At 37.9% G+C, this 461,373-nt stretch carries 426 protein-coding genes, 1 tRNA gene, 13 pseudogenes and 1 riboswitch (1 of these 441 cut by a window edge); of the genes and pseudogenes, 201 read left to right on the top strand and 239 right to left on the bottom strand.

From position 1 onward, the window contains the following. Nucleotides 1-424: the 3' portion of a helix-turn-helix domain-containing protein gene (locus F959_RS10260; protein ID WP_007481830.1), read on the top strand. 125 nt of this gene lie to the left of the window's left edge; 424 of the gene's 549 nt are visible here — the last part of the coding sequence; its start codon lies beyond the left edge, outside the window; the stop codon is at nt 422-424. Between the two features lie 108 nt (nt 425-532). Continuing rightward, nucleotides 533-1,213, top strand: a complete 681-nt coding sequence (gene pyrF / locus F959_RS10255; RefSeq protein ID WP_004879853.1) for an orotidine-5'-phosphate decarboxylase — start codon at nt 533-535, stop codon at nt 1,211-1,213. 73 nt (nt 1,214-1,286) lie between these two features. Here pyrF and F959_RS10250 read toward each other — a convergent pair whose 3' ends face one another. Together F959_RS10250 and F959_RS10245 are read right to left on the bottom strand one after the other, a co-directional pair. Continuing rightward, the gene (locus F959_RS10250) at nt 1,287-2,204 is read right to left on the bottom strand and encodes a LysO family transporter (protein WP_004879850.1); all 918 of its coding nucleotides are present in this window, start codon (nt 2,202-2,204) and stop codon (nt 1,287-1,289) included. Nucleotides 2,205-2,251: 47 nt separating this feature from the next. Further along, complete coding sequence (locus F959_RS10245; protein ID WP_004879849.1) at nt 2,252-3,766, bottom strand: flavin-containing monooxygenase; 1,515 nt, start codon at nt 3,764-3,766, stop codon at nt 2,252-2,254. 157 nt (nt 3,767-3,923) lie between these two features. Between F959_RS10245 and F959_RS10240 the strand changes: the two genes are divergently transcribed. The 5 genes from F959_RS10240 to F959_RS10220 all read left to right on the top strand — a co-directional run bounded on the left by F959_RS10240 (nt 3,924) and on the right by F959_RS10220 (nt 10,190). Further along, the gene (locus F959_RS10240; protein WP_026094098.1) at nt 3,924-4,943 is read left to right on the top strand and encodes an AraC family transcriptional regulator; all 1,020 of its coding nucleotides are present in this window, start codon (nt 3,924-3,926) and stop codon (nt 4,941-4,943) included. Nucleotides 4,944-5,061: 118 nt separating this feature from the next. Continuing rightward, nucleotides 5,062-6,207: a cell division protein ZapE gene (gene zapE, locus F959_RS10235; RefSeq protein ID WP_004879846.1), complete on the top strand. Its 1,146-nt coding sequence runs from the start codon at nt 5,062-5,064 to the stop codon at nt 6,205-6,207. Between the two features lie 295 nt (nt 6,208-6,502). Beyond that, nucleotides 6,503-8,665 carry a malate synthase G gene (locus tag F959_RS10230; RefSeq protein ID WP_004879843.1) on the top strand — a complete coding sequence of 721 codons (2,163 nt, stop codon included), beginning with the start codon at nt 6,503-6,505 and terminating at the stop codon, nt 8,663-8,665. A gap of 173 nt (nt 8,666-8,838) precedes the next feature. Then, nucleotides 8,839-9,459, top strand: a complete 621-nt coding sequence (locus tag F959_RS10225; RefSeq protein ID WP_004879842.1) for a 2OG-Fe(II) oxygenase — start codon at nt 8,839-8,841, stop codon at nt 9,457-9,459. 68 nt (nt 9,460-9,527) lie between these two features. Further along, nucleotides 9,528-10,190, top strand: coding sequence for an SOS response-associated peptidase family protein (locus F959_RS10220; RefSeq protein WP_004879840.1), 663 nt, complete (start codon nt 9,528-9,530; stop codon nt 10,188-10,190). Nucleotides 10,191-10,254: 64 nt separating this feature from the next. Here F959_RS10220 and F959_RS10215 read toward each other — a convergent pair whose 3' ends face one another. Further along, the gene (locus tag F959_RS10215) at nt 10,255-10,719 is read right to left on the bottom strand and encodes a MarR family winged helix-turn-helix transcriptional regulator (RefSeq protein ID WP_004879839.1); all 465 of its coding nucleotides are present in this window, start codon (nt 10,717-10,719) and stop codon (nt 10,255-10,257) included. 686 nt (nt 10,720-11,405) lie between these two features. Next, a complete protein-coding gene (locus F959_RS10210; protein WP_004879837.1) occupies nt 11,406-12,263 on the bottom strand; it encodes an alpha/beta hydrolase family protein in 858 nt (285 codons plus the stop codon). A gap of 131 nt (nt 12,264-12,394) precedes the next feature. Between F959_RS10210 and F959_RS10205 the strand changes: the two genes are divergently transcribed. After that, a complete protein-coding gene (locus tag F959_RS10205) occupies nt 12,395-12,850 on the top strand; it encodes a hypothetical protein (RefSeq protein ID WP_004879836.1) in 456 nt (151 codons plus the stop codon). 11 nt (nt 12,851-12,861) lie between these two features. On the opposite strand, the gene F959_RS10200 is transcribed toward F959_RS10205, so the two are convergent. Both F959_RS10200 and brnQ read right to left on the bottom strand, forming a co-directional pair. After that, nucleotides 12,862-13,122, bottom strand: coding sequence for a hypothetical protein (locus F959_RS10200; RefSeq protein ID WP_004879833.1), 261 nt, complete (start codon nt 13,120-13,122; stop codon nt 12,862-12,864). A gap of 393 nt (nt 13,123-13,515) precedes the next feature. Beyond that, on the bottom strand, nt 13,516-14,817 hold the full coding sequence (gene brnQ / locus F959_RS10195; protein ID WP_004879832.1) for a branched-chain amino acid transport system II carrier protein: 1,302 nt from the start codon (nt 14,815-14,817) through the stop codon (nt 13,516-13,518). A 359-nt stretch (nt 14,818-15,176) separates the two neighbouring features. Between brnQ and map the strand changes: the two genes are divergently transcribed. Further along, a complete protein-coding gene (gene map / locus F959_RS10190) occupies nt 15,177-15,974 on the top strand; it encodes a type I methionyl aminopeptidase (protein ID WP_004879829.1) in 798 nt (265 codons plus the stop codon). A gap of 22 nt (nt 15,975-15,996) precedes the next feature. Here the strand turns inward: map and F959_RS10185 are convergent, their stop codons facing one another. Further along, nucleotides 15,997-16,917: a LysR family transcriptional regulator gene (locus tag F959_RS10185; RefSeq protein ID WP_004879828.1), complete on the bottom strand. Its 921-nt coding sequence runs from the start codon at nt 16,915-16,917 to the stop codon at nt 15,997-15,999. A gap of 128 nt (nt 16,918-17,045) precedes the next feature. Between F959_RS10185 and F959_RS10180 the strand changes: the two genes are divergently transcribed. Next, complete coding sequence (locus tag F959_RS10180; RefSeq protein ID WP_004879826.1) at nt 17,046-17,369, top strand: hypothetical protein; 324 nt, start codon at nt 17,046-17,048, stop codon at nt 17,367-17,369. A 52-nt stretch (nt 17,370-17,421) separates the two neighbouring features. Here the strand turns inward: F959_RS10180 and grxD are convergent, their stop codons facing one another. Beyond that, nucleotides 17,422-17,763: a Grx4 family monothiol glutaredoxin gene (gene grxD / locus F959_RS10175; protein WP_004772459.1), complete on the bottom strand. Its 342-nt coding sequence runs from the start codon at nt 17,761-17,763 to the stop codon at nt 17,422-17,424. Nucleotides 17,764-17,926: 163 nt separating this feature from the next. Here grxD and F959_RS10170 point away from each other — a divergent pair, with 163 nt between their 5' ends. Then, nucleotides 17,927-19,141, top strand: coding sequence for an aspartate aminotransferase family protein (locus F959_RS10170; protein ID WP_004879822.1), 1,215 nt, complete (start codon nt 17,927-17,929; stop codon nt 19,139-19,141). Between the two features lie 46 nt (nt 19,142-19,187). Here the strand turns inward: F959_RS10170 and F959_RS10165 are convergent, their stop codons facing one another. From F959_RS10165 to F959_RS10155, 3 genes are all read right to left on the bottom strand, one after another. Then, nucleotides 19,188-19,619, bottom strand: a complete 432-nt coding sequence (locus F959_RS10165; RefSeq protein WP_004879821.1) for a CBS domain-containing protein — start codon at nt 19,617-19,619, stop codon at nt 19,188-19,190. A 136-nt stretch (nt 19,620-19,755) separates the two neighbouring features. Continuing rightward, a complete protein-coding gene (locus F959_RS10160) occupies nt 19,756-20,133 on the bottom strand; it encodes a DUF2750 domain-containing protein (protein WP_004879819.1) in 378 nt (125 codons plus the stop codon). A gap of 473 nt (nt 20,134-20,606) precedes the next feature. After that, a complete protein-coding gene (locus F959_RS10155; RefSeq protein ID WP_004879818.1) occupies nt 20,607-20,840 on the bottom strand; it encodes an SEL1-like repeat protein in 234 nt (77 codons plus the stop codon). Between the two features lie 226 nt (nt 20,841-21,066). On the opposite strand from F959_RS10155, the gene F959_RS10150 reads away from it, so the two are divergent. From F959_RS10150 to F959_RS10125, 6 genes and pseudogenes are all read left to right on the top strand, one after another. After that, a complete protein-coding gene (locus F959_RS10150) occupies nt 21,067-21,426 on the top strand; it encodes a hypothetical protein (RefSeq protein WP_004879816.1) in 360 nt (119 codons plus the stop codon). Between the two features lie 111 nt (nt 21,427-21,537). Beyond that, nucleotides 21,538-21,867 carry a hypothetical protein gene (locus F959_RS10145; protein WP_004879813.1) on the top strand — a complete coding sequence of 110 codons (330 nt, stop codon included), beginning with the start codon at nt 21,538-21,540 and terminating at the stop codon, nt 21,865-21,867. Between the two features lie 118 nt (nt 21,868-21,985). Further along, entirely contained in the window at nt 21,986-23,101 is a 1,116-nt protein-coding gene (gene ftsY, locus F959_RS10140) for a signal recognition particle-docking protein FtsY (RefSeq protein WP_004879812.1), read from the top strand. A gap of 176 nt (nt 23,102-23,277) precedes the next feature. Further along, complete coding sequence (locus F959_RS10135; protein WP_004879809.1) at nt 23,278-23,874, top strand: nitroreductase family protein; 597 nt, start codon at nt 23,278-23,280, stop codon at nt 23,872-23,874. Nucleotides 23,875-24,100: 226 nt separating this feature from the next. Then, nucleotides 24,101-24,775, top strand: coding sequence for a YccT family protein (locus F959_RS10130; protein WP_004879808.1), 675 nt, complete (start codon nt 24,101-24,103; stop codon nt 24,773-24,775). Nucleotides 24,776-24,857: 82 nt separating this feature from the next. Then, a pseudogene (locus F959_RS10125) lies at nt 24,858-25,376 on the top strand (GNAT family N-acetyltransferase). Between the two features lie 51 nt (nt 25,377-25,427). Here F959_RS10125 and F959_RS10120 read toward each other — a convergent pair. Next, nucleotides 25,428-27,080 carry a PepSY-associated TM helix domain-containing protein gene (locus tag F959_RS10120; protein ID WP_004879804.1) on the bottom strand — a complete coding sequence of 551 codons (1,653 nt, stop codon included), beginning with the start codon at nt 27,078-27,080 and terminating at the stop codon, nt 25,428-25,430. 1 nt (nt 27,081) lies between these two features. Beyond that, entirely contained in the window at nt 27,082-27,369 is a 288-nt protein-coding gene (locus tag F959_RS10115) for a hypothetical protein (protein ID WP_004879801.1), read from the bottom strand. A 430-nt stretch (nt 27,370-27,799) separates the two neighbouring features. Here F959_RS10115 and F959_RS10110 point away from each other — a divergent pair, with 430 nt between their 5' ends. Then, on the top strand, nt 27,800-30,013 hold the full coding sequence (locus F959_RS10110) for a TonB-dependent siderophore receptor (protein WP_004879799.1): 2,214 nt from the start codon (nt 27,800-27,802) through the stop codon (nt 30,011-30,013). 49 nt (nt 30,014-30,062) lie between these two features. Here the strand turns inward: F959_RS10110 and F959_RS10105 are convergent, their stop codons facing one another. The 8 genes from F959_RS10105 to F959_RS10070 all read right to left on the bottom strand — a co-directional run bounded on the left by F959_RS10105 (nt 30,063) and on the right by F959_RS10070 (nt 35,923). Next, nucleotides 30,063-30,359: a cyd operon YbgE family protein gene (locus F959_RS10105; protein WP_004879798.1), complete on the bottom strand. Its 297-nt coding sequence runs from the start codon at nt 30,357-30,359 to the stop codon at nt 30,063-30,065. 4 nt (nt 30,360-30,363) lie between these two features. Continuing rightward, nucleotides 30,364-30,465, bottom strand: coding sequence for a cytochrome bd-I oxidase subunit CydX (gene cydX / locus F959_RS16510; RefSeq protein WP_000270276.1), 102 nt, complete (start codon nt 30,463-30,465; stop codon nt 30,364-30,366). A 14-nt stretch (nt 30,466-30,479) separates the two neighbouring features. Further along, nucleotides 30,480-31,625 (bottom strand): cytochrome d ubiquinol oxidase subunit II, encoded by a 1,146-nt coding sequence (gene cydB, locus F959_RS10095; protein ID WP_004879796.1) that lies wholly within the window; start codon nt 31,623-31,625, stop codon nt 30,480-30,482. Further along, the gene (locus tag F959_RS10090; protein WP_004879794.1) at nt 31,622-33,199 is read right to left on the bottom strand and encodes a cytochrome ubiquinol oxidase subunit I; all 1,578 of its coding nucleotides are present in this window, start codon (nt 33,197-33,199) and stop codon (nt 31,622-31,624) included. The genes cydB and F959_RS10090 overlap by 4 nt, the downstream gene beginning before the upstream one ends. Beyond that, on the bottom strand, nt 33,199-33,390 hold the full coding sequence (gene cydP / locus F959_RS10085; RefSeq protein WP_004879791.1) for a cytochrome oxidase putative small subunit CydP: 192 nt from the start codon (nt 33,388-33,390) through the stop codon (nt 33,199-33,201). Before cydP ends, F959_RS10090 begins: the two co-directional genes overlap by 1 nt. Nucleotides 33,391-33,953: 563 nt before the next feature. Next, nucleotides 33,954-34,565, bottom strand: coding sequence for an OB-fold-containig protein (locus F959_RS10080; RefSeq protein ID WP_019384515.1), 612 nt, complete (start codon nt 34,563-34,565; stop codon nt 33,954-33,956). Between the two features lie 22 nt (nt 34,566-34,587). Further along, nucleotides 34,588-34,893 (bottom strand): Rieske (2Fe-2S) protein, encoded by a 306-nt coding sequence (locus tag F959_RS10075; RefSeq protein WP_019384516.1) that lies wholly within the window; start codon nt 34,891-34,893, stop codon nt 34,588-34,590. 16 nt (nt 34,894-34,909) lie between these two features. After that, entirely contained in the window at nt 34,910-35,923 is a 1,014-nt protein-coding gene (locus tag F959_RS10070; protein ID WP_004879785.1) for an adenosine kinase, read from the bottom strand. Nucleotides 35,924-36,410: 487 nt separating this feature from the next. Here F959_RS10070 and F959_RS10065 point away from each other — a divergent pair, with 487 nt between their 5' ends. From F959_RS10065 to F959_RS10055, 3 genes are read left to right on the top strand one after another with little or no spacing between them, the layout of a single operon-like run. Further along, complete coding sequence (locus F959_RS10065; RefSeq protein WP_004879784.1) at nt 36,411-39,350, top strand: insulinase family protein; 2,940 nt, start codon at nt 36,411-36,413, stop codon at nt 39,348-39,350. Nucleotides 39,351-39,371: 21 nt separating this feature from the next. Next, nucleotides 39,372-40,541: a phospholipase A gene (locus F959_RS10060; RefSeq protein WP_004879781.1), complete on the top strand. Its 1,170-nt coding sequence runs from the start codon at nt 39,372-39,374 to the stop codon at nt 40,539-40,541. Then, complete coding sequence (locus F959_RS10055) at nt 40,542-41,069, top strand: cysteine peptidase family C39 domain-containing protein (RefSeq protein ID WP_004879779.1); 528 nt, start codon at nt 40,542-40,544, stop codon at nt 41,067-41,069. It begins immediately after the preceding gene. Here F959_RS10055 and F959_RS10050 read toward each other — a convergent pair. The 3 genes from F959_RS10050 to ilvA form a co-directional block, all read right to left on the bottom strand. Further along, nucleotides 41,057-42,394, bottom strand: coding sequence for a TrkH family potassium uptake protein (locus F959_RS10050; protein WP_004879777.1), 1,338 nt, complete (start codon nt 42,392-42,394; stop codon nt 41,057-41,059). The two genes, F959_RS10055 and F959_RS10050, sit on opposite strands and share 13 nt — an antisense overlap. A 1-nt stretch (nt 42,395) precedes the next feature. Next, entirely contained in the window at nt 42,396-43,046 is a 651-nt protein-coding gene (locus F959_RS10045; RefSeq protein WP_004879776.1) for a potassium channel family protein, read from the bottom strand. A 162-nt stretch (nt 43,047-43,208) separates the two neighbouring features. Continuing rightward, complete coding sequence (gene ilvA, locus F959_RS10040; protein WP_171054832.1) at nt 43,209-44,753, bottom strand: threonine ammonia-lyase, biosynthetic; 1,545 nt, start codon at nt 44,751-44,753, stop codon at nt 43,209-43,211. Nucleotides 44,754-44,851: 98 nt separating this feature from the next. Here ilvA and rpiA point away from each other — a divergent pair, with 98 nt between their 5' ends. Beyond that, the gene (gene rpiA / locus F959_RS10035) at nt 44,852-45,523 is read left to right on the top strand and encodes a ribose-5-phosphate isomerase RpiA (RefSeq protein ID WP_004879772.1); all 672 of its coding nucleotides are present in this window, start codon (nt 44,852-44,854) and stop codon (nt 45,521-45,523) included. After that, nucleotides 45,523-46,212, top strand: coding sequence for a M48 family metallopeptidase (locus F959_RS10030; protein WP_004879769.1), 690 nt, complete (start codon nt 45,523-45,525; stop codon nt 46,210-46,212). The genes rpiA and F959_RS10030 overlap by 1 nt, the downstream gene beginning before the upstream one ends. On the opposite strand, the gene F959_RS10025 is transcribed toward F959_RS10030, so the two are convergent. Further along, on the bottom strand, nt 46,209-47,732 hold the full coding sequence (locus tag F959_RS10025) for a hypothetical protein (RefSeq protein WP_004879768.1): 1,524 nt from the start codon (nt 47,730-47,732) through the stop codon (nt 46,209-46,211). The two genes, F959_RS10030 and F959_RS10025, sit on opposite strands and share 4 nt — an antisense overlap. Nucleotides 47,733-48,065: 333 nt before the next feature. Between F959_RS10025 and argC the strand changes: the two genes are divergently transcribed. The 5 genes from argC to F959_RS10000 all read left to right on the top strand — a co-directional run bounded on the left by argC (nt 48,066) and on the right by F959_RS10000 (nt 53,485). Next, nucleotides 48,066-49,115 (top strand): N-acetyl-gamma-glutamyl-phosphate reductase, encoded by a 1,050-nt coding sequence (gene argC, locus F959_RS10020; RefSeq protein ID WP_004879766.1) that lies wholly within the window; start codon nt 48,066-48,068, stop codon nt 49,113-49,115. A gap of 81 nt (nt 49,116-49,196) precedes the next feature. Beyond that, nucleotides 49,197-49,946: a DUF6776 family protein gene (locus F959_RS10015; protein WP_004879765.1), complete on the top strand. Its 750-nt coding sequence runs from the start codon at nt 49,197-49,199 to the stop codon at nt 49,944-49,946. A gap of 21 nt (nt 49,947-49,967) precedes the next feature. Beyond that, complete coding sequence (clpS, locus tag F959_RS10010; RefSeq protein WP_017196608.1) at nt 49,968-50,384, top strand: ATP-dependent Clp protease adapter ClpS; 417 nt, start codon at nt 49,968-49,970, stop codon at nt 50,382-50,384. A gap of 453 nt (nt 50,385-50,837) precedes the next feature. Then, nucleotides 50,838-53,123 carry an ATP-dependent Clp protease ATP-binding subunit ClpA gene (clpA, locus tag F959_RS10005; RefSeq protein WP_004879761.1) on the top strand — a complete coding sequence of 762 codons (2,286 nt, stop codon included), beginning with the start codon at nt 50,838-50,840 and terminating at the stop codon, nt 53,121-53,123. Continuing rightward, the gene (locus tag F959_RS10000) at nt 53,123-53,485 is read left to right on the top strand and encodes a YnfA family protein (RefSeq protein ID WP_004879759.1); all 363 of its coding nucleotides are present in this window, start codon (nt 53,123-53,125) and stop codon (nt 53,483-53,485) included. Before clpA ends, F959_RS10000 begins: the two co-directional genes overlap by 1 nt. A 56-nt stretch (nt 53,486-53,541) precedes the next feature. On the opposite strand, the pseudogene F959_RS16660 reads toward F959_RS10000, so the two are convergent. Next, nucleotides 53,542-55,116, bottom strand: a pseudogene (locus F959_RS16660) (ATP-binding cassette domain-containing protein). Nucleotides 55,117-55,738: 622 nt separating this feature from the next. Between F959_RS16660 and F959_RS09990 the strand changes: the two are divergent. Further along, the gene (locus tag F959_RS09990) at nt 55,739-56,782 is read left to right on the top strand and encodes a 3-deoxy-7-phosphoheptulonate synthase (protein WP_004879751.1); all 1,044 of its coding nucleotides are present in this window, start codon (nt 55,739-55,741) and stop codon (nt 56,780-56,782) included. 51 nt (nt 56,783-56,833) lie between these two features. Here F959_RS09990 and F959_RS09985 read toward each other — a convergent pair whose 3' ends face one another. Together F959_RS09985 and F959_RS09980 are read right to left on the bottom strand one after the other, a co-directional pair. After that, nucleotides 56,834-57,754, bottom strand: a complete 921-nt coding sequence (locus tag F959_RS09985; protein ID WP_004879749.1) for an alpha/beta fold hydrolase — start codon at nt 57,752-57,754, stop codon at nt 56,834-56,836. 2 nt (nt 57,755-57,756) lie between these two features. Next, nucleotides 57,757-58,314 carry a PadR family transcriptional regulator gene (locus tag F959_RS09980; protein WP_004879746.1) on the bottom strand — a complete coding sequence of 186 codons (558 nt, stop codon included), beginning with the start codon at nt 58,312-58,314 and terminating at the stop codon, nt 57,757-57,759. 123 nt (nt 58,315-58,437) lie between these two features. Here F959_RS09980 and F959_RS09975 point away from each other — a divergent pair, with 123 nt between their 5' ends. The 4 genes from F959_RS09975 (at nt 58,438) to F959_RS09960 (ending at nt 62,811) form a co-directional block, all read left to right on the top strand. Next, nucleotides 58,438-60,462, top strand: coding sequence for an NADPH-dependent 2,4-dienoyl-CoA reductase (locus tag F959_RS09975; RefSeq protein ID WP_004879744.1), 2,025 nt, complete (start codon nt 58,438-58,440; stop codon nt 60,460-60,462). Between the two features lie 78 nt (nt 60,463-60,540). Next, entirely contained in the window at nt 60,541-60,951 is a 411-nt protein-coding gene (locus F959_RS09970) for a nuclear transport factor 2 family protein (RefSeq protein WP_004879741.1), read from the top strand. A gap of 36 nt (nt 60,952-60,987) precedes the next feature. Beyond that, a complete protein-coding gene (locus tag F959_RS09965; RefSeq protein ID WP_004879740.1) occupies nt 60,988-61,707 on the top strand; it encodes an SGNH/GDSL hydrolase family protein in 720 nt (239 codons plus the stop codon). Nucleotides 61,708-61,722: 15 nt separating this feature from the next. Beyond that, on the top strand, nt 61,723-62,811 hold the full coding sequence (locus tag F959_RS09960) for a YheT family hydrolase (protein WP_004879739.1): 1,089 nt from the start codon (nt 61,723-61,725) through the stop codon (nt 62,809-62,811). 60 nt (nt 62,812-62,871) lie between these two features. On the opposite strand, the gene F959_RS09955 is transcribed toward F959_RS09960, so the two are convergent. Further along, nucleotides 62,872-63,309: a hypothetical protein gene (locus tag F959_RS09955; RefSeq protein WP_004879738.1), complete on the bottom strand. Its 438-nt coding sequence runs from the start codon at nt 63,307-63,309 to the stop codon at nt 62,872-62,874. A 368-nt stretch (nt 63,310-63,677) separates the two neighbouring features. Here F959_RS09955 and F959_RS09950 point away from each other — a divergent pair, with 368 nt between their 5' ends. The 14 genes from F959_RS09950 to F959_RS09885 all read left to right on the top strand — a co-directional run bounded on the left by F959_RS09950 (nt 63,678) and on the right by F959_RS09885 (nt 74,254). Further along, nucleotides 63,678-65,315, top strand: coding sequence for a CTP synthase (locus F959_RS09950; RefSeq protein WP_004879737.1), 1,638 nt, complete (start codon nt 63,678-63,680; stop codon nt 65,313-65,315). 32 nt (nt 65,316-65,347) lie between these two features. Then, the gene (gene kdsA / locus F959_RS09945) at nt 65,348-66,205 is read left to right on the top strand and encodes a 3-deoxy-8-phosphooctulonate synthase (RefSeq protein WP_004879736.1); all 858 of its coding nucleotides are present in this window, start codon (nt 65,348-65,350) and stop codon (nt 66,203-66,205) included. A gap of 45 nt (nt 66,206-66,250) precedes the next feature. Further along, complete coding sequence (eno, locus tag F959_RS09940) at nt 66,251-67,540, top strand: phosphopyruvate hydratase (RefSeq protein WP_004879735.1); 1,290 nt, start codon at nt 66,251-66,253, stop codon at nt 67,538-67,540. 125 nt (nt 67,541-67,665) lie between these two features. Next, nucleotides 67,666-68,037: a cell division protein FtsB gene (gene ftsB, locus F959_RS09935; protein WP_004879733.1), complete on the top strand. Its 372-nt coding sequence runs from the start codon at nt 67,666-67,668 to the stop codon at nt 68,035-68,037. Further along, nucleotides 68,021-68,722 carry a 2-C-methyl-D-erythritol 4-phosphate cytidylyltransferase gene (gene ispD, locus F959_RS09930; protein WP_004879731.1) on the top strand — a complete coding sequence of 234 codons (702 nt, stop codon included), beginning with the start codon at nt 68,021-68,023 and terminating at the stop codon, nt 68,720-68,722. The genes ftsB and ispD overlap by 17 nt, the downstream gene beginning before the upstream one ends. A gap of 140 nt (nt 68,723-68,862) precedes the next feature. Beyond that, complete coding sequence (locus tag F959_RS09925) at nt 68,863-69,339, top strand: DUF6438 domain-containing protein (protein ID WP_004879729.1); 477 nt, start codon at nt 68,863-68,865, stop codon at nt 69,337-69,339. 77 nt (nt 69,340-69,416) lie between these two features. After that, nucleotides 69,417-69,671 (top strand): hypothetical protein, encoded by a 255-nt coding sequence (locus F959_RS09920; protein WP_004879727.1) that lies wholly within the window; start codon nt 69,417-69,419, stop codon nt 69,669-69,671. 3 nt (nt 69,672-69,674) lie between these two features. Continuing rightward, on the top strand, nt 69,675-70,421 hold the full coding sequence (locus F959_RS09915; protein ID WP_004879724.1) for an ATPase: 747 nt from the start codon (nt 69,675-69,677) through the stop codon (nt 70,419-70,421). Between the two features lie 82 nt (nt 70,422-70,503). Next, nucleotides 70,504-70,923 (top strand): YeeE/YedE family protein, encoded by a 420-nt coding sequence (locus F959_RS09910; protein ID WP_035312535.1) that lies wholly within the window; start codon nt 70,504-70,506, stop codon nt 70,921-70,923. Further along, nucleotides 70,920-71,330 (top strand): DUF6691 family protein, encoded by a 411-nt coding sequence (locus F959_RS09905; RefSeq protein WP_004879719.1) that lies wholly within the window; start codon nt 70,920-70,922, stop codon nt 71,328-71,330. The genes F959_RS09910 and F959_RS09905 overlap by 4 nt, the downstream gene beginning before the upstream one ends. 10 nt (nt 71,331-71,340) lie before the next feature. Next, nucleotides 71,341-72,213, top strand: coding sequence for an MBL fold metallo-hydrolase (locus F959_RS09900; protein ID WP_004879718.1), 873 nt, complete (start codon nt 71,341-71,343; stop codon nt 72,211-72,213). Between the two features lie 228 nt (nt 72,214-72,441). After that, nucleotides 72,442-73,140: a histidine phosphatase family protein gene (locus tag F959_RS09895; RefSeq protein ID WP_004879716.1), complete on the top strand. Its 699-nt coding sequence runs from the start codon at nt 72,442-72,444 to the stop codon at nt 73,138-73,140. A 16-nt stretch (nt 73,141-73,156) separates the two neighbouring features. Then, complete coding sequence (locus F959_RS09890; protein WP_004879715.1) at nt 73,157-73,741, top strand: uracil-DNA glycosylase family protein; 585 nt, start codon at nt 73,157-73,159, stop codon at nt 73,739-73,741. Nucleotides 73,742-73,807: 66 nt separating this feature from the next. Further along, a complete protein-coding gene (locus F959_RS09885) occupies nt 73,808-74,254 on the top strand; it encodes a DUF6334 family protein (RefSeq protein ID WP_004879713.1) in 447 nt (148 codons plus the stop codon). A gap of 1 nt (nt 74,255) precedes the next feature. Here F959_RS09885 and F959_RS09880 read toward each other — a convergent pair whose 3' ends face one another. Next, nucleotides 74,256-75,764, bottom strand: a complete 1,509-nt coding sequence (locus F959_RS09880) for a phospholipase D family protein (protein WP_029424853.1) — start codon at nt 75,762-75,764, stop codon at nt 74,256-74,258. A gap of 298 nt (nt 75,765-76,062) precedes the next feature. Between F959_RS09880 and F959_RS09875 the strand changes: the two genes are divergently transcribed. From F959_RS09875 to hchA, 9 genes are all read left to right on the top strand, one after another. Beyond that, nucleotides 76,063-76,338 carry a metal/formaldehyde-sensitive transcriptional repressor gene (locus F959_RS09875; RefSeq protein ID WP_007483111.1) on the top strand — a complete coding sequence of 92 codons (276 nt, stop codon included), beginning with the start codon at nt 76,063-76,065 and terminating at the stop codon, nt 76,336-76,338. 20 nt (nt 76,339-76,358) lie between these two features. Continuing rightward, nucleotides 76,359-77,468 (top strand): S-(hydroxymethyl)glutathione dehydrogenase/class III alcohol dehydrogenase, encoded by a 1,110-nt coding sequence (locus F959_RS09870; protein ID WP_026094101.1) that lies wholly within the window; start codon nt 76,359-76,361, stop codon nt 77,466-77,468. Between the two features lie 59 nt (nt 77,469-77,527). Then, the gene (locus F959_RS09865; protein WP_004879704.1) at nt 77,528-77,884 is read left to right on the top strand and encodes a winged helix-turn-helix domain-containing protein; all 357 of its coding nucleotides are present in this window, start codon (nt 77,528-77,530) and stop codon (nt 77,882-77,884) included. Nucleotides 77,885-78,132: 248 nt separating this feature from the next. Further along, on the top strand, nt 78,133-79,962 hold the full coding sequence (atzF, locus tag F959_RS09860; RefSeq protein WP_004879702.1) for an allophanate hydrolase: 1,830 nt from the start codon (nt 78,133-78,135) through the stop codon (nt 79,960-79,962). Nucleotides 79,963-79,979: 17 nt separating this feature from the next. Then, nucleotides 79,980-83,585, top strand: coding sequence for an urea carboxylase (uca, locus tag F959_RS09855; protein ID WP_004879700.1), 3,606 nt, complete (start codon nt 79,980-79,982; stop codon nt 83,583-83,585). A gap of 6 nt (nt 83,586-83,591) precedes the next feature. Next, the gene (locus F959_RS16655; RefSeq protein WP_004879699.1) at nt 83,592-84,284 is read left to right on the top strand and encodes a GntR family transcriptional regulator; all 693 of its coding nucleotides are present in this window, start codon (nt 83,592-83,594) and stop codon (nt 84,282-84,284) included. A gap of 133 nt (nt 84,285-84,417) precedes the next feature. Continuing rightward, nucleotides 84,418-85,293 (top strand): AraC family transcriptional regulator, encoded by an 876-nt coding sequence (locus tag F959_RS09845; protein ID WP_004879696.1) that lies wholly within the window; start codon nt 84,418-84,420, stop codon nt 85,291-85,293. 7 nt (nt 85,294-85,300) lie between these two features. Continuing rightward, nucleotides 85,301-86,305 (top strand): NAD(P)H-quinone oxidoreductase, encoded by a 1,005-nt coding sequence (locus F959_RS09840; RefSeq protein WP_004879693.1) that lies wholly within the window; start codon nt 85,301-85,303, stop codon nt 86,303-86,305. 112 nt (nt 86,306-86,417) lie between these two features. Continuing rightward, nucleotides 86,418-87,290, top strand: a complete 873-nt coding sequence (gene hchA, locus F959_RS09835) for a glyoxalase III HchA (protein ID WP_004879690.1) — start codon at nt 86,418-86,420, stop codon at nt 87,288-87,290. Between the two features lie 56 nt (nt 87,291-87,346). Here hchA and F959_RS09830 read toward each other — a convergent pair whose 3' ends face one another. Then, nucleotides 87,347-88,792 (bottom strand): hypothetical protein, encoded by a 1,446-nt coding sequence (locus tag F959_RS09830; RefSeq protein WP_004879688.1) that lies wholly within the window; start codon nt 88,790-88,792, stop codon nt 87,347-87,349. Nucleotides 88,793-89,093: 301 nt separating this feature from the next. After that, nucleotides 89,094-90,605, bottom strand: a complete 1,512-nt coding sequence (exaC, locus tag F959_RS09825) for an acetaldehyde dehydrogenase ExaC (protein ID WP_004879686.1) — start codon at nt 90,603-90,605, stop codon at nt 89,094-89,096. Between the two features lie 139 nt (nt 90,606-90,744). Here exaC and F959_RS09820 point away from each other — a divergent pair, with 139 nt between their 5' ends. Further along, complete coding sequence (locus F959_RS09820; RefSeq protein ID WP_004879685.1) at nt 90,745-91,926, top strand: hypothetical protein; 1,182 nt, start codon at nt 90,745-90,747, stop codon at nt 91,924-91,926. Nucleotides 91,927-92,137: 211 nt separating this feature from the next. Here the strand turns inward: F959_RS09820 and mdh are convergent, their stop codons facing one another. The 15 genes from mdh to F959_RS09745 form a co-directional block, all read right to left on the bottom strand. Continuing rightward, complete coding sequence (gene mdh / locus F959_RS09815; RefSeq protein WP_004879683.1) at nt 92,138-93,310, bottom strand: iron-dependent methanol dehydrogenase; 1,173 nt, start codon at nt 93,308-93,310, stop codon at nt 92,138-92,140. 176 nt (nt 93,311-93,486) lie between these two features. Continuing rightward, nucleotides 93,487-94,689, bottom strand: a complete 1,203-nt coding sequence (locus tag F959_RS09810) for an OprD family outer membrane porin (protein WP_227499174.1) — start codon at nt 94,687-94,689, stop codon at nt 93,487-93,489. A 102-nt stretch (nt 94,690-94,791) separates the two neighbouring features. Beyond that, nucleotides 94,792-96,156: an aromatic acid/H+ symport family MFS transporter gene (locus F959_RS09805; protein ID WP_004879679.1), complete on the bottom strand. Its 1,365-nt coding sequence runs from the start codon at nt 96,154-96,156 to the stop codon at nt 94,792-94,794. A gap of 181 nt (nt 96,157-96,337) precedes the next feature. Then, entirely contained in the window at nt 96,338-97,111 is a 774-nt protein-coding gene (gene pcaD / locus F959_RS09800) for a 3-oxoadipate enol-lactonase (protein ID WP_004879677.1), read from the bottom strand. Nucleotides 97,112-97,121: 10 nt separating this feature from the next. Beyond that, entirely contained in the window at nt 97,122-98,336 is a 1,215-nt protein-coding gene (gene pcaF, locus F959_RS09795; protein ID WP_004879675.1) for a 3-oxoadipyl-CoA thiolase, read from the bottom strand. 114 nt (nt 98,337-98,450) lie between these two features. After that, on the bottom strand, nt 98,451-99,104 hold the full coding sequence (locus F959_RS09790) for a 3-oxoacid CoA-transferase subunit B (protein WP_004879672.1): 654 nt from the start codon (nt 99,102-99,104) through the stop codon (nt 98,451-98,453). Between the two features lie 10 nt (nt 99,105-99,114). Continuing rightward, a complete protein-coding gene (locus F959_RS09785) occupies nt 99,115-99,798 on the bottom strand; it encodes a 3-oxoacid CoA-transferase subunit A (RefSeq protein WP_004879670.1) in 684 nt (227 codons plus the stop codon). Between the two features lie 30 nt (nt 99,799-99,828). Next, nucleotides 99,829-101,049, bottom strand: a complete 1,221-nt coding sequence (gene benE, locus F959_RS09780) for a benzoate/H(+) symporter BenE (protein ID WP_004879669.1) — start codon at nt 101,047-101,049, stop codon at nt 99,829-99,831. A 41-nt stretch (nt 101,050-101,090) separates the two neighbouring features. Further along, on the bottom strand, nt 101,091-101,876 hold the full coding sequence (locus F959_RS09775; protein WP_004879667.1) for a 1,6-dihydroxycyclohexa-2,4-diene-1-carboxylate dehydrogenase: 786 nt from the start codon (nt 101,874-101,876) through the stop codon (nt 101,091-101,093). 17 nt (nt 101,877-101,893) lie between these two features. Next, entirely contained in the window at nt 101,894-102,910 is a 1,017-nt protein-coding gene (benC, locus tag F959_RS09770; protein ID WP_004879665.1) for a benzoate 1,2-dioxygenase electron transfer component BenC, read from the bottom strand. 69 nt (nt 102,911-102,979) lie between these two features. After that, complete coding sequence (gene benB, locus F959_RS09765) at nt 102,980-103,483, bottom strand: benzoate 1,2-dioxygenase small subunit (RefSeq protein WP_004879661.1); 504 nt, start codon at nt 103,481-103,483, stop codon at nt 102,980-102,982. An 11-nt stretch (nt 103,484-103,494) separates the two neighbouring features. Continuing rightward, complete coding sequence (gene benA / locus F959_RS09760; RefSeq protein WP_004879660.1) at nt 103,495-104,871, bottom strand: benzoate 1,2-dioxygenase large subunit; 1,377 nt, start codon at nt 104,869-104,871, stop codon at nt 103,495-103,497. Between the two features lie 79 nt (nt 104,872-104,950). Then, nucleotides 104,951-105,871: a catechol 1,2-dioxygenase gene (catA, locus tag F959_RS09755; protein ID WP_004879658.1), complete on the bottom strand. Its 921-nt coding sequence runs from the start codon at nt 105,869-105,871 to the stop codon at nt 104,951-104,953. 140 nt (nt 105,872-106,011) lie between these two features. Beyond that, nucleotides 106,012-106,302 (bottom strand): muconolactone Delta-isomerase, encoded by a 291-nt coding sequence (catC, locus tag F959_RS09750; protein WP_004879656.1) that lies wholly within the window; start codon nt 106,300-106,302, stop codon nt 106,012-106,014. Between the two features lie 10 nt (nt 106,303-106,312). Next, nucleotides 106,313-107,428 carry a muconate/chloromuconate family cycloisomerase gene (locus F959_RS09745; RefSeq protein WP_004879654.1) on the bottom strand — a complete coding sequence of 372 codons (1,116 nt, stop codon included), beginning with the start codon at nt 107,426-107,428 and terminating at the stop codon, nt 106,313-106,315. Between the two features lie 111 nt (nt 107,429-107,539). Between F959_RS09745 and F959_RS09740 the strand changes: the two genes are divergently transcribed. From F959_RS09740 to F959_RS09705, 8 genes are all read left to right on the top strand, one after another. Next, nucleotides 107,540-108,475, top strand: a complete 936-nt coding sequence (locus F959_RS09740) for a LysR family transcriptional regulator (protein WP_004879652.1) — start codon at nt 107,540-107,542, stop codon at nt 108,473-108,475. Nucleotides 108,476-108,682: 207 nt separating this feature from the next. Further along, nucleotides 108,683-109,753, top strand: coding sequence for an amidohydrolase family protein (locus F959_RS09735; RefSeq protein WP_004879646.1), 1,071 nt, complete (start codon nt 108,683-108,685; stop codon nt 109,751-109,753). A gap of 587 nt (nt 109,754-110,340) precedes the next feature. Further along, complete coding sequence (locus F959_RS09730) at nt 110,341-111,402, top strand: HlyD family secretion protein (protein ID WP_004879642.1); 1,062 nt, start codon at nt 110,341-110,343, stop codon at nt 111,400-111,402. A gap of 25 nt (nt 111,403-111,427) precedes the next feature. Then, complete coding sequence (locus F959_RS09725; RefSeq protein WP_004879629.1) at nt 111,428-112,975, top strand: DHA2 family efflux MFS transporter permease subunit; 1,548 nt, start codon at nt 111,428-111,430, stop codon at nt 112,973-112,975. Between the two features lie 150 nt (nt 112,976-113,125). Then, the gene (locus tag F959_RS09720; protein ID WP_004879626.1) at nt 113,126-113,947 is read left to right on the top strand and encodes a hypothetical protein; all 822 of its coding nucleotides are present in this window, start codon (nt 113,126-113,128) and stop codon (nt 113,945-113,947) included. Further along, nucleotides 113,944-115,530, top strand: a complete 1,587-nt coding sequence (locus F959_RS09715; RefSeq protein WP_004879622.1) for a GH3 family acyl-acid amido synthetase — start codon at nt 113,944-113,946, stop codon at nt 115,528-115,530. The genes F959_RS09720 and F959_RS09715 overlap by 4 nt, the downstream gene beginning before the upstream one ends. Continuing rightward, nucleotides 115,527-116,852 carry a TolC family protein gene (locus F959_RS09710; protein ID WP_004879621.1) on the top strand — a complete coding sequence of 442 codons (1,326 nt, stop codon included), beginning with the start codon at nt 115,527-115,529 and terminating at the stop codon, nt 116,850-116,852. The genes F959_RS09715 and F959_RS09710 overlap by 4 nt, the downstream gene beginning before the upstream one ends. Before the next feature lie 2 nt (nt 116,853-116,854). Continuing rightward, nucleotides 116,855-118,021, top strand: coding sequence for a GNAT family N-acetyltransferase (locus tag F959_RS09705; RefSeq protein ID WP_004879618.1), 1,167 nt, complete (start codon nt 116,855-116,857; stop codon nt 118,019-118,021). 82 nt (nt 118,022-118,103) lie between these two features. Here F959_RS09705 and F959_RS09700 read toward each other — a convergent pair whose 3' ends face one another. Beyond that, the gene (locus tag F959_RS09700) at nt 118,104-118,526 is read right to left on the bottom strand and encodes an Lrp/AsnC family transcriptional regulator (RefSeq protein ID WP_004879617.1); all 423 of its coding nucleotides are present in this window, start codon (nt 118,524-118,526) and stop codon (nt 118,104-118,106) included. A 221-nt stretch (nt 118,527-118,747) separates the two neighbouring features. On the opposite strand from F959_RS09700, the gene F959_RS09695 reads away from it, so the two are divergent. The 10 genes from F959_RS09695 (at nt 118,748) to F959_RS09650 (ending at nt 132,146) form a co-directional block, all read left to right on the top strand. Next, on the top strand, nt 118,748-120,022 hold the full coding sequence (locus F959_RS09695) for a Glu/Leu/Phe/Val family dehydrogenase (protein ID WP_026094104.1): 1,275 nt from the start codon (nt 118,748-118,750) through the stop codon (nt 120,020-120,022). Between the two features lie 75 nt (nt 120,023-120,097). After that, entirely contained in the window at nt 120,098-121,303 is a 1,206-nt protein-coding gene (locus F959_RS09690) for an aspartate aminotransferase family protein (RefSeq protein WP_004879612.1), read from the top strand. A gap of 21 nt (nt 121,304-121,324) precedes the next feature. Next, nucleotides 121,325-122,368 carry an arginine N-succinyltransferase gene (gene astA, locus F959_RS09685; RefSeq protein WP_004879608.1) on the top strand — a complete coding sequence of 348 codons (1,044 nt, stop codon included), beginning with the start codon at nt 121,325-121,327 and terminating at the stop codon, nt 122,366-122,368. Then, on the top strand, nt 122,368-123,837 hold the full coding sequence (gene astD, locus F959_RS09680) for a succinylglutamate-semialdehyde dehydrogenase (RefSeq protein ID WP_004879606.1): 1,470 nt from the start codon (nt 122,368-122,370) through the stop codon (nt 123,835-123,837). The genes astA and astD overlap by 1 nt, the downstream gene beginning before the upstream one ends. An 18-nt stretch (nt 123,838-123,855) precedes the next feature. Continuing rightward, nucleotides 123,856-125,196, top strand: a complete 1,341-nt coding sequence (astB, locus tag F959_RS09675) for an N-succinylarginine dihydrolase (RefSeq protein ID WP_004879603.1) — start codon at nt 123,856-123,858, stop codon at nt 125,194-125,196. Between the two features lie 33 nt (nt 125,197-125,229). Further along, nucleotides 125,230-126,204: a succinylglutamate desuccinylase gene (astE, locus tag F959_RS09670; protein ID WP_004879601.1), complete on the top strand. Its 975-nt coding sequence runs from the start codon at nt 125,230-125,232 to the stop codon at nt 126,202-126,204. Between the two features lie 171 nt (nt 126,205-126,375). Further along, nucleotides 126,376-127,857: an amino acid permease gene (locus F959_RS09665; protein WP_004879598.1), complete on the top strand. Its 1,482-nt coding sequence runs from the start codon at nt 126,376-126,378 to the stop codon at nt 127,855-127,857. 178 nt (nt 127,858-128,035) lie between these two features. Then, on the top strand, nt 128,036-128,593 hold the full coding sequence (locus tag F959_RS09660) for a lipocalin family protein (RefSeq protein WP_004879593.1): 558 nt from the start codon (nt 128,036-128,038) through the stop codon (nt 128,591-128,593). A gap of 328 nt (nt 128,594-128,921) precedes the next feature. Next, the gene (locus tag F959_RS09655; RefSeq protein ID WP_004879591.1) at nt 128,922-131,123 is read left to right on the top strand and encodes an OsmC domain/YcaO domain-containing protein; all 2,202 of its coding nucleotides are present in this window, start codon (nt 128,922-128,924) and stop codon (nt 131,121-131,123) included. A 228-nt stretch (nt 131,124-131,351) separates the two neighbouring features. Then, the gene (locus F959_RS09650; RefSeq protein WP_004879587.1) at nt 131,352-132,146 is read left to right on the top strand and encodes an SDR family NAD(P)-dependent oxidoreductase; all 795 of its coding nucleotides are present in this window, start codon (nt 131,352-131,354) and stop codon (nt 132,144-132,146) included. Nucleotides 132,147-132,187: 41 nt separating this feature from the next. Here F959_RS09650 and F959_RS09645 read toward each other — a convergent pair. Continuing rightward, nucleotides 132,188-132,388, bottom strand: a pseudogene (locus F959_RS09645) (zinc-binding dehydrogenase); the annotation flags it as partial. Between the two features lie 28 nt (nt 132,389-132,416). Between F959_RS09645 and F959_RS09640 the strand changes: the two are divergent. Beyond that, nucleotides 132,417-132,656: pseudogene (locus F959_RS09640) on the top strand (hypothetical protein); the annotation flags it as partial. Between the two features lie 324 nt (nt 132,657-132,980). Here F959_RS09640 and F959_RS09635 read toward each other — a convergent pair. Then, the gene (locus tag F959_RS09635) at nt 132,981-136,451 is read right to left on the bottom strand and encodes an indolepyruvate ferredoxin oxidoreductase family protein (protein WP_004879580.1); all 3,471 of its coding nucleotides are present in this window, start codon (nt 136,449-136,451) and stop codon (nt 132,981-132,983) included. A 202-nt stretch (nt 136,452-136,653) separates the two neighbouring features. Between F959_RS09635 and F959_RS09630 the strand changes: the two genes are divergently transcribed. Beyond that, nucleotides 136,654-137,592: a LysR family transcriptional regulator gene (locus tag F959_RS09630; protein WP_004879577.1), complete on the top strand. Its 939-nt coding sequence runs from the start codon at nt 136,654-136,656 to the stop codon at nt 137,590-137,592. A gap of 101 nt (nt 137,593-137,693) precedes the next feature. Here the strand turns inward: F959_RS09630 and F959_RS09625 are convergent, their stop codons facing one another. The 5 genes from F959_RS09625 to F959_RS09605 are packed head-to-tail and all read right to left on the bottom strand — an operon-like array spanning nt 137,694 to nt 144,207. Further along, a complete protein-coding gene (locus F959_RS09625; protein ID WP_004879574.1) occupies nt 137,694-138,596 on the bottom strand; it encodes a hydroxymethylglutaryl-CoA lyase in 903 nt (300 codons plus the stop codon). After that, nucleotides 138,593-140,584, bottom strand: a complete 1,992-nt coding sequence (locus F959_RS09620; protein ID WP_004879572.1) for an acetyl/propionyl/methylcrotonyl-CoA carboxylase subunit alpha — start codon at nt 140,582-140,584, stop codon at nt 138,593-138,595. The genes F959_RS09625 and F959_RS09620 overlap by 4 nt, the downstream gene beginning before the upstream one ends. An 11-nt stretch (nt 140,585-140,595) precedes the next feature. Continuing rightward, complete coding sequence (locus tag F959_RS09615) at nt 140,596-141,399, bottom strand: enoyl-CoA hydratase/isomerase family protein (protein WP_004879570.1); 804 nt, start codon at nt 141,397-141,399, stop codon at nt 140,596-140,598. Nucleotides 141,400-141,408: 9 nt separating this feature from the next. Further along, the gene (locus F959_RS09610) at nt 141,409-143,010 is read right to left on the bottom strand and encodes a carboxyl transferase domain-containing protein (protein ID WP_004879568.1); all 1,602 of its coding nucleotides are present in this window, start codon (nt 143,008-143,010) and stop codon (nt 141,409-141,411) included. Nucleotides 143,011-143,034: 24 nt separating this feature from the next. Then, entirely contained in the window at nt 143,035-144,207 is a 1,173-nt protein-coding gene (locus F959_RS09605; protein ID WP_004879566.1) for an isovaleryl-CoA dehydrogenase, read from the bottom strand. Nucleotides 144,208-144,352: 145 nt separating this feature from the next. On the opposite strand from F959_RS09605, the gene F959_RS09600 reads away from it, so the two are divergent. The 5 genes from F959_RS09600 to F959_RS09580 all read left to right on the top strand — a co-directional run bounded on the left by F959_RS09600 (nt 144,353) and on the right by F959_RS09580 (nt 150,571). Then, entirely contained in the window at nt 144,353-144,976 is a 624-nt protein-coding gene (locus tag F959_RS09600; protein WP_004879564.1) for a TetR/AcrR family transcriptional regulator, read from the top strand. A gap of 103 nt (nt 144,977-145,079) precedes the next feature. Beyond that, complete coding sequence (locus F959_RS09595; protein WP_004879562.1) at nt 145,080-146,774, top strand: AMP-binding protein; 1,695 nt, start codon at nt 145,080-145,082, stop codon at nt 146,772-146,774. Nucleotides 146,775-146,833: 59 nt separating this feature from the next. Then, nucleotides 146,834-147,574 carry a class I SAM-dependent methyltransferase gene (locus F959_RS09590; protein WP_004879560.1) on the top strand — a complete coding sequence of 247 codons (741 nt, stop codon included), beginning with the start codon at nt 146,834-146,836 and terminating at the stop codon, nt 147,572-147,574. Nucleotides 147,575-147,824: 250 nt separating this feature from the next. After that, entirely contained in the window at nt 147,825-149,114 is a 1,290-nt protein-coding gene (locus F959_RS09585; RefSeq protein WP_004879558.1) for a DcaP family trimeric outer membrane transporter, read from the top strand. A gap of 95 nt (nt 149,115-149,209) precedes the next feature. Further along, the gene (locus F959_RS09580) at nt 149,210-150,571 is read left to right on the top strand and encodes an MFS transporter (protein ID WP_004879557.1); all 1,362 of its coding nucleotides are present in this window, start codon (nt 149,210-149,212) and stop codon (nt 150,569-150,571) included. Nucleotides 150,572-150,761: 190 nt separating this feature from the next. Here F959_RS09580 and F959_RS16495 read toward each other — a convergent pair. Continuing rightward, a pseudogene (locus tag F959_RS16495) lies at nt 150,762-150,878 on the bottom strand (hypothetical protein); the annotation flags it as partial. 212 nt (nt 150,879-151,090) lie between these two features. Here F959_RS16495 and F959_RS09575 point away from each other — a divergent pair. Together F959_RS09575 and F959_RS09570 are read left to right on the top strand one after the other, a co-directional pair. Continuing rightward, complete coding sequence (locus tag F959_RS09575) at nt 151,091-151,339, top strand: hypothetical protein (protein ID WP_004879556.1); 249 nt, start codon at nt 151,091-151,093, stop codon at nt 151,337-151,339. Between the two features lie 81 nt (nt 151,340-151,420). Beyond that, the gene (locus F959_RS09570) at nt 151,421-152,143 is read left to right on the top strand and encodes a hypothetical protein (RefSeq protein WP_004879555.1); all 723 of its coding nucleotides are present in this window, start codon (nt 151,421-151,423) and stop codon (nt 152,141-152,143) included. 89 nt (nt 152,144-152,232) lie between these two features. On the opposite strand, the gene F959_RS09565 is transcribed toward F959_RS09570, so the two are convergent. Then, the gene (locus F959_RS09565; RefSeq protein WP_004879554.1) at nt 152,233-152,904 is read right to left on the bottom strand and encodes a hypothetical protein; all 672 of its coding nucleotides are present in this window, start codon (nt 152,902-152,904) and stop codon (nt 152,233-152,235) included. Between the two features lie 3 nt (nt 152,905-152,907). Beyond that, the gene (locus F959_RS09560; RefSeq protein WP_004879553.1) at nt 152,908-153,801 is read right to left on the bottom strand and encodes a helix-turn-helix transcriptional regulator; all 894 of its coding nucleotides are present in this window, start codon (nt 153,799-153,801) and stop codon (nt 152,908-152,910) included. A gap of 120 nt (nt 153,802-153,921) precedes the next feature. Between F959_RS09560 and F959_RS09555 the strand changes: the two genes are divergently transcribed. The 9 genes from F959_RS09555 to F959_RS09520 all read left to right on the top strand — a co-directional run bounded on the left by F959_RS09555 (nt 153,922) and on the right by F959_RS09520 (nt 166,312). Further along, nucleotides 153,922-155,094, top strand: coding sequence for a ComEC/Rec2 family competence protein (locus F959_RS09555; protein ID WP_004879552.1), 1,173 nt, complete (start codon nt 153,922-153,924; stop codon nt 155,092-155,094). A gap of 6 nt (nt 155,095-155,100) precedes the next feature. Then, nucleotides 155,101-157,395 carry a Mov34/MPN/PAD-1 family protein gene (locus tag F959_RS09550; RefSeq protein ID WP_004879549.1) on the top strand — a complete coding sequence of 765 codons (2,295 nt, stop codon included), beginning with the start codon at nt 155,101-155,103 and terminating at the stop codon, nt 157,393-157,395. Between the two features lie 14 nt (nt 157,396-157,409). Beyond that, nucleotides 157,410-158,003, top strand: coding sequence for a DUF6338 family protein (locus tag F959_RS09545; protein ID WP_004879547.1), 594 nt, complete (start codon nt 157,410-157,412; stop codon nt 158,001-158,003). Between the two features lie 166 nt (nt 158,004-158,169). Then, nucleotides 158,170-158,331: a hypothetical protein gene (locus F959_RS16760; protein WP_004879542.1), complete on the top strand. Its 162-nt coding sequence runs from the start codon at nt 158,170-158,172 to the stop codon at nt 158,329-158,331. Nucleotides 158,332-158,575: 244 nt separating this feature from the next. After that, nucleotides 158,576-162,289 carry an ATP-binding protein gene (locus F959_RS09540; RefSeq protein WP_004879538.1) on the top strand — a complete coding sequence of 1,238 codons (3,714 nt, stop codon included), beginning with the start codon at nt 158,576-158,578 and terminating at the stop codon, nt 162,287-162,289. Beyond that, nucleotides 162,286-162,936 (top strand): hypothetical protein, encoded by a 651-nt coding sequence (locus F959_RS09535; RefSeq protein ID WP_004879536.1) that lies wholly within the window; start codon nt 162,286-162,288, stop codon nt 162,934-162,936. The genes F959_RS09540 and F959_RS09535 overlap by 4 nt, the downstream gene beginning before the upstream one ends. A gap of 9 nt (nt 162,937-162,945) precedes the next feature. Continuing rightward, nucleotides 162,946-164,187 carry a hypothetical protein gene (locus tag F959_RS09530; protein ID WP_004879534.1) on the top strand — a complete coding sequence of 414 codons (1,242 nt, stop codon included), beginning with the start codon at nt 162,946-162,948 and terminating at the stop codon, nt 164,185-164,187. Continuing rightward, the gene (locus F959_RS09525) at nt 164,184-165,044 is read left to right on the top strand and encodes a DUF7281 domain-containing protein (RefSeq protein ID WP_004879532.1); all 861 of its coding nucleotides are present in this window, start codon (nt 164,184-164,186) and stop codon (nt 165,042-165,044) included. Before F959_RS09530 ends, F959_RS09525 begins: the two co-directional genes overlap by 4 nt. A gap of 299 nt (nt 165,045-165,343) precedes the next feature. Next, nucleotides 165,344-166,312 (top strand): lipase/acyltransferase domain-containing protein, encoded by a 969-nt coding sequence (locus tag F959_RS09520; protein ID WP_004879529.1) that lies wholly within the window; start codon nt 165,344-165,346, stop codon nt 166,310-166,312. A 118-nt stretch (nt 166,313-166,430) separates the two neighbouring features. Here the strand turns inward: F959_RS09520 and F959_RS09515 are convergent, their stop codons facing one another. From F959_RS09515 to F959_RS09490, 6 genes are all read right to left on the bottom strand, one after another. Beyond that, on the bottom strand, nt 166,431-169,379 hold the full coding sequence (locus tag F959_RS09515) for a Tn3 family transposase (RefSeq protein ID WP_004879527.1): 2,949 nt from the start codon (nt 169,377-169,379) through the stop codon (nt 166,431-166,433). Nucleotides 169,380-169,504: 125 nt separating this feature from the next. Beyond that, on the bottom strand, nt 169,505-170,656 hold the full coding sequence (locus F959_RS09510) for an acyl-CoA dehydrogenase family protein (protein ID WP_004879525.1): 1,152 nt from the start codon (nt 170,654-170,656) through the stop codon (nt 169,505-169,507). Between the two features lie 30 nt (nt 170,657-170,686). Next, on the bottom strand, nt 170,687-171,142 hold the full coding sequence (locus tag F959_RS09505; RefSeq protein WP_004879523.1) for a GFA family protein: 456 nt from the start codon (nt 171,140-171,142) through the stop codon (nt 170,687-170,689). A gap of 89 nt (nt 171,143-171,231) precedes the next feature. Further along, nucleotides 171,232-172,809 carry an AMP-binding protein gene (locus F959_RS09500; RefSeq protein ID WP_004879520.1) on the bottom strand — a complete coding sequence of 526 codons (1,578 nt, stop codon included), beginning with the start codon at nt 172,807-172,809 and terminating at the stop codon, nt 171,232-171,234. Between the two features lie 30 nt (nt 172,810-172,839). Further along, nucleotides 172,840-174,537 carry an aldehyde dehydrogenase family protein gene (locus tag F959_RS09495; RefSeq protein WP_004879516.1) on the bottom strand — a complete coding sequence of 566 codons (1,698 nt, stop codon included), beginning with the start codon at nt 174,535-174,537 and terminating at the stop codon, nt 172,840-172,842. Between the two features lie 82 nt (nt 174,538-174,619). Continuing rightward, nucleotides 174,620-175,855 carry an oxygenase MpaB family protein gene (locus F959_RS09490; protein WP_004879515.1) on the bottom strand — a complete coding sequence of 412 codons (1,236 nt, stop codon included), beginning with the start codon at nt 175,853-175,855 and terminating at the stop codon, nt 174,620-174,622. An 86-nt stretch (nt 175,856-175,941) separates the two neighbouring features. Between F959_RS09490 and F959_RS09485 the strand changes: the two genes are divergently transcribed. The 4 genes and pseudogenes from F959_RS09485 to F959_RS16900 all read left to right on the top strand — a co-directional run bounded on the left by F959_RS09485 (nt 175,942) and on the right by F959_RS16900 (nt 179,643). Continuing rightward, nucleotides 175,942-176,568: a TetR/AcrR family transcriptional regulator gene (locus tag F959_RS09485; protein WP_004879512.1), complete on the top strand. Its 627-nt coding sequence runs from the start codon at nt 175,942-175,944 to the stop codon at nt 176,566-176,568. 148 nt (nt 176,569-176,716) lie between these two features. Further along, nucleotides 176,717-177,346 carry a TetR/AcrR family transcriptional regulator gene (locus tag F959_RS09480; RefSeq protein WP_004879510.1) on the top strand — a complete coding sequence of 210 codons (630 nt, stop codon included), beginning with the start codon at nt 176,717-176,719 and terminating at the stop codon, nt 177,344-177,346. Nucleotides 177,347-177,730: 384 nt separating this feature from the next. Continuing rightward, nucleotides 177,731-178,705 carry an NAD(P)H-dependent flavin oxidoreductase gene (locus F959_RS09475; protein WP_004879508.1) on the top strand — a complete coding sequence of 325 codons (975 nt, stop codon included), beginning with the start codon at nt 177,731-177,733 and terminating at the stop codon, nt 178,703-178,705. 107 nt (nt 178,706-178,812) lie between these two features. After that, nucleotides 178,813-179,643, top strand: a pseudogene (locus F959_RS16900) (SDR family NAD(P)-dependent oxidoreductase). A gap of 194 nt (nt 179,644-179,837) precedes the next feature. On the opposite strand, the gene F959_RS09460 reads toward F959_RS16900, so the two are convergent. Next, nucleotides 179,838-180,848: an AraC family transcriptional regulator gene (locus tag F959_RS09460; RefSeq protein ID WP_004879501.1), complete on the bottom strand. Its 1,011-nt coding sequence runs from the start codon at nt 180,846-180,848 to the stop codon at nt 179,838-179,840. Nucleotides 180,849-180,954: 106 nt separating this feature from the next. Here F959_RS09460 and F959_RS09455 point away from each other — a divergent pair, with 106 nt between their 5' ends. Together F959_RS09455 and F959_RS09450 are read left to right on the top strand one after the other, a co-directional pair. Then, nucleotides 180,955-183,201, top strand: coding sequence for a fatty acid desaturase (locus F959_RS09455; protein WP_004879499.1), 2,247 nt, complete (start codon nt 180,955-180,957; stop codon nt 183,199-183,201). A gap of 69 nt (nt 183,202-183,270) precedes the next feature. After that, entirely contained in the window at nt 183,271-185,106 is a 1,836-nt protein-coding gene (locus F959_RS09450) for a long-chain-acyl-CoA synthetase (RefSeq protein ID WP_004879497.1), read from the top strand. A 301-nt stretch (nt 185,107-185,407) separates the two neighbouring features. On the opposite strand, the gene F959_RS09445 is transcribed toward F959_RS09450, so the two are convergent. Then, complete coding sequence (locus F959_RS09445; RefSeq protein ID WP_004879495.1) at nt 185,408-186,328, bottom strand: tyrosine-type recombinase/integrase; 921 nt, start codon at nt 186,326-186,328, stop codon at nt 185,408-185,410. 221 nt (nt 186,329-186,549) lie between these two features. Here F959_RS09445 and F959_RS09440 point away from each other — a divergent pair, with 221 nt between their 5' ends. Further along, a complete protein-coding gene (locus tag F959_RS09440; protein WP_004879492.1) occupies nt 186,550-187,578 on the top strand; it encodes a DNA-binding protein in 1,029 nt (342 codons plus the stop codon). Between the two features lie 55 nt (nt 187,579-187,633). Here the strand turns inward: F959_RS09440 and F959_RS09435 are convergent. From F959_RS09435 to F959_RS09415, 5 genes and pseudogenes are all read right to left on the bottom strand, one after another. Then, a pseudogene (locus F959_RS09435) lies at nt 187,634-188,701 on the bottom strand (thiolase family protein); the annotation flags it as partial. 72 nt (nt 188,702-188,773) lie between these two features. After that, on the bottom strand, nt 188,774-189,421 hold the full coding sequence (locus tag F959_RS09430) for a 3-oxoacid CoA-transferase subunit B (protein WP_004879489.1): 648 nt from the start codon (nt 189,419-189,421) through the stop codon (nt 188,774-188,776). Then, the gene (locus tag F959_RS09425; RefSeq protein ID WP_004879488.1) at nt 189,422-190,126 is read right to left on the bottom strand and encodes a CoA transferase subunit A; all 705 of its coding nucleotides are present in this window, start codon (nt 190,124-190,126) and stop codon (nt 189,422-189,424) included. It abuts the gene before it with no gap. 219 nt (nt 190,127-190,345) lie between these two features. Beyond that, nucleotides 190,346-191,227, bottom strand: coding sequence for a LysR family transcriptional regulator (locus F959_RS09420; RefSeq protein ID WP_004879487.1), 882 nt, complete (start codon nt 191,225-191,227; stop codon nt 190,346-190,348). Between the two features lie 176 nt (nt 191,228-191,403). Then, the gene (locus F959_RS09415; RefSeq protein ID WP_004879486.1) at nt 191,404-191,835 is read right to left on the bottom strand and encodes an SRPBCC family protein; all 432 of its coding nucleotides are present in this window, start codon (nt 191,833-191,835) and stop codon (nt 191,404-191,406) included. 385 nt (nt 191,836-192,220) lie between these two features. Between F959_RS09415 and F959_RS09410 the strand changes: the two genes are divergently transcribed. The 5 genes from F959_RS09410 (at nt 192,221) to F959_RS09390 (ending at nt 198,060) form a co-directional block, all read left to right on the top strand. After that, on the top strand, nt 192,221-194,398 hold the full coding sequence (locus F959_RS09410; RefSeq protein ID WP_004879485.1) for a TonB-dependent siderophore receptor: 2,178 nt from the start codon (nt 192,221-192,223) through the stop codon (nt 194,396-194,398). 205 nt (nt 194,399-194,603) lie between these two features. Further along, nucleotides 194,604-195,059 carry a hypothetical protein gene (locus F959_RS09405; RefSeq protein ID WP_004879483.1) on the top strand — a complete coding sequence of 152 codons (456 nt, stop codon included), beginning with the start codon at nt 194,604-194,606 and terminating at the stop codon, nt 195,057-195,059. 300 nt (nt 195,060-195,359) lie between these two features. Beyond that, complete coding sequence (locus F959_RS09400) at nt 195,360-196,340, top strand: DUF1852 domain-containing protein (protein ID WP_004879481.1); 981 nt, start codon at nt 195,360-195,362, stop codon at nt 196,338-196,340. A gap of 24 nt (nt 196,341-196,364) precedes the next feature. After that, the gene (locus F959_RS09395; RefSeq protein ID WP_004879480.1) at nt 196,365-197,396 is read left to right on the top strand and encodes a methionine synthase; all 1,032 of its coding nucleotides are present in this window, start codon (nt 196,365-196,367) and stop codon (nt 197,394-197,396) included. A 172-nt stretch (nt 197,397-197,568) separates the two neighbouring features. Then, complete coding sequence (locus F959_RS09390; RefSeq protein WP_004879477.1) at nt 197,569-198,060, top strand: flavin reductase; 492 nt, start codon at nt 197,569-197,571, stop codon at nt 198,058-198,060. A 67-nt stretch (nt 198,061-198,127) separates the two neighbouring features. On the opposite strand, the gene F959_RS09385 is transcribed toward F959_RS09390, so the two are convergent. The 3 genes from F959_RS09385 to F959_RS09375 all read right to left on the bottom strand — a co-directional run bounded on the left by F959_RS09385 (nt 198,128) and on the right by F959_RS09375 (nt 200,530). After that, complete coding sequence (locus F959_RS09385) at nt 198,128-198,826, bottom strand: hypothetical protein (RefSeq protein WP_004879476.1); 699 nt, start codon at nt 198,824-198,826, stop codon at nt 198,128-198,130. Between the two features lie 515 nt (nt 198,827-199,341). Beyond that, complete coding sequence (locus tag F959_RS09380) at nt 199,342-199,956, bottom strand: hypothetical protein (RefSeq protein WP_227499168.1); 615 nt, start codon at nt 199,954-199,956, stop codon at nt 199,342-199,344. Nucleotides 199,957-200,059: 103 nt separating this feature from the next. Beyond that, nucleotides 200,060-200,530, bottom strand: a complete 471-nt coding sequence (locus F959_RS09375) for an Lrp/AsnC family transcriptional regulator (protein ID WP_029424840.1) — start codon at nt 200,528-200,530, stop codon at nt 200,060-200,062. Between the two features lie 109 nt (nt 200,531-200,639). On the opposite strand from F959_RS09375, the gene rarD reads away from it, so the two are divergent. Further along, nucleotides 200,640-201,539, top strand: coding sequence for an EamA family transporter RarD (gene rarD / locus F959_RS09370; RefSeq protein ID WP_004879473.1), 900 nt, complete (start codon nt 200,640-200,642; stop codon nt 201,537-201,539). A gap of 81 nt (nt 201,540-201,620) precedes the next feature. On the opposite strand, the gene F959_RS09365 is transcribed toward rarD, so the two are convergent. Next, the gene (locus F959_RS09365; RefSeq protein WP_004879472.1) at nt 201,621-202,625 is read right to left on the bottom strand and encodes an AraC family transcriptional regulator; all 1,005 of its coding nucleotides are present in this window, start codon (nt 202,623-202,625) and stop codon (nt 201,621-201,623) included. 126 nt (nt 202,626-202,751) lie between these two features. Between F959_RS09365 and F959_RS09360 the strand changes: the two genes are divergently transcribed. Next, nucleotides 202,752-203,453 carry an NAD(P)H-dependent oxidoreductase gene (locus F959_RS09360; RefSeq protein ID WP_004879471.1) on the top strand — a complete coding sequence of 234 codons (702 nt, stop codon included), beginning with the start codon at nt 202,752-202,754 and terminating at the stop codon, nt 203,451-203,453. A 65-nt stretch (nt 203,454-203,518) separates the two neighbouring features. Here the strand turns inward: F959_RS09360 and F959_RS09355 are convergent, their stop codons facing one another. Then, nucleotides 203,519-204,265: an iron-containing redox enzyme family protein gene (locus F959_RS09355; RefSeq protein ID WP_004879466.1), complete on the bottom strand. Its 747-nt coding sequence runs from the start codon at nt 204,263-204,265 to the stop codon at nt 203,519-203,521. 342 nt (nt 204,266-204,607) lie between these two features. Here F959_RS09355 and F959_RS09350 point away from each other — a divergent pair, with 342 nt between their 5' ends. Continuing rightward, entirely contained in the window at nt 204,608-205,837 is a 1,230-nt protein-coding gene (locus F959_RS09350; protein ID WP_004879465.1) for a GGDEF domain-containing protein, read from the top strand. Nucleotides 205,838-205,938: 101 nt separating this feature from the next. Here the strand turns inward: F959_RS09350 and aroC are convergent, their stop codons facing one another. The 7 genes from aroC to F959_RS09315 form a co-directional block, all read right to left on the bottom strand. Then, nucleotides 205,939-207,030 carry a chorismate synthase gene (aroC, locus tag F959_RS09345; protein WP_004879464.1) on the bottom strand — a complete coding sequence of 364 codons (1,092 nt, stop codon included), beginning with the start codon at nt 207,028-207,030 and terminating at the stop codon, nt 205,939-205,941. 15 nt (nt 207,031-207,045) lie between these two features. Further along, nucleotides 207,046-208,056 (bottom strand): 50S ribosomal protein L3 N(5)-glutamine methyltransferase, encoded by a 1,011-nt coding sequence (gene prmB, locus F959_RS09340; protein ID WP_004879463.1) that lies wholly within the window; start codon nt 208,054-208,056, stop codon nt 207,046-207,048. Between the two features lie 124 nt (nt 208,057-208,180). Then, a complete protein-coding gene (gene trpB / locus F959_RS09335) occupies nt 208,181-209,386 on the bottom strand; it encodes a tryptophan synthase subunit beta (RefSeq protein ID WP_004879462.1) in 1,206 nt (401 codons plus the stop codon). A 36-nt stretch (nt 209,387-209,422) separates the two neighbouring features. After that, a complete protein-coding gene (locus tag F959_RS09330) occupies nt 209,423-210,610 on the bottom strand; it encodes a vWA domain-containing protein (protein WP_004879461.1) in 1,188 nt (395 codons plus the stop codon). A gap of 12 nt (nt 210,611-210,622) precedes the next feature. Then, complete coding sequence (locus F959_RS09325) at nt 210,623-211,474, bottom strand: AAA family ATPase (RefSeq protein WP_004879457.1); 852 nt, start codon at nt 211,472-211,474, stop codon at nt 210,623-210,625. A 35-nt stretch (nt 211,475-211,509) separates the two neighbouring features. Continuing rightward, nucleotides 211,510-211,896, bottom strand: a complete 387-nt coding sequence (locus F959_RS09320; RefSeq protein ID WP_007483283.1) for a hypothetical protein — start codon at nt 211,894-211,896, stop codon at nt 211,510-211,512. Further along, complete coding sequence (locus tag F959_RS09315; protein WP_004879455.1) at nt 211,889-212,194, bottom strand: YcgL domain-containing protein; 306 nt, start codon at nt 212,192-212,194, stop codon at nt 211,889-211,891. The genes F959_RS09320 and F959_RS09315 overlap by 8 nt, the downstream gene beginning before the upstream one ends. A gap of 196 nt (nt 212,195-212,390) precedes the next feature. Here F959_RS09315 and F959_RS09310 point away from each other — a divergent pair, with 196 nt between their 5' ends. Beyond that, nucleotides 212,391-213,128, top strand: a complete 738-nt coding sequence (locus F959_RS09310) for a class I SAM-dependent methyltransferase (RefSeq protein WP_004879454.1) — start codon at nt 212,391-212,393, stop codon at nt 213,126-213,128. Nucleotides 213,129-213,144: 16 nt separating this feature from the next. Here the strand turns inward: F959_RS09310 and F959_RS09305 are convergent, their stop codons facing one another. From F959_RS09305 to F959_RS09290, 4 genes are all read right to left on the bottom strand, one after another. Beyond that, entirely contained in the window at nt 213,145-214,287 is a 1,143-nt protein-coding gene (locus F959_RS09305; RefSeq protein ID WP_004879448.1) for a ribonuclease D, read from the bottom strand. Between the two features lie 292 nt (nt 214,288-214,579). Then, entirely contained in the window at nt 214,580-215,176 is a 597-nt protein-coding gene (gene recR / locus F959_RS09300; protein ID WP_004879447.1) for a recombination mediator RecR, read from the bottom strand. Between the two features lie 92 nt (nt 215,177-215,268). Next, nucleotides 215,269-215,598, bottom strand: coding sequence for a YbaB/EbfC family nucleoid-associated protein (locus F959_RS09295; RefSeq protein WP_004662103.1), 330 nt, complete (start codon nt 215,596-215,598; stop codon nt 215,269-215,271). 12 nt (nt 215,599-215,610) lie between these two features. Then, nucleotides 215,611-216,798 (bottom strand): O-succinylhomoserine sulfhydrylase, encoded by a 1,188-nt coding sequence (locus tag F959_RS09290; RefSeq protein ID WP_004879445.1) that lies wholly within the window; start codon nt 216,796-216,798, stop codon nt 215,611-215,613. Between the two features lie 135 nt (nt 216,799-216,933). Here F959_RS09290 and F959_RS09285 point away from each other — a divergent pair, with 135 nt between their 5' ends. From F959_RS09285 to F959_RS09255, 6 genes are all read left to right on the top strand, one after another. Beyond that, on the top strand, nt 216,934-218,013 hold the full coding sequence (locus F959_RS09285; RefSeq protein ID WP_004879443.1) for an alpha/beta fold hydrolase: 1,080 nt from the start codon (nt 216,934-216,936) through the stop codon (nt 218,011-218,013). Between the two features lie 9 nt (nt 218,014-218,022). Then, nucleotides 218,023-218,895 carry an NAD(P)-dependent oxidoreductase gene (locus F959_RS09280; RefSeq protein ID WP_004879441.1) on the top strand — a complete coding sequence of 291 codons (873 nt, stop codon included), beginning with the start codon at nt 218,023-218,025 and terminating at the stop codon, nt 218,893-218,895. Nucleotides 218,896-219,138: 243 nt separating this feature from the next. Then, complete coding sequence (locus F959_RS09270; protein WP_004879439.1) at nt 219,139-219,846, top strand: M48 family metalloprotease; 708 nt, start codon at nt 219,139-219,141, stop codon at nt 219,844-219,846. 225 nt (nt 219,847-220,071) lie between these two features. Continuing rightward, nucleotides 220,072-220,341 carry a YARHG domain-containing protein gene (locus tag F959_RS09265; RefSeq protein WP_004879438.1) on the top strand — a complete coding sequence of 90 codons (270 nt, stop codon included), beginning with the start codon at nt 220,072-220,074 and terminating at the stop codon, nt 220,339-220,341. 78 nt (nt 220,342-220,419) lie between these two features. Further along, nucleotides 220,420-220,833, top strand: coding sequence for an HIT family protein (locus F959_RS09260; protein WP_004879437.1), 414 nt, complete (start codon nt 220,420-220,422; stop codon nt 220,831-220,833). A 248-nt stretch (nt 220,834-221,081) separates the two neighbouring features. Beyond that, nucleotides 221,082-222,167: a porin gene (locus F959_RS09255; protein WP_004879436.1), complete on the top strand. Its 1,086-nt coding sequence runs from the start codon at nt 221,082-221,084 to the stop codon at nt 222,165-222,167. A 96-nt stretch (nt 222,168-222,263) separates the two neighbouring features. On the opposite strand, the gene F959_RS09250 is transcribed toward F959_RS09255, so the two are convergent. Both F959_RS09250 and F959_RS09245 read right to left on the bottom strand, forming a co-directional pair. Beyond that, a complete protein-coding gene (locus tag F959_RS09250; RefSeq protein ID WP_004879435.1) occupies nt 222,264-222,869 on the bottom strand; it encodes a YidB family protein in 606 nt (201 codons plus the stop codon). Between the two features lie 147 nt (nt 222,870-223,016). After that, nucleotides 223,017-223,478 (bottom strand): DUF6231 family protein, encoded by a 462-nt coding sequence (locus F959_RS09245; RefSeq protein WP_004879434.1) that lies wholly within the window; start codon nt 223,476-223,478, stop codon nt 223,017-223,019. Between the two features lie 38 nt (nt 223,479-223,516). Here F959_RS09245 and F959_RS09240 point away from each other — a divergent pair, with 38 nt between their 5' ends. Beyond that, nucleotides 223,517-224,386 carry a DUF2797 domain-containing protein gene (locus F959_RS09240; protein ID WP_004879431.1) on the top strand — a complete coding sequence of 290 codons (870 nt, stop codon included), beginning with the start codon at nt 223,517-223,519 and terminating at the stop codon, nt 224,384-224,386. 34 nt (nt 224,387-224,420) lie between these two features. On the opposite strand, the gene lpxB is transcribed toward F959_RS09240, so the two are convergent. After that, on the bottom strand, nt 224,421-225,596 hold the full coding sequence (lpxB, locus tag F959_RS09235) for a lipid-A-disaccharide synthase (RefSeq protein WP_017196691.1): 1,176 nt from the start codon (nt 225,594-225,596) through the stop codon (nt 224,421-224,423). Nucleotides 225,597-225,839: 243 nt separating this feature from the next. On the opposite strand from lpxB, the gene F959_RS16895 reads away from it, so the two are divergent. The 5 genes from F959_RS16895 to F959_RS09215 all read left to right on the top strand — a co-directional run bounded on the left by F959_RS16895 (nt 225,840) and on the right by F959_RS09215 (nt 230,199). After that, complete coding sequence (locus F959_RS16895) at nt 225,840-226,133, top strand: hypothetical protein (protein WP_080585240.1); 294 nt, start codon at nt 225,840-225,842, stop codon at nt 226,131-226,133. A 2-nt stretch (nt 226,134-226,135) separates the two neighbouring features. Then, nucleotides 226,136-227,692: a PepSY-associated TM helix domain-containing protein gene (locus F959_RS09230; protein ID WP_004879428.1), complete on the top strand. Its 1,557-nt coding sequence runs from the start codon at nt 226,136-226,138 to the stop codon at nt 227,690-227,692. After that, the gene (locus F959_RS09225; RefSeq protein ID WP_004879427.1) at nt 227,689-227,985 is read left to right on the top strand and encodes a hypothetical protein; all 297 of its coding nucleotides are present in this window, start codon (nt 227,689-227,691) and stop codon (nt 227,983-227,985) included. The genes F959_RS09230 and F959_RS09225 overlap by 4 nt, the downstream gene beginning before the upstream one ends. Nucleotides 227,986-228,100: 115 nt before the next feature. Beyond that, on the top strand, nt 228,101-228,988 hold the full coding sequence (locus F959_RS09220; RefSeq protein ID WP_004879426.1) for a sulfite exporter TauE/SafE family protein: 888 nt from the start codon (nt 228,101-228,103) through the stop codon (nt 228,986-228,988). 119 nt (nt 228,989-229,107) lie between these two features. Then, a complete protein-coding gene (locus F959_RS09215) occupies nt 229,108-230,199 on the top strand; it encodes a 3-deoxy-7-phosphoheptulonate synthase (protein ID WP_004879424.1) in 1,092 nt (363 codons plus the stop codon). A 50-nt stretch (nt 230,200-230,249) separates the two neighbouring features. Here F959_RS09215 and F959_RS09210 read toward each other — a convergent pair whose 3' ends face one another. Further along, nucleotides 230,250-230,426 (bottom strand): inorganic diphosphatase, encoded by a 177-nt coding sequence (locus F959_RS09210; RefSeq protein ID WP_004879422.1) that lies wholly within the window; start codon nt 230,424-230,426, stop codon nt 230,250-230,252. Between the two features lie 156 nt (nt 230,427-230,582). Between F959_RS09210 and F959_RS09205 the strand changes: the two genes are divergently transcribed. From F959_RS09205 to F959_RS09195, 3 genes are all read left to right on the top strand, one after another. Continuing rightward, on the top strand, nt 230,583-231,083 hold the full coding sequence (locus F959_RS09205; protein ID WP_004879416.1) for a hypothetical protein: 501 nt from the start codon (nt 230,583-230,585) through the stop codon (nt 231,081-231,083). Nucleotides 231,084-231,154: 71 nt separating this feature from the next. Continuing rightward, the gene (locus F959_RS09200; RefSeq protein ID WP_004879415.1) at nt 231,155-233,266 is read left to right on the top strand and encodes a TonB-dependent receptor; all 2,112 of its coding nucleotides are present in this window, start codon (nt 231,155-231,157) and stop codon (nt 233,264-233,266) included. 3 nt (nt 233,267-233,269) lie between these two features. Further along, entirely contained in the window at nt 233,270-234,730 is a 1,461-nt protein-coding gene (locus F959_RS09195; protein ID WP_004879414.1) for a hypothetical protein, read from the top strand. A 54-nt stretch (nt 234,731-234,784) separates the two neighbouring features. On the opposite strand, the gene F959_RS09190 is transcribed toward F959_RS09195, so the two are convergent. From F959_RS09190 to F959_RS09135, 12 genes are all read right to left on the bottom strand, one after another. Further along, the gene (locus tag F959_RS09190) at nt 234,785-235,525 is read right to left on the bottom strand and encodes an adenosylcobinamide-GDP ribazoletransferase (RefSeq protein ID WP_004879413.1); all 741 of its coding nucleotides are present in this window, start codon (nt 235,523-235,525) and stop codon (nt 234,785-234,787) included. A gap of 98 nt (nt 235,526-235,623) precedes the next feature. Then, a complete protein-coding gene (locus F959_RS09185; protein ID WP_004879409.1) occupies nt 235,624-237,207 on the bottom strand; it encodes a histidine-type phosphatase in 1,584 nt (527 codons plus the stop codon). 99 nt (nt 237,208-237,306) lie between these two features. Beyond that, complete coding sequence (locus F959_RS09180; protein WP_004879408.1) at nt 237,307-237,906, bottom strand: histidine phosphatase family protein; 600 nt, start codon at nt 237,904-237,906, stop codon at nt 237,307-237,309. After that, nucleotides 237,896-238,966 (bottom strand): nicotinate-nucleotide--dimethylbenzimidazole phosphoribosyltransferase, encoded by a 1,071-nt coding sequence (gene cobT / locus F959_RS09175; protein WP_004879407.1) that lies wholly within the window; start codon nt 238,964-238,966, stop codon nt 237,896-237,898. Before cobT ends, F959_RS09180 begins: the two co-directional genes overlap by 11 nt. Nucleotide 238,967: 1 nt before the next feature. Next, nucleotides 238,968-239,486 (bottom strand): bifunctional adenosylcobinamide kinase/adenosylcobinamide-phosphate guanylyltransferase, encoded by a 519-nt coding sequence (cobU, locus tag F959_RS09170; RefSeq protein WP_004879406.1) that lies wholly within the window; start codon nt 239,484-239,486, stop codon nt 238,968-238,970. A 2-nt stretch (nt 239,487-239,488) separates the two neighbouring features. After that, the gene (locus F959_RS09165; protein ID WP_004879405.1) at nt 239,489-240,112 is read right to left on the bottom strand and encodes a 2'-5' RNA ligase family protein; all 624 of its coding nucleotides are present in this window, start codon (nt 240,110-240,112) and stop codon (nt 239,489-239,491) included. A gap of 78 nt (nt 240,113-240,190) precedes the next feature. Next, entirely contained in the window at nt 240,191-242,320 is a 2,130-nt protein-coding gene (mtlD, locus tag F959_RS09160; protein ID WP_004879403.1) for a bifunctional mannitol-1-phosphate dehydrogenase/phosphatase, read from the bottom strand. A 344-nt stretch (nt 242,321-242,664) separates the two neighbouring features. After that, nucleotides 242,665-243,285 (bottom strand): GNAT family N-acetyltransferase, encoded by a 621-nt coding sequence (locus F959_RS09155; protein WP_004879402.1) that lies wholly within the window; start codon nt 243,283-243,285, stop codon nt 242,665-242,667. A gap of 130 nt (nt 243,286-243,415) precedes the next feature. Next, nucleotides 243,416-243,760 (bottom strand): hypothetical protein, encoded by a 345-nt coding sequence (locus F959_RS09150; protein ID WP_004879400.1) that lies wholly within the window; start codon nt 243,758-243,760, stop codon nt 243,416-243,418. Next, nucleotides 243,757-245,280 (bottom strand): PepSY-associated TM helix domain-containing protein, encoded by a 1,524-nt coding sequence (locus F959_RS09145; RefSeq protein ID WP_004879398.1) that lies wholly within the window; start codon nt 245,278-245,280, stop codon nt 243,757-243,759. The genes F959_RS09150 and F959_RS09145 overlap by 4 nt, the downstream gene beginning before the upstream one ends. Continuing rightward, nucleotides 245,280-245,573, bottom strand: a complete 294-nt coding sequence (locus F959_RS09140) for a hypothetical protein (protein ID WP_004879397.1) — start codon at nt 245,571-245,573, stop codon at nt 245,280-245,282. The genes F959_RS09145 and F959_RS09140 overlap by 1 nt, the downstream gene beginning before the upstream one ends. A 78-nt stretch (nt 245,574-245,651) precedes the next feature. Continuing rightward, nucleotides 245,652-247,844: a TonB-dependent receptor gene (locus F959_RS09135; protein ID WP_004879396.1), complete on the bottom strand. Its 2,193-nt coding sequence runs from the start codon at nt 247,842-247,844 to the stop codon at nt 245,652-245,654. Between the two features lie 291 nt (nt 247,845-248,135). On the opposite strand from F959_RS09135, the pseudogene F959_RS16485 reads away from it, so the two are divergent. After that, nucleotides 248,136-248,295: pseudogene (locus F959_RS16485) on the top strand (IS5/IS1182 family transposase); the annotation flags it as partial. A gap of 178 nt (nt 248,296-248,473) precedes the next feature. On the opposite strand, the gene F959_RS09130 reads toward F959_RS16485, so the two are convergent. From F959_RS09130 to ybaK, 9 genes are all read right to left on the bottom strand, one after another. Then, nucleotides 248,474-249,703 carry an MFS transporter gene (locus tag F959_RS09130; protein ID WP_004879384.1) on the bottom strand — a complete coding sequence of 410 codons (1,230 nt, stop codon included), beginning with the start codon at nt 249,701-249,703 and terminating at the stop codon, nt 248,474-248,476. Between the two features lie 25 nt (nt 249,704-249,728). Next, a complete protein-coding gene (locus F959_RS09125; RefSeq protein ID WP_004879383.1) occupies nt 249,729-251,990 on the bottom strand; it encodes a TonB-dependent receptor in 2,262 nt (753 codons plus the stop codon). Nucleotides 251,991-251,999: 9 nt separating this feature from the next. Then, on the bottom strand, nt 252,000-253,250 hold the full coding sequence (locus tag F959_RS09120; protein ID WP_004879381.1) for an MFS transporter: 1,251 nt from the start codon (nt 253,248-253,250) through the stop codon (nt 252,000-252,002). Beyond that, nucleotides 253,247-253,618, bottom strand: coding sequence for a hypothetical protein (locus tag F959_RS09115; protein ID WP_004879379.1), 372 nt, complete (start codon nt 253,616-253,618; stop codon nt 253,247-253,249). The genes F959_RS09120 and F959_RS09115 overlap by 4 nt, the downstream gene beginning before the upstream one ends. After that, nucleotides 253,615-254,253, bottom strand: coding sequence for a GNAT family N-acetyltransferase (locus tag F959_RS09110; protein ID WP_004879377.1), 639 nt, complete (start codon nt 254,251-254,253; stop codon nt 253,615-253,617). The genes F959_RS09115 and F959_RS09110 overlap by 4 nt, the downstream gene beginning before the upstream one ends. 29 nt (nt 254,254-254,282) lie before the next feature. After that, nucleotides 254,283-256,100, bottom strand: coding sequence for an IucA/IucC family protein (locus tag F959_RS09105; protein WP_004879376.1), 1,818 nt, complete (start codon nt 256,098-256,100; stop codon nt 254,283-254,285). Further along, nucleotides 256,097-257,584, bottom strand: a complete 1,488-nt coding sequence (locus F959_RS09100; RefSeq protein WP_004879374.1) for a lysine N(6)-hydroxylase/L-ornithine N(5)-oxygenase family protein — start codon at nt 257,582-257,584, stop codon at nt 256,097-256,099. The genes F959_RS09105 and F959_RS09100 overlap by 4 nt, the downstream gene beginning before the upstream one ends. Then, the gene (locus tag F959_RS09095) at nt 257,577-259,361 is read right to left on the bottom strand and encodes an IucA/IucC family protein (RefSeq protein ID WP_004879373.1); all 1,785 of its coding nucleotides are present in this window, start codon (nt 259,359-259,361) and stop codon (nt 257,577-257,579) included. Before F959_RS09095 ends, F959_RS09100 begins: the two co-directional genes overlap by 8 nt. Before the next feature lie 328 nt (nt 259,362-259,689). Next, the gene (ybaK, locus tag F959_RS09090) at nt 259,690-260,154 is read right to left on the bottom strand and encodes a Cys-tRNA(Pro) deacylase (protein ID WP_004879369.1); all 465 of its coding nucleotides are present in this window, start codon (nt 260,152-260,154) and stop codon (nt 259,690-259,692) included. A gap of 168 nt (nt 260,155-260,322) precedes the next feature. On the opposite strand from ybaK, the gene F959_RS09085 reads away from it, so the two are divergent. From F959_RS09085 to F959_RS09070, 4 genes are all read left to right on the top strand, one after another. Further along, nucleotides 260,323-260,628: a hypothetical protein gene (locus F959_RS09085; RefSeq protein ID WP_004879367.1), complete on the top strand. Its 306-nt coding sequence runs from the start codon at nt 260,323-260,325 to the stop codon at nt 260,626-260,628. Between the two features lie 193 nt (nt 260,629-260,821). Then, entirely contained in the window at nt 260,822-262,195 is a 1,374-nt protein-coding gene (locus tag F959_RS09080) for an ABC1 kinase family protein (protein ID WP_004879365.1), read from the top strand. A gap of 235 nt (nt 262,196-262,430) precedes the next feature. Beyond that, complete coding sequence (locus F959_RS09075; RefSeq protein ID WP_171056607.1) at nt 262,431-263,717, top strand: acyl-CoA dehydrogenase family protein; 1,287 nt, start codon at nt 262,431-262,433, stop codon at nt 263,715-263,717. Nucleotides 263,718-263,739: 22 nt separating this feature from the next. Then, the gene (locus F959_RS09070; protein WP_004879362.1) at nt 263,740-264,939 is read left to right on the top strand and encodes an acyl-CoA dehydrogenase family protein; all 1,200 of its coding nucleotides are present in this window, start codon (nt 263,740-263,742) and stop codon (nt 264,937-264,939) included. 68 nt (nt 264,940-265,007) lie between these two features. On the opposite strand, the gene gorA is transcribed toward F959_RS09070, so the two are convergent. Beyond that, nucleotides 265,008-266,360: a glutathione-disulfide reductase gene (gene gorA / locus F959_RS09065; RefSeq protein ID WP_004879360.1), complete on the bottom strand. Its 1,353-nt coding sequence runs from the start codon at nt 266,358-266,360 to the stop codon at nt 265,008-265,010. A gap of 161 nt (nt 266,361-266,521) precedes the next feature. After that, nucleotides 266,522-267,763 (bottom strand): alkane 1-monooxygenase, encoded by a 1,242-nt coding sequence (locus F959_RS09060; protein ID WP_004879359.1) that lies wholly within the window; start codon nt 267,761-267,763, stop codon nt 266,522-266,524. Nucleotides 267,764-267,953: 190 nt separating this feature from the next. Here F959_RS09060 and F959_RS09055 point away from each other — a divergent pair, with 190 nt between their 5' ends. Next, nucleotides 267,954-268,886, top strand: a complete 933-nt coding sequence (locus tag F959_RS09055; RefSeq protein ID WP_004879358.1) for an AraC family transcriptional regulator — start codon at nt 267,954-267,956, stop codon at nt 268,884-268,886. A 43-nt stretch (nt 268,887-268,929) separates the two neighbouring features. On the opposite strand, the gene lpxA is transcribed toward F959_RS09055, so the two are convergent. The 12 genes from lpxA to rimO form a co-directional block, all read right to left on the bottom strand. Further along, nucleotides 268,930-269,718 carry an acyl-ACP--UDP-N-acetylglucosamine O-acyltransferase gene (lpxA, locus tag F959_RS09050; protein WP_004879355.1) on the bottom strand — a complete coding sequence of 263 codons (789 nt, stop codon included), beginning with the start codon at nt 269,716-269,718 and terminating at the stop codon, nt 268,930-268,932. Further along, a complete protein-coding gene (gene fabZ / locus F959_RS09045; RefSeq protein WP_004879353.1) occupies nt 269,715-270,200 on the bottom strand; it encodes a 3-hydroxyacyl-ACP dehydratase FabZ in 486 nt (161 codons plus the stop codon). The genes lpxA and fabZ overlap by 4 nt, the downstream gene beginning before the upstream one ends. A gap of 6 nt (nt 270,201-270,206) precedes the next feature. Continuing rightward, nucleotides 270,207-271,277, bottom strand: a complete 1,071-nt coding sequence (lpxD, locus tag F959_RS09040) for a UDP-3-O-(3-hydroxymyristoyl)glucosamine N-acyltransferase (RefSeq protein ID WP_004879351.1) — start codon at nt 271,275-271,277, stop codon at nt 270,207-270,209. A gap of 3 nt (nt 271,278-271,280) precedes the next feature. Beyond that, nucleotides 271,281-271,769 (bottom strand): OmpH/Skp family outer membrane protein, encoded by a 489-nt coding sequence (locus F959_RS09035; RefSeq protein ID WP_004879349.1) that lies wholly within the window; start codon nt 271,767-271,769, stop codon nt 271,281-271,283. Between the two features lie 41 nt (nt 271,770-271,810). Further along, entirely contained in the window at nt 271,811-274,384 is a 2,574-nt protein-coding gene (bamA, locus tag F959_RS09030) for an outer membrane protein assembly factor BamA (protein ID WP_004879347.1), read from the bottom strand. 32 nt (nt 274,385-274,416) lie between these two features. Next, entirely contained in the window at nt 274,417-275,772 is a 1,356-nt protein-coding gene (rseP, locus tag F959_RS09025; RefSeq protein ID WP_004879342.1) for an RIP metalloprotease RseP, read from the bottom strand. Between the two features lie 5 nt (nt 275,773-275,777). Beyond that, nucleotides 275,778-276,974, bottom strand: coding sequence for a 1-deoxy-D-xylulose-5-phosphate reductoisomerase (gene ispC / locus F959_RS09020; RefSeq protein WP_004879341.1), 1,197 nt, complete (start codon nt 276,972-276,974; stop codon nt 275,778-275,780). Beyond that, complete coding sequence (locus F959_RS09015; protein ID WP_004879340.1) at nt 276,975-277,799, bottom strand: phosphatidate cytidylyltransferase; 825 nt, start codon at nt 277,797-277,799, stop codon at nt 276,975-276,977. 3 nt (nt 277,800-277,802) lie between these two features. Next, nucleotides 277,803-278,552, bottom strand: coding sequence for a polyprenyl diphosphate synthase (uppS, locus tag F959_RS09010; protein ID WP_004879339.1), 750 nt, complete (start codon nt 278,550-278,552; stop codon nt 277,803-277,805). Between the two features lie 4 nt (nt 278,553-278,556). After that, nucleotides 278,557-279,111 (bottom strand): ribosome recycling factor, encoded by a 555-nt coding sequence (gene frr, locus F959_RS09005; protein WP_004879338.1) that lies wholly within the window; start codon nt 279,109-279,111, stop codon nt 278,557-278,559. 75 nt (nt 279,112-279,186) lie between these two features. Further along, nucleotides 279,187-279,915 (bottom strand): UMP kinase, encoded by a 729-nt coding sequence (gene pyrH, locus F959_RS09000; RefSeq protein WP_004879336.1) that lies wholly within the window; start codon nt 279,913-279,915, stop codon nt 279,187-279,189. Nucleotides 279,916-279,979: 64 nt separating this feature from the next. Further along, the gene (rimO, locus tag F959_RS08995) at nt 279,980-281,323 is read right to left on the bottom strand and encodes a 30S ribosomal protein S12 methylthiotransferase RimO (RefSeq protein ID WP_004879334.1); all 1,344 of its coding nucleotides are present in this window, start codon (nt 281,321-281,323) and stop codon (nt 279,980-279,982) included. Nucleotides 281,324-281,651: 328 nt separating this feature from the next. Between rimO and glnL the strand changes: the two genes are divergently transcribed. The 5 genes from glnL (at nt 281,652) to F959_RS08970 (ending at nt 286,745) form a co-directional block, all read left to right on the top strand. Next, nucleotides 281,652-282,761: a nitrogen regulation protein NR(II) gene (glnL, locus tag F959_RS08990; protein WP_004879333.1), complete on the top strand. Its 1,110-nt coding sequence runs from the start codon at nt 281,652-281,654 to the stop codon at nt 282,759-282,761. Next, nucleotides 282,748-284,244, top strand: a complete 1,497-nt coding sequence (glnG, locus tag F959_RS08985) for a nitrogen regulation protein NR(I) (RefSeq protein ID WP_004879331.1) — start codon at nt 282,748-282,750, stop codon at nt 284,242-284,244. Before glnL ends, glnG begins: the two co-directional genes overlap by 14 nt. Before the next feature lie 148 nt (nt 284,245-284,392). Continuing rightward, on the top strand, nt 284,393-285,034 hold the full coding sequence (locus tag F959_RS08980; protein ID WP_004879323.1) for a TetR/AcrR family transcriptional regulator: 642 nt from the start codon (nt 284,393-284,395) through the stop codon (nt 285,032-285,034). A gap of 113 nt (nt 285,035-285,147) precedes the next feature. Next, nucleotides 285,148-286,068, top strand: a complete 921-nt coding sequence (gene argF, locus F959_RS08975; protein ID WP_004879322.1) for an ornithine carbamoyltransferase — start codon at nt 285,148-285,150, stop codon at nt 286,066-286,068. 152 nt (nt 286,069-286,220) lie between these two features. Continuing rightward, nucleotides 286,221-286,745, top strand: coding sequence for a protein tyrosine phosphatase family protein (locus F959_RS08970; protein ID WP_017196947.1), 525 nt, complete (start codon nt 286,221-286,223; stop codon nt 286,743-286,745). On the opposite strand, the gene ispF is transcribed toward F959_RS08970, so the two are convergent. Further along, the gene (gene ispF, locus F959_RS08965; RefSeq protein ID WP_004879318.1) at nt 286,733-287,224 is read right to left on the bottom strand and encodes a 2-C-methyl-D-erythritol 2,4-cyclodiphosphate synthase; all 492 of its coding nucleotides are present in this window, start codon (nt 287,222-287,224) and stop codon (nt 286,733-286,735) included. The two genes, F959_RS08970 and ispF, sit on opposite strands and share 13 nt — an antisense overlap. 98 nt (nt 287,225-287,322) lie before the next feature. Between ispF and F959_RS08960 the strand changes: the two genes are divergently transcribed. Then, a complete protein-coding gene (locus tag F959_RS08960) occupies nt 287,323-287,970 on the top strand; it encodes an A1S_1983 family putative colistin resistance protein (protein WP_004879317.1) in 648 nt (215 codons plus the stop codon). A gap of 48 nt (nt 287,971-288,018) precedes the next feature. Here F959_RS08960 and F959_RS08955 read toward each other — a convergent pair whose 3' ends face one another. From F959_RS08955 to F959_RS08940, 4 genes are all read right to left on the bottom strand, one after another. After that, entirely contained in the window at nt 288,019-289,263 is a 1,245-nt protein-coding gene (locus F959_RS08955) for a D-amino acid dehydrogenase (RefSeq protein ID WP_004879316.1), read from the bottom strand. Nucleotides 289,264-289,447: 184 nt separating this feature from the next. Further along, a riboswitch (glycine riboswitch) is annotated at nt 289,448-289,537 on the bottom strand. Between the two features lie 135 nt (nt 289,538-289,672). Next, entirely contained in the window at nt 289,673-290,164 is a 492-nt protein-coding gene (locus tag F959_RS08950; RefSeq protein WP_026094090.1) for a hypothetical protein, read from the bottom strand. 113 nt (nt 290,165-290,277) lie between these two features. Next, nucleotides 290,278-291,672 carry a class II fumarate hydratase gene (gene fumC / locus F959_RS08945; protein ID WP_004879314.1) on the bottom strand — a complete coding sequence of 465 codons (1,395 nt, stop codon included), beginning with the start codon at nt 291,670-291,672 and terminating at the stop codon, nt 290,278-290,280. 153 nt (nt 291,673-291,825) lie between these two features. Next, the gene (locus F959_RS08940; RefSeq protein ID WP_004879313.1) at nt 291,826-292,833 is read right to left on the bottom strand and encodes an SDR family NAD(P)-dependent oxidoreductase; all 1,008 of its coding nucleotides are present in this window, start codon (nt 292,831-292,833) and stop codon (nt 291,826-291,828) included. Between the two features lie 66 nt (nt 292,834-292,899). On the opposite strand from F959_RS08940, the gene tusD reads away from it, so the two are divergent. From tusD to F959_RS08920, 4 genes are read left to right on the top strand one after another with little or no spacing between them, the layout of a single operon-like run. Further along, nucleotides 292,900-293,268, top strand: coding sequence for a sulfurtransferase complex subunit TusD (gene tusD / locus F959_RS08935; protein ID WP_004879312.1), 369 nt, complete (start codon nt 292,900-292,902; stop codon nt 293,266-293,268). Between the two features lie 43 nt (nt 293,269-293,311). Beyond that, nucleotides 293,312-293,662, top strand: coding sequence for a hypothetical protein (locus F959_RS08930; RefSeq protein WP_004879310.1), 351 nt, complete (start codon nt 293,312-293,314; stop codon nt 293,660-293,662). An 8-nt stretch (nt 293,663-293,670) separates the two neighbouring features. Then, entirely contained in the window at nt 293,671-293,955 is a 285-nt protein-coding gene (locus F959_RS08925) for a hypothetical protein (protein ID WP_004879309.1), read from the top strand. Nucleotides 293,956-293,995: 40 nt separating this feature from the next. Next, nucleotides 293,996-294,307, top strand: coding sequence for a TusE/DsrC/DsvC family sulfur relay protein (locus F959_RS08920; protein WP_004879307.1), 312 nt, complete (start codon nt 293,996-293,998; stop codon nt 294,305-294,307). 9 nt (nt 294,308-294,316) lie between these two features. Here F959_RS08920 and F959_RS08915 read toward each other — a convergent pair whose 3' ends face one another. Continuing rightward, nucleotides 294,317-295,180, bottom strand: coding sequence for a DMT family transporter (locus F959_RS08915; RefSeq protein ID WP_004879306.1), 864 nt, complete (start codon nt 295,178-295,180; stop codon nt 294,317-294,319). Between the two features lie 120 nt (nt 295,181-295,300). Between F959_RS08915 and F959_RS08910 the strand changes: the two genes are divergently transcribed. Further along, nucleotides 295,301-296,701: an aminotransferase-like domain-containing protein gene (locus tag F959_RS08910; RefSeq protein ID WP_004879305.1), complete on the top strand. Its 1,401-nt coding sequence runs from the start codon at nt 295,301-295,303 to the stop codon at nt 296,699-296,701. A 1-nt stretch (nt 296,702) separates the two neighbouring features. Here F959_RS08910 and F959_RS08905 read toward each other — a convergent pair whose 3' ends face one another. From F959_RS08905 to F959_RS08870, 8 genes are all read right to left on the bottom strand, one after another. Beyond that, nucleotides 296,703-297,185, bottom strand: coding sequence for a winged helix-turn-helix transcriptional regulator (locus F959_RS08905; RefSeq protein ID WP_004879302.1), 483 nt, complete (start codon nt 297,183-297,185; stop codon nt 296,703-296,705). Between the two features lie 178 nt (nt 297,186-297,363). Then, complete coding sequence (locus F959_RS08900; protein ID WP_004879301.1) at nt 297,364-298,593, bottom strand: molybdopterin molybdotransferase MoeA; 1,230 nt, start codon at nt 298,591-298,593, stop codon at nt 297,364-297,366. After that, nucleotides 298,593-299,516: a bifunctional molybdenum cofactor biosynthesis protein MoaC/MoaB gene (moaCB, locus tag F959_RS08895; protein WP_004879299.1), complete on the bottom strand. Its 924-nt coding sequence runs from the start codon at nt 299,514-299,516 to the stop codon at nt 298,593-298,595. Before moaCB ends, F959_RS08900 begins: the two co-directional genes overlap by 1 nt. Before the next feature lie 16 nt (nt 299,517-299,532). Next, the gene (locus F959_RS08890; protein WP_004879297.1) at nt 299,533-300,063 is read right to left on the bottom strand and encodes a molybdenum cofactor biosynthesis protein MoaE; all 531 of its coding nucleotides are present in this window, start codon (nt 300,061-300,063) and stop codon (nt 299,533-299,535) included. 3 nt (nt 300,064-300,066) lie between these two features. Next, nucleotides 300,067-300,318 carry a MoaD/ThiS family protein gene (locus F959_RS08885; RefSeq protein WP_004879296.1) on the bottom strand — a complete coding sequence of 84 codons (252 nt, stop codon included), beginning with the start codon at nt 300,316-300,318 and terminating at the stop codon, nt 300,067-300,069. A gap of 25 nt (nt 300,319-300,343) precedes the next feature. Beyond that, a complete protein-coding gene (moaA, locus tag F959_RS08880) occupies nt 300,344-301,363 on the bottom strand; it encodes a GTP 3',8-cyclase MoaA (RefSeq protein WP_373278692.1) in 1,020 nt (339 codons plus the stop codon). A gap of 269 nt (nt 301,364-301,632) precedes the next feature. Continuing rightward, nucleotides 301,633-303,909 (bottom strand): molybdopterin-dependent oxidoreductase, encoded by a 2,277-nt coding sequence (locus F959_RS08875; RefSeq protein ID WP_004879294.1) that lies wholly within the window; start codon nt 303,907-303,909, stop codon nt 301,633-301,635. A gap of 18 nt (nt 303,910-303,927) precedes the next feature. Next, nucleotides 303,928-304,803: a MaoC/PaaZ C-terminal domain-containing protein gene (locus tag F959_RS08870; RefSeq protein ID WP_004879293.1), complete on the bottom strand. Its 876-nt coding sequence runs from the start codon at nt 304,801-304,803 to the stop codon at nt 303,928-303,930. Nucleotides 304,804-305,127: 324 nt separating this feature from the next. On the opposite strand from F959_RS08870, the gene F959_RS08865 reads away from it, so the two are divergent. Further along, nucleotides 305,128-306,459 carry a D-serine ammonia-lyase gene (locus F959_RS08865; protein WP_004879292.1) on the top strand — a complete coding sequence of 444 codons (1,332 nt, stop codon included), beginning with the start codon at nt 305,128-305,130 and terminating at the stop codon, nt 306,457-306,459. Between the two features lie 6 nt (nt 306,460-306,465). Here F959_RS08865 and mobA read toward each other — a convergent pair whose 3' ends face one another. The 5 genes from mobA to F959_RS08840 all read right to left on the bottom strand — a co-directional run bounded on the left by mobA (nt 306,466) and on the right by F959_RS08840 (nt 315,512). Beyond that, the gene (mobA, locus tag F959_RS08860) at nt 306,466-307,092 is read right to left on the bottom strand and encodes a molybdenum cofactor guanylyltransferase (RefSeq protein ID WP_004879291.1); all 627 of its coding nucleotides are present in this window, start codon (nt 307,090-307,092) and stop codon (nt 306,466-306,468) included. After that, nucleotides 307,089-309,869 carry a nitrate reductase gene (locus tag F959_RS08855; RefSeq protein WP_004879290.1) on the bottom strand — a complete coding sequence of 927 codons (2,781 nt, stop codon included), beginning with the start codon at nt 309,867-309,869 and terminating at the stop codon, nt 307,089-307,091. Before F959_RS08855 ends, mobA begins: the two co-directional genes overlap by 4 nt. An 85-nt stretch (nt 309,870-309,954) precedes the next feature. Next, a complete protein-coding gene (gene nirD / locus F959_RS08850; RefSeq protein WP_004879289.1) occupies nt 309,955-311,574 on the bottom strand; it encodes a nitrite reductase small subunit NirD in 1,620 nt (539 codons plus the stop codon). 11 nt (nt 311,575-311,585) lie between these two features. Beyond that, nucleotides 311,586-314,132, bottom strand: a complete 2,547-nt coding sequence (gene nirB, locus F959_RS08845) for a nitrite reductase large subunit NirB (RefSeq protein ID WP_004879288.1) — start codon at nt 314,130-314,132, stop codon at nt 311,586-311,588. 27 nt (nt 314,133-314,159) lie between these two features. Further along, the gene (locus F959_RS08840) at nt 314,160-315,512 is read right to left on the bottom strand and encodes an MFS transporter (RefSeq protein ID WP_004879287.1); all 1,353 of its coding nucleotides are present in this window, start codon (nt 315,510-315,512) and stop codon (nt 314,160-314,162) included. A gap of 519 nt (nt 315,513-316,031) precedes the next feature. On the opposite strand from F959_RS08840, the gene F959_RS08835 reads away from it, so the two are divergent. From F959_RS08835 to accC, 5 genes are all read left to right on the top strand, one after another. Continuing rightward, nucleotides 316,032-316,622, top strand: a complete 591-nt coding sequence (locus F959_RS08835; protein ID WP_004879286.1) for an ANTAR domain-containing response regulator — start codon at nt 316,032-316,034, stop codon at nt 316,620-316,622. Then, nucleotides 316,623-317,660: an ABC transporter substrate-binding protein gene (locus F959_RS08830; protein ID WP_004879285.1), complete on the top strand. Its 1,038-nt coding sequence runs from the start codon at nt 316,623-316,625 to the stop codon at nt 317,658-317,660. Between the two features lie 739 nt (nt 317,661-318,399). Further along, nucleotides 318,400-318,849 (top strand): type II 3-dehydroquinate dehydratase, encoded by a 450-nt coding sequence (aroQ, locus tag F959_RS08820; RefSeq protein WP_004879281.1) that lies wholly within the window; start codon nt 318,400-318,402, stop codon nt 318,847-318,849. Nucleotides 318,850-318,876: 27 nt separating this feature from the next. Continuing rightward, nucleotides 318,877-319,296 carry an acetyl-CoA carboxylase biotin carboxyl carrier protein gene (accB, locus tag F959_RS08815; protein ID WP_004879279.1) on the top strand — a complete coding sequence of 140 codons (420 nt, stop codon included), beginning with the start codon at nt 318,877-318,879 and terminating at the stop codon, nt 319,294-319,296. Nucleotides 319,297-319,313: 17 nt separating this feature from the next. After that, a complete protein-coding gene (gene accC, locus F959_RS08810; protein WP_004879277.1) occupies nt 319,314-320,678 on the top strand; it encodes an acetyl-CoA carboxylase biotin carboxylase subunit in 1,365 nt (454 codons plus the stop codon). Between the two features lie 48 nt (nt 320,679-320,726). Here the strand turns inward: accC and F959_RS08805 are convergent, their stop codons facing one another. After that, nucleotides 320,727-321,197, bottom strand: coding sequence for a hypothetical protein (locus tag F959_RS08805; RefSeq protein ID WP_004879275.1), 471 nt, complete (start codon nt 321,195-321,197; stop codon nt 320,727-320,729). A gap of 203 nt (nt 321,198-321,400) precedes the next feature. On the opposite strand from F959_RS08805, the gene F959_RS08800 reads away from it, so the two are divergent. After that, complete coding sequence (locus F959_RS08800; RefSeq protein ID WP_004879274.1) at nt 321,401-322,891, top strand: amidase; 1,491 nt, start codon at nt 321,401-321,403, stop codon at nt 322,889-322,891. Nucleotides 322,892-322,898: 7 nt separating this feature from the next. On the opposite strand, the gene F959_RS08795 is transcribed toward F959_RS08800, so the two are convergent. From F959_RS08795 to F959_RS08785, 3 genes are all read right to left on the bottom strand, one after another. Beyond that, nucleotides 322,899-324,065 carry an MFS transporter gene (locus tag F959_RS08795; RefSeq protein ID WP_017196941.1) on the bottom strand — a complete coding sequence of 389 codons (1,167 nt, stop codon included), beginning with the start codon at nt 324,063-324,065 and terminating at the stop codon, nt 322,899-322,901. Nucleotides 324,066-324,234: 169 nt separating this feature from the next. Then, complete coding sequence (locus tag F959_RS08790; RefSeq protein ID WP_004879271.1) at nt 324,235-325,440, bottom strand: amino acid aminotransferase; 1,206 nt, start codon at nt 325,438-325,440, stop codon at nt 324,235-324,237. Nucleotides 325,441-325,560: 120 nt separating this feature from the next. Next, nucleotides 325,561-326,949, bottom strand: a complete 1,389-nt coding sequence (locus F959_RS08785) for an amino acid permease (protein WP_004879269.1) — start codon at nt 326,947-326,949, stop codon at nt 325,561-325,563. Nucleotides 326,950-327,304: 355 nt separating this feature from the next. Between F959_RS08785 and fahA the strand changes: the two genes are divergently transcribed. From fahA to F959_RS08765, 4 genes are all read left to right on the top strand, one after another. After that, complete coding sequence (fahA, locus tag F959_RS08780; protein WP_004879267.1) at nt 327,305-328,612, top strand: fumarylacetoacetase; 1,308 nt, start codon at nt 327,305-327,307, stop codon at nt 328,610-328,612. Next, a complete protein-coding gene (gene maiA, locus F959_RS08775; RefSeq protein ID WP_004879264.1) occupies nt 328,599-329,231 on the top strand; it encodes a maleylacetoacetate isomerase in 633 nt (210 codons plus the stop codon). The genes fahA and maiA overlap by 14 nt, the downstream gene beginning before the upstream one ends. A gap of 18 nt (nt 329,232-329,249) precedes the next feature. Continuing rightward, nucleotides 329,250-329,798, top strand: a complete 549-nt coding sequence (locus tag F959_RS08770) for a VOC family protein (protein ID WP_004879263.1) — start codon at nt 329,250-329,252, stop codon at nt 329,796-329,798. 388 nt (nt 329,799-330,186) lie between these two features. Beyond that, nucleotides 330,187-330,966, top strand: a complete 780-nt coding sequence (locus F959_RS08765; protein WP_004879261.1) for an IclR family transcriptional regulator — start codon at nt 330,187-330,189, stop codon at nt 330,964-330,966. Nucleotides 330,967-331,030: 64 nt separating this feature from the next. Here F959_RS08765 and hppD read toward each other — a convergent pair whose 3' ends face one another. Further along, on the bottom strand, nt 331,031-332,086 hold the full coding sequence (hppD, locus tag F959_RS08760; RefSeq protein ID WP_004879259.1) for a 4-hydroxyphenylpyruvate dioxygenase: 1,056 nt from the start codon (nt 332,084-332,086) through the stop codon (nt 331,031-331,033). A 517-nt stretch (nt 332,087-332,603) separates the two neighbouring features. On the opposite strand from hppD, the gene F959_RS08755 reads away from it, so the two are divergent. Continuing rightward, nucleotides 332,604-334,274, top strand: a complete 1,671-nt coding sequence (locus F959_RS08755) for an FMN-binding glutamate synthase family protein (protein ID WP_004879257.1) — start codon at nt 332,604-332,606, stop codon at nt 334,272-334,274. A gap of 98 nt (nt 334,275-334,372) precedes the next feature. Here the strand turns inward: F959_RS08755 and F959_RS08750 are convergent, their stop codons facing one another. From F959_RS08750 to F959_RS08730, 5 genes are all read right to left on the bottom strand, one after another. Then, nucleotides 334,373-334,897 (bottom strand): DUF4124 domain-containing protein, encoded by a 525-nt coding sequence (locus F959_RS08750; RefSeq protein ID WP_004879256.1) that lies wholly within the window; start codon nt 334,895-334,897, stop codon nt 334,373-334,375. Nucleotides 334,898-334,977: 80 nt separating this feature from the next. After that, complete coding sequence (locus F959_RS08745; RefSeq protein WP_004879254.1) at nt 334,978-336,006, bottom strand: alpha/beta hydrolase; 1,029 nt, start codon at nt 336,004-336,006, stop codon at nt 334,978-334,980. Then, nucleotides 336,006-337,136, bottom strand: a complete 1,131-nt coding sequence (locus F959_RS08740) for a YdcF family protein (protein WP_004879250.1) — start codon at nt 337,134-337,136, stop codon at nt 336,006-336,008. Before F959_RS08740 ends, F959_RS08745 begins: the two co-directional genes overlap by 1 nt. 8 nt (nt 337,137-337,144) lie before the next feature. After that, a complete protein-coding gene (murB, locus tag F959_RS08735; RefSeq protein ID WP_004879247.1) occupies nt 337,145-338,179 on the bottom strand; it encodes a UDP-N-acetylmuramate dehydrogenase in 1,035 nt (344 codons plus the stop codon). Nucleotides 338,180-338,192: 13 nt separating this feature from the next. After that, entirely contained in the window at nt 338,193-338,708 is a 516-nt protein-coding gene (locus F959_RS08730; protein ID WP_004879246.1) for a low molecular weight protein-tyrosine-phosphatase, read from the bottom strand. Between the two features lie 442 nt (nt 338,709-339,150). On the opposite strand from F959_RS08730, the gene F959_RS08725 reads away from it, so the two are divergent. Both F959_RS08725 and F959_RS08720 read left to right on the top strand, forming a co-directional pair. Continuing rightward, a complete protein-coding gene (locus F959_RS08725) occupies nt 339,151-340,311 on the top strand; it encodes an iron-containing alcohol dehydrogenase (RefSeq protein ID WP_004879244.1) in 1,161 nt (386 codons plus the stop codon). After that, nucleotides 340,308-340,748 (top strand): acyl-CoA thioesterase, encoded by a 441-nt coding sequence (locus tag F959_RS08720; protein ID WP_004879241.1) that lies wholly within the window; start codon nt 340,308-340,310, stop codon nt 340,746-340,748. Before F959_RS08725 ends, F959_RS08720 begins: the two co-directional genes overlap by 4 nt. Before the next feature lie 47 nt (nt 340,749-340,795). Here F959_RS08720 and dnaX read toward each other — a convergent pair whose 3' ends face one another. Next, nucleotides 340,796-342,784, bottom strand: a complete 1,989-nt coding sequence (gene dnaX, locus F959_RS08715) for a DNA polymerase III subunit gamma/tau (RefSeq protein WP_004879239.1) — start codon at nt 342,782-342,784, stop codon at nt 340,796-340,798. Nucleotides 342,785-342,983: 199 nt separating this feature from the next. Between dnaX and F959_RS08710 the strand changes: the two genes are divergently transcribed. The 10 genes from F959_RS08710 to F959_RS08665 all read left to right on the top strand — a co-directional run bounded on the left by F959_RS08710 (nt 342,984) and on the right by F959_RS08665 (nt 353,549). Further along, the gene (locus tag F959_RS08710; protein WP_004879238.1) at nt 342,984-344,147 is read left to right on the top strand and encodes a cupin domain-containing protein; all 1,164 of its coding nucleotides are present in this window, start codon (nt 342,984-342,986) and stop codon (nt 344,145-344,147) included. Between the two features lie 205 nt (nt 344,148-344,352). Continuing rightward, on the top strand, nt 344,353-345,408 hold the full coding sequence (locus F959_RS08705; protein ID WP_004879235.1) for a linear amide C-N hydrolase: 1,056 nt from the start codon (nt 344,353-344,355) through the stop codon (nt 345,406-345,408). A gap of 35 nt (nt 345,409-345,443) precedes the next feature. Beyond that, nucleotides 345,444-345,959, top strand: a complete 516-nt coding sequence (locus F959_RS08700) for a hypothetical protein (protein WP_004879234.1) — start codon at nt 345,444-345,446, stop codon at nt 345,957-345,959. 375 nt (nt 345,960-346,334) lie between these two features. Then, nucleotides 346,335-346,901: a TetR/AcrR family transcriptional regulator gene (locus F959_RS08695; protein ID WP_004879231.1), complete on the top strand. Its 567-nt coding sequence runs from the start codon at nt 346,335-346,337 to the stop codon at nt 346,899-346,901. Between the two features lie 547 nt (nt 346,902-347,448). After that, nucleotides 347,449-347,760: an ArsR/SmtB family transcription factor gene (locus tag F959_RS08690; protein ID WP_004879228.1), complete on the top strand. Its 312-nt coding sequence runs from the start codon at nt 347,449-347,451 to the stop codon at nt 347,758-347,760. Nucleotides 347,761-347,848: 88 nt separating this feature from the next. Then, nucleotides 347,849-349,546, top strand: a complete 1,698-nt coding sequence (locus F959_RS08685; protein WP_004879224.1) for a SulP family inorganic anion transporter — start codon at nt 347,849-347,851, stop codon at nt 349,544-349,546. A 200-nt stretch (nt 349,547-349,746) separates the two neighbouring features. Beyond that, entirely contained in the window at nt 349,747-350,949 is a 1,203-nt protein-coding gene (sstT, locus tag F959_RS08680) for a serine/threonine transporter SstT (RefSeq protein ID WP_004879221.1), read from the top strand. A 6-nt stretch (nt 350,950-350,955) separates the two neighbouring features. Beyond that, complete coding sequence (locus F959_RS08675; RefSeq protein WP_004879219.1) at nt 350,956-351,636, top strand: YoaK family protein; 681 nt, start codon at nt 350,956-350,958, stop codon at nt 351,634-351,636. 3 nt (nt 351,637-351,639) lie between these two features. Next, on the top strand, nt 351,640-352,179 hold the full coding sequence (locus tag F959_RS08670) for a DUF2058 domain-containing protein (protein WP_004879216.1): 540 nt from the start codon (nt 351,640-351,642) through the stop codon (nt 352,177-352,179). A gap of 119 nt (nt 352,180-352,298) precedes the next feature. After that, nucleotides 352,299-353,549, top strand: a complete 1,251-nt coding sequence (locus tag F959_RS08665) for a mechanosensitive ion channel family protein (RefSeq protein WP_004879214.1) — start codon at nt 352,299-352,301, stop codon at nt 353,547-353,549. A 57-nt stretch (nt 353,550-353,606) separates the two neighbouring features. On the opposite strand, the gene F959_RS08660 is transcribed toward F959_RS08665, so the two are convergent. Together F959_RS08660 and F959_RS08655 are read right to left on the bottom strand one after the other, a co-directional pair. Continuing rightward, nucleotides 353,607-353,936: a hypothetical protein gene (locus F959_RS08660; protein ID WP_004879211.1), complete on the bottom strand. Its 330-nt coding sequence runs from the start codon at nt 353,934-353,936 to the stop codon at nt 353,607-353,609. A 98-nt stretch (nt 353,937-354,034) separates the two neighbouring features. Beyond that, nucleotides 354,035-355,876 (bottom strand): non-contractile tail sheath protein, encoded by a 1,842-nt coding sequence (locus F959_RS08655; RefSeq protein ID WP_373278710.1) that lies wholly within the window; start codon nt 355,874-355,876, stop codon nt 354,035-354,037. Between the two features lie 276 nt (nt 355,877-356,152). On the opposite strand from F959_RS08655, the gene F959_RS08650 reads away from it, so the two are divergent. Continuing rightward, entirely contained in the window at nt 356,153-357,307 is a 1,155-nt protein-coding gene (locus F959_RS08650; protein ID WP_004879208.1) for a catalase family protein, read from the top strand. A gap of 64 nt (nt 357,308-357,371) precedes the next feature. Here F959_RS08650 and F959_RS08645 read toward each other — a convergent pair whose 3' ends face one another. Both F959_RS08645 and F959_RS08640 read right to left on the bottom strand, forming a co-directional pair. After that, the gene (locus F959_RS08645; RefSeq protein WP_004879207.1) at nt 357,372-357,566 is read right to left on the bottom strand and encodes a hypothetical protein; all 195 of its coding nucleotides are present in this window, start codon (nt 357,564-357,566) and stop codon (nt 357,372-357,374) included. Between the two features lie 111 nt (nt 357,567-357,677). Then, complete coding sequence (locus F959_RS08640; RefSeq protein WP_004879205.1) at nt 357,678-358,025, bottom strand: hypothetical protein; 348 nt, start codon at nt 358,023-358,025, stop codon at nt 357,678-357,680. Between the two features lie 71 nt (nt 358,026-358,096). On the opposite strand from F959_RS08640, the gene F959_RS16810 reads away from it, so the two are divergent. Beyond that, complete coding sequence (locus F959_RS16810) at nt 358,097-358,330, top strand: hypothetical protein (RefSeq protein WP_004879202.1); 234 nt, start codon at nt 358,097-358,099, stop codon at nt 358,328-358,330. Nucleotides 358,331-358,447: 117 nt separating this feature from the next. Here the strand turns inward: F959_RS16810 and F959_RS16890 are convergent, their stop codons facing one another. Next, entirely contained in the window at nt 358,448-358,729 is a 282-nt protein-coding gene (locus F959_RS16890) for a hypothetical protein (protein WP_004879199.1), read from the bottom strand. Between the two features lie 165 nt (nt 358,730-358,894). Beyond that, on the bottom strand, nt 358,895-359,107 hold the full coding sequence (locus F959_RS08625) for a hypothetical protein (RefSeq protein ID WP_004879197.1): 213 nt from the start codon (nt 359,105-359,107) through the stop codon (nt 358,895-358,897). Nucleotides 359,108-359,292: 185 nt separating this feature from the next. Here F959_RS08625 and F959_RS08620 point away from each other — a divergent pair, with 185 nt between their 5' ends. The 5 genes from F959_RS08620 to gcvH all read left to right on the top strand — a co-directional run bounded on the left by F959_RS08620 (nt 359,293) and on the right by gcvH (nt 364,019). Then, on the top strand, nt 359,293-359,736 hold the full coding sequence (locus F959_RS08620) for a BLUF domain-containing protein (protein ID WP_017196667.1): 444 nt from the start codon (nt 359,293-359,295) through the stop codon (nt 359,734-359,736). Between the two features lie 324 nt (nt 359,737-360,060). After that, a complete protein-coding gene (locus F959_RS08615; protein WP_004879193.1) occupies nt 360,061-361,908 on the top strand; it encodes an ABC transporter ATP-binding protein in 1,848 nt (615 codons plus the stop codon). Then, entirely contained in the window at nt 361,908-362,348 is a 441-nt protein-coding gene (locus F959_RS08610) for a MaoC family dehydratase (RefSeq protein WP_004879191.1), read from the top strand. The genes F959_RS08615 and F959_RS08610 overlap by 1 nt, the downstream gene beginning before the upstream one ends. A gap of 129 nt (nt 362,349-362,477) precedes the next feature. Next, nucleotides 362,478-363,503: an AraC family transcriptional regulator gene (locus tag F959_RS08605; protein WP_004879189.1), complete on the top strand. Its 1,026-nt coding sequence runs from the start codon at nt 362,478-362,480 to the stop codon at nt 363,501-363,503. Between the two features lie 141 nt (nt 363,504-363,644). Then, nucleotides 363,645-364,019 (top strand): glycine cleavage system protein GcvH, encoded by a 375-nt coding sequence (gcvH, locus tag F959_RS08600; protein WP_004879188.1) that lies wholly within the window; start codon nt 363,645-363,647, stop codon nt 364,017-364,019. 60 nt (nt 364,020-364,079) lie between these two features. Here gcvH and aspA read toward each other — a convergent pair whose 3' ends face one another. Continuing rightward, entirely contained in the window at nt 364,080-365,522 is a 1,443-nt protein-coding gene (gene aspA / locus F959_RS08595; protein ID WP_004879186.1) for an aspartate ammonia-lyase, read from the bottom strand. 481 nt (nt 365,523-366,003) lie between these two features. Between aspA and putP the strand changes: the two genes are divergently transcribed. Beyond that, complete coding sequence (putP, locus tag F959_RS08590; RefSeq protein ID WP_004879185.1) at nt 366,004-367,500, top strand: sodium/proline symporter PutP; 1,497 nt, start codon at nt 366,004-366,006, stop codon at nt 367,498-367,500. 42 nt (nt 367,501-367,542) lie between these two features. Here the strand turns inward: putP and F959_RS08585 are convergent, their stop codons facing one another. Then, nucleotides 367,543-368,034, bottom strand: a complete 492-nt coding sequence (locus tag F959_RS08585) for an Lrp/AsnC ligand binding domain-containing protein (RefSeq protein WP_004879183.1) — start codon at nt 368,032-368,034, stop codon at nt 367,543-367,545. Between the two features lie 120 nt (nt 368,035-368,154). Here F959_RS08585 and putA point away from each other — a divergent pair, with 120 nt between their 5' ends. Beyond that, nucleotides 368,155-371,919 carry a trifunctional transcriptional regulator/proline dehydrogenase/L-glutamate gamma-semialdehyde dehydrogenase gene (putA, locus tag F959_RS08580; protein WP_004879182.1) on the top strand — a complete coding sequence of 1,255 codons (3,765 nt, stop codon included), beginning with the start codon at nt 368,155-368,157 and terminating at the stop codon, nt 371,917-371,919. Between the two features lie 98 nt (nt 371,920-372,017). On the opposite strand, the gene F959_RS08575 is transcribed toward putA, so the two are convergent. Then, the gene (locus F959_RS08575) at nt 372,018-372,278 is read right to left on the bottom strand and encodes a DUF2164 domain-containing protein (protein WP_004879181.1); all 261 of its coding nucleotides are present in this window, start codon (nt 372,276-372,278) and stop codon (nt 372,018-372,020) included. Nucleotides 372,279-372,464: 186 nt separating this feature from the next. On the opposite strand from F959_RS08575, the pseudogene F959_RS08570 reads away from it, so the two are divergent. From F959_RS08570 to F959_RS08560, 3 genes and pseudogenes are all read left to right on the top strand, one after another. Beyond that, nucleotides 372,465-372,935, top strand: a pseudogene (locus tag F959_RS08570) (GrpB family protein); the annotation flags it as partial. Nucleotides 372,936-373,028: 93 nt separating this feature from the next. Beyond that, nucleotides 373,029-374,114, top strand: coding sequence for a tRNA (uridine(54)-C5)-methyltransferase TrmA (trmA, locus tag F959_RS08565; RefSeq protein WP_004879179.1), 1,086 nt, complete (start codon nt 373,029-373,031; stop codon nt 374,112-374,114). Nucleotides 374,115-374,374: 260 nt separating this feature from the next. After that, nucleotides 374,375-374,602 carry a hypothetical protein gene (locus F959_RS08560; RefSeq protein ID WP_004879177.1) on the top strand — a complete coding sequence of 76 codons (228 nt, stop codon included), beginning with the start codon at nt 374,375-374,377 and terminating at the stop codon, nt 374,600-374,602. Nucleotides 374,603-374,645: 43 nt separating this feature from the next. Here the strand turns inward: F959_RS08560 and F959_RS08555 are convergent, their stop codons facing one another. Continuing rightward, a complete protein-coding gene (locus F959_RS08555; protein WP_029424836.1) occupies nt 374,646-375,380 on the bottom strand; it encodes a phosphodiester glycosidase family protein in 735 nt (244 codons plus the stop codon). A 172-nt stretch (nt 375,381-375,552) separates the two neighbouring features. Here F959_RS08555 and F959_RS08550 point away from each other — a divergent pair, with 172 nt between their 5' ends. Beyond that, nucleotides 375,553-376,086 carry a lecithin retinol acyltransferase family protein gene (locus F959_RS08550; protein WP_004879172.1) on the top strand — a complete coding sequence of 178 codons (534 nt, stop codon included), beginning with the start codon at nt 375,553-375,555 and terminating at the stop codon, nt 376,084-376,086. A 28-nt stretch (nt 376,087-376,114) separates the two neighbouring features. On the opposite strand, the gene F959_RS08545 is transcribed toward F959_RS08550, so the two are convergent. Beyond that, a complete protein-coding gene (locus F959_RS08545; protein WP_004879171.1) occupies nt 376,115-376,576 on the bottom strand; it encodes a nucleoside deaminase in 462 nt (153 codons plus the stop codon). Nucleotides 376,577-376,908: 332 nt separating this feature from the next. On the opposite strand from F959_RS08545, the gene F959_RS08540 reads away from it, so the two are divergent. After that, complete coding sequence (locus F959_RS08540; RefSeq protein ID WP_004879169.1) at nt 376,909-377,166, top strand: YjhX family toxin; 258 nt, start codon at nt 376,909-376,911, stop codon at nt 377,164-377,166. Nucleotides 377,167-377,244: 78 nt separating this feature from the next. Further along, entirely contained in the window at nt 377,245-377,751 is a 507-nt protein-coding gene (locus F959_RS08535; RefSeq protein WP_004879167.1) for a GNAT family N-acetyltransferase, read from the top strand. 81 nt (nt 377,752-377,832) lie between these two features. Here F959_RS08535 and F959_RS08530 read toward each other — a convergent pair whose 3' ends face one another. After that, nucleotides 377,833-378,411 (bottom strand): YceI family protein, encoded by a 579-nt coding sequence (locus F959_RS08530; protein ID WP_004879164.1) that lies wholly within the window; start codon nt 378,409-378,411, stop codon nt 377,833-377,835. Nucleotides 378,412-378,633: 222 nt separating this feature from the next. Between F959_RS08530 and F959_RS08525 the strand changes: the two genes are divergently transcribed. Continuing rightward, entirely contained in the window at nt 378,634-379,044 is a 411-nt protein-coding gene (locus F959_RS08525) for an OsmC family protein (protein WP_004879162.1), read from the top strand. A gap of 37 nt (nt 379,045-379,081) precedes the next feature. On the opposite strand, the gene F959_RS08520 is transcribed toward F959_RS08525, so the two are convergent. Together F959_RS08520 and tkt are read right to left on the bottom strand one after the other, a co-directional pair. Further along, nucleotides 379,082-379,714 (bottom strand): hypothetical protein, encoded by a 633-nt coding sequence (locus tag F959_RS08520; protein WP_029424837.1) that lies wholly within the window; start codon nt 379,712-379,714, stop codon nt 379,082-379,084. Nucleotides 379,715-379,853: 139 nt separating this feature from the next. Beyond that, the gene (gene tkt, locus F959_RS08515; protein WP_004879158.1) at nt 379,854-381,842 is read right to left on the bottom strand and encodes a transketolase; all 1,989 of its coding nucleotides are present in this window, start codon (nt 381,840-381,842) and stop codon (nt 379,854-379,856) included. A gap of 382 nt (nt 381,843-382,224) precedes the next feature. Here tkt and metK point away from each other — a divergent pair, with 382 nt between their 5' ends. After that, nucleotides 382,225-383,391, top strand: a complete 1,167-nt coding sequence (metK, locus tag F959_RS08510) for a methionine adenosyltransferase (RefSeq protein WP_004879155.1) — start codon at nt 382,225-382,227, stop codon at nt 383,389-383,391. A 58-nt stretch (nt 383,392-383,449) separates the two neighbouring features. Here the strand turns inward: metK and F959_RS08505 are convergent, their stop codons facing one another. Further along, a complete protein-coding gene (locus tag F959_RS08505; protein ID WP_004879152.1) occupies nt 383,450-383,707 on the bottom strand; it encodes a hypothetical protein in 258 nt (85 codons plus the stop codon). A 243-nt stretch (nt 383,708-383,950) separates the two neighbouring features. Here F959_RS08505 and F959_RS08500 point away from each other — a divergent pair, with 243 nt between their 5' ends. After that, complete coding sequence (locus F959_RS08500; RefSeq protein ID WP_004879151.1) at nt 383,951-384,133, top strand: hypothetical protein; 183 nt, start codon at nt 383,951-383,953, stop codon at nt 384,131-384,133. A gap of 44 nt (nt 384,134-384,177) precedes the next feature. On the opposite strand, the gene F959_RS08495 is transcribed toward F959_RS08500, so the two are convergent. The 6 genes from F959_RS08495 to F959_RS08475 form a co-directional block, all read right to left on the bottom strand. After that, entirely contained in the window at nt 384,178-384,738 is a 561-nt protein-coding gene (locus tag F959_RS08495) for an FxsA family protein (protein WP_004879149.1), read from the bottom strand. Nucleotides 384,739-384,923: 185 nt separating this feature from the next. Continuing rightward, nucleotides 384,924-385,358 (bottom strand): putative hemolysin, encoded by a 435-nt coding sequence (locus F959_RS08490; protein WP_017196670.1) that lies wholly within the window; start codon nt 385,356-385,358, stop codon nt 384,924-384,926. 86 nt (nt 385,359-385,444) lie between these two features. Further along, nucleotides 385,445-386,026: a HEAT repeat domain-containing protein gene (locus F959_RS08485; protein WP_004879145.1), complete on the bottom strand. Its 582-nt coding sequence runs from the start codon at nt 386,024-386,026 to the stop codon at nt 385,445-385,447. Between the two features lie 24 nt (nt 386,027-386,050). After that, on the bottom strand, nt 386,051-386,212 hold the full coding sequence (locus F959_RS16750) for a hypothetical protein (protein ID WP_004879143.1): 162 nt from the start codon (nt 386,210-386,212) through the stop codon (nt 386,051-386,053). Between the two features lie 501 nt (nt 386,213-386,713). Then, nucleotides 386,714-386,932, bottom strand: coding sequence for a cold-shock protein (locus tag F959_RS08480; RefSeq protein ID WP_004879138.1), 219 nt, complete (start codon nt 386,930-386,932; stop codon nt 386,714-386,716). A gap of 458 nt (nt 386,933-387,390) precedes the next feature. Beyond that, nucleotides 387,391-387,987, bottom strand: a complete 597-nt coding sequence (locus F959_RS08475) for a LysE/ArgO family amino acid transporter (protein WP_004879135.1) — start codon at nt 387,985-387,987, stop codon at nt 387,391-387,393. Between the two features lie 148 nt (nt 387,988-388,135). Between F959_RS08475 and F959_RS08470 the strand changes: the two genes are divergently transcribed. Then, the gene (locus F959_RS08470) at nt 388,136-389,023 is read left to right on the top strand and encodes an ArgP/LysG family DNA-binding transcriptional regulator (RefSeq protein WP_004879134.1); all 888 of its coding nucleotides are present in this window, start codon (nt 388,136-388,138) and stop codon (nt 389,021-389,023) included. Between the two features lie 124 nt (nt 389,024-389,147). Next, nucleotides 389,148-389,693, top strand: coding sequence for a crossover junction endodeoxyribonuclease RuvC (gene ruvC, locus F959_RS08465; RefSeq protein ID WP_004879133.1), 546 nt, complete (start codon nt 389,148-389,150; stop codon nt 389,691-389,693). A gap of 2 nt (nt 389,694-389,695) precedes the next feature. On the opposite strand, the gene F959_RS08460 is transcribed toward ruvC, so the two are convergent. Further along, nucleotides 389,696-391,252 (bottom strand): bifunctional ADP-dependent NAD(P)H-hydrate dehydratase/NAD(P)H-hydrate epimerase, encoded by a 1,557-nt coding sequence (locus F959_RS08460; RefSeq protein WP_004879129.1) that lies wholly within the window; start codon nt 391,250-391,252, stop codon nt 389,696-389,698. A 21-nt stretch (nt 391,253-391,273) separates the two neighbouring features. On the opposite strand from F959_RS08460, the gene queG reads away from it, so the two are divergent. Further along, nucleotides 391,274-392,383: a tRNA epoxyqueuosine(34) reductase QueG gene (queG, locus tag F959_RS08455; RefSeq protein WP_004879127.1), complete on the top strand. Its 1,110-nt coding sequence runs from the start codon at nt 391,274-391,276 to the stop codon at nt 392,381-392,383. 94 nt (nt 392,384-392,477) lie between these two features. Then, a complete protein-coding gene (gene bioB, locus F959_RS08450; protein WP_004879125.1) occupies nt 392,478-393,467 on the top strand; it encodes a biotin synthase BioB in 990 nt (329 codons plus the stop codon). Nucleotides 393,468-393,517: 50 nt separating this feature from the next. On the opposite strand, the gene F959_RS08445 is transcribed toward bioB, so the two are convergent. Continuing rightward, nucleotides 393,518-393,730, bottom strand: a complete 213-nt coding sequence (locus tag F959_RS08445) for a hypothetical protein (RefSeq protein WP_004879124.1) — start codon at nt 393,728-393,730, stop codon at nt 393,518-393,520. A 125-nt stretch (nt 393,731-393,855) separates the two neighbouring features. Next, a complete protein-coding gene (locus F959_RS08440) occupies nt 393,856-394,203 on the bottom strand; it encodes a hypothetical protein (RefSeq protein WP_004879121.1) in 348 nt (115 codons plus the stop codon). A gap of 487 nt (nt 394,204-394,690) precedes the next feature. On the opposite strand from F959_RS08440, the gene F959_RS08435 reads away from it, so the two are divergent. From F959_RS08435 to F959_RS08400, 8 genes are all read left to right on the top strand, one after another. Then, nucleotides 394,691-395,224 carry a fimbrial protein gene (locus F959_RS08435; protein WP_004879120.1) on the top strand — a complete coding sequence of 178 codons (534 nt, stop codon included), beginning with the start codon at nt 394,691-394,693 and terminating at the stop codon, nt 395,222-395,224. An 84-nt stretch (nt 395,225-395,308) separates the two neighbouring features. Next, entirely contained in the window at nt 395,309-396,040 is a 732-nt protein-coding gene (locus F959_RS08430) for a fimbrial biogenesis chaperone (protein WP_004879118.1), read from the top strand. A 61-nt stretch (nt 396,041-396,101) separates the two neighbouring features. Next, nucleotides 396,102-398,654, top strand: a complete 2,553-nt coding sequence (locus tag F959_RS08425; protein ID WP_017196671.1) for a fimbria/pilus outer membrane usher protein — start codon at nt 396,102-396,104, stop codon at nt 398,652-398,654. Beyond that, nucleotides 398,651-399,667, top strand: coding sequence for a fimbrial protein (locus tag F959_RS08420; protein WP_004879114.1), 1,017 nt, complete (start codon nt 398,651-398,653; stop codon nt 399,665-399,667). The genes F959_RS08425 and F959_RS08420 overlap by 4 nt, the downstream gene beginning before the upstream one ends. 263 nt (nt 399,668-399,930) lie before the next feature. After that, entirely contained in the window at nt 399,931-400,224 is a 294-nt protein-coding gene (locus tag F959_RS08415; RefSeq protein WP_004879112.1) for a type 1 fimbrial protein, read from the top strand. 206 nt (nt 400,225-400,430) lie between these two features. Next, nucleotides 400,431-403,457, top strand: a complete 3,027-nt coding sequence (locus F959_RS08410) for a LodA/GoxA family CTQ-dependent oxidase (protein ID WP_004879109.1) — start codon at nt 400,431-400,433, stop codon at nt 403,455-403,457. Then, nucleotides 403,458-404,561 carry an FAD-dependent monooxygenase gene (locus F959_RS08405; protein WP_004879107.1) on the top strand — a complete coding sequence of 368 codons (1,104 nt, stop codon included), beginning with the start codon at nt 403,458-403,460 and terminating at the stop codon, nt 404,559-404,561. 122 nt (nt 404,562-404,683) lie between these two features. Beyond that, nucleotides 404,684-405,616 (top strand): IS5 family transposase, encoded by a 933-nt coding sequence (locus tag F959_RS08400; protein ID WP_004879106.1) that lies wholly within the window; start codon nt 404,684-404,686, stop codon nt 405,614-405,616. A 216-nt stretch (nt 405,617-405,832) separates the two neighbouring features. Here the strand turns inward: F959_RS08400 and F959_RS08395 are convergent, their stop codons facing one another. After that, the gene (locus tag F959_RS08395) at nt 405,833-406,180 is read right to left on the bottom strand and encodes a hypothetical protein (protein WP_004879104.1); all 348 of its coding nucleotides are present in this window, start codon (nt 406,178-406,180) and stop codon (nt 405,833-405,835) included. A gap of 106 nt (nt 406,181-406,286) precedes the next feature. Here F959_RS08395 and F959_RS17005 point away from each other — a divergent pair. After that, a pseudogene (locus F959_RS17005) lies at nt 406,287-406,767 on the top strand (type I restriction enzyme endonuclease domain-containing protein); the annotation flags it as partial. Between the two features lie 124 nt (nt 406,768-406,891). Here F959_RS17005 and F959_RS08390 read toward each other — a convergent pair. Beyond that, nucleotides 406,892-406,968 (bottom strand) — tRNA-Ile (locus tag F959_RS08390). Between the two features lie 157 nt (nt 406,969-407,125). Between F959_RS08390 and F959_RS08385 the strand changes: the two genes are divergently transcribed. Together F959_RS08385 and F959_RS08380 are read left to right on the top strand one after the other, a co-directional pair. Continuing rightward, nucleotides 407,126-408,514 (top strand): integrase arm-type DNA-binding domain-containing protein, encoded by a 1,389-nt coding sequence (locus F959_RS08385; protein ID WP_004879100.1) that lies wholly within the window; start codon nt 407,126-407,128, stop codon nt 408,512-408,514. A 41-nt stretch (nt 408,515-408,555) separates the two neighbouring features. After that, entirely contained in the window at nt 408,556-408,789 is a 234-nt protein-coding gene (locus F959_RS08380; protein WP_004879096.1) for a hypothetical protein, read from the top strand. A 416-nt stretch (nt 408,790-409,205) separates the two neighbouring features. Here the strand turns inward: F959_RS08380 and F959_RS08375 are convergent, their stop codons facing one another. The 19 genes and pseudogenes from F959_RS08375 to F959_RS08295 form a co-directional block, all read right to left on the bottom strand. Next, nucleotides 409,206-409,715 carry a hypothetical protein gene (locus tag F959_RS08375; RefSeq protein ID WP_004879093.1) on the bottom strand — a complete coding sequence of 170 codons (510 nt, stop codon included), beginning with the start codon at nt 409,713-409,715 and terminating at the stop codon, nt 409,206-409,208. Next, nucleotides 409,715-410,245: a glycoside hydrolase family protein gene (locus F959_RS08370; RefSeq protein ID WP_004879091.1), complete on the bottom strand. Its 531-nt coding sequence runs from the start codon at nt 410,243-410,245 to the stop codon at nt 409,715-409,717. The genes F959_RS08375 and F959_RS08370 overlap by 1 nt, the downstream gene beginning before the upstream one ends. Further along, the gene (locus F959_RS08365; RefSeq protein ID WP_004879090.1) at nt 410,229-410,513 is read right to left on the bottom strand and encodes a phage holin family protein; all 285 of its coding nucleotides are present in this window, start codon (nt 410,511-410,513) and stop codon (nt 410,229-410,231) included. The genes F959_RS08370 and F959_RS08365 overlap by 17 nt, the downstream gene beginning before the upstream one ends. 1,396 nt (nt 410,514-411,909) lie before the next feature. Then, a pseudogene (locus F959_RS16975) lies at nt 411,910-412,170 on the bottom strand (hypothetical protein); the annotation flags it as partial. Then, the gene (locus F959_RS16745; protein ID WP_004879086.1) at nt 412,167-412,343 is read right to left on the bottom strand and encodes a hypothetical protein; all 177 of its coding nucleotides are present in this window, start codon (nt 412,341-412,343) and stop codon (nt 412,167-412,169) included. The pseudogene F959_RS16975 and the gene F959_RS16745, both read right to left, overlap by 4 nt. 31 nt (nt 412,344-412,374) lie before the next feature. Then, nucleotides 412,375-413,076: a hypothetical protein gene (locus tag F959_RS08355; protein ID WP_004879085.1), complete on the bottom strand. Its 702-nt coding sequence runs from the start codon at nt 413,074-413,076 to the stop codon at nt 412,375-412,377. A 12-nt stretch (nt 413,077-413,088) separates the two neighbouring features. Beyond that, nucleotides 413,089-413,931 carry a hypothetical protein gene (locus tag F959_RS08350; RefSeq protein ID WP_004879082.1) on the bottom strand — a complete coding sequence of 281 codons (843 nt, stop codon included), beginning with the start codon at nt 413,929-413,931 and terminating at the stop codon, nt 413,089-413,091. Nucleotides 413,932-414,155: 224 nt separating this feature from the next. Further along, a complete protein-coding gene (locus F959_RS08345; RefSeq protein ID WP_004879080.1) occupies nt 414,156-414,461 on the bottom strand; it encodes a hypothetical protein in 306 nt (101 codons plus the stop codon). Between the two features lie 41 nt (nt 414,462-414,502). Next, on the bottom strand, nt 414,503-418,204 hold the full coding sequence (locus F959_RS08340; protein WP_004879078.1) for a DEAD/DEAH box helicase family protein: 3,702 nt from the start codon (nt 418,202-418,204) through the stop codon (nt 414,503-414,505). A gap of 78 nt (nt 418,205-418,282) precedes the next feature. Continuing rightward, the gene (locus F959_RS08335) at nt 418,283-421,132 is read right to left on the bottom strand and encodes an LPD3 domain-containing protein (protein WP_004879077.1); all 2,850 of its coding nucleotides are present in this window, start codon (nt 421,130-421,132) and stop codon (nt 418,283-418,285) included. Between the two features lie 30 nt (nt 421,133-421,162). Continuing rightward, the gene (locus tag F959_RS08330; protein ID WP_004879075.1) at nt 421,163-421,480 is read right to left on the bottom strand and encodes a hypothetical protein; all 318 of its coding nucleotides are present in this window, start codon (nt 421,478-421,480) and stop codon (nt 421,163-421,165) included. Between the two features lie 13 nt (nt 421,481-421,493). Next, on the bottom strand, nt 421,494-423,389 hold the full coding sequence (locus F959_RS08325) for a defense against restriction DarA-related protein (RefSeq protein WP_004879074.1): 1,896 nt from the start codon (nt 423,387-423,389) through the stop codon (nt 421,494-421,496). A 77-nt stretch (nt 423,390-423,466) separates the two neighbouring features. Beyond that, the gene (locus tag F959_RS08320; protein WP_004879072.1) at nt 423,467-424,207 is read right to left on the bottom strand and encodes a hypothetical protein; all 741 of its coding nucleotides are present in this window, start codon (nt 424,205-424,207) and stop codon (nt 423,467-423,469) included. Further along, nucleotides 424,207-425,751 carry a hypothetical protein gene (locus F959_RS08315; RefSeq protein ID WP_004879070.1) on the bottom strand — a complete coding sequence of 515 codons (1,545 nt, stop codon included), beginning with the start codon at nt 425,749-425,751 and terminating at the stop codon, nt 424,207-424,209. Before F959_RS08315 ends, F959_RS08320 begins: the two co-directional genes overlap by 1 nt. A gap of 62 nt (nt 425,752-425,813) precedes the next feature. After that, the gene (locus F959_RS17000; protein WP_373278708.1) at nt 425,814-425,981 is read right to left on the bottom strand and encodes a hypothetical protein; all 168 of its coding nucleotides are present in this window, start codon (nt 425,979-425,981) and stop codon (nt 425,814-425,816) included. 53 nt (nt 425,982-426,034) lie between these two features. Continuing rightward, nucleotides 426,035-426,326, bottom strand: a pseudogene (locus tag F959_RS16995) (hypothetical protein); the annotation flags it as partial. A 10-nt stretch (nt 426,327-426,336) separates the two neighbouring features. Next, on the bottom strand, nt 426,337-427,233 hold the full coding sequence (locus tag F959_RS08305; protein WP_004879067.1) for a hypothetical protein: 897 nt from the start codon (nt 427,231-427,233) through the stop codon (nt 426,337-426,339). Beyond that, nucleotides 427,233-427,679, bottom strand: a complete 447-nt coding sequence (locus F959_RS08300; protein WP_004879066.1) for a hypothetical protein — start codon at nt 427,677-427,679, stop codon at nt 427,233-427,235. Before F959_RS08300 ends, F959_RS08305 begins: the two co-directional genes overlap by 1 nt. Before the next feature lie 5 nt (nt 427,680-427,684). Then, nucleotides 427,685-428,332, bottom strand: a complete 648-nt coding sequence (locus F959_RS08295) for a hypothetical protein (protein WP_004879064.1) — start codon at nt 428,330-428,332, stop codon at nt 427,685-427,687. Nucleotides 428,333-428,511: 179 nt separating this feature from the next. Here F959_RS08295 and F959_RS08290 point away from each other — a divergent pair, with 179 nt between their 5' ends. Further along, nucleotides 428,512-428,964: a hypothetical protein gene (locus F959_RS08290; protein WP_004879062.1), complete on the top strand. Its 453-nt coding sequence runs from the start codon at nt 428,512-428,514 to the stop codon at nt 428,962-428,964. Nucleotides 428,965-429,016: 52 nt separating this feature from the next. Here the strand turns inward: F959_RS08290 and F959_RS08285 are convergent, their stop codons facing one another. The 34 genes and pseudogenes from F959_RS08285 to F959_RS08120 form a co-directional block, all read right to left on the bottom strand. Next, a complete protein-coding gene (locus F959_RS08285; protein WP_004879059.1) occupies nt 429,017-429,793 on the bottom strand; it encodes a hypothetical protein in 777 nt (258 codons plus the stop codon). A 13-nt stretch (nt 429,794-429,806) separates the two neighbouring features. Beyond that, on the bottom strand, nt 429,807-431,090 hold the full coding sequence (locus F959_RS08280) for a hypothetical protein (protein ID WP_004879058.1): 1,284 nt from the start codon (nt 431,088-431,090) through the stop codon (nt 429,807-429,809). Nucleotides 431,091-431,092: 2 nt separating this feature from the next. Beyond that, complete coding sequence (locus F959_RS08275) at nt 431,093-431,392, bottom strand: hypothetical protein (RefSeq protein WP_004879055.1); 300 nt, start codon at nt 431,390-431,392, stop codon at nt 431,093-431,095. Between the two features lie 129 nt (nt 431,393-431,521). Next, entirely contained in the window at nt 431,522-431,785 is a 264-nt protein-coding gene (locus F959_RS08270) for a hypothetical protein (protein ID WP_004879052.1), read from the bottom strand. Beyond that, nucleotides 431,778-432,380, bottom strand: coding sequence for a hypothetical protein (locus F959_RS08265; RefSeq protein ID WP_004879050.1), 603 nt, complete (start codon nt 432,378-432,380; stop codon nt 431,778-431,780). Before F959_RS08265 ends, F959_RS08270 begins: the two co-directional genes overlap by 8 nt. 72 nt (nt 432,381-432,452) lie before the next feature. Beyond that, nucleotides 432,453-434,207: a hypothetical protein gene (locus tag F959_RS08260; protein WP_004879048.1), complete on the bottom strand. Its 1,755-nt coding sequence runs from the start codon at nt 434,205-434,207 to the stop codon at nt 432,453-432,455. Nucleotides 434,208-434,366: 159 nt separating this feature from the next. Next, entirely contained in the window at nt 434,367-434,669 is a 303-nt protein-coding gene (locus tag F959_RS08255) for a hypothetical protein (RefSeq protein ID WP_004879046.1), read from the bottom strand. A 68-nt stretch (nt 434,670-434,737) separates the two neighbouring features. Continuing rightward, entirely contained in the window at nt 434,738-435,163 is a 426-nt protein-coding gene (locus F959_RS08250) for a hypothetical protein (RefSeq protein WP_004879044.1), read from the bottom strand. Continuing rightward, nucleotides 435,160-436,956, bottom strand: a complete 1,797-nt coding sequence (locus tag F959_RS08245) for a hypothetical protein (RefSeq protein WP_004879042.1) — start codon at nt 436,954-436,956, stop codon at nt 435,160-435,162. Before F959_RS08245 ends, F959_RS08250 begins: the two co-directional genes overlap by 4 nt. A gap of 2 nt (nt 436,957-436,958) precedes the next feature. After that, nucleotides 436,959-437,513, bottom strand: a complete 555-nt coding sequence (locus F959_RS08240) for a hypothetical protein (RefSeq protein ID WP_004879040.1) — start codon at nt 437,511-437,513, stop codon at nt 436,959-436,961. After that, nucleotides 437,503-438,675, bottom strand: a complete 1,173-nt coding sequence (locus tag F959_RS08235; protein WP_004879037.1) for a hypothetical protein — start codon at nt 438,673-438,675, stop codon at nt 437,503-437,505. Before F959_RS08235 ends, F959_RS08240 begins: the two co-directional genes overlap by 11 nt. Before the next feature lie 8 nt (nt 438,676-438,683). Continuing rightward, on the bottom strand, nt 438,684-438,956 hold the full coding sequence (locus F959_RS08230; protein WP_004879035.1) for a hypothetical protein: 273 nt from the start codon (nt 438,954-438,956) through the stop codon (nt 438,684-438,686). A gap of 11 nt (nt 438,957-438,967) precedes the next feature. Continuing rightward, entirely contained in the window at nt 438,968-440,593 is a 1,626-nt protein-coding gene (locus F959_RS08225) for a phage tail-collar fiber domain-containing protein (RefSeq protein ID WP_004879032.1), read from the bottom strand. A gap of 71 nt (nt 440,594-440,664) precedes the next feature. Beyond that, nucleotides 440,665-442,656, bottom strand: a complete 1,992-nt coding sequence (locus F959_RS08220) for a Hint domain-containing protein (RefSeq protein WP_004879030.1) — start codon at nt 442,654-442,656, stop codon at nt 440,665-440,667. 9 nt (nt 442,657-442,665) lie between these two features. Next, complete coding sequence (locus F959_RS08215; protein ID WP_004879027.1) at nt 442,666-443,175, bottom strand: hypothetical protein; 510 nt, start codon at nt 443,173-443,175, stop codon at nt 442,666-442,668. Beyond that, nucleotides 443,168-443,974: a hypothetical protein gene (locus tag F959_RS08210; RefSeq protein WP_004879026.1), complete on the bottom strand. Its 807-nt coding sequence runs from the start codon at nt 443,972-443,974 to the stop codon at nt 443,168-443,170. Before F959_RS08210 ends, F959_RS08215 begins: the two co-directional genes overlap by 8 nt. Nucleotides 443,975-443,980: 6 nt before the next feature. After that, nucleotides 443,981-444,904 carry a hypothetical protein gene (locus F959_RS08205; protein ID WP_004879024.1) on the bottom strand — a complete coding sequence of 308 codons (924 nt, stop codon included), beginning with the start codon at nt 444,902-444,904 and terminating at the stop codon, nt 443,981-443,983. A gap of 79 nt (nt 444,905-444,983) precedes the next feature. Then, entirely contained in the window at nt 444,984-445,580 is a 597-nt protein-coding gene (locus F959_RS08200) for a hypothetical protein (RefSeq protein WP_227499186.1), read from the bottom strand. Between the two features lie 9 nt (nt 445,581-445,589). Next, complete coding sequence (locus tag F959_RS08195; protein WP_004879020.1) at nt 445,590-445,919, bottom strand: STAS-like domain-containing protein; 330 nt, start codon at nt 445,917-445,919, stop codon at nt 445,590-445,592. Next, nucleotides 445,916-446,938 carry an ATP-binding protein gene (locus F959_RS08190; protein WP_004879019.1) on the bottom strand — a complete coding sequence of 341 codons (1,023 nt, stop codon included), beginning with the start codon at nt 446,936-446,938 and terminating at the stop codon, nt 445,916-445,918. The genes F959_RS08195 and F959_RS08190 overlap by 4 nt, the downstream gene beginning before the upstream one ends. A gap of 160 nt (nt 446,939-447,098) precedes the next feature. Then, nucleotides 447,099-447,554, bottom strand: a complete 456-nt coding sequence (locus tag F959_RS08185) for a hypothetical protein (protein ID WP_004879017.1) — start codon at nt 447,552-447,554, stop codon at nt 447,099-447,101. Between the two features lie 90 nt (nt 447,555-447,644). Further along, nucleotides 447,645-448,283 (bottom strand): hypothetical protein, encoded by a 639-nt coding sequence (locus F959_RS08180; RefSeq protein WP_004879014.1) that lies wholly within the window; start codon nt 448,281-448,283, stop codon nt 447,645-447,647. After that, a complete protein-coding gene (locus F959_RS08175; RefSeq protein ID WP_004879012.1) occupies nt 448,271-449,713 on the bottom strand; it encodes a hypothetical protein in 1,443 nt (480 codons plus the stop codon). Before F959_RS08175 ends, F959_RS08180 begins: the two co-directional genes overlap by 13 nt. Then, nucleotides 449,697-450,035, bottom strand: coding sequence for a hypothetical protein (locus F959_RS08170; protein ID WP_004879010.1), 339 nt, complete (start codon nt 450,033-450,035; stop codon nt 449,697-449,699). Before F959_RS08170 ends, F959_RS08175 begins: the two co-directional genes overlap by 17 nt. Further along, the gene (locus F959_RS08165; protein WP_004879009.1) at nt 450,032-450,397 is read right to left on the bottom strand and encodes a hypothetical protein; all 366 of its coding nucleotides are present in this window, start codon (nt 450,395-450,397) and stop codon (nt 450,032-450,034) included. Before F959_RS08165 ends, F959_RS08170 begins: the two co-directional genes overlap by 4 nt. A gap of 109 nt (nt 450,398-450,506) precedes the next feature. Continuing rightward, nucleotides 450,507-451,022 carry a hypothetical protein gene (locus F959_RS08160; protein ID WP_004879007.1) on the bottom strand — a complete coding sequence of 172 codons (516 nt, stop codon included), beginning with the start codon at nt 451,020-451,022 and terminating at the stop codon, nt 450,507-450,509. 103 nt (nt 451,023-451,125) lie between these two features. Then, nucleotides 451,126-451,692 carry a hypothetical protein gene (locus F959_RS08155; protein WP_004879006.1) on the bottom strand — a complete coding sequence of 189 codons (567 nt, stop codon included), beginning with the start codon at nt 451,690-451,692 and terminating at the stop codon, nt 451,126-451,128. A gap of 129 nt (nt 451,693-451,821) precedes the next feature. After that, nucleotides 451,822-452,088 carry a type II toxin-antitoxin system RelE family toxin gene (locus F959_RS08150; RefSeq protein WP_004879004.1) on the bottom strand — a complete coding sequence of 89 codons (267 nt, stop codon included), beginning with the start codon at nt 452,086-452,088 and terminating at the stop codon, nt 451,822-451,824. Then, nucleotides 452,039-452,326, bottom strand: a complete 288-nt coding sequence (locus F959_RS08145; protein WP_004879003.1) for a type II toxin-antitoxin system Phd/YefM family antitoxin — start codon at nt 452,324-452,326, stop codon at nt 452,039-452,041. Before F959_RS08145 ends, F959_RS08150 begins: the two co-directional genes overlap by 50 nt. Before the next feature lie 232 nt (nt 452,327-452,558). Further along, the gene (locus F959_RS08140) at nt 452,559-452,894 is read right to left on the bottom strand and encodes a hypothetical protein (protein ID WP_004879001.1); all 336 of its coding nucleotides are present in this window, start codon (nt 452,892-452,894) and stop codon (nt 452,559-452,561) included. A 72-nt stretch (nt 452,895-452,966) separates the two neighbouring features. Next, nucleotides 452,967-453,377 carry a hypothetical protein gene (locus F959_RS08135; RefSeq protein ID WP_004878999.1) on the bottom strand — a complete coding sequence of 137 codons (411 nt, stop codon included), beginning with the start codon at nt 453,375-453,377 and terminating at the stop codon, nt 452,967-452,969. 9 nt (nt 453,378-453,386) lie between these two features. Then, a complete protein-coding gene (locus F959_RS08130; protein ID WP_004878998.1) occupies nt 453,387-453,788 on the bottom strand; it encodes a hypothetical protein in 402 nt (133 codons plus the stop codon). Between the two features lie 180 nt (nt 453,789-453,968). Continuing rightward, nucleotides 453,969-454,247: pseudogene (locus F959_RS08125) on the bottom strand (Rha family transcriptional regulator); the annotation flags it as partial. Nucleotides 454,248-454,536: 289 nt separating this feature from the next. Then, the gene (locus F959_RS08120) at nt 454,537-455,424 is read right to left on the bottom strand and encodes a phage antirepressor N-terminal domain-containing protein (RefSeq protein ID WP_004878994.1); all 888 of its coding nucleotides are present in this window, start codon (nt 455,422-455,424) and stop codon (nt 454,537-454,539) included. Between the two features lie 152 nt (nt 455,425-455,576). Between F959_RS08120 and F959_RS08115 the strand changes: the two genes are divergently transcribed. Further along, nucleotides 455,577-456,182, top strand: coding sequence for an XRE family transcriptional regulator (locus F959_RS08115; RefSeq protein ID WP_004878992.1), 606 nt, complete (start codon nt 455,577-455,579; stop codon nt 456,180-456,182). Between the two features lie 82 nt (nt 456,183-456,264). Here the strand turns inward: F959_RS08115 and F959_RS08110 are convergent, their stop codons facing one another. Genes F959_RS08110 through F959_RS08095 form a run of 4 tightly spaced genes read right to left on the bottom strand, consistent with a single transcriptional unit; the run spans nt 456,265 to nt 460,338 of the window. After that, nucleotides 456,265-457,308: an HNH endonuclease gene (locus tag F959_RS08110; protein WP_004878991.1), complete on the bottom strand. Its 1,044-nt coding sequence runs from the start codon at nt 457,306-457,308 to the stop codon at nt 456,265-456,267. A gap of 12 nt (nt 457,309-457,320) precedes the next feature. Beyond that, a complete protein-coding gene (locus F959_RS08105; RefSeq protein WP_004878989.1) occupies nt 457,321-457,716 on the bottom strand; it encodes a tetratricopeptide repeat protein in 396 nt (131 codons plus the stop codon). An 11-nt stretch (nt 457,717-457,727) separates the two neighbouring features. Then, nucleotides 457,728-458,126, bottom strand: coding sequence for a lysozyme inhibitor LprI family protein (locus tag F959_RS08100; RefSeq protein WP_004878988.1), 399 nt, complete (start codon nt 458,124-458,126; stop codon nt 457,728-457,730). Next, nucleotides 458,119-460,338: a glycoside hydrolase family protein gene (locus F959_RS08095; protein WP_004878986.1), complete on the bottom strand. Its 2,220-nt coding sequence runs from the start codon at nt 460,336-460,338 to the stop codon at nt 458,119-458,121. The genes F959_RS08100 and F959_RS08095 overlap by 8 nt, the downstream gene beginning before the upstream one ends. 136 nt (nt 460,339-460,474) lie before the next feature. Between F959_RS08095 and F959_RS16740 the strand changes: the two genes are divergently transcribed. Next, on the top strand, nt 460,475-461,373 hold an 899-nt coding region (locus F959_RS16740), incomplete at its 3' end, for a hypothetical protein (RefSeq protein WP_004878985.1).

Genomic DNA, 461,373 nt, shown 5'->3' with positions numbered 1-461,373 from the left:
CGCACAAGGAAATCCTAGTTTAGAAACCTTATGGGCATTGTGTGTAGCTTTGGACATTCCATTTGCTAAATTAATGGAAAGCAATATTGCTCAAACCCAAGTCATTCGTTTCGGCGAAGGCCCATCTGTTTCATCAGAAGTAGCACATTATCAAGCAATCTTATTAGCAAACTGTCCGACAGGTGCAAGACGTGATGTTTATATCTTGACAACTCAGCCCGGTGAGCCGCGTTGCAGTAAACCGCATCCGATTGGTAGTGTTGAGCACATTATTATTATGAAAGGTAAAGCGAAAGTCGGCTTGATTACTGAACCAATGATATTGGAGGAAGGAGATTATATTTGTTATCCTGCTGATCAAGATCATATTTTTGAAGCATTAGAATTAGATACACGTGCAATATTAATTTCCGAACAAAGATGATTTAGGTTTGATAGAAATGCTTTTTTTGATTAAGCGTGTTTTCATACTTTGTTCATTTTATTATTCACTCTATAATTAAGCCGATTTTTATGTGATGGAACTAGATTCGTGAGTATTATTGTTGCCTTAGACGCAAAAAGCCAATATGACGCCTTAACAATTGTAGAACAGCTTGATCCGTCACTTTGTCGCGTCAAAGTTGGTAAAGAATTATTTACGCATGAAGGGCCATCGGTTGTTAAAAATTTACAAGATAAAGGCTTTGAAGTATTCCTTGATTTAAAATTCCATGATATTCCAAATACGACAGCCCAAGCTGTATGCGCTGCTGCTGACTTAGGTGTGTGGATGGTCAATGTACATGCATCTGGTGGTCGTAAAATGATGGAAACCTGTGTAGAGCGTTTAAAAGCAGGTAACTATAAGACTCAACTCATTGCAGTCACAGTTTTAACTTCAATGGGTCGTGAGGATTTACGTGATATTGGTTTAGATATTGAACCAGTCGAACACGTAAAACGTTTAGCGAAATTAACTCAAGAAAGTGGTTTAGATGGTGTTGTATGCTCAGCACAAGAAGCAAAAATTCTACGTGACATGTTGGGTCAAGAGTTTGCATTGGTGACGCCGGGTATTCGTCCTGAAGGTTCAAATGCAGATGACCAAAAACGCATTGTCACACCTAAACAAGCAATGTTAGATGGTTCTACTCATCTAGTCATTGGTCGACCAATTACTAAGGCTGAGAATCCGACTGAAATGTTGAAATCAATTTTAGCTTCTATCTAACTCATTTGTTTTATAAAAATAGGTGGTATGAATTACCACCTATTTTTATTTGAATTGCATGGTTTTTTAGTAATTAGAAATTTAAGCTCAAAAATAAACTAATTAATAATGGTGCAAGTAACGATAAAATTAATCCACTCATCATTGCATGGGGCACATAATGCGTACCGCACGATTGTTTTACCATCGCAAGTGTAACGTCCATTGAGGTGGCACCTGCGCTGGAAATTGCAGAGCGAGGGAAACGCCAACCTAGGCAATACATCAATAAAATTGCAAAAATTTCTCTAAATAGATCTGTTAATAAGGCAATTCCACCTAGCTTAGGTGAGTGCAATTCAGTGAATAAAATTCCAGACATTGAATACCAGCCGTAACCTTGGGCTAAGGCCATAACTTCATTTAGATGATACTGCTTACACAAGAGTAAATAATTAAAGAGTGCTGCAAGGCAAGAGCCGATAAAAGCGGCTAGAGGTACTAAGAGAATTCGCCAGCTTAACCAGCTACGGTCAAATTGTGTAAACGCCAGTTCGACACCGATGAGAAAAATAAAAATGAGTAATAAATACCAACTATTGAACTCAAATTGTATTTCAGACCTATTTATTAATATACCTAGTAGAATACCGATACCTAGCGCTAGAAATGCTTTGGCTATATTTTTTAAAGCATCCACAAATAGGTGTAATGAAATCTTGCCTTGTAAGCTTTGCCGATCAATCAATTTGTACGTCAATAAACAAACAAAGAATGAACCAATCGAGGTCGTAAAAGCAATCAAGATTGCTGGCGGAAGGATAGTTGTAGGATGATCAATATGATTGAGCGCTTGGGTCAATTCAAATGCCACACTTACTAATAGAATATAAGAAAAATAAGGAAGAATTTTAAAGACAAATTGCTTTAGATTTTTAGAAAGATGGGGTGCTATAAAATAGCCTAAGCTAATCGCAATAAATATTTGGAAGATCAGAATAAATGAATGCATAAAAAAAGCAGGTTATAAATAACCTGCTTATTATGAAGAATTATTGATTAAGCTGCATTGTTTTTTGCATTCGCTGTTGTGCTCATAAAGTTATAATCAGCAACATTTACTTTGCGAGTTTCTAGCCAATATTTCCAAGTATAAGTTGGCCATAAAGAGAAGTTTTTACCATCAGCCGCTTGATACCAACTGCTGCAACCGCCAGCTTGCCAAACTGTTCCTTTCAGTTGTTCTTGTACGCGTTCATTAAACTGATCTTGTACATCATGTTTGATTTCAACAGCTTGTGTGCCAGTTTTATCTACGGTTTGAATGAGCTGTAAGATGTAATTCACTTGTGACTCGATCATGAAGATTACCGAGTTATGACCAAGAATCGTATTAGGCCCTAAGAGTTGGAATAGGTTAGGGAAGTTCTTAGTGCTTACACCATAATAACTTTCTGCACCATCTTTCCATGCTTGTTTAAGCTCAATCCCATTACGACCGACACAGTTAAAGTGCTTTAAGTAAATACGCGGGTCAGTAATAAAGCCTGTACCGTAAATCAAGCAATCAATCTGACGCTCTTGACCATCTTTGGTGATGATTCCGTTTGCAGTCACTTCTTGGATGCCATCAGTTACCAATTCAACATTTTTACGATTAAAGGTAGGGAAGTATTTGTTTGAGATCAAAATACGTTTACAGCCCATAACAAAGTCTGGGGTTAGTTTTTTCGCCAATTCCTTGTCTTTCACTTGGAAGCGGATAAATGCTTCAGCAAGTTTTTGTCCATATTTCATAATTTGTGGTTGTACAATCGGTACAACACGTGATTCATTAGTCCAGTACAGGCGAGTGCGGTGGATTTGACGATAAATATTTGAAGCTTTAAAGAGTGATTTACTCAGTTGTGAATATTTACGTTCGTCACGCGGAATCACCCATGCTGCTGTGCGTTGAAACACATAAAGTTGTTTAACATCTTTCGCAATTTCAGGGATATATTGAATAGCACTGCCGCCTGTACCAATGGATGCAACAGATTTACCTTCTAAACTATAGTCGTGATCCCATTGTGAAGAATGGAATACTTTGCCTTTAAATTTCTCTATTCCTTTAAGATGCGGAACTTGAGGAACGTGTAAAGGTCCAGAGGCAAAGATAACAAATTGAGCTTCAAGAGTTGGCTGATCTTTTAACTCTAAAGTCCAAACATTACGAGTTTCGTCGAACTCGGCATTGGTCACTTCATGATTAAACTTACAATAATCTTTTAGTTTATATTGCTCAGTAATATCTTGAATATATTCAAAAATTTCATCTGCCTCAGCGTAACGCTTTGACCAGTCTGTTTTAGGTGCAAATGAAAGTGAATACATATGTGATTGAACATCACAAGCTGCACCAGGATATTGGTTTTCACGCCATGTACCACCGACATCATTGGTCTTTTCTAAAATTACAAAATCATTGATTTGACTTTGTAATAGTCGAATTGCCATTGCTAATCCACCAAAACCAGCACCAATAATTGCAACTTTAGTTTTTTGAATCGCATTTTGGGATACTTCACGCATAGCCTACGCCCTATATACAGCTAAATTTTGCTCAATTTTAAAGGTTTTGTTGAGATTAAATATGATTGTATAGACGCAAAACTTGATCATTTCGGCAATTTATTTGCTCATTCTTTTGTAGTACAACATTAAAGTTTTGAGAATTGTATTTGATGAGATGAAAAGATCTATCCTCGGATTGATGTATTTGATTCAAGGCATGCGGCATGTCGGTATTGATGTGGATGCTCGCCTCGCAGATATGGGAATTCAAGCTGATGCTTTAGATCCAAGCTCTATTATTCCAGATGCAATTGAATGGGATATTTTACAACATATTAGTCAGGATCTTCGTGCTGAACAAGGTCTGTTTATCGGTCAGCATTATGCACTCGCAGGTTATGGGCCTTTTCTCATGTTGTTGGTAACAAGTGAGAATTTACATACTGCTTTGCACAATGGTGTCCGTTTTCAGCGTTTAACTCATCTTTTTGGTTCATTGGATCTCAATATTACTGAGCATCAAATCTATTTAGATTATCAGCCTGTTCAATTGGACACTCACTTAGGTCATTTAAGAGCACAATGCGAAATTTCAGGTACTTATAAGTTTTTGCAAGATATTTTCAAGATGATGGGGCTTGAAACGCCTAAAATTAAAATTGAATTACCATTTCAAAGACCTGCTGATTTATCATTATTATCTGCATATCAAGAATATTATGGACAAGATGTCAAATTCGACTGTAAACAAGCATCGTTTATTCTGAATGATATCGAAATTTTAAAAGTAAAAATTCCTTCTGCTGATGCGATTACTTGTCGTGTTTATGAAGAAAAATGCCTACAAGACTTAGCGAACTTGCAGAAAAGTGAAAAGCAAAAACTTACTGTTGTTGAGTATGTCGAAGATTATTTAGAGCTGCAAAATGGAATCATTCCAACGATGGCAGAAACGGCATGTGCTTTACATATTCCTGAGCGTACATTAAGACATCAATTGCAGCAAATGCAGACCAGCTATAAAGAAATTCGTGAACGTCTGATCAAACAGAAGGCAATAAAATTTATAGAAGACAGTTCATATTCGATTGAACAAGTGGCAGAATTGCTTGGTTATTCTGAACCAGCAGCGTTTAATCATGCGTTCAAAAGATGGTTTGGACAGAGCCCAAGACAATATAATCGAAATAATTAAATGATTAAAAATGGTACATTATGATGTTTAAACTCTATGATAATTAAGCCTAAAATCTAATGTCTTTGAACTCAATGTTCGATATAATTTTCACCAATTAAAATTGCAATAACACCTTATGTCAAATTCTAAACCAGACTCATATAGCACTGCATTTATCCCAACATCACCTGCAGAGCGTTATGCTCAAGCACTTGATTCAGGACAATTCATGCCAGATGAAGCGCAAGCTGAGGCAGTGCAAGAGTTAGATCGAGTATGGAAAGAGTTACTCACTCGCTATAAAGCATCAAAGAAGGCATTTCGACGTTTCCGTCGTCAGACCTATCCAAAAGGTGTTTATATGTGGGGTGGTGTAGGTCGTGGGAAAACATGGCTAATGGATCAGTTCTATGATGCTGTTCCATTCCGTCGTAAAACACGTATGCATTTCCATCATTTTATGCAACATGTTCACAAAGAGTTGAACAAGTTATCTGGCCAACGCAATCCATTGGATTTGGTAGCTGATCAGATCTATAAAAATGCTGTTGTGATTTGTTTTGACGAATTCTTTGTGTCGAATGTTACCGATGCGATGATTTTAAGTGATTTATTTCAAAAGCTATTTGAGCGCGGAATTACTTTGATCGCCACATCAAATATTGCACCAGAAGGATTATATAAAAATGGTATTCACCGCGATCGTTTCTTACCAACAATTGAGCTAGTACAAAAAAACTGTACGGTTTTGAATGTTGATGCAGGTGTTGATTACCGTTTACGTGTTTTAAAGCAAGCACAATTATTTAAGTATCCATTAACCAATGATGCACAGTCTTGGTTATCGGATCGCTTTAAGGCATTGACGCAAACACAAGTTCAGTCGAATTCTCCAATCATGATTAATAATCGTATTGTAGAGACCTTAGGTCATACCGAAGATGTTTTGTGGTGTGAGTTTTCTGAACTATGTTTCAAACCAAGAAGCCCAGCTGACTTTATTGAAATTGCGAATATTTACAATACCGTTTTAGTGAGTAACGTACCGCATTTAACAGATTTCTTATCCGAAGGTACGCGTCGATTTATTTATTTGGTCGATGAGTTCTATGATCGTGGTGTAAAGCTTTTGCTTACCTCTGAAGACTCAATTATTGAACTATACGAAGGTTCAAAATTGGCTTTCGAGATTGAACGGACTAGATCACGTTTACTCGAAATGCAATCTGATGATTATTTACATTCTGAGCATCGACAAATACAAGTCGCAAAAACTTCATAAATAAAAAGGCATTCTACGGAATGCCTTTTTTTATAAATTCGATACAGAGAAGGCTTTATTCTTGGTTGAATTTTGTTATATATAAATGGGTTTAATGGAAATAAGTAAATTACAAACTAAAAAGGGATATTTCTCCGTATATTTGATGTTTTGTCAATAACATAAAGTTAAACTTGTCAATACTTCTAATGGAGAAAATGCTTACTATTTAGGAATGTGATATTACTATTCAGGCTAGTATAAATCGGTATACTAGGTTTCTTGTTATAAAAAGTTAGCACCATCAGGAAAGACAATGACTGTACGTATTCAACAAGGCAAGCTAGCGATTGCTAAAGAACTTTACGATTTCATCGAAAATGAAGCTTTACCAGGTTCTGGTTTAGATAGTGAAACTTACTGGAAAAACTTCGAGCAAGTCGTTGTCGACCTAAGCCCAAAGAACAAGGCGCTATTGGCTAAACGTGATGAACTTCAAGCAAAGATTGATGAATGGCATCGCAACAATAAATTCGAATTAAATGCATATAAAGCATTCTTAACAGAAATTGGCTACCTTGAACCAGAAGTTGCAGACTTTAAAGTAACGACTGAAAATGTAGATGAAGAAATTGCATTATTAGCAGGTCCGCAACTTGTTGTACCAGTACGTAATGCACGTTATTGCTTAAATGCTGCAAATGCACGTTGGGGTTCATTGTACGATGCGCTTTATGGCACAGATGTAATCTCAGAAGAAAATGGCGCAGAAAAGGGTAAAGGCTATAATCCTGTTCGTGGCGACAAAGTGATTGCATTCGCTAAAGATTTCTTAAATCAAACTTTCCCATTAGCGCAAGGCTCACATGCGGATGCGACTAAATACGCTGTTGTAAATAACGGCTTAGCAGTAACACTTAAAGATGGTTCTACTACATCTTTAGCGCATGAATCTCAATTTGTAGGTTTCAATGGTGATGCTGCTAATCCAACAGAAATCGTTCTGTTGAACAATGGTTTACACGTTATCATTGATATCGATGCGAATAGCCCAATTGGCAAAACTGATGCGGCTGGTGTAAAAGATTTAACACTTGAAGCAGCAATCACAACGATTCAAGATTTAGAAGACTCTGTTGCAGCTGTAGATGCTGAAGAGAAAGTTGAAGGTTATCGTAACTGGTTAGGTTTGATGAAGGGTGATCTTCAAGAATCTATCGAGAAAAATGGTAAGACGATTACTCGTGCTTTAAATAAAGACCGTACAGTTCAAAACTTAATTGGTGGTACGACAACTTTACATGGTCGTTCACTGATGCTTCTTCGTAACGTTGGTCACTTGATGACGAATCCAGCGATCCTTGTAGAAGGTGAAGAAGTATTTGAAGGCATCATGGATGCGTTGGTAACGCCGTTACTTACAATTGCTGATATCCGTGGTCAAAACGAGAACCATAACTCTCGTAAAGGTTCTATGTATATCGTTAAGCCGAAAATGCATGGGCCTGAAGAAGTTGCTTTCGCCGTTGAATTATTTGAGCGTGCTGAACAAGCAATTGGTTTACCAGCTAAAACGCTTAAAATCGGTATTATGGATGAAGAGCGTCGTACATCAGTGAACTTGAAAAACTGTATTGCTGCTGCTAAAGATCGTACCATCTTTATCAATACAGGTTTCATGGACCGTACAGGTGACGAAATCCATACATCTATGGAGGCTGCTCCAGTTGTTCGTAAAGAAGCTGTTAAAACACAAAAATGGATCGCTGCTTACGAAAACCGTAACGTTGCAATTGGTCTAGCGTGTGGTTTGCAAGGTAAAGCTCAAATTGGTAAAGGCATGTGGCCAAAACCAGACAGCATGAAAGATATGTTAGCAACTAAAACTGCTCATCCAAATGCTGGTGCGACTTGTGCTTGGGTTCCATCACCAACTGGTGCAGTACTTCATGCATTGCATTATCATCAAATCAACGTTAAAGCACGTCAAGATGTATTGGCTGCTGAAGATATGTTGACACTTGATGACTTGTTAACACCTCCATTTGCACCAGAAACAAACTGGACTGCTGAAGAGTTGAACAATGAGCTTGAAAATAACTGTCAAGGTATCTTGGGTTATGTAGTTCGTTGGGTTGACCTTGGTGTAGGTTGTTCTAAGGTTCCAGATATCAACAACGTTGGTTTAATGGAAGATCGTGCAACTTTACGTATTTCTTCACAACACGTTGCTAACTGGTTACGTCACGGTATCGTAACGCGTGCACAAGTTGAAGAAGTACTTAAGCGTATGGCTGTAATTGTTGATCAGCAAAATGCGAATGATCCACTTTATACACCAATGGCGCCAAACTTTGATGGTATTGCATTCCAAGCTGCTTCTGACTTGATCTTCAAGGGTGCTGAGCAACCATCTGGTTATACAGAGCCATTGTTACACGCTGCTCGTTTAAAACTTAAAGGTTATACAGGTGATTAATATCATCTAAAATGAAAAGCCTCTTCGGAGGCTTTTTTGTTAGTAAGCTAATCTTTTTAAAAGTGAAATTTATTTGATAACTCCTCCAGATTGAAAAACAGGATTAAACATCTTACTCATAAAATTTTTGCTATAATCTATTTTGATTTTTATCATTCAGTCGAATCATAACGATGTCACATATTTTAAAATTAGATGCTCTCAAAGAAGCGCAAGTTTCAACTTCACCATATCCTTATTTTGTAGTTGAAAACTCAATTGTAGACGATGAAGTTAAGGCGGTAATTCAAGATTTCCCTAAGATCGAGCAGGGTGGAAGTTATAACCTTGCAGATGTAGAGTTAAAGCCAAATTTTGACCGTTTTCTAAAATCATTAGATTCTAAAGAATTTCGTCAAATTCTGACAGATAAGTTTGATGTGGATGTTATGGAACATCCAATGATGATTACTTTACGTGGCTATTCACGTCAAAAAGATGGTCGTATTCATTCAGATTCAAAAACCAAGCTTCTTACAATTTTGATTTATTTGAATGAATCTTGGGATGCGCCAACAGGTCGCTTACGTATTCTTAATGATGAAAAGAATATGGATGATTATGTTGAAGAAATTAATGCTGGCCCTGGGACTTTGGTTGCTTTTAAAGTGACAGATAATGGTTGGCATGGTTATGTACCTTATGAAGGACAACGTCAATCAATCCAAATCAACTTTTTAACCAGTGACAAAGCAAATGCTAAACATCGTTTTGTGCATGGATTAAGCGCGAAGATGAAAAAGTTATTTGGATAATTAGAGAATATATGAAAAGGAGGGCAACCTCCTTTTTATTTTTAAATCTGAGCTAAACGACATAACACATGTGTGCGAACTATAAACCATTAACCATCGAACAGTCTAAGCAACTCGAGTTGCCACTGATTCCATTTGAATATGCAGAGGAAGTTTATCCTAGCTATAAAACGCCTTTGTTATTTAAATCTGATCATGGTTTGGAGTGGCGTGAAGTGTTGTTTGGATTGGTACCGAAATGGTCTGAAGATATCAATATTTCAAAGCATACCTATAATGCTAGACATGAGACAATTTTTCAAAAGCCAAGCTTTCAGGATGCTGCTTACAAATGCAAATTTGGTGTAATTCCAGTTTCGGAATTCTATGAAAGCAAGTATATCGAAAATAAGCCGCAACGCTGGGGTGTTCGACGCAAAGATGGTAAAGCTTTTTATATCGCAGCACTCTATGAAATTCGTAAGTTAAATGATCAAATTATCCGCTCAGCGGCGATGCTTACGATGGATGCAATTGATCATCCGATGATGAAAGATTTTCATGAACCAGGTGATGTAAAAAGATCAGTCGTTGTGATACCTGACACACGTTTGGATGATTGGTTGAGTTTAAAGCAACCGTATCAACTTAATGAGCATATGAAAGGTTTTCCTGTTGAAGAGTTTGAGTGTTCACATGTACCAAAAGCAAGAATTGAAAAGATCACACCGCAATTGAATATGTTTGATTAAATGAAGATTATTTCAAATAAAAAAAGCTTCTTTAAAGAAGCTTTTTTTATTATGTTTAAATGACTTAGCGAGCAAGGTTTTTAAACATATGGCGTAAAATTTCCATCGTTTTTTCAATTTGCAATGGTGTTAAACCATCAAAAGACTGCTCTAGGATGACAGACGTCAAATCATTAATCTTAACTATCATTTCTTGACCTTTTTCTGTTAAATGGACACGAGTAATACGCCCATCTTCCTTACACGAATAAGTCTCGATATAGCCTTCATCTTTCAAACGATAAACGATTTTTGTCGTTGTCGACATTTTGGAAATTACCATATCTGAAAGTTCAGAAACACTTGCATGAGGTTTTACGTTCAATGCAAGCAAAATACGGCGGCGAGAATTGTCTAAACCATACTTCTTAAGTACGTTATCGATGTTTTGGACGTACTGAGCATTTACTTGAGAAATCCAGTAAAAAGGGAAGTCTTCTAAGTTAAATGATTCGGCTGTAGGTAAAAAACGCGCATATTTTTTAGGCATCTACATATTTCCTATGCTTGTTACGGTGAGCTAGAAAACCTAGCTCTTAGATTCCATGAAATGTCTATAATACCTGTTAGAAAAGACAATAAAACTTGAATTTTCTACCATTCCATTTATAACAAATCTTCCTTAAAGAAGCTCTATTGCTATCTTTATTATGTATAAGTAAATTATCGAAAAAACATATAAAAATGTTATTTATGATGATTTTACCTATGCATTTGCCCCCAATGATGTACCTTAAGTTTTGCATCTTAGCTACTGTTCGGAACAGGTGTATTGTAGAAAATAAATACAAATTATGACGTGACTTTTTTATAAAAAAATTCTGTCTCAAATGTCATAAAAAAATTAAATAAATTCATTCATTAAATAAATGGTAGTGAATACAGCACTTTGGTTTAAACAGTTGGTTAAAAAGTGGCTTATTAAACTTCATTTATAAGATGAATAAATACATTCTTTATCACATTTTTAGGAGTTTTTTTAACAATTAAAAGTTTCAAAATTATACGAGTGTAGTTTTATTAACCAATCTTTAGTTATTTTAATGAATATCTTATAAATCATAAATTTGCTTAAAGATGAAAATTACTGGTATCTTTTCTTAAGCAAAAAAAGCGCATCTAAACAGGATTACAGGTTCAGATACGCAAAACGTAAAACTTTATGGTAAATCAAAATTAAATCGCTAATTCCTTTTCTAATAGTGGCCATAGCTTATGATGAGACTTTTTGAACATCGCCATGTGTCCGATTTGCTTATATCCATATTTGTGAGGGTTGAGTTCAATAAATTTTGTTTGAGCATTCGGATATAAGCGCAAAAGATCTTGTACGTTAGTTTCCGTTGCAATCTCATCATCTGTCGCCCAGAAAGATGTAATTGGGATTTGAATTTCTTGATGATAGTCATCAAAAATAGTTTTCCCAATCGCATTCATTACATAACCGGGTTTACTACAAAATTCGGCCCATTGCTTTGCAACATTTTTAGGTAGGTTTTCACCCATTCCGATGAATTGGGTGGCACCATATCCTTTTATAAAACTTGAAACAGGGAAGATCACGTTAAACATCAGTGGCGCAAGGAGCTTTGTTTTGCCTTTTAGGCCTTTGACATGTCCAGTTGATCCAGCGATTGCGAGGACTTTGGCAACTTTATTGTAATGTGGATTGATTCCAAGTAATTGTCCACCCGCACTGTGTCCAATGATAATGACCTTTTCCGATTGTGTTCGATTTAAAAGTACTTCAATCGCAGCAGGGATGTCTAATTGCCCCCAGTCATTAATACTTGCATTCGAGTCTTTTAATTTTCCATGTAGGGACTGTCCAATACCACGAAAGTCAAAACTTAATACATTGTACCCTTGCTGATTTAACCATTCGGCAAAAGCATGATAAAAGTTTTTTGTGATTCCAGTTGCAGGGCAAATCAAAATAGGAAATTCTTTGGTAGATTTTTCCGTTGGGTAATACTGTGCAGCAAGTTGGTAGCCATCTTTACAGCTAATCCATAGAGATTCAAAGGTATTCATCAAGCAATACTCTTGTGTTTGTATTTTTCTACTGTACATCAGTTCCAAAAAGAAACTTGATTATTTAATGACTAAAAAGTCAAAAATTATGTAATATACCGTTTTAAAAAAAGAAACATGTAGGATACGAGATGTTGGTTTTAACAACTGCAACCGAATTGGCAATTGTTTTTAGTGGGATCTTTCTTTGGGTTGGAATGATTACTGGCGTCTGGAAATACTATCAAATTCGAAATTCTGCTCTGGCACGAGCACATTACTATGTTGACATTGCTCATCGCAGTAGTCTTTTATACGCAGCAGCAAGTTTGATTTTAGCTGTACTGAGCTCTTTTACGATTCTATCAAATGAATTAAGTCTGTTCTGTGTGGTTGCCAATCTTTTCTTTTTCTCAATGTCGATTTTAATTTATATCGTTCATGGGTGTTTAAAAGATACAACTAACCAATTTAAACAGCCACATCAATTAGGAAAATGGACGCTTCCGGGCTGGTGTATGACAATTATGATGTTAGGTTTAATTGTAGTAGAGCTGGGTGCTACAGGGCTTTTATTGTTTGGAACTATTTTTAGTTTTTGGAATTAAAAAATGGATGATTACTCATCCATTTTCCCTACAGAAACTTTTTGGCGCTGGGCGCTCATCTGTCGAAATTTACGATCGACAATCCCCCACGTACAAAAGGCAACAGAAACAATCAGCGCATAAGCAAAATATTCAGGTTTGAGATTACCTTTAATTGTGCCTTGAAATAACAACGTGGCCATCAGTGCTAGCGGTGTTATTGCATATACGATTGAATCGTTAGCCTTCAGAGTGTTAATGAAGACTTGCTTGTTGAAATGTAATGATAACATCTCCATCCCTCCTTGTGTCGTGATGACAAAAACCAAATCATTTTTGTCAGAATTATTCTTAAAGTTGTACTGCTAATTTCTAAGTATTTCAATAGGTATGCTGACTATTTTTTAAATAAATTTATGAATGTATTGATTTCTATAGTGTTTAACTATTTTTTTAGTGAATTTATGCTATTTTTATTTTAAATATAATGCAGAAATTTTACATTTTGAAAAGTTTAGTAAAGATCGGATTCTAGCTAATTTCTGCTTAAAAACTTAAATTGTGCTTAAAAGACTAAAATTAAAAAAAGATTTGTCGTAAACAAAAAATGAACATTGGGTAAAAGAACATCTTTTGTATAGCTAAAATCATGTTTGGGTAAAACATTATTTTAACGACAAATCATTTTAACTTTTTTGTTTAATCGCTCGATCAATCACAATCGAGATAAACAAAACAGCCAGTGACGGTAATAACCAAGCGAGGTTTTGTTCATTCAATGGTAAATGGGCAATAAATTGTGGTAATTGCTCAGTGAAACCAGCTGCTTTAATCGCCTCGATAATACCGAATAGAAAAGCGACAGCAGTAACTGAACCAACGACTAATGATGGTTTATTCCAACGTTTCCAGAAGAAGCTCAACATAATCACGACAATCGCTGGAGGATAGATTGCACTAAGGACAGGTACTGAAACTGCAATCAATTTAGTCAAACCTAAGTTTGAGATTACTAAAGAGAAGCCGATTAGAATGAAAACGAGAAGTTTATAGGGTAAGCCTGTAAGTTCAGTGAAATATTCAGCACATGCGCAAGTTAAACCAATTGCTGTAACCATACATGCAAGAAAGATTAGACCTGTGAGGAATAGGGAACCTAAATCACCAAATGCATGTTGTACATAAGCATGTAGGATGATTGCACCGTTGTCAGCATTTGCTGCAACTTCATGACTTCCTAAGCCAAGTTTAAATAAGCTGATATAAACAAGTGTTAAACCAACGCCTGCAATCAAACTGGCGATAATTGCGTACTTCGTGATCAGTTTCGAGTCAGTGACACCGCGTGATTGAATAGCTTGGATAATGACAATACCAAATACCAATGCGCCCAAAGTATCCATGGTTAGATAACCATTTACGAAGCCTTCTGAAACTGGACTTGAAACATACTTGTTAATTGGCGGTGAGATGTAGCCCGTTGGAATCACAATTGCAGCAATACCAAGTATTGCAAGTGCAAATATTTTTAAAGGGGCAAGTACGTGACCGACTGTATCTAAAAGTTTGTTTGGATATAAAGAAACAGCTGTTACTAAAGCAAAATAAATAACGCTATAGATAAATAAACTGCTACTAGATGTTCCGAAATAGGGTGCAAAACCAATTTCATAAGAAACCGTTGCTGTTCGAGGTGTGGCAAAGAGTGGACCAACAGACAAATAACAAACGATAGTGAGCAATAAACTTGCGAAACGACCTAAGGGGGAGCTGATAATTTCAATAGAGCCTTGCATTCTCGACAAAGCCATAATCGTAATGACTGGTAGACCTACTGCGGTGATCAAAAATCCAAATGCAGCTAGCCATACGTGCTCACCAGCTTGTTGAGCAACAATGGGAGGAAAAATAATATTACCCGCACCAATAAAAAGTGCGAAGGTCATAAAACCTAAAGCAATAATATCTCCTGTACGAAGATGGTTCATAAAACAGGGAGGAATAAAATAAAAGTGCGAATTCTAGAACATAAATGTAGTCATTTGAAACTAATTTTATGTGAAAATTGGTTTATTTTTGACTAAAAAGAAATTATTAAAATCATAGGATTAGCATTGGTAAACTTAATTTGTTGAAAAGGTTTTAAAACTAAAAAAATGGGAGTTTTTATACTTTTTTCCTATCCCCATAGTCGGAATTAAATGTAAAATAGTGATTAGATTCAATTCTGAAAGGATTGAACAATTTATAGCTAAAGCGTACAACTATTGATAAACGCTAAATAGAACAGATATAGATATATGATCTATATTTTTATTTTTGATTTTTTAAATAAGGAATATCTCGAATGAGAGCTTCTACTGTGACCATCAAAACGGAACAAGACATTGAGAAACTTCGTATCTCAGGGCGTTTAGCGGCACAAGTTTTAGAAATGATAGGACCTTATATAAAGCCGGGCGTCAGTACGGAGTATTTAGACGACATTTGTAATGATTATATTGTAAATACATTGCAAGTTATTCCTGCAAATGTTGGATATCACGGCTTTACCAAAACGACCTGCATTTCTGTAAATGAAGAAGTTTGTCATGCCATTCCTTCAGCAAAAAAGATTTTGCAAGAGGGTGACATTTTAAATATTGACGTTGCCGTTATTAAAGATGGCTATTTCGGTGATACAAGTCGAATGTATTTTGTAGGTCAAGTTAGCCCTGAGGCTAAAAAACTTGTGAATACAACTTATGAAGCGATGCTAGCAGGGATTCGTACAGTAAAGCCAGGCGCGACATTGGGTGATATTGGATTTGCCATTCAATCCGTTGCACATCGTGAAGGTTATAGTATTGTTCGTGAATACTGTGGGCATGGAATTGGCCGTGTTTATCACGAGCAACCGAATATTCTGCATTATGGCCAAAAAGGTCAAGGCATGGTTTTGAAAAAAGGCATGGTCTTTACGATTGAACCTATGGTGAATGCAGGTAAACCATATGTAAAAGAGCTAAATGATGGATGGACTGTTGTTACACAAGATAAGTCCCTATCAGCTCAATGGGAGCATATGGTTGCGGTGACAGATGATGGCTTTGAATTATTAACGCCATGGCCTGAGGGAACTGGCGACTACCCAACTATTTCTTGATGAAAAAGCGAAAGGCTCGATATCAATCGGGCCTTTTTTTTGTAGAGCACAATGTCAGTTGTTCGACAAGATAATCAATAAATACACGAACTGCAGGTAATAAGCCACGTCGTGATGGATAGACAGCATGGAAAATACCATGTGGTGCAGTCCATTCAGGTAGAACCTTAATCAGTTGACCTGTTTTAATGAAGTCTTGAGCAATACTGTCTGGAAGTAGGGCAATACCACAATTTTGACTGGCCAATTCTGCAAGCATTAATAAGTTTGAACCCATGATAACGGGATTAACTTTAATTTTCTTTTGTTGATGATCAGGACCTGTGAGTAAGAAGTTTTGATCTAGATGCTCTTCTGCCATGCTAATGATGCGATGTTCACTTAGTTGTTCTGGTGTAGACAAATGACCAAACTCATTTAAATACGCTTGACTTGCGAAGAGACGCTGTTCGATTGCTTCAAATTGTCTTAAAACAAGGTTTGGATCGTCGTCTAATTTCGAGCGAACGCGTAAAGCGAGATCAATTCCTTCATTGATGACATCAACACGACGGTTACTGACCATCATCTGAACACGAACTTCAGGATATTTTTTAAGGAATGCTGGCAATATTTTTGCCATTTGGTTTTGAGCGATATCGACAGGTACGCTAACTTTGATCACACCGCGAGGTTCACTACTTAAGTGGTTGACTACGTCATGGGCTGCCTGAGCTGCATTCATCATTACTTGTGCATGACGATAAACATCCATACCAATATCAGTCACAGCAAAATGACGTGAACTTCGTTGGATCAGACGAACACCGAGTTGTTCTTCAAGATTATAAACTCTGCGGCTTAATTTAGATTTTGGAATATCTGTTGCTCGTTCAGCTGCACTGAAACCACCATGCTCAACAACGAGCGCAAAACAATAAAAATCATCTAAATCCGTCAACATTATTCAATTCCATTTCTGCAACATTATCTATTTTATATATTTATCGTTGCAAAAATAAGAGCTTATTCGATATTTTTTGTATTGGTAAAATACTTCTATAATGGCAGAAATTTTTTTGATGAAATGCTATGTCTTTCCAACTCATTGAGGTTGCAGATGCAACTGTAAATATTCTATGTCCATATTGTCATCATGCTGTATTAGACTGGAACCAAGAACAATACATTCAGCCATGTGAGCATACTTTGTTTATGGCAATGGATTTGGGTTTTGAATTTATTGCAGATCGTTTTGAAGAGGTTTTATCTCAATCTGTCGATGAGATACATGAAGATCCTAATATGAATGTTTTTGCTTGTGTTAGCCAAGCAAACTATCCTGATATGCAAATTTTCAAAGCTGATTTGGGGGTAGAGGGAATGTACAGATATGTTGGATTTAGTAAAAACTAGAAAGCCAGAAATAAAAAAGCCAATCATTTGATTGGCTTTCTATGTTTACAGCTTATGCTTCAGGTGCAGGGCTGTATTGTTCAACTAATGGTTTTAACTCACCATTTTGGAACATTTCAAGCATGATATCGCTACCACCAATTAACTCACCGTTTACCCATAATTGTGGGAAAGTAGGCCAGTTCGCAATTTGAGGTAAAGTTGCACGAATATCTTGATTTTCCAAGATATTTACATAGGCAAATGGGCGACCAATTTGGCTAAGTGCTTCTACTGCACGAGCAGAAAAACCACATTGCGGGAATTGTGGAGTGCCTTTCATGTAAAGTAAAACAGGGTGTTTCGCAATTTGATCACGAATTAACGCTACTGTATCACGCGCTTGTTCCGTCATAGATAGATCCTCAACTAATCTCCGTAAATTATATACCGAAAAAATCACTTGGGGCTATTGATAAAGATTTTTCTTGTATAAATGTGAGTTTAAGCTTTCAATCTACTCAAGTTTTTGCTTATATAACTTTTTCCACTACAACTAACGATAGATTGAGTTTGTTATGACTAATATCACTCTTGCTCCTGTACAACCTGATCAACCATCACATCTTATGGCTACTTATGGTCGCCAAGCGATCAGCTTTGTACGAGGACGAGGGGCTTACTTATATACAGCAGATGGAACTGAGTACTTAGATGCTTTAACAGGTATTGCTGTATGTGGTTTAGGTCATGCTCACCCAGTGATTGCGGAAGCAATTGCTGAGCAAGCTGCAACATTAATTCATACTAGTAATTTATTTGAAATCCCTTGGCAAACCGCTGCGGCTCAAAAACTTGCTGAAGTTTCTGGTATGGAAGAAATTTTCTTCTCAAATAGTGGTGCAGAATCAAATGAGGGTGCGATTAAAATTGCACGTAAGTTTGGTGCTAAGCAAGGGATTAGCAATCCTAAAATTCTAGTTGCTGAGCAATCATTTCATGGTCGTACTTTAGCGACTTTATCTGCGACTGGGAATAAGAAAGTTCAAGAAGGTTTTGCACCATTAGTTGAAGGTTTTATTCGTGTTCCATTTGGTGATGTGGAAGCGATTCAAGAAGCTGCAATCCACCATCCAGATATCGTTGCTATTCTGATAGAACCGATTCAAGGTGAAGGTGGTGTGAATACAGCACCACAAGGCTTTAGCTATTTGGAAGACGTGCGTGCCTTATGTAATCAACATAATTGGTTGATGATGCTCGATGAAATTCAAACAGGGAATGGTCGTACAGGTAAATACTTTGCTTACCAACATACCAATATTGTGCCTGATGTAATGACAACAGCAAAAGGTCTAGGGAATGGCTTTCCAATTGGTGCGGTGATGACTCAAGGTAAAGCTGTCGGTTTACTAGGCGCTGGAAGCCATGGTTCAACATATGGCGGTACAGTATTGGGCTCTCGCGTAGTCTATACAGTGATTGATACGCTACAGAAAGAAAATGCTGTTGAAAATGCAGCTACAGTTGGTACTTATATTGTTGAGCAGCTCAAGGCAGAATTAGCAGAGCATAATGTACAAGTACGTGGTTTTGGTATGATGATCGGTATTCAATTACCTAAAGATTGCTCAGAGCTTGTAGCGATCGCACGCGATGAGTATCAGTTAATTGTGAATGTTACAGCAGGTTCTGTAGTGCGTTTGCTTCCACCATTAAATATGACTCAAGATCAAGCAGATGAATTGTTGAAACGTCTTGTTCCTGCAATTAAGAATTTTTTAAAAGCTTAATTCGACAAATAAAAAAGGGCAATTAATTGCCCTTTTTTATTGCTTATTATCCTGAGATGTACTGCTGAAGTTGCTCAATTAAAATGCGTTGATCATCCATTGCTGCTTTAACGAGATCGCCAATCGAAATAAAGCCTACAAGTTTCTCTTGTTCTAAAACAGGTAAATGACGTAAATGCCGATCAGTCATAAGTTGTAAACATTCTTCTACAGTATGATTCAGCCCAACTGAAATAACTTTAGAAGTCATAATGTCTGAAACAGGGGTGTTGTTTGATGAACGCTCCATCAATGCGATCTTACGTGTATAGTCACGTTCTGAAAAAATTCCGATGACTTTTTCATCTTCTGCAACGACTAATGCACCAACACCTTTCTCTGCCATAATTTTAATTGCTTCAAGTACAGTCGCATTTGGTGAGATTGTAAAAATTGATTGTACTGCTTTATTCTTGATGACTTGAGCAACGATTGTCATTGTTTATCCACCTGTGTTGTATTGTCATTTTCATTTAACTTAACGGTATTTTTTTTAATTGCAAAGCCCTAATTTACTTACAATGATAACTTTTTCTCATAAATGCTTAAAAAGTCATCATTGTACGTTGTCGCACTTAGGCAGGCATAACTGCTGCATCATGCATAAAAAAGAAATGCTGCATTTGTTGGGTTGAAAGCTTAAATTTACGATGTGATGAATTGAAAAGAGCAGGCTCTACTTGCAAACGAGTAAGTGTCGGTAAAAGAGATTCATGGAAATCTTTCGGGGTGATTTTTCGTGGTTTGTAATGCTTCCAATGCGATTTTGCATAACGATGTGCTTGAACGCCATTTAGCCAAAATGGGAAAACTGGACCATCTTGATCAGACTTGATTGCCCAACCCTGATGATATAATCCCCAAAGAACACCGCAATACATCATTGTTTTTAGAATTGAAATTTTAATCATCAACTCTTTAGAGACTGGTTGAAAATGGTTAAACCGATACATGTTATTAAACTAATAGTATTCAAACTTATGTTTTATTATAAGAAATCTAGATGGCATTTATGTTTAAACAGTTCATGTAAATCGTAAGCAAATATTCTTGTTTATAAGAAAATAAAGACCTGCATCACCATTAATAACATAAATTGCGACTTTGATTTAAAAGGGGGTGTTTTGTTGATCAAGGAAATCAAAAAACTAATACATAGAAAATTGTTAAAACTCTCCATCGTGCAAGGGCTTCTAGCTACTTTGTATAATTAGTGAATAAATCTGCATCTAAGGATGCCTTGGCATTTAGAACTCTAATAAGCTCTGTAGCATTAAACCGATGCTAAGAAGAATTGTATTTATAAAATGTAAGATATTAAAAATGCCACCTGAGCAAGTCAAAGCAACTAAGCTTTGGCGCAGTGCGAGTAAGATGATAGGGGATGAAAGAAGGTATTAAAAAACGCCACCTAAGTGACGTTTCTTTATGCTTGTAAGGTTGCCATCTTCTGCCAATACTGTGCTTTCAGGGAATCACGTTCTACACGGAAGCCTTGATAATACAACTCTGCTAAAAATAATGCCGCTTTACCGTGACCTGCTTTTGCTACTTCTTCAAGCTCTTTCACTGCATCTTGGAAGTTTTTTTGCGACTGAATTGTATTTACCGCATTAGCATATACATGCTCTAATTCATGGTTAGTAAAATGTTGAATCATATATAACTCCTTATTTTAATTATGATTACCGCAATTTCTATTCAAAGATACTTTACTTTGAATTTAAGCTACTTTAACTTTGAATTGTTAAAGTATTATGACAATAATGATTGAATTGTCAAATATTTTGGGTGTCATTTCGTAAATAAAAGCTTACACGATTAAACATTTGCGGGAAATAATTTTAAGTAGAATCAATATGAGAATAATAGAAAAGGAGAATAACATGTCAAATGTAATTGATGGTGTAAACTTGGATGTGCCGCCATTAGAAAGCCAAATTATCGAACTTGCAGATCATCATCGAAAACTGCTTGATGAAGCTATATTTCATCAGGAAATTCATTTAGGTGATTACTGCTTAGCTCAGCGTAAACGTGTTTATGATTTTGCAAGTCATTTAAGTCCTGCTGAAAAAGATCGCTTTTATCAAATCTATGATGGTGAGCTAAGAAGTATTGCAGATGATGATGATTTACATCCTGCTGATGCAGAAAGTGGGGTGGGAATGTTTGCTATTTTTATCAGTCTGGTGATCATTGCCTTCATTCTCTATTTTGCATTTGTTCGCAGTTTAATGAGCTAGCCTATCTGAATTTTACTACGTTCAATGAGTTGCGAAATCGTGACTTGTTGAATGTAGGGCTTGTTGAAAATGCGTATGACACATAAACTACAGATAATTCTGAGGTAGGTTATGCTGTCGATACTTTCTAAACATAAACTTTTACAGTCAAAATTTGAAACCAAAATAGATCAATTTAATAATATTTTGGTATCTATTGTTATTGCTGCGATTTTCATACTTGCATACAGTGCAATTTTACGTCCGATTAACCAACTTCAATATCAAAAAGTCATTCAATATTCTCAACAAGCGAGCCATCCGAAAACTCAAGATATGGCAGAATCAATACTGAAACATGATCAAATTCGCCGTGTAGAATATTTGAAACTTTTAAATGCTTATCAGTTCGAATCAAATCGTATTAAGCAATATCCTGCAATGGCACAAGATGATGAATGAGTTTTAATCAATTCATTTTTATTTAGAAATGAATGGGTTGCCCGTATCGGGTAAAAGAAATCAATTTGTGCTAAACTCGCCCACATTTAAAAAGCTGCTTTTTTCTCAAGGAATCGACATGCAACAGCAATCGAATATGCAAAACAAATTCTTGATAGATGCTGACATCGGTGATGATGATGTTACGTTACCAAGTTTACCTGCTGTTGATGTGCCGATTGTTGAACCTGTACAGCAGCAAACTCCAGTAGAAGCTCCAATTGTTGCTGTAGAAGAGGTTTCTAGTCCAGCAGTTCAAGAAGAAGCAAAATCAGGCTTCTTTGGTCGTATGAAAGATGGCTTGACCAAAACACGTCGTAGTTTTACGGATGGTATGGTCAATATCTTAATTGGCGGCAAAGAGATTGATGATGAGTTGTTAGAGGAAGTTGAAGAACAACTTCTTGTTGCTGACATTGGTGTAGATGCAACCAAAACAATCATTGCAAATCTTACGGAAAGAACGGCACGTGGTGACTTGATCTATTCACATGCACTGTATAAAGCATTGCAGGAAGAGCTGGTGGCTTTACTTGCTCCGCGTGTAAAACCTTTGCATATTGATCCGAACAAATCACCTTATGTCATTTTGATGGTTGGTGTGAATGGTGTCGGTAAAACGACAACCATTGGTAAGCTTGCAAAGCGTTTACAAAGTGAAGGTAAGAAAGTCATGTTGGCTGCGGGTGATACTTTCCGTGCAGCAGCAACTGAGCAATTGCAAATTTGGGGCGAGCGAAATGACATCCCAGTAGTTGCACAAGGTCATGGTGCAGATAGCGCATCAGTCATTTTTGATGCTTTTGAAAGCGCACGCGCCAAAGGCATTGATGTATTGATTGCTGATACAGCAGGGCGTTTGCAAAACAAGTCTAACTTGATGGAAGAGTTGAAAAAAGTTAAACGTGTGATGCAAAAAATTGATGCAACTGCACCGCATGAAATTATGTTAATCGTTGATGCTGGTACAGGTCAAAATGCAATTAACCAAGTTCAACTGTTTGATGAAGCGGTTGGTTTAACTGGTATTACCATTACTAAATTAGATGGTACGGCAAAAGGTGGCGTGCTATTTAATATCGCAAGTCGTACTCACGTGCCAATTCGCTATATTGGTGTAGGTGAGAAAATTGATGATTTACGTCCTTTCTCAGCAAAATCATTTGTCGCAGCATTATTTGAAACAGATAAGTAATTATTTGTGGTTAAGATAGACTCCACCTCGTGTGGAGTTTTTTATTTATAATAAAATTTCACCGTTGCAAAAATAAAACGATCTGTCATGTTTTTTAGGCTATAACAAAAAAATGTACCGTTATACACTACATTCAATCCAAGATAACACCCGAAGGGTACAAGAGGCATAACAACATGAGTAACTTCTTAAATAGCATTAAATCACGTCGTACTATCTATGCAATTGGTAAAAATCTTTCAGTCGATCAAACTACAATTGAAGAGACGATTCGTGAAGCTGTTAAGCAAAGCCCGTCTTCATTTAACTCACAAACTTCACGCGTTGTGACGTTATATGGTGAGTCTCATACAACATTCTGGAATATTGTTCGCGAAACTCTACGTAAAATCGTACCAGCTGAAGCTTTTGAAGGTACAAATGCAAAAATTGATAGCTTTGCAGCTGGCTTTGGTACAGCATTATTTTATGAAGATCAAGATGTAGTAAAAGGCTTACAGGAACAGTTTGCTCTTTATGCTGACAATTTCCCAGTATGGTCTGAACATTCAAGTGCAATCGCTCAATTTGCGACTTGGACAGCTTTATCTGAAATTGGTGTGGGTGCCTCATTACAACACTATAATCCAATTATTGATGAAGAAGTTGCGCAAACTTTTGATATCCCAGCAAACTGGAAATTACGTGCACAGCTTGTCTTTGGTTCAATTGAAGCAGCTGCTGGCGAAAAAACTTACATGGACGATGCTGCACGCTTTAAAACTTTTAACTAAGTTTCATCTGTACCTAAAAAAGAGCACGTTAACGTGCTCTTTTTTTTATGTCATTAAATAGAAATATTCGCCTAAAGAATGATGGTGTATATCATTAAAAATAATGTATATATCTTAAAAAAGCCGAATTGATAGAATAGACAGTTTGGTTTATTGTCATAAAATAGTCACAATCGCATTGCATAGTGCATACGATTTCATAAATGTTTATATCGAGAAGAGTCTAATGTCTTTAAGAGTTGGTGTTGCTGCTTTCGGGTTATTATTAAGTAGTTCAGTTTTTTCAGCAGTTACAATCACTGCACCTGAAGAGATCGTGATTCTTGCTGTAAATGGTCAAGAAGTAAATAATGGATTGATTCCGTCTAAGAAGAATAACTACCAAGTAGATCCAGGTAATTTAACTGTAAATGTTCGCTATCGTGAATATTTTGAGCATTTGAATGGTGAGCATGACATCGTAAAATCAGGTGTCGTTACAATTCAAGCACCAAATTTACAAGACAATTCATCATATCGTTTAGCATTAGTTGGCGCTCCAAAAAGCTTTGATGCTGCCAAAAAATATGCTGATCAACCAACGGTTGGGTTATACGATCAAAATAATAAACTCGTAGTTCAGCAAACAGGTGCGAATAATGAAGCACAACCTTGGTTCTCTGGTGGCAACTTCTTAAGCCGTACGCTTGATTTGACGCAAAAAAATAAGAACAACACCGTCAACCAGCCAGCGCCAGTTTATGCTGCTAATGCGCAAGCTGCCGCACCTGTTGTAGTGACAACAGCAGCTGTAGCTGGTACTGCTAAAACAACAGATCAACAACTGGTGGATTTATGGCAGAAGGCTTCTAAAGCCGAGCGTCAAAAGTTTATGGCTTGGTTGGCTGGTCAAACGAACTAGTTTATTTAAGAATTAATTCTTTTAAAGTTATACAAGAACCGATGTTATCATCGGTTTTTTTATTGTGTTTAAAATTCTAAAAATGCCTTTAAATATTAGAAAAGCGCTTACAGACGACATTGAGCAATTAACTAAACTGATCAATTAAGCCTATAGAGATCAATTGAGTCGAAGTTGGACTACTGAGAAGTCTTTTGTTCAGGGAAATAGAATTACTATTCAACAATTAGAAAGAGATTTGGAACAAGAGAATTTTCAGTTGTTAATTGGTGAGAATGAACAAGGTTTGATGGTGGGGTGTATTGGTTTAACCTTTAATCAAGATACGGTTGAAATAGGAACTTTTGCCATTGATCCAAAGGTTCAAAATTCAGATTATGGGCGTGAAATGCTTGGATTTGTAGAAAATTATGTTCCTAATCATCATCCTGATGCGTCTCAATTCATTATGTATGTATTAGATGTGAGAGTTGAATTGATTTCATTTTATGAGCGCCGTGGATATTGCAGAACAGATCGTATAGAAGCTTATCCGATAGAGGCAGAAGTAGGGCAGCCATTAGTGCCAATTCAGCTTATTGAAATGAAAAAAGCAATTTAATGATAAGAAACACCATGATCTTCCAACATAGATCATGGTGTTAACTAAAAATTAGTTTTCAACTATTTTCGAATCATTCTTCAAAACTTGCGTAGACCAAATAGAACCTATCGGTGCTGTTTTTGCTCGATGATTTGCTTGTTGATAGAAACGTAGGAATACTAGTCCAAATAAAATTGCCACCACATCAATCCATATTAAATTGCCTGTCGAATGCCAAAGACTCTGAATAGGAAAGATATAAGCAAGCAATGAGGTGGTAGGAAGTAACAACAAAATTATTGCAATTGATAACAATAATCTTGGTAGGACCTTCGCTGTACCTATGATAAAACTGTATAAAATACAGGCTATAAAGACAGAATAGTAGCTATACATAAACACATGGTTATGACTTTGTAATTGCACTGGAATGATGTAACCCCAACGTCCTATAAGCATACTGGTAAAAATACCGAGCATACAACCCAGACAGGCGCCAATGGTAAGGTTAGCAATAAATATCACATCCTTGCGCTGGCTAGGTACAGGTAGGTTTGGATTCTTCTGCTTACGTAACCGTGTTTCAATCCACAAAATATTGCCTGAATAGAACAGATAAGCGCCACCTAAACCAAAAATTAGATAAATCCAACGGATTGGCTCACCACCATAATTACCAAAATGTAAGGCAAACATTGAACGAATCAGAGAGGCAGCAGCATTTTCTTCAGTGGATAAGGTTTTAGTTGGATAAGGTGCATTTTGATATGGGTTAAAAGACATATAATCAAAGTTATCGCCCCGTAGCATACGATCAGGATGGTACAAAGAGACAAATGCTGAGGCTCTTTGAGGATGATCAAGCTGATTAAATCGAATGCCATCAATGCGATAATCTGGTGCTGCTTTTTGGATATTTAGATAAATCTTATTTATGTCTAGTGGTGCAATTGGCTCAACTATTTTGACTAGTGGTGGTCGCTCAAATAGCGGTTTGTCCTTTGATACAAGCTGTGTAAGTGCACCATAAAAAATATCATGGAAAGCAAAAACAACCACTGTGACACTAATTATGATATGAAAGGGTAAGCTAGTGATACCTACGACATTGTGTGTATCTAACCAAAAGCGCTTTTTATTTTTACCTTCTCTTACGGCGAAATAATCTTTGACCAGAGTTGGTAAGAGCACAATTAATCCTGACATAATTGCGAGAAAATATAAAACGGCAACAACACCCATTACCATGACACCTGCGGTGTGATGTCCGATCATGCCGGGAATACCAGCAGTTTCATGCAATTGTTCGATTAACCAACCTAATTTTGAAATATTTTCTTCTTTAGCAATCAGGTTTCCTTGTGAATCAAGTGTTGCCATCATTCTAGTTTGTGCAATATTGATTCCATGATGATCATCTTCATCATGTTTTGCTTCCCATTGGATTGGTGCATTATGGCCTTCAGGTGAGTTAAAACTTAAGGTAAATGCTTTTAATGTTTCAGGGTATTTGGTTTGAACTTGTTCAATCAGTAGGTTGTAATTCTTTGGCTCGATGGCAGCTAATTTTTGCTGAGGTGGTGTCGCCCATTGACTGAGTTGATGTTGAAACATCGTCAATCCACCAGCGAAGAAGCAAATGAACAAAAGAATCCCAGCTGTGATGCCGACCCAAGTATGTAGATTTTTGCCTGTTTTAATAATATCTGCGCGGATTTTCATTTTAGCCCCTTAAACAAAATAACAACGTGTAAGCGACCACGTTCGCAATGCTAAAAATAAACAGGCTTTGCCAGCCTTTAGGAATGAAATACGCAAGGAAGAATACAAACAGCCAGATCCATGGAATTGACCACATTCCTAATTGTGGAGCTAGTGCGGAATCAATATAAGCTTTTGACAAAATCAGAATAAGAGAACCAGCGGCTAATGAGAAAATGAAACCTAGCACAGCACCTGAAAATGTTTTTAACCACCAATCAGGCTGAATTTTTTGCTTAACTATATTCATTTGTTCAACCTCATGATGAGGGGAATAAATGGGGTAAATGACCAAACTAGCGTTGCCGCAGCCAGCCAAATTAATATGGCTACCAACAGCGGGAGTGAATAAACCAAAATAATTAAGCTAAAAATCATACCTGCTAATGCGGAAAACTGAGTTGTTCGCGACAGTGGTTTTTGCAAAAATTTTTGATTGCTATGGGTGAGATAAAGTCCCAAGCATGAAAGAATGGAAATAATGATACCTATATTTTTTAATAGCATAGCAATAAATTTGTAAAATATAATGATAATAATTATTATTTAAAACTACTATAAATTAAAGCCCTAATCAGACATAAGTAGTAAATTCTGTATTTTTAAATGCTATTAATATTGATAATCGTTATCATTTGTGTAGAATGTAAACAAATGTTGCTTATACTGAAGGGGTATTCATGAAACATAGCAATTTGTATATATCAATTATTATGGTTCTCATAGGAAGTGCAGCTAATGTAGCGAATGCAGTTGAACAAATAGAGGATAAGCCTGATACAAATGAACTTCCAACAATCCATTTAACTGCTGAACATGCGTCACCTTCATATACGGTAGCAAAATCAAAATCAGCAACTAAATTAGATTTATCACTCAAAGAAACACCACAGACGATTAGTGTGATCACCGAACAACGAATCCAAGATCAAAATTTAAATACAGTCGAAGAAGTATTGGATCAAACGCCTGGGGTGTATGTTCGACGTTTCGGGGCTCAGGGTGCTGTAGGCAATGGCGGGGAATATACGTTTTATTATTCTCGCGGTAACCAAATTCTTAATTATCAAATTGATGGTGTTATGACATCACCAGCTACCAGTGGGAAAAATGGCTCATCTTTAAGCAATTTAAATCCAATTATTTATGACAATATTACGGTTGTTAAAGGTGCAACAGGATTAACAAATGGCGCTGGTTATCCAAGTGCGAGTGTTTCACTCAATAGAAAACATGCTACGAGTGTTGAACCAAAAGCAACTCTGTCCATTGCAGGTGGTTCAAATCAAACCATTCGGTCAAGTTTTGATGTACAAGGGGCGCTGAATGAATCTGGCGACGTACGTGGGCGATTGATCGCTGCTTATGGTCAGAGCGATTCATGGCGAGATTGGGGGGATCAGCGTGATGCGACTCTATATGGTGTCATAGATGCTGATTTAGCGGAGAATACATCCATTGCTGTTGGTACGATGCTCAGTCGTGCAAGATTAAATGGACAAGGTGTACATGGCCTAGATATGTATGGTCAAGACGGTACAATTATGCCATTTGATCGTGAATTTAACGCGAGTGCAAAATGGGCATATAGCCAAGTAGATACATTGAATTTCTTTACGCAATTGAAGCATCAATTGTTAAATCGTTGGAATCTACAAGCAAATTATAACTATACCAAACAAGATATTGAGTCACTGTATGGTGTGATTGGTGTTGCCCAAGCTGATTATACTAATATGACCGCTTCTTTAGCAGCATCACAAAATGACTTTGCACCTGAAGAACATAGCTTAGATATTTCTATAGATGGTCCATATCGACTTTTCGGTCGTGAGCATGAGCTCATGATGGGCGCAAGTTATCAAAAGATAAAAAGTTATAATGATGCTTACCAAGGATATAATGCACAAAAAGTGATAGATTTAAATCAATGGAATGGAAATGTTGAATTACCTGCGACTGCACGCACAGTCGTAGGCGTAAGTAATAAAGATTATGAGCAATCAGGTTTTTATTTTGCTACACGATTAAATCCAGTTGATTCATTACATGTAATCTTGGGTACACGTCTTTCAAATTATGATTTAAAAACACATTCAACTAATTCTGTTCGTAACACTGTTCAGGATTCAAAAATTGATGAATCTAATAAGGTTACCCCATATGCAGGCATAACCTTTGATTTAACGCCAAATCTGACTGCTTATGCAAGTTATACAAATATTTTTCTACCTCAGGATAACCGCGACTACTCATATAACTTCTTAGATCCACAAGAAGGAGATAATTATGAGGCGGGTCTAAAATCCTCTTTTTATGACAATCGCTTAAATATTAGTGCAGCTTATTTCCAAGCCAAAATGGATAATGTCGCTGAATCAGCAGGAAAATATGTTGCTGAAGATAATGCCGTTAAAAATAACTGGGCAAAAGTAGGTGATACCTATTACAGAAGTATTAAGGGTGCGACAACACAAGGTTATGAAATCGAAATTGCTGGCCAAATTTTGCCAAACTGGAGCGTTCAAGCAGGTTATACGCTAGCTGAAACTAAAAATAAAGGCGAAAGAATCAACACTGATATTCCAAAGCAACAGTTTAAGCTGTTTACGACATACAACCTTCCAATCTTGGATAATAAGTTGACTGTAGGTGGTGGGGTGAACTGGCAAAGTGAATTCTATGATAAATCGAAGACAGGTTTGAATTATGAGGCTTATCGTCAGAAATCATTTGCTTTGGTTGATTTAATGGCTCGATATAATTTAAACGAGAACGTAGCTTTAGGGTTCAATGTTGATAATTTAACGGACAAAAAATATCGCACCAATACTTGGGCAAATACCTATGGTGATCCAAGAACTTATATGGGTTCTATTACCTTTAAATACTAAAATAAAAAAGAGGAAGCAATTTGCTTCCTCTTTTGTTTGGAGTTGAAAATTAATTACCCAACCAAATGTAGTAACCTAAAAACATTAAAGGCCATGCAACATAAGGGCTAAATAACCATTTCCATAACCAGAATCTTGGTATAAATCCAACGCCGTGAATGAAGCCGCCAGAGATACCGATCATCACAAGCATTAACAGGCTGTGATTATAGTGTCCATTAGCATCGAGCATTAACGAAGGATGTACCAATAAAATAGCAGCAAGTGGCAATGCCAACAAAAACGAAATGGTCATTGCAAGCACTTGAGCTTTACTATTCTTCGGTGTTGTCATTGCTTCAGCCATTTTATTATTCCTCATCTAAATTTTGATGATGTTCGATATAGAGTGCACTAAGTACACCAGCAAAACATGCCATCAAAATGCCTAGAATCCATGCAAAATACCACATTTCACATCTCCTCATTAGTACAAACTATGTGAATTTTCTTGAATATGTTTGTTTGTAATAACACCCCACATTTTGTAATAAGACCAAGAGGTATAGATCAAAATGAGTGGAACGAAAATACATGCAGCAACAGTCATTACACCAAGTGTTTTGTGACTTGAAACAGCATCCCACATAGTCAAGCTTGATGTAGGATCAATGCTTGAAGGTAATAGGAATGGGAACAATGCAAAACCAGCAGTTAAGATTGCACCAACCACCATTAAACTCGTACCTGTGAAGCTCATAGCAGCTTTGTGTTTAGCCGCACTGATAATTACTAATAATGCACCCAAGATAGCAATGATTGGGGCAGCCATAGTAATAGGATAAGTTGAGTAGTTATTCATCCAACCATGATTTGCATTTGTCACAACATCTTTAGCAAGTGGGTTTAACGCAGCATTGGTATTTACAGCAGTTGCATAGCTATAACCATTGATATTGCCGAAGAATAACCAAGCACCTGCAGCTAAGAAACATACGAGGAATACAATTGCCATAATCTGTGTCGCTTTAGCAGAACGATTATGTAAATCACCATCTGTACGGAGCATTAACCAAGCGCCACCATGGGCACATAGCATCGATAAGCTCACAATACCGCAAATCAATGCAAATGGATTTAGTAGGGCAAAAAAGCTACCTGTATATTGTGAACGTAGTGTGTCATCTAAAGTAAATGGCACGCCTAAGAATAAGTTACCGAAAGCAACGCCGAACACTAATGCAGGTACAGCACCACCAACGCAAAGCCCCCAGTCCCAAGAATTACGCCATTGTGTATTTTCTAACTTGGAACGGTAGTCGAAACCGACGGGCCGTAAGAATAGGGCAAACAAGACTAAGAGCAGTGCCCAGTACATCCCAGAGAAGGCAACGGCATAAACCATTGGCCATGCGGCAAATAAAGCACCACCCGCAGTAATGAACCAAACTTGGTTACCATCCCAGTGTGGTGCAATCGTATTGATTGCAGCACGACGTTCTGAGTCAGTTTTACCGACAAATGGCATGAGTGCCATAGAGCCCATATCGAAACCATCAGTGAGCGCGAAGCCAATCAGTAGTAGACCTACTAAAACCCACCAAATAATTTTTAGGAGTTCATATTCGATCATGACTGAGCCTCCCCAGCTTTAGCTTCTAATTTCTCAAAGTGGTATTTACCAGTATGCAATGAACTTGGTCCTAAACGCGCGAACTTGATCATTAAGTACATTTCGATAATGAGAAGTACGGTATAGAACGCAGCGAGTGCAATAATCGAACCCCACACATCACCTGTACTTACACTTGAAGCGGATAAGTGTGTTGGTAAAATTTCACCAATTGACCAAGGTTGACGACCACCTTCAGCAACGTACCAACCTGTTTGTGCAGCAATCCATGGAAGTGGTAAAGCAAATAAAGCGAACTTCAATAACCAAGGTTTGTTTTCTGCATTACGTTTAGCGACAGACCATGTAGCGAGAACAAACAGTAATAGCATTAAGAAACCTGAAGCAACCATCGCACGGAAAGAGAAGAATAGTGCGGCAACGTTTGGAATAGTATCTTTAGTTGCAGCTTGGATGTGTTCTTCAGTCGCATCAACAACATTCGGGGTATATTTTTTCAATAACAGACCATAACCTAAGTCTTTTTGGTTCTGTTCGAATGAAGCAAGTAAGTCAGGAGAGCGGTCGCCAGCACGAAGCTTTTCTAACTCGCTATAAGCCACCATACCGTTGCGAATACGCACTTCATGTTCTTTCATAAGGTCTTTTAGACCTGTTACTTGTTTGTCAGTAGAGCGTGTCGCAATAATACCCATAACATAAGGAATCTTAATTGCGTAGTCAGTTCGCATTTCTGCTTGATTCGGAACACCAAATAGAGTGAATGCAGCAGGGGCTGGTTCTGTATGCCATTCTGCTTCAATCGCAGCAAGTTTAGTTTTCTGAACGTCACCTAATTCATAACCAGATTCATCGCCCAGTAAGATTACTGAAAGAGTAGATGCCAAACCGAAAATCGCGGCAATTGCGAATGAGCGACGAGCAAAAGGTAAGTCGCGTTTTTTCAATAAGTAGTAGCTAGAAATCGCGAGTACGAAAATCGCACCAGTGACATAACCTGCTGAAACCGTGTGTACGAATTTTACTTGAGCAACTGGGTTAAAGATCAACGCACCAAAGTCTACTAGCTCCATACGCATGGTTTCAAAGTTGAATGCTGCACCGACAGGGTTTTGCATCCAACCATTGGCGATCAAAATCCACAAAGCAGACATGTTCGAGCCAATTGCGACGAGCCAAGTTACACCTAAATGTTGAACTTTAGATAGGCGATCCCAACCAAAGAAGAATAAACCAATAAATGTTGATTCTAGGAAGAATGCCATAAGGCCTTCGATAGCAAGTGGTGCACCGAAGATGTCGCCGACATAGTGAGAATAATATGCCCAGTTAGTACCGAACTGGAATTCCATGGTTAAACCAGTGGTTACACCTAGAGCAAAGTTAATCCCAAAGAGTTTCCCCCAGAACTTAGTCATGTCTTTATAGATTTCTTTGCCTGAAATCACATATGTGGTTTCCATAATGGCAAGAATGAAAGCTAGACCTAATGTTAGAGGGACGAAAAGAAAGTGATACATTGCGGTCATTGCAAATTGGAACCGCGAAAGATCGACCACGCTTTCAGAAATCATCAACGTGTCTCCTGATTGTTGGACATGTCACCAGCAATACGCTCGGCAACTTCATTGTTAAAATCTTTTGGAATCGTTGGGGCATCAAACCAAACGTTCTTAATCACCATAAGGATCGCAACTTTAATAATAAGAATTATTGCTATTTCACGGATTAAGCGCCGATTTGGATCTTGAGAACTCGTGTTCATCGGAACCTAGCCTCATATTTTAAAAAGATGTAAAACATTATTAAATAAAATTCATTAAAAATAAACCTTTAGGACATTTAAAATAATTAATATGTGTTAAGGTTATAAATAACAATAACTTAGGTTGATTTTAATGATTTTATGAAAATAATTTTAATTAACCTACTAAAACAATAGGGTTTGGATTTTAAACCCGATTAAAACAATTGTATTTATAAATTTAAACCTGATTAAAAAGATATGATTTATTATTATTTAAATATAATTAAAACCTAGTAAAATAGTAAGAATATAAAATAATTAATATTTACATGGGCTTAGATCTTTAGTTACATAAAGAAGTAATAAGTGTAATGAAAACACTATAAAACCAAGTGTATTACTAGAGTTTATTGTTGAAAATGTGATGCATTTCTCTATCAAAAATTGCTTCAAACTTCTGAAAAGAAAGCAAGTAGGGCATTGCGCAAAATAATGAATAAAAACACTGGTAAATTTGTAACATTTTGTAATTTTTCTTGCTATGGCTATGTTGAACTTTAATAAGGCCTAATCTTATTTAATTAATCTGCTGTAAAAAGCTTATTTGAGAGTGAAATCTTTTTTGCTAAATAATGAGAGTTGGATTTTTGACTAATCAATAAGACTTGTGACTGTAGCTCTAATTCACCAAACTCTGGTTCAACTTGCACATAATAAAGTTGACCAAATTCATCTCTTACACGCGCCTGTGCTGAAAAACCAGGACGAGCATTGCCTGTAGAAATTGTGGCTAAACGACCTACTAAGCTAGTGTGTGTATGCGTTACCTTTGGCTTAATGACCTGATCGAGACAATGGATCATAAATACGGTGAAGAAGATATCAATGATTAATGCTGGAATAAAAAGATAATAAGGTGAAATGAAGTAGTGCTGTAATGCGAAGAAAGATAGCTCTAAAAAATATCCAGCAAAACTAAAATTGATGAGTAAGAAAACAAAAATTAAATATTTTGAAAACTTTACGTCTAGTAAAGGAGAGTTCAGCAGCCATTCAGGTGTAAGCTTTTTGACTAAATGACTTGGACGTAAACCGATGAATATCCCGATGGTTTCTGCGATGCTGAGAAAAATCAAAGCAACTACGCTCATGTGAAATGGCATAAGGTAGTAATTTAGAAAAAACTCAGTCATAGCAGAATTCATAATTCAGGTATTAGTCAATATAAATACCACCATCAGAGTGGACTTCCAAATTTACCTTTTCAAGGAAGTCACCCAAACAAGGCCCTGAGATACATTCACCAGTTTCAACAGAAAACAATGCGCCATGAGTTGAACATTGAATATACTCACGATCTTGATCTAGGAACTGGTTTTCTAAGTATTCAAGTTCAGTCTGTAAGTGCGGACAAACATTTTGGTAAGCATAAAAGCTACCATCTTTTTGGGTAATAAAGATTGTTGTGCCTTTCATCGTATCGAATGCGCGTGACTCGCGTTCAGGCACTTCCTCAGTCATGCAAATCTTTTCCATGTTATGCACATTCCTGTTGAGTCGCTTTAAATTGTTCAAAGAGTTTAGCGTAGTTTTCAACGCTTAAACGAGGGCCGAATTGTGCTACGACTTCACTTGAGATAAGGATAGCAAGTTGCGCAGCAGCCTCCAAGCTGAGACCTGCATTGATCGCATAAAGGAAAGCACCTGCAAAGGCATCACCAGCACCATTAGTATCAACAGCTTCTACTTGACGACCAGCTACATGGAATTGCTTTGATGGATCGATAATCATCGCACCATTTGCACCTTGCGTAATCACAATGTGCTGATTATTCACTTTTAACGCTTCAATAGCCGCATCAAGATTGTCTGTATTGGTGAACATCAATGCTTCTTGTTCATTACAGAAAAGTAGATCAACGCCGTCATCTAATAATTCTTCTAAGCCTGAGCGAGCGTATTGAACCATTGCTGGATCTGAAAGTGAGAGTGCAATTTTCACTCCGTGTTGCTTTGCTAATTCACGAGCTTGTTTAACTGCAACTCGTGCAGTATCACTTGTAGACAGGTAGCCTTCGATATAAATCCATTTCGCAGTTTTTAGTGGTTCGAAATCAATTTGTTCAGCAGATAACTCAGCTGTAATTCCAAGAAAGGTATGCATGGTACGTTCAGAGTCAGGGCTGATTAGAACCATGCAGGTGCCTGTAACACCTTCGCTGATTGATTGTTTCGCTGTCTTGATACCTGCATCATTAAGACCATTCAGATAAATTGAACCTAGTTCATCATTACCGACACGGCAACCATAAAAAGCAGTACCACCTAGAGCACTAAACGCGACCGTTGTATTTGCTGCTGAACCACCGCTTGCTTGACCTTTATAGCTTTGGCTATCTTGAAGCTGTTGATATAACGCTGCTTGAGTTTCACCATCGGTCAACTGCATTGTGCCTTTTTGCAAAGCTTGCTGTGTTAAAAACTCATTTGAGACTTTAAATTCTTGGTCAATGAGTGCATTCCCAATTGCAAAAAGATCAACAGTTGCCATGTTTGTCATCACATTAAAATTCAAAATGCAAAGTTTACACTAATGCTCTGGATTACAGTAGTTTGTTGAAAAGAATACAGCTAATAAGTGCGTAATTTAGGATGAAAATCAAAATTAAATTCCATAAAAAATTACAAATTGTTGATTTGCTGATTCATTTAGATTCGCTATCCATCTATTGCAAAATGAAGGTTTGGGTTCTATTGATAGATTTAAACAAAACTGTTTAAAGTCAAAAAATCGCTTTAAGCAAGTAGGCGGAAAGGCTATCGAGATTAAGTTGAGCGGACAATTTTATTTAAAATTAATTATTAGACATTGAATTTCAGTTATATAAATTTTAAGAAGTTGATCTGCATTGGCATATTGCTTAGTCGATGAATTTTTCTACAAAAACATAGTAATTTACATGGATATCTCTATCTATTCTTCGGTAGACTCTCTAAAGTAAATTGTAATCATTTAATGTAGATAAATTGGAGATAACATGACTGTAGATGTTACTGAAAGCATTACTCAAACTATTCACCCTGCGTTTCAGCTATTACGTCAACATCATGTAGAAGCACTTGATATCCAAGTTTCAGAATATAAGCACAAAGTTACTGGTGCAGTTCACTATCATTTAGCTACTAGTCATGATGAAAATGTATTTTTAGTAGCATTCAGAACACAACCGATGGACTCTAAAGGCACAGCACATATTTTAGAGCATACTGCACTATGTGGTTCTGAAAAATTTCCTGTACGTGATCCATTCTTTTTGATGATTCGCCGTTCTTTGAATACATTTATGAATGCATTTACAGCGGCGGACTGGACAGCATATCCATTTGCTACACAAAACAAAAAAGATTTTCAGAACTTACTTTCTGTGTATTTAGATGCAGCATTTGCAGCTAATTTAAATCCGCTCGATTTTGCACAAGAGGGTATTCGTATTGAGTTGGAAAATGATCAAGCGGTTTATAAAGGTGTGGTCTTTAATGAAATGAAAGGAGCAATGAGTTCTCCTACAGATCAACTTTACCATCAGCTAGCACATCATTTATTCCCAGAGACTACTTATCATTACAACTCTGGTGGTGATCCAAAGGATATTCCAGACTTAAGTTATGAGCAGCTTGTTGAGTTTTATAAGACTCATTATCACCCGAGTAATGCAGTTTTCATGACCTTTGGTAATGAAAGTGCTTATGATCTTCAAGAGCAATTTGAAAAGTTAGCTTTACATAAGTTCTCAAAAGGGACGACTTTATATTCAACGCCTGAAAAACGTTTAACTGCACCAGTTGAAGTGACCGAAAGCTATGCGGTTGATAGCGAAGATTTAACAGACAAGACTTATCATGTAATGTCTTGGTTGTTACCTGAAACCAGCGATATTAAGCTGCGTTTAGGGATGCGTTTGGTTGAGGGGATTCTGTTAGAAAACTCGGCTTCTCCATTACGTCATTATTTAGAAACCTGTGGTTATGCTCAATCAACGGGCCCACTCATGGGTGTTGATGACAGTAACTTTGAAATGACTTTCTATTGTGGTGTTCAAGGTTCAAATGCTGAACACGCTGAAAGTTTCAAAAATGGTGTATTACAAGTTTTAAATGATGTTGCTTCTGCACCTGTGGATACAGATCTTGTCGATGCAATTCTTCACCAAATTGAGTTGCATCAACGTGAAATCAATGGTGATGGTACGCCTTATGGTCTAAGCCTAATTCTAAACGGCTTGGGCAGTGCAATTCACCATAATGACCCGATTCACGTATGGGATGTTGATTCTGCGATTGAACAAGTCAAAGAAGAACTCAAAGACCCAATGTGGTTGTCTAATTTGATTCAAACGCATTTGTTAGATAATCCACATCGTGTACAAATGACGCTTGTTCCAGATGCAAGCAAGTCTGTGAAAGAACAGCAAGAGGAACAAGCACGTTTGGCTGAAATTACGGCTCATTTGACTGATGCACAAAAAGTTGAAATCCAAGAAAAAACTGAAGCGCTTAAAAAGCGTCAAGATACGCCAGATAACTTGGAACTGTTGCCAAAAGTTGGACTTGAGGACGTGCCTGCTGATCTACAGATCGTACAGGGGCAATTACGAGAAATCATTTGTAACGGTTTGGATACACCGCTCAATCTTTATCATGCAGGTACTAATGGGATTTATTACCAACAGGTCTTGATTCAGATTCCTGATGAAATTGTTCAATCACCATATTTCAATTTACTCTCAATCCTCATGGGTGAAGTGGGTGCTGGCGAATATGATTATCTTGAATTCCAACAAATCCAAACTGCGGTTAGTGGTGGTCTCGGTATGGGCGCATCTTTGCGTAGTAAAGTTGATGACAAAGAGCGCATCAGTGCTTGGTTAACTTTGACTACGAAATCGCTTACTCAAAAATTTGATGCGATTCAATTGTTGAAACTGGCATTTGAAAAACTACGCTTTGATGAGAAAGATCGTATTATCGAATTATTGCAACAACGTAAAACTCGTTGGCAGTCTCGATTGTCAGGTTCTGGGCATAGCTATGCAATGCAAGCCGCTTCTCGTCAAATGAGTGCTTTAGCCCGTCGTGATTATCACAACACAGGACTTGGCGCATTAAACTGGTTGAGTGATTTAGTTAATAAAATTGATCAAGATGAAACAGCATATCAATCCTTGATTAACGAATTACAAGCCATTCATCGAAAGCTTTTACAAGCGCCTAAACAGTTCTTGCTGGTGTGTGAAGAGCATCAATCTGATCGTCTGGTTGAAGAAATTCAAAATGTTTGGGATAAATTAGAAGTTAACAAAGAACCTGTAAGCTTAACCCAAGTTGAACGTGTAGAAAGTTCAGAGGATGAAGCTTGGTTGATTCAAGCCAATGTTCAATTCTGCTCGTCAGCATATCAAGCAGTTGATGTGGCGCATGCAGATGCCGCACCTTTAATGGTACTTGCAGCATATTTACGTAATGGCTTCTTACATAGTGCAATTCGTGAAAAAGGTGGAGCATATGGCGGCGGTGCAAGCTATGATGGAAATGCATGTTCATTCCGTTTCTATAGTTACCGCGACCCACGTTTAGTCGAAACATTTAATGATTTTGAAGCAAGTATTCAATGGTTGTTAAAAACTGAGCAGCAACCTCATCAACTAGAAGAAGCAATTCTTGGTTTAGTTGCAAGTATGGACAAACCAGGTTCACCAGCAGGTGAGGCAATTACAGCTTGCTATGCCTTGCTTCATGCACGTACACCTAAATTCCGTAGATTGTTACGTGAACGTTTGTTAAACGTTAACCTAGATGATGTAAAACGTGTCGCAACACAATATTTGTTAGAGCAGACACCTGTGAAGGCAGTAGTTGCACCATTTGCGAAGCGTGAAGAGTTACAGAAACTTGGCTTTAACATTCAACAAGTAAATTAAAAGAAAAAATTGGAGAAATATATGGCGTTCAAATCATTTGAACGTAGTCATTTAGAACTAAGTATAGTCACTATACTTAGTTCTTTTGCTACGGCTGGTGCAAATGCTCAGGCAACCACGCCTGCTAGTCCAGCAACTGTTGATGCCTGTGTTGCCTTAGCTTCTAATGCAGAGCGTTTAGCATGTTATGACAGTCTTTTTAAAGCACCAACCATTATTCCAACACAAGCGCAAACAGATGCCGCACCAGAGGTTTCTGCAGCTGTACCTGTAGTTGAGCCGAATGAGACAAATAAGCCTGTGTCTTTGAAAGATAAGGTGGTTCAAAAGGTTAGCGACTTACATGTATTAGGCGCAGCGCCTAAATTTGATCCTAATGTTTCTCTGCTTGATCGCCGTTGGGAATTATCCGAAGAAAGTAAACTTGGTGTATGGAATATTCGTGCTTATCAGCCTGTTTATTTGCTTCCTGCGTTTTGGACAAGTGATAAAAATGAATTTCCTAGCAGTCCAAATCCCAATAATACAGTTACTGACAAACAGAATTTAACGTCAACCGAAGCAAAGTTCCAAATTTCCTTAAAAACAAAAGCATGGGAAAATATTATTGGAAACAATGGTGACTTATGGTTAGGTTATACCCAGTCATCTCGTTGGCAGGTGTTTAACTCGGAGGAATCTCGCCCATTCCGTGAGACAAATTATGAGCCTGAAGCAAGCTTAATGTTTAGAACAAACTATGAAGTTCTGGGGTTAAATGCACGTTTGCTTGGCGTGACACTCAACCATCAATCAAATGGCCGTTCTGACCCGTTATCACGTAGCTGGAATCGTGTGATTTTCAATTTAGGTTTTGAAAAAGACAATTTTGCTTTGATGTTACGTCCATGGTATCGCGTTGAGGAAAATGCGAAAGATGATAATAATCCAGATATTAAAGATTATATTGGTCGTGGTGATTTAACTGCTTTTTATCGTAAAGGTGATAATGATTTTTCATTGATGTTACGCCATTCCCTTAAAGGCGGTGATCGTTCTCATGGTGCTGTACAGTTTGATTGGGCATTTCCAATCAAAGGTAAATTACGTGGACATCTGCAATTATTTGATGGATATGGTGAGAGCCTAATTGATTATAATCATCGAGCAACTTATGTTGGCTTGGGTGTATCCTTAATGAATTGGTATTAAATGAGTTTAAATATTCCAGAGCCATTATTACAGCTTGAAGCAAATTGTGGCGTGTTCGCAATTTGGTTGATTTTAAAGCAATATCAAACCCATATTGATATTGCTGACCTGATTAAATTATCTGGTCATGATCAAATTGATGGAACATTTACGATTGCTTTGGCTGTTGCATTGAAAAAACTAGGGTTTAAGGTTTCTTTTTATACTGCACCAGACCCTAATGTTGATGAAAAAGAAAAGCAAATTTTTGTTGAAGCGAAACGACTTCAGATTCCAATTGGAGCTGCCTTAACTTATGCTGAAATTCAGCAAGCATTTGAAGAGGGTAAGTTTATTATTGTGTTTTATGACACATTGGAAGGTACAGGAAATCAATCTTTAATCTACTCAATAGATGAGCATGAAATTAGTTTCTGTGATCATTTTGATGTGATGAATAAAGCAGTATTTGAAAGGCAACGACAAGCTGACGGTATATGTCAGCAGGTCATTGTCATTGAGCAGCCTGTAGAGCATTATCCAATCTGAATATTGGCATTTGCATGTTTTAAACGGCTCTTCTTCGGTGTTGCAATTAAGTAGGCAAGCGTAAGAGGGCCTAATCGTCCAGTAAACATTAATATGCTGAGCACGAATAAACTACCATCATGTAGCTCTCCTGTAAGACCACGTGAAAGACCAACGGTACATGCCGCTGAAACGACCTCAAACATCAGATCAAAAACATCGAGTTCTGGTTCTAAGACTAATAAAATAAAATAACCAAAGAACACCAACATTCCTGTGATCGCAGTGACGGCAAGTGCTTTGTATGTCGTTTCATGTGAAATTGAGTGGTTGAAAATGCGTATTTCTTCATTGCGTCTCAAGAAAGAAATCACGCATAAAAATAGAACAACGAATGTGCCGACTTTAATACCCCCAGCTGTACTGAGTGATCCACCACCAATAAACATCAATAACATGGTGAGAAGCCCAGTGCTGTGATTCATCGCTCCAGTATCAATTGTATTAAACCCTGATGAGCGTGGGACTGTTGCTTGAAACCAAGCATTTGCAGCTTGCTCACTAAAGCTCATAGGGCCGAGCGTTAAAGGATTATTTGACTCTAAAATCCAAACCAATATAAAGGCAACCAAATTTAAAATTGCGATCGCACTTAAAATTAACTTGCTGTTCGGACTTAATTTGCTCCAGCGCTTATGCTGTTTTATATCCATCAGTACAAGGAAGCCGATACCCCCTAATATATAAAGTGAGCTAATCGTAATACTGATTAAATAGTTGTGTTGAAAATTCATTAAACTATTGTCAAATAATGAAAATCCAGCATTATTAAAAGCTGAAACACTATAAAACACAGCATAGTATAGACCGCGTGCAAAGCCATAAATAGGTGTAAAAGCGGTCGTTAAAATGATGACCCCAATTAACTCAAAAAGCAGTGTATACGCCACAACACCTTTTGCAACAAATGTAACTTTCGATAAGCTGGTTTGTCCTAAACTATCTTGAGCCATCATTTGTTGCTTTAAGCCGACCTTGGGGGAAAGGCTAAGTGCAGCTAGAATTGCAAACGTCATGAACCCCAAACCACCAGATTGAATCAACAGCAAAATCACAAATTGGCCAAGGTGGTTAAACGTATCATTAATATTTACGACAGAAAGTCCAGTAATTGTTACCGCTGACGTAGCGGTAAACAGCGCATCCATCCAGCTCAATTCTTCTTTTTGCATAAATGGGAGTTTAAGCAATATTGTTCCAATAACAATAAAGCTTAAAAAACCAATCGCAAGTAAGGATGGGGGGCTTAGGTTAAAAATTTTCTGGGAATTCATTTGCATTGACATTCTAGCTGAAACATCCTGAAAGTTTTTTAAGATGGTTGAGCAAGCCTTCTAAGATCAGGACGTCACCTGTTTTTAAGGTAAAGTTGGTATCTGTTTCATAAAGAATTTGTTGATCCCGTTTCAATAACAGTAATTTAATATTTGGTTCTTGAGCAAGGATGCCTGAGAGATTTACATTATTGAGTTTTTCATTCACAGGGACTTTAATAATATAGTGATCATGATCAAGTGACATGTAGCGACTGACCATTGGGTAATTTAAAGCTTGGGCAACACGTACCCCCATATCTTCTTCTGGATGAATAATCTTAGTGATATCTAAGTGAGACAAAATTGTATGATGTGCTTTGGTTTTTGCTTTTACTAATATCTTTTCTACACCTAAACTTTTTAGGTTCAATACACATAAAATACTCGCTTCAATATCCTCACCAATTGCAACAATGACCGCATCACAATTTTGAATATTTAGTTCTTCCAAAACATGTTCGTCAGTCGCATCTGCAATAACTGCGTGTGTAATTTGATCTGCCAGATTCTCAACATTTCTTTTTAGTGTATCAATACCAATAACATCATGATGAAGTTTGGTGAGTTCTAATGCGACAGTTGCTCCAAAACTACCTAAACCAATGACTGCGAACTGTGCCATATCTATCCTTAACTAAATGATAAAAATATACTTTTATCTATTTTAAATGGAATAACTTGTCGATTTGTAATGATTTTGTGTGTCAAATCTTCAAGAGATTCTACACTCATTTAATATAAATAAAGCCGACATAAAGTCGGCTTTATCACTATCTTTTTTTGCTTATTTGAGGAAGCGCTTATAGCCAATGTTATCGCTAATCTCAGCATAAGGATATGTGATTTGCTCTAAAGTCTCTACAAGACCATCTGGATTCTGTTTTGCATCAGTTGCTTGTAATCCCACAAGAACACGACCTTCAGCAGCACCGTGATTGCGATAGTGGAATAATGTGATGTTATGTGTCGGGCCTAAACGCTCAAGGAAAGTTAAGAGTGCGCCAGGTCGCTCAGGAAATTCCACACGGAACAAACGTTCATTTTCAATATTTGCATGTCCGCCAATTAAGTAGCGGATGTGAAGTTTAGCAACTTCATCATCAGATAGATCATCCACTTCATACTGCTGTTTGAGCATTTCATGAATTTCATGGCGTTCAGTTTCGCCACCTTTTAAGCTAATGCCAACAAATACTTGTGCTTGATTACTATCGCTTGCACGGTAGTTAAACTCAGTAATGTTTCGACCTTGTAAGGCGCGACAAAAATGAAGGAATGCTCCTTTTTGCTCTGGGATAGTGACGGCATAGATCGCTTCTTTGCGTTCTCCTAACTCTGTACGTTCAGCAATATAACGTAGACGATCAAAATTCATGTTGGCACCACAAACAATTGACACCATGTTTTTGCCAGTCAATTGATGTTCAGCAACATATTTTTTAATACCAGCTAAAGCCATTGCACCAGACGGTTCAACAATACTGCGGTTTTCATCAAATGTATCTTTGATCGCAGCACAGATTTCATCTGTATTTACGGTGATGATATCAGGTTCAACGATAGGTCCAGAATTATCAGATTTGCGCAAGCGAACCATTTCAAAAGGTAATTCACCGATTTGAGCAACAGCAGTGCCATCAGCAAATAAACCAACATGAGGTAAAATCACACGTTCATTTGTTTCCAGAGCAGCTTTAAGACATGCTGACTCTTCATATTCAACACCAATGACTTTTACATGCGGTGCAACTTCACCTAAGTAAGCAGCGACACCAGCAATCAATCCACCGCCACCAACAGCAACGAAAACGTATTCTACATCACGCCATTGACGCAATAACTCATTGGCTATTGTACCTTGGCCAGCAATCACAAGTTCATCGTCATAAGGTGGAATGAAAACTAAGCCTTCTGTTTCGGCACGTTGTTTAGCATATTTATTCGCAACATCAAAGCTATCGCCATGAAGAACAACTTGACCACCAAGGCTTTTAACTGCTTGAACTTTAATGTCAGGCGTTGTGCTTGGCATAACGATAATGGCTGGAATACCTAATTTTTTTCCAGATAATGCGACACCTTGAGCATGGTTACCTGCTGATGCGCAAATAACACCACGATCTAGTTGGTCTTTTGGTAATTGACTAATACGGTTATAGGCACCACGTAGTTTGAAAGAGAACACGGGTTGTAAATCTTCACGTTTAAATCGAATGTTATTATTAATTTTTTGACTAATTCGTGGAGCTGCTTCAAGCGGTGTTTCAATCGCAACATCATAAACCGTTGCTTGTAAAATTTGTCGTACCACACGAGACAGCATGTTCATCTTCCCTATAACAGTTTAAAATAGGTGAACATTGTAGCAAACCCCTGTGCATTTGCGCTGTTTTCTTACAGCAAATGTCAAAATAGTTGAGTGAAGTCATGAGTCTATATGCAACCCAAGATGAAAAAAAACAAGCTGCAGCAAAAGCAGCATTGAAACATTTGCCGAAAGGCGGCATTTTGGGCGTAGGAACAGGAAGTACCGTTAACTTTTTAATCGATTTATTACCTGAGTTGCAATTAGAAGCAGCCGTGGCAAGTTCAAATGCAACAGCTGAGCGTTTGAAAAAGCTTGGTATCGAAGTTGTAGACATGAACTCGGTTGGTGGATTAGATGCTTATGTTGATGGTGCTGATGAGATTGATCGTCATATGCATATGATTAAAGGGGGTGGCGCAGCTTTAACCCGTGAGAAAATTGTTGCTTCGATTGCAAAGAAATTTGTTTGTATCGTTGATGATTCAAAATGGGTGGATCAATTGGGTCGCGACTTTCCACTTCCTGTAGAAGTTATTCCAATGGCACGCTCTGCGGTTGCACGTAAGATTGTTGCCTTAGGTGGTGATCCTGTCTACCGTGAAGGTGTCGTAACAGATAACGGTAACGTTATTTTAGATGTTTTTAATTTAAACATTTTGAATGCAATTGAATTAGAGAAAACGATTAACAACATTCCTGGTGTTGTAACAAACGGAATTTTTGCTTTAAATGCGGCAAGTATTGCGATTGTTGCGACAGATAATGGTATTGAAGAGCGTACTGCGCAGTAATGCGAGCCGTCTTATCTGAAGCATTGTTACCTGAGATTAAAATTGTTCGACATGCAAGGGCGAGAAACCTGCGTTTGCGTGTTGAGCCATCGGGCATACGGTTAACTGTACCGCTATTTGCTTCAACTAGACAAATTCAGCAATTTCTTAATCAATCTGAACAATGGTTAATTGAGACATGGAATAATCAGCAAAATAAGTTTAGTCAATCAGTTGCTATACCTGAAGATTTAAAATTATTTCATCACGTAGAAACATTTAAGCTTATTCAACAAAAACAAAGACAAATATTTAAATTTGATTTTGAGCAGCATTGTCTTTTTGTAAGAAATGAACAATTTGAGAAAGCTTTACAAGCAGCAGTGATTGCTTATGCGAAACACTTTTTGCCTGAATATTTAAAACAAATAAGTTCAAGTATTGGGCTACCTTTTCAAAAATGCTCTATACGTAAACCGAAGACACGTTGGGGGAGTTGTAGTGCTAAACATGACATCATGCTCAATGCCGCTTTGGTTTTAATGCCTGAGCATATTGTTCGGTCTGTATGTATTCACGAACTAGCACATACGAAACATTTTGATCATAGCGCTGCTTTTTGGAATACGGTTGCTCAATATGATGAGAACTATTTAGAAAACCGCAAGCAATTAAAAAATATTCAATTGCCTGCGTGGTGGTATGTTTAGCTAAAATTACACTGAAGCTGTGTGGTTTGTAATTGGTCTGGTGCTTTTCTGCTATCGAGACCAGCACTCGCACTTTGCACTTGATTTTCTTTGATTTTAACCTGTACGAAAGAATAATCTAATGAAGTATTATTTGGTTCTGTAGAGCTACTATTAAGTAAATACTCACGGTTTGCTTTGTCTACTTGTAATAGGTTGTCAGTACTATCAGCATCAAGTACAGAACGATAAATTTGAGACCCCTTGATCAATTCAAGTACACCATTTGCACGAATATTTAGCTGACAATTATTTGCTGAATCTTCATAGTGACCAATCAGATATTCGATAGAAGGTAAATTTGGATTGACAATATTGATTCCAGTAATGCCTTGTTTACATGGATATATAGAGCCATTACACGTTGCCGTGGTGTCTACAAAGCCGACTGCTCTTCTGTAGTCACCTGCACCAGGAACTCTAAAAGTTAGGGTTGATGTGATTGTTGGAGTATTACCTGAATACGCTTTCTGTTCTAATAACATATAACCATCTGGATTGGTGGCTTTTTGTTGAAAGTTTGTCGCTAATTGAAGAGTAGCTTCCTTAAGAGCACTCGCAAAAAGATTGCGAGTATTTTCTTGGAGTTTAACAATATCAACTAAATTATTTTTTTCAGGATCTACATTATCTGGTGTAGGAGGGATAAGTGATTCAAATGATGTAGCGTCACCACGTACCTTTTTAGCATCTAATTGCCCGTCTTTAAGGTCAATTGCAAGATTCTTAGTAAATTCAGTGAAAGGATTGTCAGGATAATTATTAGCCCATTGCTGTATATAACCAAAGCTGAAAAAGGCACTGGTAAAAACGTTTGTACCAGCAACAGTGCTTACATCTTGAGGGCTGAAAATATTTAATTGATATGAAGGGTTTAAGTTAGGAATATTGATTCTGTTGAAAGCATTTAGCAATGCTGTATTTACATCTTGTGTAGCGAGTTTTACATGTAAATCATTAATTCCTGTTGGATCTTCAACCTCATTTGGAAGTTGCCCTGAACGAATTAATGCGCGTTGATAAATTGCTTCAGAATTTGGGTTGATATAAATTGTCTGTGTAAGATTACTGACATCTACACTAACAATACTATGTAAGTTAATTGATACACTTTGATATTGCCCTTTAAGGAAATTATAAATAAGTGAACTTGGTTTTGTAGATATTTCGATTCTATATAGATGACTTGTATCTAAAACCTTTGGAAGTGTCATAGTAAGATTTGAAGTTGTGCTGACTTGTTGTTCAAGAACTAATGAATTGTCGAAATTATCATACACTTTAACTACAACATCTCGCATTTCAAGTGAGGTTTTAATATCAAAGTTTTTTGGTTTTGGAACAGTCACAATTGGAGTGCTATCATTTTTAGCCTTACTTTCACCACTTCCACAGCCAACTAAAGCCGTGCTAACTAAAAGCGTGCTGACACTTAAACAGATAAATTGATTTAATCTTTGTTTTGATTTCAAAGAAGGCATCCCAGCTCTCCAAAAATTCTACATCCATGAAATTTATTATAACCACATCGCTTTTTATTTTATGCGAATAGATTGCTGATTCAATAGTATTTCTTGACCAGCGGTAAAATCTTTACAGTCAAAGCCTTTTTACACTGTTTTAGCTCGAATAGCTATTTTTATGATCAAATAAGCCATTTTAAGAGATAAAAAATTTAATTTTAAATTTTTATTCCAATACTAAACTTTGAAGTTCATTATTAAAAACGCGATATAACTTATAGGTTTATAGATTGTTAAAAGTCAATCAAACTGCCATACTATTCACACGATTCAAAGTTTGAGGTGGAACACGTGATTTCTGTTGGAATTGTTGGCGGAACTGGATATACAGGTGTCGAGTTATTGCGTCTATTATTAAGACATCCACAAGCCCAAGTACGTGTTTTAACATCTCGAACAGAAGCAGGGAAACCTGTTGCTGATATGTTTCCTAGCTTACGCGGTCACACGGATATTGAGTTTTCTGATTTAAACCTAGAAACTTTAAAACAGTGTGATATTGTTTTTTTTGCAACACCGCATGGGGTTGCGATGAAGCATGCTGAAGAGTTAATTACAGCTGGCACTAAAGTAATTGATCTTGCCGCAGATTTTCGTTTGCAGAATTTAGACCAATTCGAAAAATGGTATGGAATGCAACATCATTGTCCTACTGTTTTAAAAGAATCTGTTTATGGTTTAACAGAGTTAAATCGTGAAAAAATAAAACAAGCGCAAGTGATCGGAAATCCTGGTTGTTATCCAACAACAGTTCAATTGGGTTTAGCACCTTTATTAAAATCTTCTAGCAAGCTTGTGAATACGCAAAGCATTATTATTGATGCTAAATCTGGTGTATCAGGTGCTGGACGAAAAGCAAGTTTAGGTATGATATACAGTGAAAATGCTGATAATTTCAAAGCGTATGGTGTCGCAGGTCATCGCCATCACCCTGAAATTGTTGAAGCTTTAGAAAATATCTCAGGCTTGAAGGGACAATTTGATCATTTGATTTTTGTTCCACATTTAGTACCGATGATTCGTGGTATGTTAAGTACAATTTACGTTGATTTAACTGAACAGGGCAGCCAAGAAGATCTACAAGCACTCTATGAAAATTTCTATAAATCTGAGCGTTTTGTTGATGTTATGCCTGCTAATAGCTCTCCTGAAACACGTAGTGTCCGTGGAGCAAATGAATTGCGGATAGCTCTTTATCGCCCACAACCAAATAAACTCATCATACTTGTCGCTCAAGATAATTTAGTTAAAGGTGCTGCAGGTCAAGCTGTACAAAACATGAACTTAATGTTTGGTTTTGATGAAGCCGCTGGGTTAAATGGTATTGGTTTATTACCATAAAAAACGCTTTTTTACTTCACACACATTTAAATTTGGATTTAAATGTGTGCTTTGATGTAGATCATAACGATAGAGATGATGATGGAAAACGATGAACCGACTGTTTCACCAGACAGTTCCGTTAAAAAAAACAAATTCATAAAAGCGAATTTACCTTTGATTATAGCTGCAACTTTGCTAATCGGTAGTAGCTTTGTATTAGGTTATACTGTTGGTCATCGTCAAGGTTTAACTGTTGTTGGTTATGACGCTGATGCTGAACAATTGGTTGATGTCGTTCAGAAACAAAAAACAGCATTAGATTCGATGACTAAAAGTCTGAATTCTGCTGTACAAGAACGTGATATGGCTGTAGATAATGCTGATGAGCTATTCAAAGGTATTAATCAAGCAAATGCTGATAAAGCTCAATTCGAGACGATGAATGCCATTTATCGTGAGACGTTAAGACAGCGTGGTGGTGTCAGCCTAACTGTGCAGAATTTAGGTATCAAATCACTGCCTGAAAATGCTTTTGAATATCAAATTGATCTTATACAAGTTAGTCCAAACAAACGTCGTGCTGTCGGCTCTGTTGAGTTGCGTTTAATTAAAGATTCTGAAGTTTTGGTTGTACCATTAGAAGATAAGAACTTTAATTTTGACGATTTTGAGCGTTTGACAGGTCGTTGGACTATGCCTAAAGGTTTTACTCCTCAGTTTATTGAAGTTCGTTTAACTGGTTACGGAACACCAGTGATTAAACGTTTCAGTTGGCAGCGTGGTAAACCTGTTGATGTAAGTTCAGCATTCGTGTCTGAAATCCCACAAGCCGAAGCTAACGCTCAATAATTTATAGATTAAGAATTGAATATGCGAAGATACAAACGTCAAATGAATTTAAGTGAAGTGAAAAATTCTTTTCATCAATCAGGTTATGTAGATTGGCACTTGAATCCACGATTAAGTGATTCGCAAGATGATCATGAGGGCGAGGTGGTTGTCCAAACAGCCCCTCCTGAATTAAAACGACCTCCTTTATATGCAGTTGTTCTATTAAATGACGACTACACACCAATGGATTTCGTTATTGAAGTATTACAAAGTTATTTTTCGATGGATTTGGATCAAGCAAGTCAAGTGATGTTAACGGTTCATTATGAAGGCAAAGGAACAGCTGGTATATATCCAAGAGATATTGCAGAGACAAAAGCTAATCAAGTAAATAATTATGCACGTGCACAAGGTCATCCTTTATTGTGTCAAATCGAACCTGAGCGGGGTGAGTGAATATTCAAATGAAATTTGAATATGAAACTTAAGAAAGCAACGCTTTGTCCGAGCACAAGAAAAAAACACTTTTAGTCGTGTAAGGCGAGCCTTTAATCTAGTTTTGATAAGTCAGGCAAAAGTAATTAAATTGAATAATAGGTGAGCCTAAAATTATTCAATATTTAAAGCATTTGGATGGGTAGTAGTCATTTATTCAAAAATAAGAGATTTGTTTTATTTTTAATCGATTTGCTGGTTTTATCCCCTTTGTAATTGAATTTTTACAACAATACTTTGTTTTGAAACTTGACCAAGATACTCAACTAATGCTAACTGTAGAATATGAAGCAAAGAGACTTGTAGACGGGTAATTTATAACGATTACAAAAGCTCAAGCGGATCAAGTCAATAATTAGCTTTTGATAGAAAGATTCATCTTTTTTGAGAAAGCCCAAGATATAAGGGGGTTACATGCTCAGTCGTCAATTAGAAGTATCGTTACGTTTGGCTGTTAGCATGGCTCGTCAAAAGAGACATGAGTTTCTGACAGTTGAACATTTGTTGCTTGCTTTACTTGATAATGATTCAGCCGTAAATGCACTAAAAGCATGTGGTGCTGATATCGTTACTTTACGTAAAGAATTAGAGGAATATGTAGAGCAACATACCCCAAAACTTGGTGATAATAGTGAACAAGCTCCACATCCAACAGAGAGCTTTGATCGCATTTTGCAACGTGCAATTTTTCATGTTCAATCAAGTGGTGGTGATCGTACAGTTGAAGGTGCAGATGTACTTGTTGCGATGTATTCTGAAAGAGATTCTTTCGCGGTTTATTTACTTAAACGTCATCAAATTAATCGCTTAACTTTGACTCAATATTTATCTCACGGCACACGTAAAGATGAGATTCAAGTTGAAGAAGAAGTAGAAGATATTGAAGGTGAAAGTGCAGCTTCAGCAAATGCTGGACCACTTGAGCAATATACACTGAACTTAAATATCGAAGCGCAAAAGGGCAAAACAGATCCTTTAATTGGTCGTGAAAAAGAAATTGAGCGGGCAGCACAAATTCTATGTCGTCGCCGCAAAAACAACCCGCTGTTAGTAGGTGATCCGGGTGTAGGTAAAACATCAATCGCTGAGGGTTTAGCTTGGCTAATCGTTAATGGCAAAGCACCTAAGCCTCTAGCAAATGCTGAAGTTTATAGTTTAGACATCGGTGCGTTAGTCGCAGGAACAAAATATCGTGGTGACTTTGAGAAGCGTTTAAAACAGTTATTAAATGCTTTGAAAAAGAATCCGAATGCTATTTTATTCATTGATGAAATTCATATGATTATCGGTGCTGGTTCGAGCATGGGTAGTACTATGGATGCATCGAATCTAATTAAACCAGCCTTAGCAAATGGTACTTTACGTTGTATTGGTTCAACTACTTTCCAAGAATATCGTCAGGTATTTGAGAAAGACCATGCTTTATCACGTCGTTTTCAAAAAATTGATGTAAATGAACCAAGCATTGGTGAAACGATTGAAATTTTACGTGGCTTGAAAAGTAAGTTTGAAGATTTTCATCATGTGGAATACGACGATAAAGCTTTAGTTGCAGCAGTAGAGTTATCGGCTAAATTTATTCATGATCGCTTTTTACCAGACAAAGCAATCGATGTTATTGATGAAGCTGGTGCACAACGCCGTTTAAAAGCAGAAGTAGATGGCTCAACAATTTCTGTTGAAAACATCGAAGATATTGTTTCTAAGATTGCTCGTATTCCTCCAAAAACAGTGTCTAAAGATGACAAGACTGTGCTTGAGAATTTAGAACGTGATTTGAAACGTGTTGTCTTTGGGCAAGATGAGGCGATTACAGCACTTGCGTCAGCAATTAAATTATCTCGTGCAGGACTTAAAGCGCCTGATAAACCAGTGGGTAGTTTTGTATTTGCAGGCCCAACTGGTGTTGGTAAAACAGAGGTGACGAAACAGCTTGCTAAGTTACTTGGTGTTGAGTTTGTCCGTTTTGATATGTCTGAATATATGGAGCGCCACGCTGTTTCTCGCTTGATCGGTGCGCCTCCTGGTTATGTTGGATATGATCAAGGTGGATTGCTCACTGATGCAATTCATAAGAATCCACATTGTGTTTTATTACTTGATGAGATTGAAAAGGCACATCCTGATGTATTCAATCTTTTATTACAAGTCATGGATCATGGTGCGTTAACAGACAATAATGGTCGTAAGTCTGATTTTAGAAATGTGATTATTGTTTTAACAACTAATATTGGTGCAGAAAGTATTTCTCGTGCAAGTATTGGTTTTACTGAACAAGATCATAGTGCTGATAATCAAGATGCGATGAAGCGAGCATTTGCTCCAGAGTTCCGTAACCGTTTGGATGGCGTGATTCAATTTAAATCACTTCCTACTACTGTGATTGAATCAGTAGTTGATAAATTCTTAACAGAGTTACAAGCACAATTAGATGAAAAACAAGTTGTGCTTGATGTGGATCAAAGTGCGCGTGATTGGTTGTCTGCAAATGGATATGATCGCCTAATGGGTGCTCGTCCAATGCAGCGTTTAATTCAAGAGCATTTGAAAAAACCGCTTGCTGAAATGATCTTATTTGGTGAACTGGCAGAGCATGGTGGTAATGTTGCTGTTTCTGTGAAAAAAGAAGATGGCAAAGAGGTTGGATTGAAACTTGAAGTATTTGAGGATCATATAAATCCAAGTGCTGAACCAGCTTAATGTTAGAGTTTACATTTTCTATAACCCGAGTACTGAGTGTATTCGGGTTATTTATTTTAACGGCTATTGCAGAAATCTTGGGATGCTATTTTCCTTACTTAATCTTGAATCAAGGAAAATCTCATTGGTTGTGGATACCAACAGCACTTAGCTTAACGGTATTTGTTTGGTTGCTGACATTGCATCCAGCGGCATCTGGAAGGATATATGCTGCTTATGGTGGAATATATATTTTTACTGCACTGCTATGGTTACGTTATGTCGATCAGGTGATTCTGACACGTTGGGATATTTTAGGTGGTTTAATTGTATTGGTCGGTGCAAGTCTTATTATTCTGCAACCTCAGGGCTTAGTTCGTTAGTTTATGAAGCATGACTACTTAATGCTAAGCGTAATGCTTCATTATTCAATTAAAAACTATTTTAAATGATATGAATTCGTGATTTCACATGCGTCAACAAATGAATCATCGTGTGATACCAGTAGTACAGAGCCATTAAAGTGCTTAATTGCGTGTGCTAATAACTCTCTAGATTCAATATCCAGATGATTTTCAGGTTCATCTAAAAGTAGAAGCTCCACATGCTGAAATTTTAAAGCCAGTAAAGCGACTTTTAAGCGTTCTCCACCACTTAAATTTTTTAATGGTATGAGTGCTTTGTCTCTACGAATTTTCATGTTGCCAAGCGATGTTCGTATTTGCTGTTCTGTTAGATTTGCATTGATAGTCTTTAAATATTCTGTTGCAGAAATTTCACTAGCTAAAAAAGATAAGTTTTGATCGAGATAAGCTGTTTGTACATTACAGTACATCTTGCCATCATGAGGCTTAATAAGACCTTGAATTGTCTTCAATAAGGTAGATTTACCGATTCCATTTTCACCTTGTATATGAATTTTTTCTGAAGCATTCATTACAAAATTGATTGATATAGAAAGATTAAAAGCAAGTGTTAAATCTTGGCAACGTAAGATTTCTCCTGTTTTTTCGGTGATATGGTTAAACTCAAAAGACTGTGATTTTAAATGTTCAAGTTGAGATTGTTTTTTCATTAAGTTATCTTTTGCATCTGCTAGTCGCTTGATTTGCTGGTTGCGTAAATGAGAAAGCGATTGCTCAGCTTGTTCTTTTTTTGCATCTAATAAGATAGGCGCTTGGGAGCCTGAGGCCCTTAATTTTTCACCTGTTTTTTTCCGTTTTTGTGCTTTCATTTGGTTTTGATGTTGCTGTTATTTAAGCGCTCTAATTTCTCTTTTTTCTTGATGTACAGCCTTTGATAGTGCTTCAACTTGTATGTGATGTTGTTGCTGATAATGTGAATAGTTCCCACTGTAGTAGTGTAAACCTAGCTGATTCAGAACAAAAATACCCTGTATCTGATCTAAGAGTTGTCGATCATGGCTAATAATTAGCCCGCCAGTTAGGTGTTGACTCATTTGATCAATTAACCAGTTACGCCCTTGAGTATCTAAAAGATTGCTTGGTTCATCTAAAAGTAAATAATGATCTTTAAGAAGAAATAAACGGCATAGTGCCAGTTTGGTTTTTTGTCCTTCACTCAAATCTTGAATACGAGTATCAAGATCAATAGGTAAATTTGCACTTTCTAGCAATTGTTGCCAATGAGCAGGTAAATGCCAGAGATTTTCAACTTGATCATAATCTGCAAATGAAGCAATACCTTGCTTTATACGTTCAAAACAAAAATATAATTCATGAATATTTAAAGCTTGAGCAATTGTGCTTTCTTTAATTCGCTGTAGTTGAGTGAGATGTTGATGAGGGCATTGCCACAAGATTTGACCAGAATAGGCAAATTCAGTTTTCTTTTGATGATGTAATATAGACATCAGCAATGATTTACCTTGTCCATTTTTTCCAACTAGGCCTGAAAATGAATTTAAAGGTAATTGGAAAGAAATGTTGTCAAAAATTTTTTGTTGTGGAAAATCAAGCGTTAAGTTGGAAATAATACATGCCTGTTGGGTCATAAGAAAACCTCATAAAAACAGGATATGCAAAATAGAATAATAAGAATAAGTTCTTAGAATAGAAACTACTAAAAGATAGATAAGCCTATTTTGCACATCAAAAAAGAAAGGGTATTTGATGTTAAAAAATAGAACTTACTTCATTGGCGTAATCTCAAATTGGTGTATTTTTACGCTATTTTATGAGTAAAATGTTGACAGGTCAATTTTTCTTATTTTGAAGTTATGTTTAAAAAAATATAAAAAGTGCTTGTCAAACGAGAAAATAGTGCGTAGTTTAATACTTAGGAACAGTTTTTTAGATATTTGAAATAAACATGTTAAAGCATACTGTAAACACAAACGCATACTTTTATTTTTGGCAATATATTTAGTTGCCTGACGCGTTTCGGGCATCGGAAAGGTTGCCCAGCCAGTTAATACCTGATCGGCAACACCGATCAGGTTTTTTTATGCTCTAACAATCATTACTTTAGGAGAAATACCATGTATAAATTTAATAAGTCATATTTTAGCAGCTTTTATTGGTTCTACTTTAGCCAACATCAATTATTGCTTAGATCCCTATTGCTCAAATAAATGACCTGGACTGCGAAAAAGGTCAGTCCAAAGGAAATGAATAATGAACGCTTTAAATACTGCTTTGACACAACCAGAAACTCATTCAAAAGAATCAATGCTTAGCTTGCCATCACAACTCAAAGCGCAGTATCCCTTGTCTGCCACTTTAGTGCAGCAAATTTCAAAACATCGTCAAACGATTCAAAACATTTTATCAGGACATGATCATCGTTTAATGGTGATAACAGGGCCGTGTTCAATACATGATCCAGTTGCAGTGCTTGAATATGCAGATCGCCTACAAAAATTACAAGAGCAAGTGAAAGATCAAATTTTCCTCGTGATGCGTGCATATATTGAAAAACCACGTACCACGGTAGGTTGGAAAGGTTTTTTATACGATCCTGATTTAGATGGATCATCAGATTTACAACTTGGTTTAGAAAAATCACGTCAACTTTATTTACAACTTATTGAGAAAGGCTTGCCGATTGCGAGTGAAATTCTTAGCCCTATGGCAACAGGTTATTTTGATGACCTATTAGCTTGGGGGGCTATTGGTGCGAGAACGAGTGAGTCTCAGATTCATCGTGAGATTGCGAGTCATATGCCGTACAGTATCGGCTTCAAAAATGGTACAGATGGTTCTATTCAAATTGCTTTAGATGCGATTCAGTCAGCATTAAATGGACATCAATTTTTAGGTATGACACAACAAGGTTTACCTGCGATCCTACATAGCAATGGTAATCCATTACCGCATTTAATTTTGCGTGGTTCAAATCACGGAACAAATTATGATTTAGCCTCAATTCAGGCGATGCATTTCAAACATAAACATTTACCTGCTTTGGTGATTGACTGTAGTCATGGAAATAGCGGTAAAGATCCGTTATTACAACCACAAGTTTTGCAACAAATCATCGACGAGCGTGCGGAGTCAAAAGTTCGTGGTGTAATGATAGAAAGTCATTTAGTAGATGGAAATCAAAAGATTTCATGTGATATGACCTATGGTCAATCTGTAACTGATGGCTGCTTAGGCTGGGATAAAACAGCACAAGCTTTATTGGATATTGCTGAGCAGATGAGATCAAAAGTATAAAAGTATAAAAAAGCCAATCATTGAGATTGGCTTTTTTATATCTATGTTGATTTAGGCGGCATGTTTGGACTGAGCATTAAGGAAATGTCCAATTTCTTGGCTGAATTTTCTTGGTTCTGTAATTAGAGGTGTGTGCCCTGAACGCTCAAAGTAAACGGCTGTTGCATTGCTTAACGAGTTCGCAATCAATGTTTGTCCTGTTTCAGGGTAAAGCGTAGATTCACGACCAATAAAGAAAGTCGTTGGGCAATCAACATGACTGATTGCTTCACGATAATCTTCATCGTGATTTAAATAGTTCTCTACATACCAAAGCAAGTAATCTAGGCGTTGAATTGGTAGTAAATACTTTTGTAAGAATGGGCGATGTAATGCGAGTTTGAAAATCTTAGGGCTGTAACTGTTGCTGCTCTGAAACTCAATGAATCCAGCCCATAAACTTACTAGCTTATAGCGGATATCATCTGGCAAATCCTCTAACTTCTGAGCGTATTTATAATTGAGCAGAAGCGTTTGTATATCGAGGAGCAGCTTTTTAAATTGAGGTTGTTTTTGTCCAAATAAACCATATTGCCAAGAATCATCAACTGCAATTTTGGGTGTTTGGTCAATGTGTAAATAGGCTTTTAATTTATTTGCTAGATCACCATGCTTCATACCATGCATTGCCGTCGTTGCGCCCATGGAATAGCCCATTAAGATGAATTGATCTAGTTTCAATTGCTTGATCAATGCATCTATATCATTCCAATGGCTTGAAATGGCATCCATTTCAGGAATAGCGCAGTTCTTTGAGCCACCAAAACCACGCCAATCGGGAATAATAAACTCGTATTGCTTACGATTTGCAAATAGGAAAGGTAGCCATTGCCAACTATGCATACCAAGTCCTGACAATACGAGTACAGGTTCACCTTCGCCAACACGACGTACAAAAAGTTTTTCTTGGTCAGGCATAGTATAAAACGGCATTATTATTCTCCAGTTTTGTCTGATTGCTCAAATTTCTTTAATTGAGGAATCATTTGTTCTAACCATTTTATCCATTCATTTTCTTTAATGATACCGAGTTCAAGAATCATTTTATGGATAAAAAGGATACGATTAGTCGGTTCATGATTTTTAAAATCTTTATCATGAATTGCTTGGTATAAGCTTAATTTTTCCTTATGTAGCTCAAGGTGACGCTCAAGTTCAGGTAAAATATTGTTACCACCGAGTTGAGCTTCAGCTCTTAATCTAACCATAAGGTCATCGCGCAGTTGCGCAGGTTCACTTTGTTGTTCAATCCATGAAGCGAGTTGTATTCTGCCGAGTTGTTCGACTTGATAGGTCTTTTTTCGGCTATTCGCAGCTTGTTCTTCTAGTGTAGAAATCCATCCTTTTTTCAGCATCCCATTGAGTTCACGATAGATTTGCTGATGAGTCGCATTCCAAAAGAAGCCCATTGAACGGTCAAAGCGACGAGCTAATTCAAAACCAGTACTTGGCTTTTCTAATAAGCTTGTCAATAAAACATGGGCAAGTGACATAATATTCCGTAATAAAAATGACTCATTAGAATTATGCAATATGTTGCATAAAAATCAAATCTTGTTTATAACTTTATGCAACAAGTTGCATTAGCAAGCAGATTGCTAGCCAAAGGAGAAAACATGTCAGCTTACCCACATTTATTAAAGCCACTTGATTTAGGCTTTACGACTTTAAAAAACCGCGTGCTTATGGGGTCTATGCATATTGGTTTAGAAGAAGCACCGCAAGGATATGATCGTATGGCAGCATTTTATGCTGAACGTGCAAAAGGTGATGTGGGTTTAATTGTAACGGGCGGTGTTTCTCCAAATGATGATGGCGTTGTTTTTTCGCACGGTACAAAATTAGATTCGATCGAGGAAGCTGAAAAACATAAAGTGATTACCAAGGCGGTACATGACGCTGGTGGTAAAATCGCAATGCAAATCCTGCATACAGGGCGTTATTCTTATCAAGCAAATAACGTTGCACCATCTGCTATCCAAGCACCAATTAACCCAATAAAACCTAAAGCGTTAAGTTCAGCGGAAGTACAACAAACAATTGATGATTTTGCTAACTGTGCCAAGCTTGCTCAATACGCTGGCTATGATGGTGTCGAAATCATGGGTTCAGAAGGCTATCTAATTAATGAATTTATTGCTGCACGTACCAATCACCGTGATGATGAGTGGGGTGGTAGCTATGAAAACCGTATTCGTTTTCCGATTGAAATTGTAAAGCGTACACGCGCATTAGTTGGTGAGAACTTCATTATAATTTATCGTCTATCCATGCTTGACTTGGTTGAAGGTGGTTCAAGTTTAGAAGAAGTCATTCAACTCGCTAAAGAAATCGAAAAAGCAGGTGCTACGATCATTAACACGGGGATTGGCTGGCATGAAGCACGTATCCCAACTATTGCGACTAAAGTGCCTCGTGCAGCATTTACTTGGGTGACTGAGAAGCTAAAAGGAACGGTTTCGATTCCACTGATTACTTCTAACCGCATTAATACACCAGAAATGGCTGAACATGTATTGGCATCTGGCCATGCGGATATGATTTCAATGGCACGCCCAATGTTAGCAGATGCTGAATTTGTATTAAAAGCTAGTGAAGGCCGTAGTGATGAAATCAATACATGTATTGGTTGCAACCAAGCATGTTTAGATCATATTTTCTCTATGAAAATTGCAACTTGTTTAGTGAATCCGCGCGCATGTTATGAAACTGAGCTTATTTTTAAAGAAGCAAACACAGCAAAAAATATTGCGGTGATTGGTGCGGGACCAGCTGGTTTGAGCTTTGCAACTTACGCTGCAAGTCGTGGTCATAAGGTAAAAGTATTTGATTCAAGCAATCAGATTGGTGGCCAATTTAACATTGCGAAAACGATTCCTGGTAAAGAAGAATTCTATGAGACTTTACGTTACTTCAAACGTCAAATTGAATTACAACCAAATATTGAGCTCGTACTGAATCACACAGCGACTTATGAAGAGTTGAGTCAAGCAAACTATGATGACATCGTTGTTGCGACAGGTGTCACGCCTCGCCAATTACAGTTTGAAGGTATTGATCATCCAAAAGTATTGAGCTATATCCAAGTTTTAAGAGAACGTATGCCTGTAGGTAAGCGTGTCGCAATTATTGGTGCGGGTGGTATTGGTTTCGATACAGCAGAATACTTAACGCATGAAGGCGATAGTGGTAGCTTGAATCCACAAAAATTCTATGATGAATGGGGTATTGATACATCATATGAAAATGTGGGTGGGTTAAAACCAGCTGAGCTTGAAAAATCAGAGCGTGAAATTTACCTTTTACAGCGCAAAACCGCTGCGGTTGGTGCTAGTTTAGGTAAAACGACGGGTTGGATTCATCGCACTGGCTTGAAACATCGTGATGTGAAAATGATTGCAGGCGCTAGCTATGACAAAGTTGATGATCAAGGTTTGCATATTACGGTTGACGGCCAAACACACATACTTGAAGTAGATAATGTCGTGATTTGTGCAGGACAAGAATCATATACAGCAATGTACGACCAACTTAAAGCAGATGGGAAGAATGTACATCTGATCGGTGGTGCGAAAGAAGCGGGTGAGCTAGATGCAAAACGTGCGATTCGCCAAGGTGCAGAATTAGCAGCAGTCGTATAACTCAATTAAGGGCATTCCTCCAAAGAGGAATGCCCTTAAATATATAAATCACAGCATAATTTAAAAAGGAATATAACAATGACACTCGCAACAACGAAACATTCTTTAGAACAATGGCATGAGATGATTAATACTCGTGATTTGACAAGCCTAAATGATTTATTAGCAGAAGATGTCGTGTTCCGTTCACCAGTCGCATATAAGCCTTATGAAGGGAAACATGTTGTTTTCTTTATTCTCACAAATGTGATTCAGGTGTTTCAGGATTTTACCTATCACCGTGAGTTCTATACTGAAGACGGTGAAAATGTGGTGCTTGAGTTTAGTGCCAATGTCAGTGGTAAGTCATTAAAGGGGATCGATATGATCAAATTTAATGAACAAGGTAAAATTATTGATTTTGAAGTGATGATTCGTCCAATGAGTGGATTGGCTGCTCTTGCAGAGCAAATGGGCGCTCGATTTGCTCAATATCAAGTGGATGCATAAAAACACCAAATAGCCTAAGTAAATTGAGGTTTGAAGATGTGGTTAAAAATTACGACATTTGCGTTACTTCCTATTGTTGCTATACAAGGAATCAAAGTCCGTAAAAATACGCCACATCTTCCAGAAGCAACTGGTGAAAGAGATGGAGTAATCGGCAGTGGAAAACCGCTTTCATTGCTAATACTTGGTGATTCTGCCGCAGCAGGTGTTGGGGTAGAAACGCAACAAGATGCTTTATCTGGTGCGATTATTACAGAACTTGGCAATGAATTTACTTTGACGTGGAAGTTACAAGCGCAAACAGGCAATACGACACAACAAGTGATTCAGGCAGCTAAACAAATAAGTGATCAGCAGTACGATATTGTCATTACATCAATAGGAGTGAATGATGTTACGAAATTCACTTCAGCGAGATCATGGTTAAAACAACAAAAACAATTGTTTGCAGATATACAAAACCGCTTTAAACCAAAATTAATCATTGTGTCTGGTGTGCCACCAATGCAACATTTTCCTGCTTTGCCTAATCCTTTGGCATGGTTGTTTGGAAAATATGCAGCGCAAATGAACCAAGTATTACAACAATGGTTGATGCTGCAAGATAACTTTAAATTTATCCAATATGATATAAAAGAGTTTCAGGCATTAAATTTGCCTATGGCAAGTGATGGTTTTCATCCGAGTAAAGAAATTTACGCAATTTGGGGGCAAAAAGTCGCATTTTTAGTGCGAGAAACATTTACTTATCGTTAAAGGTAGTGAGCGGATATGGGTATTTCAGCTTTAAATAAAATTAAAGTATTAGGTTCAGAATTATTTGATGCAGTTGTTGGTGCTGAACAACCCAAAATGTATTATGACCCAAAAGGAAAAATTAAAAATACACTCGAAAAGCTACCCCAGTTACGAGAAAAATATCGCCCAACGCCGTGGTTGAGTAATACCCATCTTCATTTACTTTATTTTGATGTGATTAGAAAGAAAACTATAAAACTTGAGTATGATCGCGTTGACCAACTGACGATGCAAGATGGAGGAATCACTGCTATAGCTTGGTATGGATATGATTTACCAGCAGAGACTCCAACAGTGGTGATCATGCATACAATTACGGGAACACCTGAAAGTATGCGTGAGCTTGTCAAAGATTTACATGAATATACAGGATGGCGCATCGCACTCTGTTTGCGCCGTGGTCATGCAGGTTTACCTATGCCTGTCCCGCGTATTTCCTTGTTTGGATCGACGAGTGATCTTCGGGAACAGTTACAGTATATTCAAAGTTTATTCCCTCAAACAGAACTATATGCGGTTGGCTCTTCTGCGGGAACTGGATTATTGGTTCGGTACTTGGGAGAACAAGGCTGTGACACACCATTCAAAGCTGCTTTTGCCATGTGTCCAGGCTACAACACAGAAATTGGATTTAAAAATGTTCATCCGTTTTATAGCAAAATGATGACTAAAAAATTATTCAAATATTTTATTCAACCCTATCAAGATATTTGGAATCAGGTTTCTTCGATTGAGAAAGTACTTGCAACTACGAATTTAGAGGAATTTGAAAAAGTTTATTTTGAAATGGCGGGATATCAAGATTATCAGAGTTATTGCCAAGCTATAAATCCAATCTATGTTTTTGAGAATATCAAAATTCCGTTGATGATTCTAAATGCTGAAGATGATCCTGTGTGTTCAATTAAAAATTTAGAACCTTATAAAGATGCGATTCAGCAGATGGATAATATTGCGGTTGTAACGACGAAAAAAGGCAGTCATTGTGGTTTTTACGAAAGCTTTAGTGCTAAATCTTGGGCTTCGCGTTTAATTGCAGACTTCTTTAAAAGTACAAGTTAAGAGAATGAGTGAATAAAAAAGCCAGTTGGAGGCAACTGGCTTTTCAATCTAATGAATAGATTAATTATTTAAAGCAGGTGTTGCTGCCGCAATAGCAGCTGCTACAGCATCATCTTCAGTTTGAGATGGACCAGTAGAGCTTTGAGTTTTTACAGGTTGTTCTACTTTGGCTGGTTTTGGCTGTTCAGTACGTGGAGTTTCTTGAGTAGCTGTGTCATTAGAAGTTTGTGCTGGACGAGTTTCACGACGAATTTCAGTCGTTGTGTTTTCAGTTTCTTCACGAGTTGTTTCAATTACAGGAGCAGGAGATTCTTGTGTATCTGCGCTTTCTAAAGGTTGAAACTCTTGAGCTTTTTCTGGTTCAGGTTGTTGCGTTTCTTGAGTCTCAGTCGTCTGTTCTTGCTGCTCTTCGTTTTTAGGTTCTTCTTTTTTCACACAAGCAGTTAATAAAAGACCTGCCGCAAGTGCTGCACAAATTAAAAGTTTTTTATTCGCCATTGCCAAAACAACATATTAAATTAGGACAGCGGAATTATAGCAGTAAAATTATTAGAGTGAATCACTGATCATTATTCAGTTTGTTGATATTTTATAAACGCTTAACCAATTTTCTTTTCTAAAGAAGCTTCGAATAGTTCATTTCATAGGTTATTTTCTGACAGATTCAGTATTTTGGGTTAGAGAAAAGTAAATTAAGTATGAAAATTCCACAAATCCCATAAATTTTTATCGAAAATGCTGATAGAATAACCAGTTGTTTATAGTTCTTTGAATTGATGCGGTTTGACTTTGCTTTATAGGGGCAGAGTACAGTAAAATTGCCCAACATTGTAGGCCGATTTCGGCTCGATTGTACGAGAAACTCAATGACCCATTTTATTTTTGTCACTGGTGGTGTTGTTTCATCACTAGGTAAAGGTATTTCTGCTGCTTCTGTTGCTGCACTTTTGGAAGCTCGTGGCTTAAAAGTCACTATGGTAAAAATGGATCCATACATTAATGTCGATCCAGGTACCATGAGCCCATTTCAGCACGGTGAAGTTTTCGTCACAGAGGATGGTGCTGAAACTGACTTAGATTTGGGATATTACGAACGTTTCTTACGTCGTGCAAAAATGACTAAGTTGAATAACTTTACAAGTGGTCGTGTATATCAAGACGTTTTAAATAAAGAACGTCGTGGTGACTATCTTGGTGGAACTGTTCAAGTTATTCCACATATCACAGATAATATTAAAGAACGTGTACTTCGCGCTGGTGAAGGTTATGACGTTGCGATCGTAGAGATTGGTGGTACTGTAGGTGATATTGAATCACTTCCATTTATGGAATCCGTACGTCAGTTAATGGTTGAGCTTGGCCATAAGCGTACGATGCTTATGCATTTAACTTTATTGCCATATATTAAATCTGCGGCTGAGTTAAAAACTAAACCTACACAACATTCTGTGAAAGAACTCCTTTCTATTGGTATTCAACCAGACATTTTAATCTGCCGTACAGAATATGATGTAGATGCTGATACAAAACGTAAAATTGCATTGTTTACGAATGTTGAAGCGCGTGCAGTTGTTGTATGTAAAGATGCAAAAACAATTTATCAAATTCCTCGTAACTTCTCCGAACAAAAGGTTGACGATTTAATTTGTGAGCGTTTTGGTTTTAATGATCTTCCTGAAGCAAATCTTGAAGATTGGGACAATGTGGTAGAAGCATTATTAAATCCTGAATATACCGTTCGCGTTGCGATGGTTGGTAAATACGTTGAATTGCCAGATGCATATAAATCTGTAAATGAAGCGCTGTTACATGCAGGTATTCAAAATCGCGTTAAAGTTCAAATTGACTACGTCAATGCTGAAGATCTAGAACAACAAGACATCAATGTTTTGAGTACGGCTGATGCAATTCTTGTACCGGGCGGTTTCGGTGAGCGTGGTACCGAAGGGAAAATGCGTGCGATTCAATTTGCTCGTGAAAACAAGATTCCTTTCTTAGGTATTTGTTTAGGCATGCAATTGGCTGTAATTGAATATGCTCGTAATGTTGCTGGTATTCTAGAAGCAAGTTCTACTGAGTTTAATCGTTCTACAAAGTCTCCATTAATTGGCTTAATTACTGAATGGTTAGATGAGCGTGGCGAATTACAACAGCGTAGTCTTGAATCAGACTTAGGCGGAACGATGCGTTTAGGTGCTCAAAAGTCTGAACTTGTTGAAGGCACGAAAACACGCGAAGTTTATGGTAAAGCTGAAATTACTGAACGCCATCGCCATCGTTATGAAATGAATGATCGTTTCATTCCTACGCTTGAAGAAGCGGGTATGAAAATTTCAGGTTATTCTTCAGTACAACATTTAGTTGAAACTGTAGAAATTCCTGAACATCCTTGGTTTATTGCTGTACAATTCCATCCAGAATTTACAAGTTCACCACGAGATGGACATCCATTATTTGCTGGTTTCATTGATGCTGCAAAAAAACAGCACAAACAAGGTAAATAAGGCAGTTCTTTAAATAAACTGGGAAAGTTTAAATGTCACAATTAAAACCACAAGAAGTTGTACGTTTAGGCGATATACAAATGGCAAATCATTTGCCATTTGTATTATTTGGCGGAATGAACGTACTAGAGTCAAAAGATTTAGCATTTGAAATTGCTGAAACTTATATTGATATTTGCAAACGCTTAGAAATCCCTTACGTGTTCAAGGCAAGTTTTGATAAAGCGAACCGTTCAAGCTTAACTTCTTTCCGTGGACCGGGTTTAGAAAAAGGGATTGAATGGCTTGCGGATATTAAAAAACAATTTAATGTTCCAATCATTACTGATGTACATGAACCATATCAAGCAGCTCCAGTTGCTGAGGTAGCTGACATTATTCAGCTTCCAGCATTTCTAAGTCGTCAGACTGATTTAGTTGAAGCAATGGCGAAAACTCAAGCCATCATCAATATTAAAAAAGCACAATTTTTAGCTCCACATGAAATGCGTCATATCTTGCATAAATGTTTAGAGGCTGGAAATGACAAGCTTATCCTTTGTGAGCGTGGCTCAGCATTTGGTTATAACAACTTAGTGGTTGATATGCTCGGCTTCGATATCATGAAAGAAATGAATGTTCCTGTATTCTTTGATGTGACTCATGCATTACAAACACCAGGTGGTCGTGCTGATTCAGCAGGTGGTCGTCGTGCTCAAATTACGACTTTAGCCCGTGCTGGTATGGCGACTGGACTTGCTGGTTTGTTCTTAGAAGCACATCCAGATCCTGAAAAAGCGAAATGTGATGGGCCTTGTGCTTTACGCTTATCACAGCTTGAGCCTTTCTTGGCACAATTAAAAGAATTGGATACTTTAGTTAAAGGATTCAAAAAGTTAGACACTCATTGATGCAGCTATTTGCATCTTGTTATTCAATCAACAGAGGAATTGTTCATGAGCCAAATCGTTGACATTCGTGCACGCGAAATTTTGGATTCTCGTGGTAACCCAACCATCGAAGCAGACGTAATTTTAGAATCTGGTGTTGTTGGTCGTGCATGTGCACCATCTGGTGCTTCAACTGGTTCTCGTGAAGCTTTAGAACTTCGTGACGGAGATAAATCTCGTTACCTAGGTAAAGGCGTTCGTACTGCTGTTCAAAATGTAAATAGTTCAATTCATGAATTACTTGTTGGTCAAAATGTTTTTGAGCAAAAATTGCTTGATGACAAAATGATTGCATTGGATGGTACTGAAAACAAAGAGAAATTAGGTGCAAATGCAACTTTAGCAGTATCTTTGGCTGCTGCTCGTGCTGCGGCATCTGAACAAAAACTTCCATTGTTCCAATACATTGCAAACTTACGTGGTCAAACAACTTTGACTATGCCTGTTCCAATGATGAACATCTTAAATGGTGGTGAACATGCTGATAACACTGTTGATATTCAAGAGTTCATGATTGAGCCTGTAGGTTTTACTTCATTTGCTGAAGCATTACGCTCAGGTGCAGAAGTTTTCCATGCTTTGAAATCTGTACTTAAAAAACAAGGTTTAAATACTGCAGTTGGTGATGAAGGTGGCTTCGCACCGAACTTACGTTCTAACGAAGAAGCCATTCAAGTTATTCTTCAAGCGATTGAGTTGACTGGTTATAAAGCTGGTTCAGATATGATGCTTGCTTTAGACTGCGCATCTTCAGAATTCTATAAAAATGGCCAGTACGTTTTAGAGGGTGAAGGTAACCGTGCATTTACAAGCCATCAATTTGCTGATTATTTAGCTGGGCTTGTAAATCAGTATCCTATTATCTCAATTGAAGATGGTCTTGATGAGTCTGATTGGGAAGGTTGGAGCTACTTAACATCAATTCTTGGCGATAAAATCCAATTGGTTGGTGACGATTTATTCGTGACGAATCCTAAGATTTTACAACGTGGTATTGATGAGAAAGTAGGTAACTCTATCCTTATCAAATACAACCAAATTGGTACATTAAGCGAAACCTTAGATGCAATTTACCTTGCTAAAGCAAATGGTTATTCAACTGTAATCTCTCATCGTTCTGGTGAGACAGAAGATTCAACAATTGCTGATTTAGCTGTTGGTACAGCAGCGGGTCAAATTAAGACTGGTTCACTTTGCCGTTCTGACCGTGTTGCGAAATATAACCAATTGCTTCGTATTGAAGAATTAACGAAAGCAGCTTACCGCGGTAAAGCTGAATTCAAAGGTCTAAAATAAGGTCAGTTTATCTATGTTGAATACTTTTGATCATCTTTCTTTACAAAAGAGAGAAACTCTGCAAATTCATAATCCTATAGAATTTGCGGATAATCTTCCTTTGAGAAAGATGTAGAGAGTTTTTCATGATAGAGATGTTTCGATCTACTTCAAGTAAGTTGATTCTGTTGCTTGTAATCGCATTGGTTACAAGCTTACAGTACCAATTTTGGTTTGGTGAGGGAGGCTATCTTGCTCACCAAGCGCTTACACAGCAAATTACCCAACAATCAGAAATAAATACTGAGCTTAAAGAGCGAAATCGTATTTTAGCGGCCGAAGTTTTTGACTTAAAAAATGGCACAGAAGCAATTGAAGAACATGCTCGTCTTGATTTAGGTTTAGTTAAACCTAATGAAACTTTTGTTCAAATGAGCACAATTAGCACGCATTACAAGCCAATTTATATTGATCCAAATGCAAAAGTAGATACAGCGACGAATGAAAATCCAGACTAAACTGTGGGCGGTTGTACCAGCAGCAGGTTCTGGCAGTCGTTTTTCTAAAACAGAATTAAAGCAATACCAATATATTCAGGATCAGACTGTACTTGAACATACAGTTAATCGCCTTAACTCTCTTGATTTAGCTGGTTGCGTGCTTGCTATAGGCGAACAAGACAATTTTGCAAAAACGCTCTCTTTTCAAAATCAAAACAAAATACATTTTTGTTTAGGTGGAAAGGAGCGTGTCCACTCGGTTTTAAATGCTTTAATCTATTTATCTGAAATAGCGGCAGATGATGATTGGGTGCTTGTTCATGATGCAGCAAGACCTTGCATAACTCAGCAGAATTTAGAGCAATTGGTTGTATCTGCGATTAATGCAGATCAAAGTTCTATTTTAGCAATACCTGTTCGTGATACTTTGAAATTGGTTCAAAGCAATAATCTGATTGCAAAGACCGTAAGCCGTGACTTGCTATGGCAAGCTCAAACGCCTCAAATGGCTAAATTAAAAACATTAAAATCTGCAATTGAAACTGCTTTGGCAGACAATGTTTTAATTACTGATGAAGCAAGCGCTCTTGAATATGTAAATGAACCCGTACAAGTTGTACAAGGTCGTTCTGATAATATTAAAATTACTTATAGTGATGATTTAGAGCTTGCTCGTTTAATTCTTCAGTCGCAAAATCCATAGTTAAAGCGTAAATACAGGTCATATCAACCATAGTATCTCAGATAAATAAGTTGAAAATTAAAGCTTTTAACATCAATATAAATGACAACTATTTCACTATTTGTTAAATTTGAAGAACATACTTTATAACGGATCAACAAATGAAAAAATTATTACTTGCAGGTCTTTTTACATTTTCTTTAGTCGGCTGTGCAACGACACCCGACCAACCACAAGATACCATGCAAGAAACTATACGTTATTCTTCTAGTCCTTGTTTTGGCGCTTGCCCAATTTATTCTGTAGAGGTTTCGCCATCTGGGGCTGTGCACTTTGATGGTAAGCAATATACGAAAGTTATTGGTACTCAAGATCTTACAGTTGATCCTTCTGTTTATAAAAAGCTCCAACAGGAACTTAAGACATATCGTCCTGAAACTGGTGCGAATGTCAAAACAACAGGTTGTGTGCAAACTGCTACTGATCAACCTAGTGCTTATTTTTGGTGGAAACGCCCAGATGGTACTGTTACGCGTTTAAGCCATTATCAAGGTTGTATTTCTCCAGCAAATGCTGAGTTAAATAAGTTAATTGAGAAATTACCGACATTGATTGGAATTGAAGATTTAGTACGTTAACTGATGCTGTAAAATTAGACAAAATTCGCAGTTATGTTAGTATAACGATACAACGCAATAATGCGGAGGATTCACAAATGACAGCTTTTACAAACATGCAAATGACAATGCAAGAAGAAGATAATCTTCCAAATCTTGCTGTTCAAGCATTTCGTGATGCTTTTAAGCAAGCTAGTGAATCTTCTACTGTCGTTTTCGCAAAAGATCATCAATTAATTGAGAAGTTACCTTCTGGTAAGATTAATGTGATTAAAGATATTTCTGCGGCATATACGTCGATTACAGCAACTCAAAAAGTACTTAAGCGTAAGAGAAAACAGGCTTTTATATAATAAATGCGTCAACCTCGTATTCGTATGTTTGCTGGGCCAAATGGTTCTGGTAAAAGTACAATAAAAGACTATTTATTGCCCCGACATATCGGGGCATATTTAAATGCAGATGAATTAGAAAAAGTCTTAAATCAAACACAAGTTTTAGATTTAGAGAGCTATCATAATCACCTTGAGCCACTAAAACTGCTTGAGTTTTTACGAAGTAAGAAGAAAAAATTAAACCACAATACATTTGCTTTACTTAGTCAAGAACCTCAGCAAATAAGTGAAAAGAAAATACGTTTTGCTCATCAAGATGTTGATTCATATTTAGCGGCTCGAATTATTGATTTTATTCGTTTAGAGTTTCTAAGATTAAAAATAAGCTTTACTTTTGAGACCGTGATGTCTCATATCAGTAAAGTCGAGTTCTTGAAAGAAGCACAAGCTCAAGGATTCAAAACATACTTATATTTTGTCTCTACTGTAGATCCTGAGATTAATATTGCTCGAGTTAAATATCGAGTAAGCACAGGCGGGCACCCTGTACCAGAACAGAAAATTCGTGATCGATATTTTAGAAGTATGGATTTACTTATGCAGGCGGTAGAAGTTACAGACCGAGCATTTTTATTTGATAATTCATCGGATGGACAAAAAGCTGCCTTTTTAGCTGAAATAGAACATGCTGAAATCTTAAGATTAAATCAAGTGGTTACTGAATTTCCAATATGGTTTGCAGATAAAGTTCTTTCAGAGTTTGAATAATTTGTATCAAAATGAATAAATAGCTTTAATGATTATACTTAATAATATATTATAAAAATATATAATGTATTGGGCAAAGCAAATGTCTAGCGTCATCTCAGCTTTAATCGGTGGTGGAATCCTCGGAATCGCAGTCGTAGGCTACCTCTATGTAAACGGCCGGATTGCGGGTATTAGCGGTCTACTCGCACAAGTATTACAACCAAAATCACTTTTAGCGAATCCAGCATTGTGGTTCTTGCTTGGGTTATTTCTCACGCCATTTTTGTATGGATTGTTTGTACAACCTGAAATTAAGATTAATGCAGCTCCATTTAGCTTGATCATCGCAGGTCTTTTAGTTGGCTTTGGTACACGTTTAGGTTCAGGCTGTACCAGTGGGCATGGTATCTGTGGTATGAGTCGTCTATCAATACGCTCAGTGATTGCAACGATGACATTTATGCTTGCTGGCATTGTGACTGTGTATGTGATTCGTCATGTTTTAGGAGCGGTAATATGAAAAATGTATTCGCTTTTATCTTTGGTAGCTTATTTGCTCTAGGTTTAATGATCTCGGGCATGTCGAATCCAGAAAAAGTTCTAGGATTTTTAGATATTTTCGGTCAGTGGGATATTAGTTTAATGTTTGTGATGATTGGCGCAATTGCAATCGCGATCATTCCATTCCAAAAAGCAATCCGTAATCCTAAAACCTTGTTTGGTGAAAAAATTTCTTTACCTACAAATACCCAAATCGACAAAAAGTTGATTTTAGGAGCAGTCATATTTGGTGTAGGTTGGGGAATTGCTGGGATCTGTCCAGCACCAGCAATTACTTTAATTGGTTTAGGTTATTCTGAAGCTTGGTATTTTATCGCTTCAATGTTACTGGGTATTTTTATTCACCGTTTGTGGGCTGAACGATAGGAGCGTAAACATGCAACATCCTCAAGTTAAAGCTTTCTTTGATGAAAACACCAATACTTTTAGCTATGTGGTCAGTGATCCACAGACATTACAATGCGCCATTATCGATAGTGTGTTGGATTATGATCCAGCATCAGCTTCAACATCGACACACAGCGCTGATCATATTATTAAGTTTATCCGAGAGAATCAGCTTAAAACTGAGTGGATTTTAGAAACACATGTCCATGCGGATCATCTCACAGCATCTCAATATCTAAAATCGCAACTTGGTGGAAAGATTGCCATGAGCGAAAAGATTAGTATTGTTCAAGAAACATTTAGCGCAATTTATAATATTGATATTAAAACGTTGAATAGCCATCAAACATTTGACTATCTTTTTAAAGATCATGAGCATTTTAAAATTGGTGATCTAGATGCGTATAACATTCCGACGCCAGGACATACGCCTGCGTGTCTAAGTTATGTCATTGGTGATGCAGTTTTTGTTGGTGATACGTTGTTTATGCCCGATTATGGAACTGCACGTTGTGATTTTCCGAAGGGCAGTGCGGATATTTTATTTGAGTCAGTGCATAAGCTTTATCAATTACCTGACCAGATGCGAGTTTTCTTGTGCCATGACTATAAGCCGATCGGACGAAATGAATATCAATCTGAAACCAGCATTGCAGCGCAAAAACAGACAAATATTCATATTAATGTGAATACTCAAAAGCAAGATTTTGTTCGTATGCGTAATGCTAGAGATGCGACGCTATCCATGCCAAAATTGATTTTGCCATCCATTCAAATCAATATGGATGCTGGTCGTTTTCCTGAACCCGAACCGAATGGTATTCGTTATCTGAAACTGCCTTTTAACTATTTTAAGCACTAATTTTTTAATAAATGTCATTTTGCGGAATGGCATTTTTATATTTCTAAAATAGCCTAAGTAAAATTAAGTTGTAATTTTAGATACCTGTTAAATAGAAAGAACAAATATAAATCTCATTATTAAGAAACCAAAATATAAGAACTTAAACAAAAAATCTTTGTATTCAATAAAAAAGCTATGCTACAAATACATCTCATTTTAGAACTTGCAATATTATAAGGTAATTTAATGACCACCATCTATTTAGTCAGACATGGTCAAGCTTCTTTTGGCAAAACAAATTATGATGAGCTTTCAGAAAATGGAGAAGCTCAAGCCAAAATCTTAGGGCAGTACTTTAAAAAAACGATAACAGAACAGCCGCTGATTATTTCTGGAGCAATGAAACGTCACCAACAAACGACTCAAATCGCATTAAATGAGTGTTTTCCTCAGGCTGATTATCAAACTAATGCTTTATGGAATGAGTTTAATCATCAACAAATTTTTTCACGTTATGAACCTAAATTTGAGCAACCAGAGTTATTGAAACAAGAGATTCATAACGAAATAGACCCAAGAACTTATTTAGCACAAATTTTCGATCAAGCGATACAACGTTGGACAGATGAATCCTATCATCATGAATATGACGAGTCATGGATTGTATTCAAAACTCGTGTAGAAGTTGCATTACAAAATTTATGTACTGAATTGCAAAACACACAAGCAAAAGAAGCTATCGTATTTACTTCTGCTGGGGTTATTTCAGTGATTGTAGGCAAATTACTTGAGTTAAATATACAACGTACTTTTGCATTAAGTTGGTCGATTGCGAATACGAGTATCACAACTTTAAAGCTGTTAAATAATGAACCACAACTTTTTAGTATGAATGAACATCAGTTTATTAAGTCCCAAAATCCCGATCTTTTGACATGGTTATAATTGAGGTTTAAAGATTTTGATCGAAGTAGAAACACATCCATTAAAGCCATTTTTGCCTTCCAATGCAAAGTTGTTAATGTTGGGAAGTTTTCCTCCACCTCAAAGTCGTTGGAAAATGGACTTTTATTATCCAAATTACCAAAATGACATGTGGCGAATATTTGGTTTAATCTTTTTTAAAGATAAAAATTATTTTTTAGATTTAGCCAATAAAAACTTTCAAGAGCAAAAAATTCGTGAATTTTTGACTGAAATTGGTGTGGGGATATTTGATACGGCGTTCCAAGTAAAACGTCTACAAGGTAATGCATCAGATAAATTCTTAGAGATCGTTACACCAACTAACCTGACTCAATTGCTTAAACAGATTCCGAAATGTCATACCATTATGACAACAGGAGATAAAGCTACCGATACATTGATGCTAAATTTTCCTGAGCAGAGTAATAAGCCCATGATTGGTCAGTCGGTACAAGTGAATTTTGAAAGTCGTGAACTTAATTTATACCGTTTACCATCTTCATCGCGTGCATATCCATTGGCTTTAGAGAAAAAAGCAGAAGCTTATCAGCAGTTCTTTAGACAAATTGGTTTGGTGTAGTTGGTTGTTATGAAAATGACCAATCATGATTATAAGCTACTACTATAAAATAAAAGGAATATAAGTATGATTCATAGTAATGTTTTTGAGGCTATACAGAATGAAAGTGGTATCAGAAGGATCGATAATATTTATATAGATAGAGATGGAAATAGTGAAGATAACTCATTTTCTATAGAACAATTAATGATTGAAGTTGATTTTAAGCTTTGGGTCTTTCAAGTAAATCGAGAATTTGATGAAATTGAATTAATCCTTAAAAGTAAATTAGAGATCAATTTTGAAGAGTATAAAGAATTTAATAGCCTTTCTAATTTGAAAGGCTTAGAGATTGGATCATTGTTTGCAATTATTAATGAAAGAGGTTACACCGATGGAGTTAAGTTGAAATTATTTAGTGGGATATTAACTAGTGGAACTCCTCCTTTTTGTGGAACACTCACATTGATTTCTTTAGCTTCAGGTCTACAATATGAGTTGAGTTCGGTAGGAATTGATACATATCTAATTTAATTTACATCATCCATTCCACTGGAAAATAAGAGACAAAATGCATGGTAAAACGCTGAAATTTCGTGCTTTCAGGATCATGATCATGTTTTATCAATTCACCATTTGATTTATGTTCATACCAAACAATATTGCCATTTCCATCAAGTTTAAGTTGGTAAGCGACTTGTAATAAATGTTGATCCAGCAAAGCTGTAATTTGATCTTGTAAATGATCTGACTCAACCACTAAGCCAACTTCAGTATTTAAATGAGCAGAACGAGGGTCAAAATTAAATGAGCCGATAAAAACTTTACCATCAACATCAAAAAACTTGGCGTGTAAGCTGGAACGGTTTTTGCCTTTTTTAGGAATTACGCTACCAGTAGCGATTTCGTACCATGTCCGTTTATTGCGTTCAATATTTGGCTTAAATTCATAGAGTTGTATACCATTTTTTAATAATGGTTTACGGTATTTACTATAAAAAGAATGCACAACAGCAACATCATTTGCCACCAAACTATTGGTTAAAACTCTTACTTTGATGCCATTTTGAGAAAGCTCACTGAGATATTGGGTACCACGTTGCGTTGGAACGAAATAAGCAGAGACAAGCTCCATATGCTGTGCGGGTTTGCCCATGATTTTTAAAACTTGGGAATACAATAATTCCTGATCTTTTGCTTTTCCCAAGGCTTTATTGGGATGATCTGCTACAAAATGTGCCTTTGCCCATTGAATAGGGTAATTCTGCAGACGAATTTTTAAATAATCTTGAGCAGCTTCTAACTTTTCTTCTGTAGGTGTATTCACTTCATTCAAAGCTTGATAGGTTAGTTTCAAACTTTCTAATTGTTGTGGTTTACCATCACCCAAAAGTTGTTCTGTTGAATAACTGAGAGGATCATTCCAAAATTCTTCAAACACTTGTTCAGCACGATCTACGGCTTTGCCGTAGAAGAGAATGTCCATATCACTAAACTGAAACTGATCACTTGCTTCAAAATATTCACTACTAATGTTACGACCACCAGTTACTGCAATAGAAGCATCGGCAATCGTTAATTTATTGTGCATACGATGATTGATACGATTTAGTCTAAAAACATAGTCAATAAAACGTAAATGTCTAAATTTATATGGATTGAAAATTCGAATTTCAAAATTTGGATGTTGTGAAAGGGCTTTCAAGGTTTTATCGAGTTTAATGCCATTCTGATCATCGATTAACAATCTAACTTTAACGCCTCGATCAGCTGCATTAAGCAATTCATGCAGCATCATGTTACCAATGGCATCGTCATTCCAAATGTAATATTGTAAATCGAGATGATGTTTTGCATTTCGAATGAGATGAATACGCGAGGCAATACTTAAAAAGGCATCATCTAATGCTAAAAAAGCAGTTAAACCGTTTTCAATATTAAGATCGGCTTGAGGATCATTCATCCATTTTGTTTTTGTTTGCAAGGATTTACTCCGATCATGGATTTGATTGGGAGGCAATGAACAGCCACTTATTCCTAATATGATAACAAGCGTTGTAATCTTAAAATGGTATGAATTGTTTATCATTTTATTTATCAAGCGTATGAATCCAATAGCAATTTGCATGTGATTGATTTTGTTATATATCTAAACGCTTTTTGTTTCCAAGGGTTAAATGTAATTGGTAATTTAATCAATGACTTATAGTTTTAATTCAACTAACTAAATAAGGTTTTTACAGTTAAATAACTAGAATATTAAAGTATATAAATCAATAAATATTGAGGCAAAGTACTATACTGGTGTATAGTATATTTTTGGATTTAATGTGGTCGACATTATGCCTAAACAGATAGAGGATAAAAAAAAGATTCTCACACGTGTAAAACGAATTCAAGGTCAAGTTCAAAGTGTTGAGCGAGCTTTGGAAAATGACACAGAATGTGCTGATATTTTGCAGCAAATCTGTGCAGTTCGTGGAGCATTAAATGGTTTGATGACTGAACTTCTCGAAATTCATTTAAAAGATACATTGGTTGTCGGTGAATCTTCAGAGTTACAACGCAGTCAAGAGCTAACTCAGGTCAGTAAAATCCTTAAATCTTATTTAAAGTAAAATTCAGGAGTGTCATCGTGATTAAATCTCGTGCAGCCGTTGCTTTTGCCGCTGGTGAACCATTACAAATCGTAGAACTTGATGTTGAACCACCTAAAGCAGGTGAAGTCCTCATTAAGATTAGTCATACTGGTGTATGCCATACGGATGCTTTTACTTTATCTGGTGATGATCCAGAAGGTGTTTTTCCAGCTGTATTGGGACATGAAGGTGCAGGTGTCGTTGTGCAGGTCGGTGAAGGTGTAACCAGTGTTGCTGTTGGTGACCATGTGATTCCACTATATACGGCAGAGTGTAAAGAATGTTTATTCTGTAAATCAGGTAAAACTAACCTTTGTGTTGCTGTACGTGCAACTCAGGGTAAAGGTGTGATGCCTGATGGTACAACTCGCTTTTCTTATAATGGTCAACCGATCTATCACTACATGGGCTGTTCTACTTTTAGTGAATATACGGTTGTTGCTGAAGTATCTTTGGCCAAAATCAATCCAGAAGCCAATCACGAACAAGTGTGTTTGTTGGGCTGTGGTGTAACGACAGGTATTGGTGCCGTACACAACACAGCTAAAGTACAAGAGGGTGATAGTGTTGCTGTATTTGGTTTAGGCGGTATCGGTCTTGCAGTTGTGCAAGGTGCTCGTCAAGCCAAAGCGGGACGAATTATTGTGGTTGACACCAACCCTGAAAAGTTTGAACTTGCAAAACAATTTGGCGCAACAGATTGCTTAAATCCAAAAGATTATGATCAACCAATCCAACAAGTGATTGTTGAAATGACAGGTTGGGGCGTGGATCATTCATTTGAATGTATCGGAAATACCAACGTTATGCGTTCAGCTTTAGAATGTGCACATCGTGGTTGGGGGCAATCTGTGATTATCGGTGTTGCTGGTGCTGGCCAAGAAATATCAACACGTCCATTCCAGTTAGTGACTGGTCGTAAATGGATGGGTACAGCATTTGGTGGCGTTAAAGGGCGTACACAATTGCCAAAAATGGTTGAAGATGCAATGAAGGGTGAAATTCAACTTGAACCATTCGTAACGCATACTATGCCATTGGAAAATATCAATGAAGCATTTGACTTAATGCACGAAGGTAAATCGATTCGTACAGTTATTCATTTCTAAATCGTATTATTTAGAATAGATGATGCGCAATGTGTCATCTATTCTTTGGATTTAAATCAATGTCAAAACCTCGTTTAAAACTACATGTCCGAATATTGTCTAATGATGAGATTGCATTTGGTCCAGGTAAGGCTGAGTTATTAGAAGCAATTCAACGCACAGGTTCTATTTCTCAAGCAGCAAAGTCGATGAACATGAGTTATCGACGCGCATGGCAGCTTGTAGATACCATGAACCAATGTTTCGACTCAGCACTCGTTGAGACTCAAACGGGCGGAACGCATGGTGGTGGTGCAGTCGTAACTGAATTCGGTCAAACGATCTTAAAAAAATTTAGAATAATGGAGAATCAAGCTGCGCAAGCGATCCAACAGGATTTTGATGAATTGTCAGGTTTATTAAAACGAAAAGAATAATTCAGATATTGAAGATTTATAAAAATAATAATGCACAGTTTAGAAGCCAGTTTGCTTATGTCTTTTTAAATTGCTGAATTATGGAGCAAGTACAATTTATAGAAGCTCTTTTTCGTATCATCGCAAAGCAAAAATTTTTGATGAAAATTATGAAATAACGATAAATTATTATTTTTTATAACAAAAATAAGATTGGCATACTTTCTGCTTTATTAATTCAAACTTGTATACAAGATAGGATTCATAAAGTGCGTGAGATAAAAACTTTAGGCTGGACAGTTTCTGAATGGCAAACAGCTTATTTAAAAAAAGAAATCCAGTTAGATAACTTGAAAGAATTAGTGACGGCAATTGATCCACAACAAGATTGTGCGTGGATTTCAGTAGCGAGTACAGATTTAATTGAACAACAAATCCAAGCACTGAATGCTTTAACCAAAAATACAGAGAACCTACAAAAACAATTTCCATTGTATGGCGTCCCGTTTGCAGTTAAAGACAATATTGATGTTACAGGCTTTGTGACGACAGCAGCATGTAAAGCTTTGACTCAAATTGCAGACCAAGATGCTGAGACAGTTCGTTTGCTCAAACAAGCAGGTGCGATTGTGATTGGTAAAACCAACCTCGATCAATTTGCAACAGGGCTTGTTGGAACACGTTCTCCATTTGGGGCAGTGCCAAATACCTTTAAATCTGAATATGTGAGCGGTGGTTCAAGTTCAGGTTCAGCAAGTGTTGTTGCACGAGGCTTTGTTCCTTTTGCTTTAGGAACTGATACGGCTGGCTCTGGTCGTGTTCCAGCGGGATTTAACAACATTGTTGGATTGAAACCAACCAAAGGCCGTTTTTCTAATCGTGGTTTATTGCCAGCATGTAAAACACTAGATTGTATTTCGATCTTCGCATTGACTGTGAGCGATGCTGAGCTTGTCGCCAATGTTGTTGAGGCATACGATGCACTCGATAGCTATTCAAGAAAACATCCTAAAAATGTTCCAGCACGCTTTTCGAGCAAAATGAAATTTGCTGTGCCAGCACAACTTAACTTTTTTGGTGATATTCAAGCAGAAACTGCATTTCAAAAAACAATTCAACTGCTTGAATCACTGAATGCTGAAATCACAAGCATTGATTTCTCAGATTTTGAAAAACTTGCTGCTCAACTTTATCAAGGCTCATGGGTCGCGGAACGCACAGCAGCCGTTGAAGCCTTACTCAAAACCAATGCTAATGATTTTGATCCAACTGTTTTAGAAATCATTCAACAAGGTGAAAAATATACGGCGATCGATGCATACAATGCTGAATATTTAAAACAAGATCTGGCACGAAAAATTCAAGAAAAATTAGCTGAATTTGATGCCTTAATCGTACCAACAACACCGACGATTTATACCATTGAACAAGTTCAGCAGCATCCGATCGAGTACAACGCACATTTTGGAACGTATACCAACTTTACCAATCTTGCTGACTTAAGCGCATTGGCTTTACCCGCGGGCTTTAGAGCAGATCATTTACCCTTTGGCATTACCTTGATTGCACCTGCTTGGCACGATGCTGCGCTCGCGCATTTTGGTAAAGCTTGGCAAAACTATTTAGCGCTGAAATTAGGTGCTTTGGACAAAAGTGTACCGTCAAATAGCTCGACTGTTATTTCTCCACATCATATTCGCGTTGCCGTAGTAGGAGCACACCTCACAGGTATGCCACTGAATTTCCAACTCACCACGCGTGATGCAGTTCATGTGGAAACCACAAAAACCTCTAAGAATTATGCGCTTTACGCACTCAATGGAACGATTCCGCCTAAACCGGGCTTAGCACGTCAAGAAGATGGTCAAAGCATTATCGTTGAATTGTGGGATGTGCCAACAGCGCGTTTTGGCGAATTTGTAGCAGAAATTCCAACACCTTTAGGCATGGGAAATGTCGAACTAGAAGATGGTCGTTGGGTGAAAGGCTTTATCTGTGAGCCTTATGGCTTAGGTGATGCGGAGAATATTAGTCACTTTGGTGGTTGGAGAGCTTACATCCAGCACCGCAATAGCCAAACAGCAAATACAACACTTTAATTTTTTGGGGAATCATCATGTTTAAAACAGTACTTATTGCAAACCGTGGTGAAATTGCTGTGAGAGCAATTCGAACACTTAAAAAATTAGGCATTACCAGTGTTGCTGTATATTCAGACAGTGATCGTTATGCGCAGCATGTTGAAGATGCTGATATTGCTGTTCCTTTAGAGGGTTTGAAACCCGCTGATACCTATTTGTGTATTGAAAAGCTGATACACGCTGCGAAACAAACAGGCGCAGAAGCAATTTTTCCCGGCTATGGTTTCTTATCTGAAAGCGCTGATTTTTCACGCGCATGTGAAGAAAATAATATTGCTTTTATGGGGCCAACGGCGGAGCAAATTTTAGAGTTTGGGTTAAAGCATCGTGCGCGTGAGTTGGCGGCCGCTGCAAATGTGCCGATGACACCAGGAACAGGATTGCTGGATAGTTTGCAAGAGGCTTTGGCTGCGGCTGATCGAATTGGTTATCCGATCATGTTAAAAAGTACTGCTGGTGGTGGTGGTATTGGTTTAACACGTTGTGATACACCACAAGCATTAACTGATGCCTATGAAAGTGTAAAACGCTTAGGCGAGCAATTCTTTAAAGATGCGGGCGTATTTATTGAATGCTTTATTGATAAAGCGCGTCATGTCGAAGTCCAAATTTTCGGTGATGGTCAGGGTCAAGTGGTTGCATTTGGTGAGCGTGATTGTTCATTGCAACGACGTAACCAAAAAATAGTCGAAGAAACACCTGCTGCAAATCTACCAGAAGCCACCCGCAAAAAATTGCATCAGGCGGCGGTGGAACTCGGACAATCTGTAAACTACCGCAGCGCGGGTACAGTTGAGTTCATTTATGATGCCAAACGTGATGAATTCTATTTTCTGGAAGTAAATACACGTTTACAAGTTGAACACCCTGTGACTGAAATGGTGACAGGCTTAGATTTAATCGAATGCATGCTTAAAGTTGCTGCTGGCGATGAATTGGATTGGGCGACCTTAAGTCATATCCAACCCAAAGGTGCTGCAATCGAAGTTCGTGTTTATGCTGAAGATCCAGCGAAAAACTTCCAGCCAAGTCCGGGTGTTTTGACCGAAGTTGCATTCCCTGAAGATATTCGTGTTGATACATGGGTGAAAACAGGAACAGAAATATCGCAATATTTTGATCCGATGATCGCCAAAATTATTGTCCATGCAGATGATCGTGCAGCTGCAATTGAAAAGTTAAAAACAGTATTGGCTGAAACTCGCTTAAATGGCATCAGTACCAACTTAGATTATGCACGTGCCATTGTGTCGGATGAGCGTTTTGAAAGTATGCAAATCTGGACACGGATGCTCGATGATTTTAACTATGCACCGAATGTGATTGAAGTCGTACAAGCAGGTACTTTGAGTTCGATCCAAGATTATCCGGGTCGTACAGGATATTGGGATATTGGCGTGCCGCCATCAGGGCCAATGGATGATTATGCATTTCAGCTTGCCAATCGAATTGTAGGTAATGATGCAAAAGCCGCAGGTTTTGAATTTACACTTGTCGGGCCAACTTTAAAGTTTCACGCAAATACAACGATTGCACTCACGGGCGCAAGCTGTAAGGTATTGCTGGATGAAACTGAAATTGATTTTTGGCAACCCATTACAGTTAAAGCAGGCCAAACTTTAAAAATTGGACAAGTTGAATCTGGTTGTCGTACCTACTTAGCTGTACGTGATGGTTTAGATGTTCCATTGTATTTAGGTAGTCGTTCAACATTTGCACTGGGTAATTTTGGTGGTCATGCAGGACGTACGTTACGAGTAGGTGACATGATCAAGTTAGTTGATCCTGCATTCGCTAGTGTTGAGCTACCTGTTGCAATTGATACACCGCAAGCATTATCGACTGATTTAATTCCTGAATATGGCAATGAATGGGAAATCGGTGTTTTATATGGACCGCACGGCGCACCTGATTTCTTTAAACCTGAATATATAGAAGAATTTTTTGCATCTGAATGGACAGTACATTTTAACTCAAACCGTTTAGGTGTCCGTCTTTCTGGCCCTACACCAAGCTGGGCTCGGGAAAATGGCGGTGAGGCAGGTCTACATCCATCCAATGTGCATGACTGTGAATATGCCATTGGTGCGATCAACTTTACTGGGGATTTTCCAGTCATTTTGGCAAAAGATGGTCCAAGCTTAGGTGGTTTCGTTTGCCCAGTCACTATTGCTAAAGCAGAACTGTGGAAAGTTGGACAGCTCAAAGCAGATGATAAAATTCGTTTTTATCCGATGTCAGTTGAGCAAGCAAATGCGCTTGAGCTTAAACAAAAAGCCAATATTGAAAACTTTGCAAATGCTGAAAATGCTGCTGAAATTATTGAACCCACTGAAAATGTCAGTACAACCATTTTAGCGCAACGTGATGAAACAGACGTTTCTCCGAAAACCGTGTATCGCCAAGCAGGTGATAGTTATATCTTGCTTGAATATGGTGAAAATGTTCTAGATTTAGCATTGCGTTTACGGGTACATCAATTGATTCAAATGATTCGTGATGCAGATATTGCAGGGGTATTGGAACTGTCTCCGGGTGTGCGTTCACTACAAATCAAATATGATGGTCTCGTGATTCCACAAGCAGATTTAATTAGCAAACTTCTTCAGCTTGAAGCAGAAATGGGTGATTTGAGTAACCTTAAAATTCCATCTCGTATCGTACATTTACCTATGGCATTTGAAGATAGTGCGACATTGGGTGCTGTTGAACGTTATCAAGAAAGCGTATGTGCCAAAGCGCCTTGGTTGCCAAATAACGTCGATTTCATCCAACGCATTAATGGTTTAGCACATCGTGATGAAGTCAAAGATATTATCTTTGATGCCAATTATTTAATTTTGGGTTTAGGCGATGTGTATTTAACTGCACCATGTGCTGTACCAATCGATCCACGCCATCGTTTATTGAGCTCAAAATACAATCCTGCGCGTACTTTTACGGCTGAAGGCACTGTAGGTATTGGTGGGATGTACATGTGTATTTACGGTATGGACTCACCGGGTGGTTATCAATTGGTGGGACGTACTTTGCCAATTTGGAATAAGTTTAAGAAAAATAAACAGTTTGGTGACAAACAATGGTTTTTAAAATTCTTTGACCAAATTAAATATTTCCCAGTCACTGAGGATGAGTTGAATCAATGGCGTGCAGACTTTGAAAATGGTCGTGCTGAAATCAAAATTGAGGAGACTGAGTTTGATTATGCCGATTATGTAAAATTCTTGGAAAATGAAGCAGAGAGTATTGCGGCATTTAAAGAGAAGCAACAACACGCATTTACAACAGAAGTCAGTCGTTGGAAAGAAGAGTTTTCTACTCAAGCCGAGGAGCAAATAGAGCTTCCAAATGACGTGGACTATAGCCATCTTTCTTCACTTAATGCTTCTATGACAGGCAATATCTGGAAAATTTTTGTAGAAAGTGGGCAAGAGGTTAAAAAAGGTGAAACTGTTGCTATTATTGAAGCAATGAAAATGGAACTCCCTGTGTATGCTGAGGAAGATGGCATAGTGAAGGCAATTATTTGTCGCGCAGGGCAAACTGTTCACAGCGGTGAACCGTTGGTGTATATGGAATAGGTGCCAATGAAAGAGACAAAAATAACAACTAAAGGCTCAGACAGTTTGTCTGAGCTGGTTTACCAACGCATCAAGAATGATATCTTCGATTTCAAATTGATGCCCGGTGAACGCTTTACTGAGTCTGAAGTTGCAAAAGCCTACGATGTGAGTCGCACCCCAATCCGACAAGCATTGTATCGTTTGCAACAAGAAGGCTATGTTGATGTGAGTTTTCGCAGCGGTTGGCAAATCCGACCGCTGAATTTTCGTTATTACGAAGAGCTTTATGATGTGCGGATTGTGTTAGAAAAAGATGCCATTCGAAAACTTTGTTATATCGATCATCAAAACTCGGTTGAACTGTCTGTTTTAAAAGATTTTTGGATGGTTGAACCAAGCCAATATTTGAAAGATATCAAGCAACTTTCTCAGCAAGATGAAGATTTTCATTGTGCTTTAGTTCGTGCTTCTGGAAATAATGAAATGGCACGGATTCATCGAGACTTGAGTGAACGCATTCGTATCATTCGTCGCTTAGATTTTTCCAAAGATTATCGTGTTGAGGCAACTTATCAAGAGCATCAAAAAATTTTAGGTTTTATCTTTAATCGAAAAGTTGATGAAGCGATCAATGCAATTGAAGCGCACATCATGCAAAGTCGTGATGAAGTGAAAAAAATTACCTTGCAGATGTTAGATTCGAGTCAGTTTTATTAAACTTTTCGAATATTAAAAAAGATTTATTATCATGGAAACTGTTAGTTTTATGCCTAATTCTGCATAAAACTAACAGTTTCCATTGTTTTACTATTTAATAATAAAAATCAAATTCCAAATCATCAGATTACCTATGATGAATCAACAACAGCTTATTTCTTTATTCCTTAAACTGGTCCGTAAAGAAGGTTTCTTTGCCACAGCGATTGATGGTATTACGCTGATGCGCGTAGATCACAACACACCTCCAATTTCGGTATTGCAAGAACCAACGCTTGTTTTCGTTTTACAAGGTAAAAAGCGCGGATATATAGCAAAAGAAACTTATTCATTTGGACAAGGTGAATGCTTAATCGTATCTGTTTCAATGCCATTTGATTGTGACACGATTGCAAGTTCAGAACAGCCGATGATTGCTGTTAGCATGAAGTTAGATGCCGATACCGTGAATGAATTGCTTGCCAAAACTTATTTTGAGAATTATCAATTTACCCCACTCACAACTGGGATGAGTGTCATTCAATACGATGAAACAATTTCATCTGTGCTTTTGAGACTATTAAACACCTTAACTTCTGAACAAGACATATTAATTCTCGGAGATCAAATTAAGCGTGAGCTGTTATACCGAGTTATTCAACACTCTGGGGCAGATGCTTTAAAGGGGCTTGTTGTACAGGGAAATCTAAGGCCTATTTATAAGATTTGTGAATATATTCAACATCATTTTACTGAAAAATTGACAGTTGAAATGCTTGCTGAACAAGCAAATATGAGTACATCTGCCTTTCACAAAGCATTTAAACAAGTTACTCAACATTCACCATTACAATATTTAAAAGTTGTTCGGTTGCATAAGGCAAAACAATTGTTGCAAAACGCGGACCAAAGTGTTGCCCAAGCGGCTTATGCTGTTGGTTATCAAAGTTCTTCTCAATTTAGTCGAGAGTTTAAAAAGCAGTTTGGTTTTCCTCCTAATCAGGCTGAAGTAAATATAGATAAGGAATGAGTAAATCATGAATCAGAATAGTAGAGAACAAATGAAATATATCGAAATTACTGAAGCAGGCGGTCCTGAAGTTCTAAAAGTTGTACAGGGTGAGAAACCTGAGATTAAAGAAGATGAAGTATTAATTGAAGTTTATGCAACGGGTATAAATCGACCAGATATTTTACAGCGGCAAGGACTTTACCCAATGCCTAAAGGCGTAACTTTAATTCCCGGTTTAGAAGTTGCAGGTGTTATTGTCGAAGTTGGTTCGAAAGTAGAAAAATTTAAAGTCGGTGACAAAGTCTGTGCACTTACCAATGGCGGTGGTTATGCAGAATATTGTGCAGTACCCGCTAATCAAACCTTAACAATGCCCAAAAATTTAAGTTTTGTAGAAGCAGCCGCTATTCCAGAAACTTATTTTACAGTTTGGGCAAATTTATTTCAGATTGGTCATTTAAAAAAGAATGAAACAGTGCTTATTCATGGTGGAGCAAGTGGAATTGGCTCAACAGCAATTAGTCTATGCCATGCGATGGGTATTCAATCTTATTCTACAGTTGGACATGACGATAAAGTCGAAAAACTGGCCTCCATGTCAAATGTTATCAATTACAAAACCCAAGATTTTGAAAAGGAAGTTTTAGCATTAACTGATGGAAAAGGGGTTGATGTCATTCTCGATATCATTGGAGCAGCCTATTTCAATCAGAACTTGCGATTGTTAAAACGTGATGGTCGATTGGTCATTATTGGCTTTATGGGCGGTCGAAAAGTAGATGGTTTTGATATTCAAGAGTTAATGTTGAAACGAGCTGTCGTGACAGGATCGACCATGCGAGCCAGAACAAATGATGAAAAAGCAAAAATTACTCGAGAGCTTGAGCAATTTGTTTGGCCATTAATCGAAGCAGGGCAATGTAAACCAATTATTTATAAAACATTTGCTTTTGAAGACGTTGCTCATGCACATCAGTGCCTTGAGAGCAGCCAGCATATTGGTAAAGTGGTATTAGAACTTAAATCTTAGTTTATGCCTAATTATGTTCATTCCATGCCTGTTTATATTCAAAACTTGAGCATGGCGAAGCCTTTAAGCAGTATGTGTTTATTAAACAAAACATATGATGAGGAATCTCAAAATGACTACAAATTTAGATGATCGTAATCCAACTCCAGATCTTGCTGAAGATAATGCTTTTTTTCCATCTCCATATTCACTCAGTCAATATACTTCAGCCAAAACAGATTATGACGGCACAACTTATCCTACCCCATATAAAGGCGATAAAAAAATCTTAATGATTGCAACGGATGAACGTTATATCTTGATGCAAAATGAGAAATTCTTTTCAACAGGAAATCATCCTGTAGAAATGTTATTGCCAATGTTTCATCTAGATAACGCAGGTTTTGAATTTGATATTGCTACACTTTCTGGAAATCCTGTAAAACTAGAAATGTGGGCAATGCCAAATGAAGAGCAAGTTGTTTTGGATACTTATAAAAAGTATGAAAAGCAATTAAAAGCACCGCTTAAACTTGCTGATATTTTAGAAAATGCATTAAGTGTTGATTCGCCATATGCAGGCGTATTTATCCCCGGAGGTCATGGTGTACTGGCAAAAATACCACATAGCACAGAAGTAAAAGCGTTATTAAAGTGGGCAATGGATCATGATAAATATGTGATTACTTTGTGTCATGGTCCTGCATCTTTACTCGCCGCTGCTCTAGGTGAAGCACCAGAGGATTTTATCTTCAAAGATTATCAGGTTTGTGTATTCCCTGATGCTTTAGATAAAGGGGCAAACATTGATATTGGTTATATGCCAGGACAGCTTCCTTGGTTAGTTGGTGAAAACCTTGAAAAGTTAGGCGTCGAGATTTTGAATAAAGGGATTACAGGTCAGGTACATAAAGATCGAAAGCTTTTAACGGGAGATAGTCCGCTAGCGTCCAATAATTTAGGTAAGCTTGCTGCAACAACGTTATTGGCTGATCCAAATCTTTAATGAATACTACATAGTAAAAAGCTCAACTTAGTGTTGGGCTTTTACTATTTTAGAGATTAACAAAAATTTAGATTTCCGTAACAGTTTGGAGCAAAATTTTGCCCATTTAATTGTAGGTCTACTAAATTCATTTGTAATGGTGGGGCTGTAGATAAATCAACATTCCCTAAGTTTACATCGAGGCCAGTACCAGTCAACACACCTAATAAATCATTAGTAGTTGCTGGATTTTGTTGTAAATAAGTTGATGCCCTAGCTGCAAACTGTCCTAAAAGAGGTTCAATGCTTAGTCTATTTGTTGGCTCAACTCTACCAATATTTACAGGATCTTGAAATGCAAGCCACCATCCAGGTTGAGTAATATTATCTGCAGCTGAACCAGGCCAAAGAATATTGATTGCTTGTAAGCTCAATGACGCAGCAGAGTTAATTTCTAATCTATGAATAAAACCAAGTGACTCTTGAAGGTTTACAGTAGCTGTAGCGCCACCAACTGTACCAGTCATACTAATATTGGAAAATTCCCGACCATTCGGAGCAATAATACATGTAGGTAGAATGGTGGTATTTTCACAGCTTGTAATATAAGCATTTACTGGGTTACCTGCTGTATAAACACCTGTTGTCGTCCCATTTGAGTTTGAGGTCGTTCTACCTCCTGAGGGATAATTACTTCCTGAGCCTAAATAAATAGTAGGTATATCTACAGAGGCAGATAAACTGACAGCTTTTTGTCTATTTCCTACAACAACAATTTGCTGAGTTTCAAAAGGTAAATTATTCATTTCAGGTATATTAAAACCACCTCCATTGGTTCTAAAACCTGCATTTGCAAGACCCAAAGCAACTAAGTTTCCATCAATTTGATATTTTGATAGATCCATATATTGAGCAGCAGTATTCGCATAACCTTTGACTTTACTTTGTTCTTCTGCTGTTGTTCCAATTCCAGATTGAACTTTCATATATCCTGAAAATGAATTTATTCCATTTGCTTGAGCAGAGTTCTGTGTTCCTAGTGTTAATAAACCTAATACTTTTTCTGCACTTAGTCTTAACCCAACAACTTCCCGAGTAGATGAAGTATTTGGGTTTCTTATTGCAAATTCAATGAAAGGGTTTGTTATTTTTGCACTAGAACTCGCACGCTCAGTACTTGTTTCCGCTACACCACTTAAGCTCAAATAATCAATGTCAATATCACAACCAATACCATTAACGCCCCCACAACCTAGTTGCAATCTTCTAATATTTGCATTTAAGTCAATATCAGCTTCCATACCTAGTTTATAAAAACCAATATTTTGATTACCATTTAATCTTTTTGCTTCTAAATTATTAGAGTCATTTGGCGAAATATAAGAAAGAGTTAATAACGATTGACCAGTAACATTTGATAATTGTGCGTCATCCATGATTTGTAATGAGTTAGCTTGGACTAATGTTGAATTTAATAAAAGTAAAAAAAAAGCTGATTTCGAAGGAATCCTTGGTAAATACATTATAATTTCCCTATATTGCTATCCATTAGCTAAAAATTTAATTATTTGACGTGATGTTATTTATCTAAAATAGACTAATTATTATACATGTCAACAAAAATATACCATTTGATACATTTCGGATTAATGGGGGAAATAATTTTTCGAATGAAATAAAAAAAGCATGTTTGTAGAGATGTAGAACTATTAAGTTAATAATATTAAAAAGATTATTACTCTAAATACAGTGGGCCATTTTCACTATATAAAAAGGCCAGTTCATTTTAACTGACCTTTTTTAATAATAAATTTATGGTAGGTATTAGAAAAAACCTGCTGGTTTAGTTGAATAACTTACTAAAAGATTTTTAGTTTGTTGATAATGATCTAACATCATACGATGGTTTTCACGACCAATACCTGACTTTTTGTATCCACCAAAAGCTGCATGTGCTGGATAAATGTGATAGCAGTTAGTCCAAACACGACCAGCTTCAATTGCACGGCCTGCACGATATGAAATATGTGCTGAACGTGACCAGACACCTGCACCTAAACCATAAATGGTTTCATTTGCGATTTTGATCGCTTCGTCAAAGTCTTTAAATGTTGTTACTGAAAGTACTGGTCCGAAAATTTCCTCTTGGAAAATTTGCATGCTGTTGTGGCCTTTAAAGACAGTTGGTTCAATATAAAAACCTTCACCTACTTCTTGACGAGCACTACCACCCGTGAGAACTTCTGCACCTTCTTCACGACCAGTGCTGATACAACGCAAGATTTTCTCTTGTTGCTCTAAAGATGCTTGAGCACCAATCATAGTTTCAGTATCTAAAGGATGGCCTAATTTAATACGTTTAACACGTTCGATGGCTTTTTCTAAAAACTTATCTGCGATACTTTCTTGAACAAGTGCACGAGAAGGACAAGTACATACTTCACCTTGGTTTAAGGCAAACATTGCAAAACCTTCAAGTGCTTTATCAAGATAGTCATCGTCTTGATCCATCACATCTTCAAAGAATAAGTTTGGAGACTTACCACCAAGCTCTAATGTAACAGGGATAATATTTTCAGTTGCATACTGCATAATTAATTGGCCAACTTGTGTTGAACCAGTAAAGGCAATTTTTGCAATACGTGGGTTTGTTGCTAGTGGGCGGCCAACTTCTGCACCAAAACCATTGACTACGTTAAGTACACCAGCAGGTAGAATGTCTTGGATCAGTTCAAGTACTAATAAAATACCAACAGGAGTTTGTTCAGCAGGTTTTAATACCACACAGTTGCCTGCTGCTAGTGCAGGTGCAAGTTTCCATGCCGCCATGAGGATAGGGAAGTTCCAAGGAATGATTTGCCCCACCACACCTAAAGGCTCATGGAAATGGTATGCAATTGTATCTTCATCAATTTCAGAGATTCCGCCTTCTTGTGCACGAATACATCCTGCAAAATAACGGAAGTGATCGATTGCCAGTGGAATATCAGCTGCCAAAGTTTCACGAACTGGTTTACCGTTGTCCCAAGTTTCTGCGACAGCAAGAAATTCCAAGTTTTGTTCCATACGATCAGCAATTTTTAATAAAATATTTGAACGTGTAGTTGGAGAGCTTTTATTCCATTCAGCTTTCGCTTTATGTGCCGCATCGAGAGCAAGTTCAATGTCTTCAACTGAAGAACGCGGGATTTTTGTAAACACTTTGCCATCGACAGGTGAAACATTATCGAAGTATTCTCCTCTTACAGGAGCTACCCATTGACCGCCAATAAAGTTTTCATATTGAGCTTTAAACTGGACTTTAGAGCCAGCTTGATTAGGATCGATGTAACGCATATTAGATTCCTTTGCTTATAATTGATCTTAAATATCTACAGCTTTGGTATAAGGTACTTTTGTACGCTATTTCATTAGGATATAAATGAGAAGGTTGGAGAAAGGTTGGAAATCAGGGTCATGAGTGAGGGATACACAAATGTTTACAAAACAAGACCTGCTACAACAACGTAAGTCAGTAGATCAGCTAAAACGACAAAATAGTTTATCGCCGCAAAATGCTGAAAAACTTGGACAAAGTATTGCTAGCTCATGGCAGAGATCAGCTTCGTCTGCTATTCCTAAAGAGCGTTTAGCCGCACCTTTGTTGAGCCAAAATAGTAAAAATAAAACCAGTTTAGATATGGCTTTAGAAAGTTGCTCAAATGAACTGAGCCATATTGCTGATCAATCTTCAATGGTGATTGCGGTTGGTGATGTTGGTAGTACGATTATTTGGACAGCTTCGAGTTCACAAATGCAAAGCGCAGCTGAAAAAGTTCATTTCATTGCTGGCGGACAATGGGCTGAAGATGTTGTAGGGACAAATGCATTGGCATTGTCACTGAAAACACAACAATCTAGCTGTGTATTTTCCAATGAGCATTATATGGAATCTGTGCATGATTGGGTATGTTATGCAGCGCCAATCATTGATCCATATTCCAAACAAGTGCTTGGTGTGGTTGATTTATCTACGACTTGGAAAAAGCATAACACTTTGGGCATGTTAGCCGCTGAGCGTTGTGCATCAATTATTCAAACGGCTTTGATTGAGCAACAACGTCAACGTTTATATATTCGTGCGTTTGCTACGCCACAAATTATTTTTAATCAAAAATCGTTAGTTTTAACCCCACGTCAAGTCGAGATTTTGGTCATCCTTGCATTATGTCCAAATGGATTGAATCTTGAGAATCTTCATCAAGCTTTATATGGCGAACGCAAGGTGAGTATTGGTACTTTAAAAGCTGAAATGTCGCAATTAAGAGATATTTTAGGGGGAATGTTAGGTTCTCGACCATATCGATTATTGGCAGATGTTGAAGCAGATTTTTTATCGGCAGAACAAGCACTGGACTCAGGCTATGTGGCATCAGCTTTGCAATTGTATAAAGGTGTTTTCCTTTCAAAAACTGAAAGCCCATTTTTATGCGCATGGCGAGATTGTTTGGAGTCTCGTTTAAGTGATGCAATTTTTAAGACCAAAGAAACTGATCTTTTACTGAAGCATGTTGCACATTTCCCAGAAGCAATTGATGCTGTAGAACGTTTGATGGAACTATTGCCAGAAGATCATCCAGCCCATTTATCTCTGAATAAATTTAAAGATATTTACTAGAATCAGTTCGTGAAAATTTGATATGTAAAAGCTGATTACTTGAAATGAAATCTGAAATCTGATGAAGTTGATTAGTTACTAAATTTTGAAAAAACAATTCTTAAGATCATAATTTTTATAAATAAAAAAAGTGGGAATATAACCTTTTTAATATTCCCACAAAAAAGTAAGCCAATTTCTCGGAGTTTTGGCTTACTTTTGAGAGGAACTGTTATAACGCAGCTTTGAAAATTTCTACCACTTGAGCATGTGTTGCTTTACGAGGGTTAGTCAACATACATGCATCTTTCTGAGCATTTTCAGACATGATTGCAAGATCTTCAGTCTTAACACCTAACTCGGTTAAACCAGATGGAATTCCAATTGATGAAGATAATTCACGGATAGCATCAATCGCGGCAAAAGCAGCTTCAGTTTCAGTGAAACCTTCAACATTAACACCCATTAACTCAGCAATTTTAGCGTAACGATCTTGGCAAGCGATTAAGTTAAATTCACATACATGAGGTAATAGAACGGCATTACATACACCATGTGGAAGATTGTAGAAGCCACCTAATTGATGTGCCATCGCATGAACATAACCCAATGACGCATTGTTGAATGCCATACCAGCAAGATATTGTGCATAGCTCATTGCATCACGAGCTTCGATATTCTCACCATTGGCGACAGCAGGACGTAACCATTGACTGATCATCGTAATTGCTTTTTCAGCGCATGCATCGGTAATTGGGTTTGCGGCTGTTGATACATAAGCTTCAACAGCATGTGTCAATGCATCCATACCTGTTGCAGCGGTTAAACCAGCTGGTTTTGCAACCATAAGCTTTGGATCATCGATGGCGATCAAAGGCGTACAACGCCAATCTACAATTGCCATTTTTACGTGAGTATCAGTATTGGTAATAATACAGAAACGCGTCATTTCTGATGCAGTTCCAGCAGTTGTGTTTACAGCAATCAGTGGGGTCATCGGAACAGTACTTTTGTCGATACCTTCATAGTCACGAATATGTCCGCCGCCAGCAGTTACAAGACCAATCCCTTTCGCACAATCGTGTGATGAACCGCCACCTAATGAAACGATAAAATCACATCCATTGTCGTTATAGGCTTTAACACCGTTATGAACATTAATATCAGTTGGGTTGGGTTCAGCACCTGGGAAAACATGGCTATCTACACCAGCATCTTTTAAATATGCTGAAATCGTATCTGCTACGCCAAATTTGAATAGACCTTCGTCTGTGACGATCAGTGCTTTCTTTGCACCAAGATTTTGCGCTTTTATGCCAATTTCTTTAGCACAGCCGGGGCCAAAAAGTGAAACGCAAGGGATATAAAAACCGTTTGTTTGATCTGCAATATTTTTAAAAGCCATGGAGTGATTCCTTCTTCCATATTCCATAATTTGTTATACAGGTGGTCTAGCACCTTGGACTTAGTATGGAGTGCTTTAAAAAATTTCCTACCTACCAAAAACCTACCAAAGAAATTTTGTTTTTAATCATAAGGATATGGGTGCCTTAGCACCCATAATTAAACATTTTTCTGAGATTAGAACCGCTTTGTATAGTTCACAAATAGACGGTCTTCACCAAAATCATTACCATGCTCTACATTGTAATCAATACGAATATATTGTAGTGCTAAACCTTTAAGAAAGGGTTGTTGAAAAGCATAATTTAAAATAATGTTAGATTCACTTTCATTATTTTCTTTACCATCGGCTGTTTTGAAGCTATCTCCATATACATATTTGACTGCTGCATTAAAGCCCGGAATATAATCTTTAAAATTATATCCATAGATAAAATGATATGATTTTTCATCCTTTTTAAAGAAACCAGTTGCATTCCAGTTAATAAAATAAGTTTCAGGTAAAAAACCATCTGGTAGAGGATATGCAGATTCACCAATAATTTGTTGATAACCTAATCCAAAAGTATGATTGTTTACTTTTAGTGTTTCTAATAAACCTATATTTTGTGCATCAATATTGAAGTTATTGCCATCTTCTTTCGCATTAAAATATTTAAATTTTGAGCCAAGAGTAAAATTTTCTGTATTAAAACTATGATCTAAACCAAGATAATGTTTATTATACAAATCTTGCATATTGCCAAAATAGTATTCAGCTTTTAAAGAAGGCATAACCTGATAGCGTAAATCAATGTAGTTTAAACCATCTGAATATTCAGTTTTTCCATTTGAGGTAAAAGAGAATTTCTGAAAATCTTCAGCATTCCGTGGTGAAACTTTTTCTACACGACCAATTTCTGCATAGAGTTGATCAGTAAGCTGAGATTTTAAGTTCGTTCCCCAGTAGGAAGTAAGCAACTGACGACTTGCATCTACAGCCGTAACAGGTAGATCTAGCCAAAGTTCACCCACACTTAATAACGTTTTATCATAACCAAGTTTTAATGTTGCTCCATGCTTTAAATAATCTGGTGCTTGAGACTGAGTTTCTCTATCGAAGGGAAGGACGGTATCTGCGACATGCTTATCCGAACTTAGACGCACCGCATATTGAACGGATGCATCCACACCGATCTTTAACGGCTTATCAGTAATAGTAAGCGGAGTGTCTACCATTCTTGAATTATAAAATAATGATGCTGCTTGAGACCAACTCCCTGTATCTTTTAAATTTTCATTTTCAAAATTACGGTTGATATAGGCATTTTTTAAGGTAAATTTCCATTCGTCTTTAGCTGTATCATCTGCAAATGCAGACATACTTGTGCAGCTCACCATCAGGGAAAATGTGGCTATAGCAATACGATTTAATTTAAAGATAGGCATTCTTTCATCATCCATTTAAAAGTTAAGTTGCGCCAATCCTAGGCGCAACAAGTTTTACTGTTGGCTAAGTGAAGTTTGAGGTTGAAGGCTGTTCTTTGTTGATTCAGTCGCGTTGACAGAAGCTTTAAGATTCACTAAGAAGATTGCTAATGCAGCAATTACACCGGGAATCGCAATTGCTAAGAAGTTCATTTGATGTGGTAATTCAAAGGTAAGTAATGCACCTGTTAAGACTGGCCCAATAATTGCGCCGATACGACCAATTCCTGATGCCCAGCCCATACCTGTTGAACGGACAGTGGTTGGATAAAACTGTGCGACGAAAGTATAAAGTAAGATTTGAGAACCAATCGTTGCTGCGCCAGCGAGTGCAATTAAGCTGTAGAGAATGAATTGAGGGCTGTTGAAACCTAATAAAATCAATGAAGCTGCACCGATGATAAACATAGCGGTAATCACAGGTTTCAAATGGAATTTATCTGCCAAAGCGCCACCGCCAATCGCACCAACCATTCCACCGATATTTAAGGCAAATAAGAACAGCATACTTGCACCTAGCGAATAACCCGCTTGCAGCATTAATTTTGGTAACCAGCTACCCAGCGCATAAACCATAAGCAGACACATAAAAAATGCGATCCAAAACATAAATGTGCTGAATGCTCGACCTTGTTGAAATAACGCACGTACAGGTGCATCTGTGTGAATATTTTCATTAAATACAAGTTGAGTTTCTTGGTTGATTTCAGCATTGGGCGCAAGTTTCGAGACGATCTGCTTTGCTTGATCGTTATGTTCCGACTTGATTAGAAATGCTAATGATTCAGGTAGGAATTTCCAGATAACAGGCAAGAGCAGTAATGGAATACCTGCAAGAATAAACATGATCTGCCAACCCATGTCTTTAACTAACCAAGCACCCAATAATGCTGAAGTCATACCACCGATTGCATATCCACTAAACATAATTGCAACTAAGGTGCTACGAATCTTTTTTGGTGCGTATTCAGTCATGAGTGCGACGACATTTGGCATAACACCGCCAATGCCTAGACCTGCTAGAAAACGCAAAATAGCGAATTCGACAGGATTATCAGCAAATGCACCAATAAATGTGAAGCCACTGAATAATGCAACACAAATCATAATAGTTTTCTTTCGGCCTAAACGATCTGAAATCGTGCCGAAAATCATTGCACCAAACATCATTCCAAACAGCGCGGCGCTTGCTAATAAGCCTGCTTGCACAGCAGTTAAAGACCATTGCTGCATTAATAATGGCAGAGCAACACCATAAATAACTAAATCATAACCATCGAAGATAATAATTAATAAACACCATATTAAAACCTTCCAATGGAATGGGTTAAATTTAGCATTATCAATAATCTCATTAATATTGACATTTGACATATTCATCCTTCACCTCCAATTTGTGAAGTATCTGTTATTTTGTAATTAAATTATTTTGTTATGTGCGCCGAGTCAAAAACTTAATTGATATATCTTTATGTCATTAAAGTATTAATATTTATTCTATTTAAATTAAAAACGACAAAAAGCAGAGTATTTAAACCCTGCTTTTATATCAAATGGTATATTAAATAAATTTATCTATTAACTGATTAAAATCATCTGGCAGTTCAATATTTGAAATATGCGATGCATTAATTTCTGCTAATAGTGCATTTGGAATTTGCTGTTGCATAAACTCTCCGTCAGCTACGGTTGTTACAGGATCTTGAGTCCCTGCAATAATTAGCATAGGAATAGAGATTTTTTTTAGTTCTGTGCGAACATCCGCTTTAGCCAAAGCCTCACAACAATTTGCATAACCTGACGCGCTGCCAGCACTTAAGTCGTTACATAGGTTACTTACGATTACTGAGTGACTTTGGATAAAGGGATCGGTAAACCATCTTGAGGCTGCTGTGGCCGCAATAGGTTGTAAACCTTGTTCACGAACAAGCTGTGCTCGATCAAGCCATGCTTGTTCCTGACCAATTTTAGCAGCGGTATTGGCAACGATTACATGGCTAAACCGTGTTGGATAATGAATCGCCAGCCATTGTCCTGTGATTCCACCCATTGAAATACCACAAAAGGCTGCTTTAGAAATATTCAGATGATCTAACAAAGCAATCACATCTTTTCCAAGCTGCTCTAATGTGTAAGATTCTTGTGGTGCTGTAGAAGAACCATGGCCTCGTGTGTCATAGCAGATTACAAAAAAGCGTTCTTTAAAATAATTAAACTGCTTTTGCCACATCCCATAATTTGTGCCCAACGAGTTTGAAAATACAAGTGCAGGGGAGTTTGGATCACCAAAAGTTTGATAATTGATTTGAGCATCTTGAGATTGAAAAATAGGCATAAAATGCTCCTTAAACTTGTTCAACACGTTGAATAATGAGCGCAATGCCTTGCCCTACACCAATACACATCGAACACAATGCGTACTGTCCTTGAATCTGCTCAAGCTGGTTCAATGCGGTGGTGACTAAGCGTGCGCCTGACGCTCCCAAAGGATGACCTAAAGCAATCGCACCACCATTTGGATTGATTCGTGCATCATCATCCGCTAAACCTAAATCACGAGTTACCGCTAATGCCTGAGCTGCAAAGGCTTCGTTTAACTCAATCACATCCATCTGCTCTAGTGTCAGATTGGTCTGTTGCAGTAATTTCTTAATTGCAGGTGCAGGCGCAAATCCCATAATGCGTGGTTCAATACCCACCGTAGTTGCGGCAATAATTTTGGCGCGTGGTTTCAGTTGATATTTAGCAACCGCTTCATCTGAGGCGATCAAGAGTGCTGCTGCACCATCATTAATCCCTGATGCATTACCTGCTGTAACGGTTCCGTCTGCTTTCACCACACCTTTGAGTTTAGTTAAAGCTTCAATCGTGGTTGATGCGCGTGGGTGTTCATCGGTATCTACCACAATCGCATCGCCCTTACGCTGAGGAATAGTGACGGGCACGATCTCTTGTTTAAAAAAGCCTTTGGCTTGCGCTGCTGCAGTACGTTGTTGGCTCACCAAGGCAAACTGGTCTTGATCGGCACGATTGACATTGAATTGTTCTGCCACGTTTTCAGCCGTTTGTGGCATGGTGTCTACACCATACATTTCTTTCAGTTTTGGATTGATAAAACGCCATCCCATGGTGGTGTCTTCAATCTTTTGACTACGTCCAAATGAGCTCTCTGATTTACCCATCACGTATGGGGCACGGCTCATGCTTTCCACACCACCAGCAATGATCAGGTTTGCTTCATTGGCTTTGATCGCACGCGCAGCCATGGCAATCGCATCCAGTGATGAACCACATAAACGGTTCACTGTAGTAGCAGGCACTTGATAAGGTAAACCTGCGAGTAGAGCTGACATCCGTCCCACATTACGGTTGTCTTCACCCGCCTGATTGGCACAGCCGTAAATCACGTCATCTACTTGTTGCCAATCCACCGTTGGATTTCGTTGTATTAGGGCTTGGATTGGTATCGCACCAAGGTCATCTGCACGGACTGGTGCAAGACCACCTGCATAACGTCCGAATGGGGTGCGAATCGCATCAATGATATAAGCGTTTTTCATGTGTTTTTCCCTTTAATCTTCCCTTAATCCCTCCTTTAAAAAGGAGGGAGACCTCGCTCTATTGTTTTGGTGAGGTATCCCTTAACAAAGTGGGATGTAAGGAGATTTCAATCCTTAAATTTGAGTCGCATCAATCAATTGAGCACCTGTCAAAGCTTGCAATTCCTCAAAGCTCAGACCATCCACTTTTTCAATTACCTTTAAACCGTCTGTGGTCACATCAATTACACACAGATCGGTATAAATACGATCAACACATTTCAATCCTGTTGCTGGGTAAGTGAGTTCTTCAACAATCTTGGGTTCACCTTGTTTGGTAACATGATCAGTCGTGATAAAAACTTTCTTTGCACCAACGGCTAAATCCATTGCACCACCTACAGCAGGAATGGCATCGGCTGCACCTGTATGCCAATTGGCAAGATCACCGTTGGCTGCAACTTGGAATGCACCGAGTACTGCAATATCCAAATGTCCACCGCGCATCATGGCAAACGAATCACCATGATGGAAAAAGCATCCACCTGTCAGCATAGTGACGTATTCTTTACCTGCATTAATCAGTTCAGGATCTTCTTCACCTTTGGCTGGCGGGGGGCCAAAGGCCAACAAACCATTTTCAGAATGCAGAAACACATCTTTATCGGCAGGTAAGTATTTTGAAATCTTGGTCGGTAAACCAATGCCTAAATTGACATAAGCCCCATCTGGAATATCTTGTGCAACACGTTCAGCAATCTGATCACGGTTGAGTTTTTGATAGCTCATGTTGTTCTCCTTATGCTGATACAGGTGAAGTTGCTTCAACGGCAACTACATGTTGGACAAAGATGCCTGGGGTAATGATGTGCTCAGGATCAAGCTGACCGAGTTCTACCACTTCAGAGACTTGAGCAATGGTGACATCAGCAGCCATCGCCATAATTGGGCCGAAGTTACGTGCAGATTTATTGAAAACCAGATTGCCCCAACGATCGCCTTGATAAGCTTTGATCAAAGCAAAGTCGGCTTTAATTGGATATTCCAGTACATAGTCTTTGCCATCGATATGACGGGTTTCTTTACCTTCCGCCAATAACGTACCAAAACCCGTTGGGGTGAATACGGCACCTAAACCCATACCAGCAGCTTGGATACGGCAAGCGAGATTGCCTTGTGGGACAAGTTCTAATTCAATCTTGCCTGCACGGTACAGTTCATCAAATACCCATGAATCCGACTGGCGTGGGAAAGAACAAATAATTTTACGAACAGCACCTGCTTTTAGCAGTTTGGCAAGGCCATAGTCGCCATTACCAGCATTGTTATTGACAATCACAAGGTCTTTTATGCCCAGTTCAATCAGACCATCGATAAGTTCAGCGGGTTGTCCTGCTGTTCCAAAACCTCCTATCATGATGGTTGAGCCATCTTGGATTTGGGAGAGTGCTTCAACGAGTGAAGTTTGGGATTTATCAATCATAATAATTCCATCCTAAAAAATTTGGTCTACTCATCCTGTTTGGGATGAGGACGGCTGAGCAGGAGAGGTTATTTTTTCTGGTTTATTCAGGAGAAGTTGGGCAATTACACCGATGCAAATTCCCCAGAAAACCGAACTCAGTCCGAGAAAATGCATACCTGAAACCGTTGCTAAAAAAGTAATTAATGCAGCGTCGCGCTGTTGGTCATCTTTCATGGCGATCATGACATTTGTACCAATTGCACCAAGCAATGCAAGGCCAGCCAAAGCCGCGATCAGTTCTTTAGGAAGCAAACTAAATAACATGACAATACTGCCTGCAAATAAGCCACCTAAAATATAAAAAATACCGTTAGCGACACCTGCGATATAGCGTTTTTCTTTTAGTTCATGGGCATCTTTGCCCATACATAAAGCAGCGGTAATTGCTGCTAAAACAATTGTGATGCCACCCATACAAGCGACTGCGAGTGAGGCAATACTTGATGCTGTGATAATTGGTTTAGCAGGGGTGTCATAACCACTTAATTTCATAATGGCCATACCCGGTAAAAATTGCCCTGTAAGACTCACAATGATTAAAGGTAAAGCCAAGTTAAATGTAGAGTGCCAAGTCCATTCAGGCAGAATGAGCTGTGGAGCAGCAAAACTAAAATGCATTGCTACGGGATTCATTTTTCCCAAAAATAAACTGAGTGAAACACCACATAACAATACCCAAAGCATGGTGTAACGCGGCGAGTATCGTTTTGCTAATAAATAGCAAATCAACATACTAAATACGATCAAAGGCATGGTATCTGTCGCAACAAATAATCCTAAACCAAACTGAAATAGGATACCTGCCATCATGCCAGCTGCGATTCCTTGAGGAATCCACTTTAATAATTTATCGAAATAGCCTGTTGCACCAACGATGAAAATCACGATTGCGGAGGTTATATAAGCCGCAACAACTTCATTCAAAGTAATGTGAGGAAATAACGCGACAAGTAGAGCAGTCCCCGGAGCCGACCATGCTGTAATAACTGGCGTTCTATATCGAATTGAAAGATAGATTCCAGCAACAGCAGCACCTATTGAAATTCCCCAAATCCATGAAATCATCATAGAAGTCGAGACATTGGCTTTCTGCGCAGCCTGAAAAAAAATGATTAATGGACCAGAATATGAAATCAAAACTGCTAGAAATCCAGCAACTGTTGCCGATATTGACCAATCATCTTTCAGTGTTTTTAACAGGGTCATCATATTGCCTCCGTGCTAGATACCTTGTCTTCATATTTTGGAGATCAACCTTGATCTCCACCGCCTACAGCAATCACACTGCCAGTCATATATGACGACTCATCCGATGCAAGAAATACAATTGCATTGACTTGTTCATCAATCGTGCCATAACGCCCCATCAAACTTCTGTCCTTAGTTTGGTCTACGACTTGCTGCATCCAGTGTTTTTCATCATCAGTTAAAGGATTGGCATTTCGAGGAACTTTTCTTGGCGGTGCATCTGTACCACCTGTCGCAATTGCATTAACGCGAATCCCATCTTTAGCATGTTCAAAGGCGAGGGAAGCTGTAAGAGCATTCACACCGCCTTTTGCGGCAGAATAAGGAATTCGATTGATACCACGCGTCGCAATAGAAGAAACATTAACGATGACACCGCTTTTTTGTTTCAACATTTCAGGTAAAACAGCACGACAACACCATAAAGTGGGGAACAATGATCGATTGATTTCTTTAATGATTTCATCCTGACTAAAGGCATCATAGGGTTTCATCCAAATTGCGCCACCGACATTGTTAATCAGCACATCGACACGACCAAAATGTTCAATCGCGGCATTTACAACTGTTTGTGCACCTGCATAACTTTCCAAGTCTGTTTTAACTGTGAGTGCTGTACCACCTGCATGAATAATTTCATTGGCAACCTCATCGACCAACTCAGAACGATCAGCTAAGATCACCTGCCCATTTTCAACGGCAACTCGAAGTGCAACACCACGACCAATCCCTTGCGCTGCACCTGTAACTATGACGATTTTGTCTTTGAATCTATCGTGAAAAATCATGCTCATCTCCAATTCAATTAATTCGCTGAGAATTTTTCAAATAGGAAATTGGCAGGTTTAATACATTCGTTATCTAACCAACCGCGAACAGCTTCAACCATTGGTACTGGGCCGCATAAGTAAATATCGACATCACCATTATTCAACCAGTCATTTTCAATATGGCCTGTCACATAACCTTTACGTTCATGTTGGCTATCTGGGTTTGCAACGACAGTCCGATATTCAAACCAAGAATACTTATTTTGCAATTCGTCTAACTTTTCAATTGCCACCAAATCAAAATCATTGGTTACACCAAAAACCAGACGAATAGGGTATTCAGAAGCTTTTTCTTCAAGGATTTGTAACATCGACATAAATGGCGCAATACCTGTACCACCAGCAAGCATTAAGACTGGACGGGTCACATTACGTAGATAAAAACTACCAAATGGACCAGTAAAACTCATCTTGTCACCTGCTTTCGCATTTTTACTAAGGAACTCGCTCATCTGTCCATTTGGAACATTACGAACGACGAAGCCTGTTAAGCGATTTCCAGGTTTAGAACTAAAAGAATAAGAGCGGGTTTCCGTCGTATTAGGAATACCTACATTGACATACTGGCCTGCCAAAAAGTGAATATCTGGCTGGCCTTCATCAAGTTGAATATCGAAGGTAATCGTTGAGTCCGAAAGGTTTTCTACGCGTGATAGCGTACCTTGGAAGCTATGAATTTCTGTTTTACATACATCAGAAGACGCTTGAATTTGAAATACTGCATCTGAGGTTGGGCGACACTGGCAGGCGAGAATATAGCCTTGCTCAGCTTCTTCAGGAGTTAAAGCATCTTCAATATAAGTTTCTTCTGGCATGTTATAGCTACCAGATTCACAGAATGCTCGGCATGTACCACATGCACCATCTCGGCAATCCAAAGGAATATTAATCTTCTGGCGGTAAGCGGCATCTGATAAAGTTTCATCTTGCGCGACTGTAATAAATCGTGTTACGCCATCTTCAAATTGAAGTGCTACATTATGGTTAGACATGGCAATCATCCTATTTAAAAATTTTGATCTGGCTAACCCAACCAAAAGTCCTTTTGGCTGGGTGGCTGGTTAGAGATGATAAATATCAATTACTTGGTTGATATAATCGTTCTTTAACACCACATATTTGCTCAGGATTTTTGGTTGCTCTTTTGAGAAATCAATGACATAACGAGACATCCCAAAATAGCTATAGTTGGTTTTGTAGCGGAAACTGAAAGTGTTCCAATTAAAGCGTACAGTGACCTTTTCACCGTCCTGTTCCACAACCTCGATATTTGCGATGTTGTGGCTCGTCCGTGTATCAGGCATGGTTGCTGATGAACGTTCGGTTTTGATACGAAATACTCGATCTTCCAAGCCTTGACGATCAGGGTAATAAATTAAAGAAATTTCAGACTGAGGATCTTCTGTCAGTTTGTCATCGTCATCCCAAGCTGGCATCCAAAAAGAAGCCTCTGGCGCATAACAATTTAACCAATCATCCCATTGCTCATCATCTAGGAAACGCGCCTCGCGATAGAGAAATTGAGCAATATTTTCCAAAGTCGCTTTTTCTGTCATGTTATTCATACTGTTTCTTCCTAATCCTGATTGGCTGCCAATTGTTTTTCGGTAGCAATCGCTTGTTTCATAGAGGTCAACCAGTATTGATGCTGAGCAAGATACAAACCTTCATCCTCAGTTTTCACACCACTTAATTTCGGTTTTAAACCAATTTCATTTGCAGCATCATCAGGACCATGAATCCAGTGCTTAGCACCACGACACATATCGTTCCATTCCAGTTCAAGACCAGCATAACCTGCTTGGCAAGCACGAAATTCTTCTAAGTCGTCTGGGGTTGCCATACCAGAGGCATTGAAGAAATCTTCATATTGACGAATACGACGAGCACGTGCTTCAGCAGATTCGCCAACAGGCGCGATGCAGTAAATCGTGACTTCAGTTCTATTAACACCTAGAGGACGTAATACTCGAATTTGAGAACCAAATTGATCCATCAAATATACGTTTGGATATAAGCAAAGGTTACGTGAGCGCTCGATCATCCATTTAGACATCGCCGCACCGAATTTTTCGGTATATTCTTCTGATTTCGGGAAGTTTGGACGATCTTCAGGATTTGCCCATTGTGTCCAAAGCAGCATGTGACCATGTTCGAAACCATACGAACCGCCACCTTGTTTACCCCATGATCCTGCACTCATCGCACGGATATTATCGCCAGCTTCAGCTTCTTTACGATGTTGAGTGGTCGCAGCATAATTCCAGTGAACCGCTGATACATGGTAGCCATCAGCACCATTTTCAGCTGTGAGCTTCCAATTACCTTCGTATGTATAACTTGATGAGCCACGTAGAACTTCTAAGCCTTGTTCTGATTGGCCAACGATCATGTCGATGATTTTTGTAGTTTCACCTAAGAATTCTTCCAATGAAGGTACATCTGGATTTAAGCTGCCAAATAAGAAACCTTTATAGTTTTCAAACTTTGCAACTTTCTTTAAATCGTGTGAACCATCTTGGTTAAAACAATCTGAGTATCCAGCATCACTTGGATCTTTTACTTTAAGTAACTTACCTGAATTGTTAAATGTCCAACCATGGAAAGGGCATGTGTATGTTGCTTTATTGCCACGTTTATGACGGCAAAGTTGCGCTCCACGATGTGAACATGCATTAATCATGGCATTTAATTCACCATTACGGTTACGCGCAATAATGATTGGTTGGCGACCGATATAGGTGGTGTAAAAATCATTATTTTTAGGGATTTGGCTTTCGTGTGCCAAATAGACCCAGTTACCTTCAAAGATGTATTTCATCTCTAAATCAAACAATGCTTGATCAGTAAATACAGAACGATGAAGTTTGTATTCACCTGTTTCTTCATTGTCGACCAACAACTCATCGATACGATCAAGATGGCTAGTATTAATTACAGGAATTCGTGGCATGTCCGTTCTCCGACTTTCCAAGGGTGGAAGTCCTGAGCTAACACTTTTCAGGCGCTAACTCAGTTCCAAATAGGCTGAGTTATGCGCTAGCGCGACGACGATCTACTTCAGTAGAAGGTGCTGCATCAATATCTTTCACAAGTTCGATATTGAACGTGATGTGTTTGAATGGCTTATCCAAACCATGACGTTGCATTTCAGCTTGATCAGACACATCCACAGCAGTTGCAACTAAACCATCGCGTGTAGCGAACGCGAAGTCATCCCATAAATATTGATCACCTTCGATGTTGAATTGTGTTGTCAATTTACGGAAGCCAGGTGCAGAAACGAAATAATGAACATGAGATGGGCGATTGCCATGACGACCTAATTTATTGAGTACAAATTGGGTCGTACCCTCTGGTGGGCAGCCATAACCAACAGGCATGGTTGTCAGTGCAACATATTTACCAGCAGCATCAGCTAAAATGGTACGGCGTAAGTTGAAATCAGATTGAGATTTATCAAAGAAAGAGTAGTTACCTAAACTATTGGCATGCCATACTTCAACTTTTGCGCCTTCAATGATATTGCCATCAGTATCAGTGACTTTACCTTCAATAATTAAAGTATCAATTTTGTCTGATTCAGAGCCATCATCCATACGTGCAAAACCTACTGATTCAGGTGCACCAGCAACATAGAGTGGGCCTTCAATTGTACGAGGTGTGCCACCCGTAATGCCTGCTTTAGCATCGGCTTCATCAGCACGCAAATCTAAATAATGCTCTAAACCTAAACCTGCTGCGAGTAAGCCTAATTCATTGGCTTGACCAGCATCAGTAAAATATTCAAGACCTTTCCATACTTCTGAGGGTTGGATATCCAAGTCTTCAATCGCTTGGAACAAATCACCTAATAAACGAACAACAATACTTTGAACACGTTGATCAACTTCACCAGTCGCAGTATCAACATTCATTTGTTTAACTAGCGCATCGATTTCTTGACGATTCATACTATTTCTCCTTAAGTATGCTTATAGCGTTTGTGGCGGGTAAACCAGCTCTTGGTTGCTTTATTGCCTTGCCACATTCCTTGTTTCAGCTAAATTCTGAGAACATTTCACTATGCTTCAGAGTGATTAAATTCATTTGCTCAACTGTCATCTTCACGAATAGATGAGGGATGACGATTCATCGCCATTACTTTGATATTCATGTACGGATACAGTGGTAAACCTTGCAAAATGTTGTGCAGTTCTTCGTTGCTTTCGACATCAAAAATACTGATATTTGAATACTGACCCGTGATACGCCAAATATGACGCCACTTGCCTTGACGCTGTAAATCTTGTGAATACGCCTTTTCTACAACTTTAATTTCATTAACTTGTTCAACTGGCATATCGAGTGGAATATGTACATCCATGCGAACCTGAAATAACATGTTTTTCTCCTTATGCTTTGCGTCGCAATTGCTCAATTTTGTCTTCATCAATCTCAATACCTAAGCCTGCTGCTTGAGGTACGACCAATTCAAAATTTTCATATTGCAAAGGTGTTTTTAAGATTTCTTCAGTGAGTAGCAAAGGACCAAACAACTCTGTTCCAAACGCAAGGCTTTCAAAAGTGCTAAAAGCATGGGCAGATGCGATCGTTCCGATAGGCCCTTCAAGCATCGTGCCGCCATAGAGGTCAATCCCTGCAAGTTTGGCAATTTTTGCGACTTCACACGCCTCAATCAGACCACCTGATTGTTCAACTTTTACTGCAAAAACATCAGCTGCATGTTGATGTGCTAGACGATATGCACTATCAGGACCTGTTAATGCTTCATCAGCCATGATCGCAACATCAAAACGTTGTGTTAAACGCGTCAAAACTTCGGTTTGTTCAATTGCACAAGGTTGCTCAATGAGATCAATTCCGCCATCTTGTAGTTGTTGAATACCACTAATGCATTCAAGCTCAGACCACGCACGATTTACATCGACACGAATACTAATGTCCGCACCCAATGCTTTTTTAATCGCAATGACGTGATCAACATCATGTTGAAGCGGATTTGAACCGATTTTTAACTTGAAAATATTGTGGCGTTTTAGCTCAATCATTTTCTTAGCTTCAGCAATATCTTTATCTGTATCGCCAGAAGCCAAGGTCCAAAGCACGGGTAAACGATCACGTAAACGACCACCTAAAACTTCACTTAAAGGAAGATTTAATAGCTTTGCTTGAATATCCAAGAGCGCGGTTTGAATGGCACATTTTGCAAATCGGTTACCATTGATACTTTTACGGATCAACTTAAAAGTTTGAGCAAAATTCAACGGTTGTTTGATTGAAAGTAATAATGGAGCGAAATAGGTCTCTATATTCGCCTTAACACTTTCAGGGCTTTCTTCACCATAGTTCAACCCACCAATCGTGGTGGCTTCACCCCAACCGACCACACCATTTCCAGTAGTAACTTTGACCAAAACTAATGTTTGAGTTTGCATCGTAGTCACTGAAAGCTTATGTGGACGAATCGTTGGAATATCAACTAATATGGTTTCGACAGATTTATACATTTCACACCATCACTGGTTCTTTATGTCCTTCCTATACCTTAAAAGAATGATTAAACTGTGTCTAAGACTGAATATGTATTTTGTTATACCTATTAGGTATGGAGATAAAGAATGGAACTCAGATATCTACGTTATTTTGTCGCAGTGGTGGAAGAACAGAGCTTTACCAAAGCGGCTGAAAGGCTGTTCATTGCTCAGCCACCATTGAGTAGACAAATTCAAAACCTTGAAAATGAACTCGGTGTGCAACTTTTCGAAAGAGGGAGTCGGCCACTACAAACTACGACAGCAGGGCAGTTTCTCTATCAACATGCCCTCAAACTTTTGTCTAATGCGGAAGAAGTCAAAAGTATGACCAAGCGGATTGGTCTCATTGAACGAACCTTGACGATTGGATTTGTCGGATCATTATTATTTGGTTTATTGCCTCGGATTATTTATTTATATAGACAGCAAAATCCAAATTTAAATATTCAACTCATTGAGCTAAGTACAACCGAGCAAATCCAAGCTTTAAAAGAAGGGAGGATAGATGTTGGTTTTGGTCGACTCAGAATCAGCGATCCTGCCGTAAAGCGTGTCTTATTACGAAAGGAAAGATTAGTTGTTGCTGCGCATTCTAGTCATCCAATTGCCCAACGTGTTGAAGGTGTTCATTTAGCTGATCTGGTAGATGAAAAATTATTTGTTTATCCAAATACGCCTAAACCAAATTTTTCGAGTCAACTTTTAAATATCTTTGCTGAACATAGTCTATCTCCACAAAATATTCGTGAGCTTAGAGAAATACAGCTTGCTTTAGGTTTAGTTGCAGCAGGTGAAGGGCTTTGCGTGATTCCTGCAAGTGCAGATACAATCCGTTTTCCACATTTGGTCTATATTCCTATCTTAGATAGTGGCGCTGTTAGTCCCATATTCATCACAGCTAGAGCAATGGATAATAGTGAGGATGTACAGGCAATATACGATGCTGTTTTCCAAGTTTATGATTTGGAATGTATTGAATATAAAAAAGCACCTTTTCAATGGGGGCAAGCAGAAGACTAAACCTTGAGAATCTAAACACATATCGCCAAACAATTGAGTGCTTTTGATTTGTTCGGCGATATAGCTTTCAGGCATGAATAAACTTCATAGCCAACAATTACTATAAATCATTTTATAAATATGAAGCACTTCAGTAAGCTTTTTCAAACAATCAAATTTGCAAGATATAAAATTTGAAAAACGGATTTTTAAATTAAGAGAATAACGATGCAAAGACTCAATTTTCCAATCATTGATCCGCATATTCATCAATGGGATCCTTACCACACGCCACATTCTGCTGCTTTATTAGTAAAAGCGTTTGGTCGTTCTCCGTACCTTATGGATAAGATCGTTAGGATTGTTAAACCTAAAGATTTAATAGATACATTAGGTATCACAAAGTATGCCTTAACACCTTACTTACCTCATGATTTTAAAGCAGATAATGATATTTACAAGGTTGAAAGTGTCGTTCATATCGAAGCGAGTTGGCATCATCAAAAAGGTTTTGGCGTTGTAGAGGAAACTGATTGGATCAATCAACTACCTTTTGAAGAACAAGGTATAAAATTAGGCGCAATCATCGGCACTGCTGATCCAAGACACAAAAAATTTAAAGACATATTGAAAGCCCATGTCGATGCTAGTCCAGTATTTCGGGGAATACGAAAAATGGCAGCGTGGCATTCTGATTCAGGTGTGCATCGTTGGACTGATAAAGCAGAGCTTTATCGCTCAAAAAAATTTTTAAAGGGTTTCGAAAGTTTAGCCTCGATGAACTTATCTTTTGATGCTTGGGTTTATTCACATCAAATTAAAGATGTTAGTTATTTAGCGAAACATTTTCCAGAGACTCCGATTATGCTTGATCACTTAGCAACGCCAGTTGGCATGTTTGGAAAAGTAGGGAAACGCACTGGGCGAACTGAAGTAGAAAGAAGTAAGATTTTTGAGCAATGGAAATCAGATATTTCTGAATTAGCGCAACAGAAAAATGTGCATACAAAAATTTCAGGTCTTATGATGCCTGTGTTAGGGCACTGCTTTTATCAGGCAAATAGAACAGCTTCTGTGAATGAATTAGTGCATTTATTGTCACCACTCATTCATCATGCCGTAGATTGTTTTGGAACAAATAGAATTTTATATGCTTCAAATTTTCCAATGGATAAGCCAAATGCAAAACTAGGCGATCTAATCAGCGCATATACTCAAATGCTTCAGCCTTATGGCATACAGGCACTGCAAGAAATTTTTAGAGACAATGCAAAAATCTTCTATCGTATCGATATATAACTCATCACTTCGACAAAATATAGATTATGAATAAATAATATTAGTCTATTTACAGAACTGTATTTTGTCGGAATTCTCAATAAACCTTATTATAAGATGAGCAGCTTTCATTAAATAAGTGAATATATTTCATCTGAAAAAACTAATTATATGCATATTAAAAAGTTGATTTAAAACCTATTTAAATAGTATTATTCATTACAAATGTTTTACAAAATAAAAACATACATGTAATAAAGCACGCAAAGATTTTCTAATAAAAATGTATGCATTGTTCAGAAAAGTTTAACTTTAATAAGTATTTATGTTTTCCATACATTATCTAGTAATGATAAGTTTATAAAAAAGCACGCGTTATATAATTATTTTAAATTATTTTTATGATTGAAATTTAATTGACACAAAATAAAGCTAAGTTAAAAAAATGGTCAATGACAACTTATTTCAACTGGAATGATAATCCACGCCAATTATTACTTTGTAACTTTTTATTCATATAAAACAAGATGAAAAGTTATGTGAAATAAAAGCCTAAATCTTATTAGGTCAAAACAAAAAACTGTGCATTACAATTAAGCGGAAAAAATATGGATAACGTGGCTCAGCTTGAAACTGATACAGATTTCCAAGGTCGAAAGAAAATAACGTGGGCTGTGTTTGCTGCACTGTTATTATTTCTCTTGATTGGTATTTTGTATTATTTCTTCGTATACAGATTTTACCAATCTACTGATAATGCTTATGTTCAGGCTGATGTCACTTGGGTGATGCCTAAGATCTCAGGTGAAGTTGTTGATTTAATCATTCAAGACAACCAAGTGGTAAAAAAAGGTGAAGCCTTAGCGATACTTGACCATCGTGATTATCAAGCTCGTTATGATCAAGCACAATCTGTTGTGACCTTAAAAAAAGCAGCGCTTGATGTTCAACAACAAAATGAAAGGTCTGCTAAATCAACAATTAGCGAAGCGAATAGTGGTGTTATTGCTGCACAAGCAGACTTATCTCGCTTAAAGAAAGATTATGCTCGTTACCAAGATTTACTTAAAGATGGTGTGATTACACGACAGAATTTTGACAATATTCAGTCTCAATACTTATCAGCTCAAGCACAACTAACCAAAGCTCAAGCAACTGTAAATTCTGCTGAAGCTCAGTTAGGAAGTTTGCAGGCAGGTAGAGCACAGTTATTAGCAGATATTCAAAGCGCAAATGCCACATTAGATCTTTATCGTATCGATTTAGATTCCTCTAAAGTAATCAGTCCTGTATCTGGAAAAGTAGGCAGCCTTGCAATTCAGAAAGGATCACGAGTTTCACCTCAAACACGTCTAATGGCAATCATTCCTGAGGGGAGTTTGTATGTAGAAGCGAACTTCAAAGAAACCCAGATTGAAAAAATGCATATTGGGCAGAAAGTTAAGTTAAAAATTGATGCTTATCCGAGCCTCACATACACAGGCAAGATTGAGAGTTTTTCACCAGCATCAGGTGCAACGTTTTCAATGATGCCACCTGATAATGCAACAGGAAACTTCAATAAAGTTGTCCAGCGAATCCCTGTCCGAATTGCCATAGATTCAAGTCCACATATCGATCTTATAAAACCTGGAATGTCGGTTAATGCAACCGTCGATTTAAAAACCTAATAATAAAAATTCTAGGCAGAAAATAATGGATAAGCATTTTGACGGTGAGTGGAAGTTTGCACCAAAAACAGCTTGGGTCATCTTCATCGCAATGATCTTTGGCAACTTCATGGCGATTTTAGATATCCAAATTGTTGCCAGTTCTTTGAATGAAGTTCAAGCAGGAATGAGTGCAAGTCGCTATGAAGTGACATGGGTACAAACGGTCTATTTAGTCGCTGAAATTATTGCAATTCCAATGTCTAGCATTGTATGTCGCGTCCTATCTACACGGGTTTATTACACCTTGTGTGCGATCGGATTTACCATCAGCTCATTACTTTGTGCGTTGGCATGGAATTTAGAAAGCTTATTGGTCTTTCGTGCCATTCAAGGTTTTATGGGCGGCGGTATGATTCCAACGTCGATGACCGCGCTTTATATTTTATTTCCTGAAGCTAAACGCTCTTTGCCTTTGGTGTTATTTGGGATGATCAGTACCCTTGGACCTGCGATTGGCCCGACGATTGGTGGATGGCTCACTAATAACTTTTCATGGCACTGGATGTTTTTGATCAACATCGTGCCGGGAATCATCATTGCAACCATTATATATTCAGGGCCAAATATTGATCGTGCGAATTACTCACTGATTAGAACGATGGACTGGCTTAGCTTAATTGGCATGGCGATGTTCTTAGGCGGTTTAGAGTATTTCCTTGATGAAGGTGCGCGACATGATTGGTTTGCTGATTCAGGCGTAAGAAATGCGTTCATCATCTGCGTTGTTGGTGGTTTGATCTTCTTTTCTCGAAGTTTTACGCAACCCAAGCCATTACTCGATTTAAGTGTATTTAAAAACAAAAACTTTACCTTGAGTTCTATCACCACCTTTGTGATCGGCATGGCACTGTACGGATTGGGTTATATGATCCCTGTTTTCCTTGGGCAAGTCCGTGAAATGAATAGTAGTCAGATCGGTCACATTATGATGGTGACTGGCGTTGTAATGTTTTGCTTTGCGCCATTTTTGGCTTGGCTTATTCCAAATTTTGATACTCGAAAAACAGTTTTTGTCGGCATGATTCTAGCGGGATTTGGCGTTTGGCTGAACTCACACCTAAGTATTCATAGCGATTATGACTTTATGTTTTGGCCACAAATTTATCGTGGTATTGGACTCATGATCTGTTTGATCGTTGTCTCCCATCTTGCAATGAGCACCTTACCACTGAGTAAAGTAGCGGATGCCAGCGGTATTTATAATCTCATGCGAAATATCGGCGGTGCAGTGGGATTAGCTCTGATTAACTCATCACTCGACTGGTTAACCGCTTTGCATGTGACTCAATTGAATCAGTACATGACGCCACAGAATTGGCTTTTCATTGAACGTTTAGATCAGCTCACAGCGCAGTATCAAGAAATCGGGGCCAATGCTCAACAGATCGCGCTCAGCATTATTTATCGAGATATTCATTATCAAGCATTAACGTCCAGTTTTAATGATTTATTGCGCATGCTCTCAATCATTATGTTCGTTACTGCATTCTTAACATTCTTTATGGATAGGGGGAAAAAGATGGATATGTAGCGTTTAGTTAGAGGGTAATTTTCAAAAAATGAAAAATCAAAAAGGCGTAATTATACAAATACTGCCTTTATAAAAATAACGGTTATATGAGTTTTAAATATTTCATATGAGATAGAGGCTAACTCATGTCTAAAATTAGAGGTTAGAGTCATGATTAATACAACGTACAAGCTAATTTCAATATTCAATAGTAAGGAAACAACTTATGGTCAGTATATTGAAAAGGAGCAAATCGATATTGATCGATTGAAAGCAATGTATTCTATTTATGAGCAATATTATGAGAATACAAAATTTTCAATTTTTGCGGATGATTTTAAAAAGAAAAGCGGAGCAATTTTAATTTTCAACTCAGAAACAGATGAAATCGTTGGTTTTTCTACTGTTGCTGTACAACATTTTTATTTAAATGGAAAAGACTATACCGTCTTATTTAGTGGTGACACGGTCATTCTAAAAGCATATTGGGGAACGCGTACACTACAAAGCTCGATGCTAAAACTGATGATTAAGCTTCGAGTGAAATATCCATTTAATGAGTTGTATTGGCTACTTATTTCTAAGGGCTATAAAACCTATTTGTTATTGGCAAATAATTACTATGTTTATTACCCAAATATCAAAGATGAAAACCAGCATTTATCTACCGTGATCGAACATTACTGTGAGAACTTCTTTGGAGAATATTACGACAAAGACATTGGCTTATTGAACTTTGGTGATGACTACCAGCCATTGAAAGGAGAGGTTGCTCCGATCACTGAAGAAATGCGTGTCAAAAATCCTAATATTCATTTCTTTGAGCAAAAGAATCCAACATGGGTAACGGGTACAGAACTCCCTTGTATCGGACGATTAGGCTGGAAAGATCTCGCTCGTTTTCCTGTAAAGCTGATGAGAAAACCTGTGAGTAAAGGTAAGTACGAAGCGATTGTTAATCAACAAGCACATCGCCAAGGAGTCTTACAATGAAATATGTCGACTGGCTAACATCTGGATCACATATTATTTTAAAGCAATGGTGTGATAGTTCTGATCGAAAATTTAAAAAGCGTTTTTCTGCTTTGGAAGTAACTCAAAGAGAAATTCTAGGTGCAATTTTAGCAACATCAAGCTTAGCAAACAGTAAAGGTGTTCAAGACTACGAGCAATTTGTACAAGCCTTTCCATCAACGCGATATGCGGCTTGGAGAGAAGAAATCAATTTGTATCGTGATCAGAAACTAGCACTTTCCAGTAGCAAACTTGTACGCTTTCAGCCAACCAGCGGCTCAAGCGAGCAAATAAAATTTATTCCATACACCAAGCAGTTTTTAGATGAACTTGATCATGCCATCGCACCTTGGCTGGCAAGTCTGTATCGCAAATGCCCTGAGCTACAGTCTGGAACGCATTATTGGTCAGTCTCATGGTTACCTGAGAGTCAAAGGGAAGTACTGAAAGATAAAAATCTAAATGATGATAGTGCGTTATTGGGTATAGGCAAACGTGTTTTATCTAAATTTACACAAGCTGTTCCTAGCAATATCGCCTTTGCAGCAAATGCAGATGATGCGCTGTTTGCAACTATTTGTTATTTAGTTGCCAACCGTAATCTAGCCATGATTTCGGTTTGGAGTCCAACCTTCGCTTTGCAATTACTAGACCGTTTAGAAGTGATGCAACAGGAAGTTGCCGAAGTATTACAACGAGGAACATGGGGAATAAGACAGCTTTCTCTTAAGCAAGTCGATGCGCCACATTGCCCAAAAAGTGCAGATTGTCTCATCAACAGTTCAAATGGACATGAGATTGATTTCAAAAAGCTTTGGCCAAAATTAAGTTTGGTTTCTAGCTGGGATACGGCTGGATCAAAAGCATGGGCAAATAAATTACAACAACGTTTGCCGCATGTTCAGTTTGAAGGTAAGGGCTTATGGGCAACTGAAGGTGTAGTAACCATCCCTTATGATCAACACTATCCACTTGCTTATCAAAGTCATTTCTATGAGTTTGAATATCTCGAAGGTGAAAAACAGGGGCAGATCATTCCTTCATGGAAGCTGAAAAAAGGAGATGTTGTTAGTCCTATCATTACCTCAGGCAATGGTTTACTTCGTTACTGCTTAGATGATTGTCTACGCGTAACAGATTTCTTAGAGCAAATTCCGTGTTTTGAGTTCCAAGGCCGTCGTTTTGGCGTAGACCTCGTTGGTGAAAAGTTAGCACCTGAAACTGCGCAACAGTTGTTATCTCAACTTAACCAGACTGAATCTAAAGCAATTTCGTTACTGGCAATTGATACAGAACAACAAGTTAAACCTTTTTATTGTGTGCTATTTGAGGGAGACATTCACCACTCAATTGATAGTTCATATATCGATGAGTTGTTACGGGAAAACTTTCATTACGAACTTGCGCGTAACCTTGGACAGCTTGATCAACCACAAATTAGACAAGCAAATAACGGTTGGAATGCTTATAAAAAACTAGTCATGTTTGATGGCATTATTGAAGGGAACATAAAGCCAGAGCCTTTAAAAAAAGTCAGTTTGAATAGTTTGGAACAGCTATGAAAAAAGGGATCAATGTGTTCAGAAAGCTTGTTTTAAAATATCAGTCTTTTCTATGTTTAGGTGCTTTCAGTATTTGCTTTCCCATTCATGCGATGACGCTAGATGATGCTTTATCTGCGAGTTTAAGGCATGAAAGTCAGTTGGAGTTAAGTCGCTTAAATGTTGGTCAGTCTGCGGCAACACTTGAGCAAGCGAAGCAACGTGATGGTCTGAAAGTAAATTTAGTAGGGCAACTAGATTACGAAAAGATAGAGACGCCTTCCGATGTGTTCTTTCCAACAGAGGGTAATCGAAAAGGGAGAAGTCTACAGTTGCAATTAGACTATCCTGTTTATACTTCTGGTCGACATCGTTTAGGAATCGATGTTGCGAAAAACCAGCTTTCTGCACGTTCCCAAGGTCTATCCGATCAACGATCAGAAACCATTTTAAATACTGTGATGGTATATACCGACGTTCTAAAGAAAAAAGCAATTTTAGAGCTTAGAAAGAAAACCATGTCTAACTTACAGCGTTCGTTGTACGAATCACAACGACGTTTTGACGTAGGAATGATTACACGTGCAGATTTGGCGCAAGTTTTGGCTCAAGTTGCACAAGGGCAGGCTGATGTCACTCAAGCTCAGTCAAATTTGACCATTAGCGAAGCACAGTTTTATCAAGTCACAGGACTTAGTGCTGAGCAATTAGTACCTATCTCACATTTACCTCAAATTTCGAATAATTTAGATGAAATCTTATCGCAAACAAAAACTCATCCCGCGTTAATGCAAGCAAAATATGAAAAACAGGCAGCTGAAAAACAATTTGCCTTAACAAAGCGAGAGTTGTGGCCAACGGTGATGCTTACCAGTCGTGCAGGTAAACAACATGAAGCAAGTTATATCGGTTCAGAAAGTAATAACTATATGGTTGGCGTACAACTGAATGTTCCGCTATATGATGATGGTCTAAATCGGGCAAACATCAAAAAAGCGCGAGCAGATATAGACCTTGCCGAGCAAAAAATTAAAACCCTTGAATTGGATTTAAATCAACGTACACGTACAACTTTTGCTCAACTACAAACAATCCGTCAAAATAAAGATGCGCTTCAAAATGCGATTGATGCGGCTTCGATTGCATTTGTATATACCCGTAAAGAATTCGATTTAGGTACAAAAACTACTTTTGATCTATTGAACACTGAACAAAAGCTATTGGATGTTCAAACACAAAAAACAGTCAATGAACAAGATGAAATTGTGTTTGTTTATCAGCTATTAGATCAAATGGGACGATTGAATGATCTCGTACCAAGTGCAAACCAACAGGTAAATTAAAAATGAACAATAATAATTCAGTGGAAAAGATTGAGAGTAACCTTGTTACTAGAGAAGCCACACATGCTGATGATGCAGCATTGCGTGCATTAATAGCAGTTCCAATGGCCACCAAAGGCGTGCAAATTAGTTTCCAGCGTGAACCCAGTTACTTTAAAGCATCTGACATTTTGTACCGCAATAAATTGCATGTTGTGATCGAAGATACCACCACATCGGAAAAAGTGGCTTGTTATAGCAATGGTTATCGCCCTTGTTTTGTAAATCAAAAAATAAGTAACCTTCGTTATGCCAGTGATTTACGTGTTGATCCTAACTATCGCGGTAAATCACTCGTAAAAAATTTAGGGGAGCATGTTAGACAAACAATGTTTGAACCTAATTACAGCCAAATGATTATTTTCGATGATAATCATGCAGCACGCGCTGCCATGCAAACCTCAAAAACAGGTATGCCAGATTATTATGATGAAGGATTAATTGAAACGCTGACATTGACCGATTTAGGCAACACAAAGAATGTCAGTTCATTTTTAAATAAGAACAACCGAGAACAAGCTTCAAATCAACTTCACTCATGCACTGCGCAAGTCGAACATATTCAGCAAATGAATAATTTTATTGCAGAAATGTCAGCTTACTATAATTTTATTCCAGCATACAATTTCAATGAGTTAGCAGAAGATCATACCTATTTTTCAGGAATCAAATTGTCAGATTTTCAACTCTATTTTCAAAATGATAAATTAGTTGGAATGTTTGGTTTATGGGATCAACACTCAGTCAAACAGACCAAGATTTTGCACTACAGTTCACTGATCGGTTTTTTTAGACCGATTTATAACTTGTCTACGCGAATGACCAAGATGATGCCATTACCAAAACTAGGGGATTCTCTGAAATATCATGTTTTACATACTTTGCTATGTAACCCCAACAAACTTCATTTACATCATCAAATGCTGAAAGATGCACATCAAAAATCTAAGGCTTTAGGTATAGGAGTAATTAGTTTCACGTTATCGCATAAAGATCCGCGTCATCAACTGAATAAATTTTATAAAGGTGAACGTTTAACAGGAATGCACGGATTTATCAGTTTTGAAGGAGATCCTCGCCCTAATTTTGATCAAAATTTAATTCCATACTTTGAAGTTGGGCGAATTTAGTTTGAACGTTAAATAAAATTCCTCAAAGCAAACTCAAAAACTCTGAGGAATTTAATCATAATAATTAAATCACATGAATTTTTTAAGTTTTATAAGTCGAAAGCAAAATGCTGGTTTCACTATTATAAATCCCTGAAATATTGCGGATGCGTTCAAGAGCCTTGTCGAAATTTTCTAAACTATCAGACTGTAACTCGACCAAAATATCCCACTTACCATTCGTTGTATGAAGTCGCTCAACCGCTGTTTCAAGACGGAGCTGGCGGATTACGGCCTGAGCTTTTGTGCCTTCAACCATGATATTCATCCATGCGCGGATAATATTTTTCTCAGCGTTTGGACGAAAACGTACCGTATAACCCGTGATAGTCCCTGTAGATTCCATGTACTCAATTCGCTTTTGGACAGTCGCTCGAGACACTTTAGCTTTTGCTGCCAAGTCTGTTATTGACATCCGTGCATTGTCTTTGAGTAATCCTAATATTATATGATCAACATTGTTCATTTTGATACTTACTATTAGCAAATTGATAAAAATTAATTCATTTTAATCATAATAAAGAATTTTGTGAATCATTTTGATTCTTAATAATAGTGTCCATACAAAGCCCCAAACATTTTAACTCAAGTAAATGATGCGAAATGTACCTATGGATGGCGGGGTAGATAGCAGCCCTGAAAAGGGAATCTATAAGAAACAGGGACAATTGATTAATTAAGGAATAGATGATGTCTTTATCATATGCGGCTCAAAATAATGGTGCTTGGCAAACATATCTCACTCAAATTGATCGAGTGACACCATATTTAGATGCTGATCTAGGCAATTTTGTTAATACTTTAAAAAGTCCAAAGCGTACATTGATCGTCGATGTACCAATTGTTATGGACGACGGAACAATTCGCCACTTTGAAGGATACCGTGTTCAACACAACCTATCACGTGGTCCAGGTAAAGGCGGTATTCGCTATCACCAAGATGTTGAACTCAATGAAGTGATGGCTTTGTCAGCTTGGATGACGATTAAAACTGCTGTTCTGAATCTACCTTTTGGCGGTGCTAAAGGTGGTATTCGCGTAAATCCTAAAGAACTTTCGCCGCGTGAATTAGAACGTTTGACACGTCGTTTCACCAGTGAAATCAGTTCAATCATTGGCCCACAAATTGATATTCCTGCGCCAGATGTTGGTACAAATCCAAACATCATGGGCTGGATGATGGACACTTATTCAAGCATCAAAGGTCATACCGTAACTGGTGTTGTAACTGGTAAACCTGTTCATCTCGGTGGTTCACTTGGTCGTGTACGTGCTACGGGTCGCGGTGTATTTGTGACAGGTATGCAAGTTGCAGAACGCATCAAATTACCAGTTGAGGGCAGTAAAGTTGCTGTTCAAGGTTTTGGTAACGTTGGTAATGAAGCTGCATACCTGTTTAACCATGCTGGCGCAAAGATCGTAGCTGTGCAAGACCATACGGGCACAATCTTTAATGCTGAAGGTCTTAACGTTAAAGCATTACAAAAATATGTTGCTGAACACGGCGGTGTAATGGGCTTTGAAGATGCAACGGTTATTTCAGACGAAGAGTTCTGGACGATCGACATGGATATCCTCATCCCAGCAGCATTGGAAGGTCAGATTACAGTTGAGCGTGCGAAAAACCTAAAAGCGAAAATCGTACTTGAAGGTGCAAATGGTCCAACTTATCCAGAAGCTGATGATGTTTTCGTAAGCCGTGACATTACGGTTGTACCTGACGTGATCTGTAACGCTGGTGGTGTGACTGTAAGTTATTTTGAATGGGTTCAAGATATGGCGAGCTACTTCTGGAGCGAAGACGAAATCAACGAACGTCTCGATAAGTTGATGATCCAAGCCATTGCGGATGTTTGGAATACCGCAGCACAGAAAGAATGCAGCTTGCGTACAGCAGCCTACATCTTGGCTTGTGAGCGTATTTTAAAAGCACGTAAAGAACGCGGTATTTTCCCAGGTTAATTTTCAAATTTCAAACTATGGCTTGTTGAACATTCAGCAAGCCTGAATATCAAAAACAGGAAGTGAGTAAATAAAATGAGTGATGTAGCAATTACACGTAGCAACTTTAATGATTGGATGGTTCCAGTTTTTGCTCCAGCAAATTTCATTTTAGTTCGTGGCGAAGGTTCTCGTATTTGGGATCAAGACGATAAAGAATATATCGATTTTGCAGGTGGAATTGCAGTTAACGCTTTAGGTCATGCACATCCTGTTGCAGTAAATGCATTAACAGAACAAGCGCAAAAACTTTGGCATATTGGTAATGGTTATACCAATGAACCAGTGTTACGTCTTGCAAAACAATTAGTTGAAAACACGTTCGCGGATAAAGTCTTTTTCTGTAACTCAGGTGCAGAAGCAAACGAAGCAGCATTAAAACTTGCGCGTAAAGTTGGCTTACTCAGCGGCAATCCTCACAAGAATCACATCGTTGCATTTAAAAATGCATTCCATGGTCGTACCTTATTTACAGTAACTGCTGGCGGACAACCTAAATATTCACAAGATTTTGCACCATTACCAGGTGGCATTGAGCATACAGCATTCAATGATTTAGAAGCTGCAAAAGCTGTCATTACAGATGAAACTTGCGCGGTTATCGTAGAGCCAATCCAAGGTGAAGGCGGTGTTCTACCTGCTGATATCGAATTCTTAAAAGGTCTACGTGCGCTGTGTGATGAAAAAGGTGCTGTACTGATTTTTGATGAAGTACAAACGGGTGTTGGTCGTACAGGCTCACTTTATGCCTACATGAATACAGGTGTAACCCCTGATATTTTAACCACAGCAAAAGCACTAGGTGGTGGTTTTCCTATCGGTGCAATGATTACTACTGATAAATACGCAAACATGTATGTTGTTGGTGATCATGGCACAACCTATGGTGGTAATCCATTGGCTTGTGCAGTCGCGGGTGCGGTATTTGAATTTATTAATACTCCTGAAGTTTTGGATGGCGTCAAGCAGCGTCACCAATATTTCGTTGATGCATTAAATAAATTGAATGCTGAATACGGTTTATTTAAAGAAATCCGTGGGCAAGGTTTATTGATTGGTTGCGTACTAAAAGATGAACATGCAGGCAAAGCAAAAAATATCGTGACATTAGCAGGTGAGGAAGGGCTATTAGCACTTGTCGCTGGTGGTGATGTTGTTCGTTTTACGCCTTCACTTATCATTCCACAAAAGGATATTGATGAAGGTTTAACGCGTTTTGCTCGTGCATTAGCACGTTTCTAAATCTGTTGTGAGCATCTAACCATGATGATTGTTAGACATGCCGCGCATCGGGACTTAGATGATATTTATCGTTTAGCGCAAAGAGCAGGAGAGTCAGGCATCGGCTTGACCTCTCTTCCACAAAACAAAGAAATTTTAGCTGAACGTATTACTCGTACAGCCAATACATTGGCTGGGCTAGTAGAGAAAGATGATGCAAGTTATTTATTTGTACTTGAAGATACCACGGCTCAAAAAATTGTTGGAGTCAGTGCAATCGAAGTTGCAGTTGGTTTAAGAGAGCCTTTCTATAACTTTCGAATTGCAAAACAAGTACATGCGTCAAAAGCATTGGACGTATATAAAACTTTAGACACGTTATATCTGAGTAACGATCATACCGGCTGTAGCGAACTATGTACCTTGTTCCTCGATCCTGAATATCGTGTGAATCAAAACGGAAAATTTCTGTCTAAAGTACGTTTCTTATTTATCGCCGCTTTTCGTCGATATTTTGAAGAAAGACTAATCGCAGAAATGCGTGGATTCTCAGACGCAAATGGCTTTTCGCCATTCTGGGATGCGCTAGGCAATCATTTTTTTAATATGGATTTTGCTGCTGCGGATTACTTGAGTGGCGTAGGGCAAAAAGCATTTATTGCTGAATTAATGCCGAGATTTCCATTGTACGTCGATTTGCTACCCAACGAAGCAAGGGCCGTGATTGCAGAGGTTCATCCTCAGACCAAACCTGCGGCGAAAGTGCTGATGTCGGAAGGTCTGAAGTATCAAGGCTATGTCGATATTTTTGATGCAGGTCCAACCTTAGAAGCGAACACAGCCGATCTTCGTGCAGTAAAAGAAAGTCGACTGTTGAAAGTCAACATTGCAGAACAGATTGAACGCGCAGAAGTTCAATACTTAGTTGCAAATGATGAATACCAAGATTATTGCGTCCTACTCATCAATAACAAGTTGCAAGATAACGATAATTTGTTGATGACAGCAGAGCAGGCTCAAGCACTCAAAGTTGCTGAGGGCGATGAAGTCCGAGTTTTAGCATTAGAAAAAATGGAGAATCACTAATGTCACAAGGTGCATTATTAATCAATGGTGCGTGGGTACAAGGACAAGGTACTGCGTTTACCAAAACAAATCCTGTGACCAACCAAACGATTTGGTCGGGCCATGAAGCGAGCAAAACTGATGTTGATCACGCTTGCTTAGCTGCACGTCAAGCATTTCCAACATGGGCGCGTTTAGATTTAGAAGATCGTATCGCTATTATTGAACGTTTTGCGGCATTACTTGAGCAAAATAAAAGTCAATTGGCAGAAGTTATTAGCCAAGAAACCTCAAAGCCGTTCTGGGAAACTTTAACGGAAGTTCAAGCGATGATTGGCAAAATCGCAATTTCAATTCGGGCTTATCATCAGCGGACAGGCTTCAGTAAAACAGAAATGCCTGATGGAGTTGCTTCTTTACGTCATCGTCCTCATGGTGTGCTTGCTGTATTTGGCCCTTATAATTTTCCAGGTCATCTACCAAATGGTCATATCGTACCCGCACTAATTGCCGGCAATACCATTGTATTCAAACCAAGTGAATTAACGCCTTGGACTGCAGAAGAAACGGCAAAATTATGGCAACAAGCAGGTCTGCCAAATGGCGTACTCAACATCGTTCAAGGTGGCCGTAGCACTGGAGAAGCACTGGCAGCAGCAGAGCAAATTGATGGTTTACTTTTCACAGGTAGTGCCAATACGGGTTATCACTTGCATAAGCAAATGGCTGGTGCACCAGAGAAGATTCTTGCTTTAGAAATGGGTGGAAATAATGCACTCATTATCGATGAAGCAACTGATATTGATGCAGTGGTAAATATTGCAATCCAATCTGCATTTGTTTCAGCAGGACAGCGTTGTACCTGTGCTCGTCGTATTATCGTAAAACATGGTGCCAATGGTGATGCCTTCATTCAACGTTTTGTAGACGTTGCTAAAAACCTCGTGATTGGTAAATGGAATACAGATCCGCAACCATTTATGGGTGGTGTGATTTCATCTCATGCAGCAGAACAAATGCTAATTGCTCAACGCAAATTGATTGAATTAGGTGCGAAACCATTACTTGAAATGACACGCCCTCAAGCGGAGAGTTCTTTGCTGACCGCAGGGATTTTAGAAGTCAGCCAAATGACGGATATTCCTGACGAAGAATATTTTGGACCTTTAACCACAATTTATCGTTACCACGATTTTGATGAGGCACTCAACATTGCCAATAACACACGTTTTGGTTTAGCAGTTGGTTTAGTTTCACCTGATCGAGATCTGTTTGATCGTGTTCTGATTGAAGCACGCGCAGGCATTGTGAACTGGAATAAGCCACTCACAGGTGCATCAAGTGCAGCACCATTTGGTGGTGTTGGTGCGTCGGGTAATCATCGTGCCAGTGCATTTTATGCCGCTGATTATAGTGCGTGGCCAATGGCTTCACTGGAAAGTGATAGCGTGAGCTTACCTGCAAAACTATCACCAGGCATCGTGCTGTAAATCGGTTGGAGAGAAAAAATGTCAGGTTTTGAAATTAATTTTGATGGTTTAGTTGGCCCTACGCATCATTATGCAGGCTTATCTTTTGGTAATGTTGCTTCAACGAAAAACCGTAATAACACGTCGAATCCACGATTAGCAGCAAAACAAGGCCTCATGAAAATGAAAGCACTTGCTGATCTTGGACTCAAACAAGGGGTATTTGCTCCGCAAGAACGACCACATGTACCGACATTACGTCGTTTAGGTTTTACAGGCAGTGATATTGATGTGATAGCTCAAGCAATGCGCACCGCACCAGCATTGTTATCATCGCTCAGTTCTGCGTCATCTATGTGGACAGCAAACTCGTGTACGGTTTCTCCATCAGCTGATAGTGCGGATGGACGTGTACATTTTACCGCCGCAAACTTAAATAATAAGTTCCATCGATCAATAGAGCATCATACGACAACCCGTATCCTTCAAGCGATGTTCAATAATGATGTATATTTCGCGCATCACGAAGCATTGCCTGAAGCGGCACTGTTTGGTGATGAAGGTGCAGCAAACCATAACCGTTTAGGTGGCGGATACGATCGAGCAGGTATCCAAGTTTTTGTTTACGGTCAACAACAGCTTGGCGGCAAGGTTGCACCACAGAAATTCCCTGCACGTCAAACACGTGAAGCGAGTGAAGCTGTTGCACGTTTACATCGTTTAGATGAAAAACGTACAGCATTTATTCAGCAAAATCCTGATGTGATTGATAAGGGCGTTTTTCATAACGATGTGATTGCAGTCAGCAACCAACAAGTTTTATTTCATCATCAGCAAGCTTTCTTAAATCAAGCTGATGCATTAAATGAAATTCGTCAAAAAATGGCGGGCATTGAGCAAGAATTTATTTCAATCGAAGTGCCAGAAAACAGAGTAAGTGTTGAAGATGCTGTCTCAACATATTTATTCAATAGCCAAATTTTGACGCGTACTGATGGTGGTATGAGCATCGTTGTTCCAGAAGAATCTCGTCAAAACCAAGCTGTGTGGAGCTATTTGAATGACATGATTCAAATGGGTACACCAATTGATGACATCAAGGTTTTTGATCTGCGTGAAAGTATGCGAAATGGTGGTGGGCCTGCTTGTTTACGCTTACGTGTTGCAGTGAATGACGCTGAACTTGCTGCGGTCAATCCAAACTTATTTATGAATGATGATTTATTCAAAACCTTAAATCAGTGGGTGGATCAACATTATCGTGATGAGCTTTCTCAAGATGATTTAGCTGATCCAAACTTACTCATTGAGAGCCGTACCGCACTTGATGAACTCACCAAAATTTTAGCTTTAGGTTCGGTTTATCACTTCCAAAGATAAATACTAAACAACTGCTTTTAAGGATGAAAGTACATGGTTGATCTATTAACGTTGACGTTAGAACAACAAGCGCCTAAGCACAATCATGGTGAAGTGGCTGGCTTTACATGGCAATGGCTAGGTGAAGGGCTATTGCAATGTACGCCAAAAGCACATTATAGAAAAACCATCGTACTTTCTGCTGGTATTCATGGCAATGAAACTGCCCCGATTGAATTACTCGCAAATATTATTAAAGATCTCTTTGCAGAACGCTTAGCTTTATCTACACGTATCCTTTTCGTTTTAGGTAATCCTCAAGCCATTCGACAAGGTATTCGTTATCTTGAAAATGATATGAATCGTATGTTCTGCGGAGCGTATAAAACTTTAGTACAAGATCAAGAAACGCAACGTGCAGCACAATTAGAACAAGTCACAGCACAATTTTTTGAACAAAGTGATAAAGATGCGCAACGTTATCACTATGATTTACATACCGCGATTCGAGCCTCTTTACTACCCGTATTTGCATTATTTCCTTACCAAACTCGCGCTTATGATGACTTCTTAATTGAAAGTCTGAAAGCTGCAAATTTAGATGCATTGGTCTATCACAATTCAGTAGGGAAAACATTTACCCATTTTAGCAGTGAAATGTTGCACGCTGAAAGCAGCACCTTGGAATTGGGCAAAGCAAAAGCTTTTGGTCAAAATGATCTCTCAGAATTTGCAGATATTGATCAAGTTTTACGTGCTGTCATTTCTGAGCAAGCTTTGCCTCAACGCAAAAAACCAAAAATTCGTCAATTTAAGGTTGCAGATTCAATCTTAAAACAAAGTGAAGATTTTCAACTCAAATTAAGCGCAGATGCACCTAACTTTTCAACTTTTCAGAAAGGTGAGGTCATTGCTACACAATCAATAGGTGATTATAAGGCTCAAGATACTCAGGTTTGGATTCTGTTTCCAAACCCAAAGGTCAAAATCGGGTTAAGAGCTGGATTAGTTTTAAAAGAAATTGAATAAGAGCACAACCAAAATGATCGGTTGAATCTTTCAAGGATAGATGGAGTTTGAATATGGATATTCAGTAAAAAATAAAATGCAGAAAAAGTATCTAAATATAGATATTAATTTTTTATGAAAGTGAAACAGCAAGGACAGGTTGTCATAAAAATATCGTTGGAGTGATCGTGAATGAGCAACAATAATGACAAGACATTTCTCTCAGGTGAATGCCTGAGTGAGCAATATGTATCCCAAGGTAGCTCAAATACTATTTCTACCTCAGAAATAGAAGTTGGTAAGCCATTGAAACGCGCCATGACCAAACGTCATTTGGTTATGATTTCACTTGGTGGCGCGATCGGAACAGGTTTATTTCTAGGTTCAGGAGATGTAATTTCTCAAGCAGGTCCTGTAGGTGCAATTTTATCGTATCTACTTGGAGGCATAATTGCCTACATGGTGATGTTGTGCTTGGGGGAGTTGGCAGTACAAATGCCAGTTTCGGGTTCTTTTGGTGAATATGCGCGTACTTATATTGGCCCGGGAACTGGCTATATGATTACATGGTTATATTGGCTAACTTGGACGGCGACTCTTGGTACGGAATTTACTGCTGCTGCACTGTTGATGCAGGAATGGTTTCCTTCAATTTCCATGTGGACATGGACATTAGTATTTGCCGGTTTGGTCTTTACGCTCAATGTCAGTTCAACACGGTTCTTTGCGGAGTCTGAGTTTTGGCTTTCTTTGGTTAAAGTACTGACAATTATTTGCTTTATTGCACTTGGTTTAGCTGCAATTTTTGGCTTTATCCCATATCACGGTCATGAATCTGCACCTTTATTTAGTAAATTGACTGAACATGGTTGGTTCCCAAATGGCATCTTCCCAATTTTTGCAACGATGTTAATTGTAAACTTTGCATTTTCAGGTACAGAGCTAATCGGTGTTGCAGCAGGTGAAGCAGAGAATCCAGCGAAAACCGTTCCTAAAGCAATCAATGCAGCGATTTGGCGTTTATTGATTTTCTTTGTGGGCACAATTGTGGTGATTTGTGCATTACTACCGTATGAAATGGCTGGCTTAAATGCAAACTCAGTAAGTAACAGTCCATTCGTAACCGTATTTAACTATATTGGTATTCCTTATGCCGAAGACATTATCCGTTTTGTTATCATCACGGCGTTATTGTCAGCAGCAAACTCAGGTTTATTTGCAGCATCACGCATGATGTGGTCTTTGTCTGCAAAAAAACAATTACCAAAAGTATTCTCAAAACTGACTCGTTCAGGCACACCTATTGTTGCAATCATTGTCACAATGTTTGGTGCGATTCCGGGCTTACTGTCTGAACATTTTGCACCAGAAACAATTTTCAAAAACTTGTTAGGTGTTGCTGCATTCACCATGGTTGTTGTTTGGATTTCGATCTGCGTATCGCAGTTTAACTTCCGTAGACAATGGATTAAATCAGGTAAAACAGTCAAAGATCTTAAATTTGCTGCACCATTATTCCCACTAACACCCATCTTAGGTGGCGTGTTCTGTGTGATCACCTGTATTAGTATGGTGACTGATCCTTCGATGCAAGTTGGTTTTGTCTGCTGTATCTTATTTATGATCGCATGTTATGTAAGTTACGCTATTTTTTACAAAAACAAAGAAGTTTAATTTTAAACTGACACGAAAAGTTGAAGTTAATCTTCAACTTTTTTTGTTTTTAATTCTTTCAATATCATCTCTATACGTAAAAATATGCTTTGAAACGTATACATTTACATTCTCACATTTTATTCGCGGTAGACTTTTTATAGTTGAAAAGTATTGTATTAATAAGATTGAGGATTAAATGAACATTAAAGTGTTATGCAGTAGCGCAGTATTATCAATTTCTCTCGCGGCGTTAAGTATGGCTACTTTCGCTGATACAGCTAAGCCCACTGCAGTCGATAAAATTGATATTAAACAATATGCAGGGAAATGGTATGAAATTGCACATTTACCTATGTATTTTCAGCGTCAATGCGTGAGTGATACCACTGCAAAATATTCATTGAATGCGAATAATACAATCCAAGTTATCAATAGCTGTCGTAATAAATCAGATCAAATGGATCAGTCCGTTGGAATCGCTTATCCAGACAATGCAGGCATGAGTAAATTAAAAGTAAGTTTTATGCCAAAAGCACTACGCTGGATTCCTTTTACTAAAGGGGACTATTGGGTACTCAGAGTTGATCCAGACTATAAAGTTGCGTTGGTTGGTGGGCCATCAAATAAATATTTGTGGTTACTTTCAAGAACGCCAACTATTGATGAAGCAACTTATCAATCCTATCTCGAAACTGCAAAACAACAAGGCTATGACTTATCTGAATTGATTAAAACGCCACATACGAGCCAATAATGATTGTTGTCAGATGCTAAAATTTACATCTGACATTTTTAAGCTAAACATTTAAAACCGAACCTTTTAGATTTATAGTTTTAGGTTATGCCTAATCATTTTTAATTTATGAATTGTTCATAAATAAGCTGGAAGAACAGACAAAAGTTATCAATTCAACAAAATCACACTATAATACCGCCATCCATTCGAGTTTCAGTTGTACAGTGAGTTCATTGCACGACCAACATCGTTCATTTAAGTCAATTTCATATCCATAATTCGACTTTTTATCAATATTTTTCAATCTCTTGTGTAATCTTCACATCAGACCCATTTAGGTGCCAGCATGGAAATCAAGGTTAATTACCTCGACAACCTTCGACAAGAAGCCAAATTCGACGATTTTACAGTGATCGCCGATCAACCTATTCGCTATAAAGGGGATGGCTCAGCACCTGGTCCATTTGATTATTTCTTGGCTTCATCAGCCCTCTGTGCTGCTTACTTTGTCAAAGTCTATTGTGCCGCGCGTGATATTCCAACAGATAATATTCGCTTATCTCAAAACAATATTGTTGATCCTGAAAACCGCTACAAGCAAATTTTTAAAATTCAGGTTGAACTTCCAGCTGATATTTCTGAAAAAGATCGCCAAGGGATTTTACGTTCAATTGATCGCTGTACCGTAAAGAAAGTGATTCAAACTGGCCCTGAATTTATTATTGAAGAAGTAGAAAGTATTGATGCCGATGCTCAGGCATTATTAATGCCAAGCCTGACTTCTGAAAATAGCACTTTTATTCAAGGCAAAGATCTGCCGCTTGAAGAAACGATTGCCAATATGTCAGGTATTTTGGCTGGCTTAGGTATGAAGATTGAAATCGCTTCATGGCGCAATATCGTACCCAACGTATGGTCGCTGCATATTCGTGATGCTCAATCACCCATGTGTTTTACCAATGGCAAAGGCTCAACCAAAGAAAGCGCACTCGCATCAGCGCTCGGTGAATTTATCGAGCGTTTGAACTGTAATTTCTTTTATAACGATCAATTTTGGGGTGAGGAAATTGCAAATGCTGAATTTGTGCATTACCCAGATGAAAAATGGTTTAAGCCGGGTTCAAATGGTGAATTACCGAAAGAAATCTTGGATGAATATTGCTTAGAAATCTATGATCCTGAAGATGAATTACTGGGTACACATCTCTACGATACGAACTCAGGCAATACCGAGCGCGGTATTTGTTCACTACCTTTTGTTCGTCAATCAGATCAAGAAGTTGTTTATTTTCCATCAAATTTGATCGAAAACTTATATCTCAGTAATGGGATGAGTGCAGGTAATACTTTAGCTGAAGCTCAAGTGCAATGTTTATCTGAAATTTTTGAGCGTGCTGTTAAGCGTGAAATTATTGAAGGTGAGATTGCATTACCTGATGTACCTGAAGATGTTTTAGCAAAATACCCAAGTATTGTGGCAGGCATCAAAGGTTTAGAGGAACAAGGTTTTCCAGTCCTCGTGAAAGACGCATCTTTAGGTGGTCAATTCCCAGTGATGTGTGTGACCTTAATGAACCCACGTACTGGCGGGGTATTTGCCTCATTTGGTGCGCATCCAAGTTTTGAAGTTGCTTTAGAGCGTAGTCTGACAGAGTTATTACAAGGTCGTAGTTTTGAAGGTCTCAATGACTTACCACAGCCAACCTTCCAAAGTGAAGCAGTGACTGAACCAAATAATTTTGTGGAACACTTTATTGATTCGAGCGGCTTGGTGTCTTGGCGTTTCTTCAGTGCAAAATCTGACTATGATTTTGTCGAATGGGATTTCACCAATGAAGGTGAAAACTCAAATGCAGATGAAGCTGCCGAACTATTTGGCATCTTAGAAGAAATGGGCAAAGAAGTTTATATGGCAGTCTATGAGCATTTAGGTGCAACAGCTTGCCGTATCTTAGTACCAGATTATTCTGAAATTTATTTGGTTGAAGATTTAATTTGGGATAATACCAACAAAGCCTTAGCTTTCCGCGAAGATATTCTTAATATTCACCGACTAGACAACTCTCAATTAGAAGCACTTGTTGAACGCTTAGAAGAATGTGAACTAGACGACTATACGGAAATCACCACGCTGATTGGAATCGAGTTTGATGACAATACCGTGTGGGGACAGCTTACTCTCCTAGAACTTAAACTTCTCATTTATCTAGCTTTGCAACAATTTGAAGAAGCAAAAGACCTTGTTGAGCAATTCTTACAGTACAACACTAACACTGTAGAACGTGGTTTGTTCTATCAATGCATGAATGTGGTACTTGAAGTTGTCTTAGATGATGAAATGGAACTGGAAGACTACGATGTGAATTTCCGTCGTATGTTCGGTCAAGAACGTATGGAAGCGGTTGTGGGTTCAGTTGAAGGCAATGTTAAATTCTATGGTTTAACACCTACAAGTATGAAACTTGAAGGGCTAGATCGCCACTTACGCTTAATCGAAAGCTATAAGAAACTACATGCTGCAAGAGCTAAAGCAGTTGCTGTAGCTTAATAAATAATTTTATAAAAAAGTGCATGTCTATCATGCACTTTTTTATGTCTCTAAGAAAATGAATACTTTTTAGAATTTTAACAGCACAGCCTATATACATTTATTTGATCTAAGCGGCGATAAAATGCATGCTATGGGGTCAAAATCAAACAAAAATACATCTATAAAATAAAGCATTTGATGCTAAACATCATAGAACAATATTTCTACTGACCATAGGAAGGTGATATGAGCTTAAATGGAAAAACAATCATACTGACAGGGGGATCGAGTGGAATAGGAGAACAAGCAGCTATTCAGCTTGCATCCTTAGGCGCTAAAGTTTGCATCGTTGCGCGTCGTAGTGATGAGTTAGAGCGTGTACAAAATCTTATTCAGCAACAGGGCGGTCAAGCTTGGATTTATCCTACTGATATTACTAAAAATGATGATGCTCAACAGTGTATAGAAAAAATCCTGAGTGAACATAAAACCGTTGATGTTCTAATTAATAATGCAGCTCGGTCAATTCGTCGACCGATCATGGAAGCATTAGACAGACTGCATGATTATGAACGCACCATGCAAATAAACTATTTTGCAGCGGTACGTCTAACCTTAGCACTGTTACCACATTTTTTAGCGAATGGTCATGGGCATGTCGTCAATGTATCAACCATGTCTACACAAGTCCCGATTCCATTATTTTCAGCTTACTTAGCCAGTAAATCTGCACTTGAATCATTTTCGCGATCATTAAAAATGGAACTAGGAGATCAAGGGATTAATGTAAGTATCGTGTATTTCCCGATGGTGAGAACCCCGATGTCTTCTAAGACTAAGATTTATAAACATATGCGTATGTTGGATACAGATACAGCGGCTGGTTGGTTAGTCAAAGCTGTACAAGAAAAACCATATCGAGTGACCAGTACAAGTGGGGCAATTGCCAATGCATTATTGAATACCGCACCCAATACCGTCATGAGTCTAACTCGTCCTTTATTTAAGTTAATGGATCGGCGGTTAGAGAAGAAGCTATAACCTACAAAGTGTCTCTCATATTTTAAAAAGGATTTCTAAGCCTAAAGTAGAAATCCTTTTCTATTTTGTCTTTTAACGATAAGAACCAACTTACCAACATGCTCACCGTGAGTCAGAAACTCATGTGCTAGATGTGCGTCCTCAAGATCAAAAGTTTTAAATAACAAAGGTTTTAATTGTCCTTTTGAAATTAAAGGCCAAACTTGTTCTTGGAGGGCTAACATGACTTGCGCTTTTGCTTCAATTACGGTTTATTGAATGCGCAACTACCTCATTAAAGATAAAAAAATTACTGGTTTTGCTTGGTGTGAAGAAGTGTTGGCAGGTGTAGCTAAAAAAGTACCTTACAATGCTGAGCAAATATCAAAAGAGCGCGGTGGATATTATGAGAAAAAATTAATTCCATTTGCACCAAATGTTGTTCGAGACGGTAATCTGATTACGGGACAAAATCCATTTTCGGCACGCATCACTGCTGAAGCCGTTATCGAAGCATTGAGTAGTAAGTAATTGGCATATCTAGTCAGATCACTAATAGATAAATATAAAGTAGCTGAACTTGATCAACACAAACTGAGTTTGATCCTGTATTAGCTACTTATTTATTTTAATTACGCCAACCACAAATTCATCATAAACAATTCAATATAAATCAAATAGATATATTTTCAATATTTTTAAAAACTCCTCCTAACCTTCCTTTACAAAGGAAGGAGTATCACAAATTCAATGACTCTTAAAATTTTAGGATGAGTCCCCCTTTATCAAAGGGGGATTCTGTAGTTTTAAACTCATTCAAAGTTGAGATTAGCGTTTCAATTGCCTTTATTAATGCTATTTACGAAGACTCAATGAAAGTTCATCCCAACGTTGTATTGCAGTTTCCATCGATTGCATTTTGACATGACCAAATCCACGGACATCGGCAGGTAATTTGGCAATTTGTTCGGCTACAGAGAAATCATAATTTTCAGGGGCGGAACTAATCGCTTTTACAAATGTGATATAACGATCGCGCCAAGCATGTTCTCTTTGACGTTCTAGCTGTAAAGCAAATGGATCAAGGAAAGTTTCTCTGAGCCATTGTAGACGAGCAAGAATCATCATTGGAATACGCATCCAGTATCCGAAAGCGCGTTTTCGTACCGTATCATGTGCACCCAAAGCAGGTGGTGCAAGGTGGTAAGTCAAGCGTAGACCTTTACCAAACTGCGACTCAATTGATTGTTTAAAACTTTTTCCTGTAAGTAAACGCGCCACCTCGTATTCATCTTTATAAGCCATCACTCTATAGAGTTGCGTCGCAATTGTTCCTGTTAATTCTTCTGGCAAGACTTTGGCTGCTTGTTCCACAAGTGTTCGATACTGCGTTGCATAATCTTGATTCCAATATTCAACCAAGCGTGTAGAACGATCTTCAATCAGTTCGGCTAAAGTCGTTGGTTTAGCAGTGGTAGGAATCGTTGCAATAATGCGTTTTGCCAAATCAGGTTCACTAATTAGGTGACAACCGATACGGAACGCTTCAAGATTTTTCTCAGCGGCTGTACCATTTAAATGAATTGCTTTTTCAATACTTTCACGTTTCAAAGGAATTTGACCTGATTGCCAAGCCATGCCAAGTAGAATTTGATTGGCAAAAATCGCATCGCCTAATACTTGTGTAGCAATACTTGTTGCACGTAAAGAGATCAGTTTTCCTTGTGTAGTCCGGCCACGTAGTCGGTTAATCAAATCAGAAATTGGTGCATACCAATCACGAGACCCTAGAAAATCAGAAGTAGGGGAACCATCTTCATTGACGATGACCATAGCATCCGATTTTAAACGAGACAGTGCTGCATTACTTCCTGCTACAATTGCATCTGCACCGATTAAAACATCACATTGACCAGCAGGGATTTTGGTTGCCGAGATTTGATCATCGTCTATAGCGAGTTGTACATATGAATAGACCGTACCACCTTTCTGAGCAAGTCCTGCCATATCCATAATACGCGCAGCTTTACCTTCCAAGTGAGCTGCCATACCAAGCAGAGCACCTGCGGTTACGACACCAGTACCACCAACACCACCGACCATAATCCGAATAGGTTGTTGATCAAGTTCAGGGATGATTGGATTTTCTGGCCAGCCAGCTTCAATTCCTTGAAATATTTCTGGTCGTTTCATGTCACGAGTATGCACAGTCACGAAACTTGGACAGAAACCCTCAACACAAGAAAAGTCTTTGTTACAACTGCTTTGATTAATCTGCCGTTTAGTACCTAATGCTGTTTCTACAGGCTCGATAGATAAACAGTTGGATTCCTTAGAGCAGTCACCACAACCTTCACAAATCTCACTATTGATAAAAACACGCTCTGCTACATCAGGATAAGCATTGCGTTTACGACGACGGCGTTTTTCACTTGCACAGGTTTGAACATAAATTAAAGCCGTCACACCTGAAATATCGCGTAATTTGCGTTGTACATCATCCAGTTCATTTCTGTGGTAAATCTCTACGTGAGGGGCAATACCTTCTTCTGCATGAATCAACTCAGGTTCATCGGTGACAATCACTTGTTTTTTAATGCCTTCAGCATCAAGTTGTCGAGTTAACTGTGCCACACTAAGATGACCGTCAACATGTTGACCACCCGTCATTGCAACAGCATCGTTATAAAGAATTTTGTAGGTAATATTGAGTTTTGCAGCGATCGCTTGGCGTATTGCGAGATAACCTGAATGAAAATAAGTTCCATCGCCTAGATTGGCAAAAATATGCTTTTCATTGGTAAAATGAGAAGCACCAGCCCAACTTACACCTTCACCACCCATTTGTGAGAAAGTTTCAGTACCACGATCAAGTGACACAGCAATAAAATGACAACCAATCCCACCTAGTGCACGACTTCCTTCGGGTAATGCCGTTGATGAGTTGTGCGGACAACCACTACAAAAAAAAGGTTTACGCTCTGCAATATCAAGTACACGTCGTGACTCTTGCTCGGCTTTTTGTAGTAGCTCAACTCTATTTTGAATTTGCGTTTTTAAAGCTTCTGGAATGTCTAATTTTAAGAAGCGAGCCGCCAACATTTTTGCGATAGGTTCAGGTTGGAATTCATAGTGACCAATTAGAGGGGCTTCATCAATAGAAGTACTCCATTCACCTTTACCATCGCATGCTTTACCAATGACACGCGGGCGTTTGTCATCTGGAAGTGCGTAGAGTTCATCTTTTATTTGCGCTTCAAGAATCGGACGTTTTTCTTCTACAACAATTAATTCTTCTAAACCTTCGGCAAATTCGCGCAGACCGTGAGGTTCTAAAGGCCAAATTAAAGCAACCTGATAGACTCTTAGTCCAAGCTGCTGAGCCGTTTCACCTTCGATACCTAAAATACGTAACGCTTCAATGGTATCCAAATAACCTTTGCCACTTGCAGCAATACCAATACGAGCATCTGCACAATGCCATGTTACCTGATTCAGCTCATTTTCACGGGCATAGGCCAATACAGCGGGTAAGCGATATTTATATAGACGCTCTTCTTGTTGAATGCCGTGATCAGGCCATCGAATATTGACACCATCTTCAGGCATTTGAACATTTTTAGGCAAAGCAGGTGTGACACGATCTAAATCAACATGCACAGAAGCAGAGGTTTCAACGATTTCACTCACCAACTTCATTGAAGTCCATACGCCAGCAAAGCGTGACATTGCGACTGCGTGAGCACCTAAATCAAGAATTTGTTGAATTGAGGTTGGGTAAAAGATTGGAATACCGCAGCCTATCATCACATGTTCTGACTGATGTGGAATACTCGAAGATTTACAAGAATGATCATCACCAAAAAAGGCGACTACACCGCCACGTTCAGACGTGCCTGCAAGATTGGCATGACGTAGAACATCTCCAGAACGATCTACACCAGGACCTTTGCCATACCACCAAGAGGTCACACCATCATATTTACCTTGACCTGCAAGATTGGCTTGTTGGGTACCCCAAATTGCAGTAGCAGCTAGATCTTCATTTACGCCTGGTTGAAAAACAACGTGGTGGTCTTTGAGTATGCCTTCAACTTGCCAGAGAAAATTATCATAATTTCCAACAGGAGAACCACGATAACCAGAAATAAAACCAGCAGTATGATAACCGTTTAAAGTATCTCGACGAGTTTGCGCAAGTGGTAAACGCACCAATGCCTGAATACCTGTCATGTAAGCAGTACCGTCATCACTTAGATATTTATCTTCAAGTGACACATCCTTTGTTGGAATCTTATTTGGAGTAAATTTTGTAGCTATATTCATTTATGTCTCCTTAGAATTTTGTAGTTCGAGCTACTTTCTTTTTTCAACTTCCAGTTGAATATTTGGAGTAAATGACATACTTAGAAAAAGATTGATCAGTTCTTTTAGAACCGTAGAACTGTTCAATGTATGTACATTAATGTCATTGTGATTGATCCAGACTGGTGCAACAATGCGTAATTAAACAAAAGATATTTACGTTATGCGCAAAAATCTTGATGGTGGATTACTTCATGCAATGCATGCTTTTCTGAAAGTCATTGATAGTGGAAGCTTTACAGCCGCCGCAGAGCAGATGGAACTAACTACAGCGCAAGTATCTAGGCTGATTAGCGAGTTAGAAGGGCGTTTAGGAACAAAACTACTACAACGAACAACGAGACAACACGCATTGACCGATATTGGTGCAGCTTATGCAGAGCAATGTCGTCAAGTGCTTGCAATGGTCGACGAAGCTGAAACTCAAGCCATGGGTAGGGCAACCAAACCTCAAGGAAAGTTACGTGTTTTGAGTATGGCGAGTTTTGGCCATCATTATGTGTCACCAATGATGGCAGAGTTTTGTCAAACCTATCCTGAACTCACTGTTGAATATCGAACTTCGCAAAATGTTCCAGACCTTTTAGGTAAAGGCATTGACGTCAGTTTATATCTTGCGGAATCGTTGGCTGATTCCAGATTTGTTGCTCGCCAAATTGGGACGATCTTTTCAGTACTTTGCGCATCCCCCGCATATTTAGAAAAATATGGTGAACCAAAATCATTGGATGATCTACAAAAACATGCGTGTCTCAGACTGGTGAATCCATCAATCACACCGCTATGGCATCTGGTCAGTGAAAAAAGTTGCTCTTATCAAATTGATATTACAGGACCATTGATTGCAGATTCACCTGAGCTTTTACTCGACATGGTGCAGCAAGACATGGGTATTGCATTACTGCCAACCTTTGCAGTCATAGAGGCTGTTCGTACTGGACGATTGCACCGTATATTATCTGACTGGAGATCACCAAATATTGGTGTTTATACCTTATTACCGTCCCGTCATTTTATCGATGCCAAAACACGGGCATGGTTAACATGGGTAGAGCAGCATATTTCTCCAAAAATTCAGAGTGATACAGAGTACTTTTTATAATTAAAACTCGATCTCAATACTTTAAGGAAAAAATTAAATAAAAAGGGAATACATCTGGTGAGCCGATAACCAACCAGATGTATCAAGTCATTTTCACTTTATTAAGCGCAACGTGACTGTAGATAAGAATTTGTATAATTAGATAGACTTTTTCGACCCAATATCTGACTGATATTTTGACTCGCTGTCATCAATTTATCTAAATCAATTCCTGTTTCAAAACCCATATGTGAAAGCAAATAGAAGAGATCCTCTGTCGCGATATTGCCAGAAGCACCTTTTGCATAAGGACAGCCGCCAAGACCTGCTAATGATGAATCAAAAACACGAATACCTTGTTGTAAAGACTGATAAATATTGGCAATTGCCATGCCATAAGTATTATGAAAATGCCCAGCCAAAACTTTGCTATCAAGTTCAGCTAAACATGCTTGCCACACTTTTTGCACCCGATCAGGCGTAGCTGTTCCAATGGTTTCACCCAACGAAATTTCATAGCACCCCATATCATAAAGCTGCTTAACCACTTTTACGACTTGCTGTGGCTCAATTGCGCCTTCATAAGGGCAATCAACGATACAAGAGACATAGCCTCTTACACGGATATTGTGTTGTTTGGCTGCTTGCATGATTTCGGAAAACTTTTCTAAGCTTTCGTCAATAGAGCAATTAATATTTTTACGAACAAAGCTTTCAGAAGCAGCCGTAAATACGGCAACCTCTTTGCAGCCAACAGCAAGTGCTGTTTCAAAACCTTTAATATTTGGTGTAAGCAAACTCAAATTTAGATCAGCTCGTTGTGGCAATTGTTTAAATAACTCATCACTTTGAGCCATTTGAGGAACCCATTTAGCTGAAACGCATGAACCAACCTCGATCGATTTTAAGCCAGCATCTATTAAGTCAGTAATAAAATTTAAACGCTGCTCTAATGTGAGCGTCTGTTTCTCATTTTGAAGCCCATCACGAGGGCCAACCTCTACAATCTTGACAAACTCACTCATGCGACTTCTTCCTGATCAGGTTGAAATTCTACGAGTTCGTCGCCCGCTTTAACTTGATCACCGACCTGAAAATAAGCATCTAAAATAATGCCGTCCTTCGGTGCGCGAATGGTGTATTCCATTTTCATCGCTTCAAGTGTCAACAGCACATCATCTTTTTTCACCGTATGGTTCGCACCGACTAGTAGTTGAGTCACGACACCCGGCATCGGAGCTTTAAGATGTCCTTGCTCATTTTGTCCTTCAGTCTGATTAAAATTTTGGCGGATATAATCAAATTTATAACTCTGGCCAGAGTGGAATAGAGTGATGCCTTGCTGACTTTGATTAAAAGCTAATTTATGTTGATTACCATTAATCAGAATTTTGGCTGTATTCGCATCAAGCAGCTCACCTGTGATCTGATAATGCTGACCATTAAATTCTGCGTTAAATCCTTGCTCAGCAGCTGAAAATTTAATCTGAATGCTGTTATCTAAATAATTTAATTTGATGCTGTGCTGGTAAGCGACATTACTCCGCCATAATGGCTGTGCCAACCAGAGTTGTTTTTGAGCTGATTTGTTATTTTGCATTTGGTTTAAAAACTCAATAAATGCAGTCGCAACAATAAACTCAAGTTTTATATTCGCAGGGCTAAACAAAAATTGTTCTTCACGCTGAATCAAATTTGTATCTAATTTGGCTTGTTTAAAGGAGTCACAACGAACAATCTTTTCAAGGAACGCAATATTGTTGCCTAAGCCATCAACATGAAATTGGCTAAGTGCGTGTTGCATTTGAATTAAAGCAGCTTCACGGTTTGTGCCCCATACAATCAATTTTGCAATCATTGGGTCGTAGAATGTAGTGATTTCATCGCCCTCGACGATTCCGCTATCTACACGCACATATTGGTTTTGAGGTGGGTAGCGCAGATAGTCAATTTTGCCAATTGCAGGTAAAAAACCTTTTTCTGGTTCTTCGGCATAAATTCGTGCTTCTAAGGCATGTCCATGTATCTGTAATTCATCCTGCAACTTTGGCAACGGTTCACCATAAGCAACGCGTAACTGCCATTCTACCAAGTCTTCACCTGTAATCATTTCGGTCACAGGATGTTCGACTTGTAGACGCGTATTCATTTCCATGAAATAAGCAGTACCGTCTTGTTCTACAATAAACTCAACTGTCCCTGCACCCACATAATCTACGGCACGAGCGGCATCAATTGCAGCCTGTCGCATAGCATCCAGTTTTTCACTTGGCATTTGTGGTGCTGGTGCTTCTTCTAGCACTTTTTGATGGCGACGTTGTACCGAACAATCACGCTCAAATAAATGAACATAATTCCCATGTGTATCACCAAACACTTGTACTTCAATATGACGTGGTTGAATCACATAACGTTCAATCAAAACATCATCATTGCCAAAGCTCGATTTCGCTTCGCGTTTACAAGAGGCAAGGGCATGTAAAAAGTCTTCGCTACGTTCAACGAGACTCATACCTTTACCACCACCGCCAGCACTCGCTTTAATTAACACAGGATAACCAATACGATCTGCTTGCTGTTTTAAAAATTCAGCATCTTGATTCGTTCCGTGGTAACCCGGTGTTAACGGCACACCAGCTTTTTCCATCAATGCTTTGGAGGTCGCTTTCAAACCCATGGCTAAGATGGCTTCTACAGGTGGGCCAATGAAGCAAATATTGTGTTGCTGACAAGCGAGCGCAAACTGGTCATTCTCAGAAAGAAAACCATAACCAGGATGGATTGCCTGACTTCCAGTATCTACCGCCGCCTGAATAATACGATCAACCTGAAGATAGCTCTGAGTTGCAGGAGACTGTCCAATATAAATCGCCTCATCAGCGAGTTTTACGTGCTGTGCATTTGCATCTGCATCTGAATAAACAGCAACCGTCGCAATACCTAATTTTTTCGCTGTGCGAATTACGCGGCAAGCAATTTCGCCACGGTTCGCAATCAAAATTTTCTCAAACATGTTTATTGTCCTTAATTGTTGTTATTCGAGTTAGAAATCCAAGCAGGCTGCTGCTTATTTAAAAAGGCATTTAAACCTTCTTTCGCTTCAGCGCCATGACGGACTTGTGCAATATGATGTGCGGTTTGTTGTAACAAGACATCACTCATCGGTTGCTTACTCACCATTTGAATCAACTGTTTAGATGCTGCTTGGGCATGTGGGCCACCGAGCAATAACGCATCAATCACATCTTGAACTTTCTGGTCTAAATGTTCAGCATCCGTTACTTCATGTGCTAAGCCAATTTGTTTGGCTTCGATTGCAGAAATACGCTCAGCAGTTAGAAAGTAGCGCGAAGCTTGTCGCTCTCCAATTGCACGAATCACGTAAGGACTAATAGTCGATGGAGCTAAACCCAGTCGAACTTCAGACGTTGCAAATTTTGCTTCATGGCTTGCGATACAAATATCACATGCCGATGCCAAACCCATTCCACCGCCAAAGGCAACACCATGTACACGAGCGATTGTGGGCTGCTTTAAAGTGGCCAATGCATGAAGCATCTCTGCCAATTTCAATGCATCAGCTTCATTTTCTGCTGAAGAAGCTTGACCCGCTTGCTTCATCCAATTCAAGTCAGCGCCTGCGGAAAAACTTTTACCACGACCAGCTAGAACCACGACGCGAATATCATCACGGTTATTTAATGTGTTAAAGCAAGCATGAAGCTCCTCTATCACGATTGTATTAAAAGCATTGTGTAGTTCTGGTCGATTAAGCCAGATATAAGCAACCTGATCCTGTTGTTCGAGTTGTAAAAATTGATAGCTCATACAGACCTCTTACATACGGAACACGCCGAATTTTGTTGGTTGAATAGGTGCATTCAATGCAGCTGCAAGACTTAAACCCAAAACATGACGAGTTTGAGCAGGATCGATTACACCATCATCCCATAAACGTGCAGATGCATAATAAGGATGACCTTGTTGTTCGTACTGATCACGGATTGGCTGTTTGAACTGATCTTCTTCCTGTGCAGACCATTCTGCACCTTTTTGTTCGATCTGATCACGTTTCAAAGTTGAAAGCACACTAGCGGCTTGTTCACCACCCATCACTGAAATACGAGAGTTTGGCCACGTCCATAAGAAGCGTGGTGAATAAGCACGTCCACACATTCCATAGTTACCTGCACCAAAAGAACCACCAATAATCAGCGTTAATTTTGGAACATTGGCTGTTGCAACAGCCATCACTAACTTCGCGCCATGTTTGGCAATGCCTTCATTTTCATACTGACGACCCACCATAAAACCAGTGATATTTTGGATAAATATCAAAGGAATATTGCGCTGAGTACAAAGTTCAATAAAGTGAGCACCTTTCTGCGCGGATTCAGAAAATAGAATGCCATTATTGGCAATAATTCCAACAGGCATACCATACAGGGATGCAAAACCCGTGACCAACGTTGACCCAAAACGCGCCTTAAATTCATCAAAACGAGAACCATCAACGATACGAGCAATCACTTCACGAACATCAAAAGGTTTTCGTGCATCACTTGGAACAACGCCATATAACTCTTTGGCATCGAATAATGGCTCATCAATTTGTTTACTTAGATCATTCGGCTTTTTATTTAGATTCGCAACGATGTTACGAGCAATTGCAATTGCATGTTCATCATTTTCAGCAAGATGATCAGCGACCCCTGAAAGGCGAGTATGAACATCACCACCACCTAAATCCTCACTGCTCACGACTTCCCCCGTCGCAGCTTTAACGAGAGGAGGACCACCTAAGAAAATCGTACCTTGGTTTCGAACAATAATGGTTTCATCTGACATCGCAGGCACATAAGCACCACCAGCAGTACAACTTCCCATGACCACTGCAATTTGTGCAATCCCTTGACTCGACATACGGGCTTGGTTGTAAAAAATACGCCCGAAATGATCACGATCAGGGAAAACTTGATCTTGCATAGGTAAATATGCGCCACCAGAATCCACCAGATAAATACAAGGTAAGTGGTTTTGTTCCGCAATCTCTTGGGCACGTAAATGCTTTTTAACTGTCAGTGGATAATAGGTTCCACCTTTGACCGTTGCATCATTGGCAACGATCATGCAAGTTACTCCATTGACTTGACCAATCCCTGCGACAACACCCGCAGCAGGAATATCATCTTCATAAACCTTATACGCCGCTAACTGACCAATTTCTAAAAAGGCAGTACCTACATCTATAAGTTGGTCAATACGATCACGAGGTAACAGTTTGCCACGCGCCAAATGTTTCTGACGCGCATTTTCACCACCACCAAGGGAAATGGATTGTGCAACCTGTTTTAAATCTGAAACCAAGGCGTTCATGGTTTGTTGATTTACTTTGAAGTCTTCGCTTCTTACATTAATTTTGCTTTGTAATTGGTTCATCAGATGCATCCTTATTTGTCGTTATTATTTGGTTTCATTAAACAGTTCACGACCGATTAACATACGGCGAATTTCAGATGTTCCCGCACCAATTTCATAAAGTTTTGCATCACGCCATAAACGACCTGTAGGGAATTCATTGATATAACCATTTCCACCTAAGGTCTGAATTGCTTCACCTGCCATCCATGTTGCTTTCTCAGCAGCGTATAAAATGGCACTTGCAGCATCTTTACGCAGACTCCGATCATGATCGGCCTTATCACAGGCTGCACCAACAGCATATACAAGTGCTTTACAAGCCAACCAAGTGGAGTACATATCTGCAAGCTTTCCTTGCATCAACTGGAACTCACCTAAAGCCTGACCAAATTGTTCACGTTGATGAATGTAGGGGATAACAACATCTAAACAGGCATCCATAATGCCTAAAGGGCCAGCACTTAATACGGCACGCTCATAATCCAACCCACTCATTAAAACTTTTGCACCGTTGCCTACGCCACCGAGTACATTCTCAATTGGTACTTCAACATTATCGAAAAATAGAGGGAAGGTATTTGAACCGCGCATACCGAGCTTGTCTAAATGCTTACCATGACTAAAACCTTTCATATCTTTTTCAATTAAGAAAGCCGTCATACCTTTAGCGCCAGCATGAGGGTCAGTTTTGGCATACACCACCAAAACATCTGCATCACCGCCGTTGGTAATCCACATCTTTGAACCATTAAGAACAAAATGATCACCTTTTTGCTCAGCGCGTAATTTCATGCTCACCACATCTGAACCCGCATTTGGTTCAGACATAGCCAACGCGCCGACAAAATCACCTGAAACTAACTTAGGTAAATATTTTTGTTTTTGCTGTTCACTACCATTACGGTTAATTTGGTTGATACATAAGTTTGAGTGTGCACCGTAGGACAGACCGATTGCTGCTGAAGCGCGAGAGATTTCTTGCAAAACAATAATATGCGCAAGATAACCTAAATTTGTACCACCATATTCTTCAGAAACTGTTAGGCCCAATAAGCCCATATCTCCAAATTTTTTCCACAGATGTGCAGGAAAGTGATTATCTTGATCAACTTGTTGAGCAATCGGTGCAATTTCTTTTGCACAAAATGCCGCAACTGAATCTTGAAGGGCAATTAGTGTTTCATCCAGACCAAAATTCAAGCTACGTAGGTTCATTGTGTTCATCCCATTGGTTATATTTGTTGTTCCATAAGCATTCTTGTGTGTGCTTATGAAGTACCATACAATGAATTTTTAAAAAAGTGAATAGAGATTCATAAATTGATTTACAATTCACTTTATTTGTTAGAGAATAAATTTCATGAGCTATAAACGATCATCTTTGATGCAAGAAAGAATGGAACAGAATCGCAAGGCGATTTTAAGTTCTGCTCGAAATCTAATTTCAGAAGGAGGGTTTAAAGACGCACAAATTCAAACGATTGCTGAGCAAGCAGGCGTTTCGAGTGGGTTGGTTTATCGCTACTTTGACAATAAAAGTCAGGTGCTGATCGAAGTTCTATCCGAAGCCATCAATACCGAACTACTAGTAATTGATGCGATTACGGAAAGTGATCTGCCAGCCGAACAGAAATTGCATAAAGCGGTAGCAACTTTTGTAAAACGGGCACTGAATAGTCCCCAGCTTGCATATTCACTGATGTTTGAACCCGTTGATTCAACGGTCGAGCATGAGCGTTTTCGTGTTAAGCAGTTGATTAAACGGAGTGTTATTAAAATACTTGCTGATGGAAATGCGAGTGGTGAGTTTGTTTTAGAGGATTTGAACACTACAGCGCTATGTGTAGTTGGTGCCATGACTTTCGTTGTGGTTGAACCTTTAGACCCAGCTCAAAACACAAAGTTTGATCAGCAACATAAAGACTATTTTTCAAAACAGATTGCTGATTTTTGTGTAGATGCCGTAAGGAGAAAGCAGGCATAAGCAACAATTAAAACCACAGAATAGGCAGTTTGAAGAGTAGTTGCAGTTACAACAATTAGATGATGTAAGAACAGAATTAAAAAGAATCAAGGAGAATGATTCAATGCAACACGTACGGTTAAGCTATGCCTCTGGAACAAGTTCGCAGCCCTTATTAGGGATGACGATTGGAGAAAAATTTGATCAGGCTTGTCAGCAATATGCTGATCAAGAAGCGATTGTAAGTTCACATCAGAACAGACGGTTAACATATAGAGAATTACAGCAGGAAGTTGAGGCATTTGCCTGTAGTCTGCTGAAACTCGGCCTCAAAAAGGGTGATCGGCTGGCAATTTGGTCACCAAACTGTGTGGAATGGACTGTCACCCAATTTGCGGCATTTAAAGCAGGGATTGTTTTAGTTAATCTCAATCCAGCCTATAAAAGCCATGAACTTGAATATGTGCTCAATAAAGTCTCTTGTAAGGGCTTAATTATCGCATCTCAATTCAAAACAACAAATTATCAGGAACTTCTCACTAGAATTGCGCCAGAAATTAGCTTTTGTACGGATAAGATCATTCATGCTGAGCGTCTGCCATTCTTAAAATTTGTTATCAAAATTGATGAACAGCAACATACAGGGATTCATCGTTTTAGTGATCTGGTCACACCACCAACTGCCGATCAACTTGATCAACTCGATCTTGCAAGCCAACAACTACAATTCGATGAAACCATTAATATCCAATTCACTTCTGGTACAACAGGCAATCCGAAAGGAACCATGTTGACGCATCATAATATTCTAAATAATGGATATTTTGTCGGTGAGGGCATTCGCCTAACGTCTAAAGATAAAGTCTGTATTTCTGTGCCATTATTTCATTGCTTTGGCATGGTGATGGGGAATCTAGCATGTATTACGCATGGCGCGACAATGGTATATCCATCAGCCGTGTTTAATCCATTAGATACATTAAAAACCATTCACGAAGAACGTTGTACAGCTGCTTACGGCGTACCGACGATGTTTATCGCAACGTTAGAACATGAACAATTCAGTGAATTTGATTTATCAAGTTTACGTACAGGCATTATGGCAGGTAGTCCTTGTCCACGTGAAATCATGCAACGTGTGATCGAGCGTATGCATATGTCTGAAATTACAATTTGTTATGGAATGACAGAAACTTCGCCTGTCAGTGCTCAAAGCTCTGTCAACGATACCATTGATAAGCGTGTAAGTACTGTAGGTCGTGTACACCCACATGTTGAAGTCAAAATTGTTGACCTTGAAGGGCAAATTGTTCCGACAGGTACTTTAGGCGAATTATGTGTGCGTGGTTATTCAGTTATGGCTGGATATTGGGGTGAAGAAGAAAAGACTCGTGAAGTGATAGACGCAGCGGGTTGGATGCACACGGGTGATATTGCAGAAATGGATGCTGAAGGCTTCGTTAAAATTAAAGGACGGATCAAAGATGTCGTGATTCGTGGTGGTGAAAATCTCTTTCCAAAGGAAATCGAGGATTTCTTATATACCCATCCCGATATTAGCGATGTCCAAGTGATCGGACTACCTGATCTTCGTTATGGTGAAGAATTATGTGCTTGCATTATTTTGCATGAGCATCATCAGAGTGATGAAGAGAGTATTCGTAGCTTCTGTAAAGACCACATTTCACATAATAAAGTGCCACGTTATGTTAAATTTTTTAGCGAGTTTCCAATGACTGCTTCTGGCAAAGCTCAAAAGTTTAAGTTACAGGAAATCATGCGTGCTGAACTGAACTTAACGGCGACTGTGTTTGACTAGGATAATAAATAATTCATTGAAAGAACGTATTGAAATAGCTTGAACACAGGTAGATAAAAATGGCAAAAGATTTTAATAGCTCGAAAGTAGTCGATGAATATGATCAGCATATCCGTAAATTAATTCCGGGTTATGAAATGCTCCATCAACAAGTGGATGCGATTTTAGAGTCAGTTTTACCCCCAAAAGCACATATCTTGATTGTGGGTTGTGGTACAGGTTACGAACTGGAATATCTACTTAAGAAACACCCTGATTGGATGTTCACTGCGGTCGATCCATCAGCAACCATGCTACAAAAAGCGCAAAAACTTGTTTCAAACATAGGAAAATCTGATCAAGTCTCATTTGTACATGGTGAAACCTCAGCTTTAGCCGATCAAGCTTGTTTTGATGCAGCACTTTCGATTCTTGTCGCACATTTTATTGCTGATGACTCAAAAAAGGCTTTCTTTCAAGAGATTTATAATCGTTTGAAAGACACGGGACTTTTAATGACCTATGACTTGATGACTTGTACCGATTCTCAACAATTTCAGGCGCTACAACATTTGTGTCAGCACAATGGACTGACATCAACCCAGTGCCAGAAAATGATTGAGCGTCTACATCAAGATTTTTCAACCGTTCGTTTTGATGAATATCAGCAATTATTACTCAAAACAGGCTTTGAGCATGTGTATTCCTATAGTCAGATTTTGATGTATCAAGGATTGATCGCACACAAAAAGCAATCGAATGCTTTAGTGATGCAAGATTCTAAAAATGTGGCTTTAACACATCATGGAATAAAACATTAATACTAAAATTTAACTTGTAACTTTTTACCAAGCGTTTGATTGACAGTGGCTCATATTTGCCACTGCGTACTTCTTTTGCCTGTGAAAAGTGAAATTCAAATCAAATAGGAGGTGAATTAAAGATAAATCAATGTGTTGAGATTAAAAACAAGAAATGCAATGCGGTTAGGTATGACTGCAAAGGATACAAAGCAAACAAATAATGATCTTAAAAGAACTTAATGATCAGGAAAGAAGGAAGTTTATTTAAATGAAAAATTTCATTTTAACGGTACAGAAAAGTGTTTTGGCTCTATCCGTAGTGACTGTCATGTCACCTACATATGCAGCTTCTGAAAGTGCCGAAATCGAACAGCTACGCCAAGAGGTGAAAGAGCTAAGAGCGATGTTGCAACAGTATGTACAACAATCTACGCCTGTACAGACAGCGGCAGCACCCTCAACACCAAGTACGACTATGCCACAAACGGTTCAACCATTTACGCCTAAACTCAGTACAAAATCAGGTGCTGAAGTCAATTTGTATGGTTACATTCGTGCCGATGCCTCATATCAAGCTCAAGGTGCATCGAGTATGTATAACAATATCAGTGGTGTTCCACTAGAGGGTACACCTGAAGAGTCTCAGCAAAAAGACCGCTTGCACACCACAGTGAGTGTGACACGTTTTGGTTTGAATTTTAAAACGCCATCTGCTCTAGGGGACGTAGGTGGGAAATTAGAAATGGATTTCTTCGGTGGGTCATCCCGTGATCAATTTCGTATTCGCCATGCATATTTGACCTTAGATAAATGGTTAATTGGTCAAACATGGTCAACGTTTATTGCACCTGAATACTATCCTGAAACCATTGATGCAGCGACCTATGTGGGTGGTGCTTTACAACGTTCTCCATTGGTTCGTTATAGCAATAAGCTCTCAGAAAATACCAGCTTTGCACTAGCGGTTGAAGATCCAAAATATACAGCAACATCGGACCCCGACAATGAAATGCGCTTACCCGCATTTGTTGGACGCGTGAATCACAAATTTGACAATGGCTCGATGCTATCGGGACGTAGTTTTGTTGCTGAGAAAAAAACCAGTAATGACAATGAATGGGCATGGGGTGTAGGTTTAGGAGGTAAATATCAGCTCAATCCAAACACATTCTTAAAAGCAGACTACTACCACGTCAAAGGTGATGGACGTTTCCTAATGTGGACCAATAGTGGCTATGCCATTGATGACAAAAATAATATTCAAACCAATGAGTTTGACTCAATTTCAACGGGTATTACACATCAATTTAACTCTCAGCTTCGCTCAACATTGGGCTACGGCTATATGAAAGCTAAAGACAATAACGACTTTGCCCGTATCCAAAAAGATAATCCAAACCAAAACAAAGAGCTTTGGCAAGGTTGGATTAATGCCATGTACAATCCGTATAAGCCAATTACGCTGGGTATGGAGTATGTCTATGGCGAACGCGAAACATTTGATGGCCGCTCAGGGACAGATAACCGCATCAATATGATGGCGAGCTATGATTTTTAATATAAATAAGACCTTGAATAATATGTTTTTTCTTTAAGGTGCATTATGTCGTTTTAAATAATGATTAGGAAATTATCTCATTGAGGAGATGAAGAATGACAACAGTTAATGTAAATGCAGTAATTGATCAAGCAAAATTTACCCCATTTCACTGGACGATTTTACTCTGGTGCTTATTAATTATTATTTTTGATGGTTACGATCTCGTTATTTATGGTGTGGTATTACCGTTATTGATGCAAGAGTGGTCATTAACCTCAGTTCAAGCGGGAATGTTGGCCAGTACCGCACTCTGTGGCATGATGTTTGGTGCCATGCTTTTTGGTGCATTAGCAGATAAAATCGGCCGAAAAAATGTGATTTTAATTTGCGTCACATTCTTTAGTGGTTTTACATTTTTAGGTGCATTTGCATCAAGTCCTTTCGAATTTGGCATTTTACGGTTTTTAGCAGGTTTAGGTATTGGGGGCGTGATGCCAAACCTTGTTGCGCTGACTTCTGAATATGCACCTAAACGCATACGCAGCACTTTAGTCGGCACGATGTTTAGTGGCTATGCAATTGGTGGAATTCTTTCTGCACTAATCGGTAGTTATCTAGTCGAAAGTCAGGGATGGCAAATCATGTTTTTGATTGCAGGTATTCCTTTACTTTTATTACCAGTGATTTGGAAATTTCTTCCTGAATCTTTGACCTTCTTGGTTAAAACAGGAAAGACTGAACAAGCACATCGTATTATTCAAAAAATTTCACCAGAACAAACTATTACCAGCAGCACTCGCTTAACTTTAAATGATGATAACGTCCCAACAGGCAGCTCTGTCAGAGGTCTGTTCCAGCAAGGTCGTGCATTCAATACACTGATGTTCTGGGTATTGTTCTTTATGTGTTTATTGATGGTTTATGCATTAAGCAGTTGGTTGCCAAAACTAATGCTTGTGGCAGGCTATTCACTTGGCAAGAGTATTTTGTTCTTACTTGCTCTCAATGTCGGAGCAATGATCGGCTCAATTGGTGGCGGTATTCTTTCTGATAAATTCCATTTAAAACCCGTCATTATGGGAATGCTAATGGCAGGCGTTGTGGCACTCGTTGGCTTAGGATTTAACTCACCAGCTTATGTTTTATATGGTTTAGTTACTGTGGCTGGTGCTGCAACTATCGGTACTTCAATTCTACTTTATAGTTATGTTGCTCAGTTTTATCCACTTAGCGTCCGCTCAACAGGCATTGGTTGTGCTTCAGGTGTTGGACGGATCGGTGCAATTGTCGGGCCGATTTTAACAGGCATGTTACTGACCTTAAACCTTCCACATACAATGAATTTTGTGATGATTGCTATTCCAGCCATGATTGCAATCTTTGCGATTTTAAGCTTAAAGCGTCATAAGTTTGATGAAGAAGAGCATCAAGTGGAACAAGTAAAAGTAAGCCTAAGTGAGTCGAGTAATGCTTAATCTAATTAGCAAAATTTAGTTCTTTAAAAGAAGAATAAAAAGCCCATTAAATATTTGATGGGCTTTTTAGCTATATAAGCAATAATACAATATAGATATGATTTTATTATTCAATTTTAAATTCCAACTCAGCAAAACAAAAAAAAGCATTCATAAATGAATGCTTTTTCTAATTTCAGATTTTAAATATTTAAATTTCAATCGCAACAGCCGTTGCTTCACCGCCGCCGATACACAACGCAGCAACACCTTTCTTCTTGCCTAAACGTTTTAATGCATAGATCAATGAAAGAATAATTCGGGAACCGGGTACAGCCGAGATACGTGTAAAAATAGGACAAATAAAAAGTCAAGAATTTTTTTAATATAATATACAACTATGTAGATTTCAGAATTTACTACTATGTGTAAAAAGACTCAAACAAGAATTGGTTTGGACTAACAAAGCCAAGCCTTACGTTAATATCTATTATGTTATTCTTTATCTTAACCTAATTGAATCGAAATAAGGTTTTAGTTATGAGCTTTAACAACTTAGATGATGAAAGTGATATAGCAGCAGCTGCCGCTAAGGTACTTCGTGAAAGCTTTATTAAAGAAGCCCGCACCAATACTGTACTTTATGTAGAGAATGATGCCATATGGAGCAAGGCTCCAAATAGTACACCCGTCTTAATTAAACAATTGTCTGGACGTAACCCTGAGCTGGCCAAAAAAATTACTGGATCAGGAACTTATAAAATTAAAAAACGAAATATTAGTACTTAAAACAAATAGTTCATACTCAGCAGAGCTCCACAAGACTAACGTAATTTATAATCATATGAATTTAGAAAATGGTGAAACTATATGCTCTATGAAGAACTAGCAAAAATACAATTTTCAAAGCAACTATACATCAGTGGTATGAGAGCTTTAAATATCAATGACTATGAATTTTTAACAGGTGATTGGCATGTAAAAGAGACATGGCATCCAGATTCTAATTTAAGTTCCTTTCATATCATGGGAAAGGGAAAAATTGCTTTATTTGATACAAATGAATATTTAGGTGAAGAGGGAGTCTTTGAAGCTAGTGAAATCTTAAGGACAATGGGAATTCCAATTTTTTCACCGACGGTCTATGCTGCAACACATGCTAGAGCAATTGCTGATAAAATTATTGCAGAAGCATTTTTGGCTATAGAACTAAATGGTAGTAAACTCTTTAGATATATTTCATTACATGATTTTGATGACTATATGCCAGAAGATACAGATAAACAACGTGTCTATGAACTACTTGAGAAAGCCATAAAGCTTTTACCACAAGAACAATCCAATCATCTAAAAGAGTGGTTATATCAGGCAAAATGTAAATTTGAAAACTTAACTCTTGAACAAAAGAAAATCCGTAGTGCCTGGCTCATTGCTCAATCGAATGCTCGACAAGCATTTCCAGAAGAGGTAGTCAATGCTTGTAGAAAAAATTCAGATTCAAGATTAAGAAGATTACTAAATGGCGAAACAACTATTGAAGAAGAAGAGATAGATCTCTTAAATAAATGGCAGGAATTAAATGGTACTAAATAATAAATCTTAATTTTATATGATTTTAAAAAATTCTAATTTGGTGTGAACCACTATTTTAGGAATTTTTTCTTAAATTTTTACAAAATAAGTTAAGGTAAATCTCTATGCGACTCAAGGCATAAAACATTTTGGACGAATCTAATACCATTATTTCTTGCTGAGATGATGAAAATGATTAATTGAATAGTAATGAATGAAATTGAAAGTATCCATTGGAATAGTGTTGCTTTAAAAGTGATACAAAGAATAATAAAGCCAATAAGTATAAAAATAGTTAATATGCTGCTATCTCTAAAAAATAGAAATTTTAAATGAGAGTCAACAATTTGTTCATCATTTTTATGCTTTTGATAAATTTTGTACCAGACACGATTTTGTTCAGACGGTAGTGTAGGAAGTACACCGAGTATTTTTTCTAAATTTTCCATATCAATACGTGGATCTTTTTTTGCATGTACAGTAAAAGCCCGATGCCCTGGGAGACTATATTTCAATTTCCCAAATATAATGTTATGTTTAGTTTCTGCTGGTAAAATATTTAATAGCAATTTTACGATTAAAATACCCAAGATAAAGGATGATAATAATTTAAATAAAGAGTTATCCAACATGCTTTTTGAAAGTAATAAACTCATAAATTTTTCTATATTCAATGCGGATAAAATAATATTTAAAACAAGAAAATCCATGCATATGATTTTCCATATGTTACTTATGTTTTCTTTTTGAAGTTTTTCTGAGGTTGATACGTCATTTGCCATAATTTATTTCTCAATCTCATCTTTTATAATATGAGAGATATCTTCATAGTTTGATAAGAATATAAATTGATCATTTAACTTATTCAATTTCTTGTTATCAGTAATGAAATCCTTTAATAGATTGTACCGTTTCAGAGTATAAAATAATAATGCTTTTCTACATTTTATCTCTATTTTCCCATCGATCATTCCATAGTCAAATTCGATGGCTTTACGATGTGTTTCAGATAAGTCAGATGAAGGCTTAAAAACTAGTGTGATGTATGTATGCCATGCTATATCTTGTTCGGAGGATACCACTGCTTCATCTAGAGTTTCTGCTGTAATAATTCTAGCTAAAACGAAATCACGAAAATCTTTACGTGTTCGACAAAATGCTCTTACATGCCAACGATGACCATCGAATACCATAGCATGTGGATTAAGTGTTCTTTCAGAAGCTACATCACTCGTCATTGAAAGATAGCTTACTCTGATAGCTTTTTTATTATTAATCGCATCAATAACCAAAGCTAAGGTATTTTCAGGCACTGTTCGCTCTAAAGATGGTAAGACATCACTGGGTGGTACCATGCCGATAAAGCTTTCATCACTTCTAATAATATTTTGATTTAAAGCCAGTAAATTACGTAAATAGTAGCGTGAACCTTTTTCGCTGAATAGAGGTTGGAATTCTTCAGACTTTAAATAAGCCTTTGTTTTTTTGTCATAAAATACATTATCTGGACGCCAATCTATATAACGAGCTAAGTCAAGAGAAGCTTGAGGAACAGATATTCCAAAAAAATCTACTAGATCACTACGATTGATTTTACCAGTCCATTGAAGCCTAAAATCTATAAACTCTAACCGTTTGTCTTGTGACCAATTTGACGTTTTGGATTTTTTATCGGTCATACATCACCTGAAATGTTTGCTAACAAATATAATTTTTAGATGGGTATAAAAAGTATTCCCATCTAAAAATTATATTGTATATTAAGACATCAATCTTTTCTAGTCGCTTAAGGTAAACGTATGCCTGCTTCAATCGTTTTCTTTCCCGTCGGTAATGGTGATATGACACTTATCACTTTAGCTGATGGTAGAACCATATTAGTTGATATCAATATCCGTCAAGATGCTGATAATCCTTTAACTTCTACTTATGATGTTGCCAGTGACTTACGGGGCAGACTTAAGCGGGATATGAATAATCGTCCTTTTGTTGATGTATTTTTATTAAGCCATCCTGATAAAGATCATTGTACGGGATTGAAAAAGCATTTTCATTTAGGAGCTTTAGCTAACTATTGTGATGATCATAAAATAGACAATGAAAAGAGAATTGTGATTCGTGAGCTCTGGTCTTCACCAATGGTGTTTAGACGCGCTTCAAAAAATCATACTTTATGTGAGGATGCTTGTGCTTTCAATACAGAAGCACGACGTCGAGTTAAAATTAATAAAGAGAATAATTTCTTTAGTATTCCTCAAGGAGATCAAATCCTTATTATGGGTGAAGATGAGAATGGTAAGACAGATGATCTAAATCCTATTCTCATTAAATCTGGCACAACCTTTAGAATCAATAATCAAGGGTATGATTCAAATCTTGAATGTTTCTTAATCGCGCCTATGACCAAGCAAAGTGAAGAACTGGAATGTATTCTTTCTAAAAATCATTCAAGCGTAATCATTAATTTTAGTATTGCTTCAAATGACTATTCTGATAAATGCCGTTTCTTATCTGGTGGTGATGCAGAGGTAGAAATTTGGGAGCTGATTTGGGATAAGTATCACTCTACTCCAGAGGTTCTTGCGTACAATATTTTGCAAACACCCCATCACTGTTCATGGCGTACTCTTTCACATGATAGCTGGAGTGGAAAGGGAGAAAGTGCAAAAGAGTCTGGTGATGCGGTCAATGCACTATCTCAGGCAAGAAAAGGGGCTGCCATTGTTGCCAGTAGTAAGTTGATTCAGGATGAAGACAGTGATCCTCCATGTATCCGTGCTAAACGGACTTATACAAGAATTGTCCAGCAACTCTCTGTGAGTGGTAAGTTTTACTGTACGGGTGAATATCCTAAGAGTAACAATGTGAAGCCACTCATTTTTGAGATTGATAACGTTGGGGTACGTGTAGCTAATAAAGCTGTCATTGGCGCAGCGTCAATTGCAGCTTCCCCTAACCTTAGAGCAGGATAATACTATATGTCAGTCGATCCGTTTTTCAAGATAGGTAAATCATATTCTAGCTTAGATCCCAATCTTCTAAAGTATGAACAGACACGTCAATTCTTTCAATCATGCCTTAGTCATCCTGATTTTGATATTGCTGATATTGTTGAATTGTCTTGGAAATCAGATCAACCAGCTGAGGCGATTATTGTCCACTGTGGTGATGGGACTGTCCCAACGGAAAACCAAGTCGGTATTTTAGTGACAGAAGTACTGGCTATAGTTTATAACCCTAATAAACGATTTGGCAGTCCCTATGAGGTTTTAGCACTTCGAAAAGATTTTCCAAAAACTCCTCATTTAAATGGAACATCTTCTGGAGAGCCAGCCTCGCTTTGCTTATATGCTGAAAGTTGGGAATCAGTTGAGAGGACTTGGACACCCAAAAAATTTCTGCAGAGAATCTTATGGTGGCTTCATGAAACATCAAATGATACTTTACATCTAAATGATATTATTCCTGAGCGATTATTTTATAATAATTTTTGCCAAGTAATTTTACCATCTGATTTTTTTAATATTTTGAATTCCGAAAATTTCAAACTTAGGTTAAATTATATTTACAATCAGGATAAGCTATATAAAATTTTTAGAGCTTCATATATAGGCGTAGCTGAAAAAATTGACGAGGTTTCTTTAGAAAGTATAGTAGTAAAACTGCCCGAACTTGGTTTAAATCCGATTGAAAGAGTTCCTGATACTTTAGATGGTTTAGTTGATTATTTTAAAGCAAAGAATATTGATCTAAAGAATATATTGATAGAAGAAATTAAAAAAAATGTAGATCATAATGGTATCCAGTTTTTATCACCAAATACGAATACATTCTTATTGCTTTTACTTATAGTTCCAATAGTTAATCAAAATAATGATGAAAGCACTAACTATGATTTTTATGGTTTTGCTCTTAGTAATACTACTATTTCTGATTTGGGTATTAGGTTAGGAGCTTTGAATAAAGGTTTTGATAAAAAAAACGAGAATATATGTTTTCCTGATCACCATTTATTTGATCTAAAAGTTGAACAGCCCAATGATAATTTAACAAATATTCAACTTGAACATGTTCAAATTACATTCGAAACCACACAAAAGTTCGCAAGAACAGCCTCAGGAATAGACCTTTCAAACGCAAATTTTAACGGTGTATTAGCTGGAGTGGGTGCACTTGGTAGTACATTAGCTGAAATTTGGTCAAGAGAAGCATGGGGAAAGTGGTCGTATGTGGATGATGACCTACTTAAACCTCATAATGTAATCCGGCATATCGGTAAAGACTGCCATATTGGAAAATCTAAAGTAGATGTTGTAAAAGAATTAGTGGATCTAAACTATCGTTTTGGGGAAAAAAGTGTTGCTATTCATGCAAAAATTAACGACTCAGAAAATTCTCAAGTTAAAGAAGCTATTAATAACGCTGAATTATTAGTTGATGTGACAACATCAATTGAAGCAGCAAGAGATCTACCAACATTAGCAAATTCGACACGTATAGTGTCTACATTTATAACACCATCAGGTGAAGATTCTGTTTTATTATTCGAAGATAAAGAACAGAAGATTAGAATTGATGCATTAGAAGCACAATATTATAGAGCTATATTAAACAATGATTGGGGAGTAAAACATCTTAAGAAACATCTTGGTGCATTTAAAACAGGTGGAGGTTGCCGTGATATTTCTATGATTATTTCTGATGAACTAATTAAATTACATGGCGCTATACTGGCACGACAAATTCGTTTGGGAAGCCACTGTAATGAAGCTCAGATTAAAATCTGGTCTTTAGATGATTCGACAGGACAAGTAAATTCTCACATTATAGAAGTATTACCTTCAAAGAGAGAAATCTTACAGAATGGCTGGACAATAATTTATGATGATTTTATTTATCAAAAATTATCTGAAATAAGAGCAAAAGAACTTCCAAATGAAACAGGTGGTGTCATTTTAGGATACATCGATCAGAAACTAAAAAGTATCTATATTGTGGATGTTTGTGAAGCACCTCACGATAGCATTGCAACACCTACAACTTTCATAAGGGGTAGTGAAGGCCTGTCAGATTACATTGATCTATGTAGTGAAAAAACAGCCTATATTGTTCGCTATATCGGTGATTGGCATTCTCATCCTGACCATGTATCGACAAGACCTAGTGCGTTGGATGAAGTATTACTAACCGATTTACAAAATAAGATAGATGATCCAAATGATCCTGTTTTAATGGCTATTATAAATTCTAATAAAGTCAGTTTTTATCTTTAATATAGGGGATTATTATGGAAATCTTTGAATCTAGTAAGCTTGTTCTATTTATTATTTTTGCAATTCCAGGCTTTATTTCAATAAAAACTTATTCGTTACTGTGCCCAAATCATGAAAAAGATAGTACAAAGCTAATTATTGATGCCATTACATATAGTTGTTTGAACTATGCTTTATTAGGACCTTTTATTTATATGATGATTTTTAGTAAAAAATGGGATTTTATTTGTCCTTTTTTTACAATTAGCTTTTATTCATTTGTCATGCTTGTTTTTCCAGCATTTTTAGCTTGGGGATGGTTAAAGTTAAGAAATATGGAGTTTTTTAAAAAAAATGCTCCTCATCCTACACCAAGAGCATGGGACTATATTTTTTCTCAGAGAAAAGAATATTTTGTTTTAGTTACCTTATCTGATGGAAAAAAACTAGCAGGAGAATATTCAGAAAAATCATTTACATCGAGTTTTCCTGAAGATCCACAAATCTATTTAGAAAAAGCATGGGAGGTTAGTGCTGAGGGTGGTTTTGAAAGAATACGTGAGCAATCTGAAGGAATTCTAATATTATCCAAAGACATTCAAAGTATTGAATTTTTTCAACATCCCTAATATTTATCTATGGAGTTATCAATGTCAACTAAAGATTTAAAAACTAATATTCAGAGTATACCAACCGACTTACAAACAAGAGGCTACCAACCACAAAAAGTGACTTCACCAAATCCGTCGAATACTCACCCCCCTAAAAAACCTTAATTTTAGAGCGAGATTAATTATGAATGATAAAACTCAAAGAGTGCCTGTTGGTGATGGTTATAGTCCAGCTGTGATAAAACCACACAACCCAATGCCTGGTGCAGGTTATCAACCAGAAAAATCGAAAGGAACAAACCCGAGTAATCCTCAAGCACCTACATCTCCGCCTAAAAAACCCTAAGGAATCGAAATGTCTAATATTAAAAATCCTGAAAACATAAATGATAGTTACAGTCCGAAACCTTCTGGATCTATTTCTGATTCAGATAAATTTGGTTATCAACCGACCAGATCTTCTGGGGGGAACACATCAAATTCATCTCAACAAACTACATCTCCACCAAGAAAGCCCTAAGATGATATAGAGCTCGCATTCTTTATGTGGGTTCCATTATTTATATTTACTTGTTTTTGAGAAAAATACTTTGAACAGCATAAATCACAAAGCCATAACCAAAGGTTTAAAAAATATTTATTTACATAACTCTTATATTAGAAATAAACGGGTGAAGTTGCGATGTGATGGACATACCAATTTGATTGGTGGGAATGGTCGTGGTAAGACCAGTATGCTTAATTTATTACCGATATTTGCTGGAATTTCACCTGAAAGCATGGTGCAAAAAGCTGGTAATAAATCTAGTTTTCTGGATTTTTATTTGCCTAATCTGCAATCAATGATTGTATATGAATATCTTGGGCAACAGGGTATGTGCTGTGTCGTGATGTATAGACACCAGAATGGTACGAAACTGATTTATCGTTTTGTACAAGGACGTGCTGAAGAAACTTTTTTTGCGCCACAGTTCGATGAATTATTTGCAAAAAATATGCAAGTGAATGAAATTATTCATGAACTGCAATTAAATAATATTAAAATCAGTAAGCAAATTGAAACGATACTGGATTATCGGGCTATTCTGCATAACGATAAAGAGCGTTTTGCTCGTGATAAGAGTCTTCGTATATTGGCAGCAGACTACGCCATGTGTGATCGTCAATATACACTGCGTCATCTGGGTGAGTTAACTCGTGTACCTATGTCTCAGGTAGATCTGATTAATAAGTTTAAAAGTATGCTGGTAGATGCTTATCTACAGGATGAAAATGCAGTTGTAGGTGATAAAGGTCTAACTCATACGGCAAACTTAAATCTGATCGAAGATATGAGAAGTTTGCAGGAGTTTATAAAAGCAAGTTCTCAACTTGAAAAAGGTACGCAACTTAGAGCAAATGTTATTCAAACATATCAGCAACTTTTTAAGGTGAAGTTACAGGCTCATACGTTAACTGAACAATTTATAGAGGATGAGCGTGAGCTACAACAGGAGCATGATACCTATTTACTAAAATACGAACAGGACTATGATGCATTACAAACGACTATAACTAATCTGGCGACTCAACTACATAGCAAACAAGGTGAACGTACAGCAGTTAAAAATCAGATTGAGCATATCAATAGGCAGGAACAGGAATATCAGCAACTCAATATTGATCGCATGATCAGTGAGTATCATGATCTACCTGTCTATCAAGTTAAAGTGCAAGAGGAACAGGCTCAACTACAACGTTTGGAGGCTTCTGCCAAAGATATTGTAGATTCCCATGATCAGCATTTACGTCAGATTCGGGAGGAAACATCTCGGGAAAAAGGGCTATGGGAACAGAAAAAAGAAGATATTCATCACCAACAGATTGAACTACTCAAACAACAATCGCTAGATGAAGAGATGCTTCGGGCAGACCAGCAGGAAGAATTAGGTGAATTGTCAAACAGGCAGGAATTAGCTCTTGAGACCATAAATGAAAATATTCAGCAGGCACATCGAAGTGTTGGCGAAGCTGGAGCATATACTTATGACGAGTTGCAACATCTGGATTTAAATAAAAAATTATTAAAACAACAGAAACAACAGATTTCAGAACATCTCTGTAAACATACTCCACTCAAGGAGAACCTTGAAGCCCACAAAAAACAGGTGCATGATGCACTTATGGCATTGGAAAAACACAAAAATTTATTGGATAAAGAACAGAAACAGGAACAAAAATTACGTGAACAATTAAATAATGAAAGTTCATTAATCAGTTTTCTGCGTACTCATCCCAATGAGTCATGGAAGCAGAATATTGGGAAATTGATTAATCCTGTTTTATTGCTTAGAAAAGGACTCAATCCTAAATGGGAAACTGATGAATTAAATCAAAACTCATTTTATGGATTGCATTTAGAACTAGATAAGCTGAGTTTACCTCAGGAAGCGGACACGCTGGAGGATCTTAAAAAGCGTATTGAACAGCAGGCTTTGCGTTGTAGTCAATATCAGGCTGACCAGACGATGCTGGAACGTAAAACGAACACTGCCAAAGAAGAGTTGAAGTGTTTGGAAATAGAGCTGTCTGTGTCTGAGCAGGAGTTAAACAATTTAAATAAAAAATCTCAGGAATTAGATGCCGCACAGGAACGTATAGAGAAAGACATTCGCCTGAATATCAATGAACGCAAGGAAAGAGCTGCCCAACTCTTGCAGGATGCCGAACAACAGCAAAAATCCCTGATTCAGCAGCATAAGTCAGCTAAAAATGATCTGCAACAACTACAAGAAAAAGCCCGTGATGCCATAAAAGCAAAGTATCAACTTAAAGACACCCAGCTTCAGCAACAAGTAAAACAGATTGAAGACAATATTCGCCAGACGATAAAACAGAGTGATGATAAAATTGCTGAATTGCTTAGAGCTAAAGATAGGGCATTGCAGGCTGAAGGTGTGGATACGCAGCAGCTAAAATGTGCGAAACAGCGTTTGACCGATGCTCAACAGCAGTTTGAGAGGGTGAATGGATACATTGGCAGAATTAATGCCTATCATAAATGGGTTGAGGTAGAACTTAGTCAACGTACTAAACTTCACGACCAATTAAAAATGATTCAGGAAGCGATTGAATATCTAGAGAAAGAACATGCAGATATTGAGAAAGCGTTACAACAACTAGATAAGGAAAAAAGTGAACATAACAGACAGTATCAAGCTACTCTCAAGATCATTCACAGAAAATCGCAGCAACTTGAGCACTTATTAAAACGTTTAGAGCCATCAATGCAGGATTTCACCGAGCTAGAATCAGAATTTGCTATTGATGAAGTAGAGAAACCATTGGATTTTGACTGGTATCTAAATCATGGACAGGAGCAACTGTCGCAATTGGTAGATTTACGTCAACAAAGCCTTAAATTACATACATTGGTGAAACAGATTTTGAGTCTGGCACAGGGTAACGGTCTGGAACAATACTGGAGTAACCAGATGCTCGATTCTCGTTATCAGGTAGACAGTTTACCTTATATGTTACAGGCCATGACAGTATTGGGAAAAATGCTAGAGCATGAAATTCCATCCAAAATTAATGCAACGATCGTGGCATACCAGTCATTGGGTATCGTTTTTCAAAACCATTATGAATCACTCAAACGGTTTCAACGGAAAGTCTCCAGAGTCTCAGATGATCTGAGCTCGAATATTAATACCCATAATCCGTTTTCATCATTAAGTGATATTGAGATCCGACTTGAAGCTACAATCAATAAATTTGGTTATCTTACGGATCTGGAAAGTTTTGTGAATAAGTTTAACTCTGATGTGAATGAACTTCCTAATGAAAGCGTCATTGCCTCTTTGGAAAATGCAATAAAAGCTTTACATAATTCTAATGTTGAAAGTCATGACCTAAAAACCATGGTGGAAATGAGCATTTGCTTCAGAGAAAATACTCGTTTGGTCAAGGTGAGAAATGACAGGGATTTGGCAGAGGCCTCATCTACAGGTTTATCCCGCTTGGTAATCTTATTAATCTTCACAGGATTAATCCGTCATTTGTGTGCAGATGAAAGTGTAGCAATTCATTTACCAATTGATGAGTTGGGGCAAATTGACTCAGCTAATAGCATTAAATTACTAGAATTGATGCAACAGCAACAGGTCTATCTGGTGTGTGCTCAACCACAAATGAGTGAAGAAATCGGTAGGTCATTTCAATATAAATATAATATTGACAAAGATAAAGGCATTTCTCAGTTTGTAGTCAAGTCAAAAATTCAACAGAATCCACTACTTGTTGCAGGGAGCTATGTAGAATGAATCATCAATCTTTCGGTGAGTGCATAGAGCGGTTACTTCGTGGTGAAATTATTGATATATGGTTGGATAAATCCCTGTATAGCGATTTGTGTCAGCCTGATAATCTTCAAGAGATCAATCATTTTTTATCCAGACTGAATCGTAACTGTATTCGCAGCAATGATGGTAATGGGTTTTATTGTGCTTATCTGGATATTGAGTCTCCAGAAATTCGTAAGATTATTCAGCGACAATTTAATGATTTTGTTTCGAGAATTGAACCCATTGTGCAATGGGTACGCTTGTGCCGTACACTGACCAATGGCAGTAAGCCAATTGAATATGGAGATATCATTTCAAAAGGTCAATTGCTTACCAGTGTAGAGCAATCTCATTTAGGCAGTGAGCAACTGAAAAAACTTGCTCAAAAAGTTGCTAAACAATCGACAAGTACCAATGCATCCGATCAATTGCAATATGTACTGAATTATTTGCAGGATGAAAAATACCTGATTCTAGCGGGTCATGATGCTGGAACAACCTATCGAGCCACAGCGAAATGGTCATTATTTTATGAGCAATTGGAATATATCAGTGCCTGTGAACAGATCCCGACGGACAACTTGCATGACACAGCAGGGCAGCTAGTTCAGGATAATTTGATATAGGTACCCAGTATGAATGAAGCCAGAAAAGAACATCCCGCTGCAAAAGCCTGCTCGACCTTAGCTACACATATTGATGTGATTGGGGCCGCGATCAGTAATAATCATGGTGCGATTGAATTTAGCCCTGAACATGAAACAATGATTAAACGGTTGAATAAAGCAGGATTAGGCTATATCGAAACAGATACTGAGGCTTATATCCTGCATAGTACAGTTGTCAGGTTTGTTTCACATTTTGAAAAGAAAGGGCGAATCAAAAATTCCAGTGACGATATTCATGGATGTATTAACCAAATTGAGAGCTGTACGGAGACCTATCAATTTGCTAGACAAAGAAGTCTGCCTGAAGCTAGACATTATTTAAGCCAACTCAGTGAATTGGTGGTTGAATTGTCCAGTTTACTGCATGAAAACTGCTTATATTTTTCCAGTATAGTGGCAGATCACTTAGCTGTCATATCCGATCTTGAGTTAAAAATTCATGTGACTGAACAAGCGTTAAAACAACATGGTAAATTACGCGAGACACTTACAATATTAAGTGCGGATTGGCTGGATCAAGTGATGTGTTTAGGTAAAGAGCTTGAACGACTGGTTAAGCGACGTTTGCAACCTGTAGTAAATGCTTGTAATCGTGAGTTATTAAATACAGCCCACCAGATTAAGGAACAGATTACAGCACTTAAAAAAGAACAACTGATCCAGCACCGCAATATATTGATTGATTCAGTTCATCGCTATTTATCTGAGAATCAGATTGACATGCAACTAGAGGCAGGGATAACACCAGATGGGTTTAATAGGGTCACAGCCATACCATTATTAGGTTATGGTAACGTTAATCAATATAGTCAACTCGATATTTTAGGAGAACTGGGCGCAAAAGCAGCAGAAAATCGACATGCCAAATCGAATATTAAACTGGCAGAAGCTCAAACAACCATCAACCAAACAAATGAGGTTGAGATTGTGGAACAAAGTCCATTACAGACGGCCCTAGAATATTTTTTTGAGGCAGCCTTACAGAGCGATGCTGGTACAGAATGGCGTGGTGTAGATTGTTTCGAGAAACTACATCCAAAGGTTGAGCTAGAATTCTGGTTAATGTCATTGGTTAGCTATCATCATGTGAACCAAAAGACACATGAACACAAAATTACGATGCGCATGGAAGAAACCCAGACACCATATTTTGATGGTAACTTTTTAGTACATGATGTAGTTGTAACTAAATCTAGGAGGATCATGTGAACCAGATTCAGTTAAACGTCATTCGGGATGTATTAAGGGAAAAGTCTACACAGGTTCGATTAAATAAAACATGGCAATTACTTCATGGAGAACATGGGATTGGTAAGCGTGTCATTAATGGTCTGTGTTTAAATGAACGGGATTACCAGATATTAGAAAATTTGTACCAACAATATCGCAAGGATAATGTATTAGATGAGCTGCCTACAGGACAGAATCGTCTCGAAACAGTAAAAGTACATCGCAATGAAAAAAATACGTCCAAACAGGTGTTTGCAGATCAGCTGGTATTTGCATCAGTCCATCATGATTTACCTCTGAAATCAGTCTGTATGCCAATTGGATATCCTATGTTCGTTCCAACAATAGATATTGGTGAATTGGATATTACTGGTATAAAAAGATTGGTGGTACTTGAGAATGCTACGATGTTACTCACTTTGCATGAGTGGTATCAATGTTTACCCACGATATGGCAGTCTAGCTTATTTGTCTATCGTGGACAGGGGCAAAACCAAAGTACTGTGAAAAATCTTTTAGCTCAATTAGGATTAAATGTTCCAGTAGCGATTTATGCCGACTTTGATCCAAGCGGTTTATCCATAGTAATGAACTATTTTACGATAAGACCAGTTTCAATCATTGTTCCAAAGGGATGGGAATACCTAAAAAACAATCATTCATGTAATCAAACAGATAAATATCTTGACCAGTTTAATAAATTGTCTGGTTTATCGGAAAAGCTCGCTAAAAATTCATATCTTCACAGAATGTTTACGGTAATGCAGGCAGAGAAAATTGCAATGATGCAAGAACATGTTATGTTCTTGAATGGAGTGGAATATATTGATCTGTAATGGGTAATAAAGCACCTATTGAAAAGAAAGAGAGCGATTTTTTAGAAAAATGGAACTCATTAAAAAATATTCAATAAATTCAATTTTTGCCATTGAATTAAGTACTTAAAACCACCCGAAGTATAATAATTGTCATAGTATTGCATGATATAAATTGTCATATTATTAAAAATGGTTTGTACGAGGTTTGATATTTAGGGATTAATGCGACAAATGGCTATTCCCTTGTGACTGTCTTATTTGTAAATTGGGAATCAATACATTTAAAAAAACAAAGAAACTTATCAAGGAGAATAAATATGAAAATTGTATTGATACATGGGGTTTGGAAAAGTGGATTTACAAAGGAAAATCTTGAAAAAGAGTGGGAGAGTGCACTACGAGACAGCTTTCATTTAAATAAACTTGATCCCAATAAAATAGATCCTGCCAATATTGAGTTCGTTTATTATGCAGATCTGAAGAGATCATTTCGTCTTCCTTGGTCTGTATTTAGTGCAAATTTTGATAGCAAAATGTTAGGGATTGATTTACCAAATGATCTTGATGATGAGGTAATGCTACAAGTTTCAACCAATTCTCAGGAAGAAAGTGAAATTGCAATGCAATTTGCTTTAGAGCTTTGTAAGAATGATCCTGAGTTGACTAAAGAATTATTAGACTTACAAAATATTCAACCGGCTCAAACAGTGGATGGGCTATTAAAAACTCAGTTTGCTCTTAAATTGATTCCTTTTTATACCATTACCGCAATAGTAAAAATTTTACAGAAAAAGTTTCCCAATTTAACCCAGTTTGTTGCTCGTGAGTTTGCACAGGAGTCCTATTTATATCTAAAGGATGCACAGTATCACAACAAAGTTAATCAACTGTTATTGGATACACTTAATGAACCATGTATTCTTATCGCTCACTCATTGGGAAGTATAGTTAGTTATAAGGTACTATCTAGTTTAAGCCAGACTGATCATATAAAAGGATTCATTACTTTGGGTTCACCTTTAGGTATGGAGTTATTCAACTCAATAAGGGCAAACCCTCTTGGTGTACCAAGTTGTATTCGTAAAGGGCACTGGGTAAATTTCAGAGCTGAAAATGATCCAATAGCGGGAGTATTATTAGAAGCGCCTGATTATCCAATTGATCCAGCAATAACTAATACATCTGTAGTTAGCCTAACAGAAAATGTAAACCCTCATAGCATAGAGGGATATCTGAAAACTTATGAAGTAGCTACTTATATTGATAAGCTATTAGATCAGAAGTGAACAATAGATGTTCTGAGATTAAAGAACTATTTAAAGTAAATTAAATGCTAGAGCTAAAAGAAGCTTTTGCGTTGCAGATTCTTTTAGCTCTTAATAATAGCCTGTGTTTGCATGACAATTATTCATTTTGTTCTATAGAAAATTCTACATCAACAGGATCAGGCACGATATTAATATCAATAATATAGTCCCCAAAACGTTTGATATGACTTGTGATATAAGGGCTTAATCTGGCAATATCTTCTCGATTGATAAGATAACCCTCATTGACAAGTTCTTTTAATATACGGGTTTGATCCACTACATTGTGATAGATAAGAGCATTGGCAACTAAGTCATTATATTTAATGATCTTCTCTTGTTCTTCTGGATCATTTTCAGTGATTGTGCCACCACCTCCAAAGAAAAGCCATTTGGTAAAACCATTATATGCTTCAACTTTATTGGTCGTTGCTGTAATTTGCTCACGCAAATCCAGATCAGAAATATATCGTAGTAGAAAGACTGTACGTACAACTCGCCCTAACTCTCGAAATGCCTGATATAGTCGGTTCTTTCGGCTGTAATTTCCAAGTTTCCGTAGAATCATGGACGAAGAAATTTTACCTGTTTTGATAGATAAAACGACTTGGAGTAGATCCTGCCAGTGAGTTTCAATAATTTCCCAATTGATAACATCTTTAAATAAACTATCTATATGTTTGTACTTAACATCTTTATCTGGTTTAAACATTTTCAAATCATGCCAGTTTCTAATGCGTGGCATAAGGTTGATACCCAGCAGGTAGGCTAGGGCAAAAACAGGTGCTGATTGACCCTGAGTATCGGCATGAACGGTATCTGGTTGAATATCAGATTTATTTTTTAATAAACCCTCAATAATATAAATGGCTTCCCAAACACCACAAGGAATGAAGTGACTAAAAAGGGCAACATAGTTATCAGCGACATGGTGATAGGCAATCCCACCATAACCTCCATAGCGGATATGGTATTCAGCCATTAGATTTTGGTCATACATATCATACTTGGTTCCATCTGCCGCAGCAGTTTTTCCCTCACCCCAGATTTTTGGCAATTTAAACTGGTGGTAATGGTTAATAATATCTTCCATTGCAGAGTTCAGTTTATTTACATCACAATGTCTACGATTCACAAAAGACAACATGTGTGGTGTGACAGTACCTCGCAAATGTCTGGAAGCTTGTGCTGGACCAAGATTACACCCATAGGTAAAGGCCGTCAGAATATATCGTTCTGTAGGGTTATCTATTTTTGGGTCTGAACCAGAAAGGGGACCGAAATGTCGAGTCCAACCCGTCCAATGAGCGACATCACAAAGTACATCAATAACATTGCGTTCAGGTAAACGTTGTAAAAGTGTAGTTTCCAACTCTTTAGAAGAGGCTGTTGGCTCTTTGGACATATGCCTTTTAAGTACCGGAACACCATTCTCACCAATAGTTACATGACCATTGCTTGGATAGTTTTGATCAATCGTGTTGGCAACGGTACTAAGCCAGTCTTTTAAATGAGTTGTAAAGTCTTGGGCATTATTGGGAAAATTTAATTGTTCACAGTAGTTGGCAACAAGCGGTTCACATTCCACCCATGGTAATAATTGTTCCCGATAATCAGCATAAGTTTCTGAACCATAAATTGAAATATCACCAGACTTAATTTCTGCGGCCAGTGAAGAAAATACACATACCTCGAAATGTTGCCGATTAATTTTATCTCCCTTAATTATGGTCTTCTTCCAGCGTTCATTGGTAAAAGAAAAGTCAACTTTTTCATCTATGATAGCGATTCTTCGATTTTCATATTCAAGCAATAGATTTATTGCCTGTATGAGTGACTGATCTTGGCTAGTTGAGGTTAAATCAAGTAAATGCACCATACGGAAAAGGGTCGCACGGTGGCTACGATAAAAACGCCATAATAAAGGATAGTAATTATCTCCACTATATGCAGTGATTGCAGCACAATCATCCTGAATGGCTTCAAGTCCTCCCTGATCAATTAGAAGCTGTCGGACTGCACGACCAGCTTCGGCATCTTCTGGATAAGTATCTAATGTATCAATCACATTGGAAAGGGTTGCCACTAAAAATTCAGTTTTATGTCGATGGCGAATCCGTAATTGCTCAAGTTCGTCTTTACCCCGTTGATGAATATGATTCATTCTTTTAATAAACATATTGGCTAAGTCATCACGGGCCTTGATACGAGTACGATAAATCAAACTTAATAAGAGTACATGACGTTTAGCTACATTAAAGTCTTTTAATTCAGCCACATCCATAATACGGGCTTCTGCGGCAAAATGTTTAATTTTAGTATGGGGTATTCCATCTAGGTGATAGTTAGCACCGACTGTATTTGACAACCTTACAATATGGTCCAATAGTCGCTGTAAATGTTGTAGTGATGACCTTTTAGGCAATTCTTTAAGAGTATTCAAGATGCTTTTTTGCTTAGGGTCAGCTACATTTAGTAATTCTTCTAATTGATCTTTTTCATAGTAAGTCAGCTTTGCATTAACCATATCGAAAAATGATTGGTTTACAGCATGGCGAATTTTCCCAGCCATACGATCTAGTGTACTAAAAGCTGGTAACTCAACTCTTTGGCGTACTAACTCTTCAATTGCTACATTAATAATATCGGCAGGATTATCCATGACCTGTGCTGCTGCTGTCATAGATGTTTCAATAATCCTGGCACCTTTTCTGTTATATTCCAAAACATCAAGATAACTTCTTATGTTCTGGTGCTGGCGGTAGAGTGTTCGTTCCTCATAGTCTAAATATGGATTACCCTGAAAATTGAGTAGCTCACTAATATGTTGAACGATAGGACGAGGTATATCCTTAAAGACAGGGAAGTAACCCAATCGTTGAAATGATTTTAATAATAATGTTGCCCCAAGTCTTAACTCATATTTACGAGCAAGTTTGGATATAAAGTTGAGCTCAGCCTGACTAGGCGTATAAACCTGCTCAAGTTCTTTTTTTGAAATATGTTTTTTAAATCGAGGATAGGCAGTCCGTTCAATAGAAGTCATTAATCACTTTCCTCTATGATCAATTCATATTTACTGTAAATATTTGGTTTATAATCAATCCCTTAAATTTTTAAAATTAAAGTTCGTAAGGGGCTTAAATGTTTAGTCAGAAAGCTTTTCCATGACTAAGGTTTAGACAGCATATCCATAGTCTTGGTAATAATTCCCAGCATAATTTCATCAGTGCCTCCTGCAATAGAAGCAACACGGGTGTCTCTAAAAAGTTGTGATGCCACGTTATCCCACATGAAGCCATTACCACCCCAATACTGTAAACAGCTGTCGGTGACTTCTCGTAGTAAGCGTCCAGCCTTAAGCTTTGCCATAGAGGCTAGCATGGTCACGTCTTTCCCAGTACCATGCAATTCAGCAGCATGGTAGGTCAAAGCACGTAAGGCTTCAATTTCAGTTGCTAGTTCAGCAAAGCGAAAGTGTACGTACTGATTATTTATAACAGGTTGACCAAAGGTTGTACGCTCGCGAGTGTATTGAATGGTTTGCTCCAGACATAGATCAAGCGAACCTAATGCATTGGCACAAACCCATAAGCGTTCTTCCTGAAATTGCATCATTTGCATGGCAAATCCAGCCCCCTCGTTACCAATTAAGTAACGTTGCGGTACACGGACATCGTCAAAGAATACTTGTGCTGTGTTGGTGGAATGCATGCCCAACTTATGCAATGGTTTAGAGGTACTGACCCCTTTAAGATGAGAGGGTACAACGATCAGAGACTTATTGCGATGTGGCTTATCATCCGAGGTATTGGCTAACAAACAGAAAAAATCTGCTTGGCCACCATTGGTAATCCACATTTTACTGCCATTGATGATGTACTCATCACCATCTTTACGTGCAGCTGTTTTTATCGCTGCAACATCAGAACCAGCATGAGCTTCAGACACAGCAATTGCACCTACATAATCACCAGCAATCGCAGGAGTAAGGAACATATCTCTGAGTTCTTTACTACCGAATCGGGCAAGTGCTGGTGTTGCCATATCGGTTTGTACCCCCATCGCCATAGCAACACCTCCAGCAATGGAACGACCGAATTCTTCAGCAACCACAAGGTTGTAGGATAGATCTAATCCTAATCCACCATTTTCTTCAGGCTTGCAAATACCAAGTAAACCAAGACTTCCCATTTTTTTGAATACATCATGAATTGGAAACTGTCCTGCCTGTTCCCATTCTAAAATATAAGGATTGATTTCAGATTCAACAAACTGACGTGCAGTACGACGTAAAGCTTCATGTTCAGTGGTGAAGTGCATAGTGAAATCCCTTTCAAACTCGTTGCTTATTTATAATGAATGAAGACTTTTAATGAGAGCTTTGCTTAAACCAAACATACTGTGCATATAACCATAATATTTTGGTAATCCATCTTCTATAGGCGAGACGGCACGGTGATAGAATTCATGTAAACAAGGCTTTGGTAGTACAGAAGGGTCTTTAAAGTTTTGTGCTGGAATAAAAGCAAGGTCATGTTTCACATAAGACTTAAGATAACCATAAACTGGCTTTTGGCATTGGGTACAGAGCCCTCGGTTCACTGCTGGTGGCATGCGGAACTTTTTAAATTCAAGGGTTTGTGGTTTAGTGGCAACAATATCATTTTTCCATGCCACAACTACATCTGCATAGGGTGCCTTATAGACATTTTGACAGATTAAGCAATGACAAATAAAACGCATGATCACTGGACCATTCAGCACCAATTTATTATGTTGACAAGAACATGAGATTTCGAGGCTCATCAGGGTTCCTTTAAATTTGTAATGTTAAAATTGATAACGTGTTGGTGTCTCAATATGGAAATTAATCCACCAACTTCATTTAAAAGTTTTTATAAAGGAAGACCCCTTAATTCCTTACGTAGAATTTTCCCTGACAACGATTTAGGAATGGATTCAATAAAATCCACAATTCGGATACGTTTATGTGGAGCGACTTTAGCCGCGACAAATGCCATGATTTCATCTTTAGCAATATCTGAATTAGGTTGAAGCACAACAAAGGCACGTGGAATTTCACCAGCATCTTCATCTGGGTGTGCAACAACGGCTGCATCAGCAACAGCTGGATGAGTGAGCAGTAATGCTTCCAGTTCGGCAGGTGGAACTTGATAACCCTTATATTTAATCAGTTCTTTTAAGCGATCCACCACATAAACTTCACCTTGTGCACCTACTTCAACAATATCTCCTGTATGGAGGTAACCATCGCTTGTAATCGTTGCATTGGTGGCTTCTTGATTATTTAGATAGCCCACCATGACATTTGGACCCTTGACCAGCATTTCACCTGCTTGAGTCCGTCCATTTGGAACTTTTTCAACTTCATCGCCCGTTTGGGAATCAACCACTTTGAAACTAATGTTGGGAACAGCTAGGCCAATTGAACCAACTGGAATATTTGGATTATTCAGAGGAGTAACATGGGATACTGGACTTAATTCAGTCATGCCAAAACCTTGTAACAACACCGCAGGAATTTGTGCTGTTAAAGCTGCCCCAAGTGCTTCGTCCATTGGTGCAGCCCCACAAACAATGGTACGAATACTGGATAGATTATATTCTTTTACCAATGGATGTTTGGTTAAAGCAACTGCAATCGGTGGTGCAATATAGATGCTAGAGCATTTTTCATTTTGGATGAGTTCAAGAAAAGGTTTTAAGTCAAACTTAGGTAGAATGACCAATTTTCCTCGCTGTTTTAGCGTCAAATTCATAATGACATTCATGCCATAGATATGAAAAAAAGGCAGTACAGCAAGTACTGTATCATCCTCACGTATTGGTAATACAGCTGAACATTGAGCAATGTTTGCAACCAAATTACGGTGAGTCAGCATGACACCTTTTGCTTTTCCCGTTGTTCCTGAAGAATAAGGCAAGACAGCAAGTTGGGTTGCTGCTTGTACGAAGCCCTCTGGTGGTCTATAAGCTTGAGTAATAAGTTCAGCCATAGAGACGTAGTTTTCTACATGATCCAACACAATGATCTGTTTGTGATCAAGTCCAGCATCTGACACACCAGCTACTGCATTAGATAAAAACATTGAGGTTGTGATACAAAGTTTTGCCTTTGAATCATTGATTTGGCTACTAATCTCCATTGGACTATACAATACATTCAGTGTTGTAACTGTTGCACCAGCTCGCAAAATGCCATGAAAAGCAATGATAAAGCCTAAACCGTTCGGCGCATGTAAAGCAATCACATCACCTTGTTGAATGCCTCTTGCATACAGTGCACCTGCAAAAGCATCAATTTTTTGGCATAACTGACCATAAGTAATTTGCTGGGTACCATCTACCACAGCAATACGTTCAAGTTCCTCATTTTTCAACGAAGAAAAGATGTAGTCATAAATTGAACTTGTTGGGATTTCGACTTCTGGATAGCTGCTGTAATAAGTCATTTGTTGATTATCCTAAATAAGAAGTAGACATTAAGCTTTAAAGGCATCAACAAAAATTTTCAGCATCTTAGTGACACTGGGTTTCACACTAAACTGAGTGAGTTTCTGTGCAGTATCTTTAGCTGAACGAGCGGTTACAAACCATGCTGGTTTTGGTGACAATGCAATTTCACCATTGATAAAGGAACGAGGGAATGGACGGAATGGCCCCCAGATAACACTTCTTTCAGTTCTTTCAACTAAATGGGAGTTATGAACAATACCAATACCACTGCCAACGTTTTCTAATGTATTTCCAGCAAAAGCACCCCAACTCAGTGATGGCACAAGAAAACCGATTGCACTCCAAACGTTGATCCCGATTGTCCCATAGTGCAAGTCAGCTAAAGTATTTTCAAATGCTTGTCCCATTGCTTTACGGTCACGTGGTGCAACGATAATGCTCGCACCCAAACTACCATCCAGTTCATTATTGGCAAAAGCAACTGCATTACGGAAAAAATCAACATCGGTACCCTCAAGAGCAATATGACCCAGTACAGGAGCAAAGTATTCTGTGGTTAATAAGTCTTGGGAAGTTTGCTCATTCACTTCAATTAACAAGGTATCTTTGATTCGTTTGGCATTAGGGTACGCGGCTTGAGCGGCTGCCAGCTTTGCCTCCGAACCTGGATACCACGTTGGTCTTTTTGCTGCTTTTTCAAATTCTTCAGCTACAATTGTCAGAAACTCATCTTTTTGCTCCCAGTCTTTACTCAGGATAATGGCTTGTCCTGCGATACAGTTGTGCCCACCATTATGAGTTCTTTGGGTGACGACATTTTCAGCCTGATAGCGAAGATCTGCTTTTGACCATTTTCCTGGCACAATAATAATTGGTGACACACCACCCAGCTCGCTAGTAATAGGTTTATTGAGTATCGGTCGACCAACTTTTGTGGTAGTTGAACCCCAAACAATCTTATCGTGGGTGATGCCACTGCCTGTAATATGAACGTGTTTAATACCTATATGGTCGGTTAAATAGGCACCAGTTTCAGCATCACCATTGACGATACGTAATAGATTAGCCTCAATCAGTGGTGCAAAAGCCTGTTTATAGATGTCTAAAAGTGAACCAAAGGTTGGATTAAGTTTCAAAACAACTGCCCGATTATGAGCAATCAGTTCATACAGCATATCCAACGGGCCAATGGCACTGATATTTCCTGCACCCAACACCAGTCCAACGCCACCATTTTCACCAAGTCGCTTTGCACCTAAACCTGCTTTAGCCCTTGCTTCTGCCTCAGATACGCCAGGCTCCAACCAAAGATCGCCACGGAAGCCATGAAACAGATTAAATTCGTAGAAGTTACTTGGTAACATCTTAAATTTAATACGACCATTTGGTGCTTTACTGGCTTTAACACCATCCAAAGGGGATTTACCTTGCGCTAATTTTTCTAAACTTTCAATTACAGCAGTAAATCCATTCAGTGTGGCATAGGGACCAGACATCCATTCTTCACCCTCAAGTGAACCTTGGGGGGTACCTTTCGCTAAAATAGCAGCTTTTGCCCAATCTTCACTTGCAACTGCAATACTGGCATGTGTTTTTTTGAGTAAGGCGATTCGTTCCTGTAAATTTGAATTGGCCCATTTTACAATGCCGTTGCTAAGATCCTGAATGGCTGTATCTAACTGCGCTTTGGTTGCAAATTTAAGTTCTTTTACTGCTGTAGCCATGAGTTATCCTTGTTTGAAATAAAAATGAGTAAACTTCAACCTTGAATATTTACTCGTAGATAGGTTTATATAAGTTATGTTTTTAGCTATGTCCCATAGGGCACTTACCCTCAGGATTCTTAATCGGTGTTGCCTGATATTCTGCTCTGATCCCATCTAGACCTTTTTCTACTACATGATCAAGAAATCTTAGCCCATGATGTTCTACTAATTTTTTAAATGGTGGGATATGAGTAATCTTATTTAATAATCTTAACGAACCAGAAAGTGCTTCTAAAGTAAGTGCCGCAGGACGATCTTTAGGCAATTCTAAATCATCAGGAAAATTGTAGCCTGGTAAGGTCTGTAGCATTTCTTCTGAAAGCAAACGACGAACAATAGCAGTATGCATGCGTTTCGATAAGTGAAAGGCTTTTATGGTCGATGCACCATCAATAACCCCTTGTGTAATGTCTACAGCTTCTTTACTTTTACTATACAGGAACTGGTGCATACGGCTTTGAATCAGAAACTGCTCTTCATGGGTTCTTCCTAACAGTTGGTTATTAGCCCCTTCAAGACGAGCAATCCAGCGCCACATTAGAGCAAAGCTATCTTCTTCCTCTTTACTGACTTTACCACCAAAGTAACGAATAATATTGACGCGATAAGGTCCAAAAATCTGACCTGTTGCAGCTGAAGCAACCTGACCAATAGGTATAGCTGTAGAAAGTTTCCACTGATCTGCATGTAAAATCCCCATACGAATCATGGTATGCAGAAAACGAACACGAATCCATAATTCCCAGCGAGCACCACCAGGTTTCATACCCTCAACATCCAAAGCCCCAACGAAACCCGTAGCTGTTTCCCAAAAACGACGACGGTAATCACCACCTTTAGCTAGGCGTCCCGTACTTCCCATAACAAATGCTGTTGCTGGATCAATATACGTGAATGGTAATCCACCGTGCATACCAAACAGCATACCAATTGGATTGCGGGCGGCCATTCTTGCACCTAACTGCATCGCATCAAAATCAAGCCATGATGGAATTGTTTCAACATCAGCAAAAAAAGCGATGGCTGCAGGATTTCCTTGTGCTTGCAATTTACGGGCATTGATATATTTATCACCCGCCAACATCTTATTTGCTTTGAGCTCAGCCATGACTGCTTCACAAAGCGGATCACCCACATGATTCCATGCTTCAAGGTCTATATCATTAACGTCAAGATATTGTTCAGAACATGGCTGAGAAGCCAATTGTTTTAGCTTTTCAACACGAGCTGCAAGTTCAAGATTTTTTTCAAGTGTGGAGAAATTTGCATTAGCCATAAATATAACACTGTTATTTACCTATAACAGTGTTATATCATGCGTATCATTGATAAGTAAATACACAATTTTAGGATGTTTGTTGTATGGGAGCTTCAATTAAATACAAAAATCGTCGTGAGTTATTGATATTGGCAGCTGTTGAACTCCTTGAACAAGAGGGACCAAATGCAATGACTGTCCGTAGAATTACTGCCAAAATAGGGGGGACGAGTATTATGATATACAGAGAATTCGGGTCGATAGCCAATTTAGCCTCAACTGTAGTCGATTATGGATTCCAACTACTTGCTAAAGAATTACAGGCACTTCCCAAAACTTCTGATGTATTAGTTGATTTATGGCTTTCTTTTTGTATTGTTCGTGAATTTTCTCTTTCCCATAAAAACCTATATGCAGTGATGTTTGCAGTACAAAATATTGGAGGTCATAAGAGGTCTGGAGAAGAATTGGAGCTAGGTAAAGATACACTTATAATCATTCATGATCTTTGTGAGAAAGCAGTGAAAGAGGAAATCTTTACAACTACTGCATGGCATGCGACCCAATTCTTCTGGACTTTGATGCATGGCCGTCTTATGTTTGAAATAGTAGGATATCTTTCAAAGGAACAGTATCCTTTGGGATCATATAACCAATTGATTGCTACAAGCATGATCGGCTTAGGTGCTAAGACTGAATTGGTCAATGGGGCAATTCCAATAAATCGATAAAGAGTAAACATAAAAGTAGATGGTGGTATTTTCAATAAATATAGGGAAATTTAGATTAGTGTTAAATATTACACTGTTATTTTCTTATAACAATGTTATAGCATGTGTATACTTGATAACTAAATACACCGTTTAGGATACCCGTTGTATGGGAGTTTCAGTTAAGCAAAAAGATCGTCGTGAATTAATGACCCAAGCAGCAGTTGAATTGCTTGAACAGGATGGTCCAAATGCAATGACTGTCCGTAAAATTACTGCCAAAATTGGCATGTCCAGTATTGCTGTCTATACAGAATTTGGTTCTATGGAGAATTTGGTCGCTTCTGTAGTCGATTATGGTTTTTTACAACTCATACAAAAATTCCAACAACTTCCAAGTACCGATAATGTTTTATTAGACCTATGGCAAATAGTATGTGTTGTACGTGAATTTGCTTTAGCCCATCGACATCTTTATGCAGTAATGTTTGCAGCTGAAAGTGTCGGTGGGTATCAACGTTCTGGAGATGAATTAGAGCAGGGTATAGAAACCCTTAAGTTTCTGCATAAAATTTGTGTAAAAGCGGTTGATGAAAAGTTTTTTTCAAGTAGCTCCCGCCATGCAACACAGCATATCTGGGCAACGATGCATGGCCGTTTGATGCTTGAACTTGCAGGTTACCTCTCAAATGACAAAGAGCTTTTAAAATCATATGGCTCTCTAATTGCGACTAGTATGATTGGGCTGGGTGCTCAGGCTGATTTAGTCACTAAAACGATCCAGACGATTTCCAAATAGTGGTTAAATTAAATTGAGGCATACCTTTTAATGTTTGAGACAGCAACTATCACAAATGCCAATTGAATTTTTGAACGGCTTTTTTTGCTATTAATGAATAGTCAAAACTGCTCAGCCTCATGATTCTATTCCCCAACTTTAATACTAAATTCAGGACTTCGTTAAAGCAAATCAGATATCTATTAGCACAAAAATAACACTGTTATTTTTAATAACAGTGTTATATCATGCGTGATTGATAAGTCCATATTCAATTCCAGCATGTCTATCACATGAGCGTTTATATCAGCATGATGAAGCAGATTTGAATAAATATTAATCTTACCGTATTTCAGTAGATAATCTATTGATTTTAAATATATAGCTTTATTTTGGGTGTAAATAATGTCACAGCTTCCTGAAACAATGAAAAATCTAAGACTCCCTGTTATTGCTTCACCCTTATTTATTATCAGCACACCCAAACTGGTGCTTGCCCAATGCAAAGCGGGAATTATTGGTTCTCTGCCTGCACTCAATGCTCGACCAGCAGAAAAACTGGAAGAGTGGCTAAAAGAAATCACAGAGGGTATTGCTGAACATAATGCCTTGCATCCAGATCGTCCTGCCGCACCTTTTGCAATCAACCAGATTGTCCATAAAAGCAATGACCGTCTTGAACATGACATGGAGATGATTGTTAAGTACAAAGTGCCAATTGTGATTACATCTTTAGGTGCAAGAACTGAAATTAACGATGCCACTCACAGCTATGGTGGTGTAGTCTTACATGATGTCATCAATAATGCTTTTGCCAAAAAAGCCATTGAAAAAGGAGCAGATGGTTTAATTGCCGTTGCAGCAGGGGCTGGCGGACATGCTGGGGTTAAAAGTCCTTTTCCATTGATTCAGGAAATTAGAGAATGGTTTGATGGTCCATTGGCGTTGTCTGGAGCGATTGCCACAGGAGATGCAATCCTTGCTGCGCAAGCAATGGGTGCAGACTTTGGCTATATTGGTTCGGCATTTATTGCAACATATGAAGCAAATGCAACTGATGCTTATAAACAGGCAATTGTAGACCATAACTCTGACGAAATTGTGTATTCAAATTTATTCACGGGCGTACATGGTAATTATTTGGCACCCAGTATTCGTGCCGCTGGTCTTGATCCTGCTAACCTCCCTGAGGGTAATCTCAAGGATATGGACTTTAGTACTTCCAGTGAAGATGGTTCACAGCACAAGGTTAAAGCTTGGCGTGATATTTGGGGGTGTGGTCAGGGACTCAATGCGATTAAGACAACAACCTCAGTAGACGAATTGGTTGATCGCCTTGAGAAAGAATATATTGTCGCAAGAAAACGTTTAATGCTCTAATTTATCAACAATTTACTTGGTTGGGTAGGCATTGTTAAACAACTGAAAAACCAATCTATTTTAAATAAGTTGGTTTGCTTTTAGGCAATACCTTGGGAAAGATATTCATGAATAAAAGATTAAAGAACTTTCATAATAAACTGACGTTGATCACTGGCGCAGGTTCAGGTATTGGTCGTGCAACAGCATTAAAATTTGCCGATCTTGGTGCAAGGCTTATATTGTGTGATTTAAACCTACAAGCCTTGAAAGGAACAGAAGAGCTTCTTCTCAAGAAAGGTAATACGCCTATTTTAAAAGTCTTGGATGTTTCCAACTGGCAAACCGTTACGGATCTGGCTAAAGAGATTTATGAGGAGATCGGTGCTATAGAAATCCTCATCAATAATGCAGGGGTTGCAACGACAGGCGACTTTTTAAGTACGCCGATATAAGATTGGCAATGGGTCATAAGCATTAATCTTATGGGAGTTGTGCATGGATGCAAAGCCTTTGCCCCATATATGATTCAAAACAAGGGCGGTCATATCGTAAATCTTGCATCTGCTGCTGGTTATTATGCGGCTCCTGATATGTCTGCCTATTCTGCAAGTAAATATGCAGTTATGGGATTAACAGAGTCCTTGCGAATTGAAATGTCAGAATATAATGTAGGCGTGAGTGCGATTTGTCCTGGTGTAATTAACACCAATATTGTCAAGGCAATGCGGGCAAATGGCACAATGGTCAAATCGCAGGATAAAATTGCCAACATTTATTTAAAGCGTAACTATGGTCCTGAATTGGTTGCTAATGCAATTATAAGTTCAATTATCAATAACCAGGCAGTTGTGCCTGTTAGTCCAGAAGCATGGGCATTGTATGCAGGCAAACGCCTTGTCCCAAACACTATTGATCGTTTCCAACGCTCTTGGCTGTTCCGAAAATTAAAACCCTAAGGTCTTTAAATTTAATAACAGCCTTTTTAGAGCAACTTGAGATGCTATGTTTAACTTCAATTTAAATCTTATTTTAATCTGAAGTTGAACATAGCAAAATGAATAAAAAAGACATGAGTTTTCTTCAACATACTGATTGGCATAACTAATTAATATACTTTTTTGGTTTGATTATAATTAATTTTATGCCTTTATTAACTAGACCTAAAGTTTTTAGGTGAAATATTTTTCCAACGCTTAAATGCTCTTGAAAAAGCTGATGCTTCTGAATAACCCAGTTGTGATGCAATTTCTTCAATGGTTAATTCAGTCGTTGTAAGCAAATCTTCAGCCAAGTCTTCACGAATATCACTTATCAAGCGTTCATAAGTAATACTCTCAGTTGCTAGATGCCGTTGTAACATTCGAACTGTGATTTGCAGTTGTGTAGCCATCTCATCGATTTTAGGCATTTGAGATGGCTTTAATAATAAGATATTTCGGATTTTCTGGCTAAAAGTTCCAATATTGCTCCTACGCATCCAAAGATGTTGACACTCTTTTTCATAATAGGTTCGAGTGAATTGATCTGCTTGAGGTAAAGGTAAACTTAATAAGCTGGTTTCAATCACAATACAACTACGTGGTTGATCGAAGTTAATTGCATATCCAGTTAATTCTGGAAATTTATCAGCATATATTGGAGTAGGAAGAGCGACATTAATTTCCACGACTGGAAGAGGTGTGGGAAGTATATCCTGTTGTAAAGACATAACTGTAGCAAAGTCTCGTTCAGCTAAAAAGTAGGCGAGATTTTGGGGCAAGTCATCGTGGTTAAAATTAATAAAAGTATATTTTCCCTCTTTACTCATTTCGAGTTTGCAAAAGAAAGAACTCAGTTGAAAATATCTGAGTACCAATTGTAATGCAGCCTCAATAGTTGGGCTACTTAAAATTGCAAATCCCCATGCTCCAAAGGTTGTGATGTGATGCTTTAAGCCAGCTTCTACACCAATTGGAATCTCAGACCCCAATAAATGAATTAAGTTACGCAGCACCTGACATTCTTGTTGTGCTTCTACCTCATGATGAATTCGAGATAAATCTTCAAGGGATATATTGGTATTTGCTAAGCACTGTTCAGCTGTTAAACCATGCGATTGACCAACAGTGAGTAGTATACGAACAGCACTAATGCTACGAGGAAAATCCCAATAATGTTGCATGTCTTCATGTCATGAAATGTCATGTTTACCATTATAAAGTCATTCTTTTGTTATGCAATCCTCTATATCGTTGCAAACGGTGTTAAGTCAGATTGGAAATTTGAAAATGTTAGCCAAGCACAACGATAGCTATAATGAAAATAAAAGCTTAACGGTAGAGTTAAAAGCTTTATACGATCAAACTAAAGCCAAAGTTGGTGATGAAGATTTAGCCCATATTAGAAATGTTGCTGCGTATTCAAAAGCAATTAAGGCACGTAGTGATGCACTGATTCAGCAAGGGGGTAAATCTAATGCTGTGCTGCGTGGTTCAGTTTTAGGCGCATTGCATACCTTACTGGAGTTTTCTGAACTGGGTCATAATATCATGCACGGCAGTTATGATCATTTACCTGACTGTGGCGAGTATCATTCTGAGCGCTGGGTTTGGGGTATTGTTGCTGACCCACATGAATGGCGTGTGATGCACCATCAAAACCATCATCCTTTTACCAATATTGTGGGCAAGGATCATGATATTGGTTATTCATTTTTGCGCTTGAAACCTGGTCAGAGCTGGTATGGACATAATATTATTCAATTTCCACTGTTGTGGTCATTGGCTTTGACACCGAGTTATTATTTTACCTTTGTCACGGGAACATCGGCTGCACGTACAGAGGGGCGTAGTGTATTGAGCAAAGAGACTTTAGCTCAATCGTTTAAACTCATTAAAGAACATGCCATAAAAAACTTTGTCAAAGAACCATTTTCTGTTTCTCGCAAGCGATTGCTGCCTACCCTAACAGGTAATTATGCCAGTATGGTGCTGGGCTACTTTCTGACCACTGCCATTTTATTATTGGAACACCATGCTCCTAATGTGGAACTATTTAGTGATCCAGGCGAAGATGAGACTGAAGAGGATTATTTCCGTCGTCAAATTCTAGCAACCAGCAATTTCACACCTTATGCTGATTTGGATAATTATTTTAAGAAACTGCTTGCTGAAGAAGTGAAGTTTGATAACCCACCACCTTTTGAAGTGTTTTATGGTGGATTAAATACCCATTTGGAACATCATTTGTTTCCAGATTTACCCTGCAATCGCCAACGTGAAATTCAGCCACTGGTTAAACAGCTTTGTTTGAAACATGGTTTGCCTTATAACGTCACACCTTTTGAAACTGTTGTACCTTATATGATTCAGAATATCTTTAAACTCACTCTGCCTGCTGGAGAGTTTGAACAAGGTAAGCCAACAAAAATTCTAAAAAAACCGATTGAGCTATTCAGGCGTATTGCTTATGGGACTCGCTATAAACTGCCTGATAGCATGACATATTTACAAAAACCATCATTCTATAATGTACCAGTTAAAGTACTGGCAGCCTACCCACAGGCTGAAGGTCAAGCCCTGAAAGTACATCTGGAAAAGCCTGTAGGCTGGGATGAAGTGACATGGGAGGCAGGTGCATTTATTTCTGTGCGTGTAGAAGTTAATGGTGAATCTCTGGTTCGTCAATACAGTCTGTTAAAAGATAGTATTGATGCTGGTAACAGTCTGGAAATTACTGTCAAACGTGTTGAGGGTGGCCGAGTTTCAAACCATATCAACGATCACATCAAAACTAATTCACACATGATTTTAGTCGGTACACCTCAATCATCGCCCGATTTTATTATGACAGAAGTCCCTAAACAGTCGCTGTTCTTGGCTGGTGGTGTCGGGATTACGCCTATTATCAGTATGTTGCGTAAAGCACACCGCGAAGCATCGCACAGTCGAGGAACTTTGCTGTATTTCAATCGCAATGAAAATTCGATTATTTTTGAGCATGAATTACGTGAGCTTGCAGATGCATCTGGTTTTGATGTGCAGTTTATTTGTGATGAGTTAAATCCAAGCTATGTGCATCGAGAAAAAATGCAGCAGGCGAAGCTCAGTCCTGAACTTTTATCAACACTGGTATCAGATGTGACTCAACGTGAAGTCTATGTTTGTGCACCTCTAGGGTTTATTACCGCATCTAAATCCATGTTGCTGGATTTAGGCTTGCCTGAAACACAATTTCATACCGAAAGTTTTACCGCCCCAGTCGTGGAACATCCAACAGATGGCAAAGATCATGTCATTCAGTTTGCTAAAAGTGGTGTAGATATTGTTGTGGATGGTGGCACAACCTTACTGGAAGCTGCTCGTCAGGCGGGTGTTAATATCCCATCAGGTTGTGAAAGAGGACTGTGTCGTGCTTGTGTGTGTAACAAACTTGAGGGTTTAACCCATCTGGATGAGCATAAAGCCACGCCTGATATACGAATTACCACCTGTAACAGTTTGCCACGTTCTGACAGGTTGGTTCTGGATATTTAGTTTTTATTTTCGCCATGTTGGATTTCTGTACATGGCTTTTTGAATCCCTATTTGTTGAAGCATTTGAATATGAGTAAGAACAATCAAATTTCGCTAAACCGTTTTGTCTATCAACTGCCATCTATTGCCAAAAAACTGCCAAAAATGTTGCAAGGCTTGATCATTACACAAAATAGCAATGCCAAATCTGAGACAGGCTTGGGGTGGGCCGTCGAGAAAGCTGCCAAGCATAATCCGAATGGCATGGCTGTACTATATCAAGATTGCAGAATCAGCTATCAAGAGTTTAATCGTTGGGCAAATCAGCTCGCCAATTATTTTTTATCGCTGGGATTCCAGAAAGGTGATGTGGTTGCCCTGCTGATGGAAAACCGACCAGAGCTATTAGTCGTAGTTGCGGGTTTAGCCAAAATAGGGGTCGTTTCAGCACTGATTAATACCTCACAAAGTGGTCGGGTACTAGAACATAGTATCAATCTGGTGAAGCCGAAAGCGGCCATTGTTGGGCAGGAAATGTATGATGTATTTGTGGAATCGCAACAAAGCCTTGAGTTAGCAGGAAATGCAATTTATTGGGTAGCAGATGTAGATACACGGAGTGATACAGGTTGTGAACCACAAAACACGCAGAACCTGATGAATATCATTAAAAATGCAGCTCAATATAACCCTGTCACTACCAATACTATTTGTGGTCATGATGGTTTATTTTTTATTTATACATCAGGAACAACAGGTTTACCAAAGGCTGCGATCTTTAATCATGCACGCTTTATGAAAGCTTATGGTGGCTTTGGTTATACCTTACAGCTTGATAAAAATGACATTATTTATGTCACCCTACCGCTTTATCATGCTACGGGCATGGTGGTGTGTTGGGGTTCTGCATTGGCTGGCTATTCGGGCATCGCCTTGCGTCGTAAGTTTTCTGCTTCAGCTTTCTGGAAAGATGTAACAGAATTTCAGGCAACAGCATTTGGCTATGTGGGAGAGTTATGCCGTTATTTACTGGATACGCCACCGTCATCTTATGACCGTAACCATCAACTCACGAAAATGATTGGGAATGGTTTACGCCCTAATATATGGATGGAATTCAAGCAACGCTTTGGTGTGAAACAGGTGATGGAGTTCTATGCCTCATCTGAGGGCAATATTGGCTTTAGTAATGTCTTCAATTTTGACAATACCATGGGTTTTTCACCCATGCCTTATGCAGTGGTGAAATATGATGAAGTTGCTGGTGAACCTATTCGCAATAAACAGGGATACATGATTCCTGTTAAACGCAATGAAGTGGGTCTTTTAATCGGCAAAATTACTAAAAGAACGCCTTTTGATGGCTATACAGATGCCAGCAAAAGTCAGAGTTCTATTCTCAACGATGTATTTAAAAAGGGTGATCGTTACTTTAATACAGGGGATTTAGTCAAAAATATTGGTTTTCGTCATACGCAATTTGTTGATCGCACAGGAGATACTTTCCGTTGGAAAGGTGAAAATGTTTCAACCACAGAAGTTGAAAATATCATTAGTAGTTTGCCATTTGTGCAGGATGCGGTTGTATATGGTGTAGAAATTCCAGGTACAAATGGACGAGCTGGAATGGTCGCAATCACTCCTACAATTGGAGAAGTTGTTGATAGTATGAGATTAAGTGTGCTTTTAAACCATTTAAAGAGTAATTTACCTCGTTATGCAATACCAATTTTTGTCCGTATTAGGCAAAATACTGAAACAACTGCAACCTTTAAATATCAAAAACATAACTTAAAGCAAGAGGCATTTAATCCTACAAAAGTTGATAGTGATCAATTATTTGCTTTATTGCCTAAAGCTACTCAGTATTGTCATATAAGTATTGAAACCTATGATGCGATTTATCATGGTAGATATCGTTTCTAATATCCTTTAATTCTTTATTGAAGCGAAAGATTCTAATAGACTTTCTAATTTCTGAAAGTCTATTATATAGATCATAAGGAACATGTTAATTTTAGTAAGTGGAATGTTTTTGCAAAGTTATCAACATACAGAAAACAACAGGATTAACTGTCACAGTATAGTACCTGTCAAAACAACCATCTTAATCACTTTATACGGCAGATGCAGAGCATATCCACTTTATAAAACTAGGCGGCACGAACAAGTGAGCCAAGATTCGTGATCCTGAGAAAGAACTAGCGTAAGCACTTCCTTAAAGAGTTCAATCGATATTAATTCTTTGAAAATTTTGAGAGCTTTTCATATATCTCAATGCTGAATTGATATTTTTCCAACCTACATATTGCATGAGATCCTTAATATCCCAACCATTATCAGCCGCCCAATAGGCGAAACCACGACGTAAAGAATGCGCACTATATAGTTCTGCCGATTCTATACCTGCTTCAGAAAAAATATGCCGAATGAGTGGAATCAAACTATCAATATGTAGAGCATCAGGTGAAATTTTACCCCAACGATTAATTGATCTAAACACAACTCCAGTAGTTAATTCACTTATCATTAGCCAATCTAAATAAGCCTGAACAGGGCAAAGCTGGCTTAATACTGGTACCTGAAAGTATTGTCCATTTAATGCTCGGTCACCTTTAGTCCTGGCAAGATAGCAATTCAATCCTCCAGAGTGAATTTCAATATCTTCTATATTCAATCGGGTAATTTCATCTCCACGAAATCCACGCCAAAAACCCAACAATAATAATGATTTATTGCGAGTATAACGAAGCAGCTTTGCATGTTCTCTTGACTTTTTTGATTGTTCAATTAGCTGATCAAGATAATCCACTGTTTGTTTTAATTGGATAAGTTGTAAAGGTTTCGCCTGTTTTTCCTGAACTGGATGAACTGTTTTAATCCCTTTTAAAACTTTTTTGACTATTGGTGCTTTAGTTGGGTCTGGAAAACCTTGTTCTGTATGCCATTGAGATAATGCAGCAAGCCTTTGTTTAAGCGTATTAATGGATAAAACACCTGCGTAATCAGTTAAATAGTGAGCAACATGATCTGCGGTCGCTGGTAAAAGTCCTCTCCATTCAATCTCATAGTGCTGAATTGCAGAAGAATAACTTTTCTGTGTATTTTCTCTGATAGAAGCTTGGAGGTAGAAATCAATTTTATCCATATCAACTTATCCACTGTGAGTGGCTTAATTAAAATCCTGAGCAACCTTATTGCCATATGTAACCATCTACCTTGTAGAAGCTGCTTATTTTACTATAACACAGGATAATGTCTTATTATCCTGTGTTAGTTATTTGATACAAAATAGCCAATATATAGATATTTTAGGTATGTTATCATGTATTACGTAATACAGTATGAATCATAAAAAAGGATTTAATGATGTCTAGATCAGGTTTAACTAAAAATATGGTTAAGCAGGCAAGAGATGTACTTATCTCTCAAAATAAGTATCCATCTGTAGATGCTGTTCGAATTGAACTTGGTAATACTGGTTCAAAAAGTACAATCCATAAATATCTGAAAGAACTAGAAGAAGATGGCGAGCAGAGTATTGGACAAAATCTATCCGTGAGTGAAACTATACAAAGTTTAGTTATACGGTTGGCTGAACAACTCCACATAGAAGCAAATGTAGAGATAGAAAAAATTAAAGAAACGAGCCAAATCAATGAGGAAAGATTTAAGGAAGAAATACAAGCTTTACGTAATGAATTAAGCCAAACAAAAATGATTCTTCAAGAATGCGATACCAGCATGAATGAACAACAAAAAATCAATGAGATATTAAAAATCTCTTTAGATCAGGAAATAATTGTTAAAAATCGCCTGGAGCAACAGGTTGTTAATCTAAATGAGTCGTTGAAACAAAATAAAGAATACCTATGTAGTTTAGAAGAAAAATTTAAACACGCTCAACAGTCTTTAGATCACTATAGAGAGTCTGTTAAAGAACAACGTCAGCAGGATTTACGCCGGTTTGATCACCAGATTCAGTCACTTCAAGCAGAAGCGAGACAGCTACAGCAGACAATTATTGTTAAACAAGATAAGTTAAATGAACTTTCTTTAGAAAAGAATAAATTAACAACGGAATTATCAATTTCTAATCAAAATAATAAAAGATGTGAAAATTCCTTGGATAACGTAGGTAAGCAATTAGAGCAAGTCAAACAGCATGAAGCATCCTTGTTATCTGAATTACAAACCCATCAGGGAACTATCCAAAAATTGGAGATACAGCTAAATGAGTTAGCTCAAGAAAAAACTGATCTATTTAAACAGAACAAAGAATTGCAAAGTAGCCTAGTAGCAAGCCAAACGAAATTTGAGACGCAACAAAGTATGCTGTCTCAACTACAGGATTTGTTAGTTCAAATTGGTAAAAATGAGCAAAAAGTAGAAAAATAACTCGTTTTTCTATTGACAAATTTTATTTGTCCTATTTTTACACGTATCTCGGCTGTACCCGGGAACCTGTCGCACCGATTGGATGACCTAAAGCACATGCACCACCATGAATATTCACTTTCGCTTCGTCGATTCCTAATTCATAAATAGGCGCCATTGCAACCATCGCAAAGGCTTCATTAATTTCCCAAAGATCAACCTCATCCACAGACCAGCCAGCATGATCAAGTACTTTTTGAATCGCGCTGATCGGAGCAATGGTAAATTCACTAGGATGTTGTGAATGACTTGATGTTGCTACGATTTTTGCAAGAACACCCAAACCATTTACTTGAGCATAATCTTCTGTCGTAAGTACTAAAGCTGCAGCACCATCAGAGATCGAACTCGAATTGGCTGCTGTAATCGTACCATCTTTGCTAAAAGCAGGTCGTAAGGTTGGTATCTTGTCGAGATTCGCTTTTAATGGCTGCTCATCTTGATCAATAACTTCTGTACCTTTACGCGTCTTGATTTCGACTGGAACGATTTCGTCTTTAAAATATCCTTCCGTAATTGCAGCCTGAGCCTTTTTGAGCGAAGAAATTGCAAAATTATCCATTTGTTCACGGGTGAAACCTTTGGTATTTGCCATATCCTGTGCAAAAGAACCCATTAGACGGCCTGTTTCAGCATCCTCAAGACCATCTAAAAACATATGATCTTTGATCTCACCATGCCCCATACGATAACCGCCGCGCGCTTTGGGTAAGATATACGGCGCATTGGTCATAGATTCCATACCACCCGCAACCACAATATTTGCGCCGCCAGCTTTTAATGTATCAGATGCCATCAATACCGCTTTCATTGCAGAACCACAAAGTTTATTGATCGTTACAGCACCAACATGATCTGGCAATCCAGCTTTACGCATTGCTTGACGAGCAGGGCCTTGTCCAATCCCTGCACTCAATACACAACCGAAAATGACTTCATTCACTTGATCGGGTGTAATACCTGCTCTCTGAACAGATTCTCGAATCACAGCTGCACCTAACTCAGGCGCAGTTAAAGATGACAAGCTCCCTTGAAAACCGCCCATTGCAGTACGGCTACCAGATACAATCACAATTGAACTCATGTTTATATTCTCTTTAAATAACTTATAGACTTAAAAAAGCTCTAGAAAAACTAGAGCAATGTCATAATAAAATTAAGCAACTAATGATTTATTAAAAATTAATGGCACACCTGTAGCGGCTTTTATTTGCTCTAAGCTGACATCTTTGGCAAGTTCAATCAGTTCAACACCTTGTGCCGTAATATCCATCACGCCTAAATCACTAATAATTCGATGGACTACTGCTTGACCAGTGAGCGGTAAACTGCAATTTTTCACAATTTTAGCTGTTCCATCCTTAGCGCAGTGTTCCATCAACACCACAACTTTTTGCACGCCAACAACTAAATCCATTGCGCCGCCCATACCTTTTACTTTTTTGCCTGGAATCATCCAATTGGCCAAATCGCCTTGTTCAGAGACTTCCATTGCACCCAAAATTGCAATATTCACATGACCACCACGAATCATGGCAAAAGATTCAGAGCTAGAGAAGAATGCAGCACCTGCACGCGCAGTAATCGTCTGTTTTCCAGCATTGATTAAATCAGCATCTAATGTTGCTTCAGTTGGAAACTCTCCGATACCTAACAAACCATTCTCTGATTGAAGCCAAACATTCATATCTTTTGGAATATAGTTAGCAACAAGGGTAGGTAACCCAATTCCAAGATTGACATAAAAACCATCTTCGAGTTCTTGTGCGGCACGTTGTGCCATTTCATTACGAGACCAAGCCATTTATACCGCCTCCATGCTTAATGTTTTTTGTTCAATACGTTTTTCTGGGGTTGCATTCAAAATAATGCGATTGACATAAATTCCTGGCAAATGAATTTCATCTGGATCTAGCTCACCGATTTCAACAATTTGTTCAACTTCAACGATGGTGATCTTGCCAGCCATAGCACATTCAGGATTGAAATTTTTGGCCGTTTTTCGGAAAATCAAATTACCAGCTTTATCTGCTTTGTAAGCTTTAACCAATGCCACATCAGCTGTGAGTGATTCTTCTAAAATATAATTTTTGCCATGAAAAGATCGCTGTTCTTTGCCTTCAGCAATCAAGGTACCAACACCAGTTTGAGTGTAGAAAGCAGGAATACCCGCACCGCCAGCGCGTAGTTTTTCAGCCAAAGTTCCTTGTGGAGTAAGTTCAACTTCTAGCTCACCATTGAGATACTGGCGTTCAAACTCTTTGTTTTCACCAACATAAGAGGAGATCATTTTTTTGATCTGTCTGGTTTGTAGCAAAACACCTAAACCGAAATCATCAACGCCAGCATTGTTAGAAATACAAGTAAGTCCTTTGACACCACTTTGCTTTACTGCGGTTATTAGTTCTTCTGGTATTCCACACAATCCAAAACCGCCAACAGCAAGTGTCTGATGGTCAAAAACAATCCCTTTGAGGGCATCCTCTGCATTGCTATAAACTTTATTCATTGTGTTATTTTTCCTGTTGTCCCTTAACATTTTTATTATTAGCACTTCGCTTTTTGATGTAGAAGTTGATTTTTTTAAAGGATTAATGAGGAAAATTAATAAATGATAGTTTTAAATGAAATACCATGTAGAAAACAATTAAATAAAAAATTGATTTATATGCATAAAAGTTAAATTAAACTGAATACCCTAAAAATTATCGGCAAAATAATTTAATTTTTAAAATTTATGCTGTAGTAAGGCATCTATGAATTGCTCTGAAATATTCGACATTTCAAAATTCTTTTTATAAACAATACCCACTGTTTTATGGATCGTTTCTGATTCAAGCTCAAGCAGAACATTCTGCTGTTGATCGATGTGTTTGGCAAAATGTCGAGGAATCGCACTTACCCCGATACCATGTGCCACAAAACTCGATAAAGAAGAGATTTGATGACATTCTACTTTCAAATCAAGTGTCATTTCATTTCTCAGGCAGTTCTGCTCAATTAAATAACGAACAATCGAAGGCTTTTGTAAGGTAACAAATGGATTAGAAAAAAGCTGTTGCCAAGTAATAGCGCTCGAACTAGCGAGAGGATGCGACTTCGGTAACAACGCTAAGAAGTCTTCTTCAAATAGCGCTTTAAACTCTAAACCCTCACTCAAATCAGGCTCAAAACAAATGCCTATTTCAAAAATACCATCCTGAACTTTTTCAATGATCGTTTCATTTGGAATGTCATGGATGGAGAAATTAAGATTGGGGTGTTGTATCAAAAAAGCATGGATAACTTCTGGTAAAATCGCATGGGTTACGAAAGGCATTGATGCAATACTGAGAGTGCCACGATTCAACTTGAAACGTTGTTTAACGTCATTTTCCATCTCATCCCAATTTGCCAACAACTTCTTAGCATAAGGAATGAGTGATTTACCTTCTTGTGTGAGTTCTACACGGCGTGTATTACGATTAAAGAGCTTTCCGCCCAATTCATCTTCTAGACTTTTTATACTTAAGCTCAAAGCGGACTGACTCAAGTGCAGTTCAAGCGAAGCATTGGCGTAATTTAAAGTACGTGCGAGTGCTAGAAATGCTTTTAACTGCTTCAGTGTCATCCTTTTCCCTAAATAAAATCATTCTATTATGCTAATTTATCGTAAAAATGAACTAAATGTTATTGTTGACAACCATTTTCAAAGAAAAGTTAACCAAGACTGCAAACAAAAACTCCCACAATAAAAATTGTGGAAGTTGGCTTTAAAGATTAGAGAAATTTATATTTCTTTAAAACTTACACTTTTAGTTTTTTAAGTCCACGGCTCACACCATTTTGTAATGCCAATTTGATAATTGGACCAATAAATGGCACACGACCTTTAAAGCTAATCGTATAGTCCAAACGACTACGATTATTTCCAAGATCACTAAATTTCATTACACCACGATGTGCTTTGATTGGCGAAATACCACTCGTAATAGCATATTCGATCAGTTCATTTTCTTTATAAACTAAGTTCGTTTCAACAAATGAGGGGGCTAAAGGAATAGACAGTTTACGTGCAGAGCCAACGCCATTTCGAGCATCTTTACCATCACTCAAGCGCGTTACTTTTGCTGGTGCGAAAAGCTTATTTAAGTTTTCATGTTCGCTAAGCACCGCAAAAACTTTCTCTACAGGTGCATTAAATTCTTGGGTGATTTTAATTTGTTGCATTTTTAGCATAACCAATACCTTTTATTTTTTGACATGATGGATTGTCAGTTTGAAAATATTAGCATGCTTTGTAATTGTCAGACTATTGCTTTATCGGAAAAAATATTAATCACAGCTGAGGTACTTGTATATCGTTTTGACTGTGAAATAGGCATTAGCGAGATTATAAAATGACAGAAAACCTATGAAAAATCAGCCACATACAAAACAAAAATATATAATCATTCATTGATTAAGCAAAAAATCTTCAATATATGGCTAAATCATGGCGAGATTGAAGATCTACATCGCTGAAATATGTCATAGAAGATGCTTGTTCAAATAACAAAAATTGTGAATACTCATGCCCGAAAAATTCAAGCTATATGATTTTCTTTTGGGTTAGGCGACTACTGTGAATATATATCCATTTTCATTTTCTCATTTACAAAAAGCACTGTTGGCTGTTGGTTCATTTTCTTGCTTGGGACTTAGCTCAATTGCGGCACATGCTGAAGCTGAAAATGATATTCAACAGCTCGAAACCATCAAACTCACTGCTCAAGCCTCACAATCCGCCTATTATGCACCCACAGTGAATTTATCAGGATTTACTCAACAAAATCTTGCTGAAATTCCAGCATCAATCAACACGATTACAGTAACACAAATTGCTGATCAACATGCCAAAACATTAACTGACATCGTGAAAAATGATGCAGCAGTAGGTGATGGCTATGCACCGATTGGCTACTATTCAAATTTCATGATGCGTGGTTTTGCCTTAAATGCTGGTTCAAGCTATTTATTGAATGGGAACTTAATTCGTGGTGAACAAAACGTCGCCCTTGAAAATAAAGAACAAGTTGAAATTTTAAAAGGGATTAGTGCGATTCAGAGCGGTATGTCTACACCAGCTGGTGTTGTAAACTATGTTACTAAACGTCCTAAAGAGATTCGTGCTCTCACTTTGGAAACAGATAGTCAGGGTGGTTATCGTGTTGCAACAGATCTAGGTGGCTTATTCGGACAAAATCAACAGTTTGGTTATCGTGTAAATATCGCGAAAGAAGAAATTCATCCATATGTAGAACATGCAAATGGACAACGTTTATTCGGTTCGATTGCTTTTGATTGGAATCTTTCTGATCGCTCTAAATTAGAGTTTGATATTGAGTCACAACGCCAACGTCAGCGCTCAGTTCCGGGTTATCAACTACTTGATGGGAAAACTGTTCCTACTGGTGTCGAATGGGATCGCTTACTTGGTCACCAAAGTTGGAGTAAACCAGTTACCAATGAAAGTTTAAATGCTAACCTCAAATATCTTTATAAAATCAATGATAGCTGGACGGCAAACTTATCAGCTTCACAAAGCCGTGTGGTCGTTGATGACTATTCAGCATTCCCGTGGGGTTGTTATAGTGAGATTTGTGAATTTACAGGTTTAGGCAATACCTTTGATCAAAAGGGAAACTACGATATTTATGATTTCCGTAGCCCAGATGATAGCTATCTCACTAATCAGTTCAAGGCGGGTTTAAACGGTAAATTTAATACTGGCACTGTGCAGCATACACTTAGTCTCGATTTAACGAATAGTTATAAGCGCCATGCACAACATGATCCGATCAATGAACTGGTTGGCACAGGAAATATTTATACCAATACGGTGAATTACAGTCCTACAGATGTTGCTTTAGGTAATCGCTATAAATCATTAGATAGTCAACAAACTGCTTTGAACCTACTTGATCAAATCGACTTTAATCGCGAATGGTCTATGCTAGTAGGTGGAAAACTGTTGCATTTAAATGAAAAAGCATTTGATGCTGAGGGTAGTACTATTCGTGACACGGATTTAAATCGCTTCTTACCACAGTTCGCCGTGATGTATCAGCCTTGGGAACACACTCATCTATATGCTTCCTACGCCAAAGGTTTAAGTGATGGCGCCCAAGCGCCGTGGTTTGCAAATAATGCATACGCAACCTTAGCACCACTCCGTTCTAAACAATTTGAATTAGGCGTAAAACAAGAATGGCAGTCTTTGCTCTTCACTGCGGCATTATTTGACCTAAGACAAAATCATCAATATACCAATACGATGGGTGATTTTGTCTCAGAAGGGAAGCAAAATAATCTTGGTTTAGAATTAGGTCTACAAGGGCGTGTAGGTCAAAACTTAGATATTAGCTCGACGCTCGCACTGACACGTTCTCGCTTAAAAGACTTAGAAGTAACAGACTATCAAGGTCATCAAACACAAAATGTACCTAAAGTACGCTTTGCCACGCATCTTTCTTATCAAGTTCCGCAGTTTGAAGGCTTACGTCTATTAGCGGGGATGCGATACAGTAGTAGTAAATATGCCAATAAGACAGGAACAGTAAAAGTTTCTGGTTATAGTGTCTTTGATGCTGGTGCAGCTTACAACTTCAATGCTTATGGCTATGAAAATACGTTAAGACTCAATGTAGATAATCTTTTTAATAAAAAATACTGGCGTGATGCAGGTAGTTTCTTTGGCGATGATTATTTATTCCTCGGCGCACCGAGAACAGCTCAACTATCTTGGACTGTTAACTTCTAAAAAACTCAACTTTAATCTGTTTAAAACTGTCTGAGTGTTTCGCTCAGACAGTTTTTTTGTATCCATAAGAAACTTAAAAAAACCCTTAAAGTAAGATATTCATTATTTATGAGTGAAGGGATGTTAAAATCAAATCGCGCAAAGCAAATAACATAATCAATTTAAAAAGATCACATCACAAATAACTCTAAAAGGTATCTATACAATGAAGAAAATTATCTTAACAACGTCTATCGGTTTAACTACGTTATGCATGATAAATCCAGCCTATGCAATTGATGCGAAATACAGAGCTAAACTTGAGCGCTCTGGATGTACACAAGTTTCTGAGATGCAGGGTTGTGACATCAATAAATCTAAAGCAGAAAATGCAAAAGCTGGTTTTTTAAATAATACAGTAATAAATACAAACTCTTATACTGGAATTTGGACTGCAAAAAATTCAAATACAGGCCAAACAGTAGCAAAAATTCACGTTGATCATAATCAAAAGGTTTGGGTCAACGGGCAGGAGGTAAAAGCCAAAACGAGTGATGGTGGATTAATATTTAAACAAGGCTTTATTACTTTCAAGCTAGAAGGAGATCCTAAACACCAAAATGAAAGTGTTTGGCATGATTCCGATGCACAGACATCTGGACCAATTCTAAAGACCAACTAAACTAGAAAATTAAGCCGTTAAAATAAAATGAGTTTTAATGGCTTTAAAAACTATCTCATTCACAATAAAAAAATTCTAGTTATAAATCGTCGTAGAAAATAATCATTCTTTGCTCATAACTTATCTTCCATAAATCAATTAAAAAAATGCTCCACTTTTCACGTTCTATTAATAAATTTCACATCATGAATTTCATTCATCTTTGACTGAGACAATATCATTTTTATTCATGTATTGATTCGGGTATAAATTACAACAAGAAATTTAAGTTATCTCTCAAACATTAGGTAGTAGATCAAAATGAGTAAAGAATTTGCATTTACGATAAAAAGCATTTGTTTCGATGAAAACTATCATCCGTCAAACAATACGCGTATCACAACAAACTTCGCGAATTTAGCGAGAGGGGCAAGTCGTCAAGAAAACTTGCGTAATACACTACAAATGATTAATAACCGTTTCAATTCGTTAGCACATTGGGACAACCCAAATGCTGATCGTTATGCACTTGAGCTTGAAATTATTTCAGTAGATATAGATGTAGAAGGCAAGGGAGAGACATTCCCGACAATCGAAATTTTAAAAACAAATATTCTTGATCGAAAAACCAATAAACGCATCGATGGTATCGTTGGCAATAATTTTTCATCTTATGTTCGTGATTATGATTTTAGCGTATTACTGCTAGAGCATAACAAAGATCAAGCGACATTTAGCACGCCTGAAAACTATGGCGAGCTACACGGTAAGATTTTCCAATCATTTGTAAACTCAGAAACTTATAGCAACAACTTTATTAAAGCACCAGTTATTTGTCTCAGCGTTTCAACAACGAAGACTTATCATCGAACTGCAAACCAACACCCGATACTCGGTGTTGAATATGAGCAAGATGCATATTCATTAACAGATGAGTATTTTGCAAAAATGGGCTTAGAAGTGCGTTATTTCATGCCTGCAAATAGCGTTGCACCTTTAGCATTTTATTTCCGTGGTGATTTGCTCAATGATTACACCGATCTTGAACTGATCAGTACCATCAGCACAATGGAAAGCTTCCAAAAGATTTACCGTCCAGAGATCTACAATGCAAATTCTCCAGCAGGTAAATATTATCAACCAAGCTTGAAACATCAAGATTACTCATTGACACGAATTGTTTACGATCGCGAAGAGCGTAGCCAGCTGGCTGTTAAGCAAGGCAAATTTACAGAAGAGCAGTTCATCAAACGATATCAAAATATCCTTGATCAATGGGCTGCAAATTACGCTGTTGTATAACTTAGTATAGACAAGATTTTTATTATGAAACGATTATTACCGACTTCAACTGCTGGCAGCTTACCAAAACCATCTTGGTTAGCTGAACCTGAAAAACTTTGGTCTCCTTGGAAATTAGAAGGAGAGCAGTTGATTGAAGGCAAACAAGATGCACTACGTTTGTCATTACAAGAGCAATTACATGCTGGTATTGATATTGTCAGCGATGGTGAGCAAACCCGTCAGCATTTTGTTACGACCTTTATTGAACATCTCAATGGTGTAGACTTTGAAAAGCGTGAAACTGTAAGAATCCGTAATCGTTATGATGCTAGCGTTCCATCAGTTGTAGGTGATGTATCTCGCCAAAAGCCTGTTTTTGTTGAAGATGCTAAGTTTTTACGTCAACAAACCAATCAACCGATTAAATGGGCGCTTCCTGGGCCTATGACTATGATTGACACGCTTTATGATGGTCACTATAAAAGTCGTGAAAAACTAGCTTGGGAATTTGCGAAGATCCTGAATCAGGAGGCTCGTGAATTAGAAGCTGCTGGTGTTGATATTATCCAGTTTGATGAGCCAGCATTTAACGTGTTCTTTGATGAAGTGAACGATTGGGGAATCGCAACTTTAGAAAGAGCGATTGAAGGCCTAAAGTGTGAAACTGCGGTTCATATTTGCTATGGTTATGGTATCAAAGCTAATACAGATTGGAAGAAAACTCTTGGTTCTGAATGGCGTCAATATGAAGAAGCTTTTCCGAAGCTACAACAATCTAATATCGACCTGATCTCGTTAGAATGTCACAATTCACGCGTGCCAATCGATCTACTTGAACTCATCCGAGGTAAAAAGGTGATGGTTGGGGCGATTGATGTAGCAACCAATACTATTGAAACACCAGAAGAAGTTGCAAATACTTTGAGAAAAGCACTTCAATTTGTAGATGCGGATAAGCTTTATCCTTGTACAAACTGTGGCATGGCGCCGTTGTCTCGTGACGTTGCGAGAGGTAAATTAAATGCATTGAGTGCTGGTGCAGAGATTGTCCGTAAAGAGCTATTGGGCAATTAACTTAATCTCTAAGTGTTTAAAGAGTTAAGTATTTGATACATATAGTCAAATTCTTAACTCTATGCGTAACTTAGACAAAATAAGCTTTAATAGTACTTATTTAAATGATGCAACATGAAGTAATCGTATCGCTAAATTTGAAAAAGATACGATTCAATTTAGGAACAATGTGATGATTGAAGCAACTGACTTTAGAAATGCAATGTCTTTGTTAACAAGTGCAGTAAGTGTCGTGACTACTGCAGGCATGTCTGGTCGTTACGGTTTCACTGCATCCGCTGTGTGCAGCGTGACAGATACACCTCCAACATTATTGGTGTGTATGAATCTTGCTTCTAGCTCACATGTTCACTTTGTCGACAATAAAATACTCACCGTTAATGTATTAGCCGCTCACCATGAGCACATGTCTAAAGTATTTTCTTCAAGATTAAGCCCAGAAGAACGATTTAAACATGGTATTTGGACTGAATTAGAAACTGGTGCGCCAGTTTTAGATGATGCTTTAGTAAGTTTTGATTGTGAAATTGATCAAATTCAAGAAATTGGAACACATAGTATTTTTATGTGTCGGATTGTAGCGATAAAACAGAGTCTTCATGATCAAAGCCTAGTTTACTTTAATCGTGCTTATCATCAAGTTGGACAGACAGAAGTTGTTTAAACAATTGTTTATATTGTTAAAATATTATTTGTAATCAAGCAAACAATCTCTGAGTTACCTCTAATCTCTAACAAATCAACAGCAGCCTATATTCACCCTTATTTTCTACGGGCGCTCTATGAACACAAGGTAATACGTGTTGAGTAGGATGATCAACAGCCAACCGCCAAAGATTTCCTAGACCTAAATTTATCGGTTTTGCATCTGGTTTAGGCTGATAATGCAAATCAAAAAAATTTTCCTCTAGAAAGTTTTCAAATTCAGCTTCAGGACCATCATATAATGCCTTAAGTTTATTTCTAATCTCAGGTATACAAACTTTTTGTTGAACCTGACTATTAGGAATAATATCGCTTGCAGCACCGTAATAAGTGCATAAAAAAGTGTCTGTTTCTATTGGTGATCGATCAATATGGTATGAATATACATCAGTAGAAATGAAATCTAACTCGTTATCACGTTCGTAACATTTGAGTAAATTTAAAGAAGGTGAGGCTCCGAAATCAGTAAGATAATGTATATCTTTTAAAATAATTTCTCTCGCTAAATTACCATCTTCTGAAAGCTGTAATTCTAAAAGATCTTCCTCAGAAACTTCAGTAATATCTTCTTTAAGATCAAGTTTATTAACAATTTCTTGAAAATCACCAACCAAGTATCTTGACCAGCAAATAGCATTCATATCTCCATGAAAACTTGTTTCTATAAGCTCGGAAAAAGAAGATACTGTGCCAACTTGAGTATTCCCAGACAGAGGATTTGACATACTTGAATGAATTAAATGATAAATCTTGTCTCATAATACACTGAAACTGATACAAATCCTGCATATGTGAAGGTTTTTAAAAACTGACAGCAACTAATTTTGACCGTATTAAACATTAGTCAACCAACCTTAATTTTGCATCATTTAGTTTTTTCTATGGCACAAACAAAGGTGTTCCAACGCCATAAGATAATTTAAACATTCATGCAGCCATTCCATTTCCTGAATCAAATATGGAAGCCAAAGATGCAAAAGAACAACTTTTTATTTGATCTTGAGTTCGAATTTGATTTTACATGCACACCGCCAAAGCCAGTTCTTAAAGATATCAAGGTCAGCGAAGAATAATAAGTTTTATATATCAAATGGTTGAATTAAATTACTTCGTATAATGTATATTATGTTAAATATAATATCTAAAGACTGTGGCCTACACAACCTGTTTGTTGCCACAGCTCAGTAACGTGATGAACATAATATAAGTTATGCTGAAAATAACGTGGACTCTTTTTTTATCAACGAGCATAATTAAATGGTATGTTTCTTTTGTGAAACTCAACAACATAAGATCCTAATATTTTCATTGAAAAAACCAAGTACAAGAACACAATCCTATCTTTAGTCGAAATATTTATACCATTCCAAGATAAAACTTTATCTCCAACTAGGCTTTCAAATGATGGATCATCACATTTTGGTATCGGCTGTGATCCAAAATTTGGAAGATTATCGATTTTCACTCTAATATCGTTTAGTTGCTCCATTGTAATTTGAGCGGAAGTATCATGGGCATACTTATTTCTAATTGAATTGAATAACTTAAAAATAACCGATAGGTTTTCAGGTAATCCTAGTTTTACTGCAATCTTTATTTTTTTATCAAATCCAATAAAACCGAAATCAAAAAAATCTTTATTACTTGTGACTTTATTACACCAAATATTTAAAAATTCTTCTAAACAAAAGTGAACCCTTAAAACTGCACCAATTAAATCCTGAGTATTCGCAAGTGCAGTAATGACTTCATCATCAAAAGCCCCTAATACATCACTACCAACACGTACTAACTGTTGATCCTTCATTTTCATTTCTTGATCAAGCGAAGTAACCCCAATCCCATTAATTTTCATATCAAAAAATTCACTGATTAAGTCATTCTGAAGTCGCATAACTTCATTTTATGTTAAATAAAATATCTAAGACTCTAGCTTATGACCAAATCTTTGTTCCTTATTAACTTTCAGAGTTTATATTTGGAACATCTAAAGATACTTTTACCCGATCCAATACAACCGTTGTCTTAAACCATTCGACATTAGAATTATTGTGAAATAATTCATCACAAACCTCCTGAAAGCGCTTCATACTTGGGACTAATAAAACAAGCATAAAATCTGCTTCACCAGTGACGTAATAACATTGTTGTATCTCCGAACTAGAAAAACTTTCTTTAATTACATCAAGATCTGTATTGTGCGTTTTATTAAGCCTAACTTCGACGATAACTGTGATCACTTGATTAAGTTGATCTGGATCAAGTACGGCAACATTTCCAACGACATAACTGTTTTCACGCAACTTTTGAATACGCCGTTGTACCGAAGCCGTTGATAAATGCACAGCTTCTGCTAATTCACGTAATGGAATCAAGCAATCCTTTTGAAGCAGTTTCAGCAATGAATAATCGAATTTATCTAAAACCATATTACTCAGCACCATGAGAAATTTTCTCATTTATCTTAAGAAATTAGAGCCTAATTATCAATAAAACTGAAATAAAATATCGTTTAAATAATTCAATTAGTACAGATCTATGCATACTCAATCAAATACAGTTCTTGGCATAACATTTAATGTAATTGCCTCTTTATTATTTGCATTAATGTTTGCTTATACCACCCTACTCCATTCATTACAAGGAAATGAAATCTACGGTTGGCGTATATTACTCACATTACCATGTCTGACACTTTTCATTATTGTTCAAGGAAATTGGTCGCAAGTCATCACTATTTACAAACGCCTACACAACGAACGCTACTTCTTTTTAACTCGTTTTTTATCGTCTTTTTTGATTGGAATACAGCTCTGGTTATTTATGTGGGCACCTAGCAATGGCTATGGACTTGATGTTTCCTTAGGCTATTTTATCATGCCAATTACTATGGTGATTTTGGGTCGTATAGCATTTAAAGACAAAATGTCACGATTACAAAAGTTATCCTGCTTTTTTGCAATACTTGGCATTATTAATATGCTGGTTATATCAAAAACATTAACATGGCCAACTTTACTAATTTGTTTAGGCTATCCAGTTTACTTTTGGTTAAGGCAAAAGACCAATACTAATAATATTGGTGGCGTTTGGTTTGATATGGTGTTCAGCCTACCAATCAGTTTCTTTTTCATATTACAAGGTGGAGTTTTTTTAGGTGAATTAGGCTCTATTTTTGACACGCTTTGGCTGATTTTAGGTCTAGGACTCATCAGCGCACTAGCTTTAGGATTCCAATCTCTTTCGGCTCCTCATCTCAATCTTAGCCTTTTTGGTCTTCTAGTATATGTTGAGCCAGTATTATTATTGATGGTTTCTATCTTGCTTGGCGAAACAATCAAGCCAGCAGAATGGCCGACTTATATCGGAATTTGGTTAGCGGTTTGTGCACTCGTAGCTGAAGGCATTATAAGTTTAAGAAAAAAGCGTTTTGTCTAATTTTCAGAACAGATAGCATTCAACATAAAGGGCTAATCTGTTCTTTTAACTGAGAAAATTTAACTGAATCAAAATTAAAGCTTATGCTTTTCTATAGATTGTAGGTGTTAAACCTACCCACTTCTTAAATGCTCTTGTGAAATGAGAAATATCTGCATAACCTAAAATATTAGATATTTCTTGGATAGATAACCTTGTACTTTTTAACAATTTCTCAGCGTGCTCTCTACGAGCCTCAGCTAACACAATCTGAAATGAGGTTTCTTCAGATGCAAGCTGACGCTGCAAACTTCTAACAGATGTTTTTAGTTCTAGAGCTACTTGGTTCAAATTAACACTATAATCTTGAGAACCGTGAAGTAACTCTTTAACTAAAATCTTCGTGCTGTTTAGCTTCTCTTTTTTTATGATTTGTCGTTTTACATCACGCTCACATTGTTCCTTTAGCAACCTAAAAACTATTTCATCTGCTGTTGGCAACTGATTGGTTAAAAACGCTTTATCGAATATCAAGCAATTACTTTCTTGACTAAAGTGAGACTCAAAACCTAACAATTGATTGATATTACTAGAGTAAAATACATCAACCTGTGTGAAATTGGCTTGAATTTTAATATCACTTTTAAGCAAATCTTTAATTAAACTGGCAAATCCTAAAATGGAAAATAATAATCCATTGTTACTTAGATTTTCTGAAATGAATGATTGATCAAAATAAATGTAGGCTTTGTTCTCTTTGATTTTTAAAACAGGCTTGAATACCGAGCAATGTAGTCCTATAAATTTTTCAAGTATTTTGATTGCTTGCAACAAATTTTCAGCAGCTACAGCCGCAACCCCAACATGACCATAGCAAGAGGCTTTCATAGACTTCGCCATATGAATAATCAGCAACTGATCCTCAGTGAAAATGATCGAACTATCAATTAATTCATTGAAAACATTTAGATTTACATACCAAAATGGGGCTTCTATATCTTCCATTTCAATATCGAAGTCACCCAATAATTGCTCTACTGAAAGATTTCTAGCCCGTAAGGCATCAACTAACAGATTGACATAAGTACCAGGCAATTTAGCAGACATTTTTCTTCCTTGGAATTTAAATTGGCATAAAATGGTAAAAACTGGCGGTTCATGAACTATGCCAGTTTTTACGACTACGGCATAGTATTAGGAGTCAAATAAATTAATTACGACGGTATTCTATCTATGAATATTCTTATTGTTCATGCTCATCCTGAATCAAAATCCTTCACTACTGCATTAAAAGATAAAGCTCAGTGTGTATTTGAAGAACAAGGCCATAGCGTTGAAGTTTCAGACTTATATGCGATGAACTTTAATCCAATTGCCTCACAGAATGACTTTGCAAACCTCAATCAACCTGAATATTTTAACTATGCCTTAGAACAAAGACATGCTTACAAGCAAAATTCCTTAGCACCAGATATTCAAGTTGAAATCGAAAAAATTAAACGTGCCGACCTACTCATCTTTAGTTTTCCACTTTATTGGACATCTGTACCTGCTATCCTAAAAGGCTGGATTGATCGTGTTTTTGTTTCTGGTCTATTTTATGGTGGAAAACGTTTTTACAATCATGGTGGCATGGCTGGTAAAAAAGCAATGTTATGTTTCACTTTAGGCGGTCGCGATTATATGTTTGGCGAAAATGCGATACATGGTTCAATTGCAGAATATCTATCTCCCATTCAACGCGGAACACTTGCCTACGCTGGTTTTGAGGTACTACCGCCCTTTATTGCTTACCATGTTCCTTACATTTCAAATGAAGATCGACAAAATATACTTATAAATTTTGAAGCCTATTTAAATGATCTACAGAACTTAGAACCATTAACATTTCCTTTAATAGAAAATTTTGATGAAAAAATGCGACCATTGCCTTGATGAGTAAGCATAAAAAAACTGTCACATAGCCCCCAACTATGTGACAGTTTTATCCTTAAATTCTTTTAATTCTTATGCTGTAGTTTATAGCACTCATCCAAAGCCAATTCATAATATGCCAGACCATCTTGAGCTGCTCTAAATGCTTTTTTCTGCAATACAGGATCTTTGTCACACAATCTTTTGATAAGTTCCATCGCTTCATATGGATGTAAATCATCATAATGTGCATGAGCTCGTAACCAAGCTAAAGATCTTTTATTAATATTGACTTCAGGGTGCTCTGTATATGTCTGTATACCTTTATATACTTGAATTGTCCAGTCACCTGTCGCCCATTCAATTGCAAGATTTGTAGCTGCGATACTTTCCGCTAAAGTGCCACGAAAATTCATATCCCATAGAAAGTGATTTACTGCATTCATGGCTGCTGGAGGTCTTACTTCATTCAGCATTTCGACTGTTAAACCGAATCCCCCAGCCCAATCCTGATACCAGTTCAAGTGACGCTCTTCCACTTTAATATTTTGAATGAGCCAGTCTCTAGTCTCAGTTACACCGTCTAACGAAAATGCTGTCGCTTTTGCTAAAGCCCCAGCCATATACGACGGAAAATGAGCGACCAAAGGATAAAAATTTAAAAGTGCTGAACGGAAACACTCAAGGCTTAAAGTACCATTTGCCATGTCTAAGAATAGAGGGTGTTTACTTACCCGTTCTTTAGCTGGCACAAGATCATCCCAAAAACGCTGGGACCATTCTGAATGAGTCGTAATTTCTAGTTTTGTTCCATATTGATTCATAGCAGTCATTGCGATGCATCCTATTTCGTATGACTTAATTCAATCACGTTCCATGATTGTTGCTTTTTTATAAATTGTATCCTAATACAGCAAATATACAAACAATGTTATTTAATTTGTAACAGTTTTTATTCGATTCACCTTTATCAGGTTGAATAATTATATTATTTAGATGTAAAGTCTAGGTATATATTCGAAAAGTATATAAATTTCTAATAATAAAAAGTTGATTTGGGTAGTAAATAAATATTTTTTATTATCTAATACACATTTTATTTAATTGGGTGTAACGTAGTAAAAAGTAATCCCTATTTTACATTTATAAAAACATTGGGAGTGGTGAGAGATAAGATGAAGTTGAAAGCTTCCAATATATTGGGACAAGAACAAATCGACTTACTAATTTCTCGCGGGCTAAATTTAGTTTGGTTTCCTAAAGAATTAGAAGTAATTTATCGAGATCAGTACAGAAATGAAGCTGCACATGAGTTTCGCTATCGTGCGCCAATTATCTTAGGTTTATATTTATATCTTAGCTTTGGTACCTATCAAGTTTTGCCTGAAGATCTCCGACTGACATGGGTTGCATTTTATGGTTGGGTTGGGGTCATTATTTCGATCGCATGGGTCCTCGCCTTTGTTCCAAAACTCAATAAATGGTTTGATCATTATGTGGGTTTAGGGTCTATGGGTGCTGTAGCCATTACGTTCACTCTAATTAACGTTTTAGAGCAAGGTCAGAACAATGTTCTATTCCATGCAGCTATGATGTATGCAGTTGTCATCATTTACGGCTTTGTTGGAATGAGATTCTATACTGCGATTATCGCGGGTTGGTGTGGTGGCTTAATTGGTGTGATTGCAAGTACAGCACTAAGTGGTTCTATTGATTGGACTTTCTTGAACAGAACTTATACATTTAGTAGTTTTCTCGGCATGGCACTGGCCTATGCCACAGATCGTCAACATCGAGAAAATTATCTACAAAACTGCATGCTTGAATTAAACCGTCTAGAATTAATGCGTCAAGCTCAACAGCTTTCAATCCTATCTCAACAAGATGCATTAACTGGTTTAGCAAATCGTCGATATTTGGATGAAGTGCTTGAAAATGAATGGAAACGTGCCATTCGCCATGAAGTTCCAATTACGATCATGATGATTGATATCGACTTTTTTAAACTTTACAACGATACGTTAGGACATATTCAAGGCGATCAATGTCTTCGCAGAATTGCAATCCTGCTCGGCTCAATCGCATCAAGAAGTGGTGATCTTGCTGCGCGTTATGGCGGTGAAGAGTTTTTGTTACTGTTCTCCATGACAGATAAAGAACAAGCAATTATCCAAGTTCAGCGTTTAATGGAACTTGTACGAACGATTGCGATTAACCACCCGAAAAGCAGTGTATCCAAGCATGTTACGATCAGCGTTGGCGTAGCTACGATGACTCCACATTTAAATGATAGCCTTTCGGAGTTTGTATCACAGGCAGATCATGCATTATACATCGCGAAAAGTAATGGTCGAAATCAATACCATATTGCAACTTCAGATAATGTCATTTCTGAGGCACTTTAATATTTTAATTATTATTTAAAAATATTTAATAATTTTTTTATTTAAATTAATTTATCATTAAAAAGACCCACTGATAATATTTTACCAATGGGTCTATTATATTAAGGCTCGATTGGTTTAAATGGTGACAATACGTCAGCATTTTGTGCACGATTTCTCATAAAATGATCCATCAGAACAATTGCTAACATCGCCTCAGCAATTGGTGTTGCTCGCACCCCCACACACGGATCATGACGACCTTTGGTGAGTACATCAGTATTTTCACGGTCGATTGTAATCGTCTTGCCCGGTGTCGTAATGCTTGCCGTTGGTTTTAATGCAATCGCAACACGAATTGTTTGTCCACTTGAAATTCCGCCAAGTATTCCACCAGCATGATTTGCAAGAAAGCCATCTGTGGTGAGCTCATCACGCGTTTCATGCCCAAACTGACCAGCAACAGCAAAACCATCACCAATCTCAACACCTTTTACGGCGTTAATGCTCATCATGGCATGTGCAATGTCTGCATCTAAACGATCAAAGACTGGTTCACCCCAGCCTACAGGTACTTTTTCAGCAACAATTTCTAGTTTTGCACCACAGCTTGTACCTTGCTCACGCAAAGAAGTGACAAGTTGCTCAAAACGAGGAACTGCATCTACATCACCACAGAAAAAAGGATTATTCGGCACTTCTGCCCAATCTAATTTCTCTGCGACTTCATTACCGATTTGTGTCACATGTCCACGAATATCAATACCAAACTTTTCAGCTAAATATTTCTTAGCAATCGCGCCTGCTGCAACACGCATTGCAGTTTCACGCGCACTAGAGCGACCACCACCACGATAATCACGGAAACCGTATTTATGCGTATAAGTATAGTCTGCATGGCCTGGACGGAAAGTTTGAGCAATATTGCCATAATCTTTAGATTTTTGATCTGTATTACGTATCAATAAACCAATCGATGTACCTGTCGTTTTACCTTCAAAAACACCTGAGATAATTTCGACTTGATCAGGCTCTTTACGTTGTGTCGCAAACTTTGATGTACCCGGTTTACGGCGATCTAAATCTTTTTGCAAATCTTCTTCACAAAGTTCAAGACCCGGCGGCACACCATCGACAATTGCCATCAAACCAACACCATGTGATTCACCACATGTTGTTACTCGAAAGAGTTGCCCAATACTATTCCCTGCCATATTTTAGCCCCTTACTTAATTTTGAACTGATTGCTGAAATATTTCTTTATAACGGCGGCATTGTTCAGCAGTTAACGCAAAAATACCTGAACCACCTTTCTGGAAAGTTAACCAATGGAAGTCAACTGTATTGAAGTTCTGACGCATTGCCCATTCAGAATTACCCACTTCAATTACAATCAGACCATCTTCAGTTAAATAATCGGCTGCTTGAGCTAACATTTTGCGAACTAAGTCCAAACCATCTTGACCTGCTGCAAGTGCAAGTTCAGGTTCATGTAAAAACTCTTCTGGTAAATCAGCCATATCTTCAGCATCCACATACGGTGGATTGCTCACAATCAAGTCATATTGATTTTCAGCTGGAATTTTTGAGAATAAATCAGATTCAAGTAATGCGACTTGATATTGTTTATCATGATGTTCTGCATTGATTGAAGCAACTTCCAATGCTTCTTTTGAAATATCAGTCGCATCCACTTCTGCATCTGGATAAGCATAAGCAAGCGCAATTGCGATACAGCCCGAACCCGTACACATATCAAGAATACGTTGAGGTGTTTTAGGATTTTGGTGCTCAGGCAGGCTATTTAAGGCTTCCAACATTTGACCATTTTCATCTAAGCAATATGGTGCAAAACGCTGTTCAATCAATTCTGCTATTGGAGAACGAGGAATAAGCACACGCTCATCTACATAAAATGGCTTATTGAAGAAATAAGCAAGGTTTAATAAATAAGATGTTGGAACGCGCTCATTAATACGGCGTTCTAATAAGCTGAGGAATTCAGCTTTTTCACTAGGTAAAAGCTTCGCATCCAAGATTTCAGCATCTGCATTCCACTCAAGTGAAAGCGTTTGCAAGACAATCGCTGAACTTTCTGCAAAATAATCTTCTGTACCTTGACCTAAGTGTGCATCGTATTGACGAAGTGCTGTCACACCGAAACGGATGAAATCTCGAATGCTGACTAGGTTTTCAGCCGCTTCTTGTAAATGTTCAGGGCTGATTGTAGGTCGCTCCACTTAGGCGTCTCCAAAATGCGAATTGCAAAAACGCTTTATTCTAACGGGATTCAGCCTTATTTAACAGAAAAAAAACCGCCTATGATCAAGGCGGTTTTTTAGTTAACATCGTGGAATATTAGACTTACAAACCTATTTTTTCAGCAACATAATCTGAGTCTTTATCGCCACGCCCAGATAAATTTACTACGATCTTGATATTTTTATCTAACTTTGGCGCTTCACGTAAAGCCCAAGCAACTGCATGTGAACTTTCTAAAGCAGGAACAATCTCTTCAACACGAGAAAGTGTCATAAATGCATCTAAACATTCTTGGTCAGTCGCTGTTTCATACTGTACACGACCAAGTTCTTTAAGATAACTATGCTGTGGCCCAACACCGGGATAATCCAATCCCGAAGCAATTGAATGCACAGGCAGTGGTTCACCTTTTTCATCTTCAAGCACGTAACAAGCCATACCATGGATCTGACCGGGTTTACCTAAAGTTAGCGTTGCGGAGTGTTTATCTGTATCCAAACCATGTCCAGCAGGTTCAACACCTACCAGTTTTACTTCTGGCGTATTCAAAAAGGCAGTAAAAGCGCCAATTGCATTTGAACCACCACCAACACAAGCCACTACATAATCAGGATGTTGACCAAAACGTTCATTTGCCTGAGTTTTAATTTCATTTCCAATAATTGATTGGAAATCACGAACCATTTTTGGAAATGGATGTGGCCCCACCACAGAACCGATTGCATAAATATAGTTTTTCGGATCTTTTAAATATTCTTCGAAAGCACTATCTACCGCATCTTTTAGTGTTGCAGTTCCTTGTGTGACTGAAACAAGCTTAGCACCCAAAATTTTCATTTTCACGACATTTGGATGTTCTTTTTCAATATCGACTTGCCCCATATGAATCTCACATGGGATACCAACCAATGCACAAGCCGTTGCCAACGCGACACCATGTTGACCAGCACCTGTTTCTGCAATGACTTTGCTTTTACCCATATATTTAGCAAGTAAAGCTTCACCAAGACAGTGATTAATTTTATGTGCGCCTGTATGATTCAGGTCTTCACGCTTTAAATAAATTTGCGCGCCACCAAGTTGTTCAGATAAGCGTTTTGCATAGAATAATGGACTTGGGCGTCCTACATAATTTTTGAACAGATCATTTAACTCATTTTGAAATTCAGCTGTATGACGAATTTCTTCATAAGCTGTATTGATCTCGTCCATCGCCTCTTTTAAATGAGGTGGAATAAATTGACCGCCGAACTCGCCAAAAAAGCCCGCTTCATTTGGTAAAGCTATCCCGTTAATATGATGTTCCATTCCAATTCCTGTTTTTATAAAGTATTAATATAAATTTTAGCGAGATAAGTATCGCGTCATATCCTCAATGCCTTTTAAAGTCATCGGATACATATGATCTTCAAAAGTTTCTTTAATCCATTGAATCGTTTGCGTGTAATGCCAATAGCCTTCCATCTCAGGATTAAGCCATGCTGTTTTATCAAAATTCTGACGCAAACGTCTCAACCATACTTCCCCAGATTCTTCATTCATATATTCAACTGAGCCACCCGCAGACTTTAATTCATAGGGAGCCATACTGGCATCGCCAACTACGATAACCCGATAATCACGTCCATAAGTATGGAACAAATCCCAAGTATTCATACGGGTTGAACTACGGCGATGGTTATCCTTCCACACATAATCATACAGACAGTTATGGAAGTAGAAATATTCTAAGGTTTTAAACTCCGACTTTGCCGCACTGAATAGTTTTTCACACTCAGCAATATAGGCATCCATCGAACCACCCACATCAAACAACATCAAAATTTTGATACGGTTACGACGTTCAGGCACGAGCTGTACATCTAAGATGCCTTGTTTAGCAGTTTCACGAATCGTACCGTCTACATCTAACTCTTCTGCTGCGCCCTGACGTGCAAATTTACGCAAACGACGCAATGCAATTTGCATCTGACGTGTACCTAACACTTGATCATCATCAAGATTTTGGTATTTACGTTGTTCCCATACTTTTACAGCTGAACGTTTACGACCCGGCCCACCAATTCGCACACCTTCTGGATGATCACCAAAAGCACCAAAAGGTGATGTTCCACCTGTACCAATCATACGATTGCCGCCCTGATGTTTTTTATGTTGTTCGCGTAAACGCTCTTCCAACATTTTCATCAGTTCTTCAAGCGAACCTGCTTTTTGTAGTTCGGCACGTTGTTCAGGTGTTAGATGTTTCTCGAGTAATTCAAGATCAAACCAGTCTTTTGGTAACTTATGAACTTGTTTCAGCAATTCGTCTAAATCAAAAGTATCAATGCCATCAAAGTAATCTTTCATAGCACGGTCAAACTTATCAAAGAAGCGTTCATCTTTGACTAAAACTGTTTTAGCCAATTGATAGAATTCTTCCTGATCAGCAAATACAAGACCTGAAGCAACTGCCTGATTGAGATCAATGAGCTCCCGAGTTGTTACAGGTACACCATATTTGCGTAAGGTGTAAAACAATCGCACAAACATTGGCAAACACTCTTAACGGCGTGACATAAATGCTAAACGTTCAAGCAACTGTACATCTTGTTCATTTTTAATCAGCGCACCGTATAGTGGTGGAATCGCCTTTGATTTATCGTGATTACGTAATACATCTTCAGGCATATCATCAGCCATCAACAAACTTAACCAATCAATCAATTCAGACGTTGATGGTGGTTTTTTCAGATTCGGAATTTCACGTAACTTAAAGAAGACTTGTAATGCTTCACTGACTAAGGTATTTGAAATACTTGGAAAATGTACAGCAATGATGTCACGCATCGTTGCTTCATTAGGGAACTCAATATAATGGAAGAAACAACGGCGCAAGAATGCATCTGGAAGTTCTTTTTCATTATTCGATGTGATGATCACAATTGGGCGCTGTGTCGCTGTAATTGTTTCACCTGTCTCGTAAACATAAAATGACATTTTGTCGAGTTCATGCAGTAAGTCATTTGGGAACTCAATATCAGCTTTGTCGATTTCATCAATCAACAAGACACAGCGTTCTTCACTGGTAAATGCTTCCCACAATTTACCCGGTTTAATATAGTTTTTAATGTCGTAGACACGATCATCACCTAACTGACTATCACGTAAGCGTGAAACAGCATCGTACTCATATAAACCTTGCTGCGCCTTAGTCGTTGACTTGATATGCCAAGTAATGAGCTTTAAACCAAGACTTGTCGCAACTTGCTCAGCAAGCAAAGTTTTACCTGTGCCTGGCTCTCCTTTAACCAAGAGTGGTTTCTGTAGAGCACGCGCAGCTTTGACTGCGAGTTTTAGGCTATCGGTAGCAATATATTGATCTGTACCAGTGAAGTGTTGTGTATCAGCAGACATTTAAAAACCTTATTTTTCTATATTTAACTTTGTATCTAAACTGTACTTGCAGTTTTATTGATCGTGTATTTTGACCAACAGAAACCAATGAGCAACCCAACACCGATTACAAATAGAATCAATGATGCATTTGCCCAAATAAGTGACTGTTCTTTGGTTAACACGCCAAACAGCAATCCAAAAATCGCAGGAGCCAACTCTGAATTTGGACCTTCAGAAACCGTTGGGGTAACTAAAATCGCAAACACAATAATCCATAAAACCCCACCAATAGGATTTGGAAGACGTGTCATCAAACGATACCAGCACCACAATGCGATGAGTGTTCCTGTCACATAAACAATGATCGCAACGTTTTCTTCAGGAAACTGATCCAGTACTGAAAGAATATGCGACCATATTGCTGTTAATGTCTCAAGCACCACGCAGACCCTCTGGTTCTACCGCATTTGGATTAATCAACCCTTCAGGCGGCATTTGAATGAAAAAGCCTTTCGTTTGTAAAGAGTCCAAAACATGTAGGACATTTACACGAGCAAGCTTACGTTCTGTATGGAGTTCCAAATGCATGACAAAAGTCGCTTTACCAAATGCGGTTAAGACAGTCTCAGGAATAATTTCAAATGGGTTTTCCTGTTCTTTGTCATCAGGATAGTTTGGACGAGCAATATACATATACATTTCATCTTTTTTGCTCGATCTATAAATATCGCAGTGCATGTTTACTCACATCTATTAACAATCAAAGACAGCATACATCAAAATAAAAATGGATACATTAAGGATTGTTAACGCTTTAGTCGCCTTTTTCTCCTCTATAGAGAAAACGTAGCCTATAAAGTGAAAACAAAAGCATACAACGCTCTTTTATGACAAATGTGATAATTATCAAGCGATTTTAATTTGAATCTCTGATATGCAGCAAAATAAATACGACGATCCAAACTTCTTCACTGAATATGCAAAAATGCCCCGTTCTGTAGAAGGTTTAAAAGCGGCTGGCGAATGGAGCACATTTCAAACACATATGCCTAATTTGAAAGATAAGCGTGTGCTTGATTTAGGCTGTGGTTACGGTTGGCATTGTCAATATGCGGCAGAACAAGGTGCCTTATCCGTGATTGGTATAGATCTCTCTGCAAAGATGCTAGAAAAAGCTAAACGAATCACTACATCAGATCGTGTCACCTACCAGCAAACAGCAATTGAAACATTCCAAGCAGATACAGCATCATTTGATACAATTATCAGCTCATTAGCACTTCATTATATTCAAGATATCGATGCGGTATTTCAAAAAGCTGCCGATCTATTGAAGCCATTAGGAGAGTTTTACTACTCGGTTGAGCATCCTATATTTACAGCACGTGCTCAACAAGATTGGTTCTATGATGCTGAAAGCGCAGCTTTACATTGGCCAGTAGATCATTACTTCGAAGAAGGTCAGCGAAATACTCACTTCCTCGGTGCTGATGTCGTGAAATATCACAGAACTATTGAGACACATATTACAGGATTATTAAAAGCGGGATTTGAGATCACTGCACTCATTGAACCAACACCACCAAAAGAAATGGTTGAGCAAATGGGTTGGCAAAATGAGCTAAGGCGCCCAATGATGCTGATTATTAAAGCAAAAAAAAGAGCTAGTTAATTAGCTCTTTTTTATACTACCTAGAAACCTTCATTTGCGTAGCTAGATAATCAATGTCTTGCTGAAGTAATTCGATCATTGGTTTGGTTAAAATATCGTATCGCCAACCCAGTAAATAAGGTGGTAGGTCTTGCTCATCTAAATGAAACACAACGTGTTCATAAATTGCATTCAACCACTTCTTACGTAGCAACACTTCTTTAGGAATAGATGTTTGAGCAACTATCTGCTCTATCAATGCATCAATTTTTGGCGCAATTTCTTTTGAATTGCTTTTCACAGGGCGCGCTATTCTTAATGGCCACTCAGCTTCAGGGGGTAAAAACTTGAGTAGATCTAGAATCATTTTACCATGCTCACGCACAACATTCGGGCGAATATCTTTCACTTGAGCAAGTTGGAAGTTATTGCGAGGGTTCTTTTCAACCAAATCAATCATAGTTGAATTTCTGAGAATAAAACTACGCGGTTGATTTAATGCTTTTGTAATTTGTTCACGCCAGATACTCAGTTGTTGTAGCTGCATTAACTCACGGCGAGAGTGGCGATAATTTCCAATATCTGTATATAGCTCAGGAAGTGGTGTTTCCATCGCGATATCTTTAGTTAAATTTTGGCAATCTTCCAAGACATACTGATATAAACCTTTTGTTTGCAGATCATTTTTAACGGCATCAGCAAGTTTTACCAAATATAAAACATCATTCGCGGCATAACTCATTTGCTCTTGGCTCAATGGGCGAGCTAGCCAATCTGAACGCGTTTGATCTTTTTCAATATCTATATTTAAATATGTTTTAAGTGCATTCTGATAACTTACCTGTAAACCATGCCCAAGAAATGCCATGGCAACTTGAGTATCAAATACATTTTTGAGCGGCTTTTGATCTGCATAATGATAAATCAAATCAATATCTTCGCCACATGCATGGAAAATATTTTGTTGAGCAGCAAATAATTTTTGCCAGAAATGCTCGAGGTCTAAAGATGTTCCATCTAACAATACAACCTGACCATTCAAATTAATCTGACATACCCCTAATTTTGGGTAAAGGGTATCAACCTTAATAAACTCGGTATCAAGTGCATATGTGGAACATTGTTCCATCTGAGTGAGGAGAACAGCTAAATCTTTTTGCTGCTGGATAAACTGAAACATATTTGCTCAAGTAAAAAATAAAAGAACTACTCGCAATAAAACTGTAGAATTGCAGTTATTGCTCAACACAAGATCAAATGCAAAAAAAATTTAATCAGTATTCCACATGCAAAACATAAAAGTACTCCTAAATCCATTTAACAAAAGCGAAAGTCCTTTTCGCTCGCCAATAGTGCCATATTTTAAAGTAAATATATCTACGATAATGTAAGACAAAATGTAAAATTTAATTATTTGTTTAAATTAACAGCATGAATTTAATGTAAATAAATAAAAATATCCGACAAAAGTATTATTTCATACGCATGCGGTTATGAACCGCCTGACTCAAGGTATGGCTGTCCACATATTCCAATTCACCACCTTGTGGTACGCCTTGTGCAATTCGAGTCATATGAATCGGTAAATGCTTGGTTGCTTCAACCAAATAATGTGCAGTCGCTTGACCTTCAACAGTCGCATTTGTTGCAAGAATGACTTCTTCAATCGTTCCTTCGCTTAGACGCTGAATTAAATATGGAATACCAATTTCTTCAGGACCAATACCATCTAAAGGTGATAAATGCCCACCTAACACATGATATTTTCCACGAAAACTACCACTTTGCTCGATTGCCATAACATCTGCTGGAGATTCAACCACACAAAGTAATTGTTCATCACGCTCAACAGAAGCACAGATATCACAAATCTCATTCTCAGTTAGAGAATGACAAATACGGCACTCATGGATATGACTCGATGCTTCATGCAAAGCATGTGACAAAGCAAAAGCACCTTCACGATTTTTCATCAGTAAATGCAAAGCCATACGCTGTGCTGATTTTGGGCCAACACTCGGTAAAATACGTAATGCTTGAACTAATTGTTCAAATCGTTCACTAAACACAATTAGATTACTCGGTAAATTCTCCCCGCAGTTGTAAATCCCTCTTGATTCAAGAGGGATTTAGGGGGATTTAAAAATTAAAAAATGATGAATTAGAATAAACCAGATAAACCCGGTGGTAAGCCCATACCAGAATTTGCACCTTGTAACTTCTCTTCAGAAATTGCTTCAGCTTGACGTGCAGCATCATTCATCGCCGCTGCAATTAAATCTTCAATCATGTCCGCTTCGTCTTGTAATAAGTCTGGGCTAATTTCAATACGCTTAACGACATTACGGCAAGTCATGGTGACTTTAACCAAACCACCGCCAGCTTCAGCATGAACTTCTGTATTCGCAAGCTCTTCTTTGGCTTTTTTAAGGTTTGATTCCATATCTTTTTGCATGCGCTGAGCTTGCTGCATGAGCATATTAATATTCATAAGTCTCTCTCGTTAAACTAAATCTAGACCGCGTGATAAGTCGCGAATAATATCATTAATATCTTCTAAACCAACAGACACACGAATCAATCCTTCTTCGATTCCTGCTGCTTGCTTGGCTTCTGCGGACATTCTACCATGCGAGGTTGTTGCTGGATGAGTAATCGTTGACTTCACATCACCCAAATTACTTGTAATTGACAAGAAACGAGTATTATCAATCACTGTCCAAGCACCTTCACGCGCATTCTTTACCACGAAGGATACAACACCACCGAAACCTTTCTGCTGTTTTTTAGCAAGTTCATGTCCCGGATGATTTGGTAAGCCAGCGTAATATACTTTCTCAACTTTTTCATGCTGAGCAAGCCATTCTGCAAGCTTTTGAGCACTTTCACAATGCGCTTTCATACGTAGGCTGAGGGTTTCTAAGCCTTTCAAGAAAATCCAAGCATTGAATGGGCTCATTGAATTACCCAAAGTACGGATAACGCCATTCACTTCTTCAAGTAAATCATGTTTACCAACAACGGCACCACCTAAGGCACGACCTTGACCATCAATATATTTAGTCGCAGAGTACAATACCAAGTCAGCACCAAATTTAATCGGTTGCTGTAAAGCAGGTGTACAGAAACAGTTATCTACAGCAAATAAAGCGCCATGTGCGTGAGCAATATCCGCAATCGCTTGCATATCACCTACTTGAGCCAAAGGATTTGATGGTGTTTCAATAAAAAGAATGCGCGTATTTGGGCGGATCGCATTTTTCCAGCCATCAAGATCATCTAAATCAACGAAAGTGACTTCTACAGCAAACTTAGCAACGTATTTTTCAAATAAAGCGATGATTGAACCAAACACAGCACGAGAACAGATCACATGGTCGCCAGCTTTTAAGTAAGCCATACACATTGCATGCACAGCCGCCATACCAGAACTGGTTGCAACCGCACGTTCCGCCCCATCCAATACCGCTAGGCGCTTTTCAAAAGCCTGAACTGTAGGGTTGGTATAGCGAGAGTAAGTATTACCAGCAACTTGTCCAGAAAACTTAGCAGCAGCATCAGCAGCACTTTCACAAACAAAAGATGATGTTAAAAAAATTGGTTCACTATGCTCACCCTCAAAAGTACGGTCATGTCCCGTACGAATTGCAAGAGTATCTAGTTGATATTCTAAATCATCGCTTGGATTCATCGTTTTGTATGCCTTATGATCATCGTGGTCGAATATGCCAACATTTTGAGCGCCTAAGGTATTTAAGGTCAAGGCATAAGATATAATTATCGCTTAGACTTCGTGCAATCTTGACTCATGATGAGACTATTAAAGATGAAATCGCTTGTGGAACAGCAAAAAATAAATTTTAAACATCTCGCGATGCGTGTTTTTGAATCGGACAAACTCGTATTGTCACAATCAACACCATACCAAGTGATTGCTCAGTTTAAACAAACTCGTGTTCGTTTTTATGCTTCTGAGAATAAACGCTATAAAGAGCCTTTGGTTTTCGTAGCACCGCTTGCAATCAATATGGATATCTACGACTTATATCCGTATCGCTCTTTAGTTAAACACTTCCAAGAAAGTGGTTATGACGTTTATCTTATTGATTGGGGCAAATTGACCTACAAAAATTATCAAATTAACTTTCTGTCTTTTATTGATAAATTTATTCCACGCTGTATAGAAGCCATTCAACAACATTCTAAATCACAAAAAATATCTCTACACGGCTGGAGTATGGCAGGCATCTTTGTGACTTTATATACGGCTCGTCATCAACCAAATGCTGTTAAAAACCTGATTGTTTTGGGCAGCCCGATTGATAGCTATGCGTCTGGCTATATTGGCAAACTATACAAAACGCTTGCCTACGTTACCTCTCGCAATCCAACTGTTAAAGATTATATTTATAATCGCTTACCAAAGTTGATGATTCATTCCCCGGGTTTCTTAAACTCATTAGGATTTAAATTACTAGACCCTAAAGGATGGCTGGATGGCAACATTCAACTTTTAAAGAACTTAGATAATTTAAAATTAGTACAAGAAGACGCAACACTCAGTCATTTCTTAAACAATATGATTGATTATCCTGGGGGTATTAATCAAGACATGCTATTTAATGTCTGGATGCAGAACCCGCTGAAAAACGGCGCGATCACCTTAAAGAATAAAACCATTGAGCTAAAAGATATCAATTGTTCTTTATTTGTGGGTGCAGGTAAAGGTGATCAAATGGTTACAGCAGATGCTGCATTTCCATTAACTCAGTTGACAAGTAGCCGAGATGTCACGTTTACTCTTATACCTGGCGGACACTTAGGTTTAATGTCTAGTCAAAAAAGTTCAATCGAGTTCTGGCCAACACTGACTGACTGGTTAGCAGAACGATCAACTCCAATATAAAGGTAAACTATGACTCAATCTGTTGCATTTATCGGTTTAGGCGCTATGGGCTATCGCATGGCAGCTCATTTACCAAAGTATTTCGAAAAGGTTTTTGTTTGGAATCGAAACTTTAGTAAAGCAGAACAACATGCAACAGAATATGGAACAACTGCTGTCGAACTTGCACGAGCAGTACAGGCTGACATCATTTTTTCATGCTTACCAACAAGTGATGATGTTGAAGCATTAATCGATACAGTGCAATTGAAAGCTGGTTCGATTTGGATTGACTGTACAAGCGGCGTACCTGACTCCGCTCGACGCTTGACAGAAAAGCTAAAATCTCAAGGTGTGGACTTCTTAGATGCGCCTGTGAGTGGTCAAACCATTGGTGCAGAGAATGCAACACTCACTGTCATGGTCGGTGGCGATGTACAAGCATTTGAACGTGCTTATCCGGCGATGGCGGCTGTTGGTAAACTCATTCAGCATGTTGGCGAGTCTGGTGCTGGATTTGCAGTTAAAGCGATCAATAATATGCTGCTTGCAGTTAACTTATGGTCTGTTGCAGAAGGCTTTAGTACATTAAAAGCGCATGGTGTTAACCTTGATGCAGCGTTAAATTGTATAAATGCGTCTAGTGGTAAAAGTATGGTCACGGAAACCATTTTTCCACAACGCGTACTCAGCCGTGAATTTCCAGTGACCTTTGCTCTACCATTATTGGCTAAAGATACAGGTATTGCTTTAGATTTGGTGCATGATGCTAAGCTTCCTGCCCCGATTCTTTCTCTAACACAAAGTTTAATTCAAGCTGCGAATCTAACTTCAGAGCCAAATAGCGACTTCTCTTCAGCTGTCAAAATGTATGAATCATGGAGCAAAATTACGCTTAAATAAAGCTGCATCTGCTTTCAATTCTTTTGATTTAGATAAACTTTTAATTAGCACAGGTGCAATACTCAAACAGAATATTGCACTTGCTTTTAGTTCATATCCATTACGCTTAATACAAAATTTTAAAACACATTTTATTGATCTTCACTTTCCTACTTACTCAAACTTTCCGATAATCAACCTTATTGAATACCTAATAAGGCAGTAGAATTAATTACAATGAAAACAATTAGCTAGATCAAAATTATGAAGAAAGTAAATCTTTTGCTTCTTTTCACTCTAATTTTAATGCCTTTTGTATTTCAAAATTTGTATGCAAAGCAATATGTATTTATTGGATATGATAGTTTTTGTGGCTTACCAATCTTTACGGGGCAAAACCCACAAATTGCCACAGCTGAAAAAGACAGCTATGGCCGACCAATTATTCACATTGATCCTACAGCATTAGCTAACCTAACAAGCTCTCGAATTTTTACACTTGCCCATGAATGCGCACATCATAAGTTAGGACATACCTCAAGATTAGGAGAAATGGAACGCTATCATGGAGGAACACGCAAACAAGAACTAGAGGCTGACTGCTGGGCAGCAAAACAATTAAGCCAATATGGACAATTTACCGACCTACAATTCCAAACTTTAAAAAATTTAGCTGACGGTCATTTTATAGCAAATGGTTATCCTTCTGGAGTTGAGCGAGCACAAAACATATATTCATGTGCTACAGGAACAATTGTAAGACATGATGCCTCACCGCGTTGCTCCAAAAAATTAGTACCTAAAACCGTTGTCGTTACTACTTACCAAATAATCCCCACTCAAGCACCTTGTTCACATGTGAGAATGGGACCTTACGGCCCTTTCGCCATACATCAATTTGATCTTATTCCAAGAAAAGTACCTGTTCAAACACCTACAACAAGGATGGTGGAAGTGACTCACTGCGAATAAATCAATATACCGTAATATTCGGAGATATCACTTAAGATATTAAAAACAATACATTTATAATTTAATTCAAGAGGAAATTCCGTACTAAAATTACATACTGACTATAGAGTTTCATTGAAATTTCATTAAGAAACCTTATATTGGTATATACGTAGCGACCAAGCACCATATGAAAATACTGTCATAAAGCTTTGGTTTATACCTTTTTGATTAGAGGAACACCTCATGAATAAGTTTACGGTTGCAGTTTGTGCTGGATTAATTACCCTCACAGGATTTAATCTTCAAGCAGCTACACCAGAACAAGAATGTAAAAAGTTGCAAGATGATTACAACTTAATCTACGCTTCTAAAGGATTCTGTTTCAAAGACGCAGACGCTAAAGCTAAATATGGCAATGAAAACTGCCATACAACAAAGCCAAAATTTTCTGACAAAGAACAACAGCGTCTTGATCAAATTAAAGAACGTCAGAAAGAACTTAACTGCAAATAATCTTTTCTCTTAGCTTTTCATTTAATTAATCTCTAAATGAAAAGCTAAATTGTTTTATACCCTATTAAAGGACTAATCATGGCGTACGATGACCAAAATATTTTCGCAAGAATCCTTCGTGGTGAATTACCTGCAATCAAAATTTATGAAGATGATCAGGTGCTTGCATTTATGGATATCATGCCGCAAGCTGATGGTCATGCTTTAGTTATTCCAAAAACCCCAGCGATTAGCTTGCTGGACTTACCTGCCGATGCAGCAGCCTATACCATTCAGATCGTTCAAAAGATTGCGAAAGCGATTGAGACAGGTCTTGATGCAAAAGGTATTGTTCTTATGCAACTCTCAGGAACAGCAGCAGGTCAAACAGTTCCACATGTACATTTCCATTTGATTCCAAGTTCAGTACATGAATTAGGCCGACATGCGGCACAAATGGGTGATCAAGAAAAGATTAAAGTGTTAGCAGAAAAGATAAAAGCAGCGCTGTAATATTTCACTGATATAATGCGAGGTTCTTACCTCGCTTTTTATTTAATGGTAAATAAATCAATAATTAATCAAATTATTACGAAATATAAATCGTAATAAAACTGTCATTTTTCCTTCACTTCGTTGTAACAAAGTTTGCCGATACTGCATACAAGTCAGTGAGCTGTGTAACTTTTTGTACATAAGCAAGCTTATAACAGTAACTAAGGCATATGCCATTTACAAAAAAGTGTTTTGGAGAAATCTCAATGAAAAAATTGCTTCTTGCTGCTACTGTAGCAACTTTAGCCATGAATGCAGCGCAAGCAGCACCAACATTGTATGGTAAGCTCAGTGTGACTTTGGACAATATTGACAACAACGGCTTTAAAGATGAAAGCGTAACAAAAGTAAATTCAAATGCTTCACGTATTGGTGTTAAGGGCGAAGAAAAATTAACTGACAAATTATCAGCTGTTTACTTAGCTGAATGGCAAGTAAATACTGATGGTGACGGTACTGATCTTGGTATGCGTAACCGTTACATTGGTATTAAATCTGATGGTATTGCAACATTAAAAGTTGGTCGTTTTGATTCATACTTCAAAACAGCTGCTGGTAGCAACCAAGATATCTTCAACGATCACAACGAACTTGATATGACAGCTGTTCTAGTTGGTGAAGATCGTTTGAACAACGTTATTGGTTTTGAGACTGATAAAAAATTATTAGGTGGCTTAGCGTTCAACATCATGTTCCAACAAGGTGAAGAATCTTCTGCTGCTGATAGCGCATCTAAAGGTAAAGAAGGCAGCCGTGATGGTTTCGGTGATGGCGTTTCAACATCTCTTACATACGAAAATAAAGACATCGGTTTAGCAGCAGCAGTTGCTGGAAACTTCGGTGTAGCTTCTAAATACAATGCTTACAGCCTATCTGGTATCTATACTGATGCAGTACGTGTAACAGGTTCTTTAGACTTAACTCCAGCTGGTGTTGATGGTTTAGTATTCGGTGCTTTATGGCAAACTGCTCAACCAACTGACGATACAGTATCAACTACAGATGGTACGACTGTAACTTCTTATAAAGGTTTACAAGAAGATGCTTATGGCGTAACTGCTGCTTATAAGATCCCTTCTACACCAATCAAGTTAAAAGCTGAATATATCTCTGCTACAACTGAATCAAATGGTCGTGATGATCGTAAACAAGATATGTATGGTGTTGGTGCTGACTACCAAATCAACAAACAAGCACGTTTCTACGGTGTTGTTGGTCAACAAAAACGTGATTGGTTAGCTAAAAACGATACTAAGACTGTTATCGGTTTAGGTATGGAATATAACTTCTAATTTGAAGTTATAGGCTAAAACCAAAAAATAAAAGGGCAAATGCCCTTTTATTTTCATTTCTATTTTTAAAAACAACTAAATTCAGAAGTTAAAAAATTATTTTAAGAAGCCACTCACCATATTCAACACATTTTGAATATCATTATTTGCTTCTTGTTGGCTGGTATTACTACCTTGCGGCGTCAAAGAATCAATGACTTGTGGAAGAACTGAAGCAATTGCACCATAAATTGCTTGCTTAGGGGCTTGTGCTTGTTGAGCAACTTGCTCAACATCTTGATCGTCAAATAGGCTTTGAATATTTTGTGTTGGAACATCCTGTGCATTCTGTTGGTGTGGATCTACCCAACTTTGCACTTGATTGGCTAAGCCTGCATTTTTCAATTTATCTAGCGCACCTTGCAGACCACCTTGCTTTTGAATCCAAGCAAGAACCAAAGGTAAAACAGCAATTAATAATGTTTGAGCCGTATTTCCACTTGTTGCATTAGTCTGTGTAGAAGAACTTCCACCACCTAATTGACCCAACACAGAGCCAAGTATCCCGCCTAATCCACCTTGTTGATTTTGAGTATTTTGCTGACCACCCATTTGACCGAGAACAGAACCTAAAATTCCACCTAAACCACCACCCTGATTAGATTGCTGACCGCCTAAAGCTTGCTTTGCTAAAATTTCAACAATATTTGTTAAATCTGTCATGACCCATACGTTCCTATTGGAATTATTTATCCAAAAAGAATACGCTGCTTTATACGGCCATAACAAAGTTGAATTGTTAAATTTTGCAAGAACTTGCAACACGCTGATGCAACTTTTGCCTTGATGAGTTTAAAAGCGTTTAATCGCCTACCAGCGGAATTTATCCCAGTTTTCAGGGTTTGCCCAAAACTTAGAGTTAAACCAGTCAGGTACATGCTTATAGGTCAAAATATTGAATTGCCACAGTGCAAAATCACTGTCATGTGCTGTTTTATCAATTAACTGCGTAAACCCAAGTGAACGAAGTAGCTTTTCATCGCTTAATTTACTGACAACAACAATTCGCTTTGCCATCAAATCACGCAATTTCACCAGTAACTGTGCTTTTTGTGTGTCATTGATAGTTTGCATTTCATCTGTATCAAATAATACAAAACCTAAATCATAACGCTGCGTAAATGGCAGACTTAAAAAGTCAGTTACGTTAAAATGATGCCATTGAATTGAAGCATTCTGGTCAATCTGCTGACCTATACAAAGTGCAGTATGAATGGGCTGTTCTTGAGATAAATCGTCTAGCATAGAAGTGATGACATTCTGTTCAGCCATAACTGCAACCCTTGATTGAAAAAGATGAGAGTTTATTAATGGAACTACAAGGCATTTGTCACAAAATGCATGCAGCGCTCAAAACGCATAGTGTAACTGATCAATCAACAAGCAAGGCAAATGTTGAATATAAATTTATATTAGATCGTTCAGAAACTGACCTACCATTTGTTTTAGGTCAAGAAATTGAGATCGAATGGACAGGTAATATTTATTGTACCTCTTGTGGTGCAAAGACACCGAAGTCATATTCACAAGGACATTGTTTTAAATGTTTTAAAACAAAAGCTGAATGTGACCTATGTATTATGAAGCCTGAAACTTGCCATTATCATTTAGGGACTTGCCGCGAAGATCAGTTCGCACATGATGTCTGTTTCCAGCCTCATATTGTTTATTTAGCCAATTCGAGCGCTTTAAAAATCGGTATCACTCGTATCGTAAATATGCCAACTCGCTGGCTAGATCAAGGTGCTACGCAAGCATTGCCGATTTTAAAAGTCGGCTCTCGCCGCTTATCTGGTCATTTAGAAACTATGTTTGGTACGCAAATTGCCGATAAAACAGATTGGCGTAAATTACTTAAAGGTGAAGCTGAACCTTTAAACCTCGTTGAACAACGTGATCAAATTATTGAAGAGTTTGCTCCAAAAATTCAAAGTATTCGTGATGAGTTCAGCCAAAACCTTGAATTCAATGAAGGTCTTGAGTTTCTCGAAAATGAAACTCCGCGAGAGTTCATTTATCCAGTAGAACAATATCCTGAAAAGATTAAATCCCTCAACTTGGATAAAACGCCTAAAATCCGAGGTGTTCTACAAGGGATTAAAGGTCAATACTTATTACTGGATATAGGTGTCATTAATATCCGTAAATACACAGGTTATGAACTGATCCTGCGTGCCTAAACAAAAAAGGTGGCTCAATTGCCACCTTTTTTTATTACGATGATAAACAATTCAAAATGGCATGTACTGGATCTTCAGTATTCCCTGAGATCAGTTGTTTATGCATACTCAAATGCTGCATCATTTGAATATGTGCTGTTTCATGATCCATCAACTTTTCTATTTCTGTCGCCAAGTGTTGTGGCGTAGCATCTGCTTGGATCAACTCCTCGATGACTTTTTTACCCGCAATGATATTCGGTAAAGAGTAGTACGGAATCTTCACTAAGAACTTCGCAATAATATAAGTTAACCAGTTCAGTTTATAGAATGTCACCATCGGACGATGCAACAACATTGCCTCCAAAGTCGCCGTACCAGAGGCAAGCGCCACAATATCACTTGCATTCATGACCATACGACCCACTTTTGACTCTGAATCGGTATTTTCTAATACATGAATTTTGTCTTTTACCGTGATATCTAAGCTTTGAATACCCTGCTCAATTTGCTCTTTTCTTGCATCATTAATGGCAGGAATGAGAAACTCAAGATCAGGGTACTTTCGATGCAAAATTTCAGCAGCGCCAGTCAGCAATGGCAATAATCGCTCGATCTCACCTCTACGACTGCCTGGTAACAATGCAACATGTGTTTTATGAACAGGCAATCCCAACTGTTGTTTAGCCTCAACATTTGGATTCTTGAGGGGTAATTGTTTTGCTAATGGATGACCGACAAATGCCGCTGGCACACCATGATTTTCATAAAATGTTTTTTCAAATGGGAATAAACATAATACGAGGTCAATCGTCTTCTTAATGCCATGAACACGACCTTGTCGCCAAGCCCAAACTGAAGGGCTCACATATTGCACTGTTTTAATCGGCAAGTTATTTTCTTTGATGGTCTTAGACAGACGTAGATTAAAATCTGGCGCGTCAATGCCAATAAAAATATCAACTGGATGTTCAGTCCATCGCTCGACCAACCCATCCCTCACCGCAAATAATTTTTTTAAATCTTTGAGGACTTCTACTATTCCCATAACCGATAGAATTTCCATCGGATAATAGCTATGAAACCCTTCTGCAATCATTTGAGGGCCACCAATTCCCTCAAACTCGGCCTCGATCCCTTGCTCGCGAAAACTGCGCATGAGTTTAACACCTAGAGTATCTCCAGAAACTTCACCCACGACGATTCCAATTTTTAGTTTTTGCTTTACCAAGACCAACGCCCCATTTAAATACTGAGTAATTCTAACAAAATGATTTTACATCGAATCATAGCACAGGAATCAATTTGTTCTTGATTGGTGAAAATGCACAACTATCTAATTTAACTTTCAAAATTAAAAACAGTATCTATATTTACGATAGCTGAGTAATTGCTTGAGTTTTATTTAGATATTAATATTAACAAGAATCATTTTCATATGTGATTTATTTCTATTATTCTCCTAAGACATGTTATGGCTAAATCAACCTCAATTAGCATCATCTATCGAATCAGTGTGTTTTACCGTTTCGCTTTTACATTTGTGCTTGGTTATCTTTGCACGATGTATTTATGTTCAAGCCTAACTACTCTATTCGCAAAAATTTTAGCTAAAGCAGAGGCGATTTATCTAGCTGCATTCCTGTCTATTCTGTTCTATGTAGCATTCATCATTATTAGCTTCTGTATCAACTCCTTATGGAAAATCACATTGATCAGTTTGATACTCGTAAGCTGCTTATTTGGTCTATCAGTAGGTGTAAATTAACCATGCAAAACAAAGGCATTCGACAGTCTATGGCTTGGTTACACACATGGACAGGTTTAATTTTTGGATGGCTGTTATTTGCCATTTTTTTGATGGGAACAAGCGCTTACTATCGTCATCACATCAATCTTTGGATGCAACCTCAGCTCGCACAATATCAAGTAAATCAAGATGTCGCGGTTAAAACGGCGGTTGAATATTTAAATAAAAATGCAGCCGATGCTAAATCTTGGTATGTCAGTCTTGCCAATCAAGAAAATCCTGTGAATAAAATGTACTGGGAAAAAGCAACTGGAGGGTACGAAAGCAAAACATTAGACGCCAACACAGGCGAAGAATTAAAGTTATCAAATACTCAAGGTGGTGATTTCTTCTATAATTTTCATTTTCAGCTTTATGGTATGCCCGTATTAATTGGGCGTTTAATTACCAGTCTTGCTGCATTTATTATGTTAATTGCACTTATTTCAGGAATCATAACGCACAAAAAAATTATCACCGATTTCTTTACATTACGAACTTTCAAATCACAGCGTTCATGGCTCGACTTTCATAATGTCTCATCTGTACTTGCACTGCCCTTTTTCCTGACGATCACTTTCACTGGGTTAGCGATTTTCTTTTATCTCTACTTACCATTCGGAATGAAAAAATTATATCCAGATAATCCTTTTCAATATTTCACTGAAATTAGAACGATCAGTGTGAATAATAATCATAATGCTGATCCAATCAAAACTGAAATGCTGCCAATTCAATCGCTCTTGGAAAAGGTAAAACAACAATGGGACGATCAAGCACTTGCAACAATAGAAGTGAAAAATCCAAATACGGATCAAGCGACGATCAGTTTTAAACAATTAGAGGATCGCTCAATCACCTTAAATCAACCCCAAATTACTTTTGATGCGACAGGTAATATCTTAGGAAATACTAAAAATAACAGTGCTGTAGCCACTTTAAATGCGGGTGTATATGGTTTGCATATGGCAACTTTTGCTCAGCCTTTACTGCGTCTAGCTTTCTTCTGCTCAGGGATTTTAGGATGTTTGATGATTGCATCTGGCTTATTACTTTGGAGCTTAAAACGTCAAATCCAAAATAAATCTAATGAATTCCATTTAGGGCATTATTTGGTTGATCGTTTAAATATCGCGACGTTTATAGGCCTGCCAATTGCCATGCTCGCTTATATGTTTACTAATCGGTTTGTACAAATCACTGAAACTACACCAAATTATGAGATATACAGTTTCTTTGTTGTATGGACGCTAAGTTTAATCATTGCGCTTTTCACCAAGAAACAATATTTATGGCAATCTCAAGTTGCTATTTTAGGCATAGTCGCGATTGCCTTACCAATTTATGATTTAATTTATCTGCTCAATCATCAACTTGTTACTGATTTTCAAAGTTATTGGGCTTTTTTAAGAGTAGATTTATTCTTTATTTTATCTGCTGGATTTGCCTTATTTGTTTATAGAAATATCCATCCGATCCAACAAAAATCGGCACAAAAAATCAAAGCGAAATTGACACAGACTGAGGCAAGAGCATGATCGTACTCAGCTTTTTACTTATCTTATTCGGTATGTTTGTGCTTTATAAATGTAGTGCCAAACAGATTAGCCAAGCATCTCCCAATCAACAACAGCGATTGATTCGTTTTAAAATGCAGTTTAGAGGATGTGCATTTATCTGTTTCTTGGTTGCTGGTAGCTTACTTGCTCTCACTTATGGTCGTTCTATTGGATTTGTCAGTTGGTGGATTCTAGCGACACCTATTACTTTGCTTATGGTTCTTCGCATAAATAAGGTGATGTCAAAACCGCAGAAGAAACTGAAGAATTAATGTGTTTAAAATTTCTTTAGCTTTTTTTTGCATAAGTAAATCACTATTCATCACAACGAGTTATCTAAAAAAGGCATAAGATATGCTGGTTTTTGCATAATTAGGCATATTGTCGATGTTTGGTCCTATTGAATTTATTATGGCTGGTGTCCTCGTTGGCTTCTGTGTAGGTATTACAGGTGTTGGCGGTGGTTCATTAATGACTCCCATTTTAATTAGCCTTTTTAAGATTGAACCACATATCGCTATCGGTACAGATTTACTTTATGCATCTATCTCTAAATTCTGTGGATCGGTGGTACATGCAAAAAAGCTCAATATTGTTTGGCCAATTGTTCTTTGGCTAGCTTTAGGTAGTATCCCAGCTTCATTTGCAACGTCTTGGGTGCTTGAACACTATCTAAGTCAATCAACTCACTATAAAGCAGTCTTAACTACAGTTTTGGGTTTCATGTTGACTTTGACTGGCATTTCAATTGTCTTCCGCACTCAGATTGAAAAGTTTTTTGACCGTTTCCGTAATCGTGAACAAGCGAATATGGAAAGTGAACAACATGCGTTACAACATAAACGCTTGTATATTTTGATCATGGGCATCGTGCTTGGCATCTTTGTAACACTATCGTCTGTTGGGGCTGGCGCTTTCGGTATCATGGCATTGGTGATCATGTTTCCAAATCTACCGATGATTCGAATTATTGGTTCTGATGTGGTACATGCGGTTTTATTGACAGCCGTTGCTGGTTTAAGTCATATGTCATCTGGCAATGTCGACTTTACATTATTGATGTGGCTACTGGTTGGTTCTATCCCTGCGATCGTCGTTGGTACACTCATCAGCTCACGTATGCCAGAACGCTTGATCCGTAAGATTCTTGGTATTACCCTATTTGCCTTAGGTGTTAACTTTATGGTGAACCCGATTAAAGCAAAACCAAAGCCAGTTGAAACTCATCAGGCTGTTGTAATTCAACAAACAAGCCATTCAACAACAACAGTTTAAGCCAATAAATGTCGATTGTTTCTGCACAAATTATGCGATTCGCTAGTTAATCAGTCGACATTTCGTGCTATATTCGTAGACAAAATAACCTCTTCTTTTAGATTAAATTTGTGACAGCAATGAATACTCTACAGTCAAATCCAGTTTCTCAGCCAGATATCGACGACGTTAATATTAAAAGCATTCAGACTTTGATTACTCCAGCGGAATTGAAAGCTGATCTTCCTTTATCTGAAGCTGCTTCTCAAACTGTATTACAAGGACGTGCAACTGTACGTAATATTTTAGACGGCAATGACAAGCGTCTTTTTGTCGTGATTGGCCCTTGTTCAATCCATGATCCTAAAGCTGCGCATGAATATGCTGATCGTTTGAAAGAGTTAAGCGAAAAAGTTAAAGATACTCTTTACCTTGTAATGCGTGTTTATTTTGAGAAACCACGTACCACCGTTGGTTGGAAAGGTTTAATCAATGACCCTGACATGAATGACTCTTTCAATATTGAAAAAGGCTTACATATCGGTCGTGGATTATTGATTGATTTAAATGAAAAAGGTTTGCCATGTGCAACTGAAGCACTTGATCCAAACTCACCACAATACTATCAAGACTTGATTTCATGGTCTGCGATTGGTGCTCGTACTACAGAAAGCCAAACTCACCGTGAAATGTCGTCAGGCCTATCATCTCCTGTTGGTTTCAAAAATGGTACAGATGGTGGCTTAACAGTTGCAACCAATGCAATGCAATCTGTTAAACATGGCCATAGCTTCTTGGGCCTAAATGAAAATGGTCAAGTTGCAATTATTAATACTAAAGGCAACCCTTACGCTCACGTCGTATTACGTGGTGGTAATGGTAAGCCAAACTATGATGCAACTTCTGTTGCCGATGCTGAAGCAGCTTTGGCAAAAGCTAAAGTTAGCAACAAGATCATGATTGATACTAGCCATGCCAACTCAAACAAAGATCCGTACTTACAACCTTTAGTTTTGAAAAATATCACTGAACAAATTCTTGATGGTAACAAATCAATCGTTGGGATTATGGTTGAGAGTCACCTTAAAGGCGGTCGTCAGGATATTCCTGAAAACCTATGTGATCTTGAATACGGTAAGTCAGTAACTGATGGCTGTATTGATTGGGATACGACAGAAAAAGCATTACTCGAAATGCATGAAGCATTAAAAGACGTACTACCAACACGTTAAGCTACATTCACAAGAAAAAGCCCATGTAATATGGGCTTTTCTTTTATCTATTATTTATGTGTTAGATAAGCTTGCACAGATTTTATAATTTCTTCTCTCGCTTTTTGCACATTCTTCCAAGCTATAAATTTGACCCATTTACCCTCTTCCAAGTCTTTATAGTGTTCAAAAAAATGTTTAATCTGATCTAAAATAAGAGGATGAATATCATCTATTATTTTAGACATAAAACATTATTTCGCCTTAGCATATTTAGATGAAAAATTAATGGATAATTCTCCAAACAAATATAAATATTTTTTTAAATGTATCCAATACGTTTTGAACTGTAATATTTTTTTAATTATACTGCTGCCACATTTCTACTACGACGCTTTGCTGATATGCAATCCAGTTTCCGTCAACACTTGCTAAAGTGGCGTGCCTCCCTAGGCGCGGTAACTTTGCTGTGTTTACTCTGGCATATCTTCTTGCCCACAATGGTGCATATAGGTGTCGTACCTGCGCTCTATGCAATGCCAAGCCATTGCCAAGTTACAGATATACAAAATAGCTTGATGGCTTCAGAAACACATTCAATTCATCATCACACGATGCATCATATGCAACACGAACAGCATATGCAGCATGCTGAGCATTCACATCTTAGTGAACATGCACAGGCTGTTTTTGCGCTTGCAAGTCAAATCATGAAACATTGTCCTTTATGTTCTCATGGTTTAGATGCTGCTGTGATCATACCATTACTTGCTTTTGTACTTATCTTTCTTTTGGCGTGGTTTAGCCGTGTACGCTGCCTTTGCTATACATGGACGGAAGATTTACATATACCCCGTATCTTCTACACACTTCCCTTAAAACAAGCCCCACCACTCACTTTATAAACCGCATTTTTACATCGTGCCCAGTAAACCACTGTGGTACAGCCCTGTTTATTGCTTTTATAGAGTTCAACATGACTACTCAATTCCGTTTGTCAGTATTAACCGCTGCTTGCCTTTCTGCGAGCTATAGTTCAATCATTTTTGCTGAAGCTACACCTTCTGAACAACCGCAAACATTAGCCACAATTGTGATCACCGCAAACCGTGAAGGTGAATCAATCAACAATACACCTGCTGCAATCAGTAAAATTAACGCTCAAGATATCGAAGATAAACATGCAACATTCATTGGACAAGTGCTTAATCAAGCACCTGGCGTCCGTATGAATGATCTGGGTAATGAACAACACATGATGTCCATTCGCCAACCGATTACTACTGCTGCGGTTTATCAATATTTAGAAGATGGCTTATCTATACGTCCTGTGGGCGTGTTTAACCATAATGCGTTATACGAAGTCAATTTGGCTGGGATCGATAATATAGAAATCCTACGTGGCCCAGCGAGTAGCTTATACGGTAGCAATGCGATTGGTGGAACGATTAACTTTTTAACTAAAGCACCAAGTTTAACGCCCACAGCAAATATAGGTTTAAGTGCCAGTTCTGAGGGATACCGCCGTTTAGATGCAGGTGCATCTAATACCTTTGATAGCGAATATGGTGAACATGGCTTAAGGATTTCCGCATACGCGAGTGATCGTGGTAATAGCTGGCAAGATCACGCCGAAAGTAATAAACAAAGTGTGACTTTAAGGCATGATTGGCATATTTCAGATACAACACAACTGAAAAATATTGTCAGTTATAACCATCTCAAAGCGGATATGACAGGTAGTTTAAATACAGATGACTATAACAAACGTCCGGGTTATAGCTATCAAACATTTACCTATCGTGAAGTTGATGCAACTCGTATCTCCTCGCAACTCAGCCATAGCTGGAGTGACCAACAACAAAGCCAAGCGACCTTGTATTATCGTGATAATACGACTGATCAAAACCCTAGCTATAGCATCCGCACAGATATCAAAAATGGTAAGCCAACTGGCACTTATAGCGGTCAAACAACTTATAATGCATTTCAATCTTATGGTTTGAATTTACAGCACTCGATGAACTTCGACCAAGTAAAGTTGATCGTTGGTGCGATGGCTGATCACTCACCTAACCAAGCCAAAACCAGCGATATAGAAGTGTTCCGTGATCCAAACACGTTAGTTTACACAGGTTATAAACAACGCCAATTACTTCGCGATTTTAATGTCGATGTCAACAACCAAGCTCTTTACAGTCAGATAAATTGGCAGGCAGTAGAAAATCTAAAATTAGTTGCTGGCGCACGTTATGACTGGATCAGTTATGACTATGATAATAAATTAACACCCTCTAAAGTCACTGGTGCGCCTGATGAAAAACGTAACTTTCACAAAGCCAGTCCTCAATTAGGTTTTGTGTGGAATATAACCCCTGATATGGACCTTTATAGCAACTGGTCACAGGGCTTTGTTCCTCCAGAAGTGAGTAGCTTATATGGTGCAAACCTCGTTACACCTGATCTAAAAGAGGCAACATTTAACAATATTGATGCGGGTTTGCGCTTTAAGCTTTTTGATGATCGTCTTGATGGAGAAATCACTTTATATCGCTTAAATGGCAAAGATGAAGTCATTAGCTATACCAAACCTGATAATACACGCGAACCACGTAATGCGGGTAAAACGCTGCACCAAGGTGTTGAAATTGGTGGGACATGGAAAATTAGCGACTTGTATGATCAACGCCTGAAACTTTCTGGTAGTTGGTCAAAACATGAATACAAAGAGTTTCAGCCATCTAGTGTTTTAGATTACAGCGGCAATACCATGCCAAGCGCACCAAAAACCTTTGGTACAGTTGAATATCAAATCAAACCTACGCCTGAACTGTTACTTTCGGCCGAAGGTGTTTATGTCGGTTCATACTGGATTAACGATGCTAATACCGAAAAATATGATGGACATACCATTCTAAATTTACGTGCGAATTACCGTAAAGCTGCATATGAAATTTATGGACAAATTCTAAATGCAACGGATGTTCATTATGCTGAAAGCACTTCGTTTAGTAATAACCAAGCCAGCTATACCCCAGCTGCGCCTCGAACATACTTAGTCGGTTTAAGCTATCATTTCGGGAAATAAAATATGAATGCCAAGCAACTTAAGAAGCTATTGTCTCTGCACCGTAGTTTTGGAACAGTTCTCGGCATTTTAGTTTTATTGTGGGCTTTAACTGGTGTGTTGCATCCTATTATGAGTGCAACACAACCTCAGCCTGTAAAACGAATGCCACCATCTCAGCAACTTGATTTGCATACTGCAATACCTGCAAATCAAGTATTACAGCTGCAAAACATTCAACAGTTTTCAGCATTACAAACGATACAACTAACACATGAGCAAGTTGCCTATCGTATATTGAAACCAAAGCAGAATATTGCTGAATACTACGACAGCCGAACTGGTCAAATCATTAAAAATGCAGAACAATTTAATGTAATTCGATTAGCCAATTGGTACACAGGCTTATCGAAACAGCAGGTTGTTTCAGCACAAATCATTACGACTTTTAGTGATGATTATCCTAGTGTGAACCGTCTGCTTCCCGTTTGGCGTGTCAATTATGACAATGGACTTAGAGCTTATGTTGATCCGTCGCAATCAAGACTTGCAACATTGTCAAATGATCAAAAAATGTGGATGGCGAAAATTTTCCGCCTAGGTCATACATGGACTTGGGGTGATCAACCTTGGAAAGGTCAATCACTGATTATGCAGTTCACCTTGATTGGAATCTTGTGCTTAGTTTTTATGGGGTTTGGATTATTTTTTAAAATTCACAATCGTAAAAACCATCGACTACGTCAAAAACCGATTCGATTTTTACATCGTTATCTTGCGGTTAGCTTAAGTACATTTATCTTGTTATGGGTTATAAGTGGTTTTTATCATATTTGGAATAAAAAGCCTGAAATACCTGCATTTAATCCTATTTTTCATGCACAAGATTTAAGTCCTGACGCGTGGAAACGAGCTACACAACATCCAGTTCAGGGTCTAAGCATTGTACCTATTACATTTGGTCTAGATCGTAGTCATGCAGCGTGGTTAATCCAATCGGCAGGCAAACCTCAGTTGCAAGGAAGTATGACCGCAGTAAATGAACATGATCATCACCACCACTCAAAAGATATGACACCCGCGATTCAAATGATTGATGCGCAAAGTGCGGAAGATTTAGATATTCTTAAGCAAAGTAAAAACTTAGCAGCAAGTTACTTAAATCTATCTATTCATCAACTCAAACAAGCAACTTGGATCACAAGCTTTGGTGGTGAGTACAGTTTTATTAATAAACGCTTGCCTGTCGTGAAAGTAGAAACGAGTTTGAGTAATCAACTTAGAGTCTATATCGAGCCAAGTAGCGGTGTGATCGCAGCTCAAGTCACGCAGCAAGATGCTTTGGAAGGATTTAGCTTTGCCTATCTGCATAAATGGACATGGTTGCCGATAGATAAGACACTAAGAGATATTCTTCTAGCAACCATTGCTGGATTGATTGCTTTGCTCGTCATTCTCGGTTTTTTCATTCGAGCTAAACGCTAACAACTATCAGACTAATCTTTCTTTGATAAGAGAGATTAGTCACTAAACTCGCATCTAAATATAAAAAGAACCTATCACCACAGTCATGATCAATCCCGTTTCAACTAATTCAATCGTTGCACCAACGGTATCACCTGTAATCCCGCCAATTCTTTTTACAAATAATGATCGAAAAACAATCAGTAGAAAAATCAAGCAGATAAAAACTAGAAACCCTAACCATTTATATAGACAAAGAAATGATAATGTAATGACAAAAACCATCCAACCAGCTACTTTAGGTAGATAATCGGTCAAAGAACTGCCCAAACCTTTTTCACGTACATATTGTGTTGTTAAGAAAAGGAATAAAGGAACACAACGCCCTAATACGGGAAATATCAGCAAAAAGTAATCTAAATGCTGTTCTAGTAGCACATATAAAGCTGCAAACTTTAAAAGACAAACAACAATTAAACTGAGTACACCCATCGGGCCACACGTTGGGTCTTTCATTATTTCCAATGTGCGTTCTGGATCACCAAAACCACCCACCCAAGCATCAGCAGTATCCGCTAAACCATCAAGATGTAAACCGCCCGTTAGCCAAATCCATAACACAAGAATGATACTTGCAATGAGTAAGGTTGGAAGTTTGACCAAGAGAATTGAACAAGCAAATAAAATAAGACCGATAAGTAGACCAATAACAGGATAAAAAAGAATGGCTTGGCCATTTTGTTTTGCACTTGGCATCGTTTTTAGTTCAACTGGTAGAACCGTCAAAAATTGCAAGGCAATCCAAAAAGGCATCATATTTAATCAGCTTCATTCAATAATTTTTTAATAGACAGATTATGAAGAAATAAAATTGGGAATAGCAAGCCTATTCCCAATCAAACAAGATCAGTTGGTTATTGCATTTGATAGCATTGTTTTAATTTCAAATAGTCATAGTAGAAACTATTTGAGTTGGTACGCGCATAATCACATGATGGCTTAAATGAGGTTTCTTTCTCGTTGTAGAACATTTTGACCAAGGTGTTCCCCTGAGCATTTTGGTAAATATCCCACTGTAAATTTGCTGCCATAGGAGAAACCATTTCACCTCGCCATGCACTGTTGTCATAGCTATAGGTCTGACGTAACGGCAACGGTTGCATCATGTTATTTAATTCCAAACTTGTTGCCAATGGAATAACGATTTCAGCATGAGCGAATCTCAAGACTGCACGATGCGACTGTTTTCTTTCAATAACTGCATCAACTTGACTAAAAAAATCCTGTTTTAATCCTTGCGCCATCACACTTGTAACACCATTTGATTCGGTAAAACTTGGGCCTTTAGAATAAAAATCATCGGCATCGTTGAACTCTGCATAAAATTTTGCGGCATCCGTTGGCATGTATTTATCAAAACTCACGTCTTTAAGCTCAGACTGCATTCCACCTGAGATCGAATACAACTCATAAATATAAGCAGCCGCATCTACAGCGCTAGCAATCTTATTCTTTCCTTTGCCATTTTCAGTTACGGTTTCACCTGATGGAGCAGTAACGGTATATGAGCCAGTGTTCGAAAAAGTATATCCGCTTGTACCTAATTTTTTAATAAATTCAGGTTTAAAAATCGGTGTTAACACACGCATTGCAACCTGTTCAGCACGCGTATTTTCAGCTAACTCATCTAATTTATTAGCTAAATCAGCATCTTCTTCCTCAAACTGTTGATAAGCCTGACTTGCATCATAAATCGCTTGTTGCTGTACAGATAAAGGCTGCGTTAAATCTTGTTCTTGGTTCAGGCTGTGAAAGTAAAGTTTAAAACGGTCTACACCACCATCTTCAATCGTTGGAACACTACTACTGGCTAAACTGGTATACGAAAGCGGTGTAATTTGATTTTTAAGTTCAGGCTGTTGCTGAATCAATTCATTTGTAAAGAATTTAGCACTATCTATTGCGCGATCTACACCAGAACTTTGTACTAAAATAGACGCTGGTTGAGCAGCTGCAGTTTTAAATAATGTGGGTAAACGTTGTAATAAACGATCCGCAATACCGCGATGTTCTTGAATCCCAACCATTGTTTCATTGCCATAACCAAACTGGCGAATACCATCAATACCATAGCCCAGCAAAATATTTGCTTTCATCATTGCTTCAATATCTGCACCCAGTTGCTCACCTAACGGCGTTAATGCATTCTCGGCTTTGGCTTGTTTCCATAAATTATAAAGCGCTAAATCATATTTAATACTTGATAAACCTCTAGAGCCATGACGAGCAACTAATTCAGTGAATACTGCTTGATAACCTTCAGGAATTTGCTCATAGGTCTTTATTTCTTGCTGTGGTTGGTAAGGTGTTTTGGTTTGATAAAATTTAGATGAGCTATCTGTATCAGGAGTTTTTTGCGAATTTTGAGAATCATCACTATTACAAGCCGTCAATAAAATACTGAGACATAACACACTGCTTTTAAATAATATCTTCATAATTAATTTACTTATAAATAAAGAAATGTCATGTATCTTAGGCAGTGACAATGACAGTTCTATTACATCGTTAAAATAAAAAATATTAAAGAAAAGTGCTTAATCACGTTCAATAAACGTCAATTGATCTAATGATTTTAATAATTCAATTTGATATAGATTGCCTAATTCAGCTGGCATTTTTAATAAATCATTGAGGTGTTGCTCTCTAGCGAGGCAGGTTAATAACTTGATGACACCACCATGCGTCACAACTAATGCATTTTTCCAATCTTCTGTTTGCATTTGAATTGAAATTTCTTCAAAACCAATCATCACGCGTTGCTTAAATTGGGCTAAAGACTCGCCATTTGGCGCGTGATACTGTGTTGGAAACTGCCAAAAATTTGCCAACAGCTCTGGAAAGTTTTCATAAATATGCTGAGTGGCTAATCCTTCCCAGTCACCAAAGTTCATTTCCTTGATGTTCGAATTAACGATGAGAGGTCGTTGTATTTTCACAGCTAATCGTTCTGCAAACAACTGACAACGGCGTAATGGCGAAGTAAAAATGACATCCCAAGACGAACCATTGTCTATATTGTTCTGAATGGTTGATTGCATCTGCAACCAACCTTGTTCTGTCAGCTCATCATCGGTGTGGCCACGCAAGGTATGACTTAAAGTCGTTTCTCCGTGCCGAAGTAAATCAATCAGCAACCTTATCACCTGATACAGCTGCTTCAGCAAAAGTTGCCATTTGATTATGTAAAACGCAAGCAAGTTGAATCATTGAAAGCGCTGAACCTGCACCACTGCCTTCACCTAATCGCAAGTTCATTTTTAAAATCGGTTGCGCGTCTAATTCTTTTAAAATGCGTTGATGACCATACTCAGCAGATTGATGTCCAAACAACATCCACGCCCTTGTCTGAGGCTGAATTCGAACAGCACATAATGCAGCAACAGAACTGATGAAACCATCAACCACGATTGGCATTCCAATCTGTGCACAACGAAGATATGCACCTGTCATTGCAGCGATTTCTAAACCACCTACAGCAGCAAGTATTTTCAAAGCATCATCAGCAACATGTGCTGCATGTAACTTGACTGCTTGATTAATGACAGAAACTTTATGTGCAAGCTGCTGATGATTAATTCCAGTGCCAACACCTGTTAGTTGCTCAGCACTTTCATTCAATAACAGACTGGCTAATGCTGATGCAGAACAGGTATTCCCAATACCCATCTCACCAGCAATAAAGATATCCGCCGCTTTAGCTCGAGCAAGATCAACACTCTCTTTCCCTAATTGCATGGCTGCAATGCATTCTTGCTCAGTCATTGCAACTTGCTGTACAAAGTTCGCTGTTCCAGAACGAATACAATGACGTTCAACGCCGGTATATTGGTAAGGCTCGCCTACCGTTCCGCAGTCAATCACTTGCAACTGAGCTTGATGATGTTTCGCAATTACACTAATTGCAGCGCCACCTGAAGCAAAGTTTTGCAGCATTTGGCGTGTGACAGCTTGTGGATAGGCTGAAATATTTTCCTCTACAACACCATGATCACCTGCAAAAATCGTAATCCAAGGTTTTAGAATCTGTGGATGAACAGTTCCTTGTAAACTCGCAAGCTGAATCGCAATTTGCTCTAAATCACCCAATGCACCTGTAGGCTTAGTCAATTGTAGTTGACGTTGCTCAGCTTGTGATTGTGCAGCGATATCAGGCTGTTGAATAGACGCTAACCACCAAGAAGCTTGTTCAGACATGTTATTTCTCATCTTTTAAAATCATCGGAAAACCTGCGACACAAAACATCACTTTATTTGCGATTTGGCCTAAAGCTTGGTGTAAACGCCCTGCTTCGTCGACAAAATGACGGCTTATTTCGCCCATTGGGACAACACCCAATCCTGTCTCATTACTGACTAAAATAATGTGTGATTTTAATTTCGGTAGCACATTTAATAATTTTTCTGTTTCTATCTGCTGTAAGGCGATATCTTCTGATAGCAATAGATTGGTTAACCATAACGTCAGACAATCAACCAAAATGACATGGTTTTCTTGATCTAGCAGTTGAAGCTGATCCGCGAGTAATATAGGTTCTTCACATAAATGCCAATCTGCTGGGCGTTGTTGTTGGTGATGTTGAATACGTTGTTGCATTTCCTCATCTAAGGCTTGTGCTGTCGCAACATAAGTAACTGTCAAACCAGTATCTTTTGCAATTTTCTCCGCCAAACGGCTTTTTCCAGAGCGAGCACCGCCTAAAATCAGTTGTAACATATTTAACCTAATCTAATTTGGTGATAAGGATAAAGTAATCCTTGTAAAATCTGAGCTTTATAATAGCCGAAAGTTAAATATTTCACCTGAATTTTAAATGGTTTTATTGCAATGCTTTGAATACGATCCAGCACTAAATCACTTTGCCAAGCATCGTTATACAAACCTAAAGTAATATGCGGACAATACTCAAGTGCAGCTATTTCATCTGAATATTGAGCGAGTTGCTGGCGAATCCCATCTAAAATTTTATTGTTATCTTCAACTTGTAGAAATAATGCACTGCTGAAGCTATCCAAACCGTTAATTTCAAGTTCGAAAGTTTCTATTTCCAGCGAGTTTAATGCCTGAATCTGCTGCTTTAATGTATCAATTTCAAAGTCATCATCATAATGTGAAGATTTTGGCGTTAGAAATCCACAAACGAATAAAGTGATGTGGTACTGCCGTTGATTGGAATCGATCAACAAGTCTGAAAAAAAATTTTTAATATGACCTAAATACTGAATAACTTCTGCTTGATCTATTTCGATATACCACACAGCAAAATCTGAACGACCATGATGCCATTCAGGATAATCACGGCGTTCAGTTGAAATGAGCTGAGTAGATGCTTGTAATAACACAACTTTAAATACTTATAGAAAGTTGTGTTATTCAAACATAAATGACTTTAACAATTAAAGTGCTTTTCGTGTATCGCTTTAGGCATATTCAGGATTAATTTCTAAACTCAAAAGATCGAATTGAATACCTGTTTCTTTCAATTCATTTTGGATGCCTTGCACGACCAAACCTGACAAAACTTTCTTCTGGCTATCCGTAATATCCATCTGAGCAATGTTTTTGTGAAGATGTTGTGCAACCTCTTCACCATCAAGATTTAAATTTTTAAGTGCATAAACATAACCATATACCGCACCTTTCAATAAATTTTGATAAGGAAGTGCTTGATGAATATGATTTTCAATGCTTCCAAACACACGCTCATTAAAATTAAGCTTTCGCAGCGGATCACGCGCGACACGTTCACATGGATCTTTATAAGCTGATCGACACGAGTTCAGGAAACTTTCAGCCATACGATCTAGTTCTTTGGCTTGATTCGGTACAATATTAACCAAACCTAGTTTCACTTCATCGACAACCTGTTCCGCATATTTCTTGATCTTTGAATCAGCCATTGCAATACCAATCATTTCATGGCCGATGGTACTTGCATACCACGCTAGCATTGCATGACAACCATTCCATAAACGGTTCTTAATGATCTGAATGTCTGAAATTTGATCAACCAAAATCATTTGGCGCATCTTACTCAATAATGGACTGCGATTTTCAACATAAATCGGCATATCCGTTTCACTATGGAACAAGATTAAGTCCATATTTTGTAAGAACTGACCTGCTTGGAATTGTCCACGCATATCTTCCAGACAGTTAGTAATTTGCTGTTCTTGCTTTTCCGTTAAAGCAGTTTCATCCGAAAGCTCGATGGTTTCATCATTAAGATCAGACTGATACTGCTTAAACAGACGATGCTTAATATTTAACTGGCGATATAAAGCTTGATCGGTGAGTTTTGAAACCATTCTGTTTACAACAGTGTCACAGAAATAATGTTCACTTAAAATGTGCTCAGCAATATCTTCATCTGTAATTTCAAGCAAAGCTTCTCGAATATTTTTTAAGACCAAATACTTGGCACATACTTTATTGAGAATGATCAGGAACGTGATCGGCTCATTGTTCTGCATATCCTGGGACATAAAACGCGCCAACAGCCCTTTAGCAATAATTTTTGCTTCAGATGCAATCGCCTGTTCTGGGAGACAAAGTGCGATTAAACTCGATTGCATATACATCTCGAGCATTTGTTGTTCATTATCAGCGTCAATCACGCTTAGATTTTCAATACGCTCATCATAAGAAGACTGACCATATCGAATACTATAGCTACCAAAGCTATTTACAGATTCAAGATATAAACGATTTCGCGTAGATGCTAACATTCGTTTTGGACGTGTGTAGCCATCCCAATGCGATAAAATTTGGGCAATATAACCACCACCAATTGCGCCAAAGCCATGAATACCAACAGTAAGCTGATTCAAACTTTGCGGAAATGGTTCTTGTAAATGTGGCATACCGATTTCGGGAGTATATTCATCCAAAGCATTCAAAAATTCATACATGTCTTGATAGTAGAATTTTGCTTTAGACAACATTCGGTCATTTGGTTCTTTAATATCTTTAAATAAAATCGTGATACCGCCTGCATCACTCGCAGAACAAATACCATTTTCAGAATCTTCAAACATTAAACATTGTTGTGGCTGTAGATTTAGTTTTTGTGCCGCTTTTAAAAAGATTTCTGGATGAGGCTTACCACGCTCTACTTCATCTCCACAAACCAGTAAATCGAAAAACTTATATACATTTGCATTAATTAAATATTCTTCAGCGATTGCTCTACGACTTGAAGTCGCAACAGCCATACGCAAACCAGACTTGCGTAGTCGCTCTAATACCTGAATGAGACCTTTTTTAATCGGTACACCATTCATACGAACTGATTCTAACTCTAATTCATCAGCGCGCTTTCTTATTTGCGCGTAAGGTACATCCTCACCATAGAACTTTTTCGCTAGTTCTTCAGCAGTTCGAGCACTCAGTCCCAAACATTGCATTAAATAGTCATCAGAGAATTCCTGTCCAATGAGCTCTTCTGAAGCTTGTTTCAATGTTTGAAAACGTAAACGTTCCGTGTCAAACATCGTCCCATCCATGTCAAAAAGCGCCCCTTGAACAGGATAATCATGAAAAATAAGCATTTGTACTCCTTTCTTTTACTATCGCTTTTTATAGATTAACTAAAAAATGAGCATAAAATCCGAATTGTAAATAAATGAAATAAATTTGATCAAAAAACAACCAAATCATTTCAAGCCCACACTATAATTGTAATTTATGGGGAAGTTGACTTGCATAACCATATAAAATATGAGTGCTATTTGATCATATGGATTAATCTATACAGAGATTAAATGTCTAAGGACTTCAGTTAAATTACGTTGATTAGACTTTAAAAAGTAAATAAATATCCAAAGCTATGATTATCACTGAGACATAGTTAACACCCATGTCTCAGTTGCAGCACCTATATTATTTACGAGATTTAGGCTGGTTGAGCCTCTGATTGTTGTTGTGAAGCTTTGAAATAGCTCTCGAACTTATTATAAAAAGTCTCTCGATAACAGTAGTACAACATCGCCGTTTTTTCTGGCATTGGAATTAACCGCTGGCTTTCATAACACATTTCTTCAACTACAGCCGCATACGGCTTAACGGTATGATCAGGTTCACCTACAATTTTTTTTGCTTGCGAATGTTCAAAAATATAAAAACTTAGTAAACGAATGGTTGGACGTAAGAAACCTTTACCAAAAACTGACTTATCACCAAACAGTAAGTGCCAACCTAGATCTTGCTCATCTCCTTCGTAATAACGGCCTAAACGATCACGTTTCCCTTCATAAATTTCGGTATAACCGACATCTTTACCGTCAATCCCGACAATCAATAAACGTTGATGATCATCTGCCAGCATCTTGTCAAAATAAACCTGTAAATCTAGTTCTGACTTATTCAATTGCCACTGAGGAATCACATGCGGTTCATGCATCCATTGGTGTAAAAGCGGAATATCTTGCGGGTATTGTACTTGACGCAAATAGTATTGCGTTCCGTCTTCATAGTATTCGAAATAGTCTGGAAGTTTTTGTGAAAGCGTAAGCATTATACAGTTCCTTGCTTTTACCATTAAATGATAATAATAATCGTTTTCATTAAATGGTGGAATTTATTTTTCTTGTTTTTTGTTAATTTAATTTATTTATAAGAGCGTATTCGCTTCTACCTCGAAAAGCTTAAATAAACGCTAAAAGCTCTAGTGCTGTAAAAATAAAAGCGAAAATGATCGAACCTAACCAAATCAAAATGAAATATTTTCTAAATAGATAAAAACTAAGTACTTGTAAAAAAAATGCTGTTGTTAGTATCACGAATAGCCATGTTAAAGGTCCAACTGAAGAACCTTCATAATGACAATTCATTAGCAATGAAATCATCAGGAATAAAACTGTTAGCCAAGGCAAAACTCTTTTAAGATTTTGATTTAACCCATCGTATTTCAGATGCTTCTGACCAAACTGACTCAACATACAGCCCTGCATCACGGCAGCTAAGGACCAAAACAATGCTGCAAAACTCATTTTATCTCTCCAGATACTTTAAACTTTTTGAGATAGAACAGGATTGCTGCGATATAAGCCAAAGCAAGCAATAGAAAAGCAAGATCAACACCTGCCAACCACCACTGACCATGAACTGTACTATTTAATAAAGATGCTTCAGGCACGGTGATAAAACTAATGATTGGAATCATGAGCAAGACCAATGCCGTAATGATCAACAAAGATAAAATCGCTTTGCGAACACTTAAAGTTAAGCTGAATAACAGGCTCAAAATCCAAATCATAAAAAAAGTAGCCACTTCATAGCTGCTTCTGCTTTCAAACGTTGCAGGCAATATTCGCCCAGCGAATAAATAGGCTGCGGAAGCCAAAGGAAGCCCTAAAAAGGTAAAGAAATTCAATTGTTGTACTAATTTATAACTAAAATGATTTTGGGCTTTGATTCGCTTCTTTTGCCATAGCAATGCTCCTGCTATCAACATTACACAGCCAATAATACCCATGCACGACAAAATAAAACGCATCCACATCGATGCAAAATAACCAAGATGAATACCATACGTCGATGAGGCCAATTGAGCTACAGCACTTAAGTTTCTTGGCTGCTCAAGTAACTCAGCCGTATTTGCCGCAAAAAAATATTGAGGTGTATTTAAGGTGATAATATTTTTATAATTATATTCAAAACTAATCACCGCATCCGCTGTATTGGGTTTTCTTACTTCAAATTTATCTAAAAATGCCCCTGTTTGTGTCTGAGCTGGTAATTGCTCAATAAATTTTTTAAACGGCTGCATTGTTTTAGATGACGATGATGTAGAGGGTTTCGCCATCTCTATATACTGCATTTCATTATAAAATTGAGGAATGCCGGCTTTCCCATAATGCTGCGACAGTCCCCACGGCAATACTAGATAAAATAGAATCAATAAGCCTGTAAACCCCATAATCAAATAAAAAGGAAACGTCACAATGCCCGTTATATGGTGTAGGTCGAGTAAAGATCGTTGTCCTTTATAAGATCGGAAAACAAAGAACTCCTTGATGATTTTCTTATGAGTAATAATCCCTGAAATCAGGCTAATTAAAAAAATAATTGAAATAATAGCGACAATAAAACTGCCAATTTTGCTGGGTAGCGGATACAAGGTGTAATGCAATTTAAAGAATAAATCACCACCCAAAGTATCGCGTACTGGATTCAGTAAATCGCCAGTGAGAGGATTCTGTAATTGTTGATGCCGTCCATTTTCATCTTGCCATTGTAGTAAATTGACAGGCATTCGCTCGTTTGCAACGGTGACTCTCCAACGTTTCGCATCTTCAGCGTGTTGGTTAAGATAATCAAAAGCAGTTTGAGCGAACTGTTGAGTAGATGGAATATGTTGAATACGACTCATCGCTTCAGGTTGCGCCCAGACATTCAACTCTGTACGAAAATAAGCGACGGAACCTGTAAAAAATATAAAGAAGATGCCCCATAAAACAACAATGCCAAACCAGCTATGCACAATGGCTTGTATTTGACGAAAATTCATTAGGTCATTCCCCATCTGTTTAATAACCAATAACCTGCAAGAAGTAATACTCCTAAACTATTCATACTCCAAAACCAAAGTTTAGATATCACCGCAGTGGCTAATACCACATAGAAAATGAAGAAAATAAAACTTAAAAATACGGCCAAATAGACGTTTTCTGCTGTCGCAAACGGTAACCAATTTGCCAAAACCAAACTTAGCCAAGAGCTATAACAATAAGCTGCAAGGCAGATGAAAAATACTCTGCGATAAGTCAGATTAAATTTTTCTTGTTGTTTTATTTGGCCCATTGAAATAACCCTTTAACTTTGAAACAATAAAAACAAAGAAATATTCATTGAGAGATGAATATTTCTTGTCATCATGGATTAATAAGTAAAGGTATAACTCAAACCATAAGTACGACCTTCTGCTGGAATGCTTTCGACAAGACCATATACCGTTTCAGCCTGCTGACTATAGACCGAGCGATACTCTCTATTCCAAACATTATACACACCAAAATCTAAACGGCCTTTCCAAACAGGGAAATGCGTCAGAACATCCATCGTTGAGTATCCTTTGATTTTCACTGCAGCAGGAGAACCATCCTTTAAAGCTTCATCTGTACCTTTTACGGCAAGCATTTGAACACGCGCGCCATAACCTTCTGCATTATTCCATTCTGCAAATAAAGTGCCTTTTGTTGGTGAAATTTGAGTGGCGTTTAACTCTTTCCACTTGTTATCTGCTTTATCTTTAAACTGACCACGGGTATAACCTAAAGTACCACCGACTTTAAAGTCTTCCAGAAATGGATAACTTGCAGTCAACTCAGCACCATAAACGCGTTGATCAGTATCGACAATACTCGCCATTCGGTTTTCAAACTTGGTAACTTTATCAGACGTATTATAAAAACCTGTTATTCCTAGATTAAACCCTTGCTCATCATTTAACCGCCAACCTAGCTCATAACTATTTACGCGAATTGGTTGTAAATCAGCAGTTGTTAAATTAAAAGCATCCCGCATCATTCGTTGTACATCAGGGAAACTGAATCCTTGAGAGAAATTAGCAAAAACCTGTTGGTCATCTGTCAGTTTATAAACTGAACCTAAATTAAACAGTACCGTATCATCGCTAACTGAGCCTCCTGGCTGATCAACTCCTCGTGCGTTATATGGTTTTGTCTCAGCCTTGATGTATTGATAACGACTACCTGCCTGGATATTTAAGCGGTCAGTCAATTCATAGTCTGCTTGTACAAAAGCACCAATATTTTGAAGTGTAGTATCAGGACCAGCATCCGACTGTTTACCTGTAGGCTTAAAGTGCAACCCTGTGTTTGATACAGCAAGATGATCATAATATTGATCATCTTTTTCATGATCATAATCTAAACCATAGGTCAGTTTCAGAGCACGATTAGCAACATTGATCTCACTTTGCATGGTTGAACGAAAACCTGCAACATCAATATTCGATTGACTTTGCTTTGCTTCCGTCATCGCTGCACCAGTATATACAGGATAGAAACGAGCATCTTCTTTACGATAGTATGCTTCGAGATTTAACACTTGCCCAAATACATCTTTATTTTGATATTGTGTATTCAATGCATAACGCTCAGTAAATGGCTGAGTTGGTAATTGTAAGCCTTTTTTACCTATATAAGAGTTTGGTAAACCACCATAGACATAATCCTCACCATAATCAGGACCATATTCACTGTCTTGCTTATCTTTATAATATTGCGCGCCAAAACTAAGTGATTGAGTATCTGTTAAATCCACATTGATACGACCATTGACATCAATAGTATCAGTATCTTGTCGACTTGTTTGCATTGGAGCAATTGCAATACGATCACCATGGCTATCAAATTGTGACCCGCGACTGGTAAAGTTTGCACCTAAAAAGCCAGTTACATTGTCTTTGTAAAAAGAAACAGACTGTCCCAATTCATAAGCCAAACCATCACCACGAAAAGTATCTGAAGAAGTAAGACCTAATTTCGTTTCAAAATTTAATGGCTTAGACTCATCTGCACGTTTGGTAATAATATTTATAATACCACCTGTAGCACCTGAACCATAAATACTGGTTGAACCAGGTAGAACTTCAATCCGTTCAATCATGCTTGGACTAATACTATTGAGCTGACGAGCAACATCACGTGAACCAGATTGAGAAACCCCATCAATCAAAACCATGACATCACGACCACGCATTGTCTGACCATAGTTACTACTCGTACCACTGCTTGGTGCAAGTGATGGAACGAGTTGCGCTAACACATCAGCTACTTTACGTCCTGCAGCAGCCTGTTGGACGATTTGTTCTTTTTCAATTGTCTGAACACTTCCCGCAATTTCTGCAATATTTTTTGGTATACGCGTTGCTGTAACGACTATTTTCTCTAATTGCGCAACAGGTTTTTCCTTAGATTCGTCAGTGGCAACTTCATTTGAACTTGTATCTGCATAGACATGCTGAGCAAACATTGCCATGACAGCAAGACAACATGGTGTCATTTTAAACAGTACTTTTTTCGTCCCAAACTCATTCTTCGCTTTCATTTTCTCATTTCTCCAGAGCCCTAATATCACTCAAAAAACATCCAAAAGGCGACTAATCATACTAAACTTAAATATTAATGAGAATGATTTTTAATAATTTCTTGTCTATACCTATTTAAGACAGTGTTGACGTTTGTTGTATAAAGAAAGCGAGTAAGTAAAATTCAATCTCCGAACTAAATCTACTACTCGCTATACCTCGTACAATGCTGAATAATCGACACTAGTTAAAGTTAAAAGCTATTCTGCGTAATTTTGGTAATTCAAAAATTCAAAAGTCTATATTCTGGAAAATCAAATATCCAATCGAACAATAATCATATGGATTGTAATTCATAAAAATTAGATATTTAGTCGAAAATACATTTGCTAGATTGAAGCAATTTAGCGGGATAACAACCCGATATGACAAACTAAAGTGAACTATGAAAGTACTGGTGCTTTAACTTGAATATGCGTCTAGCTTCCATTATGAAAAGTCAACACATCCTAATCGAGCTATTGAGATCCGAATGATGATACTTTTATCCACTATATTCGTCCCTGTAAAACAGCAAACCTTAATAAAATGCTCAAAAGCAATATCTACCTAACAAATATGAAAATAGACGTTCTATCATTTATCTAGGCTAAAAGATTTTCCTTCCGACTGATAAAAAATAGCAAAAGTATAATCCAATGAATAACATCAAAAATAACAGTAAATAAAATGGAAAATGAGTGTTAAAACCATACAGAAAAGTACTGAGCAATGGTCCAACAATTAGACCTAATGCCTGTATCGCCGTACAAAAACTTGCCATTTTGACCTGTGCTTGCTGTGATACAGCCTGTGCAGCACCTGTAGTAAAGGCAGGCAATAAACACGCCACAGAAATCCCATAAAAAACATAACTTGCCTGAAATACAAAAATTGTAGGCGCGTAGAGTGAAAGCAATAGACCAAAGCACATGGTCACTAGACCTATAATTACTAAGCTATTTAACTTTAACTGGAGCACTTTCACGATTAAAAGTTGAGTCAGTACCAAACACATCCCAACCACCAACATACATTGAGAGAAATATATCGCGCTTTGTTGGCTACTGAGATAAAACTTATCCTGAATATAAAAGCCAGCTGTCATATTTAAGGTGACAATCGAAACATAAGTTACAAAACCTAAAACCAACCAAATCAAGCTTTGTTGAGGCATCGGCTCATGTTCAATGGTACGCTTTTCTTCTTGCTCAAGCTGTGAACCATCCATCTGGATTTGGCTAAATAAGATGCTAAGTGCAATACTCACCACACCGAGTAAACCCACCGCAAGCCACATGGGAAAAAGCAAACCTCCGAACAATAGGACTGAAGTTGCAAACGGACCTACAATCATGCCAAAGCTATTCATCGCACCAAACATAGCCATCTGCTTACTGCGCTCAGCGTCTTCACTCGCATGGGTCATCACATAACTTTGCAAACCAATTTGAGGCAAAGCCATAAAAATACCTGTAGCGGCGCGACTGAGTACCAGTAAGATAAAAATGAATAACGTGGGTAAAATCGCGTGTATGCCAAAATACAGCATCAAGGTAAAAATCGCCCAAGTAAAGGTCATGCCCCAAAAACCATAATTCACGAGTTGTTTAGGAGAAAGTTGACTTTTTCTTTTTGCAACCCAGATCGATGCAATCGCCATACAGATTGCCCCTGCTGAAACAATCACACCACCTTGAAATTCAGATAAATGTAACTGACGAGTCAGTGGCGCAAGTAACGGAAGAATCATGGAAAAACAAGTTCCATTAATCAAAGCCGCTAAAGCTAAAAATTTTAGATTAGTATTCATCATGCAAATCATCAAAAGAAAAGGCATCTAAACAGATGCCTTTTTGATTAGATTAGTATTTGAGGGTATAGCTCAAACCATAAGTACGACCTTGTGCAGGTAGGCTAGAAATATCACCATACACTGTCGAAACTGCTTGGCTATATACAGACTTATAATCGGTATTCCAAACATTATAAACACCGAATCCTAATGTGCCTGGACCAGCTTTCGCATTGGCAATCAGATCCATCACTGCAAAACCTTTAATTTCAGCAGATGGACGGCTGCCATTTTCAATGGCTTCTTTACGCGCTTTGTCTGTACCGCCAATTGCCAAGGTTTGAACACGTAAACCTAGACCATCGTTAAATTGCCAATCTGAATAAATAGTTCCTTTTAACGGTGCAACACGAATTGCATCTAGCTCTTGCCATTTACCATTTGAATTTTTGAACTGGCCACGTGTATAAGCCAAGGTTCCACCGACATTCCAATCGTCAGAAATCGTATATTTGATATTACCCTCAACACCATAAACACGTTCATCAGTATCAACCACTTCAATTGCAAAGTTTGGTGGACCAAATTTCAAAGATTTATCCGATTTGTTATAAAATGCCGTCAATCCCGTCGTCAAAGCATTGTCTTGTAGACGCCAACCCAACTCAAAGCTATTCACTTTAATCGGATCAATCGTTTGATTGCTCACGACAAAGTCCGCAGGAACATCACGTAACATACGTTGCACATCAGGTAAGTTCGCGCCTTGAGAGAAATTGGCAAAGACTTGTTGAGCATCAGTTAAATGATAAACTGCACCTAAGTTAAACAAAGTTGCATTGTGTTTGACTGAGCCACCTTTTAAAGTTTTAGCTTGGTAAGTTGGAACAAAATCTGCAACGATTGCTTCAGAATATGGAATTGAATCCTTAACTTCACTATCGATGCGCTCATGACGAATACCCGCTTGTAGATTTAAGCGATCAGTAGCTTCAAATTGGCTTTGTAAAAAGAAACCAAGCTTTTCAGTATCGACATCAGGGCCAAAAGCATAGTTATTTAAAGGCTTAAATTTAAGACCATTACTACTCATAAAAGTATTTAAATCATAAAGTTGTGCGGTTTGTTTTCCACTTTCCTTATCGTAATCCACGCCATAAGTCAGATTCAATGCATGGTCGGCTAGATTGAGCTTACTTTGAAGTGCTAAACGCGCACCAAAAACATCAATATCAGTCTCAGACTGAGTCACGATATAAGCTCCCCCGTTTGGAATAGCGGCATGTCCCAAAAAGTTTGCACTTGGGTAAAACCGCCCTTTTTCAGTACGGTAATACGTTTCTGCATTTAAGGTCTGACCAAAGAAATCTTGATTTTCATATTGGGCATTGACCGCAGCACGTTTGGTTCTTGGCTGAGTATCCAGTTCTAGACCTTTAACTGCTTTTTGGCTTGGTTTTGCACCAAATAAAACAGCTAAGCCAGGTCCATAGTCTGCGCCATATTCACTGTCTTGTTCATCATTATAGTACTGTGCGCCAAGGCTGATACTTTGATTATCAGCGAACTGCCATCCCAAACGACCATTGACATCGATGGTTTCTGTGTCTTGGCGGTCTGTTTGTGCAACTTCAGGTCCGATTCTGTCGCCATGACTGTCTTGAATCTCGCCACGCTTGGTATAGCCTGCGCCTAAAAAGCCATTCCAATTACCTTGATTGAACCCAACAGATTGATAGGCTTCATAAGCAAGCGCATCACTTTTTACGTTATCGCCTGAAGTGACACCCACTTTCGATTCAAAACTGAAACCATCACTTTGTCCTTTTTTGGTGATGATATTGATGATCCCACCTGTTGCACCAGAACCATAAATACTGCTCGCACCAGACACAACTTCAATACGCTCGATAGAGTTTGGGCTAATGCTATTTAATTGACGTGAACTATCGCGTGATCCAGTTTGTGGTACACCATCAATCATATATTGCACAGTACGACCACGCATGGTCATTCCATAGTTACTGGTTGTGCCAGAATTTGGAGTTAACGATGGAACCAACAAACCTAAAATATCTGCGGTACTTTTACCCGCAGCTGCTTGTTTTGCGATGTCTTCTTGACCAATACTATAAACAGTACCTGCAATTTCGGCAATGCTCTGTGCTGAACGCGTTGCTGTCACCACAATGGGTGCTAGTTGAGCTGGCTTTTGGCTCTCTGCAGTCGTTGTTTGAACAGAAGCATCCGTTTCAACGGTTTGAGCATAGAGCTGAGTACTGATTGCCAAGCTGAGCAGTGTGAGTGATGTCGAAAGTGAACGAACTTTCATAAATGTCCCCTAAGTGAGTTGTTGCGTTTGTTTTGCTTTATGGATTAACACTTGACTGAGCAAAACGCTCAAAACAGATGCTACTGCTAAAATGAGATAAAAATTTCCATAGCCAAAAGCTTTTGCTAAAAAGCCAGACATTGCACCGCCAATGAAATAAACCAGCAGCTCAAAACAGACCAAAATGGTAAAGTCCGTGCCTGCTTGTTCTTTAGAGCTGGTATGCATGAAATGCGCGTATAAAGCGGTCATCGCGATATAACGAATCGCCAAAATAACCACAACAAATAGCCCCAATAACATATGCCACTGGTTAAACCAGCTCAGTAAAACGGCGACACCCAGTAATAGATAGACCAAACTGCGCGCCCAGCCAGCCCAAATCAGTAAGCGTGTTGCGGCTATTTTTTTTAATAGGAATGCGGCGGTTACTGCCGCCAATAAACCAATACCCGCACCGATCACAGACATGAGTACGCCAATTTGTGCCAATGACCATTTTTGATCAATCAACATTGGATTGAGCATTGCCATAGCAGGTGCTTCGACCACGCGATAACAGACAATTAATGCCAAAGCCCATAACATCTCAGGACGCTTAAAAGCACGGATAAGACTTGGTGGCTGTTTCGCGATCTTTTCAGAAGTTGATTTCTCTTTGGTTTGAAACACTGCCAACATGGTCAGTGCTGTCATTGCAGCTAAGGAAATCAATGCAGTTTGCCAGCCATAAAGTTGGTATAACCATAAAGTTGCAGCACCACCGACCATACTGCCGAGCGCAACACCAATGCTTTGCGCCATACTGCCGAACCGATATTCAGACTCAGAAAAAGTTTCGACGGTATAGCCATCTATGGCGATGTCTTGGGTTGCAGCAAAGGTTGAAATCCAAAGCCCTACAATGACAAATACACCTAGACCATAATCAAACTGAGTGAAGGCTAAAGCCACGACGCCGATGACCAAGGCGATTTGGGTAAATAGCAACCAAGTCTTACGCTTTCCGAGTTTTTTTAAGTAAAAACGATCAATTAAGGGTGCCCAAAAGAATTTGAATGCCCAAGGGATATAGAGTAGTGACAACATGCCAATCCAGCGTAGATCGATCCCTTGATGACGCAGAATTGCAGGTAAGGCAACGTTGTAAAAATAAAGTGGCAAGGCATGTGCAAGGTAGAGCACCACCACCACGGATAAACTCAGTGCAGAGACTGTTTTGAATGGCAAAGCTTGCTCAGGTTTTGTCTGTTGATTCATAAATACCTCTGCATCGCCCATTGCACGGCATCGGTCTTTTCTAAACTGACAAAATACGGAACATGCCACGCTTTTTGCAACGCTGGCGTGTCTAATCGAATACGATCTGCTTCATCTTGAGCAATTCGGGCAAGACCTAAACAATATTGATAAAAATCTTGTTTATATTGTTTATACCATTTCCCCTGAATCGCCCGATATTCTTCTGGAAATTCTGTATTTACATCGGTTTGCATAATCAACACAAAACTTCTTTTTTGTTCAAAATATTGTTGAATATGCATTAACCATTGTTCAAACTCTGCTACTGAGACATGCGCTGCAAAGCGCATGTCCAAGATGTGCATCTCATTGATCGATAAACTCATGTAACACTCAGTATTGTGGCTGGCTGATCCGCTAGCTGTTGTTGTGATTGCTGGTAATATTCACCAAACTTATTATAAAAAGTCTTTCTAAAACAGTAATATAACATCGCCGTTTTTTCTGGCATTGGAATAAGACCTTGGGCATCATAGCAAAGATCCTCGACCACCGCAGCATAAGGTTTGACGGTATGGTCAGGTTCACCCACGATTTTTTTTGCCTGCGAATGTTCAAAAATATAAAAGCTGAGCAAACGAATGGTTGGACGTAAGAAACCCTTACCAAACACTGACTTATCACCAAACAACAAATGCCAGCCGAGATCATTGTCATCACCATCATAATAGCGACCTAGACGATCTCGCTTGCCCTCATAAATCTCGGTATAACCCACATCCTGACCATCCACACCGACAATCAATAAACGCTGATGGTCATCTGCTAGCATCTTGTCAAAGTAAACCTGTAAATCCAGCTCTGACTTATTCAATTGCCACTGCGGAATCACATGCGGTTCATGCATCCACTGGTGTAACAAAGCAATATCTTGAGGATATTGCACTTGGCGCACATAGTATTGCGTGCCCTCTTCATAATATTCAAAGTAATCTGGTAACTGTTGAGAGATCGTTTTCATATCGAACCTTTATAAACTTAGAAAAACACTTAACCCGCTTTGGACTTCGCTTGTTGAGCTGACCATTCAGCCAATGTTTCAGGGCTGACTGGATTTGCAATTGGATCAAGAAAAACAGGTACTGGACGTTCTGCTTCATCGTTATAACTGGTGGTAAATAAACGAACACGGTTCAAACAAATCTTGGTATAACTTGGGCGCAACATCGCAAATTTTTCAGCACGTTCAGCCAGTTCTGGATGCTGCTGCTGAAACGCAACAATGCTGTTAGAAATAGTCTGCCAGAAGTCAATTTCTGAATATTCAGGATAATCTTGTACAAACACATTACAGATATAACGGTAATGCACCATAAATAACCCTGTGAAAATAAAATGACTTAAATCTGTCGCTTCATGGCGTAGCAATAAATCTGCTTCGACTGGTAATTGCGCTAACTCAGGGAAATCCTCATCCACCAAATTGATATCATCAATAAAATCTTTCAGCACCAATGCTTTAGGCACACCATTTTCATGTACCAACATGGTATTTTCGCCGTGTGGAGAAAATGCCAAACCATAACGATATAGACAAAGCAACAATGGGCTGAGACAAACTTGGGCAAATTGTGCTAACCATGCCAAAGGACTGAGACCAGAGGCTTGAATCAGCACGCCTAGAATCGACTGACCTGAAATATCTCGGTGTAATAACGCTGCTTGAGAAAGCACTTGCTGCGATGGATCAACATAGCGATCGACACTTTCACGCCACAAGCAACCAAATAATTCTTTAAATTGATACGGTGCACCTTCGATTTGGTCAAAACAAGGTTGGTGGATGGTTAAAGTCGCCACTTCTCCCAAGAAAATCACACCCGTTTTTTGTAAATCTTGATCTTGCTGATGGATTTGTTTTAACCATGCAGTCACTGCTGGCGCTGCTAGATTACGTTTTGAAGGGAGTCCACGATAAACAGCGGTATTAAAAATACTGACTGGCAGCTTAATGTAATGACGTTGTAGGTTAGATGTATTACATAAAGTCCGAATGGATTGCATTGGGACATAGCTGTCTTGGCTAATGTTGAGCTCAATGATTTTTTGATCGACAATTTCATTGGCATAGGTTGGAACCAACCATTGATGCCATTGCCATGCGTGTACAGGAATCAAAAAGTAATTTTGCGGATCTAAATTCTTTTCTTTCAGTGTATTGTTGAACTGCTGTAGCTCATTGGCATCAAATTCATGCTGGTATAAACCGCAGGCATTCCACTGCTCTGTACTACGAAACTCAGCCAAGTCACGATGTACCGCTAACCATAATACTTTGACTTCTGGTGATAGCTCTGGCGCAGCACTTAAATAGTCATCATAACCAAAGCCCATACGACCTTTGCTCATCATCAGCCAAGGATGACCACGTAGCATGCCTTCCACTTTATAATGTGGTTCGGTCAGCACCGCCGTGCTTGGTAAACGTGTTTCATCAAACAGATGCGCTTCTGCCAACCAAGTATTATTCATTTCCTTAATCAAATAGGCTTTGGTAAAGGGCTTGACATTTGATTTGTCCGACATTGCCACAATAAACTCATGCAAGTTCCAAGCAGGCTGATCACACTGCTGAACATGACTTACATCACGTACAGAGCCTTCTTGAATATTCCAGTGCCCAAGTCGATATTGGTGACCTTGGAACTCATACTGACGATTGCCCAGATCTAACTGATAACGTCCTGCTGACAATGCTTTAACTTCAATAATTTCTTCATATAGAAACTCTGCAATCGCCATTTCAATAAGCCGCTGCCCAGCGGCACGCCATTGTTGCTGATTAATTTTTAAAGTTGCAAAGTTCATATCAGTTTCTCATAAGTTGAATGTACAGATGCAGTTTGTGTACGTGCATGAGCACCACGACGATTCGGGTGTCCTGCCATAACGTTCGGTTCTGTTTTCTTGAAAATTGAATGCTTCTTATGGACAGGATTTTCACAAAGGCACTCGTTTGATTGCGATGTGTCATCTGCCATACAAATCTTTGGATTTTGAGAGAGATTAAAATGTTGGAAGGTCTGTGCTTGATCGCCTAATTCATAAAGAGGCTCAGCAAGTAACTGGTTAATAATCGTCGCTGCACGATAAGCACCAAGCCCTAAATCAGGTGTACCGACCCCATGGCTATGCATTTCTTGATTCTGGACAAAAATATGACCATTTAGATCATGTACAACACGATAGTCTTCAGTGATTTGCCAACGCTGTTTATGATCAAATTCAATATAAGGCTTCAGCAACTGCATAAAAGCAAAGTCAGGGGTAACATAACCTGTTGCGGCAACAAGGAAATCACAATCTAAATGGAAAGCTTGCGTCGTAGCACGATGTCGAAAATGCAATCGAATTTGTTGCGTCTCCAATACTTCTGCATCTTTCAAATCACATTGACTATGTAAATGTGCCTGCAAACCTTGACCCGCAATGCTGCGGTGATAAAATTTTTGATAGATTTCACGGATGGTCTTTGCACTAATCCCCTTGTATAACAATGCCTGCTGCTGCAATTGTTGTTCTTTCTCCTCAGTTGGCAACGCATAGAAATGTTGTGCATAGTCTGGGCTAAAATGCTCTAGCCCTAATGGAGCATATTCCATTGGGAAGAAGCCTTGAGAGCGAGTAAACCAGTGCAGGTCGAACTGATGATTCACGCTCTCTTTATCTTGTTGCTGATCAAATAGATCAATAAAGACTTCAGCTGCGGATTGCCCTGAACCAAGTACAACCACATCGCCATGTAAATCCGTATCAACATGCATCATATACTGTGCAGAGTGCAGACATTTTTGCGGTTGCTGTTGCTGTACTTTAGTCAAACAGTCAGGCAAGTAAGGCGTATTACCACTTCCAATGACCAAATGACGACATAAATAACTGTGCTGAACACCCTCGGATTCCACCGTCACTTTAAAGCCAATGGTTTGAGGCTCGATTTGCAAAACACGAGATTGGTATTCAATACAATCCAGTTGTTGTGCAACCCATTGGCAATAATCGTTATACTCACAACGTGGAATATGTGGCTGTTCTAAAAAGTAAAACTTATATAAGCGTTGCTGATGGCGCAGATAATTTAAAAAGCTAAACGGGCTGGTCGGATCAACCATTGACACCAGATCAGCCATAAACGGCACTTGCAAGACCGTATTGGGTAACTGCATACCCGCATGCCAGTCAAACTGAGCTTTCTGCTCAAAAAATGCATAGTTCAATGTGCTTTTATTATGCAGCAAGCTAGCCAAACTCAGATTAAAAGGTCCTAACCCGATTCCAATAAAATCAAGCATAGCTCACATCCTTCTGCTCTACGAACAGTGGATTTTGCAGCTGCACATAAACAGACTGATGCTCAACAGGTGCGATCAGTTCATCAAGTTCATGTAAACGCGTGAGTAAATTTCCTTTATAAGGCAACGTCTCATTAAACAATAAACCTTGCAATAAGGTACTTTCTGGATACTGCTGCAATAAATCTTGTAAGAAACCTTTAAGATGCTCAAGCAACTCATCTTCGGTGATATAACCCGTTGCACCAATTGCATTGATGATGCCAAACAAAGTATTACCAAAGAAATAATAACTAAAACGCTCGTCGACAAAATCTTTAGGTCCAACCGCAAACGCTTTCTCTTTTAGCTCTGGTAATACTTTTAAGATCTCAGTGGCAAATTCTTCGATGTAATAGAAACCTTGATTGTCACGTAGCCATAATGTTTTTGGAAAATTATTTTCCATTTCTAAGAGCACATTTTGCTGATGGGATTCAAAAGCCATACCATAACGATGATATAAATACATCAATGGCTGTAGGCTGACTTCAAGGAAGCGCTTGAACCAATCCAACGCAATTTCAGAAAAATCAGTGTCTGAATGCGTTTTTGCAATTTTTGCAAATAATGCATTAAAGCGATTTAAAGACTTACTTGGATGATCTTGGCAAAGTGATGCAATACACGTTACTTGCTGCTGCGGATGGAAAGGTTGATCACGGAAAATACAAATACTTTCATTCACGACCTCATCATCTATTTTTAATGCCATCCAAGCTGGATCATTGACTGCGTTTAAACTTGGGCATTGTTTTAAAATATTCTGACCATATTCACTGTGCCATAGACGATGCGTTAACTCTCCACGATGACACTCTTTTGCTAAATTAACGCGGATTGAATTAGTAATCATCACAGAAAGTGAAGGTTTGACCATCCACGGTGCACTAAAGCTTGCTAAAGTACGAATCGATGTTGTCGGGAAAAATTGCCATCCACGCAAACCAAGATCAATCAATTGACCCGTTTGCTTGAGTCGTTCAAACCAAGGTTTGCTTTGCAAATAACGTGCTTGCCAAGGATGCAAAGGCAATAGCTTATATTCGGTATGCGTTTTTAATAGATTGAGATCATTTTCAGACAGATACCATTGTAAATTTGTTTTAAGCTCTTCGGAAATTTCCTCGTTTGTGGCAGATCCTTCAGCAATGTAATCCTGATGTACGAACCAATAATGCAGTTGGGTTTGTCCCTTATGTTCTGGCGAAAACTTCAACCAATCCTCATGCACAAAACCCGTTCGACTTTTAGGCGCGGGATGCATGCTATGCCCCAAAATCAAAGCTTGTTCGGTTTCAATAAAGCTTTGCCCTGCTTTCACAAGATCATCAAAATCATGTTCACGCTGTACTAAAAACTGCTGTAGTGCATCTCGACTTTGAATCCACTTTTCAACTAGAGAAGCAGCATCTAAAGGAATTGATGATTCAAAGACAAGTTCTTCCAACAGTAAGCCTACAATTGCAACTGGGCTAAATGTTTTAATCTGTCCTTGAATCGTAATTTGTGGGAGAGCATGTAACCGATGTCGCCCGACTCGACTGACATAGCTTAAAGGGAAATCGCATTGGGCTTGGATAGAATGAATCGGAACTGATAACAGCGTCAAACCTTGGCTAAACGCTTGTTGATGGGGACTCTGCTGACTTTTATTGAGTAAGTGACCTCTGCCAGTTTCTTGCGTGTATGCATTGACGAAATGTTGTATCGCCAGCCGATTGGCAAGTGATTGCATCAGACTGTATCCTCTTATCGAAAGAGTAGAATTTATTTTCCTAATGTTTGAGCGCTCAACACATCTTAATCACCACAAGTGATCATCAAGATTAAGCAATGATAATTATTATCATTTGCATTTTCAACCTTATTAAACAAATTAAAAATAAAATATAAATACTTGAATCAAATAACTTTAATTAAAAAAAGTATAAAAAACACCCAAAAGCATGATCATTATTCTCATTAAATAAAATGATAGTTTTATAATTCTCAATAGTTTTTATAGATTTAAAAAAGCAAATATAACAATAGCTTAAAAAACATTGTCTGTAGAGATTATTTTTCTAGTCTAAAAGATCAAAAAAATCAGTTGCCAGTAGTTTTGCTAGATCCTGAGGGTTCAAACCTATATCTAAGCCCCTTTTCCCACCGCTGACATAGATTTTTTCAAGAGATTGCGCCGTTAAATCAATTACTGTTTTTAAACGCTTTTTCTGCCCTAATGGACTGATCCCACCGACTAAGTATCCTGTTAATCGCTCAGCGTCTTTAGGATTCGCCATTTGAAGTTTCTTACACCCTACTGCCACTGCAACTTTTTTTAGATTTAATTGATGATTCACTGGCAGTACTGCAACGTAGTAATTTTTTTCGTCTGTTACCATTAAAGTTTTAAATACTTCTTCTACTTTTAAATTTAATTTTTCAGCAGCTTCCAAGCCAAAGCTTTTGGCATTTGCATCATGTTCATATTCATGAATTGAGAATGGTATTTTATTTTTTTCCAGTAATTTACATGCAGGTGTCATTTTCTTTCGGACTATTCTTAATTCATCTAATAAGTGGTATTAGTGTAGCATTATTTATAAAAAATCTTAAATTTGCTTAGGCTATTTTAGATATAAATCTATTCTTGATATCTCGATCTTGAACCTCATATATTTTCTAATAGTGAAACGAATAGGCTCTATCAGTTAATGAGTTACAAGCATAATAATTTAATGGCAATGCGAGAAAGCTATTGGAATGATGAATCATCTTCTACCGTTCACGCTGAAAAACAATTTCTAAGGAATACTTTGATTGAGGAAGGTATCTTTGAGAATGCGACTTTAGATGACACGAAGTATTTTTTCTTCACATTACCCAGTATTATTATCGTCAAAGCTCATGCCTTAGGCTTTCATCACAGTCATGTGAAACGTATGTTGATCAAACATATTCACAGCAACCGCGCTGCATTAATGCGTAAATCAGTACTGAAAATTCAGTTTAAAATATAGGACATCTGTATAGTTAAGCTAGATTTAGGATGAAAAATCTACTTAGGCTATTTTAGATTGTTGATCTATTTCACAAATTTAGACTGATAATTCAAGAGATTGAACTATTTTAATACGTTCAAAAGCTGTAATATCCTCTACACTTTATCTCTCGGCTTTCAACCATCCGATTTCAGCATAGGATTTTTCTTTCATGTCAGATCAGAACGATAAGCTTAAGAACCTAAAAACCTCGTCTGTGGATCGTCGCTTATCTATCGCTAAAGCCTCTTTACTTGCTGGAACACGCTGGGCAACTGCAAGTGCTACTTCCCTTTTCTCTAGTGAAGAGGAAAAAGAGAAGAAACGTAAAAAAGCTATGGCTGAACAAGCACATTATTTAGTTTCTGAAATTGGGAAATTAAAAGGTTCAATCGTAAAGATTGGACAAATGATGGCTTTATATGGTGAGCATTTCTTACCTGAAGAAATCACTCAAGCACTCAATACGTTAAATAATCAAACTGTTGCCCTTGCTTGGCCTGCGATTAAAAGTCATTTACAGGAACAACTCGGTTCTAAATTAGATGATTTAACGATTGATCATGAACCGATTGGTACTGCCTCCCTCGCGCAAGTACACCGAGCAACGCGTAAATCAGATGGATTAGAGCTTGTTTTAAAAATTCAATATCCGGGTGTCGCAGAAGCGATTGATTCAGATATGAATCTATTCAAGAACATGCTGAAGCTTACCCGTATGGTGCCGCAAACTCGTGAATTTGATCAGTGGTTTGATGAGGTCCGTGAAATGATGCATCGTGAAGTCAACTACGATATTGAAGCAGCGACAACACGCCGTTTTGCTGAACGCTTGAATGATGATCCACGCTATATCGTGCCTCAAATTGTTGATGAATTCTGTGCTGAAAAAGTTCTATGTATGACTTTTGAGCGTGGTGTGCCGATTAATAGCCCTGTCATGCTTTCATTGCCTCAAGAACGCCGTAATCAACTGGGTGAAGCTTCGCTTGAAATTGCAGTTCGAGAGCTGTTTGAATGGGGTGAAATGCAAACTGACCCGAATTTCGGAAACTATCTTGTTCGTCTTGGCAATGGTGATGATCTAAAAGATCAAATCGTTCTCCTCGATTTTGGCGCAATTCGCCAATTCGACGACAATTTACTTACGGTTGCTCGAAATCTGATTCATGCAGGATATGACCACGATAAAACAGCGATGGTTAAAGCAATGACAGGTTATGAATTCTTTGATGGAATGCCAGAAAGTATTAAACCTGGGATGGCTGATGTTTTTCTAATCGCGACAGAAGCATTTAGTTGCCCGAGCAATAATCCTGATATGCCAGCTGGCGTAATGGATGAACAAGATCGTTATGATTGGAAAAAAAGCCAATTACATAGCAGAGTCATGCAACAAGCTGCGCAGTCTATGGCTTCTCGCTATTTCTCAGTTCCACCTAAAGAATTTATGTTTATTAGCCGTAAATTTATTGGTGCTTATACCTTCATGACGGTCATTGAAGCAAAGACCAATGTTCGCAAAATGATTCGTCAATTTGCATAATTTTCACTAGAAAGTCATTTTGACCAATCTGATTTGTCAGTTTGGTCAATTTTTTTGAGTTCAATTTTTTCATATTTTTTTTAAATCTTTTAAAAATATATACTTATAAAACAACCTATCCATAAATCACCCTTTATCATTCTCAAAACAGCACGTCAAAGAAGACATAGTTTTTTTACTTAGAGCATGTCAGCATAATTTTACAACCATCCTCTAGGATAAAGTCATGTCGAATATGATGAATAAGGCTCAAGGCTTCGGGCTATCTTTAATTACCAAAATCGCAGGAAGCGAAGTTCTTGATCAACTCAAATTAAGAAAATTTGTTGAAAAATCATTATATCAAGGTTCAAAAACTGGTTTTAAGGTACTCACCAAAACTCAGAAAGCATTTAAGCCACAACCAATTGATAAGCAACGTCTCCCAAATCAAATCAATAAAAATTTATTTGACCTTGGCTTAACTGAAGAACAGCAAATGACCTGTGATGCAATGTCACAGTTCGCTGAAGAAGTGTTATATAGCCTCGCACATGATGCAGATCATAATGCGCAATTTCCTGAAGAACTCTGGCAGCATTTAGTTGATCTTGGACTCAATTATTACGCTTTACCAGAAGCTTTAGGTGGCGTTGCATCAGAACAAAATATTGTCAGCAATATCTTGATTGCTGAAAGCCTAGCTAAAGGTGATTTTAGCTTAACATCTGGTTTACTCAGCACATTTAGCGTCATTAATGCAATTACACGTTGGGGTTCAACTCAAGTTCAATCTATGTATCTGCCTTGTTTTGCTGAAGATACAGATATCACTGCAACATTTGCATTTCAAGAAGCAACACCAGCGTTCAATCCATTTCAGCTTAAAACCACTGCAACCGAACAAAATGGTCAGTTTTTCATTAATGGTGAAAAGACCCTTGTGATATTGGGTGATACAGCCGATGTTTTCTTAGTCAGTGCTGAGTTAAACGGTAAACCTGATATTTTTGTTGTGCAATGCAATGAAACCCTTTCAATCAAAGCAAATCCAGCAATGGGTTTAAAAGCAACAGAAACAGCAACACTTCAATTCAATCAAACCCCTGCTTTACGTTTGGGTGATACAGATTTTGATTACACGGCATTTGTCGATCTTGGCAATTTAATGTGGTGCGCAATGGCCGTTGGTACATGTGAAGCGATCAAAGCGTACTGTATCAAATATGCAAATGAGCGAACTGCTTTTGGTGAGCCTATTTCTCATCGTCAAAGTGTGGCTTTCATGATCGCGGACATGGCAATTGAAATTGATGCGATGCGTATGTTGGTTCTCAATGCCGCAAGTTTGGCAGAAGCTGGAAAACCATTCCATCGTGAAGCGTATTTGGCTCGCATACTTTGTGCTGAAAAATCTATGAAAATGGGTACAGATGGTGTGCAAATTCTTGGTGGTCATGGTTTTACCAAAGAGCATCCTGTAGAGCGCTGGTATCGTGATCTACGTGCAACCGCTATCTTACATTCTGGCTTACATGCTTAATTGACTATCAGAGGATCACAACATGAACTTACAAAGTCCTAAAAAATTTAAAATGATGGTCGATCAAGCACATGAAGTTGCGTTGAATGTGTTACGCCCTATTTCACGTAAATACGATAAAGCTGAACATGCCTATCCCAAAGAATTAGACATGCTTGCCTCTTTAATTGATGGCATGAATGAAGGTGGCGAAGGTATTAATGCTGGCGCGGCCGTAGGGAAACGCGGTGAAACCGAGACTGGAAATAAGAATGGCAATAATATGTCAACAGCACTTGGTATTATTGAAATGTGCTATGGCGATACAGGTCTATTGCTTAGCATGCCACGTCAAGGTCTAGGAAATTCGGCAATTGCAGCCGTTGCCAACGATGAACAACTCGAGCGTTTCAAAGGAACTTGGGCAGCGATGGCAATTACAGAGCCAGGTTGTGGTTCTGATTCGGCTGCTATTCGCACAACAGCAACGAAAGATGGTGATGATTATATCCTCAATGGTGAAAAAATCTTCGTTACCTCTGGTGAACGTGCTGATTCAGTCGTCGTTTGGGCAACACTCGATAAAAAGCTTGGCCGTGCTGCAATTAAGTCATTCGTTGTACCTAAAGGTACGGCTGGTATGAAAGTTGAGCGTCTTGAACATAAACTAGGGATCAAAGCTTCTGATACAGCTGTGATTAGTTTTATTGATTGCCGAGTACCTGCCGCTAATTTATTAGGTAATCCTGAGATTGACGTGGCTAAAGGTTTCGCTGGTGTCATGGAAACTTTTGACAACACACGCCCACTCGTCGCTGCAATGGCAATTGGTTGTGCAAAAGCATCTTTGGAACGTATCAAAGAAATCTTTAAAGACCAACTTGATGCGGACTATAAAACCCCTTATTTACAAACTTCAAATCTAGCTGCACAAATCTATCGCATGGAGGCAGAATGGGAAGCTGCTCGCCTGCTGATGATCAAAGCGACATGGATGGCAGACAATAAAAAGCCAAACTCTAAAGAAGCCTCTATTGCAAAAGCAAAAGCTGGACGTGTTGGCAATGACATCACTTTAAAATGCGTCGAGCTTGCTGCTAGTGTTGGTTATGGCGAAGATGAGTTGTTAGAAAAATGGGCACGCGATTCAAAAATTCTCGATATTTTTGAAGGGACACAGCAAATTCAACAACTGATTATTGCTCGTCGTGAGTTGGGTAAATCATCTAGTGAATTGAAATAATTTCAGTAAGTTAAATAAAAAGGACGTCTATAATGGCGTCCTTTTTTATAGTATCGTGAATTTTAACGCTATCGCATCGTGACAAACTCTTCGGCTGAAGTTGGATGAATAGCGACAGTATTATCAAAATCCCGTTTGGTCGCACCCATTTTCAATGCGACTGCAAAGCCTTGAAGGATTTCATCCATACCAAATCCTATCCCATGAATACCCACAATTTTTTCTTCATCACCAACACATACTAACTTCATTTTAGTCGGCTGCCGATGTTGAGTAATCGCGCTGTACATCGCTGTGAATGAAGAATTATAGATTTTCACCGCTTGCTGACCATATTTTTCAATTGCTTCTTGTTCGGTTATTCCAACTGTGCCAATAGGTGGATGGCTAAACACAACCGTTGGAATATTCTCATAATCCAAATATTCATTTGGCTTATCATTAAATAATCTTTCAGATAAACGTCGACCAGCTGCTACAGCGACAGGCGTCAATTCCATCTTCCCAGTAATGTCACCAACAGCATAAATTCCTGCCTGTGAGGTATTTTGAAATTGATCGACAGCGATATAACCTCGCTCATCTAATTGGACATTTGCTTTATCCAAATTTAAGTTTGCAGTATTCGGCTCTCTGCCTGTTGCCCAAATGAGACAATCAACAATATGTTCTTCACCATTTTCTAGATGCAAAGTTACTTTACCATCGGCATTTTTTGTCACTTTTTTTGGGGTTGCTTGAGTATGTAAAGTAATGCCATCCGTTTGCATAACGTCGACCAAAGTTTCACTCAGAAATGGATCAAATCGTCGTACAGGTAAATTCTTTCGAATAAACAAGCCTACCTGAGACCCTAATGTATTCAGCACACCAGCAAGCTCGACAGCAATATAACCAGAGCCAATAACTGCGACTGTTTGAGGTAAAGCGGATAACTCAAAGAAACCATTTGAATCAATACCATACTCAACACCTTCTATATCAGGTAATGAGGGCTGAGTACCCGTTGCAATTAAAATATGATCGGCAGTTAGGCGCTCACCATTTACTTCAATTGTATTTTTATCAATGAAAATTGCTGGCCCTTGAACCACATCGACTTGATTATTACTTAGGCTATTTTGATAAGATTGATGAATTCGATCAATATAAGCTTGGCGATTTTTGACCAGTGTCTGCCAGTTAAAAGATTCGACTTGGGTGTTGAATCCATAATCAGGCGCATATTTTTGAATGCTCTCCGCTATATGCGCGGCATACCACATCACTTTTTTAGGTACGCATCCAACATTTACACATGTACCTCCGATTTCTCCCTTTTCGATTAAGGCACATTTTTTTCCATACATGGCTGCACGATTTACAGATGCTATGCCGCCACTACCGCCACCTATCGCAATATAATCATAATGTTTTGTCATCATCGCCTCATGAATTATCTAAATCTGCAAAATTCTTGTTAGATCAAAACTATAGATATACAACAACAAGATGGAGAAACCGATGATTTTTAATTTATTTAATACAAGAAAAAAGCACTGCTCATTTCTAAGCAGTGCTTTCATTTGATCATGTCTTTAAATTACTCAGCGACTACTTCTACTTGAGTTTGCTCTAAAGATTTATCAACCACACCAAACTTTTTAAAGATTTTTGCACGACGTTTAGGATAAATATTCGCTTTATTTAAATCACCTTTGTAATGATCAAATACACGCTTATCCATCATTTTTGACCATAAAGGTGGAATCAAAGCAGGCAATAACATACTTGCATAGCCACTTGGCAATTCTGGTGCCTCATCAAAGTGGCGCAATGCTTGGAATGGGCGTGTCGGATATGCATGATGGTCAGAGTGACGTTGTAGTTGATATAGGAACAAGTTAGTCACAATATTATTATTGTTCCAGCTATGTTCAGGCATGGTACGTTGGTATTTACCATTTTCATCTTTTTGACGTTTCAAACCATAGTGTTCAATATAGTTAATGATTTCAAATAAGCTAATTCCATAGAATGCTTGTGTTGCTAAATATGGAATGACACCTTTACCAAAGATACCAACCATAGAACCATGAAAGGCAGCACTCATGCCCCACCCTTGCAACAATTCATTGTCTGTAGACCAGAATTCTTTACCTTTACGTTTTAAACGTGTAGTTTCAATTTCTACAGCTGATTTGAATGAACCAATTACTGTACGAGGCCAAAACTCATAGAATGTTTCACCCATTTGTGAAGATGCTGGATCTTCTGGTGTTGCAGCACGTTTATGGTGACCATATGGGTGCTCAACACGGAAATGGTTATAACCCGTTGGCACAAGTGCTAAATGCGATAAAATATGGTCAATACGATCATGCTTATGACTAAGCTCATGCGCAGTATTAATTGCAATACCGTTGATCGCACCCATCGAAATACCAAGTAAAATCTTATCTAAAAACGATGTTTCTTTACGACTTGTTAAATAGCATGCATAAAAATTTGCAGCATATTGCAATGGAATAAAGCTTTTTACTAAACGAGAGTAATAAGGATCTTTTTCAAGTAATTTAATGTCTTCATCAGTTGGATTATTTGCATCTTTACCAATAATCGTATCGATTGTTGGAATAACAATATGCAAAACAATTGGGCCGCCTAGCGCAAAGATCTTTTTCAAAGGACGTGGAGCAAATTGATAGCCTGCTAAAATACCGATACCAATTACAGGCAAAGCTGGGCTAATTGCCCATAAATAACGTTTACGATCCAATTCAGTTTTTGATTTTGGAATGCTTACTGGCGTAAGTTCTTGCTCAACATTTACTGGCGCATTCATCATCTTTTCCATGTCTTTGTATATATATGTATATTTTCAGGAATTATGAGATGCATTACAGTTGCAAGCGTCCAAAAAACCTATGTGAAAGTCTTTGGCATCATCCACCCTGTTTTTGTCCTTAAAACACATATTGAGTTATTACATTAGCTCTCTATAATTTAAAATGAACACGTCGATAAAAAATCATATGGATGCTTTAAGTAAAATATTTGCCGATATTCATTTAAACCACAGTGAATATATCTACTTGAAAACACAAGGAGAATGGAGTTTCATCTGCCAAGATCAAACTGCTTTAATTGTTCATATTGTTTTAGTTGGGTCGGTATTTATACAGGTTGATGGACAAAATAGTCTGACAGCCAATGCGGGTGAAATCGTAGTTATCCCTTCTGGTAAAGCACATACAGGGGCTGACAATGCCATTACCAAGCTTGTTAATGCTGTAGACATATCTAAATTTTTTGATGGTCATAAAGAAGATGCTATCGAGTTTGGTACTGAATCATCTGAGAAAAATTTAATATTAACAGTGCGCTGTCAAATTGATACACTTATGGCACGTCCTTTTATTCAAGCGCTTCCAACTTTAATACACCTACAACATGGAGATACAAGTACGCCTGAATGGTTACAAATTGGTTTGCACTTTCTTGCCCTTGAAACACAAAATATTCAAGCAGGCCGAGATATTATTATTGACCATCTCGTAAATATTTTATTAATTAAGTGTATTCGAGATCATATTCAACAAATTTCTGATCAATCAGGATGGCTGAGTGCATTCAATCACCCCGAACTCAGCAATAGTTTAGCCGCTATCCACAACCATCCTGAAGATGCTTGGACAGTAGAAACTTTAGCTGAACAATGTTGTATGTCTCGCTCAAAGTTTGCAAGTTTATTCCATGAAGTCATTGGTGAATCGCCACTAGCATATCTACAACAACATCGAATGCGTTTAGCGAGCCAATATCTCCGTAAAAGTAATTATTCTATTCAGCAAATTGCAAATAAGGTTGGATACTCTTCGGAAACTGCTTTTAGTCAAGCATTTAAACGCACTTTTGAAATTTCACCTAAACAATATCGGCAGCAATATATTCAAAATGAAACATAAATAAAAAAAGACACTGATGTGTCTTTTTTTATTTTAGAAAATCTTAGCGTACGATGCCGCGTGTAGACTTTTCTAGAGAATCGATAAACAGCTGAGCTTCAGGCGTGCTTTCTAAAATTTCATTGCGAATTTTCTCGATTGCTTGCTCTGTTGTAAGGCCAGATTTATAGATCAACTTATAAGCTTCTCTAAGACCTTGAATGGTATTTCGAGACCATCCTTTACGACGCATGCCCTCTATATTCATGCCAAAAGCACGTGCTGGATTACCTGATGCCATCACATAGGCAGGAACATCTTTAAGGATTAAAGCCGCGCCACCAATCATACTGTAAGAGTCAATACGGCAGAATTGGTGAATACCAGCATTACCACCAACAATCACATGATCACCAACATTTACATGTCCAGCTACACCAACATTGTTTGCAAAAATATTGTGGTCACCAATGTTACAATCATGTGCAATATGGGTATTCACCATCAATAAATTATGGCTACCAATCTTTGTAATACCATGATCCTGAACTGTACCTCTATGCAAAGTACAATGTTCACGAATAGAGTTATTATCCCCTATTTCTAACCACGTCTCTTCACCTTGATATTTTAAATCTTGGCAAATTTCCCCAATACTCGAAAATTGGAAAATATCATTATTTTTTCCAATTTTCGTAAAGCCACCAACTACAACATGCGAACGTAATTTTGTTCCTGCATCAATACTTACATTTGGCCCAATAATACAATATGGCCCAATTTGTACACCAGATGCGATTTCTGCAGATGCGTCAATAATTGCTGTAGGATGAACTAAATTTTGACTACTCATGTCTGCTCAATTTTCTGATGGGAAATAATAATCTCAGCTGCTGCTGCAATTTTGCCGTCAACACTAGCAGTACAATTGTACTTGTAAATGCCACGTTTTTGCATAACAAGCTCAGATTTTAAGATAAGCTGGTCACCAGCAACAACCTGTTTCTTAAATCTTATTTTTTCTGCGCCAGCAAACAAGAACAATGAACCAGCTTTTGGCTTCTGATTTGTTAATACAAAACCTAAAATACCAGAAACCTGAGCCAAAGCTTCAATAATCAATACACCAGGCATAATCGGATAAGTTGGAAAATGTCCTTGTAGAAACTCTTCATTAATAGATACGTTTTTATAACCGACAATGCTATTTTCAGTTACTTCTGTCACTCTATCAACTAACAAGAAAGGATAGCGATGAGGTAAATATTCACGGATAGTTTGGATATCCATTGGTAATTCAGGCATCGTGAATGCTGGAAATGTTGACTCAGTCATAATAAATTATTTACGTAACTTAAGGGTTGATTCAAGGGACTCTAATTGAGCTTGCATATGATCAAGCCTTTTCGTGAGTTGGGTCAATGGCACATCTGCTAATTGTCTCAAGCGTACAACCGTCCTTTTCCAATGACTATTTTCAAAGAGCCCAATTCCTGAAGAATAAGTTCCTGCCTCAGAAATATTTTTTGTGACCATTGACATTCCAGTAAGCGTGACATTATCCGCGATATTTAAATGCCCTGCAACTGCACTACCGCCTCCGATAATACAGTTTTTGCCAATACGAACACTTCCAGCGATAGCACAGTTAGCGGCAATCGCAGTATTTTGACCAATTTGAACGTTATGCGCGATTTGCACAAGGTTATCAATAATTACGCCATCTTCAAGAATAGTATCGTCCAATGCACCACGATCAATACAACAATTTGAACCAATTCTGACATCATTACCAATTAAAACTGAACCAAGTTGTGCTATTCGATGCCATTTACCCTGATAAGGAGCAAATCCAAAACCTTCTGAACCAATTGAAGTATTTGTATGTATACGAACACGATCCTTTAGCTTGGCTTCACCTGTAATCGACACATTTGCATCAATAAAACCATCTTTGCCCACTTCGACGTTGTCATCAAGAAAGACGTTTGCTTGAATAATTGTATTATTACCAACAACACAATTTTCACCAATAACAACATGATGTCCAATATATGCATCGTCAGCAATAATCGCAGAAGGATGTATCTTTGCAGTACTTTCAATACCTCGTTGAGATATTTTTTTGTCGAATATATGGGTTAATGTGGCAAACGCCAGATATGGATTATTAACAACAATAAAGTTTTTCTTACTGCCTAATAATTGTTTTAATGATTCAGTAACGATGTAAACACCAGCTTGACTTACTTCAGCTTGCGCTAAGTATTTTTCACCATTTACAAAGCAAATATGATGATTGTGAGCTTTTTCTAGACTTGCTAAATTAAAAATTTGAAAATCTTTTTCACCGAAATACTCACCTTTTACAAGGTGAGCGATTTCTTCTAAACGATAACTACGTCTATTCATTGATTATTTCATTGCATTAACCTTTTGAATCATTTTATCAGTTAAATCATACTGAGCGTCAGATGCAATCGTAGAATTTTTATTCAAAATAAAATCTAAATTATTTTCTTTACGTAATTGTTCCGCTGCTTGCTTTACACGATTCTCAAAAGTTGTGTTCATCGCTTGTAAACTAGACTGAACTTTCGTCTGTAAACCTTGCTGAGTAGAATTAAATTCATTAACTTTAGCTTGGTATTGAGCAGAAAGTTTTTGCAAATCAGCTTGATTAGCTGATTGGGCTTTTTGTTGCAAACCTTCAATTTCTTTGCCCAACTGCTCCAACTTTGTTGAAGTTGGTTTTACTGTTTGACCTAAACTTGCGTTTTGTTGTTTGAGATATGTACTACTTTCAACAACTTTAGCGAGATCGACAACAGCAATACCACCTGCATTCGCAGCTGCTGAAACCGTTAGACCTAAGCCAATCATAAGCATTGTTAATGTTTTCATTGTTTCATCCTTTTATATATTTTGAAAACCTAGAGTCGTACTTAGAAAGTACGACCAATTTCGAATTGAATAGACTTAGTATCATCGCCTTTCTTATCGTTAAGCGGATATGCATAACTGAGTGATAATGGTCCGATCATCGTAATCCATGTAAAACCAACACCAACGCTATAACGCATGTTGCCGAAGTCAAATTTATAGTTATCTTTACAATATTGTTTGATATCAACATTATTTCCGTTAACTAAAATATCACCTTGTGGTACATCACATTGTGTATCAAAAACTTGTGCACCTTCAGCAAACAACACAGGTCTCACCTGACGAGTCCAATCCCCTTTGAATGGTAAAGGTAGAGCAAGTTCCGTACCGAATTGAACTAGCGCATTACCACCGACTTCTTCAGGATCTGGATCATTTTTGCCAGTTTCTTGGAAAATCACACTTGGATATTTCGGACCTAATGAACTGTTATCATAACCACGCACAGAACCATATCCACCCGCATAGAAGTTCTTGTAGAATGGTAGATCATTACCGAAACCTAACTTACCATAGCCACGTAATACAAATCCTTTAGGCAATGACTTAAATGCTTGCGCATCATAGGTCAACTTTTGATAATCAACATCACTACCAGGTAAACCAACTTCTAAACCAACTCGATGAGACATACCTGAAGTTGGGAAAATAGGTCTATTAAGCGTATTATATGACCATCCTAAGTTCAAAGTATATGTTAAGAAGTCTCCCTCAAAAGCATTCCCATACTCTGTTAAATCTTTTGCATTAAAATTATCATCTACACAATGTGTTGCTAAATCATAATCTTCTGGTATCGGACTAGGATCTGGATCACCTTTTTCATTATTAATCTCTCTTTGAGATTTGTATTCACCATCACAGAAAGAACTTGAACCTGTTTTTTTACCACCATTTGCTAACAAATAGTCACGAATATAAGTAGAAACACTTGGACCTGTTCTTACTTTAGTTTTATCGATACCAACAGAAGCACTCAAACTTTGATTTTCATCAATTGGATAACCAAAGCTTAAACTACCACCTAAACTATCAGTCACATAATTGTTAACGTTATAGTCTTCATTCAGTTTGGTTTTACGATAGTAAACATTATATCCACGACTCACACCGTCAATAGTGAAGTATGGGTCTGTTACACTCAAGTTATAATAATCTTGTGTTTCAGAACGAGATAAATCAACTGCTACTCGATTACCAGTACCCATAAAGTTTGTTTGACTCAAACCTGCTTGGAATGTGATACCACCATTTTGAGAGTAACCTACAGCAAGGGTTGTTGTACCAGAGTGCTGCTCTTCAACATCAACATTTAAATCAACTTGGTCTGGAGAGTTCGGTACACGAACGGGTTTTACATCAACAGTTTTAAAGAAACCTGTACGCTCTAAACGAACTTTAGAAAGATCAATTTTCTCATTACTCGCTAACGCACCTTCCATCTGACGCATTTCACGTCGTAAAACTTCATCAGCAGTTTTATTATTACCTGTAAAGTTAATACGACGAACTGTGACTTGCTGGCCAGGGTTAATATAGTAATTAAGATCAACAATTCCTGTTTGATTATTAATCTGAGGAACTACATTTACCTCTGCATAGTAATAACCAGCATTTCCGTATTTACGTAGTAAAAGTTGCTTAACAGCATTCACTTTTTCTTGCGAATACGTTTCACCATCTTTGTAAAGTTTAAGTGCTTGCAACTCTTCTGGCTTATAAAGTGCGTCACCTAAAAACTTCGTTTCACCGAACTTAAACTGACTACCTTCATCAACAGAAACTTCGATAAAGATATGTTTTTTATCTTCACTAATATTCAGTTGTGAATTGATGATATTAAAATTAATGTAGCCTTTGTTTAAATATAGTGCACGCAATGCCTCTAAACTTGCAGCCATTTTTTCACGAGCATATCGGTCATTACGCGTAACAATCGATGCCCAACCACTTTCTTTCACTGCAAAAGCTTGTTTAATATCAGCATCGTTAAATACAGTATTACCAATGATATTGATATCAAAAACTTTCGCAGGTGTACCTTCGTTGAAGTTTAGTTTTAACTCCACGCGGTTATTTGGGCGAGCTATTGTTTCTACTGTTACATCAGCATCGTAACGACCTTGCTGTGTATACTGTTGCTCAAGTTCAGTTTCAATAATCTGTAATGCAGATTTTTTGAAAACCTCACCTTCAGCAATACCCATTTTCTTTAAGCCTTGTTCCAAAGCTTCCTTTGGAATAAGTTTATTGCCTTTGAATTCAAGCTTTGAAATGATTGGACGTTCAACTACTTTGAAGACTAAGACATCATTCTCTTTAAAAGCCTTGATGTCATCAAATAGACCTGAAGCATATAAAGTGCGAATTGCTTCAGCGATCATTGGATCACTTACTCTATCGCCACTATTTATTGGTAACATTGAATAGATGCTTGCAGGTGTTAAACGTACAAGGCCATCAATTCGTATATCTCGTGCAAGAAACTCGTCTGCTGCGTATACTTGTTGTACCGCTGCCATCGCACTAACAAGTGCTAAAGGCATTAATAAATGTGTGTGACGCATGCCCATATATTTTCCAGTAAGTTAAATTCCATTTGCGTTTATAAACGCATGAAGTCATTGAATAAAGCTAAAAGCATCATGCTACCGAGCAGTACCATACCAACTTTTAAACCAAACATCTGTATTTGTTCAGAAACAGGTTTACCACGAATTGCTTCAATAAAGTAATAAACTAAGTGACCACCATCCAACATTGGAATTGGCAATAAATTTAAGATACCTAGACTTACACTCATCAGCGCCATAAAAGAGATAAACGTTTGCCATCCCATTTCAGCACTTTGTCCAGCAACTTTAGCAATCGTTATTGGACCAGATAGATTATCTAAACCAATCAAGCCTCTTACCATTTTTACGATCGAGTTTACAATCATACCTGAGAGCTGCACTGTTTTATCAGTCGCAACACCTAAAGCTTCAAGAGGTGAATATTGAATCGTTTGTTTATATTCTTGTGGAATAGTAACTTTACCAATATCACTTTTTACACCGAGAACACCCGTTGTATTGCCCATATTGTCACGTTGACCTTGCGGCATAACTTGTAAATGCACAATCTTGTCATTGCGCATCACATCAATATTCAACAATTTTTCAGGTGAACCTTGTACAACTTCAACTACATCAAACCAGTCTTTCATCGTAACACCATTGATTGCTACGATTTTATCACCCTCTTTCATCCCTTGACGAATTGCAGCACCATCCGCACTTAACTCTTTTACAACTGCAGGGATAACAGGACGATAAGGTAAAAAGCCCAATGCATCTAAAGGTGATTGACTCTGATCTTTAAGAAAATCTTTAATCGATAAATTAACTTGTTTTTCAGTACCCGCACGATCAACTAAAACAGAAACTTGCCCAGTTTCACCCACACGGTTTACAAGCGCGTAGTTAAGTTTTTCCCACGTTGGTGTCGTCTGACCATCGATCTCTAATATTTTATCTCCAACTTTCAAATCAACTTGAGCGGCAGGTGTATTTGGTAAAACTTTACCAATACGTGTATTCAGCTGATCTTGAGCTGGTAAAAATAAAATCCAAAAGAGAAAAATAGCGAAAATTAAATTAATCAATGGCCCAGCAGCGACAATCGCAATACGTTTCCACGGAGATTGCCTATTGAAAGCATATGGTAAATCCTGTTCAGCGACATTACCTTCACGCTCATCTAGCATCTTGACATACCCACCAAGTGGCAAGGCTGAAAGCTGATACTGAATACCAGATTTTTTAGATTGCCATTTTAGTAAAGTAGGACCAAATCCAATCGAATAGACTAAAACTTTGACACCTAATTTACGAGCTACCCAGTAATGACCAAACTCATGTATGGCGATGAGAGGACCCAACAACAAAATCGCAGCAACGATCATGAACAATGCATTCATACGATTTAACCCCCCACTTCCATAATATACTGCTCTGCCACCTGTCTTGCGATCATATCAGTATGTAAAATGATGTCTATATTTTCTGCTTTGGCATTTTGTACAACTTGCAAAGTATTTTCGACAACTTGTGGAATTTCTGTAAATCGAATTTTATTATCCAAAAACGCAGCCACTGCTATTTCATTAGATGCATTTAAAATTGTTGGTGCTAAACCACCTGCTCGCATTACTTGACGAGCTAAATTAAGCGCAGGAAATTTAATTTCATCTGGCTTTTGAAAATTTAATTGCGCTGTTTCAAACAAGTCCAAAGCAGGAACATGTGTTGTTAAACGTTTCGGCCAAGCCAATGCGTGCGCAATCGGCGTACACATATCAGGGTTACCCATTTGAGCCAAAGTTGATCCATCCACATATTGCACCATTGAATGAATAATACTTTGTGGATGAACAACAACTGTAACAAAATGTTCTGATATTGAAAACAAATGACAAGCTTCGATTAATTCCAAGCCTTTATTCATTAAAGTTGCAGAATCAACGGAGATTTTTTGCCCCATAGACCAATTTGGATGCTTACATGCTTGTTGAGGTGTTACATCTTTTAATTGTTCAATTGAATGATTAAGAAATGGGCCGCCTGATGCAGTCAACAATATCTGAGAAACGCCGAGTTGCGGTTGTTCTGTTCTTTTTGCATCTAAATAGTTATGCGGTAATGATTGAAAAATTGCATTGTGTTCAGAATCTACAGGTAACAATAACGCCTTATGCTGTTTTGCCGCCTGCATCATAATGTCACCAGACATCACTAAAGCTTCTTTGTTTGCAAGCAATACTCGTTTACCTGCTTTTACTGCTGCGAGCGTTGGCAACAAACCAGCCGCACCAACAATTGCAGCCATAACAACATCAACGTCAGGATGTTCTGCAATTGCTATTAATCCAGCTTCATCAGTCAAAATTTCAATCTGTTTGAGATTTTCATTATTTAGCTTTTGTTTAAGTTCAAAAGCTTTTTCATTCGGTACGACTACAATTTTAGGATGATATTTTTTGCAGATTTCTAAAAGTTCATCTAAACGACTATAAGCAGACACTGCAAAAACAGTGTACTGGTCTGGGTGTTGTTCCAATACTTTTAATGTACTTTGACCAATTGAACCTGTAACACCCAATATACAAACAGCTTGAGTCATTTAAAGATCTACACCAATAAGTTTTAATATGTACATACCCGCAGCAAAGATAGGTGCAGCGGCTAGTAATGAGTCGATTCGATCTAATACACCACCATGCCCAGGAAGCACTCGACCTGAATCTTTGATACCAGCTCGACGCTTAATCATTGATTCAAATAAGTCACCTAACACCGAAGCAAAAACAGTGATGATTGAAAGAACTAAAAATAAGATAAGCTGTACTGCGGTTAAATTCAAATAAGAATATTGAACAATCATCATAATGATTACAGTTGTCGCAATACCACCATATAAGCCTTCAACCGATTTATTTGGGCTAACTGTTGGTGCTAGTTTCTTCTTACCAAATTTACGGCCAACAAAATAAGCGCCACTATCAGCCCCCCATACCAATAGGAATAAATACATCAACCACCACGGAGAGCTATGCCAGACTGCATATAAGGCTGTAACTGCCGCAGAGATTAAAATAAATCCAATGATATATAAGGAAACATTGTACCAATTATCAGATTCAGGGAAATTTTTAACCCAATAAATGCTTCCAAGCCAAGTGAGAATTGATGCAGCCCATAAAAGCAAAGCCACATCATCAAAAAATAATGCTAGCGTCGAAACTGCTGCGACACATCCACCATAAACCCAAGCTTTTGGCTTTGAAACAACTGATGCCGTTCTAGGCATAAGCTTAAACCACTCATACCCAGCAACCCCAGCTGCTAAAATCATAAGCACAAACATTGGATAATGTGATTGCGTTGCAAACATGCAACTTAAAACAACAGCAACTAAAACCAATGCGGTAACAATCCGCTCTAACATTTATTAATTCTCTATTTTCGCTTGTTGAATCTGTTCAGAAGTTTTACCGAAACGTCTTTCACGTCCTGAAAAAACGTTAAATGCATAATCCAACTCTTGCACTGTAAATTCTGGCCACAAAGTATCGGTAAAATACAATTCTGCATATGCAGCTTGCCAGAGCAAAAAGTTAGATAAACGATAATCACCGCCTGTACGAATTAATAAATCGACGGCAGGAAGATCGTTTAGACTGACATACTTATCAAATAAATCAACATTTATCTGATTGGTTTCAAGCCTGCCAGCGAGAGCCTCTTCTGCAATGCTCTTCGCAGCTTGAGCCATATCCCACATACCGCCATAACTTACAGCAATCGTGAGTGTCATCGAATCAAATGCTGCTGTCTTTTGCTCTGCATATTCCATTAACGCTCTCAATTTCGTCGATAAACGAGAACGATCACCAATGAAACGCAACGCAATATTAAACTTTTCCATCCGAGGTAGTTGCTCATGAATTGTCTCTTCCAACAATTGCATTAACAAATCCACTTCGTATTGTGGTCTATTCCAGTTTTCACTTGAAAAAGCAAAAACAGTTAAAGCACGAACACCAACTTTTTTACAATGTTCAACGATAGGATCTAGGACATTTTTGCCCTCGCGATGCCCATCGCCTTTTTGCATTTGCTTTTTTTTAGCAAAGCGATTATTGCCATCCATGATGATGGCAATATGCTGAGGAAGATTTTGCTCTTCTGATAATGTCATATCATTAGACTTTCATTAATTCCGCTTCTTTCGCTGCAAGACGCTTATCAACTTCTGCAACATATTTATCAGTGATTTTTTGGATATCATCACCAGCACGACGCTCATCATCTTCAGAAATTTCTTTTTCTTTCAATAATGATTTGATATCACCTAAAATATCACGACGAATATTACGGATCGCAACTTTTGCATTTTCAGCTTCAGAACGCGCAACTTTCTGCATGTCACGACGTGTTTCTTCTGTTAATGCTGGAAGCGGAACACGAATCGAGTCAGCAGTAATTGGGTTCAAGCCTAAATCACTTTCACGAATCGCTTTATCAATCGCAGAAACCATTGTACGTTCGAAAGGTTGAACAATCAGCGTACGAGAGTCTTCTATACCAACGTTTGCAACTTGGTTTAGTGGAACATCAGAACCATAGTAAGGAACCATCACACCATTTAAAATTGATGGGTGCGCACGTCCAGTACGAACTTTCGCAAAACCTTGCTCCAAAGAGTCAAGTGTTTTCTGCATACGCTGTTCGCTATCTTTTTTGAGATCGTTAATCATATGATCTTCCTTACTTATTCATTAGGTATTACAAAATATTTAACGTAGTATAAAGAGCTTTCAGGCTCACGTACATTAGTTCGTAACGTGAGTTCCTTCTTTTTCACCCATTACAACAGAAAGTAACGCGCCTGATTTATTCATATCGAATACTTGTAATGGCACATTATGGTCACGACATAAGCAAATTGCTGTAAGATCCATGACACCAAGCTTTTCATCAAGCACCTGATCAAATGTTAAGCTATCGTACTTAACAGCATCTTCATATTTGCTTGGGTCTTTATTATAAACACCATCAACTTTAGTTGCTTTCAAGATTAAGTTCGCCTCAATCTCAATACCACGTAAGCATGCTGCTGTATCTGTTGTAAAGAATGGATTACCGGTACCTGCAACAAATACGCACACTTCACCTTGGCTTAAATGACGGATCGCATCACGACTTGAATACGGCTCAACAACTGTACCAATTGACAATGCAGACATTAAACGAGTTTTAATGTTACGGCGTACCAATGCATCACGCATCGCCAAACCATTCATTACTGTCGCCAACATCCCCATTTGGTCGCCCGTAACACGACCAACCAAACCATCTTTTTGTAATTGGCTACCACGATATAAGTTACCACCACCTACAACGATACCAACTTGCACACCTAAGCCAACTAAGTGAGCAATTGAAAGTGACATTTGATCTAATACTTGGGCATCAATACCCATATCTTTATTGCCCGCTAAAGCTTCACCAGAAAGCTTTAGTAAAATTCGTGCATAACGTGGATTTTTAGAAGCTGACATACCTTTACTCCAAACCGACCAATCTCAAAATTTTCTTAATCTAATAAAAATGAATAATTCAACATCAAGCAGATTTAATCTGAATTAATTTCGCAAATAAATCGTATTCATCCGCGTCAGTAATTTCGACCTCAAGCAGATCACCCGCTTTAATCACACTCTTATCAATATCTTCAACAAAAACATTACCATCAATTTCAGGTGCGTCAGCATAAGAACGAGCTACTGCTACTGGGAACTCTTCTTCTAAGCTATCAACAAGCACAGTCATTTTCTGACCAATACGTTTTTGTAGTTTCGCTGCGGAAATAGCCTGCTGAACTTCCATGAAACGTTCATAACGCTCTTGTTTGATTTCTTCAGGCACATGATCAGGAAGATCATTCGCTGTCGCACCCTCTACAGGTGAATAAGTAAAGCATCCAACTCGATCCAGTTGAGCTTCTTTCAACCATTCTAATAAGATTTGGAAGTCTTCTTCAGTTTCACCAGGAAAACCAACGACAAAAGTAGAGCGAATCACCAATTCAGGGCATTTTTCACGCCACAATTTGAGGCGCTCTAATGTATTCTCACTATGCGCTGGTCGCTTCATCAATTTTAAGATGCGTGGGCTGGCATGCTGAAAAGGAATATCTAAATACGGTAAGATTTTACCTTGTGCCATTAAATCAATTGCAGCATCTACATGTGGGTATGGATACACATAATGTAAACGAACCCAAATTCCAAGTTGACCGAGTGCTTCACACATGTCATAGAATTTAGTTTTTACAGGTTGTCCATTCCAGAAATCCAACTTGTATTTCGTGTCCACGCCATAAGCTGACGTATCTTGAGAAATCACTAGAATTTCTTTTACACCAGCACGTTTAAGTGCTGCCGCCTCATCCAAGACTTTACCCACTGGACGAGAAACAAGATCTCCGCGCATACTTGGAATAATGCAGAATGTACAACGATGGTTACAGCCTTCTGATATCTTTAAATATGCATAATGCTTCGGTGTCAAACGAACACCTTGCTCAGGAACTAAATCAATAAATGGGTTGTGCTTTGGTGGTGCTGGTACATATTCATGTACAGCTTCCATTACATCTTGATAGGCTGCCGCACCTGTTACTTTTAGAACATTTGGGTGCATTTGACGAATCTTGTCTTCATCTTTACCTAAACAGCCTGTGACGATCACACGGCCATTTTCGCTCATGGCTTCACCAATCGCGTCTAAAGACTCTTGTACTGCAGATTCAATAAAACCACAGGTGTTAACAACAACCAAATCTGCACCATCATAATCTGATGCAACTTGATAACCTTCAGTCTTTAACTGAGTTAAAATTCGTTCAGAATCTACCAATGCCTTAGGACAACCTAAAGATACAAAACCGACTTTGGGGGTCTTCATGAATCTGCGCTCCACTAGAATCGGCGTATTGTATGTCTTTTCTTTGCTTACGCATAGCAGCAAAGACATCTCTTTGTGTAATGCACCAAAATACAACCAATATTTTAAATAAAACTCAACAATGCACCATTTTGAATCATAATAAAATATAGAAATAACCCAATGTATGTGAAAAATACCGTATAAATTAGACATTCAACGAATAAGTTATTGAAATTTAGCCAATACAAAGTTGGCTTATATTTTGCATTAAGTACAATTTAGAAGTTAATGGCTATTCATTTATATTGATATTAATTGCGCCATTTTAAAACAGGACGATTCACAAATGGATCAACACAACACTATCGACTATCGACTACTTGTAGATAATCTGACGACTGCCATTTTATTGGTCGATAGTAATCTTAATATTTTTTATTTAAATTCTGCTTGTGAAGCATTATTTGATATCAGTTTGCTTCGCGCATCGGGCCAACCTGTACTCAATTTACTGCATGCACATGATGATACATTTAATACACACGAAGCATTAATCAATACATTACAAAGTGGACAACATTATACGCGACGAGAAGCTGTAATTAACGTGAACTTCAAACCAATTCATGTTGACTATACCGCCTCGCAATTAAATGCAGGAAAAAGCTACCACCCCTTACTTCTCATTGAACTCAATCCGATTGATCGTATGTTGAAAATTTCCAAAGAGGAAAATTTAGTACAACAACATCATGTGGCTCGCCAATTGGTTAGAGGTGTTGCGCATGAAATTAAAAATCCTTTAGCAGGTATTCGTGGCGCAACTCAACTTTTAGCACGTAGCTTGGGTGATGAAAGTTATCGAGAATTTACTGACATCATTATCAATGAAGTTGACCGTTTGACTAACTTGGCTGACACGATGCTCGGTTCGCGCCAATTACCTAGCTATGAACATGTTAATGTGCATGAACCACTAGAACGCGTTCGCTCACTTATTGCTAATCAAACCAAAAAGAAAATTAAGATTACTCGAGATTATGACCTTTCATTACCAGATGTTATGGCTGATCGTGATCAACTCATACAAGTCATGCTCAATATCAGCGTCAATGCGGTTCAAGCAATGACTGAGAATAAAGATTACTTTACCGACTCAGAGCCAGAATTAACATTAAGAACACGTATTCAACGTTTAGTCACTATTAATGGTGCTCTGCATCGCTCAACAGTACGTATTGATATAGAAGACAATGGCCCTGGTGTGCCAGAAAGTATTTTAGAGTCAGTATTTTATCCGCTCGTCACTGGGCGAGCTAAAGGAACAGGTCTAGGCCTAAGTATCGCTCAAAACATCATGCATCAACATAACGGAATGATCGAGTGTCAATCCGTTCCTGGAAAAACCGTATTTAGCTTATATTTACCTTGGGAGTCAGACCGTGTCACGAAATAAAATTTGGGTAATCGATGACGATCGTGCCATGCGCTGGGTACTCGAAAAAACTTTCAAAGAAGAAGGTTTTGACGTTACCAATTTTGAAGAAGCACAAACGGCACTTGAGCGTTTACATGATGATGCACCTGATGTCATTTTAACTGACATCCGCATGCCTGGGATTGATGGTTTAACTTTTCTATCCAAAGTTAAAAATACACATCCAGACCTACCTGTCATTATTATGACAGCGCATTCAGACCTTGAATCCGCTGTATCAAGTTATCAAACAGGTGCTTTTGAATATTTACCAAAACCTTTTGATATTGATGAAGCATTAGCACTGGTTAATCGTGCAATTTTGCATATCAATAAGTTACAACAACAAGAAGCAACTAAAGCAGCGTCACCATTGCAATCAACCGAGATCATTGGTGAATCTCCTGCTATGCAGGAAGTTTTCCGTGCGATTGGGCGCTTATCACAATCTCATATTACTGTGTTAATCAATGGTGAATCTGGTACTGGTAAAGAATTAGTTGCACATGCTCTACACAAGCACTCACCTCGTCGTGCTAAACCATTTATTGCACTCAATATGGCGGCGATTCCTAAAGACCTGATTGAGACAGAATTGTTTGGGCATGAAAAAGGTGCTTTTACTGGAGCAAATACACAACACCAAGGGCGTTTTGAACAAGCCAATGGCGGTACATTATTTCTAGATGAAATTGGTGACATGCCATTCGAAACTCAAACTCGTTTACTACGTGTGCTTGCAGACGGTGAGTTTTATCGTGTTGGCGGGCACATTCCAGTCAAAGTTGATGTTCGTATTGTTGCTGCAACACACCAAGATTTAGAAAAGCTAGTCAATGAAGGACGCTTCCGTGAAGACTTATATCATCGTCTGAACGTGATTCGTATTCACATTCCTAAACTTGCGCACCGCAGCGAAGATATCCCAATGCTTGCGCAACACTTCTTGGCACGTGCAGGTAAAGAATTAGGAGTTAGCCCTAAAATCTTACGTACCGAAACAACAGACTACATGCAGCAACTTCCTTGGCCAGGCAATGTTCGCCAATTAGAAAATACCTGCCGTTGGTTAACTGTCATGATTACAGGTCGTGAAGTTTACCCTGAAGACCTGCCTGCTGAACTAAAACAAGTCTCATTGCAAAAAAGCACTAGCGATGCAACGGCAGCAACCCCAAACAGTGCAGCAATTGTAGATCGAATTGCAGTACATCATTGGGATGAGTTACTTGGTCAATGGGCTGTTCAAAAATTAAAAAATGGCGAAATGAAAATTTTAGATATTGCCACTCCGATGTTTGAACGTACTTTAATCAATGCAGCTTTACAACAGACTCGTGGTCGTAAACGCCATGCCGCTGAGCTTTTAGGTTGGGGGCGCAACACCTTGACACGCAAACTAAAAGAGCTCGGCATGGACTCAACAGAGGATGATGAAGACGAAGAAGTTCGCTCTGCATAATTACAGCCATTAAATATACAAAGCGAGTAAATCATTTACTCGCTTTTTTCGTATGGAGATGTTTTGAAACATACAAAAACGTGATAGCCATACAAAAGATATGGTTTTTGCTATACTAACATCACTCCCAATATCTCAAGCGTAAATAATGACTGAACTTTGTTATCCAAGCTGTGCCAAACCTCAAACTCGTCGTGGTGAAGAACGTCGTCTTGCACTTTTGCTTTGTGCTACCGATTTGTTTTTAGAACGAGGTTATGACGCTGTGTCTTTGGATGATATCGTCAATCATGCTGGCGGCTCTAAAGCATCGATTTATAAATATTTTGGCAATAAAGAAGGTCTTTTTACTGCGATTTGTGAATATCGTCGTGAACTTTTTTTCGCTGGTGTATGTTTTCCATTTGATCCAGAAAGAATCAATTTAAGAAACTATTTAACTCAAACACTACAACGTTTCTACCAACACATCATACTACCTGACAATATCGCTTTTATGCGCATGTTCACCGAACAATCGCAGAAGGACATACAACTCGCTCAGTATTTCTATGACAAATGTGCCTTAAATATCCAAGACACTATTGCTTTTGCTCTCGAATATGCCCATGCAAAGAATGAAATCTATTGCTTGCAACCTAAATTCTCCGCAATGATGTATTTTGGTATTTTGCGAGATGTAGAATGGCGCAATTTGATGGGGCTAGATGCCCCTGAAAATGATGCTGAAATATTTGATTATATTAATTATTCTGTCGATTTATTTTTAAAAGCCCACCAAAAGGTCTAATTCTTTTGCATTTTTTTGGGTGTATAGTATAGTAGTCAATTCATTTTTTGTTCACCACCCATTAAATAACAATTAATTATTGTTTTTATTCAATAATTATTGTGGGAGTAATTATGGCGCTTCGGCATTTCCTAACTTTACGTGACCTATCCTCTTTAGAACTGCAACGCATTTTAGATCGTGCTCACGAGCTCAAACGCATGCAGCATAGCAATACGGTATTTCAGCCTTTTGTTGGCAAAGTTTTGGGAATGATTTTCGAAAAATCGAGTACACGTACTCGTATTTCATTTGAAGCTGGTATCTGCCAATTTGGTGGTAGCGCTATTTTCTTATCTCCTCGCGATACACAGCTTGGCCGTGGCGAACCGATTGAAGATTCAGCACGTGTTATTTCAAGCATGCTCGATATTGTGATGATCCGAACTTTTGGTCATGACATCGTAGAGCGTTTTGCTTCTTATTCTAAAGTACCTGTGATTAATGGTCTGACCGATGACCATCATCCATGCCAACTTTTAGCTGACCTACAAACTTATCAAGAGCATCGCGGTAGCATTGAAGGCAAAACAGTTGCTTGGATTGGTGATGGCAATAATATGTGTAATTCATATATTGAAGCAGCACATCTGATGGGCTTTAAATTGAAAATTGCTGCACCTGAAGGTTATGAACCAAAACCAGAGTTTTTAGCTGAATTTGCTGATTGTGTTGAAGTTTTCAACAAAGCTGAAGATGCCGCTGTAAATGCCGATTTAATCGTTACTGATGTATGGGCAAGCATGGGACAAGAAGAAGAGCAAAAATTACGTGAAAAAGCTTTTGCTGATTTCCAAGTGCACGAAAAGCTCATGGACTTAGCTCACCCTGACTGTTTATTCATGCACTGCTTACCTGCACACCGCGGTGAAGAAATTTCAGAAAATATGCTAGATCACAAAAATGCAGTGGTTTGGGATGAAGCTGAAAACCGCCTTCATGCACAAAAAGCACTGGTGGAATTTTTGCTCAATGAAAATCTAAAAAAAGACTGATTTGTGCATTAAAAAACAGCATCTTCTGATGCTGTTTTTATTTATAAAATCTAAATTGAACACTTAAATAAAAAGACTTATAGTAGCAACAGCTTTTACAATAAATTTCTCATAATATGAGAACTGCAACCCACTATGGTACAGCGGACGTTATGACTTCACTTGAACAAGCACTTTCTCAAATACCTAGCTTTTCTCTAGTTCACGAGCATCTATTTACCTCAGCTCAACCCACCGCTGAGCAGCTTCAACAGATTAAGGAATATGGTTGCAGCACAATTATTAACCTTGCAACCAGCAAGTCTGAAAACCATTTATCCAAACAGGATCAAATTTGTTTAGATTTGGGTCTAAATTACATTCACATTCCGATTGACTGGGATGTGCCATGTTCTGAGCAATGTTTATTGGTCTTAGATCTAATTGACCATCTTGTACAAAATGAAATCGTTTGGTTGCATTGTGCCAAAAATATGCGTGTAAGCAGCCTAATGTATTTATATCGCCAATTTTATATGAATTTAGATATGCCGGCCGCACAAGAGCTATTGCATCAGATTTGGGAACCAAATGAAACTTGGACGGGTTTAATTCATAGCATTACTTTACAACTGCAAGGCCGTAAAGCAACACAAGAATTACAACAATCGCTAATCAACAGTAATCATTTCGCTTGATGTGAAACCAATACTGTCGCGGTTGCCAATATCCCTTCTTGGCGACCTGTAAAACCCAACTTCTCTGTTGTTGTGGCCTTAATGCTAATTTGAGTGATATCAACATCAAGTACATCAGCAATACTTTGGCGCATTTCTAAATTATGTTTAGCCAATTTGGGACGTTCACACGCAACTGTGATATCTGCATTATTTAAATGATAACCACGATCCAAAATCAACTGATAAACATGTTTGAGTAAAACACGGCTATCAGCACCTTTAAATTCAGGGTCTGTATCAGGAAAATGTTGCCCAATATCTCCCAACGCTAAAGTCCCCAACAATGCGTCACATAGCGCATGTAATACGACATCACCATCTGAATGTGCCTTTATACCATGCGTATGTGGGATTTTTACACCAGCCAAGGTAACAAAATTACCTTCTTCAAACGCATGCACATCAATCCCTTGACCAATACGAATATGAGCAACCATATGATTTTCCTTTTACAATATACTGAACTAATCTTGTATTCAGGCTTTCTATTTCGCTATAGTACATTGAGCAAATTAGACTGAAAGTATAAGTGATTATGCTGTTTAACACTGTAAGAAATCAATTAAAGAAATCTGGTTACATCCTGACATTGAGTTGTTTTTGCTCAACATTTGCGTTTGCAGCCTCGATCGAATGTTCAAATCACAATATTGAACTAGGTAAAATATGCTCTAAAAAATATGAAGAGCAGCGCACACAGTTAAATACCAAGTTTCTAACCGCTTATTTAGTGACAGATGCTCCTTTACAGCTATTGCATGACACACAAACACTTTGGCTAAACCAAATAAGGCAGTGCAAAACCAAATCATGTTTTCAACAGCAATTTGATGCACGTATTGATGATTTGAATTTTTTCACATCAATGAACCAAACATTGACACAGCATTATTTAAAATATGAACATGGCAAAATTGCAAAACAACCTGTGCATTTAAAAGTTCATCAATTAGATAAAGACAAATTAAAAATTGAAGGTTTGGCTTATCGTAACCCCAATAATCGAATCGAAACTCAGACTATTTCACTTTTGTCATACAGCACACCAAGTGAAAAAAACGAAATTATCGACAATGAAAAAAAATGCCAGTATCAATTTGACTATCAAAAAGCATTGTTGGTTGTGAAAACAAAACAAAAAGGTTGTGAACGTTTTACAGGTATTTACCGTCCATACGATTAAGCTTTTATAGAAAAATAAAGCCGATGTTTTCACATCGGCTTTTTAGTTTTAGCGAGGGAATTTTTGAGCAATCTCTTGGCTAATGATTACTGCTGTTGCAGCAGATAATGTCCAACCAAGATGACCGTGACCTGTATTATAGAAAACTCTCGATTGTTTACCTTGCTTAACAACTGGCAGCATATTCGGCATCATTGGGCGCAAACCTGCCCAAGGAACTGAATGCTCTGTTGAAATATCAAAATTTTGATTTACCCAATTAATCAAAGGCTGGATTCGGTCTGCGCGTATATCACGGTTATAACCATTGAATTCTGCCGTTCCTGCAACACGGAAACGATCAGCACCAAGACGAGACGTTACGATCTTTGCACTTTCATCCAATAAACTCACCCAAGGTGCATTTTGTACACTGCGTTCATCTTTCAACTGGACTGTAATTGAATAGCCTTTTACAGGGTAAACATTGACACTATCACCAAGTAAGTCAGCAAGATGATAACTGCCTACGCCACCACAAACCAAAATAACATCTGCCTCAATTTGAGTCAGTTGATTAGTATCTGGATCAACATTTTCCGAACTGTTTTTACAATCAACAACCACTTTATCTTGTAGAAACTTCACATCAACAACATCTAAACCAAAACGATATTTGACACCATATTGTTCCGTTTTTTCAGCAAGTCCAACAGAATATTTATGAATATCGCCCGTAGCATCACCTGCCGTATAGTAACCACCGTAATAATTACCCGTTAGATTAGGCTCTATCGCTTTCATTTCTTCAGGCGTAATCGCATTTCGCTCTAGTTTCCCTTCAACTAAAACATCATTTACTCTTTTAGCGATTTCAAAATCTTCTTTGGTATGGTACATGTGCAAAATGCCACGTTTTTCCAAATCAAAGGAAATATTTTCTTTCTCAGCAATTTCAAAAAGACGTTGTCTAGCTAACAGGGCTAAACGGACTGTTTCGATTGTATTAGCTTTATAATCTTTAATATGAGTCAGGAACTCAACCAACCAACGGTATTTGTGCACACTAAATGATGGGTTGAGCAATAATGGTGCATCTTTTTTACTCATCCACTTAATACCTTTCAGTACCGTAGATTTCTGGTTCCAAACTTCAGCATTACATGCTGATAATTGACCACCATTTGCAAAAGAAGTTTCCATTGCAGGGAACAAATGGCGATCAATAACGGTCACCTCATATCCCAATTTAATTAATTCATAAGCAGACGTTACACCTGTAATCCCCGCACCAACTATCACAACATGAGGCATAGCAAACTCCTAGAAATGCATAACATTTCTTAATGCATAGCCCCATCTGTCATGGTACCTGAGAGTTTCGGCAAATGATTACCAATTAATCATCGAGCCATCCCCTTCGGTGAGTGTTACACGTAGAAGACCTTAGTTTATGAATAAATTCCTACGTATAGCGCACTACTCTCCAGATTGTATTTCTATTATTACAGTCCTTCTGCCTGAGAGTTTCCGGGGTCGTTGCTCCTTCGGCGAGTTCTTTGCAGAACCTCTCTCCCGCAATAATATTTATATCCATATAAGCAATATATATGCCGTCTCAACATTCCAACATTAAAATCTTGTAATTGTTTGTAGGTCAAGACTTGCTCTATATTATCAGTGAAATAATAAAAAAGCAGGTTAAATAACCTGCTTTTTCAAATTAAAATTTACATTGTAAAATTTGATCTGATAGTTGACCTTTCCAAAGATCACGTAAGGTTGGTAAATAGAATTTTTCACCAATCATAACCAGTTCCGCATCAATAAGCGCATGAATCTCATGCATCAAGATATAATCCAAAGCAATCAATGATAATTGCTGATGTTTTTGAGAAATTTGCTTACGTTTGATTTGTGCTTTTTTAACCAAGTCATTCGCAAAGTTCTTATCTTTATAAGCTGTGATTGCGCTCAAACGAAGCTCGATAATCCCCCAACCTTCTAATAGTTTTTTAAATGTTTCAAAGTCTTTAGACGTTGCTTCCCACGTCACATTCTCCAAGTTATTGTCCTCTGGTAAAACAGGTAACAATAAATCCGCAGTACTTGGGAAAATTTTCTTTAAATTCAACAGAAACTTAACAGGATTTTCGTTTGGAAGATCAGCAAACTGGATGTTAGTTTTAGTATCTGTTAAATAGATATTCAGCATAATGAAGCAACAATCAGATAAATCAAAAGCATATTGTACGCAGTTCACTTTATAAAAACTACTCATAAAAAAATCCCTCTATAAAAGAAGGATTCTTTGTGCGGTGCTAAGGCTTACTTGCTATTTGGAGATACCATATTTTCAGGTTTGACCACCTCATCAAATTGCTCTGCTGTCACTAGTCCAAGTTCAACAGCAACTTGTTTTAATGTCTTATTTTCCTTATAAGCTGTTTTAGCAACTTTGGCCGATTTTTCATAACCAATTACTGGGTTTAGTGCAGTCACCAACATCAATGAGTTATGTAAGAAGTAATCAATTTTCTCTCTGTTCGGCTCAATACCCACCGCACAGTGATCATTAAAGCTATTGCACGCGTCACCAAGCAACTGAATGGATTGTAATAAGTTATATGCAATGACAGGCATGAAAACATTAAGTTCAAAATTACCTGATGCACCTGCAACGTTAATCGTTGTGTCATTACCTAAGACTTGCGCAACAACCATTGTCATTGCTTCGCTCTGAGTAGGATTGACCTTACCGGGCATAATACTCGATCCTGGTTCATTCTCAGGAATACGAATTTCTCCAAAGCCACAACGAGGGCCACTCGCCAACCAACGAATATCGTTGGCAATTTTATTTAAACTCGCAGCCAATGTTTTCAACGCACCTGAAGCAAAAACAGCGGCATCACGCCCCGCTAATGCCTCAAATTTATTGGGAGCGGTGACAAATGGTAAACCCGTAAGCACTGCCAGTTGCTCTGCTGCTTTCACTGCATAATCAGGATGCGCATTCAAGCCCGTACCTACAGCTGTACCACCCAAAGGCAACTCATATAAACCAGCCAATGCTTGATTTAAACGCTTCAATCCATGCTCTAGCTGAGATACGTAGCCGCTAAACTCTTGACCTAGAGTCAAGGGCGTCGCATCTTGCAAATGTGTGCGACCAATTTTAACAATCTCATCAAACTCTTCAGATTTTCGCTGTAAAGTTTCTTTCAGTTTCTCAACAGCAGGAATGAGTAACTCGTTGATTTGCAAGCTAGCAGCAACGTGGATTGCCGTTGGGAAGGAATCATTGGTTGATTGCGCCCGATTGACATGATCATTTGGATGTACTGGTTTTTGAGCACCGAGCGCTTGACCTAGTTTTTGATTCGCAATATTCGCAATCACTTCATTGCAATTCATATTGCTCTGCGTACCAGAACCTGTTTGCCACACGACCAATGGAAATTGTGAATCCCATTGTCCAGCAATCACTTCCTCAGCAGCACCCACAATATATTGACTCAAATCATCTGGAAGCTGCTTCAACTCAGCATTTGTGATTGCAGCAGCTTTTTTTACCAAGCCCATGGCACGAATCATTGCGCGCGGTAAACGCTCTTGCCCTATTTTAAAGTTTTGTAAGCTGCGCTGAGTTTGAGCGCCCCACAAAGCTTCATTAGGGACTTCAACTTCACCCATTGTGTCATGTTCAATACGCATTTGCATAAACAACCTCTGCTCTATTTGGTTGAAAATATTTTGGGCTGAAGCAAATAGATGCTTTGGCTAATCAATATCCATTAAAAATTTATTGGAATATTTAATGGATAGTTATTATCCTAATTAAACCACGCATTAATGTAAATAAGAATCATTATCTTAATTACCTTTTAATGTATTCAGATAAAAACGCCACTCATCTTCAATCATCTGACTTAAAGGCCTTTTTGGCGACCAATTTAAAATGCGTTCGGCTTTTTCAATTTTTGCACCTAGTTGAGCTAGTTCCTGATGTTGATAAACTGCAGGTTGCACGCGTACCTCTGTTTGAGTCACTTTAGCAACCTCGTCCAAAAGTGCTTGTATCGAAGTCATTTGATCATGTGCAATATTAAAATTTTCCAAACAGCCTTGCTGATTCGTAAACCAGTTCAATGTTGCTAATACAGCATCACAAACATCGAGGACGTGTAAAAAACTCCGCTCAACAGTACCATCATCCGTCTCTGCTTGATTTTGTAATTCAATACAATCACGTTGCATTGCTGCAACTTGTAAAGCCAGAGGCACAATATTTTTAGGAAGTTGAGTAACATATTCACCCAATACACCGTGCTCAAATGCGCCGACGATATTGGACAAACGGAGATTCACAATCTTCCATTCATGATCAACTCTATAGGTATCCGTGATAATATTTTCTACCATTTGTTGCGTACGAACATATGGATTTGGATAGTTATAATTAAATTCAGTTTCTTCAGTCAGTTCAGCATCAGATTTTCCATAAACAGCTAAACTAGAGAGATTAACGAGTTGCCTAACCCCCATTCGCTGCATTGCGCGAAGTAAACTCATAATACTGCTGACATTGTCATTGTAGTACTCAAGAGGTTTTAAGTTAGATTCTTCCAGTGATTTAAAACTCGCTGTGTGAATCACGGTATCAATTGAATATTGTTCAAAAACTTTATTTAAAGCAGGCGTATTTCTTACATCAAGCTTCGCAAATGGAATATACATTCCAGAAATATATTCTAGACGCTCCAAAGTCTGCAAAGTCGAATTGGCTAAGTTATCAACAATGACGATCTCTTGACCGCGGGCCAATAGACTCAAAGCAATATGTGAACCGATAAAGCCTAAACCACCTGTCACCAAAATCATTGTATACTTACCTTCTTTTTAATATATCCATCATCGTTTTGTCTTCGCGACCATAGTGAATGTTCAATGAGTACACTACTATTAATTACCTCAGCACCTACTTCGATTATGGCTTGGCATGCATTTGGTTTAGCACAAGCCCTGCAAAATAAGCATGAGGAATTTCGTGTCTTCTTTTACCAAGACGGTGTTCATGTTGCGAATGATTTACAGTGGTATCCTGATGATCAACGCAACTTAAAACAAGAATGGCAAAAGCTCGGCATTCGACTCCCTGTCTGTGTCAGTGCTGCCCTTGCACGGGGTATCACTGATGCCAGCAATGCACAACGTCATTCACTTCAACACCACAACCTAGCTCAAAGTTTTGAGTTGGTTGGACTTGGAGAGCTTGCTAATGCTGTGCAAAGCTGTTCTCGTTTAATTCAATTTTAATTCAAGTTTTTTAATAGAGTGTTGCTTTAAAAAGGTAAATTGTGTGAAATCTGTACTCGTCATCCTAACGCAGCCCAATTTAACTAGTTTGCAGATCAATGAAAGTTTGTCTGCAACTATGGTTTTAGCAACCTTTGGTATTTCTGTCAAAGTATTATTGAAAGATGCTGCACTCAGTTTATTGGACAATAAATTAGAGTTCGATCAATTGAAATTCGCGTTTAAAATCGCTGCCAATATGGTCGAAAGTTTTGAATTTTACGACCTAACGCCAATATTAGTTGAAACTAAAAATCAGGCACTACCAATTGTAAAAAATACTGATCAGGAAATTGAATTTATCAACATTCAACCTGAGTTTATTCAATCATTTGACCATGTTTTATATTGGTAAGGTCATTTATGCAAAAGCACACTCTTTTTCTTGTTCAAGCACCCTATGCTAATTTAAATAAAATTTGGACTGAGTTGCCTCTGATGGCTCAAGCCAATGATTCTATTGTTGTAATGGGTGAAGCATTACTTCACATTCCTGAGAATATCTTGGCTACTTTTTCTCATATCTACTGTTTAAGTAACGAACAAAGCCTACTCAATGACTCAGTAAAAGATCGAATGAGCATCATCGAATATTCGCAATTTGCAGATTTAGTTTTACAATTCGAGCGTTCTATTTCTTTGAAATAGAGAAATATGAAGTTAATTTAAAATTTACTTAGGCTATTTTATGCAATTAGAATTGGATCAAGATGGTCATTTGGTGGATTACACCATTTGGAATCAAGAAGTTGCACAAGAACTCGCTAAATCTTTGGATTTGGAATTAACAGAATGGCACATTGAGGTGCTTAATGCTGTTCGTCAATTCTATCAGCAGTATGGTCATTCGCCAGCAACTCGTCCGTTGATCAAGTTTTTAATGAAAACTGTGAGTCCTGAAATCAACAATACTGAGCTGCAACAAAGATTCAATACAGGTTTAGTCGCTCGTCATTTAAGTCGACTTGCTGGTGTACCTAAACCCGCAAATTGCTTATAAATATCATTTTCAAGCAAATTTCTTTGCACAAGCAACACAAACAATTACTGCAATGGTTACCATAAACATTGCAACACTCACTTGCTCGTGCAAGAGGACAGCTGCTATTGCAAGCCCAAAAATCGGTTGAAGCAACTGCAATTGACCAACCGTTGCAATGCCGCCTTGTGCCAAGCCTTTGTACCAAAAAAAGAAACCAATCAACATACTAAAAATCGAAACATAAGCTAACCCCAATTTTGCCTGTACAGGAATCAACTGAAAATTTGTAGGTAAATACAAATATGAGAGTAATAACATGATCGGAAGTGTTATTAACAAAGCCCAACAAATCACTTGCCAACCACCTAAATGCTTTGACAGTTTCCCTCCTTCTGCATAACCAAAACCACAAAGTAAAATTGCCACCAACATGAAAAAATCACCATAGTTAAATGACCAACTTTGCGTTTGAAACAACATAAAAGCAAAAACAAGAGAAGCACCAAAAATAGCAAATAACCAAAAGATTAAACTTGGTCTTTCTCCACTACGAATGACACCAAAGATAGCCGTAGCCAATGGCAACAAACCAATAAAAACGATGGTGTGCGCCGCACTCACATACTGTAAAGCAAGTGCGGTAAAGAGTGGAAATCCGACAACAACACCTATCGAAACATATAAGAGAGAAAGCCAGTCTTGTCTTTCGGGTAATTTTTGTCGAGACAGTATGAGGAGAAATAATGCTAAAACACCAGCTATAGCCGCCCTCGCAGCAGTTAAAAAAGTTGGACTCATATCCATCACGGCAACTCGAGTAGCTGGTAGCGACCCTGCAAATATCACTACGCCAACAAGCCCATTCAACCAACCATCACGTATCGCTTTCATATATATTCTCCAAACCTATATGGAGAATTTAAACTGTGATAAGGTAATTGCACCATACACAATACAGTACAATATTAAATAACTGTATTGGTATATAAACCAATACAGTTGAGATCATTGATGAAAAATACAAAAATAGATTTTGTGGTATCGCATATCAACGAACAAATTAAGACGCGGTCATTAACCACAGGCTCACGGCTTCCTTCCGTGCGTGCTTTAGCCAAAACTCTCAATCTATCTATATCAACAATCGTCGAAGCATATGAAAGACTCGCTGCCAAAGGCATGATTGAATCCAAAACAGGTTCTGGTTTTTTTGTCTCGGCACCTTTAGCTCCTTTATCTATCTCAGAAATCCATCCTAAAATAATCGACAGAACGATTGATCCACTTTGGATTTCTAGACAATCTTTAGAAGCGCAACACAATGTTTTAAAGCCGGGCTGTGGTTGGCTACCAGACGACTGGATGCCACACGAAAATATACGCAAAGCCATCAGAACGGTTTCGAAAACCCATGCCAATATCCTGACAGATTACTCAACACCGCTTGGTTTAAAGTCACTTCGAGAATTAATTTCTCGCAGAATCTTGAACAAAGGCATTGAAGCATTGCCTGAACAAATCTTACTGACGGATTCAGGGACACAAGCAATTGATTTAATTTGTCGTTATTTTCTTAAACCAAATGATGTGGTTTTAGTCGATGATCCTTGTTATTTCAATTTCCATGCTTTACTCAAAGTTCATCAAATTCAGATCATTGGTATCCCATATACTCAAACTGGGCCTGATTTAGATGCATTTGCAGAAGCAATCCAGACCCATAATCCTCGGCTCTACATCACCAACTCAGGTATACACAACCCAACAGGTGCTGTATTAACACCAACAACTGCATATCAAGTTTTAAAATTGGTTGAGAACTCCAATCTCATTGTGATTGAAGATGATATTTTCGCTGATCTTGAATTAAATCCAGCCCCTCGTCTTGCTACATTAGATGGTCTATCTCGTGTAATACAGATCGGTAGTTTTTCAAAAACATTATCTGGTTCTGTACGGACTGGCTATATCGCGAGTAAGTCAGAATGGATTAATGATTTGACTGATATTAAAATTGCGACAAGTTTTGGAGGTAATCATCTATCCGCTGAAATTCTGTATATTGCACTTACAGATGGAAGTTATCGTAAATATTTAGAGGAATTAAAAATACGGCTTGCAAAAGCGATGGATTTTACCATTAAAAATTTAGAAAAATTAGGGATTCAGCCTTGGCTTAAACCACAAGCAGGTATTTTTTTATGGTGTGAATTGGATAAACATTTAGACAGTTCTCATATCGCACAAAAATGTCTTGAACAAGGTGTTATTTTAGCCCCTGGAAATGCATTTAGTCAGAGTCAACAATATCAAAACTTTATCCGCTTCAATGTTGCACAATGCCAAAATCCAAAAATTTTTGAAGTCCTATCTCATGCTATAAAACATGAAATAGAACAATATCCATTATAAATTAAGCTGTTTTTTGCTTTTGTTCAACAAAGGCAAAATATCCCGGTCCAGCGGCTACGCGCACATCTTGAACATGAATCGGATCATTACATTCGGAGCAAACTACTTTAGGATTAATTTTTTTTCCACAGCTTTTATGAGTAAATTCAAGCGGCTTCCCCATTCCTAGATCCATCCATTTATCCGCCCACTGCACCATCGCAAGGATAATTGGATATAAATCCAAACCTTTTTCAGTAAGTTGGTATTCAAAACGTTCTTGGCGCTGTACATAAGGAACTTTGACTAAAATTTCATGTTCGACTAAACGCTTCAAACGCTCAGAGAGAACATGCCGCGTCAATCCTAAGCTACGTTGAAAATCATCAAAACGGCGTACACCCATAAAAGCATTCCGCAGAATTAACATTGTCCAACGATCACCCAAAACTGAAAGTGTTCTCGCGACAGAACACGGCTGATCACCAATTTCTTCCCATTTCATTATTATCACCTGATTATTTTTAAAGTTTTAAAAAGACATCTTCCATGTCTTGAACCGTAATGTTTAGAATCTAAACAATATAAAATATACACTAAACCACCTTTGCTATCAGATGCAATATTGGTACTTGGCTAAAAATACCAAAAATGTATCGATTCGATAACTTGATGGAAATCAATCAGCTGATAATAAACAATCCAGATAATTCGCGACCTGCCTCTAGCATTTCATTTGCTGGAATTCGCACTAAACAGTTTGCCTGCATCAAATTACTTAACATATGAGATTGCTGCTTCGTTAAACTTTTCAACTTTAACTGGCCGTGTTCAAAATAAGCATGCATTCTTAAAAATCGTTCACGCGCATCCGACTTAAGATCATGGGTTAAAATCCCATTAAACCATTGGATGTCTTGTCGTTGATTTTGCAACGCATCAAGTAAAACTTTGCCATAAACCTGCATTGAAACGTAAACCGCAGCAGGATTCCCCGGTAAACCTAATAAATAGCAGTGGTGTAGATTGTGCTTATATTCAGCAAAAAATAGTGGTTTCCCCGGCTTCTGCTTAACTTTCCAAAAAATTTGCTCGAACCCTGTTTCAAACGCACATGGCCGAACAAAGTCGTAATCACCGACAGAGACACCACCTGTGGTAATAATCACATCGAATTGCTGTTTTAAACGTTCAAAACACTGAGTCACCAATGAGGCTTCATCAGCAATATGTAAGATTTCAACCTCTAGTCCATAGTCTTTAAACCATGCTTTTAAAAGTGGACCATTGGCATCAAAGACTTTACCTGCTTTGAGATCATCTGGTGTTTCAGCGACTTCATCACCCGTGATCACCACAGCCACTTTAGGGATTTTAAATACATTGAGTTGTTGAACACCTGCCATGCTTAAAGCAGCTAATCCACCAATATTGATTTTCTGGTCAACTTCAGCAAGTGTTTGTCCAAGCTGAACTTCTTCACCAGTAAAACGAATATCTGCTTGTGGCTTGATGTGTTCAACTAAACGAATTTTTTGATCCGACTCAATCGCAACAATCTCTTGTCGTGCAACATGCGTCGTCCCCTCTGGCACTTTACCACCCGTAAAAATACGAATCGCCTGCCCATCTAAAAGTCGATGTTCAGCATCACTCCCTGCTTTAATTTCGCCAATCACATGAAATACACTGTCTTGAAGCTGCTCAGCAGTCGTATGTAATGCATAACCATCTACAGCACTTTGTGAAAAACTTGGCAAATCAACAGGTGAGAAAACATCTTGAGCTAAGTAGCGATTGAGACATTCTCCTAAAGGTAATGTCTCTGTCATTAATGTTTGAGGTGTTGACCGCATTAAGGTAAGTGCTTCATCAATACTTATGAGACCTTTCTCAGCACCACATCCCGACATTATTCATATCCTCCTGGATGCGGTAGATCACGACAAACATCAAAGATATGTACCAAGGCAGGCAAAATCGCAGCCATTGATTCACTTGCACCACCACGACTTCCCGGCAAGGTCACAACTAATGAACGATCAATAAATCCTGCAACTCCACGCGACATGGCAGCATAAGGGGTACGTTTTTGTCCAAATGCACGCGCTGCTTCCATCAAACCATCCAATTTACGTTCGAGTAATGGTTCTAATGTGTCCACAGTAATATCGCGCTTACCGATCCCTGTGCCACCAACAGTCATAACGCAAGCATAGGATTTTGTTAACTGTAAAACTAAATCTTTTAATTGGTCAGATTCATCAGGCAAAATTTGATAATGAATCGGATCAAAACCCGCCTCAGTCAAGGTTTCAACCACAGATTTTCCAGCGGTATCTGGTTTACGCCCCGCTGCGACCGTATCAGATAACACAATGACTGCCGCAGAAACAGGCTGACGTAGCATTCGTTTAAAATGTGATTTTCCGCCTTTTTTCTTGAGTAGTTTACATTGATCTAAACACAACTCATCAGGTTCACAATGTGGTTTTAGCATATCGTAAATGGTTAAACCAGCAAGACTCGCCGCTGTCAGTGCTTCCATCTCAACGCCAGTCGGCCCAATCGTTTCAACAGTGGCTAAAATCAGCACATGATCATCTTGCAACGTATAATCAATATCCGCACGATAAATCGGTAATGGATGACAAAGCGGTATCAGCTCATCTGTTCTCTTTGCCGCCAAAATACCTGCAATACGTGCTGTTTTAAGAGCATCACCTTTTTCGGTATTTCCATCGCGAAGTAACTGAATACAATGTGATGGTGCATATAAAATTGCTTGTGCTTCTGCAACACGATAACTTTCGGGTTTCATCCCTACATTTTTCATTTTTACTTCCTAAGACTTAATCGTGTGTATGTGCACAATGTTCATGGTGATGATGTGCATGTTTTGCACTTTTTTCTTCTTTAGCTAACGAAGAACTTGTTTGCTCGGTTGCATCTTTCCGAATACAGCAGCCTTCAACATATTGGCTCGTTCCATCCATGAAAAATTCTTCTTTCCAAATCGGAACTTCATGCTTGACACGTTCAACGGCCTCTTCACAGGCTTGAAACGCTTCACGGCGATGTGCGGCATATGCAATTGCAATAATCGCTGTTTCACTTACATCCAAATAACCAATACGATGAATCACGCGAACATAAGAGACTTCTGAATATTTAGCTTTTACGTCTTGTTCGATTTCACGAATCATTTTTTCAGCAACAGGCGTATAAGAGGTATATTTCAATGCCTTAACGGCTTTACCTTCATGGTGATTGCGTACTGTGCCAATAAAAACATCGACACCACCACATTCAGGAAAATCTTGAATCGGATCAAAACTATCCAAGCTTAAAGCCTGATCTTGAACTCTGGCGAACTCACGCATTTTTCATCCTCCAGCTACGGGTGATAATAAAACAAGGGTACATGATGTCGGCAAGGAAACTTGTCTTGTCACAATATCTTCGCCAATTGCACATGCACATTTTTCCATGGCAAGTGCTGCATCAGGATATAATCCAACGATATGTGTTAAAACATCTTGAACCTGTTGATCTGCTGCAAACTCAAATGCAAGTGCCTTTGGTAACAAGCGCTCAATCGCGCCAAAAGCTTCAATTTTGATTTCAATGGTTTGCATATTTTCCTTAGACCACCTTTTTTAACTAACCACCCAGCATGTGCATACTGATTTTACGTACATGTTGATTCTGTATTGCATGATAACCTTTTGCCTTATGCCAAATATAAGGCTTAATCTGCTGATCAAGTTGTTGAAACATTTTTTCTTTGATCGCTCGTTGTAGATAAGGTTTGATATTTAAACCTTGTTGAGCAAATAGACAGTTATATAATTCACCTTGAGCCGTTAATCGAATCCGATCGCAGTCGCCACAAAATGAATGGGTAATCGTTGAGATAATACCTATCGTATATTGATCATCTAAACGGTATTGACGCGCTGGCTCATGCTGTTGTTGCAAAACATGAATGTCATAATGAGGTTGTAACTGCGCCAAAATATCTGCTTCACTCACCACAGCTTGATCAGTCCAATGCTGATCACCATCTAAAGGCATAAATTCAATAAAACGCAGTGGAATGTTCTGTTGTTTCGCCCAATTCACCATTGGCAAAATCTGATCTTCATTTTGTCCTTTGATCAGCACACAATTAATTTTAAATGGCAGCCCCACACGTTGCGCGGCTTGGATACCACTCAACACAGGTGCTAAATCTTTTTTCGTAAGTTGTTTAAATTGATCAGCATCCAGACTATCCAAACTAATGTTTAAATCATCCAAACCTGCTTGTTTCAATTGTTCTGCATATTTAGCCAGATAATGACCATTGGTCGTGATCGAGATTCGCTTTAAGCCAATTGCTCTTAGGCTTTGTAAATCACGAATAAAATGAACCACACCTTTACGCATCAAAGGTTCACCACCTGTAATACGGATATTTTCAATGCCTTGCTTAACCATATATTGGCAAAAGACCAACAAAGCCTCAAAACTCAATAAATCTTGTTTTTTCATCCATTCTGGATGCTCAGGCATACAATAAACGCATTTGAAATTGCATCGATCAGTTACAGAAATCCGTAACTTACGCTTAATACGACCATACTGATCTTGCAAGATCGGTAACATCGTTTCAGGGCTCTCATGCTTCATCATATGCACTCATTTTGGGAACACTTTTCTTCGTCTAAGCACAAGTAGCGTGCATTCTTGTTCTTTGCCCAAACGTAGAAGTTTTAATATAGCAATAATTATTCCAGTATTAAAAGCCAGTTAAGTGCTCAGTAGTTTATTCGTTCAAATAGACAACTCTTTCAATCTACTCATGAAAATACACAATGTCTTGCGTATTTTTGTTGTATTGACATCGCACCACTTTAGACCACAGAAATGAAATTTAGGAATAATGTGGTGCAAAATAGTCAACTCACTTAAGCATCTACCCGTTCTAATCGAACAGGTACATATTTATGATATGGCGTCTTCGACAATGGATCACAATGTTCTGTGGAGGTTAACCGATTCAGTTGTGGCCCAATTGGTTCACCATCACGGTAACGAATTCCATAACCATGAGGCAATGACACCACACCTTGACGCATTCCTTCATCTAACTCAACAACGACTTGAATGTTTCCATGTTCAGATACGCATTGCAATGTGTGACCTGTTTCCACACCAAAATCAGCAGCATCATGAGGATTCATTCTCAAACGTCCTTCCGCATCCACTTTGCGCCAAGCAGGGTCACGATAAATTTGATTGGCATTATAACTACGGCGTTCGCCTGCCAATAAAATAAATGGGAAACTATCACTCAATTTTGCAGCTTGCTGTTTTAACTGAGCCAGCTCAATCAACATCTCAGGAATAGCCAAACGGATTTTTTTATCTTTATAGGCAATCAAACTCCAAACGTCATCGTATTCATGTTGAGATAACACAATCCCTGAACGTTGTTTTAAAATTGCTTGAAATAGTTTCACACCTAGATTCAAACGATTACCTAGATATCCTGCTTGTTTCACCGCCTTATAGTGCTGAGCAGCGTATTGCATACATAAAGGTAATAACAAAGCAGTTGATGCAGCATCGTCAGGCAATGTTTTACCTAAGGTTCGATAAACAATTGAAGCGGCAAAAGGAATCTGTTTCTTATTTTTTGCAAAGCTTGCCGCCAATACAGTGAAATAAGCAAGAAAAGCTGTTTTGTCCGAATCTTTTTCAGCAATTTTGCTTAAAATTGGAAATTGTTTAGGAATGACCTTCATTGCTTCCAGTAAGCGTGTATAAATCTCTGCTTCAGGTAAGGTATTCCCTTGTGGTTTGAATAAGGGATGACGTAAATGGAAACCATTTTTAGGAAATTCTAAGTTAAATCCCGTGAACTCCCATTTCTCAAACTGGCTATGCGCAGGCAAAATATAATGCGCTAAACGTGCTGTTTCAGTCATTGCGACATCCACAACCACCAACAAATCTAAAGACTGAAACGCCTGCTCATATGCTGCCGTATCCGCATAAGTGAGTAATGGGTTGCAACTATCGACAAACACCGCACGAACACGCTGATCACCCGCTTTTAAAATTTCATCTGGCAAAATGTTCGGTGGAAAAAATCCAGAGATTGGGAACATTTTATGATAAACCGTACGGCGATATTTAGGATTTCGCTCATCGGTATTGGTGAGAATTGGGACAAACATGGTATGTAAATTATTAGTGCCTTGTTTGCCAAAATTCCCAGTCAATAAATACAAAAGCTTTTCTAAATAGCCATTTAAAGTCGTATTTAAGGTGTGTTGAATCCCTAAATCAATCCGCACACAGCCACTTTTGGCTTTGGCAAAATCACGCACGATTTGATAAATCAGTTCCACGGAAACATCTGCTTTTTGAATATATTGTTCGACTGGAACTGCAAGAAAAGCTTTCTTTACTTCTTCAAAGCCATGCGTATGTTGTTGAATAAATGCTTGATCATATAACTCTTCACGCAACATGATCGCAATCATGGCAGACATTAAATAAGAATCTGTTCCAGGCTTTAATTGAACGTGAATATCTGCCTGTTTTGCAGTTTCGGTGACACGCGGATCAAACACCACCATGGTACGATTTGGATCTTTCTTAATATGTTTTAGCGTATCTCGTGCATTAGGAATGCCATGTGCTTGAAACGGATTCGTCCCAATAAAGAGCACATAATCTGCATACTCGACATCTTCAGTGGTATGACATGCCTGACTACCAAACAAACGACCATTGACCCAAAAATCACCTGTTTTCTCTTGCGCCAAAGAGTTATACGCATAAAAACTTTTCATGGCATATAGCAATTGACGACCATAAGCAGCACCCAAATGATTGCCCTGACCACCGCCACCCACCGATGTAAATGCAGTTCCACCATAGGTATTTCGTATATGGACAAGCTGATCAGCAATTTCTTGAATCGCTTGTTCCCATGTAACCTCTGTGAATGAACCATCTGCCTGTCGTTTTAATGGTGAGGTTAAGCGATCAGCATGTTGTTGATAATGCTGTAATCTCGCGGCTTTCTGACAAATATAACCTTGGGAAAAATGATGTTGCTCATCCCCCTTAATTTTTTTGAATTGATTATTTTCAATTTCGACACTTAAACCACAATTACGTGAGCATAGAATACATGCCGTCACATCTTGTCTTACAGCTGAGTTTGTCATTTTTATTTCCCCAATTTTTTATTGAAATTGTCCCATTAAACAAATCTGACCTTCAGAACCAACAACTCGAACAAAGTATTGATCTTGCTCCGTACTGATCTCAACTCTATTATGCCTAGACGGCAATTTCACAGGTTTTAAAAATCGGATATCGATTTGTTTTGTAGACTCAGGCAGAAACTCAAAACTACGAGCAAACACGCCAAAACCATGCAAAACTTTCTGATCAAAACTCGATAGTTTTGCAAGTGATCCAACCCAGTGTATTGGATTGAAATCACCCGTTAATAGCGCAAATTTAAAGCCATCATCAGCTGTTGCTGACCATTGCCCTAAAGTTTGCCAATTTTTTTGATCTACCTTTTCAGTACGTTTCATCTTTTTGAAATTTGGCAAAATAAATGCCATATGCAATACGGCTTCAATCAACTCTGGTTCGATGACTGTCCCTGTTTTGATCTGCACCGAAACTCTAGCGAGACCATTGCGTTCGTCAACCTGGGAAATTTTGGCTTGAACCATGAGCTTTTCATTTCGAGGAAGCTCACCATGTATCGTCAAACTTACCCCTTGATTGATCACTTGGCTCAATGGATAACTGGTTTGCAATAATAATCGTGTCGCAAACGATAATCCCCATTGTGAAACCATATGCGCGGGGATTGAGTTGTTATATTTATTAGGTGCTGCACCACTCCATTGAATATAGTGCTCAATCAATTTAGTACTTGGTGGATCAATAATTTCCGTAATCGGAGCTAAAGCTTGCCAATTCACTGTGGCTACTTTCTTTTTAGCAATACTTCGCAACCCGATCTTGCCCAATCCTACTAACGTTGCTTGATGTTCAAACAGAAATTGCAGAGGTATCTGCTGATAACGTAAGGCGACCATTTGGCGCTCCTGTTGATTTTATTTTTCTAGCATTCTTATTTTGATCAATCTTAATATAGACATGAACAGAAAATAAGAAGCACAATGTTAGACATGTTAGTTCCAAAATAGAACTTATAAATTTAAAGGTCAATAGCTCTTATCAGAAATTCATAAAAACAATTTATCAATCAAAAATGCACTTCATAAAAAATAAGCACTTTTAAAACGTGAAAAATCACTATTCTTGGTTTAATCTCAAGGATATTGAAAAAAGGCTTTGAAAGAAGAAAACTCCTTCAAGCTTACATCACTATTGGTTAAATAAATTTCAAGAGAAAATGAATGGATTCAAAGCAAATTCAAGACCTTATTAATCAGCATCCTATCGTCAAAGATTTGATTGAACTCAAAGAAACTGTTTGGTTTAATCCTGAATTCACAACACTGGCTGAAGGCTTACCATTTGTTGGTCTAGCCAAAAAAGATATTGATGATGCACGAGATCGTTTAGCACGCTTTGCACCCTACTTGATGGCTGTATTCCCAGAAACGAGTACGACAAATGGCATTATCGAATCAGAACTGACTGCCATTCCAAATATGCAAAAATATCTAAAACAGCATTTTAATCAAAACATTCAAGGTACTTTATGGCTAAAAAAAGATAGCCATTTACCCATCTCAGGATCAATCAAAGCACGTGGTGGCATTTATGAAGTGCTTTATCACGCAGAACAGCTTGCACTAAAAGCAAATCTACTCAATCTGAATGATGATTATTCAAAACTGAATAGTGATGAGTTTAGAACATTCTTTAGTCAATACAGCATCGCTGTTGGTTCTACTGGTAATCTTGGGCTGTCCATCGGAATTATGAGTGCAAAATTGGGCTTCGATGTCACCGTTCATATGTCTGCTGATGCACGCCAATGGAAAAAAGACAAACTACGCTCACATGGTGTCACTGTTGTGGAATACCAGCAGGACTATGGCATAGCTGTACAAGAAGGTCGAAAAGCGGCGTTAAAAAATCCAAATTGCTTTTTTATCGATGATGAAAATTCAAAAACATTGTTTTTAGGTTATGCCGTTGCTGGTGAGCGTTTAAAACAACAATTGACTCAACAAGGAGTCATTGTTGATCAAGCACACCCTCTATTTGTTTACTTACCTTGTGGCGTTGGTGGTGGGCCTGGTGGCGTTGCTTTTGGTTTGAAAATGGCTTTTGGTGATGATGTTCATTGTATTTTTGCAGAACCCACTCATTCACCGTGTATGTTGCTTGGCGTAGCAACAGGTCTACATGATGAAATTTCAGTTCAAGATATCGGCATTGACAACATCACAGCTGCCGATGGTTTAGCTGTAGGTCGTGCATCAGGTTTTGTTGGACGAGCAATGCAACGGTTATTGGATGGTTTTTACACCTTAGATGACCAAACCATGTATAACCTGCTCGGGATACTCAATCAATCTGAAAGTTTAAAGCTGGAACCCTCGGCTTTGGCTGGAATGCTAGGCCCAGTTCTGGTTCATTCACATTCAGACTATATCGATTTACATCAGTTTACTGAGCAACAACTTCAGCTTGCAAATCATATTGTTTGGGGTACTGGCGGTGGTATGGTACCAGCAGAGGAAATGCAAAACTACCTCAGCAAAGCTTCTGCATGATCTCAATTAAGGGCTGAATATCTGTTTAAATGCTTTCATTTGACGATATTGTTGCAACTCATCCAAAGAATTAATACTGTGGCAAAACAAGCTTTGTTTTTGGAATGCCACAGTTTGCGCATGCAACAGCTTGAAACAATCACGCAAACTGAGTTTATTCACTGCAATTTGTTGTTCTAAAACAGCAAGACTTTCCCTTTTTAAGAGACAGAATGGATAAAGTGCATCACCATTCACAGAAACGTAAACTGCCGCTGCTTGCGGGTTTTTCTCTAACATCCGATGCAATTTAGTCAAAACTTGATTCGGAATATAAGTGACATCACATGGTATAAACAGCGCGTGATCCGCTTGTACATGTGACCAAGCACTTTTCATTCCCATTAACGGGCCAAAGAAACCATTTTGATCATCAGAAAAACACTGAATATCAGGTTCTATGCTTTTATAAATCGAATTGTCTCTATGACTATTCACCCAAATATGTTGGACTTCTGGTTTGAACCTTTGACAAATTTTGGAGAGCTGAATCTGATCATCAAACTGCTGCAATAGTTTGTTCATCCCATTCATACGACGTGCTTGCCCTCCCGCCAAGATCACCAGATCTGTAGCGGGAAAATCGGTATTCATGCCTCAGCCTCCACTTGACAGGTTTTAATCAAACCACGAATTTCGGGTAAACATGAACCACAATTTCCTCCTGCTTTTAGACATGCAGTCACTTGTTTCTCATGTGTCATATTTTGCGTTTTAATTGCTTCAATAATTTTGTTTTTTCCAACTTTGAAACAACTACACACCAATGGACCATCATTATTAGTTGCGGACATTGGCATACCTGCGAGTAAAGCTTTACGATGTAAAGCACTCAAACGTTCACGTTTAAATAAACTAGCGACCCAATCGCGATCAGGCAACATATCGGATGGTGCAATATAGAGGCTTGCGATCAAAATACCATCTTTCAGAATAACACTGTGACTCATCTGAGCAGAAATATCCTCAATACTCAACCATTCATAGGTTTCATCAATAAAAGGTAAAAAACTTTTCAGGTTTTTCTGCGTTTCATCAAAGTGATGACGATCAGCAATTTCATAACGTAAAGCTTTAGCAATCTTTATCTTAGTCCACCAAGCACAGCTATTCAGTGAAGCTCTAATATGATGCTCAAAACCATCACGAACATAGAGTACACCTTGCCAAGTCGTATGGAACGGTTGAATCGCAACAGGTGTGTGTTTGAATTCAGGTTCACCCGAAATGGCATCGACCACTGGATTGACCACTTTACCAACTCTAGCATCAGAAGCGACTTGCTCAGTCCAATGAATCGGTGCAAAAATTTGACCACGGCGCACACCTTGCGCCAACGTCACCCGTAGCACGCAACTGCCCCATTCTGAACGCACTTCGACGAGCGCTTTGTCACGTATACCAAATTTCAAAGCATCATTTGGATGGATTTCACAAAATGGTTCTGCACGATGTGTGGTTAAGTTTGCTGATAATCCTGTACGGGTCATGGTATGCCACTGATCACGAATACGACCTGTATTGAGAATAAGCGGATAATCTTCCGAAATCGAATGAACAGGATCAATCGCAACTGTTGGAATCAATTTCGCCTTGCTATTTTTATGACTAAAACGACCTTGATCAAAAAGTTGCTCAACAGCAATACTTTGTCCTTTTTCCCATACAGGCCACTGTGTCGGTTGCAATTGGTCGTAGGCTTCAACTGATAATTCAGTTAGACCTTTTAAATTAAAATAGCGAAAATTTTCAACTTGATCACGCTGATCAAGGCTTGCATTTTGAAACGCCGACAAAGCTGCATGTTCATTAAAAATGTCACATGCATGATTAAAGTCAAAGCCTGTAAATCCCAGTTTTTTCGCAACTGCAGAAACTGCCCACCAATCCGCTTTGGCTTGTTTCGGTGAATCTAAAAAGGCACGTTGACGTGAAATACGGCGTTCAGAATTGGTCACTGTGCCATCTTTCTCCCCCCAACCAAGTGCTGGTAACAACACGTCGGCATACGCTGTGGTATCAGTTTCAGCACAGATATCTGAAACAACCACAAACTCGCATTGGTCTAAGGCACGTTTCACTTGATCTGCATCTGGCAAACTCACCACAGGATTGGTTGCCATAATCCAAATGGCTTTAATTTTGCCACTTTCAACTGCCTTGAATAAATCGACCGCTTTCAATCCTGCTTGTGTGGCAATGGTGGGACTTTGCCAAAAATCTTGCACAAGGTTTTGATGCGATGGGTTTTCCAAATCCATATGTGCCGCAAGCATATTGGCTAAGCCACCAACCTCACGTCCACCCATGGCATTCGGTTGGCCTGTCATTGAGAATGGCGCTGCGCCTAACTTACCAATTTTTCCCGTGAGTAAATGGCAATTAATAATGCTGTTTGCTTTATTGACCCCTTGAGAAGATTGATTCACGCCCATCGAAAATAGCGTGACTACTTTTTCTGTTTCAGCAAACTTCTCAAAAAACAGTTGTAATTTTTCAGCTGAAATCCCTGTACGTTTTACAATACTGTCGAAATCTTGTTCGGTTGCGCTTGCGTCTAATAGTGCTTCTAAACCTTCTGTATAGGATTCAACAAAATGATGATCAACATGATCGTTCTGATACAAGTGCTGCAACAAACCATTAAATAAAACAACGTCTTGCCCAGGTAAAATTGGCAAATGTAAATCAGCTTGCTCACAAGTACTGGTAAAACGTGGGTCGACAACCACAATAAATAAATCTGGATTTTTATTTTTAGCCTGCATGATGCGTTGGTACAACACAGGGTGACACCATGCTGTATTAGAGCCAACTAAGACCACCATGTCGGCATATTCAAAATCTTCATAGCTGGCTGGAACGATATCTTCGCCAAAAGCACGCTTATGCGCTGCAACTGCAGAAGACATACATAAGCGTGAATTGGTATCAATATTGGCAGTGCCTAAATATCCTTTAACAAACTTATTTACCACATAATAATCTTCAGTGAGCAACTGCCCAGAGACATAGAAGGCAACGCTATCACGACCATATTGATCAATACATGCCTGAAATTGTGTCGCAATTTTTTCCACCGCAGCATCCCAAGTGGTTGCTTCACGGTGATTTTTACGTCCAAACATTGGACTCAATACACGTGTTTCTAAACCTAAAGTATCAGCTAAACGACTACCTTTAATGCAAAGTCGACCAAAATTAGATGGATGTTCGGCATCACCAGACACTTGAACCGTTGTGCCATGTGCTTTATGTTGCACCTCAACATTGACACCACATCCCACGCCACAATAGGGACAAGTCGTTTTTGTAATGATTTTTTCTACATGATCGGAGCGACTGTGTTCTAAATTTTGAATACTGTTCATGACTGCCCCTCTACCTATTTTCATCTCTGACTGCGTTTCATATTCGATTTCAGCTTAGGGGATGACTCCCCTAAACCAAAGATGACTAACCTGCTTTTTTCATTGCAAAATCTTTACCAAACAACAATTTATTTCTAAAACCTGAAATCGGTGTTTGATCGGCAATCAGATCGGCATACCACATACCATCTTCTGTATCACCAAACAGCACCGCACCGATCACATGATCTTTCTGAATGATAATTCGTTTGTAAATTTGACGTTTTTCATCGTTCAAAATGATGTCTTCATAATCTTCTTTCGGCTCAAAATTTCCTGCCGAGAACACATCCACACCACTGACTTTTAACTGTGTCGGTACGGTTGGAGACTTGAACGTCAAGCTGCCATGCTCTGCAAGATGTGTTGCGCAGATAAATGCTTGTCCCCACAACGGTTCAACCAAACCAAAAGTTTGATTACGGTGTTCAATACACTCACCTACCGCGTAGATACTTGGGTCAAAAGTTTGCATGGTGTCATTAACTAAAATACCACGGTTACAGCGTAAGCCTGCACTTTGTGCTAATGCGATATTTGGACGAATACCCACCGCAAACACCACTAAATCAGCGTCTAGTACTGTACCGTCTTTCAAACGAACTTGGCTGACATGACCATCTTTACCGATCAAAGCTTCAGTATTCGCTTCAGTCATGATTTTAATGCCTTTTTGCTCAATGCTATGACGTAACATGCCACTCGCACGGCTATCAAGCTGACGTTCCATAATGCGATCCATCAGATGCAATACAGTCACGTTCATACCACGTTGTACCAAACCATACGCTGCTTCGAGACCAAGTAAACCTCCACCAATCACCACTGCATTTTTCTTGCTTTGGCTATACTCGATCATGGTATTGACATCGTAAATATCACGGAAGCTAATCACACCTTTTAAATCCACGCCTTGGACTGGAGGAATAAATGGTGATGAACCTGTTGCAATAATCAAGCGATCATAATCAACACTTTCACCTTTCTCTGTATGTACAATCTTACGGGTACGGTCAATTTTCACCGCAGGATCATCCGCAATAAATTTGATTCCTTTATCGCTATACCATGCATGTGGATGCAACATAATGTCATCAATGGTTTTTTCACCTGAAAGCACTGGTGACAACATGATACGGTTGTAATTACCCCATGGTTCCTCACCAATCACGGTCACTTCATAACGATCAGGTGCCATATCTAACAAGTCTTCAAGACAGCGCATACCTGCTAAACCATTGCCAATCAACACCAATTTTAATTTATCTTGTGATGTTCCATTATTGGTGATGTAAGTCTTTTGTGGTATCGGGTTGACCCACACACGACCATTTTCAATTTTAGTCGGGAACACTAAAAGTTTTTGATCTTTATCTTCCAAACAACGCCCAGTTGCTAGACTGAAATGCTGTTTATAAATTGGTGATGCAATCACGCGCTCGCCCTGTAGATCACCAATAATACCGCGAGCCATGACATTCGCTTGGCTAAATGGATCTTTATTACTCAATGCGTAGATACGGTTTTCATTTCCAACACGGAATAAAGCAACGGATTGCCCTTCAATCAAAGCACCTACACCTGTATTCGGTGTAATATCGCTCAGATGGCATACATCTACCCATTGATCATTTGGAAGCATATTCATATCTTTTAAATTGGTCATTTTGATTCTCCTTATGCTTCAACCATTGGGATACGATCAACTGAACGTTCAGCTTCATTTAGTGGGCGAATTTGATCACGCACTTCTGTAAATTGAATGTATGGATCGGCTTGTTGCTCCGCACTCGCATTGATATAAGTTTGGAAACGTTTACGGATCTCAGGATTTTCAACGGCAGTACGCCATTCATCTTGATAGGTACCGATCACATGCGACATACGGTTTTCAAGTTCTTCAGCAAGTCCTAAAGAATCTTCAACAATCACCGCTTTGAGATAATCTAAGCCACCTTCCATATTGTCACGCCATACACTGGTACGTTGTAAACGATCCGCGGTTTGAATGTAGAACATAAAGAAACGGTCGATATAGCGAATCAAAGTTTCAGTATCCAAGTCAGAAGCCAAAAGCTCTGCATGACGCGGTTTCATACCACCATTACCGCAGACATATAAATTCCAACCTTTTTCAGTTGCAATCACACCAACATCTTTACCTTGTGCTTCAGCACACTCACGAGTACAGCCTGACACCGCCATTTTCAATTTATGAGGTGAACGTAAGCCCTTATAACGATTTTCTAATTCAATCGCTAAACCGACAGAATCATCCACACCATAACGACACCACGTACTACCGACACATGATTTCACCGTACGTAATGATTTACCGTAAGCATGACCAGATTCAAAGCCAGCAGCATTTAACTCTTCCCAAATAAATGGTAACTCGTGTAGTTGCGCACCGAATAAATCGACACGTTGACCACCTGTAATTTTGGTGTATAAGTTATATTTTTTGGCAATTTGACCCACGGCAATCAAGCCATCTGGTGTGACTTCACCACCCGCCATACGCGGAACAACTGAATAAGAACCATCTTTTTGAATGTTCCCCAAGTAGTAGTCGTTACTGTCTTGTAGACCCGCGTGGCTTGGTTCTAATACAAAGTCATTCCAGCATGATGCTAAAATATTGGCAGTCATTGGCTTACAAATATCACAACCTAGACCATGACCATGTTGTTGAATCAAATCATCAAATGTTTTGATTTCATTGACACGTACTAAGTGATAAATCTCTTGACGTGAATATGGGAAATGCTCACACACATGGTTATTAACGGTTACACCTTGACGTTGTAACTCAGATTTTAAAACTTGTGTCACCAACGGCGCACAACCACCACATGCTGTTGCAGCTTTAGTACATTTCTTTAAAGCACCGAGTGAAGTTGAACCATCACAAATCGCTTGGCAAATATCCGCTTTAGATACGTTATTACATGAGCAAATCGTTGCACTGTCTGGAAGTAAATCAACGCCACTACCGCCTGCTTTCGCACCAGAATCAGCAAAGCCTGGCATGATCAAACTTTCAGGCGTTTCAGGCAGTGCCAAACCATTCAACATCATTTGCAAAAGGTCGTTATATTCTTTCGCATCACCAACCAGTACAGCACCTAACAGTTTCGTCTTATCAGCATCAACAACAATTTTCTTATAAACCAATGCATCTTCATCAGCAAAGAAATAGCTTAGTGAGTTTGGTGTCATACCGTGCGCATCACCAACCGAAGCTACATCTACGCCCATTAACTTCAATTTAGTGCTCATATCGGCACCCGCGAAGCTATGTGTTTCTTCGGCAAGGATATGTTTTGCTGCAATACGAGCCATGTCATAACCCGGTGCAACTAAACCATAAATTTTATTATCCCAAAGCGCACATTCACCAATCGCATACACGTTGTCATTTGAAGTTTGGCAATAATCATTGATTTTAATACCACCGCGCTCACCAATTGCTAAGCCGCTAGAACGTGCCAACTCATCACGTGGACGAATACCTGCTGAGAATAAAATCACATCAGTTTCAAGTTCACTGCCATCAGCAAACTTCATCACATGCGTCGCTTCACTACCTGCCTCAATCGATGAAGTTGCTTTTTGAGTATGAACTTTAACACCTAGGTTTTCGATTTTACGACGTAAAACTTTACCGCCTAGATCATCGATTTGAACAGCCATTAAACGCGGTGCAAACTCAACCACATGCGTTTCTAAGTTTAAATCGCGTAATGCTTTTGCTGCTTCTAGACCGAGCAAACCACCACCGATTACCACACCTGTTTTAGCATTCAAACTCGCTTCGCGAATTGCGTCTAGATCTTCAATGGTACGATATACAAAACAGTTTTCGCGATCATTACCATCAATTGGAGGAACGAAAGCATAAGAGCCTGTTGCTAAAACCAACTTATCGTAACTAATCACATCACCCATGCTGGTAGTGATCGTTTGATCTGCTGTATCAATGGCAATTGCTTTTGTATTTAGTCTTAAATCAATACCATGTGCATCCGCGAAATCGAAACGAGCAAGTGACAAATCTTTTGCTGATTTACCAGAGAAGTATTCAGTCAAATGAACGCGATCATATGCAATACGTGGTTCTTCAGCGAGAATTGTGATTTCTAATTCATCATCAGCTTTTTCTAAGATGGCTTCGATGAATTTATGCCCCACCATACCGTGACCAATCATCACTAATTTCATTGTGTTTCTCCTAAAATCTAATCTGGGTTAAGCTGCGCTGTTTTGTTCTGTGCCGCGTTCTAACACTGCTTGTTCGAATAAGCGTTGTTCTTTTTCTTTATGCTCTACCGAAAATCGGATCAGCATGACAGAACTCGCTGCTACCACCACCAAGCCACCTAAAACCATTAAACAAGTTTGAATATCGAGCATTCCTTTCAATAAGAAACCTGCTGCAACTGCTCCCACGTTTCCACCTGCCCCGATAATGCCTGCAACACCACCAAGTGCTTCACGATCAATAAAAGGAACCAATGCATAGGTTGCACCACATGCCATATGGGTAAACAGTGCAAATATAGTCATGCTCAAGATTGCAAGTGCTGCGCTATTCATATGAGAGAACAGCATGAGGAATAAGCCTTCGCCTAAAATGAGAAGGAATAGAACTTTAGTACGTCCATCCAAACCTTTTTTAAGTGCGACTCTATCTGAAAGGATACCGCCGAGCGCTCGAGCAAATAGTGCAAGTAAACCAAAGATACCCGCCGCTAAACCTGCTTCTTTTAAACCAAAACTGAAATGATCTACGTAGTACATCGCAATAATGTTATGAATAAAGATTTCTATGCCGAAGCATGCTGCATAAGAGAAGAAAAGAATCCATACACGGTAGTTACGTGCTGCATGCATCAAGATTGCAAGACCGCCCTTTTTGTCGCTACCCACCACAACACCTTGGGCACGAAGCTCTTTGTAATCACCTTGAGGACAGTCTTGAGTAAATTTCCAGTAAAGTACACCGACAATCAGCATCATCACACCCGGTACAAGCAGTGCAATTCTCCAACCCATCGCTTGCTCAACACCAAACATCACCAAAGCAGAAAGCAATAGCGGCATAATCGCTTGTGTCGCACCACCACCCGCATTACCCCAACCTGCTGATGCGGCATTTGCAGTGCCCACAACATTTGGGGCAAACATGACACTGGTATGATATTGAGTAATTACGAAGCTCGCGCCAATTGCGCCGATCAGTAAACGAAAGAATAAGAACGATTCATAGCTATTCGCTGCTGCAACACCAAAGACAGGAATACTGCCAATTAGTAATAAAGCGGTATACGTTTTACGTGGGCCATATTTGTCACACAGCGGTCCAACAATCAAACGAACAAGAATCGTGATCGTAACTGCTGCAATATTGATATTCGCGATTTGATCTTTGGTTAAATGAAATTCACCTGCAATGACTGGCATCAACGGTGCGCAAGCAAACCAAGCAAAGAAACAAACAAAGAATGCAAGCCAACTGAGGTGAAACGCTCGCATCGCTGGTGCGGAAAAGCTAAAGAGCTTAATTGATGTGGCCTTTTTCGCCGATAAATCTAAAGACATTGCCATCTCCCATACTGAACGTATACTGCTTTGTCGACACATCAAGCTGTGTTAACAAACCGATCAGATCGGACATCGTTGGCCGTCTTACAATTTTAAAAAGTCGTCTTTGACTGAGATTAAATAAGCAAGTGCTATGCCAACTCACAATTAATTTTTAATTAAAATATTAAGGAATTGTTTTTATTATATTTTTTTAAAATATCATCGTCTCTACAAATGCTAAAACATGCTTTAACATCATGCACTATGAATAATGACCTGTTTTATTGCATCCTCATCTATGCTTCAAAAAAACTCTTTTTTTGCACCATAAAGATACACAATCCATCTTTTAAGGATTCCAACATCGATTTTCATTTCATCATCACAAAAGCAGCGATACAATAAAGCGCATAAACAACAAGTCTATAAAGGAATTGCACCGAATAAGAATTTCTTTATGGCACTAATATTGCTTCAAAAACAATGCTTACGGCACATTCATGTGCTCATATCTATAGATTGACCTTTATACTTATGCCGAAACTCAAAATCGCACTCATTGACGATGATCAGGCTCGAGCGGAATACATTAAGACCAGTTTAATTCAACATGACTTTGATGTAGTTGCTTGCTTTACACTCGATCACCTGAATATTTTTAAGTTAGAACATCTTCAAGCAGACGTAATTCTACTTGATATGGATCACCCACATCGTGATGTCATTGAAAGCTGTGTGAGTAACTTTGACTTACCTACTGTCCTCTTCACCAAAAACACAGATAAAGACACCATCAAACAAGCTGTCGATGCGGGGATCACAGCCTATATCGTTGATGGTATCGACCCAAGTCGTTTGCATACCATTTTAGATATTTCTATTGAACAATTTAAAAAGCACAAGAAACTCGAATGTGATCTCAGAGATGCAAAAACTAAACTTGCAGATCGTAAAGATGTCGAAAAAGCCAAAGTTCTACTCATGCAATTGCATGGATTGACTGAAGATACTGCATTCCAGTTACTACGAAAAAATGCAATGAGTCATCGTATGACGATTGGTGAAATGGCACGTCGTCTGCTTGATGCCCAAGAATTGTTAAATAATCAAATAAAGGATGAATAGATGAGCCATTCAGTTGAATTAGGAAACTTAGAAAAAACCGAATTGCAACTTGGTTATATTCCTTTGCTTGATTGTGCCGCGTTATTGTGGGCAAAACATCGAGGCTTTTTCCAAGAAGTTGGGCTAGAGGTCACATTAGTCAAAGAAGCATCGTGGGCAAGTCTCCGTGACCGTCTTGCCTTTGGCTTATTAGATGCTGCACATTGTTTATCCGCAATGTTACCTGCTGCTGCAATCGGTGCAGATCAAATTGGCATCCCTTTACAAACACCTTTAGTTTTAAGTGAAAACCGTGCATTTATTAGCTTAAGTCAAAAACTATGTTTTGAACTCGACATACAAAAGCAAGACTCTGCACAAGTTACTGCAAACAAATTGGTTGGTTATATCAAACAGCAAAATCCAGTGTCTTTAGCGCATGTATTCAAACATTCGATCCATCATTATTGTTTGAGAGAATGGTTAGCACTTGCTGATGCAGAACTTGCCCATACGATCAAAGTGAAAACCTTACCACCTCCGTATATGGTTGAAGCTCTGAGTAATCATTTAATTGATGGCTTTTGTGTAGGAGAACCTTGGAATACTCAAGCTGAGTTACAAGGTCTCAGCCATATCGTTTGTTCAAGTCAACAAGTTGCGCCAAATGTCGCTGATAAAGTACTTGCTGTGACTCAAGAATGGGCTGCTCAGAATCCAAATACACTCATTGCATTAAGCAGCGCCATTTTGAAAGCTCAACGAGAACTTCAAGTCTTAGAGGATTTCAGTCCTGTTTGGGAGCTTTTGACAGAATTTGATGTCATACAATTCAATTGCTCAGCTGATGTACATGTTGAAAAGTTTTATACCATCCAAAATATCATTCGGAATTTTGTGCAAAATACGGCTGAACCTAAAAACAGTGATTTCGAATGGCTTTTTCAACAAATGCAAAAGTGGAACAGTTCAAATGACCGAGCAGAATCCTATGAAATTCAAGCATCTAGTTGTCTTTTGCTAGATACTTACACTGCTGCAATTTCAATGACAAAATAAAAAAAGCTGTCTTTGTAAAAAGACAGCTCAAAAATCAAGAATGATATGCATTCATCATCAACAAGTCCTGAGTAATAATGATTTTAAATGATTAAACTTAACTTTTTCAGACAATTTTATGTCATTAATCGCTACCCGAAATGACACAATTCATGCTTTTTTGCCAATCGCTAAGCACAGCAAATTGAATAAAGAGCAAACAACGACCTGAATCGAAAATGATTAACAATAAAGACTTGTATAAACCATAAAGACTATAAGGATATTTCATGTATTCGAGCGCAAATAACAGAATGACTCGTGCAAAACTAATGCTCACTCGCCAACAAGAACCATCAACTAAAAGCATAAAAAACAGTTATTTATGCTTAAATTATTCGACTAATTACCTATTCCATTGTTTTTACAAAATGAATAATTTAGTCCACCAGTTAGTACATCTAATCATCACTAAAAATAGCAATTCATTTTTTTTGACTTCCGAGTTACACAAATCACCTCTACGAAATAAGGGATTTCAGTTTAAAATATTCAAAAAGCAAAATATCTAAAAATTTGTCATTTTTTAACATTGCCAATTCCTTGCAAAGTTTTCATTATATGCACCATGCTTGGTATGCAAATTTCTTCACTGATTAAAACAAATTATAAAAAAAATGCAGAATTTTGTGCCATAATAAGCAAACTTTGCAGACATCTTGCAAAAAACTTTTGCAGATTTAGAATTGGAGCAGGCTGAATGAGCTCAACCATTTTGGTGATTCACGGACCGAATTTGAACTTGCTAGGAAAGCGCGAACCAGAGGTATATGGTTATCTCACTTTAGATGATATTAACCAACAACTCACTGCTCAAGCTCAAAATGCATCTTTAACCCTAGATACTTTTCAAAGCAATTGGGAAGGTGCGATTGTAGATCGCATTCATCAAGCGCAAAACGATGGGGTAAAATTTATTATTATCAACCCTGCTGCGCTAACACATACCTCAGTTGCTGTACGTGATGCCCTTCTCGGCGTTGCGATTCCATTTATTGAAGTTCATTTGTCAAATGTTCACGCACGTGAGGCATTTCGTCATCACTCGTATTTATCAGATAAAGCCATCGGCGTGATTTGTGGCTTAGGTGCTAAGGGTTACTCCTTCGCACTCGATTACGCTATCGAAAAAATTCAATCTTCTAACTAATTTATACATTTGCAGGAATGCTCACTCATGGATATCCGTAAAATCAAGAAACTCATCGACTTGATGATTGAATCTGACTTACAGGCGATTGAAGTTAAGGAAGGTGATCAATCCATCTCATTAACTCGTCCAACACCAGTTTATGCTGCTCCAGTTGCTGCTGCTCCTACAGCTACAGCGCCTGCTGCACCTGCTGCAAAAACACCACGTGGCGCAGTAGAAACCTCACCAATGGTTGGTGTGTTCTACGCAGCTCCAAGCCCTGGTGAAGCACCGTTTGTAAATGTAGGTCAAACTGTTTCAGCGGGTGAAACGCTTGGTATCATCGAAGCAATGAAGATCATGAACCCAATTGAAGCAACTCAAAGTGGCGTAATTGAAGAAATTCTAGTGAAAAATGGCGAAGTCATTCAATTTGGTCAGCCACTTTTCCGCTACCGTGCTTAATCAGTTTGGGGATTTCTATGTTGCAAAAAGTATTAATTGCAAACCGTGGTGAAATCGCTTTACGCATTACGCGGGCTTGCAAAACTCTTGGCATTAAAACTGTTGGTATTTATTCTGATGCCGATAAAGACTTGATGCATTTACGCTTTGTTGATGAAGCAGTATGTATCGGGCCGGGTGCAAGTAGCGAAAGCTATTTAAATATTCCTGCAATTATTACTGCTGCAGAAATTACAGGTGCTGATGCCATCCACCCGGGTTATGGTTTCTTATCTGAAAATGCTGAATTTGCTGAAATTGTAGAAAATTCAGGTTTTATTTTCATTGGTCCACGTCCTGAACATATTCGCCTTATGGGCAATAAAGTATCAGCGATTATTGCTATGAAAAAGGCAGGTGTACCGACAGTACCTGGATGTGACCATGCCGTAACGATCAATAATGCACTTGCTGAAGCCAAAGAAATCGGCTTTCCATTAATCGTTAAAGCAGCCGCTGGTGGTGGTGGTCGTGGTATGCGTATTGTTGAACGTGTCGATACGCTTCTCGAGTCAGTTCAAGCTGCTCAACGCGATGCTGAAATGTGGTTCGGTGATGATACCGTGTATATGGAACGCTTCTTACAGAAGCCTCGCCATGTCGAAGTACAGGTATTAGGTGATGGTAATGGTCACGCGATTCATTTATATGATCGAGACTGTTCTTTACAACGTCGTCATCAAAAAGTGTTAGAAGAAGCGCCTGCACCAAACCTACCAGAACAAGCACGTGCAGATATTTTAGAAGCATGTGTAAATGCTTGTAAATTGATGCAATATCGTGGTGCTGGTACGTTTGAATTTTTATTTGAAGAAGGTGAATTCTTCTTCATTGAAATGAACACGCGTGTTCAGGTTGAGCATCCAGTTACTGAAATGGTGACAGGTGTTGATATTATTGAACAGCAACTTCGTATTGCTGCTGGTTTAGGCTTAGAACTTGAACAAGATCAAATCGAAGTTAAAGGTCATGCGATTGAATGCCGTATCAATGCAGAAGACCCAACGACGTTCTTACCTTCACCCGGTAAAATCGAGAGCTTCTATGCTCCGGGCGGTGCTGGCATACGTTTAGACTCTCATATTTATCAGGGCTATAGCATTCCGCCATACTACGATTCGATGATTGCTAAATTGATTTCATATGGTAAAGATCGTGAAACATCTTTATCTCGTATGCGTCAAGCTTTAGATGAAATGATTTTGACAGGTATTAAAACTAATATTCCATTACACAAAGACTTAATCTTAAAAGATAAAAACTTTTGTGAACAAGCAATGGATATTCACTACCTAGAAAAACATTTGCTCAAACAGCTCGAACCACAAGCTGAGAAAGCATAAATAAAAAAGCCTCTTAATTTTAAGAGGCTTTTTTATATCGATAAAATCTTATGGTAAAACTCGGCGTAGCGTTGCAAAGCACTTGTCGCCTTTTTCATTAGCGCAGAAATCAATCGTATGCTCATTTTCCCATTTCACGAAATATTGTGAAACTTCACCAGTTTGATCTTGCTGTTGACCTGAACAATCAACTTCATTGTTGTCATATTTGATCTGTAAAATCAGAGCTGGTAATCGCTCTTTATGATCGTCAGAAGGTTGATAATCATAGAGACCATAAGTCCATTCTTTACCACTTTTGATAACGACATCGCTCATACCACGGAAGTTATAGTACTCTACACATTTTTTATTATTTGCGATTTCCATTCCCCACAGCCCCATAATTTCAGGTCGAGTAATGACGCGAATTGCATTTGCCTTAGCTGCTTGTTGCGCTGTTGCTGTATTTGTCACTGTCTCTGCCATCGTCCATGTCGAGCAGGCACATAATAATCCAATAATATAAATATTTTTCATAGATTTAATTAAGTCGTCTTCTAAAACGTTCCATGGCCTTAACTTAGCATATTTTTTAAGAAAAACACTTAATCATAACCATATAAACACAATATTTTTGTCGGACGATTTATTTGATTGTGATCTAATTTTTTTAAGGTATTCTTGATGATTAAAATTATTTCTCTGTACTTTATAAAAATTTAGCTGAAGGGATAAAGGCTATGAAATTTTCTGAATACATCCAATACGACGGTTTAGGTTTAGCTCAGTTGATCAAACAAAAGCAAGTTCATCCTTCTGAGTTATTGGAAATCGCATTAGAACGTACAGCTCTGGTTAACCCAAAGCTTAATGCAGTCATTATTCCAATGTACGAGCAAGCAAAACATCGTGCTCATCAACCTAAATCAGGTATGTTTGCTGGTGTTCCCTTTTTGGTCAAAGACTTATTTCAAGAATATCAAGGTATTCCAACCTCGTACGGAAGCCAAGCACTCAAAAATATAAACTATACGCCTGATTTTAATGCTGAAATTGTCAATCGTTGGGAAGAAACAGGTATTATTACATTCGGTCGTACCAATACGCCTGAGTTTGGGATCAAAGGCATTACTGAACCTGATGCTTGGGGTACTTGTCATAACCCTTGGAATTTAAAATATAATAGTGGTGGCTCTTCTGGCGGTTCAGCATCGGCTGTTGCTGGTGGTTTAGTTCCAATTGCAGGCGCTGGTGATGGTGGCGGTTCAATTCGTATTCCAGCTTCTTATTGTGGTTTATTCGGTTTGAAACCGAGCCGAGGACGTACGCCTTGGGGGCCACAATATAGTGAAGCGATGCATGGTGCTGCAATGCAGCACGTCTTGAGTAAAACCGTTCGAGACAGTGCGGCGATGTTAGATGCAGTACAAGGTCCAGAACAAACTTCGCTATTTAAAATTGAAGCACCAACCCAGAAATATTTAGATGTTATTCAACAAACTCCTAAAAAATTAAGAGTCGCATTTAATACTGCATCACCAATCGGCACTAAAGTATCTAAGGATGCGATTCAAGCCGTTCATCAAACAGCAAAGCTTTTGGAATCATTAGGACATATTGTGGTTGAGGATCACCCACAAATTGATGGAATGGCATTAGCAAAAGATTTCGTCACAACTTGGTTTAGCCAATTCTCTTATATGCAAGCGCAAATTAAGCAAATGTCAGGTGCAACAGATCATGATTTTGAACTTGATTCTGTTGCCTTGGCTGCTTTTGGAGCTAAAACCACTGCAACAGAATATATTCATACTTTGAATAATTGGGGACACTACAGTACTCAAATGAATCTTTTCTTTGAACAGTATGATTTATATTTAACACCAACCACTGCTTCGGTTGCCCCAAAAAATGGAGAAGTCGCAACCCCTGCTTGGCAAAAACCAATTTTAAAAGGTCTTTTAAAAGTTGGAAAAGCACATTATTTAGCTCAAGGAAAGCTAGTTGAGCAAATGGTGAGAGATAATTTAAGTTGGGTTCCATTTACGCAACTTGCCAATGTAACTGGTTTACCTGCTATGTCTGTCCCACTCTATTGGAATAAAAATGGCTTACCTTTAGGAAGTCAATTCATTGCACCTTTTGGTCGCGAAGATCGTTTACTGCAACTTGCTGCTCAGCTTGAACAGGCACAACCTTGGATGCCAGAATATCAAAAGATAAAAATCTAAATGATCATTAGGCTGTTGTTTCAACTTGATTCGGCAGCCAAATTACCAACATCAAGCCCAATAGCACGACGATACTCGCACAGAGAAATATCCTCGAGCCTGAAAAAATCTGCCAATAATGTCCCGCTAATAAACTACCTGATGCGACGCCTAATCCCCACATCGTGCTATAGAGTGCTTGACCACGTCCCTGCTGTTCTGCTGAAAAGTTTTGGAAAATAACTTTCATTGCAATCAAATGGAATAAGCCAAAACTAAATGCGTGTAAACATTGTGCAAGAAGTTGTCCTATAAAATTAGCTTCAAGCATTCCCACTAAAAACCAACGCAAACTCGTAAGTAGCAGACAAATGATAACCAGTGATCGCCATGAGAATCGAGTAAAAAAGACTTTTTGAGCGATCGCAAACATGACAATTTCAGCAATAACGCCTGTCGCCCATAATGAGCCGATCTGTGTAGTACTAAACCCAATTTCTTTCAGAAAATTACTATAAAAACTGTAAAATGGTGCTTGTGAAAAAAGCAAAATAAATTCAATTGTGAAAAATACCGCAATCATCGGCTTTTTCAAAATCGGCAATAAAGGTTCTAATTTTTTTTGTGAACTTGGTGCATGTTCTGGCTCTTTAATGCTGAAAGACCACAGAAAGGCTAAAAATGAAACGGATAACAGTAAAATCGGTAACATTGAAATGGGAATAACTTCTAACAATGCTCCTATCGCAAACACACCTACAATGAAACCCACAGACCCCCATTTACGTACTTTTCCATATAGCTCAGCTCTCTTTTCGCCTAACCAAAATAAAGTAACCCCTTCAAATTGTGCCAAAATTGCATTTTGAAAAAAGCTAAAAATCAGCATCAGTAAAGCCACGGATTGAAAACTATTTGGAATAATAAAAATTGCAAACCAAATACAGGCTTCCATCCAAGTTGCAACTCGAACCAAAAGCATCCTTTTACCTGATTTATCTGCAATCCACCCCCAAATAAATGGCGCAAAAAAACGAGTAATGATTGCAATCGAAGATAAAATACCGATTTCTTGATAATTAAAACCTTGATCTTGTAGATAAAGATTCCAATAAGGCATGAACGTGCCAACAATTGAATAGTAGAAAAAGTAAAAACCACCAAGTCGGGTTTTAATATTCAATGATTGCAACAATTTAAGAAACCCTTTGGTGGCTTAATGCCAAGCTGAAAAGAGATGAGATATTTTTATAATTCTATCTTATTTAAACATTGAGTTCTTAACTCTAGATAGAGAATGATCAATACTTTTTCTTTATTTTTATAAAAAAATAGAGCCTCTCGGCTCTATTTTCTTGATGGTATCAAGCTGACTTCGCCAATACTTCAGCCATTGCTTTGGCAACTTTATAAACATTGTTCATGTTTAAACCAGCCACACAAATACGCCCACTACGGACTAAGTAGATCGCATATTCTTCACGAAGCGTGTCCACTTGTTCAGCCGTTAAACCTGTATAGCTGAACATCCCTTTTTGATTCACAAGATAGCTAAAGTCACGATCAGGTAAGGCTTTAGTCAGTTCATCTTTGAGGATGCTACGCATTTTAATAATACGCTCACGCATCTCTTTCACTTCACCCTGCCATTGTTGGTTTAAATCAGCATCATTGAGTACTTGATCAACCAACCATGCACCTGTTGTTGGTGGGCTAGAGTAGATACGACGTACTGTTGCTTTTAACTGGCCGAATGTGCATTTTGCGGCTTCAGCATCATCACATACGAAAGTTAAACCACCAACACGCTCACCATACAGTGAGAAGATTTTAGAGAAAGAGTTGCTGACAATAAAGTTCAAGCCCGCTTGGTCTAGAGCACGGATTGCATAAGCATCTTGTTCCATACCATCGCCAAAGCCTTGATAAGCGATGTCGAGGAATGGAATCAGATTACGCTCTTTTAACACTGCAATCACTTGATCCCATTGTGCTGGATTTAAATCCGCACCTGTTGGGTTGTGGCAGCAAGGGTGTAATAACACGATGCTTTGCTCTGGCAAAGTTTTTAATGTTGACAACATACCGTCAAAATCAACACCACGTGTTTCAGCATCAAAATATGGATAGAAGTTGCTCTTGATGCCTGCACCGTTGAAGATCGCAACATGGTTATCCCACGTTGGTTGGCTCACCCAAACTTCTGAATTTGGAAAATAAGTTTTTAAGAAATCTGCACCGACTTTTAATGCACCTGAACCACCCAAAGTTTGAATGGTAGCAACACGACCTTGTTGAATTGCTGGGCTATTTGTACCAAACAATAATGCTTGAATCGCATCACGGTAAGGTTTGAAGCCTTCCATTGGGAGATAAAGTTTGGTTTTATCATTTTTAGGCACAATACGTTTTTGAGCTTCGATAATGGTATCAAGCTGAGGAACGATACTGTCTTCGTTGTAGTACAAACCAATACTCAGGTTAACCTTTTCAGCGCGAGAATCAGCATTAAACTGTTCCATTAAAGAGAGGATTGGATCGCCTGCATAAGGTGGGATATGTTGAAACATTAAAAAGTCCTTTCTTGAACGGTCATCACTTCCACCGTTCTTTTATAACAAAAGATAAAAAGAAAATAGGACTGAGGATAAACTCAGTCCTATCCAAGATTTTGAGTGAAAATCTAAAGCTTATACATCAGCATTATATGCAACGCTTGGTTGTGCATTTTTCAACTTACGTTGCTTCATGTAATAAGCAAACATTAAGCACAGAATCCAAGCAGGAATCATCATCACCGCAATACGCATATCCGCAGTCAATGACATCACTACAAGAATACCCAACATGAATACGATGCAAAGGTAGTTACTAAATGGATAAGCAATACTCGGAAACTTAGTCGTTTGCCCTTCTGCTAACATCGCCTTACGGAACTTCAAGTGTGTCCACGAAATAACAATCCAGTTAATTACAATCGCTGCAACCACCAACATCATTAGCAAGCCAAAGGCTTTATCAGGGAACGCATAATTCAACAATACACAAAGCACCGTCACAAAAGCAGATACATATACGGCGTTGGTTGGAATACCGCGCTTATTAATTTTCTTTAGAAACTTAGGTGCATTACCTTGCTCAGCCAAACCTAATAACATACGACTGCTGCAATAACTTGTGCCGTTATAAACCGACACAGCTGCAGTTAATATTACAAAGTTCAAAAGCGTCGCAACACCTTGGCTGTCTAATGAAGCAAAGACCATCACGAATGGACTACCGCCCTCTGCCATTTGATTCCATGGGAAAAGTGCAAATAAAACAAACAATGTCGCAATATAGAAAATCAAAATACGATAAATAATTTGATTTACAGCTTTAGGTAAGGTTTTGTCAGGATCACGTGCTTCGGCAGCCGTAATACCAAATAGTTCGATACCACCAAAAGCAAAAATGATCACAGCCATTGCCATGACTAAACCTTCTACACCAAATGGAAAGAATCCACCGAGTGCCCAAAGATTGCTGATGCCTGCTTGAGGCCCTGCTGTTCCTGTCGCAAGTAGATATGAACCGAAGGCAATCATCGCCAAAATTGCAAGAATCTTAACAATAGAGAACCAAAATTCCATTTCACCAAAGAATTTGACGTGTAATAAGTTGATACCGTTAATCAAAATAAAGAAGGCTAAAGCGGAAGCCCATGTCGGGATTTCTGGCCACCAATATTGTATATAAAGCCCAATTGCGCTTAATTCTGCCATACACACTAAAACATTGAGTACCCAGTAGTTCCAGCCTGACATAAAGCCTGCAAATGAACCCCAGTATTTGTATGCGAAATGACTAAAAGAACCACTTACTGGTTCTTGTACAACCATTTCTCCTAACTGACGCATCATTAGAAATGCAATAAAGCCTGCGATTGCATAACCTAAAATAACTGAAGGTCCTGCAAGCTTGATTGATTGTGAAATACCAAGAAACAGTCCTGTACCAATTGCACCACCTAGCGCGATAAGCTGGATGTGTCGATTGCTCAAACCGTGTTTCAGATTTCCTTGCTCTGGTTTTGACATATGATTATTCTCATCCTTGTCACGTAATTTTTTTGTATTAAATTACGTATATCATAAATTAATCAAAAATGCCTATAGTTGATCGAAAAATAATTAATTTACTTTTCTCATAACCGCGCATATAAGCAGAAAATTCAACAAATAACAATAATTATGAAATATGTAATTAAATTATGTATTGCGTAATTACTAAATTTAAGTATGATAGAACTCATAACGGTTAATCCTTCTTCTTGATCACAGGAAATTATTGCTACTCAACTGAGAGTATCTACATATTTTTCAATAAGATGATGAGGAAAAAGTAAAATTTATGGCTTCGTCCAGATAGAATTAAAGACAAGGAAAGTAAATCATGGCACAGAATTTAAGCTCTTTTGTTGAGATTCAAGCTCTATCAGATTTCACAATGCATAATTTGCCATATGGTATTTTTAGTGAAACACCTGACGGTAACAAACGTGTTGGTGTTGCAATTGGTGATTTAGTCCTTGACCTTGCTGCTTTAGAAACGCATGGTTTACTACAACTCAATGAAAATATTCGCTATTTCGATCAGCCAACACTCAATAAATTTATCGATTCAGGTAAAGCAAACTGGCAAAAAGTACGTCAAACATTACAAAGTCTACTTTCAGCGGACAATCCAACGCTTCGTGATAATACGGAATTACGCCAACAAGCTTTTTTTAAACAAAATACGGTAACTTTACACTTACCTCTACAAGTGCCTGGCTATACCGATTTCTATTCGTCTAAAGAACATGCGACCAATGTAGGTACGATGTTTAGAGATCCAAAGAATGCGCTTTTACCAAACTGGAGCGAACTTCCTGTCGGATATAATGGTCGTGCAAGCTCAGTGATCGTCAGCGGTAAAGATATTATCCGCCCATCTGGACAAATCAAACTACCAAATGAAGATCGTCCAATTTTCTCTGCAACTCGCAAGCTGGATTTTGAATTAGAAACAGCTTTTGTGGTCGGTAAAGCAACTGAACTGGGTCAGCCAATTGCCATTGAAGATGCATGGGATCATATCTTCGGTATGGTTTTACTCAATGACTGGTCAGCACGTGATATTCAACAATGGGAATATGTGCCTCTTGGCCCTTTCAATGCAAAAACTTTTGCGAGCGCTATTTCGCCTTGGGTTGTTACGATGGAAGCTCTTGAACCATTTAAAGTAAAAGGCCCAACTCAAGAACCAAAACCACTGTGCTACTTAGAAGAAAACGTTGCGAATAGCTATGACATTCATCTCAGCGTAGAAGTACAAAGCCCTAAATCGCAACAAACTGATGTGATCTGCGAAACCAACTTCAAATATATGTATTGGTCGATGGCTCAACAACTTACTCACCACACCATTGCAGGTTGTAATGTTCAAGTTGGTGATCTTATGGGATCGGGTACGATTTCAGGTCCAACTGAAAACTCATACGGCAGCTTACTTGAGCTTACGTGGAACACAACCAAACCACTAACTCTTTCTAATGGCGAAAAGCGTGGCTTTTTGGAAGACGGCGACCGCGTCATCATGAAAGGTTATTGTGAAAAAAATGGTATTCGTGTTGGCTTCGGCGAAGTTTCAAATAAGGTCTTAGCTGCAAAAAGCTTTCGCTTTACTGAAAAAGAGGAAGCAAGCTATGAAACTGTATAGTTACTTTCGTAGCTCCGCAGCTTATCGAGTACGGATCGCTTTGAATCTCAAAGGTCTCGATTATGCGACTCAAGCAGTTCATTTGGTTAAAAATGAACAGCAGCAAGCTGAATATAGCGTATTGAATCCAAGCCAGCTGGTTCCAACCCTGATTGATGAAGAGCAAAGTTTGCTGCAATCTCTAAGCATTTTGGAATATTTGGAAGAACGCTATCCAGCAACAGCCTTATTGCCTAAAAATTTGATTGAGCGTGCCAAAATTCGTGCCTTTGCTCAAGCAATCGCTTGCGATATTCATCCACTCAACAATTTAAGAGTGCTGAAATACTTACAAGATGAACTGAGCTTAACCAACGAACAAAAAAGCCAATGGTATCAACATTGGATTTTAGAAGGCTTTAAAAGTCTTGAAGTACAATTGCAGCGTTCAAATGGTCAATTCTGTTTCGGAAATTCAGCCACAATTGCTGACTGTTGCTTGATTCCCCAAGTCTACAACGCAAAACGCTTCAAAGTAGATTTGAGCCCATCTCCCAAGATTGAATCAATTTATCAACACTGTCTTACCATCCCAGCATTTTTACATGCCGCACCAGAACAACAACCAGATTGGGAATAAAGAAAAAGGAGTTTTATGATGAGCTTTGCAATTAAAAAAATTCACCACGTCGCGTACCGCTGTAAAGATGCCAAAGAAACGGTTGAGTGGTACAAAAAAATGCTCAATATGGATTTCATCTTGGCATTTGCAGAAGACCACGTTCCTTCAACCAAAGCCTTTGATCCTTATATGCATTTATTCTTAGATGCAGGACAAGGCAATGTACTGGCATTTTTTGAACTGCCAACGCAACCTGAAATGGGTCGTGATGAGAATACACCGCAATGGGTACAACATATTGCTTTTGAAGTTGAAGACCAAGACGCTTTGTTACGTGCAAAGACACACTTAGAAGAAAATGGTGTGAAAGTATTAGGCGTAACCAATCACGGTATTTTCCACTCTATTTATTTCTTCGATCCAAACGGTCATCGCCTAGAACTCACTTATAATGATGTTCACGCAGATGCGAAAATTGCACGTATTACTGAAGAAATGAAACTCGAGATGTTAGATGAATGGAGTCGTACTAAACGTGCGCCTCACCATACTCATTTCCTTCATGAAGAAGAGTTAGGAGTATAGTCAAAACATCGCAGCATGGTATTGTCAAAGATGAATACATCATTGCCGCTTAAGGTTTTTTATGACATTCAAGCAGCAATGGATATTCAGATTCGAAATCGAATTGCTGCTTAATCATTTTCAGCGCATCGGCATTGGAGCAGATTGTCTTCAATGCCGATTTTTTATCGCTCAAGAATGATCAATAAGCAAACTTTTGTTGTATTCTGCTGCTATATGAACAAAAGTAAAAACTCATTTTTGAGTCGTTATATACTTATAGAATTCGCCTATTTGCATCATTCAAAAAGATGATTTCTATTTTGAAAAATGCTCAGGCATCATGTGTAACATTGAATATCTACTTGAAACAAATACAACTGGATAAATGCGGATTAAGGGTTAGTGAATGATTGAAGAAAAATTATCTGGTGGCGTTCAATCACTCGAGGTCGGTTTATCTGTACTTAATGCGCTTTTAGAGCATAATAAACCGATTATTTTAAAAGACTTATCAAGTAAATTAGATATGCATCCAGCCAAAGTGCATCGCTATTTAGTGAGTCTTATCCGCATGAATTACGCAAAGCAACTCGATGCTGGCCAGTATGCGCTTGGAGATCAAGCTTGGCGTTTAGGCTTAAATTGTATTCAACACACTGATGTTTTACAGCTTGTACAACATCTGATTTATGATCTGCAAAGCAAGATTGGTTGTGGTATTCAAATTAGCAAGTGGTCTCCTAAAGGCCCTTTAGTCGTTCAATCTATTGAATCTAACCATCCTATTTCGATTGTAACCAAAGTCGGTTCAATCATGCCTTTGGTGAATTCTGCCGCTGGTCGTGTCTTTGCCTCTTATTTACCTGAAGCAGTCATTCAGCCCTTAATGTCTGCAGAGTGGGAAAAAGCAGCTCAAAATCATTATCAAATTAAGCCGTCAAGCTGGGGGGAGTTTTTAGCTCTGAAAGAGAATATCTTGGGACAAGGCATGGCTGTTGCGAAAGGAGATCTATTGGTTGGGATCAATGCTGTTGGTCTACCAATCTTTAATGCACATCAAGCAATGGAATTTTGTATCGTTGCACTAGATAGTGAAATGTTCCTACCTGTTCATGATGGTAGTGAAAAGCTAGAACTGTTCAAACGCGAAGTAGCTGCAATTAATCAATATATCAAAACACGTTAATTATTTTTCTTATTCAATAAAAAAGCCAAGATATTGATCTTGGCTTTTTTGATTTGATATTTGCTTATTTGGCTTCTAGCACACCACGGCGGATTTGATCACGTTCAATTGATTCAAATAACGCTTTGAAGTTACCTTCACCAAAGCCATCATCATCTTTACGTTGAATAAATTCAAAGAATACAGGCCCAAGCATATTTTCAGAGAATATCTGTAACAACAGCTTTTTCTCGCCCTCTTTGGTATTACCATCCAAGAGAATGCCGCGTTTCTTCAACTCATCCGTCGGCTCACCATGTTCAGGTAAACGTTCATTTAACATTTCATAATAGGTTTCTGGCGGTGGTGTCATAAATTTAAGACCTAAGCCTTTTAACTTATCCCACGTTGAAACTAAATCATCTGTAATGAATGCGATATGTTGGATGCCTTCACCATTAAAATCAGCAAGGAATTCAGCAATCTGACCATTGCCCTTATCAGAGTCCTCATTAAGAGGAATACGAATCATACCGTCTGGTGCAGTCAACGCTTTTGACGTTAAACCTGTATATTCACCTTTGATGTCAAAGTAACGAATTTCCTGGAAATTAAAGATTTTCTCGTAGAAATTCGCCCAGTAATCCATACGACCTTTATAAACATTATGTGTTAAATGGTCGATTTCATTTAAACCTGCGCCACGCGGATTTTTTTCAACATCGTCAAAGAAAATAAAATCATTTTCATAAATATCACGATCTACAAGGAAAATTGGCATACCACCAATCCCTTTAATCGCAGGGATATTTAACTCCATCGGCCCTGCTTGTGAATACATAGGCTCTGCGCCCAATTCGATTGCATTTTTGAATGCTTTCGCAGCATCACGAGTTCTAAAACCCATTGCGCATGCCGAAGGACCATGTTCCTTGTAGAAGAATGAAGCATAAGATTCTGGCTGATAGTTCAAGATAATATTGATATTACCTTGGCGCCATAAATAAACTTTTTTAGATTTATGCTTTGCAACTTTTGTAAAACCGATTGTTTCAAAGATCTGATCTAATCCATTTTCCGTCGAAACAAACTCAATAAAAGCAAAGCCACATAGTTCTAATGGGTTATCTAAAATGTCCATCTAGTTTCCCTTATCTTATATTAGATAAATTCATCCGTTTTAAGCTGAACACAATGTCAATCACTATAGTCATCATAAACCATCTAGCATGATTAACGCTTGTGCACGTTGTTAGGAAAGGTAACAGGTGTTTTTATAAATATGTAAAAGCATCCATGTACTGCCTTTTCCTTCCATGAGCTCACCAAAGCAAACGTGAAAAATACAGTTTTTGCTTTGGCTCTCAACCATGACATTCATGCTACAAGAAAGATTTAATTTATGCAATACATAATTAAATTATGTTATATGTAATTTTATAATCTTTTAGAAGTCACTTACATATCTGCATATGCTTCAAGTAAAACCGATATTAGAAGAGAAATAAGGCTAAACCTAAACTCGACATTGGTCGGAATATAACAAATGATAAACTTTTAAATGGAGAATAATTCTCATATCTAACAATTCATTACTTGTAGTTATACATCGTTCTTGGCATCGTGAACCCATTACTTAATTTAGGAATCCCTTGCCAATGGCTAGTCCAGCACAAGCTATACGACATAAATTACTTAATACCTTTTTTTCAAGACATTCCGTTTGGTTCCTATGTATTTTTATTGCTTTAACAATTACTTGGTTTAAAACAATTTATACGCCACAGACCATTTATTATTTCATCTCAGACACGTTATTAAATGGGCTATGGTTAGTGACTAGCCTACTGAGTCTTGTTGGTCTTCATGATTTACTGCAAAAGAAACACTCCATCTTAAAAAACTATCCAATCTTGGGACATTTCCGTTTTTTCTTTGAAGATGTACGCCCTGAAATTCGCCAATATTTTATTGAGGCAGATCAAGATGCATTACCATTTTCACGTATGCAACGTAGTCTCGTTTATCAACGTGCAAAAAATGAAAATGCGGATAAACCTTTTGGATCAATCATAGATGTGTATGAGCCAAATTATCGGTTTATTGTTCACTCAATTGCCCCTTGCCCACCTGCTGATCCAGCAAGCTTCCGAGTTCAAATTGGCAATTTGCAATGTAGTCAGCCTTATAGTGCTTCTATTCTGAATATTTCAGCGATGAGTTTTGGAAGTTTAAGTGCCAATGCAATTCGCGCTTTGAACAAAGGTGCAAAACTGGGACATTTCTACCACGATACAGGTGAAGGAAGTCTGAGTCCCTATCATTTAGAAAACGGTGGCGATATCGTTTGGCAAATTGCGAGTGGATACTTTGGCTGCCGTACACCAGAAGGACTATTTGATCCTGAAAAATTTGCGGCACAAGCGAAACAACCTCAAATCAAAATGATTGAGCTTAAGCTTTCTCAAGGCGCTAAACCTGGTCATGGTGGTATTTTACCTAAACATAAAATTACCGAAGAAATTGCTCAAATTCGTGGTGTTTCTCGTGACCATGACTGTATTTCTCCATCTAACCACCCAAGCTTCAACACCCCAATCGAAATGATGCATTTTATTCAGAAACTAAGAGAGCTTTCTGGTGGTAAACCTGTTGGTTTTAAACTATGTATCGGTCAACCTTGGCAGTTCATGAGTATCGTAAAAGCGATGCTTGAAACAAAAATCATTCCTGACTTTATTGTTGTGGATGGGTCTGAAGGTGGTACGGGTGCAGCACCTATTGAATTTAGTGACTATATTGGTACTCCATTAAGAGAAGGGTTACGTTTTGTGCACAACACTTTAGTTGGAGCTGGTCTACGCAGTCAGGTCAAAATCGGTGCAAGTGGTAAAATCATTAGCGCCTTCGATATTGCTAGCACCTTTGCACTCGGCGCTGATTGGGTGAACTCTGCGCGTGGATTTATGTTCGCTGTTGGATGTATTCAAGCTCAAAGTTGTCATACCAACCAATGCCCTGTTGGCGTTGCTACACAAGATAAAGACCGACAAAAAGCGATTGATGTCCCGAGTAAAGCTGAACGTGTGTTTAGCTTTCACAAAAACACGTTACATGCTTTGTCTGAAATGATTGCAGCAGCAGGCTTAAATCACCCTTCTGATATTAAAGCCCACCATCTTGCTCAACGTATGAATGATCGTGAAATCAAAAATTATGCACAAATTCATTTCTTCCTTAAAGAAAATGAATTACTGCAAGGTAATTTAGATGATGATGAGAATTTTTATTATCGTATGTGGAAATTGGCTGACGCGACTCAATTTTAATTAAAGAAAAAGCCATTCGTTTAGAATGGCTTTTTTCAGATTATTTGTTCAGTTTCTAATGAGAATTGAGTTGATTAGAAAATAAATCCTGTAGACATTTATCTCTTGCGTTTCAAAGAACATGTCGGGTTAGTTTGAGTAAGCAATGTATTTGTCGCCGCATTACAGCTCAAATAAACACTCCCATCATCAGTGCAAATTCTTGCAGCATATAATCGACTATTATTTTCAAGGGTTTGTGTCGGATGACTAGAATAACGAGCCAAACGCTCCATATACATAATACGTTGTTTACACTCAGGGAACTGTACCATAGCTCTTTGAAATTCAGATCGCTTTGCTGAAACTTTAGTGTTGTTACTCGCTAAATCTTGCGTATACGCATTTTTTTCATTTGAAATTGCCTGCATACGTCGCTGTTCGAGCGATTCACACTCCCCATTGAATCCATCAGCAGCAGAACCAGTACATGCAATTTTTTGACTTGCTTTTGCTGAACAAGGACTACTTTGATACGAAGTCCCTTGATTGGTAACGCACTTATATAATTCTTGCGCATGGGCAGAATAACAGAAACTCATAAAGCAAAAAGCATAAATGATCTGTGCTATCGATTTTGACATGACAACCCCAACATATAATTTATTGATAATTTTTATAATGTTAGGGATTCTATCATTTTGATATTCAGTTAAAAAGTAGTCTAATAATAATAGTTATTGGGTTTAGCATGTAAAAATGCAGGGATTAAACCTGTTAATGCCGCACGAATATCTGCACGCTCATTAATCAATTGATGCGAACCTTCTTCTAACATCAACAATGTTTGTAATCTAAATTTTCGGCGAATATATTCGATGTTATAACGCCAATCTACAGTTTGATCTAACGCTCCTTGCGCTAACCAAACAGGAATTCTACAAGCTGGCCGATGTTCCATTTCAAGCATCCATTTTGACATTGCTAGAATCCAATCCATCCCCATCATCCGCGGTTGTAATGGATCTTTAAGACGAACAAACCGTAGAAATTCAGGATTATGATTATTACGGCGGAAATGGCGCGGGACTTGGCTTTTAATTCGGCGGATAATGCCCAAACCAACCGAATTATGCCACCATGCCGTTTTCGCAGGACGTATCAAGGGAGAAAGTAACAATACACGATCAACAATCGGGTCTTCTCTACGTTCAGCAAACTCTAACAAATGGTGCATCCAAATCGCACCACCTGTGCTTTGTCCTATTCCCAACCACGGCTTTGGTAACTGCGTTGCACCTCTAACTGCATCATAAACAGCATGTAATACTTGTTGATAATGATCAAAATTTTGAATACTCGCTGGCGAACCATTACTCAAACCATGCCCAGGAAGATCGTATGTAACAACACTAAAACCTTGATCTAATATTTCTTTAATAATTGGCTGATAAATTCCGCTATGTTCTAAATAGCCATGCAATAAGCAAACGGTACCTTGTATTTTTTGTTGCTTTGGCTGAAATACTTGCACATGGAGTCGAAACAAAGGCATTTCTACATAGCCTTGCCAATGTTCACAATCCAATAAATGCAAACCATATAGTTTGCGATAAGCCTGTAGCGCTAATGAAACCTCACTTTTTTGTGATAAATCTAAAGGTTCAAGCACTTGAGGTGTCGTTTCACGATTAGGAACAGGCAAATCAAGCTGTTTTAAAATTGTCGGATTTAAAAAAGGAATATTCGACATTATGGTACCTCCCGACAATCACTTGATCCAAACAACATATCACGAATCGTTGCGAGCATTTCATAGTTCGCACGACGACTATGATCATAGTTTTGCTCACTTGGACGCCATTGAGTTAAAGTCGTTGGCATTGGTGCGATTACAGGCACCGTTTCTATTCCATTCAATGCAAATAAACGACGGGTACGAGGCATGTGATATTCATCGGTAATCAAGATTACTGTTGGTGCACCACCTTTTTTCTGAAGTAATAAAGAACTAAATCTTGAGTTTTCGCAGGTATTCATGCTTCGATTTTCAAGTAATTTCGCCTCTATTCCACGCTCTTTTAACCACGCCTGCATATATGGTGCTTCGACCCCACTCAGCACAATCGGTAAATCATATTTTTCTTCAACTTCAAGTGTTTTTTCTAAGCGCAACCGAGTGTAATTATTTACTACGATGTCTTTACCATTTGCACCGAGTGTTAAACCACCACCCAACACAACAATTGCATAAGGCTTAGATGAGCTATTGGTCTCGATTACACCATCTTTATTTTTTTTGATTTCGACTAAATCTTTATTGGTTTCATCTTTTTCAGCATCTTCAACAGGTAGTTCGATTGGAAATGTTTCTAAAAAAGAAACATACTTTTCCATCAAAGCCTGATTGTCTGGTGTATTCCACTTTAAAAAATCAAGTGGTGTACTTGCTGCTACCGCTGAGCTTTCTTGGTCCTGTTCAGCTTGTTGATTGATCATCGGAATATTAAGCTTTTCAGCTTCTTCATTCTCTTTTTCTTGCTCTTCGTTAATAAGCTCCTGTAGCAACTTATAACGAGCTTGTATCAATCTTAAATCTTCTGGTTTCTCTGACTGAAAGGTTTTTTCCATCAATTTGAGATAAGCTTGACGTGCAATCCAAAGATCTGAACCAGGTTCTAAGGTCTCATGTTCACTTAGTGCTGCCGATTTTTGGCTTTCAGCAGCAACTTCATTGACATCTACAGGGACAAAATAATTCAACCCTTTCACGACAAACTGTGAGTAAAATGGTGAATATAAAAAAAGCACAAAACAGCCTAAAAGTACGAATAAAATTGTAATTACTCGTACTAAACTGACCATCCAATGTACTTTAGCCATAAATCTCCTCATTCACCATGAGCTTGAATTAAACCCTGCTCATTATATAACACAGGTTCAGGCTCTAAACGAATACTAAACTTTTGTTTTACATCACTTTGTACAGCTTGATAGGTATTTCGAACATCATTCAGTGTAGCATCAGCATAATTGACTAAAACCAATGCTTGCTTATGAAACATACCTACAGAACCCAACTGTTTACCTTTCCATCCAGTTTGGTCAATCAGCCAACCAGCAGCCACTTTAACATTGCTATTTGGTTGTGGATAATGAGGAATGTTTGGGAATTGTTGTGCAATTTTGTCAAAGTCACTTTGCGTAACAATTGGATTTTTAAAGAAACTCCCGACATTTGGAAATTCCTTAGGATCTGGAAGTTTGCTCTGTCGGATATGAATGACTTGATTCTGCAAATTTTCAGCGGTAAGGACATCACCCACAGCTTGTTTTAAGTCACCATAATTCAACTTCAAATCTGGCTGTTTTAATAATTTAAAAGTCACAGCAACAATGATGTAGCGATTCGGATGATCTTTGAAAATACTGTGACGATAAGAAAAATGGCAATCTGCCGCACCAATCGAGCTAAATTGTTTTAACTCGCGATCATATACTTGTACTGATTCAATAAATTCGCCTGCTTCGACACCATAGGCACCAATATTTTGTACAGGTGATGCACCGACCAAACCAGGAATCAACGCAAGATTTTGTAAACCAAACCAATTCTGCTTCGTACTATGCAAGACAAAATCATGCCATACCTGACCTGCACCCACTTGAACAGTCACATTACGCTCATCTTCATCAATCACATCAATACCATGAATATTGAGATGCAGAACTAAAGCATGAATATGTTGTGGCAATAACACATTACTGCCACCTGAGAGCACTAGGACGTTCAAAGCCTTTTGTTCTGCGAAGGCTAAAGCATCAACAACATCATTTGAATCGTTAATCTCAATATAATGTGAGGCGATGGCATTAAGATTTAAAGTATTTAAGTGTTTAAGCTGAACCTGCTGCTGTACATGCATGTTAAATAGAATCCTATTGCCCTACATTCATATGTTGTTTAAAAACTTCAACCCATGCTTGACTGCTTGACTCGCACTGATCAAGTACCCGATCAAATCCATCAGCACCACCATAATATGGATCAGGAATAGCTTGTAGCTTAAAGTTTGGATCATGTTCACTCATCAAAGCGATTTTCGCTCGGATTTGATGTGTACCATATTGATGAATTGCTTTTCGTAATAAAGTCTGAATATCATCAAAGTTTTCATGATCCATCGCAAGGATGAGATCAAACTCAGTAAAATCCGTGATGGTGATTTGTCTTGCGCGCAATGCGGAAAGGTCATAACCACGTTGCGCAGCATGTTTTTGACTACGAATATCAGGTGCTTTGTTCGGGTGATAATTACTTGTACCTGCCGAATCTACGATTACATCTAAACCATGCGCATCACAATAATGTTTAAGAATGGCCTCAGCCGTAGGAGAACGACAGATATTTCCCAAACAAACACACAACACCTTATATGGCGTTTTGGATGGCATATTCACCTCAAATCTACACTTTTTTACAGCGTCTTATGTTAAGTTATTTGCACAATGAAACCTATAGTCACTTCATATAAAAATGTTGTATTTATTAGGGTTTGTTAACATTTTATCTCATGATGTAATTGATTAGGGTCTGTTGACATTTCACAGATGCTTGCGACAGAGGACATTTTTAGACGATACAAGGCATGACTTATACAACTTAGTCATTCTAAGTCAATAAGACATAACGCAGTAGCGGCAAAAATGTCCCTGTCCCATAGGGTTATGGCTAAAACCTCCCTAAACTGCGTTATGAAACTTGACAAGGGGGTCGCCATTGCCTGCATTTCACGCCTTGTTTATGTCGTTTTAGCCTATAACGCAATGCATGGTTGAAATATCAACAGACCCTAAATATAAAGTGTGAACAAATTCAAAACATAAGGATGTATGTATGAACCCATTTCAATTTCAAACTGTTCCCAATATCATCTCGGGGCTAGGTTCCATACAAGAACTTAAAAATATTTTAACTCAACAAAACTATCATAAAGCCCTGATCGTGACTGATGCAGGCATGATTCAACATCAACTTCACTGGCCAATTGTTGATATTTTGAATCAAATTGCTCTTGAACATATTATTTACTCAGATATTCAAGCCGATCCGCCAGAACATATTGTTTTAGAAGCAGTCGATTTTGCGAAACAAGAAAAAATTGATGTCATTATTGGCTTTGGTGGTGGTAGCTCTATGGACGTTGCGAAAATCATCGCCCTCCTCGCGCACCCACAACAACAGCAAGCTTTAACTGATATTTACGGCGTAAACCAAGCTAAAGCACCACGTTTGCCTCTTTTGCTGATTCCAACAACAGCAGGAACAGGTTCAGAAGTAACACCCATCTCAATTGTCACAACTGGCGCAACAACCAAAATGGGCGTTGTTTCACCTGTTTTATATGCGGATGTCGCTATTTTAGATGCAACTTTTACCCAAGGCTTACCAGCGCATATCACCGCAGCAACAGGGATTGATGCAATGGTACATGCAATTGAAGCTTATACCTCAAATATTAAAAAGAACTTTTATGCTGATATGCTGGCGAAGAATGCTTTAAAACTACTCAACAACAACTTAACAAAAGTCTTAAAAGATGGAAGTGATCTTGAAGCTCGTCAAAATATGTTGATGGGTTCAATGTTGGCAGGACAAGCTTTTGCAAATGCACCTGTTGGTGCAGTACATGCCCTTGCGTATCCTCTAGGCGGGCATTTTCATCTTTCGCACGGTCATACCAATGCATTAGTGCTGGTTGAAGTTTTAAAATTTAATGCACCAAAGGCAAAGCAATACTATGCTGAATTGATGCAACTCATGGATCCAAGGAGTACTGGATGCACAGATGGCCTCTGCGATCTATTCATTGATCATATGCAAAATCATCTCGATCAAAGTGGTCTAACTTTGAAATTAAAAGCGCTCGATGTACCTGAAGCTAAACTTCCACAACTCGCAAAAGATGCAATGTTACAGACTCGACTATTGCAGAACAATCCAAGAGAAATGACAGAACAGGACGCTTTCAACATTTATCAGGCGATTTACGCATGAGTAAACCTATTTTAAAAACGCGTGAACAATTTAAGTTCTTTTTTCCAATTCAAACTCGCTGGGCTGACAATGATATATATGGTCATGTCAATAATGTCACTTACTACAGCTATTTTGATACCGCCGCTAATTCATTGCTGATTCAAAAAACAGGCTTCGATATTCATCACAGTGAAATTATCGGGCTTGTCGTCGATTCTGCTTGTAGTTTTCTACAAGAGCTATCTTTTCCAGAAATGATTGAAGTGGGTGTAGCGATTGGAAAAGTTGGCAATTCATCACTTCGTTATGAACTCGCTATTTTTAAGCAAGGACAAACTCAAGCCGCTGCGCAAGGTCATTTTGTGCATGTCTTTGTAGATCGTGAGAATCGAAAGAGCACCGCGATTCCTCAAGAAATGCGTGATGTGCTTACAAACTACTTATTAGCGCAATAAGCATATATGGAGCAAAGGGAAATTACGATTTCACCTTTGCTTTTGGCTTAGGGTTTTAACTGAATATTCTGTAATTCCGCATCAAAGGTTTCAATCAAACCTTTCAATGTTGGTTCTTGTTGTAACAAATTCACTGCTCGATTAAATGCTTTTTCCTTACGTACAGCCTGCATCGCAAATGGTGTCGTGGAATCAACTTGCCCATACTTCACCGAAAATTGAGTATTGATCCAATTTTCTTTCAAAGCACTTTCTAAAGCATGTTGTAACTGAGTCAACATTCCCTCATATTCTTGCGGAATATGAAATACAGATGCGCCATCAATCTGTCCTGTCATCACACCATGTTGGGCTAACTCTTGAACAGCTGGCGAAAGTTCACTATTTCTAAACCAATATTCCCACTTTTCTAAATTCCACTCACCTTCTAACACCTGCACTGGAAGCTTCAAAATATCTTGTGGCATTAAGTTATTTATCTCAACATCTTGCTGTTGCGATGATGCAACCTGTTCCACAGCCTTTTCTAGAAGCGGTTCAACGATTTCAGGTTCAGAAAGCATCGCAGCTTCTGACTGATCGACTAATTGATTCGTTGCATCGTCCTGCACAACTTGCTGAGAATTTTCCTCAACAGGGAAAACGAGTACATTATCTGACTGAGTGATATCAAAACTTACTGTTTGCGCTTCAGCCTGCTCTAAACCAATAAGCTGGCCACCTTCCGCATCGAAAACCATGAGATGGCTATCTTGATCTTGCAGAGCAGGTTCAGGTTCAGGTTCAGGTTCAGGTTCAGGTTCAGGTTCAGGTTCAGGTTCAGGTTCAACACTAGCCACTTCTACAGGTGCTGCAAACTGTTTTTCTTGACTTACATCTGAAGCAACCTGCTGATTTTGCTGTTCAAGTATCTGCACTACAGATGCCGCCTGAACAGTCACCTCATTTGAATGCATAGGCCTAAACGCAAGCATCCGTAAAACACACATCTCGAAACCCTGCTCTTGGGTGACCGCTAATTGCAAATCAGCACGCCCTTTGCAAGCGATTTGATAATACAGTTGTAGGTCTTGTGCAGAAACAAGCTTCGAAAGCTGTAGGATTTTTTGATTGATTTCTTCACTATATTTAAGCGCTAAATCAGGTAGGTACTGCAACAATGCCAACTCATGAAGCGTCGAAACTAATTGATCCAAAACTAAAGATACATCTAAAGCTTGCTGTCTAAATTGCAAAAGCAGCTGACTCACTCGTGCTTGCTGATTTTGATGAATCGCGAGAATCAAGTCATAGATAATCGTTCGATCAATCAGACCTAACATATCTTTGACATCTTGATGGTGTACTGCGCCCTTACCATAAGCAATCGCTTGATCCGTCAGTGACAGTGCATCACGCAGCGACCCTTGTGCCGATTCTGCAATTTGCCAAATGGCATCTTGATCTGCCTCAATGTGTTCTTTATTTAAGATCGCTGTTAAATGTTCGGTAATTTCATCTACCGCCAAAGGACGTAGTGTAAATTGCAAACAACGAGAAATCACCGTAATCGGTAACTTCTGAGGATCAGTTGTCGCAAATAAGAATTTTACATGTTCAGGTGGTTCTTCTAATGTTTTCAATAAGGCATTAAATGAATGCGTTGAAAGCATGTGCACTTCATCGATCAAATAAACTTTGAAGCGACCTTGAGTCGGAGCATATGGAACATTATCAAGTAACTCACGCGTATCTTCTACCTTGGTACGCGATGCCGCATCAATCTCGATAAGATCAATAAAACGACCTTCATTCACGGCTTTACAGGTTGCACAAACTTCACATGGTGTTGAAGTTACACCTGTCTCACAGTTCAAACACTTGGCTAAGATACGAGCAATCGTCGTTTTACCGACACCACGCGTTCCTGTAAATAAGTAAGCATGATGCAAACGACCACGTTCTAATGCACTCGTTAAAGCACGAGAAACATGGTTTTGCCCCACTAACTCATTGAAATTACGTGGTCTGTATTTTCTTGCAAGTACTTGATACATGTATGCTCCTTATTGCAGCTTAAGCATACTGTTTTTTAGAAAGAGCTGTAAATGAATACATGTTTAATTGATCAAGATTAAATACATTCGATTAGTTCAAGGACAATTGCTCAGCAGGCTTACATCAAGCAAGACTTGCACCTGTTCGCAACTCAAGGGAAAATAGCCCCTAATTTTTTATGTTGTTGGTTTATTTCCCATGTCTCAATCTTTAGCGGTTTTAGGCGGCATTACCGCAGAACAATTTTTAAATGAATATTGGCAAAAAAAACCATTACTCGTTCGCAATGCAATGCCTGAAATTATTGGCTTATTAGAACCTGAAGATGTGCAGGAACTTGCACTTGAGGAAGATGTCACTGCACGTCTGATTCGTCAAAAAAACAAGAACCCAAATGAATGGCATGTCAAATCATCACCTCTCACTAAGGGTGATTTTCAAAAACTACCAAATCTTTGGACTTTACTTGTACAAGCAGTAGATCATTACTCGTTTGATATTTCAGAACTTTGGAAAAAATTTCCATTTATTCCCCAATGGCGTCGTGATGACATTATGGTGTCTTATGCACCTAAAGGTGGATCAGTTGGTAAGCATTTTGATTTTTATGACGTCTTTTTAGTTCAAGGACACGGTCATCGCCGCTGGCAACTTGGACAGATGTGTGATGAATCAACTCAATTTATCCCAGATCAGCCTTTAAAACTATTGCCAGAAATGGATATTCAATTTGATGAGGTTCTTGCCCCAGGTGACTTGCTCTATGTACCACCAGGGCTATCGCACTATGGTGTTGCTGAAGATGATTGTTTAACGTTCTCATTTGGCTTTCGTATGCCAAACCTATCTGAAATGATTGATCAAGTGAGTGATAAATTTGCAGAGAACACTTTGCTTAAAAATCCACTTGCAGATATTGCACGTCAGCAAACTGCACATCTTGGCGAAATCAATGAAGTCGAATTTTCATATTTAAAAACACAGCTATTAGATTATCTAACCAAAGCACCTGAGTTCGATGCTGCCATCATGGCATACATGAGTGAATCGAGTTATCCAAACAACATTCCCGAACCAGAAGAAGTTGAAGCAAGTGATCTAAGTGAAATCATCGGTACGGGTTATGAATTAATACTTGAACCTGCATCAAGATTACTTTATCGCATGCAAAATGGTTCTTTCGATTTTTGGGCAAATGGTGAAAACGTTTGTATTTCAAAACCGTTTGCAGCTCAATTAAAACGCATCGCTGATGGCGAAAATATCGCTTTAGATGAATCATTCAATGACGATGCAGTATTAGAAGACATTGCCATGCTACTCAACAATGCTGTTGTGATGTTGTTACCACCTCAAGAGTAAACGATTTACCAATACTTCTAATATCAATGGTTCAGGTTAATTTACTTAACTGCGATAACGAGACCTACTGATATTAGAAGTAAATTTTTCCAACGATTACATTTTAATTATTGAATAAGATACCGAATTTAATAGACTCATTTACAACAACTTAAAAAACATAAATTACATCAAACCATTCTATTTACAATAACGGAGAACGCTTGTGTTAAAAAAAGCATTATTTTGTTCATTTGTTGCTTCCTCTCTTTTCCTTCAGACAGCTCAAGCTTGTACACGTGCTGTTTATCTAGGAAATGATAATCACATTATTACAGCACGATCGATGGACTGGAAAGTTGATGTTGGTACTAACTTGTGGATTATGCCAAGTGGTGTTGATCGTGATAGTAATGCAGGCCCTAAATCACTTAAATGGAAATCAAAATACGGCAGCGTAATTGCTTCGGGTTATGATCTTTCCACAACGGATGGTATGAACGAAGCAGGTTTAGTTGCAAATGTATTATGGTTAGTGGAATCTCAATACCCTGACGCAAAAAAATCAAATAAACCTCAACTCAGTATTTCTGCATGGGCGCAATATGTTCTTGATAATTATGCGACAGTTTCTGAGGCTGTAGCCGCTTTAGAAAAAGAACCGTTCGTCCTCATTACAGACAATGTACCAGGTGAACAACGATTAACTACTTTACATTTATCACTATCTGACAAGACTGGTGATAGCGCGATCATTGAATACATCAATGGAAAACAAGTCATTCACCATAATAAAAAATATCAGGTAATGACAAACTCGCCTATATTTGACCAACAACTCGCGTTAAATACATATTGGCAGCAAATCGGCGGTACGGTCATGTTACCGGGTACGAATAGAGCTGCCGACCGTTTTGCGCGAGCTTCATTCTACATAAATGCCATTCCAAAAAATGATAATGCTAAAGAAGCACTCGCTTCTGTATTTAGTGTAATTCGAAATGCCTCTGTCCCTTTTGGTTTAAACACAGCCGAAGAACCGAATATCTCATCTACACGTTGGAGAACAGTTGCTGACCACAAACAACAATTATATTTCTTTGAATCCGCTGTATCTCCGAATGTTTTTTGGGTAGATTTAAAGAAAATCAACTTTAAAGATGGTGTAACACGGAAGCTTGATTTAGGCAAAGATCAACAAAATACATTTGCTGGTGATGCGACTGATCAATTTAAAGCATCAAAACCATTTGAATTTCTTGGCCCACAGTTACATCATTAAAGCGTTAAATTGAAAATAAACTTGAGAAGTTAAATATGAAGAACGTACTTTGTTTGCTAAGTCTTTGCGCGATTATGACGGGTTGTGCAAATATGCAAAATACAACAACAGCATCGACGACAATCGATCATCTTGCTACTGCGGGCTCATTAAACTGCAAATCAAATGAGCTATGCCCAAATGTCGTTGTTGAATGGGACAAACAGCAAAAGGATAAATTGCAGATCGACGTTGCATTGACAAGTACGTATCAATATTACGACATCAACGGTTTAACGTTTTATGTAGATGGAAAGTCGTTTTCTTACACTCCAGTTGGAAAAACTGAGCAAAAGTATATTAACCGTTTAATTCCTAAACGTTCTTCTAATTCATTTAGCATTCCAAGCAGTTTTTTACTCGAACTTAGAAATGCTAAAAATGTAGAGCTTTCGATTGACACGGATAAAGGCGCAATAAAACGGTCTGTATATACACCAACTCAACAATCTACGCTCTATCAAAATTTTGCTCGTTTGATTTCTGAGCTAGCAAATAAATCAGCCAAGTAAAATAATCTCAGACATCAGCGCTCGTTATTTATTCCACTATAGGTAATGAGCGAAGTTTAATTTAGCACCAAGAAAATGATAATAAATATCATTAACAATGATTAATATAACAGCGAATTTCTAAAACTATCTAAAATATGTAAATAAAATGCTTTTTATTACAACAAACAGTTTTTACATTATTTTAATTACTTCCAATTATTCATATTGTTAATTTTATCAAAGAACTAGAACAGGAAATTTCAAACTCATTTAAAGAACTATTGTTAGTTTTCACTAGGATATTTTATAAATACCATGTAAAATCCCTGCCAAAATCGCATGACAGGATGCAAAACCATGCTCTGCTGACGATGAGCAAACTCGAGGCTATGTATGTCAAAAAAAGAAGATATTATTAACACAGCATTAAAACTTTTTAATTCACATAGCTATAATTCGATTGGGGTTGATCGAATTATCAGTGAGTCAGGCGTTGCAAAAATGACGTTCTATAAATATTTTCCCTCTAAGGAAAAATTAATCGAGGAATGTTTACTTCAACGTAATATTAATCTACAAACCTCTTTGAATGCTGCTTTAGCTGAATGTGATCCTGAAGATTCATTAGGACAATTAAAGGCTATTTTTGAATGGTACAACGCATGGTTTCATAGTGAAGACTTCAATGGTTGTATGTTCCAGAAAGCCTTAGAAGAAGTTATCAAGATCTACCCTTCTACACTTGAACCAGCGACCCAATACAAAATTTGGCTCACCGCACTTGTTCAAAACTTATTGACACAACTTGGAATTCACAATCCAACTCACTTAGCAACATTGATTGTAAGTATATTGGATGGTATGACAATTCAAGCCCATGTAAATAGACATTCAGTTGAAATGGATCAATACTGGACACGAGTTGAACATTTAATCAATTATGAGAAGGCGTTAGCTTAAATAGCGGCGCTTTTTTCTTGTTGAAAAATCAATTTATATATAAGCTAATTAGAAGAAAAAAAACAAAGCGTGATTTATAGTTATTATTGTGGCTCACGCTTGCGTCTGAGTTGGAAAGAATAATAAAAATTATTACCCTCTGGCGGTCGTACAAATTGCACATCCCGATCCTTTTTATGCAGACAGATCGTTCTGTCTTATTTCCAATTATATACTCTTTTATTTAAATCACAACTACTTTTTAAAGTTTTTTATATTAATTAATTAATTAAATTAACTACATAATTTTATTAATAAGTAAAATTTAACAATGCGGTTACACTTTATGGCTTACGAACACCACTGATAATTTCTCAAAAATCAGCCAATAAATTAGATCAGAACACATTTTTTCATACAAAAGTGAAATAACAGACATTATCAAACCAATTATCAATTTTACTTATATATGTTTTCATTAAAAACCATTGCAATTATTCAGTTTTACTACATTTTTTCTTTTCAAGCATTTTATACTACACTTTGGTCGTAATTTAGGGAGGTGAATATGCAAAAAGGTCTTGAGATTGAAGCAATGAGGGAGTCAGCAGGCTCAATTGTTAATGTGCTTAAATCTCTAGCAAACACAGATCGTTTAATCATCTTGTGTCATTTAGCCAAACAGGAGTTAAATGTTTCTCAAATAGAAGAGCTCACCCAAATTTTCCAGCCAACCCTGTCTCAACAACTCATGATGCTTCGTAAAAGTAATGTGGTTGCAACACGTCGTGAAGGTAAACAGATTTTCTACTCTATTAGCGATCCAAAACTACGCGTTGTTTTGACTACTCTATATGAGAATTATTGCCCAAATATTTAATTGTTCAGGAAATTACATACTAATTTTAAAATTGGATTACTTTTTTCTGCATAATGTATTTAGGATTTTATAATTTAGATCATCGTGCATGAAAAAATTAAATATAAAAATATCGAATATATTTCCTGCCATACAATGGTTAAAGCACTATCAATACAATAGTTTTAAAGCCGACCTAATTGCAGCACTGATCGTACTTGCGATGCTCGTCCCTCAAGGAATGGCTTATGCCATGCTGGCTGGTTTACCTCCAGTCATGGGGATATATACAAGTATTCTTCCCATGATTATTTATGCTTTTACGGGAAGTAGCACCACTCTCTCAATTGGACCTGTCGCAATTATATCAATGATGGTATTTGCGACACTGAATCCGCTCTTTCCTGTGGCATCAGAGGCTTATATAGAAGCCGCTTGTTTACTCGCGATATTAGTAGGAATTATTTCCTTTATTCTCGGTATTTTCCGTTTTGGCTTTCTCATTCAACTGATTAGCCACCCTGTTATTCAAAGCTTTATCATTGCTTCTGCATTACTGATTGCGCTTGGACAGTTAAAGTTTTTATTAGATATCCCTATAAAAGCCAACAATATTCCAGAGTTTATCTTCTCTTTAGTACAGAATATTCATCAACTCAGTTTTTTAAGTATTAGCTTCAGCCTAGCGGCTATTTCAATGCTGATTCTCTTACCTAAAGTCGTTCCAAGCAGTTTTATCGCAAAAACGACACCACTTGTATTGGTAATAAGCTCTATTGTTATGGTTTATCTGACCAGTCTTGATCAGTATGGTTTAAAAACAGTTGGCGTGATTCCAACGGGATTACCTAACTTTCATTTTCCAACGTGGGATTTTGCGTTAGTACAGAAATTACTTCCAAGTGCGTTCATGATCGCCATGATTAGTTTCGTAGAGTCTTTGGCAATCGCACAAGCCACAGCCTTGCAAAAACGTGATGACTTAAATAGTAATCAAGAACTCATCGCGTTGGGGCTGGCAAATATTGCAGCAGGTATTAACTCAGGTTTTGCAGTTTCTGGAAGCTTATCCCGTACAGTTGTAAATGCAGATGCGGGAGCCAAAACACCCATGGCTGGTGTTTTATCTTCTTTATTTATGATTGCAGTTAGTCTTTATTTCACAGGGCTATTTCAAAATTTACCATTAACTGTTTTAGCTGCAACGATCTTTGTCTCGATTTGGAAATTGGTTATCTTTACTCCTTTTTATGAAACATGGAAATATTCTAAAGCTGATGGACTTGCCATGATTGCAACCTTTTTAGGTGTAACATGTATTGATATTTCTACTGGGTTAATCATTGGGATCGTCTTAACTTTTATTTTATTGTTGTGGCGGATCAGTCGCCCACACATTGCCGTCATTGGTCTGATTGAAGGAACGCAACATTTTAGAAATGTCTCTCGTTACGATGTTGTGACCATTCCAACGATTGCATCCTTTCGTGTAGATGAGAATCTCAGCTTTTTAAATGCGCATGTGCTCAAAGGCTATATCATTACTGAATTAAGTCATAATAAGGCTGTTAAACATGTTGTGATTAACTGCTCAAGCATTAGCAATATCGATCTTAGCGCACTTGAAATGTTAGAAGAACTTAATAGAGAACTCTTGATTTTAGATATCAAATTACATCTATCTGAAGTCAAAAGTCCTGTAATGGATCGCTTAGTAGACTCAAAACTGATTAAGGAACTCACAGGGCAAATTTTCCTGTCACATTACCAAGCAATTCAATACCTTTCATCAGAAAGTACTGTTTGAACTTTTATTTTGAGCGTATTTTTTTTACACAAAAGGATATGATTGATTTTTATAAAATACTTTTAAAAACATTATGTTATTTTTTACAGTATTTTTAAAATAAATAGTCATCAAAAAAAATTTCAATATTCGTAGCGCTTGGGTATAGAATACGGCGCTTGTTTAACCTTAAACCGTGCATAGGTTTGTAAGGCCTTTATATGTTTAGTGTATTGTCTCGCTTAAGTTTAGTTAGCAAAATTATTATCGCTATTATTTTAGGGATTGGCGTGGCTTTGCTGTTTCCTAACGTTACACCTTATCTTAGTTTATTAGGTGAATTATTTATTAAAGCGTTGAAATCGGTTGCCCCTATTCTCGTTTTTGTTCTTGTGCTTTCTTCAATTGCCAATTTCCAAGTTGGACAGAATTCTAATTTAAAACCAGTGATGGTGTTATATGTAGCAGGTATGCTTCTTGCCGCTTTTAGTGCGGTGATTGCGAGTATTGTTTTTCCTAGCCAGCTGTTCTTACACTTAGCAGCTCAATCAGATTTACAAGCACCTGGGAGCTTAGCTGAGATCTTAAAAAATCTACTGCTTAGCTTTATTGCCAATCCTGTTCAAGCGATCAGTGAAGCAAACTTTATTGGGATTCTGGCTTGGGCGATTGGTTTAGGTCTTGCCTTGCGCCATAGTTCAGATACAACCAAGCAAGTATTGACAGATGTTGCTGATGCCGTGAATAAAATTATTCATACTGTCATTAGCTTTGCGCCTATCGGTATTTTTGGGTTAGTTGCAGTAACTTTTGCAAGCGCAGGTTTTGCGACTTTAGCAAGTTATGCACATTTGCTCATGGTGTTAATCGGCACAATGCTGTTCGTTGCACTAGTGATCAACCCTATTTTAGTTGCGATCACTATGCGTGCAAATCCATATCCATTGGTATTTAAGTGCTTAAGAGAAAGTGGTATTACTGCATTCTTTACTCGTAGCTCAGCTGCGAATATTCCTGTGAACTTGGATCTTGCGCAACGTTTAGGTGTAAATGAAGCAACTGCTGGTGTATCTATCCCACTTGGTGCAACCATTAATATGGCGGGTGCAGCAGTAACGATTACCGTATTAACTTTAGCTGCGGTAAATACCTTGGGTATTCACGTTGACCTAAGCACAATGCTGATTCTCTCAATCGTAGCTGCGGTTTCGGCATGTGGTGCTTCAGGTGTTGCAGGTGGTTCATTACTGTTGATCCCTGTTGCATGTAGCTTGTTTGGTATATCATCAGAAGTAGCGATGCAGGTGGTTGCTATTGGTATGATTATTAGTGTGTTGCAAGACTCAACTGAGACTGCACTCAACTCATCGACCGATGTTTTATTTACAGCTGCAGTAGATTTTAGAAACCGAGAAAATCAGTAGATTGCTATGCCATTACAACGTTTACCGAACTGGATTCAATTAGGTGCTTTCTTATTAGCCCTGAATGCAGGAATGGTAAACGTTCTTGGCTTAATCACTGTCCTTCATCAGTCTGTCTCACATATGACAGGCAATGTCAGTATGTTAGCGATGAGCTTAATTGACTGGCAACCAGAACACTTCATTTATCTCACACTCGTCATCTTCTGCTTCGTTGTAGGCTCATTTTATAGTGGTCTAATTTTAGGAAACAGTCATGTGGCTTTTGGTCGTCATTACGGATTTCCTCTAAGTTTTGTTGCTGTTTTTCTCTTGCTTACTTGGCTACTTGTCCCTTATTTTCCGCGTTATAGCTTATTGTGGGCTTGTGCAGCAATGGGCATGCAAAATGCAATGGTCAGTCACTATAAAGGTGCAATCATCCGTACTACGCATTTGTCAGGTGTACTGACTGATATAGGCCTAACCTTAGGCTACAAAGCTCGCGGACTAAAAGTAGATAATCGACGCATTTTTTTACATTTACTCATTTTTATTGGTTTTTTACTTGGCGGCATTGTTGCCAGTTTGCTTTATCCTTATTTAAAATTACATGCTTTTCTCGTTCCAGCAGCACTTAGCTTTGTCATGAGCATGGCCTATTGGATCGTTTATTTTCGCTTCTCAAAGAACTCAAATTTGGATTAAATTATGGTTAAAAATGCACTTCAAGCTCAGCTATTAAAAGCAGGTTTAGTCGATAACAAGAAAGCGAAGAAATTGACCAAACAAGCTCAACATGAGCAACGTACTGGTCAGAATGATGATGCTGAAATTAAAGCAAAAATTGACCAAGCGAAACAAGAAAAGCTTGCTAAAGATCAAGCATTAAACCAAGAAAAGCAAAATCTCTTAGAAGAAAAGGCGCTCAAAGCTTCAATCATTCAAATGATCAAGCAACACAAGATCAAAGAAACTGACGGTGATGTGGCTTATCAATTTATTGATGAAAATAAAATTAAAAAGGTATATTTATCACAGCAAGTTTACAACGCACTGGTATCAGGATCTCTGGTCATTGCCAAAGACCAAGAAAGTTATGCTTGTCTACCTAAAGCCTTGGCAGAACGTATTGATCAAAAAATGCAGGGTTTTATTCTTGTGAATAACAACGCTGAAAATAACGACCAGACAACCGATGAAGAAGATCCATACGCAGCATATGTTATTCCTGATGATTTAATGTGGTAATCCCTGAACCAAAGAAATGTAAAAACACCTTACAAATCGTATATAAACTGTGATTAGATTATTATAGTTTGCCCTAACACCTTACAATTCTCCTTCAAAGAATTTTAAGGTGTTTTAGTTTGGATTATTTAAAGTTTGTTAGTGAAATTCGAGGTGAGTTAAGCCATTATCCATGGCTCGAAATGCTATTAGCATTAGCCATGCTGATTTTCTTTGCTGCTTTAGCAAATTTTATCGCTAAGCGGATTATCGTGCGTGGAATTCGTCATTTAGTTACTAAACTTAAATCTCCAAACCAATCTATTTTTGCTCAACATAGCATTATTCGAAGATTTGCGAATATTGTCCCAGCGATTGTCATTATGAATGGCATAACCACCATTCCTCATTTACCCGCTAAAGTCATTTCATTTATACAAATGGGCGCTCAGGCATTTATTTTCCTTACGATTGCCCTAACGGTAAGTGAAGCACTGAACATCTTTAACTTAATCTATCAACGTAATCCTAAATCAAGAAATAAGCCCATTAAAGGATATCTACAGCTCGTCAAATTAATCTTATTTGTCGTGTGTGGTTTAATGATTTTAGGAACGTTCCTGAAAAAAGATGTTTTCACACTGCTCGCTGGTTTTGGTGCGATGGCTGCAGTGTTGATGTTGGTTTTCCAAAACACGATTCTTTCTCTCGTAGCCAGTGTGCAAATTGCATCTTATGACATGGTACGTATTGGTGACTGGATTGAAATGCCTTCGCTCAATGCGGATGGCGATGTCATTGATATGTCATTACATACTGTGACTGTTCAGAACTTCGATAAGACCTATACGACTATTCCTACCAATAAACTCGTTACTGATACCTTTAAAAACTGGCGTGGTATGAGTAATGCAGGTTGTCGTCGCATGAAACGCTCTTTATTCATCGACCAAAGCAGCGTGCATTTTATGACAGATGAGGAACAACAAAAGCTCAAAGACTTCTTGTTGCTAGACCAATATTTAGACGCTAAACAATCTGAAATTGATGAATTCAATAAACAACTGAGTAATCAATCGCGTTATAACAAACGTCGTTTAACGAATCTTGGTACGTTTAGAGCCTATGTAGAATTTTATTTACGTCAACACAAAGGCATTGCTCAAAATCAAACGATTCTAGTTCGCCAAATGCAGCCAACCAGTGAAGGTTTACCTTTAGAAATCTATGCATTTACCAATACTATTGCATGGGCTTCTTATGAAGCGATTCAGTCAGATATTTTTGACCATCTAATCGCAATTGTCCCAGAATTTGGATTGAGAGTTTATCAAGCCCCTTCTGGTTATGACTTTCAAGTGATGACAACAGAACAGAAAGAGCATGCATAACGTTTAAATTAATGAGAATCTGCTTTTTAGCAGATTCTCTTTTAACGGTGCTGAAAACTAATCACAAAGAATATTTAATTTCTGAGAATAGTAATCCGTAGAGACTTTTAGATCAGACATCAATTTTTCTTTTGTATAGTCCTTCGGTGCTAACTTAAGTAAAGCGGGTACATATTGAGACTCATACAATTCAGGATAATCCTTACAAAGTACGCGTGTTTGCTCTTCTTTCGGTGTGTCAGGGTTGTCTAATGTATCCATATACGCTGAAATTTTGTTATCAACAACCTCAAAACTTTCCTGAGCTTTATCACTTTTAACTTCAGGCTGTTTATTACAACCAACAAATAACATTGACACAAAGCCGATCAACAAAATTCTTTTCATAAGTACATACTTTACTGAAGCTTTTCATAAAAATTAAAACCAATTTATACTGAAAAAACAGCAAAGGCTATGGTTTTTCAGTGGGCTTTATCCATTTCCTATAAGTAAATTTCGGGTGGATAAGGCGTATCATCTGTAATTGCTGTATACGGCGTATTTCCAACATAAAAAGTATTCGGTAATTGAGCTGCGTCAATCACGATGGAGTCAGCCATAACTTGCGGATATGCCCAAATAAATTGCTTCATTAATCCCAACGAACCGTTATTGCTCATATCACCAAAGACTCGCTGCCAAATCGGTGTTCGATATGGTTTCGTTTTATCAAAACCGTAGACATGAGCAATCGTTTCATCAGGAACAAAACCAGCCAAATAAGCCACTTTATTTTCAGGATAATTCAGATCTTGAGTCGGTATCGTAGAAACTGCCTGATGAGCTGTATTTAATCTAGCTTCTAATATCCAGTCATAAGCTTCGGTCATAATAAAATCAAAGTTTGGATAACTATAATGTTCACTTGGATAATTAATATCTGTGACAAGTGTTTCTATTTCCGTCCGAATGGTAGGGAAAAAGATCAATGGACATACTTGAGCCGATGGAAACTGTGCTTTAACAGTGCTGCGAATATCACGACAGGTCTGCCCTAATTTATTTCGCAACCATGCCTTGAATTCATCATATGGCGTGCCTGTTTTATTCATTGCCTCATAAATTGTTCCCAGATCAGGTGCATACAAGCCCGTATCTGCATTAAAGGCAAGTTTAGTCGGATAATCATAGATACAAGGCAAATTGCTACCTTGGTTATACCACCACCAAGGTTCTCCTATTTGCATAAATACATCACATCCACCTATATTCATCATATCTGCGAACTCAACAAATGCTTTATTTAGATACGCCAGTGCACTTTGATCCGACATGCTAAAAAAATAACTCGGAGGCTCGTAACCTGTTTTCCCTAAATTATTATTCCAATCACGTTGCGCCCAAAATTCATTAGCTCCTAATGAATACATTTCAAAACTGACACCAAATATGGGCTGCATTCCAACATCATGCAGTGCTTCTGCAAAATGCTCATGCCATTTACGGGCACATGGATTAACTACATTTTCATTGGTTGTCAATGTATCTGATATTTGCCACTTGCCAATATCACTTTGCCATGACATCTCAGGATATTTAGACATTCCACAATAATGATTAACAAAGCCCTGATAGCCCAATGCTGCAATATTACTGACGATACGCTTAGGGTTTAAATCATAGTGATCATCATAACTGCTACAAATTCCATAATCATGAGGTGCTATAGAAACTCGCTTTAGAACAAGTTTTGCATTCACTCCAGTGGTTACAGAATTAGTGATACGAATATATCCATCTTCTGCTTGCGCTAGCGGAATTGTTGAATGTCCGTTATAACTGGTTGTAAATCCTGAAAATGAAATCCGCTGAATATTGTTGATAGGAAAGCTATCCGTGGCTGAAAACCCTGCTTTTACTGAATCCCAATCAATTTGAATATGCGCTGTTCTTGAGCTTGGCTGATTTGCATAATTAAACAACACCACGTAAGCGACTTTAGTCTGATCATTTTCAGTATATTGAATCGTTAATGTGGGCGTGAGTGTTTCATTATTTAATACAGGCATAGAGGGTGATAACTCAATATCAAAATCCCAAATCATCCCTGAATAATCATACTTCGTCTCATAAGCTAAAAACTGATGATCTTTATTGTCATGAGAATCCCAACTAACGCCAACAAGGTCAGTCGTTGCTCGTGAACGAAAGGATGCCTCAAAACCATTTTCATAATCAGTGATTGCAAATGACATTGTTTGTGGGCCATCAACACGCCAATACATCGGACTAAATCGATCAATGATCATGTCCTCAACTAAAAATAACGATGTAGCATCATTCATAAGAGTTTCATTTTGCTTACTATTTTCTGTCATTTATTTATTCTCAAGTCATCAATATAAAGCCTCATCATAAATTTTATTTTTCACGTAATTGTTAAGATAGATAAGCTTTTGAGTAAACTTAGGTATTTAAAATATATTTGAGTCTTATGCTTTTCAGAATTCTTTTGAGTTTCAAGACACTTACAACCGTTTGATTGTCATTTACTTATCAATGCAACACAATGATTCAATATAACGACTAAAACCAGAACAGCATAAATGAGGAAATCGGTCATGTTTTATCAAAAATACATCATTTCGCTGTTTGTATTCTCCTCAGTTTTCATCGCTATGTCTGGATGTAGTGAAAAAATATATCAAAAGCCCCCGCTATCAACATTCAAGAATAATGAGACGAAAATTCCTTATCCACAAATAGACCAAGACTTGGGTGAGAAATTACAACCGAATGAAGCACTATTAGCACAAGAAATTTCAAAGACCATCGAGCAAACCATACGTAAACAGTATCAAAATGGTCATGCCCTACGTGATGCTCACCCCAAAGCACATGGCTGTGTGCAAGCTGAATTTCAAGTTTTAAATGACATTCCCAAGCAACTTGCCCAAGGCGTGTTTATACCGAACAAGACCTATCAAGCTTGGATTAGATTTTCCAATGCATCAAGTGATGCGACCCAAGCAGATAACAAAAAAGATGCTCGTGGCATTGCGATTAAAATTCTAGGCGTTGCTGGAAAGAAAATTCTAGAATCTGATCCTCAAGCAACAACTCAGGATTTTATTATGATTAATCATCCTGTTTTCTTCGTAAATGATGCCAAAAGATATTTGAGTTTTACCAAACACATTAGCGGTGATCATTTTACCGACAAAATTCAAGTTCCATTTGCACTCGGTATAAAAGGTACGATCAATGCTTTAGGTGCTCGTAACTCATTAATTGCAAATCCAATCCAAGCACGTTATTGGTCAATGGTACCCTACCAACTTGGCATCGGTGAAAACCGACAAGCAGTAAAATACTCTGTTAGAGCATGTCAGCCTCAAAAAGCAACTATTCCTAAAAATGCTGAACCAAACTTCCTAAGAAGCGTTTTGAAGAATACATTAGCTCATCAAGATGCTTGTATGGAGTTCCTCATTCAACCAAGAACATCCAACAAAATGCTTATTGAAGACTCGATGACAGAATGGAAAGAATCTGAAGCGCCTTTTTATCGCATCGCAACAATTCATATTCCACAACAAAACTTTGATACAGCAAAGCAAAATGAGTTCTGTGAAAATCTTTCATTTACACCATGGCACGCCTTACCCGAACACAGACCACTCGGTGCGATCAATAGATTAAGAAAAGTGATTTATGAAGATATCAGCAGAGTCCGTCATGAAATGAATGCAGCACCACGAAAAGAACCGAATTAATAGATATTTAGTTCGTATGAGAAAATGAAGCTCTTAGTTACGAGCTTCATTTGTAGTCAACAGCTTATTGAACATTGAGTTCTGTATCTTTGGCAACAATCACGGAAGCGACCATTGGAACACCTAGAATGATTGGAACGACAATAATCCATAGGTCAGTAGTAAGTTTACTTGAGAAAAAGAAGTGGATGACGATTGCAGCTAAGGCCAACACAGAAAATAAAACAGCCATGAATCGAATTGCAAACTTGAGAAGCATTTTTTGATCCTATGAAATTGTTGTTAGCTTAAATTATATGCCTCTTTATCATGCAATAACATTACAAATTTTAAGGGATTTATCACTTTTTAAATATGTGTGATTGAAGCTTTACTCTCGATAAAAAATATTTAGATCTTTAATCAACTGATGCTTGGAAAACTCATCATAGATGTTTAATTTTAAAGAACTTATATAATTTTCTACAAAAATCATCCTATTGATTTCAGTGTTTAATAAATTCTTTTCCATCAAAAATTTTTGATAGGCTGAGATTAAATAGTTTAAACGAAAACCTATACTTCGCTTCTTACGACTTTCCGAAATTTTATTTCCCATCTCTATAATCCCTCCAAAAGTATGAGGACTTACATCTTGTTCATTAAATTTTTCTTCATTAATTGAAAAGTATAGCTTTAATATGACAGTTTTATGACAGAATTTTAATAATTCTTTCATAAATTCATGTAGATAAGTTAATTAACTTGTATTATTATTTCATAAATTCTTAAAAGTGATGCATCCATAGCATGAACGATACTAGTCTTTTAAACGAATTAAATTTAATGATTGATCATTATGTTTCTCGAAATGGCTCTAAACCAAGTCGAGTAATTCTGGGGTACAAAGCTTATTCAACACTTATGAATGACCGAGAATTTGCGAAAGAGGTTACTAATTCAGCACTAGATCCCAATAAGCGCAAATATAGAAAACTTAAAATTAAGGTGACTAAAGACGATTATCAGCTTGAATTAGAATAAAAGATTTAAAAGAAAGCTCTCAAAAGAGAGCTTTTTTATTTTCAGTGTAAAATATTAATATAACAAAATTCAGGACTTAATAAGATTTAATCCAAATAAAATCAATATATTACAATATTACTTATTGTTCACATCTATTCTAAATACCTTTCCATTACACACCCAAACCGTATAAGTTTGCATATCGATGTCATAAATATATTCAGTTACCGCACAAGAGCGACGCCCTTCTCTATGAATGAAATATCTCGGCGAAGATCTTCCCATTTTTCTCAATAAATCACTCTCACTATCACCAACAACCACAAGCTCATATGAAGAACGTATTGAATTCGTTTCTCTTGCAAAAGCATATTCTGTTAATAGAAGCGATGTAACTAATAATATTATGTATTTCATTTAGCATGCCTTTTATTATTCATGTCCATAATTTACCAAACGGTAAAAATAAAATCATTAAAATAAAATTTTAAAGACTTTTAACTATATATACGAGGGATAACTCCATTTAGCCCTCAAAGGATTATAATTTGAAAAACTTTAGTCCAAATCGCTTTAACAGAATCAAAAATCAACTTTGTATTGATAATTAAGATTAGAATTTTCGGGTATATTGTGAATATCTTGATCAGTCACCACACCGTGTTCAGGCATTTTAAAAGTATTAATTGCCTGATTTTCAGGAACAATCGGCGGTTTCATAGAATTCTCATAATTCATAGAAGAACAACCAACTAAGCTTGTTGCAAATACACACCCCATAAATAACTTCGTCATTATCGCCTCTTGATACTATAAAAATCACATAATCTAGCAAATAGTCTGCTTAATGTCTCATTCCTAATATTTATAGGCAGTTGTAGTAATCTTGTAAGGTTCGGACAATTATTACGCTTAAAAATATACAAACCTTTGTTTTATCTATATAACTGGATGTGAACTTTAAAATGAGCACATCAATGATGAAGTCAGTAAGGCTTTTATACGTAAGTAAAATTAAGAATATTGACTCCAATCTAAAGACAAATTTGATTGAAATCCTAGATGAAGCAGTAGATTTTAATTATCGCAATGATGTTACTGGTGTTTTATATTATGGCCATGGATATTTTGTACAATGTCTTGAGGGTCAAAAAGATACCATCGATGACTTGTTCTATACAAAGATTGTCAAAGATGACCGACATGTTAATTGTGAAATTCTCTACTATGCTGCATGTGAAGATAATTTATTCTCACAATGGTCTATGAAATTTTCACCAGTAAATCAAAACATTACTGATTTTTTTATGAAATATCATCTAGAAGAGTTCAACCCCTATTTGCTGACGGCCGAAACGACTGAAAACTTTATTTCAGTACTAGCTGGTGAGCCTGAACTTGATGTAAATAGTTATGTAGCTTAATTTCTGTATAGATCAATAGAATTGACTCATACACTTCAGAACAACTGGAACTCATTGAATAGATAAAATCCTTTAATGAGTTCTAGTCCTAGATGAATCACGCTCTTAAATTAAATTTCATGAATTAGTTCGACTACTTTTAGAAACGCTGAATCCACTATAAAAAGCCTTTATTCAATCTCATCACTTGATAAATCAGCTCATTAATTTTTCCATTTAGTAAAAATAATATTTACTCGTTTGCTTTTATCGTTACTCCTATCCATTTTCTGATATGCTACGGAAGCTAGGCGAATCGATACTTTATAATTAGAGGAAACAAGCATGTTGCAGTGGTTTGAAAAACTAGTCGACCCATACCCCACCAAAGACTTAAACAAACCATTACCAACCACATTTTTTGCATTTGTTTGGCAAGCAACAAAAGGCATTCGTCCATATCTCTTTATCTTAATTGCGTGTACCGCAGCAGCAGCAAGCTTTGAAGCATTATTCTTTTCTTATATTGGTAAATTAGTGGATTGGCTGACTCAAAGCCAACCGAGTACCTTTTTAGAGAACAATAAGCAAAATATCACGATTCTGATTAGCATTCTTTTCGCCAATATTTTCTTTGTTAGTTTGCAATCTGTCGTTAAACACCAAGTTTTATTTAGTAATTTTCCAATGCGAATGCGTTGGCGCTTTCACAATCTATTGCTTCAACAAAGCTTAGACTTTTTCCATACTGATTTCGCAGGTCGACTTTCAGCGAAAGTCATGCAAACTGCTTTGGCAGTGCGTGAGTTTTGGATGATTCTCGGCGATATGTTGGTTTATGTGCTGATCTATTTCATCACGATTAGCTTAGTACTTGGATCAATCTCGCCTATTTTAATTGTGCCACTGATTTTATGGTTGGCTATTTTCATCATCATCGCGACGTATTTCATTCCTCGTTTAGGAAAAATCTCTCAAGAACAAGCGGATGCGCGTGCAATCATGACAGGTCGTGTAACAGATGCTTATACCAATATTCAAACCGTAAAATTGTTTGCTCATGCTGGTCGTGAAAGCCAATACGCCAAAGAGTCCATGAAAGAGTTCATGCTCACTGTTTATAAGCAAATGCGTTTAGGTGTCAAATACGAAATCAGTATTCGCTTCCTCAGTGCTTTTTTATATATAGGTGTGATTGGTACTTCTGTTTGGTTGTGGACACAAGGTCAAGCTGCTATTGGCGTTATTGCAGCAACAACTGCAATGGTTTTGAAGTTGGATAGTATGGCTGAGTTTTTAATGTGGCATGTCACCATGCTGTTTGAAAATGTCGGTACGATTCAAGATGGAATGAAAACTTTAGGCAAGCCCGTTCAAATTCAAGATAAAGAAGATGCAACGGAACTTACAGTTCAAAAAGGTGAAATCCGTTTTGAAAATGTCAGCTTTGCTTATAATCAAAAAAATGTCATTGATCATTTTAATCTCACGATTAAACCAGGCGAAAAAATTGGTATTGTCGGTCGTTCTGGCGCTGGCAAATCAACACTAATCCAATTGCTCCTACACTTCTATGATGTGAACCAAGGTCGTATTTTGATTGATGGTCAAAGTATCCATGATGTCACTCAAGACAGCTTACGTGCCAATATTGCATTGGTAACTCAAGACACTTCACTACTACATCGTACTGTTGCGGAAAACATTAAATATGGTCGTCCAAATGCGACAGAAGCAGAAGTTGAGCTCGCAGTTAGAAAGGCAAAAGCCGAAGAGTTTATTCCACAGTTAACAGATCAAAAAGGGCGTGTTGGCTATGATGCTTATGTGGGTGAGCGCGGTGTAAAACTGTCAGGTGGACAACGTCAACGTATTGCAATATCACGCGTTTTCTTAAAAGATGCACCGATTCTTATTTTAGATGAAGCAACCAGTGCCCTTGACTCAGAAGTCGAAGCTGCGATTCAAAGCAGTTTAAATGACTTAATGGTTGGCAAAACAGTCATTGCAATTGCACACCGTTTATCTACTATTGCTCAAATGGATCGTCTCATCGTACTTGATCAAGGCAGAATTGCTGAACAAGGCACACATGAGGAATTGATTGCTAATGATGGCTTGTATGCTCAACTTTGGAAACGACAAACAGGTGGTTTCTTGGTTGAACAACGAGTGACTCAGGAAACAGAATAATGTTGTATTTAGAAGATTTAAGTATTGGAGATCGTTTCATAAGTCGTGAATATGAAATGACGCTTGAAGAAGTAAAGCAGTTTGCAAGTCAATACGACCCTCAACCCTTCCATTTAGATGAAGAGGCTGCTGCTGAACATCCTATTTTCCAAGGATTAGCAGCAAGTGGATGGCATACATCAGCCGTGACTATGCGTCTGTGGACAGAATGCTTTCCAATTGCGGGCGGGTTGCTCGGTTCTGAGTCTAGTTTAAGATGGCCTCGCCCAACGCGTGTTGGCGATAAAATTCATGTGGAAGTTGAAATTACTGCAATTGTGCCATCTAAAACCAAAACTGACCGTGGTATTGTCAGCTACGTTACTCAAGCTTTGAACCAACATGGTGATGTGCTATTAATATCTACAACTAAAATCATGGTCTTTAGAAAACCAACTTAATTTTTTGAACATGAGGTGACTCTCTTGTCCAACAATTTTTATGATTGATTATTTTATTTCATGTAAAGATGTTCAAAACCTAGATGATTAAAGATATTAGCAAAAATTGATGAGCGCCACGGAAAGCACATGAAAACGACCTCAACTCGTCAAGATCAAGGAATACCAGGCGTCTATGGCTTATTGTTATTAGATGTTGTTTCTCGTTGGGGATATAACGATGAAACTTTATTCGCTCCTTTTCATTTAACAAGCGAACAACTGGCTGATCCAAATTTTCGCATACCGACACCAATTGCGAATGAACTCGTAAAACACTCTTTACGTCTTACAGGCGAAAGTACACTTGGCTTTCATTTAGGTACGCAAATGCGTATCTCAATCCATGGCTTTATTGGCTATGCGATCATGACAGCTCACGACATTACTGATGCAATCGCGTTGGCGAGTCGTTTTATTCAATTACGTCTACCCTTTTTACAACTTTATTTTTCTACTTTTGGTCCGAAAGCAACTTTACAGCTTCAATGTGATATCGATGTTGAACCATTACGCACTGAGATTATTCTAGGTTTGACGATTGGCATCATGACGATGGCAAAAGCTTTAACGGGTATTGAAGATCTTAATGGTGAAGTTGATTTAGATTTTCCCGAACCTCAAGGTTTTGATAAGTATAAAGATAAGTTAACGAGTACCGTTCGTTTTAACCAACCACACTTAATTTCTAGCTTTGATAAAAAATATCTTGGCTTAAAAATGGTCAATGCTGATCCAATTGCAAGCCAAATTGCGATCAACCAATGTGAAACTGAATTGTCAGCTTTAGGTGAACGTCGTCGTTTAGCTATGCGTGTTCGTGATATTTTAACCAACTCAGAACAACATTACTTAAGCATTGAAAGTGTTGCAGAACGTTTGCATATGTCGGATCGAACTCTCAAACGCCAGTTAGCCGCTGAAGGAACATCATTTTCAACACTCGTTGATGAAGTTCGTTACCGTCATGCTACGTCTTTACTCTCTCGTACAGATTACAGTTTAGAACAGATTGCTGATGAATTAGGTTATTCAGACGTTGCCAACTTTAGTCGTGCATTTAAACGCTGGAGTGGTCGTAGCCCGAGTAACTGGCGTAAAGATCCATATTTATAAAGTTAGAATTTGTTGGGTGACTTCAAGAATGACTCAACAATCTCTAAAAGTACTTATTTTATAAATGCTTTTGCTTTTGTTTTGATTAAAAAACATGTATAAAGCCACAAAAATGATGAGACAAATTGTTAAGGAGTTGTCATGAATCATCCAGCTGATTTGAAATATGCGCGTACGCATGAATGGGTAAGAATTGAAGGTGATTTGGTTGTTACAGGAATTAGCGACCACGCGCAAGAAGAGCTAGGTGATCTAGTTTATGTTGAAGCTCCAGAAGTTGGCAGCCATGTTACAGCAACTGAACAAGCTGGTATTGTTGAATCAGTGAAGACTGCTTCTGATATTCACGCACCTGTTTCAGGTACAGTGGTCGAAGTAAATACTGATCTTGAAGATGATCCTGATTTTGTTAATGAAGAGCCTTACGGTAAAGGCTGGATTTATAAAATTAAACCAGACAATATCGCAGATGTTGAAAAATTACTTTCTAACAGCGAATATGAATCAGGTTTATAATTTTTATAAATTTAAAAAAGCCTAGTCATTGAACTAGGCTTTTTTTATGACATGAATTATCTATGCAACGTAATCAACTGGATAGCCGTCGACTTCAGAAACTAGATTTTCAAAAGAGAAAATTTCATCAAGCTGTTCTTGAGTCAATAACTCACGCTCCAATACAACTTCTTGGATGGTTTTATTTTCAGCGATACATTGCTTACCTATCTCATCACACAACGCATGCCCCAATAAAGGATCAAGCAAGGTAATAATTCCGACACTACGCATCACTGCATCATGACATGCTTGTTGATGCGCCTTAATACCGCGTACACATTTTTCATCCAGACTTTGAATCGCATGTGTCAGTAGCTCAATTGATTCATTCAATGAAATCGCAATCACTGGTTCCATCACGTTTAGCTGTAATTGACCTGCTTCAGCAGCGAAAGTAATGGTTAAATCATTGCCAATCACTTTAAATGCAATTTGGTTTACCACTTCAGGAATAACTGGGTTTACTTTTGCTGGCATGATTGAAGAGCCAGCTTGTAATTCTGGCAATTGGATTTCACCTAAACCAGTACGAGGACCTGAACTTAACAATCGCAAATCATTACTGATTTTTGAAAGCTTACACGCCAAACGCTTCAAAGCACTGGATAAAATGATGAAAACACCACAGTCACTGGTTGCCTCAACATAATCTTCAGCACCAACCAGTTTTAAACCCGTAATATCTTTTAGACAGGTTACGACTTTTGCTGCATAGCCTTTCGGCGTATTTACACCAGTACCAATTGCCGTTGCACCTAAGTTCACTTCGAGCAACAATTCGCGAGTACGCTTGATTAAACGAACATCTTCTTTTAATAAGGTTGCGAATGCATGGAATTCTTGCCCAAGTGTCATCGGCACAGCATCTTGCAGTTGCGTGCGTCCCATTTTTAAAACATAACGGAACTCAATCGCTTTATTTTCAAATGAAGTGATTAATTTATCCATCTGTGTAAATAAAGCATCCAAAGAGCAATACGTTGATAAGCGGATCGCTGTAGGATAGACATCATTGGTAGATTGGGATTTATTGACGTGATCGTTCGGATGAATCACATCATACTTACCTTTTTGATGACCCAATGATTCTAATGCAATATTTGCAATGACTTCATTGGTGTTCATATTGATGGAAGTTCCTGCACCGCCTTGATAAATATCAATTGGGAAAGAATCTTGCCATTTTTCAGTTTCATTGATTAAAGCATCACATCCATGCTGGATTGCAATACTTTGAGTTTCCGTCAGTTTTCCAAAACTTAGGTTCGCTTGAGCTGAAGCCTTTTTTACCTGTGCTAGCGCACGAATAAAATAGCCATTTTGTCCAACTTTCTGCGAAGATATTTTAAAATTCTCTATTGCACGTAAAGTATGAATTCCATAATAACAATCAGCAGGAACTTCTTTCGCGCCGAGCAAGTCATGCTCTATTCTTATAGTTGCCGTTTGAACCGTGTTCACTTTCCATTTCTCTCAGACGATGCACCTTATTGGTGCGAGACATTAATATGGAAGATTTAGAGTAAATATTCATTAGCAAAATTGCTTAACATTACGTATTTTTTATAATGAAATTTCTCTGCTTTGTTGCAAATGTAACATCATGTTTCATTTATTTTGCCTACTTTTCACACCCATATCGCTGTTTTTTGGCTTGGAGAATATACTTTTGTAACTAACTAAAACGTCGTACCGTTTTTTTGAGCTAAAATCTCATTTTTTTACGCAAGAAAAAATGCTTTTTTTCAGATTAAAAAACGAATATTCATACACTTATTTTAAATTACATAAACAATACATAAAATACACATAAAGTTAACAGTATTTCAAAAAACAAACGTGCTTGAATCTGTGACCTTATCAATCCAAGGAATAGTGGATCATTTTTTTGACTATTCGGATGTGATTGCAAATTATGGATATGTAAGGACAGGCATCCATTATGAATTTTTCTAATCCCACAGTTGTTGTATTCGTGGTATACATCGCTGCCATGCTCGGCATCGGTCTATACGCCTATTTTTCCACCAAAAATCTTGATGATTATATTCTTGGAGGCCGAAGTTTAGGCAGTTTTGTTACCGCTTTATCTGCTGGTGCATCGGATATGAGTGGTTGGTTGCTCATGGGCTTACCAGGCGCAATTTACCTAACTGGTTTATCAGAATCGTGGATTGCAATCGGTTTGATCATTGGTGCATGGCTTAACTGGTATTTGGTTGCAGGTCGTTTACGTGTGCATACCGAAGTACAAAACAATGCCCTCACCCTGCCTGATTATTTTACTGGTCGTTTTGATGATCAGAAAAAAATCTTACGCGTCACATCTGCATTGATTATTCTGATCTTTTTTGCAATTTATTGTGCTTCAGGTATGGTTGCTGGTGCTCGATTATTTGAAACGCTATTCCACTTACCGTATCAAACTGCGCTTATGTTAGGTGCTTTTGCAACGATTGGTTATGTGTGTATCGGTGGTTTCTTAGCAATCAGCTGGACAGATACTTTCCAAGCAGGCTTAATGATTTTCGCATTATTGCTTCTCCCTATCGTGACGTACATGTCATTGGGAATTGGCGCGGAAGAGTTTACAGCGATTGTAGAAAGTGCACGTCCACACGCTTATGATTTTGTTTCGAATTTAAGTTTTGTTGCGATTCTATCAGCGGCGGCTTGGGGTTTAGGCTATTTTGGTCAACCTCATATCCTCGTTCGCTTTATGGCTGCTGATTCTGTTAAATCAATTCCTGCTGCCCGCCGCATTGGTATGACTTGGATGGTCCTATGCTTGATTGGTGCAGTTGGTTCTGGTTTCGTCGGTATCGCATACTTCCAACAACATCCTGAGTTTGCCGCTGCTGTAAGTGCTAACCCTGAAACTGTGTTCATGGAACTCACCAAAATTTTGTTCAACCCTTGGGTTGTTGGTGTCATCCTTGCTGCAATTTTATCTGCTGTGATGAGTACGTTGAGCTGTCAGCTTCTTGTCTGCTCTAGTGCGTTGACGGAAGATTTGTACAAAGGCCTTTTCCGTAAAAATGCATCTCAAAAAGAGTTGGTTTGGATCGGTCGTGCAATGGTACTTGCTGTTGCATTGCTTGCACTCTCTTTAGCTCAAAACCCAGACAGTAAAGTACTTGGTTTGGTTGCTTATGCATGGGCTGGTTTCGGTGCTGCTTTTGGTCCATTGATTATTCTTTCATTGTTCTGGAAGCGTATGACGCTAAACGGTGCATTGGTAGGTATGATCGTTGGTGCTGTTACGGTAATCGTATGGAAGAACTTCTTCGGCGATACTGGTATTTACGAAATCATTCCAGGCTTCGTTCTCGCTTTGATCAGCATCGTTGTGGTGAGCTTACTTGGTAAAGCACCAAACGCGACTGTGACAAGCCGCTTTGAACAAGCTGATGAAATCTATACACGCGAAATGAAATAATTCATTGAGAAATTTAAGGGGCTTTAGAGCCCCTTTTTTTATTTAAAATTTTGAACGTGATTTAATTTTTATCTTCGAACTATCTTTGACCACCTGCATCACAGGATAACTCCGAGTCTCTTTTACCCCTGGCAACTGCCATAAGATCTGACCCGCAATACGACGAAACTCCTCCATTCCTCCGCTACGCAGCTTGATTAAAAAATCAAAGCCACCACTCACCATATGACATTCAACAATCTCAGGATATTGCGTTACAGCGTCGATGAAATCATCCAAAACGTGCGGCGTGGTTTTATCAAGCAACACTTCTACAAACACGAGAAAGTTCGCATTGAGCTTGTTTGGATTGAGTTTTGCCTCATACCCTAAGATGAATTCATCTTTCGTTAACTTCTGCACACGCGCCATTACAGCTGTGGGTGAAAGGTTCACAAGTTCGGCTAATTTACTGTTAGAAATTCTCCCATCTGTTTGAAGAATATCCAAAATTTTCAGATCCGTCCGATCTAAGGTATAAATAGGGCTATTCAACTGAATTTTCCTCTAAAAAATGGGTAAAATATAGTGAGTTACTCGGGTTTTATTCTGTAATCATAAATTATCTAAACCTCTCTACTCAATATGTACTAGAGATTGTTATTGGAATTTCGTATGAATACTTTGGATATCCCCGCACAAATGGACACGGCTCACAACAATGGTGGTTATATCACCGAATTTAAAGAAAAAAGTGAGCTTGAGCAACGCATTAATACTGCTTGGCGACGTGCAGAGCCAGAAGCCGTAGCAGAACTTGCTGAAGCAGCTAATATTTCTCCTGATCTTGATCAAAAAATTTATGAATTGGCTTTTGACCTTGCCCATAACTTACGTGAGCGTAAAAGCTCAGCGGGTAAAGCAGGCATCGTTCAAGGCTTACTACAAGAGTTCTCACTTTCTTCACAGGAAGGTGTTGCGCTTATGTGTTTGGCTGAAGCATTACTTCGTATTCCAGACACGGCAACACGCGATTTACTCATTCGTGACAAAATCAACCAAGGTAACTGGAAAGAACACGTTGGCCAAAGTAGCCTCATGTTCGTCAATGCTGCTGCTTGGGGCTTAATGCTTACTGGCAAGTTAATGGAAACGCCTAAGCAAACCAGTTTATCAAGCGTATTGACAGGCCTTCTCGCACGCAGTGGTCGCGGCATCATTCGTAAAGCCGTTGATGTAGCTATGCGTATGATGGGTGAACAATTCGTTACTGGCGAAACCATCGAAGAAGCACTTGAACATGCTAAACCACTTGAGCACAAAGGCTTCCGCTACTCGTATGATATGCTTGGTGAAGCTGCGCTGACTGACCATGATGCTGAGCGTTATTATAACGACTACACTCAAGCCATTCATGCGATTGGTAAAGCATCTAATGGTCGTGGTGTTTACGAAGGCCCAGGTATTTCAATCAAACTTTCTGCGTTGCACCCACGTTACCAACGTGCGCAAATTGATCGTGTTCACAACGAACTTTATAACAAAGTTTATGAACTAGCGTGTTTAGCTAAACACTATGACATCGGTTTAAATATCGATGCAGAAGAGTCAGAACGTCTCGAAATTTCTTTAGAGCTACTTGAGCGTCTTTGCTTTGAGCCAAAACTTGCTGACTGGAAAGGTATAGGCTTCGTTATTCAAGCTTACCAAAAACGCTGCTTCTTCGTTGTAGATTACATCGTTGATCTTGCGAAACGTAGTAACAAACGTTTAATGATCCGTTTGGTGAAAGGTGCATACTGGGATAGCGAAATCAAGAAAGCGCAAATCGACGGTATGACAGACTACCCTGTGTTTACTCGTAAAGTTCACACGGACTTGTCTTACATTGCTTGCGCGAAAAAATTACTTGCTGCGCCTGATCAAGTGTATCCGCAATTCGCAACACATAACGCTCAATCGCTTGCAACGATTTACAACCTTGCTGATCCAAGTAAATATTACCCAGGTCAATATGAGTTCCAATGCTTACACGGTATGGGTGAGCCATTGTATGAACAAGTTGTAGGTTCAAAAGAAGATAAAAAATTGGGGATTCCTTGCCGCGTCTACGCGCCTGTAGGTAACCATGAAACCTTATTGGCTTATCTTGTTCGCCGTTTACTTGAAAATGGTGCGAATACATCATTCGTAAACCGTATTGCAGATAAGACTTTGAAGGTTGAAGATCTAATTCAATCTCCAATCAAAGATATTCAAACTGCTGCGAAAGATGAAGGTCAGCTCGGATTAAAACATCCTGCAATTCCTCTTCCGCACAACTTATATCCATTACGTCCAAACTCAAATGGCTTTGATCTAAACAATGATCAACCATTAACAGATTTAGACAAAACGGCTCAACAATTACGTAACCGTGTTTGGAACAGCGCGCCTTTACTTGGCTTTGAATCTACAGTTCATCCAGAAAGTAATGCCCTTGCAATTACAAACCCTGCACAAAATAGTGAAATCGTGGGTTATGTAAATGAAGCAACTAGTGCTGACGTACAACTTGCATTAGAAGCAGCGGTACAAGCACAACAAACTTGGGCGATGACAGACAAATTCGAGCGTGCTGCTTGTTTAAAACGCGCTGCTGATTTGATGGAATCTCGTATTCAAGAACTTATGGTTTTACTTTGCCGTGAAAGCGGTAAAACCTATGCCAATGCGATTGCAGAAGTTCGTGAAGCTGTTGACTTCTTACGTTATTACGCAACACAAATTGAAAACTTACCAGCAAATGCACAAGTTAAGCCATTGGGTACAGTGTTATGTATCAGTCCATGGAACTTCCCTCTTGCGATTTTCTCTGGTCAGATTGCAGCAGCGTTAGTAAGCGGTAACTGTGTTATTGCAAAACCAGCTGAGCAAACACCACTTATCGCAGCTCAAGCAGTACAAATGCTTTGGGAAGCAGGTGTTCCACATGGTGCAGTACAACTTTTACCGGGTCGTGGTGAAACAGTTGGTGCTCAACTAAGCCAAGATGATCGTATTCAAGGCATTATGTTTACTGGTTCTACAGAAGTTGCAAAAATCTTGCAAAAGACTGTAGCAAAACGCTTATCACCAAATGGTCAACCAATTCCGTTAATTGCGGAAACGGGTGGTCAAAATGCCATGATCGTTGACTCATCAGCTTTAACCGAACAAGTTGTATTAGACGTTGTAAGCTCAGCATTTGATAGTGCTGGTCAACGTTGTTCTGCACTTCGTATCTTATGTGTACAACAAGACAGTGCAGCGACCGTCGTTAAGATGTTGAAAGGTGCAATGCAGCAATTGATCGTTGGCAATCCAGCAATCTTAAAAACTGATATTGGTCCTGTTATCGATCAAGAAGCAAAACAAACGATTGATAATCACATTCAAAAGATGAAATCTAAGGGCTACCCTGTTCATCAATTGATGTTCAATGATGCTGCAAGCCAACAAGCACTTGCACAAGGTACTTTCGTTCCGCCTACAGCGATCGAACTTCCAAACCTTGATGATCTTGAACGTGAAGTATTTGGTCCTGTGTTGCACATCATCACGTATAAATACGGTGAACTTGAGCAACTGATCGACCGCATCAACGCCAAAGGTTATGGCTTAACAATGGGTCTCCATACTCGTATTGATGAAACGATTAATACAGTCATTCAACGTGCAGAAGTGGGTAACTTGTATATTAACCGCAACATCGTTGGTGCAGTTGTTGGTGTACAACCATTTGGTGGTGAAGGCTTATCTGGTACTGGTCCAAAAGCAGGTGGTCCACTTTATATGTATCGTTTGATGGAACATTGTTCTGAGAAAGTTTTAGCAACACCGTTTGCTGTTAAATCTGAACTCTCTCAGTTTGATGCAGTATCAAATGTTGCATATCAAAACTTGTTAACTTGGGCACAAAAACATATGGCTCAAGCAATTCCAGAAACTCCAGCATTCGGTGTTGGTAAATTCTACGAGTTGCAAGGCCCTACTGGTGAAAGCAACCAATACATTATCTTACCTCGCCATCGTGTGCTTTCAATTGCAAACGATGAACGTGGTCAATTGCAACAACTCCTCGCAGTTTTTGCAGTAGGTAGTTCAGCAGCTGTGTTAAAAGACAATATGTTCTTAGCAAAACATCAAGCTTCATTACCTAAAGAAGTTTTAGCGGCGATCAAAGTTATTTCTAATGTTGAAACTGATCAGTTTGATGCTGTACTTCATCATGGTTCTGTTGAGCAATTAACAGATCTTCAAAACAAAATTGCGAACCGTTCTGGAGCAATCGTGGGCATTACTCATCTTCAAACAGATGAGCAGATTCCTTTAGAACGTCTAGTCATTGAACGCGCTATTAGCGTAAATACTGCTGCTGCCGGTGGTAATGCGAGTTTAATGACTTTATCTGAAGACTAATTTAAGTCTTCAATCTCCCAGCCCGAATCATGTTCTACATGGTTCGGGTTTTTCATTTTTAGAGATTATTGTCCCAGAGTACAGTGTCTTTTCAGTATTCAAGCTTTTGAGTTTTCTTTGGTTAAAACAAAAAGGTCATCATTCAAATAAGCAAAACGCTCTGCCAACCATTCATGTGTATCATTCAAAGCTTGGTTGTAAAAATAAGGCCCGAACTCCTCAACAATAAAGTCCAATAAAAACTGTGCAGGTAAATTCCCTAAATCTACATCTAACTCTTTCAGCACATATTTTTTCAATGCGTGCAGCAATTGCTCACGAGTTAACTCATCAAATTCAATAGTTTTCTTTTTCACCATGAGTTTATCTCTCATCTCGTCCAAATATAATTACAGTTAATTTAACAGCATCGTGCATTCACATAACGTCGTAAAATGACGCATAAACCTATTCTTTTCTTATTTTTTAATAATATGTGTGTTCAAAACTAGGTACATAACTTGCTGCATTTTTATATAAATTTTTAGAGGAAGAATAATGCAGTTTTTCCAGCAACTGAATATCAGCAAAATGCTACTGAGCTTTTCGAAAAATATAAAAGTGAAATACTTTCGCTAACCCCAAATGCGATTGTTGAACATATTGGTTCTTCAGCAATCCCTCATGCAATTTCAAAGGGTGACTTAGATATCTATATAGAGGTGACCGCTCAGCAATTTTCACGAACAATAGAGCAACTTAAAACATTAGGATTTAAAGAAAAACTCAATACTTTACGCACTGATGAACTGTGTATGCTTGAAAGCCAAGCATCTGATGAGGATGTTGCCTTCCAAATAGTGGTCACTGGATCAAAATTTACTAATTTTCTCATTTTTAGAGATCGCTTGAGGAATTCAGCTCAGCTAGTACACCAATATAATGAGTTAAAACAAAACTGTATGGGCTTATCGCCAGATGAATATCGACAAATCAAAGCTGAATTTATTGATCAAGTTTTAAGTACGAATCTATGAGATAAACATATGAATTTGATAATTTCCATCCACCTCATACGCCTTTTTTGATACCATGCCTTGTTTAAATTTCACCTATAGTTTTCATTATTTATGACTGTATCTTACCAACAGCAACTTCAAGAGAAAGTTGAACGAATTACCGCACAATTTGCACCGTTCAATCCCCCAGCTTTAGAAGTGTTTCAATCACCAGAACAACATTTCCGTATGCGTGCTGAGTTTCGTATCTGGCACACTGAAGAAGATTTGTTCTATGCAATGTTTGAACGTGCTGAAGACGGTAAGCAAAAACAAGTCATTCGTGTAGATGAGTTTCCAATCGCAGATCGTCACATTAATGATTTAATGCCACGCTTATTAGAAGAATTAAAAGCAAACCCTATTTTATCTCAGCGTATTTTTGAAGCTGATTTTCTCTCGACACTGAGTGGAGAAATGCTTGTCACGCTGATTTATCACCGGAAATTAGATACTGAATGGGAAATTGCAGCAAAAGCACTTGCAGAAAAGCTGAATATTAAAATTATGGGCCGTAGTCGCGGTCAAAAAGTGATTATTGGTGATGACTACGTGGCTGAACAACTTAATGTTCATGGTCGTACATTTAAATACAAACAAATTGAAAGTAGCTTTACTCAGCCAAATGCGCAAGTGTGCCAACATATGCTTGAATGGGCATGTGATGCAGCTGAAGGAGCTCAAAAAGATTTACTGGAGTTGTACTGTGGAAATGGGAATTTCACCCTACCACTCTCATTAAAATTCAAACGTGTACTTGCGACTGAGCTTGCAAAATCATCTGTTTACGCCGCGCAATGGAATATCGAACAGAACCAAATCGAAAATATTCAAGTTGCACGCTTATCTGCTGAGGAATTCACGCAAGCCTATCAAGGTGAGCGTGAATTTAGGCGTTTACAAGAAGCAGAGATCGACATCAAAAGTTATGCGTTCGATACTGTTTTTGTCGATCCACCGCGTGCGGGGATTGATGATGAAACACTTAAACTGCTACAAGGCTTTGAACGTATTATCTATATCTCATGTAACCCAGACACGCTACATGATAACTTAGGGACACTTGCACAAACGCATCGCATCACAAAGTTTGCTATGTTTGACCAGTTCCCTTTTACTCATCATGTTGAATCTGGTGTTTTACTTGAAAAGATTTAAACAAATTATTTCAACGTAAATTTTATATATAAAGGGTTGCAATAACCCTTTATTTTTTCAGCAAGTTTAAATATTAAATCCGAGTAAAAAAGTCATATATATCAAAGATCAAGTCATTAAATCGTCATAATTTCGTTTATCTTCCAAATGTTTATCGAAAAAATTGAAGTTCGATTGCTGCTTTTATCACTTTAGCTGACTTGTTTTTTATTTTAAAGCGGCTATATTTCGATCTATGTTAGTTTGTGAATGAAGGCTCTATGAGTTTTTGGCAAAAAATGTTCAGTGCAGATCAACAGTATAACGAACAGAAGAATCAAACTTCTTGCGTTGAAAATGATTGTTCTTGCAAATCAAATGAACAACTATTGGATGCTTTAGTAAAAGCAACTGATGAAGATGTCATTAAAGGCATCAAGAAAGTACTGATTTCTCGCGGCTACAGCCGCAAAGAGTTACTGGCGATGATCAATCCACCAGTACAATAAGAAAGAAAGCCCTAATCTCTCCTTGAAAGATTAGGGCTTTTTACTATTTACAGGCTTTTCTATCTATTTCCACAACAATTGGCCCTAAATTCGTTCTTTTATCATGTCGTTTAGTTTCATTTAAATATAAGCTTGAAATCGAACCATCCAAATACAAAGCTTGATCAATCTGCAATTGCTGTTTAAAAAATTGGGCAAACTGATAAAAACTCATCCTCTGTTGTGAAATCACAAAATACAATTGATTATCTTTGATTCCTACACCATTTCTGATTTTTAAAGAATTTGATTTTGGCAAAAATTGGGAGTTGATCTTTCCATGATTGATTAACATTGGCCCTGATTGTGTCGCAAAAAGCGCCCTAAATTTACTTTTCTTATAATCTGCCGTGGTTTGAATTACAGCATTTTGATGATTCCATGCCAGTACGCCATTTGGTTGCATAAAGAAGTTCCCAAAACCAGTATTCTCATTTAACTGAGATGTTTGCTTGGCTTGCTCTACATACAAACCCACAGGCTGATAGTCCACATGATACATTCCTGCATTCATTGCAAAATTCATTTGAGCACAAGCTGGAAGATTTGCTTGAAGACGAGAAAAATTATGATAATAACGATCTGAATTTTTATCTTTTAAAAATAATTCTAACTGATCTAGTTTTTCAACTTTAATCACGTCATACGTGATCTGATCGACCTGAATACTTTGATATTGTGCTGCATGTAATTCAGCTACTGAGTACATTGATAAAAAAGCTAAAAGCCAAATCTTCATCGTCATTTTATATATGAAGCCAATTTTTATTATTTTCACATAGCAAAATCAATCCTGAAAACAGCAGATACAAACTCAACACATAATCATAGGATTCTATGTCTAAATATGCTCGATTGATTCATTATTTTTCACTAAAATAACACTATAAATACAATATTTTTGTATCAGCATGCAGCAAAAACATCAACGCTTCCCTCTTGGTGCACACCTGATCGTAAAACACTTTGGTTATAGCCATCATGGAATTTATGCAGGTCGTGGACGGGTCATCCATTACTCAGGTTTTGCTCATATTTTCAAAAAGCATCCGATTGAAATGACCTCTATCCAACATTTCGCACGTGGAAAAACGATCCACACAAGAGACTACCAATCACCACGCTACAAAGCAAAGGCTGTTGTTCGGCGTATGCGCTCACGTATGCATGAAAACCATTACCATTTGATTATTAATAATTGTGAACATCTCTGTACGTGGGCAATTACAGGTATAGAATCCAGTACTCAAGTTGAACGAATGCAACGGCGTTTGGCAACAATTGGTTATGTCAGCTCAATTATGAGTTATATGAATAGTATTATGCTTACGGTTGCTACAGCATGTTTTGCTATCGTGTTATACATCAAAATCATGCTCCGTCGTCAAGCCAAGAAATCCACACCAGCATATTTATTACTGAAAGAGAAACAGACTAAAAAGTGATAATAGTAAGGTTCAAGTGCACATAAAGTTATTTCTCTTGATAGCTTTGCCATAACTTATATAAATCTAAGTTCTGCAACGGCGTAATTTGTTTAAATATTAATCCCTCTTGTTTTTCAGGCGGCATTCTCAGCATTTCAGCAAGATTTGCTGTCGATAATGAAAATGGTTCTGCATCAGGATTGGAAAATGCATAACGCACTTGGTTAATTCCTGCCATACGCATCGCAGCTAAACACATCGGACAAGGCTGCCCACTTGCATAGACGATACAATCTTCTAAATTAGGATTACCTAAAGTTTTGCCAGCTTCACGCAATGCCAATAGCTCTGCATGTGCTGTAGGATCATTGGTTAATTTGATTTGGTTGACACCTGTAGCAATGATTTCACCATTTCTCACAACCAATGCTGCAAAAGGTCTACCACCTGATTTTGCATTTTCTAATGCTAAATCTACTGCTTTCTGTATAAACAGTTGATCATCCATCTTTGTCTTACCTTAATAATAAAATTCAAGCTATATGTTTAAAGGCTTTTAATAAATAATGCTTTTATTATAAATTGATCAAGAAAATCAGACTACACATGATCATAACCCATTACAAATAAAGTAAAATTCACATAATCCTTTACTTTAAATATAAGCACCTATATATTCAAATCATATATTTCATATCCAATCTACATCGAGGATTTTATGTTGGGGATAGCAGTAATCTGATAACCATATTTCAATGAAAATTTGAAATGGGTTATCAACGCGAATTTTCAGGCTGCATGCCTATCTTTGCTTTTGATTACTTATATCAGGATTCCAACATGAACCTATCCAAGTCTGAACAACGGACTTTACACGTCTTAGCCAAAGGCGGAAAAATCGTAAAACTCAAAAATGAATCTGGACAACTCATCGCTGTAGAATGCTATAGCCGTGAAGGTTTTGTCTTATATGATTGCACTCTCGTTGTTTTTCGAAAACTTAAAAAGAAACGATTGATCAAATCACAGGAAGGACAACCCTATCAAATCAATTTGAATGGGCTTAGAAACGTACGACCTCAACTCGATAATCAATAAACATCCTTAACAATCATCTGATGAAGCAGCAACATACTTTTGCTTCGTCAGTTATTTAAAAACATGTAGGCAATTAAAATGAATATTCAAATCCGTGATGAACAAAACACTGACATCCAAGCAATTTTTGATTTAACCAAAGCAGCATTTAATGATGAAGAATACTCTAGCCATACAGAGCAATTTATCGTAAATGCGCTTAGAGCAGCCAAACAACTTACTGTCTCTTTAGTTGCTGAAACTCAAGGCAAAATCGTTGGCCATATCGCCTTTTCACCTGTATCAATTTCCGATGGTACGACAGACTGGTATGGCTTAGGTCCTATTTCCGTTATTCCTGAATATCAAGGAAAAGGTATAGGTTCTGAACTTATGAGAGAAGGTTTGAATAGAATAAAGACACTGAATGCAAAAGGATGCTTATTACTCGGTGATCCTAATTATTATGGAAAATTTGGGTTTAAGGCTGATGCTAGATTGATCTTAAAAGGTGTTCCAGCAGAGTATTTTCAAATTCTTGCTTTTACCGACCATGTAGCAAGTGGCTATGTCATCTATTCAGATGCATTTAATGCAACGTCATAGTTATTGGCCATAATTACAGTACAAATAAAAAAGCTCACGAATATTCATCGTGAGCTTTTTTCACATTTAAGTGTATAACTATTACTTCGCTGCTGTTGCTTCAGTCGTAATATTTACAGTGATCTTATCGCCAACATTCGGCACATAGTTTCCGATACCAAATGCAGAACGATCAAATGAAGTTGTTGCATTAAATCCAATAGCAGGTACTTTTGCCATTGGGTGCTCACCCTGCTTATTCAATACTGCATCCAATACAACTGGCTTAGTAATACCCTTAACAGTTAAATCACCTGTAATTTTGAAATGCTTTTTATCTTTGGTTTCTACTTTAGTACTTTTAAAAGTAATGTTTGGGTACTTAGCTGCATTAAACCAAGCTTCTTCTTGGAACTCTTTATCTAAAGCCGCTACGTTAGTATTTACGCTGCTTAAAGGAATTGTCACTTCTACTGATGAATTTGCAGGTTTCGCATTATCAACTTTAATCACACCTTGAATATCAGTGAAGTTAGCGCTTGGTGTAGAAAAGCCAAAGTGATTCCAACTAAATACTGTTGCTGTATGTGTTGGGTCAATTTTATAGTCCACTGGCGCAGCTAATGTTACAGAACTTGCTAAAGCGAATGCTAAACCGAAGCTTAATGTTTTAAATTGCATTTTTCGTATCCTTGTTTGATATGAGTATTAGTGTATACATCAAGTATTTTTATTCACTATTCTTTATAAAACGATATGTTTCATCGGTGCAACAATAAAAGTATTACGCAGCCCAGCTAAACAACATATGATTAGACTATTCGATACTCCACAATCAGTAGTGAACACTGCATGATTAGGTACAATCATTTTTATTTTTAAAGATAAACAATAAGGTAAAACATGACTCATTCAGCACAAGCATTAAGTACAGCAACTCCTTATCGTGTAACACTTACAGATACTTCTGGTCATACATGGTATGCAGATGAGCCTATGGACAAAGGTGGGCAAGATACTGCACCAAATCCAATACAGCTTGTTCTTTCCGCTCTTGGAGCATGTACCACGATTACGTTAGAAATGTATGCAAATCACAAAGGTATTAAGCTTGAGCATGTTCAAGTTGATTTAGCATTAAACCCAAATGGTGATCCTGAATCAGGTCAAAATAATATTGAACGTAAAATTATCTTAAAAGGTGAATTTACCGAGGATCAACATAAACGATTACTCAAAGTAGCTGAGAGCTGCCCTGTTCATAAATTACTAACTTCTAATATTTCGATTCAGAGTGAATTAAGTGTCGGGTAAGAGATACAAATATGGTCTTTATATTAAAGACCATATTTTATAAAAAATTAATCGTAAACTGATAATTCAGTTCCTGACATTTAAATCCCTCTAACATATGCTGAGGAATGATCTGTTTTGCCTCTGGACTTATGATCATATAAATTAAGTCATACCAATTCGCTTCACTTTTGTCATCTGGACAATAGAAAAGCTCCTGTTTCTGGTCTAATTTAATATATTTTTCATCAACACTTCTTAACTCATAGCCATACTTATTGGCTAAAAGCATGTTAACCAGTTCTATAATTTTGGTCTTATACTGCGGAAATAACTCTGGTTTTTCAAAATTATGAACCATATCCAAGCTTGCCATCTTCAAAAAATGTGTTTCATACTCATCATTACAATTGACTCCAAAGACCCGCCAAATAGATAAATTCTCAACGTAGTTCAAGCTTTGAATTAAACTGTCTGTATATTTAAATAATTGATATTTGCATAAATTTTGTTTTGGATCTTTTGTAAAAAGTATTTCTGCTTCAAACCCCATATCGAGATCAGCCATGGTACTTTGTTCAAATAAAGCTTCTCTAAGTTTTAAACGCCATTCATCACACTCAAAACAATAAGTCTGGTTAGCTGCGATTTTACAAATTATTGAAAATAAATATGGGTGCATGTAATTCATAATAATTTTTATTCACTTATAAAACCAAAGAGTATTTCATAATTTCTTTAACTTTCTATCACTATTGTTTTAAGAAACTCAACTCACAAATATAAAAAAGCGCCCTATTCAGGACGCTTTTTTATACCACTTAATTCAATTAAGCAGTCAATTCTTTAACCGCAGCAACAACCGCTTCAGTCGTAATACCGAAGAATTGGAACAAGTCTTTTGCTGGCGCAGATTCGCCGTAAGTGGTCATACCGATCACTTTGCCGTCTAAACCAACAAACTTCCACCAGTAATCCACATGAGCCGCTTCAACCGCTACACGTGCACGGATATGTGCAGGCAATACCGCTTCACGATATGCAGCATCTTGCTTCATAAACTCTTCAGCACATGGCATAGACACAACACGCACACCTTCAAGTTGTGCATATGCTTCCATTGCCAATGAAACTTCTGAACCTGTTGCAATGATGATTGCCTTCAATTCACCTTTCTCTTCAGCAAGTACATAACCACCTTTTGCAACGTTTTGAATTTGAGCTTCATTACGCGCTTGGAATGGTAAGTTTTGACGAGAGAAAATTAATGCTGATGGGCCATCTTTACGTTGAAGTGCAGACTTCCAAGAAACAGCTGCTTCAACTGTGTCACATGGACGCCAAGTATTTAAGTTTGGTGTACCGCGTAACGATGCAATTTGTTCAATTGGTTGATGCGTAGGACCATCTTCACCTAAACCAATCGAGTCATGTGTATAAACATGAATCACACGTTGCTTCATTAATGCAGACATACGTACTGCATTACGCGCATATTCCATGAACATCAAGAATGTTGCAACGTAAGGAACGAAACCACCGTGTAAAGCCACACCATTCGCAATTGCAGTCATACCGAATTCACGAACGCCGTAATACACGTAGTTGCCCGCTGGATTTTCTTGTACACCTTGGCAACCTTTCCAAAGTGTTAAGTTAGAACCCGCCAAGTCAGCAGAACCACCTAATAATTCAGGCAGTAATGGACCAAATGCTTGTAATGTATTTTGGCTTGCTTTACGTGTAGCAATGGTTTCAGCTTTAGCATTTGTTTCAGCAATGAAAGCATCTGCTTGTGCAGCAAATTCCGCTGGTAAGTCGCCATTGATACGGCGTAATAATTCAGCCGCTTCAGTTGGATATTTTGCTTTGTATTGAGCAAACAATTCATTCCACGCTGCTTCAGAGGTTTGACCTTTTGCTTTTGCATCCCAGGCTGCATATACATCTTCAGGGATAACAAATGAATTTTCTTTCCAACCTAATGCTTCGCGAGTTAAAACGATTTCGTCTTTACCCAATGGCGCACCATGGCAATCTTCTTTACCTTGTTTGTTTGGTGAACCTAGACCGATAATCGTTTTACAGATAATAATTGTTGGCTTATTAGTTTCAGCTTTTGCTTCAACAGTTGCTTGACGAATTGCATCTGCATCATGACCATCTACACGAAGCACTTGCCAGCCATAAGCGTTAAAACGTTGCTCAGTGTCATCACTGAACCAACCTTCTACTTCACCATCAATCGAGATACCGTTGTCATCATAATAAACAACAAGCTTACCAAGACCTAAAGTACCTGCAAGTGAACATACTTCGTGAGAAATACCTTCCATTAAGCAGCCATCACCCAAGAAACAATAAGTGAAGTGATCAACAACGTTTAAGTCATCTTTGTTGAACTGAGCAGCTAATGTTTTTTCGGCTAAAGCAAAACCAACAGCATTGGCGATACCTTGACCTAATGGACCTGTCGTTGTTTCGATACCCGGTGCATAACCATATTCTGGGTGACCTGGTGTTTTAGAATGTAACTGACGGAATTGCTTTAAATCTTCAATAGATAAGTCATAACCTGTTAAATGCAATAAAGCATATTGCAACATAGAACCATGACCATTTGACAATACAAAGCGGTCGCGGTTCGCCCATTGTGGGTTTGTTGGGTTATGATTTAAAAACTCACGCCATACGACGTCAGCGATATCTGCCATCCCCATTGGTGCACCTGGATGCCCTGAGTTTGCCTGTTGCACAGCATCCATTGCCAAGACACGAATTGCATTAGCAATACGACGTTCATTTAAAGGGGTTGTCATAAGTCAGAATCCGATTAAATCAATGTGATAAAGAAGACGAGAAATCATCTTTCAAAAATTGAGACTATTGTCTTAAAAAAACGACATGGGGTAAAGTCTAATACACGATATTTCTTATATTTCGATCATTCATTTTCAATTATGTGAACAAATGTTCACAGCGTAAGCAAAAGTAAATATCTCTGGTTTGTAGAATCTATTCGCTTATTCAGAAAAATATTAAAAATCAATCCTCACATATAAGCTTTACTGATACACATATCAATAAAAACACAATGAAAATGCAATAAATTTATGGTTTTTAGTCAGCTTGTGCTAGTCCTATGAGCCAAGTCGATGTAACATACTCTGTCTTTTTGAAAATAACCATGATAGGACGTTCATGCGCGAGTATGCTGTTTTTACTTCAGAATCTGTAAGCGAAGGTCATCCAGACAAAATGGCTGACCAAATTAGTGATGCGATTTTAGATGCAATCCTAAGAGAAGACCCGTATGCACGTGTCGCTTGTGAAACATTAGTAAAAACAGGCGCGGTTGTTCTTGCTGGTGAAATCACAACAACGGCTAACGTTGATTTCGAAGCGATCGTACGTCAAACCGTAAATGGTATTGGCTACCACCACTCTGATTTAGGTTTTGATGGTTCAACTTGTGCCGTAATCAATATGATCGGAAAACAATCTCCTGAGATTGCACAAGGTGTAGATCGTCAAAAACCTGAAGATCAAGGTGCTGGTGACCAAGGTCTAATGTTCGGTTATGCAAGCCGTGAGACAGATGTGCTTATGCCTGCACCGATTTCTTACGCACACCGTTTAATGGAGCGTCAAGCAGAGTTACGTCGTTCAGGTGCTTTACCTTGGTTACGTCCAGATGCAAAAAGCCAAGTTACTTTTGCTTATGAAAATGGCAAACCTGTTCGCTTAGATGCTGTCGTGCTTTCGACTCAACATGACCCAGAAATTACTCAAGCTCAGTTGAAAGAAGCTGTGATTGAAGAGATTGTTAAGCCAATCATTCCTGCTGAAATGTTCCATGCAGGCACAAAATTCCATATCAACCCAACAGGTATGTTTGTAATCGGCGGCCCTGTAGGTGACTGTGGTTTAACTGGTCGTAAAATTATCGTTGATACATACGGCGGTATGGCGCGTCACGGTGGTGGTGCATTCTCTGGTAAAGACCCATCTAAAGTTGACCGTTCAGCTGCATATGCTGGTCGTTATGTCGCAAAAAATATTGTTGCTGCTGGCCTTGCTGATAAATGTGAAATCCAAGTGAGCTATGCAATTGGTGTTGCTGAACCAACATCAATTTCAATCAATACCTTCAATACTGGTAAAGTATCTGATGAGTTGATCATTCAACTTGTTCGTGAACATTTTGACTTACGTCCATATGGCATCACACGCATGCTTAACCTTATTCAACCTATGTATAAGCAAACAGCTGCTTATGGTCACTTTGGCCGTGAAGGTTCAGATACAGCATTTACTTGGGAAAAAACTGACAAAGTTGAAATCCTTAAGGATGCAGCAGGTCTTTAATTGCTCTGCGTCATCTAATAAAAAAGCTCGCATTTTGCGAGCTTTTTTATTCCCCAATCTAATTTCCCGAATTCATATTATCTTGCTTTAAAACTTCAAAAATAGACGTATTTTGAACAGGTTGCTCTTCTTGATGATGTTGCGAATACAAATGTGCAAGTTTTACGATAACCACAACAGCTAAACACGCAGCAACACAGAACATCCACATACCGTAAGGGCTGCGAATATGTTGAGAACCACAGTAAGGACATTCCTTATCTGTAGACGCGACCACCTTGTCGCAACATGCACAATGATATTGATATAACATCATTTGTTCCTCCCACTCGTTATTTTTTATTTTCTTTTTACAACAATTTTCACCGTTGTACTTTTATCCTATGAAAAAAAAAACGAGATTACAATGCAGTTATATGACCGATTCTTTCAAATTTACAAAGTTTTTATGTCAATTTAATGAACTACAAGTATTTTTAAATTTTTCTACAGAAGCGTATTATTTTGATCTTTCACATAATTTGCTAAAATATTGCTTTAAATTTATGGAAATAGCACCATGACTCAATTAATCAACAAAGGTGGATTTCGTGAACGTGCCAACCGTAGTCGAAAATACAAACAGTCAGAAAATGAGGTGACCACTTTGCCACCGAGCCAATACCAACCTCAAGACAAACAGACTACGGTCGCCAATAATGCAGAAAATAACCAAACTACAGATACAAACAACAAACCATAAAAAAGCACACTTTTGATCGTGTGCTTTTCTATAACTAAACCGAATTAGTTTACATCTTTAAATTCAATTTTCTTTTGATCTGGTTTTACTTCACGCGCTTCACCATCAATCACGGTTGAGTCACGATATTGCCCACCACCTTGTTGATTTTGCATTTCTTGCATCTGACGCATTAAATCAACAAATGGACTTTGTCCTGAAGCACCACCGCCCATACCACCCATCATTTGGTCCATCATTGCTTGTTGACGCTTTGCCATTGTTTTCATCAATGCATTGCGGAAAGCTGTTTGTACCGATGGGATTAACACTAAAACGGCGATTACATCAGAAATCAAACCTGGTAGCATTAAAAAGAAACCAGACATCGCGATTGCTAATTTCTTAGTTACCGCTGGATCAGCACCTAACTGCCCTGTCATTTGCATTTGCTGTAACTGAGGCATGATACCTGACGTGCTTGAACGCAGCATATTCAAGCCAATGAAAAATGCGATAATAAACCAGAAGAATACATACCACATACTTCCAACGAGATCGCCCACGCCGATCCAAACCAACACTTCAGCAATTGTGCCAAAAACCACGATAAGAAGTAGATTCATGTTAAATCTCAAAATAAAACAATGTGCATATTGATAAAACAATGCTGACACATTTAATAAAATAAACTCAATAAATTATTTGATGGGTTCTTTTCTAAATTTATCAAGTCTGATGTTTATGTTTATTACATAAAAAAGCTCTCAGTTGAAATCAATCAATTGAGAGCCTAGAAAGAATTTATAAATTAACCACAAGTTGCATTGGTAATCTTTTTAGATTGTGGATCAATCGTTACTGTAACGCGGTTCTCTCGATAATCCATAGTTACAGGTTGATTAGGTCCAACACTACGCACGATCTCAGACTTGGTTTTTTGCTTAATTTGTTCTTCGCTAAGTCCTGATTGACCAATTAACTTTTTTGCCTCATCAGCAACACATTTCGATTGGCTAGCACGGAATAGCTCCCACTCCTCAACCACCTGACCATTTGGCAACTTGCAGTATCCAACCTGACCATTTGTTTCATTTCGAATTTCCAACTGACCACCTTGCTCAACGCAATATTTACTCGCTGGATTCGCCATACCAATTTTTGGTGGCATATCGTCTTTATTTGGAGTTGAAGAACACGCTGCCAATGACATAACAACTGTACCTAAAAGTAAGATCTTTTTCATATTTTTGAATTCTTGCAAAAAATTTAATATAACAAACAAATAATAAATTTATGTCTATGATTTGAAACATCTCTCGCCAGTTCTACTTATAATTTTTGTATAAAACTCAAAAATTTCTTAAATATATTAGTTTTATTCTTATTTGATGTCTGATTACGGGAGTTATTACGTTCTGTTATTCTTCTTAGGCGATACCGCATTTCATTAGCGACTTCCTTATTTTCACTCTTTGCATATTTTCTTAACAATTCAAAGGCTTCGTCAGTACCAATATCAGCTAATGCATGACTAAACCATTTTGCGATTACACCATCGTCGGAAGCATCATACTCAAAACGTTTAAAATCTTGTTCAAGTATCTTGGCAATAATTGCAACACTTGATGGATGACCAATATCTTGCAGCTCTTTAGTAATCATTTGATGACTAAAATGACCATCATGCAATAAAAATTCATTTAAAGCGGCAACCTTAATACTTTGATTATCTAATCGAAATACGACATCAATTAAAAGCTCTGCTGTGTCCTCGTCATTCTCTTGAATAGCTGTATGAAACAGATTAATTAAATACGAGAGTTTCCGCTCATCAGCTATATCAACTTTATCCCAGAATGTTGTTACTTTCAGTTGATAACGAACAAACCAATCATTGTTTTCACTATGCATAATTTAACCATATATTTTTTAATCTTATTGGACAATGAAATATTCAAGCCGAATAGCCTGATCAACTAAATAATGATCTTTGATAATATAGAAATATGGTCTAGTATTGACCCACTCATCCATTTCCAAAATGGCTTCTGTATAACCCATCACTGCTGAAAAATCTTTTACTTGTAAAATATCCATAGGCTTATCCCTTTTCTTATAGATATAAGCCTAACATAGAGTAAATATTTCCTTGTAGCTCAAAGCTCAATCTTGCCAGTCATTTTATATTTTTATAATTTGTTTTGGCTAAATTTCAAACATTGAAAAAAGCACCCGAAGGTGCTTTCTTTCTCTTATAAGCCTGTTGCGATCAGAACCACAAAACTGAACAACAACGAACCTAAAGATCTTTTACAATGTACATGAACTTCTTGCTCAAACCCTTGAGAGTATCGCTCTAAGTTTTCCATAACCTAATGCTCATTTAATGTACTGCAATTATTAATTTGCCTAAATAATATATGAAATGAAATTAGCAAAAAGTCGTAGATCAAGCTAGGGTAAAAATTTAAACATATGGTCAATTAGTGACAAAATTAAGCAATTTCACTTAAATTTCTAATGGTTTTTTGCAATTTTTCTAAATTATTAATATTCAAATAAAAAAGCCCACCAAAGTGAGCTTTTTTATATTTATTCTTAGTTTTGAGCAACTACAGTAATAGCAGTTGCTTGAGGTCCTTTTTTACCTTCAGCTACAGTAAAAGATACACGTTGTCCTTCATGAAGAACTCTAAAGCCGTTGCTTTGGATTTCGCTAAAGTGAGCAAAAACATCTTGTCCAGAATCAGCATGAATAAAACCAAAACCTTTAGTTTCATTGAACCATTTAACTGTACCAGTCACAGTGTTAGACATAAATTTAACCTATTTGAAAATTCGTAATACTTAGCAGCAAATAACTTGGAATAATAAAACTATGACACTAAAATCTGATAAAACGAGAAGTTTGGACAAACATACGAAATTAGAGATTTGCTGAATCAACAGAGTTATTCTTCTAGTTAACTATCACTATACACGACTTTACTTTTTATAAGCAATCCCTATTGCTTCAACCACTCATATAAATGGATGACATAACATTCAAAAACTAAGATTGAGCTACGAAAACCATTTCCAAAATTATTTAATTTCAATATTTTTCCATAATATAGATTAAGAAAAACAAGTCAAATAGATAAGATTTTCAATTAAATTCTCTTACATTTTTCTTCTTATGCAATTGATCAAGTTTCAGCAACCTATTTTGAATAACGAAAAAGTAAATATGATTAAAAATTATCCCAAACATCAATTTTTAACCCATTCCAATTTTAAATAATTAACATCGTAGCAATTGTCCACATTGTGATCCCAATTAAAACGTCTAAAATTTTCCAAGATGTCGCTCTTTTAAATAAAGGAAGTAACATCTTAGCCCCGTAGCCTACTGAAAAGAAAAATATCCAAGAAGCGAGTATTGTGCCTGCCGCAAACTGATACAGTTGATCCGAAAATTGCACTGAAATTGATCCGATCAAGATAATCGCATCCAAATACACATGTGGGTTTAACCAAGTGAATGCTAAGCATATTCCGATAATTTTGAGTAACGAATCTTTTTCAATATCACTTGGGTTTAGCGAAGAAGAATTTTTTATAGCTGAATAGAAATTGCGCAATCCGTAAAAGAATAAAAAGGCTGCACCAAAATATTTGCTCACGGTAAGGAGAAATGGAAAGTTAGCAATAACTTTGGAGAATCCTGTTACGCCGAAGTAAATCAAAATAGAATCAGATAATGCACAGATAAAACAAACCCAGAATACATACTGCTGCTTTAAACCTTGTTTTAATACGAATGCATTTTGCGCCCCGATTGCTAAAATCAGAGAGAAGCCAATTCCAAGCCCATATACAAATGCACTCATTCACTTTTTCCACAAACTAAAAATATTAAAGGGATTTATTTCTTTGCACATTCAGATCACGCTGAAAGATTGTTATTATCTTTTTTTTAATTTTTAATTCAGTAAAATTAAGTTTATTTCAGTTCAGCTAAGTTTTTTTAAGGAAATTATGCTCGATAGCAAACAATGTGAAGCTTTCTTTGCTGTTGCAGAGACAGGTAGCTTTGAACATGCAGGCCAAAGACTGTGTATTACCCCATCTGCTGTGACATTGAGGGTTCAAGCACTTGAGAAGCATTTAGGTCAGCTCTTGCTGATACGCGGCAGACCTTGCGTTTTAACTCAATCAGGTCTACATCTATTTGAATACTTGCAACATAGCAAACGCCTAGAACAAAATTTACTATACAGTCTCACAGGTAAATCTGAATCTAATTATTTTAAAACCACAATCGCAACGAACGCCGACTCTTTAGCAACTTGGTTGCTTCCCGCACTGAAAGATGTGCTCATTCAAGAAAAAATTATGATTGAGTTTAACTGTGACGATCAGTCGCATACTTATTCATTACTTGAAAATGGAACAGTCAATGCATGTATTTCTATCGAAAATGAAGCCATGAAAGGTTGTAATGCCATACATCTGGGATCTATGCGCTATAAAATGGTTTCAACGCCATTGTTTCAAAAAAAATGGTTTAAGAATGGAATCACGAGAGAAAGCTTAAGGACTGCCCCTGCAATTATTTTCAATCACAAAGATCACACTCATTTTGACGTACTTGAAAAAATGTTTGGGTTAACAAAAGGCACTTATCCATGTCACCTTATCCCATCTTCAGAATCCTTTGTCACGGCAATCCAGCTTGGCTTGGGATATGGCATGGTTCCAGAATTTCAACTCAAACAAGCTTTTAAAGATAAAAGTTTAGTTGAGATTTTACCCGAAGCTGAAACAGATATTGCTTTATATTGGCACCATTGGAATCAACAATCTGCTCCTCTTCAAGCCTTAACGACACATATTGTCCAAAAAGCGAAAATAGTTTTGAGATAGCTCAAAATATAAGCTGCCTACAAAACCATCTATTTCTTTAAAATTCAAAATAATACAAAAAAAATATACAGCTAAAAGCCTTATATGTAACAATATCAACAATCTTTTATTCTTATAGTGCTGCATGTCATTAATTATTGGTATTGATCCTGGTTCACGCTTAACAGGTTACGGAATTATTGAGAAAGATGGCAATAAGTTACGTTTTGTCGATGCAGGCACGATTCGTACTGAAACACAGGAAATGCCCGAACGTTTAAAACGTATTTTTGCGGGTGTAGAACGTATCGTTAAATTTCACGGACCAACCGAAGCTGCGGTAGAGCAAGTCTTCATGGCACAAAATCCTGATTCTGCGCTAAAGCTTGGTCAAGCTCGTGGCGCTGCGATTGCTGCTCTTGTAAATTTAGACTTACAAGTAGCTGAATACACAGCGCGTCAGATTAAACAATCTGTCGTGGGTTATGGCGCGGCTGATAAAGAACAAGTCCAAATGATGGTGATGCGCTTATTAAACTTAAGCATTAAACCCCAAGCTGATGCGGCCGATGCCCTTGCTGCTGCTATTTGTCATGCACACGCTTCTGGAAGTATGAGTAAAATGGCAGTGCTGAATGCTTTAGGTGGAATGGCAAGAGGTAGAAGCCGTTCCAGTACTAGAAGACGTTAAGACTACTGATTTACGACTTTGTAAATCACTTTCCCCATATCATGCGCTTGCAAACCCCTCATACCTTTTTCAGCCAGTAAATCTCCTGCCTGCGCATGTAAACTAACAATTGCATGTAATGCAATTTGTTCATGAAATTGAGCTTTTAGGCTAGCAATCATGCCAGCCAATACATCCCCCATGCCCCCTGTTCCCATCCCCGCATTACCTTGGGTACAGATAAATAATTCGCTTTCCAAAATTAAACTACCAGCACCTTTTAGCACCCATTGCCCTGCATATTTTTGCTGTAGTTGATAAATTGCGTCTATCCGATCCTGTTCAATGTCAACAGGATTACAACCTAATAAAGTTGCTGCTTCGCCTGAATGTGGAGTCGCATAGATATGACCATTTAATTGTTGCGGATGCTTTGCTAAAAACCAAAGTCCATCTGCATCAAGCACAACTTCTAAATGTGAATTTTGATTGAGTAAATCGAACCATTGCTGATAAATCCGCTCTGCCCATTGATCACGTCCTAAGCCCATTCCAAAACAGACCGCATCGACTTGCTTTAATAGTTGTTGAATCAGGTCTTGATCTAACGCATTAATATCTCGAACCATGATATTGGGCGAACGTGACAAAATCGCTTGATGATGTTTGCTATGACAAATCACACTTACTTTGCCAGCACCTGCATGAAAAGCGGCTTCAGCTGACATAATCACGGCTCCGCCCATATCCGCATGACCGCCAACAACGAGTACATGCCCGTAACTGCCTTTGTGACCAAATGCCTGACGTTTCGGCAATACAATTTTTTCAGGTGATAAATAGGCAAGTGGTTTTAATGCTGTATCAATTGGAATTAAGCTAACCAAATGCAATTGACCTACATACTCTTTGCCTTGTCCCGTAAATAAACCTGCTTTATATCCCAAAATAGTAAAGGTTTGATCTGCTCGTATTGTGCAAGGTAAAGCTTGTCCTGTATCGGCGTGTAGTCCACTTGGAATATCAATCGAAATTTTTAAACCTGTTTGTGCATTAAAACACTGAATATTTTTTTGCCAATCGTCATTCAATACTCTATTTAAGCCAATCCCAAATAACGCATCGATATGACAATCAACCTCTCCTAACCTATCCTTATGGAGATGAGGGGTATACTCCGCAAGATCACCAATGACATTGCTATTTAAATCTGTAGACGACTCGTTCTGAAAAAAAGAAGCTGTAATACCATTTATTGGCTTCATTTCAACTTGCTGAGATTCAGCATACGCATAGGCATGTTTTAAATCAGTAGAACTTCCCATTTCAGTTGAGAGTACCGTTACATCGAAACCTGATTGCTTCAAAAATGCAGCAATATAATAACCATCACCAGCATTGTTACCCTGCCCACACCACACAGCGATATTTTGGATATTTTGTTGATGAAATTGCTCAATCAGTTGCTGCGATATTGACCAAGCTGCTTGTTGCATTAATCCTAAAGAGGAATTTTGCTGAGCAAACCAACGCTGCTCCCATGCTTGAATACTTTGGCTATGGTAAACTGAACGTTGCATATTATCCCCTATTATTGGTTTATGGCTTCATCCACACCTTCAGAAAAATCACTTGATAAAATCGAGCTGCAACAGCTTGATCCTCAAGAACTTAAAACATGGATAAAAGCTCAGGCTTTAGATTTGGGCTTTTCTGATTGTGTCATTGCCAAACCAGATGCTCAAGATCAAATGCCTCGTTTTAAAGAATATTTAGAACGCGGCTATCATGCAGATATGCACTATTTAGAAGAAAACTTAGAAAAACGTGCTAATCCAACTTTATTAGTTCCAGGAACTAAAAGCATTATTTGTGTGCGCATGAACTATCTTGTTGCATCCCCCCAGCCCCGTTATGTACCATTTGAACCAAATTCTGCCATTATTGCCCGTTATGCACGCGGTCGTGATTATCACAAAGTAATGCGTGGGCGGCTCAAAACGTTAGCAAGCCAAATTAAAGAAAAAGTGGGCGATTTTGAGTCACGCCCATTTGCTGATTCAGCACCTATTTTTGAAAAATCCTTAGCTGAAAGCGCAGGTATGGGATGGACAGGAAAACATACTTTACTGATTCATAAAAAATCAGGTTCTTTCTTTGTATTGGGGGAGCTATTTACCTCTCTCGAACTTCCTTTTGATCAACCTGCAACTGCACACTGCGGTTCATGCACTGCCTGTATTGATATTTGCCCAACACAAGCGATCGTTGAACCTTATATGTTAGATGCAAGGAAATGCATTGCATATTTGACCATTGAATATAAAGGCATTATTCCTGAAGAACTTCGCCAAGGCATCGGCAATCGTATATTTGGTTGTGATGATTGTCAGTTGATTTGCCCTTGGAATAGTTTTGCTAAAATGGCAACAATCCCAGATTTTGATGCGAGACATGGCTTAGATAACATTAGTTTACTCGACATTTGGCAATGGGATGAAGCAACTTTTTTGGCCAATACCGAAGGCAGTCCGATTCGTAGAACTGGCTACCAATCTTTTAAACGCAATATTGCAATCGGGCTTGGAAATGCGCCATACTCGGCTGATGTAGTCACACAATTGCAAGAAGCAAAACCTTTGCACGATGAGATTGTCAATGTACACATTGATTGGGCAATTCAACAACAATTGCAACGAGCCAATGTATAACAGATAGAAAATTGATGTTTTTTGCCCTTTGGCTTTGGCACGATTTCTGTATGATTAATCTCAATGTTTGTAATCAATCATCATGGATATAACAATGACCTTACGTAATGACTGGACTCGTGATGAAATCCAAGCTTTATATGATCAACCCTTTTTAGACTTAGTATTTGAAGCGCAAAGCGTTCATCGTCAACATTTCCAAGCAAATACGATTCAGGTCAGCACCCTTCTTTCGATTAAAACGGGTAAATGTCCAGAGGATTGTAAATATTGCTCTCAGTCAGCACATTACGACTCTAAATTAGAAGCAGAAAAACGTATTGCAGTTGATAAAGTGATTAGCGAAGCACAAGCTGCAAAAGAATCAGGTTCATCTCGTTTCTGTATGGGGGCTGCATGGCGTAACCCGCATGAAAGAGATATGCCTTATGTCTTAGAAATGGTTCGTGAAGTAAAAGCCTTAGGTTTAGAAACTTGCATGACGTTAGGTATGCTCAACCAATCGCAAGCTGAGCGTTTGAAAGATGCTGGTTTAGATTATTACAACCACAACCTAGATACATCACGCGAATATTATTCGCATATCATTAGCACTCGTACTTTTGATGATCGTTTAAATACACTTGATCATGTACGTCATGCGGGTATGAAAGTGTGTAGCGGCGGTATTGTCGGTTTAGGTGAAAGTCGTAACGACCGTATTGGTCTATTGCAAGAGCTTGCTACGATGCCAGTACACCCTGAATCTGTACCAATCAACATGCTTGTACCTATCGAAGGCACACCACTCGCTGAAGTGGAAAAATTAGATGTGACTGAGTGGATTCGTACAATTGCTGTCGCACGTATCATCATGCCACATAGCTATATTCGATTATCAGCAGGTCGTGAATCCCTTAGTGACTCGGATCAAGCACTTGCATTTATGGCAGGTGCAAATTCATTGTTCTCTGGTGAAAAACTGTTAACGACACCAAACGCGGGGGAAGGCAAAGATCAGATCTTATTTGCAAAACTCGGCTTAACTGCTGAAAAAGCAAAACCTACAGTTGCAGAACTCTCCGTAGATGCTATGAGCGCATAAATATAAAAGCCTTGTCGATTGACAAGGCTTTTTTCTTGTAATAATCACACTCATATAGATGTGACTAAAATCCCATATTTGGCAGTAAGAAACATTCCAACTCTAATTACATCCACTCCAGCTGCATGCGTAACAGATAGCTCCTGCGTATGTACATCAAAATGGAATGAATCAAATATCTCTTGATGATGCATTAACCATAAAATGGTATCAGCGATATGCTCATCAACTATGTACGTTTCTGACTTAAAATCCTTATCCATAATGCTTTATTGAGATAAATTGATTTAAACATCATAACCAAATCATCTATCAAAAGCAGTAAGATAAAAAAACACTTAGTCAAAGGAGATAACTAAGTGTATTAACGAGGAATAAAACTTAGCGATTAGGCAGCTTTAGGATTAATCAATGTCTGACCTGCTTTTAAGCTATTTATGGCCTTTGGATTAAACTCTAATGTCAGGACGTGATTGTCTAAATGAACATGATAAGAACGAATCAATGACTGCGGCCCATCTTCTGTATCTAACACATACTCATCCGCGATATTTAGGATACCTTCGAGATTGGTTGTACTAGACGCACGATCATGGCTGAACAAGTCGTAGATTGTCTGTAAATTAAAACTTGTATGTTGTTCTGTAGGATGACTTTTTAAGTGTTGCTCTAAGAACAATACAAATTTATGTGCGAAGAAATAATAGTTAGGTTTATGTGTATAAAGCATGTTCATTTATAGCTCCTTTAGATGATTTTTTCATCAAATCATGACTAAAACACTAAGGATTGAATCTTAAAAAAATCTTAAAAAAAGTTTGGCGTTTTTGTTAACGAACTTAAAAATCTTCTACTTTTATTTTTAACAAAGATTCAATTTTTTGATGATTACAGCAGTCCTGTCACAAAAATTTCATATAAAAAACCATTATTTTGTATAAAAAATAAACAAACAATCCACTATTTCTTAAAAAATAAATCTTAAAAACAACACTTTTTGTTGAAAATTCACATAATCAGGAAAACAATTTCAGAAAAACTAAAAAATAAACAACAAGTTATTTCAGCCAGCTTAATAATTATTTAAGAATTGCTAAAAATGTTATGCAGTTTGCATTTTATTTATTTACTGGTATATTTCGCACATTACTTGTTCAGCGCAAAAACTTAACTGGAAAAGTAATCTAATTCAAACTTTTAGCTGATGTCTTAGAGAAATTATTATGAAAAAACTTGCTTTGCTCGCTACTCTTTCAGTTGTTGGTATTGCTAGCGCTCACGCTGCAGATGGTACTATCACAATCAATGGTTTAGTGACTGATAAAACTTGTAACATCGTTACTCCAGCGGGTAAAGATTTTACAGTTACGCTTCCAACAGTTTCTAGACAAACTCTTGCGAATGCAGGTGATGTTGCTGGCCGTACACCATTCCAAATCAACTTAGAAGATTGTTCAGAAGGTAAAGTTGCAACTTACTTCGAACCAGGTGCAACTGTTGATTTCAACACTGGTCGTTTAATCAACCAAGCTGCTAGCGGTGCTCAAAACGTTGACGTTCAACTTTTAGGTAGCAACAACCAAGTAATCCCAGTTTTAGCTGCTGGTGCTTCTGGTGCTCAAGCGAACTCTCAATGGGTTGACGTTGTTGACGGCGGTAGTGCAGATCTTAACTACTACGCTGAATACTATGCAACTGGCGCATCTACTGCTGGTGAAGTAACAACTAACGTTCAATACACAATTATTTATCAATAATTTGTTGATCGCTGAGTTTCTATGTTCTAGAGCATAGAAACTCTTTTTATTTAAATTCATCTGCCTTTTTTGAGAATGTTGAGCATGTCATTTAACGGTTGTAAATTTTTGTCTGGTTTAGCACTTTGTTCAGTTATGGCGACTGCCGCTAACGCTGAGATAATCATTCATGGCACACGCGTGATTTACCCTTCTGATGCACGTGAAGTAACTTTACAACTCAGCAATAATGGCTCAAAACCTGCTCTCGTCCAAGCTTGGATCGATGAAGGTGATCCTAAAAGCACACCAGACCAATCTAAAGTGCCTTTTATGATTACACCACCTATTTCCCGTGTAGAGCCAACTAAAAGTCAAACACTTCGTATTACGGCTTTACCAAATGCGTTACAACTAGATCAAAAACAAGAAACTGTACTTTGGTTAAACGTTCTGGATATTCCACCGAGACCAACAGGCAAAGGTACAGAAACTGTTCCAGATAACTTTTTGCAACTTGCAATTCGTTCAAGAATTAAATTTTTCTATCGTCCAGCAAGTATCAAAGAAGATGCCAACTTAGCTGCTGACAAATTGCAATGGCGTCGTGTTGGTCAAAACATTGTTGTTAAAAACCCAACCCCTTTTCATATCACGATGACTTCAATTTATCAGGCCAATGGTGATAAGAAAGTTGATTTATTGCCTAAAGGTTTAATGTTAAAGCCTTTTTCTGAAGATCAAGTTCAGTTAAAAACATCGAACACTGAAAAAATGAGTTTTATTAATGTTAATGATTACGGTGGCCGTGTCGAAAGACCGATCAAATTCCAATAATCATTATTCGTTTAGATAATCAATAATTTTAAGTACCTATACCATATAGGCGATTTTTAATATGTCAAAACAGCACGCAACATACAGATTATTAAAGCGTCATATTTGCTTTTACCTTACTTCAGGCATGATCAGCATGACTCTGCCTGTGATGGTACATGCAGATGAACCTACACAAAAAAATGCTGTAGAAGCTGAGTTTGACTCTTCTTTTTTAATCGGTGACGCACAGAAAATCGATATTTCACGATTCAAATACGGTAACCCTGTTTTACCGGGTGAATATAACGTCGACGTATATGTAAATGGTCAGTGGTTCGGCAAACGTCGAATGATGTTTAAAGCTGTAAACCCAAAAGAAAATGCAACAACCTGTTTTAATTCAAGCACCTTACTTGAGTATGGTGTAAAGCAAGACGTTCTTTCGCAACATATTGCGAATCAATCAAAAAACAGTTGTTTAAAAATTGAAGATTGGATTGAAGATTCTTTCTATGAATTTGACACTTCAAAATTACGTATTGATATTTCAATTCCTCAAGTTGCTTTACAAAAAAATGCGCAAGGTTATGTCGATCCAAGTATTTGGGATCGCGGTATCAATGCTGGCTTTTTATCGTATAGCGGTAGCGCCTATAAAACATTTAATACAACTGGCGATAATAAAGAAACAACCAATGCATTTATGGCAGTTACTGCTGGGGCAAATATTGCAGGCTGGCAATTACGCCATAATGGTCAATGGCAGTGGCAAGACAATCCGACTGAAAACCAAAGTAAGTCAAACTATCAGTCAACAAGTACCTATTTACAACGTGCATTCCCACAGTATCGTAGTGTATTGACACTAGGTGACAGCTTTACCAATGGCGAAATTTTCGACTCATTTGGTTATCGTGGTGTCGATTTCTCTAGTGATGACCGTATGTTACCAAATAGTATGTTGGGCTATGCCCCACGCATCCGTGGTAATGCAAAAACCAATGCAAAAGTTGAAGTTCGCCAACAAGGTCAATTAATTTATCAAACCACGGTTGCTCCGGGTAGCTTTGAAATTAATGATCTCTATCCAACAGGTTTCGGTGGTGAACTTGAGGTTTCTGTAATCGAATCAAATGGTGAGATTCAGAAATTTGCTATTCCTTATGCATCTGTAGTTCAAATGCTCAGACCAGGTATGAGCCGATACTCATTAACTGCTGGTGAATTTCGTGATCGCGATATCGAGTTAGATCCGTGGGTTGTGCAAGGTAAATACCAACGAGGAATTAATAACTACCTCACAGGTTATACTGGCTTTCAAGCCACTGAGAAATACGCTTCGGTTTTGGCTGGTGCTGCTTTTGCAACACCAATCGGTGCGATCTCGTTAGACGTAACACATTCAGAAGCTGATTTTGAAAGAAAAGAATCTCAATCAGGTCAAAGTTACCGTTTAAGTTATAGCAAATTAATTACGCCAACAAATACTAACCTAACCTTAGCAGCCTATCGCTACTCGACTGAAAATTATTACAAATTACGTGATGCAATTTTAATTCGTGATTTAGAAGATCGTGGTATGAATAGCTACGCTGTAGGTAAGCAACGTAGTGAATTCCAAATTACCTTAAACCAAGGTTTACCTGATGGTTGGGGTAATTTCTATATGGTCGGCTCTTGGGTTGACTACTGGAATCGCAATGAAAGTACTAAACAATACCAAATTGGTTATAGTAACAATTACCATGGTTTAACCTACGGTCTTTCTGCGATCAATCGCCAAGTTGATTATGGATCTAGTAATCAAACACGTGATACTGAATATTTGATGACATTGTCATTCCCGCTCAGCTTTAAAAAGCATTCTATGAATGTGAATGCCAATGCATCTCAAGACAGTAGAACAGTTGGTGTAAGTGGAACTGTAGGTGATCGTTTCAGTTATGGTTCATCAGTAACACATCAAGATCGCAGTAATCCAACCTTCAACGTCAATGGACGCTACCGCACAAACTACACAACTGTTGGTGGCTCATATAGTGTTGCTGACTCTTATCAACAAGCCATGGTTAGCTTAACTGGTAATATCGTTGCTCATAAAGACGGTGTTTTATTTGGCCCAGAGCAAGGTCAAACGATGGTACTGATATATGCACCTGATGCCGCAGGCGCGAAGGTAAATAACACAACTGGTTTAAGTGTAAACAAAGACGGTTATGCTGTTATTCCATATGTAACGCCATATCGTTTAAATGATATTACTTTAGATCCTCAAGAAATGTCGACAAATGTTGAATTAGAAGAAACAAGTCAACGTATCGCACCTTATGCTGGTGCGATTGCTAAAGTCGATTTTTCTACGAAAACAGGTTACGCAATTTATATTGCTACAAAAACAGCAAATGGTGAAAACCTACCTTTTGCAGCACAAGTATTTGACCAAAATAATGAAGCTGTAGGTATTGTTGCTCAGGGTAGTATGGTCTATCTCCGTACCAAGAAAGCACAAGATCATCTCGTTGTGAAATGGGGTGACGATAGTGCTGAACAATGTGCAATCTCATATGATGTCACAGCTGAATTGGCTAAAGATCAACAGAACTTAATAATGACTGAGGCGGTTTGTAAATGAAGAAAATACTAATAACTGGTGCTTTATTCACAGCTGGTCTTGGCTTTAGCACAGTATCAAATGCATTTTGTACTTTAAGCTCTGGATTCTCAACTGTTGATATTTCCATGGCAGTTGGTCGCGTGGTCGTACGCCCTAGCGATGCAGTAGGAACTATTTTACGCAAAGCAACGTTCCCTATTAATCCAAATGGTTCTACGTTACGTTGCACATCAAGTTCTGATCGAATTTACGCTGATTTAACACAAAACTATCCAATTAGCTCCCTTGGAAATAGTATTTACACAACAAATATTCCTGGTATCGGTATTCGTTTATATCGTGAAGCAGAAAATGCGACCAATTTCTCTGGCTATTATCCTTACTCTAGGAGTTTAACACCCGGCACAACGTATAATTTAGCTCAGGGTTACTTTGTTGTAGAGATTGTTAAGACTGCAAGCCAAACAGGTTCTGGCACTTTAGTTCCCGGCCGTTATAGTTCTTATTACGTTACAGGAAATGCTAGTAAGCCATTCTTAACAAGTACTGTTTACGGAAATGCGATCACCATTGCATCTTCATCATGCGAGTTACAGGGAAATATCAATAAAGTCGTTACCCTTCCAACTGTGACTAAATCAGGATTCTCTGGAATCGGATCGACCCAAGGCCCGCAATCATTTGATTTAAATATTCTTTGTAATGGTGGACAAAACCCTACTGGCTATGAAGAGAAAAATCTAATTAGTTTAAGTTTTGATTATATTCAGGATGGCACAAATAATCAGGTACTTTCTAATACAGCACCCGTTTCAACGAAAGCAAATGGTGTAGGTGTGCAATTACTCTGGAATTATGACAACAAAAACCAAGTTATTAAAAAAGGCGATAAGTTAGAAATTGGGACTGTAAAATCTAACGAAACGATTCAATACAATGTTCCAATGACAGCACAATACTATCAAACTGCGGCAAATGTAACTGCGGGAACTGTACGCGCTATGGCAACCGTTACGATTGAGTACGACTAGAATAATTTATAAGACTTTTACTCACCTCAAATTATTTCTATATAATTTGGGGTTTTTTATTATTTGCAACATAATTATCAATTTTAAATAAAAATACAAATCAAATCACAATATTAAAAATCAATTAAAAATACATTATTTATTAAAAATATTAAACAGTTCACATTTAAAAAATATTTTTAACTTCAACCCAAAATTAATATTGCCTTAATAATAATTTTCATGCAGATTAATAATAATTACATTAAATAAAGGTAATAATCATGCATAAAAATCTTTATAAATTCATATTACTTTCATCATTAATGACTATTGCTTCGGTGAGTTATTCATCGGGTACAATTCAAATTAATGGAAATATTGTTGAAGATACGTGTTCAACAATCCACTCAGACAAAGACTGCCAAGTAATCAACACTATAAAACAAAACATTGAATCAAAAAGCGTATCTTTAGAAGATTTGAGAAACAGCCCACAAAATAACAATCTAACCGAAATTAGTATTGAGAAAATCCCTGAACATAACAGTGCTGTAATTATTGCCAGTTATTATTAATATTTTTACTCACCATAGATTATTTTTAATAGTATTTAATCTATGGTGCTATTAAATTATGATTAAAAACATGTTTAACTAAAATTTAAAACACATTCATTTAAAAAAATAAATTTAAGCATAAATATTGACCAGACATTTTATTTTCTATAGTTTTATATCCGTTGTAAAAAATTAAAAAACTTTAAAATAATAAGGACAAAAAAATGGATCATATGAATTCAGATTCACCCACAGATACAAGTTGTGTTGATTGCAGTACAGATCCCATCGAATCGCTAAAAACAATGTTTGTCGATATGGTACAAGCGGGGAGAATCGGCAAAGGTCAGTGCCCTGCTATGCGACCTGTTTTTTTAAAACCGCATGGCATAGCTGCTGCTGAATTTATTATTCGAGAAGATTTACCAGAAAACTTACGTATTGGATTATTTGCTCATTTAGGTAAACGCTATCCAACATGGATTCGATTCTCATCAGATACTACGCCTACCAGTACTGATTTCAAATCTACTTTAGGAATAGGCATCAAACTATTTGAAGTTGATGGTAAAAAGCTACTAGGAAATCCCGATGCAGGTACTTTTGACTTCCTCATGCAGAACTTCGATGCATTCTTCGTCGATACGGCTAAAGACATGTGTGAATTCACGAAGGCTGGCGTTGTTGATGGCAACTATGATCCCTACTTAAAAGATCATCCAAAAACCTCTGAATTACTTGATGCAATGGCAAAACCAGTTGCCAGTGTTTTATCTTCGGCATATTGGAGTGGCTTACCTTTTAAATTTGGTGAGAGCCAGTTCGTTAAATATAAATTAGAACCCAACTTTTATCTTGATCCACCAAATCACTCTCCCAATGACCCTTCTTATTTAGGTGCGGATTTAGTTGCTCGGTTAAAAAAATCAGAAGCGCGATTCCGCTTTATGATTCAATTAAGAACTGATCCAGACCAAATGCCATTAGATCAAGCAACTGTTGTCTGGTCAGAAGATTTGAGCCCACCTATTCATGTCGCTGATATTGTTATCCCTATTCAAGATATAGAAGCTCGCGGTCAAGCTGAGTATGGTGAAAATCTTGCCATGAACATATGGCGCGTAACAGCCGATCATGAACCTGTTGGTTCTATTGCCGATGCTAGGCGTGTGGTTTATGCAGCTTCTGCTGAATTAAGACGTAATGTAAATGGAATACCTTTAGGTGAACCAAACTCCCCTCGTCCACTTATTTCACCTGCTGCCTGTGTCGATACTCATATTGTCCGTGCAGCAATACATCCAGCGATTGGTATCGCTCGAGTAGGCGATAGTGAAAATGAGTTTTTCATTGGGCCTGAAATAGTTGATGCCCCTGCTGATCTTAATCAGCAACCAAATTTTTACCGAGACTCAACGGGCGCTATTAAAAGACAAGCGGCTCGTTTTCGACTCTATGGATACAATGCAGCTGGTGAAGTTGTCCGTGAACTGACCCCAGATAATGCAGACATCGTTTGGACCGTGCATGTTGCCAACCGCAAATCTCAATGGTATGAGTTTCAATATGCGCTAGATATACCTGAGGCTGTCAATGCACCAGACAATGCATTTGCTTTACGCAACCCTAAAGTCAAAGCAGAAAATCGAATTAAATTAGCAATTGATCCAGGTCCAAGAAGTATTTGTGGTCGAAATATTTCAGGTGGTGCTGAGCATCGCTTTGATACAGGAACATTTCAAGCTGCATCTGATCAGCCTGTTACTGTGCCCTTAGGTGAAATACAAACTGATGAAAATGGGAGACTACTATTTTTAGGTGGACATGGAAAGTCTGCATCACCAACCAATGCACCAGTATTCGATCCAGATAATCCGCCAAGCTTTAATAATGCAAATGATTGGTACGATGACACCTCAGATGGTACTGTTGATGCGACCGTAAAAATCAATGGTGTAAGTATCCCAGTTGAATCTGCTTGGGTTGTTGTCGCACCACCCAATTATGCACCTGATGTCATCAGTTGGCGTACGATGTATGACTTGATGTGCGATGTATACGTAAATGCTGGCTGGATGACAATGCCAGAAAAACCATCATTTACCGATGATATTTTGCCATTATTAAATCGTTTGGGTGGGCTTCAATGGGTGAATAAAGGTTTTGCAGCTTATTTTGGTAAAGGCTGCCCTATGGATTTTAGCAATCCGCAGTTACTCGCCAAGTTGTCATACAAACCCAAAGATCTAAATCAAGCAGACCCTTATAGCGAACTTCGCCGAGCAATCTTTCATAACTTCAGACCATCAAGACCAGTTGTAGCAGAGCCAGTTCAATGGCCACATATTTGGCCTTGGATTTATGGTGATGCTTTTGGTAGTTTTCCAGAAAATGGTACAGGTAATATGTTGACCATGACTGGGCTACAAGAAGGCTTACTACATCATTGGGTTGAAGGGAACTTCATTGATGATTGGTCAGATCAAGAGCTAAAAGGCTTCAGCTCTTTTGACCAAGTTCCACTAAAAGACCAACCACATACGCTCGATAAAGCAGCATTGCATTATTGTTTAGCTGACACTTTCCATCCTGGATGTGAAATGACATGGCCTATGCGTCACGCCAGTATGTATAGTTCACCTTTTAGAATCAGACGACGTTCAGATTCTGATCCTGAACCAGATTATGGTGCTACGATGACACCTATCAAAGTTCAACAAGTAGATGGGCCACTTTATGCTCAAATACCAGGAAGTATCACTCGTTGGATGGCAATTCCTTGGCAAGGAGATACAGCATTCTGCCGTTCGGGCTACGATCCTGACTTTGATCCTTATCTACCTACATTCTGGGCTGCCCGTGTTCCCAATCAAGTGTTAACAGAACAAGATTATCAAAAGGTTATTAATCTAGATTTGCCTAGAGAAGAACGGATTGCAGCCTTTAATCAACGACGTAGTTGGTTAAGAGCCATTCAAGATGCAAATACGGCAGACGTTATGATGCGTATGGTTGCACACTTCAATGAACTTGGTATTGTTGAGGTTCGTGAAGGCATTAAAGATGATCCAGATATTCCCGAATATCTATATGTTGAAACGTTAATAGCAGGAAAATTAAAAGCTGCTGCTGAATATGCAACACATTTACTCGAAAGTAGCACTAAACCACTGACAAATCTCGATAAAGCAGGTTGGGCTAGTCATGAACAACTACTCGCGTTTAGAGCAGTAAGAGTTCAGAAACGTTAAATGCTCAATTATGATTGTGATGTGTGCGTAGCTGGTAACGGCCCTTCTGGTATGATTGCAGCAAGGCAGCTCGCTTTAGCTGGGCTATCAGTAATTATAATTGGTAGCCCAAATCATCAAATGCATAAATTTGGAGAAACCTTAGCTGGGGCAGCAATTCGACTACTTCTGAAGTTAGGTCTTAAAGAGCTGGTTGAAACACTGCTAAATACTTCAAATGACAATAATTCTTTCCCCCCAAAAGTCACAGGAAATATGGCTTTTTGGGGAACTGAACAAGCATCTATAACAGATGCTATTCATGATCCTTATGGCTTAGGTCTTCGAATTGATCGTCAACGATTTGATACGCTCTTAAAACAATATATTCAACTGAAAAACATTACACATCTGAACGCGAATATCACAAATTTAACCAAACAGAATGGTCTATGGAAAATTACCTTAGACGGTAAAATGCTTATTACTTCAAAATGGATTATCGATGCGACAGGCCGCAGCGCTAAGATTCTTAAATTACTAGGTGTTCAACGGTATCGAGGAGCTCCTTTAGTAGCCCTTTATCGTACCTGTGTACCTGAGAAAAACATATCACTGAATAAAACAATAATTTCATCCAATGAAAGTGGATGGTTATATGCAGGAAAAATCTCTGAGGAAAAATGGGTGTTAGGTTTTCATACTCTTCCTAAATTTGCATTTAATCTAAGGAATCATGCATCGCATTGGGATGACATAATTAATAAAAAAAGTGGTATTACTGATCTTCTAGGTCAATTAGGGTTAAGCGCTGATATTTACGCTCATGATGTTCGCACAACTTGGTCGCCCGAAAACTCTGGTGAAGGTTGGGTTGCTTGTGGTGATGCGTTATTGGCTTTTGATCCAATCGCAGGACAAGGCCTATTCAATGCAATTTATACTGCAATAAAAGCTTCTGAACATATTTTATCTGCTGAGCAAAAAATAACGCTAGAAAGCAATTATTTAAAAGAATTCCAAAAGATTATTAAAGTATATGAACACCGAAGATATTCATTATATAAAGAGGAACAACGATGGTTAGATAGTGCTTTTTGGAAAGTACATCAGTATTATCAATGATGAATGATATAAGGCTCATGCAACAATCTTTTCAGTTGTATTTTGAGCCTTAGAGCCTACTTTCGCTAGGCTTTGTTGCTCAAAGCTATTCTTGAAGGTTTCTTTAGCAATATAATTTCCAGATGAAGAAGCCTGTCCCTAAAATCTACCGTACAACCAATTGGTCCTCGTATAACCAAGCTTTAATCAAGCGAGGAAATATTTCAATTTGGTTCGATCCCCTGACTCAATGGTATGCTCAACCACAAGCTAAACATGGAAGAAATCAAACCTATTCTGATACAGCAATTCAGTGCTGTTTGATGATCAAATCTATCTTTCGACTTTCTTTGCGTATGGTCACAGGTTTTGTGCAAAGCATTATTCAACTCAGTGGATTAAATTGGACAGCACCAGATTACTCCACCCTCTGTAGACGACAAAAGCATATTGATATTGCGATAAGCTATCAAAAAAGTCATGAGGGACTACATCTATTGGTAGACTCAACTGGCTTAAAGTTTTTAGGCGAAGGCGAATGGAAACGCAAGAAACATCAGCCTGAATATCGTCGGCAATGGCGTAAACTACATATTGGTATAGATGCTAAAACCTTGCAAATACGAGCCGTGCAGCTCACAACAAATAATGTCAGTGATTCACAAGTCTTGGGTGATCTGCTAAATCAAATCCCATCTGATGAACTCATTGACTCTGTCTATACCGATGGAGCCTATGACACGAAATTGTGCAGACAAGTGATTTCAGATCGTCATGCACATGCCGTAATTCCTCCAAGAAAAAATGCAAGGCCATGGAAAGATAAGAAATTGGGATCTTTAGAAAGAAATGAACTATTGAAAACAGTCAAAGGTCTAGGAAGAACGCTTTGGAAAAAGTGGTCTGGCTATCATCGGCGCAGTTTGGTTGAAACTAAGATGCATTGCATCAAATTATTGGGCGATAAACTCAATGCTAGGAACTTTCAAAGCCAAGTGAATGAGATTCATGCACGTGTGGCAGTATTAAATAAATTTACGGAATTAGGCAGACCTCACACCCAAGTTGTGCCTTGAATTTGGTAGGACTTGGTGAAATCAGCCTTTATAAGGTTTGTGCAACAAAGTCCTTTCGCTATCAAATTCTTGTTAAACGACAATCAAACTTAAAACAATTATTTCATTAATCTAAACTTATTTTAGAGCATAGATTCTGAAAAAATTCTAAAACTTCTTAAAACCATACCGAAATGGTTCTTACCTAATTAAGGCTAAATCAGCTATTTCTAAACATTAATAATCAGGATCATAGAAATATCTTAAAGATTCCTGTTCAATTAAATGCTGATTTTCTGAATAACCATCTTCTTCAGCTTGCCATTCATATTGCATGTATTTTTCTGATTCAAGTTTAGCCTTAGCATTTTCATCTATACGTTGTCGCTCTTTTCTTTCTCTATCGATAGCTTCCTGAGCTAGTTTCGCTCGGCGTTCAGTTTCGAGTTCAGCCATTTTTTGCATATGTTGTACAGCTTTTTGTTGATATTCTTGTTCTCGTGCTATCCGTTCAGAATTCGTTTTCCAAACAATCACGATCATTAAAAGGACTACAACACCTAAAATAATATAAAGTCTATTCATTAATTACAGATCCGAACTGTTTGTTTTTCTAATCAATTTTAAACTAATTAATAGCCATTATAATTCAACTATGAACAAAAATTTGATAATTTAAAATCAATAAACTGATGAAATCAAAATAAGAGGTCAACCTAGCGTAACCCAAAGCAAGAAGCTCGTGGATATGCTAAGTACTGCCATTAAAATTAGAATAAAATATTTACTGCTGCTGAAGTGATTGATGAACTCATCAAGCTTGTAAAGACCATTTTGGAGTCTGACAAGCTTGCTGCTGAAAGCAATCTAACTGAATACGAGTATGCCTTTTACTCTGCTGTCGCTGAAAATGATAATGCAAGAGGACTCAGGTAAAAAGATATCCTCAGAGAATTTGCAGTGGTACTTACTGAATCCATTCGCCAAAATGTCACGTTGGATTGGACAATTAAAGAAGCAGCACGGGCAAAGCTAAGAGTAATTGTGAAACGGTTGCTAAAAAAATAGGATACCCACCTGATATGGCATTATTAGCGACTGAAACGGTTATAGAACAGGCTGAGCAATTAGCAAATGAACTTGCGGAAATGTCGAATTTAGAAGAGGTTTGACCATAAATTAGACCATCGGATTTTTGAACTGATGGACCATCAAATAGACCGTTGGTCTAAACTGTTTTTCTTATTTTTTCCATTGAAAAACCCTCTAAACTCATGATTTAGAGGGTTCGATATATGGTGGGCCCACCGTGACTTGAACACGGGACCAACGGATTATGAGTCCGCTGCTCTAACCAACTGAGCTATAGGCCCTATAAAGTTAATTACAATTAATACAATGCTTTAACTTGATACCGATTCTACATAATATTTTTTTGCTTTGCAATATCATTTTATGTAGGCACTATGTAGGCATCTAAAAATATTGTATGTTATTGCGAGTTATTGCAAACAGACGTGATCATACACCATGACATCTGAAAGAACAAAGCTAACAAAAACATTTGTTGATTCTTTGCCCTTATCCCCTGATAAGCAAGTTATCTATAGGGATTCGGAGCTTATCGGCTTTGCATTACGTGTCACAAATATCAAAGTGTATGTTGTAGAACGTCGTGTAGGTAAATCTTCTGTACGTGTGACTGTCGGTAAACATGGCGAAATTACACCTACCCAAGCCCGCGACAAAGCCAGCCATTTATTAGGATTAATGTCACAAGGAATCAACCCTAATAAACAAAAGCAGCAAGAGCGCAAAGAAATGTTTGCTGATTATGCAAAAGCAGACCAGCAACCTACCCTCTTAGATGCCTACACTGCCTACAAAACTGAGCGTGAATTAAGTAAAAATACATTAGATGATTATGAGCAATGCGTTAAAGACTATTTAATTGATTGGCGAGACATAAAATTAATAGATATTTCTCGTAAAATGGTTCAAGAAAAACATGCTGAGCTTTCAAAACGATCTAAAGCTCGTGCAAATTTAGCTATGCGTTTCTTTCGAGCTGTTTTCAACTTTTCTGTTGAACATTATCTTGATGCCAATGATAAAAACATAATTGATGTATCTAACCCGGTAAATACGTTAAAGGCTAAAAAGTCTTGGAATAAAATTAAACGTAGAAAAGGATATATTAGAAACAATCAAATGAAAGATTGGTTAGATGCAGTTATCTCGACTGAATGGGTCGGACAGCAATACAAGAACCATAATGCTTATACAAATCAAGATTTTTTATTAACTGTACTGCTGACTGGTTTCCGTCGTGAAGAAGCTGAAACAATTGAGTGGTCACATGTCGACTTAAAATATGGCTCAATAACTTCAGTAGATCCAAAGAATGGCGAACCTCTCACCTTACCTATGGGCAAGACTTTACTCCACATAATGCAAAAGCGATTTGAACGCTCTGGTGGAGGTAAATATGTATTCCAAGCTCGCCAAGGAGTCGGCCATGTTACTAATAGAAGCAAAGCTAGGCTAAAAATTGCTGAAATCACTGGTATTAGTTTTACCTACCATGATTTAAGACGTACATTTTCAAGTGTTGCAAATAGCTTAAACATTGGCTCATATACAATCAAAAAGCTTGTTAACCATGCTACAGAGGAATCCTCTGATGTAACGGAAGGTTATGTACAAGTATCATTTGAGGATCTTCAAATTGCGATGAATATGATTGAAGATTTACTTTTGGATGATGAGATCATTTCTAAGATAAAAAATAGAACTTTTAAGAAAATAACAAGGCATCATGATTACTTGGAAAAATCTGTTGTTGAAAATCCAGTCGATATTGATGATGCCTTAAAAGCACTCTCAAAAGTTGATCAATTGAAAACTCGGCTTAATTAAATTATTCTTTCTAAAATTCTTAAAAGTGATGCATCAGAACTATGAGTGATACAAGTCTTTTAAATGAATTGAACCTAATGATTGATCATTATGTTTCTAGAAATGGACGACAACCAGACAGAATTATTTTGGGGTATAAAGCCTATGGGGCTTTAATGAAAGATTCAACATTTTCCAAAGAGGTAGCTAATTCAGCACTAGATCCCAATAAACGTAAATTTAGAAAACTAAAAATCAAAGTGACTAAAGATGATCACCAAATAGAACTAGAGTAGATGAATAGAAAAAGCCCTCATAAGAGGGCTTTTACATAAATTTCAGAGCCAAGGGGTTATGAGCCCCCAAAGGATTAACATGAGGAAAAACATTTAAGTAGAATGGTTTATCGACTATAAAAAACTAATTTTGATAAGAAAGCATGTAAACGGATAAAAATATGTCTGCATTTTTGATAATTATTGGATTCATTCTAGCTTTCTCTGGAATGATCTTTGGTCCATATATATTTCATAAACACATCAGAAACTACCAAGAAAGTCATGCGATGGGCTTTTTATGTATGCTTCCTGGTATGTTTGTTGTGATGCTTGGCTTTTATTTGAGATGAGAAACTAAGGCCCTCCTCAGAGGACTTTACACATTTTACGGATAATTCTACTTATTAGGCTTGGCTTACAATGATGATTTTTTCTCATAAGTCACCTATGGGCCAAGCATCACTTAATCGTTTTGCATCAGCTGCGTGTTCATCAGCTCGTTGCGCCATTGTTCGATATTCATTGACGCACTTTTCGAGTACGTCACCGCTGGCATTGGCGTACTCAATAACGGTTTCTTTGGTAGCTGTGGACATACGACTTGAGGCTGTATTGATTTGCTTTGACAAGCGATCAATAGAGGACTTAGCATCATTACTATCAGCAAGTATTTTTTGGATTTGTTCATTGTGATTAATCTCAGCAGTTAATATTTTTTCAGACCACACTTTTTCAACTTTAATAGCATCTGCTTTTGCTTTTTCGGTAAGTGCTTCAGACTTTGCTAGATCGGTTTGATACTTTGCAGCAAGTAATTCATAGTCACTTTGTATGCTTGATAAACGCCATGTCTGGATACCTAAACCAATCGAAGCTATCAAGAATAGAGCCATCAAAATACAAATGATGGCTTCATAAAATTTGGCTAAAAATATTTGTAACATTATTGAGCCTCCAAGCATTTTTTATTACGCTTTACTTGCCATTTCCAAACACCTGAGCACTTGTTAGTAGCAATTGAACAATCTACTTTTTTGCCGTGTTTAGTAATGTACTTGTATAAAAGAAGTGAGTTACATGCTTGAACATACTTGGCTTGTTTTAAATTGCGAAGCATCGATGATCTCAGCCATGTGTTGCGCCCATACTGGTAAACAAAGTCAGCGTAAACGTCATATTCATCTTGTGATAGCTTCACGCCTTTTAAAGATTGATTTAGAACAGTGGAATCACCTTTCATGTGATACTGAAGGAATTCTGTAGCCTGTTTTTTAGTGATTGGTGGATCTGTAATTTTTACTTTCTGCCCATTTGGGTAAACTGTTGTACCTGTACCAACCGTCGCTACTCGACCAGAATCGTAATAAGGCTTTAGAACAGTACCTTCGCGCTCTTGGGTCCATTGAACACCGCCGATACTAACAGCTAGAATGCCACCAATCGCACCAACACAAAGCTTAGTCTTGTTCTGCATTACAATCCCCCATCAATTTGAGTTTTTCTAATTCATGGATTTCTGAAGCGCGGATATCTTCTTTTCGTTTGTAATACCAATTGATTAAGAAACTTAAAATACTTACGACTAGCCCCCCTACACCTATGACTAAACCAATAAATGTAATCGGGTCAAAACCAAAAAATTTTGCAGCTGCTGCTGTACCACCACCTAATACAGTCGTTTTGGCAGCTCCCGCAGTTAAAGCATTTGTCGTCTCAACTATAGTCTCGGTATGATCTGACATTTTGAATTATCCAAGTTTTCTTTAGACTTATTCTGCTTTACTAAAAGTCATCAATTTTTTTGAGTTCCAATAAAAAAGCCACCTTTGGGTGGCTTGATTTAAAACTTTAAATTGTGAATGTTGCACCAGGTGAACCTTGATTACCTAATAGACAACGGATATAACCACTAAAATTAGGCGGTAATTCTAATACAAAAGTAAAATCAGTCTCACCATCTAAAACTTTTTCATAAGCGATAGGGTCATCGTTACTTATATCTGATATAAGTCCCACAACAGTTGAAGTTGTAGCTGTACCTGTAATTGTGACAATATTATTTGCGCCTCTTGTAACGCTATTAATAACTGGTTCGTACATTACTCCGTCATAAGTAGAAGCCCTGTAGTGAATATCACCAATATTGTAAGTACTTCCATCTGAATTAAATCCTTTAAACCCTCCATCAGAGTGGAAAGTATAGAAACCTTCAACATAATCCAAAACTAAAATCTGATTAGCTATTGGCGTATATTGCGTCACAGTACCACTTGGGTCTGTTATATCTATTGTTCCTATATTTGAACCAGAAAATGAGAATTTTATTTTAGAGTTTTCAATATCTATTTCAGCATATTCAAATAATCTGTCAGGGAAAGGCGCTAAACAGAATGTAAGCGAACCATCCTCATGCTCGATGAATGTTGGATTACGTGTTGCATTTAAATAACTTGCACCACTAACAGGCTCCATCTTAAATCTATGAGGTTGATTGTCGATGTTTAATACGAAGAAGAATCCATCATAATCACTTTGAATATATGGATAATCTGTTGCTATTAAAGATACAAAAGAACCTGCTGTACCAGTGAGTATAGGATCATCAAAATCATCTATATAAAAGTCCCACGTTCCAGATATGTTTTCAAAGTTAATTCCAGCATTAGCACCTTCACAAGAAATCAAAACAGGCGTGTAAGGTGATAAGCAAACTACAAACTCATAATCTTCCCCACCAACTTGTTTTTCCCAACTATATGTTGGGGTGGAACCACCCATAATAGATAGGTCAATCACATCAGGCTCACCATCTGAAATAAGTTTTTTAAAAACCACTTTAAGCCTTAAATCTTGATCAGATGTATTTTGAATAACAGTGAAAAAATCAGGTGAAGGACTTTCGCTAAATGAAAGAGGACAGTTACCAGATTTTAATCTTTCAAGCGATTGGCCTAAATTCTCAGTTTCAAGCCTATTTAAATTATTAACAATTGAATAAACTTGACCAGTAGTTGCATCTGATACTTCAAACCTCCAATACTCATACTCTAAAGAATCTGCTGGTTGTGATGTTAAAAGATTCAATATTGAAGTCGCACCAGTACAGCTAATTTGACTTCCTCCAGCACCTTGAATTCCGATACGCAAAACTTGAATACTTGGCAAGCCAGTATCCAAACAATCCTGAACAGCGATGTAATCTAAATTATTTGGTTCATAACCGAGCTGGCCACGTATATTCCCTTGGTGAATGGTCATAGGCTTATCAGTTCGCCCGCGCATGAAACGACCGACAATCATCGCTGAAGTAAGTCTCTCTCTCGTTTGAATTTCAGTTTTATCAACTACTCCTTTGCTTTGAATGCCAACCGCCTGGCCTAAAATCTTTGTTGTGTTCATCTTCTACCGCCTAAATTATTGATACTTTTAATTACTTCATTGCCAAGTTTTATAAGTAAACTTTGCTGCTGCGCTTCACTTTCAATCTCTTTTTTTCGATCTTCCCAAGCATCTGAGGCGTAATAATCCGCTTCAAAACTAATGGGTAACTTCATGGTTTCGTAAAATGACATTTTGCAGTGACTAGAGAGAGATTGGATGGTACTAAGTAAATGACTTGTCCAACTCTTTGATGATTCCGATAAAACAGGTAGAGGCGCGAAATCGTAAAGGCGCGTCATCTGCACCTCTTTCTACTACGAATCCTTCGTTGTTAATTCCAAGTTCAACATGTGTGTACAGCTGGCTACTTAACTTTTGGAAATCAAGGTAAATGAGATTAAATTCACTTTGTGGTAGTGCTTTCAAATAATTCAAACGGTGTGTGAATTGCTGCGAAAAAACCTGATTAATAGCATTCCGATCTGGCAAAGCACCTAAATGTTCATGACCATCATATTTAATTTGAAATGCCAAAAGACAAGCTATCCATTCAGCCGCATTCACACATTTTGCCTCAAGATATTCTGCCTCTGTGCCATTAAGTTGACGTACTGTAATACCAACTTCTTGGATTTCATTCAGAAATTCAGTTTGATCTTTGAAACAGTTTGATAAGTCAGTCGCGGTTGAAAATAAAGTATTAGTTTGTTTCTGAACATATTTAAGCATCAAGAAATAACGTTCTTGAACAGTCATACTTAATGGAAGCTGTGAGTTGTTCAAAGCAAAAGATAAGAAAGCAGTTATACGTTTCTCATTTAATTTAGGATCGATTGCTGCAACTTTTAGGGCATCATTGAATGCTATTTCATTTAACTGATAGTTGTTATCAGCAATCGGGATAGGATCAAAGATCAATGCCATATTTACTTTCCTTTATTTGACTGCATATAGATTACGAACATCTTGAGCATCCCAAGCTGTTCGGCTTATCAAACTTAAATTTACGGTTAGGCTCAGCCGATTGCCCTCTTTATCAATAGGGGCAACAATTGGCGCTGAAACACTTTGAAGAATGAAAGGAATATAAGTTTTACCGTGCGTAGTGACCGTGATATAAGGGGGTATCAGGCCCGAAAATAGCCCATCCACACCTTGATCAACTAGATCAGTTAAAACTGTTCCTTGTGATAATTGCGCTGGCAGTGACCATGATTGGAGATGCATTAATTTGTTTTCTACTTCTGCACGAGCATCTTTTAATGCAATAAAAAAAACACTTAGATTTAAGTGAACTGAAGCCGTAGAGAGAAATACTTGTGTTGTGTTGACTTTATTAAGATTTGTTTTGCCTTCTACACTTTTAGCAAATTCAGCAATCGGCTTAAATGCCTTTGTTAATAAACCTGCTGCTGTATCACCAAGTAAACCGCCAAATGCTGTTCCTACTACGCCACCTGAAGCTACGGCTTGTCCTGTTTGCAAAGCGGCCATCATCATTGGCATTTTTAATTCCGGATTAGAGTTTTCAAACGGAGTTTGCCATTGACTCTCAAAATTAATATCCCCATCGGTTAGGAATGCGCGAATGGTTGGCTGAGATGTATCATAAGAAAAATAAGGCTCATTTGTATCCGGATTACGCTCCATCGTACAAAGACTAAATTCAGCAAATTTATGTTTTGACACATATCCCCAGAATGGATCAGCACTATAATCCACTGGTTGTATTGTCTGTTCTGCATTTGCTACTTGAGCACCTGCTAATTTATCCGACATAAAAAAAGCCCTATATGAATAAGGCTATTTTTGATCATGAATTTACGTATATTTTGGTCAAGTTCCAATTAAGCAGATTGTAAAGAAGCCTCAACTTCTTTAATTCTCTTTAGTTAAACAATAATATGTAGATACTAATATAACTAATCTTTTCTTAGACCTTTTACTACAACAAATCAAAGAACCAATCACTAATTGGTTTAGGAAGCGAGTTAAAACTGTTATTATGAATGTAAGAAAATATTAACAACTCCATAAGTTAATATTATCAATGAAATCATAATTAGCCCCCACCTTGATACCACATCATAAATGTTGCTATTTTTATTTACACTAGGTGCATATACATAACTGACATTCCATATACTTGAAACAAAAAACGCCCAAGCAACTATTAGAATTGCAAAATCACTTACAGTAATTGAAGTAAAAATAAAAGCATAAATAATAGATATAAAAATGATTAAACCCGTAAATATCAAGCAAAATAGCTTATATTTTCCAAGCAAAAGTAATAGAGCATCTTTCATAAATTCACCTTAAAAATCTTACATTTCTTAGAATAATCAGCTCATAAAGAAGCTTCAACTTCCTTAATTTTCTTAATGATCTCGGCTGACTTATTGTAAGACATCACAATTTCACCATATTGATTTTCATGCGCAAACCAATAACTAGTTAGAATCTTTTTAATATACTCAACATTCAAACCATCGCCATTGAAAACATAGTTGCTTCGCTCTGTTCTCATATAAAGACCATATCGATCAAGTTGCTCATCAATTCTTAGTTTACGAGGTCTGATTTGCGCATCGCGTATAAGCTCAAAAAGTTGCTCAGGGCTTTCAGCATGTGAGAAATTCAGATTATTTGGATAAGATGGTGCTTCATCAGGCGTTGTATGTCTTTCGATTATAACGATACGAGTATTGACTCCAGTACCTGCATTCCTAAATGTACTCATTGGCAATGAGATTTCTCCAACTTGGTACGCTTCTTTTTCATTAGCAATCCAGTTAGAAAGCTTTTCATCCATTGAGCCCCGAGGAATAAGTGCCACGATTCGCCCTCCATCGTAAAGATGTTGAAACGCTTTTTGAACATGTTTGATTGCAAGAGCGCCAGCATTTCCGAAAGGTGGATTCATCACAATTGCATGATACTTATTATTTGTACCATGAGCTTCAAAACCATCAATAATGACATTAGCACCTGTATTTGCCATTTTTGCACGACTCGCTAATGATTCAGTTGGTTCAATCATTGTCAAATTAACATCGTTTGGAGCAAATCGACCTATTGCACCATCCCCAGCACTTGGTTCAAGAACATCATCACCTTTATGTACTCCCGCCCATTCAAGCATTTTTAAACCTAAAGGTTCAGGCGTTGCATACCACTCTTTTCCCTCTCGGTTGCTTCTACTTTCGGAACGCTTGCCTTTGGCATAATAATAAGTCATCGCTTTATCGAAAGGAGATAGTCGTGCGATTCGTGCATTTTCTTCATCATATGCTTTACCACCAATTCCATCCATAAGAGATGGTTCATGGTATTCAGCATCTTCATAAGCTTCGATAAGTGCTTGCTTAATACTTACTAAAGCATCCTCACCTTTAGCCAAGTTATCTACTGTTTCTGCACGTCCCGCAATTGTTTCTGCAAAAGCAGTTCGTTCCCAATTTGTTCCAGTTGTAAAATAACGCTGAATTGCATTTGATGCTTGTCCTACACGATAAATGCGGCCTTCAGTTTGGCGAAGCTTAGCTGGTTTGATTGGTTGACCGATATTTACGTTTACTCGTTGATGAGACCCGGTAGTGTCATGTAAAGAAATACCTGTCGACCCTGCATCTGATTGCACAATTAAAATATCAAAGCCACTATTATCCTGGTTAAACAAATCGACATTTTTTTGTCGATCCTTCTTGGAAACACGTCCATTGAATAATAAAGCATTGGGGAATGCACGGCGCAATGTAACAAGTGGAGAATTATAATTACAATTTAAGCGAACTAAATCAGCTCGTTCTTTAGCAAACTCTTGATATTGTGCAGCTGCGACTGCGTTGTATTTCCCATCAATTGTCTTGAACTGATCATCTGAAAATGCGAATGGCTTGAACCCACCACCATCATTGTAATCATGGAATATAATTACTTTTCGCCCTAATGCTAAGTTTTTTTTGAAAAATGGAATTCCTTCCTCAGCCTTTATTGCCTCAAGCAATCTACGGCGAGAAAGATAGTCAAAACGTTTATTAACTAAACTGCTTAAATCAGAGAAACGGCTATTCCCATTGGCATCTTTAGAATCCCAAAGATAATCTAATCCTTCATCAATTTTTTGACCGATATTGGATTTGATCAAGACAAATTTCCGATCATAGTCAAACTTCAATTGAAGTTCTCGACCAGCCATTGCACCAGATGATTTAAGGCCTTCAGCAAATTGACGTTCAAAAACACCTTCATCAACCCCACCTTCTGGCCGTGTCAACTTGTTATATCTCATCCTATAGCCAAAATTAGCCATATAGAATCGTTCTCGCGCTCCACCAGTGTTATAACCGCCATAGGAATTATTGCTAAATTGTGATTCTGGCGGTGTAAAATTAAATAGGTATCCTTCTGCCCAATCAACTGTTTTTGTATAAGCAAATGGAGTAGCAGATAAAAATACAACTTTTGCACGTTTACCAGATTGCTCAGTCCAATTCTTTTCCCATTCAACCTTATAATCATGGAGAAATGCGTTCCATTCCTGAATCATTTCATCGGTGCGTTCTTCCTCTGGCAATGCATATGGATCTCGCTCAGGAAAACGCATTTTCGACCAAGTGTAGAAACCTGAATGATGACCTGTTAATGCTCTTAAATTATCAAGTGCTGAAGTCACGCCACCATCTGCACTTTGCATTAATGTATGAGCCTCATCAACAATAATAAGATCCCAATCTTTCTTTCCTAAAGATTTGTTCTGACCAAAATTCGCGTAGGTTGTTACTACAACATTTGCATCACCACCATTGTCTTGTGTATTTGCCAATTGATGAATATCAATATTCAGTGGTTTGCCTGACTTTATAAAATCACGAGCAATTTTGTCACTTAAAGTAATAATCAGAATGTTTTTAGCGCCAGCATTTAAAAATCTTTTAACCGAACCTAATCCAGTAAATGTTTTGCCTGTACCTGTGCCGTTTGTAAATAAAATACCATTTGCATTATCTTGAATTAATCGTTTTTCAGCTTTGACAATATCATCACATTGTTCAGGTAAAAGATAAGGTAATGCTTCACTAATATTTTCAGGATCTCCCCATTCTGTAGGTGTTCCCTCTGCCTCAGCTTGTAATTTTGCTTTACCTTCTAACTCAACTCTAACTGACTTAGCAGATTGAATAATTGATTTATTTCGCTTGTCTCTAGTAGGTGATCCTGAGTTAAAAATCGCACGGCTTCCGCTGCTGTCATCCCCTGTAAGATTGGTTGGACTTCTCCCATCTGAAGGTTCATTTCCTCTATTTCCTGTGCCAAGTAAACCTGCATCATTATTTTCTGATAGGCCAATACTACGGTTTCGGTATAGCCCTTGCTTAATAGAAGCTGTTCCTGTTGTTGAAGGCGTTGCTCCATCTCCATTTGATTCAGACTGAGGAATTGCTGATCTTCCAGATCCGCGACGAAGTTCGCTAAGTTGTGCCAAGTCTGAATCGGTATCTGTAACATTAGAGAAAACCTCTTTAATTAATTTCTGATCTTCTGAAAGAATTGAATCTGGTAAATCGAGGATATGCTTCGCTCGAATTAAGGTTAATTGGTTAAATATGAATGCATAAGGATCAAATTGCTTTGCTGTTTTTACAGGTACACCATTTAGTGAAATAACAAGAAGAGTTTTCCCTTTTTTGGTGATGTATTCGATAAGCTCTTGTTCACATATATAAAAAACTAGTGATTTTTTTAATTTATCCAGTGGATTTGTTGGAATCTGTTTAACTAGAAAGGATTGTAAATTTGAATCTAATTTTTGAACTGAATCGTTAAAAACATACTCAGAAATTTGATTTAAAAACTGGTTCTCACTATCTTTTTCTGCATATCCGATGATTTTTCTAGTTTCGTTCAAATCAAGTTCAATTTCTCCAGAAAGTACCTTCTTGAAATAAGTATTAATTTCATTAATGCTACTCAGTGTCTTAATTAACTGATCTAATGAACTAAGAACATTTTCAGGTTTTAAAGCAAAGTTATTTTCAAATATGGACATACAACCCTCAACATGGGATTTTTTAACTTCATCATGTTAAAGGTTGTAAAGTGTATGATTTTTAAAGCGTTCCAATAATCAAGATTGATAGAGCACATCTAAATGTGCAATTGAAATATCATCAAAACCTTTCATTAAATTTTTTTCTAATTCATCAACAATCAGAGCAGCTAAAGCTACTGGATCAACTTTAGAACCAGCCTTGAAAATTGCTTTTTGGATGATAGACGGTTTCACATCCTTATCATCAAAAATGATCGCTGGAATGAGTTTTTCGCTTCTTTGTTTTGCATAAGTGATACGTTCTTTTCCTGCGATAAGAAAGTAATTCCCATGTTTTTCGATAACTACAACAGGGTCCTCTTTGCTAATTTTACTTTCATGAATTTTGGGGGCATTTTCGATACTAATTTTATCAACTGGAATATGCTCATAAACTCCATCCATTGCCCATGAATCAAATTCAGACCAAGTGTGTTGTATCTTAGTATTCAAATCTTTCATAGATAGCTTTGAAATACTACCGAAACCTTGCCACCCCTCCGAATAATTAGACATGTAGATTACTTTTGCTTCTTCTTCAGTTTCAGCCCCAATTACAACCTTATGTTCATCAAAAGTACCATTCAAATTTAATTGATTGATAACATATGCATACTTTGGGATATGATCCAGGTGATTCTTAATAAACACATCAATTTCATCACCATCTGCGCCTAATGTATTCTCAATATAGCCATAGTGATGTTGCAATGTGCTTGACCATTCTTGACCATTATCATCAATACCTGAACGTGTTGAACCTGCTGGATTCTCTATCGCAATTTTTAAATCGCCAATAGAAAAGAGGCCTTTTGTATATTCACCAGATTGCTTTTGCTCGTTACTAGGGAAATCTAAATTATTATGAGGTGATGTAGCTGCTTCATGCGCCTTTTTATCGTACAACGTGTATGATTCAGCAGAATCAAACATACTTAGATTGGCATTTTCTCCATAATTTTCTTCAATCACATTTACAGCGTAATTGATTGCATCTTTAATGCTTACTGTTTCAGGCTCACCAAATAGCCCCATATTCTTACTATCCAAAGCATCCTTTTCAGCAAACTCTGCCATCGCCTTAAAAAGTAAACTCATCTTTTTGGCACTACGACTATTTTTAGACAGGAATACCGCCAATTCAGGTACACCTTCACCAAGATCACCAAATAAGCCCTGCTGCTTTACAAACTCAATAATATCTTGATCATTTTGCTTTGCAGCTAAGATCGTATTTGCTGCATCAATAATTGCGTTTGTTACGCGCTTATCAAGGGCTTGTTCGATACCATCAACGATAGAACTTGATACATCTTGAACATCACCACGACTGACCGCTTGGGCCTCAATAAATTTTGGAGCTGCCGCTCCCAATGCATTTAGCATATTTTGCAAATCTGGCTTCGTTTGATCTGCCATCATTTCAAGCAGTCGGTCATCATTATAAGCTTTGCTAAATATTGCAGCTTTCATTCGTGTGACCAATGCCTGTGTTGGCTTCCCATCAGTAGCAATATATTGCGCTGCTTCTGTCTCTCCCAAGGATTTGAGGAATCCTTGAATAAACTTCTGATTGCTTGCTGTGATTAAGTCACCATCTTCACCAGGCGTAAACAAAGACAGTAGGTTATCATCTAAACGTTTTGCATCTGTTTTTGCTCGTTCTGTAGCACTAAATGACAACTTATCATCTTGATTGGCTTCTACTGTAAATTGGACACGATCAACTTCTGAGGTACGAATACGCACAAGGATGGGCTTTTTGAATTGATTTATTTGATCAGCACTAAAGCCAAAATATTCAGCTTCCTCAATCAACCATTCTTTGTATTCATCTGCATTCCCACGTTCATAGGAGAGCTGAATTGCCATTGTACGTCCATTCCCTGACTCAACCACCAGATCATCACCAACGATTGGCGCACCAGTATCCGCACGTCCTGATCGACCCAAGCTTTCAGGATCTAATGTATTTGACGTTTTTTGTACCCAAGTCTGTGATGATTCTCGACTACGATCTCGAGGCTGTAATTCTTGAGGATAATTAGGATTTTCAGCACCTGTAGCGGTATGTGAGGCAATCACTTGATCCGCTTCTAACACAGCAAATACAGTTGATACCTTTGTCCCTTTTGCTGTTTTTACGTTGTTGACCCTGCCTTTTACGAACTTAGGCTCAACCTTTTGGTTTTCCCTCCAAAGTAGTGCTTCAGCTTGTTCTTCGGTTAGTGCATTACCGTCTTTGTCTAAAACTTGTACATACAGATTGATTTCATCATCATCATATGATTCAATAGAATCAAAGCCAACTTTAGAGCCTGTGGGGTTAATGACCTGTGAGACAGTCCGTAAGTTGGTTTTTTCTTTTGCTGCTGCTAAGTAATACAATAAATTCCCATCAGAATCCAAAGCCACTTTTAATGTAATATTCAGACTGTAATTTTCAAATTCCTTCAATTTATTAAATACATAGTAACCTACCGCACTATCATCACGATCTTTATTTAGCGGCACTAAATCACTAACATCACCCGTCATCAAAACTTCTGGAATGTAAGGTATTGCAAGATACTTTGCATCTCGCATACGGTCATGAATTTTTCCGCGAGATTTAGAGTTAATACGAACTAAACCAATTTTAGTTTTAATCAACTTTCCATTTAAATGTTCATTAAAATAAGCCTTTGAAGCTGTAATTGATTTACCATCATATTGATCAAGATTATCTAAATATTCCTGATATATTTTACTCGCCTGTTCACCATCCCAATCAACAATGACTTGATTGCCTAATGCTGTAACCATTGAATCAATAGCAGCCAAAACATCAACATCTTTAGAAATATTATCGATCTTGCTCATTTCACGCACAAAAAAATAGCCCATTTAGGACTATTTTGAGAGTATCAAGACTAGCTAGGCTTGTTCAGTTCCAACCAAGTCATTCACTTGAGTAATAAGAACATTCACCGCTTCCAACAATAAAGGATCATTTAAGTTCTTTTCAGCTTCACTACGAACTTGTTTAAGTAGTTCAATAGAAACTTTGACATCACCATCGATAATTGATTTAAACAGTTTATTCACGGATTCATTTGATTTGCCACCAAGCAACTCAATCAACTCACGTAGCCGTTTAGTGCTTTGTAGTTTATCCATCCCCTTAAGATTCGGGATTTGTTCAAGCAAAGTACGAAGTTCTTTCGTGAGCTTTAATTTTTCCAAGGCATTCATGTATTTCTAATCCTTAACTAACAGTTGCAGCTTGATTTACTTGATACATTGAATAAGCTGAAACAGCCTGTTCAAATAGATCATTAGTTTCATCAGTTAAGCGGCCACCAATTGATTCTAGTTTGCCTTCAACTTCACTAGCTTTAGAAAAATCAACTTCACCCTTGATGACTTTATTCAGATAGTCTGCATCATCATTATGGCTATTTGAATGAGCATTATCTTCTGTTGGTAACAATGCAGGTAAAGCCGAAAAAGCTGGATATTTAGCAATCATGTCATCAATTGTCTTGAAGAATCGTGGTGCCCCAAATCCATTGCTCCAAGCACGAGATGAAGCATTATTTGCTGAAACCTGCCATTCGCCATATGTATTAATATGTGCAGTCCAATCATCAATTTTTTTATCGTTTTTGAAGGCTTTATAATATCCATTACCCAAATCTTCGATTGGTGGATAGGTTTTATTCTTTGTTGAATCTTCACTAGGACCTTTATTCCAGCGCTCAATTGTATTTTCTACAGCAACAACCATTCGCTGAAGAGATTCTTTTAAACCATTTGCAGTGGCTACTTTACCAAATGGACGTTCAAGCAGATTTTTTGCATCTGTAAGTGCTTCTGCAATACCACTTGGATAATTTTGTTTGTAGAATTCTTCGGTGGTTCCACCTGTTAACCAACGATGACGAATTGCTAAAGCATCATAGATTTGACGTGCTTCGGTCTTTGTTACAACCTTTTTATTAGATGTTTCCGTTTCATCATTGCTAGTTGAATTATCAGTGTTTGGCGTATTATTTTGAGCACTAAAGCCATCTATTTGATTTAGAAGTTCCTGAATTTCCGTAGCTAAAACAGATTTTTGATTCTGCTTTTCAATAATACGCTGTTCAGCATCAGCTAGAGCTTTCGCACTTTCTGCCTTTTTTGCTTGTGTGCGTTTAAACCGTGCACTGTTCTGGTTAATCAGTTTAGCAACACGCCCTGCAAGCACTGGTAAAGCAATACCCTCTCCTTGATTCGGTTGAACCACACCAGTTACATCTCGGTTATTCATCAAGATTTTCCAAGACAACAAGGTGTCATGTGGCGCGATACGCTTAGCATCACGATCAGGATGATGAAACAGAATTGTGATTGTTTGCCCATCTTCAAAATCATATGAAACGGCAACATTTAGTACTTTTTTGTGGCGGAAAGGCTTGTCGCTTTGGTCCACTTTTAAGACTTTTACCCCGCCTTTTGAGGCTGTCTGCATCGCCTTATGCAGCATGTTCATCAATTTATCGAGATACTGATATTCCACGATGATTGAGTCAAAGTCTGCATATTCGGCATCAATTGATTCAAGCAAAAACGGCAATCCATCAAAGCTTGATAGCAATCCCGACTGGTCATCATGAAGCTGCATATCCAAAAGTAAATTAGCAGTTTTTCCTTCATGAGTTAGGAGTTCAATACCATCCCAACCTGGTATTGTTGAGCACGGTATATCTTGTAATGCTAAGAGATGTGTACGTTGAATCAATTGATTATTTTTATGAAATTGCTGTGTTGCTAAATGGCGCATTAATCCACTCGTATTAGTTTCAATCACATCATCTTCAACGGCATCAAACATTCGCCCAAATTGCAATTGAGCTAATGTACTTGCATGATCATTATCAACTGCACCCAAAACGGCAATTGAATCAAAGGCTGCAATGTTATTGATTGATCCTTTCAGGTTAACGATACGCCATTGGTCATCATCTGTTGCCGATTCTGTAACGATTGCATTAAGTTGTCGATATTGCCCTTTGACAATCCCAATCGAATTTGACCCACTATTTACAGAATCAAACCCTTGTACCAAACGACTTGTATGTGGGTCATGTTGTGAAATAAATATGTCGATATTTCGCATTGAAAAAATGCCTCAATATTTTTCTGATTGAGGCAATTTTTGCATTTTAGAATCATCTAACTCATGAGCTGTTCCAATCATTTCAGCATTGGAAACATCTTTATGAAATTAAGTGTGACAATCCCTACACCATTTCTATTCGTCGCATCTAAAGGGATACTTCCTGTTTGTAATGCAACTAAATGCTGTACTTCGAACACTCTTGTAGAATGACTATGCCTATCGAATAGAAAAATCGTCATTCGCATTAGATAGTCATTCGGTACAGCTTGAGTTCCACCATCCTCTCCATCTGGAAACATGATTGCTTTTATTGCTAAGGCACTGTTTAGAATGGCCGCATTTCGAGTCTCAATAAAAGGAATTGAGATTTCACCTGAATTATTACCAGTAATATGATTGAGTTGAAAACTACCAACCTGAACACTATCTGTTTGAGCGTCTAATAGGGATAAATCGATGCTTTGACAGAGCCATGGCAAGCTAAAATTATTATCAATAAGAGGGATTGGAGTAAAATTAGTCTCATTATCCTTAATATCCCATCCTTGTTCTCTTGAAAAATTAGCAAAATCTCTTGCATCTGCATTCACCAACTCATACGTATCTAATAAGTCACTTTGTGCTCTTGCTAACTTTCCTTTTGCATCAAATGGCTCAAGCTTTACACCAAAATGGATTGTTGAAAGCGTTCCTACAGCATAGAGTTTGCTGTATTCAATTTTCGCCTGATCTACAGTCATACCAGACCACACGCCAAATCTATCCGATACCACTGAGATCGTTTCAAGCTGCCCGTCATTTTCAACTTTAGCCATTATTGCTCACTCCCTCCATTTATACGAGATTTCGCAATATCGGCTGCGATACGGCACGAATCGTCATAATTGAAACCTGCATCTTTTTCTAAGATGTACTGCATCGTATCTTCACTTAAATCAGATTCTTTAAGTGAGTTAATGACCTGAATTTTAAGTAGTGAAGTATTCATTTGAGTTTGTTTATTGGTGTTTTCTTCTGTCACAGCGGCAGATTGGGTACTTGAGAACTCCACTTGCCACGGAAAATCTAGCTCACCTGCTTCGAATTGCTCGTTATAGCAGTAACCCCAATCAATATGCATTACATCATTTACTAATTGTACTGCTGATTGCCTGATATACATTGAACGGCGCATGATTTGACTAGAAGTATGAAATGCATTCCCGTCACCAATACCACCTGAAAGCATATCCGCCCACCCCACCATAGAAGGATCAAGGCCAATACCGCCCATTAGCAAGCGAACATTGATCATAAATGTTTCGATATTGACAGGTGAGTTACGTTGGCCTTTGATATCTCCCACCGGGTTAAGAATCTGTTTTTCATCCCAAGTCGGCAGTACGTGATATTTAGTATTCCAAATACCTTCTCCGCCCTCCATAGCATTTTTTACAAACTTCTCATGATCTTTGAGCATTCCTTCTAAGCCACGGATATATGCCTCCCGCTGTGCTGGTGGCATTCCAGCCATGTTTAATGTAAGAAACATTTGATTAACAGCATCTGCAACTTGTTGGCTATTCATTGTGGTTAGGGCAAGAATGACATCATCATAGGTTTTCTCAATCGAATAGAGAAATGAACCTCCAACTTGGGCTGGCAAGATCGGCAATTCTGCTGGATTATCACCTTCAAGTATTTGAGAAATTAAGCTGGCTTCAACTGGATCAAATTGTGGGACATTTTGAATCCGTGGCAACTTCATCCGCACCATCTGCCTGTCATTTAATTTGGCCGTGACTTTAGACCAGTTTTTGGGATTCAGCGCAAAGTAAGCAACTGTCTTACTACCTTGCTCAAATGCCTGTATTTGTGGTGCATAGGTATATTCATTAGTAAGTAAGTCAGTAACACCTACACCCTTTTTCCCATAAACCCGAGCATAAGCATCCCCAAAGGAAATTCCTTCTGAACATAATTTAGTAATGTATTTATTAATAATAGTTTCTATTGGCTTGATACGCTTTTGTAGTTTTTCTAATTGCGCTTTTTCAGTTTTACCTAACTCACCTCGCAATCTCTCAGTAGGTGTAATAAAGATTTGTTGGCCTGTATGTGTATCCCCACCTAGCGCCGCCATGACATGTATACCAATGCCCTCTGCTATAGGTGCAAACCTCAGCATTTGCTCCCACTTGGTTAGAATTTCCTTTCGAGTTCTTTTCCTATTTTCCTGTGTTGTATGTGTACCTAATGAAAAAGGAGCTACAGCATCATACATTTGAGCCATTGCTTCTTGGTTAGCATCAACTAACGGTTGTGGTACGCTATTTATGCTTGGTCCTAGCAACAGGGATAAAATGTGAGAAGCAGCCATAATAAAGCCAAGTTTCTTATGAAATAAATCAATTTTGACTTGTTAATGCTGATATCAAACCATCATGTTCCACTTGGGACAGGTGGCCCACTATTTGAACCACCACTTTGGACACCAGAATGAGGATGACTTTTGCCAGATACTCCCGCTGCGATTACATCAACAGTGGCTTCAATTTTACCTATGGTTTTTTGATTTCCATTATGCTCAACATCACCATCAATGATCACTTTACCTTTCAGATGAATCGTAGGTGCTTCGACATGAACTTTTGATCGTGCGAGTAGTTCAATATTTTCTTGTCTAATACGGCGTGTATCGACAACAGCGCCCGTACCATGACTACTATAAAATGCGATTACAGGTCGTGATTGTTCATTATTTTCAAAAAAAATATAAACATCCTCACCCCCTAAAATTTCTCTTTCTGTATCCTTATCACTGTCACCCACAGGATAAGCAAAAGTTGCTGTTAATCCTTCTATAGCACCATCAGTCAAACCTGGTATATGAATTTTGGCAGTTCGGGCTTCTGCATCATAAGATAGAATTTTAGCCTTTTTGAATCCATACATATTCAATATCCTATAAACTGGCTAACCATAGCTTTGTTGTTGAACCAACATTCCCACCGATTGCACCTGTTTCAATTTCATGTGCAGCTGTCAAAATGACATATTTCTTTTGTTCAACCTCAATAATATCGCCGCCATTCAAGTCAAGACTTAAAGACCGATGCACAATGCCACGCGGTATTAGTACTTTTTCCAAATTCTTTAACTGTCTTGCATCAAGACCAGCTTTATAAACAATGGATTGGCCTTTTGTAGTGGTATCATCCCCAATTACTGTTGAACCATCTTGATCAACCGAAACATAGGATGATTTTTGATATTTCTCAATTTGTTCACTATTGAACCATTGGATTTCACTTGGATCTAACTTCAGAACAACATTTTGTTTGAAAAGTGCATCCAGTTTTAGAATACGAATCTTATTTTCTTTAAAGCAAATTACCGCAGCTTCTTGTTGTAAATAAAGTGCCAAACGCTCTGAAATCAAATAACCTTTTAGACATATAAATTCAGGAAGTGGAACGTCATCACCTAAGCTAATGTTCGTTGATCCACAAGCTCGATATGCAGCATTGAATGAAGTTTGCTCTAAAATTACAGCCTTTTTCGCTTGGTCTAGGATGCTTTTACAGCCTTTGAATACAGCAATACATGAAATAGCCCCAATTCGTGAATTGTCTTTAATTGTCTGTGATTTGACAGGTTGTGAATAAACGATCTCAAACGAATACGGTATATCATTAACTAAAATTTCAGCACCATCTACTAACAGTTCTTTCAATTCCTTTGTATATTTCACCGCAAATTCGATACTGACTGGTACGGGTACTAAATCAGTTCTCAAAGTTGCAATCATTAACTCTGATGCAGAAATGATTTTGTTAGTAGCCAAAATTACTATACGCATCAATTACCCTCTGATGTTTTAAAACTGAACGGAGGTGCAACAAATGCATTTTTAGGCATTAATTCCTTTGCTTCTTTATAATTTTGCTCAGCTTCACTGACCGTCATGCCAAAGCCGTCACCACCCATACTTCGTGAAGCTTCTACCAATTGGGCTTGAATCAAATCGCAATTCGCATTTAAACACGGCTCAATAATGACCCATTCAAATGCTTCAAGAACAAGATTTTCATCAATCTGGATGATATTAGTAGAACCACGTTGGCATGATAGGGTGGCCCACCCTGCATAACGCTTAGTTTCCTCAATCAGTGCTAACAACACATCATTTTGAAGTAAGGAGTAACCTTTCATTTGCAGTTTTTGAAAAAATATTAACGCTAGTGCTTCAATCGAACCAGCGATAACTTGCGGATTTTGAGAACCATCATCAGGTAAAAGTTGCATAACAATTACCCAAACAAGGAACCAATTTGACGTGTAAGACCAGCTGCTGCACCAGTTAAACTCGTAACGGCTTGCGCTGCATTCACTACATTCTGAACACGATTGATTAATCCATCAACACCATCAATTTGTCTTTGACCTGGTAAAACCGTTCCATTGCCACCGATACTGGCAAAACCCCCAAAGAAATTGAAATCAATTGGACAAGAAACTGTCATGGCTTGAGAACGACTGTCTGTGTCATATTCCGCCATTTCAAACCGAATCGCGCAATTTTCTAATGCATATGCACGCGTGAAACTTTTAACATGCCCATCATAATAATCGCAGTCGATTATGCCTTTACTTGCAACAATGAATTCTGCAAATAATTGGTCATGACCAGCTTCAGTTACAAGAAGTTGTAAGTTTCCTGTGTAATGAGTTTTAGGTGGACCAGCGACAATTCCAGTAAAGCCACCCGGATACTGCACTTCCGCAGGATCCTCATTACTTATAATTGGCCGAGGACAACTTTTAATTAGAAATCGATAATCTTCCATCCCCCGAGGCACAAGCATACCTTGGCAAGATAAAATTGGAGAACCCAGCTGCTGAATTGCCAAGTAATCGGCCCGCATTTGGTTTAAAAGAATTGGATTGACTTGACGCATCATTATTCTCAAATCTTAAGTGATACGCATATTTTGAATCTTATTGATTTGTGCCTATTAATCTTGTTCCAACAATAATAACTATTGAGATCAACTCACATAAATTGTATAAATAATATGCTAATACAAATAATTAGCTATTAAAATTAAAGAGAAAAAATTATATAAGGGGCAAAACAATGAAATTTATTACATCATCAATAGTCTTGGCTTTTATCACGCTATTATCAGGCTGTGCTGGTTATTCAATTAAAAAAGGAGGTGATGGAGATGGTTTCGACTTCTATAAACCTGAACCATACCTATTAATCAAATCAACTAATCAAGCCTATACTTCTGAAATTATTTGGCTTCCAAACTATAATGACCGATATCGGGTTAAAACATGGAACTTTCTTGCTAAGTCAGATATTTCTTTCGATATCACTGATGGGTGGAAGTTATCAAAAATTTCTGATAAATCTGACAATACAACCGTTGCAAGCAAACTATTAGATATTGCATTAAAAGCGACCAAAGACGCAGACAAATCATTGGTAGAAACTTCTCCAAATGGGGTTACTAAGCTTTATAGATTTTCTTATGATAATAATGGCTATCTTTCAAAATTAATTGAAGTTGAAATGGAATAATTAACATAGAAAAAAAGACCACATATATTTATGTGGTCTTTTTATTTAGATGCTATTTATACAAACCGATCTTCTTACCTTTAAGAAGGGACTTCATGCGCTTTCTTAAGGCATTTGCAGAACGGGCTTTTAAATTTGCTTTCTTCAGTCCAGCCTTTTGTTCAGAAGAAAGTCGAATTTTTTGACCTGGTAAGCGCTTATTCACAATCTTTTTTACACCGTTACGGATTGCTGCAATCGCCTTATAACGTACTTTACGACCACCAACAGATTTGACACTCATTTGACCACGAGAAAGCTTTTTCTTGCCACCAACAGAGTCAAATCCCTCTTCTTCATCTGGTTCACCGTAGATAAATTCACGAACCAATTCATCTAATGGATCACCTTCATCTGGCATGTTGGCAATCACTGTACTTGCAGCCACTTCAATCGCAGCATCCGCTGCTTCAACGTTATCGCTAAAGATTTCTGCAATTACAGAATCATCAACCCCGAAGGTAGAGAAAGCATCATCTAATGAAGCCACTAATGAATTTTCTAATGTGCCATTTTCATCATCAATTTCGTCAATTGCATCTAAAATTAGAGAATCTAAACGGTCCGTTGGCAACTCATTTTCATCTAATGTGTTATCAATAACAGCATCTACCAAGTCTGAAACGATATTTAAAGCTAATTCACGTACATGCTCAATAAAGGATAATTCTTCTCGAATTGAGCTAGTGATTGAATTTAAACTACTGTTAATTTCAGCAGCAGCCGAATCGAAATCTCGCAATACGTTTTGTTGCGGTTTCTGATTAAATGGATTAGTGCAACCAAACATTTTTACCACCTATTTATTTAACTAAGATATCGTCATCAAAGACTACTGTACGAGTCGCACCCTCTGGACGGCGTGCCAAATACAAACGAACTCGCTCGAATGGGTAATCATTATCTGGAGTTAAACGAAACTCGAATGGCTTACCGTTTAAATCTTCTGCTGGCTTTAACCAACCTGAAGTCGCTGCTCCAGATAAATATTTATCAATTTCTTTACTGGCCTTTTCTAAATAGTCTTCAGTTGGTTTCAACATATGATTTTTTAGAATGTCTACGACATCGTTTTTTGTCCGCATTGCAATTTCTGAAGCATTCACTAGTCGTAAAGCGCTATTCTTGCTTTGTTTTTGAGTAAATACATCACTTAGTACATAACGGACACTGTCAAACTTGATAGGACGAACAACGTTTACTTTAGCTTTTGCAAGCATTTCTATTGTTGGCTCATCGAGTACAATATCGGGACGCAGCTCTAAAGCTTTTTTCTTGAATGGATAATCTTTCCATGCAACTGCATATTGAATTGGTGCGTATCCCTGCGCATTGGTTCTTGCATTTCGAAGTAATTTATCGCCAATGTACTGACCAATATATGTCGCTAAAACCTTCCGTCCACGCAAAGAAACTGCGTCACGAGGTCGACATAGATTAGGCGACCAAATCAACTGAACTTGATGGGATTGAGCGTCTAAACTATTGGCAAATTGCGCTGCCTGATTTGCTGTAATTGAAGGATCAACCTCAATATCCAAAGGAATATTTAACTTTTCAGCAGCTCTTAGTAAAGCAACATAAACTTCAAGATCATTACCATTAGGTAAGGTCAGATATGAAGGCTTATCTACCAAATTGGTAAGTAATGTATAGGTCTGATCTGCATTAAATTGAGGTGGTAACTCATCTGGTAAAGCTAATACCGTTTTGTTACGACCAAGGCCATTTAATGGGTTAAACGCACTACACAATAAAACTGCACTTAGCGCGTCATTTAGCACTAAGTCAAATTGTTCGAATTCTTCAGTCGCATCAGCGACAGCAACAATTGACGATAAATTTTCAGGATCAGAATCAAGAATACCCTGAATACTTATCACTTCATCACCAGTAATAGAATCAACAATTTTAAGCTTTAAAGTGATGTCCTCTAAGACTAAAGGTAAACTTACTTTGCTAAAAAATGAGATTTCTAATTCTGTATTTTGTAGATAACTATGAGTTAAGAAGTCTAGGTCTAAAACAGCTGGATTACTACCATTTAAAACTAAACTACCATTACTAGCTAATTTTAGGTTTGACATATTTACTCCGCTGGCTCGGGCTCGCTATTTAAAGTTGGACCTATACGCAGAACTTGAATGTTTGGTACACCTGTATCCAAACAATCTTGTACGGCGATGTAATCTAAATTATTGGGTTCATAACCTAGTTGACCGCGTATATTCCCTTGATGAATTGTCATTGGTTTATCAGTTCGTCCACGCAAGAACCGACCAACAATTACAGCCGAAGTAAGCCCTTCGCTTGTTTGAGCTTCAGTTTTATCAACTACACCTTGGCTTTGAATACCAACCGCTTCACCTAAAATCTTTGTTGTGTTCACTTTGTTTGCCTTTGGCTAAACGTTATGGTTATTTTGCGCTTTGATGTTTCTAAGTATTTGTGATGTTCCAATAAAAAAACTCTGCTAAGTAATGCAGAGTTTTTATGACATACACTAATGAAAACTAAATTACGGGCTTGGTTCTTCAACAACCTGTTCAGCCGTAAAGGAAATATCCGTTCCTTTCAGACTGTTAAGCTGATCAATGTTGTTTTGAATTTCTTGTAGAGCTATGTCTCCATGCACACGTATTACTGTACCGTCATCTAAAGAAACACCAGTTAATGGCTCTACGATTTTAAGGCTTGAATTATTAGAAACCGTAATATCACGAATCGTTGGTTCATCACCTAATATCTCTAGAATTGGATTTGTTCCCTGAAACTCATTCATTGCTTAGAACCTCTACATTTTTGCCTAGACTGTTCAACTGCTTAATATTATTTAAAACAGAATGCTTAATCATTTTGGAAGAGCATTCAATCGTTGCTGATTCACCTGGTTTAAGTGTTGTCTTTGAAGTTGGTTCAAAGATCGTACTCAACCCATTGTTTTTAACGTCAATGACAAGATCATTTCTTCTCGTTAGTTCTGGAGGCAATTGAGAATCTACAACACTTTTTTCGTTGTTCAATTTACCATCGTCAGGCATTGAATTTGACTGTTGTTCTTTCAATTCATCTTTCGCTTTTTCTAGCTCTGCTTGGGAAGATGAATTTTCATGAATTGATACTTCTGCGTTAGTAGCCGCATCAGTTGAACCAGTATTGCCTGCTTCATCATTCACAGCATCATCAGTGTTTACATCATTTGCATTAGAATCATCTGAACTCTTAGTTTGATTATTCTGCTGTTCAGTCTTGTCAGCACTCACTTTAGGATCTACTTGAGTAAGAGACTGTTTAGGTTTAGGACCTCTTTTCTTCGGACCAGTTACAACTTCTTCATTTGATTGTTCATCAGTCCCATTGGTTTTAACTTCAGTCATTTGTATTCACCTAATCTTTTTGATATTAAAAAAAACAACAAAGGCACCCTAAAGTGCCTTAGCTTTGATGTATTAATTTTTAAGTTTCGGCATATTCAATGCATTAATAAGCGCGAATTGATCGGCATATCGATCTAAAGGATTCAATTCAGCTGCTTGGGAACCGATTAGTCCAAGCAACGTCTCACGCGGATCAGGTGTTGCCTCACTCACTGTTAAAGGCATTTCAATAAAGCCGACAAGAGGATTGCGAACAGGTTCACTTCCACGACCAACTAACAGCATTTCGAAAGCTTGTTCTGATTCAACAAGTGCCTCAGCTGAACTAGGGACATGGTAAACATTTGTTCCATCTGCCAGCGTACCAATACGAACAATTTGACCATGACCTGCGGTTGCACCTGTTTTTGTTGGCATCTTGTCAGAAGATAATTGAGCAAAGAATACTTTTGCACTATCACCAACATACAAATCAAAACCAACGGTTGCACCACCAGAGTCTTGAACAATTCCAGTTTTGGCAGCTTCGATATATTTCATTAACTCGCCAAACAAATCGCCCGTAGTGTTGTATGCCGCCGCTAAATTACCAGTAACACCACGACTCGCATCAAACGTAAATTCACGCTGATTATATTGAGCACGTTCTTTACCTTCGGCTAATAATCGCACCGTTTGTTCTAAATAGATTTTGCCTTGCATCAACGATAAAGCAGTACCAACAAAACCTACATTTAATTCATTGGTAATCTGATTAACCAGAAGTTTTGATGCGCGGATTTGAGTCACAATTGGCGAGCTAACCATTGTTTCATAATCTGAAACGATGCTCACACCGACGGGATCAAGCTTAAATTTGTTTGAACCATCACGCGCATCATAATCAGCAACTAAAAACACTTCTAACTTAGCACCAACTGGTAACTCTTGATCAAGGGTAACTGAAATTGTACTGGTATCGATGTTAATAGTACTGCCCGTTACTCGGTATTCAGTACCCGCAATTTTTGCTGCTTTCTCTGCAATCGCTGAAATTTGGCCTTCTAACTTGGATTTACTACGATTGCGAGTATGAGCTACTTCTTTACCATTAATTCGAATCGAAATATTACCTGCGATAAATGGTAGTAACGGTGCGTTCGTATCAGGTGTTTTAGCCGCAAAATCAGCATATTTGGTGCGTGCAGTAGCTGTATATGTTACACCCGCACCACCATTACTTAATGCAAAACGGAAACGACCTTCTGAATATGGTTTTGATGCATTCACACCATCAAGGTATTCACCTTTATCCATCGCACCAAATGCACGATCCGTAGTAAATCGAACTGCAACAATAGGTACTTCATTTGATCCATTGCTATTAGGAATATATGCAATGATCGGAGATGCAAAAGCAATTAAGGTTGCAATCGTTGCAACTGTTACGGCGGGTACAATACTGACGGATTCTTGGTGGGTATTACTCGCGTCATCAAAGCCATCTTCAACTTCCTGAAATTTACTTGCAAGAGGTTGAATCTTACTTGCAACCGATAGACCAGCATTTAATGCCGTCGCTAAAACGGAAGGATGTGGCAATTCACCGCCATGACAGTATTGATATTGAGATAAGCCAACTTTGATTGCTCCATCAATATCAGATGCGCTATCAAAGCCTACGATATCAAGAATTTTATTTAGCGAAGTAGGACGAGTTTCGACCATGTGGTTTGCACTATCAAAACCTGTCGTATCACCATTTTGGTAAAAATAGTTTTGACATTGTGCAGTAGCTAATAATTGTGCTTGGAATTGTGCGTTTTGAGAATCAGATAAAACTGACATTTTTTCACCTGCATATAGGTTTTTGAAAATTGATAACTTAATTTCGCACGCCACAAAAACTTAATTTTGCTTAGTTCCAATTACTCAAATTCAGATTTCTATTCTCAAAATAAAAAAGCCCATCACAATGATGGGCTTTTATTCACTATTCTATTGGTTCTAGCCTGATACACCACTTGAAACGTAAATTTGGACATCTAAACCAGCTGTGACAACGAAACGTATCTTATCCCATGCATGTTGTCTAAATGGTTCCGTATCTGGTGTATCTGCTGATACCGTAACAATTGGCGACCAATGCTCTTCAATATTTACGTCGGCTTTTGGATGATTACTTCCATAAAACGCAACTACTGCATCAGCACCAATCACCTGGTAATTAAAGATTGCTGAGGTACATTGGGCGACCATGCCCTTATCACCCACAGTTTTTTCTGTTTCATTGAATACGAGGAAAGTCATTTTTAATCTCAATAGTATCTTTTAGATAGTATGAAATGACTACTCATGAAGGAATGGCGAAGTTCCATTTATACATTTGAAGCTTCTATCCACATCGTTTTTAATTGTTCGAGACTAAAATCTAAAGCTGCATTAATCTCAATAAGTTTTACTTTAATTTCTTCATACATTGTATATGTTTTAGCAAATTCATAATATCGTGCTCCATTCAAATAAGCTTTGTACATTGCGTACTTTTCAATATCTACATCTTGTAGAGCATCTAGCAAACTATTCATAGCAATATCCAATCCACTTTTTGCAAGCATGTAATTAAATTGAACAGGCCATAAGTTAGGTAGTGTATCCCTACGAAGAACAAAGTCATCTAACAAACGTTGTGCTTTTTCATAATCAAAAATGAATACAGGTTTACAGAAACCATCTACGATATGAGTAGGTAAACTAACCAAAACCTTTGCAATTTCTGATTGTGTTAAATCATAAGTATTCATGCGCTTACCTCAGCAATAACAGAGTTTATAATTACGTGTTGTCCTGTTGCCGATGAATTGTTTAATACAACTGCCAGCGTATTATCGTCCATAGAAGAGATCGTAAGAGGTGTAATATCACCATTATTTATACTGTATGAATTTTTCGTACTTTTGATTGGAATATCTGTGACATCTATTAAAAATAGAGATCCTGTATACGGCGAACCCATATAAAAATAACCACTCAAACTAATAATCCCTAGCTCAACATCGTAAATGGCAAAGATATTGTCAATACTGGTACCAGATGCCGTCACAAGTGATACATAAAGCGATTTTCGCTTATCACCTTCAGGTAAACGATTAATTGAGACATTTGTTTTATTCGCATATACAGTGATGTAATCGCCGACAAGCAATTCTTTATTAAAAAGAGTACCGCCACTTTGCAAATGAAAAATATCACCATCTGACGCAGTATCAGGCAACTTATAATTTAATAACTCAAAACTTTGACTAAGATTAAATCCGAAGCTATTAAACAAAGGCATCGGCAACTCACATGCTGTTTGAAAATACGGAAATAGTTCATTACTCAATTTCACAGTACCGACTTTTTGCAGTTTTCTATATACATCAATCGTCTTTAAATCAATTAAATCAAAAGTAAAATCTTCAATTCCGCTTGCATCAGAAAATTGTAAGCTTAATGCTGGTTGTGCAACTACACTTCCGAATGAAAGAAACAAATTACCGTCGGCATTATTTTGAATAGCTAGGGCCATATTATTTAAATAATTTGCTGCAACTTCTGAATATGTCAGCTTATCAATTGGTTGATTTTCCATATTGAACAGATAAAATGCGCCCAAATTCGAGCTATCAAAACTCAACATGAACTTGCCTTTAGTCGCTTTGAAATATGCAGATAAAGGTCTAATAGCGACTAAGTTATTGCCTCTTGCTAGTTGCACATACTGAGCTACTGTATGCTCAACTACTTCAGCACCACTAACCTTACTCACAAATAATGAGGTCTTATCGTAATTACTTGGTAATGCTCCGTTATTCGGATTTACATTATTAGAGCCGTTGCAACTTAGAAGTTGTACAGTTTGATCAACTTTTAAAACAATTTCTGTGATTAGATCAACTGAATTAAATGCATTTTGTCCAGCAACCTGAACTCTAAACGATACATTATCAATATAAATTTCTAGCGATTCTTCATTTTGACTTGATCTAAAATAAATGTATGTATGTAGTTGATCACCAATATTGATCTTATATTGACTATTTGCTAATGCTTCAATGTCACCGCTAAAACTCGCAAAAGGGTTGTTCGCTTCATCGGGCACAAACATATTATTTTGCTGCAAAAGCATATTTTGAGCATTCGATAGCGTGTATGCATCATAAAATAACTCAGGTGGTGGTGGTTGAACTGTTTTAACGTCACCGACTGCGCTAGTACCTTGTATAAAATTATCAAGATCAGGCGTTAATTGCATCGTAGAATAGATTTTTTCAGCAGTTGCGACTAAATTCAACTCTTGCAAAGAAAAGTTAAAATTTCCACCGTTGTTTTGATTTACAGATTGTTTTTCAACAAGAATATAATCTGCTTTTTTTAATGCATTTCTCTGTTTAGCATTGTAAAAAATTTGATCAGCTAATAATGTACTTCCTACTCTAATCGATTTAGTTTCACCGACTGAAATTGTTGTATTCGTAATATTTTCAAAATAATTGTTAATCCCATTATTGGTGATGGTCAAATCCCAGTTTAAATTATCATCAATTATGCCCATCACTAAATCCTCGATTCCACTTCACCCTGAACTGGGTCCATACCCAATTCATCACGGCGATTTAATACATACTTTTTACCAAAATCTGCCATAAGGGTTTGACCAGTAGTTCCAACAATCTCGAACCAAACCATGAAACCCTCATAGATCATCAAACCTAGTAAGTCACCTTCTAAAAATTGAGTATCAGGGATATTCATGATCTGTTCAGCAAGTGTAGATAGACCAGCATCATAGGCTTCTATTTGGGCAATAATTGTCAATTCACTTGGATTATTCATACTATTATTTTTATGAATTACGCCACCATTGAACTTATCAGGTAAGACAAAAGCAAAGCCAAGTGGGTCATATTCATAATTTGGCTCATCTTGGATAGATAAAGCATTTGCCTCGAAAGACAATGGATCAACAGGAACCTCAGCATCTAATGGATTACTATAGACAATTCGTTTACGCCATACTTGAGCTGGAATACTCCCGAGCGTATTCATAACCACACGTCTAGCTGCTAAATGTCTACCATTAGCAACCCGGTTAACGGCATTATTTAGCATTTAGACCTCGCATAAATATCTCAAAACTAATATCAGACATTTTGCCTTTTACCCATGAATCAACAGTTTTGTTAATTTCTAATTGATGCTCTTTACTAAAGGTATGAATCACTGCATTGATCTGTGCCTGCACCGATGCCTTTCTAAACTCAAATTCAGCTTTCTTCATTTGTTTTAATTGATCAGCAAAGTATTTTTTGGCAACTTTGTTCGCGCGGCGCATCATTTCTTTTTCGGCTTTTTGAATGTTCGCCACAATTTGTTTAGATGTACCCGATTCAAGATCATTTAATTGCTTATCAAGCTGGTTCTTCAATTGAGCATCTGATTGTTTATAGCGCGTTCCAACTTGTTTTTTACGATCAATATCAACTTGCTTTTTTAAATATTCAATTCCTGCGGGTGATGTTATCCATTGAACAACTCGCAAAACATGCTTACATGCCACACCAGATAAATGAGGGTTCCTTTCTTTTGGAAATCCTCCTTCATGCCGCCCAAGACCATAGCCGCCAATCGTTGCCATGTATCGAAACCAATAAGTATGTCTGCCGCAATCGCATTCAAATTTTATTTTCCCGTTTGCAAGTCGATTTTTTACGGTATTAACCGCTTCTTTTTTAATATCAAATACAACAGAATTGAAATTAGAGAATTCAACTTCTACATGGTGATTTTGCGCTTCACTGTTAGGACCAGCATTCGTTAAGAAATGAACTAATCCTCCTTTTCGATTCAAGGGCACAGCCATATAAATTTGTTGGTTTGCGCGATCAATATCATCTTGCATACTTAAGTTAATGATATTTTGAATAGTAATCCCTTTAACATATTGATCTTTTAAAAGAAGAATATTGTCTTGAAATGCCAAAATATCATCACGGGTAATACGTCTTGGAGAATCCCCTTTTTGTTGTCCTAACGTCGTGAATAAAACCTTTTCAACATCGTAATCAACACCTTGAGCAATGTCTTCAGGACGTAAAAACATAGGGCGTGGTATTTTTCGCCCACGATCATCAAATTCAACCTCTCGCTCTGCTAATGCACGTTGCTGTTTATCAGCACTTCTACGGCCCTGTAAATCACGACGCAAGCGCCCACTTTTAAGCGCCTCTTGCATTTGTTGATATGCATTTTGGAAAGAATCATTTTCAGCCATGAATCCTCCTAATCTAAAAATTCACGGCGTAACCGTAAAACATCAGAAATTAAAGGCACTGCTATTCGTTTTTCAGGTAACTTTTCCCATATACCAGAAACACCACATGCAACTTGAATTACATCGGTGTGATTTCGTGAACCATAAATTCTTAGACTGAGTAAGGTTGGATCTTGTGCTTCATCTGACTTAACATCCCAAACGATTAAGCTATTCAACATTCCCTGCTGAATATTCTTATTGATCAGATCTCGGATAGCATTTCGATATTCATTGATCATTTCAGCAATACCTACACAGCACTTGAAACGCGAATGAATCCATTTGCACCGTTTTCACCAACTACATAATTTTCAGTAGCAGGCTCAACTAATACTCCATCCTCGTCATAAGTATTGAGGGAACGTTCACCAATTCCACCCTTACCTACATACAAGAGTGCATATTGGATATCTTGAGTATCATTTGTATAAACAATCGTCAGGCGTGCACCTTCTCCAGCACCCCCACCAAAGCCTTCTGTAATAACCTCATATCCATCAGCACCATTACCGCCAGCACCACGACCATTAGAATCAGTTGAAGCACCTGTATGATTTTCTCCATTAGCATTACCAGCCGTACCATTGGTTCTCGTCGCTGATGTTGGTTCACCTACTAGCTGCCATTGGCCACCAGCACCTGCAATACCATTGATATATTGAAGCGTCTGATTATCTCGAACTCCACCAACACCACCTTTACCACCGCCTGAAGTGAATTTAATTGTCGTATTTTGAATGGAGATATAACTATCTTGTCCATCAGATCCAGATAATGTTTCAGGACTTGAGTTTGCTACGAGATCAACATAGCGAGATGACCCACCTCCACCACCTGCACCAACAATCAAGAATGCTTTACTTTCACCAGCAAGAATTGGCACAGCAATTTGATTACCACTGTATAAGTAGTCACCATTACCACTATTTTGACCGACAGCTGAAGTTTCAATTACCGCGTAATTTACGTTTCTACTATTTAGGCTTCCAGATAAACGATCATCGACATTCAAAAATACTTCGAACTTATCGGCGTATCGTTTCACATACGTTTGGTTAATTGCCTTTGCTTCATGGGATACAACAATTGCAAATCTCAAATCTAAAAAGTTGATGTTTGTTCCATCTGGCTTATTTACTGTATGAAGTGCTTGTTCAGCATTTGTGTTTAATACTCCAGCCATTCGAGTTTTTGGATATGTATTGGCTATATTGGTCACAATATTTGAAATTTGTTGTTGAAATTGCTGTGATAAATCTGAGAGTTGCTGCTGAAGGTTTGCGTCCCCAGCTTCTTGAGCTTGCTTATTAGCAGCAATTTCAAAATCTTTGAGATTGCCCCAAATTATAAGATCAGAGACATTTTGCTCAATCTCTTGTTGTTTGGAAAGTAAACCATATTGTGGATGTGGATTGGAATGGGCTATGTGCTCATTCATCAAAGCTATAGAAACTGGTGTATTTGGATCATTTGAAATAACGAGATTAGAAATATCTAAATTCGAAACAATCATCCCAAACGTCACAATTGATACAAGATTAGCGACTAAACGAATGAGTGGCGTATCAGTTGTTGTTGATGCTATGGCAAACAATACGCCTTGATCAGTAATTAAACCTATTTCAAAACCATCAGCTGACACAGTAGGTTCAATATTGGTGATAAATCGAATTGTATGTGTAACAGGTTCAACGCTACCGCCATTTAACGCATAACGTTCGATTTCATTAACGAGAGATGTATTGCTTAGGTGAGTAGCTGGATCATATTTTGCAGAACCTACGGCGATTTCAGAAAGGGTTAATTGAAATCCTAAATTTTCAGCGTTTAGAATTGCTGTTCGACCTGCATCTGTTAAATAGAATTGAATAGCCATAGTTCACCCTTTAGTCCACTATGGCTATTTTGGGTATTCATACACTGTGTTTTGTTGCATAGTTCCAATTACTATTTTTCAAGTGCTTTAGCAGCTTCTTGAAGCTGGTCGAACCTAGATTTACGCTCTGCTCTTTCTTGTGCTTCTGGACTATCATCCGCAATAACGACATTCTCATATGCTTCAGTGTAGAAAACATTTTCCAAGAAAATAAATGCAAAAACATCACCAAGATCGGGTGATTTAATACCCTGACGTTTCATTTCATCTTTGCTCAAAATCTTATAGCGACTGTGCTCATCGAATGTGTAGGGTATTTTAATAATTTGATCTTGAATCTTAACTTTAAATTTCTTTGTTTTGACTTTGAAACGCCCTGATTCAATTGCTCGTTTCAAACAAACGTATGCTAAGGCACGTTTATTCACATACTCTTTTCGATTGTCATTATTAAAGCACGCACCACCCCAATAGACAGGCATAAACCAAATACCGTGTTTCTTGAGTAACTGACCTAAACCTTTACCAGCACCATTGTCATCCACAACTAAAGTTGCATTCGGGTACTTCAAAATGCATTCATTAATCTTGGCAAATAACTCAGTAATGTCATCTTTGTTCTTACACAAAGGAACATCAACAACTTCAACACGGCGAGCACGATCACCCCACTGGGCCTCACCCCAAACTTTCGATACAGCAATTACTGAATCGTCACGCCCCACACCACCGCCAACATCGACTGTAATCACGTAACCAAAAACGTGTTCTTCGAAAATCGATGCACCGACATACATTTCTTCGGATTGACGTTTCGTGATTAAGAACTCGTCGGCACGATCTGGGAAACGGCCTAAAACACGGATTTGATATTGAGGATCATCACGGCTACCGTATTTTTGTCGTTGTTCTTCTAATGATTGCTTACTTACTAGTGGTGATTCTTCACCATTGAACGTTAGAGCTATCCATGCACCACCTGCTCTATGACTTAGCTTATGATGTGTTTCATAGAACATACCAGCATTACGTGTGGGCTGCGATGTCATAACAGCACGGTTATCTACGTGTGTTAATGCACCAAGCGCTACATCCCAAATCTCATCTGCAATACCACTTGCCTCATCCCCCCAAAGCAAGTAATTATCTGCATGGTTCCCCGCCAAGTTAGTTGGCTGGTGTTTTGGTGCTGTTTTGGCAAATACGTACCACTTTTCTTTATAGCCTTTGATATAGACTAATTCAGACTGATACCCGACATAATCCGCAAGCCATCCCAATGGTCCAGCTTTAAGACGTGACAGGTTAATACTGATTTCTTTCCAGACTTGTTTTTTTAACTGCCCAATTTGAGGAGCAGTAAACATCGTAATGGATTCATCAAAGAACAGTAGATGCCATAATGCAACGATACCAGCCGATGCGGTCTTACCAGTGTTGTGGTGGACCATTCCATCAGCTGTTAGGAAAGTTGCATCACCATCTAGGACAAAACCGTAATAGTCACCCTCACCTAATGACGTAACACTATTAATTTTTACGGGCTGGAATTTTCGATGTTTTAGTTCATAAGCAGCAAATTGACGCTTGGTTTCTTCAGGCCATTCTAGATATTTCGATACCAAGACTTCCATGGTATCGCCAGCTTTCCAGCCATTTTTCGATTCAAGTGAGACTAAGCATAAAATGTGGGACTTGTTGTAGACATTCTTTGAGCCATTTCCATACTCAAATTGATAAAGCTCTTGATATCCTTGGACAACCTTAATCACTTCACGCGGCGTAAAGCCATCCGTGCCCATTACGGCATCATTTATTGTTATTTTTTCGACACGTTTCCATTTCCCGTTCGCTAAACGGATTTTTGTGCCTTTTCCAAAACAACCATGCCCAGAAGCAACAGATGTTCGGCTTCCGTCAAACTGAATCGATTCGAATAAAAGTTCTTGTTGCCAGGTAGGAGTTACACCGAGAGCCTCAACAGCAAAGGCATATATGTCATATCGATACCGTGCACAGAGTTCCCACCATTCTGGGATGTCTTTAAGAGGTTTTAAAGCCATGCGCCACCGCTAAATACTAAACGGCAACATGGTTTTATCTATATATTCTTCTTTGACTTCCTCTTTTGATGTGACAGCATGAGAAACTGCGATTTTGTGGCTTGCCCAAATTGAAATAAGCGCTGCGATATGCCCATTGTCTAATGAACTACTGTCAAACTCTTGCTGTAAGCCATTTTTATCAATCTTTCGGACTTGCAAGATATTCAACGGATTGTATCGTTCTAATGATGTTTCAAATTTGACTAACCCTGCCCTAAAACTCGATTGATAAATTCTTATGACTTCTTCTAAATGTTCTTTAGCATCAAATTTCAGTTGCCAGTTTTGAATTAAGTTAGGCGAATCAGTCACTACAATGGTGTCAGCTTGCTGATCTGGTCGAACAGGTAAAGCAGTGAAAACATCAAGTTTCTGAACAAGAATCTGTCCTGAGTCAGAAAAACACAAGCTGATTAAACGAACTTCATCATTAGAGAATCCAGTGACTCGAGCATCGATTTTAATAATTTCAGTCATCAATATGCTCCACAGTAATGTCGCCTGAATCGCGGTCAGCTGTGACACGAGTATGTCCATCAACTGAATATTGATCTGCTTGAATTACTACAAGATCCTCTAAAGGCTTATCTATAGATGAACCATCAGGGTTATATCCATTGCCAACAGTGTTGTCGTTAGGACCACCTAAACCAATAATTTGTGGTGCATACCCAACTAACTGCGCATCAATTGTGAAGATTGATAGATTGATTGCTTCACTTGGTACAGGTGAAGGGAATAATTGATTCTCAACCAAAGTGAAAGTGCTTTTTTCAATATGTTGCATCCCCATATCGAAAGGCACGTTAAAACGGCGTTTATTTTCATCTTGCACGTAACTACAGAACTGGTCACAGACAGAGCGCGCATCATGAGCATTTGTTGCATAAAATGCGATCTGTGCTCTTACAGTTTTAGCAATGAGTCGAATTCTTACATGTTTATCGCCTATCACAATTGGCACAAAGTAAGGCATTGGTAAAAGCTGCATCGTATCTGGAGGCTGATCCAACATCGCTGTAGCAGTCAACATAATCGGCATAAAAGCCGTTGCGCCACCTGTAACGTCACTATTTTGGCTTTTTCGATATTCAGCAAGCATTGCTTCCGAATCGTCCATCATGCGGCTTGGACATGATTTAATCGCTGTTTTAATGTCACGCTTTTTCCATTCATCGGTTTGAGTAGTTTCAGGCATGTACCAAGCTCTAAAGTCTACTAAAAGCTTATACCAAGCATCTTGAATGCATTTGAGCGAATCTTTAGGTAATGACATAAGTAATTACCCTCCAAAACGGAACATACTTTTAAAAATTCTAGGCTTGCTTTCCTTGTTCTTAGGCTTCTCACCACTCAATCTCATACGAGTTAAATCACTTTCACTTAAAAGTTCATTAGCCTCTTCACAAACTGAATCAAAGGAACGTATTTCACCAATCATGCCAGAATAAAGGTCTTGCTTTCTTTGCAACTGCAAAGCCTCACGTCGCTCTTTTCTATGAAGTTGGTTTGATAAAGTGTCTATTTGATCTAAAGCCTGACCATTCATTTCTAAGAGTTGGGATTGGATATGAATATTGTCAAAATCCCGAAGAATCTGCTGTTCAAGCAAATGAACAATCATTGCATCAGATGCAGAGAGTTGAGCAATATCAGTTGCATCATCAAAACTAGCAACCAATCCATCTTGTTCTTCAGGAATTGCCAAACCATCAAACAATTGCCCATCACCTACATTAGTGGTGTAATTTGGCTGCATTACATAGTCAAAACCGTAGAATCCGACAGGAATTAAACTTAAACCTGCACGTTTATAATTCTGAGCAGAACTAAAACCGCCTGCACGAGCAAGATATTGTTTACGTGCAAACTCACCTGATTCATTTTCTAAAAATTCATGGACGTGAGTTACATCCCCATTTGGTTCAGCATATGATTCTAATGTTCTAATTGATCGTTCTAAATAAACAACTTTTCCATCAATAATGACAGAATCTGGCGGGTTCATGCCGTAACGACGGCGTATTTCGTGACCGTTGTAACCATAGAAAGTGCCTGACTTAATCATATCTTGAACCATTGGATCATTGATTCGATTGATCATTTCTTTCATATCAACATTGCTACGATCTTTTCCAGAATGTGAACGTCCGCGATCATAAAGGTTGTATGTAATTCTTTTCGTTTTTCGACCTGTTTCAGACATGAAAAAGCCCTAATATGTTGTGTATTAGGGCTATTTTTTCAGAATTCTAGTTGTTTATTCTTAATCTGTTCCAATCATTCTAAAACATTTTTCTAGTATTCATTTCTAAATGTTCTAGCAGGTTTCTACTTACAGAAATTACTTTATCAATAGTTTTTTGATTAAGATCAATAGTATTACTATCAAGTTTTACAAGTTTTTTCTTATCAATGAATTTTTTCTCTAAGCTCAATATTGTATCGTTCAGTATCAATTCTTGATATTGCATGTCCAAACTATCTGACATTTCCTTCTCTTTTTCTGATAAATAAACTTTAAAAATAAAATGAAAAAGATAGTTTACAGGACCACCATAAGGAAAAGCGTTTAAATACTCATTCATATAAATAATGTGTGCGTTAATTTTACTTTTTAATATGCTTAGTTCAGAAATTAACTTTTCATCAACTTCAACTTCTTTTTCAATCAATGAAATTTTAATAATGAATTCGATTAGGAAGTCATTTACTTTCACTAATTCATCACTGATAGCTTTAAGTGAACGCTGTTGTGTCTGATTGTGAACTCTTTGCACAAATACATAAATAGGGACAATTACAAGAACTTTTAATGTAACAGGAGAAAATAAGATTTTAAAAAAGCCAATAAAAATATTGGCTATAAATTCGAGAATCATACAAATCATTTAAGCTTCTTCGATGTAGGTCTCAATACGCTCTTTAATGATCGGTCTCCTAGGGCTTTTTATAATCAAGACTTTCTTTAAAAAATCCTTAGAAAACTGATCATTTCGTACTAATCCACCGAATGCTTCCTCTAAGAAGGAAGATCCTGCCATCGTTACTCCGGTAAAGTCTATAACCAAATGGCTTCCGACACTTGATTGAAGTACTTTAAGCTTTGGTTTCAAAAAATTTTCACGAAAAGTTTGACCCGTATATTCTCCATCAGAAGAAAACCGCCCAGCAGGGCGCGGGTAAAAGTCTGTAGCGATGTTTATAATCATATCACTCATAGTCCATCTCCAACTTCTACATCGGTAGGAGAATTTAAAGGCAACTTCCAGAAAATTATTGTACCATCAATTTTGTTATTATAATTGGTCATTTTTTTATAGTCCTGTCCATCGCTAGTCCAAACTCCTCTTCTACTATAGACAATCAAAATTGATTCTTTGACCTTTTTGCAGACTTCTAACATATCACCAAATCCTTTTCCTCGGTGTTTTTGATTTGTACTAGATCGTCTAAATTGGCTGCCTATATCAATTAATTGTGCATCATCAATTCCTAAAATATTAGAAAAATCAAATATATTACTTAATCGGTTAATAATTTGGTCATCGATCTTCTCTGGTACAGTGGTAGGAATGCTTTTTCCTAAATCTGTTATCACCAATGATAGAAAATCATCTGTAACTTTTAATGAAACTTTCCACCCTAGATGTCTTTGATGCTTTTCGTATGCATGGTTTAAAACATTACTAACAGCTTCAGATATAGCGTCGTTCACAATGAGAAAATTTTCTTCACTTAAGTTTTCTTCTAGGATACGTTCAATTTCGTCATAATCTTTACCGAAGGTTAGATCAGTTCCTCTAAAAGTATACCAATTAACCATATCGTGATTTGAATAGCAGGGCTGCAATCCCAGTTTTTTATTCAACTCTAACCTTGTTAGCATTGATCGAACTACGCTACTTTTTGAAGCTCTGCTTAAGATATTAACTTTAGGAAATTGTTCTAACACATGAGAAAAATAAATAGTAGCAGGTGCGTACAAAGTAGTAACTTTATTGAAATCTATATAAAGTTTTTCTTCTGAACTTGATGTGTGTATTTTACGAATTTTATTTACTGAATTAACCAATACACTTCGACTTTTCTTGTCTCTCAGACTTAAAATATCAGGAAAAACTATTCCTTTACTTTTATTAAATGGGTCATCAGTATTTTTCCTTCTTTCCTTACATTTTTCTTCTCGTTTAATTGAGATTTTTTGTTTAATAAACCACTTATCCGTTAACTTTCTCATAGTGAATAAACTTAAAATACGTTAAATAAAATAATGAAATATCAATATGTTTTAATTGTAATGCAATAAATCCAAATATGCACTATATGAGGTCTTTAATTTTACCATTTAGATTTTTAATGCCCTAGATATTATTATCTCTAAGGCATTAAAGTTGTATTTATATAGCTTGTTGCCCTTCAACACCACGCGCTTGACGTTCTGCTGTGCGTGCATCAAATGCGGCTAAAGCAGTTTGCATAGCAGCAATAGCTTGTTTGTTTTGATCTGAAGGAAATTTACTGTCTAAGTACTGGGTGCGATGAATCAGGATCTTCAATAACGATTCATTGGTTGCACCATTTACACCATCAATCACAGTTGGACCATCTTGGAAATGGATGTGAATATCAAATGGCTCGTTGTAGTCTGGTGAAGTCGGTTGAGCTGAAATCTTGTAAAAGGTAGCTGGCTTATAGGCTGTAACACCCTCTACTTCTTGACCTGCAAGAACCTGTTCAAATGCTTCGTCGCTGATATCTGATTTTGCAAAACCTAAAAACTGCTCGACCGCTAGATTGTTATCGCTACCGACATCTGTTGTTAGTGCATAATCTTCCGCATTTTCTTGAGTCATAAATTAATCCTAAAAATGATTTTAATAACTTTTTCAAAAGCAATTAAATAAAACCATTTCTCAGATCAGATCATTTATGTTTGTTCCAAATCAATTTGAGTTATTTACTATGCCCTCACTAGCATCTTGTACCAGAAATACTTGACCTATAAGAGCAACTCCAATGCCTGTATTACCTAAATCTTGGTCCATGGCCTTGGCATGTACCTTCACTACGATATTTGCTGGTACTAAACGGCGAATGATTGGCGATAGCTCAATAATTTCCTGTAAATCAACTGATTCATCAATAGTGATACGAATGCGGCTTGTAAGAAAGTGGTCAGGTAACTCTTGATCTACTATATATTTTGGATAGCTTGCATAACTACTTATTGGATGCCACATCCGTTTAATTTGCCATTGATCAGTCCATAGCAACCGCATCACGAACTCTAAAAATCCTAGTCCGCGTTCACTTGCAATACTTGCCCAATTTGCATAGATCACACGCATTAAAGTATCAGACGAAATTGGACGACGTAAAACGACTAACCCATCTTGTTTTGAGAATCGCTCAATTACTTCAGGACTACCTATTTGTGGTGAACCATAATCAAGCAAATTCTGTATTTTTTCCTGAAAAACATCAGCAAACACCTGCTTAAACGATTGTGCTAATGCTGTCTCTAAACCTAAATGGTTATTAGCTTGCTCATCGATGGGCCGTGTGAAGTTTAGAATATCCATGCCGCACCTGTTTCTGCTGTACGCACCAAATTTAAAGTTATGTTATCGCCATCGATATAAACCCATTCATGTGGTTTGTTTAGGGATATAGGAACAGTTAATGAAAAGTCACTGATGTTATCTTGAAAGGCTGTGATGGTTTTTCTTAATTGAGTTGATATCTCTTGAGTATTGAAACCATTTACCAACCATCGACTAGCACTCAGCTGCGTACGACCATAACGATCAACCAATAAACCTTTAATCTGAGCTTTAACACCATCCAAATCATGTACAGCTGCTAAGCGGCCATTCAAAGTCAACTCAAATGGTTTTTCAATAACTTGATGAACGCGAACTCTGTCCTTGTATAAACTATCAAGTAGGCCAATATATTGGATAATCTCTTGTTCGATGTTTGCTTGTTCTAATGCATTTTTCGCAACAATTGCAATATGCAAATGATTTATATCCTGGTAAGTCGCACCATAATATCGGTCCTGTTCGTTCTCATTCCAAACGGCGATATAGTGGCATCGTGACATAAATTTTTGTCGCACTGAATAATCAAAATTACCCAAGAACACGGCGTTTTCGTCATAAAGTGCTGGATATGAAGATAAGACTCTTAATTGTGAGATATTCAGCGGGTCTGCACCTTGTTTGACACTGCCGCCCTGCTTAAAGCGAACTGAAACTTTTGTTTCATCATTTGTTAATACCTCAATCAAAGATGCATCTTTTAAACGAGAACTATCTACTTCTCCATAAGTCTCAAGAATACCAAATGTAAAGATTTGATTTGCGGCGGCAGTTCTACCAGCACGCTCATCATCCCCAAATTCGATGAATACTCGGCGTAAACTATCCGTAGTTAAATTAAATGCATAATCCAGTGGTGCTACATTCATCCATCTTTTTTTAAGTGAATAATTTTGATCAGTGCTGTCCTTTACAGTCAAGCCAGCTAGTGCTAGATCATCGCGTAATTCAATTTCGACACGTAGAAAATTCTCGGTGTTCTGTACAGTATATTCAATCTCTCTGTACTCACTTTGTTCTACTAGTACTTCGCCTGTTTCTCCACTATTCACAGTAACTGACTGGAGTAAACGCCAAGGTCGACCACCGCTGTTATCCTCGATCATTCGCCCTTGACTTAACGTGATGCTATTGGCTGAACGGTTAATCACTTCAAGAGTATGCTGTGCAGGTGTGCCAATCGGTAAAATTCCTTTATTGGTCGCATCGGCAATAATCGAGCGATCTCTAGTTTTTATAAAAGGTTCAATTTCTGCAATATCTAACTCTTGCCCAAATAATGCTAAGTAAGCGCCTATAGAACGTAAAAATCTAATGACAATAGGATCTTGAGCGTTATATCTTTCAATAATTTCATAGTCACCAAGATTCGCAACTAACCGGGCTTCAAAATCAGCTTGCGTCAACATCGAAGGTTTCTCCATTTCGCGCTAATTGCATTTCACGCACTTGATTTAAATTAATAGCGACTTGTTGACCAACCCTTAGATAAATTGTTTTTTTCTCAAATCCTTCATCTTCAGCCCATAGCTGTATCTGATCAGCACTTAATTTCTTCAATAAAGGAATGTCGCTTTTCATTTTTTCAATAAAGCTATTAGCAACTGGTCTACTCAACGGGGACAAAAAAAGACTGTTATAGTCTGGGCCATAATCAGAACCGATATACCCATTGATTTCAGACTCCAGCCAATGCGCTATCATCGCCATGATTTTGTTGTAATCGATCATAATCCTGACCTTTGGGCAGTCATGAGAAGCAATTTACAAAAGATAAATACGCCAAGAAAAGAGAAACAATAGATAGCAAATGCCACAACTAAGATATATTTACCCCAGCCAGTAATATCAAAAAAAGTAAGTAACTCAAACAACCGCCATGTCACTAAGCATGAAATTGTTAGAGCGACAAATAAGAAAATATAAATGGCTTTTTTGGCTTGCTTAAAAATATGATCAGTTACGCCTTTATTCAGCAATGTATTTAATGGTGTAATCATTTTGTTCATACTAGTCAAAGCAAGGCAAACTTGTACTAAAAAACTAGTCACAATAAACAGATCAACGACCACTGATTGATAATTTTGATACATGACAAACTCCAAAGCTTTAAGCTAAGGTTATTTCTTTGTACTTGTTATCTTTTATTCTTGTTCCAATAAAAAAGACTACAATTAGTAGTCTTTGTTTATAGAGAATTAATTAAGCAGCATTACTTTGAAGTTGGTTCAATTGCTCTCGGAGTTGATCACGCTGCGTAGTTAGATCAATAAGCTCTTGATCGAGTTTAGTCTCTTCATCTCGCTTATCGCTAATCATTTGTTGAGTACTACGACTTTTTCGTGGTGGCAATTTGACCTTATCTTTTCGGTTTTGTTGCTCAACTTTGGCTTGTGATGAACGAATTAATTTTGCTAACCCAGAAACGGCATTATCAAATGTCTGCTGATAGTCATCACTAAAATCACCCGACAAAACGACTTCTTTTCCATTCAATTCAGCTTTGAATACATCAGCGCTCGCACGAGCATATAGTGTGAGTTCTTGCCCACCTGCAAACACAAGGAATACAGGTACAACACTTACACCGCCTTTACGTTGAACCTTTTTAATTTCAACCAATGGGATGCTTTGCCCTGTTGCCTTTTCTAGCGATGATTTGATTTTTTTGATATACGGCGTATCTGGTGTGACTGCCGTTAAATTTAGAGTGCCCATGACATCAACCTAAAACTACTTGGTTAAATTGTGGAGTATTTAAGTCCTTTAATGGACGCAGAGTTCCAAATTCACAAAACTCAATGCTGGGCAGATCGCATTGCTAAAATGACTCAGTGCTATCGCTATATTCTTTCTCAGTGATCGTATGCAACGAGCAACGACAACCATTTTGATATTCTGACCAATGACTAATTGCCAGTTTAAGAAAGTTAGCATCACATGAATTAAAAACCATTTGATGCAGCTTCTGGCATTCTTTCGAAGAACAATTGATTGGGTCGGCATCCCAACGCAAATAGTCTTTTTTAAACTGAGAATTAAATGATGATGAAAGTACAGCTAACTCTAAAGTATTAAAGAATTGCTTTCTTTTATTGAACCAACTCTTGTAATTGTTATTATTTAACAAATGCTCTTTCTTTGTTTGTTTCGACACAAAGGAAGGAATCAAAAATAAGTATCTGTATAGGAATTCTTCAAAAAGTTCAGGATAGTCTATAAGTTTATTATTCGCTAAATTTTTTGCTAAAAATGACATTTCATTATCAAAGAACAAGTAATCAGTAGGATCAATAATTCCTATACTATTCAAAATATTAAGTTCTTCATCACTAAACTCAGATAACCAGGAAACATAATTCTTCTTTTCTAGGTCTAATTCATTCATTGAAATTCATCTTCTCCTTAAAGCCTTCGACTTTATTACACCAACCTTATATAAAAATTAAAACCCCATAAATAAAAAAGCCCATAACTGAGCTTTTTTATTCAAACAACTTATTGAAATTCAAGTTACTTATAAACTCTTATAAATACTGTCACGGCGATCAACATCAAGTACTAGGACAACTACAACATCATCTTTAACTTTATAAACCAAACGATAGCCTGCTGATCTCAACTTAATTTTATATAAGTCTATCGAACCGCTAAGCTTATTTTTTGGTATCTTAGGATTCTCAAGTATTGCTTCCAGCTTACGAATAAACTGCTCTGCAATTTGTGGATTTAATTTATCGAATTTCTTCAGTGCGTTCTTTGAGAACTCTAGTTCGTAAGTCATTAATAGACACCTTAATAGTTTCTTGGGTGTCGACTTGCTCAGCTAATGCTATAAGTTCCTTATCTTCAATTAAATCCATCAGCTTTTCATACATAGCAGCTGGCACGCAGTAGAAGGCTGGATTATTACGATTAAGGATAGCAACTGCTTCACCAAAACCATTACCAACTACTTCCATAGGATTCTTCTTAAGATCTGAAACACTAGCCACAAATCGACTGTGGATAATGTGGTTCATCGTTAAATACCTCTTTCGTAAGCAAGTTGATGTGTAGTCGGCATCAAAAATTAATCCCATTATTATTGAGTAAAGAATAAAGAAGAGGGTCCTAAGCTCATTGAAGTTAACTACAGGATCAATATAACCGAATAAAAGACCAGATTCAAGACCTATTAACAGGTCTAATAAGTTTTTGTAAGCAATGAAAAAGCCCACTATTGTGAGCTTTTCTAATAATTTTAAATACCTACTATCTACACTGGATATCTAATTTCCGTGAATAGTATTGAACTACTATTTTTAAATCCTTAAGCAATCCTTTTTCTGAGTAGTTGTCAGGTTCTAACGCGATTAAGGCTGGCATATACTCATTTTCAAATACTTTAGGATACTGTTTGCAGAGCACATTGACCTGTTGAACCCTAGCCGTTTTAGGATTATCTAAAACATCGAAGTAAAGCCCTATTTTTTTGTCAGCTTCCGCGACTTGAGCTGTAAACTTAGATACTGCTTTTGCCTCTGGTTGCTTATTACATCCTACGATTGCAAGAGAAAAAATCGTTAAGGTTAAAATTTTAGTTTTCATATTCTTAAATGGTTATAAAAGGTATTTAAATTTAAAGAATCTCACCAATTAGATAAGATTCTTTAAATTGTACTAACAATGTTGTTTGGAAAATGCTGAAACAGCTTCATCAACAACTTTTTTCATATATGCATGTCTGCTTTCAAGATCAATCTGGAACAAAGCAGGCTTTATTTGCTCTTGATTCAGAATATCTAACTCCTTAAAAACCCTTATAAATAACTTGTTGTCATCTAACATTTCTCTTTGAGAACTAGAATATAGAGCAAGAAGTTTGTTCATTTTTTCAGGATTCTGCATAATTTTTCGAAAATCATCATTTCTTAAAAGTGCTTCAATATACTTTCTTTCCGCTTTTCTTCTCACCCTATACATTCTTCTTGAAATATGTAACGAAGATAAGGTCATGAAAAACATTATCATAGACATAAGTACAGATATTATTTCGGTATGATCAGCAAGAAAGTTTAAAATTTCATTCATAAACACCTCCTACTTTTGACCCAAAATATGAAATGGCTGCAAATTTGCAACATGCCTGTTATATCTTTCTATAGCATGTGGAATAAATATAGCACCAAGTGCAAATTTTGACCATGTTGAAATAGCTAAATTTAATTCTATATCTTTCATGCTTGCAGTCAGTGTCACTCCGTACAAAACAGAAAATATAAAACCGATAAGAATACAGATTAGCGCAATGATTGGATTGGTAGATGACATCCCAATTCCCATGGCATAAATTGCTATCGTAATTGTTATTGAGTTATCAGATATTGTATTTGTAATTAGCCACTCGATTCCCAAAGGAAGTAGTGGTAATAACATGTGAGCAAGAATACATAACAAGAAAGCAGTCCATGCTTCATTTAAACCAGGAAATTTCTTTGCCATCCAGCAAAATCCACATAAATTTTTTGCGGATTGTAGCGCATAAACAATACTTTAACACTACCGAAATGACCAAATGAAAAGATTCTTAAAATGAGAGCTTTTAACTCGTTATAATAATTGTGGCTATAAACCTATTTCCAGCTGAGCCATTTCGCCCTCATAGATAGGCTTTTCATCTCGTCAATTACGCATATCACGGGCAGAGCAACTTACATGAACTTTTCTGGTTTTATATTCAAGACTAACTTGATTGTATCTCACCCATTTTGACTGGAAAACTTGTGTAAGTTGAGTTGCCATCCAGTTAAAGGCTTCGATAAATTGTTCTTTGATTGCATCAGCCTTTTCGCCTGTAAAGCCCATCACTAAAAACATCAAGCCATCTTTAGTCATTCGATAAAATTTTCTAGGCTTTCCATTCTGTAACTCACTGATTTCAAAGCAAAGCGCAAAATTGCGCTCAGTGAAATCTTTTTTTCTAAATCATCTATGCGATGAACAACTAAATATGGTCTTGATTCGACCTAGCTCTAAATTTCTAAATCATCTATGCGATGAACAACATGCTCAGGTTTATGGCGACGCTTGGGTTTCTTTTCTAAATCATCTATGCGATGAACAACTATAGAAATCAAACAACAATCAATCTAGTTTCATTAAGGTAGCATAACTTTTGTTATGCTACCTTTAGTTTTATAGATATTTCACAAATCACTGAATTATTTATCTTAAATTTTTACAGCTAAACTTAAGGTAAAGTACGCAACTCTAGTTTGCTCAAATGTCTTGCCCGCTCAAGAATTCCACTACCCGTTAAATAGTCGTGCATCTTACTAAAGTCATCACTCAATCTGACAATATCGACCGGTGCATGATGAGTAGACATTGGTTGAACGATTACTTTCCCAGCCTCAGAAACAACCCAATAAACAAGTCTTGCGCTGGTATCCTGAAATTGCATCTTTTCTTCAATCTTCTCGGCGATTTCATGTGCAATCGGGTTCTTTAAGGCTGGATAACGGCTTGCGATATTCTTCAAAAAGTCATCCAGTTGCTTGATAGAATCAAGCTCAGCTTTAGCATGTAATTCCATTTCTTCAAGATAATGCACTGCATCATCAAAATGTATGTCTAAAAGCTGGCTGTACTTTGCAATCTTAAAATGTCGATTGTGTCGTGACCACATTTCAGCCCTAATTTTACGATTTCCGCCTGCACGGCGAGCAACAATTGCATGCAAGGCATCTTGCTGTTCTGCTGTGATAGTGTGACGTTGATTGATCGCCTGACCTTTCATCCAATAATCCCAAAGTACATCATCACATTCATTTTGATACATGATGACTCGATCACGTAGCTCGGGTTTTACTTTGTTAGGGCTGATGGTCATGAGCCAACCAAAGAGTTTGCGGAGTGGCAAGCAGATCATTAAACGTTCTTTTCCATCATTTGCAACTGTCATGATTTCCATGATGGTTGATGCAAATCTTTGTTTTAATTTGTCATATTGAGCCTGCCAAGCCAATCCCATACCTTCAACAATGGGTTTCATTGGAGTGTACGGTTGATTATTACATTCAACAATTAGTAACTCAGCACCGTTAAACGGTGCATTGATTTGTGTTAGAGTATTCATGTCAATAATGTCCTTAATATGATTTTTGTTGATAGGGATAGGTTGCGCCTGCAAGTACAACCTATCCCACCATTAAGTAAGCTATAAAAACCTATTTACAACTTATTTTTATAAGTTAAAATAAGTTATCAAACGTGTCAATAGGTTTTTATATGAATGCTTTTCCAGATCGTTTAAAATATTTTAGGGCAAAAGCTGGATTTACTCAGAAGGAGCTTGCGGACAAAGTAGGTATTTCTCCAAAACAAATTTCTGATTATGAAGTTGGTACATCCACACCAAGGCAAGCAACATTTGTTAAGTTACTTGACGCTCTAAATGTAGATGAACATACATTCTTAAAAACCCAATTCATTAATTTATCCAATGCTAATTCTGAGCAATTAGCTGAAGATGAAATAGCTATTCCTGTAAAAAACCTCTCCGAGGGAAATGTTGTTCATATCAGGAAAAGTGTTCTCATAAGATTAGGTTGCAATATAGACAAAATAGAAGCTTTAATTTTTTATAGTAATATTCTAGCTCCTCATATAAATGATGGAGATATAATTTTAATTGATAAATCTAAGCAAGATATCCATGATGGAAAAATCTATGCTATTGATATTAATCAAACCCTATATTTCAGGCTAATTCACTCAACACTAGATGGGCAGATAATACTCAGCACTACAACAGGCCATATACCAATGGAAACCAATAGTCGTGAAAATGTCCCAATTTATGGGCGTGTAATCTATCGACAAGGATTCCTATAAGTCTAATAGTTATTTATCATACAGATGATCTATTGTCTCAATAAAAGTATCGCCATTACGGCGATATTTTTTAAACTAAGTTTTAAATTTTATCTCGTTTTTTATTATTACACTTACCACATAGCACTTGAAGATTTTGTTCTGTATTGGCCCCACCTTTAGCTATAGGAATAATATGATCAAACTCAAGATAATCTTTCGCTCCACATTCCACACACTGTCCACCACATAATTCCCAAACACGAGTTTTCACAGCTTGAGGAATATAACGAGACTTTGATTTTGCCGTTTTCTTGATATCCAATCTTCTGTAGTAGCGATTAATTGCCTGGTCAATATAGGCATCCACAAATAAACCATCACCATCATTTGCCATTATTATTAGAAATGTAGCTTTTTTTGTTTTAGAACGAATCTCTAGTACATCATCCTCTTCCTCATAAGACAAAATACCTGAAAATGGCGCTTCTACATTAAATGATATCCCACTAAAGATAAGTCTATCACTCGTAATATAAAGCTCTCCCTCATACATCTCATCCTCATTGATAACATAACCAGCATCAAATACAGCCCAAATACTTTCTGTATTCTTCGTAACTAAACCAGGAACTTGAATAGGCTGTATATCACCACTCCTAATTTTACTAAGCTCCTCAATTACAGAAATAATTTCATTTACCTCCTCCAGCAAGGCTTGATCTGGTTTTAAAAATTCACAAATATCATTTATTGACTTCTTATCTTTTGCAGTGATTTCTCTATCAGAAATGATACTGGCAAGTAATAAATGTAAAGCATCATTAATAACTGTTCTTGAATAATCTAATGCATCATTAATATCTATGCTATTTGTAACACAAAAATTACTTAACATTATTTTTTCATTTTTAGTTAAAACCCCATCCTCAAGAGCTTTGACCAACAACCCCTTAAATTCTTTGTATTCTTTTTTATTTTTAGAAAACTTCACAGGATTTTGTATCGCATGTGTAACCGAGCTATTGATTCCAACAGAATCATACACACCTTTTGCTTTAAATTTTATAAAGCGCAAGAACTGAAAACCCTCACTAATTACCAGAAATAAGAGTGAGAAAAATAAACAAACCCCAAAAACAACCATAACAACACCAAATTACCTATTTAATCTATCCAAAGCTTTTTTTGCTTTTTTATGTCCTTGATTTGCGGATTCCTGATACCAATGTTCCGCATCACTTAAGCTCTTTTTTACACCCTCACCATGCTCATACATATAACCAAGACTATATTGCGCCTTCGCATTCCCTTTCTCAGCAGCAACTTCTAATAAAGAAAATGATTGAGAATAATCACCATCTTTATATGCTTGATTGGCCTGTGATAGTAAATTTGATATATCAACACTTTGAGTAGCTACCTCTTTATGAGAATTACCACTCCATGTTTCAAATATTAAAGCTGCAATAGCAACTAGAAAACATGCCAATGATGCTTTTAAAAGTATTATTTGAATAGGTGTTCTTTTTAATTCTTCTGGATAAAAAGACAATGCAATATCTCCTATAAACAACTAGGCTCTGTGCCATTACTACAATTCATCATGTTCTCAAGCTCTGTAATACGCTTCTCAGTACGATCAATTAAACATGCTGATAAAACATAAGAATGCATAGACCCCCCTTTTACTGGAGATGCTTCAAATGCACAGTCTTTTTCCTTAAATTGAACCCAAAGTCTTTGAGATTCCCTTAGTTGATTCTGCTCCCTATCATTTAACTCCTTTAAATATTTTTGATAGACTCGTCCAATCTGCCCCTCCACAATGCTTAAACTTTGGGTAGCGCACTTATTAAGCTCTGTCTGAGAATTTAGTTTTATACATTTATCCATATTTGCATAAGAAAGTGTACTCCCTACCAATAAAATACCAGCCATTAAATACCTAATATTTTTAACCATTCCATTTATCCTGCCCCAAACCACCTGTTATTGCATGAGCCAGCATTCGATTGCTCACATTTTGATTGATAGTACCATTATTTTGATTCTTAACAACTACTTCCTGCGGTTTTGGGGATGTCAAATACTCTTTTGCAGGTTGAATTTTTGATTCAATTTTAGGTGGAGTGTAACTAGTAGCAAGCGAATTTGATCTTGCTGCAACAGGTGTTACGGAGGATTGCATATTCAAAACTGAGGTGTTGTTCTTTGCTTTCTGTATTGTAGATTCAGCTTGTTGTGCTATGGCTGATTTCGGCATGGTTGAGTCAGTATTTTGTACTACGTCATTTGATTCTTTTACATTTTTGGATGGTTCTACGTTTGATGGTTTCTGAAACTTTGAATTTTTAATAATATCAGCCTCGTTATTTCTTCGATTTTTATTTACTCCATTATTATGAACCTCCAAACCTCTTACTGAATCGGAGATTTTATCCAAATCCCCTGTTTGAACAGCTTTAACAACTCGCTTAGGTAAACTACCATAATTATATGCCACAGAAGTCAAGGCTGCTTGGGTATCTTCTGGCAATTTATCCCAAGAAGAAGCGCCAACTTTTTCTCTCGCTTCCTTTGCAAAAATTTCTGAACGGCGAACCAAGTCCCTTTCAGCATCTTCTTTAGTTACTTTGGATTTTTTAGTTACTCGTTTTATATTTCCATTTTCGTCGGTGATTGTATCGCTACCATAACCAATTCTATAAGCATTTACATCCCAATATGCATCTTGACTAAAGCCCTCATGTTTTCTTAATAAAGATTTAGTTTTCTCAGCTGCTGTTGTACCTTCTAACTTCCCTGAATTAGCAGCATCCCCAAACTTCACAGGATTAGACTCATTTAAACCGCTACCACCATATTGTTTTCGCAATAGATCACTCGGATTAAATTTACCACCACCAACTTTCTCTTTGATCCAATCAACAGCACTTTTCCCGACCTCAATAGCAGCACCTACGGGTGAAACATCAAAAGCTTTTGATACCAAATCAATAAATCCATCCCAGCCTTTCTTAATAGTTGATGGAATATCAGCATTAATAAGGGAGTCAGTCCATTCTTTGACATACGGCGCGACAATACCGCCAAGCTTTTCACCCACCCAAGAACCTATAGCAGCACCCGCAATCGTTCCTAGCGGTCCTAATAGACTTCCTAGTGCACCACCTGCGATACCACCCACAGCAGAACCAACAGTCCCTCCTTTTTCCTTAGTGTTCTTTTTATCCCAACCGCTAAACGACATTGCAGTAAGTAATGCACCAATAACAGGAATGCCTTTACCAAATTTAAGGATTTTACTTAAGCCTTTACCACCTTTTTTAAATAATCCACCTAGACTACCAAGCAGACCGCCGACAATCCCACCGCCTGCACCTAATAGCTTTCCAATCCCCCCTAATAATCCACCTTTTGATTGAAGATTGTCAGCAATACGCTGAAGCAACTTTACTTGCTTTTTATTGTGGTCCGCCTGTTCCTTTGGTAATGGTTCATTTCGCTTGCGTGACTTCATAAAACCAGTAAGCGGACGTAACATAAACCCAGCAGCTCGTTTAACTGGTGACAAAACTGTAGAAACTTCATTTATCGCGTCTAAAGTCGGATCAACACCTTGCGGATTTGATGGCATTACGTCTTTTATAGCTGCCCCTAATGTTTGAGCAACTTTTCGTACAGTTGATTGTGTTTCTTTCGAAGAGCCAACAAAGCGGCCATTCTCGTCACGTTTACGCTCACTGTTTCCGAACTCTCGAACTAAATCTTCAGTACTACTGATTTCTACAGCACGGGGTTTTGTTTGTTTGATCTTATTTTCTGTTTTCTTCGGTGTATCAGATTCAGCAATTAATTCTTCAAGCGTCTTAGCGACTCGATCTAGAACAACAGCAGATTGCACAAAAGAATTTGCTTTATCTTTGATTAGATCATCTAATTCAACAGGTTTATTTTGGGCATTAATTAGCGCTTGCTCTAATGCACTAAGCTTAGGTTTTGGCTGAATGCTTTTAGTTGAGTACTGATGTTCTAGTTCTTTATGCAGCCCAAGTAAAATATCGCGTATTTGTTCTACATTCTTATCAATCTTTGCTACGTCACGTCCTGTTTGCTTAAGACCAATAAGAAACCCAAGTTCGTCGTACTGCAATCCACTTTCTGAATTAGACATAAAAAATCACCCTATTTTACATAGAGTGATTTTTAAATAAATTCACTTCTCATATTTAGAGTTGTTCCAAAATTTCTGTGACATTATTTAGTATACTCCCGCCCTAGCTTAAATATAAAAACTGGGAGGGTCCTTAATGAAAATAAATATCCGCTTTGACTGGGCATTTATCACATCTGTTTTTACTATTTTGCTTTTCTGGTGTGGTTACTGGTACAACTACGGTTACGCTTATTATTACAACTATCAATTGAATGCTTTTGATTTCCCAATATCTCTGATGCTTATGGAGGGTCTTTTAAGGGGGTTTGACGTTTTTGTAAATGTAATTATTTTAATGATTATATTTTCATTTCTATCCAAAATTACACTTCGTCAATTATTTTACTTGGGCAACATAATTATAGCTTTAATTGCTGTTACATTTCGCCCATTATTTGTTCTACTAAAATTCTTAATAATTAATGTTTCAGAATTTTTTTATGACGAAATGGATTTCCAGAAGGTTCATAAATTTACAAATCCACCCAAACAAGGGATAAATTTCATTATCAGAGTTTTTAAGTGGGTTTATGCTGGTTCATATGCTTTTCTTCAAAAGAATCAGATGACATTGCAGCATATAGAAATAGATACTTCTTTAAAATTTGAAAAAGACTCTAATAGATTTGAAATTTCTGCCTTGTTACATTATTTAGGTATGATTTTATTTCTTGTTTTCTTTTTAGCTGTATTTAAAACAGCTGAAAAGTTAGCAAATAGTGGAGAAGCACAAGCTAAAGTTGACTTTGAAGTCTCTACGGGAAAACTTAAGCAAAAAAAGGACGAAAAACCCAAGGCGGATGAGTATCCCGAAATTAAAATTAAGGGTGATAAATCAGAGACAACTTATTTTTTAACACCATTGTGCGTTAAAGGTATATGTGCAGTCACTGATTGTCATGGAAGTATCAAAACATATGATATTAAGGATATAACAATTCACAACCCGAAACTAAACAAAGAGAAAGAGAAAGAGAAAGAGAAAGAGAAAGA

Origin of the sequence: Acinetobacter venetianus RAG-1 = CIP 110063, from assembly GCF_000368585.1 — a bacterium.
GTDB classification, from domain to species: Bacteria; Pseudomonadota; Gammaproteobacteria; order Pseudomonadales; family Moraxellaceae; genus Acinetobacter; species Acinetobacter venetianus.
The sequence above is the reverse complement of the archived record's forward strand: the minus strand, read 5'-3'. Positions and strand labels throughout refer to the sequence as shown.

What these genes read in the sequence shown, in the direction of transcription:
- F959_RS10210 (WP_004879837.1), bottom strand. Translation starts at nt 12,263, where the DNA reads ATGAATACCTTTGAATCTCTATGGATTAGCTGTAAAGATGGCTACCAA.
- exaC (WP_004879686.1), bottom strand. Translation starts at nt 90,605, where the DNA reads ATGCGTTACATCGATCCTAATCAAGCTGGCTCTAAAGTCCAGTTTAAA.
- F959_RS08915 (WP_004879306.1), bottom strand. Translation starts at nt 295,180, where the DNA reads ATGAAAGCGATACGTGATGGTTGGTTGAATGGGCTTGTTGGCGTAGTG.
- F959_RS08190 (WP_004879019.1), bottom strand. Translation starts at nt 446,938, where the DNA reads ATGAGAAAGTTAACGGATAAGTGGTTTATTAAACAAAAAATCTCAATT.
- F959_RS08280 (WP_004879058.1), bottom strand. Translation starts at nt 431,090, where the DNA reads ATGTCAAACCTAAAATTAGCTAGTAATGGTAGTTTAGTTTTAAATGGT.
- F959_RS08385 (WP_004879100.1), top strand. Translation starts at nt 407,126, where the DNA reads ATGACATCTGAAAGAACAAAGCTAACAAAAACATTTGTTGATTCTTTG.
- astD (WP_004879606.1), top strand. Translation starts at nt 122,368, where the DNA reads ATGTCACAAGGTGCATTATTAATCAATGGTGCGTGGGTACAAGGACAA.
- F959_RS08135 (WP_004878999.1), bottom strand. Translation starts at nt 453,377, where the DNA reads ATGAATGAAATTTTAAACTTTCTTGCTGATCATACCGAAATAATATCT.
- F959_RS09960 (WP_004879739.1), top strand. Translation starts at nt 61,723, where the DNA reads ATGGGTATTTCAGCTTTAAATAAAATTAAAGTATTAGGTTCAGAATTA.
- F959_RS08980 (WP_004879323.1), top strand. Translation starts at nt 284,393, where the DNA reads ATGACTGAACTTTGTTATCCAAGCTGTGCCAAACCTCAAACTCGTCGT.
- F959_RS10065 (WP_004879784.1), top strand. Translation starts at nt 36,411, where the DNA reads ATGACTGTAGATGTTACTGAAAGCATTACTCAAACTATTCACCCTGCG.
- F959_RS09590 (WP_004879560.1), top strand. Translation starts at nt 146,834, where the DNA reads ATGGCAAAAGATTTTAATAGCTCGAAAGTAGTCGATGAATATGATCAG.
- F959_RS08145 (WP_004879003.1), bottom strand. Translation starts at nt 452,326, where the DNA reads ATGAACCACATTATCCACAGTCGATTTGTGGCTAGTGTTTCAGATCTT.
- cydP (WP_004879791.1), bottom strand. Translation starts at nt 33,390, where the DNA reads ATGAACACGAGTTCTCAAGATCCAAATCGGCGCTTAATCCGTGAAATA.
- F959_RS08230 (WP_004879035.1), bottom strand. Translation starts at nt 438,956, where the DNA reads ATGATCAATGAATATCGAAATGCTATCCGAGATCTGATCAATAAGAAT.
- F959_RS08920 (WP_004879307.1), top strand. Translation starts at nt 293,996, where the DNA reads ATGCAATTAGAATTGGATCAAGATGGTCATTTGGTGGATTACACCATT.
- F959_RS09055 (WP_004879358.1), top strand. Translation starts at nt 267,954, where the DNA reads ATGGATGCTTTAAGTAAAATATTTGCCGATATTCATTTAAACCACAGT.
- F959_RS09125 (WP_004879383.1), bottom strand. Translation starts at nt 251,990, where the DNA reads ATGAAAGTTCGTTCACTTTCGACATCACTCACACTGCTCAGCTTGGCA.
- F959_RS08470 (WP_004879134.1), top strand. Translation starts at nt 388,136, where the DNA reads ATGCTCGATAGCAAACAATGTGAAGCTTTCTTTGCTGTTGCAGAGACA.
- F959_RS08690 (WP_004879228.1), top strand. Translation starts at nt 347,449, where the DNA reads ATGCAAAAAGGTCTTGAGATTGAAGCAATGAGGGAGTCAGCAGGCTCA.
- maiA (WP_004879264.1), top strand. Translation starts at nt 328,599, where the DNA reads ATGAAACTGTATAGTTACTTTCGTAGCTCCGCAGCTTATCGAGTACGG.
- benC (WP_004879665.1), bottom strand. Translation starts at nt 102,910, where the DNA reads ATGTCTAACCATAATGTAGCACTTCAATTTGAAGATGGCGTAACACGA.
- F959_RS09245 (WP_004879434.1), bottom strand. Translation starts at nt 223,478, where the DNA reads ATGGCTGAACAGAATGTCATCACTTCTATGCTAGACGATTTATCTCAA.
- F959_RS08120 (WP_004878994.1), bottom strand. Translation starts at nt 455,424, where the DNA reads ATGAATACTCTAACACAAATCAATGCACCGTTTAACGGTGCTGAGTTA.
- F959_RS09920 (WP_004879727.1), top strand. Translation starts at nt 69,417, where the DNA reads ATGACAGCTTTTACAAACATGCAAATGACAATGCAAGAAGAAGATAAT.
- F959_RS09545 (WP_004879547.1), top strand. Translation starts at nt 157,410, where the DNA reads ATGGAAATCTTTGAATCTAGTAAGCTTGTTCTATTTATTATTTTTGCA.
- F959_RS08100 (WP_004878988.1), bottom strand. Translation starts at nt 458,126, where the DNA reads ATGGTTAAAAATATTAGGTATTTAATGGCTGGTATTTTATTGGTAGGG.
- F959_RS09365 (WP_004879472.1), bottom strand. Translation starts at nt 202,625, where the DNA reads ATGTCTGCTAAATTGCCTGGTACTTATGTCAATCTGTTAGTTGATGCC.
- F959_RS09745 (WP_004879654.1), bottom strand. Translation starts at nt 107,428, where the DNA reads ATGTATAAATCTGTCGAAACCATATTAGTTGATATTCCAACGATTCGT.
- F959_RS09450 (WP_004879497.1), top strand. Translation starts at nt 183,271, where the DNA reads ATGAGTAAGAACAATCAAATTTCGCTAAACCGTTTTGTCTATCAACTG.
- F959_RS09845 (WP_004879696.1), top strand. Translation starts at nt 84,418, where the DNA reads ATGATGAATCAACAACAGCTTATTTCTTTATTCCTTAAACTGGTCCGT.
- F959_RS16655 (WP_004879699.1), top strand. Translation starts at nt 83,592, where the DNA reads ATGAAAGAGACAAAAATAACAACTAAAGGCTCAGACAGTTTGTCTGAG.
- F959_RS08540 (WP_004879169.1), top strand. Translation starts at nt 376,909, where the DNA reads ATGAACCTATCCAAGTCTGAACAACGGACTTTACACGTCTTAGCCAAA.
- F959_RS08525 (WP_004879162.1), top strand. Translation starts at nt 378,634, where the DNA reads ATGACTCATTCAGCACAAGCATTAAGTACAGCAACTCCTTATCGTGTA.
- F959_RS08475 (WP_004879135.1), bottom strand. Translation starts at nt 387,987, where the DNA reads ATGAGTGCATTTGTATATGGGCTTGGAATTGGCTTCTCTCTGATTTTA.
- F959_RS09390 (WP_004879477.1), top strand. Translation starts at nt 197,569, where the DNA reads ATGATTGAAGCAACTGACTTTAGAAATGCAATGTCTTTGTTAACAAGT.
- F959_RS09885 (WP_004879713.1), top strand. Translation starts at nt 73,808, where the DNA reads ATGATTCATAGTAATGTTTTTGAGGCTATACAGAATGAAAGTGGTATC.
- F959_RS08700 (WP_004879234.1), top strand. Translation starts at nt 345,444, where the DNA reads ATGAAGAACGTACTTTGTTTGCTAAGTCTTTGCGCGATTATGACGGGT.
- F959_RS09695 (WP_026094104.1), top strand. Translation starts at nt 118,748, where the DNA reads ATGATGTCTTTATCATATGCGGCTCAAAATAATGGTGCTTGGCAAACA.
- F959_RS08960 (WP_004879317.1), top strand. Translation starts at nt 287,323, where the DNA reads ATGCTGTTTAACACTGTAAGAAATCAATTAAAGAAATCTGGTTACATC.
- F959_RS09895 (WP_004879716.1), top strand. Translation starts at nt 72,442, where the DNA reads ATGACCACCATCTATTTAGTCAGACATGGTCAAGCTTCTTTTGGCAAA.
- F959_RS08650 (WP_004879208.1), top strand. Translation starts at nt 356,153, where the DNA reads ATGTTTTATCAAAAATACATCATTTCGCTGTTTGTATTCTCCTCAGTT.
- F959_RS08790 (WP_004879271.1), bottom strand. Translation starts at nt 325,440, where the DNA reads ATGTTTCAACATATCCCACCTTATGCAGGCGATCCAATCCTCTCTTTA.
- F959_RS08115 (WP_004878992.1), top strand. Translation starts at nt 455,577, where the DNA reads ATGAATGCTTTTCCAGATCGTTTAAAATATTTTAGGGCAAAAGCTGGA.
- sstT (WP_004879221.1), top strand. Translation starts at nt 349,747, where the DNA reads ATGTTTAGTGTATTGTCTCGCTTAAGTTTAGTTAGCAAAATTATTATC.
- F959_RS09420 (WP_004879487.1), bottom strand. Translation starts at nt 191,227, where the DNA reads ATGACACTGAAGCAGTTAAAAGCATTTCTAGCACTCGCACGTACTTTA.
- queG (WP_004879127.1), top strand. Translation starts at nt 391,274, where the DNA reads ATGGCTTCATCCACACCTTCAGAAAAATCACTTGATAAAATCGAGCTG.
- F959_RS09240 (WP_004879431.1), top strand. Translation starts at nt 223,517, where the DNA reads ATGGAACTACAAGGCATTTGTCACAAAATGCATGCAGCGCTCAAAACG.
- F959_RS10115 (WP_004879801.1), bottom strand. Translation starts at nt 27,369, where the DNA reads ATGAATATAGTTAAGCAAAAAATTCAGCCTGATTGGTGGTTAAAAACA.
- F959_RS10045 (WP_004879776.1), bottom strand. Translation starts at nt 43,046, where the DNA reads ATGGCACAGTTCGCAGTCATTGGTTTAGGTAGTTTTGGAGCAACTGTC.
- F959_RS10245 (WP_004879849.1), bottom strand. Translation starts at nt 3,766, where the DNA reads ATGCGTGAAGTATCCCAAAATGCGATTCAAAAAACTAAAGTTGCAATT.
- argF (WP_004879322.1), top strand. Translation starts at nt 285,148, where the DNA reads ATGGCGCTTCGGCATTTCCTAACTTTACGTGACCTATCCTCTTTAGAA.
- rseP (WP_004879342.1), bottom strand. Translation starts at nt 275,772, where the DNA reads ATGAATGCATTGTTCATGATCGTTGCTGCGATTTTGTTGTTGGGTCCT.
- benA (WP_004879660.1), bottom strand. Translation starts at nt 104,871, where the DNA reads ATGCCACGAATTCCTGTAATTAATACTAGCCATCTTGATCGTATCGAT.
- F959_RS08970 (WP_017196947.1), top strand. Translation starts at nt 286,221, where the DNA reads ATGACTTCACTTGAACAAGCACTTTCTCAAATACCTAGCTTTTCTCTA.
- F959_RS08740 (WP_004879250.1), bottom strand. Translation starts at nt 337,136, where the DNA reads ATGGCTAAAGTACATTGGATGGTCAGTTTAGTACGAGTAATTACAATT.
- F959_RS08240 (WP_004879040.1), bottom strand. Translation starts at nt 437,513, where the DNA reads ATGCTAAATAATGCCGTTAACCGGGTTGCTAATGGTAGACATTTAGCA.
- clpA (WP_004879761.1), top strand. Translation starts at nt 50,838, where the DNA reads ATGCTCAGTCGTCAATTAGAAGTATCGTTACGTTTGGCTGTTAGCATG.
- astA (WP_004879608.1), top strand. Translation starts at nt 121,325, where the DNA reads ATGATGATTGTTAGACATGCCGCGCATCGGGACTTAGATGATATTTAT.
- ispD (WP_004879731.1), top strand. Translation starts at nt 68,021, where the DNA reads ATGAAAATCCAGACTAAACTGTGGGCGGTTGTACCAGCAGCAGGTTCT.
- F959_RS08755 (WP_004879257.1), top strand. Translation starts at nt 332,604, where the DNA reads ATGGCTAGTCCAGCACAAGCTATACGACATAAATTACTTAATACCTTT.
- mtlD (WP_004879403.1), bottom strand. Translation starts at nt 242,320, where the DNA reads ATGCTTATTTTTCATGATTATCCTGTTCAAGGGGCGCTTTTTGACATG.
- F959_RS08745 (WP_004879254.1), bottom strand. Translation starts at nt 336,006, where the DNA reads ATGTCGAATATTCCTTTTTTAAATCCGACAATTTTAAAACAGCTTGAT.
- F959_RS08940 (WP_004879313.1), bottom strand. Translation starts at nt 292,833, where the DNA reads ATGATTTTGGTGACAGGTGGTTTAGGCTTTATCGGTTCACATATTGCT.
- F959_RS09730 (WP_004879642.1), top strand. Translation starts at nt 110,341, where the DNA reads ATGGATAACGTGGCTCAGCTTGAAACTGATACAGATTTCCAAGGTCGA.
- metK (WP_004879155.1), top strand. Translation starts at nt 382,225, where the DNA reads ATGCGCGAGTATGCTGTTTTTACTTCAGAATCTGTAAGCGAAGGTCAT.
- F959_RS09710 (WP_004879621.1), top strand. Translation starts at nt 115,527, where the DNA reads ATGAAAAAAGGGATCAATGTGTTCAGAAAGCTTGTTTTAAAATATCAG.
- F959_RS10230 (WP_004879843.1), top strand. Translation starts at nt 6,503, where the DNA reads ATGACTGTACGTATTCAACAAGGCAAGCTAGCGATTGCTAAAGAACTT.
- F959_RS09875 (WP_007483111.1), top strand. Translation starts at nt 76,063, where the DNA reads ATGCCTAAACAGATAGAGGATAAAAAAAAGATTCTCACACGTGTAAAA.
- F959_RS08560 (WP_004879177.1), top strand. Translation starts at nt 374,375, where the DNA reads ATGAGTTTTTGGCAAAAAATGTTCAGTGCAGATCAACAGTATAACGAA.
- clpS (WP_017196608.1), top strand. Translation starts at nt 49,968, where the DNA reads ATGCGAAGATACAAACGTCAAATGAATTTAAGTGAAGTGAAAAATTCT.
- F959_RS08205 (WP_004879024.1), bottom strand. Translation starts at nt 444,904, where the DNA reads ATGTCTGAAACAGGTCGAAAAACGAAAAGAATTACATACAACCTTTAT.
- F959_RS10180 (WP_004879826.1), top strand. Translation starts at nt 17,046, where the DNA reads ATGTCTTTCCAACTCATTGAGGTTGCAGATGCAACTGTAAATATTCTA.
- F959_RS08325 (WP_004879074.1), bottom strand. Translation starts at nt 423,389, where the DNA reads ATGCGAAATATCGACATATTTATTTCACAACATGACCCACATACAAGT.
- F959_RS09740 (WP_004879652.1), top strand. Translation starts at nt 107,540, where the DNA reads ATGGAACTCAGATATCTACGTTATTTTGTCGCAGTGGTGGAAGAACAG.
- F959_RS08575 (WP_004879181.1), bottom strand. Translation starts at nt 372,278, where the DNA reads ATGGTGAAAAAGAAAACTATTGAATTTGATGAGTTAACTCGTGAGCAA.
- F959_RS09385 (WP_004879476.1), bottom strand. Translation starts at nt 198,826, where the DNA reads ATGTCAAATCCTCTGTCTGGGAATACTCAAGTTGGCACAGTATCTTCT.
- F959_RS09580 (WP_004879557.1), top strand. Translation starts at nt 149,210, where the DNA reads ATGACAACAGTTAATGTAAATGCAGTAATTGATCAAGCAAAATTTACC.
- F959_RS09725 (WP_004879629.1), top strand. Translation starts at nt 111,428, where the DNA reads ATGGATAAGCATTTTGACGGTGAGTGGAAGTTTGCACCAAAAACAGCT.
- F959_RS08610 (WP_004879191.1), top strand. Translation starts at nt 361,908, where the DNA reads ATGTTGTATTTAGAAGATTTAAGTATTGGAGATCGTTTCATAAGTCGT.
- F959_RS09070 (WP_004879362.1), top strand. Translation starts at nt 263,740, where the DNA reads ATGAACTTACAAAGTCCTAAAAAATTTAAAATGATGGTCGATCAAGCA.
- F959_RS10150 (WP_004879816.1), top strand. Translation starts at nt 21,067, where the DNA reads ATGTCAAATGTAATTGATGGTGTAAACTTGGATGTGCCGCCATTAGAA.
- F959_RS10110 (WP_004879799.1), top strand. Translation starts at nt 27,800, where the DNA reads ATGAAACATAGCAATTTGTATATATCAATTATTATGGTTCTCATAGGA.
- F959_RS08315 (WP_004879070.1), bottom strand. Translation starts at nt 425,751, where the DNA reads ATGGCTGCTTCTCACATTTTATCCCTGTTGCTAGGACCAAGCATAAAT.
- cobU (WP_004879406.1), bottom strand. Translation starts at nt 239,486, where the DNA reads ATGTTACAACTGATTTTAGGCGGTGCTCGCTCTGGAAAAAGCCGTTTG.
- moaCB (WP_004879299.1), bottom strand. Translation starts at nt 299,516, where the DNA reads ATGAAAAATGTAGGGATGAAACCCGAAAGTTATCGTGTTGCAGAAGCA.
- F959_RS08900 (WP_004879301.1), bottom strand. Translation starts at nt 298,593, where the DNA reads ATGTCGGGATGTGGTGCTGAGAAAGGTCTCATAAGTATTGATGAAGCA.
- F959_RS08875 (WP_004879294.1), bottom strand. Translation starts at nt 303,909, where the DNA reads ATGACAAACTCAGCTGTAAGACAAGATGTGACGGCATGTATTCTATGC.
- F959_RS09980 (WP_004879746.1), bottom strand. Translation starts at nt 58,314, where the DNA reads ATGTCACTTGCCCATGTTTTATTGACAAGCTTATTAGAAAAGCCAAGT.
- F959_RS08670 (WP_004879216.1), top strand. Translation starts at nt 351,640, where the DNA reads ATGGTTAAAAATGCACTTCAAGCTCAGCTATTAAAAGCAGGTTTAGTC.
- lpxA (WP_004879355.1), bottom strand. Translation starts at nt 269,718, where the DNA reads ATGAGTAGTCAAAATTTAGTTCATCCTACAGCAATTATTGACGCATCT.
- F959_RS08645 (WP_004879207.1), bottom strand. Translation starts at nt 357,566, where the DNA reads ATGCTTCTCAAGTTTGCAATTCGATTCATGGCTGTTTTATTTTCTGTG.
- F959_RS08640 (WP_004879205.1), bottom strand. Translation starts at nt 358,025, where the DNA reads ATGAAAGAATTATTAAAATTCTGTCATAAAACTGTCATATTAAAGCTA.
- F959_RS08225 (WP_004879032.1), bottom strand. Translation starts at nt 440,593, where the DNA reads ATGGCTATTCAATTCTATTTAACAGATGCAGGTCGAACAGCAATTCTA.
- dnaX (WP_004879239.1), bottom strand. Translation starts at nt 342,784, where the DNA reads ATGTATCAAGTACTTGCAAGAAAATACAGACCACGTAATTTCAATGAG.
- F959_RS08340 (WP_004879078.1), bottom strand. Translation starts at nt 418,204, where the DNA reads ATGTCCATATTTGAAAATAACTTTGCTTTAAAACCTGAAAATGTTCTT.
- F959_RS08480 (WP_004879138.1), bottom strand. Translation starts at nt 386,932, where the DNA reads ATGTCTAACACTGTGACTGGTACAGTTAAATGGTTCAATGAAACTAAA.
- F959_RS09060 (WP_004879359.1), bottom strand. Translation starts at nt 267,763, where the DNA reads ATGAATGCGCCAGTAAATGTTGAGCAAGAACTTACGCCAGTAAGCATT.
- ybaK (WP_004879369.1), bottom strand. Translation starts at nt 260,154, where the DNA reads ATGACACCTGCATGTAAATTACTGGAAAAAAATAAAATACCATTCTCA.
- F959_RS09445 (WP_004879495.1), bottom strand. Translation starts at nt 186,328, where the DNA reads ATGGATAAAATTGATTTCTACCTCCAAGCTTCTATCAGAGAAAATACA.
- kdsA (WP_004879736.1), top strand. Translation starts at nt 65,348, where the DNA reads ATGTCACAATTAAAACCACAAGAAGTTGTACGTTTAGGCGATATACAA.
- F959_RS09775 (WP_004879667.1), bottom strand. Translation starts at nt 101,876, where the DNA reads ATGATTTTTCACGATAGATTCAAAGACAAAATCGTCATAGTTACAGGT.
- F959_RS08750 (WP_004879256.1), bottom strand. Translation starts at nt 334,897, where the DNA reads ATGTCAAAATCGATAGCACAGATCATTTATGCTTTTTGCTTTATGAGT.
- F959_RS08910 (WP_004879305.1), top strand. Translation starts at nt 295,301, where the DNA reads ATGAAAAATACAAAAATAGATTTTGTGGTATCGCATATCAACGAACAA.
- F959_RS09395 (WP_004879480.1), top strand. Translation starts at nt 196,365, where the DNA reads ATGAAACGATTATTACCGACTTCAACTGCTGGCAGCTTACCAAAACCA.
- F959_RS08505 (WP_004879152.1), bottom strand. Translation starts at nt 383,707, where the DNA reads ATGATGTTATATCAATATCATTGTGCATGTTGCGACAAGGTGGTCGCG.
- F959_RS08720 (WP_004879241.1), top strand. Translation starts at nt 340,308, where the DNA reads ATGAGTAAACCTATTTTAAAAACGCGTGAACAATTTAAGTTCTTTTTT.
- F959_RS09260 (WP_004879437.1), top strand. Translation starts at nt 220,420, where the DNA reads ATGGCGTACGATGACCAAAATATTTTCGCAAGAATCCTTCGTGGTGAA.
- astB (WP_004879603.1), top strand. Translation starts at nt 123,856, where the DNA reads ATGTCAGGTTTTGAAATTAATTTTGATGGTTTAGTTGGCCCTACGCAT.
- F959_RS08695 (WP_004879231.1), top strand. Translation starts at nt 346,335, where the DNA reads ATGTCAAAAAAAGAAGATATTATTAACACAGCATTAAAACTTTTTAAT.
- F959_RS09915 (WP_004879724.1), top strand. Translation starts at nt 69,675, where the DNA reads ATGCGTCAACCTCGTATTCGTATGTTTGCTGGGCCAAATGGTTCTGGT.
- F959_RS08830 (WP_004879285.1), top strand. Translation starts at nt 316,623, where the DNA reads ATGAGCCATTCAGTTGAATTAGGAAACTTAGAAAAAACCGAATTGCAA.
- F959_RS08195 (WP_004879020.1), bottom strand. Translation starts at nt 445,919, where the DNA reads ATGAGTGATATGATTATAAACATCGCTACAGACTTTTACCCGCGCCCT.
- F959_RS08800 (WP_004879274.1), top strand. Translation starts at nt 321,401, where the DNA reads ATGAAATTTTCTGAATACATCCAATACGACGGTTTAGGTTTAGCTCAG.
- pcaF (WP_004879675.1), bottom strand. Translation starts at nt 98,336, where the DNA reads ATGAAAAACGCTTATATCATTGATGCGATTCGCACCCCATTCGGACGT.
- F959_RS08295 (WP_004879064.1), bottom strand. Translation starts at nt 428,332, where the DNA reads ATGCGTCAAGTCAATCCAATTCTTTTAAACCAAATGCGGGCCGATTAC.
- F959_RS08485 (WP_004879145.1), bottom strand. Translation starts at nt 386,026, where the DNA reads ATGCATAGTGAAAACAATGATTGGTTTGTTCGTTATCAACTGAAAGTA.
- F959_RS08770 (WP_004879263.1), top strand. Translation starts at nt 329,250, where the DNA reads ATGAGCTTTGCAATTAAAAAAATTCACCACGTCGCGTACCGCTGTAAA.
- trmA (WP_004879179.1), top strand. Translation starts at nt 373,029, where the DNA reads ATGACTGTATCTTACCAACAGCAACTTCAAGAGAAAGTTGAACGAATT.
- fahA (WP_004879267.1), top strand. Translation starts at nt 327,305, where the DNA reads ATGGCACAGAATTTAAGCTCTTTTGTTGAGATTCAAGCTCTATCAGAT.
- F959_RS09130 (WP_004879384.1), bottom strand. Translation starts at nt 249,703, where the DNA reads ATGCCTTTTCTTTTGATGATTTGCATGATGAATACTAATCTAAAATTT.
- F959_RS09550 (WP_004879549.1), top strand. Translation starts at nt 155,101, where the DNA reads ATGTCAGTCGATCCGTTTTTCAAGATAGGTAAATCATATTCTAGCTTA.
- F959_RS09085 (WP_004879367.1), top strand. Translation starts at nt 260,323, where the DNA reads ATGAGTTACAAGCATAATAATTTAATGGCAATGCGAGAAAGCTATTGG.
- F959_RS09925 (WP_004879729.1), top strand. Translation starts at nt 68,863, where the DNA reads ATGAAAAAATTATTACTTGCAGGTCTTTTTACATTTTCTTTAGTCGGC.
- pyrH (WP_004879336.1), bottom strand. Translation starts at nt 279,915, where the DNA reads ATGTCAGCTTCTAAAAATCCACGTTATGCACGAATTTTACTAAAGCTT.
- F959_RS09350 (WP_004879465.1), top strand. Translation starts at nt 204,608, where the DNA reads ATGAAGTTGAAAGCTTCCAATATATTGGGACAAGAACAAATCGACTTA.
- accB (WP_004879279.1), top strand. Translation starts at nt 318,877, where the DNA reads ATGGATATCCGTAAAATCAAGAAACTCATCGACTTGATGATTGAATCT.
- F959_RS09650 (WP_004879587.1), top strand. Translation starts at nt 131,352, where the DNA reads ATGAGCTTAAATGGAAAAACAATCATACTGACAGGGGGATCGAGTGGA.
- F959_RS09280 (WP_004879441.1), top strand. Translation starts at nt 218,023, where the DNA reads ATGACTCAATCTGTTGCATTTATCGGTTTAGGCGCTATGGGCTATCGC.
- F959_RS08365 (WP_004879090.1), bottom strand. Translation starts at nt 410,513, where the DNA reads ATGTCAGATCATACCGAGACTATAGTTGAGACGACAAATGCTTTAACT.
- F959_RS09505 (WP_004879523.1), bottom strand. Translation starts at nt 171,142, where the DNA reads ATGAGCCTCGAAATCTCATGTTCTTGTCAACATAATAAATTGGTGCTG.
- F959_RS09785 (WP_004879670.1), bottom strand. Translation starts at nt 99,798, where the DNA reads ATGATTGATAAATCCCAAACTTCACTCGTTGAAGCACTCTCCCAAATC.
- F959_RS10200 (WP_004879833.1), bottom strand. Translation starts at nt 13,122, where the DNA reads ATGTTATCATTACATTTCAACAAGCAAGTCTTCATTAACACTCTGAAG.
- F959_RS09140 (WP_004879397.1), bottom strand. Translation starts at nt 245,573, where the DNA reads ATGGGCCAAATAAAACAACAAGAAAAATTTAATCTGACTTATCGCAGA.
- F959_RS08435 (WP_004879120.1), top strand. Translation starts at nt 394,691, where the DNA reads ATGAAAAAACTTGCTTTGCTCGCTACTCTTTCAGTTGTTGGTATTGCT.
- F959_RS09205 (WP_004879416.1), top strand. Translation starts at nt 230,583, where the DNA reads ATGCAATCCAGTTTCCGTCAACACTTGCTAAAGTGGCGTGCCTCCCTA.
- F959_RS08290 (WP_004879062.1), top strand. Translation starts at nt 428,512, where the DNA reads ATGAAATTTATTACATCATCAATAGTCTTGGCTTTTATCACGCTATTA.
- F959_RS08490 (WP_017196670.1), bottom strand. Translation starts at nt 385,358, where the DNA reads ATGAAAAAGATCTTACTTTTAGGTACAGTTGTTATGTCATTGGCAGCG.
- F959_RS09515 (WP_004879527.1), bottom strand. Translation starts at nt 169,379, where the DNA reads ATGACTTCTATTGAACGGACTGCCTATCCTCGATTTAAAAAACATATT.
- F959_RS08890 (WP_004879297.1), bottom strand. Translation starts at nt 300,063, where the DNA reads ATGCGTGAGTTCGCCAGAGTTCAAGATCAGGCTTTAAGCTTGGATAGT.
- F959_RS08460 (WP_004879129.1), bottom strand. Translation starts at nt 391,252, where the DNA reads ATGCAACGTTCAGTTTACCATAGCCAAAGTATTCAAGCATGGGAGCAG.
- F959_RS08170 (WP_004879010.1), bottom strand. Translation starts at nt 450,035, where the DNA reads ATGATCGATTACAACAAAATCATGGCGATGATAGCGCATTGGCTGGAG.
- F959_RS08620 (WP_017196667.1), top strand. Translation starts at nt 359,293, where the DNA reads ATGAAGTCAGTAAGGCTTTTATACGTAAGTAAAATTAAGAATATTGAC.
- F959_RS09630 (WP_004879577.1), top strand. Translation starts at nt 136,654, where the DNA reads ATGCGCAAAAATCTTGATGGTGGATTACTTCATGCAATGCATGCTTTT.
- F959_RS09290 (WP_004879445.1), bottom strand. Translation starts at nt 216,798, where the DNA reads ATGAATCCAAGCGATGATTTAGAATATCAACTAGATACTCTTGCAATT.
- F959_RS09110 (WP_004879377.1), bottom strand. Translation starts at nt 254,253, where the DNA reads ATGAAAACGATCTCTCAACAGTTACCAGATTACTTTGAATATTATGAA.
- F959_RS09400 (WP_004879481.1), top strand. Translation starts at nt 195,360, where the DNA reads ATGAGTAAAGAATTTGCATTTACGATAAAAAGCATTTGTTTCGATGAA.
- catC (WP_004879656.1), bottom strand. Translation starts at nt 106,302, where the DNA reads ATGTTATTTCAGGTTCGCATGGATGTACATATTCCACTCGATATGCCA.
- F959_RS09360 (WP_004879471.1), top strand. Translation starts at nt 202,752, where the DNA reads ATGAATATTCTTATTGTTCATGCTCATCCTGAATCAAAATCCTTCACT.
- tkt (WP_004879158.1), bottom strand. Translation starts at nt 381,842, where the DNA reads ATGACAACCCCTTTAAATGAACGTCGTATTGCTAATGCAATTCGTGTC.
- F959_RS10145 (WP_004879813.1), top strand. Translation starts at nt 21,538, where the DNA reads ATGCTGTCGATACTTTCTAAACATAAACTTTTACAGTCAAAATTTGAA.
- ruvC (WP_004879133.1), top strand. Translation starts at nt 389,148, where the DNA reads ATGTCATTAATTATTGGTATTGATCCTGGTTCACGCTTAACAGGTTAC.
- F959_RS08175 (WP_004879012.1), bottom strand. Translation starts at nt 449,713, where the DNA reads ATGTTGACGCAAGCTGATTTTGAAGCCCGGTTAGTTGCGAATCTTGGT.
- F959_RS09610 (WP_004879568.1), bottom strand. Translation starts at nt 143,010, where the DNA reads ATGAACCAATTACAAAGCAAAATTAATGTAAGAAGCGAAGACTTCAAA.
- F959_RS10170 (WP_004879822.1), top strand. Translation starts at nt 17,927, where the DNA reads ATGACTAATATCACTCTTGCTCCTGTACAACCTGATCAACCATCACAT.
- F959_RS09570 (WP_004879555.1), top strand. Translation starts at nt 151,421, where the DNA reads ATGCTCTATGAAGAACTAGCAAAAATACAATTTTCAAAGCAACTATAC.
- hchA (WP_004879690.1), top strand. Translation starts at nt 86,418, where the DNA reads ATGACTACAAATTTAGATGATCGTAATCCAACTCCAGATCTTGCTGAA.
- F959_RS16895 (WP_080585240.1), top strand. Translation starts at nt 225,840, where the DNA reads ATGGCTAAATCAACCTCAATTAGCATCATCTATCGAATCAGTGTGTTT.
- map (WP_004879829.1), top strand. Translation starts at nt 15,177, where the DNA reads ATGAGAGCTTCTACTGTGACCATCAAAACGGAACAAGACATTGAGAAA.
- accC (WP_004879277.1), top strand. Translation starts at nt 319,314, where the DNA reads ATGTTGCAAAAAGTATTAATTGCAAACCGTGGTGAAATCGCTTTACGC.
- F959_RS08425 (WP_017196671.1), top strand. Translation starts at nt 396,102, where the DNA reads ATGTCAAAACAGCACGCAACATACAGATTATTAAAGCGTCATATTTGC.
- F959_RS09700 (WP_004879617.1), bottom strand. Translation starts at nt 118,526, where the DNA reads ATGAACAATGTTGATCATATAATATTAGGATTACTCAAAGACAATGCA.
- F959_RS08185 (WP_004879017.1), bottom strand. Translation starts at nt 447,554, where the DNA reads ATGACTCAAGAAAATGCGGAAGATTATGCACTAACAACAGATGTCGGT.
- F959_RS09415 (WP_004879486.1), bottom strand. Translation starts at nt 191,835, where the DNA reads ATGCTAAAAATGCAACAAATTAAAATCACCCAAGAATTTAATGCACCT.
- F959_RS08405 (WP_004879107.1), top strand. Translation starts at nt 403,458, where the DNA reads ATGCTCAATTATGATTGTGATGTGTGCGTAGCTGGTAACGGCCCTTCT.
- F959_RS08270 (WP_004879052.1), bottom strand. Translation starts at nt 431,785, where the DNA reads ATGAATGAGTTTCAGGGAACAAATCCAATTCTAGAGATATTAGGTGAT.
- lpxD (WP_004879351.1), bottom strand. Translation starts at nt 271,277, where the DNA reads ATGAATAGACGTAGTTATCGTTTAGAAGAAATCGCTCACCTTGTAAAA.
- F959_RS09495 (WP_004879516.1), bottom strand. Translation starts at nt 174,537, where the DNA reads ATGGCTACAGCAGTAAAAGAACTTAAATTTGCAACCAAAGCGCAGTTA.
- F959_RS08265 (WP_004879050.1), bottom strand. Translation starts at nt 432,380, where the DNA reads ATGACTGAAGTTAAAACCAATGGGACTGATGAACAATCAAATGAAGAA.
- F959_RS09460 (WP_004879501.1), bottom strand. Translation starts at nt 180,848, where the DNA reads ATGCAACATTATTGGGATTTTCCTCGTAGCATTAGTGCTGTTCGTATA.
- F959_RS09955 (WP_004879738.1), bottom strand. Translation starts at nt 63,309, where the DNA reads ATGGCGAATAAAAAACTTTTAATTTGTGCAGCACTTGCGGCAGGTCTT.
- F959_RS08095 (WP_004878986.1), bottom strand. Translation starts at nt 460,338, where the DNA reads ATGTCTAATTCAGAAAGTGGATTGCAGTACGACGAACTTGGGTTTCTT.
- fabZ (WP_004879353.1), bottom strand. Translation starts at nt 270,200, where the DNA reads ATGACTGAGTCAACATTTCCAGCATTCACGATGCCTGAATTACCAATG.
- ftsB (WP_004879733.1), top strand. Translation starts at nt 67,666, where the DNA reads ATGATAGAGATGTTTCGATCTACTTCAAGTAAGTTGATTCTGTTGCTT.
- F959_RS08535 (WP_004879167.1), top strand. Translation starts at nt 377,245, where the DNA reads ATGAATATTCAAATCCGTGATGAACAAAACACTGACATCCAAGCAATT.
- F959_RS08685 (WP_004879224.1), top strand. Translation starts at nt 347,849, where the DNA reads ATGAAAAAATTAAATATAAAAATATCGAATATATTTCCTGCCATACAA.
- putA (WP_004879182.1), top strand. Translation starts at nt 368,155, where the DNA reads ATGAATACTTTGGATATCCCCGCACAAATGGACACGGCTCACAACAAT.
- hppD (WP_004879259.1), bottom strand. Translation starts at nt 332,086, where the DNA reads ATGGACATTTTAGATAACCCATTAGAACTATGTGGCTTTGCTTTTATT.
- F959_RS16810 (WP_004879202.1), top strand. Translation starts at nt 358,097, where the DNA reads ATGAACGATACTAGTCTTTTAAACGAATTAAATTTAATGATTGATCAT.
- F959_RS10220 (WP_004879840.1), top strand. Translation starts at nt 9,528, where the DNA reads ATGTGTGCGAACTATAAACCATTAACCATCGAACAGTCTAAGCAACTC.
- F959_RS09865 (WP_004879704.1), top strand. Translation starts at nt 77,528, where the DNA reads ATGTCAAAACCTCGTTTAAAACTACATGTCCGAATATTGTCTAATGAT.
- astE (WP_004879601.1), top strand. Translation starts at nt 125,230, where the DNA reads ATGGTTGATCTATTAACGTTGACGTTAGAACAACAAGCGCCTAAGCAC.
- F959_RS08905 (WP_004879302.1), bottom strand. Translation starts at nt 297,185, where the DNA reads ATGAAATGGGAAGAAATTGGTGATCAGCCGTGTTCTGTCGCGAGAACA.
- F959_RS08285 (WP_004879059.1), bottom strand. Translation starts at nt 429,793, where the DNA reads ATGTTTGGTTGCACTAATCCATTTAATCAGAAACCGCAACAAAACGTA.
- F959_RS08855 (WP_004879290.1), bottom strand. Translation starts at nt 309,869, where the DNA reads ATGAACAGTATTCAAAATTTAGAACACAGTCGCTCCGATCATGTAGAA.
- F959_RS09250 (WP_004879435.1), bottom strand. Translation starts at nt 222,869, where the DNA reads ATGACAGATTTAACAAATATTGTTGAAATTTTAGCAAAGCAAGCTTTA.
- F959_RS08870 (WP_004879293.1), bottom strand. Translation starts at nt 304,803, where the DNA reads ATGGTCGCCTTACGTTATCAGCAGATACCTCTGCAATTTCTGTTTGAA.
- F959_RS09295 (WP_004662103.1), bottom strand. Translation starts at nt 215,598, where the DNA reads ATGAATATTAATATGCTCATGCAGCAAGCTCAGCGCATGCAAAAAGAT.
- F959_RS08160 (WP_004879007.1), bottom strand. Translation starts at nt 451,022, where the DNA reads ATGGGCACTCTAAATTTAACGGCAGTCACACCAGATACGCCGTATATC.
- mobA (WP_004879291.1), bottom strand. Translation starts at nt 307,092, where the DNA reads ATGAATACCGATTTTCCCGCTACAGATCTGGTGATCTTGGCGGGAGGG.
- F959_RS10080 (WP_019384515.1), bottom strand. Translation starts at nt 34,565, where the DNA reads ATGACTGAGTTTTTTCTAAATTACTACCTTATGCCATTTCACATGAGC.
- F959_RS09375 (WP_029424840.1), bottom strand. Translation starts at nt 200,530, where the DNA reads ATGGTTTTAGATAAATTCGATTATTCATTGCTGAAACTGCTTCAAAAG.
- F959_RS10025 (WP_004879768.1), bottom strand. Translation starts at nt 47,732, where the DNA reads ATGCCTTCTTTGAAATCAAAACAAAGATTAAATCAATTTATCTGTTTA.
- brnQ (WP_004879832.1), bottom strand. Translation starts at nt 14,817, where the DNA reads ATGAACCATCTTCGTACAGGAGATATTATTGCTTTAGGTTTTATGACC.
- F959_RS08625 (WP_004879197.1), bottom strand. Translation starts at nt 359,107, where the DNA reads ATGACGAAGTTATTTATGGGGTGTGTATTTGCAACAAGCTTAGTTGGT.
- F959_RS09660 (WP_004879593.1), top strand. Translation starts at nt 128,036, where the DNA reads ATGAACATTAAAGTGTTATGCAGTAGCGCAGTATTATCAATTTCTCTC.
- F959_RS09215 (WP_004879424.1), top strand. Translation starts at nt 229,108, where the DNA reads ATGAATACTCTACAGTCAAATCCAGTTTCTCAGCCAGATATCGACGAC.
- F959_RS09965 (WP_004879740.1), top strand. Translation starts at nt 60,988, where the DNA reads ATGTGGTTAAAAATTACGACATTTGCGTTACTTCCTATTGTTGCTATA.
- F959_RS08215 (WP_004879027.1), bottom strand. Translation starts at nt 443,175, where the DNA reads ATGACTGAAATTATTAAAATCGATGCTCGAGTCACTGGATTCTCTAAT.
- F959_RS08805 (WP_004879275.1), bottom strand. Translation starts at nt 321,197, where the DNA reads ATGAAAAATATTTATATTATTGGATTATTATGTGCCTGCTCGACATGG.
- F959_RS09805 (WP_004879679.1), bottom strand. Translation starts at nt 96,156, where the DNA reads ATGAATATGTCAAATGTCAATATTAATGAGATTATTGATAATGCTAAA.
- F959_RS09440 (WP_004879492.1), top strand. Translation starts at nt 186,550, where the DNA reads ATGTCTAGATCAGGTTTAACTAAAAATATGGTTAAGCAGGCAAGAGAT.
- F959_RS08950 (WP_026094090.1), bottom strand. Translation starts at nt 290,164, where the DNA reads ATGCTGAATATCTATTTAACAGATACTAAAACTAACATCCAGTTTGCT.
- bioB (WP_004879125.1), top strand. Translation starts at nt 392,478, where the DNA reads ATGACCTTACGTAATGACTGGACTCGTGATGAAATCCAAGCTTTATAT.
- F959_RS08605 (WP_004879189.1), top strand. Translation starts at nt 362,478, where the DNA reads ATGAAAACGACCTCAACTCGTCAAGATCAAGGAATACCAGGCGTCTAT.
- F959_RS09985 (WP_004879749.1), bottom strand. Translation starts at nt 57,754, where the DNA reads ATGCCGTTTTATACTATGCCTGACCAAGAAAAACTTTTTGTACGTCGT.
- F959_RS09530 (WP_004879534.1), top strand. Translation starts at nt 162,946, where the DNA reads ATGAATGAAGCCAGAAAAGAACATCCCGCTGCAAAAGCCTGCTCGACC.
- F959_RS10090 (WP_004879794.1), bottom strand. Translation starts at nt 33,199, where the DNA reads ATGATTTCTGAAAGCGTGGTCGATCTTTCGCGGTTCCAATTTGCAATG.
- F959_RS10055 (WP_004879779.1), top strand. Translation starts at nt 40,542, where the DNA reads ATGAGTTTAAATATTCCAGAGCCATTATTACAGCTTGAAGCAAATTGT.
- rarD (WP_004879473.1), top strand. Translation starts at nt 200,640, where the DNA reads ATGCATACTCAATCAAATACAGTTCTTGGCATAACATTTAATGTAATT.
- F959_RS08660 (WP_004879211.1), bottom strand. Translation starts at nt 353,936, where the DNA reads ATGAAAAGAATTTTGTTGATCGGCTTTGTGTCAATGTTATTTGTTGGT.
- F959_RS09490 (WP_004879515.1), bottom strand. Translation starts at nt 175,855, where the DNA reads ATGGCTAATGCAAATTTCTCCACACTTGAAAAAAATCTTGAACTTGCA.
- F959_RS09575 (WP_004879556.1), top strand. Translation starts at nt 151,091, where the DNA reads ATGAGCTTTAACAACTTAGATGATGAAAGTGATATAGCAGCAGCTGCC.
- murB (WP_004879247.1), bottom strand. Translation starts at nt 338,179, where the DNA reads ATGCATGTACAGCAGCAGGTTCAGCTTAAACACTTAAATACTTTAAAT.
- F959_RS09380 (WP_227499168.1), bottom strand. Translation starts at nt 199,956, where the DNA reads ATGAAAATTAATGGGATTGGGGTTACTTCGCTTGATCAAGAAATGAAA.
- rimO (WP_004879334.1), bottom strand. Translation starts at nt 281,323, where the DNA reads ATGAAGACCCCCAAAGTCGGTTTTGTATCTTTAGGTTGTCCTAAGGCA.
- F959_RS09665 (WP_004879598.1), top strand. Translation starts at nt 126,376, where the DNA reads ATGAGCAACAATAATGACAAGACATTTCTCTCAGGTGAATGCCTGAGT.
- ftsY (WP_004879812.1), top strand. Translation starts at nt 21,986, where the DNA reads ATGCAACAGCAATCGAATATGCAAAACAAATTCTTGATAGATGCTGAC.
- eno (WP_004879735.1), top strand. Translation starts at nt 66,251, where the DNA reads ATGAGCCAAATCGTTGACATTCGTGCACGCGAAATTTTGGATTCTCGT.
- F959_RS09285 (WP_004879443.1), top strand. Translation starts at nt 216,934, where the DNA reads ATGAAATCGCTTGTGGAACAGCAAAAAATAAATTTTAAACATCTCGCG.
- F959_RS09555 (WP_004879552.1), top strand. Translation starts at nt 153,922, where the DNA reads ATGCCTGCTTCAATCGTTTTCTTTCCCGTCGGTAATGGTGATATGACA.
- nirD (WP_004879289.1), bottom strand. Translation starts at nt 311,574, where the DNA reads ATGACCAATTTAAAAGATATGAATATGCTTCCAAATGATCAATGGGTA.
- zapE (WP_004879846.1), top strand. Translation starts at nt 5,062, where the DNA reads ATGTCAAATTCTAAACCAGACTCATATAGCACTGCATTTATCCCAACA.
- F959_RS09080 (WP_004879365.1), top strand. Translation starts at nt 260,822, where the DNA reads ATGTCAGATCAGAACGATAAGCTTAAGAACCTAAAAACCTCGTCTGTG.
- F959_RS09595 (WP_004879562.1), top strand. Translation starts at nt 145,080, where the DNA reads ATGCAACACGTACGGTTAAGCTATGCCTCTGGAACAAGTTCGCAGCCC.
- F959_RS09510 (WP_004879525.1), bottom strand. Translation starts at nt 170,656, where the DNA reads ATGCACTTCACCACTGAACATGAAGCTTTACGTCGTACTGCACGTCAG.
- F959_RS10155 (WP_004879818.1), bottom strand. Translation starts at nt 20,840, where the DNA reads ATGATTCAACATTTTACTAACCATGAATTAGAGCATGTATATGCTAAT.
- F959_RS08250 (WP_004879044.1), bottom strand. Translation starts at nt 435,163, where the DNA reads ATGAATACTTATGATTTAACACAATCAGAAATTGCAAAGGTTTTGGTT.
- F959_RS09100 (WP_004879374.1), bottom strand. Translation starts at nt 257,584, where the DNA reads ATGCTTGATTTTATTGGAATCGGGTTAGGACCTTTTAATCTGAGTTTG.
- F959_RS10130 (WP_004879808.1), top strand. Translation starts at nt 24,101, where the DNA reads ATGTCTTTAAGAGTTGGTGTTGCTGCTTTCGGGTTATTATTAAGTAGT.
- F959_RS10160 (WP_004879819.1), bottom strand. Translation starts at nt 20,133, where the DNA reads ATGTATCGGTTTAACCATTTTCAACCAGTCTCTAAAGAGTTGATGATT.
- F959_RS09735 (WP_004879646.1), top strand. Translation starts at nt 108,683, where the DNA reads ATGCAAAGACTCAATTTTCCAATCATTGATCCGCATATTCATCAATGG.
- F959_RS08165 (WP_004879009.1), bottom strand. Translation starts at nt 450,397, where the DNA reads ATGTATCAAAATTATCAATCAGTGGTCGTTGATCTGTTTATTGTGACT.
- F959_RS09145 (WP_004879398.1), bottom strand. Translation starts at nt 245,280, where the DNA reads ATGAATTTTCGTCAAATACAAGCCATTGTGCATAGCTGGTTTGGCATT.
- F959_RS16890 (WP_004879199.1), bottom strand. Translation starts at nt 358,729, where the DNA reads ATGAAATACATAATATTATTAGTTACATCGCTTCTATTAACAGAATAT.
- ispC (WP_004879341.1), bottom strand. Translation starts at nt 276,974, where the DNA reads ATGACTCAAGCTGTTTGTATATTGGGTGTTACAGGTTCAATTGGTCAA.
- F959_RS08545 (WP_004879171.1), bottom strand. Translation starts at nt 376,576, where the DNA reads ATGGATGATCAACTGTTTATACAGAAAGCAGTAGATTTAGCATTAGAA.
- F959_RS08235 (WP_004879037.1), bottom strand. Translation starts at nt 438,675, where the DNA reads ATGGCTGAAAATGATTCTTTCCAAAATGCATATCAACAAATGCAAGAG.
- frr (WP_004879338.1), bottom strand. Translation starts at nt 279,111, where the DNA reads ATGATTAACGATCTCAAAAAAGATAGCGAACAGCGTATGCAGAAAACA.
- F959_RS09150 (WP_004879400.1), bottom strand. Translation starts at nt 243,760, where the DNA reads ATGAGTTTTGCAGCATTGTTTTGGTCCTTAGCTGCCGTGATGCAGGGC.
- F959_RS08530 (WP_004879164.1), bottom strand. Translation starts at nt 378,411, where the DNA reads ATGCAATTTAAAACATTAAGCTTCGGTTTAGCATTCGCTTTAGCAAGT.
- nirB (WP_004879288.1), bottom strand. Translation starts at nt 314,132, where the DNA reads ATGAAATTAGTGATGATTGGTCACGGTATGGTGGGGCATAAATTCATC.
- F959_RS09655 (WP_004879591.1), top strand. Translation starts at nt 128,922, where the DNA reads ATGGAAATCAAGGTTAATTACCTCGACAACCTTCGACAAGAAGCCAAA.
- F959_RS09425 (WP_004879488.1), bottom strand. Translation starts at nt 190,126, where the DNA reads ATGAATAAAGTTTATAGCAATGCAGAGGATGCCCTCAAAGGGATTGTT.
- F959_RS09615 (WP_004879570.1), bottom strand. Translation starts at nt 141,399, where the DNA reads ATGAGCTATCAATTTTTACAACTCGAACAACAGGATCAGGTTGCTTAT.
- uca (WP_004879700.1), top strand. Translation starts at nt 79,980, where the DNA reads ATGTTTAAAACAGTACTTATTGCAAACCGTGGTGAAATTGCTGTGAGA.
- F959_RS08955 (WP_004879316.1), bottom strand. Translation starts at nt 289,263, where the DNA reads ATGCCTCATGTTGTGATAGTTGGTGCGGGGATTACAGGTGTAACGTCT.
- F959_RS10070 (WP_004879785.1), bottom strand. Translation starts at nt 35,923, where the DNA reads ATGGCAACTGTTGATCTTTTTGCAATTGGGAATGCACTCATTGACCAA.
- F959_RS09105 (WP_004879376.1), bottom strand. Translation starts at nt 256,100, where the DNA reads ATGAACTTTGCAACTTTAAAAATTAATCAGCAACAATGGCGTGCCGCT.
- cydX (WP_000270276.1), bottom strand. Translation starts at nt 30,465, where the DNA reads ATGTGGTATTTTGCATGGATTCTAGGCATTTTGATGGCATGTTTTGCT.
- F959_RS08210 (WP_004879026.1), bottom strand. Translation starts at nt 443,974, where the DNA reads ATGTCATTACCTAAAGATTCGCTCAAATGCATTCAAGATGCTTGGTAT.
- fumC (WP_004879314.1), bottom strand. Translation starts at nt 291,672, where the DNA reads ATGCAAATGCGTATTGAACATGACACAATGGGTGAAGTTGAAGTCCCT.
- ispF (WP_004879318.1), bottom strand. Translation starts at nt 287,224, where the DNA reads ATGGTTGCTCATATTCGTATTGGTCAAGGGATTGATGTGCATGCGTTT.
- F959_RS09430 (WP_004879489.1), bottom strand. Translation starts at nt 189,421, where the DNA reads ATGGCTTGGTCTCGTAATGAAATGGCACAACGTGCCGCACAAGAACTC.
- F959_RS09810 (WP_227499174.1), bottom strand. Translation starts at nt 94,689, where the DNA reads ATGGTGAGCTGCACAAGTATGTCTGCATTTGCAGATGATACAGCTAAA.
- grxD (WP_004772459.1), bottom strand. Translation starts at nt 17,763, where the DNA reads ATGACGGAACAAGCGCGTGATACAGTAGCGTTAATTCGTGATCAAATT.
- F959_RS10120 (WP_004879804.1), bottom strand. Translation starts at nt 27,080, where the DNA reads ATGAAAATCCGCGCAGATATTATTAAAACAGGCAAAAATCTACATACT.
- aroQ (WP_004879281.1), top strand. Translation starts at nt 318,400, where the DNA reads ATGAGCTCAACCATTTTGGTGATTCACGGACCGAATTTGAACTTGCTA.
- F959_RS08305 (WP_004879067.1), bottom strand. Translation starts at nt 427,233, where the DNA reads ATGCGTATAGTAATTTTGGCTACTAACAAAATCATTTCTGCATCAGAG.
- F959_RS08730 (WP_004879246.1), bottom strand. Translation starts at nt 338,708, where the DNA reads ATGCCATCCAAAACGCCATATAAGGTGTTGTGTGTTTGTTTGGGAAAT.
- F959_RS08615 (WP_004879193.1), top strand. Translation starts at nt 360,061, where the DNA reads ATGTTGCAGTGGTTTGAAAAACTAGTCGACCCATACCCCACCAAAGAC.
- F959_RS08335 (WP_004879077.1), bottom strand. Translation starts at nt 421,132, where the DNA reads ATGGGCTATTTTTTTGTGCGTGAAATGAGCAAGATCGATAATATTTCT.
- F959_RS09500 (WP_004879520.1), bottom strand. Translation starts at nt 172,809, where the DNA reads ATGACTTATTACAGCAGCTATCCAGAAGTCGAAATCCCAACAAGTTCA.
- F959_RS09075 (WP_171056607.1), top strand. Translation starts at nt 262,431, where the DNA reads ATGATGAATAAGGCTCAAGGCTTCGGGCTATCTTTAATTACCAAAATC.
- F959_RS08840 (WP_004879287.1), bottom strand. Translation starts at nt 315,512, where the DNA reads ATGTCTTTAGATTTATCGGCGAAAAAGGCCACATCAATTAAGCTCTTT.
- putP (WP_004879185.1), top strand. Translation starts at nt 366,004, where the DNA reads ATGAATTTTTCTAATCCCACAGTTGTTGTATTCGTGGTATACATCGCT.
- F959_RS09565 (WP_004879554.1), bottom strand. Translation starts at nt 152,904, where the DNA reads ATGGCAAATGACGTATCAACCTCAGAAAAACTTCAAAAAGAAAACATA.
- F959_RS09255 (WP_004879436.1), top strand. Translation starts at nt 221,082, where the DNA reads ATGAAAAAATTGCTTCTTGCTGCTACTGTAGCAACTTTAGCCATGAAT.
- rpiA (WP_004879772.1), top strand. Translation starts at nt 44,852, where the DNA reads ATGAGTCTATATGCAACCCAAGATGAAAAAAAACAAGCTGCAGCAAAA.
- F959_RS09185 (WP_004879409.1), bottom strand. Translation starts at nt 237,207, where the DNA reads ATGAAGATATTATTTAAAAGCAGTGTGTTATGTCTCAGTATTTTATTG.
- F959_RS08380 (WP_004879096.1), top strand. Translation starts at nt 408,556, where the DNA reads ATGAGTGATACAAGTCTTTTAAATGAATTGAACCTAATGATTGATCAT.
- ilvA (WP_171054832.1), bottom strand. Translation starts at nt 44,753, where the DNA reads ATGAACATGCTGTCTCGTGTGGTACGACAAATTTTACAAGCAACGGTT.
- F959_RS16745 (WP_004879086.1), bottom strand. Translation starts at nt 412,343, where the DNA reads ATGTCATTTTACGAAACCATGAAGTTACCCATTAGTTTTGAAGCGGAT.
- F959_RS09840 (WP_004879693.1), top strand. Translation starts at nt 85,301, where the DNA reads ATGAATCAGAATAGTAGAGAACAAATGAAATATATCGAAATTACTGAA.
- F959_RS08440 (WP_004879121.1), bottom strand. Translation starts at nt 394,203, where the DNA reads ATGAACATGCTTTATACACATAAACCTAACTATTATTTCTTCGCACAT.
- F959_RS10135 (WP_004879809.1), top strand. Translation starts at nt 23,278, where the DNA reads ATGAGTAACTTCTTAAATAGCATTAAATCACGTCGTACTATCTATGCA.
- F959_RS08430 (WP_004879118.1), top strand. Translation starts at nt 395,309, where the DNA reads ATGTCATTTAACGGTTGTAAATTTTTGTCTGGTTTAGCACTTTGTTCA.
- uppS (WP_004879339.1), bottom strand. Translation starts at nt 278,552, where the DNA reads ATGACATTATCAGAAGAGCAAAATCTTCCTCAGCATATTGCCATCATC.
- F959_RS08520 (WP_029424837.1), bottom strand. Translation starts at nt 379,714, where the DNA reads ATGAATTACATGCACCCATATTTATTTTCAATAATTTGTAAAATCGCA.
- F959_RS09310 (WP_004879454.1), top strand. Translation starts at nt 212,391, where the DNA reads ATGCAGCAAAATAAATACGACGATCCAAACTTCTTCACTGAATATGCA.
- F959_RS08150 (WP_004879004.1), bottom strand. Translation starts at nt 452,088, where the DNA reads ATGACTTACGAACTAGAGTTCTCAAAGAACGCACTGAAGAAATTCGAT.
- benB (WP_004879661.1), bottom strand. Translation starts at nt 103,483, where the DNA reads ATGAATAACATGACAGAAAAAGCGACTTTGGAAAATATTGCTCAATTT.
- F959_RS09230 (WP_004879428.1), top strand. Translation starts at nt 226,136, where the DNA reads ATGCAAAACAAAGGCATTCGACAGTCTATGGCTTGGTTACACACATGG.
- F959_RS08320 (WP_004879072.1), bottom strand. Translation starts at nt 424,207, where the DNA reads ATGGCTAAAGTTGAAAATGACGGGCAGCTTGAAACGATCTCAGTGGTA.
- pcaD (WP_004879677.1), bottom strand. Translation starts at nt 97,111, where the DNA reads ATGCCTATTTTTCAATCTCAAGATGCTCAAATCAATTATCAAACTTTT.
- F959_RS08785 (WP_004879269.1), bottom strand. Translation starts at nt 326,949, where the DNA reads ATGTCAAAACCAGAGCAAGGAAATCTGAAACACGGTTTGAGCAATCGA.
- F959_RS08130 (WP_004878998.1), bottom strand. Translation starts at nt 453,788, where the DNA reads ATGGCAAAGAAATTTCCTGGTTTAAATGAAGCATGGACTGCTTTCTTG.
- F959_RS10060 (WP_004879781.1), top strand. Translation starts at nt 39,372, where the DNA reads ATGGCGTTCAAATCATTTGAACGTAGTCATTTAGAACTAAGTATAGTC.
- F959_RS10240 (WP_026094098.1), top strand. Translation starts at nt 3,924, where the DNA reads ATGAAAAGATCTATCCTCGGATTGATGTATTTGATTCAAGGCATGCGG.
- F959_RS08375 (WP_004879093.1), bottom strand. Translation starts at nt 409,715, where the DNA reads ATGTTACAAATATTTTTAGCCAAATTTTATGAAGCCATCATTTGTATT.
- F959_RS08675 (WP_004879219.1), top strand. Translation starts at nt 350,956, where the DNA reads ATGCCATTACAACGTTTACCGAACTGGATTCAATTAGGTGCTTTCTTA.
- F959_RS08765 (WP_004879261.1), top strand. Translation starts at nt 330,187, where the DNA reads ATGATTGAAGAAAAATTATCTGGTGGCGTTCAATCACTCGAGGTCGGT.
- F959_RS10250 (WP_004879850.1), bottom strand. Translation starts at nt 2,204, where the DNA reads ATGCATTCATTTATTCTGATCTTCCAAATATTTATTGCGATTAGCTTA.
- F959_RS08835 (WP_004879286.1), top strand. Translation starts at nt 316,032, where the DNA reads ATGCCGAAACTCAAAATCGCACTCATTGACGATGATCAGGCTCGAGCG.
- F959_RS08110 (WP_004878991.1), bottom strand. Translation starts at nt 457,308, where the DNA reads ATGGTTGTTTTTGGGGTTTGTTTATTTTTCTCACTCTTATTTCTGGTA.
- F959_RS10215 (WP_004879839.1), bottom strand. Translation starts at nt 10,719, where the DNA reads ATGCCTAAAAAATATGCGCGTTTTTTACCTACAGCCGAATCATTTAAC.
- F959_RS09200 (WP_004879415.1), top strand. Translation starts at nt 231,155, where the DNA reads ATGACTACTCAATTCCGTTTGTCAGTATTAACCGCTGCTTGCCTTTCT.
- F959_RS09210 (WP_004879422.1), bottom strand. Translation starts at nt 230,426, where the DNA reads ATGTCTAAAATAATAGATGATATTCATCCTCTTATTTTAGATCAGATT.
- F959_RS09355 (WP_004879466.1), bottom strand. Translation starts at nt 204,265, where the DNA reads ATGACTGCTATGAATCAATATGGAACAAAACTAGAAATTACGACTCAT.
- F959_RS09585 (WP_004879558.1), top strand. Translation starts at nt 147,825, where the DNA reads ATGAAAAATTTCATTTTAACGGTACAGAAAAGTGTTTTGGCTCTATCC.
- F959_RS08345 (WP_004879080.1), bottom strand. Translation starts at nt 414,461, where the DNA reads ATGAAAGATGCTCTATTACTTTTGCTTGGAAAATATAAGCTATTTTGC.
- F959_RS09990 (WP_004879751.1), top strand. Translation starts at nt 55,739, where the DNA reads ATGAACGCTTTAAATACTGCTTTGACACAACCAGAAACTCATTCAAAA.
- F959_RS09970 (WP_004879741.1), top strand. Translation starts at nt 60,541, where the DNA reads ATGACACTCGCAACAACGAAACATTCTTTAGAACAATGGCATGAGATG.
- F959_RS09405 (WP_004879483.1), top strand. Translation starts at nt 194,604, where the DNA reads ATGAAGAAAATTATCTTAACAACGTCTATCGGTTTAACTACGTTATGC.
- F959_RS09820 (WP_004879685.1), top strand. Translation starts at nt 90,745, where the DNA reads ATGTTTACAAAACAAGACCTGCTACAACAACGTAAGTCAGTAGATCAG.
- gcvH (WP_004879188.1), top strand. Translation starts at nt 363,645, where the DNA reads ATGAATCATCCAGCTGATTTGAAATATGCGCGTACGCATGAATGGGTA.
- F959_RS08395 (WP_004879104.1), bottom strand. Translation starts at nt 406,180, where the DNA reads ATGAATAGACTTTATATTATTTTAGGTGTTGTAGTCCTTTTAATGATC.
- F959_RS08220 (WP_004879030.1), bottom strand. Translation starts at nt 442,656, where the DNA reads ATGGCTTTAAAACCTCTTAAAGACATCCCAGAATGGTGGGAACTCTGT.
- F959_RS09950 (WP_004879737.1), top strand. Translation starts at nt 63,678, where the DNA reads ATGACCCATTTTATTTTTGTCACTGGTGGTGTTGTTTCATCACTAGGT.
- F959_RS09270 (WP_004879439.1), top strand. Translation starts at nt 219,139, where the DNA reads ATGAAGAAAGTAAATCTTTTGCTTCTTTTCACTCTAATTTTAATGCCT.
- F959_RS09330 (WP_004879461.1), bottom strand. Translation starts at nt 210,610, where the DNA reads ATGTTTGTGCGATTGTTTTACACCTTACGCAAATATGGTGTACCTGTA.
- benE (WP_004879669.1), bottom strand. Translation starts at nt 101,049, where the DNA reads ATGATGACCCTGTTAAAAACACTGAAAGATGATTGGTCAATATCGGCA.
- F959_RS09120 (WP_004879381.1), bottom strand. Translation starts at nt 253,250, where the DNA reads ATGAATCAACAGACAAAACCTGAGCAAGCTTTGCCATTCAAAACAGTC.
- trpB (WP_004879462.1), bottom strand. Translation starts at nt 209,386, where the DNA reads ATGGAACATCATATTAACGGGATAGCTTTACCAAATGAAGCGGGCTTT.
- F959_RS09195 (WP_004879414.1), top strand. Translation starts at nt 233,270, where the DNA reads ATGAATGCCAAGCAACTTAAGAAGCTATTGTCTCTGCACCGTAGTTTT.
- F959_RS08725 (WP_004879244.1), top strand. Translation starts at nt 339,151, where the DNA reads ATGAACCCATTTCAATTTCAAACTGTTCCCAATATCATCTCGGGGCTA.
- F959_RS09620 (WP_004879572.1), bottom strand. Translation starts at nt 140,584, where the DNA reads ATGTTTGAGAAAATTTTGATTGCGAACCGTGGCGAAATTGCTTGCCGC.
- F959_RS09705 (WP_004879618.1), top strand. Translation starts at nt 116,855, where the DNA reads ATGAACAATAATAATTCAGTGGAAAAGATTGAGAGTAACCTTGTTACT.
- F959_RS09475 (WP_004879508.1), top strand. Translation starts at nt 177,731, where the DNA reads ATGTCACAGCTTCCTGAAACAATGAAAAATCTAAGACTCCCTGTTATT.
- F959_RS09325 (WP_004879457.1), bottom strand. Translation starts at nt 211,474, where the DNA reads ATGTCTGCTGATACACAACACTTCACTGGTACAGATCAATATATTGCT.
- F959_RS09305 (WP_004879448.1), bottom strand. Translation starts at nt 214,287, where the DNA reads ATGTTTCAGTTTATCCAGCAGCAAAAAGATTTAGCTGTTCTCCTCACT.
- F959_RS09905 (WP_004879719.1), top strand. Translation starts at nt 70,920, where the DNA reads ATGAAAAATGTATTCGCTTTTATCTTTGGTAGCTTATTTGCTCTAGGT.
- aroC (WP_004879464.1), bottom strand. Translation starts at nt 207,030, where the DNA reads ATGGCAGGGAATAGTATTGGGCAACTCTTTCGAGTAACAACATGTGGT.
- F959_RS09455 (WP_004879499.1), top strand. Translation starts at nt 180,955, where the DNA reads ATGTTAGCCAAGCACAACGATAGCTATAATGAAAATAAAAGCTTAACG.
- F959_RS08410 (WP_004879109.1), top strand. Translation starts at nt 400,431, where the DNA reads ATGGATCATATGAATTCAGATTCACCCACAGATACAAGTTGTGTTGAT.
- F959_RS08140 (WP_004879001.1), bottom strand. Translation starts at nt 452,894, where the DNA reads ATGAAAACTAAAATTTTAACCTTAACGATTTTTTCTCTTGCAATCGTA.
- F959_RS09155 (WP_004879402.1), bottom strand. Translation starts at nt 243,285, where the DNA reads ATGCTTACGCTTTCACAAAAACTTCCAGACTATTTCGAATACTATGAA.
- F959_RS08200 (WP_227499186.1), bottom strand. Translation starts at nt 445,580, where the DNA reads ATGATTCTCGAATTTATAGCCAATATTTTTATTGGCTTTTTTAAAATC.
- F959_RS08420 (WP_004879114.1), top strand. Translation starts at nt 398,651, where the DNA reads ATGAAGAAAATACTAATAACTGGTGCTTTATTCACAGCTGGTCTTGGC.
- F959_RS10205 (WP_004879836.1), top strand. Translation starts at nt 12,395, where the DNA reads ATGTTGGTTTTAACAACTGCAACCGAATTGGCAATTGTTTTTAGTGGG.
- F959_RS09635 (WP_004879580.1), bottom strand. Translation starts at nt 136,451, where the DNA reads ATGAATATAGCTACAAAATTTACTCCAAATAAGATTCCAACAAAGGAT.
- F959_RS10050 (WP_004879777.1), bottom strand. Translation starts at nt 42,394, where the DNA reads ATGTCAATGCAAATGAATTCCCAGAAAATTTTTAACCTAAGCCCCCCA.
- F959_RS09265 (WP_004879438.1), top strand. Translation starts at nt 220,072, where the DNA reads ATGAATAAGTTTACGGTTGCAGTTTGTGCTGGATTAATTACCCTCACA.
- F959_RS10185 (WP_004879828.1), bottom strand. Translation starts at nt 16,917, where the DNA reads ATGTTGACGGATTTAGATGATTTTTATTGTTTTGCGCTCGTTGTTGAG.
- F959_RS09975 (WP_004879744.1), top strand. Translation starts at nt 58,438, where the DNA reads ATGTCAGCTTACCCACATTTATTAAAGCCACTTGATTTAGGCTTTACG.
- F959_RS10075 (WP_019384516.1), bottom strand. Translation starts at nt 34,893, where the DNA reads ATGACTGAGGAAGTGCCTGAACGCGAGTCACGCGCATTCGATACGATG.
- F959_RS09605 (WP_004879566.1), bottom strand. Translation starts at nt 144,207, where the DNA reads ATGAACCTACGTAGCTTGAATTTTGGTCTGGATGAAACACTAATTGCC.
- F959_RS08415 (WP_004879112.1), top strand. Translation starts at nt 399,931, where the DNA reads ATGCATAAAAATCTTTATAAATTCATATTACTTTCATCATTAATGACT.
- F959_RS08400 (WP_004879106.1), top strand. Translation starts at nt 404,684, where the DNA reads ATGAAGAAGCCTGTCCCTAAAATCTACCGTACAACCAATTGGTCCTCG.
- F959_RS09910 (WP_035312535.1), top strand. Translation starts at nt 70,504, where the DNA reads ATGTCTAGCGTCATCTCAGCTTTAATCGGTGGTGGAATCCTCGGAATC.
- F959_RS09900 (WP_004879718.1), top strand. Translation starts at nt 71,341, where the DNA reads ATGCAACATCCTCAAGTTAAAGCTTTCTTTGATGAAAACACCAATACT.
- F959_RS09535 (WP_004879536.1), top strand. Translation starts at nt 162,286, where the DNA reads ATGAATCATCAATCTTTCGGTGAGTGCATAGAGCGGTTACTTCGTGGT.
- F959_RS09560 (WP_004879553.1), bottom strand. Translation starts at nt 153,801, where the DNA reads ATGACCGATAAAAAATCCAAAACGTCAAATTGGTCACAAGACAAACGG.
- F959_RS09480 (WP_004879510.1), top strand. Translation starts at nt 176,717, where the DNA reads ATGGGAGTTTCAGTTAAGCAAAAAGATCGTCGTGAATTAATGACCCAA.
- F959_RS10000 (WP_004879759.1), top strand. Translation starts at nt 53,123, where the DNA reads ATGTTAGAGTTTACATTTTCTATAACCCGAGTACTGAGTGTATTCGGG.
- F959_RS08445 (WP_004879124.1), bottom strand. Translation starts at nt 393,730, where the DNA reads ATGGATAAGGATTTTAAGTCAGAAACGTACATAGTTGATGAGCATATC.
- F959_RS08300 (WP_004879066.1), bottom strand. Translation starts at nt 427,679, where the DNA reads ATGCAACTTTTACCTGATGATGGTTCTCAAAATCCGCAAGTTATCGCT.
- F959_RS09095 (WP_004879373.1), bottom strand. Translation starts at nt 259,361, where the DNA reads ATGCAATCACTTGCCAATCGGCTGGCGATACAACATTTCGTCAATGCA.
- F959_RS09720 (WP_004879626.1), top strand. Translation starts at nt 113,126, where the DNA reads ATGATTAATACAACGTACAAGCTAATTTCAATATTCAATAGTAAGGAA.
- F959_RS09625 (WP_004879574.1), bottom strand. Translation starts at nt 138,596, where the DNA reads ATGAGTGAGTTTGTCAAGATTGTAGAGGTTGGCCCTCGTGATGGGCTT.
- cobT (WP_004879407.1), bottom strand. Translation starts at nt 238,966, where the DNA reads ATGTCTGAACAAGCTTCTTGGTGGTTAGCGTCTATTCAACAGCCTGAT.
- F959_RS16750 (WP_004879143.1), bottom strand. Translation starts at nt 386,212, where the DNA reads ATGGATATTTTACAAGTAAAAGATTTTTCAGCAGTGATGGGTTATACA.
- F959_RS08245 (WP_004879042.1), bottom strand. Translation starts at nt 436,956, where the DNA reads ATGGGCATAATTGATGATAATTTAAACTGGGATTTGACCATCACCAAT.
- F959_RS09315 (WP_004879455.1), bottom strand. Translation starts at nt 212,194, where the DNA reads ATGCACTGCGATATTTATAGATCGAGCAAAAAAGATGAAATGTATATG.
- F959_RS08370 (WP_004879091.1), bottom strand. Translation starts at nt 410,245, where the DNA reads ATGCAGAACAAGACTAAGCTTTGTGTTGGTGCGATTGGTGGCATTCTA.
- F959_RS09830 (WP_004879688.1), bottom strand. Translation starts at nt 88,792, where the DNA reads ATGTATTTACCAAGGATTCCTTCGAAATCAGCTTTTTTTTTACTTTTA.
- F959_RS10225 (WP_004879842.1), top strand. Translation starts at nt 8,839, where the DNA reads ATGTCACATATTTTAAAATTAGATGCTCTCAAAGAAGCGCAAGTTTCA.
- F959_RS09715 (WP_004879622.1), top strand. Translation starts at nt 113,944, where the DNA reads ATGAAATATGTCGACTGGCTAACATCTGGATCACATATTATTTTAAAG.
- F959_RS08885 (WP_004879296.1), bottom strand. Translation starts at nt 300,318, where the DNA reads ATGCAAACCATTGAAATCAAAATTGAAGCTTTTGGCGCGATTGAGCGC.
- cydB (WP_004879796.1), bottom strand. Translation starts at nt 31,625, where the DNA reads ATGATCGAATATGAACTCCTAAAAATTATTTGGTGGGTTTTAGTAGGT.
- F959_RS08495 (WP_004879149.1), bottom strand. Translation starts at nt 384,738, where the DNA reads ATGAATCTACTTCTTATCGTGGTTTTTGGCACAATTGCTGAAGTGTTG.
- F959_RS08155 (WP_004879006.1), bottom strand. Translation starts at nt 451,692, where the DNA reads ATGAATGAATTAGACCTAGAAAAGAAGAATTATGTTTCCTGGTTATCT.
- F959_RS08355 (WP_004879085.1), bottom strand. Translation starts at nt 413,076, where the DNA reads ATGGCATTGATCTTTGATCCTATCCCGATTGCTGATAACAACTATCAG.
- F959_RS09220 (WP_004879426.1), top strand. Translation starts at nt 228,101, where the DNA reads ATGTTTGGTCCTATTGAATTTATTATGGCTGGTGTCCTCGTTGGCTTC.
- F959_RS08180 (WP_004879014.1), bottom strand. Translation starts at nt 448,283, where the DNA reads ATGGATATTCTAAACTTCACACGGCCCATCGATGAGCAAGCTAATAAC.
- tusD (WP_004879312.1), top strand. Translation starts at nt 292,900, where the DNA reads ATGAGTACACTACTATTAATTACCTCAGCACCTACTTCGATTATGGCT.
- bamA (WP_004879347.1), bottom strand. Translation starts at nt 274,384, where the DNA reads ATGGGCATGCGTCACACACATTTATTAATGCCTTTAGCACTTGTTAGT.
- F959_RS08655 (WP_373278710.1), bottom strand. Translation starts at nt 355,876, where the DNA reads ATGAATGATGCTACATCGTTATTTTTAGTTGAGGACATGATCATTGAT.
- F959_RS10015 (WP_004879765.1), top strand. Translation starts at nt 49,197, where the DNA reads ATGGAAAACGATGAACCGACTGTTTCACCAGACAGTTCCGTTAAAAAA.
- F959_RS09115 (WP_004879379.1), bottom strand. Translation starts at nt 253,618, where the DNA reads ATGAGTTTATCGATCAATGAGATGCACATCTTGGACATGCGCTTTGCA.
- F959_RS09135 (WP_004879396.1), bottom strand. Translation starts at nt 247,844, where the DNA reads ATGAAAGCGAAGAATGAGTTTGGGACGAAAAAAGTACTGTTTAAAATG.
- F959_RS09600 (WP_004879564.1), top strand. Translation starts at nt 144,353, where the DNA reads ATGAGCTATAAACGATCATCTTTGATGCAAGAAAGAATGGAACAGAAT.
- F959_RS09015 (WP_004879340.1), bottom strand. Translation starts at nt 277,799, where the DNA reads ATGTTAGAGCGGATTGTTACCGCATTGGTTTTAGTTGCTGTTGTTTTA.
- F959_RS09225 (WP_004879427.1), top strand. Translation starts at nt 227,689, where the DNA reads ATGATCGTACTCAGCTTTTTACTTATCTTATTCGGTATGTTTGTGCTT.
- F959_RS10105 (WP_004879798.1), bottom strand. Translation starts at nt 30,359, where the DNA reads ATGGCTGAAGCAATGACAACACCGAAGAATAGTAAAGCTCAAGTGCTT.
- catA (WP_004879658.1), bottom strand. Translation starts at nt 105,871, where the DNA reads ATGAATCGTCAAGAAATCGATGCGCTAGTTAAACAAATGAATGTTGAT.
- F959_RS08500 (WP_004879151.1), top strand. Translation starts at nt 383,951, where the DNA reads ATGACTCAATTAATCAACAAAGGTGGATTTCGTGAACGTGCCAACCGT.
- F959_RS08330 (WP_004879075.1), bottom strand. Translation starts at nt 421,480, where the DNA reads ATGAATGCCTTGGAAAAATTAAAGCTCACGAAAGAACTTCGTACTTTG.
- F959_RS09690 (WP_004879612.1), top strand. Translation starts at nt 120,098, where the DNA reads ATGAGTGATGTAGCAATTACACGTAGCAACTTTAATGATTGGATGGTT.
- gorA (WP_004879360.1), bottom strand. Translation starts at nt 266,360, where the DNA reads ATGACAAAACATTATGATTATATTGCGATAGGTGGCGGTAGTGGCGGC.
- F959_RS08710 (WP_004879238.1), top strand. Translation starts at nt 342,984, where the DNA reads ATGTCTCAATCTTTAGCGGTTTTAGGCGGCATTACCGCAGAACAATTT.
- F959_RS08255 (WP_004879046.1), bottom strand. Translation starts at nt 434,669, where the DNA reads ATGACTTTCCTCGTATTCAATGAAACAGAAAAAACTGTGGGTGATAAG.
- F959_RS10165 (WP_004879821.1), bottom strand. Translation starts at nt 19,619, where the DNA reads ATGACAATCGTTGCTCAAGTCATCAAGAATAAAGCAGTACAATCAATT.
- mdh (WP_004879683.1), bottom strand. Translation starts at nt 93,310, where the DNA reads ATGGCTTTTAAAAATATTGCAGATCAAACAAACGGTTTTTATATCCCT.
- F959_RS08260 (WP_004879048.1), bottom strand. Translation starts at nt 434,207, where the DNA reads ATGTCAGTTTTATCTGATTCTCAAAACGCACAATTCCAAGCACAATTA.
- F959_RS08550 (WP_004879172.1), top strand. Translation starts at nt 375,553, where the DNA reads ATGCAGCAAAAACATCAACGCTTCCCTCTTGGTGCACACCTGATCGTA.
- glnL (WP_004879333.1), top strand. Translation starts at nt 281,652, where the DNA reads ATGGATCAACACAACACTATCGACTATCGACTACTTGTAGATAATCTG.
- F959_RS09790 (WP_004879672.1), bottom strand. Translation starts at nt 99,104, where the DNA reads ATGAGCTATCAAAAACTCAACCGTGATCAGATTGCTGAACGTGTTGCA.
- F959_RS08350 (WP_004879082.1), bottom strand. Translation starts at nt 413,931, where the DNA reads ATGTCGGATAAATTAGCAGGTGCTCAAGTAGCAAATGCAGAACAGACA.
- F959_RS09520 (WP_004879529.1), top strand. Translation starts at nt 165,344, where the DNA reads ATGAAAATTGTATTGATACATGGGGTTTGGAAAAGTGGATTTACAAAG.
- F959_RS09485 (WP_004879512.1), top strand. Translation starts at nt 175,942, where the DNA reads ATGGGAGCTTCAATTAAATACAAAAATCGTCGTGAGTTATTGATATTG.
- F959_RS08555 (WP_029424836.1), bottom strand. Translation starts at nt 375,380, where the DNA reads ATGAAGATTTGGCTTTTAGCTTTTTTATCAATGTACTCAGTAGCTGAA.
- F959_RS08925 (WP_004879309.1), top strand. Translation starts at nt 293,671, where the DNA reads ATGCAAAAGCACACTCTTTTTCTTGTTCAAGCACCCTATGCTAATTTA.
- F959_RS09035 (WP_004879349.1), bottom strand. Translation starts at nt 271,769, where the DNA reads ATGAAAACATTAACAATGCTTATGATTGGCTTAGGTCTAACGGTTTCA.
- F959_RS10030 (WP_004879769.1), top strand. Translation starts at nt 45,523, where the DNA reads ATGCGAGCCGTCTTATCTGAAGCATTGTTACCTGAGATTAAAATTGTT.
- F959_RS16760 (WP_004879542.1), top strand. Translation starts at nt 158,170, where the DNA reads ATGAATGATAAAACTCAAAGAGTGCCTGTTGGTGATGGTTATAGTCCA.
- F959_RS08865 (WP_004879292.1), top strand. Translation starts at nt 305,128, where the DNA reads ATGGATTCAAAGCAAATTCAAGACCTTATTAATCAGCATCCTATCGTC.
- F959_RS09190 (WP_004879413.1), bottom strand. Translation starts at nt 235,525, where the DNA reads ATGATGCCTTTTTGGATTGCCTTGCAATTTTTGACGGTTCTACCAGTT.